This is a genomic window from Curtobacterium sp. PvP017 (genome assembly GCF_054060195.1).
Genome location: NZ_JBSSCY010000002.1, coordinates 110482 through 561447 on the forward strand (window position 1 = coordinate 110482; position 450966 = coordinate 561447).

Below are 450966 nucleotides of genomic sequence, written 5' to 3' on the forward strand. Positions count from 1 at the left end.
GCCATCCACTACGACTACACGGTGTCGTCCAGCGTCGACCCGGCCTCGATCACCGAGAGCGCCATCCGCGATTCGGTCGGCCCGACGCTCTGCTCGAACAGCGACACCAAGGAACTCCTCGACGAGGACGTCGACATGCGGTACACCTACGCGTTCGACGGCTCCTCGAAGACACTCGACACGACGTTCACCAAGTCCGACTGCTCCTGAGTCGTCGAGGGTGGGGGCGGTGCTGTCCCCTGTCCCGCCCTCGACGGTCCGGTCGGTACGCGGTTGTGCGTGGTGCGGTGTGCACCGTACCTGGTGCGCCGTACTGGGCTGCGATGTGCACGGCCTTCGCCATGGCGCTGCCCACTGCGCCGACAGGGACCGGGTTGCCCGCCGGTCATCGGGTCCGTACCCGCCCCGGTCCGTCTACCGACGCACCGCCCGCTGCTCAGTCGACCAGGGTGACCTCCCAGTTGGTGCGCTGGACGACGGCGTCGAGCTCGCGGATCTCCTTCGCCAGTGCGTCGGCCCGCGCCCGGAGTTCGGCCGTCGGCAGCGCGGCGAACGTCCGCAGTTCGCTGCGGAGCTGGCGGTAGCCGCCGGTGGCGCCGGCCGTGGCGTCCGCCGCCCCGGTGACGAGCGCGTGCCGCAGCCGCAGGGCATCGCGGCGCGCGAGCAGCGCGGTCACGGTCTGCCCGGACGCGACGGTGGTGCTGGCGTTCGTCGCGTTGATGCGGGCGAGCAGGACCTCGAGTGCGTCGATCGACCGCTCCGCCTCGGCGAGGAGCTCGCGGGCGTCCTCGTCGGGTTCTTCGCCCTCTTGGTAACGGGCGTTCGCGGCGATGCGGCCGCGCAGCTGTTCGATGCGCTTCTGCAGGTCGGCGCGCTCGATGAGGGCCTCGGCGAGTTGCATGTGGCCAGTCAACCAGCCGCCGCGGCCTTCGCCGCTGCGGGGAGTGCGTCGAGGATGCGTCCGACGGCCCGCTCGTCGTGGGCGGCCGTGACGAACCACGCCTCGAACACGCTCGGCGGCAGGGTCACCCCGGCGTCGAGCATCGCGTGGAAGAACGGCGCGTACCGGAACACGTCCTGCGCCCGCACGTCGTCGTAGTTCCGCGGCGCGGTGTCGGTGAAGGCGAACGAGAACAGGTTGCCGGCGCGCTGCACGGTGTGGGCGACGCCCTCCGCCGACAGGGCGTCCGACGTCGCCGCGGAGATGACCGAGGCCGTGCGGTTCAACGACTCGTACACGGACGGCGTCGCGGCGCGGAGCGTGGCGATGCCGGCGGCGACCGCGAGCGGGTTGCCGGACAGGGTGCCGGCTTGGTACACGGGGCCGAGCGGGGCGAGGAAGTCCATCACCTCGCGGCGACCACCGAGCGCGGCCAGGGGCATGCCACCGCCGATGACCTTGCCGAACGTGATCAGGTCGGGCTTCCACCCGGCACCGTCGGGGACGACCTTCGAGGCCTCGAGGCCCCACCATCCGGCGGGCCCGACGCGGAACCCGGTCAGGACCTCGTCGACGATGAGCAGCGCCCCGTGCGACTGCGTGATCTGCGCGAGCGCCCGGTTGAAGCCGCGTTCGGGGGCGAGCACGCCCATGTTCGCCGCGGCCGACTCGACGATCACGGCGGCGATGCGCTCGGAGTGCTCGTCGAAGGCACGGCGGACCGCGTCGAGGTCGTTGTAGGGCAGGACGAGCGTCTGCGCCGCGGTCTCGGCCGTGATGCCCGCGCTGCCCGGCATCGCCAGGGTGGCGACGCCCGAGCCGGCCTCGGCCAGCAGGGAGTCGGAGTGCCCGTGGTAGTGCCCGGCGAACTTCACGAGCAGGTCGCGGCCGGTGTAGCCACGGGCCAACCGGATTGCCGTCATCGTGGCCTCGGTGCCGGTGGACACCATGCGGAGCTTCTCGATGGGGCCGTCGCCGTCGACCGACACCCGCTGCTTCACGAGCTCGGCCAGCTCGGTCTCGCCCGGGGTCGAGGCGCCGAACGACAGCCCGCGCGCGGCGGCCTGCTGCACGGCCTCGACGGTGCCCGGGTGCGCGTGGCCCAGGATCGCCGGCCCCCAGGACGCGACGAGGTCGACGTACTCGCGACCCTCGGCGTCGGTGACGTAGGCGCCCTTCGCCGACACCAGGAAGCGCGGGGTGCCACCGACCGAACCGTAGGCACGGACGGGCGAGTTCACGCCGCCGGGGATCGCGTTCTTGGCGCGGCCGAACAGCTGGTCGTTCGTGGTCATTCGGGGGCCTTCCCGGTCGAGGCGATGCCGGCGACTGCGGCGGTGGTACCGGAGGTCCGGAGGCCGGCCTCCTGGTTGAGCTTCCGCGCGATGTCGACGGCGAAGTAGGTCAGGATCGCGTCGGCGCCGGCCCGCTTGATGCCGACGAGCGACTCCATCGCTGCGGCGTCGCGGTCGATCCAGCCGTTCTGCGCGGCTGCCGTGATCATCGCGTACTCGCCGGAGATCTGGTAGGCCCACACCGGCACGGGCGAGGTGGCGGCCGTCTCGGCGAGCACGTCGAGGTAGCTCATCGCGGGCTTCACCATCACGACGTCGGCGCCCTCGTCGACGTCGAGCGCGACCTCCCGCAGGCCCTGACGACCGTTGGCGGCGTCGATCTGGTACGTCCGTCGGTCGCCGACGAGCGAGGACGACACGGCCTCGCGGAAGGGGCCGTAGAAGGCGGAGGCGTACTTGGCCGCGTACGCCAGCAGTGCGGTGCCGGTGTGGCCGGCGACGTCGAGCGCGTCGCGGGCGGCGGCGATCTGGCCGTCCATCATCCCGCTCAGGCACACCAGTTCGGCACCGGCCTCGGCCTGCGCGACCGCCATGTCGCGGTAGCGCAGCAGGGTCGCGTCGTTGTCGACGGAGCCGTCGGTCGCCAGGACGCCGCAGTGCCCGTGGTCGGTGAACTCGTCGAGGCACAGGTCGGACTGGACGACCAGGTCGTCACCGACCTCTTCCTTCGCCACGCGGATGGCGACGTTGAGGATGCCGTCGGGGTCCGTCGCTCCGGACCCGGTCGCGTCCTTCGTGGTGGGCACACCGAACAGGTTCACGCCGCCGATGCCCTGGCCCGCGGCCTCGACGAGTGCTCGCCGGAACGAGTCGAGCGAGTGCTGCTGGACGCCCGGCATGCTCGAGATGTCGACGGCGTCGGTCGCGCCCTCGCGGATGAACATCGGCAGCACGAGTTCGGCTGGGTGCAGCCGGGTCTCGGCGACGAGCCGTCGCATCGCGGGGGTGGCGCGGAGTCGACGGGGGCGGACCTGGGGGAAACGGCCGGTCACGGGTGGCCTTCCTGTTCGGGGACGGTGGGGTTCAGGGCTTCGACGACGGCGTCGAGCAGTGCTTCTGCGGACCGGGTGGGTCCGACGACGTGGACCGGCAGTCCGGCCGCGCGCGCATCGGCGGCGGTTCCGGGGCCGATGCAGGCCACGAGGGTGCGGGGGTCGAGCGGGGTCATCCGGCGGGCGATCTCGCGGGCGACGCTGCCGCTCGTCACGATCACCGCGTCGGGCACCGCGTCGAGGGTGATCGGCTCGTCGCCGGTCCCCACGGTACGGTACGCGACCACGTCGTCCACGTCGATGCCGCGGGCCCGCAGCCCGTCGACGAGCGTGGGCGCAGCGATCTCGGAGCGGGGGAAGAGCACGGTGCCGTCGGTGTCCGGCAGGGCCGCGACGAGCCCGGCGGCCGAGGCCTGGTCCGGCACGAGGTCGACGACCCAGCCCGCAGCACGCGCGGCACGGGCGGTCGGCTCCCCGACCGTCGCCACCCGCACCCCGGACGGGAGGCCCGCCACGCGTTCCGCGAGCACCGTGACGGCCGTCGCACTGGTCACCACGACCCACGCGTACCCGGCCACGCGCGCGACCGCACGGTCGAGCGGAGCGACGTCGAGCGGTGGCTCGGTCGTGATGAGGGGGACGACCCGCGGATCGAGCCCGCGCTGCCGGGCCGACGCCGCGACACGCTCGCCCCACGCGCCACCCCGGGGGATGACGACGACGGGAGCGGGCGTGTCCGTGGCGGGCTCTACTTCACCGAGTCGGCGAGGTCCGCCAGGTCGCCGGCACCGTTCTCGAGCAGCTCGGCGGCAACGCGGCCACCGACCTCGAGCGCCTCGGCCAGACGGTCCTGCGCGGATCCCTCGAGCACGGCCGCGTGCGATGCCGTGCGGTACTCGCTGCCGTCGGGGCTGTAGACGGTGGCGGAGACGAGGAGGAGCTCGGCGTCCACGACCGCGGTCGCACCGATCGGGGCGGAGCAGCCGGCCTCGAGCTTCGCCAGGACCTCGCGCTCGGCCGTCACCGTCAGGCGGGTCGGGGCGTGCTCGATCTTCCGCAGTGCGGCGAGCAGGTTCGTGTCGGCTTCGTCGGCACGGGTCTCGATCGCCAGCGCACCCTGACCCGGAGCACTCGGCCAGAAGCCGAGGTCGAGCAGTTCGGTGGCGGCCGACAGCCGGTCGATGCGGCCGAGCCCGGCTGCCGCGAGCACGACGGCGTCGAGGTCGTCGTCCACGCGACCCAGGCGGGTGTCGATGTTGCCGCGGATGTCGATGACGTCCAGGTCGGGGCGCTTGGCCTTGAGCTGTGCGACACGACGCGGGGAGCCCGTGCCGACCTTCGCGCCCTCGGGCAGGCTCTCGACCGTGGCGCCGTTGCGGGCGACGAGGACGTCACGGGCGTCCGCGCGCTTCGGGACGGCGGCGATCGTCAGGCCCGGGTACGGCGCCGTCGGCAGGTCCTTGAGCGAGTGCACGAGGACGTCGACCTCGCCGGCGACCAGGGCCTCGCGCAGGGCGCTGGCGAAGACGCCGGTACCCCCGAGCGACGCGAGCGAGGCGCGGTTCGTGTCGCCCTCGCTCGTGACGGTGACGAGCTCGACCGGCCGGCCGGCCGCCGCTGCCAGGCGGTCGGCGACGTCCTGCGACTGCGCGACCGCGAGCCGACTGGCGCGGGTGCCGAGCCGGATCGGGGTCGATCCGTCGGTCACGGCGCGACGCCGGCGGCGGCGGGCTTGAAGCCGGCGCGGACGTTCTCGCAGCAGCCCGGGCGGCAGACGTCGTACCAGGGGCCGATGTCGGTCAGGTGCGGACGCTCGCTGGTCGGGGTGCCGTTGACGCGCTCGAGGACCAGGTCGACCAGGCCGGACACGTAGGCCGGGTCGATGCCGGGGGTCTGCGTGCGGAGCGACCAGAAGCCGAGTTCTCCGGCGGTCTCGGTGGCTTCCTCGTCGAGGTCCCACATGACCTCCATGTGGTCGCTGACGAAGCCGAGCGGGACGATCAGCACGGCCCGCGTCGCGCCGCCCTTGAGGTCCTCGTTCATGTAGTCGTTGATGTCGGGCTCGAGCCACGGCTGCGTCGGGGGGCCGGAGCGCGACTGGTAGACGAGCTTCCACGCCGGCTTCGACGTGCCCTGCAGGTGTGCGTGCTCGGGCTGCTCGAGCAGCTCCGCCCACGCCTGGTCGAGGACGACCTGCGCCACGGCGAGGTGCTGCGCCTCGTAGGCACCGTGCTCGTCGAAACCGCGGTAGTCCGGGCCGGACTTCGCGGCGTCGGTCGACGGGATCGAGTGGGTCGAGAACAGCACGTGCAGCTCGGTCGCGACGTCGAGCCCGTCGTTCTCGGCGATGGCCCGGGCCATGCCGTCACGGACACCGTCGACGAAGGGCCGGACGAAGCCGGGGTGGTCGAAGAACTGCCGGATCTTGTCGATCTCGATGGTGCCGAGCAGTCCGGTCTCGTCCAGGACGCGCGCGTAGTCCTCGCGGTACTGGCGGCAGCTGGAGAACGACGAGTAGGCGCTCGTCGCGATGGCGATGAGCTTGTTGTAGCCCTTGTCGGCTGCCTCGGTGAAGGCGCCTTCCAGGTAGGGCTCCCAGTTGCGGTTGCCCCAGAGCACGGGCATGTCGATGCCGCGCGACGCCAGCTCGGCCTCGAGCGCGGCCTTCAGCGCGCGGTTCTGCGCGTTGATCGGGCTCACGCCGCCGAAGTGCCGGTAGTGGTGGGCGACCTCTTCGAGCCGCTCGTCCGGGATGCCCCGGCCGCGGGTGACGTTGCGCAGGAACGGGATGACGTCGTCCTGGCCCTCGGGCCCACCGAAGCCGGCGAGCAGGATCGCGTCGTAGGCGGTCGGGACCTCGACGTGCTCCGGTCCGGACGCCGCCGCAGGGGTGGCGGCGAGGACGGGCTGGCCGTTCGTGATCATGCTGGTGTCGGTCATGACAGCACCTCCGGGAGTTCGGCGGTCGTCACGCGACGACCCGTGAAGAAGGGGACCTCTTCGCGCACGTGCAGGCGCGCCTCGGTGGCCCGCAGGTCGCGCATCAGGTCGACGAGGTCGACGAGCTCGGGACTCTCGAGCGGCAGGATCCACTCGTAGTCGCTCAGGGCGAAGGTCGCGATGGTGTTCGTGAGGACGCGGCGGTACTTCGCGCCGGCGATCCCGTGGTCGCGGAGCATCTTCGAGCGCTCGTCCTCGGGCAGCAGGTACCACTCGAAGGAGCGGACGAACGGGTACACCGTGATCCACGCCTCGGGGTCCTTGCCGCGCAGGAAGGCGGGGGTGTGCCGCTTGTTGAACTCGGCCTCGCGGTGCATCGCCATGACGTGCCAGACCGGCTCGGCGTCCTGGAAGAGCCCGGTGCGACGGATCTCGCGCAGCACCGCCTGGATGGCCTGCGCGTCGTCGCCGTGCAGCCAGATCATGACGTCGGCGTCGGCGCGGAACCCGGAGACGTCGTAGAAGCCCCGGGTCTTCACGCCACGCTCGGCGGCGGACGCGATCACGGCGTCCAGCTCGGCCACGGCGTCGTCACCGACTCGGTGGACGGGCCCGAGCGGACGGCGGAAGACGGCCCAGAGCGCGTAGGCCGTCATCAGGTTGGGATCGATCCCGGTCGCGGGGTCGGTCTCGTGCGGGGAATGCGCGGGCGCGGTGTTCGTGGGCGCGTCGGAACTCATGGATCCTTGTCCTATCGGTTGCCAGGGTCGTGGCCGCCCCGCACCCGGTGGACCGCGCTCGAGCGGTCTACCGCCGTCGGAGCACCATCACGACGATACCCCCGACCACCGCTACTCCGGCTGCGAGCCCGGCCAGGTACGGGACCGGCTTCTCGTCGATCCGGCGCTTGACCTTCGACGCCGCGATGCCGATCTGCTTCGGGACGTTGAGCTTGTCCTCGATCGCGTCGAGGGTGTCGAAGAGCTGGGCGCGGGTCGCGGCGACGCGGTCTGCGAGATCGTCGTGCGGATCGGTCACGGTTCCTCCGTCGGTGGTGCGGCTGTCGGGGCTCAGAACCGGCCGCCGACGTCCGGCTTGCGGCTGCCGTACTGGCTGGGCGGAGTGGGCTTCTTGCCCATCCCCTTCACCGCGTTGATGTCGTTCTTGACGCTGTCGATCGTGCGCTTCGGGGTGATCGGCAGGCCCTTCTTGAGGCGCTTCCACCCGATCCACCCGAGGATGGCGGCGATGATCAGCATCACCACGGCGATCACGATCGCTGCGAGCCAGGCCGGCATCACGGTCGCCAGGCCCATCACGGCGGCGGTCAGGAAGACGCCGATCGCGTAGAGCACGATGACGAGCGCACCGACCAGCAGCCCCGCGGCCAGTCCGAAGATCTTGGCCTTGGTGAGCATCTCGGCCTTGAGCAGGTCGATCTCGCCCTTGACCAGGCCCTTGACGAGCTTCGGGACGTCGCCCACCAGACCGAACAGCGAACGCGACTTGCGGTCGCGGGTGTCGGTCATGAGGTGGTGGTGTCCTTCTTCTGACCGACCTTGCGGACGGCCTTCTTCGTCGTCTCACCGATGAACTCGGCGACGTCCGGGGTCTTGTCGGCGATGAAGTCCTCAGCGACGTGCACGCCCTTCTGGACGCCGTTGCTGTTCCAGACCTTGCCGCTGACGGTCTTGATCTGCTCGTACCGCGCCCGTCCGGCTCGCGATCCCAGGACGTACCCGAGTGCGGCGCCGGCGACGAACAGGAGCTTTCCGCGCATGTGCGATTCCTCCGTTGGTTCAGTGTGCGGTGGTCATGCGCCGAACGGAATACGTCCGACGGTCTCACCAACAGTAGCCCCCGGGTGGTCTGGGGTCCGCTCAGGAACCCAGGATCTGTCCAGCGGCGGTCCGAGCGGCCCCGATGATGCCGGCCAGCCCCCGTCCGGTGGCCACCTCGCCGACGCCGACGACACCCGCCGCGAGACCGGCGGCGGTCAGGTCCGGGCCGTGCCAGCGGACGCGTGCGGCGCCCGCGACGTGCGTCGCCGTCAGGGGGACGCCGAGCAGCTTGGCCGCGTCGTGCAGCGCCCGGGTCCCGACCGGTCCGTCCGGGTCGACCGGGAGGCTCGTGGCCGCGTCGTCGGGGCGCGTCGCGCCGTGCACGCTGGTCGCGTCCGCCGGCATCGCGTAGCTGAGGCGCAGCACGTGGCGTCCGGCGGCCGCCTCGGCGAGCCAGGGCCACTTCACCGTCGCGTGCGTCAGGGCCTTCGCCGCCACGGCGCGGGCATCGGGGTGCACGAGCATCCCGGTCCCGCGTGGAGCCGCGTCGAGCTCGGGTTGGTCGACGACGAGCGTGACGAGTTCGATGCCGGTCCGGTCCGGCGCCGCGGTGCGCTCGGGGTCGGGCACCGACGACAGGGTGTGCTGCGCGGGCAGGCGCTCGACCGTGCCGTCGGCGGAGACGACCTCGACCGCGTGTGCCTCGATCCGCGTCGCCCGGGTGTGCAGCCGGACGTCGACGCCGTAGGTCTCCGTGTCGGCGACGAGTTCGTCCACGAGCCGGACGATCCCGCCGCGGATCCCCTGCACCGGGGTGCCGGCGGCAGCGCGGGCCCGGAGCGCCAGGACCGCGCGGGCGAGCGAGCCCTCGCGGAGCAGCGCCGCGCGGAGACCGGGAGCCACCCGCTCCGGGTCGAGCTGGTCGGGGTGGGTGGAGTGCACCCCGCCGGCGATCGGGACGACCAGGTCGTCGAGGACCCGCTCCCCCATGCGCCGCCGGACGAGCTCGCCCAGGGACTCCGCCTTGGCGCCGACCGGTCCGGGCAGCAGCGAGTCCATCTGCGCGCGGAGCCCGCCCTTCTGCCCGACGACGGCGAGGACGTCGGCAGCCATCGGGGTGCTCGGGATGCCGAGGAGCCCGGTCGCGGGGATGGGCGACGTCCGACCGTCGCGGGTCATCAGCCAGGCGCCGCGCGGGTCCGGGGCGACGACGTCGTTGCCGAGGCCGAGTTCGATCGCCAGGCGGCCGACCGCATCGGTGCGGGTCGCGAACGAGTCCGCCGCCATGTCGAGGTCGAGCCCGCCGACCGTGTGCCGGCGGATCATGCCGCCCAGCACCCCGGACGACTCGATCAGGACGACGTCCGCGCCGCCCTTCGCCAGGTCGCGGGCGGTGACGAGTCCGGCGATCCCGCCGCCGACCACGACGACGTCGGTCACGCTGCGGCTCCGGCTGTCCCGTCGGTGCCGTCCGAGCCGTCGCCCAGGGAGTGCACGAGCTCGACGACACGGGTCAGCACCGTCGGGTCGGTCTCCGGGGGCACCCCGTGGCCGAGGTTCACGACGTGGGCGCGGGCGGCGCCACCGCGGCGGACGACCTCGCGCACGTGGGCCTCGAGGACCTCCCACGGGGCCGAGAGCATCGCCGGGTCGATGTTGCCCTGCACGCTCACGCCGGTACCGACCCGGCGCACGGCCTCGTCGAGCGGGAGCCGCCAGTCGACCCCGACCGCGTCGACCCCGACCGTGTCGGTGCCCAGCGTGGTCATGTCGGCCAGGACCTCGCCGCTGCCGACGCCGAAGTGGATGCGCGGCACACCCAGGTCGGTCACGTGGGAGAGCGCCTGCGCCGAGTGCGGTGCGACGGACCGGACGTAGTCGGCGCGCGACAGGGAGCCGACCCACGAGTCGAAGAGCTGCGCGGCCGAGGCCCCGGCGAGCACCTGGGCCCGCAGGAACGCCCCCGACACCTCCGCCGCCCAGGCCAGCAGCCGCGACCAGGTCTCCGGCTCGGCGTGCATGAGGGTGCGGGCGCGGATGTGGTCCTTGGAGGGACCGCCCTCGACCAGGTACGCGGCGAGCGTGAAGGGCGCACCGGCGAACCCGATCAGCGGGGTGTCCCCGAGCTGCTCGACGGTGCGGGCGACCGCCTGCCGGATGGGTTCGAGGGCGGCCGGGTCGAGCGGCTCCAACGCGTCGACGTCCGCCGCGGTGCGGATCGGGGACCCGAGCACGGGGCCGCGTCCGGGGACGATCTCGACGTCCACGCCCGCGAGCTTGATCGGGACGACGATGTCGCTGAAGAAGATGCCGGCGTCGACTCCGTGCCGGCGGACGGGCTGCAGCGTGATCTCCGACGCCATCTCGGGGTCGAGGCACGCGTCGAGCATGGCCGTGCCCACCCGGAGCTCGCGGTACTCGGGCAACGACCGGCCGGCCTGCCGCATGAACCACACCGGCAGGGTCTCCGGACGGTCACCCCGCAGGGCCCGCACCAGGCGGGAACCACTCGTCCGCCCTGATGCCAGGGGGTGGGAGTCGGGGAGGGATGTGGTCGTCGCGTCGGTCACCGGATGATTGTCCCATCGAGCGCGTTACCATTGGCTACGTGCTCATCTGTCTCACGGCGTCGCATCGCAACGCCAGCTTCGACCTCTTGGAGCGACTGAGCATCGCTGCCCCGGCCGCAGCAGGCCACCTCGTGACGGATTCCGACGTCCTGGACGGTGCAGTGGTGCTGGCCACGTGCAACCGTTTCGAGGCGTACCTCGACATCGCCGGCGACGACCGCGACTCCGCCGTCGCCGCCACCGTGCAGGCCGTGGCGGCCGCGAGCGACCTGGACGCCACCGAACTGCGCGATTCGGTCAGTGTGCTCGGCGGCAAGGACGTCGTGCAGCACCTGTTCGCCGTGTCGAGCGGGCTCGAGTCCGTCGTCGTCGGTGAGACCGAGATCTCCGGCCAGGTCCGCCGCTCGCTCGAGGACGCCCGGAGCAACGGCACCACCACCTCGGACCTCGAGCGGTTGTTCCAGGAAGCCGCCCACACCTCGCGCGGCGTGAAGACCCGCACCCGGATCGGTGCCGCCGGTCGGTCGCTCGTCCGCCTCGGTCTGCAGCTCGCCTCGTCGCGCGTCACCGACTGGGCGCACACCCGGGTGCTCCTGATCGGCACCGGCAGCTACGCGGCCACCACCATCGCGGCCCTGCGCGACCGCGGCGCCGTGCACATCCAGGTGTTCTCGCCCTCGGGCCGCGCCGCCTGGTTCGCCGCGAAGCACGACCTCGTCGCCGCCCGCGACCTGCGTCACGCGATCGGTACCAGCGACGTCGTGATCACCTGCACGTCGAGCGAGGTGCCGGTCGTCGCGCCGGCCGACCTCGACGACGGCATCCGCCGCATCGTCATCGACCTCGGACTCCCCCGCAACGTCGACCCGGCCGCCGCCGGCGTGGACGGCGTCGAGCTGCTCGACCTCGAGACCATCAGCCTGCACGCCCCGATCTCCGAGCTGAACGCCGAGTCCGAGGCCCGCGCGATGGTCGACGACGCCGTGTCCCGCTTCCGGGCGCAGGCGCTCGAGCAGTCGACCACCCCGGCCCTCGTCGCCTTCCGCAAGCACGTGTTCGACATCCTCGACGACGAGATCGACCGCGCCAAGCGCCGCGGCGACGCCGACGGCGAGTCCGCCGAGCACACCGAGCGGGCGCTCCGGCACCTGGTCGGCGTCCTGCTGCACCGCCCCTCCGTCCGGGCCCGTGAGCTCGGCCGCGCCGGTCGTGGCGAGGAGTTCGTCGGGGCCATCGACGCCCTGTTCGGCGTGCGGCCCGAGCCCGAGGCGGAGCTGCCGGCGCCCGTCGTCCCGCTCGCCGACCGCACCGCCCTGGACCCGATCTCGGAGCGCGACGACCAGGCGGACGCGAGCTGAGCCTGCAGACAGGCTCGCAACCACCCACGCTGCGTGTCAGTGCGCTCCTGCTGATCCGTGATCGACGTGTGCTGATGGTGCGCGCGCGATCGCGCGACGTGCTCTACCTGCCCGGCGGCAAGGCCGAGCCGCACGAGACCGACGTCGACGCCGTCATCCGTGAAGCCCACGAGGAGACCGGGTTGCGGGTCACCGCCGACGACGTCGACCCGTTCGGCGTCGTCCTCGAACCCGCCCACGGGCAGGCGCCCGGCACCATGGTCGCGATGACCCTGTTCCTGGTCCGACCGGGAGGCCCGTTGGACGCCGCCACGCCCGTCGCCTCGGCAGAGGTCGACGAGGTCGAGTGGGTCACCTCGGCGGACGCCGGTCGCTGCCCGCCGGCGGGCGTGGAGACGCTCCGCCGCCTGGTGGCGGCGGAGCGCATCGACTAGTCGTCAGGCCTGGTCCGTGTCGACGTAGTGGCCGGTCTCGCCGTCCTGCGTCGGTTCGGCCTCGCCGGGGATGTCCGACTCGACGTACTCACCGTCGGGGCCACTCGAATCCGGACGGGCCTCGCCCGGGATGTCGCTGTCGACGAACTCGCCGACCGGCTCCGTCGTCGTGACGTGCTCCTCGCCGGGGATGTCGCTGTCCGTGAAGGCGCCCGCGCGGGTCTCGACCCCGTCCGCGCGACCCTCGTCGCCACGTGCCTGTTCGTGCTTGCCCGTCATGTCCGACCTCCGCTGCTCGGGTTCTTGCCTCCGGAGTGTGCTCGCGGTCCCTGGATGCCGACCGAACCTGGATCTCCCGGTGGTGGTTGCCTGTGCACCATGCAACGCAGCAGCCGATCGAAGTTCCTGCTCGCCGTCACCGGGCTCGTCGCAGTCGGGGCGCTGGCGGGTTGTGCCTCCGGCGGGGAACCCTCCGCCACCGAGACGGTCACGGCGCCCGCGCCGTCGCCGTCCGCTTCCTCGTCCTCGTCCGCGTCGTCGTCCTCCGCGACACCGTCGTCCGGCGCCTCGGCGTCAGCCGGTACCGGGTCGGACGGCTCGGGCTCCGGCTCTGCGGCCAGCAGCAGGTGCGCCGCGTCGTCGCTCGCCGCGAGCATCGAGCCGGGCAGCGGAGGAGCAGCCGGCAGCGTCATCGTGCACCTCGCACTGCGGAACACCGGCTCGACGACCTGCACGCTGCAGGGCTGGCCGGGCGTCTCGTTCGTCGGCGGCGGCAACGGCACCCAGATCGGTGCCGCGGCGACACAGGAGAAGAGCTCACCGCACCCGACCGTGACCCTGGCCGCCGGGCAGACCGCCGTGGCACCGCTCAAGATCGTCCAGGCCGGGAACTACTCGAAGGCGGACTGCTCGCCGAAGACCCCGGACGGGTTCCGCGTGTACCCGCCCGGATCGAAGCAGTCGCTGTTCATCAAGGACACCGACCACCAGGCGTGCGCGTCCGCCGATGCGTCGCTGCTGTCGGTGCAGGCGCTGGTGCCGGAGGGGAAGGCGACGTCGTAGCGGACGCATCGGCGGGTCGGGCACCATGGAGCCGTGACGTTCACGATCAGGGACGAACGACCCGGTTCGGCGGAGCTCGTGGCGCTGTACGACGCCGTCGGGTGGACCGCTTACACCCGTGATCCCGAGGCCCTCCGCGCAGCGGTCGCGGGGTCGCACACCGTGGTGACCGCCCGTGATGACGACGGGCAGCTGCTCGGTCTGCTGCGGACGATCTCGGACGGCCAGACCATCGTGTACGTCCAGGACGTGCTCGTCGTGCCGTCGGCGCATCGTTCCGGCGTCGGCGGCGCACTGCTCGACGCGGTCCTGCATCGGTACGCCCACGTCCGGCAGACCGTCCTGCTGACCGACGCCGCAGCGGGTCAGCGTGCGTTCTACGAGTCGCGCGGGTTCGTCGAGGTGCACGACGTCGAGCCGCAGCCGCTGCGGTCGTTCGTCCTGCTCCGCTGAGCGGAACGACACCGGACCGACGCCGGACTGCGCCCGCCGAGGTCAGCGGCGGGCGGGAGCGTGCACGGCCTCGAGCACCTCGGTGCCCATGGTGCGCAGTGCCTCGATGACCGCGAGACGCCGCTGCAACGAGGCGTCGTCGAACGTGACCGTCACGGCGTAGCTGACCGACGAGCCCGGACCGCGGAGGATCCCCGCCTCGGCGCGGACGCCCGTGCTCGACCCGGTGACCGCGACGACCTGCAACCCGTGGTCGAGCGCACGGTGCGCCAGGGGATCGAGGCCGAACGAGCCGGCGACCAGGTTCAGGTCGCTCGCCAGTGACAGCCACCCGAGCACCCGGTTCGAGACCGCTTCGTCCACGACCTCGCCGAGCGCCAGCCCGCGCATCACCCACGCGAGCTCGCCCGTCGGAGCGACGGAGGCGTCCGGGGCGTCGTCGGGGCCACGACGGTCGCGCACCCGGTCGATCAGCGCGGTCCGCTCGATGCCGAGCGACTCCGCACGCTCACGGACGGAGTCGATGCCGACCGTCGACAGCAGCGCGTTCATCGCCCACGTGTCACCGGTGGCGCCGACCAGGGTCGCCAGGTCGGGCACCTGCATCGTCGGCTCCTGCAGGAACTGCCACAGGCCGGCACCGGTCGCGGTGTCCCGCGCCATGCGCTGCAGACGGTCACCGTGCAGACGGCCGTCCTCGAGCTGCGCCGCGACCTCGATCAGCAGCAGCACGCGCCCGAGGCTCGCGACGGGCTGCACCAGGGTGTCGTCGACCGCGAGCAGGGCCTTGCCCGACGACGTGTCGATCACCGAGGCGCTGACCCCAGCGCCGTCGACGGCGAGCGCACCGAGGGCCTCGACCGTGGCGCCGAAGCGGTCGTCCGTCCGACCGCTGTGCCGACCGCGGGCCCGGCCGCCACCACCTGAGCGGTCCCCCGGCCGCCGACGGCGTGACGACCGAGCCGCGTCCGGCTCCACCATCACCAGATCGCGACGCGCTCGGCGGGGTCGAGGTACATCGCGTCCTGCTCGGTCACGCCGAACGTGTCGTACCAGACGTCGATGTTGCGGACGACCTGGTTGCAGCGGAACTCGTTCGGCGAGTGCGGGTCGATCTGCAGCAGACGTGCCGCCTCTTCCGGACGGATCGCCATCTGCCACGCCTGCGCCCAGCTCAGGAAGAACCGTTCGGCACCGGTCAGGCCGTCGACGACCGGGGGCTCCTGGCCGTCGAGCGACAGCAGGTACGCCTTCCACGCGATCGACAGGCCACCGAGGTCGCCGATGTTCTCGCCGATCGTCAGGGCGCCGTTGACGTGCCCGTCCGGGACCTCGGTCGGGACGAGTGCGTCGTACTGCGCGATGAGGGCCTTCGTGCGCTCCTCGAACGCCGTGCGGTCGGCCTCGGTCCACCAGTTCTCGAGCTTGCCGTCGCCGTCGTACTGCGACCCCTGGTCGTCGAAGCCGTGTCCGATCTCGTGACCGATGACGGCCCCGATCGCGCCGTAGTTGGCGGCGGCGTCGCGGTCGGCGTCGAAGAACGGGAACTGCAGGATCGCCGCGGGGAACACGATCTCGTTGAAGCCCGGGTTGTAGTACGCGTTGATCGTCTGCGGCGTCATGAACCACTCGTCGCGGTCGATCGGCTTGCCGATCTTGCCGAGCTCGCGGTCGACCTGGAACGAGGCCACGGCGCGGACGTTCGCCACCAGGTCGTCGGCCGTCACGGGCAGCGCCGAGTAGTCGCGCCACTTGACCGGGTACCCGATCTTCGGCGTGAACTTGTCGAGCTTGTCGAGGGCACGTGCACGGGTCTCGTCGGTCATCCAGTCCAGGGCCGTGATGCTCTGCCGGTACGCCTCGACCAGGTTGGCGACGAGGTCGTCCATCTTCGCCTTCGAGGACTCGTCGAAGTGCTCCTGCACGTAGATCCGCCCGACGGCCTCACCCATCGCGCCCTCGACCAGGGAGACGCCGCGCTTCCACCGCTCGCGCTGCTTCGGCGCCCCGGTGAGGGCGGTGCCGTAGAAGGAGAAGTTCGTGGCCGAGAACGCGCTCGTCAGGTACGCGGCCGAGCCGCGGATGACCTGCCAGCGCAGCCAGTCCTTCCAGACCTCGAGCGGCTGGTCGCGCAGGAGCTCGGCCAGGCCGGTGATGAACGAGGGCTCGCGCACCACGACGGTCTCGAACGCGCCGGCCGGGGCGTCGATGGCTTCCCACCACGTCTGCAGGTCGATGCTCTCGGCGAGCGCCGCGACCTCGGCCCAGAGCAGCTTGTTGTAGGTCTTCTGGCTGTCGCGCGTTGTGACGTTGTCCCAGTGCTTCGACGCCAGGGCGGTCTCGAGCGCGATGACGTGCTCGGTGCGGTCGCCGCCGTCCTCGAACCCGGCGAGCGGGAACATCGCCGCGACGAACTCGCGGTACTTCGTGCGGATGTCGGCGAACCGCTCTTCGCGGTAGTAGGACTCGTCGGGCAGCCCGAGACCGGACTGCTCGAGGAACACGACGTAGGACTCGGGGTCGCCCGGGTCGTTGTCGACGAAGAGCTGCAGGAAGCTCGGCAGACCGAGGCGCTCGAAGCGTCCGACGGTGGCGATGAGCTCGGGCACGGACTCGATGGCCGTGATCTCGGCGAGCAGCGGCTCGATCGGCGCCGTGGCGAGCTCCTCGAGTCGGGCTTCGTCGGTGAAGGAGGAGAAGAGGTCACCGACCTTGCGTTCCTCGGTGCCGGGTGCGGCCTGCTGCGAGCGCTCGATGATCTCGCGGACGGCGAGTTCGGCGGCCTCGGCCAGCACCGTGAAGGAGCCGTAGCGGGCCTTGTCGTCGGGGATCGGCGTCTCGGCGATCCAGGTGCCGTTCACGTGGCGGTACAGGTCGTCCTGGGGGCGCACCGCTGGGTCGAGTTCGTCAGTGTGGATGCCGGAGGCACGTGCGACGTCGGTCATGCGGTCCACGATAGCCACCGACGCCATGCAGCAGGTCGGTGTGCGTCGTCACCTGTGGACGGCTGCCGGTACGGTCATCGCATGGGACTTCCGTGGAAGCTGCACGGCGACGGCAAGACCGTCTCCGCGACGACGATCGTGGCACCGGACGAACGACTCACCTGGGGCCGGACGATCGGTCTCGGCGTGCAGCACGTCGTCGCGATGTTCGGTGCCACCTTCCTGGTGCCGCTGCTGACGGGCTTCCCGCCGTCCACGACCCTGCTGTTCAGCGGCATCGGCACGATCCTGTTCCTGCTCATCACCGGCAACCGGCTGCCGAGCTACCTCGGATCGTCGTTCGCGTTCATCGCTCCGATCGGCGCGGCGACGAAGATCGGCGGCATCCCCCTCGCGCTCTCCGGCATCATCGTCGTCGGTGCGCTGCTCGCGATCGTCGGGCTCGTCGTGCACCTGGCCGGCGCCGGCTGGATCGACCGGCTGATGCCCCCGGTGGTGTCCGGTGCGATCGTGGCCCTGATCGGGTTCAACCTGGCGCCCGCGGCGAAGGACAACTTCACGGCGGCCCCGGTCGTCGCGGTCATCACCCTCGCGGCGATCATCCTGGTCACCGTCCTGTTCAAGGGGCTGATCGGTCGTCTGTCGATCGTCATCGGCGTGCTCGTCGGCTACGTGGCAGCGCTCATCGGCGGCCAGGTCGACTACTCGAAGGTCGGCGAGGCCGCCTGGATCGGCCTGCCGACGTTCACCGCTCCCGCGTTCGACCCGTCGCAGCTCGCGATCTACCTGGCGTTCGTGCCGGTCGTCCTGGCGCTCGTCGCCGAGAACGTCGGGCACGTGAAGGGCGTCGGGCAGCTCACCGGCCGTGACCTCACGCCCCTCACCGGTCGCGCGCTCTTCGCCGACGGCATCTCCACCGTGCTGGCCGGCGTCGGCGGCGGCTCCGCCACCACCACCTACGGCGAGAACATCGGCGTCATGGCCGCCACCCGCGTCTTCTCCACCGCCGCGTACTGGGTCGCCGCGATCGCCGCCGTCCTGCTCGGCCTCTCCCCGAAGATCGGTGCGGTCATCTCCTCGGTCCCCGCCGGCGTCCTCGGCGGTGCCACCACCGCGCTGTACGGCCTGATCGGTGTCATCGGCATCCGGATCTGGGTCGAGAACCGCGTCGACTTCTCGAAGCCGAAAAACCAGCTGACCGCCGGCATCGCGCTCATCATCGGCATCGCGGACTTCACGTTCGCGTTCGGGCAGGCGAGCTTCGGCGGCATCATCCTCGGCACCATCGCCGCGATCGTCGTCTACCACCTGATGGACCTGATCGGTCGTGCCCGCGGCACCGACGAACCATCGACCGAGGTCGCCGACCCCGCGCACGCCGCCACCGGCGCCGTCCCCGCGGAACCGCGCGCCGACTGACGCGAGCGGCCAGCCGGAACGCGCGTCCGGCGTGACGACCTGGGACCACCGGACTGCGTTCCGCTCGGGCTGGGCAACGGGGACGACGCCCACGGCACATCAGCGGCAGACTCCTTCCCGTGAACCTCCGCACACCCGCTGTCTCCGGGCTGCTCCTCGCAGCTGTGCTGTCGATCACGAGCTGCGCCCACCAGGATCAGGATGACGGGTACCTCACGCTGACCGCGGGCGAGGCCACCCTGTCGGCCTGCCCGACCGCGGCGCCGGTGCAGGTCGAGGCGCTGCGTACCGAGGAACTGCCCACCTGTGATCCGATCGGGCAGACCCTCGTCTTCCCCGACGGCGAGGAGATCCAGCTGCCGGAGCAGCAGGGCGGCGGCGCGTCGACCTCGGGGCCGGGCGACCAATACACGTACCAGAACGTCGGCAACTGGGGACTCGTCGCGGCTCAGGCGGACGCAGACTGCTCGCACGTGCAGGAGTGGGGCAACCCGGAAGCCCTCCGGCGCGTGCACAAGGCGTTCGGGGGCGGATGGGTCCGCCCCTGACGCTGCCCGAGACCAGACGAGCGGGACCTACACCGTGGCGCAGACGAGGGTGTCCGCCGCGTCCACTTCGGCGTCGTCGGTGATGCGCATCGGTTCACCCCTCCGTCTCGGTCGACGCTCCGGTGGGCGAGCGCTCGGCATGGTCGTTCCACATCGCTCGACGACGCCGCACCGCCGTGAGCGTCGCCCGCCAGCAGAGGAGGTAACCGATGCTGACGACCGGCAGAACCGCCCACTGCGGAGCACCGAGCCAGCCGGCAAGACCCGCCAGGGCGACCACTCCGAGCATCGAGCCGACGAGGATCAGCGTCTGCACGTTGCGGAGACGACGTTCGCGTCTGCTCGGCTTCACCCGCCCCACGATAACGACCCCTGGTCGCGAACGCGGGGACGGCCGGGCTGGAGGCCCGTGGCGGCGCCGCCACGGCCCTCCAGTCCGTCACGGGGTCGCGCTCACCTCGCCTGCCGACCACGACGGGTCGGCATCGCCGACAGAATGGGTCGGTGCACCGACCGACGCGACCCGCTGTGACCGCCGAGCGGCGCGCGGTCGACCGCGACATCGTGCGCCTGGCGGTGCCCGCCCTCGGCGCGCTCGTGGTCGAGCCGCTCTTCCTGCTGACCGACACCGCGCTCGTCGGCCACCTCGGCGCGACACCCCTGGCGGCCGTCGGGCTCGCGAGTGCCGTGCTGTCGACCGTGACCGGGCTGCTGGTGTTCCTGGCGTACTCGACGACCCCGGCCGTGGCGCGCGCGCTCGGCGGCGGCGACCGTCGCGGAGCCGTGCACGCGGGCATCGACGGGATGTGGCTCGCGCTCGTGCTGGGGGTGGTGCTGGCGCTGGTCGGGTGGCCGCTCGCCGGTCCGCTCGTCGACCTGTTCGGCGCGTCGCCCGAGGTCTCGGCGGCAGCGACCGCCTACCTGACCGTCTCGCTCATCGGGCTGCCCGGGATCCTGGTCGTCACTGCCTCGACCGGGCTGCTGCGTGGGCTGCAGGACACGAAGACCCCGCTCGTCGTCGCGACCGTCGGGTTCGTCGCGAACGGACTGCTCAACGCCCTGCTGATCTACGGGGCGGGTTGGGGCGTCGCGGGGTCCGCCGCCGGCACGGTCATCGTGCAGTGGGCGATGGCCATCGTCTACGTGCGCATCGCGGTGCGGGCCGCTCGGTCGTCAGGCGCGCCGCTGCGACCCGGCGCCTCGGGTGTCGCTCGGGCGCTGCGCTCGGGCGCCTGGCTGTTCCTGCGGACCGCGTCGCTGCGGATCGCCATGCTCGCGACCGTCGGGGCCGCTGCCGGGCTGGGGACCACCGGGCTCGCGACGACCCAGGTCGGGCTGACCGTCTTCTCGACGCTGGCGTTCGCGCTCGACGCCCTGGCGATCGCCGGGCAGGCGCTCGTGGGGCACGGACTCGGCGGACGTGACCCGGAGCGGGTGCGACTGGTGACGCGGCGACTCGTGCTGCTCGGGATCGCCGGTGGTGTGCTGCTCGGCGTGCTGACCCTGGCCGTGAGCGGAGTGCTCGGGCCGGTGTTCTCGGACTCCCGGGCGGTGCGGGACGCCCTGCCCGTCGTGCTGGTGCTCATCGCCGTCGGGATGCCGGTCGCCGGGTACGTGTTCGTGCTCGACGGGGTGCTGATCGGGGCCGGAGATGCGCGGTACCTGGCCATCGCGGGCGGCGTGAACCTCGTCGTGTACCTGCCGCTGCTGTGGTGGGCCGGCGGGACGCTCGCGGGGCTGTGGGCGGCGTTCGCCCTCGGGTACATCGGGGTCCGGGCGGTGACGCTCGGGGTGCGAGCGCACCGGCGCGGCTGGGTGGAACAGGCGCTGGCGCGGTGAGCGGCTCTTCTGTTGCGTCGTCTTCTGTGGCGTCGTCGGCCGTGCTCGCCACGGTCGGCATCGGGGTGCAGGGTGTCGCGAAGCTGCTCGTGACCGTCGTCGTCGGTCGGGTGTTCGGCACCGAGACCCTCGGGCAGACCACCGCCCTGCTGTCCCTGTCGGTGTTCGTCGCGCTGCTCTGGCCGAACGCCGCGGGCAACACCGCGTCCCGGTTCCTCGCGATCGCGCTGCGGGGTCGGCGGTCGGACGCCGCGGTGAACCGGCTGCTCGGGGTCTCGATGCTGGTGTCGAGCGTGGTGCTCGCCGCGGTCACCGTGCCGATCGCGCTGGCCTGGGGCAACGGCCCCGGCATGGTGCTCGGCGGTGTCGGGGTCGTCGTCGGCTACGGCCTCTACTGTTACGCCCGCGGTGCGCAGCTCGGCTACGACCGGGCGCCGCGGGTCGCGCTGTGGGACTCCGTGACGAGCGTGCTGGCGCTCGGGTTGCTCGTGGTGGCGTGCGTCGCCCGGCTCGAGCCGTTCGTGCTGCTGCCGCTGGCCATCGGGTACACGGTGTTCGCGATCGCGTGCTGGCCGCGGGGCAACGGCTTCGCGCCTGCTTCGCGCGAGCCCGCCGCCGGGGTGCTCGGGTTCGCGGCGTGGAACGTGCTGGCGGTGGTGACCTCGAACGGGTTGCTGCAGTTGACGATGATCTCGGCGCAGGTGACGTCGTCGGCGCACGAGGCCGGGGTCTACGCGGCTGCCTTCACCCTGGCGACGCCGGCGTCGATGCTCGGACAGGCATTGGGACAGGTGCTCGTGCCGGCGTTCGCGCACCGGACCGATGGCGGCTCGCTGCGGTCACGCGGGGCGCTGGTGCTCGTCGTCGGGTTCGCGGCAGCGTCCGCCGTCGTGTTCGGGCTGGTGGCGCTGCTCGCCGGGTGGTTCCTGCCGATCGTCTACCCCGCCGAGGGCACGGCTGCCGTCGCCGACCTGCGGTACCTGATGGTCGCGGTGTGGGTGTTCACCGTCGGGCTCGTGCCGGCTGCGCTGGTGCTCGCGTCGGGTCGGTCACGGCAGGTCGCACTGGCGTCGGTCGCCGGGTTCGTGGTGGGGGCGGTGCTCATGGCGGTGCTCGGACCCGTCGCGGGGGTCGCGGGTGGGACGACGGGGTTCCTGGTGGGGAGTGCGGTGAACCTGGTCGCGGTGGTGGGGCTCGGGGTGTGGCGGCGATGACCTTCCCGGTGCTGGGCGGAGCGCAGCCGGCGCTGCGTCGTGGGTCGCGAGGAGGCGGGGGTCTCCGACGCGTCGAAGCGGTGACGCGACCACCCAGACGACGGTGAGCAGGGTGCCCGCGCAGCCGAGCCCGACGCCGGCACGGGTGCCGACAGACTCGCCGACGATGCCGCCGAGTGCGGCGCCGATCGCGATGACGCCGTAGGAGAGCCACCGCATGGTCGCGTTCACGCGGCCGAGCAGGTGGTCCGGCGTCCGCAGCTGTCGGAGGGTGAGCGCGACCACGCTCGACAGCGAGGTGCCCGCGCCGTTGACCGCGAAGACCGCGACGAGGACCGCGATGAGCACCGGGACCGGCCAGGACGCATCGGCCACCGGCAAGGCGGCGAGGGCGATGCACTCGGCCGCAGCGCAGGCGACCATCACGGGGCCACCGCCGAACCGGCGGACACTCGACGGCGCGGCTGCTGCCCCCAGGACCGCTCCGATCGCTCCGAGGCTGAAGACCAGGCCGAGCTGGCCGGCGGTCAGGCTGAGTTCCCGGACGGCGTGGACGGTGAACAGGACCATCACCCACTGCGCGAAGAGGTTGTAGATGCCGGCGAACCCCACCAAGGAGACGAGGTACCGGTCGCGTCCGACGAACCGGAGTCCATCACCGAGGTCGCGGAGGGCGCTGCGGCCCGACGGCTCGGGCGGACGCTCGGTGGCGGCGATGCCGAGCAAGGAGAGCGCCGAGACCAGGTAGGTCACGGCATGGGCGAGGAGCGCCCACGGCGCGGACAGCGCCTGGATGAGGAATCCGCCCAGACCCGGGCCGCCGACCTCGGCCGCCGACGCCGTCGCCTGCAACCGCCCGTTCGCGCGCTCGAGGTGCTCCCGGCCGACCACCGTCGGGAGGAACGACTGGTACCCGACCTCGAACGCCACGGTGAACGCACCGAGCAGGCAGACCAGGAGCACGAGGACCGGGAGCGTGAGCGCACCGGAGAACGCGAGGACGACGACTCCGACGGTGAGGACGGCGCGAGCGAAGTCCGACGCGATCAGGATCGGCCTGCGCCGGCAGCGGTCGACCAGCACACCGAGCGGAAGCGCAAGGACCAGGAACGGCACCCATCGGGCCGCACCGAGCAGTCCGACTTCGCTCGCCGAAGCATGCAGCACGAGCACGGCCAGCAGCGGCACCGCGAGTTCGCTGATCTGGCCGCCCACAGCCGATGCGCCTTGTGCAGTCCAGAACCGGGCGAAGTCCGCCCCGAGGCGTGCCGGCCGGTGCCGTCCGGCGCTAATGGCTTCTTTGTCCTTCACGCATTAGACAGTGGCAGGGTCGGTCTAATGGCGCAACCCGAATCCAGGCATTAGCCTGGCGTCATGGTTGCGGCAGGCACGACGACGACGTTCCCCGAGGTGGGCGGTCACGCGGGGTTCGACCTCGTCGACACAGTCCACTGGCGTCTCGACGACCGCCGCGCAATCGACACGCTCTCGTCGTACGACGACGTCGTGCGGTGGTGCAACCAGACGGGCGTCGTGCCGAACGGCGACGGCGGACTCCAGGCCATGGCGTCGGGAGCTCCGGAGGCGGCAGCTCACGAACACGCGGCCGTCATCGCGTTGCGCGAGGCGATCTACGAGGCCGTGTTCGAGTCGTCCGCGTCGGCCGTGGAACTGATCGCCCACGAGTACGTCGACGCACTCACCAGGTCGGTGCTCGCGCACGACGACACCGGGCTCTCGTGGTCGTGGCGGGTCCCGAGCGACCTCACCGGGCCGCGCGCTGCGATCGCCGTGCTGGCACACGAGCTGCTCACCTCGGACCTCCGTGCTGCCCGACAGTGCGGGGACGACGCCTGCGGGTGGGTCTACCTCGACACGTCGCCGCGCCACAACCGGATCTGGTGCACGGCCGCGGGCTGCGGGAACCGGAACCGGGTCGCGCGGCACCAGGCCAAGAAGCACGCGTGAGGGTGAGCGCCAGCGACGGCGCCCGTCCCGGTCGTCAGGCGGACAGAAACCGCAGAACGGCCAGCACCCGCCGGTGGTCCGCCGTCGTCGCTTCGAGCCCGAGCTTCGCGAAGACGGCCGTCACGTGCTTCTCGACTGTCCCGCCCGACAGGAACAGCGTCTCGGCGATCGCCGCGTTCGACCGCCCCTCGGCCATGAGCCGCAGGACGTCGGTCTCACGTGCGGTGAGCCGGTCGAGCCGGTCGCGGAGCGGCCGTGGTGCCTGGACCAGCGCGGCGGCGACCTCGGGGTCGAGCACGACGTTGCCGGCCGCGACCTGTTGCAACGACTCGATGAAGGTGGCGACCTCGGCGACCCGGTCCTTCAGCAGGTAGCCGACGCCGACGGTCGCGACGTCGAGCAGGGTTCGCGCCCACCGCACCTCGGCGTACTGCGAGAAGAGGAGCACGCCGACCTCGGGTCGCGCCGCCTTGAGGGCGACCGCGGCTCGCACGCCCTCGTCGGTGTGGGTCGGCGGCATCCGGATGTCCATCACGACGACGTCGACGTGCTCGGACGCGAGCGCGGGGAGGACGGCCGTACCGTCACCGACGGCCGCCACGATCTCGTGACCGCGCCCGTGCAACAACGACGCCAGCCCCTCACGGACGATCGTGTTGTCGTCGGCGATGACGATCCTCACGTGGCCGCCCCGGAGGGCATCGTCATGCGGACCGTGGTGGGGCCGCCGATCGGGCTCTGGACCTCGAGCGTGCCGTCGACCGCTCGGAGTCGTTCGAGCAGTCCGGCGAGGCCGGTTCCCTGCCCGTCGGGCCGCGGCAACGAGACGTGGGCGCCGCCCGCGCCGTCGTCGGCCACCGTGACGACGAGTTCGGGCCCGTCCAGAGCCACGTCGACCGTGGCCGCGGTAGCTCCCGCGTGCTTCGACACGTTCGTGAGCAGCTCGAGGACCCCGAAGTAGGCGATGCCCTCCACGACCGGCGACGGGCGGACGGGCAGGTCCACGTGCAGCGTCACGGGGAACGGGGTGCGGGAGCACGCCGATGCGAGTCCGGCCTCGAGCCCTTCGTCGAGGACCGGCGGGTGGATCCCCCGCGCCAGCGCACGCAACTCGACGAGTGCTTCCTTCGTGGAGGCGTGTGCCTGGGCGACGAGCGCCTCCACTCCGGACCCGGCGGCGTCCTGACTGCTCTGGAGTCGGTCACGGGCGTCTCCGAGGGTCATCGCCAGGCCGACCAGACGCGCCTGCGTACCGTCGTGCAGCTCACGCTCGATGCGGCGCAGCGTGCTGTCCGCATCCACCACGGCGGCGTCACGGGACGCAGTGACCTCGGCGAGGCGGCGCTGCCGGAGGTCGGCGCCGAGCATCGAACGGATGACCGCGCGCTGCAGGGACCCGAGGCCGTGGTTGACGGCGGGCCAGACAGCGACGAGCAGGACCAGGCCGACCACGGCGAACGCGATCTGGAGCGGAACGGTGTCGACGAACACCCCGAGGAACTGCGCACCACGATGCTCCAGCCCGTCCGCACCGATCTGCTCCGGCAGGAAACGACCCCAGATGCTGTGGGTCATCGCGCCGAGCGCCGAGACGAGCACCGCGACCGAGACGGCAAAGGATGCCGTCGTGACGACGAAGCCGACCAGCAGGTAGGCGAACGCCCGCCACGTCGAGCCGTCCGTCAGCCGGGTGGTCGCCCAGGCCAGGGGACCTCCGCGACGCGGGCGGATCGTCGGCGCGACGACCTCCTGTCCCAGGAGCGCCGCGGACATGCGACGGGTGACCGTGGCGAACCACGCGGAACCGCCGACGAGGAACGCCGTGACGAGCAGCCCGAACCACGTGACCGCCGACGGCACCCCGATGCCGACCGCCAGGGCGAACCACGTCACCGCTCCGATGGCGATCGGCAGGTGCGCGGCGTGGAACGCGAACTGCCGCCAGGTCGCTGCGGTGAACAGTCCCGAGACGAACCGGAACCGTGGAACGGTGGTGTGTGGCGGGATCAGGGCGGTGGTGCGGGACATGAGACCTCTTCGTGGTGACCGGGAGTGTGGTGCGCGGTTCCCAGCTTCGGGGGACGCAGGCGTTCACGGGACCGGGCAGGCCCTCTGACTGCTGGGGGAAAACCCGAACGGCGGGCGGCGCCGCACTCAGTCGGCGTGCTCGGGTGGCCAGACCACGGAGAAGTACTCGAACACGATCTCGTCGCGGTCCGACCAGACCGCACCCCGAGCAGCGCAGGTGCGCTCCCAGTACCGGCGGTGCTCGCGTCGCCAACTCTCGAGGGAGCGATCGTCCTCGCCCTCCGCGGCCGCGAACGCCGCATCGGCACTGTCGAACCGACCGACGCGCAACGCGGTGCTCCGGATGATGATCCGAGGGGTGCCCGAGCTGTCGCACGCGATCCAGTGCGACCCGATCCGGGGCAACGGGTCACCTCGGTGCGCGAACTCGGAGACGAGCTCGGCGGTGGCACGCTTCCCACCGGACAGGACGATCCGCAGCAGTTCGTCAGCGAGCCGGGCCGTGTCACCGAAGTGCTCCACCGTGTAGTCGTAATCACCGAGTTCCCGCGGCCGGGTCGATGTGTAGTCCGTCCACATCGTGGTGGCGGCATCGAGGTCCGGTGGTGCGACCGGGACCACGTCGTGAAGGTCACTCATGGGCATCATCGTGGCAGACGAGGTGCTGATCGTCGGCCCGCTCCGTCAGAACAGTGCGTTCATCTCGCCGTACTCGACGCCCCGGGCGGTGGAGTCGTAGGTCCCCGCGGTCAACAGCTCGGTGGCCGCCTGGCGCGCCACGGCGTACGCGGCCTGCGCGACCCCGGAGCCGAGGCTCACGCGCGCGACGCCGAGTGCGGCGAGCTCCGAGACGATCGGCGACCCCGGCCCGGCCATCACGTTCAGGGGCGCACCGACGGCCTCGACGAGCGCGCGGATCGTGTCGACGTCGCCGACCCCCGGGACGAACACGCCGTCGGCCCCGGCGTCGACGTACCGGTTCGCGCGGTCGATCGACTCCGCGAGCATCCGGTCCGGCGCGACGAGCCCAGCGAGGTGCACATCGGTCCGCGCGTTGACGAACAGCCGGACTCCGGCGCGCTCGGCGGCACGGCGGGCCACGGTGATGCGGTCGACGAGCTCGCTCGGTGGCAGCACGCCGTCCTCGATGTTGATCCCGACCGCGCCCGCTCCGAGGACCGCGTCCACCGTGCGCTCCACCCCGTCGGCAGCGTCCGCGGAGCCACCCTCGATGTCCACGGTGACGGGGACGGAGACCGCGGCGGTGATCCGGCTGATCGCGCCGAGTGCTTCGTGGAGCGGGAGGGCATTGCCGTCCGGGTACCCCAGCGACCACGCGACGCCCGCGCTGGTGGTCGCGATGGCCGGGGCACCGGCGGCCTCGATCAGTCGGGCACTCGCGGCGTCCCACGCGTTCGCGAGGACGAGCGGATGCTGCTGGTTCCGGTGGAGCGAGTGGAAGCGGGTGGCTGCTGCTGTCGTCGTGCTGTTCACGGAGCCAGTCCAGCCTGCACCGCCGCCCCGGTCTGGCGGATTCCGGACGGCGTGGGATCAGCGCAGCGTCGGCGGCGGCCCTGTCGTGTCACCCACGCGCAGCTCCGAGCGGAACGACGCCGGCTGCGGCTCCGCCCCCTCGAGCATGGCCAGGGCGGCACGGGCTGCCGCTTGGCCCTTCTGCACGAACGGCTGCACGAGCGTGGTCAGGTGTCGGATCGGGGTCCGGTGCAGCAGGCTGTCGTCCACCGTGATGCCGTCGAACCCGACAACACTGACGTCCTCGGGCACCCGGAGTCCGGCGTCGAGAGCGGCCGAGATGACCCCGACGGCGATCAGGTCGCTCTGCGCGATCACCGCGGTCGGTCGGGGGCCGTCCGCGGCGAACAGCTCGACACCGGCCAGGCGTCCTTCTTCCACCGAGCTCCCGGCAGTCTCGATCGCCACGGCGGAGGGGTAGACCTCGCGCACACCGCGGAGCCGTTCGAGCGTCGTGAACGCGATGCCCGAAGCGAAACGGTGGTCATCGATGCGCCCCCGGCGACGAGCAGCGTCGAGCGGCAGCGTCACGACGGTGACCGCGGCGTGCCCGAGGTCCTGCAGGTACTCCGCAGCACGGCGTGAGGCATCCCGGTTGTCGAGCTGGACGGGCACGGCGCCCTCGATCTCGTCGGCCTCGATCGCGACGACGGGGATCTGCCGACGCCGCAGCACCGCGACGGCCGGGTCGATCCGGACGTTGCACCCGACGAGCACGACGGCGTCCATCGGGGCGTCCACCAGCGGCCCGGCCCCTTGCTCGTCGTCGAGCGGACTCCGGACGAGCAAGAGCGAAGCGCCCGCAGCCCCGGCTACCTCGGCGATGCCGTCGAGCGTCAGGACGTTGACCGGGTCACGGAAGGCATCGCTCAGACGCTCGTCCATGACGACACCGATGACGCCGGAACGCCCTCGGCGGAGCGAACGCGCACGAGGATCGGGGCCGCCGTAGCCGAGCTCGGCGGCGGCGGCGAGGACTCGGGCCTTGGCGTCCTCGGACACCGGGCCGCTGCCGCTGAACGCGAGCGAGGCTGTCGACGGCGCGACACCGGCGGCACGGGCGACCGCGGCCAGCGTCGGGCGCGACGGACGGGCGACGCCGCCGCGGGAAGGCGACGCGCCGGGTGTTGTTGCCGGTTCGTCCATCGCCGGTTAGCGTAGCGGGAACAAGCGGTCGAATCGATTCGATCGACGCAACGCACGCACCAGAACACGCAACGAAGCACGATGGGACCACCATGACGACGCCGTCCACCCGCACCGTCCCGACCACGAAGGCCTGGATCATCGCGGTGTTCGTCGTGTTCACCCTGTCCGGGCTCGACATCGCGACCTGGCTCGGCCGGATCCCGAGCGTCCGCGACTCACTCGGGGCGAGCACCTTCGAGATGGGCCTGCTCGTGCTCGGCATGGCCGTCGGCTCGATCGCCGGCCTGACCTTCGCCGGCCACATCGTCGCGAAGCTCGGAGCGCGCCGTGGTGTGCAGGTGGCCGCCGCCTGCCTGGCACTCGGCATGGTCTTCGCCGGCATCGCGGTCACGCTCGAGTGGGGCTTCGCCGCCATCTGGATCGCGCTGATCGCCTTCGGGTTCGGCAACGGCCTGTGCGACGTGTCGATGAACGTCTCCGGAGCCGCCGCCGAGAAGGCCGGCGGGCGCACGATCATGCCGCTGTTCCACGCCGCGTTCAGCCTCGGCACGCTCGCCGGTGCGGGCCTCGGAGCCCTGGCCGAGAAACTCGAGATCCCGGTCTCCCTGCACTTCATCGTCCTGGTCGTCATCACGAGCGCCGCCATGCTCGTCGCCGTCACGAAGTTCCAGGACGAGCACCGGTTCGCGGAGCAGGTCTCCACCGACACCAGCCCGGTCGCGACGCCGCTCACCCGCTGGCAGGTCTGGGCGCAGCCCTCCACGATCCTCATCGGTGTGATCGTGCTCGGCATGGCGTTGGCCGAGGGCTCCGCGAACGACTGGCTGCCGCTCGCGATGATCGACGGCCACGGGCTCGACAACGCCGCCGGTGCCGGAGTGCTCACGGTGTTCCTCGCCGCGATGACCGTCGGCCGCGTGGCCGGCAGCCCCCTGATCGACAAGTTCGGTCGGGTCCCGATCCTGCGGATCAGCGCTGCCGTCGCGGTCGTCGGCCTCGGCATGCTCATCTTCATCGACAACGTGCCGCTCGCGATCGTCGGTGTCGTGCTCTGGGGCCTCGGTGCCAGCCTCGGCTTCCCGATGGGCATGTCGGCCGCGGCCGACGACCCCCGCACCGCAGCCGCCAAGGTCAGCGCCGTCGCCACCATCGGGTACGTGGCGTTCCTGGCCGGGCCGCCGCTGATCGGGTTCCTCGGTGAGCAGGTCGGACTGCTCGGTGCGCTCCTGGTCGTCTTCGTGTTCATCATCGCGGCGGGACTCGCGTCGGGTGCCGCCCGTGAGACCGGCGCCGCCGCCCGGCCGACCCGCGGGCGTGGCGACGGACACGGCGGGGGCGAGCCGCGCCTCCCGTCCGACAGCGCTGACAGCGCCGACAACGTGACGAGCGCCACCGACGCGACGAGCGCCGACAGCGCAACGAGCGCGCCGTCCGGGCCGGGACGCGACGCCCGTTAGGATTCCCGGGTGCGTCTCGTCATCGCCCGCTGCTCCGTCGACTACGCCGGACGGCTCTCAGCCCACCTGCCGCTCGCGACCCGTCTGCTCATGCTCAAGGCGGACGGATCGCTGCTCGTGCACTCCGACGGTGGCAGCTACAAGCCGCTGAACTGGATGAGCCCGCCGTGCTCGATCGAGATGAGCGAGCCCGACGAGGAGCAGGCCGTCGGTGGCATCACCGAGGTCTGGACGGTGACGCAGAAGAAGACCCAGGACCGTCTGATCGTGTCCATCCACGAGGTCATCGCGGACCAGACCCACGACCTCGGCGTCGACCCGGGCCTGGTCAAGGACGGGGTCGAGGCGCACCTGCAGCAGCTCCTCGCGGAGCAGATCGAGCTCCTTGGTGACGGCCACACCCTGGTCCGTCGCGAGTACATGACCGCCATCGGACCGGTCGACATCCTGGCGCGCGACGACGCCGGGGCGAGCGTCGCCGTCGAGATGAAGCGCAACGCCAACATCGACGCGGTCGAGCAGCTCACCCGGTACCTCGAGCTCATGAACCGCGACCCGCACCTGCGTCCGGTGCAGGGCGTGCTCGCGGCGCAGACCGTGGCGCCGCAGGCGCGCACCCTCGCCGAGGACCGCGGCATCCGCGTCCTCGTGCTCGACTACGACGCGATGCGCGGCATCGAGGGCGGGCACACCCGCCTGTTCTGAGCCACGTCGGACCGTCCGGCCTGGAGGCGCGGCTCGCCCCCGTCACACCGCCGACGGATCCCGGATGGTCGCCGCCACGGCCCGGCTAGGGTGGGCAGGACATGACCAGCCCGTTCTCCGCCATCCTGTTCGACCTCGACGGCACCATCAGCGACTCCGCGCCGGGCATCCTCGAGAGCCTGACGCACACCTTCCGCACCGTCGGCGTCCCGGTGCCCGACCACGACACCCTGATGTCGTTCGTCGGCCCGCCGATCATGGACACGTTCCGGGTCGCGATGGGCATGGACGAGGCGCAGGCCGAGCACACGCTCGCCGTCTACCGCGAGCACTACTTCTCGCACGGCGCCCTCGACTCGACGATGTTCCCCGGCATCGACGTCGTGCTGCGCACACTGCACGACGCCGGGCTGCCGATCTCGACCGCGACGAGCAAGCCCGAGACGCCGGCGACCTACATCCTCGAGCACTACGGGCTCACCGGGGACATCGACATCATCACGGGCGCGAGCGACGACGAGGTCCGGTCGAGCAAGGCCGACGTGGTCGAGGAAGCGCTGCGGCGCCTCGACGCCCACGGGTTCGACACGAGCCGCCCCGTCCTGATCGGTGACCGGGTGCACGACGTCGAGGGCGCCACGGCGCACGGCGTCCCGGTGGTCTTCGCCCAGTGGGGCTACGGCTCCCCCGCCGAGGCCGAGGGCACCATCGCGAGCGCTGCCACCCCGCTCGACCTACTCCCGATCCTGCTGCCGTGACGGGCGCGACCGACGGTACCGGCCGGACCGGCGCGGCGCGACAGGGACTGCGTGCCGCCGCGTGGGTGCTGCCTGCCGCCATCGTCCTCATCGCCCTGAACTTCCGCGGCCCGATCGTCGCGACGGCCCCGGTCATCGGCGACGTCCGGGCCGACCTCGGCCTGACCGCCACGATCGCCGGTCTGCTGACGACGATCCCCGTGCTCTGCTTCGCCCTGGCCACGCCGTTCGCCAGCTGGGTCATCGCGAAGGCCGACCCCGAGCGTGCGGTGTCCCTGTCGCTCGTCATCGTGCTCGCCGGCACCGTCGTGCGCTCGATGCCGTCGTCCGCCGCGCTGCTCGTCGGCACCGCGGTGATCGGCATCGGCATCACGATCGGCAACGTGGTGATCCCCGTCGTCATCCGGCGTGACACCTCGCCAGAGCGCGTCGGACTGGTCACCGGCGTCTACACGTCGGCGCTCAACGTCGGGTCCATGATCACCTCGCTGGCGACCGCTCCCTTGGCGGCGCTGTGGGGCTGGCCCGTCGCGATCGCGGTGTGGGCCGTCTTCGCGGTCATCGCCGGGTTCGCCTGGACGTACGCGGTGGGTGCTCGGGCCGCGTGGCGCCGCCCGGTGCGGTCCGGCGACGACGAACCCCTGCCGATCACCGGCCCGATCGACCAGGTGCTCGACACCGGGGCGATCCGGACGATCCGCGCCGACCGGGCTGCTGCCGCGGCCGCAGCGGCGACCGCTGCCGAGCCGGTGCGCCCCGCGCGACGGCTGATCACGTGGGGTCTCACGCTGGCGTTCGGCGGGCAGGCGTTCTCGTACTACGCCCTGACCGCCTGGATCCCGACCCTGCTGCACGACGAGATCGGGTTCTCGAAGGCGTCCTCCGGGGCGAGCTCGTCGGTGTTCCAGATCCTGGCCGTGGTCGGTGCACTCGGCGTGCCGCTGCTCGCGACGAGGTGGCGCCCGCGAGTGATCATCGCGCTCGTCGGGTTCCTGTGGCTGGCGATGCCGCTCGGGCTGCTGTTCGCCCCGCAGCTCTGGCTGCTGTGGTCGGTGCTCGGCGGTGCGGCCCAGGGCGGCGGCATCACCGTGATCTTCATCGTGATCGTGCGCATCGTGTCGAGTGACGCCGATGCCCGTCGGATGTCCGCGTTCGTGCAGGGCGGCGGGTACCTGCTCGGCTCGGCCGGGCCGCTCGTCGCCGGGGCGCTGCACGGGGCGACCGGGGACTGGACGGCACCGCTGCTCGTCGTGCTCGTGTCGGTCCTGACACTCGGGATCGTCGGCACGATCGCCGCGCGTCGCGTTTCCTGACCCGCTCGCTGCTGGGCGGGGCGCTGCACTCCGTCCCGCACGTGCCCGTCAGGCGGCGAGCACCTCGCGAAGCGACATCGGTGCCCGGCCCGTGATCCGCTCGACGTCGCCGGACACGTGCGCGAGGGCCCCCTCGGCGATCGCCGTGTAGGTGCTCACCCACGCGTCGGCCTGCCACGGCTCGGGGTTCCACTGCGCCCGCGACGCGTACGCCTCGTCGAGGGTCTCCGGGTGGTAGGTCACCGTGCGGCCGCGGACCTCGGACACCACGGCAGCCGCCTCTGCCAGCGTGATCGCTGCCGGTCCGGTCAGTTCGTACGTGCGGTCCAGGTGCGCTCCCGGGTCCCGCAGCACGGTGGTCGCGACCCGTGCGACGTCCGCACGGGCGACCGCCGCCATGGCGCCGTCCCCTGCAGGGCCGCGGATCACGCCGTCCTCACCGACGAGGTCCTCGACGAAGTCCAGGTAGAAGCTGTCCCGCAGGAACGTGTGGGCCGTGTCGGTCGCGCGGATCGCCTGCTCGGTCGCCCAGTGGTCGCGCCCGAGGGTGAAGGTCGCGTCCTCTGCCGCACCGAGGAACGAGGTGTAGACGACGTGCCGGACGCCGGCTTCAGCAGCTGCTGCGACGAAGGTGCGGTGCTGATCGAGCCGGTCCTCGGCCTCGGCAGCGGACACCATCAGGAGGACGTCGACGCCCTCGAGCGCCGCACGACTCGCCTCGGCGTCGGCGAACGTCGCGACGGCGACCTCGGCGCCGGGCAGCTCCGGGGCGCGCGATGCGTCGCGCACGATCATCCGGAACGGCACGCCGTCCGCGGCGAGCGCGCGTGCGACGGCGCCCCCGATGTTGCCGGTCGCTCCGGTGATGGCGATGGTCATGGTCGCTCCTTCGATCGGTGTCGCGTCGGTCTGCTGGTCACGTCCGCACCGTCCTGGAGGCACGGATCACCGTGGGTGCGACCCTCGCCGCGTTCACGCCGTCGACCTCCACCGCCCACGCGCGCGCGGCGTCGTGGTCGCGTCCGTGGCGCATGTGGCGACCGACCAGGCGGTCGACCCGCACGCCGTCGTCGACGACGCAGAACCAGGTCTCGGTGAACAGGTCGCCGAGCGCTGCCCACGGTTCGGTGTCGTCGAGCAGGTAGTTCCCCTCGGAGACCACGAGCCGCGTGGTCGGCGCGACGGCGATGCTGCCGGCGACGGGCTCGTCGATGCGACGGTCGAAGTCCGGCGCCCAGACCGTGGTGTCGGCAGCGACGAGTCGTCGGACCAGGGCGACGTAGCCGTCGGCGTCGAAGGTGTCGACGGCCCCCTTGCGACCGTGTCGGCCGAGGGCGTCGAGCGCGGCGTTCGACAGGTGGAAGCCGTCCATCGGCACCTGGACCGCCGTGCCGGCCCCGAGTCGCTCGTCGACTGCGGCGACCACGCGTCGGGCCAGGGTCGACTTGCCCGAACCGGGAGCACCCGCGATGCCGAGCACCGTCCGCTGCCCCGCCGCGGCCAGCTCGACCGCACGCTCAACGGCTTCGTCGACGCTGCTGTCCTGGTGGCTCACGGCCCCATCCTGGCAGAGCGCGCCGACACCGGACCGCGGTGGTTCACTGGCCGCATGGTCGATGCGACGAAGGCGTTCAGCGGGTTCTCGGTGCGCGATGTCCCCGAGGCGAAGGCGTTCTACGAGGACGTCCTGGGGGTGGAGGTCACCGAGGACCACGGCATGCTCTTCCTGCATCTCGGCGACGGCCACGGCGTCCTCGTCTACCCGAAGGGCCCTGCCCACGAACCGGCCGGCTTCACGGTGCTGAACTTCCCGGTGCCGGACGTCGACGCCGCGGTGGACGAGCTCACCGCGAAGGGCGTCGCGTTCCTGCACTACGAGGGCATGACCGACGAGAAGGGCGTGAACCGCGGGGGCGGGCCGCTCATCGCCTGGTTCACGGACCCGTCGGGCAACGTCCTCAGCGTCGTCGCCGAGTGACGGACCACGTCAGCGGGTGAGCGCGCCCGCCCACGCCAGCGCGACGGGCACGAGCAGCCCGTGCCGGTGGTGCGGGAGCTCGGCGATGGGCAGCCACCGCGACTCGTCCGTCGATCCGTCAACCTCGTCGCGCAGTGCACCGCCGACGACCGTCGCGCGGAACACGACCTGCACGGCCTTCATCGGGCGCCCGTTGGCGTGGATCCGACGCTCGGCGGGGACGACGTGGTGCCGGACACCCAGCAGGGCGCCGACCTCGGACTCGTACCCGGTCTCCTCGCGGACCTCGCGCACGACGGCCTGCTCGACGGTCTCGTCGAACTCGACGCCTCCGCCCGGCAGCGTCCACGTGCCGGCCTCGGGGAAGCGCAGCCTCGCCAGGAGCACCCGGTCACCATCCGTGATCACGCCGTACGCGGCGAGCCGGGTGTCGTAGTCGGTGTACTCCATGGGCCGACCATGCCAGGTGGGCGAGCCGACGCACGCAAGCCGCGCCGTGCCTCCCGTCCGTGCTCCCGGGCCACGTCGTCAGGCGTCGACGCGCGCTGCCGTCCAACCGACGCGCATCCGGGCGACGGCGCGGTCGAAGCCGCTCAGCGGCTCAGCGCCGTCGCGGATCATCGCCTGCAGCTGCAGCCCCTCGTACAGCGCCAGGAGCTGCTCGGCGGCGTGCCGGGGCGAGGTGCCGCGCGGTTCGCGCGCAGCGACGACGTCGCGGACCAGGGCGAGGGCGAGGTCCTCGAACGCGCGGGTGTACTGGGTGCGGAACCACCCGGCGGCGGGGTGATCGGGGTTCGACGCGGCGCTGAGCACGGCGATCCGGAGCCGGACGAGGGCCGGGTCCGTGATGCCGGCCTCGAGCCGGGCACGCAGGTACGCGACGGCACCCTCCCGTTCGGCGACCGGCCACAGCGCGAGTCGACTGCCGTTGTTCCACCGGTCGATCACCGCGACGACGAGCAGTTCCCACATCGGGAACGCGCGGCTGACCTCGGCGACCGGGACACCGGTGTGCTCGGCGACCTCGTCCGGACCGACCCGGTGGAAGTCCGTCGTGCGGTACGCCTCGATCGCACCGGACACGATGCGTGCACGGAGCTCGGCGTCGGGCGTGGGCATGCAGACGATTGTCCGGGCAGGTGGAACACCGCGCGACCGCCAGTTCAGGGGGCGCGAGCCCAGATCAGTGCCGGTCGAACGTCAGTGCCGGTCGAACGTCAGTGTCTCGTCGTCCGGAGCCCGCACGACGCCGGTCCGGGCGAACTCCGCCCAGATCGCACGGAAGGCCCGGCCGCGCCGCTCGACCTCGGGCCAGTCGCGCTCGGGCACGAAGCGGGTGCCGGCCCAGGCCTCGCGGCCGCCGAGCAGCAGCGGCAGGTCGCTCATGTGCACGGCACCGGTCGGCGCGGTCGTCACGCCGCGGACGAGCCGGTAGGACGTCGCTCGCCCACCGGCTCGACGGTGCCGCGCGGTGAAGCGCCGGACGTCGCGGCCGTAGATGACGTCGGAGAGCGGACGGACGACCCACCAACGGAGCGCCGGGCGCAGGATCCTCGACCGAGCGACCCGCGACAGACCGCGGACCAGCGGCACGTACATGCCGGTCTCGTCCGTCGCAGAACCGATCAGGACGTCGACGTCCGGAGCGACCCGGCTCCAGGCCGCGTCGAGGTCGCGCTCGGCGGGCAACGGGGCGAAGCCGTACTGGGTGCCGAACGGCATCCCGCCCGCCAGGCCGTACGGTGCGGCCGCCCGGGTGCCGAGGGCCTGTCGTTCGAGCAGGTCGTCGAGCGGGGTGTCGGCGTGCACGGTGCCGACGGCCCGGATCATCGCGCGGTTCATCCGGGATCGGCGACGGGACAACCCGAGCGGTGCGCTCTGGATGATCGCCCGGCGGAACAGGCCGGCAGCGCCCTCGCTGATCATCAGGTGAGCAGCTGCGTCACCGCCGGCGGACTGCCCGAACACGGTCACCAGGTCGGGGTCGCCACCGAACGCGGCGATGTTCGCCCGCACCCAGCGGAGCGACTCGATCAGGTCGAGCAGGCCGAGGTTCGCCGGGATCGCGTTCCCGTCGCCCAGGAACCCGAGCACCCCGAGCCGGAAGGTCACCGACACCACGATCACGCGCTGCTCGGTCACGAGGTCACGGGCGTCGTAGATCGGCAGGTCGCCGCCGCCGATGACGTACGAGCCGCCGTGGATCCAGACCATCACGGGCAGACGCTCGTCCGGTGCCACGTCGGCGGGCAGCGTGACGGACAGACGCTGGCAGTGCTCGTCGACGGTGATGTCCTCGACCTCGCCCAGCAGCTGGTCGACGAACTGCGCGTGCGGCTGCGGGGCCACCGGTGACGGTGTCGACGCGTGCAGCTCGCTGGCGAAGGGCAGCATCGGCTCCGGGGGCGCGAACCGGTCGGCCCGTGCGTACGGGATCCCGAGCACGCGGATGACGTCACCGTCGACCGTCCCGACGATGCGTCCGGCGGGGGTGTCGAAGGGGGCTGGCGTCGCGTCGAGCATGGCGTCCACGCTATCGAGGGTCGCTGACCCGATCGCGGGTCGGTTCCGCGACCGGACCCGACGAACCGGGCGCGGCGGACGCGGCCACGACGTGCACGTGCGAGCCCTTGACACGGCTCAGCGCGGACGAAAGGGTGAAGCGGTATCGAATGACAACTCGAGGGGGGTTTTCGTGTCCGACGCAGGAACGATGACGAAGAAGGGTCGAGGGACGACGTCCACTCGGCGAGTCGCACTGATGCTGGGTGCTGCACTGATCGCGGGGATCGGCATGACGGCCACGGCGGAACCGGCGCACGCTGGCCCCATCGGCCTCATGCCCGACTGCAGCAACCGCAAGGCGGTCCAGATCAAGACCACGGGCCTGACCATGAACACCTGGTTCTACAAGAACGACCGGAAGAAGATCTCGTCCGGCAAGTACCGCTGGAGCTACCGCGGCGAGATGTACACGTTGGACGTGGGTCGTCAGCAGTGGATCTCGGCCGGGTCGACGAGCCACACCTGCACCGGCAAGTGACCCGCTGATCCCGCAGGGATCCTGCGCGATGGCCGAGCCCGTGACGTCCACGACGACGTCGCGGGCTCGGTCATTCCGCCCGGGGGCCGTGTCACCGGCCGCCGCAAAACTACACACCGGGTGGTTTTTGGGGTAGCGTCGTCATCGATCTCGCCGCGGAGCATCGCTCCTCGACGGACTGCGACACCTGGTTGTCGCGACACCCAGACAGGACCGAAGGAGCCTCTGCAATGCCCACCACTTCTGTGCAGCTGTACTCGCTGCGCGACGCCATCGCCGAAGACCTCGACAAGGCCATCGCCCGCGTCGCCGAGATCGGGTACGAGAACGTCGAGCCCTACGCGTTCGTCGAGCGTGCCGCTGACCTCGAGCGTGCCTTCGCCGCGACCGGCCTCAAGGCGCCGTCCGGCCACGTCGCCGTGATCGACGCCGAGGACACCGCCCCGATCTGGGACGCCGCGGAGCGCCTCGGCATCCAGACGGTCATCGACCCGTTCATCCCGACCGACCGCTGGCAGACCGCCGACGACGTCGCGAAGATCGCCGAGCGCGTCAACGTCCTGACCGCCGAGGCAGCCTCGCGCGGCCTGAAGTTCGGGTACCACAACCACCAGTGGGAGTTCACGAACAAGGTCGACGGCCGCACGGTCTACGACCACTTCGTGTCGCAGATCAGCCCGGAGACGGTGCTCGAGCTCGACACGTTCTGGGCCACCGTCGGCGGCGCCGACGCCCCCGCCGTGCTGAAGGCACTCGGCGACCGCGTCGTCGCCATCCACGTCAAGGACGGCAAGGTCGACGGTGACATCCTCACCGCGCTGCCCTCGTCCGAGAGCGCGCTCGTCGTGCCCGAGGCGCTCCAGCGCGCCTTCGAGAACCAGACCCCCGCGGGTCAGGGCGACGTCAACGTGTCCGGCATCCTCGCCGCCGCACCGCAGGCCATCCGCGTCGTCGAGTTCGACGCCTACTCGGGCGACGTCTTCGAGGGCATCACCGAGTCGCTCGCGTGGCTGAAGGACAACGACAAGTGAGCCGTGTCGGGATCGGCATCATCGGTGCCGGCAACATCTCCACGCAGTACCTGGAGAACCTGACCAAGTTCGCCGACGTCGAGGTCCGCTTCGTCGCCGACGTGCTGCTCGACCGCGCGGCCGCGCAGGCCGCCGAGTACGGCGTGGCCGCTTCGGGTTCGGTCGAGGAGCTCCTCGCCCGTGACGACATCAGCATCGTGATCAACCTGACGATCCCGGCGGCCCACGCCGAGGTCGACCAGCAGATCATCGACGCCGGCAAGCACGTGTGGAGCGAGAAGCCGATCGCGACCGACCACGCTTCGGCTGCAGCGGTCCTCGAATCCGCGAAGGCGAAGGGCCTGCGCGTCGCGACGGCCCCGGACACCGTGCTGGGTGCGGGCATCCAGACGGCCCTGCGTGCCATCGCCCGTGGCGACATCGGCGAGCCGCTCTCCGCCACCACGTTGTTCCACGTCCCCGGCCCGGAGGCGTGGCACCCGAACCCGGACTTCCTGTTCGCCCAGGGTGCCGGTCCGCTGTTCGACATGGGTCCGTACTACGTGACCACGCTCGTGCACGCGTTCGGCACCGCGTCGCGCGTGCAGGCCGTGTCCTCGAAGTCGCTCGACCGTCGCACGATCGCGTCCGGCCCCCGTGCCGGCGAGACGTTCCCGGTCGAGGTCCCCACGCACCACGCCGCGTTGATCGAGTTCGCCGGTGGGCAATCCGCCCAGTCGACGTTCTCGTTCCAGCACGCGCTGCCCCGCATGGGCTTCGTCGAGATCAACGGCACGCTCGGCACGATCTCGCTGCCGGACCCGAACACGTTCGAGGGTTCGTCCCAGCTCTGGCGTTACGGGCAGGACGAGCCCGAGACGCTCGAGGCGGTGGGCTCCACGTGGGGTCGCGGCACCGGCGTCGTCGAGCTCGCCCGCGCCATCGCCGAGGACCGTCCCGAGCGAGCCTCGGGTGCGGTCGCGCTGCACGTCCTCGACGTGCTGCTCGGCATCCGGGACGCCGCCGCGTCGGGGTCGGCCGTCGACATCACGTCGACCGTGGACGCCATCCCGCCGCTGCCCGAGGACTTCGACCCCGCGGCCGCGGTCCTGACGGCCTAGGCGCGCACCACGCGCACCGCTTGGTGAGCAGAAATGGTCGGGTACCCGTACGGGACCCGACCATTTCTGCTCACGAAACGCGCGCACGAAGCGCGGGCATCGCTCACTCCGGCGGCGCGGGCACGATCTGCTCGAGCAACCGCAGCACCTTCTCACCGTCGACGGCCTCGGGGTCGAGCAGCCACTGCACCTGCAGCCCGTCGGACGCCGCGATGCTGAGCGACGCGAGGTCGACCGGGTCCAGGTCGGCGCGGATCCGCCCCGCGGCTTGGTCCGCCTCGATCAACGCAGCGAGGTCGGCCCGGAGCCGCGTGAACCGTTCCCGCATGAAGTCGCGGGTCGCCGGGTGCCCCTCCTGCACGGCGTCGGCCGCGAGCGTCGTGTACAGCTGCACGAGCCCCGGTACCGCGCGGTTGCGCGAGGCACTGTCGCGCATGTCCCCGATCGCCGACTTCAAGCGGTCGGGCGCACCCTGCTCGCGCACCTCGTGCTCGCGGTAGACGGCGAGCAGCAGTTCGTCGCGGCTCGGGAAGTAGTGGCGCAGCGCGGCGTGGGTGATCCCGAGGGCCTCGGCCACCGATCGCAGCGACGACGCGTCGACACCCTGTTCCGCGACCATCCGGATCATCTCGTCGAGGATCTGGGTCCGGCGCTCGGCACCCTTGCGGTACCCGCCGCGTCGCGGTGGGGCCGCGTCGTCGTCGGCGGGGTGCGTCATGCACCCAACTTACCGCTGGAAGGTTTTAGCACCACCCCAGGACTGGAGGCCCGTGGTCGGGTCGCGTCAGCCCCGGTCGTCGACCGTGTACTCGTCCACCGGAACGGGCAGCCCCTCGGCGAGGGCGTCGCTGATCTTCGTCAGCGACTCCGCGAGGACGGCGTTGTCCGCGTCGGACAGGTTGTCGAGGACCTCGACCACGGCTTCGTGGAAGCGGGCGTACGAGGCGTCGATCTTCTCGGCGGCGAGGTCGGTGGGTTCGAGGACCTGCGCTCGTCGATCGGTCGGGTGGGCAGTGCGGACGAGGAGTCCCTTGTCGACGAGCGAGTCGACGAGCTTCGTGACCGAGGCGTTCGACACCGTCAGCATGACGGCGAGGTCCTTCGGCCCCATGGTCCGGCCGTCCCGGTGCGCCTGCAGCATGTACCGGATCGCCAGCGACTCGTTCTTGCTCAGGCCGCTCTCGATGCGCGCCGACTCGACCTGCTGCTCCTCGGCGTGCTGCAGGCGCAGCAGTGCGTCGACGGCGGTCTTCGCGGCCTCGGACCGGGGCTCGCGGGCGTAGAGGTGGACGTGTTCTCGACGGACGACGGTCAACGGCATGCGATCATGCGCTCCTTGCTACGCGGCGGGGACGGTGAAGAAGTCGGCGTACGCCGGCTCGGCGCGCGCGGCGAGCAGCGACGGGTCCTCGATGCGGCGCTGGACGTAGGCGTCGATGACGGCGGGGTCGGTCAGACCGATGCGGGTGTGGCTGCCACCGATCCGTGCCGCCCGAGGCATCCCGGAGTACGTGCTGTGCATGTCTGATCCCGCCCTTCTGCGGCCGTTCGTCCCCTGCGGACGTGAGAACTGTTTCATAACGTGAACGTTCTCCGCAACGAACGATTCGGGAAATGTACGTTTCGCGCGCCGAACCGTTCGCATCGTGCGTACAGCCGACCGCTGACAGCGTCAGAGCATCGCTGCGGCCATGACCGCCACCGCGATGCCCATGGCGAGCGTCTCGACGACGGGGAGTGCCCGAGCGCGACGCCGGAGGCCGTCCCGCACCATGTGGGCGGTGAGCAGCAGGTAGCCGGTGGTCAGGCCGCCGAGGACGACCTGCCACGTCACGGCGACCGCGCCACCGTGTCCGTGCATGCCGACACCCGTCATGCCGGTCATGCCGGGGTCGTGCGCCATGCCGACCCCCAGCGCGCCCATCACCAGCAGCCCGAGCGCGGCGTGCAACCGCCCGAACCGACCGTGCGCCGGCGCGACCCGGACCACCGGAGCCGACCCGGGCCTCCCGTCCGAACCGGACGCACCGGACGCACCCGACGCACCGGACGCGCTCTGCACCCGGTGCAGCATGGCGACCACCACGGCGAGCAGCGCGAGCACCACGAACCAGAGCACGCCGGGCAGGACTCGGGGCGCGAAGGCCCCGTCCACCATCGCGGCCACCATCACGACCGCTGCCACCACGTCGACCGCACGGCCGGGGCGCCACGCCCCGACCGTGCAGCAGGCTCCGGCGGACGCCGGCACGATCGCGGCGAGCCCGAGCAGGTCGGTCACGTCAGTGTCCGTGCCCGTGGTCGTGCGCGACGGCGTCGTGCGCCGCCTCGACGCCACCGGACGCGTGGTGCGAGCAGTGCGACGCCGCGGTGGCCCCGATGGCGGCCGGCACGTTGAGGGCCGGGTTCCGCGGGAAGAAGCCGTAGGGCTTGAGCGTGAACTTGGCGTAGTCGACCGGCATGACGGGCCAGTCCTCGGGTCGCGGGAAGTGCGTCGGACCGAAGGTGTGCCAGAGCACGATGTCCTCGCCGTCGAGCGACCGGTCCCCCTGCACGTACCGGGCCACTCCATCACCGCCGGGGTTCTGGTGCACGAAGTCACCGGCCGCGAAGCGCTCCGCCGGGTCGTACTGCGTGACGTACAGGTGCTTGCGGGCGAACTCGGCGCGTGCGGCCACCGACGACGAGTCGTCCGCGAGCAGCACCGGGGCGTCCTGCGGGTACAGCACGTATCCGGTGGGGCGGTCGAGGTGGTTGCGCTCCTCGGTGTTCGAGACGAACCACGTGCGGGCCTTCGAGGCATCGGCGAGACGGCCGGACGTCGACTCCGATGCGATGCGGGTCACCGACTTCGTGAACGCGTTGCCGTGCTCGTTGCCCGGTCCGACCGGCACCCGGACCGCGTCGACCTCGTCCACCGCGTTCGACAGTCCGTCGACCATCATGTCCAGTCGTGCCGAGAACAGGTGCTGGTGGTACGGGGCACCGAGGCCGGGGGCGACCTCGGATGCGTACGGGTAGTCCGCGCCGGACTCCGAACGACCCGGGTACGACGACGTGAAGAGCACGCCGGTGAGCTTCGCCTCGCACTCGATCGTGCCGTCCAGGTACAGGTACCAGTAGAAGCCGTAGTCGTAGTTGCCGACGGTGGTGAAGAACGAGATCACCAGCCGGCGGGATCGACGGACCTCCTGCGAACCGGTGTAGATGTCGCCGTGCTTCCAGAGCGTGCCGAAGTCCTCCTCGTGCATGCAGATGCCGTTGCGGATGGTCTGCGGGTTCCCGAGCTCGTCGGCCAGGACGGCGTCGAAGTACTGGATCTCACCGACGCAGTCGCAGCCGAGCTCGAGCGAGTTCGTGAACCGGCCGAACAGGTACTCGCCGGTGTCGAAGTAGTTCTGCCAGAACCGCACCGGCGACGGGTCGCCGTACGGCACGAGCATCTCGTCGATCGACGCCCGGTACACGATCGGGCGCAGCCGCTCGCCGTCCTGCCACGACAGCTGGCGGAGCACCAGCCCCTCGCGGGCGTCGAAGCCGACCTGGAACCGCCAGTTCGCCCACTCGACGAACTCGCCGTCGACGCGGAACGACGGCCCCTCGGGCTGGGTGATGACGATCGGCTTGAGGTCGAGCGGTTCGCCCTGCATCGCGGGGTCGTCGAAGTTGCCCGAGGTCGTCGGTACGGGCATCTCCGCCACGTCCACGATCCGCGTGACGGCCCGGTTCGCGGCATCGACGTAGGCCGACAGGCCGTCGACGGGGTGCGCCCACACGTGGTCGGCCGGGTGGTCCTGCTTGAACGCGAGCACCCGCAGGATGCGCCGCCCCTGCTCCTCCGGGTAGTCGTAGTAGCCGGCCGAGAGCGGCACGCACTTGACCTCGTCGACGGACAGGCCGCGCTTCGCCAGGGCGGCGACCCAGCGCTCGTCCGCGCCGGCGATCTCGCCGACGGCGTCGAACTCCTCGATCAGGACGGGCAACTGGCCGCGGGATCCGTCGAGCACGTCGGTCCGCAGCACCGTGCCGGTGGTGATCGACACGACGCGGTCCGTGGATCGGCCGGTCGCCATGTCGAGCAGCATCACGCGCGCCGTCCGGTCCGGCAGGGGGCCGTCGCCGGCCTGCCACGCCAGGACCTCCTGCTTGTGCGGTTCCTCGAGGCCGACGTACGCGAAGCGGGTGCTGTCGGTCCAGTCCGGCTGCGCCGTGACGAGGTCGCGGACGGCGGTGAACTCCTCGGGGGTCAGGCTGCCGAGCGGGTGCGTGGTGGTGGCTGCGTCGGTGGTCGCGGTGGTCGGGTCGGTGATCGTCATGTGCGTGGTGCTCCTTGCGCGTTGCGTCGTGCGTGGGGTCTGGTCGGTTCGGCCGGGAGGCGCGTGGTGCGCCCGGCGGGTCAGCTCTCGGTGGCGAGACGGTCGAGCATCTGCTCGTAGCGGCTCCGGCTGCGGCGTCGCAGCACGACCGCCTGCACCACGCCGATGACGGGGACGACCACGACCAGGCCGGTGAGCACGATGCTCACGACGCCGAAGACGCTCGCGCCCGATGCATCGACGTCACCGACCAGGGTCGGGAAGTTCACCCAGATCAGGACTGCGGCGGCGACGAGGCCGAGGAACCCGAGGACCGGTGCGACCACGGTGTTCCACACCCGCCGGTCGCCCGGGTTGCGGCGGAAGTACACGATCACGGCGAGGCTCGTCGCGGCCATCAGGATCGCGACGCCGAGGGTGGCGACGCCGGCGAACCAGCTGAACACCTGCAGCACCGGGTCGAGGCCGAGCACCGCGAACAGGACCATGAGGACGGCGGCGGTGACGGTCTGCACCAGGCTCGAGGTGTGCGGGGACGCGTGCTTCCGGTGCACGTCGCCGAGCCGGCCGGGCAGCAGCGACGCGTTCGCCATCGAGTGCTGGTAGCGGGTGATGACGTTGTGGAACGACAGGACGCAGGCGAACATGCTCGTCAGCAGCAGCACGTTGAGCACGGCCTCCCCCGCGCTGCCGATGTACTGCGCCGCGGTGGTGAGGATGAGCGAGCCCGGGTCCTTCGCGACCTCGGCGAGGATGCCGTCCGGGCCCCAGGCCATCACGAGCCCCCACGACGCGAGCGTGTAGAAGACGCCGATGCCGATCACGGCCGTGTACGTCGCACGCGGGATGGTCCGCTCCGGGTCCTTCGCCTCGTCGCGGAAGATCGCGGTGGCCTCGAACCCGATGAACGCCGCGATGGCGAACATCAGCCCGACGCCGGGCGAGCCGGACATGATCTGCGTCGGCTCGAACGGTGCGAGGGACAGGCCGTCGGCCCCGCCGCGGAACACGATCGCCGCGACCAGGACGAGCACGATGCCGACCTCGCCGACGAGCATCACGCCGAGTACCTTGCTCGACAGGTCGATGTGCCGGTAGCCGAGCATCCCGACCAGGGCCACGACGACCAGGGACCAGACGTACCAGGGGATGTCCGGTCCGCCCAGGCCCGTGACGGTCACGCCGAGCAGGTACCCGATGTAGCCGTGCACGCTGACCTGGATGGTCGTGTACGTCAGGAGCGCCAGGGTCGCGGCGCCGGCTCCGGCCGGACGACCGAGCCCGTGCCCCACGAAGGTGAAGAACGCGCCGGGCCGCGGCACGTGCCGGGTCATCGCGGCCAGACCCACCGAGAAGAGCAGCAGCACGACGGCCGACGCGGCGTAGAGCGACGGGAACCCGACGCCGTTGCCGAGCAGCATGCCGAGCGGGGCGGCGCCGCCGACGACGGTGAGCGGGGCGGCGGCCGCGACGACCATGAACACGATCGCGGTGACGCCGAGCGAGCCGCGCATGGTCCGCTGCGGCGCGGGTGCGGCTCCGAGTGACGCGGGGTCCTTCGTGATGCTGGACATCGTGGCCTTCCGGTTCGGGTGGGTGGGACGCAGGTGGTGGTGCTGGGTGAGACCACGGTCCCGTGCCGCCGTTGCGGTGCCGTTCCACCGGCGTGAAGCCCTGTCGCCGCCGAATGGGACGTGCTCACCGGGGACGTCTCATTTGCGCGAGACGCCGCCGAAACACCACGGAGACACGGGCGCAACGGCGCAGCCCTACGGTTGCCGCATGACCGCGCTCGACCGAGCCATCGCCGACCCGCCACGGGTGCCCGGCATCGGCACGCGTTCCCCCGTCGACGGGTTGTCCCGGCGGAGCATCGGCCCGGTCGACGTCCTCGCGCAGTCGGTGTCCGCCGTGGCACCGTCCGCCGCCGCGACCACCATCCCGGTCCTCGTCGCGACGGTCGCGGGGCAGGGTGCCACGTGGTCGCTCCTGGCCGCGATGGCGCTGTCGTTCCTGGTCGGGCGGACGGTGAACCAGTTCGTCCGACGCGTCGCCGGCACCGGCTCGCTCTACACCTACGTCTCGCTCGGGCTCGGCCCGGTCGCCGGGGTCGTCGCGGGCGCCGCCCTGCTGCTCGGCTACGGCTTCATCGCGATGTTCTCGCTCACCGGCAGCGGGTACTACCTCGACTACCTGCTGTCCCGCTTCGTCCCGGCCGCCGGCGACGACGCCCTGGTCACGATCGTCGTCGTGCTGGTGATGGGCGCCGCCGTCTTCGCGGTGATCGCGCTCGGGGTCCGGTTGTCGACCCGGCTGACGCTGCTCGTCGAGTCGCTGTCGGTGGCGGTCATCGTGGTCCTGATCGTCGCGCTCGTCGCGCGCCTGCACCCGGTCGACGCCTCCGCCGTCGCCCTCGGGCCGACGCAGCCCGCGTCGTTCGCGGTCGGTACCGCCCTCGCCGTGACCGCGTTCGTCGGGTTCGAGAGCGCGTCCGTGCTCGGCGTGGAGGCCCGGCGCCCGTTCCAGGCGATCCCCCGCGCGATCTCGTGGACCGTCCTGGTCGCCGGGGCGCTCTACGTGGTCAGCGCTGCGGCCCAGCAGATGGGGTTCGCCGCCACGGGCGCCGACCTCGCGTCGAGCGCCTCGCCCGTCAACGAACTGGCGAACGCCTTCGGCATGCAGTGGATCGGGTGGGCGCTCGACATCGGGATCGCGGCGTCGTTCGCGGCGTGCGCGATCGCCTCGACGACGGCGCTCGTGCGGGTCCTGTTCGCGATGGGCCGCGAGGGTGTGCTCCCCCGCGTGCTCGGCCGGGCGTCCCCGCGCTTCCGGACGCCGTTCGTCGCCGGCGCGGTCGCCTGCGGCGTTCTCACGGTACTGCCGGTCCTGGGGCTTGCGAGCGGCATCCCGACCTGGACCCTGATGGAGGCCGAGCTCGTCGTCGCCGCCCTCGGGTACATCGCCGCCTACGCCCTGACGTGCTTCGCAGCACCGGTGTTCCTGCGGCGCATCGGCGAGCTGACGGCGGGGGTCGCGGTCGTCGCCGTCACGACCGGGGTCCTGCTCACCGCCGTCCTGCTCACCTACCTCGGGGTCGAGGCAGCGTCGCCCCGCTGGCCGGCCGTCGCCATCGCCGTCGGGTCGGTCGCCGCGGTGGTGGTCGCGTTCCTGGTGGCCACGCGTCGGCGACCCTGGCGACGGGGTCGGAGCCGCGCCGTGTACGACGTGCCGGTCGAGGCGGACCTGCTGGGGGCCTCCCGTCCGTCCGCCGGAACCGACCACCAGGCGGGGGTGCGGTGAGCGAACCCGGACTCCGCGCACGGCAGCCGAAGGCGATCCAGAACGCCCTCGCGGTGCTGGAGGCCGCCGCGCACGCGGGACCGGGCGTCACCGCCCAGCAGATCTCGGAGGCCCTCGGGATGCCGCGGGCCACCACCTACCGGCTCATCACGCTGCTCGTCGAGGACGAGTACCTCGTCCGACTGCCCGACCTGCGCGGCTTCGCCCTCGGCCACAAGGTCGCCGACCTGGCCGGGGTGTCGGCGGCTCCGGCACTCGCACCGCTCACCCGTGCCGTGCGGTCGGTGCTCGCCGACGTCCGATCCGCCGTCCGGGCCGGCGTGCACCTGGCGCGCTACGACGTCGCCGGCGTGCGCGACATCGACGTGGACCCGGACTTTCCCCTGCTCGACGAGGCCGCACTGCGGGCGACACCCGGGTCGAGCGCGATGGGGCGGTTGCACGCCGAGGGCGGCCTCGGACCGGTGCACCAGGTCGGTGCGTTCACGGCGGGGTTCGGGTGCTTGGCGCTGCCCGTCCGCGGCGAGCGCGGCGAACTCGTGGCCGGGCTGACCCTGTCGGCGCCCGCGGCCCGGGTGTCGTCGCCGGGGGACGCACTGGTGCACCTGCGGCGGGCGGTGACGCGGCTCGAGCCCCTGCTCGGGTGACCGGCTCGCGGACAGCGGTGCGGGCCCGGCATAGCGTGGGCGCGTGGACCTCGAACTCAAGAACCGTGTCGCACTCGTCGTCGGAGGCAAGGGGTACATCGGTGCCGCCATCGCCGACCGCCTCCGCACCGAGGGGGCGACCGTCGTCGTCGCGTCGCGCAGCGCGGAGAACTCCGACGGCAGCGTGTCGATCGACACCGCCTCGCAGGACTCGGTGGACGCGGGCATCGCCACCGTCCTCGAGCGGCACGGGCGCATCGACGTCCTGGTCGTGACCGCAGCACCGAGTGCGAGCACCCTCGACCCGGCCCGGAAGTCCGACCCCGCACAGGTCCTCGACGCGATCGACGGCAAGGCCCTCGGGTTCCTCCGGGTCGCGAACGCCGTGCTCCCCGCGCAGCGCGAGGCCGGGTTCGGCCGCGTGGTCGTGGTGAGCGGGCAGAACGCCTACTTCTCCGGCAACATCACCGCGTCGCTCCGGAACACGGCGGTGAGCGTCATCGCGAAGAACCTGGCCGACGACGTGGCGGGCACCGGGATCACGGTGAACGTCGTCAACCCCGGGACGGTGACGGACACCCCGTCCGCCGAGGTCCGCCCCGGAGGCCCCGGCGACTCGACACCGCAGCAGATCGCCGACCTCATCGCGTTCCTGTCGTCGCCGCTCAACGCGGTGTCCGGCGAGTCCGTCTCGATCGCGCACCGCCAGCGGGGCTCCGTCGTGGTCTGATCCCCGAGTACCGGGTGGTCGCATCTCGCTTCACCCGCAGGGACGAAGCGCTTCGCCCCTGCGCCCGATGCCCGCGGGGCGCCGTCCAGCGAGTCTGGTGACATGGAGTCCTCGACGAAACACACCATCGCCACGCTGCTGCTCTGCGCCGCGATCGTCGCCACCACCGTCATCGCCCTCGCCGCCATGACCCCGGGCGCGTGACGTCGGTGCACGCCGCCCGGCGCGGGCGGCATGCGATGATCGAGCCGTGACGGACCGGCGCACGTTCATCCGGCCGCTCGCCACCCGTTCGATCGTCGTCGACGTGGCGTGGGCGGTCCTCGCGGCGTTGGTCTTCCTGCTGCCGATCGAGGTCGAGCTCGAGCACGCGAGCTTCTTCGCGGTGCTCGCCGCCGCCGGCGCGATCGCCCTGCGTCGGGTCTCCCCGTCGGCGGCGATGCTGATGGTGGTCGTCCTCGGGATCATCCAGGTGGGCGGCGGCGAGCGCCCGTCGCTCGTCGACCTCGCCATCTTCGTCGTCATCGGCACCGCGGCCGTGGTCGGCACCCGGACCGAGGTCATCCTCTCCGGGGTGCTCGCGCTCGTCGCGGGCGTCGGCGCGACGTTCTACCTCGCCGTCACCGGCTTCCGGTACCTGGTGCTGCTCAACGGCCCCCGCGACCAGGCGTTCCTCGCGATGGCCGCACCGGTCGCCGCGCTCCTCGGGGTCTGGGCGGGCGGGGTCGCCGTCCGGGCCTTCCGGTCGCGCGACCGCGAATCCGTCCGTCGAGCCGACGCCGAAGCTGCCGCGTCGCGCGCCGAGGCCGTCGCCACCGAGGCCGAGGCCACCGCCACCCGCGCCATCGACGTCGCGGAGTCCGAGCGCATCCGCGCGGACATCGCCCGCGACGTGCACGACGTCGTCGGCCACTCGCTCGCGGTGATCATCGCCCAGGCCGACTCGGTGCCGTTCCTGGCCGACGAGGCCCGCGTCCGCGAGGTCAGTGCCACCATCGCCAGCACCGCACGCAGCTCGCTGGTCGAGGTCCGGCAGGTCCTCGGGCACATCGACGGCTCCGGGGAGACGACCGACCCCGGCTCGCTCGAGGAGATCGTGCAGGGCATCCGCGAGGCCGGTGTCGACGTCGACCGCACGGTGCGTGGCGTCCCGGTCCCGCTCCGGCCGGACACCGGCACGGCGGCCCGACGCGTGCTGCAGGAGATGCTGACCAACGCACTCCGGCACGGCGCACCGGGTCTGCCCGTCGTGGTCCGTGAGACCTGGCGGAGCGCCGACGTCGTGCTCGAGGTCGAGAACGTCGTCGGCGACGGCACGACCGGGGGCTCCGGCCGGGGGATCGACGGCATGCACACCCGCCTCACCGCACTCGGCGGGTCGTTCGACGCCGCCGCGCTGGACGACGTGTTCGCCGCACGCGCCCGCATCCCGTTCGACGTCCAAGGGGGACCCGTCCGATGACCGAACCGATCAGGATCCTGCTCACCGACGACCAGGCGCTGTTCCGCGCCGGTCTGCGCGTGGTGCTCGACGCCCAGGACGACATGCACGTGGTGGGCGAGGCCTCCGACGGCGCCGAGGCCCTCGACCGCATCCGGGAGCTCCGGCCCGACGTGATGCTGCTCGACATGCGGATGGCCGGCACGGACGGTGTCGAGACCGTCCGTCAGCTGTTCTCCGGTGCCGTCGAGGGGCCGCTCCCCCGCGTCGTGGTACTCACCACGTTCGGCCTCGACCCCGCCGCCGCGACCGCGATCCGGCTCGGCGCGAGCGGCTTCCTGCTCAAGGACGCCACGCCGACGTTCCTGTTCGCCGCGGTCCGGGCGGTGCACGAGGGCAGCTCCGTCATCGCGCCGAACGACCTCGCGCAGTTGTTCGGGGCCGACGTCGCCAGGGCACCGGCTCCGCAGCCGTCCGAGTTCCAGGCGCTGACCGAGCGGGAGCGGGTGGTGTTCGGCTGGGCGTCGCGCGGGCTCTCGAACGCCGAGATCGCGACGAAGGAGTACGTCACCGAGTCGACCGTGAAGACCCAGATCTCGAGCATCCTCGGCAAGCTCTCGCTTCGGGACCGCGTGCAGCTCGTGGTCTACGCGCATGACCACGGGCTGGCAGGCACCCGCGACGGGTCCTAGCCCGCTGCGACCTCGTCGAGGATCGCCTCGACCGCAGCCGGGTCGTGCGCGAACCGACCGAGGAACAGCCCGCCGATCCGTCCGGCACCCCGGGTGAGCAGACCGGGCCCGGCGCTGCCCCCGTACAACACGGTGCTCCCGCGCAGCTCGGACCGCGTGGCGAGGTGCTGCTCGATCCCCGCGAGCACCGCCACGATGTGGTCGTCCGGCGCCGGCGCGGGAGCGCCGATGGCCCACACCGGTTCGTAGGCGACGGTCAGCGCCCCGCCCAGTCCGTCAGCGACGGCCGTCGAGACACCGCGGTCGAGCTGCGCGGTCACCTCCGCCACAGCGTCCGTCACACCCGGCCGGGAGGCCCGGGTCGTCTCCCCGACGCACAGGAGCGGACGCAGGTGGTTGCGGAACGCCGCGTGCACCTTGGCCGTGACGGTCGCGTCGTCCTCGTGGAACAGGGAGCGTCGTTCGGCGTGCCCGATCTCGGCCAGGTCGACCCCGATCTCCCGCAGTTCGGTGCCGGAGACCTCGCCGGTGAACGCTCCCTCGTCGGCCCACGACAGGTCCTGCGCGGCGAGGAGCACCCCCGACCCGGAGAGCACGTCGCGCACGGGTACGAGCGCCGGGAACGTCGGCGCCACGAACAGCGTCGCCGCTCCCGACCGCGTCGCGGGGTGCCGCCGGGCGATCTCCGCGACGGCCGCGGCCCACTCCAGGGTCCGGGCGTGCGAGAAGTACGTCTTCAGCGACACCCCGATGGTGATCACGGTGCGAGGGTCTCCACGATGAGCGCGAACGACACCGCTCCGGGGTCCGGTGTGCCGACGGCCTGCTCGGCGTGGGTGCGTGCGCGGCCCATCTTCGGCACGAGCGACGCGGTGGCGTCGGCGGCGTCGCGGGCGGCGCTGACGGCGTCGGCCCAGGCGTCCGCGAGCGACGCTCCAGCGTCGACCCGGGTGCGCAGCATCTCGTCGAACGGCACGAGCGCGTCGACCATGGTCTTGTCGCCGGTGGTCGCGCCGAACGCGAGGACGGCCTCGGTGGCGGCGTGCACCGCGCTCTGGATTGTGGCGGCTGTCGGACGCTCGTCGTCCCCGAGGACGCGACCCAGTGCCTCCAGGGCGGCTCCCCAGATCGCACCGGACGTGCCGCCGGCCTTGTCGGACCACGCGTCTGCGGCGACCCGCAGGACGGAACCGACACCTGCGCCGGAGGTTACTGCGTCCGTGGCTGCGGCCTCTGCGGCGTGCGCGCCGCGCTGCATGCCGATGCCGTGGTCGCCGTCACCCGCAACGGCGTCGATGCGTCCGAGCTCGTCGGCGTGCTCGTCGAGGAGCGCACGGACGGCGGCGAAGCCGGCTGCGACCTGCTCGCCCACCGCTCGCGAGTCGTCGCTCGCCGCGCCGATGGCGACACCCTCGGCATCCGCTTCGACGGTGGAGGGGTCGACGCGTTCCTGCGGGACGGCGCCACCCTTGCGGTAGGCGGGGGTGTCTGCGGCTGCTGCCCAGAGTTCCTCGAGCTCGTCGTCGAGCCAGAACAGGGTGAGCGAGACGCCGGCCATGTCGAAGCTCGTGACCAGTTCGCCGACCTCGGGCTCGACGATGACGATCCCCGCGTCGGCCACCCGCTGCTGCACCGAGCGGTAGACGACGAAGAGCTCCTCGTACTTGACGCTGCCCAGCCCGTTCAGGATCGGCACCACGCGCGGTCCGTTCGCTCCGTCGAGCGCCACGCCGTCGGGCAGTTCGTCGAGCAGACGGGCCACCAGCAGCTCGGCCAGGCCGTCCGCGGTGGGCACGTCCGTCTCGTCGATGCCCCGCTCGCCGTGGATGCCCATGCCGATGGCCATCCGGCCCTCGGGCACCGTGAACAGGGGTTCGTCGGCACCGGGCAGGGAGCACCCGGAGAACGCGACGCCGAACGACCGCGTGCGGTCGTTGGCGCGCTCGGCGACGGCCGTGACCTCGTCGAGGCTGCGGCCCTGCTCGGCGGCGGCACCGGCGACCTTGAAGACGCAGAGGTCACCCGCGATGCCGCGACGCTTCGTCGCATCGTCGGCCGGGGCGCTGGTGACGTCGTCCGTCACCCTGACCGTGCGGACCGGGATGCCGTCGGCCTCGAGCGTGCGTGCCGCGGCGTCGAAGTTCAGGACGTCACCGGCGTAGTTGCCGTAGCTCAGCAGCACCCCGCCGCCGTGCTCGGCGGCCCGGGCGACACCGGCCACCTGCTGGGCGCTGGGACTGGCGAAGAGGTTGCCCATCGCGGCACCCGCGGCCAGGCCGGGTCCGACGAGTCCGCCGAACGCGGGGTAGTGGCCCGAGCCGCCGCCGATCACGACCGCGACCGTGCCGTCGGGGCTGGTGGTGGCGCGGGCGACGCCGCCGTGCACCTTCCGCACCCACCGCTCGTTCGCGGCGACGAAGCCGTCGGTCGCCTCGTCGGCGAAGTCCGCCGGGTCGTTGAACAGTCTGGTCACGCGTTCGTCTCCTTCGACATCGTGGTGCGGACATGCGAGGTGTCGAGGAGGTCATCCGCCTTCGACCCCCGGAAGAACTTCGTGCAGAAGATCATCACGGCCGCGACGAACGCCAGGACCCCGAGCGAGACGATCCCGAACGCACCGCTGTCGGTCGGCACCACCTCGTTGATCGCGGTGCGCATGATCGGGGCGACGAACCCGCCGAGGTTGCCGAGCGAGTTGATCAGGCCGATGCCCGCCGCGGCAGCCGCCCCGGTGAGGAACGCCGTCGGGTACGCCCAGGTGATCGGACCGACGGCCAGGAAGCTCGCGACCGCCAGCGTGATGAAGACGATGCCCAGGATCGGCTGCCCGTTCGCGCCAGCCCACGCCGACCCGAGGATCGAGAGCCCGGTCGTGATGTAGAACATGGTCCCCCAGCGACGACGGCGACCGACGGAGTCCGCCTTCGAGCCGACCAGGTAGCAGGCGACGAGTCCGACGAGCCACGGGATCGCGGTCACCAGGCCGACCTGCCAGCCGACGTCCTGCCCGAGCAGCGAGGACACCTGCTGCGGCAGGTAGAACGTCGTGCCGTACACGGCGACCTGCAGGCAGAAGTAGATGATCGTGAAGTACCAGACCCGGCCGCTCGCCATGGCCTTCCAGATGCCCGTCGGACCGTCCGCGCTGCGGGCGGTGTCCTCGCGCTCCATGGCCGCGGTGAGCGACGCCTTCTCGCCCGGTTCGAGCCACTTCGCCTGCTGCGGACTGTTCGTCAGGAACACCAGGGCCGCGATGCCGGCGAGCACCGCGAGGATCCCCTCGCCGAAGAACATGACCTGCCAGCCGTGGAACGGGGTCGCCTGGTCGCCGAAGCTCAGCAGTCCGCCGGACAGCGGGGCGCCGATCATCTGCGAGAACGGCTGCGCCAGGTAGAAGATCGCGAACATGCGCACGCGCACCTTGTTCGGGAACCACTCGGACAGGTACATGATCACGCCCGGGAAGAGCCCCGCCTCGGTCACACCGAGGATGAACCGCAGGACGATGAACATCGTGTCGTTCGTCGTGAAGGCGAACAGCGCGGCGACGATGCCCCACGTGACCGCGATGCGGGCGAGCCAGAACCGGGCGCCGAAGCGCTTCAGCAGCAGGTTCGACGGGATCTCGAAGATCGCGTAGCCGATGAAGAAGATGCCGGCGCCGAGGGCGAACGCCGCGTCGGAGATGCCGCGGTCGACGCTCAGGGCCTCTTCGGCGAACCCGACGTTCGTGCGGTCGAGGAACGCGACGAAGTACAGGATGACGAGCATCGGCATCAGGTGCTTCGTCGCCTTGCCGATGGCGGACTTGAGGCCGGGGTCGTTCGTCGACCCGAGCGCGGGGGCAGGGGGTAGTGACACGGGTTCGCTCCTTTGCGAGCACGGTGCGGAGGTGTTGCGGAGGGGGACGAGGTGGACCCGTCGCGCACGGCCGTCAGTGCATGTACAGGCCGCCGTCGACGTTGAGCGTCTGACCGGTGACGAACCCGGCGTCCTCGCTGATCAGGTAGGCGATCGCCGCGGCGATGTCCCGCGGGGTGCCGATCCGCGGCAGGACGCCGTCCGCCGCCATCTCGGTCTTGCGCTCCTCGGTCAGGGTGCCGCCCATGATGTCGGTGTCGATCGGACCGGGAGCGATGGCGTTGACGGTGATGCCGCGCGGGCCGAGTTCGCGCGCCAGACCGCGGGTGAGCCCGATCACACCGGCCTTCGCCACCGTGTACGGGGTCTTGCTGAAGGTGCCGCCGCCGCGCTGGGCGGAGACCGACGACAGGTTCACGATGCGCCCGTAGCCGGACCGCACCATCGACTCGGCCGCCCGCAGGCTGGCGAAGTGCACACCGTCGAGGTTGATCGACAGCACCCGGTGCCACTCCCCCTCGGGCAGGTCGAGGTAGGCGTGCGCGGACGAGACGCCGGCCAGGTTGACGAGGGCGACGACGGGGTCGAGTTCGGCCTCGATCGTGTCGAACGCCGCCCGGACCGCGGTCTCGTCGGCGACGTTCGCACCGACGCCGACCGCGCGGACGCCGTGCTGCTCGCGGATCTCGGCGGCGACCTGCTCGCTCGCGGTCTGGTCGAGGTCGATGATGCCGATGTCCCAGCCGGCCTCGGCCAGGTGGTGGGCGGTGGCGCGACCGATGCCGCGCGGTGATGCCGCTCCGGTGAGGACCACAGTTCGCTGTTCGTTGCGCATCGTCGTACCGCTCAGTGGATCGGGGCCGGGCCGAGGTCGTCGAGCAGCTTCTGCATCGCGACGTAGGCCTTGTTGCGGTAGGCGACGAGTTCCGGCGTCCGGTCGGCCGGCACCTCGAGGTACCCGGCGCCGGACTTCGTGCCGAGCTCGCCCGCGTCGACGTGCTGCTGCAGCGACGGCGGGGTGGCGAAGCGCTCGGGCCAACGGGTCTGCAGCGACTCGAAGCAGAACGCGTAGACGTCGAGACCGGCCATGTCGGCGATCGCGAACGGGCCGAAGAACGGCAGGCGGAACCCGAACGTGGTCCGCACGATGGTGTCGATGTCGTCGGGGGTGGCGATGCCCTCGTCGGCGATCTTCGTGGCTTCCTCGAACAGTGCGTACTGCAGGCGGTTCAGGACGAAGCCCGTCGAGTCCTTCACCCGCGCCGACTGCTTGCCGGTCGCGGCGACGACGGTCTCGCCGACCGCGATCGCGTGGTCGTTCGTGGTCGGGTGCGGGATGAGCTCGACGCCGGGGATGAACGGCGCCGGGTTCGAGAAGTGCACACCGAGGAACCGCTCCGGGCCCACGACGGCCTCGGCCAGCGACTCGATCAGGATCGTCGAGGTGTTCGAGCCGATCACGGCGTCGGGGCGGGCGGCCTCGCTGATGCGGCGCAGCGTGGCGTGCTTGATCTCGAGCTTCTCGGGCACGGCCTCCTCGATGAAGTCGGCGTCGGCGACGGCGGCCTCGATCGACTCGGCGGCGCTCAGGTGTGCGCGGACCCGTTCGACGGCGTCCTCGGGGAACAGCCCGTCGGCGACGAACTGTGCGGTCTCGCCGAGCAGTCGCTCCAGGTTCTGCTGGGCGATCTCGGCCGAGACGTCGGCGATCCGGACGGTGTGGCCGGCCAGGGCGAGGACCTGGGCGATCCCGCCGCCCATGTAGCCGGACCCGACGACGGCGATGTCGAGGGTGCTCATCGGATTGCTCCTTCGGTGCTGGTTGCTGCAGTCGGGGTCGCCGTCGCGTCGAGCTTCGTCGTCGCGAGGACGGATCGGATGTACTGCTGGTTGGTGGCGCAGACGCCGAGGCTGTCCCCGCCGTACTGCTCGGTCATGACGATCCCGCGGAACCCGTCGGCGACGGCGTCGCGCAGGACCTGGCGGTAGTTGATGAGGCCCGTCTCCATGGTGCTCGGAGCGCTCGTCGCCCAGCTGCCGTCGCCGGCTTCGTCACGCGTGTAGTTCTTCACGTGCAGGTAGTTCGTGTGCGGCATGGTCTTCGCGAACAACTCGCGCCAGTCCTCGACGGGACGGTGCAGACGGATGAGGTTCGCGACGTCCGCGTTGAGCCCGACGTTGTCGAGCCCGATCTCCTCGACCAGGCGGACCGCGCTGTCGGCGGTGCCGAGGTACGTGTCCTCGTACAGCTCGAGCGCCATCGGCAGCCCGACGCTCGCTGCGTGCTCGCCGAGCTCACGCAGGCGCTTGACCGCGGCGTTCCAGACCTCCGGGTCGTCGGGGTCCTTCGGGCCCGGCGCCGTCCAGAACCACAGCGCGCGCTTCTGGGCGTCGGAGAACGGCTGGTGCAGCCCGGTCGAGAAGACCTGCATGCCCCACTCGGCCGCCGCGTCGATCGTGCGGTGGGCGTAGGCGAGGTTCTCGTCCTCGTGCCCGGGCTGGATGACGCTCTTGCGCTGCAGGTGCACCGAGGGGATCCCGATGCCGTGCGCCTTCGCGACGGCGAACAGCTCGTCGCGACGGGAGCGCTCGAGGTCCGCGGGGCGGATGTGGCTGTCGGCGAGCTCGGCGAGTGAGAACCCGGCGGCCTCGATCTGTGCGAACACGTCGTCCCAGACCTCGGCCGAGGCATCGTGGAACGCGGCACCGTCGCGCGTGACCTGCGCGAAGCCGTGCAGACAGGCGGCGATCGGCCAGGTGTCCGACGTCCAGGTTGTGGGGTCCCAATCTTGGTCGACCCAGTCCTGCGGTGTGCTCACGGAATGCTCCTTCGCATGTCGGGGTTCGCCTGTGAACCTCTTTCCTATAGGAAAGATACTCGCACCTCGACAGAGCGCAACCCCTGCGGGATCAGCTTGTGTGCGAGGCGTCCTCGCGCGACCGGAGCCGGACGGCGTCGATGTGGTGCCGCATCGCCGCGACCGCTTCGGTCGGCCCGACCGCGAGGGCATCGACCACCGCTCGGTGCTCGTGCACGGCGCGGTCGGTGTCGTCCCCGCCACCCTCGACGATCTGCCGCATCCGGTGCACGCGGGTCGTGATGATCTCGGACATCTCCTCGAGGAACGGGTTGCGCGTCGCGTCGAAGATCAGCTGGTGGAACTGCCAGTCGCTCCGGAAGAACCGGGCCATCAGCTCTTCCGGGGCGTCCGCAGCACCGACCGCCGCGACCTCGTCGGCCACCGCAGCCTGCTCGTCGAGCGCCGTGCCGAGCCGCTCCCGCAGGGCGTCGACGTCACCGCGCGCCGCGAGCTCGACGGCGCCGCTCTCCACGATGAGCCGGGCGTCGAACAGTGCCTCGAGCTGGTCGCCGGCCAGCGGCGGGGAGACCCGGTAGCCCTTATTGGCCTCGCGGGTGACGAGCCCGGTGCGTTCGAGCTGCACGAGGGCTTCGCGCACCGGGGTCGGGGAGACGCCGAGGGTGCGGGCGAGCCCGTCGATCGACAGCCGCATGCCCGGTTCGACATCGTGACCCATCAGGACCTCGAGCACCCGGTCGTAGACGCGGTCACGCAGGCCGAGCTGCGCGATGCGTTCGGTCCCGAAGCCGGGCATGGTCGTCGACATGTGTCGATCCTAGAGAATCCACGATGTCGCGACCGGCACCTCGAACGATCATTCAGGCCACGGGACCTGCTGATTGCTCGAGGAACGCCCTTGCCGCCTACTGGCGCTGGAGGCGGATACTCCGATGGCAAGTGGCACGAAGGCCGCCCCGATGCCCAGCGTCAGAACAAGCAAGATCATCAGGTGCAGATCAACCCTCCGCGGTTTTCATTTTCGCCTGCGCCTTATCGCCGTCACGGTACCGATCACGATGATGACCGCCACGACGGCTATCCAAACCCCGAAGGGGATACCCCCGTCGGGACCAGGAGGGTTAATCGCGAGAAGATTCATGTCGTTCATTCCCGATCCAGTTTGCATCCTCTTACGTGAACTGAAGGGATCCGGTGGCCGAAAGGTCGCACCGCGGTGTCGAGAAGGAGCTGGAGGCCCCGACGCCGAAAACCGCCAGTCTCGGTGCAAAGGTTCTGAGCTCGCGGGGCTCAGTTGAAAAAGGACGTTGTGCCGAACATCACTGCCAAGCACTGGCCAATGGCCACCATCATGATTTGACCGCTACGCAACGCCTGCCCCGCTTGTTGCGATTCCAGTGAGGACCGCGGCCGCGGCGAGCAAGAACCCTATGGCCATCACGGCTATCGGCCATTTCCGCGGTGGGAAATCCCGACCCGGTCGAAAGTTGAGTCCGCAGTAGATGACACCAGCTGCGAACGGTACTGCACCTACGGCGAACATCACTATGAGCAAGGTTTTCATGGAACGACCCAACCTGTGGTGGAGCAGATATTCATTTGCGACGGCCCCGGGTGATTGCGAGAGCTCCACCCACTGCAACCAGCACTATCACGATGACGATCCAGACGCCAAACGGCATCCCTCCGCCCGGATTCATAACTGCGTTATAGTGAACGATCATCTGCGGCATGTTGCTTCCGTTCGCGTCAAGTCAGCTGCCAGCTGGCGGTACCCGACACGCTACAGTGCGGACTCGAGAAGGAAGTCCCAGCGCCGACGCCGAATCCACCGTCGCTAGACGCCCCAACGGACGCCAGCCCGGACTGGCACTTACCTTCGACGCCAAGACTATTACCGAAGTTGCTCGTTGAACCGGTGCCGCTGATCGAGAAACCAGGGTTGCCGGCACCAACGGAGAACCCAAGCCCGCTGTGCCCTTCTGTGTCCCAGTTGTATGAGACCCCGCCGCAGATCCAGTAGCACCCCTCGAAGCCCACACCAAACGTTGCCCGGCCGAGTGGGTCGGAGCCATTGATCGGATCGAGACCGGCGTATGCATAACGGTTGGCGTTGCTCGGGCTGAGGGGTGCGTCGAGGGTGTCGCGTTCGATCCAAGTGCCGGTTGTGGCGGACTGCCAGCGGTAGCCGAACTTGGTGAGTCCGGTGTCGGTGTTGGTGGCGCGGATACCGGCCTTGTACCCGTAGGGGTTCTGCTGCCACTGCGCGCTGCTGCCGCCGTCGGCGCTGACCTGCTCCTTGCCGTACGCGTCGTACGTCACCTTGTAGGCCACGGCACCGGTGTCCTTGATGGATGCAACCGGGTTCCCGATCCCGTCAAGGACGTACATGCTCGTCGTCCCGTCCGTGGTCCGCAGATCCAGCGGCTGGCCGGTGGTCGGGTCGCTGATCACCGCGGCCGTGCCGGTACCAACGAGCTCGCGGCTGCTGATCACGGGGACCCCGTTCGAGTCGGATGTGCCATACGTGTAGCCGTACTCCGCTCCCCCGTCGGTCGCCTGGTAGAGGAGCTTGTTCATGTCCGCGCCGGCGTACTCGTACGTGGTTTTCTTGCCGTCCTTAATGGATGACGTCATCTGCTGCGCACCGTTGTACGTGTACGTCGCACCGGGCGAGGCGGTCATGTTGCCGGTCTTGTCGTACGCGTACCCGGTGGTGGTGATCTGGCCGAGCGCGTTGTAGCTCAGCTGCTGGTCGCTGACCGTCGCTTCGGTGGTGGCGTTGGTTGCGGTGGCGCGGGTGCGGTTGCCGGCCTTGTCGTAGGTGAACGCCCAGTTGGTGGGGGTGTCGCCGCCGGACTGGGTGATCTTCGTCAGCCGGCCGGAGGTGTACCCGTACTTCGTAGCCTGCCCGGAACCGTCGCGGGTCCACTGCAGCTTGCTGCGGTCCTTGGACTTGTCGCTGTCGTCGCAGGTGCCGTCGGAGGGCGCCTCGAACTGGTAGCAGTACTTCGTGTTCACCTCGAGCGTGGTGTCCTTGCCGGTCCACGCCTTGATGTGGGTGATCTTGCCGGAGGAGTCGTACTCGACCTGCTGGTGCCCCGTCCACGACGCTGGCTGCACCCCGGGGGTCGCGTTGCTGGGTGCGCCGAGCCAGGTGTTGGTACGGCGGCCGTGGTCGTCCGTCAGGTAGACCTGCTTCGCCGTACCCGCAGTGGTCGGGTACGTCGTCGCGGTGAGCACGTTCGACGGGTCGTACGCGTGTGTCACCTGCCCCTGCGCGTCGGTCACCGTGACGGTGTTGCCGGCGAGGTCGTAACCGTAGGAGACCGTGCCGCCACCGGCGGTGTTCACCGTGGAGGTGAGGCGGTTCCGCTGGTCGTACGTGTTGGTGATGGTGCCGGTGGCGGAGGTCTCGGTGAGGAGGTTGCCGTTTCCGTCGTACGACCTGGTCACCGTCGCGGTGCCGTCACTGAAGGCGATCGAGGTGGTTCGGTCGTCGTTGTCGTACCCGTAGGTCGTCGTGTTCCCGCGACCGTCGGTCTCGGTCCGGACACGTCCGAACGCGTCGTACGTGTACTCCTTCGCGCCGACGATGTCGGTGTTGCTCGAGGGGTTGTTCGGTGCGGTGACCTTCTTGAGCTGCTTGTTCTCGTACTCGTACTTCGTCGGGTTACCGCCGTTCCCGGGCGCGGTCGCGGTCTTGACGGTTCCGTCAGAGTTGTAGTCGAGCTCCGCCTTCGCCGCATCCGCCGTACCTCCGGTGCTGGTGGAGGTCTGGTTGCCGACACCGCTGTACCCGTACGACGTGCTGTCACCAGCGGAGTCCGTGGTCGAGGACGGCAGGTACTTGTTCGCAGCCCCCGGCGCGTCGTAGGTCGCGGACGACGATGCTCCGGAGCTGCTCGTGCTCTTCGTCAAGGACTGGCTCTCGTTCTTGCCGTAGTCGTTCGTCGACTTCGACTGAGCGGAGGTCCCAGTGCCGCCCTCCTTGCCGACGGTGGCGGTGGCGACGCCGTTGTTCGCCGGGTTGTACTCGCGGCCCCGCTCCCGATCGGCCGGATCAACGGCCTTCGTCACCAGGTCGTTGCCGTCGAGCGTGTAGGTGGTGCGCTTGGCATCCGCCACAGCAGCCGACTGATCGGACCGCGGGTCGGCGACCAGTGTCGTGGTGTCGTCCTTGAACGAGAACCGCGTCACAGCGGTGCCCGGGGAACCGGCGGTGGTGTTGCGTTGCTCGACCTTGGTGACGCGGTCGGACGAGTCGTACGTGAACGCCGTCACACCACCCTCGGGCGCCGTAATCGAGGTGAGGTCACCGCTGGTGTACCCGAACGTGGTCTTCTTCCCGAGCGCGTCCGTGTACGTCGTGATGTCACCGGTGCTGTTCTTCGCCCACGACACACTCCGCTTGCTCGAGCCGCTGGTCTGCGAGAACGTCTGCACACCGTTCGCGTACGACGAGTTCGCCGTCCGCGCCCCGGACACACCCGCAGTCGAGACGAGGGACTTCAGGGTGAAGCCGGGCTCATCGGAGTTGAAGCTGATCTGGTTCTTGTTCCGGTCCACGATCGACGTCGGCTGGCCGGCGAGGTTGAAGTGCGTGGTCGAGTTCGAGGTCCACCCCTTCAGCGTGTACTCGTGCGTCGTGCTGTTGTCGATGCGGGTCAGGGTCTGCTGCAAACCGGCCGGGCTGATGAACGCGCCCTGCGCCCCGGACGGACGGAACTGCCACGCCGTCCCCACGGCGTCGGTGTAGATGACACCGGCTGCGTTCGCCGTGAGATCACCGGCGCCGGCGAGGGCGTACTGCCAGCGGTTCGCGTCCATCGTGTTCGCATCCCCGACGGTGGTGCTCCGCGAGTTGTACGCGGCGCCGATCGTGGTGTTCTGCGTCACACCCGGCAGGCTCATCGCCGTCGTGGTGACGAGCAGGTTGCCGGTCCCGACGTCGACGGAGGCGTTGGTCTGGTCCGTGATCGGGAACGGCAACGTCGTCGCCGACGTCCGCTGACCGGTCCGGTTTGTGTCAGACGGGCCGCCTGGAAGCGAGTTGTAGGTGCCCTGCAGGTCGACGACGTAGTTCATCGCGGCCGTGCCCATGTTCTTGATCCGGATGTTCCCGTTCGCGCCCACCGGTGTGACGACGGTGTTCGACACGATCGACGTCGTGTCGCTGCTGATCGCTGAGGAGTCTGGCTCCGCTGCCCCGTCAGCCCACATCTTCGCGTAGGAGTCCGCACCGCTGTTGTTCACTGCGGTGAACGTCACCGCAGCAGCCGAGAGTCCACCTTCGACCGTCGGAGCACCTGCGCGACCGCCAACCTGCACCGCGAACGACGCACCCGCGGCGATGCTGGCCGTTGTCCGGGTGTCAACGAGCCGGCCGGCCTGGGGTGTGAAACCGCCACCCGGGTTGGACTGCAGGAAGTAGCCCTGAATGTCGACGACGAGGTCGATCTTCCCGCCGCCCTCGGCGGTGCTGAGGCTGAACTTCCCAGCGGAGTTCAGTGCGACCTGCGCGTTCATCGCCGTCGTCAGACCCGCGGTGGAGTTGTAGTTCAGGACACCCGTGCTGCGGACCCCATCCGTCGGCGTGGGACGGACGTAGCCCGCCTTGGCCTCACGGTTGATCACGACGATGTTCACCGCGACCGCTGCCGCACCCGCCGGGATACCGTTCGATCCGGTCGCCTGGATGGTGCGCTGAGATCCCGCCGGGATCTGCCCAGCTGCGGCACCAGTGCCGTCACGAGAGTCCAGCACACGAGCCGGCGACATCGCCACGAAGCCACCCGCCGAGACGCCGTTCTTGGTCGACGTGTAGTAGCCAGTGATGTCGATGATCACGGTCGACTGCGCCGTTTCCGTCATCACCTGGATCGTGCCGTCATCGGCGACCGCGAGCAGGCTCGAGTTCGACGTGTTCCCACCGACGCCGGCGTTGTAGACCATCAGCAGCGTCGACGGATCCGACGACGACGGACGACCGAACAGCTGGCCCTGCCCGGCGGGGGCGACGATCGTGACCATCATCGTCACCGCACCGATCCCGGACGACGGCAGACCATCCACCCCGGCAACCTTGACAGTCCGGTAGGTGCCCTTCGACGTGCCACCACCGAGCACCCGGGCATTCGACGGCATGGGCACGTACTGCCCGCCCGTCCCCGTCACAGCCGCCTGCGCCGGTGTCGGCTGCGACACCACCACCAGCAACGAACCCAACAGCGCGACCAACGTCACCACCGCCAGCAGAACTCCACGGACACGACCAGACAACGACGCAGCGAACACGCGAAAAGAACCCCTCAGCACGTCGCACCAGCGCACAGCCCCCATGGCTGCACTGTGCAACTCCACAGCACGTTACGGAGCATCACTCAGCACCGCACCCCCATATGTGGGGGTCGAAACGACGGGCGGCGCGCCGATACGGGCGAGTGGACGAAAGCAGCGCTCAGTACAACGCCGCGATCCCCCGCACATCCCCCAGCCCGAGCGTCCGCTGCGCCGTGTCGCACACGGTCGACGACGGCTTCATCACGAGCCCGGACTTCTGCGCCGTGTGTCCGAGCCCGTACGAGTGCCCCCACTCGTGCGTCGCGATGCCGCGCAGGTCGAACCGGTTGCCCGAACAGGTGCTGGTCGATCCCCACCGGTGGCTCGTCGAGTAGCGCTGGTCGGTCTCGAAGGCGACCCCGTCCGTGAAGGACCAGATGCACGTGAGCGCGAGGGTCTTCGACGGCAACTTGCCCCACCCGATGACGCTCGTCCGGTTCGAGGTCCCGCAGCCCCCGTCGGCGGTGACCGCAGGCTTCTGCGTCGCGGTGCCGAGGTACTCCTGGGCCGCGGTCGACCGGACCGTCTGACCGCACGCCGTGATCGTGCCGGTCCACGCTTCGGCGCCGCGCTGGATCGCTGCGACGTTCGACACCTTCGCCCCGCTCGGGTTGTACCGCCACCGGACCGGGGACTCCCAGTGCGCGCCGGTCAGCACGTACGCCTTGCTCCCGCAGCTCGCGGACGTCGTGGCGCCGCCGTGCGAGACGGTGCCACGGATCGTCGCCCCGAGCGTTCGCCGTTGCTGGGCTGCGCGCTCCTGCCGGACGGCGGTGGGCGATCCGGCCCACACCTCGTCGACCTGCACGGCGATGCCCGCGGCACCACGGTTCGCGATCACCACGTCACCGGGGTCGGTGTCCCCTTCGGCGACGGGCGCGGCGGTGAGCGTGACGCCCGCGGCGGGCACCGCGAAGGTCCGGCCGTCGTCGAGCGCGATCACACCAGAGCCGCCGTGGCACCCGGAGGCGAGGTCGTGAACCGAGATGCTGTCCCCTCGGCAGTTGGGCGCTCCGGCGATCCCCGGTGCGGCGAAGACCGCCGTCAGGACGAACCCGAGTGCGACCGCGGCTGCGGCCTTCGATGACGTGCGCACTGCGCCCTCCTTGATCACACCGCACCCGAACCACGGTGGCGGACGGCTGCATCAGTGTCCGAGGGAGCGGAAGGTCCGACAAGCCCCCAGAACGGCCGCGGTGCGCAGAGCGGACCGGGTAGCGTGCCGCCATGCAGTGGGGCGACACCGGACTCGATGACGACCAGATCGCGTTCGTGTTCCGGACGCTCCCCGACGCGGTCTTGGTGGCGGACGACTCGTGGGGTCTGCTCGACACGAGGGTCCTGCACGTCGTCGCCGGCGACGACAGCTACACCGTGAAGGCCTCGGGCCAGGACAACACCCACTTCCCCCGGGAACTCGAGGCCCACCGGACCGTGACCGACGCACTGCGCACTGCCGGGGACGCCGGCGCCCTCGTGTCCGCCGACGAAGAGCACCGTGTCCTCGTCCTCGAACGCGTCCCCGGTCACCTCGCGCTCGGCACCGCGGACGAGCACGCCCCTGACGTCCACCGGCAGGCCGGCGCAGTCCTCCGGCGCCTGCACGACCAGGGCATCCGGCACGACCCGACGTTCCTGCTGCACGAACAGGCGAAGGCCCTCCGCGCGCTCGATGCCCCGCACCGGATCTCGGCAGACGTCGTCGCCCGGACCCGCGCGGCGCTCGAGATGCTCCCCACCGACCACGCAGACGAGCCCCTGGTCCCGACCCACGGCGACTTCCACCCACGCAACTGGATCGTCGACAACGGCAACGACGGCGACAACGACGACACCAACGCCGACAACGACAGCCGCATCCGCGCCCGCAGGCTGCGCGTCATCGACTTCGGCCGGTTCGGCTGGCGCCCAGCGTCCTTCGACCTCACCCGCCTCGCAGTGCTCCACTGGCAGCACGATCCCGCCCTCGAGGCGGCGTTCTTCGCGGGCTACGGCCACGATCCGCGCGAGCCGGACGCCTGGCGATGGCTCCAACTCCGCGAGGCCGTCGGCACCGCGACCTGGGCTCACGCCGTCGGTGACGAGGGCTTCGAGGCGCAGGGACACGACATGCTCCGCCACGCCCTCGCCGCCTTCTGACCGTTCCGAACCCGGGTCCGAGCACGCCCTCCCCCCGGTCAGCAGCGGCCTCGTGGGCGATCGACCGTCTCAGCGCTGCACTGCGCGACGTCGCCTCCGGAGCACGGCGGAGCCGATCAGCACGAGGAACAGCGCACTGACGATGCCGGCGACGACGGGGCCGCTCCCGGTGAAGGCGAGTCGTCCCCCGATCTGGTCGGCAGCGGTCCCAGGACCGGGATCGGCCGGGCCGGCAGCGGAACCCGGTCCGGCTCCGTCCGCAGGGCTGGTCGGGACCTCCGGCGAGACGGTCTCCTCTGCGGGCACGATGCCGACGTCCACGGTCTGGTCACGCGTGATCACGTCCTTCGCCCCCTCCGGTGTGTGGATCCAATCCAGGACGACCGTGCCGGTCGCACCGTCTCCGTCCGCATCGGAGTCCACCGCGTCGTCGTGGCCGACGTGTTCCCGCGTGAACTGCCTGCCGTCGGGCGCACGGAACGTCGCGACGTAGGCGCCTGGGCGGAGCCCGTCGAACGAGTACGTCCCGTCGGCGTCCGTCACGGTGTCGAGGGACACCTCGTCGCCGCGGTCGTCAGTGCCAGCCAGGTGGACGCCGACACCCCGCTGACCCTGCTCGTCGTCGTCCTGCAGGCCGTCACGGTCGGTGTCGGTCCACACGAGGTCACCGATGGCGCCGGACGCGACGCGGATGCTCGCCGGGTTCGACCGCACCGGAAGCGCGAGGTTTGACGCGCGCAGCCCGAATCGGTTCACGTACGTGTCACCGTCCTGCTGGCCGGTGGTCACGAGGGAGAGATGGTGGTTCACGGTCGCGCCGGGCTGGACCGCACTCGTCCGCTCGATCCGGAACGCGGTCACCGCCGAGAAGGACGATGCGCACCCCGACTTCCCGAAGTCTTCCGCAGCACACCAGACGGTGGAGCCACCAGGTCGGTTGGACGGGTCCTCCGGGTCGAGCGAGACAGACCCCGGTTCGGCGGTGGTGTACCGCACGGTCTCACCCGCAGATCGGTCGACGGCCACGCCGGCAGCGAGCGCCAACGACCCGTGGAAGTCCGATCGTTGTGGATCACCCACGTACGGCAGGACATCGATGAGATCCAGGCCGTGGACGTTCGACGCATCGGTGTTGGTGTAGCCCAGTTCCCATTCGAGCGGGTCACCGGTGGCCACGACGGGCTCGGTCGCCCGCTTCTCCACACCGATGCCACCGGTGTTCACGATCTGTACCGCACGCTCGGCCTCGCGCCGGAACTGCTCGGACTTGTCCGAGGGGGACGAGATGCTCGTCCGGTTGGTCATCGGGCCCGCTGGGGCGAGTGCGGAAACGTGCGCCTCGTACGTGATCGGATCGATGGTGACGTTGGGCTCGACGTCCGAGAACTCCCACGTGAGACGTTGGTGGTCCTTCCCGGCGTCGTCCGCGACGGTGTCGATCACCGTTGGTCGGACGGACGCGCTGTCGGGGACGTACTGACTGTGCAGCGGCAGCACATCGCGGACCGTCACCGTGGTGGGCCGACCCGTCGTGTTGCCGTTGGTCAGGGTCGGGTAGAGGGCGTACTCGAGTGTGGTGCCCGCCACCGTGAAGCTCGTCCGGTCGGGGGTGGTCCCGGCGTCGTGGCCCGGATCGACGATCTTCTTCGTCGTCCGGGCGAGGTTCTCCGTGATGAGGACGCTGTCCGCCAAGCCGCCGGCTCCGACCTCGGGTACCGAGGTGTCGTGCGTCCAGGTCGTCACGTGGTCCCCGAACAAGACGTGTCCGAAGTCGTGCGCACGAGTGCCGTCGGTCGCTCCCTCGACCGTGACGCGCGAGTAGAGCACGGCCCAGGTCCCACCGAGGACGTCCCCCGTCGCGCGGACCGCTCCGACGCCGGCGATACCGCCCGGGACGTCGTCCGGATCGGCGTACCACGCCAGGTCGGCGTCGCCGCAGGCCTGCTGCTGCCCGCTCGCCGCGGACCCCATGTCGTACGCCGCGTACTCGATCTCCCCGTCGGCGAGGCCCGCGACCCATGCAGCCTGCTGATCGGTCCCGGCTCGCGTGAGACGTTGCGTCGTGCGGTCGAACGTGTCGCAGAGGATCGTGCCGCGGTACTCCCCGATGCCGTCGTTGTGCACGGTGACCTCACTGCGGAGCACGTCGCCCTTCGTCGCCCACGGATCACCCGCCTTCGCGGAGCCCGCCACCACCGTCCCGCCCACAGCGCGGTAGAGACGCTTGCCGGCGCTCCCCGGGCCGAGCTCGACGATGTTGCGGGACGCCGTGTTGTTCGCCATCGGCTCCGTGGAGCCGGGGTAGTTCTGCGCGCCGCTGGCCGAGGTCGTCTGGAGGGGGGAGTACTCGTTCACGGAGACGACCGACGTGCCCGTCGGCGGGTAGGGCATCCACACGCTGATGTAGCCGGACACGAAGTACGCCTTGTCGCCACCGGCGATCGGGCCGCCACCGACGGACTGGGTCGGCACGCGGGCGGGATCCGTGACGGACCCGGAGATGGTCACGTCGATGTCGTCGCCCGGGGCCGCCTGCGAGCACTCGATCGTTCCGGAGTCGACGACGTTCCGCGCTCCCCCACCCCGACCGCCCGGGAGGTTCGACATCCGCCACTCGGTGACCTCGTTGACCCCGCAGGCGGGTGCGGAACCGTTCCACAGTTGGGCACGCGACGGCAGGTCGCCGAGGATCTCCGACGGGTCGTCCGTGAAGGTCATCGGGCCGACACTCTTCTCGAAGCCGAGCAGGCCCTGTCCGGGGACGACGGGCTCCCACGTGACGGCGATCGGGTACACCAGCCGGATCCCCCGCTCGCCCCCCGGACCAGTGAACCCGGGGGTGAGCACCGAGGCGTTGATGTTCTTCGAGAGGTCGTACCGAGCTGCCGCGGAGACGGTCGTGCGTGGTGCGTCCGCCTCGACGACACCGTTGCCCGAGTTGTCAGCGGTCGCAGCTGCGGTGACGTCGATGACGTCGCCGTTCTGCAGGTCGCTCGAGATGTCCAGCACGGCCGGCACGGCGATCGCCTGACCTTCCCTGAGGTCACCGATGCCACAGTGCAGCTCCCGACCGTCGACACGGGACCCTTCGGCCGTGCACGATGCGGGCAGTCCCGCCCATGTCGTGCCGGCCGGTGCGGTCAGGACGAACCGCTGGCCGATGCTCGGCCCGCCGTTCGCGCTCGTCGTCACGGTGTACGTGACCGCATCGAGCGTCCGCACGATCCCGTTCGAGTCGTTCGCGTCACCACCTGGCCCGTCGTTCGCGGTGAAGGGACCGTTGCCGTCCTTCGTGACGGCGACCCGGAGGCCGATGGTCGTCTCGGCGACGGCAGCGGCCGCAGCCGCGGCTGGTCCGGCAGTTCCGAGGACGACGCTCAGAGCAGCGAACAGTGCGGCGATCGGGCGGACAGGCAGGTTCGATGGCAAGGCTCTCCCCGGAAGACGATGACGGTCCCCGCAGACGATACTCCACCGGTGACATTCCCGTACATCAGTTACCGAGGCCTCGTCGAACGCAGCTCACGGCACCCGCACGAACCGCGGTGCTCCCCGGTCCCGCAGTCGGAACCCGAGGTGCTGGTACAGCCCGATCGCCCCGGTGTTCCCGGCGGCCGCGTGCATCAGCGGGATCTCGCCCCGCTCCCGGATCCCGTGCGCGACGGCGAGCACCAACCGACGCCCGAACCCCTGCCCCCGGTACGCCTCGTCCGTGCACACCGCGCTGATCTCGGTCCACCCCGGCGGGTGCAGGCGCTCCCCCGCCATGGCGACGAGCCGACCGTCGCGTCGGATGCCGAGGTACGTGCCGAGCTCGATCGTGCGCGGCAGGAACGGCCCCGGCTTCGTCCGCTCCACCAGGGCGGTCATCTCCGGCACGTCGTCCGGCGTCAGCACGACGGCCTCGGGGTCCGGCGCACCCTCGATCGCCTCACCGGTGAGCTGTACGCCCCCGGCGCCCTCGACGAGCTCCCACCCCGACGGCAGGACGGCAGCCGCACCGACGCCGAGCATCCCACCCGACCCGAGCAGCACCCGGACGTCCTCCCAGTCCTGCGCAGTGGGTCGCTCCGGGATCCCCGTCCACACCGACACGTCGGTCTGGTAGCGGACCACGTCGCCGCGCCGCTCGGCGAACCGCGCATGGTGGCTGTTCAGCGCGGCCATGGCGGGCGCGTCGAGCACGCGCGTCGGGGTGCCGTCGTCGGCGATGGTCAGGTCGAGGGTCCGGAGCGCTTCGCCGCGGGCATCACCACCACGGAACCCGAGGTCCTCGATCCACCGACGATCGCCGTCGGCCCACCCGGTGGTGTCCGCGACGACCCCGGAGGCGTAGTGGTTCGTGGCGCGTTGCACGACCAGCTCGACGTCCGCTGCCGAGGTCACGAGGACCTCTCCGGGTCGGGTCAGGTCAGTCGTCGTCATCCCACCATTCTCTGCCCGCGGCGAGCGACGCCGGCGCATCGTTGCACCCCGTGACGCCCCCTCCGAGAACCCGCGACCGGCGCCTCACGCCAAACGCGCCGCCACGAACTCCACCATCCGGCGCACCAGCAGCGCCCGCGACGACGCCCGCCGGTACTCGTGCCCCTCGCCCGCGAGCTCGAGGTACTCGACGTCGTGCGACCGCTCCCGCAGCGCCGCGACCACCTGGTGCGCCTCGCCGACGGGGACGTTCGTGTCGAGCTCGCCGTGCACGACGAGCAGCGGCGCCGTGACGTCGTCGATGGCACGCATCGGCGACAGGGCCGCGAGCAGCGCTTCGTCGTCGACGGGGTGTCCGTACTTCGTCGCGGCCGCCGAGGCGATCCACGGTTCGGTGTCCCGGTAGAAGGTCGCGAAGTCGCTCATCCCGCACACCGCGACCCCGGCCGCGAACACGTCGGGCGTGAACGCCAACGACGCGAGGGTCGCGTACCCGCCGTACGAGCGCCCCTCGACGGCGACGCGGGACCGCTCGGCGTACCCGTTGGTCACCAGGAACCGCGCGCAGTCGACGACGTCGGCGAGCGCGTTCCACCGCAACGCCAGGTCGTCGGCGTGTACGAACTCGTGCCCGTAGCCGGACGATCCGCGGATGTTCGGGGCGAACACGGTCACCCCGGCGGCGGCGAGCGCCTGGTGCTGTGGCGAGAACGTGGGTCGCTCCTGCGACTCCGGTCCGCCGTGCAGGTGGACGAGCGCTGCGCGCGGGCCGGGAGGAACGTCCTGCGTCACGCCATCGGCATCCGCCGACGACGCGGCCGGCTCCACTGCCCGGTACAGCCAGCCGGTCAGCTCCAGTCCGTCACGGGCGGCGAACCGCTCGAGCGTCGGCTCGACCAGCGGCACGTCGGGCAGTGCGGGCACGTCGGTGACCCGGCTCCAGGTGAGTGCGTTCGTGTCGAGCCGCCAGAGCTCCCGCGGTCGGGTCGGCCCTTCGACGGCGAGCAGCACGCTCCGTCCGTCACGGCTCAGCACCGGGTCGGTGACGACGTACCCGGGCAGGTCGGGTACCGGTGTCCGCGAGGCGTCGTGGGTGTTGATGAGGTCGAGTTCGCTGCGCCCGTCGACGTTCCAGACGAGCAGCAGCGTGCGGCCGGCGTCGTCGGCGTCGAGGTACTCGAGTTCGGCGTCGTCGCGTTCGATGATCCGCCGGGGTGTGCCACGCCAGCCGTGGGGTCCGACGGGCTGGGCGACGAGTCCGCGGCGGGGCAGTCCGGCCTCGGTGGCGACGTAGGCGACGAGCGGGCTGGTCTCGCTCGCGGGCGAGGGCCGCAGGAACGCGATGTCAGCGGACCCGTCGGGGTCGTCGGCGAACAGGGCGTGGCTCTCGTCGGTCAGTCGGTCGACCACGACGACGAACTCCTGGCCGCGCTGCCCGTCGCTCAGCACGACGAGCCGTTCCTCCACCGACAGGTCGAGGATGTGGATGAGTTCGCCGACGGCCAGGTCGTCGCGGTCGCCGGAGACCGGGTCGACCAGGTACGAGCGGGCCGGCTGGTCGGCTTCGGTCGAGGGCAGGGTGATGACGACCCGGTGCCCGCTGCGGCTCCACGGCCCGAGTTCGGCGTGCTGGTACCGCGAGCCGGCGATCTGCGCGGCGTCGGTGCCGTCCGGCCGCACCACCCAGACCTGCTGCTTCACGCCGCCGTCGGTCGCGATGGCCACGGCGAGCCACTCCCCGTCGGACGACCACGACACCCGGATCACCGGGTCGTCGGACAGCGCGATCCGGACGGGTTCGGGCACCTCGCCGTCGACGACGACGTCCTGCACGAACACCTCGGGGGTGCCGTGCCGGTCGGAGACGAACGCCACGCGCCGGGCGTTCCGGGTCATGGTGGGGCCCCACGACCCCCACGCGGCGGCGAGCCGCTCACCCAGGTCGGCCGCGGCCCTGGTGATGACCGAGGGACGGACGTCGGCCGACGACGCGACGCTCGCCCCGCCTCCCGGCTGCATCACCGCACCCCCTGCTGCTGCAACCACATCTCGATCAGGCCGAGCTGCCAGAGCGCGTTCGCGCCGATCTCGGTCCGCGTGCTGTTCGGGTCCTGGAGCATCCGCTCGACCGTACCCGGGTCGAAGAGCCCGCGCTCCCGCGCCTCGGGTGCGTGCAGCGCGTCACGGACGCGCTCCAGGTACGGGCCCTCGAGCTGGCGGATCGCGGGCACCGGGAACGACCCCTTGCTGCGGTCGATGACGCTGTCGGGGACGATGCCGCGGGACGCCCGCTTCATGACGCCCTTGCCGCCGTCCGACAGCTTGAGCGCGGGTGGGATCGCACCGGCGAGCTCGACGAACTCGTGGTCCAGGAACGGCACGCGGGCCTCGAGCCCCCACGCCATCGTCATGTTGTCGACGCGCTTCACCGGGTCGTCGACGAGCATGATCGTGGTGTCGCTGCGGAGCGCGGCGTCGACGCTCGTCTCCGCTCCGGAACGCGCGAACTCGCGGTCGACGAACGCCGACGGGGTGTCGTCGTCGCTCTTCCAACGCTCCCCGAGCAGCCCCTGCAGTGCCGGCCAGCGGCGGTCCATGAACACGGAACGGTAGGCCTCGGCGGCCTGGTCGCGGGGGACGTCGGCGAGCGGCGGGTACCAGTCGTAGCCGGCGAGTACCTCGTCGGCGCCCTGACCGGACTGCACGACCTTGACGTGCTGGGAGACCTCCTGCGACAGCAGGTAGAACGCGACGCAGTCGTGGCTGACCATCGGCTCGCTCATCGCGGCGACCGCACCGTCGATGCCGTCGAGCAGGCGCGACGAGGGGATGTGGATGCGGTGGTGGTCGGTGCCGAAGTGCTCCGCGACCTGGTCCGAGTACTCGAACTCGTCGCCGGACTCACCGCCCGCCGCCTCGAAGCCGATGCTGAACGTGGCGAGGTCCTGCTGCCCGGCCTCGGCGAGCAGCCCGACGACCAGGGACGAGTCGATCCCGCCGGACAGCAGGACGCCCACGGGGACGTCGGACACCATGCGCCGCTCGACCGCGGTGCGGAGCGAGCCGATGAACGCCTGCTCCCAGTCCCGGTCGGTCCAGTCGGCCTTGGCGGGGTCGCGTTCGAACCGCGGCGCCCAGTAGACGGTGTCGCGGGCGGTGCCGTCGCGCTCGATCACCCGGACGGTGGCGGGCGGGAGCTTGCCGACGCCGGACAGGATCGTGCGGGGCGCGGGGACGATCGAGTGGAAGCTCATGTACGAGGCGAAGGCGACGGGATCGATGGACGTGTCGATGCTCCCAGCGCCCGTGCCGCCGTCCCCCGCCAGGATCGCGGGCAGGGAGCTCGCGAACCGCAGCCCGCCCCGCACCGGCGCGACGTAGAGCGGCTTGATGCCGAGCCGGTCCCGGGCCAGGACCAGCCGACCGCTGGCGTGCTCCCAGATGGCGATGGCGAACATCCCGATCAGGTGGTCGACGAAGGCCGTGCCCCACTCGGCGTAGGCGACGGCGATGACCTCGGTGTCCGACGTCGACGCGAACCGGTGCCCCTTGCCGTGCAGCTCGTCGCGGAGCTGCCGGTAGTTGTAGACCATCCCGTTGTAGGCGATCGTCAGCCCGGCCTCGGCCAGCACCATCGGCTGCGCGCCCGCGGTGGACAGGTCGACGATGGACAGCCGGCGGTGCCCGAGGGCGACCGGGCCACGAGCCCACAGGCCGTCACCGTCCGGGCCGCGGTGCGTCATGCAGCCGGTCATCCGGGCGACCGCCCCGACGTCCGGCGCTCGGCCGTCGAACCGGATCTCACCCGCGAGTCCACACATCAGCGCTCCCCTGTCGTCCCGACGATCCACGTGTCCTTCGCGCCGCCGCCCTGCGACGAGTTGACGACCATGCTGCCCTCGGGAGCGACGCGGGTCAGGGCCACGTCGGCCAGGTGCACGTCGTCCGGTCCGGTCCCCGTCGCGTAGACGAAGGCCCGCAGGTCCACGTGCCGCGGGTCGAGACCGGCCGGTCCGATCGTCGGGTGCGAGGACAGCTGCACCACCTCCTGCCCCACCCACCCGGCGGGGTCCGCGGCGATCTCACGCCGTCGCTCGGCCACCTCGGGGGCGCTTGCGCTCGGTCCGATCAAGACCCCGCGCCCGCCCTCGCCGTCGACCGGCTTCGTGACGAGTTCCCCGACGCGGTCCAGGACCGACAGCCGTTCCACCTCGATGCTCGTGCGGTACGTCGGCACCGATGCCAGCAGGGGTTTCTCGTCCAGGTAGTACCAGATCAGGTCCGGCACGGTGACGTACATCGCCTTGTCGTCGACCAGCGCGTTGCCCGGCGCGTTCGCCAGGTAGACGCGGCCTGCCTCCGCCGCGTCGAGGATCCGCGCACCGAGGTCGGGAGCGTGCTCCGCCGTCAGCGCACTGACGTCGCGGTCGATCCGCAGGTACAGCCCGTCGAGCACGTCGCCCGTCGTCGCGTCGACAACGCGTCCGTCACGGACGTCCAGGTCCGACCCGGACAGGAGGCGCAACCCGGCCCCGTCGGCCAGCCTGCGGTGCTCGAACCACGCGCCAGCGGCGGGGCCGTCGCTGACCAGTGCGATCACGGGGTCGGTCGCGCCCGTCACCGCGGTGGTGTTCGCGCAGAGGGTCCGGCGCAGCCGGTCGATCACGCCGTGCGGGTCGCGCAGGTGCGCCGGCCGCGGGGCGTCCGGCACGACGTCGTCCATCAGCTCGCGCAGGGCGATGCCGTACGCGACGCCCGAGGGCGAGCGGACGTTGTCCTCGAGCACCCGCCAGCCGCCGAACTCGTTCCGCACCAGGTCGAACCCGAGCACCGGCGCACGGACGGCGGTCGCCGGCAGCCGGGTGGCGTCCGGGTCCCAGCCCTTCGCGCCGACGAAGTGGTCCGCGTCCAGCACGCCGTCGGCCACGATCCGCCGCTCGCCGTACGCGTCACGCAAGAACAGTTCGATCGCGCGGGCACGCTGCCCCAGGCCCCGCTCGAGCTGCGACCACTCGTACGCGCTGATCGTCCGGGGCACCAGGTCGCAGCCGAACGCCTGCGCACCGCCGTCCACCACGAAGCCGACGTGGTGCTCGCGGGTCCAGGCGTCACGGGCGGTGCAGCGGTCGATCGCGGTCTCGGCGTCCCAGCCGTCGAAGAAGGCCGCCAGCTCGCGGAACGCCGGACGGGGGCGCGCCCCGGGGCCGACCGCTTCGTCACCGGCACGGACGCGGTACCCGGGGATCGGGACCACCGGGTCCTCGTCGCGTCCGGACGGGAGCCCCGCGGTGTCCTCCACCACCAGGGCGACGACGTCGTCCATCTCCCCGCGCTCGGCGTAGGCGGTGCGCTGCCGGTCGGTGGAGTTGCCGCGGGCCAGGGTCGCGTCGAGGAGTTCCGTCACCGTGCCCCAGTCGCCCAGCTCCTCGAGCTCCGGGCGCAGGCGGGACACGAGCTGGCGCACCGCGACCTCGGCGGGCAGGCGTTCGGGGTGCTGTCCGAGGCCGACGAGTTCCCCGCTCAACCCGGAGCGGGCGGCCTGCCACATCGCCGCACGGTGCAGGGGTTCACTACGAGGGTGCCACTCGGCGCCGGACACGACCGACTTCTCGGCCTTGCGCACGGCGGCGCGGAAGAGTCCGGCGATGAGCACGGCGTCGTCCACCACCGGGGTCGCGTCGCAGACCCGCAGTTCGAGCGTCGGCGCGTGCGACGACGGCCGCACGTCGAAGTAGGCCATCTTCTTGTCGGCGATCACGCCCGAGGCGATCAGGTCGTCGAGCACCCGGTCGTACTCGGCGGCGTCTTCCACCGGACCGAAGCTGCCGGCCGACGGCCACCGCTGCCAGATGATGCTCCGGAACGAGGCGTACCCGGTGTCCTGCCCGTTCCAGAACGGACTCGACGCGCTCAGGGCGAGCAGTGACGGGAGCACCGGCGCCACCCGCTGGGCGATGAGCACCGCCAGGTCGCGGTCGCTCACCCCGACGTGCACCTGCAGGCCGCAGATGAGCTGTTCGTCGACGAGCATCCGGTACTGCTCCTGCATCCGGCCGTACCGACCGCCGGCGCTCAGCTCGAAGTCGGCGTACTCCGACCTCGGCGCGGTGCCGACGGCGGCGATCGTGACCCCGGCCGGGGCGATCGCGGCACTGAGCTCACTGCGCAGGTCGACGATCACCCGCCGCAGGTCGTCGAGGGTCCGCACCACCGGGGTGTTCGTCTCGATCGTCGTGCGCTGCAGCTCGGCGCCGAAGCGGTCGGTGGGCAGTTTGGGCAGAAGGCGCGGGGCCTTCGCGGAAAGTCGGCCGGACTCGAGGTCGATGAGGTGCAGCTCTTCCTCGGCGCCGAGCGTCAGCTCTGCACTCATGGCTGGAACCTACGCGCGGCGGCTGTGGCGCGCGCCGCGGCACACCGCCCGACTCACGCTCGTAACATATGTAATATATTGGAATGATGAACTCCCTCATCTCCGCCGTCGGTTTGTCCAGGTCATTCCGCGGCCCCGGCGAACGGGAAGCCATCGTCCTCGACGACATCACGGTGTCCGTCCCCCGCGGCGAGTTCGTGACCATCGTCGGACCCAGCGGGTCGGGTAAGTCCACGCTGCTGCAGTGCCTGTCCGGACTGGACTCCCCCACCTCCGGCTCGGTCCAGATCGACGGCACCGACCTGTCGACGCTCCGCGGGGACGCCCTCGCACGGTTCCGCCGCGACCACCTCGGGTTCGTGTTCCAGTCGTACAACCTCATCCCGGCACTGACGGCGTTCGACAACGTCGCCCTGCCGCTGCGCCTCGCGTCCGGCTCACTCGACCGGACCGCCGTCCACGACGCCCTCGCCGCCGTCGGCCTGTCCGACGTGGCCCGGCAGCGACCCGGGCAGCTCTCCGGCGGGCAGCAGCAGCGGGTGGCGATCGCCCGCACGATCGTCACGGCCCCCGACGTGGTGTTCGCCGACGAGCCGACCGGCGCCCTCGACTCCGAGTCCGGCGCGAGGGTGCTCGCCTTGCTGCAGGGCGCTGCCACGGGATCGCGCTCCGTGGTGATGGTCACGCACGACCTCGAAGCGGCGGCTCGTGGCGACCGGGTGCTCGTCCTGCGTGACGGACGCCTGCACCGCGAACTCGTCGCACCGACCGTCGCCGACGTGCTGCAGGCGGTGTCCCGGTGATCACCCGACTCGTCCTCTCCGAGGTGGCGCGGTCCTGGCGTCTGTGGACCGCGAGCTTCGTCGTGATGGTCCTCGCGGCCCTCGTCGCCCTGGTGTGCGCGGGTGACGTCTCGACCGCCGCTGCGATCGCCGACCCCGTCGACGCAGCCGGACTCCGGAACCACGCTCTGGTGTTCGGGACGATGAACGCGATCGTGGTGATCGGCGCCCTGAACGTGCTCGTCGGCTTCTCGGTCCGGACGCAGCGTCGGGACCACGCACGCTGGCAGCTGGCGGGGATCGGTCCCGGACTGGTCGAACGTGTGGTGCTCGGCCAGGCCGCGACGCTGTCCCTCGTCGCGTTCGCTACGGCCCTCGCACTCACGCCCCTCGTGCTCGGTGCCGTGATGGCGTTCCTGTCGGCACCGCTGCGGAACACGGGTGCCCCGGCGCTCGAGGCACGACTCGGGGTCCTCGAGACCATGGTCGCGCTCGCGGTGTTCGTCCTCGTGGTCGTGCTGAGCGCGCTCGGTGCTGCACGTGCGGCCTCGAAGACCCCCGCACTCTTCGCTGTCCGGGAGCCCGAGCTCGAGCCGACGCGCCTCGGCCGCGCTCGACTCATCACCGCGTACGTCCTCGGCGGCCTCTCCCTGGCGATGTACGCCGCGACACTGCTGGGGGAACGCGGGATGACGATGATCTTCCTCGTCCCGGCGATGGGCCTGGTCGTCGCATCGGCACCGTGGTGGTGCAACCGGCTGGTCTCGACCTGGACCGCAGCAGTACCCGGGTCACCGGTCGCCTGGTTCCTCGCCCGTGAATCACTGCGCTTCCACGCCGCACGGAGCCACGCGGCGGTCGCACTGCTCGCAGTGGCGGTGATGCTCGCCGCGCTCACCGGTCTGGCCGGCGTCTGGGACTCCCCGGCGTACTACCTCAGCGGCCTGGCGATCTTCGGCGCACCGGTCCTGATCGTCCTGTTCACCGGGGCCGCGACCGTCGTGATGACCACGTCGGGTCGGCGGCGCGATGTGGCCCTGCTCGTCGTCGCCGGCGGCACGTTCCGGTCCGCACTGGTCGGGGCCGTCCTCGAGGCCGTCGCCCTCGTCGTGACCTCGGTGCTCATCGCCTTGCCGTTCGCACTCGCGAGCATCCCCGCAGCCCTGACGAGCTGGACCGACCCACTCCGGCCGGTGCCGTTCGTGATCGCGATCGGCCTGCTGATCGTGCTCGTCGCGACCGTCAACCCCGTGCTGCAGGCCCGACGCCGGTCACTCGGCCCGCAGCTCGCCGACGCTGCGTCCTGATCAACCCGGCCTCGTCACCCCGTGCGAGGTTCCGTGCTCGGTGCGAGGCGCGCGGGCTCGCACCGAGTACGGAACCTCGCACCAGAGCACCAGCGCGCGCGGACAGTCGGGAGGCACGGCGCCAGCCCGCCACGCGCCTCCCGTCCGCACCGTGCGCACCTATGCACCCCGTGCGAGGTTGCACGCTCCGTGCCCGGTTACAAGCGCGCACGGCGCGCGCAACCCCGCACCAGCCGACGCACCCGACACCGTGCCGGTGCCAGCCCGCGCACCCCGCACCGTGCTGTGGACGCCCCCCCCCCCCCCGCAGTCGGGAGGCACGGCGCCAGCCCGCCACGCGCCTCCCGTCCGCACCGTGCGCACCTCGCCACCCCGTGCGAGGTTCCACGCACCGTGCGCCGCTACAAGCACGCACCACGCGCGCAACCCCGCACCAGCCCGCGCACCCCGCACCGTGCGGGCCGGCGCCTACCCCCGCGTCCGCGCCAAACGCCGGTTGAGCGCCCCGTTCAGCAGCGCGACGAGCAGCCCCACGGCGAACACGAGCGTCCCGAAGCACAGCACCTGCGGCGGCATCCCGGCCTTCGCGGCGCCGTACACGAACAGGGGGAAGGTGACCGCGGGCCCCGCGACGAACGAGGTGATGACGTAGTCGTCGATCGACATCGCGAGCGCCAGCAACCCGGCGGCGAGCATCCCCGGCGCGAGCAACGGCAAAGTGACGAGCCGGAAGGCCTGGAACGGCGTCGCACCGAGGTCGCTCGCGGCCTCCTCGAGCACCCGCGACGTGCCGGAGATCCGGGCCCGGAGCACCACCACGACGTACGCGACGTCGAACGCCACGTGCGTGATGAGCACGGTCAGGAACCCGGTGCCGAGTCCCACCGACAAGAAGAAGGAGAGCGACGCCGAGCCGACCACGATGGACGGCGCCGCGATGTCCGCGAAGACGACGGCGTTCACGGCACCACGGCCCGGGAACCGGTACCGCTCCAGCGCCAGGGCCAGCGGCAGCCCGATCGCGACCGAGATGATCGCGGCGAGGAACGCGACGACGACCGAGGTGACGAACGCGGCGCCGAGCCCGGACACGTTGACCAGGTTCGCGTACCAGTAGGTCGTGAAGCCGTTCCACGCGAACGACAGCCGGTTCGTCGGGGCGTCGTTGAACGAGTACACGATCATGTAGACGATCGGCACGAGGGTGATCGCGATGGTGACCCAGTACACGATCGCGAGCCAGGGACCGCGGCGGTTCACACCGTGGCGGCTCGGACCGCGGGCGATCTCACCGGTGGCCGGGGCGGCGGACGGACGGGTCGGTGCGACGGCGGTCATACGAGGTCCTCGAGGTCGTCGGTGCCGGAGACGCGGGCGTAGATGAACAGGATGATGCCGAGCACGACCATGAGCACGGTCGACAGCGCCGCGGCGACGTTGTACTGCTGGTTGCCGGAGTAGGCGTCCTGGATCGCCTGGCCGATCGTGTACGTGTTCGTGCCGCCCAGCAGGGCCGAGTTCACCGGATCCCCGACGCTGTCGATGAAGACGAGCAGGACACCGGCGAAGATGCCCGACCGGGACAGCGGCAAGGTGGTGTGCCAGAACGCCCGGAACTTGCCGGCGTACAGGTCGTTGGCGGCCTCGCCGAGTCGTGGGTCGATGCGTTCGAGGGCGGCGTAGATCGGCAGCACCATGAAGGCCAGGTCGTTGTAGGCGTCGCCGAAGATCACCGCGCCGCCGGTGCCGAGGATGTGGAAGTCCTTGCCGGCCAGGCCGATCGCCTGCAGGAACGTGACGACCGGCCCCTGCGACGCGAGCACGAACGCCCACATGTCGGTGCGGATGATGAACGACACCAGGAAGCTCACGAACACGAGCATGAGCAACGGGTTCTTCCACCGCGGGGACACCCGGAACGCGATGAAGTACGCCACCGGGTACCCCACGATGATGGTCACGACCGTGGCGGCGGCGCCGTACCAGAGGGATCGGAGGAGGAACGTCAGGTACGGCACCTGCGGGTCGACGAACAGGGACCCGTAGATCCCCCAGTTCCACGTGAAGGTGTAGCCGTCGTCCGGGTTGCCCGACATGAGCGAGACGATGAGCCCCGAGACGAGCGGGATGACGAAGAACACGCAGAGGTACGCGGTGCCCACGAGCGCGAGCAGGAACGGTGTGCTGCGACGCCGCCCCCGACGGACGGGCGCAGGACCGGCGCCCGGTGTCGGTGCGGCACCCGGCCCGGCGACCCCGATCGCCGTCACGACTGCACCACCGCGTTGAAGATGCCGTTCCACTCCGAGTACTCGTCGTAGTTCTCGAACACCCGGAACTCGTGCGACCGGTCCAGCACGTCGGAGTCCGGGAACACCAGCGGACTGTCCGCCACCGTCGCGTCGTCGAGCTCGTCGCGGACGTAGGCCTCGGCGCCGGGGACGGGGCAGACGTAGTTGACCCAGTCCTCGACGATGCCCGCGATCTTCGGCGTGTAGTAGAAGTCCATCCACTCGAGGGCGGCCACCGGGTTCGCCGCCTGCCGGGGGATCATGAGGTTGTCGTGCCACATCATCTGGCCCTCCTCCGGCGTGACGAACTGCAGGTCCTCGAACCCGGACTGCTGCGCCTGGAAGACGTCACCGGACCAGGCCTGCGTGATCCAGGTGTCGCCGTTCTCGAGCTTGTTGATGTAGCTCTGGTCGTAGAAGCCGGTCACGCTCGGGCGCAGTTTCCGCAACCAGGCCTGCGCTTTCCGCCAGTCTGCCGGGGTCGACGTCTCCGGGGCGATGCCGTTCGCGAGGAGTCCGAGGGAACCGAGCTCGGTGTTGTCGCTCATCAGCCCGACACGGCCCGCGAACGCCGGGTCGAGCAGGTCCTGGAACGACGTGATCTCGCGGTCGATGTACTTCGGGTTGTAGGCGATCCCGGTGAACCCCGTCTGCCAGACGACGGAGTGCTTGTTGCCGGGGTCGTACGTCGGGTCCTTCACCGAGTCGCCCGCGTTCGCCGCGAAGTTCGGCAGGCGCGAGTGGTCGAGCTCGCACACGAACCCGTTCTTGATCATCTGGGTCAGCTCGAACCCGTTGGTCATCACGATGAGGTCGTAGCCGGTGGCGCCCTGCGCCCGCAGGATCGGCGAGACGGTCGCGTAGAACGTCGCGTTGTCCTGGATCACCGCCTGGTAGTCGACGCTGATGCCGGTGGCCTGCTGGAACAGCGCGAGCGACTCCGACTTGCCGTGGTCGGAGTCGATGTAGAGCGGCCAGTTCGCGAAGTTGAGCTGCTTCGTCGCCTCGGCGTCCTTCCAGAACGCGGTCCAGTCGACGGCGTTCTCGGCGCCCGACGCTGCCGAACCCTTGATGCTGCAGCCCGCGAGCAGCGCCGCGAGTGCGGCGGCCCCGCCGCCGGCCAGCAGACCGCGCCGGCTGACGCGCGCGGACGTCAGTCCGCGGAACAGGTCCGGGCCGGCTCCCCCGCCGGTCACGCGAGCGATCCTGCCGTGGCGGGTGCGGACTGGAGGCCCGTGGCGGCGTGGGTGGTGACGGTCGCGTCGGACGCGGGGTGCGCCTCCAGGCCGAACCCGTGGTCGACGCCCCACGTGAGCCAGACCTCGGTGCCGGTCGCGATCCGCGGCCCGCCCTTCGAGTTCTGCGCGAAGACGGAGACGCGGCCGGCGCCGGGGACGTCCACCAGGTACTGCGTGCTGACGCCGGAGAACGAGACGTCGACCACGCGGCCGGGGCCGAGGATGTTCCGGCCGGCTTCGGGCGTGGGCTCCGAGGTGCGGATCTTGAGCTTCTCCGGACGGATGCCGACGACGACGCTGCCCGAGGTGGCGACGGCGCGGTCGGCGGGGACGGCGATGGTGCCGGCCGGGGTCGCGACCACGAGCAGCGGGCCGTCGGTGCCGCGGACCTCGCCCTCGAGCAAGTTCGACTGGCCGAGGAAGTTCGCGACGAACGCGGTGCGGGGCAGCTCGTACAGGTCCTGCGGGCTGCCCATCTGCTCGATCCGGCCGCCGTTCATGACGGCGACCGTGTCGGCCATCGTCATCGCCTCTTCCTGGTCGTGGGTGACGTGCAGGAAGGTGAGCCCGACCTCGGCCTGGATCGTCTTGAGTTCGAGCTGCATCTGGTGCCGGAGCTTCAGGTCCAGCGCGCCGAGCGGCTCGTCGAGCAGCAGGAGTGCCGGCCGGTTCACGATCGCGCGGGCCAGGGCGACGCGCTGCTGCATGCCGCCGGACAGGGAAGCGGGGCGCTTGTCGGCCGAGGCGTCGAGCTCGACCAGGTGCAGGGCCTCGCGCGCCTTCGTCATCGGGTCCGGGATCCGTCGCCGCTTCAGGCCGAACGCGACGTTGTCGAGCACGCTCATGTGCGGGAACAGCGCGTAGTTCTGGAACACCGTGTTGACCGGCCGCTGGTAGGGCTTCGTGTCGGTGACGTCCTCGCCGCCGATCGTGATCGTGCCGCTCGTGGGCTCCTCGAGCCCGGCGACCAGTCGCAGTGTCGTGGTCTTGCCGCATCCCGAGGGGCCGAGCAGGGCGAAGAACGAGCCGGCCGGCACCGTCAGGTCCAGCGCGTCGACGGCGGTGTGCCCGGGGAACGACTTGGTGATCTGCTCGAGCCGGAGATCGGCTCCGGATTCGGCGAACGTGCCGGTCATTGCCATGGTGCCTCCTGCTGCTTCGGAAGGATCGGGGTCAGCCGATGTAGGACATGACGTGCTTGATGCGGGTGTAGTCGTCGAACCCGTACTGGGACAGGTCCTTGCCGTAGCCGGAGTGCTTGAAGCCGCCGTGCGGCATCTCGGCGACGATCGGGATGTGGGTGTTGATCCACACGCACCCGGAGTCCAGGTCGCGGGCGAAGCGCATCGCCCGCGAGTGGTCGGTCGTCCACACCGAGCTCGCGAGCCCGTACTCGACGTCGTTCGCGGCGCGCAGTGCTTCGTCCTCGGTCGTGAAGCGCTGCACGGTCTGGACCGGGCCGAACACCTCCTGCTGCACGATGCGGTCGTCCTGGCGCAGGCCGGACACGATCGTGGCCTGGTGGAAGTAGCCGACGTCGCCCTGCCGCCCGCCGCCGAGCTCGATCGTGGCGTGGTCGGGGAGCGTGTCGAGGAACGACCGGACCTGGGCGAGCTGGTTCGCGTTGTTGACGGGCCCGTAGTAGCCGTCTGACCCGGTTCGCGCGTTGTGCCGTGCTTCTTCTGCGAGCGCCGCCACGAACTCGTCGTGGATGCCGTCCTGCACGAGCAACCGGGTGGCCGCGGTGCAGTCCTGCCCGGCGTTGAAGAACCCGGCGGCGACGATGCCGGCGACGGCGGCGGGGATGTCGGCGTCGTCGAACACGATCACGGGGGCCTTGCCGCCGAGCTCGAGGTGGGTGCGCTTGAGGTCGCCGGCGGCGGCACGGGCGACCTCCGTGCCGGCACGGACGGAGCCGGTGATGGACACGAGCTGCGGGGTGGGGTGGTCGATCATCGCGGCGCCGGTGGTGCGGTCCCCGACGACGACGTTGAGCACGCCCGGCGGCAGGAACTCGGCGGCCACCTCGGCGAGCAGCAGGGTGGAGAGCGGAGTGGTGTCGCTCGGCTTGAGCACGGTGGTGTTCCCCGCGGCGAGCGCCGGGGCGAACTTCCACACCGCCATGTTGAGCGGGTAGTTCCACGGGGTGACCTGGGCCACGACACCGATGGGCTCGCGCCGGACGAACGAGGTGTGGTCGGTCATGTACTCGCCGGCGCTGCGCCCCTCGAGGTTGCGGGCGGCTCCGGCGAAGAAGCGGATCTGGTCGACGGACAGCAGGATCTCGTCCTCGACCAGTGAGGCTCGGGGCTTGCCGGTGTCGAGCGACTCGAGGTCCGCGAACTCCTCCGCCCGCTGCTCCACGGCGTCCGCGATCCGGAACAGTGCGAGCTGCCGTTCGCCGGGGGTCGTGCGCCGCCAGGTCGCGAAGGCGGTGCTCGCGCTCGTGAACGCGGCGTCGACGTCGGCAGCGGTGGACACGGGCGATGTGCCGTAGACCTGCTCGGTGGTGGGGTCGACCAGGTCGAACCGGGTGTCCGCGCTCGACTCGACAGCAGCGCCACCGACGAAGTTGCGCACCTCGTGCGTCGTGGTCACCGGTTCCGTCGTGTCCAACATGGCGGTGATCCTGACACGGATTCCGGCGGTGCGGAAGACGGATTCGGAGGTTGTGGAGAACCGTAACAACGGAAATCGTCGCGAAACACGGTGTTCACAACGGAATCCCTTGCGCGGTCCGGACCTCGCTGCCATGCTGTCCGGCATGGCGGCAGCACCACGACGTCCGGGACCGATCGACGACACCTCGAAGCGGATCATCGAACAACTCCAGGCGGACGGCCGCCGTCCGTACGGCGAGATCGGCAAGGCCGTCGGTCTCAGCGAGGCGGCGGTCCGGCAGCGCGTCCAGAAGCTCACCGAGACCGGCGTCATGCAGATCGTCGCGGTCACCGACCCGATGCAACTGGGCTTCCACCGCCAGGCGATGATCGGCATCCGGGTCAGCGGCGACACCCGAACAGTCGCCGATGCCCTCGAACAGCTGCCGGCGGTCGACTACCTCGTCATGACCGCCGGCAGCTTCGACCTGATGGTCGAGGTCGTCTGCGAGGACGACGACGACCTGATCGAACTGCTCAACGGCACGATCCGGGCCATCCCGGGCGTCGCCGGCACCGAGACCTTCGTCTACCTGCAACTCCGCAAACAGCTCTACGACTGGGGAACGCGATGACCATCTCCGAAACGACCAGCGGCCAGTCCACCGGCCAGTCCACCCGCCTCGGGTCCTACGACCCGTTCGCCCCGGTCGACGACGCCGACCTGCAGCGGAAGTCCCGGGACCACCTGTGGATGCACTTCGCCCGGCACGGAGCGAACCAGGCCGGTGCCGACGTGCCGATCATGGTCCGGGGCGAGGGCCACCACGTCTTCGACAGCCACGGCAAGGGCTACATCGACGGACTCTCCGGCCTGTTCGTCGTCGCCGCCGGGCACGGACGGAAGCGCCTGGCCGAGATGGCCGCGAAGCAGGCGGAGACGCTGAGCTTCTTCCCGATCTGGTCCTACGCGCACCCGGCAGCCATCGAGCTCGCCGACCGCCTGGCCGAGCACGCCCCCGGCGACCTCAACAAGGTCTTCTACTCGACGGGCGGCGGCGAGGCGGTGGAGACCGCCTTCAAGCTCGCGAAGTACTACTGGAAACTCCAGGGCAAGCCGATGAAGCACAAGGTGATCTCGCGCGCGGTGGCCTACCACGGCACCCCGCAGGGCGCCCTGGCGATCACCGGAATCCCGGCGATGAAGGAGATGTTCGAGCCCCTGACGCCCGGTGGCTTCCGGGTGCCGAACACGAACTACTACCGCGCCGAGGAGATGGGCTTCCCGGGTGGCACCGAGGAGCAGTTCGGCCTCTGGGCGGCCGAGCGCATCCGCGAGATGATCGAGTTCGAGGGCCCCGACACCGTCGCAGCGGTGTTCCTCGAGCCGGTGCAGAACTCCGGCGGCTGCTTCACCCCGCCGCCCGGGTACTTCCAGCGGGTGCGCGAGATCTGTGACGAGTACGACGTGCTGCTCGTCTCGGACGAGGTCATCTGCGCCTTCGGCCGCATCGGCACCATGTTCGCCTGCGACACCTACGACTTCGTGCCGGACATGATCACGTGCGCGAAGGCGATGACCTCGGGCTACTCCCCCATCGGGGCGACCATCATCAGCGACAAGCTCTTCGAGCCGTTCTCCAAGGGCGACACGACCTTCTACCACGGCTACACGTTCGGCGGGCACCCGGTGTCGGCCGCGGTCGCCATGGAGAACCTCGACATCTTCGAGGAAGAGGGCCTGCTCGCGAACGTGCGGCAGAACGCCCCGCTGTTCAAGGCCGAGCTCGACACCCTGAAGGACCTGCCGATCGTCGGGGACGTCCGCGGCGACGGCTACTTCTACGGCATCGAACTCGTCAAGGACAAGGCCACCAAGACGACCTTCGACGACGACGAGTCCGAGCGGCTGCTGCGTGGGTTCCTGTCGAAGGCGCTGTTCGACGCGGGGCTGTACTGCCGAGCCGACGACCGTGGCGACCCGGTCGTGCAGCTCGCACCGCCGCTGACCATCGGGCAGCCGGAGTTCCGCGAGATCACCTCGATCCTGCGGAGCGTCCTGTCCGAGGCCTCGTCGAAGATCTGACCGTGAGCGGCTACCGGGGCGTCTCGTTCTGGCTCGACCAGCTCGCGTCCACCGGACGCGACGACCTGGCGCCCCGGCCGCCGCTCGACGGCGACACGACCGCGGACGTCGCGATCGTCGGCGGTGGACTGACGGGTCTCTGGACCGCCTGGTACCTGCACCAGGCCGACCCGGGCCTCCAGATCGTCGTCCTGGAACGCGAGATCGCCGGGTTCGGCGCCTCCGGACGCAACGGCGGCTGGTGCTCGGCGCTGTTCCCGCGGTCCGCCGAGTCCGTCGCGCGTGAGCACGGCCGCGACGCGGCACTCGCACTGCGCGCAGCGATGCGCGACACCGTCGACGAGGTCGGACGTGCAGCGTCCGAAGCCGGGGTCGACTGCGACTACGTGAAGGGCGGGACCGTCCTGTACGCGCGCTCCGCCGTGCAGGAGCGCGCGGCGCACGACGAGGTCGCCGCGTCGGCCGAGTGGGGCGACGACATGACGTGGCGTGCGGCCCGACCCGGCGACGCCGCCGGATCGGCGGGGGTCGCGTGGACCCCGGACTGCGCGCGGGTCCAGCCCGCCGCGCTGGTGCGTGGCCTGGCGGCCGCCCTGGAGGCCCGGGGCGTCCGGATCGCGGAGCACACGCCCGCCTCGTCCTGGGATCCCGGGCGTGTGGTCACGTCGCGTGGCACCGTGACGGCCGGCGCCGTGGTGATCGCGGTCGAGGGGTACGGCGCGCAGCTGGAGCAGACGAAGCGGCGGATCCTGCCGCTGTACTCGCTCATGATCGCGACGGCTCCGCTGCCCGCGGCGGTGTGGGACCGCATCGGGCTCGAGCACGGGCAGACGTTCTCCGACTACCGCCACCTGCTCGTGTACGGGCAGCGCACGGCGGACGACCGACTGGCGTTCGGCGGGCGCGGAGCCCGCTACCACTGGGGGTCGGCGATCACCCCCGGGTACGACCGGGTGCCCCGGGTCTTCGAGCACCTGCGGCGGTCCCTGGTCGAGCTGTTCCCCGCCGTCGCCGACGCACCGATCACCCACACGTGGGGCGGCCCGCTCGGGGTGCCGCGCGACTGGTGCGCGTCCGTGACCTGGGACGGGCACGTCGGTACCGCCGGCGGCTACGTCGGCGACGGACTGTCGACGACGAACCTGGCCGGGCGGACGCTCGCCGATCTCGTGCGCGGCGTCGCGTCGCCGCTCACCGCGCTGCCGTGGGTGAACCACCGGTCGCCCGACTGGGAGCCGGAGCCCCTGCGGTTCCTCGGGGCGAACGCCGGGCTCGTGGCAACCGACCTGGCCGACCGCGAAGAGGCCCTGACGGGGCGGCCGAGCCTCGCCGCCCGCCTGATGGCACCGCTGACCGGGGGCCACTGATGGACGCCGACGTGGTGGTCGTGGGGGCCGGCGTCTCCGGGCTCGCCGCGGCCCGGGCGCTCGCGCTCGACGGCCAGCGCGTGGTCGTGCTCGAGGCCCGCGACCGGATCGGCGGCCGCACCTGGACCGACGACGAGATCGGGGTGCCGGTCGACCTCGGCGCCTCGTGGATCCACGGCGTCGACGGCAACCCGCTCTGGGCCCTGGCGCCCCGGTTCGGCATCGAGACCGTCGAGTTCACCGTCGGGAGCTTCCAGTTCGACGGCCGGCCGATCGCGTGGCACGGCCCCTCCGGCGCGCCGCTGTCCGAGGCCTCGACCTCGGCGTTCGTCGCGGACCTGCACACCGTCGACGCCGCCCTGGACACCGTCGTCGCACACGCACCGCCGCCCTCGACCTACGCGGCCGCCGTCGACACCGTGCTGCGGTCCCTGCGGTGGCAGGGCGACCGGGCCGCGCGGGTCCGCGAGTACATGGCGCACCGCTCCGAGGACCTCTGCGGCGCACCCGTGACCGTCCTCGACGCCCGTGGGCTCGAAGAAGAACACGTCCCCGGTGACGAGGTGGTGTTCCCCGGTGGCTACGCCCAGTACGCCGCAGCCCTGGCCGACGGACTCGACGTCCGGCTGTCCGCGGTGGTGCGGTCGGTGACGCAGTCCACGACGGGCGTCGTGGTCGGGCTGGCGGACGGTTCGACGGTCACGGCAGACGACGTCGTCGTGACCGTCCCGCTCGGAGTGCTGCAGGCCGGTGACGTGACCTTCGACCCGCCGCTGTCCGAGACGGTCACCGGTGCGATGGGCCGGCTCGGTATGGGGGTCTACGACAAGGTGTTCCTGCGGTTCCCGGAGCGGTTCTGGGGTGGTTCGTGGGTGGTCCGCCAGCAGGGACCTGCCGGTGTCGACTGGCACTCCTGGTACGACATGTCCCGCGTGACCGGAGCGCCCGTGCTGGCCGCCCTGGTCGGCGGGACCGGGGCCCGGCGCCTCGAGACCCTGCCCGACGCGATGATCGTGGACGAGGGCATCGGCGGCCTGCGGCGGATGTTCGGCCCCTCGGTCCCCGAACCCGAGGCGTTCCGGATCACCCGGTGGGCCGACGACCCGTTCGCCCGCGGCTCCTACTCGTACCTGCACGTCGGGGCGTCGCCGGACGACCACGACCGGCTCGGTGCGCCGTCCGGCCGCGTGCAGCTCGCCGGCGAGGCCACGTGGGGCGACGACCCGGCCACCGTGCACGGCGCGCTGCTGTCCGGACTGCGGGCGGCCGGGCGCTTGCTCGGCACCGAGGTCGAGCCGCTCTCGCTCGCGACGCCCGTCCCCCGCTGAACCTCAGTCGAACGCCGGGGTGTCGACCGAGCACGTCACGGGCTGCCCAGCGGCCGCGGTCTCGGTGGCGATCTCGCGCTTGCCGTCGAGCAGGATCCGGCACGTGGCCGTCGCACCCCGCGGCGGGGTCGCCCGGACCGAGGCGCGCTGTTCGGCGAGGACGATCGCCTCGTGCTCCCATGCCGAGCCGCTCGTCGTCGCGGTACTCGTCTCCTGCGCCCCGAGCCGGTGCACCTCCGGAGCGTCGCCGCGCTTCTCGGCACCCTCGACGCGCACGTCGGTGAGCGCGGCCCCGCTCGGCTGGTCGACGCTGACCTCGTAGGTCACGGACCAGGCATCGCCCGTCTGCTGCTGGATGAAGGAGCAGCCGGTCGCGAGCACCGCGACGGAGCCGGCGACCACGACGGCGGCGAGGAGACGGACGGTGGGACGGTTGCGTTCGGACATGCCACCAGCCTGCGCACCGAACGCCCGCGGATCGTCCCCCGGGCGACGCGACCCCGTGCGACGACGGATCGATCCCGGGTCCTCCGAGCGGTTGACATCGGCTCCGTCCGCCCTGGCGGTCAGTACCGTCGGCCGCATGGGAACCGTGCTGCCAGGCGTGATCGCGTTCGTCGTCGGCGTCGTCCTCGCCGTCGGGGCGCTCGTGCCGTGGACGGCGTGGGAGTACCGCCGTCACGGACAGCTCGGCTTCCGACGCTCGCTCGTCGCGTTCGGCACGCTCGTCTACGCCCTCGCGCTCGTCACGTACACGCTGCTCCCGCTGCCCGACGACGTCGCGACGATGTGCCGGAACGCGGCCTCGCCGCAGCTGACGCCGTTCGCGTTCCTCGGGGACGTCGCGAAGGAGGGCGGGATCTCCGGACCCCGCTCACTGCTGTCCAACCCGGCATCCGCGCAGGTCCTGTTCAACGTGCTGCTCTTCGTTCCCCTCGGTGCACTCGCCCGGCACGCGGTCGCCCGGAGGCGCGTGTTCGCCGGCCTCCTCGTCGGGCTCGGCGCCGGGTTCGTGGTGTCCCTGCTCATCGAGACGACGCAGCTCACCGGCGACTGGTTCCTCTACCCGTGCTCGTACCGCCTCTTCGACGTCGACGACCTGCTCGCGAACACCACCGGCGCCGTGGTCGGCACGCTCCTCGCTCCGCTCGTGGGACTGCTCGCCGGGTCGGGGCGGACCACCGACGCGGACGCCCCGCGCCCGGTCACCGCGGCACGACGGTTCTCCGGCATGCTCGCGGACGTGCTGGCGATCTGGCTCCTGTCCGGCACGCTGAGCGTCGGGACTGCCCTGGTGTGGGCGATCGCCGGGCGGGACGACGAGGACCCGGTGCTCGGGACGCTCATCACCGCCGGTGCGCTGGTCGCCCCGTTCGCACAGCTCGTGGTCGTGCTCGCGACGGGCCGGACCCTCGGTGAGCACGTCGTCCGGCTTCGTCCGGCCCCGACACCGGGGACCGGGAGGCGCGTGGTGCGTTGGGCGTTCGGCTCCGGCGGGTGGGCGGCGCTGCTCGCCGTGGACGTCCCGTTCTCCGCGTTCCTCGCGTTCGTGCTCGCGGTGACGTCGGTCATCGCGGTGTGGGCGACCCGCGGCCGGCGCGGGTTCGCGCTCGCGGTGATCCGGGCGGACGTCGAGGACGACCGCGTGCCGCCGCGCGTCGACTGAGCGGGTCCCGACGGGTGCCCCGCGCCAGCAAGAGCGCGGGGCACCCTGGGCTCAACCCTTGCGCCACACGTCGTGCAGGAACCGGGCCAGGGTCACGAGCAACGTCGCGATCCCCAACCACGGCACCTGACGGCGTCGACGCGGTTCGTCGTCGGAGGACATCCGAACCACCTTCCGTGTCAGCGCCGGCGGACACGAAGAGCAGGGGCCGAGGGACGTGCGACCCGACGGTGATCGAGTTACACTGGTTCCGAGTTCAAGCTCGGGACGCGTTCTGTCCCTCGTTCTCCACTCGGAGAGCAAATCGAAGCCCATCGCTGTTTGCCCAGCGGTGGGCTTCATCCTTGCTCGGGCCACGCTCCGGCGGTGACGCGGCCCGCCACCAGCCTACTGATGTTCCAGGTGCCGGTGAGAGCGACACGGGTGTCCTACTGACCGGACACTCACGGATCGCACGGGCCCGGAACGATGTTCGAGTGCCACACTCGGAGCCGTGACGACGACGCGGACCACACCCCGGCACGAGCACCGCGCGCCGGTGGCGATCGCCGTCCTGGTGAACCTCGGGCTCAGCCTGTTCCTGCCGAGCGAGGTGCTGTTCTTCCCGTCGTGGGTGGTCCCGGTGCTCGGCGTCCTGCTGCTGATCCCGCTCGTCGTCTTCAACCCGCGACGACTGACCCGCGAGACGACCTGGTCGCGGTGGGTGTCCTTCTCGTTGGCGATCCTGCTCACCGTCGCGAACCAGCTGACCGTGGTCCGGACGATCGAGGTGCTCCTCGGTGGCCACGCCGACGGCGGTGCCGTCCTGCTCACCGCCCTGCAGGTGTGGGTGAGCACGATCATCGCGTTCGGACTCGTCTACTGGGAGCTCGACCGGGGCGGGCCGGTGGCCCGACGGCGTCCGGAGCTGTGGACGAGTGACGAGGCAGACTTCCAGTTCCCGCAGGAGACCGACCCGAAGACCGCTGCGTGGCGACCGGTCTACCTCGACTACCTCTACGTCGCGATGACGAACATGGTCGCGTTCAGCCCGACCGACACCATGCCGATGACCGTCCGGGCGAAGATGATCATGGCCTACCAGGCACTCGGCGGGTTCATCCTGCTGGCACTCGTGATCTCTCGCGCGGTGAACATCATCAGCTGACCGCACTCCCGACGAGTGATTCCGACACGTCCCAGAGGCGAGCGGCGTCGTCATCGCGGAGCAACGGCGCCCAGGGCTTCCGACGGCCGGCCGGTCCGCCGAGCTGCCCGGGTCCGGTCGGACCGACGAAGCCTCCGTCGAGGTCCGTGTCGGTCGCCGCGAGCAGGGCCGGCTCCGCCGCCGAGGCCGGTGTCCCGACGAGGAGCCCGCGCGCCGACAGCCAGCGGATCAGCCGGACGGCCACGGTGTCGCTCGAGCGTCCGATCTCCGGGCGTGCGGCGAGCAGGCTCGTGGGTGCGACGCCGGGGTGGCTGACCGCACTCGTGATCCCCCACCCACCGGCCCGGCTCCTCCGACCGAGCTCGAGGGCGAAGAGCGCGCACGCGAGCTTCGACTGCCCGTACGCCCGCGCGACGTCGTAGTCCAGCTCGGACTGCAGGTCGTCCCACCGGATCGAGGCCCGCTGCGCCGCCACGCTCGACTGCATCACGACCCGACCGTCGGCGGCACGGAGCAGGGGGAGCAGGGCGCCGACGAGCGCGACGTGCCCGAGGTGGTTCGTGCCGAACTGCAGCTCGAAGCCGTCCCGGGTCGTCTGCCGCTCGGGCGGGTTCATCACGCCGGCGTTCCCCACGAAGACGTCGATCGGCGTGCCCTCGGACCGCATCCGCTCCCCGAGCGTCGACACGGACTCCAGCGAGGAGAGGTCCAGGTCCTCGAGCAGCACGGAGGCATCCGGGTGCTGCGCGGTGATCCGGGCAACGGCAGCAGCGCCCTTGTCGCGGTTGCGCACCGGCACGACCACCTCCGCTCCGGCGCCGGCGAAGCGCGCGGCGATCTCGAGCCCGATGCCGTCGCTCGCTCCGGTCGCCAGGACCCGGCGTCCGCCGAGGTCCGGGAGGGTGAGTCGTTCGTTCCGTGCCATGGTCCGCCTCTTCCGTCGTGGTGAGCACCCGATCCGGCACCCGAGACGATCGTCGCCGCGTCGTGCACACGCAACCACGGCCTGACGATCCGTGGCTACGGTCGACGCCCCGGGAGAGGATGGGCGCATGATCGACCGAGCATCCCTCGCGGACTTCCTCCGCAGCCGTCGGACGGCCCTGCAGCCGGAGGACGTCGGGCTGCCCCGGGGCCAGCGCCGTCGGACGAGCGGGCTGCGGCGCGAGGAGGCGGCGCTGCTGAGCAACATGTCCGCCGACTACTACGCGCGGCTGGAACGGGAGCGTGGACCGCAGCCGTCCGACCAGATGCTCGCATCGATCGCGCAGGGCCTGCGTCTCACGATCGCGGAGCGCGACCACCTCTTCCGCCTCGCCGGACACGAGCCCCCGACCGCGGCCTCCGGCGGCGACCACGTCAGCCCCGGCATGATGCGCATCTTCGACCGGCTCGCGGACAGTCCTGCCGAGATCGTCACCGAGCTGGGCGAGACGCTGCAGCAGACGTCCCTCGCAGCCGAACTCACCGGCGACGCCAGCGGCCGACGGGGCGACGACCGGAGCATCGGGTACCGGTGGTTCGCCGACCCGGCGTCCCGGGGCGTCCACCCGGTCGAAGACCACCCCTTCCTGTCCCGGATGTACGCATCGGGCCTCCGCACCGTCATCGCCCGCCGCGGACCCGACTCCCGGGCCGCACACCTGGCCGAACGGCTGCTCGCGACGAGCGAGGAGTTCCGCGAGGTCTGGGCACGCCACGAGGTCGGCATCCGTCCGCGTGACGTGAAGACCTACCGCCACCCCGAGGTCGGGCTGCTCACCCTGCAGTGCCAGGTGCTGCAGGACCCCGACAGCTCGCAGAACCTGCTCGTGTACACCGCCGAGCCCGGCAGCGAGACCGCCGAGCGACTCCGGCTGCTCGCCGTGGTCGGCTCGGCGGTCGGTCGCGCCTGACCTCGGAGCTCGTCAGGCGCCGTGTGCCTCCTCGGCCACCGGCTGCCACTCACGCCAGGTGGCCAACCGCGACTCGTAGTCACGCTCCGCGATGCCGAGCGGCGCCTTGCCGAAGAACACCCGCAGCGGCGGCTCGTCCGCGTCGACGACCTTCAGGATCGCCGACCGGGTCGCCTCGGGCTTGCCCGGGTCGGCGGCGGACGGGCGCTTGGACGCGGCCTCGCGCACGTCGGCGTAGGCGGCGATCTCCTCGCTGTGCTTCGAGGACGGACCGGACCAGTCCGTCGAGAACCCGCCGGGCTCGACGAGGGTGACGTGGATGCCGAAGCCCGCGACCTCCTGGGACAGCGACTGCGAGATCCCCTCGAGCGCCCACTTCGACGCGTGGTACGCCCCGACCGTCGGGAACGCGCTGATCCCGCCGATGCTCGACACCTGGATGACGTGCCCGGACCCCTGCTCGCGCATGATCGGCAGCGCCGCCTGGGTGACCCAGAGCGCACCGAACAGGTTCGTCTCGAGCTGCGCGCGCACCTCGTCCTCGGTGAGCTCCTCGACCATGCCGAAGTGGCCGTAGCCGGCGTTGTTGACGACGACGTCGAGGGAGCCGAAGTGCTCGGCGGCACGCTGGACCGCGGCGAAGGCGGCTGCACGGTCGGTCACGTCGAGCTGCAGCGCGAGGAACCTGTCCGGGTACTGGTCGACGAGGTCGTGCACGTCGTCGGGGTTGCGCGCGGTCCCGGCGACGGAGTCCCCGCGCTCGAGTGCCGCTTCCGTCCACTCGCGGCCGAAGCCCTTCGACGATCCGGTGATGAACCAGGTCTTGCTCATGCTGTCTCCTCCTGAGATCTGACGCGATCAGGCAACGCTCCCCGCTTCCGGGGCACCTGGAGGTCCGGGTGACGGACGCGGCAAGCGGACACCGGCGCACCGAGGCTCAGGGCCGCGGCGCCGCGAACTCCAGGTTGACGTCGTCGGGGTCCTGCACGGACAGGATCACCAGCCCGAACGGCGGCAGGTCGGTGACGTCGCCGTGTTCGATGCCGGCCGCGTCCAGCCGCTCGACGGCGGCGTGCAGGTCGTCGACGGACCCGACGCGGAACGACACGTGGTCGAGGCCGACTCGGTCGGGATCGAACCGGTCCTCGGCGGGGGCGACCGGTCGCAGGCCGAGCGTCTGCCCGCCGAACGTGAACGAGCACCCGCCGTAGGTCCGCCACGGGTCGTCGTGGATCGTCGGGTCGTCGATCTGGTCGCTGAAGTCACTGCCGGGCGGCATGCCGAACAGCTGCTCGTAGAAGGCCTTGCTGCGGTGGATGTCGGTGACCGTGAGGCGCACGTGCGCGAAGCCGAGGGGCGTGACGATGGGTTCGCTCATCACCCCACCCAACTCGTGAACGATCATTGCCATCGCAAGGTTGATTCCCACAACGCCGCCGGACTCCTAGCGTTGCGAGATGCATGCTGATGACGAGCCCCGGATCTGCCACCGGACGAACAGAAAACCCCCCGCTGAGCGGGGGGTTTTCGAGGTAAGCACGTCAGTCCAAGCCTGACGCTCGTGAACACAACGCTATGACCTCAGCGCAGCTCAGTCAACCGGACGCCCTCGAGCGTCTCGTCAGCCCCGCGCGGCTCGCAACCTACATCGACGCCGCGGACGGCGACCGGTGCCGTACCGTCGATCTGTACCTTTGGGCCGCGCAGTTGGCCGGCGCACTGCACGGACAGATCGCCTTCGTCGAGATAGCTGTGCGGAACGCGATCAACATCGAACTGTCCGCCTGGAGCGTCAAGAGTGGAGGCGTTCCGGAGTGGTCCTCGGCCGGCGTCACTGTCGACCCTCTGTACTCGCTGCTCCGGCGGCAGCTCGTGGACGCTCGCAACCGAGCCGCTCAGGAGATGGCGGAACGACCATCGAGCCACCCGAGATGCGGTACGCCACCCAGCCACGACGACGTCGTGGCGCAACTGATGTTCGGATCGTGGGTGAAGCTCGTCGAGATGCTGCGTCGGCTGAGAAACCGCGTCGCGCACCACGACAACCTCCTCCAGGTCGATGTCCGACATCGCTTCAACGGCATGCTCTCGCTGCTCGCCAAACTCGATCCCACCTTCCCGGCGCTTGCAGCGGCAAGGAGCTCGCTCCGGCAGCTGACCAAGGACGACCCGCGACGGGACTGGTGGAAGTGGACCTTGCGCTCGTTGACCATGCGATCAACAATGGCGGGATGGACGTCGTCATCGCTCCCCCACACCGGTCTCCGCTGCACCAGGACACCGGCAGACCACGCCGCACGACCCGCGTCGCCCTCGTGCAGACGCACTGGCTCGAGGACCCCGCTGCCCACCGCGCACAGCTCGCCGACGGCATCGCCACCGCTGCCGCCACCGGCGCGACCGCCGTGTTCCTCCCCGAGCTCACCCTGCGCCGCTACCCCGGCGACACCCCGGCGACCGGCACCCCGAAGGACCTCGCCGAATCGCTCGAGGACGGCCCGACGGTGGCCTTCGCCCGCGCACAGGCGATCGAGCACGAGGTGTTCGTCCACGCCTCCTTGTACGAGCGGCCTGCCGACGACGACCAGCCAGACGACCCCCGTGGCTACAACACCGCCGTCCTCGTCGCCCCCGACGGCACCCTGGTCGGCCGGACCCGCAAGACCCACATCCCGATCAGCGCCGGCTACCACGAGGACACGTACTTCCGCCCGGGGACGGACGACGATGCCTTCCCGGTGTACGAGCCCGCCGGACTCGGCGCACGCCTCGGGCTGCCGACCTGCTGGGACGAGTGGTTCCCCGAGGTGGCCCGTTCCTACGGCCTCGCCGGGTCCGAGGTCCTGGTGTACCCGACGGCGATCGGCTCCGAGCCGACGTTCCCGGACTTCGACACCGCGCCGATCTGGCGGCAGGTCATCGTCGCGAACGGCATCACCGCGGGCCAGTTCATGGTCGTGCCGAACCGGTGGGGCGACGAGGGCGACATCACCTTCTACGGGTCGTCGTTCATCTCGGACCCGTTCGGCCGCGTGCTCGCCGAGGCACCGCGTGACGCCGACGCGGTGCTCGTGGCGGACCTCGACCTCGAGGCGCGGACGGAGTGGCTCCGACTGTTCCCCTTCTACGTGACCCGTCGCCCGGACCTCTACGCGGGGCTCGTCACCCCGGTCGACGAGGACCGCCACGCGTTCGGCGCACGCGACGCGATCGACGCGGCCATCGGGGTGGCGGCGACCGACGCCGGACCGGAGGTGTCCGCATGACGTGGGTGATGCCTCCCGAGACGGCTCCGCAGGAACGCACCTGGATGGCGTTCCCGCGACCCGGCCTGACGCTCGGTGACGACGCGGCGAGCGCCGAAGCCGCGCGAGTGGCGTGGGCGGCCACCGCCAACACGATCAGCGAGCACCAGCCCGTCACGATCGTCGTGGACCCGGTGGCGCGCAGCGACGCCCGCCGGCTGCTGTCGGAGCAGGTCGACGTGCTCGAAGCGCCCCTGGACGACTTCTGGATGCGCGACATCGGGCCGACGTTCGTCGTCGACGACGTGACCGGCGAGCTCGGCGCAGTCGACTGGGTCTTCAACGGCTGGGGCGCGAACCCGTGGTCGACGTGGACCCGCGACGCCGAGGTCGCTGCCACGGTCGCGGCCGCCGCCGGTGCCGAGCGGATCCCGTCGCTGCTCGTGAACGAGGGCGGGGCGATCCACGTCGACGGCTCGGGCACCGTCCTGGTGACGGAGACCGTGCAGCTCGATCCGCGACGGAACCCGTACGCCGACCGCGAGCGCATCGAACTCGAGCTGGCCCGGACGATCGGCGCGACGGACGTGGTCTGGCTGCCCCGCGGCCTGACCCGTGACTACGACGGGTTCGGCACGCGGGGCCACGTCGACATGGTCGCGACGTTCGCGGGCGCCCCGAGTGACACCAGCGGCACCAGGGCCACCAGCGGCACCAGGGCCACCAGCGGCACCAGCGGCACCAACGCCACCACGCCGTCCCGCACCCTCCTGCTGCACGCGCAGCCCGACGCCGGCCACCCGGACCACCTGGTGATGCCGCAGATCCGTCGGGCACTCGAGCAGGCCACGGACGCGACGATCGTCGAACTACCGGCACCGTCGACCCTGACTGACGACGACGGCCCGGTCGACTGGAACTACGTCAACCACGTGGTGGTGAACGGCGCCGTGATCGCCTGCGCGTTCGGCGACCCCGTTGCCGACGACCGCGCCCGCGGCATCCTCGCCGACGTGTACCCGGGCCGTCAGGTGCGTTCGATCGACGCCCGCGAGGTCTTCGCGCGCGGCGGCGGGCTGCACTGCATCACGCAGCAACAGCCGGCGGTCTGAGCCATCGCCGCGGTGTACAGCGACTCCCCGATGCCTGTACACCGCGGCCGGTCCGCACGGCGCCGGAGCGTCGGTATGGTGCTCCGAACCGGCCCGGGCGACGCTGCCCGGCCCCGAAGAGCAGGGAAGTCACATGGCATCACCGACCGCGGTCCCCGCACCGACGGCCTCGGCACCACCTGCGCGCGGCGGCTCCCTGAAGCGGAGCCTCGGGCTCTGGGCGATCGTCGGCCTGGGCCTCGGCTACATGACCCCGACGGTGGTGTTCGACACCTTCGGCATCGTCTCCGGGCAGACCGACGGCGCCGTGCCGAGCGCGTACCTGATCGCGCTGGTCATCATGGCGCTGACGGCGATCAGCTACGGCAAGATGGTCCGCGTCTACCCGGCCGCCGGCTCCGCGTACACGTACGTGCGGGAGTCGATGCACCCGAACCTCGGCTTCATGGTCGGGTGGGCGTCCCTGCTCGACTACCTGCTGCTGCCGATGGTGAACGCCCTCATCATCCGGCTCTACCTGGAGCAGGTGTTCCCGGCGCTGCCCCCGTGGGTGACGGTCGTCGTCTACACGGTGTTCGTGACGACGGTGATCTGCCTGTCGATGCGTGGCACGTCGAACCTCAACATGGTGCTGCTCGTCGGCGCGATCCTGGCGATGATCGCGTTCGTGGTCTTCACCGTGATCGAGCTCACGCACGGCGCGGGTGCCGGCACGATCGTCAGCGCCGAACCGTTCGTGCACGACGGTGTGACGATGTCGGCGCTGCTCACCGGCGCGACGGTGGTCTGCTTCTCGTTCATCGGCTTCGACGCGGTGACGATGTACACCGAAGAGGCCAAGTCGATCCGGATCATGCCGAAGGCGATCATGCTGACGGTGCTGCTCGGCGGCGCGATCTTCCTGGTGTCGGCGTACTTCGCGCAGCTGCGGTTCCCGACGAACGCCCCGTTCGGCGAGTTCACCGACGACCCGCTGCCGCAGATCGGCCTGCTCGTGGGCGGTCCGGTGTTCCAGGCGGTGCTCGTCTCGGCCGGGTTCGTTGCCGCGCTGGCGTCCGGGCTCGCGTCGCACGCGAGCGTCGCCCGGATGCTCATGGTGATGGGTCGGAACAACGTCCTGCCGAAGCGCGTCTTCGGCTACGTGCACCCGCGGACCCACACCCCGGTCTTCAACGTCGTGTTCGTCGGCGCGGTCACCCTGCTCGCGATGAGCTTCTCGCTCGACACGGTCGCCGCCTACATCAACTTCGGCGCCCTCGTCGCGTTCACGTTCGTCAACGCCACGGTGATCGTGCACTTCGCCGTGCGGCAGGGCCGTCGTCACACGGCGGGCGACCGCTGGAAGTACATCGTGCTGCCGGGTCTCGCGATGGTCCTGACCGGCGTGCTCTGGTCGCAGCTCCACGCCGACGCACTGATCGCAGGAGGAGTGTGGGCGGCGATCGGCTTCGCCTACCTGCTCGTCATCACGAAGGGCTTCCGGGTCGCACCGAAGGGCTTCGACGAGAACCAGCCCGTCACGGGTGTGAACAAGCAGCTGACCGACCAGGCCTGACCGCACCACGAGAGGACGCCATGTACGCCGTCACCGACCCCACCACGGGCACGACCCTCGAGACGTTCCCGACCATCAGCGACGACGAGCTCCGGGCGGCGATCGCTGTCGCGGACCGCGCCCACCGCGAGCGCACCAGCACCGTCGCCGACCGCGCCGCCCTGCTCCACCGCGTCGCCGACCTGTACCGCGAGCGGCACGCCGAGCTCGCCGCCACGATCGTGCGCGAGATGGCGAAGCCGATCGACCAGGCCGAGGGCGAGGTGGAATTCTGCGCCGACATCTACGACTACTACGCCGACCACGCCGAGGAGTTCCTCGCCGACCAGCCGATCACCCTGGCGGACGGTTCCGAGGGCAGCGCCTTCATCCGGAAGTCCTCGATCGGCGTGCTGCTCGGCATCATGCCGTGGAACTTCCCGGCGTACCAGATCGCCCGGTTCGCCGGTCCGAACCTGCTCATCGGCAACACGGTGCTGCTCAAGCACGCGCCCCAGTGCCCCGAGTCGGCGCTGGCGATCGAGCGCGTCTTCCACGACGCCGGGTTCCCCGAGGGCGCCTACACGAACGTCTTCGCGACGAACGACCAGGCCGCCGACGTCATCGCCGACCCACGCGTGCAGGGCGTCTCGCTGACCGGTTCCGCCCGCGCCGGCGCCGCCGTCGCCGAGATCGCGGGCCGGAACCTCACGAAGGTCGTGCTCGAACTCGGTGGATCGGACCCCTTCATCGTGCTGTCCACCGACGACCTCGACGCCGTCGTCGAGTCGGCCGTCACCACCCGCCTCGAGGGCAACGGACAGGTCTGCAACGCCCCGAAGCGCTTCCTGGTGGTGGACGACCTGTACGACGACTTCCTGGCGAAGTTCACCGCCGCGATGTCTGCGGTCGCGCCGACGGATCCGAGCACGCCCGGTGCCGAGCTCGGCCCGCTGTCCTCGCCGGCCGCCGCCGACCGGCTGCAGGAGCAGCTCGCCGCGGCCGTCGAGCAGGGTGCCACGGTCGTCACGGGTGGCGACCGCCAGGGCAATGCCTTCGTGCCGACGATCCTGACCGACGTCACGCCGGACAACGACGCCTACCGCGAGGAGTTCTTCGGTCCCGTCGCCGCCGTGTACCGGGTCGACGACGAGGACGCCGCCGTGGCACTCGCCAACGACACCCCGTACGGGCTCGGCTCGTACCTGTTCACCACGGACGCCGACCAGGCACTCCGCGTCGCGGACCGGCTCGAGGCCGGCATGGTCTACGTCAACATCGTCGGCGCGGACAGCCCGGAACTGCCGTTCGGCGGCGTCAAGGCGAGCGGGTTCGGCCGCGAGCTCGGCCCCCTGGGGGCCGACGAGTTCGTCAACAAGAAGCTGATCCGCATCGGCTGACGGACGCTCTCGACCCGGCTCCACGACGGACGGGAGGCCCGCGGCGGTCTCGCCACGGGCCTCCCGTCTGCTCGTCGGTCGCCGCTACTGCTGGGGGTCGGCGGGCTCGCCGCCGGAGTCCGTGTCGCTGTCCTGCGCGGGGTCCTTCGTCGCGTCGCCCGTGGGCGACCCGTCCGGCAGGTCCTCGGTGTACTGCTCCTGGTCCTTCGTGGGGTCGCTGGACCCGTTCGCCGTCGTGTCGCTCATGGACCGGACGCTACGCGCGACCGTCGCTGCGCCCGTTCAGACGGACGAGCCGGCAGCCCCTGCGCCGGCGCTGACCGGGGTCACGGCGAGGATCTCGTCGGCGACCTCGCGCCCGATCCGCACCGCACCGTCGACGTGCTGGTACCCCTGCCCGGCCAGGTCGCTCGACGCGAACCGGATCGGACCGACGGCTGCACGCTGGTCGGCGCCGTAGCGGACGAGCCCGCCCAGGTCGAAGCTCGCCGCGTAGGCGCCACGGGTCCACTCCTCGGTGCCCCAGTCGCTCTCGTAGTACACGACCGGGCGCAGGGCCTCGTCGCCGTAGTAGTGCGCGAGCGAGCCGAGCACCCGGGCCTTCCGTTCCTCAGCCGACAGCGTGAACAGGTCGTCGGCGTGCTGGTCGGAGACGAACCCGACGAGCGTGCCCTGCTCGGAGCCGTGCTCGGTGTTGTCGTACGCCTCGTGCACGACCTCGTAGGGGCTGAACGCGGTGCCGGAGAGCCCGGCGCCGCGCCAGAACGGCCGGTCGTAGACGGCGTGCACCTTGATGACGAAGCCCATCGACAGGTGCTGGTGCAGCTGGTGCTGGCGACGGGGCAGCGGCGGCTCGTACGAGATCCGCGAGTACAGGGGCGGCGGCACGGCGACGAGCGCCTGCCGGGCGTGCACCTCGAGGCCGCCGTCGGCGAGCGCGACGACCCCCTCGTCGGTCCAGCGCAGGGTGCGCACCGGCGCGTTCAGGTGCACGGCGTCACCGAGGCGCTCGGCGAGCCGCTCGGACACCTGCTGCATCCCGCCGACGACCCGCTTGTCCAGGATGAAGTCGGCGTCGACCAGGTTCGCGAAGCTGCCGGCGGAGGCGGCCATCAGCAGGGCCTGCAGTGCCGAGAACGCGTGCGCGGGCTTCGTGAGCATGGCGCCCGCGATGAACAGCTCGACGTTGTCGGTGGCGACGCGGTCCGGACTGAGCGTGTGCAGCCAGGCCCGGAACGAGGTCTCGTCCAGTGCGGCAGCGTCCGGGGTCTCCCAGGGTCGTGCGGGATCGACCGCCGCGACGTACTCGTCGACGACCTCGACGAGCCGCTCGATCTCGTTCGCCGTCGCCTCGGGCAGCGGGAAGATGTCGCCGGTGTACTCGGTGCGGGTGCCCGCGGCGTCGACGTAGACACTGGAGCCCTCGCGGTACCGGTCGTAGGTGTCGAGTCCGAGTTCGTCGAGGGTCTCGAGCAGCGCGGTCTGGTCGGGCGAGACCCACTGGCCGCCGATCTCGAGCGTGACGCCGTCGATGTCGTTGGTCCAGGTGCGCCCGCCCACGCGGTCGCGGGCCTCGAGCACCGTGACGGTGAGCCCCGCCGCGCGCAGGCGGTTCGCGGCGGTCAGGCCGGTGACACCGGCTCCGATGACGACGACGTCGCTCTCGATCATCGTGCTGCTCCTTCGGTGGTGGTGCTCCGGAACGGGTCCGGGGTCAGCGTGTACATGGTCTCGAGGTACTCGGCGATGCCCTCGCCGCCGCCCTCGCGACCGAGTCCGGACTGCTTCACCCCGCCGAACGGGGCCGACGCGTTCGAGACGACACCGGTGTTGAGTCCGAGCATGCCGGTCTCGAGGCGCTCCATGAGGCGCTGGCCGCGAGCCGGGTCCTCGGTGAACGCGTAGCCGACCAGACCGTACTCGGTGTCGTTGGCGGCGGCCACGGCCTCGTCCTCGGTGCGGAAGGTCCGGATCGCCAGGACGGGACCGAAGATCTCGTCGCGGAGCAGGTCGCTGCCGGGCTGCACGTCGGTCAGGACCGTGGGCGCGTAGAAGGTGCCGGGGCCGTCGACCGGGTGGCCGCCGGTGCGGAGCGTCGCCCCGCGGTCGAGCGCGTCGGTGACCAGGCGGTGCGCCTTGTCGACGGCGCGGTCGTCGATGAGCGGTCCGATGGCGACGCCGTCCTCGGTACCGCGTCCGACCCGCATGGCCTCGACGCGTACGGTGACCCGGCGGGCGAACTCGTCGACGACGTCCTCGTGCACCAGGAACCGGTTCGCGGCGGTGCAGGCCTGCCCGGTGTTGCGGAACTTCGCGGCGAGCGCGCCCTCCACGGCCAGGTCGAGGTCGGCGTCGGCGAACACCAGGAACGGGGCGTTGCCGCCGAGCTCCATGCTCGTCCGGAGCACGTTCTGCGCCGCCTGGGCGAGCAGCGTGCGTCCGACCGGCGTCGAGCCCGTGAAGGACAGCTTCCGGAGCCTGGGGTCGGCGATCACCGGCCCGGAGACGTCGGCGGCGCGGGTGGTCGGCACCACGTTGACCACGCCGGCGGGCAGTCCGACCTCGCGCAGCAGGTCGACGAAGAGCAGGGTCGTGAGCGGCGTCAGTTCGGCCGGCTTCACGACGACCGTGCAGCCGGCGGCGAGCGCCGGTGCGATCTTCCGCGTCGCCATCGCCAGCGGGAAGTTCCACGGCGTGATCAGGAACGCGGGACCGACGGGCTTGTGCGAGACGGTGGCGCGGCCGATGCCCTCCGGGTTGACGCCGTACGAACCGCCGATCCGGACGGCCTCCTCCGAGAACCAGCGCAGGAACTCGCCGCCGTAGGCGACCTCGCCGCGGGCCTCGGCGAGCGGCTTGCCCATCTCGAGCGTCATGAGCAGCGCGAAGTCCTCCCGTCGTTCCTGGAGCAGGTCGAACGCGCGCCGCAACAGCTCGGCGCGCTGTCGCGGCGGCGTGGTCGCCCAGCCCCTCTTGGCTGCTTCCGCGGCGTCGAGGGCTCGGACACCGTCTTCGGGGGTTGCGTCGGCGATGTCGAGCAGCGTCTCGCCGGTGGCGGGGTCGTCGACGGCGAAGGTCCGGCCGTCGGCCGCCGGCTGCCAGACGCCGTCGACCAGGAGGCCCGTGGGGACGCGCGCGAGCAGCTCGCGTTCGGCGTCGGTGCGGTCGGCCGCGGGGGCGGTGGTGGTGACGGTGGTCATGCTGTTGCGAGTCCTTCCAGGACGACGTCGAGTCCCTCGTGGAGCAGGGCGTCGTCGATCGACAGTGGGGGCAGGAACCGGACGACGTTGCCGTACGTGCCGGCGGTCAGCGCGATGACACCGTGCTCGAACGCGTGCCGCACCACCTTCCCGGTCAGTGCGGCGTCCGGTTCGCCGGTCGCGGGGTCCACGAGTTCCATCGCGACCATCGCGCCGCGTCCGCGGACGTCACCGATCCGCGGGTCGGTCGTCTGCGCCGTCCGGAGCCGTCCGAGCAGCACGTCCCCGATCTCGCGGGCGCGGTCGATCAGCCCGTCGTGCTCGAACGCGTCGATCGCGGCGAGCGCGGCGGCGCACGCGATCGGGTTGCCGCCGTAGGTGCCGCCGAGCCCGCCGACGTGGGCGGAGTCCATGATCTCGGCACGACCGGTCACGGCGGACAGGGGCAGACCGCCGGCCATGCCCTTCGCGGTCGTGACGACGTCCGGCACGATCCCCTCGTGCTCGCTCGCGAACATCGCCCCGGTGCGCGCGAAGCCGGTCTGCACCTCGTCGGCGATGAGGACGACGCCGTTGGTCGTCGTCCACTCCGACAGGGCGGTGAGGAAGCCCGGTGCGGGGACGACGAACCCGCCCTCACCCTGGATCGGCTCGATGAGCAGCGCAGCGGTGTTCGCCGCGCCGACCTGCTTCTCGATCTGGCTGATCGCGCGCTTCGCCGCCTCGGGACCGGAGAGTCCGTCGTGGAAGGGGTAGGACATCGGCACCCGGTAGACCTCGGGCGCGAACGGTCCGAAGCCGTCCTTGTACGGCTGGTTCTTCGCGGTGAGCGCCATCGTCAGGTTCGTCCGACCGTGGTACGCGTGGTCGAACACCACGACGGCCTGTCGACCGGTGTGCTTGCGCGCGATCTTCACGGCGTTCTCGACGGCTTCGGCGCCGGAGTTGAACAGGGCCGTCCGCTTCTCGTGGTCACCGGGGGTCAGGCGGTTGAGGGCCTCGGCGACGGCGACGTAGCCGTCGTAGGCGGCGATCGTGAAGCACGTGTGGGTGAAGGCAGCGACCTGCTCGGTGACCGCGGCGACGACACCGGGGTGCGCGTTGCCGACGCTCGTCACGGCGATGCCCGACCCGAGGTCGACGAACGAGTTGTCGTCGGCGTCCACCACGACCCCACCACCGGCAGCGACGACGGCGATCGGCACGGCGACGCCGACCCCGGCCGCGACGGCACCGGCCTTCCGCGCCATGAGCTCGCGTGACCGCGGGCCGGGGACGGCCGTGACGAGCCGTCGCTCCTGGGGCAGCGAGGGGCCGCCGGTGGGCGCACTGATCGAGGGTGCTGCGGTGGAGGACATGCGGCGATCGTAGGAGCCTGCGGCGGCCCGGACGGCTGTCCATCGTGTACACCGGCACCCGCTTCGATCGCCCCGGTGGATAAGGTGCTCGCATGCCCGCGACGCTGCGTTCCCTGTTGCACCGAGCCGACCTCCGCCTCCGCCTGCTCACCGATGCCGACTCGGGCGCACTCGACGCCCCGCTGTCGTGGCTGCACAGTTCCGACCTCAAGGACCCGACGCGGTTCCTGGCCGACGGGCAGGGACTGCTGACGACCGGCACCCAGTTCGGCACCGAGGCCGAGGTCCCGGAGGACGTCGCAGGCCCCTACGTCCGCCGGCTCGTCGAGCGTGGCGTCGTCGCGCTCGGCTTCGGCACCGAGGTCGTCCGCGCCGGCACCCCGGACGCCCTCGTCGCAGCCTGCGAGCAGGACGGACTCCCCTTGTTCGAGGTGCCCTACGAGACCTCGTTCATCGCGGTGGCGCAGGCGAACGCCGAAGCCGTCGCCCGTGACGCGAACGCCCGGAACGCCTGGGCCCTCGCCGCGCAGCGGGCGATCTCGCTCGCGGCGATGCGCCCGGACGGACTCGGCGCAACGATCGCCGAGCTCTCCGGGCAGCTCGACGGCTGGGTCGGACTCTTCGACGTGTCGGGGCGCCTGGACCGTGGGCACCCGGCGGACGGCGTGCCCGACCAGGACCTCGAGCTGCTCCGGACCGAGGCACTGCGCCTGTTGCGTGCGGGACAGCGGGCGAGCCTGCCGGTGACGACCGAGCACCACACCGGGTTCACGCTGCAGACCCTCGGCAGCGGTGGCCACCTGAGCGGCGTGCTCGCGATCGCCAACGGAGGAGCACTCGACCGCGCCGGACGCGAGGTGGTGACCTCCGTGATCGCTCTCGCCGGCCTCGCACTGCAGCAGAACCGCGAGCTGGCCAGGGCACGCGGGCTCCTGCGCACCGGGCTCCTCACCATGCTGTCGGTCGGCGATCCGGAGGTGGTCCAGTCGACGTCGCGCGAGGTGTGGGGGCCGCTGCCCGCCGAACCGGTCCGGATCGCGGCCGTCGACGTCGCGGACCAGGACCTCGACACCGTCGTCGACCTGCTCGAACTGTGGGTGCAGGACCGGCCCGGACAGCTCTTCTTCGCCGTCGACGACGCGCTCTTCCTGTGCGTGAGCGCCGACGACACCGCGATCGTCGAGGAGCTCGTCGGGCGCTTCGACCTGCGCGCCGGTCTGTCGGACGGTGCCGCCTACCGCTCGTTCGGCCGCGCTCGCACCGAGGCCGTGCAGGCCCTCGACCGCCGCCGCGAAGGACGCCCGGGCACCACCGAGTTCGGCGACCTCGCCCGGGAGGGCGTCCTCGCACACCTGGCCCACGTCGACGTGGACGCGGGAGCCGTCGCCCGCGCGTTCCTCGCTCCCCTGCTCGAACACGACCGGTCAGCGGGCACCGAGCTCACCCGCACCGTCCGCGCCTGGCTCGAGCAGAACTGCGAGTACGACCGGGCCGCCCAGGTGCTCGGCATCCACCGCCACACCGCACGCTCCCGGGTCGAGCACGCCGGCCGACTCCTGGACCGCGACCTCTCCGTCTTCGCGACCCGGGCCGACCTGTGGGCGGCGTTCGTCGTCGAGGGCGCGTGACGCGCGGATACGGTGGGACGATGCCGTCGACACCGGCCCGCCGGCGCCTCAGCCCGGCCGAACGCGAGGCCCAGATCACGGCCGCCGCGGTCGACCTGGCGCGCGCCGAGGGCCTCGCGGCGGTCACCCTGCGCGGGGTCGCCGCGGTGATCGGGGTCGCGCCCTCGCTCGTCGCCCACTACCGCCCGAGCATGGAGGACCTGGTCGGCGAGACCTTCCGCACCGTCGCGGACGCCGAGGTCGCCGAGGTCCGCGCGATCGTCACCGACGCCCCCGACCCCGTCTCCGGCCTCCGCACCCTGCTCGGCTGCATCGCCGACCCCGCACGCGACGACGTCGCCACCCTCTGGGCCGACGCGTGGAGCATCGGCCGCACGAACGCGGCACTGGCGACCGCGGCACGGGACGTCATGGACGACTGGCAACTCCTCGCGACCACGGTCGTCGCCGACGGGGTGCACGCCGGCGCGATGCGCACCGACGATCCGGACGGCGTCGGACGCCTGCTCTTCGCACTCGTCGACGCCACCAACGGGTACGCGCTCGTCGACTACCTCGACCGCCCGACCCGCGAGGGCCTGGTCCGCACGACGATCGCGCGCGCCGTCGGCCTGGACGCGTCAGCCCTGGCCGGGTGACACCCGCCGCAGTGCCACCCACTGCAGCAGCATGATCGTCTTGCCGTCGGCGATCCGGCCGTCCTCGACCATCGCCAGCGCCTCGTCGAGCGGCAGCTCGAGCACCTCGATGTCCTCGCCCTCGTCCTCGACCCCACCGCCGGCCTCGACCCGGTCCGCCGGCGTGTAGGCACCGACGTAGAAGTGGACGCGCTCGGTCACTGAACCGGGGCTCATGAAGACGTCGGCCACGTGCGACAGTTCGCGCAGCCGGATGCCGAGCTCCTCGGCGGCCTCGCGTCGGACGGCGGTCTCGGGGTCGTCCTCGTCGAGCAGCCCCGCCGCTGCCTCGATCAGCATGCCGTCGGGGTGGCCGTTCACGTACGCCGGCCACCGGAACTGCCGGGTGAGCAGGACCGTCCGGCGCTCGGCGTCGTACGGCAGCACCGTGGCGCCGTTCCCGCGGTCGTAGGTCTCACGCTGCTGCCGGTCCCACCGGCCGTCCCGGCGCCGGACGTCGAGCGTCGTGCGACGGAGCACGTGCCAACCGTCCGACACGACCTCGACGTCCCGCACGACGACGTCGGGGTTGCGGTCGAGGTCACGGCCGACGGCGTCGAGTCCGGTCCGCCCCCGGGCATCGGGGACGTCGACACCGGGGCGGGGGGCTGCTGCACGATCATCGGTCACCCGGTCACGCTAGCGGCGCGGCCGTCCGCACGACCTGCACGCCCGGTACCGTGCAGCCATGACCAGCACCCTGTTCACCCGCCGCCCGGACCGACCGCAGGTGGTCACCGTGTCGTTCGTGCTCTGGCTCGTCTGGGTCGCCGTCTGCCTGGTGGCGACCGTCCTGCAGTTCGTCGCGGGGACGGCGACGACCGGCTTCGGCACGGTCCTGACGGTGCTCGTCGCGGTCGTCGTCTGGGGGCTCGTCGGCTGGGCCGTCGTCCGCATGGCCGGCGGGTCGCGGGTGGCACGCATCGTGCTGGTCGTCGTCGCCGCGGCCCGCGCTGCCCTCAGCCTCACGAGCGGCGAACTCGGGCTCCTGACGATCGCGCTGTCGGTCGTCGCCGCGGTCCTCTTCTTCCTGCCCAGCGCGCGCCCGTTCTTCGCACCGAGCGGTGCGGGAAGAACCGGCCACGGGTTCTCCGGAACCGGCGTGTCGGCGCCGAGCCGTGCCTCCAGGCCGGATCCCGACCACGCGACGGACGCCGACCGGACCTGATCCGCACCCCGCCGACCGATCCGGACGGCACGCCGCCGAGAACGAGGAAAGGCCCCGGATTCCTCCGGGGCCTTCCTCGTTTTGCCTGGTGCGCGAGGGGGGACTTGAACCCCCACGCCGTTTCCAGCACACGGACCTGAACCGTGCGCGTCTACCAATTCCGCCACTCGCGCCAGCCCCAAAACACTACCACGCACAGACTGCCCCCTGCGCCAACCACTACCATGCAGTGGTTGGCGACCGACGACTCTGGAGACACATGGGCCTGCTGGACAACTTCGAGCGAGGGCTGGAGCGCGCCGTGAACGGCGCGTTCGCGAAGACCTTCCGCTCCGGTGTGCAGCCGGTCGAGATCTCGAGTGCCCTGCGCCGCGAGCTCGACACGAAGGCCGCCGTGGTGTCCCGCGAGCGGATCCTGGTGCCGAACGAGTTCACCGTGCGCCTGGCGCCACCGGACTTCACGCGCATGAACGACGTCGGTCGTCCACTGATCGACGAACTCACGCAGATGGCCCACCAGCACGCCGTCGCACAGAACTACTCGTTCTCCGGACCGGTCACCATCCGGCTGCAACAGGACGGCACGCTCTCAACGGGCATCCTGCAGATCGACTCCACCACGGTGCAGCGCGACGTCGCCTGGATCGCCGTGCTCGACATCGGTTCGCAGCGCCACCGCCTGCAGCGCGGACGCACCGTGATCGGCCGCGGCAGCGACGCGGACATCACGATCGCGGACACCGGGACGAGCCGGAAGCACGTCGAGGTCCTGTGGGACGGGAAGCACGCCCAGGCCACCGATCTGGGCTCGACGAACGGCTCGAAGCTGAACGGTCAGCACTTCCAACAGGCGATCGTGGAGCCGGACTCCACCATCGAGATCGGTCGTACCCGTATGGTGTTCCGGGTGATCCCGGAGAACGACGGAGGTGCTCGATGACCACAGGCCTGACCCTGCTCGTCCTGCGCTTCGCGTTCCTCGCGGTGCTCTGGCTGTTCGTCTTCGTGATCGTCTTCGCCCTGCGCAGTGATCTCTTCGGCCAGCGCGTGCGCACGATCCCCACGGATTCCAAGTCGGCCCCCTCCGGCCCGACGACCCCGACGATCCCCGCAGCGGCGGCGCCGGCGGCGGCCTCCGGTGGCGCGTTCACCGACCTGATCGGGCAACCGACCGCCGCGACCCAGTCCGCCTCGCCGGCCGCGGTGCGCCTCGTGATCACCGAGGGCGCGCGCGAGGGCATGGAGATGCCCCTCGGCGGCGGACCGATCACGATCGGTCGCTCCAGCGAGTCCAACGTCGTGATCCGCGACGACTACACCTCGACCAACCACGCCCGGCTCGACCTGCGCGCCGACGGCTGGCTCCTCACCGACCTCGAGTCCACGAACGGCACCTTCGTCAACGGTCAGAAGGTGAGCGCCCCCCTGATCGTCGCGGAGCGCACGCCGATCACGATCGGGACGACGACGTTCGAGCTGCGGCGGTAACCCGGCATGACCGCTCGCACGCTGAGCGCCGCTGTGTCCCACGTGGGCCGCATCCGCGCGAACAACCAGGACTCCGGCTACGCCGGGGCGCACCTGTTCGCGGTCGCGGACGGCATGGGCGGGCACGCCGGCGGCGACGTCGCCTCGGCGATCGCGATCCGGCGCATCCGCGAGGTCGACCGCGAGTTCCCGTCGGCGCACGACGCCGAGTTCGCGTTGCAGTCGGCGTTGATCGCGGCGAACCAGCTCATCACCGAGACGGTGTTCGAGCACCAGGAACTCACCGGCATGGGCACCACGGTGTCCGCGATGATCCGGGTCGGCGAGCAGATCGCGATCGCGCACATCGGCGACTCGCGCATCTACCGGCACCGCGACGGCGAGCTGCAGCAGATCACGTCGGACCACACCTTCGTGCAGCGCCTGGTCGACAGCGGCCGGATCACCCCGGAAGAAGCAGCGGTCCACCCCCGCCGCTCGGTGCTCATGCGCGTGCTCGGCGACGTCGACGCCGCACCGGAGGTCGACACCGCGATCATGGACATCCAGCCGGGCGACCGCTGGCTGCTGTGCTCCGACGGCCTGTCGTCGTACCTGGCCGAGGAACGCATCCGCCACGCCCTGGCGTCGAACATGGACGCCAACCAGGTCACCCAGCGCCTCGTCAAGGAGACCCTCGACCACGGCGCCCCCGACAACGTCACCGTCGTCGTCATGGACGTCACCGCGGACGAGGTCGACGACGATGACGACGCCGCCACCACCGTCGGGTCCGCGGCCGCTCCCCTGACCTTCGAGGCGTCGACCGGCCGCAAGCCGATCCGCCTCCCCACGATCCTGCTGCACCCGCTCAAGGTGACCACCGCGCCCGAGGACTCGCACTTCGAGCCCGAGTCCGACCAGTTCTTCGCGGAGCTCATCGCCGAGGACCGCCGACGCCGCATCCGACGCCGGGTGTCGTGGACCGTCGCGCTCGTGGTCGCCGTCGCCGTGCTCGTCGGCGCGGTGTTCGTCGGCTGGCGGATCACGCAGGACCACTACTACGTCGGCACCGACCGGGGCACCGTCGCGATCTACAAGGGCGTCCAGCAGTCGATCGGCCCACTGGCGCTGTCGGACGTCTACGAGGACACCGACATCACCGTGTCGATGCTGCCGGACTACACCCGCGAGAACGTCCGCTCGACGATCAACGCGCAGTCGCTCGGTGACGCGCGCGACATCGTGGACCGGCTCCGCAAGGCCGCCGAGACCGGGCAGGACCAAGCCGGCACCGGCGGCGACGGCGGATCCACCTCCTCGCCCTCGCCGTCCCCGACCCGGTCGTCGACGCCCTCGCCGTCCCCGACCCGGGGCTCGCGATGAGCAACGCCACCGCCCAGTCGTTCACCCAGGCGATCACGATCAAGCTCCGTGAACCCGCACGCGCTCGGAACCTCGAGCTCGTGCTCCTCGTCATCGCCTGCGGTATCTGCGCCGGCGCGATGGTCCTCGTGCAGCTCGGCACGAAGGGTCGACTCTTCGACACCTCGGTGCTCTGGGTCGGCGGGGGCATCCTCGGCCTCGGGCTCGTGATGCACGTGGTGCTGCGGGTCGTCGCGAAGAACGCCGACCCGTTCATCCTGCCGATCGCGCTGGTGCTGAACGGCATCGGCATCGCCGAGATCTACCGCATCGACGTCCACAACGGCCTGTCCGGCTGGGACGCCATCGGCGTGAAGCAGATCGTCTGGACGATGCTCGCGATGGTCCTGGCGATCATCACGCTCGTCGCCGTCCGCAACCACCGGTTCCTGCAGCGGTACCGGTACATCTTCATGGCGCTGACGATCGTCCTGCTGCTCCTGCCGATGCTGCCCGGGATCGGCACGAACATCGGTGGCGCGCGGGTCTGGATCCAGATCGGGCCGTTCTCGTTCCAACCGGGCGAGCTCGCGAAGATCACCATGGCGCTGTTCTTCGCCGGCTACCTCGTCACCGCACGCGACTCGCTGTCGATCGTCGGCAAGAAGTTCCTCGGCATGACGTTCCCGCGGGCCCGCGACCTCGGACCGATCCTGGTGATGTGGGGCGCCGCGATGGCCGTCCTCGTCTTCCAGCGCGACCTCGGCACGGCGCTGCTGTACTTCGGCCTGTTCCTCGTGATGATCTACGTCGCGACGGCACGACTGAGCTGGGTCCTCATCGGTCTGGCCCTCTTCGTGGGTGGCGCGCTCGTCGCCCAGTCCGTGCTCGAGTACGTGCACGGCCGGTTCGAGCAGTGGCTCGACCCCTTCAACCAGGAGATCTTCGACCGGCAGACGCAGGGCAGCTACCAGCTCGTGCAGGGCCTGTTCGGCTTCGCGAACGGCGGGATCACGGGCACCGGTCTCGGGCAGGGTCGCCCGTACATCACGCCGGTGGCCAACGCCGACTACATCATCGCCTCGCTCGGCGAGGAGCTCGGGCTGATCGGTGTCTTCGCGATCCTCGCGCTCTTCATCGTCCTGGCGTCGCGGGGCCTGCGCGTGGCGTTCATGGCCCAGGACGACTTCGGCAAGCTGCTCGGTGTGGGCTTCGGCTTCATCATCGCGCTGCAGGTCTTCGTCGTCGTCGGCGGCATCACCCGGATCATCCCGGTGACGGGCCTGACCACGCCCTTCATGGCAGCGGGTGGTTCCTCGCTCATCGCCAACTGGATCATCGCCGCGATGCTGCTGCGACTCACCGATTCCATCCCAGCCGAACAACGCGTCCAGCAGGGTGCGATCCCCGCCGCGAGCGGGCGGTCTGCGCGCGCGACCAGGAAGGAGCGTCGTCGATGAACCGACAGCTCCGCGGTGTCTCGACCGTCATCGTGCTCATGTTCGTCGCACTCTTCGTGTCGACGACCTCGATCCAGTTCTTCTCGGCGGACACGCTCCGCGCCGACTCCCGCAACTCACGAACCATCTTGGACAGTTACTCGACCAAGCGCGGTGCGATCCTCGTCGACGGCAGCCCGATCGCCGAGTCGACCCCCGTGGACGACCAGTACGAGTACCAGCGCAAGTACACGAACGGCGACCTGTACTCGGCCGTCACCGGGTACTTCACCATCGGTCAGGGCAACACCGGCATCGAGAGCGCGGAGAACACCGTGCTGTCCGGCAACTCGGACGCCTCCTTCTTCCAGAACCTCAACTCGATCCTCACCGGCCAGGACGTCCAGGGCGACAACGTCAACCTGACGATCGACCCCGCCGTGCAGCAGGCCGCGTACGACGCCCTCGGCTCGAACAGCGGCGCCGTGGTCGCGATCCAGCCGAAGACCGGCAAGATCCTCGCCATGGTGTCGAAGCCGAGCTACGACCCGAACACGCTCACCTCGCACGACACCGCGAAGGTCAAGGAGCAGTACGACGCCCTGCTCGGAGCCTCGTCGTCCCCGCTGCAGAACCGTGCGATCGGCGGCGACCTGTACACGCCGGGATCGGTGTTCAAGCTCGTCGTGGCATCGGCGGCGCTCGAGGGCGGGAAGTACAACCTCGACTCGACGTTCCCGAACCCGTCGCGCCTGCAGCTCCCCGGCACGAGCTCGTACATCAACAACGCCGAGGGCGGCACGTGCGGCGGCGGCGACAAGGTCAAGCTCCGCACGGCCATCCAGTACTCGTGCAACATCCCGTTCGCCGAACTCGGGCAGAAGCTCGGGTACGACGCGATCAAGAGCATGGCCGACAAGTACGGCTTCGGTGACGCCATCGAGGTCCCGATGTCCGCGACCGCCAGCCAGTACCCCGAGGTCGACTCCACGGCGCAGCTCATGCTGAGCGCGTTCGGCCAGGCGAGCGTCCGGGTGTCCCCGCTGCAGATGGCCATGGTGTCGGCCGGCATCGCGAACGGCGGCAAGGTCATGCAGCCCTCGCTCGTCGACTCGATCACAACGAGCGACCTGAAGACGGTCGAGTCCTTCTCCCCGAGGCAGTACAGTGATCCGCTGTCCTCCTCCGAGTCCGCTGACCTCACCGAGGCCATGCAGAGCGTCGTGAACGCCGGGACCGGAACGAATGCCAAGATCGACGGTGTCGACGTCGCAGGGAAGACGGGCACGGCCGAGGGCGGAACAGGCGATCCCTACACCCTCTGGTTCACCGGGTTCGCGCCCGCGAAGGACCCGGAGGTCGCCGTGGCGGTCGTCGTCGGAGACGGCGGCGGGCTCGGTCAGTCGGGAGTCGGCAACACAGTCGCGGCCCCGGTCGCGAAGAAAGTCATGGAGGCGGTGCTGAACAAATGAGACCCACCAGCGGACTCACCTTCGGTGGGCGGTACCAGCTCTCGTCCCGGGTCGCCATCGGCGGCATGGGAGAGGTGTGGCAGGCCACCGACCTCGTCATCGGCCGAACCGTCGCACTCAAGATCCTCAAGGACGAGTACCTCGGCGACCCCGGGTTCCTCGAGCGCTTCCGCGCCGAGGCCCGCCACGCTGCGCTCGTCAACCACGAGGGCATCGCCAACGTCTTCGACTACGGCGAAGAGGACGGCAGCGCCTACCTCGTGATGGAGCTCGTCCCCGGCGAAGCGCTCTCGACCATGATCGAGCGCGAGCACACGCTGCCGGTCGACAAGGTCCTGGACATCGTCGCGCAGACCGCGAACGCCCTGCAGGCCGCCCACGCGGTCGGTCTCGTGCACCGCGACATCAAGCCCGGCAACCTGCTCATCACGCCGGACGGCCGCGTCAAGATCACCGACTTCGGCATCGCACGCATCGCCGACCAGGTCCCGCTCACCGCGACCGGCCAGGTCATGGGCACCGTGCAGTACCTCTCGCCGGAACAGGCGAGCGGACACCCGGCGTCGCCGTCGACCGACATCTACTCGCTCGGCATCGTCGCGTACGAGTGCCTGGCGGGTCGCCGTCCCTTCACGGGTGAGTCGCAGGTCGCCATCGCGATGGCGCACATCAACGAGCAGCCGCCGGCACTGCCCGGGGACATCCCCGAGCCCGTCGCCGCGCTCGTGATCTCGTGCATCGCGAAGAAGCCCGCCGATCGTCCCGCGACCGCCGCCAACCTGGCGCGTGCTGCACAGGCGCTCCGTCGTGGTGACGTCGCGGCGGCCACCGTGGCCGTCCCCGCCATCGCGCAGGGCGGCACCGTGGCGTTCAACCCGCCGCAGGGGCAGGGCAACGACGCCGCCACGGCACTGCTCGGTACCCAGTCCGGTGCGGCCGCCGGCGGTGCCGGTGGACCCGTCGGACCGCGGTCCCCAGCGACGGACGAGCCGGAGGAACCGAAGAAGAAGCGCGCCTGGATCTGGTGGGTCGTCGGCATCGTCGTCGTGCTCGCGATCGCCGGTGTGGTCGGAGCCTTCGCCCTGAACGGTGCGGCCGAGCCGGACCCGACCCCGTCGAAGTCCACGACGAGGACCCCGCGTCCGTCGACGACGCCGTCCGAGACGCCGTCGCAGACGCCGGTCGACACCCGCGTGACCGTGTCGGCGGCCGACTACACGGGCCAGAACGCCGAGCAGGTCGCGAACCAGCTCCGTGGTCAGGGCCTCGTGGCCGAGGTCGTCGCCGGGTCGAACGCGACGTCCTCCGACCAGGTCGGCACCGTCGAGTCGCTCAGCCCCGAGGGCAGCCTCGAGCAGGGCACGACGGTGACGATCAAGGCGTTCGGCGACGTGCTGACCGCCGAGGCGCCCGAGCGTGCGACCGGTGGCTCCGTGAGCGACTCCGGCCGCGTCACGTTCAGCTGGCCGTCCTACGACAAGTGCCCCGCCGGGTACTCCGACGTGAGCTACACGTACACGATCGACAACGGCACGGTCCCGTCGAACGGCAGCAGCTCGGGCTCGACCTCCGGCACGGCGGTCACCGTCGCGGCCGCGCAGTCCGGCACGGTGACCCTGTCCTACAAGGTGACGTGCAAGTCGCCGCAGTCCGGCACGGCGGTCGTCTCCGACTCGTCGCCCGGGGCGCAGGTCACCTGGACCGAGCCCACCGAGGAGCCCACGACGGACCCGAACGACGGCATCGACCCCACCGACGCCCCGATGGACGGCAACTGAACGACCCCCGGACGGGGACTGTCGACACCGTTCGGTAACGGTTCGGTCGACCCCTCCCGGACCAGCGTCTCACCAGGTTGTGCTGCCGTACACTAGCCCGGACGGACAGACGGAGGAGTACGTGCCAGAAGGTGTGACCGCGGGGATCACCCTCCTCGCCAACCGTTACGAGATCGGTGACGTCATCGGTCGAGGCGGCATGGCAACCGTGCACCTCGGCAACGACACCCGTCTCGGTCGCAAGGTCGCGGTGAAGCTCCTGAAGCCGAGCCTGGCCAACGACCCGGCGTTCCGCACCCGGTTCCGGCAGGAAGCCCAGGCCGCCGCACGCATGGCGCACCCGACGGTCGTCCGCGTGTACGACGCGGGCGAGGAGACCGTGACCGAGACCTCGGGCGCCGAGGTGCAGGTCCCCTTCATCGTGATGGAGTACGTCGAGGGCCGCCCGCTCTCCGACATCATCGCCGAGGGCGCCGTCGCCCCGGCCGAGGCCGTCCGCATCACCGAGGGCATCCTCACCGCGCTCGAGTACTCCCACCGTGCCGGCGTCGTGCACCGGGACATCAAGCCCGCCAACGTCATGGTCACGCACAGCGGCCAGGTCAAGGTCATGGACTTCGGCATCGCCCGCGCCATCACCGACACCTCGGCCACCGTCGCACAGACCACGTCGATCCTCGGCACCGCGTCGTACTTCTCGCCGGAGCAGGCCCGCGGCGAGACCGTCGACGCCCGCACGGACATCTACTCCACCGGTGTCGTGCTGTTCGAGCTCCTCACCGGCCGTGCACCCTTCCTCGGGGACACCCCGGTGGCGGTGGCCTACCAGCACGTCAGCGAGCAGCCCGTCGCACCGTCCTCGATCACGCCAGAGGTCTCGCCGGCGCTCGACGCCGTCACCCTGCACGCCCTGGTGAAGGACCGCACGCGACGCTTCCAGAACGCAGCAGAGTTCCGCTCGGACCTGCAGCAGGCCGCTGCGGGCCGGGTGCCGGCGTCGACCAAGAAGATCCAGCAGAACGCGGCGAACGACGCCTCGACGGTGCTGTTCGGGGTCGACCCGCGCACCACGTCGAACCCGGCCGCGGCGTTCCGCGAGCTCGACGACGACACGGCTGAGCACCGCCCGCAGCGCACGCAGAACCGTCCGCCGGTGGCGTGGATCTGGGTCGGGATCCTGCTGACGGTCGCGGTCATCGTCGGTGTGGTGTTCTTCGTCGCGAACCTGCAGCCGGGCAAGCCGCCGGTGTCGTCGTCCGTGAGCGTCCCGAACGTCACCGGGTCGACCTTCAGTGCCGCGTCCACCGCCCTCGAGAAGAAGGACCTCACGGCCGTCAAGGTCGAGGAGAACTCCGACTCGGTCGACAAGGGCATGGTCATCCGCACCGACCCCGGTTCCGGCATCAACGTGGGCCGCAAGTCCAGTGTCAACGTCGTCGTGTCCCTCGGCCCGGAGCGGGTGCCGGTACCCGAACTGAACGGGCAGTCCCAGGCAGCGGCGCAGCAGGCGCTGGACGATGCCGGGTTCCGTGTCGGCGCGATCAGTTCCGACTACTCGTCCGACGTGCCGGAGGGCACCGTGATGAGTTCCGACCCCGAGTCCGGCTCGCTCCACACCAAGGGCATCGTGATCAACCTCACGGTCTCCAACGGCAAGGTCCAGCTGCCGAACGTCACGAACCAGCAGTTCTCCGAGGCCAAGGCGTCGCTCGAGCAGCTGGGCCTCACCGTGACGCCGTCGCCGTCGTACTCGTGCACGGGCGGCCTCGTCACGCAGCAGGACACCCCCCAGGGCGACATCGCCCAGGGCAGTGCCGTCACGCTGACGTACTGCGCCGCGAGCCAGCCGACCCGCGCCCCGTCGACCGACAACGGGGACGACAAGGGCGACAACGGCGGCGACAACGGCGACAACCGCGGGGACAACGGCGACGGTCGCTGACCGTTCGGATCACTGACGGCGTCACCGCGGCTCTCGAGCCGACCACACGCATGCGCGTGCAGCGTGACGGGCCGGTGACGGGCCTCCCGTCGGCACGCTGACGGCCAGGAGGCCCGGCGCATCTCCGCCACGCATCCGCAGCTCGTCAGGTCGTCGCGTCCACTGCTGCGGCCGCCACCGTCAGGACACGACGCCGTCGTGCCTGCGCCGGGAGCTCAGGCGCGGTGCGTCGCGATGAGCGGGCCGAGGCCGTCGGCGCGCTCGGCGGCACCGGACAGACCGGTGGTCTCGAGCCAGTTGCCGACCATGCGGTAGCCGCCCTCGGTCAGGACCGACTCGGGGTGGAACTGCACGCCGTAGAGCGGGTGGTCTCGGTGCTGGACGCCCATGATGACGCCGCCGCCGGTCCGGGCCGTGACGGTGAGTTCGTCGGGGACCGTCCCGTCGACGATCGCGAGGGAGTGGTACCGCGTCGCCGTGAACGGGTGCGGGACCCCTGCGAAGAGCGCACTGTCGTCGTGGTCGACCTGCGATGTCTTGCCGTGCATGAGTTCGTCCGCGTGCGTGACCGTGGCCCCGAGGGCCTCCGCGATCGCCTGGTGGCCGAGGCAGACCCCGAGCAGTGGGGTTCCCGAGGCCATCGCTGCGTGCACCGTCGGGATCGAGACGCCGGCGTCGGCCGGGGTGCCCGGGCCTGGCGACAGCAGGACGCCGTCGTACTCCGCGATGCGGTCTGCGATCTCCGACTCGGGGAAGGCGTCGTTGCGGACCACGTCCGTCTCGGCCCCGAGCTGTTGGACGTACCCGTTCAGCGTGTAGACGAAGCTGTCGTAGTTGTCGACGACGAGGATCCTGGTCATGGCGGTTCACCGTACTCGTGGGGGATGTGTGCAGCGGTCTGCGGGCCGATCCACACACGTGGTCACGGTAGGATACCGGCCATGGCCAGTGACAAGGACCGCACCAAGCCCGCCCGGAGGACCCGAGCCGACTCGGTCGACACCGCGGGGGACAGCCCCAATCCGGTGTGGTTCAAGCCGGTCATGTTCGGCTTCATGATCATCGGCCTGGTCTGGGTGATCGTCTTCTACATCTCGAACGCGACCCTGCCGGTCCCGAGCCTCGGCTCGTGGAACATCCTGATCGGCTTCGGCATCATGTTCATCGGCTTCCTCATGACCACCCGCTGGCGCTGACACCAGCCGCGAGACTTCCCGACGCCCGTCGCACCGCCAGGTGCGGCGGGCGTCGTCGTTCTCCACAGGAGTTCCCGGCGTCAGCGCCCGGATCGTCGAGGATCCGGGCGGTTGTCCACACTTCTCCACACTCTCCACATCGTCATCCACACCCCGACCCCGGAGTTATCCACAGCTGAGTCCACAGTGGGGATAATCACACGCGTGTAACTCACCGGTTTCTCCACACCTGTGGATAACTCTGCAGGCCCCTTGTGGACGGCGGCTGCGCCGTCCCGTCTGCGAAAGCGTCAGATGTCGCCGCAAGGTTGGCCGCAGACTGTCGCTTCCGCGGAAGAGCCGCCACGCGACGAGCTGGGCGCAGGCATGTCCGGGAACGACCAACGCCCCGCCGCGGAAGCGACGGGGCGTTCGGTCGGACGTGTCCGGATCGGGTCAACCGATGGTGACCGCGTACCCGACTGCGGTGAGCGCGATACCGACCACCGCGGTGGCCGCAAGCAGGCCGATCTGCAGCGGCCGCTTCCGGATGTTCCGGGTGTTGGCGAACACGAAGCCCACCAGGAACCCGCCGATGATCCCACCGACGTGGGCCTGCCACGAGATGTTGATCCCCGGGAGGAACCCGACGACCAGGTTGAGCCCCATGATCACGAGGAGCTGCACGGCGTTCTGCCCGAGGCTCCGCTGCAGCACGAAGAACGCCGCGAAGAGACCGAAGATCGCGCCGGACGCCCCCACGACGGTCGTGCCAGGAGCGAGGAACGTCACGAGCATCGACCCGAAGATCCCGGTGATGAAGTACAACGCGACGAAGCGCCACGTACCGAGCATGTTCTCGAGCATCCGGCCGAAGATCCACAGCGCCCACATGTTGAACAGGATGTGGAAGATGCCCGAGTGCACGAACAGGGAGGTGACGACTCGCCACGGCTGCGTGGGCAGGAGGAACGAGTTGTAGGCCAGCAGGCTGGTGAAGAACCGGCCGCTCACCTGGTCGAGCAGCCAGATCGCGACCGTGACCGCCACGATGACGACCGTCGCCTTCTGGTCGAGCATCGCGAAGCGCCGTCGCGCGACCGTGAACCCGCTCGGGGCTCCGGACGCGCGACGGTTCGCTGCGAACTGTGCGCGCTGTTCCCGCACGCACTCCGGGCAGTGCACCCCGACTGCCGCCGGCGTCTGGCACTCCGGGCAGATCGTCCGCCCACAGCGCTGGCAGAGGACGAAGCTCTGCCGGTCCGGATGCCGGTAGCAGGTGTTGTTCGGGTTGTACGCCTGGTCGGTCACGTGAGGATCAGACGCCTTCGACGTCGATGCTCTGGATGACCACGTCCTCGACGGGCTTGTCGCGACCGTCGGTCGGGACACCCTCGATGGCGTCGACCACGGCACGGGACTCGTCGTCGGCGACCTCACCGAAGATGGTGTGCTTGCCCTGCAGCCACGGCGTCGCCACCGTGGTGATGAAGAACTGCGAGCCGTTGGTGCCGCGGCCACCCTGGATGCCGGCGTTCGCCATGGCGAAGATGTAGGGGTTCTGGAACGTGAGCTCGGGGGAGATCTCGTCGTCGAAGCGGTACCCGGGGCCACCGATGCCCTGGCCGAGCGGGTCGCCGCCCTGGATCATGAAGTCCTTGATGATGCGGTGGAAGATGACGCCGTCGTAGAGCTTGTCGGTGGAGACCTTGCCGGTGCCCGGGTGGGTCCACTCCTGCTGGCCCGTTGCGAGGTCGACGAAGTTCTTGACGGTCTTCGGAGCGTGGTTGCCGAACAGGTTGACGCGGATGTCGCCCTTGTTGGTGTGGATCGTTGCGACAGCGGTGTGCAGAGACATGTTCCGATTCTCGCATGTACCGGCTGCGTACGGACCGGACCCACAGGTGAGGCTCCGTGACCTGTCAGGGACTCTGGTGGCAGGATGGGGTCACGCCGATCCGATGGAGGTACCAGATGACGACGATCGAGATCCCGCGCAAGCGTCGGAAGCAGATCAAGAAGCTCAAGGGCCAGACCGCCTCGCTCCTCGGAGAGCAGCGCAAGGTCCTCGAGCACGCGAACGCGATCCTGGCGGAAGCCCGGTCGAACGCAGCCGACGCAGCCCGCAAGGACATCGCCCCTCGTGTGCAGAACGCGATCGACAACGGGATCCGTCCCGCGGTCGCGACCGGGGTACACGCTGCGACGTCCGCAGCACAGAGTGCTTCGCACAAGTTCCAGTCCGAGGTCATCCCCGGACTGGTGTCGACCGCTGGCTCCGTGCTGAGCGTCACCGACCTCGCGAAGGACCCCCGGGTCAAGAAGATCGTGAAGAACGCCCAGAAGAAGGGCAAGAAGGCCAAGAAGGCTGCTGTGAAGTACGTTCCGTCGAAGCAGAAGAAGGGCATCGGCTTCGGCGGTGTCGCACTCATCATCGTCGGCGTCGTCGCCGTTGCTGGTGCTGCGTACGCCGCGTACCAGACGCTCCGTGCCGACGACGACCTCTGGGTCGCCGACGACGCTGACACGGCGGAGAAGCCCGCCGCCTGACCTCCACGGTTCGTACGAAGGGCCCCGGCACTCCGCCGGGGCCCTTCGTCGTTCCTGGGCCCGGTGCTGCGAGGACACGCCCGTCCGACGGCGCCGAGGTTCCACGACATGCCGTCCGCTGCCCGCCGAGGTTCCACAGGCGGCCCGAGGCGCGCTCGAGATGCCGAGATCTCGGAACCTCGACGCAGCGGCACACGCCCGACCCGAGCACGCACGACGAACGCACGATGTCTCCACGACGAACGCACGATGTCTCACGGAGACGGCCATCGCGGAGCGGCCAGTGCCGAAGGCACGAGACCAGCACGGCGGAGCGACCGGGCGGAGGGAAAAACGACCGCAGCAGGGTCATCCCGGAGTGGAGTGGAGCCTGGGAGAATCGAACTCCCGACATCCTGCTTGCAAAGCAGGCGCTCTACCAACTGAGCTAAGGCCCCGGGTGCCACCGAGGTGCTCGGCGACGGGATGGAATTGTCGTGTGTTCCGGAGAACTGGTGGGGCTACAAGGACTTGAACCTTGGACCTCTTCGTTATCAGCGAAGCGCTCTAACCGCCTGAGCTATAGCCCCTCAGACCGGATGAAAGCCTACCGTACGGATCTCGCAGAACGAAATCGAGCGGTCGGCCCACCCGGCCCGGGTGTGTCAGTTGTTCGTGAAGCCGACGAGCAGGCCGCCGGTGATGCGAACACTGAGGTTGTAGAGGACACTCACGATAGCGCCGAGCACGGTGCCGACGACCACGTTGAGGATGCCCACGACGATGGAGAACCCGAGCACCTGACCCAGTGAGAACTGGTCCATGATCGAGTAACTGTTCTGCCCGGTGACGTCCTTCAACAGGGCGTCCACCTGCGTGAACACGCCCGTTTGGTTGAGGATGACCCACACCAGTGCCGTGGCGACCACGATCACGATGCTGCCGGCCAGGGCGATGAGGAAGCTGAGCTTCACCATCGACCAGAAGTCGACGTAGACCAGCCGCAACCGCACCTGGCGGGTGCCGACGGGTCGCTTCGCCTTCTTCTGGAGCTTCTCGGCGACACTACTCATTGCTTGACTGGTCCTCTCCGGCCTCGTCTTCGACGGGCGCGGTGTCGATGGGATCAGTGGAGTCCGGGGCCGCTTCGGCAGGGCTGACCGTCTCCACCGGGCCCGCGGGCTCGATCTCGGCGTCGTCCTGGTCGTCCAGGTTCCGCTCTGTGTTCCGGGCCACGGCGATGATCTTGTCGTTCTCCGCGAACCTCGCGAAGACGACACCCATCGTGTCACGGCCCTTGGCGGGCACCTCGGCCACGGCAGACCTTACCACCTTGCCCGATTGCAGCACGACGAGCACCTCGTCGTCCTCACCGACGATGAGAGCACCCACAAGGTCGCCCCGGTCCATGGCCAACTTGGCCACCTTGATCCCGAGTCCGCCACGACCCTGGATGCGGTACTGGTCGACGGAGGTGCGCTTGGCGTAGCCGCCCTCGGTCATCACCCAGACGAAGCCGTCGTCCGAGACCACCCGTGCTGCGAGCAGCGAGTCGCCCTCGCGGAAGGACATGCCCTTCACGCCGGAGGTCGATCGACCCATCGGCCGCAGGGTGTCGTTCGTCGCCGTGAACCGGAGCGACATGCCCTGTCGTGAGACGAGCAGCAGGTCGTCGTGCTCGTCGACGAGCAGCGCCTGCCGGAGCTTGTCGCCGTCGCGCAGGTTGATCGCGATGATGCCGCCGGTGCGGTTCGTGTCGTACTCGGTGAGCGCGGTCTTCTTCACCAGGCCGTGCTCGGTCGCGAGCACGAGGTACTGGGCGACCTCGTAGTCACGGATGTCGAGCACCTGCTGGATCTGCTCGTCCGGCTGCATGGCGAGCAGGTTCGCGACGTGCTGGCCCTTGGCGTCGCGGCCCGCTTCCTGCAGCTCGTACGCCTTGGCGCGGTAGACCCGGCCCTGGTCGGTCAGGAACAGCAACCAGTGGTGCGTCGTCGTGACGAAGAAGTGCTCGACGATGTCGTCGGCGCGGAGCTGGGCGCCCCGCACACCACGGCCACCGCGGTGCTGCGAGCGGTACTGGTCGCTGCGCGTGCGCTTGACGTACCCGCCGCGGGTGATGGTGACGACCATCTCCTCTTCGGGGATGAGGTCTTCCATCGACATGTCGCCGTCGTAGCCGAGCATGATCTCGGTGCGGCGGTCGTCGCCGAAGCGGTCGACGATCTCCTCGAGCTCGTCGCGGATGATCGTGCGCTGCCGGGTCTCCGACGCCAGGATGTCCTGGAAGTCGGCGATCTTGCGCTCGAGTTCTTCGGCCTCGTCGTGGATCTTCTGGCGCTCGAGGGCGGCCAGGCGACGGAGCTGGAGTTCGAGGATCGCGCGCGCCTGGATCTCGTCGACGGACAGCAGGTCCATCAGGCCGGTGCGGGCCTCTTCGACGTCGGGCGACCGGCGGATGAGTGCGATGACCTCGTCGAGGGCGTCGAGTGCTGCGAGGTAGCCACGCAGGATGTGCGCGCGCTTCTCGGCTTCGCGGAGGCGGAACTGGGTGCGGCGGACGATGACGTCGACCTGGTGCGCGACCCACGCCGAGATGAACCCGTCGAGCGGCAGGGTGCGGGGCACCCCGTCGACGATCGCGAGCATGTTCGCGCCGAAGTTCTCCTGCAGCTGCGTGTGCTTGTACAGGTTGTTCAGCACGACCTTGGCCACGGCGTCGCGCTTGAGCACGATGACGAGGCGCTGACCGGTACGACCCGAGGTCTCGTCGCGGATGTCCGCGACGCCGGCGAGCTTGCCGTCCTTGACGAGGTCGGCGATCTTGATCGCGAGGTTGTCCGGGTTGACCTGGTACGGAAGCTCGGTGACGACGAGGCAGGTGCGGCCCTGGATCTCCTCGACGTTGACGACGGCGCGCATCGTGATCGAACCGCGGCCCGTGCGGTAGGCGTCCTGGATGCCCTTGGTGCCGAGCACCTGCGCACCGGTCGGGAAGTCCGGCCCCTTGATCCGCTGCATGAGCGCGGCGAGGAGTTCCTCACGCGTGGCCTCGGGGTTGTCGAGCGCCCACTTCGCGCCCTCGGCGACCTCGCGCAGGTTGTGCGGCGGGATGTTCGTCGCCATGCCGACCGCGATGCCGACCGAGCCGTTGACCAGCAGGTTCGGGAACCGAGCCGGCAGGATCGCGGGCTCCTGTGTCCGACCGTCGTAGTTGTCCTGGAAGTCGACGGTGTCCTCGTCGATGTCCCGGACCATCTCCATGGCGAGCGGTGCCATCTTGGTCTCGGTGTACCGCGGAGCAGCGGCGCCGTCGTTGCCCGGTGAGCCGAAGTTGCCCTGGCCGAGCGCGAGCGGGTACCGCAGCGACCACGGCTGCACCAGGCGGACGAGCGCGTCGTAGATCGCCGAGTCGCCGTGCGGGTGGAACTGGCCCATGACGTCACCGACGACGCGGGAGCACTTCGAGAACGCACGGTCCGGGCGGTATCCGCCGTCGAACATCGCGTAGATCACGCGGCGGTGCACCGGCTTCAGACCGTCGCGGACCTCGGGCAGTGCACGTCCGACGATGACGGACATGGCGTAGTCGAGGTAGGAACGCTGCATCTCGAGCTGCAGGTCGACCTGTGAGATGCGGTCACCGGAGACGACGATGTCCCCGCTGTCGCCGTGGACGATCTCGGGCTGCTCGTCGGGGGCGTTCTCGTTGTCGTCAGCCATTGGCTTGCGTTACCTTTCTGACGGCCGGGAGGCCGTGGTGACGTTCGTCGCGGTGGACGCGACCACAGGTGGTCCGGACCAGAGCACGCGGCTGGCACCGCGCCTCCAGGCCGGGTCGAGATGTCGAGACTGTTCAGATGTCCAAGAACCGGACGTCCTTGGCGTTCTGCTGGATGAACTGGCGACGTGCGTCGACGTCTTCACCCATCAGCGTCGAGAACGTGCTGTCCACCGCGGCGGCGTCCTCGAGCGTGACCTGCAGGAGCGTGCGGGTGTCCGGGTTCATCGTGGTGTCCCAGAGTTCCTTGTAGTCCATCTCGCCGAGGCCCTTGTAGCGCTGGATGCCGTTGTCCTTCGGGATCCGCTTGCCGGCGGCGATGCCCGACTGCATCAGGGCGTCGCGCTCCCGGTCGCTGAACACGTACTCGTGCGCCGCGTTCGACCACTTCAGGCGGTACAGCGGCGGCTGCGCGAGGTACACGTAGCCGCGCTCGATGAGCGGACGCATGTAGCGGAACAGCAGCGTGAGCAGCAGCGTGGTGATGTGCTGGCCGTCGACGTCGGCATCGGCCATCAGCACGATCTTGTGGTACCGGGCCTTGTCCGGGTCGAAGTCCTCACCGATGCCGGCGCCGAACGCCGTGATCATCGACTGGATCTCCTGGTTCGCGAGCGCACGGTCGAGCCGCGCCTTCTCGACGTTCAGGATCTTGCCGCGCAGGGGCAGGATCGCCTGGGTCATCGGGTTGCGGCCCTGCACGGCGGAACCGCCGGCGGAGTCACCCTCGACCATGAAGATCTCCGACAGGGTCGGGTCCTTCGACTGGCAGTCCTTCAGCTTGCCGGGCATGCCGCCCGACTCGAGCAGGCCCTTGCGACGCGTGGTCTCGCGGGCCTTGCGGGCCGCGAGCCGTGCCTGGGAGGCCTGGATCGCCTTGCGGACGACGTCGCGGGCCTGCGTCGGGTTGCTCTCGAACCAGTGCGTGAGTTCGGTGCCGACGACGCGCTGGACGAACGACTTCGCCTCGGTGTTGCCGAGCTTCGTCTTCGTCTGGCCCTCGAACTGCGGCTCGCCGAGCTTCACGGAGATGACGGCCGTCAGTCCTTCACGGATGTCGTCACCCGTGAGGTTGTCGTCCTTCTCCTTGATGATCTTCGTCTCGCGCGCGTAGCGGTTGACGAGCGTCGTGAGCGCAGCACGGAAGCCTTCTTCGTGCGTGCCGCCCTCGTGCGTGTTGATCGTGTTCGCGAAGGTGTGGACGCTCTCCTGGTACGAGGTGTTCCACTGCATCGCGACCTCGAGCGCGATCTTGCGCTCGGTGTCCTCGGATTCGAAGCCGATGACGTCGGGGTGGACGAGGTCGGCCTTCTTCTGCGCGTTGATGTACTCGACGTAGTCGGCGAGACCGCGCTCGTACATGAAGGAGTCGTTGCGCGCCTCTTCCCCTTCTTCCGGGGTGCGCTCGTCGCGCAGGTTGATCCGCAGGCCCTTGTTGAGGAAGGCCATCTGCTGGAAGCGCGTGCGCAGGGTCTCGTAGTCGAAGACGACGGTCTCGAAGATCTCGGCGTTCGGCCAGAAGGTGATCGTGGTGCCGTGCTCGTCCGACGGCTCGTCCTTGGTCAGCGGTGCGACCGGGACGCCGTCGGTGTAGCTCTGGCGCCACACGTGGCCCTGCTGACGGACCTCGACGTCGAGCTCGGAGCTCAGCGCGTTCACGACGGACGAACCGACGCCGTGCAGACCACCGGAGACGGCGTACGCACCGCCGCCGAACTTGCCGCCGGCGTGCAGGACGGTCAGGACGACCTGGACGGTCGAGACACCCTCGGCCGCGTGGATGCCGACCGGGATGCCACGGCCGTTGTCGACCACGCGGACGCCGCCGTCTTCACGGATGGTGACGTCGATGGTGTCGCAGTACCCGGCGAGGGCCTCGTCGACGGAGTTGTCGACGATCTCCTGGACCAGGTGGTGCAGACCGCGGGGCCCCGTCGAACCGATGTACATACCGGGACGCTTGCGGACCGCCTCGAGCCCCTCGAGCACCTGAATCTGGTCTGCTCCGTAGGACGGTTCGCTCTGCGGGGTCTCCGCGTCGAGCGGGTTCTGCGGGTCGTCTTCAGATTCTGATGCCATGTCGAGCGTGCTCCTGCCTGCGCGCGGAACGCCCGCGCACTGCACCTCCCAGTCTACCGCAGAGGCCCCTCTTTCGAGGGCTCATCCGGCCCACAGACGGGCTTTTTTGGCACCGCAGGATGATTTCGTCGGCTCAACCGTAGGTGTCGCGAGGACCGCGCCCCTGGACCGTCCTGGGGCCGCGTTTCCAGGTGGGGACGTCCGGCCCCGAAACCCGGATCGACTCCACCCCGGCTTCCGGGTGCCGCTCGGCGATCGTCGTCGTGACGCTCGCACGCATGAGCCGGAGCTGCGTCGCCCAGGCCGTCGAGTCGCACCGGATGACCAGCGCGCCGTCGTCGATGGTCACCGGGGTGGAGTGCTTCGCGAGTTCCTCGCCGACGACGCTGGGCCAGTCGACGAAGAGCTCCGAGCGGGCCAGGGGTTCGGTCCACCCGAGTTCGTTGGCCAGGGATCCGACGACGTCGCCGAGTCCCCGGGGTTCACGGCCACGGCCGTAGGGGACGGTGTCGGCGTCGAACTCGCGGGAGCGACGGCGGCGGGCGTCGACCCCGCGCTTCGACGGGTCGCCGAAGACGGCGCGGAGGTGGCGGTAGACGCGGGACGGTTCCGTCGGCTTCCAGGGGCGGGGCATCAGGAGTCGGCTTCCGGCGGCGTCGTCGCGTCGGTCGCTTCCGTCGCGTCGGTCGCGTCAGTCGTGTCGGTCGCGTCAGTCTCCGGACTGGAGGCGCGGCTCGCGTCCGCCTCGTCGGTCACGATCGTGCCCGCCTCGATCCGCACCGTGTGCGCCGCCAGCTGCGCGGGAACGTCGCCGAACACCGCCGCCGTGATGAGGACCTGCTCGTAGTCCGCCACCGCGTTGCCCAGCCGTTCGCGTCGGGACTCGTCGAGTTCGGCGAACACGTCGTCGAGGATGATGATCGGGTCACCGAGGTTCGACTCCGCCCGCAGGATCGACGCACTCGCCAGCTGGATCGCGAGCGCGAACGACCAGGATTCACCATGACTAGCGTATCCACGGGCAGGTAACCCGTTCAGCTGGAACAACACGTCGTCGCGGTGCGGGCCGACGAGGGTGAGTCCGCGGTCGAGTTCGTCCCGGCGGCGTCGCTCGAGTGCCGCTGCGAACGCCTCGGCCGCCGCCGCGACCGTGACCGGCTCGTCCGGTGTCCCGAGCACGGGGTCCGTCGCCGCCGCGGCCTCCGGGTCACCGCCGCGGATGGAGAGCACCCCGGCGATGGAGGCGTCGTGGTGCTCACCGGCGACCGTCGCGTACGCCTCGGCGACGAACGGTGCGAGCCGACGGGTCAGGTGGTCGCGCGCGGCGACGATCTCGGCACCGAGTCCGACGAGTCGGTCGTCCCAGACGTCCAGTGTCGACAGGGCATTCGCCTTCGCGCCCGTCGCCCGGGCCGACTTGAGCAGGGTGTTCCGCTGACGGAGCGTCCGGTCGTAGTCGGCCAGCACGCCCTGCATCCGCGGCGCGATCTGGCCGAGCAGCTCGTCGAGCATGCGCCGTCGGCCGGCCGGTTCGCCGCGGACGAGTGCCAGGTCCTCGGGCGCGAAGAGCACGGAGGTGCAGTAGCGCGGGAGTTCACGGGGCTTGATCGCCGACCGGTTCACCTGCGCACGGTTCGCACCCGTGCGGTTGATCTGCACCTCGGCGAGGATGCTGCGGTCCTCGTGCGCGAGGCGTGCCCGGACGATCGCGGCGTCACAGCCCTGCCGCACGAGTGCGGCATCGGTCGGGACGCGGTGGGACCCGAGCGTGGACAGGTACCCGATCGCCTCGACCAGGTTGGTCTTGCCCTGCCCGTTCCGCCCGACGAACAGGTTCGGCCCGCGTGCGAGGTCGACGTCCGCCTCCCGGTAGTTCCGGAAGTCGGTGAGTTGGAGATGGTCGACGTGCACGCGGGCCGAGTCCGGGTTTCCCCGGGTGGTCCTAGGACTTCTTGACGGCGTGACCGCCGAACTGGTTGCGGAGCGCCGCGACGGCCTTCATCGTCGGGGACGCGCTGCCCTGACGCGAGACGAAGCGCGCGAAGATCGACGCCGACAGTGCCGGCATCGGAACGGCGAGCTCGATGCCCTCTTCCAGCGTCCAGCGACCCTCGCCCGAGTCCTCGACGTAGCCCTCGAGCTCGTCGAGCTTCGGGTCTTCGTTGAGCGCGAGGACCATGAGGTCGAGCAGCCAGGAACGGACGACCGTTCCGCGCTGCCACCCGGCGAACACCGCGGGGACGTCCGTGATCAGGTCCTTGGCCTCGAGGAGCTCGTAGCCCTCGCCGTACGCCTGCATGATCGCGTACTCGATGCCGTTGTGGACCATCTTGGCGTAGTGACCGGCGCCGATCGGGCCGGCGTGCGAGAAGCCCTCTTCGCGCGGGCCCTCGGGGCGCAGTGCGTCGAAGACCGGCATCGCGAACTCGACGTCCTTGACGTCACCGCCGACCATGAGGCCGTAGCCGTTGTCCTTGCCCCACACGCCGCCGGAGACACCGACGTCCATGTACCGGATGCCGCGCGCACCGAGCTGCTCGGCGTGCGTGGTGTCGTCGAGCCACTTCGAGTTGCCGCCGTCGATGACGAGGTCGCCCTCGTTCAGGACGCCGGCGAGTTCGGTGATGACGTCGTCGGTGATCTTGCCGTGCGGCACCATCACCCAGACGAGTCGCTGACCCTCGGGCAGTGCGCCCGCCAGGTCTGCGAGGCTCGCGACGTCGGAGACGGCGGGGTTGGCGTCGTAACCGGTGACCTCGATCCCTGCGTTGCGGAGACGGGCACGCATGTTGTTGCCCATGCGACCAAGGCCGACAAGACCGATGTGCATGATTTCCTCTTCTGTTTCGTCGTCGCGCTGAGGCCGAAGGTGGTGGGTCAGCGCAGTGTTCCTGTTGCGCCTATCGCAGCAGCAGGTTGGGCTGCAGCAGGTACCGGTATCCATCGGTCGCGGCAGCCTCTTGCGAAGTCTGGCCGGTGATCAGCACCGGGCCCGGCTTGTTGGGGTTCTCCGTCTTGGTGAAGGAGATGCGGACGAACTCGGAGTGCACCGCGTTCAGTCCGTCCAGGAGGAAGGCGGGCTTCAGCGAGACCACCGTTTCCTCTCCGGTCAGCAACGCACTGATCGACTCTGACGCCTGCGCTTGTTCGGATCCGATCGCCTCGAGCGTGAGCCCGTCGACCGTGAAGGAGAACCGGAGCGCTGCTTCGCGCTCCAGGACGAGTGAGACCCGTCGGACGGCTTCGACCAGCTCGGCGGTGTTGATGACCGCGTGGTCGTTGACGTTCTCGGGGAAGAGCCGGCGGACCGGCGGGTAGTTGCCCTTGATGAGCAGGGACGTGACGGTCTTGTCGTCGGCGTGGAACGCGATGAGCTCGCGGTCCGAGTTGCCGCTGATCGACACCGAGACGGTGGACGCCGACCCGAAGGTGCGACCGACCTCCTGCAGGGTGCGGGCGGGGACGAGGGCGTGCAGCGGGTCCGATCCGACGCGGCCGGAGTCCCACGCGATGGTGCGGACGGCCACGCGGTAGCGGTCGGTGGCGATGAGCGACAGGTCGTTGTCGCCGACCTCGAGCTGGACACCGGTGATGACGGGGGTGACGTCGTCGCGGCTCGCGGCGACGGCGACCTGCGACACGGCCTCGGAGAAGGCATCGCCGGGGATGACACCGGTCTGCGGACCGATCTCGGGCAGCGTCGGGTACTCCTCGACCGGCATGGACAGCAGCGTGAAGTGTGCCGATCCGCAGGAGACCGAGATCTTCGAGTCCTCGGTCGTGAAGGTGACCGGGGCGTTCGGCAGTCGGCTCGCGATGTCGTTCAGCAGGCGACCGCTGACCAGGACCGTGCCCGGGTCGTCGATCTGTGCGGAGATCGACGTCTGCGCCGAGACCTCGTAGTCGAACGACGAGAGCGTCAGACGATCACCGTCGGCGTGGATCAGGACGCCCGACAGGATCGGGAGGGTCGTGCGCTGTGGGAGGAGTTTCACCGCGAAGGAGACGGCTTCGGAGAAGACGTCCCGGTTGACCTCGAACTTCACAGCTGGAACCCCTGTCGATCGGCTTGGACTGTCCGGCCGCCCCATTCTGGCACAGGCGGACGTGGGCCGGATTTCTTGTCATCCCGCCGTCCACAAGGTTGTCCCGCGGAGATGGATCGTTAACCAGGAGTAATGGTGTTAACGCCTGTGCACACTGTGGATAACCCTGTGCATGCCGCTCGGCCGTAGGGAACTACACGGTTGTGACTTGTGGGCGGTCTGTGGGCGGCGTCGGGATGAATGAATCTCATCTATCCACTTCCATCCCCAGTTTCCACAGGAGGCCCCCTCGCTGTGAACAACCGGGCGGCGTGTCCTCCACAGTTATCCACAGGCTATCCACACTGTGAGAACTCCGGCCCATGGAACCGTCTCAGATGGTGGATACGCCCGGAGACGGGCCGATCTCAGCGGTAGCGGCGGTCCTGCTTGATGCGGCTCGTGAGCTCGGTGACCTGGTTGTAGATCGACCGGCGCTCCTTCATGAGTTCCGTGATCTTCTTGTTCGCGTACATGACCGTGGTGTGGTCGCGGTTGCCGAACAGCTGCCCGATCTTCGGCAGGGACAGGCTCGTGAGCTCGCGGCACAGGTACATCGCGATCTGCCGAGCGGTGGCGATCGCCTGGGATCGGGACGAGCCGTACAGGTCGTCGACGGAGAGCTTGAAGTACTCCGCGGTGTGGTTGATGATGTCCGTCGGCGCGACGACGTTGTCCTCGTCGAGGGTGATCAGGTCCTTGAGGACGGTCTGCACCAGGGCCATGTCGACGGCCGTCCGGTTCAGGCTCGCGAACGCCGTGACGCGGATGAGCGTCCCCTCGAGCTCGCGGATGTTGCTTGACACCTTCGACGCCATGAACTCGAGGATGTCGTCGGGCACCTGCAGGTGGTCGGACTGCGCCTTCTTGCGCAGGATCGCGATGCGCGTCTCGAGCTCGGGCGCCTGCACGTCGGTGATCAGGCCCCACTCGAAGCGGGAGCGCATGCGGTCCTCGAACCCGGTCAGGTGCTTCGGTGCCACGTCGGACGTGATGACGACCTGCTTGTTGTGGTCGTGCAGCGTGTTGAACGTGTGGAAGAAGGCCTCCTGCGTGGAGTCCTTCCCCTGCAGGAACTGGATGTCGTCGATGAGCAGGATGTCGATGTCGCGGTAGCGCTGCTGGAACTGGTTCGAGCGGTTGTTCGCGATCGAGTTGATGAAGTCGTTGGTGAACTCCTCGCTCGACACGTACCGGACACGGATCCCCGGGTAGAGGCTCTCGGCGTAGTGCCCGATGGCGTGGAGCAGGTGGGTCTTGCCCAGCCCGGAGTCGCCGTAGATGAAGAGGGGGTTGTAGGCCTTCGCCGGTGCCTCGGCGACCGCGACCGCTGCGGCGTGCGCGAAGCGGTTCGACGAGCCGATGACGAAGTTGTCGAAGTTGTACTTCGGGTTGAGCCGCGACTCGGGCCGTCCGCTCGTGCCCGGGGAGTCGATCTGGCTCGGGACGAAGGGTGCCTCGATGTACTGGCGGGGTGCGGCGCTCTGCTCCACCGCTTCCTGCACGGGTTCGGCGTACTCCGGCACGTTCGGGTCGACGCGCGGCTCGGACGCCATGTCCGGGTTCACGGTGATGGCGAAGTTCGCGACCGTGTCGTCCCCGATGCGTGCGACGGCCTCGGTGATCGGGATGCGGATCCGCTGCTCGAGCATGCCGCGGGTCAGGTCGTTGGGGACCTCGAGGTACAGGGTGCCGGCGAGGACGCCCTTCGGTTCGACCAGGTTGAGGAACCCGTGGAGCTGCGGCGTGATGCGGGGGTCCTCGGCGAGGATTCCGAGTACGGATGACCAGAGGTCCTCGACGGGGTCGGCCGGCATCGTCATGTCGCGCTCGTCTCCAGGTGTGTGTCGTGCGTTCGGTGCCGGACCGGGGTGCGTCCTGCTGGGTCGGACGTGCCGGGGCACCGCGGGTGGTGGCGCTCAGCGGACCGTGTCGTTCGCCGGCGGTTCGTCGGTGGCTCGGGGGCTTCGTCGACGCCTCGTACCGCGCGTGTTCCCACAGGGTTGTCCACAGTGTTGTCCACGACCGCCCGGATCCGTCAGACAGGAGTACTTCCCTGTCGTACCGGGGCGCGGGGCCGATCGATGACCCCACTGTAAAGGACCGGGCCGGGTGGCACCGAACGGAAGTTGTCCCCAATGTGGAGAATGGACCGCGGCGGTGTCCACGACGCCCCGGCATCGAGGCCGGCCCCGATCGGCGTTTGACCTGCCCGCTGCTGTCACGTACCGTTAACCAGTTGACTGCGGCCGATTGGTCGCGCCCATCTGCGTCGTTCGACACCGAGCGATGACACATACATACGTGACGGCTCGCCGCGAGCAGCCGTGTGGAGAGATCATGAGCAAGCGCACCTTCCAGCCGAACAACCGTCGCCGCGCCAAGAAGCACGGCTTCCGCCTCCGCATGCGGACGCGTGCCGGCCGCGCCATCCTGTCGGCGCGTCGCGCCAAGGGCCGCACCGAGCTCTCGGCCTGATCAGGCTCATCGCCTGATCCGGTCCTCGGTCTGACCCCGGCATCGCAGTGTTGGCCAGCGCCAACCGCATCGTCCGCGGGGACGACTACCGGAACGTCGTGCGTCGTGGTCGCAAGAGCGCCACGGCGCACGTCGTCGTGTCCGTGGTCCGTCGTTCGGCGGACCCCACCGGACCGTCACGGTTCGGGTTCATCGTCGCGAAGACGGTGGGCAACGCGGTGACCCGGAACCTGATCAGGCGGCGGCTCAAGGCGATTGCGCACGGCATCCTCGCCGACTCCCCCGTGGGGTACGACGTGGTGGTCCGAGCACTGCCAGCCGCATCGCAGGCCGGATGGCCTACCCTGCTCGAAGACGTCGTGCGCTCCTACGCGCGCGGGGTGGAGAAGGCAGCATGAACCGCATCCAGTGGACCCGGCTGGCCTGGGTCGCCGCGTTGCTCCCACGCAACGCGTGCGTCGTCGTGCTCCGGGCCTACCGTGCCGTGATCTCCCCGCTGTACGGCAACGTCTGCCGGTACCACCCGTCGTGCTCCCGGTACGCCCTCGAAGCGATCCAGCAGTACGGCGTCGTCCGCGGATCCGCGATGGGCGCCTGGCGTATCGCTCGCTGCAACCCCTGGGCTGCAGGCGGCATCGACGACGTCACGGAACGTCGTCGCCCGTTCGTCGTCAACCGGTTCGGGTTCGTCCTCGCGCCGATCCCGCAGCAGCCGCACCCCGCGGTCGGAACGGCCCGGCCGGTCCTGCTCCCCCAGCGCACTCGAAAGGCGTAGCCGTCCCCATGGACATCATCGGTACGATCCTCTGGCCGCTCAAATGGGTGGTCTCCGCCATCCTCGTCGGCTTCCACTGGATCTTCGAGAGCATCGGCATGGACCCGGGCGCGGGTATCACCTGGGTCCTCTCCATCATCTTCCTGACCTTCGTGGTCCGCGCCGCGTTGATCCCGATCTTCGTGCGCCAGATCAAGTCGCAGCGTCGCATGCTCGAGGTCGCGCCGCAGCTGAAGAAGATCCAGGACAAGTACAAGGGCAAGAAGGACCAGTTCTCGCGTGAGGCCATGAGCCGCGAGACCATGGCGCTCTACAAGGAGACCGGTACCAACCCGCTGAGCTCCTGCCTGCCGCTGCTGCTGCAGATGCCGATCTTCTTCTCGCTGTACTCGGTGCTGCACGAAGCACAGATCAACAAGACGGGCATCGGCCTGCTGACGAACGACCTCGCGGCGTCGTTCGGCAACGCGGCCCTGTTCGGCGCTCCCCTGCACGAGACGTTCACCAACGCCTCCGGGTGGGAAGTCCGTGCGATCGCCGGCTTCATGATCGTGGTCATGACGGCGTCGCAGTTCATCACGCAGCTGCAGCTCGTCGCCAAGAACATGTCGCCGGAGACCAAGGCGTCGCCGATGTACCGCCAGCAGAAGATGATGCTGTACATCCTCCCGCTGGTCTTCGTTATCTCGGGTCTGAGCTTCCCCCTCGGCGTCATGTTCTACTGGCTCGCGTCGAACGTCTGGACGATGGCGCAGCAGTACTTCGTCATCCGCAGCATGCCGACGCCCGGCTCCGAGGCGGCGCTGGCGCGTGAGGCACGTCTGGCGAAGAAGGCCCAGCGTCGTGGGATCGCGAACCCGGTCCTCGCCGAGGCCGGTGCCGGTGCGGGTGCCGCCGAGATCGAGGCCGTGCGCGTCACCACCCAGCGTTCGCAGCCGGTCGGCAAGCAGCGCTCGAAGAAGAACGGGAAGAAGTAAGTGACCGAGCAGGACACCGCCGCAGCCGTCGACACCACCGAGGCCGAAGACGGCCGCGACGAAGCCGACATCGCTGCGGACTACATCGAGGAACTCCTCGACATCTGCGACCTCGATGGCGACATCGAGATCGAGGAGCGCGCCGGCCGCGTCTACCTGTCGGTCACCGATGACGGTGAGGCGCTCCGTGTGCTGTCGAAGCCGGACACCGTGACCGCGCTGCAGGAACTGACGCGGATCGCCGTGCAGGCGGAGACCGGTGAGTTCAGCCGGTTGATCCTCGACGTGGGCGGTTCGCGTGACGCCCGTGCCGATGAACTCCAGCGTCTCGTCGACACTGCGGTCGAGCGCATCGAGGCGGGTTCGTCGTCGGCCGCCCTGCCCCCGATGTCGTCGTACGAGCGCAAGCTGGTCCACGACCTGGTCGCCGAGAAGGGCTTCCACTCGGAGTCCGAGGGCGAGGGTCGGGACCGCCACACGGTCGTCACCCGATGACGGACGACGCGGTGTCCACGGACGCCGCTCCGGTGCTCGAAGCCGAGCCCGCGGCTGCGTCAGAGCTCTTCGGCGACCAGATCGAGACGGCGCGGTCGTTCACGAACGAGTTGGCTCGACGGGGCGAGGAGTTGGGCCTGATCGGCCCGCTCGAGTTGCCGCGGCTCTGGACGCGACACATCCTCAATTCTGCGTTGCTGGCGCCCCTCCTGGAGGCCCGTGGTCGGGTTGCCGACGTCGGTTCCGGTGCAGGGTTGCCCGGTCTCGTGCTCGCGATCGCCCGTCCTGACGTGCGGTTCACGCTCATCGAGCCGATGGAGCGTCGCGTGGACTGGCTCACGTCCGAGGCGGGCCGACTCGGCCTGTCGAACGTGACCGTCGTCCGTGCGCGGGCTGAGGACGTCTCTGACGACATCGTGGTCGACCAGGTCACGGCCCGCGCTGTCAGTGCACTGTCGAAGCTGATCCCGCTCACGGTTCCGCTCGTTCGGTCCGGCGGCCAGCTGATCCTGATGAAGGGTGCGCGGGTCGACGACGAGATCGAGAAGGCTCGGAAGGTCATCCTCCGCACGCACCTCTCGGACGTCGAGGTCCTCGAGCTCGGGGACGGTGTGGTCGACGAGACCACACGTGTCTTCCGGGCTACAGTTGACTGACGCTGCGGCCCGGACCGATAGGTTCGACCATCAGCGGCTCCACGTTTCACGTGAAACATCGAACCGGGGAAGAGGCATTCGTTGAGCTCATCGACCGATTACGACGCGTCGACTCCGCTTGCTCGCGAAATCGCCGACCTGAACCGCCGGCGTCGGGCCATCGCGACGCAGCAGTTCCCACTGCCGTCGAAGACGCGCATCATCACCGTCTCGAACCAGAAGGGCGGCGTCGGGAAGACCACGACGACCGTGAACCTGGCTGCAGGCCTCGCCCATGGCGGGGCTCGCGTCCTCGTGATCGACCTGGATCCCCAGGGCAACGCGTCGACGGCGCTCGGTGTCGACCACCAGGCTGAGGTCGCCAGCATCTACGACGTCATCGTCGACGAGGCTGCGATGGCCGACACGGTGCAGCGGTCCCCCGAGTCCGACACACTCTGGTGTGTTCCGGCGACGATCCACCTGGCCGGCGCGGAGATCGAGCTCGTGTCGCTGGTAGCGCGGGAACAGCGCCTGCGCACTGCGCTCGACCTGTACCTCCAGTCCCTGGATGAGCCCTACCACTACGTCTTCATCGACTGCCCGCCGTCGCTCGGCCTCCTGACGATCAACGCGTTCGTCGCGGCGCAGGAAGTGCTGATCCCGATCCAGTGCGAGTACTACGCGCTCGAGGGCCTCAGCCAGTTGTTGCGGAACATCGAGCTCATCGAGCGGCACCTCAACCCCAATCTCCGGGTCTCGACCATCCTGCTGACGATGTACGACGGACGGACCAACCTGGCGAACCAGGTCGCCAACGACGTGCGCGAGCACTTCGGTGACCAGGTCCTCAAGGCGATGATCCCCCGATCAGTGCGGGTGAGTGAAGCGCCGAGTTACGGACAGAGCGTCGTGGCGTACGACGTGAACTCCACAGGGTCGCTCTCCTACCTGGAGGCGGCCGCCGAGATCGCAGCACGAGGAGCGCATGACTGATGGCACCCAAGCGAACCGGACTGGGCCGTGGCATCGGCGCGCTCATCCCGACGGCGACGGACCAGCAGGATCGTCCGGTCGACGTGTTCTTCCCCACCGGTGGTTCCCCGGCATCGGCGCCGACGGCCGACGAGCTCGTGGCCGTCCCGGGTGCGCGACTCGCGAACCTCAACCCGCTGGACGTGATCCCGAACGCACAGCAGCCCCGCAAGGAGTTCCGCGAGGAAGAGCTGCAGGAGCTCGTCCACTCCATTCGCGAGATCGGCGTGCTGCAGCCCATCGTGGTCCGCCCGATCCCCGGGGCTGCGGGGACGGAGCCGCAGTACGAGCTCATCATGGGCGAACGGCGCCTCCGTGCGACCAAGGAACTCGGACTCAGCGTCATCCCGGCGATCGTCAAGGAGACGCCGGACGACGCGATGCTCCGTGACGCCCTCCTGGAGAACCTCCACCGTGCGCAGCTCAACCCCCTCGAAGAGGCTTCGGCGTACCAGCAGCTCTTGGCGGACTTCGGTATCACGCAGGAGCAGCTCGGTCAGCGCATCGGGCGATCGCGCCCGCAGATCACCAACACCATCCGTCTGCTCCGGCTCCCCTCCCCCGTGCAGCGCCGGGTCGCCGCGGGCGTCCTGTCCGCCGGGCACGCTCGCGCGATCCTGGCTGCTCCGGACGCTGAGGCAATGGAGTACCTCGCCGAGAAGATCGTCAATGAGGACCTGTCCGTCCGTGCTGCTGAGGCCATCGCACAGCAGCTCGCGACGAAGACCCCGCCGAAGCCGGCACCGCAGCCCACGAAGAACCAAGCGCACTTCAACGACCTCGCTGAGCGGATCGGCGATCGCCTGAACACGCGGGTCAAGATCGCCGTCGGAGCACGGAAGAGTTCCGTGACGATCGACTTTGCGAACGGTGACGACCTCAACCGCATCCTCACCGAGCTGGGCATCGGCGACGTCTCGTCCTGATGCACCTCCGCGGGCGCTGTGCGGCCCATAGCGGGCCTCGCAGCCCCGGTTCGGGTGTCCGGAGCAGGGAGGGAGCGTTCAGCCCGATACGGGGCGCGCAGCCGTTCAGCTGGTTCGAGTTCACGAGCAGCCAACTGGAAGGCCGTACGTTTCACGTGGAACGCTCTCAATCTCGGATCATGAGATCCTGCAATCCTGAGCCGCTATGGCGTGATGTCGTCGGTCAGGAACTCCGCGCTCGTCGGCGCAGCCGCGGGGACACCCTGCACGACGTCGCTCGTCGCGCAGGGGTGTCACCGCAGTATTTGTCCGAGATGGAACGCGGGCGGAAGGAGCCCTCGAGCGAGATGCTGGCAGCAGTAGCCGGCGCGCTGGAGAGGTCCTTGCCCGACCTAGCGGTCGCCGCAGCGGAACAGCTCCGCGAGCGAGCACGTTCCGCAGGTTCTGGCAGCGAACAGCAGCGGAGCAGCTTCCTCCTCGCAGCCTGAGGCGTCGTCGGGGAGCGCCGTCGGCGATCGTGATCAGTGTCGGCTTGCGGTCGGTCGAAACTCCGGCCGCAGCGCACAGTGAGCACGTCCTCGATCTCGGCGCGGATCCGGACGACCTCGTCGGCCGGCAGGATGGGCTCGGGTATGGCCCCTGTCCCTTGGCTGCGGGCTGGTGGAGCACGGCCCGAGCGTACGGCAAGGCCGACCGCTTTCCTTCGATGCCCGCGGCGAGCAGGACGGCTCCGACACCGATTGCCTGCCCAACACAGGTGGTCGCAACGGGGGGATGAACCGCATGGTGTCGGAGACGGCGAGCATGGCACTCGGGTCGCCCCCGTTGCAGTTGACGGAGAGGTGCACGTCCGAGTCCGGGTTGCGGAGTACCAGTGGTCGTTTGGCGAGTCCTCGAATATGCGGTCGACCGTCTGCCCGGTGTCCGCTGCGACGAGTCCGAGCACGGTGGCCGTCGAGTGCGAGCACGCGCTGGTCGAAGAGGGCACGCCGGTACTCGGTCGTGAAGGCTGCGGGGGTGGTGAATCGGTCATGCGTCCACCGAGCGCCGGCAGTTGACCAGACGCACCCGATGCTGCTCAGAGTGGATCAGCTGTCAGCAGCGAGGCGCCGGACAGCGGTGTTCCACGTGGAACATTGCGCTGGCGGCCGCTCCGATGTTCCACGTGGAACGTTCGCCCCCGCGGTTCAGGCGTGGTGGTCACGGATCGCCTGTTCGGCGAGCTCTGCGTAGGTCCAACCGAGGTCGAAACCGGACGCCGAGAGTGCCTGCGGGAGCAGTGATGTCTCGGTCAGACCCGGGAGCACGTTGGCCTCGAGGAACCAGGGCGTGCCCGCGCCGTCGATGATGAGGTCCACACGCGACAGGTGGCGGAGGCCGAGCGCCCCGTGGGCTGCCACTGCGGCGTCCGCTGCAGCTGACGCGAACTCGTCCGACAGCCGGGCCGGGGTGTAGAACGTCGTCTCCCCCGCGTTGTACCGCGCCTCGAACCCGTAGATCCCGTTCCGCGGCACGATCTCCACGGCGGAGAGGGCCACGGGCCCGTCGCCGGTGTCGATGATGCCGACCGCGACTTCGGTGCCTCGGATGAGCTGCTCGACCACGACGTCGTCGCAGTACGTGTACGCCGTCACCATGGCTCGCGGCAGGTCGTTGACGTCGTCGACGAGGGTGACGCCCTGCGCGCTTCCACCGCGTGCTGGCTTCACGGCCAGTGGCACCGGGTGCTCCCCCGCGATGGCCTCGAGCACTCCGACGGCACCGAGTTCGCGGAACACGTCGTGGGACAGCGTGACGGAGCGAGGGGTTCGCACACCTGCCCGCGCGACCAACGCGGAGGCCGTGGGCTTGTCCCATGCCAACCGTGCCGACGTGGAACGTGAGCCGACGAACGGGATGTCCACCGCCTCCAGGATGCCCCGCAGGGCCCCGTCTTCACCGGAGGCGCCGTGCAGAGCCGGCCACACGACGTCCGGGCGGGTTTCGGCGAGAGCCGGCAGGAGCAGCGCGTCCGCGTCGCGGAGGTCGACCTGCCAGCCGTACCCGGTCAGCGAGTCGGCGACCCGTCGACCGGAGCGCAGGGAGACGTCACGTTCGTGCGAGATCCCTCCCGCGACGACGACGACGTGACGACGGGTGAGCTCAGCCATGGGGGTCCTCCGGTGTGGAACGACGGTGCTGGTGGACTTCGCACCGCAGAAAAGCGCTGATCAGGAGATGTTCGGCGGCGGCGCGCTGACCGAGGACGTCTCACGCACGACGCCGTTCGGCCGCGTGCTCGGGCCGAAGGTCTCGATCAGCTCGAGCTCGTCGTTCACGACGTTGGCGAGCCGCTTCACGCCGACGCGGATCTGCTCGGGAGTGGGGTAGCAGAAGGACAGCCGGATGTGTCCCCCACCGCGACCGTCTGCGTAGAAGGCCGTCCCCGGCGTGTAGGCGACGAGCTCCTTCACCGCGCGCGGCAGCATGCCCTTCGAGTCGAGCGACTCCGGGAGCGTGAGCCAGACGAAGAAGCCACCGTTCGGCTTCGTCCAGGAGAGGTCCGGCAGGAACTCCCCCAGGGCGGACAGCATGGCGTCACGACGCTCGGCGTAGATGCCCCGGAAGGTGTCGACCTGACCCTTCCAGTCCGCGGCGTCCAGGTAGGCGTTCACGACGTACTGGCCGAAGGAGTTCGGGGCGAGGACGGCCGACTCGTTGGCGAGCACGAGCTTCTCGCGGATGGCATGCGGCGCGAGCGCCCAGCCGACGCGGAAACCGGGTGCGAGGGTCTTCGAGAAGGACCCCAGGTACACGACCCCTTCTTCGTCGATGGAGCGGATGGCCTGGGGTGCCGGCTCGTCGAACCAGAGGAGCCCGTACGGGTTGTCCTCGAGCACGAGGATGTTGTTCGACCGGCAGATGTCGAGCACCTCGATACGGCGCTCCCGACTCATGGTGACGCCGGCCGGGTTGTGGAAGTTCGGGATCGTGTAGAGGAACTTGATCCGCTTTCCCTGCGTGCGCAGGTTCGCGATCGCCTCGCGCAGCGCCTCGGGCACCAGCCCGAGTTCGTCGGTCGTCACGTGGACGGTCTCCGCCTGGTACGACCGGAACACACCGATCGCGCCGACGTAGGACGGGGACTCGGCGAGCACGACGTCGCCCGGATCGATGAACAGCCGCGTGACGAGGTCCAGCGCGTGCTGCGAGCCCGTCGTCACGACGACGTCCTCGGCGCTGGCACGGATGCCCTCGAGGCTCATGACGTCCACGATGTGCTCGCGGAGCGACCGGAGACCCTGACCGCCGCCGTACTGCAACGCCATGGCGGCGTGCTCGTTCATGACACGGTCCAGGGAGCCCGTGACGAGCTCTCTGGGCAGTGCGGAGACGAACGGCATGCCGCCGGCCAGCGAGACCACCTCGGGGCGCGAGGCGACGGCGAACAGGGCTCGGACCTCGGAGGCGCTCAGCCCGGCGGTGCGCTGGGCATAGGAGTCGTACCAGGGGTCGAGGCTGTTGCCGTTCGTCATACCGTGCTCCGATCAGTGAGACATTCCCGCCACACTACGACATCGACCCCGGAAACCCGGGCTCCGCGGCGGGGGCCGATCCGCAACGGGTGGCATGCGAACGCCCCGCCCGCGTCTGCTGAGCAGGACGAGGACGGGGCGTTCGGTGGTGCTGGTGCGACCTACGCGAGGAACTCGGCGAGGTCGGCCTCGAGCGCGGGCTTCGGCTTGGCGCCGATGACGGTCTTGACGACCTCGCCGCCCTTGAAGACCTTCATCGCCGGGATCGACGTGATCTGGTAGTTCATGGCCGACTGGGGGTTGTCGTCCACGTTGAGCTTCACGATCTCGATCTTGCCGGCGTGCTCTTCGGCGATCTGGTCGAGGATCGGCGAGACGGCGCGACACGGGCCGCACCACTCGGCCCAGAAGTCGACGAGGATCGTCTTGTCGGACTTGAGGACCTCGTCCGAGAAGGTGGCGTCGGTGACAGCCTTTGCGTTGGACATGGGTGTCCTTTCGTGAGAAGTCGGTACTGGGTGTCGAACCACGGGCGCGCCCCCGGCATTCCGGGGGCTGTCCGGGTCAGGCGGAGATGGTGACCGGCTCGACCGGGGTCTCGCCCACGGCAGCATCGGTCAGCGTGTCCTCGAGGTCGGCGAGGTACTTCTCCGCGTCGAGGGCGGCGACCGCACCGGAGCCGGCAGCCGTGATGGCCTGGCGGTAGGTGTGGTCGAGGACGTCGCCGGCGACGAACACCCCGGGGACGCCGACGGCCTTGGACGTGCGGCCCTCGACGGCGATGGTGCCCTCGGGAGCGAGCTCGAGCTGGCCGTGCACGAGGTGCACGCGGGGGTCGTTGCCGATCGCGATGAACAGGCCGTCGAGGGCGAGTTCGCTCTCGGTGCCGTCCACGGTGTCCTTGAGGGTCACGCCGGTCACTGCGGAGTCACCCTGGATGCCGATGACCTCCTTGTTCCACGCGAACTCGATCTTCGGGTCGTTGTGGGCACGGTCCTGCATGATCTTCGACGCGCGCAGGGTGTCCTTGCGGTGGATCACGGTGACCTTGTCGGCGAAGCGGGTGAGGAACGTGGCCTCTTCCATCGCGGAGTCGCCACCGCCGACGACGGCGATGTTCTTCTGACGGAAGAAGAAGCCGTCGCAGGTCGCGCACCACGAGACACCGTGGCCGGACAGGCGCTCTTCGTCGGCGATGCCGAGGTGGCGGTACGCCGAGCCGGTTGCGTAGATGACCGCGAGGGCCTCGTACGTCTCGCCGGAGCCGACGGTGACCTTCTTCACGTCGCCGGTGAGGTCGACGGAGACGGCGTCGTCGTACAGGACCTCAGCACCGAACTTCTCGGCCTGCTCCTGCATCTTGATCATGAGGTCTGGTCCCTGGATCCCCTCGGGGAAGCCCGGGAAGTTCTCGACCTCGGTCGTCTTGGTGAGTTCCCCGCCCGTCTCGACGCTGGAGGCGACGATGAGCGGCTTGAGCTCTGCGCGCGCGGCGTAGATGCCGGCGGTGAACCCGGCCGGACCGGAACCGATGATGATGAGCTGGCGCATGCCTGACTGCCCTTCCGTTGCGTGCTGACCGGGTCAACACATGGTACCGGCGCGGCATTCCGCGACGTCCGGGAAGCGTGCGGTCAGCGGCCGAGCTTGCTCTTCACCATGCCGACGGCGTTCCTGATCTCGCCGTTCTTCGCGACGACGAGCGCCCCGAAGTAGACGAGGACCATGACGGCGCCGGTCAGGACGATGGTGATGAGCGCACCGGTGCGGTCCGACATGGCGAACCCGGCCGCGGAGAACGCGCCGAAGAAGTTGACGACCAGCAGGCCGACGACACCGGCGATCAAGGCCGCGATGATGAACTGCACGTGCGAGCGGGTCACGACCGGTCCCTCGATGCTGCCGAGCTTCCGGCGCACCAGGACGAGGGCGACGATCGTCTGCGCGGTCCCGGCGAGGGTGGTGCACGCGGCCACACCGATGCCGATCACGGAGGTCGGGAACGTCGACACCGCGAGGGCACCGATGACGAACAGGACGGACTGGATGCACTGCATCAGGAACGGCGTCCGGTGGTCGTGCATGGCCCAGAACACGCGCTGGATGATGAACAACATGCTGAACAGGACCAGGCCCGGCATGTAGGCGACCAGGACGGCGCCGACCTGCAGCGCGCTCTCGAACGTGCCCTCGTAGAGTCGGCCGAACGGCACCGCGACGACGACCAGCGCCACCGACGCGAACACGGTGAAGAGCCCGACGATGCGCAGGGACAGCGACAGGTTCCGTCGGACGGATGCCAGGTCGCCGCGCGCAGCGTCGTGGCTCATCCGGGTGAAGTACGCCGTCGCGATGGACACCGTGATGATCGAGTGCGGCAGCATGAAGATGAGCCACGCGTTGCCGAGCACCGCGTTGCCGGGTCCGTCGCCCTGACCCTTCCACGCGACGGCCGACTGCACGATGCCGGCGACCTGCGTCACCAGGATCATCGCGAAGAGCCACCCGGCAGCGGTCCCCGTCGACTTCAGGCCGACGCCGCGCCACCGGAAGTCCGGTCGGAACGACAGCCCTGCTCGCCGCCAGAACAGCGGGAGGAACGCCGCCTGGGCGAACACCCCGAACGAGGCGCTGCCGGCGAGGAGCGCGATCTTCGCGGGTGTCCATTCGTCGAGGGCGCTGCCGCTGGTGCCGTACAGGGCGATGAAGACGATGAGCCCGGCGATCGCGATGACGTTGTTGAGCAGAGGAGCCCAGGTGAACGGTCCGAAAACCTGCTTGGCGTTGAGGACTTCACCCAGCAGCGAGTACATCGCGTAGAACAGGATCTGCGGCAGGCACCAGAACGCGAAGGCGATGGCGAGGTCGGTCGCAGCGGGACCCCGGGTGTCCGAGGACGTCGTGTACAGGCGGACCAGGAGCGGTGCGAGTGCCGTCGCGACGATCGTGATGACGATGAAGACCGACCCGCCGAGCGTCACGATCTTGTTGACGTACGCCTGCCCGCCGTCCGTTCCGTTCTTCATGGCGCGGACGATCTGCGGGATGAGCACGGCCGACAGCAGGCCACCCGCGATGAGGGCGTAGATGTTGTTCGGCAGCTGGTTTGCGACGGCGAACGCGTTCGCCGAGGGGCTCTTGTTCTGCCCGATGGCGTAGGCGAGGACGAAGGTCTTCGCGAACCCGAGGATGCGGCTCACCATGGTCCCCGCCGCGAGCATCGCACTCGCCCGCCCCAGGTTGCGCTCGGCGACGGGTTCAGCGTCGACGTCGGGCTGGGGCTGGGTGGCGCTGATGGTCTGCTCCTCGGGGTCGCGGGCGTCCGCGACACGGATGGGACGGGCGTCGGACGGGAGGCCCGGGCCAGCTCCGGCACGGTCGGTCGCGTCCTGCGGACGGTCGCCTCCGGGGGCCGCGACAGCGGCCGTTCCGGAGCCGGCCGCGGCGGACGCACCGGGCGGACCCGGCTGCACGGCGAGCGGGCGGTTGGGGTCGTCGTCGTCCTCGTCGTCGAGTTCGCCGTTGCGACGGCGGATGCGCTTCCGGATGCTGCGGAAGATGCCGAAGCCGAAGATCGCGATCAGGGCGACCGCGGCGGCGGCGGTGATGACGGTCTCCCACTGTGCCTGGACGTTGAGCTCGACGGTGGCCGGCTGCGCGACGGCGACGCCGGTCGGGCTCGACAGCGACATGGTCAGCTCGACCTTGCCGTTCGCGACCGACTGCACGGGCACGGTGGCACGGGTGGACGAGTCCGGCTGGATCTCGACCACGATGTCGTTGCGGACGATCCGGAGTGCGGAGTTCGACGGCTGGACGGCCAGGTGCACCGTCACCGGGTAGTCCGAGCTGTTGCGGATCGAGACCGGTAGCGACGACCGGTCCCCGAGCAGGGTCAGGCTGCTCGAGTCGACGATCCCGACCTCGGTGGTCTGCTTCGCCCAAGCCGCGGTGCGGGCGTCGACCGCGGCCGTGAGTCCCTCGTCGTCGCCGCGCCACGCGTTCGAGGCGAGGGCGAGCAGCCGGAGGCGTGCCGGTGCCGTCAGTTCGGTGGGGGTGTCGAGGATCGTGGCGAACGCGGAGAGCCGCTGTTCGCCCTGCACCAGGCGCTTGAGCTGCGCGATGCGGTCGGCGCCGGTGGACGCACTGTTGAGGGTGAGCGACCCCGCGACGGCCTTCGACGTGGTGGAGAGGTCGGCCGGGGCCACCCAGGCGGTGCTCTCGAGGGCGTCGAGGGTCTGGCTGAGGCGCGTGGAGTCCGAGGGCCAGTCGCGACCGAGGGTGAGCAGGATCGGTCCGGTGGTGCCGCCGTCACGCGCCGAGGTGGCGAGCGTCGCGGTCAGTTCGGACATCGCCGACGACCAGCTCTGGCGGTCCGGTGCCGTCGCGGCATCGCGCAGCAGGGACGACATCGACTGGTCGGAGACGAGGACGTGGTCGTCGCCGATCTTCTCGGACGCCGAGATCGTGGCGTTCGCGCCGGCGGAGGTGTTCCCGCTCGAGACGATGGTCGTGTCCTTGTCGGCCCGCTGCAGCGCCGTCAGGTCCGCCGCGGTCACGGTGCCGTCCGCCGGCCACGCGATGGAGTCCATGGAGTAGGGGAAGTCCAGCAGCTGCTCCGTGGTGGGCAGCGTCTCCGTGGTCTCGCCCGTGCCGGAGCCGGCGTCGGTGGTGGCGTCGTCGCTCGGGGTCGCGGTGCTGCTCGGGCCGGAGGTCTGCCCGGGGGTGGCGGTCGGCGTCGGCGCGGGGGTCTCGGCACCGGGGAAGTTCTCGGACTTCACGGACTGGTCGAGCGAGATCGGGGCGAGGATGCCGTCCGACCCCGCCTGGCGCAGACCGGTGACGTCGGCGTCGGCGTAGGGCAGCGCGAAGGTCTCGTTGCGCAGGGCTTCGAGCCGCTGGAGCCACGCGGTCGCCGCGGACGGGGCGTTCTCGCCGAGGATCCGGATCGAGGCGATGATGCGTGGGTCGACCGCGACGGCGACGTTGTGGTCCTCGGCCGCGTCGAGCTGCTGGGTGAGGGTGCCGTCCACCGAGGTCGCGGCGGCCAGGACGGCCGCGCTGAGGATGCCGTCCGTGGACTTCGGGACGGTCACCGGCATCGCCACCGAGACGCTGACCGGCACCTGCTCGAAGTCCGGGTACCAGGTGATCGCGGAGCGGGCGACGGCGAACGTCTCACCGGCCGTGTACTCCGCCGCGATGCGCCGCGCACCGAACGAGGAGTACCCGCCGAGTGCGACGTTGCCCGAGACGATCTCGACCGAGTCGATGGTGACCGATCGGTGCGCCGGGACCGCCGGGATGTCCACGGAGTCCATCGGGGCGCCGAGGTAACCGGTCGTGGTGGTGTCAGCAAGCCACTCGGCGAGGACGTCCCGTGTGCTCACGGAGCGGAAGATGTCGAACTCCGCGGTGCCTGCCGGCAGTGCGGTGTCGGTGTCGTTGGTGACCGTCACCGAGAGGGTGAGGTCCTGGTCGCGCTGCACGATCCCACGGTGCGCGGGAGCGACCGAGATGGTGGCCTTGCCGGCGTCAGCGGCAGCCGGATCGGCGAGGTGCGTCGTGGCCGACGAGACCGTCGCGGCGGACGCGTGGTCCGTGCTGACGGGCGCGACGACCAGGCCGAGCGCGACGAGGGTCGACGCGGCTGCGGCGAGCGTGGTGCGGAGGATGTGCATACGGGAGCGGGCCACGGGGTCGGTTCGGGCCGAGCACGAGTGTATGAGGCGCGACCATGAACAGGTCCCGTGCGCGCGGGGTTGTGGAGAACTCGGGGCGTCGATCTGGGAGGATGAGGACCGTCATGCAGTCCGTTGCCCAGGCCGTCGAACGACTCGACGCACTCGCCACCACCGAGCCCGTCGACCTCCTCGCTCGGGCCTTCGCCGACGCCGGACACGAGCTGGCCCTGGTCGGCGGTCCCGTCCGCGACGCCTTCCTCGGTCGTTCCGTCACCGACCTCGACTTCACGACGAGCGCCCGTCCGGACGACATCCTGCGCATCGTGGAGCCGATCGCGAGCGCCACGTGGGACGTCGGCCGCCAGTTCGGCACCATCGCCGCGCGGGTCGGTGGCGAGCAGGTCGAGATCACCACCTACCGCAGTGACGTCTACGACGGCGAGACCCGGAAGCCCGAGGTCGCGTTCGGCGACACCATCGAGGACGACCTGCTCCGTCGCGACTTCACGGTCAACGCGATGGCGCTCCGGCTGCCGGCCCGCGAGCTCGTCGACGTGCACGGCGGCGTCGAGGACCTGCTGGCCGCCCGGCTCCGCACCCCGCAGGCCGCCGTGGTGTCGTTCCGCGACGACCCGCTCCGGATGATGCGGGCAGCGCGATTCACGGCGCAGCTCGGGTTCACCGTCGACGACGACGTCCGTGCCGCCATGCAGGACCTCGTCGACTCCATCGACATCGTGTCCGCCGAGCGGGTGCGCGACGAACTCGTCAAGCTGCTGAACACGAGCGACCCGGTGCCCGGCATCCGGCTGCTCGTGGACACCGGCCTCGCCGAGCGGTTCCTGCCCGAGCTGCCCGAGATGCGGCTCGAGATCGACGAGCACCACCACCACAAGGACGTCTACGAGCACTCCCTGACCGTGCTCGAGCAGGCCATCGGGTACGAGGCGGAGCGGCACGCGGGCGACCCGCCGGACACCGTCCTGCGACTCGCGGCGCTGCTGCACGACATCGGCAAGCCCGCCACCCGCAAGCTCGAGCCCGGCGGCGCCGTCAGCTTCCACCACCACGACCTGGTCGGCGCGAAGCTCGCGAAGAAACGACTGCGCGCCCTGCGATTCGACAACGACACGATCGCCGCCGTGTCCCGGCTGATCGAGCTGCACCTGCGGTTCTTCGGGTACACCGACGGCGCCTGGACCGACTCCGCCGTCCGCCGCTACGTGCGCGACGCCGGACCGCAGCTCGAGCGGCTGCACGAGCTCACCCGCTCGGACGTCACCACGCGGAACCGTCGCAAGGCCGACCGCCTGGCGTTCGCGTACGACGACCTGGAGGACCGCATCAAGGTCCTCGCCGAGCAAGAGGAGCTGGAGTCGATCCGGCCCGACCTGACCGGTGACGACATCATGCGGATCCTCGACATCCCGCCGGGGCGTGCGGTGGGCGAGGCCTACCGCTTCCTGCTCGAGGCGCGGATGGACGACGGCCCCCTCGGAGCGGACGCAGCCGAGGCGCGCCTGCGCGACTGGTGGGCCGCGCGCGACGCGACCGCCTAACAGCCGCGACCGCAGCCACGGAACCAGGTTCCGGACTCGGAACCGCGCGATTGCACGGTGTGGTGTCCGGAACCTGGTTCCGCGAGCCGATCCACAGACCGGTGGCGCGCCTCCAGGCCGTCCGGTAGTCTGTGCAGGTTGCCCGGCGCGTGTCTGCGTGCCGTGGCACATGCATCAACCCTCCTGCCCCGGGAACTGCCCGGGGCCGCTGAGACCAGAGGAGGTGGGTTCCGCATGCACCAGTACGAACTGATGGCGATCCTCGACCCCGAGATCGATGAGCGCACCGTCGCTCCCAGCCTGGACAAGTTCCTCGCTGTCATCCGCAACGACGGTGGCACCGTCGACAACGTGGACGTCTGGGGCCGTCGCCGGCTCGCTTACGAGATCGCCAAGAAGTCCGAGGGCATCTACGCCGTCGTCGACTTCACGTCCTCCCCCGAGGCCGCCAAGGAGCTCGACCGTCAGCTCGGTCTCTCCGAGGCCGTGCTCCGCACGAAGGTCCTCCGCGCCGAAGAGGGCATCGCGCAGGTCGCCGCTCAGAAGCAGCGCGACGAGGCACGTGCGGCCCGCAAGGCCGCCAACGCGTCCGCAACCGCGACCGCGAGCGCCGAGTAACCCGTGGCCGGCGAAACCGTCATCACGGTGGTGGGCAACCTCACCGCGGACCCCGAGCTGCGCTACACGCAGAACGGGCTCGCGGTGGCGAACTTCACCATCGCCTCCACGCCTCGCACGTTCGACCGTCAGGCGAACGAGTGGAAGGACGGCGACGCGCTGTTCCTCCGCGCGAGTGTGTGGCGGGAGTTCGCCGAGCACGTGGCGGGGTCACTGACGAAGGGCTCGCGCGTCATCGCGCAGGGTCGTCTGCGTCAGCGTTCCTACCAGGACCGTGAGGGTCAGCAGCGCACGAGCATCGAGCTCGAGGTCGACGAGATCGGCCCGTCGCTCCGGTACGCGACCGCACAGATCACCCGCGCAGCGGGTGGCGGCGGCGGTCGTGGCCAGGTCGGCGGCGGCAACGGCGGCGGTCAGCAGGGCGGCGGCAACGGCGGCTGGAACAACAACGGTGGCGGCAACGCCTCCGCTGGTGGCCAGTCCGACGAGCCGTGGTCCCCGCAGGGTGGCCAGCAGGGCGGCGGCAACGCACAGTCGAACGACGTGTGGAGCACCCCCGGCGGCAACTTCGACGACGAGACCCCGTTCTGATCCTCCTGGTTCCGACGGACACACAACTCTTCTTCTAAGGACAAATCACTATGGCTGGAAAGAGCACCGGCGACCGCCGGAAGCCTCGCGGCAAGGGCGGCAAGAACGCCGCTCCCGCGAAGTCGATCAAGGTCGGCGTCATCGACTACAAGGACGTTGCGACCCTTCGCAAGTTCATCTCGGAGCGTGGAAAGATCCGCGCCCGTCGCATCACCGGCGTCTCCGTCCAGGAGCAGCGCCTCATCGCCCGTGCCGTGAAGAACGCCCGTGAGATGGCGCTCCTCCCCTACGCCGGCTCCGGCCGCTGATCGGAGGTCGACACATGTCGAAGCTCATCCTCACCCACGAGGTCTCCGGCCTCGGTTCCGCTGGTGACGTCGTCGACGTCAAGAACGGCTACGCCCGCAACTACCTCATCCCCCAGGGCTTCGCTGTCGCGTGGTCCAAGGGCGGCGAGAAGCAGGTCGAGTCGATCCGTGCCGCGCGCACCGCGCGTGAGCTCGCCACCATCGAAGAGGCGCAGGACCTCAAGATGAAGCTCGAGAACGCGACCATCTCCCTGGCGGTCAAGGCCGGCAAGGACGGCCGTCTGTTCGGCTCCGTCCGTCCGGGCGACGTCGCTGACGCCGTCCAGGCGCAGGGCGTCGGCTCGCTCGACAAGCGCAAGGTCGAGGTCCCCGCGACCATCAAGACCGTCGGTGACCACGAGGCCACCGTGCGTCTGCGCGAGGACATCACTGCCGTGATCTCGCTCAAGGTCGTCGCTGCCAAGTAGCACTGACGTTCCGCTCCACGACGGGCGGGTCTCCTCCGGGAGGCCCGCCCGTCGTTGCGTTGGCGGGTGCTCCGCGTGGTGCGGGGCGCGGGGCGTGCGTGGGTTCACTTGGTGAGCAGAAAAGGTCGGATCCCGATCCCCCACTCGACATCTTCTGCTCCCCATCAACGCACGGTCGTCCAGAACGGCCGGGAGGCCCGGCTCGGCTTGTACGGGCGGGTTCGGCTTGGCTGGCTGGTTACCTCTCAGGCCCGGTCCAGCTTGCTGGGAACGGCCCGAGAACACTTCCCACAGGAGGGGCACTTGTCAAGTCGTTTTACACAGCAGAAACGTGTCAAATCGGAACCTTCAACGCCTACTTGAACCCCACTTTTCCACACATGGTGTGAACCGGAAAACCCCAGGTCAAGTGGTCGAAAGTGTGTTCCCATGGGTCTGTTTCCACAGGACCATCCACAGTTGTCCACACAGCATCCCGGCGTGTTCCGCAATCCGTCCACAGAGTTATCCACAGGGCCGTTTGTTGGGGATAACTCTGCGGCCGTAGCTTGGCCCAGCGACTCGGGGATGTCGGTTGCTGGGGGTAGAAAGTCGTTGCGGGTGTCGGACCGTCGTGTCCGGTCCCGCGTCGTTCAACAGAGGAGAGAGTGTGTCGATCGCGCATCTTGAGCCCGCACCGCAGGAGTACGCGGAGCGCGGCATGGAACGCACCCCGCCGCACGACCTGCTGGCCGAGCAGTCGACCATCGGCGGCATGCTGCTGTCGAAGGACGCCGTCGCCGACGTCATCGAGACGGCCCGTGGCGTGGACTTCTACGTCCCCAAGCACGAAGTCATCTTCGACGCGATCCTGTCGCTCTACTCGCACGGCGAGCCCACCGACGTCATCGCCGTCACCGACGAGCTGACCAAGACCGGACTGCTGTCCCGTGGCGGTGGTGCCGAGTACCTGCACAGCGTGACGAGCATGGTGCCGACCGCGGCGAACGCCGGGTACTACGCCGGCATCGTCGCCGAGAAGGCCGTCCTCCGTCGCCTCGTCGACGCCGGGACGCGCATCGTGCAGATGGGCTACGCGTCCGAGGGAGAGGTCACCGACCTCGTCAACAGCGCCCAGGCCGAGGTCTACAACGTCGCCGGCGGCGTGCAGACCGAGGACTACGTCCCGCTGACCGACGCCATCTCCGCCGCCCTCGACGAGATCGAGGCCGCCAAGGGCCGCGACGGTCAGATGACCGGTGTGCCGACCGGCTTCGCGCAGCTCGACGGCCTGACCAACGGCTTCCACCCCGGGCAGCTCATCATCGTCGCCGCACGACCCGCGCTCGGTAAGTCGACCCTCGCGCTCGACCTGTGCCGCGCAGCCGCGATCAAGCACGACCAGACCGCCGCCTTCTTCTCGCTCGAGATGGGTCGCGCCGAGATCGCGATGCGACTCCTGTCCGCTGAGACCAGCGTGCCGCTGCAGAACATGCGCAAGGGCACCGTCGACTCCCGCGACTGGACGACCATCGCGCAGACCCGTGGCCGCATCAACGACGCCCCGTTCTTCATCGACGACTCCCCCAACATGACGCTGGTCGAGATCCGCGCCAAGTGCCGTCGACTCAAGCAGCAGCACAACCTCAAGCTCGTCGTCATCGACTACCTGCAGCTGATGACCTCGGGTAAGAAGGTCGAGAGCCGCCAGCAAGAGGTCTCCGAGTTCTCGCGTGCACTGAAGCTGATGGCGAAGGAGCTCCAGGTTCCCGTCATCGCACTGTCGCAGCTGAACCGTGGTCCCGAGCAGCGAGCCGACAAGAAGCCCGCGATCTCCGACCTGCGTGAGTCCGGGTCGATCGAGCAGGACGCCGACATGGTCATCCTGCTGCACCGCGAGTCGGCGTACGAGAAGGACAACCCGCGGCAGGGTGAGGCCGACTTGATCGTGGCGAAGCACCGCAACGGGCCGACGGACACCATCACCGTGGCGTTCCACGGGATGTTCTCGCGGTTCGTGGACATGCCGCAGTAGTCGTCTGTCGCTGTCGGTGTCCCAACCAGATGGTCTCTCCGCCTAAGAGATGGTCTCTTCCAGTAAGACGGACCATCTGCAAGGCGGACGATGACCCGACGATCGGATCGGCGTCATGAGGTTCCCGTCCTACCTACCCGCGTCGGCGTCTGTGCCGTTCACCGGAGCACCCAGGAGCTTCACCCTCGGCCCCGAGCCTCGACGTCGACGTACCCCGGACCCCTGGGCGGATTTCGAAGCGTGGTGTGCACGGCGCGGGATCAGCTCGCTGCCCGCTTCGGGCCCGGTTGTTGCAAGCTATCTACTCGATCGGTCCCGGGAAATCGATGACTCCGGCGCACTCGCTCATTCGGCTGGCCGACTCAAGAGTTGGATCGATGTCATCGATGCAGTCCACGTGGAAGCAGACCTTCCGCGTGTCAGGTCCGCTCCGCCGGTGCCTGCTGTTCTCTCCAGCCTTATCCGTTACCGAGATCGCAAGGCGAAGCGTCAGTCCTTCCCGGCAGTGCGCGCGCTCGAAGTTGTGCTAGAGGCTATCGAGGTCTCTCTCAAGGGAGCAGATAGGGACCGCGCTCGAGCGTTGCTTCTCATCGGAGCAGTCGGAGGCTTGACATACGCGAGCCTGGAGGCTTTGCGTGTCGGCGATGTGCTTGCATACCCCGGGGACGGCCTTAGAGTTTCGATTTCCTCCGCTGACACCATCTGGATACCGGTGATCCGGCAGGCCGAATTGTGCCCCGCATGTGCTTTCGTCAGGTGGTGCGCCCACATTGCGCCCCAGAAAGAGCCTGCGGCGAATGCAGGGCAGTTCGGTCATGTCTGCTTAGTTGCCGCCATCGCTTCGCCGGCCGGGCTAGAAAAGTTCCCCTTGTTTCGTCGGTTAGGGACGAGACAAGTAGAGGCTCTCACGGTTCGGGATGTGGCGTCGATCCTCGACGAGGTGCTGCAGCGTGCCGGTCAGAGCCGGGGCGAGTTAGACGGTCTTCGTGATGAGCTACTGATGGCTGACATCGTCTCCTCTTTGTAACCACCTGCGACCAGTCCGTCGTCGCACGAACCCGCAGCACCATCACGGAGACGATTTGTGGGATGTTCTCGCGAGCCGCGTGTCGTCCGCCAGCTGACTTGCCCTGTCGTCCGCCAGCTAACTAGTCCGACTGCCATCAACGTGTCCTGATATAGGGATTCGGACACGTTGTTCGGCAGCTCGGACGGTGCTCAGACGTCGTCACCGGTCACGCCCACGCATCGTCACCGCACCCCGCCACACCCACACTCGATACGTCGACCCGTCGCGCCGGGTCACCTCCACCTGCACGGCACGGTCCGTGTACGCAAGCACCACGGCGCGCTCCTGAACGCGGATCTCAACGAACCGAAGCCACACGTCGACGCTCTCCCCCGGGGCCTCCACGACGGGGCCTGGACCGATTTCCTCCGGCGTCAGCGTCACCGGCGCCGGCCTGGTTAGGAACTCGTTGATCGCAGCCCGTGACACGTCAGTGCCGTACCTGCGGTTCTTGCTCATGCCGCCATGTTCCCACGAGTTCGAACGTATGTTCGAATATGAGGGCTATCGACGATCGCGTTGCACTTGCTCGATCGCGTCCGCCTCAGCCCAGATCGCGGACACGCGTTCTGGATCGGGACGCTCGGCACGCAGCTCGCGGTCGTAGTCGCGCACGAGGGCCCGCCGGGGGGCGGCGAGCTCGTCGACGGTGAGCCACTGCAGGGCCTCGCGGTCGGCGTCGTTCACGACGGGGACTGTAGGCCGCAGGACTGCAGAATCACCTTGCCGCGAGCACGAAGCAGAGGACGCAGGTAGGGCTTGGCTCAGACGGTGAGGCGCCCGGACTACAGCGTGAACCTGCTCCCCGTCAAGAACACTGCACTGAAAATATCCGATATACGCGGATATCGGCTCAACCCTTGAGTTTCCTGTGAAACTGAGGTAAAGTATATTACGTGGAGTCGTTTTGGCTCCCGAAAACAGAGGAAGCCCCGGCATCAGCCGGGGCTTCCTCGAAAGTTACAATGTCCGCGCTGTCGGTCACCCGAGCCTGAGAACTCGACCGCAGCTCCACCTAAGGAGTCGAACTTGACTAATACTATCCACCCTCCCTCAAACACGCAACCCGAAGACGGAAACGAGCCCACACCGCCCGAAACGGCGAACGTGCGATGGAAGGACGGGTTCACCTGTCCTTCGTGGCTTGCCGCGCTCGCCCTGCGCCTGGTCAGTTACGTCGCCATCGGCGTGCTGGCTCTGCTTGCCCTCGCCGTTGTGGTCGCCGCCATCGCCGTTGTGGTCGTCGCCCTCCTGATGCTGGCTGGTCATGGCGACCAGCTCGTCGCCTTCGTCCAAGCGGTCAGTCCAGTCGCGGCGCTTCGTCGATGAGTGTTGGTGGCAGGGAGGAGCCCCCTCCCTGCCACCAGCCCTCAAAACTTCACGTGCTTGGCATCGTCAAGGAGGCGTCCAGCGAAGTCACCCATTCCAGGCACCGCTTTGAGCCTCTCAGCAAGGTCGCGAGCCTCCTCGGCAACCTTGCGCGCCGGTGCCGTATAGACAACGAGGTGCAACGCCTCGACGTCCTCCTGCAGAGGCGATCCTTCCTTGAGTCGCGGAGCGATCTCGCCGAGGAGTTCCTTCATACCGAGTTGCTCAGGGGTCATGCGGTCGTCTCTAGCCATGCGCCCACTGTGGCAGCACGAGGACCCGTCGAACAGTCTCGTTAGACGATGGGTGACCGGTGCGCGGGAGGACGCACCTCTTCCCCGGCTGACACCTCCTGATTACCGTGGTCACATGGACTGCTTCGCGAGCTGGCGCACGCGCAACTGAAGGGACGGCTCTGGCCGTCGCTCTCCTCCACCCCAACCCCGGGCGTGGAGCCTTCAGACTGCTCACGAAAGAAGCACAACCATGCACATTCGCGACTGCACGCCGCTCGACCTGCCCGCGCTCACCGCACTCACGATCGAGACTTTCCGGCCTCTCCTCGCCGGCTCCCTCGTGCAGCTACGGGCCGAAGTCACCGCGCACGATCATGGGCACTGGGAAGACGACTACCGCCAGGAAGTCCCTTCCCTGCTCGCTCCCGACGAGGGCCGCTTCATCACACTGGCGGAAGAACACGGCGAACCGCTCGGCTACGTCGGCTGGAACACCACCGGTGCGACCTCCGGACGACTGGAGATGGTTGCAGTTCACCCTGACGCTCGACGACGCGGAGTCGCGCGAGCGCTCTGCTTGGCGGCGCTGACGAGGCTCGGAGAGCTTGGGGTCACCGTGGTACACATCGGAACGGGCGACGACGAGTTCCACGCCCCGGCACGAGCCCTCTACGAATCCCTCGGTTTCATCCCGTACCCGACCGTCGACTACGCCCGAACTATCTGATCGGAGCCTGGAGGGCTACCGAGAGCGACCCTCCCGGCTCGACGAACTGCGCCCGACGGCGTCTCGATAGCCGATCGGCTACCGGACGCGTTGCTTCTGCTGCGCACGACGCTGCCGTTCCTGCTGTCGTGCAACTCGCGGTCCCAGCGCGATCAGAATCGTTCCGGCAACAGCGGCAGCAACGGTCGCAGCCAGCAGCGGTAGCCAGGGCGTGAAGTCCGTGGTTGCCGCCAAGATCGTCAGAACGATCAGGGCTGCCGTCAGCGGGCCGATGGTCCACGCCATCCAGATTCGGTACCTACGCATCACCGCCCCATAGTGCTCTGGGTTCTCGGTAACGGATCGGCTATCGAGACGCCCAAACGTGACTGGTTCTACTTGCCGTACCAGTCGGGCATCGCCGAACCCACCTCAGCGTCTTGCTGGTACTGCCGCCCGGTGGTGGGGTCGTCGATTACGAGCCGGACTTGCAGATCGACGTCCGGCCTCCCACCGTTGTGCAGCATGCGGTGCACGCGGCCCCGGCCGGTGAAGCGCATGACTTCCACTTCGGCGACAGCGTCGTCCGAGACATGGACGGCTACAGCTATCTCGAGCGACTTGCCGGGCTTGTCCCGGAACTCCATCCAGGTCGGCACACGCGGGAGAAGCTCTAACTGGCGGGTACGCGGCAAGACGGGGTGACCGGACTGCGCGACAATCTGCGCGAGAACACGCTCGACCTGCCAGCCAACCTGGCGCAGGAAGTACTCCTGCAGCGGCATCCCGATCGTGCTGAACAGGTCGTTCGTGACGAGGAAGTCGTGATACTCGGTGCTGAGGTGAGCGCCTCCGGTATTCGCCATCAGCGTCACGAACTGGCTCCAGGACTGCCGTCGCTTTTGTGATCCGGGTGCGACAACCGAGACGGCATCGACCCACGCTGTGAACGGCAACCACCGCGGAGCTTGCGGCTGTCCTGGTGCCGGTGTCTCACTTGTGGGAAGGTTTCCGAACGAGAAGACAAGGTCTCGGGGCGCAGCAGAGGTTCCCGCTGGCTCGCCTGAGACGAGCACCTCCGGAAGCTGAACCCGAGCCGCAGCGGCCAACCGCGCCATGCCCCGGTTTCCCTGGTTAGTCGAGTCCAGCAGAATACGGAGCACTGTCGCAAGTTCCTCACTGGCGCCTAGCTCCCGGCCCTCAACGGCAGTCAACGACCGACCCAGTCGAGCGAGGAGCACAGGTCCCTGATTGGCTATCTCCTCCGGCGTGCGCTTGATCGGCATGAGGCGATGCTCGCACCTATGTCCTCTGAACGGCCCAACTGGTTTCACCCGCTGGACCTTCGCTTTCCCGCGCTCCTACTTACTTCGGACTGATATCCGGGATACGGTACCGGCATGCCTGTTCCGAAGTCTCCGACCAGCCAAGGTCCCCGCCGCCTCCTCCGCGACGTCGTCTACGAGCAGATGCTCGAAGCGATCGAGAACGGCACGCTCGAGGCAGGGGAGCGCCTGAACGATGAGGAGCTCACGAGCTGGCTCGGTGTCTCTCGTACTCCGGTGCGGGAAGCGATCGCCCGGCTCGAGTCCGAAGGGCTCGTGGAGATGGCCGCGAACCGATACACCCGGGTTGCCAGCCTCTCGGGCCAGGCGCACGACCGAGCAGCCATGCTCCTCGCCGCGCTGCACGCGTGGGCGATCGATCACGCCGGCGAAGCGACCGCCGATGCGCGGAAGATCGCGGCCGCTGCCGTGAGCAAGGTCGCAGCTGGCGTCGACGCGCGCGACGTCGACGCGTACCGGGGCCTGCAGGACGCTGTCGCGGCGCTCATCGCCGGGTTCGACAACCCGCTTTACACGGCGACCGAGGCCGCGGTGCGCGGACGGGTGAAGTTCCACGCCCCTGCCGCGGACGCAAACATCGACTGGGATGCGGCGGCTGCAACGACTGGCGCCCTCGCGAAGGTCTAACCGCGCGCCCTAGGCGCTAGGTACGACGCCTCGCGGCCTGATGCCGGCGCCGCCAGGTTCTCAGGGCTGCAAGCGCGCCACGGTCCTCGGATGGTGCAATGGGAAAGAGCTCGGAGCCGCGGGATGGCGTTGAACGCTCTCGAGAAGGCACTGACCGACCTTCGTCGACGTCATGGCGAGCTCTATTCCAACGTCGGTGCCGGAGTGATGTGGGCGGCCGTCCTCGATGAGAACCTCCGCGATGACTTGGGCGCCGAGTACGAAGAACTAAGGGATCGCGAAGCCCCTTTGTTACATGGGCTCGTTCATGCACGGAACGGCGTCATGCACGCCTCGGCGAGGAGGCTATCTCAAGCGCCGCGTCTCCAGTAGCTCCAGCAACGGCTGCACGCGGCAGCCCGCGGTGAGCCATTCGATGGGAGTCGCCGGTACGCTGTGGATGCGGGTGTACGAGTGCGGTGTCGTCATGAACCCGAGGATCGACGTCGGATGCATGTCGTCATCGAAGGCCCTAACCAGCCTCGACAGGTAGTCCAGTACCGGATTGTCCGGGTCGTCGGTGAACTGCCATGCCGGAAACCGAAGCTCGTCGTCGCACACGAACGCGAACAGATCGCCAAACGCGAGGTGCGTCAAGACCCGCCCGGTTCCGGTGTCCAGCCAGTCGGCTGCCTCTTCCAAGGTGAGGGAGGCGCTCAGTCCGCGCTGCCAGGACCGACGTTCGATCGCGTCGAGCTCTCCCCGCGCGACAGCAGCCTTCGCCGCTTCGTACCGCTCCCGCGTGCCGAACGCGGCCTCGATGAGAGCCTCCTCCTCGTCAGGAGTGAGATCTCGCCCGGTCCGAGGTCTCGGCAGGTTGTGGCGCGGCCCGAAGTCGTGACCGTCGGCGTGGACGCCGACAAGTCGTCTGAAGGCGCCACTCAGCCGGGGCGGGTCGAGCTCGCGGTCCCGTGCGACCGCGACCGCGTCGTCGGCGTCCGCGAAGTCCATTGCGGCAACCTCCCGAACGTTGTCCGGCAGGTCTTCGCCGGTTCGGAAGGCGAGAGCGACACGGGCGCGTGCGCGTGCGATTTGTAGCCGTGTAGTCATCAGGTCGTCTCTTCTCGGTCGGCTTCTGGGGCCGTCAACGATGCCTCCTGCAGGGATGGGCGGTTATAGGTGATGGCATGACTCGAAACGATGCAGTCGGGTGCCATCGAGGTGCTCCTACCGCCAGCTCTCGGCTTCGAGGTAGTCGAGGACGACCAGGACGTCGCCGCCGATCGTCAACCACTCGATGGGCGTGAAGGTCTCATCGGTCCCCTCGATCTCGAGGTCCGCGTGGTACATGAAGCCGAGGATCGTGGACGGGTGCTTCTGCTCGCCCCACGCTGGCGTGAGTCGCGCGAGGCCGAGAAGGACCGGCATCGCGGGGTCACCGGTGAACTGCCACGCCGGGTACCGCAACTGACCGTGGTAGACGAAGGCGGTCACTGCTCCCTCGACGAGGAGCGCATGCAGTTCCGCGTCGCTGATGCCCAACCAGTCCGCGGTCTCCTCGGCTGACAGTGAATCGATGAGGCCCTCTAGTTCCGTGCGGCGCTCAATCTCGTCGAGTTCGCCGCGAGCGACTTCTGCCATCGATTCGTCGTACTGCTCGCGGGTGAAGCTGCCGGAGCGGATGAGGAACTCCTCCTCCTCGCGCGTCGCCTGTCGTCCATTCGGGCCAGCCAGTAACCCATCGACTCGGCCGAAGTCGCGACCGTGCGCGATGACACCAAGAAGCGAGGCGAAGGTCGGGTGGGGTTCGTTCATCTCAGTGACGCCCGTCGATTTGTCGATTCGTCTCGTAAACGAGGGAGAATGGTGGCGCTGGCCTGGCGGGAAGTCGGGCCGGGAGGGCGACGGGAACCGGGAGCTACCATGGCTTGTAGGCAGGACTCACAGGGGTCGTCATTGACCCCGTGGCACGCGACCGCCAAATCGCGTGAAGTGCCCACAAGAACCCAGAGTGCTACGTCCGATCCGAGCGAGATTCGCGTCGGATCCTTCCACGTGCCCGCGGGGTGCGCAAGCGCCGGTCCGATGCTCGCCGAGAGAACCGGAACTGCACGATGACCACGCCCCTCCCCTCCCGTCGCAAGAGCTCGCCGCGAAAGGTCGTGTTGGACGAAGCCCGAGCCGCGGAACTGCTCCAGGAGCTGCGCGATGCAGAACTGTTGATTCGCGAGACCACCGAGCGACGTCTGCAGCTCATGGTCGAAGCCGCCGACATCGGACTGACCACAACGAAGATCGGGGATGCCGTCGGTGCGAGCGCTATGGCAGTCTCCAGGTGGGTGCGTGCTGCGAGGAACCACGAGACCTCCGACCGATAGAACTGTTGTACATAACTAGCGGTTAACGATACCGTGCCGCTGTGCACGGTCCTAGTACTCCGTTCGACGCCGTAGAGGCGTTCGCGCCTCCCCGTGTCCTCCCGGTCCTGTCACCGCCCCTTTGGGCCGGTGACCGCGGCTCGGAGTTGGTCGAGTTGACCGCGCAGCAGGATCGCGTGGGGATCGACGACCCCGCCACGCGCAACGTGGACCCGCTCGGTCTTTTCACCGACTGGTTCGGACCTGGCGACCGACGCTTGAAGCCCGTCCATGAGCCGTCGTCCGCGCACTTTCATCCGCGGCGCGTGCGAGTTTTTCGACCCTCGTCGGGACCACGTCGATTAGCGATCGACACGTGCCGATTCGCCGACCACGTCCGAATTGCCTACACCGTCGACGGTGAGACGACCTCGGTAAGCCTGCTCGAGCAATTCGACCTCGCAATCCTGCCCCAGCTGCTGTCGATGCGGGAGTTCGCCAGGCGCCTGAACCAAGACAACAAGCCAGTTGCGACCTGGCTGCACACGATCGGCCACCACGTTGGCGCTGAATCACATCACGAGCGGACGCTCATGACCGTCGCGGACTTCCATCCAGCGGTGCATCTCATCTCGGGCCAGCCGTTCACCATGCTCTGGCCGGCCGGCGCACCCTTGAAGACGCACACTCCCGACGTCATGGTGATGGGGCCATCGAACGCGCCGATGATCGTCGACGTACGCACTCCCGAGGAAGCGGCCGACCAGACCTGGATGCGGAAGGTCCCCGCCATCGCCGACGCCCTGCGCCTCCGCGGGCTGGGGTATGCCATCTGGACCGGCATGTCCCGCCCATTCCGGCGGAACCTTGAGAACCTGACCGAGGCGTTCGTGCCCGCCATCAGCTATGACCGCTGGTCGCAGGTGGCGCTCGACCTGTGTGACGAAGCGATGCCCGCAACAGAGCTCGCGGACCGGTTGGACGCCAGCGGCTACCAGCGGCTCTGGTCCTTGACGCTCATCCGGAGAATGCTCTGGCGGCAAGCGCTCCTCACGGATATGTTCTCCCCGTACGGCCGGAACTCGATCGTGTGGCCGAACGATGCCTAGCAACGCCTGGCGGCAAGAAATCGCGCCAAACGTCCCCGTCACCGTTGACGGAGTGTCCTACATCATCGACACCGTCAACGAGGCCTGGGTCAACCTGCGTGACGCGGGGGGTCGCGTCACGACGTTGCCCATTCGCCGGCTCGCAAAACTCATCGCTCGAGCTGACGCCCCACCACTGCTGAGCGACAAGCTGAACTCGCTGGAGCAGCGTGCATCGCCGGCGCAGTCCGCGAAGGTGGCTGAACGAAAAGCGATTCTCCGCTGGTTTGAGACCGGCCTCCGTCCAGAACAGGGTGATGACGACCCGCCAGATCCGACGCATGACCCCACCCGCATCACGGGGCGTATCCCTCGCATCAATGCGATGGCGCTGGTGCTCGCTAAGCGGCGCGGAACGCAGGTCGCGAGCGCGAAGAAGCACATCCGCACGATGCTCGAGAAGGCCACTACCGGCGAAGCGGGGCTCTACGACCCGCGAATGCTGACGGATGATCTCGGCACGCTCCCGCAGCGCATCGAGTCATCCGTACGAACGTTTCTGAAGGACGCCGCCTACCAGGCAACGGTGACAGATCAGGCGATGTTCGAGGCGTACTGCGGTTGGGCGCGACGGGAGCCGGACGAAATCGTCCCAACGCAACGGACCTTCGAGCGCGCCCTCACGATCGTCTACGCCCGCTACCCGCACCTGCGTCGGAACGCGAAGAGCAGAGCATCGACGGCCGAGGGGCCGAAGGTATCCCTGCAACGTCGTCAACCCGAGCGGATCGGCGAGCTTTGGCTCATCGACGCAACGCCCTCGAACGTCATGATCCGCGACCCTTACGCCGACGTCAGCAAACAACGCGAAGTCCGCCTGGATTACACGAAGATCATGGAGACCTGCTCTCGGTACGTCGTCGGTAGATCTATCGCCGAGGAGGTCAACGGATACGCGGCCGGCCTCGCGATCGCTGACGCGTTCCACCGGATGACTGACGAGCACGACGCTGTCGTGTTCGAAGGCCGCACCTATCCGCGCCCGTTCGTCGGGTTGCCCCGTGCGATCTCACGGTGGCCGATCCCGCCGCGTCGTCTCCTCATGGACAACGGCCGTGAGTTCCTCAACAAGCACGGCATGCTCACCTTGCACCGGCTCGGCATCGACGTTGAACCAGCACGCGTGAAGGACGGCCGGGGAAAGGGGCGCATGGAGCGCCACTTCGGCTCCCAGAAGACCGGCTACGAGCAGCAGCAGCGCAACTACATCGGATCGGCAGTCAGCGAGCGCGGCCGCGACTCAACGAAGGAACTGGTCCTCACCTGGCGGGAACTCGATGACCGTGACCAGCAGTGGACCGATCTACACAACGTCGAGGAGCACAAGGGTCTGTACGCCGACACGCACCGCCGGATCAACCCGACCCAGCGGTGGATTGAACTTGCCGAGGAGCACGGCACGACCGAGATGCCAGCGTGGCGCAATGAGTGGATCCGGTTCCTGCCGAACATGATGCTTCGACTCACCCGGTACGGCGTCACCCGCCGCAACCTTGTGTACAACGCACCCATCATCCGGTTCCTCATCGAGGTCGACGGGGCCGCTCCGAGCGGCAGGGTCCGCATCTTCTGGAACCCGGCGGACCTTCGACAGTTGTACTGCTTCGACCCAGAGGGCAACGCCTACGTAATCCCATGGGTGCACCGCACCGAGGACACGACCGCGTTCGGGGATTTCGATCTTGATTGGGCGAACGCGCGGCTTGAAGGTGGCACGTACTCCAAGAAGCAGGCGCAAGCGCTGCGAATCGACATGATCACGCAATGGCAAGCAGAGGACAAGATCCTCCTCGCCAACCTGCACGGCAAGAGGAACGCGGAAGAAATTCTCGTCTCCCAGCTGACCGCGATCCAGCGGGGCGACATCGGCACGATCGTCGGCGCTGAGCAATTCCTCGGCGCGGAGTTCATCGACGACGTACTCGCTGGTGAAGAAGAGCTCGTACTCGACGATGCTGGCGTCGAGCTCTTGCCCAACGTCGACGCGGTTGACGTCGACCTGTTCGACCGGTTCGGCTGATGAGCGGACTCGATGGACGGATCCGCACCTACTTCGGATCCGACGAACACCCGTCATCAAGCTGGATGCAGTTGCACCCGGTCGATCAGCGATGGATCAGTCGAATCGCGCTCGCAGGCGGCGACGATCCTGGCGTGCTGTCCTACGACGCGCTCCGGAAGCTCGGAGGCGACGACCGGCGGCGTCGGCTACGCGCTCTCGAGGACTGGTACAAGGCGTGGCCGTACGTCCGAACTCAGCAGGTGCAGGCCGTCGAGGACCACCTCGCGCAGCTCCCGGAGCCGCAACCCGACGAGGACGACGATCTCCTCGACGTTCCCGTGATCACCGGCCCACCCGGCACGGGGAAGACCACACTCATGAAACGGGCCGCCGTTCGTGCACTGTGCACCGCCGCCTGGGACCGCCGACTCCGCGGAACCGCTGAGCTAACGCGCGACGAACTGGTGCACCCGGACTGGCGACCGGTGATCTTCCACTCCACGGACGGCAACCCACACGTCAAAAACTTCTTCTCCCACCTCTGTGACGAACTCTCCGTCCCGGCCACCAAAGACCCGCAGGTGGCCTTCCAGAAGGCGGCCCTCCGGCACGGCGTGAAGTACGTCTTCATCGACGAGGTCCAGATGATCAACTTCGACGGCCAGTACGGCATGTACCTACACAACGCACTCAAAGCGCTGCAGAACATGAACCTCCGAGTCGTCCTCGCCGGCCACAACGTGCGCCACCTGCTGGTCGACCGAAAAACCGTCGCACAGAACGCCACACAGACGCAGTCCATAGCCAGGTGGGCCTTCCAAGATCTCGAGCGGTACGACCACGAGACGAAGGCAGACATCACCGAGTGGCGCACGCTCCTCCGAGGACTCGAAACACACGTGCGGCTCGCAGGACACGAACCCGGCGAGCCCGTCTTCAGTGAACAGTTCGAAGAGCACCTTTGGGTTTCAACACTCGGCTACGTCAACGCAGTCGCTGCTCTTGTCACCGGGGCTTGCCTCGCCGCCACCCGCACCCCTGGCCAGCGGATCACGTCCGAGATCATCGACGCTATTCGGCTCAACGAACGCGTCGCTCGCGGACGCAACACCAGGCTCGAAGGATGGCGCGCAGGACGCTTTCGCTGGTCTACGAATGCCCTGACCCCATCATGAGCAGGCGCCTCGAATACATCGACCTGACCACTGTTCGTCGCATTGGCGCAAGTATCGAGTTCACCCGCCGCGAGTGGTTACCATCCATGTTCCGACGGGTTGGGCACGCCCTCGACTCATCCGCCGCGGACATCGTCACCTGGTGTGGCCTCAGCGCCGCCCCGACCGGAGATCGACAGAAAATCGGCAATCTTCTCACTGACGAGATCACTAGCGCGATCCAGGTCGGCCTCGGCGTTGACGCCGACACGTTGTCGACGATGGTGATGAGCCACCTCCCCGAAGAGCTCGAAGCGTTCCGCGTCAACGGCACCTTCGCGCAATCGAAGAACTGGACGCGTGGCGGCGGCACCCGCTACTGCCCGACATGCCTGCTCGAACGGCCCGGTGTGTTCTATACCGAGTGGCGACTCTGGTGGTGCTTCGTCTGCGAACGACACAACGCCGTCCTCCACGACTCATGCCCCGCCTGCCATCAACCGATCGTCGAAGCATCTCCTCGCGAGACCGAGTGTCGCGACCCATCCCTGTGCTGGGCCCTCTTGAGTGAGAGTGACTACTGCCGCCATCCGCTCGCACAGACATGGCGCGAGGAGCCGCTGACGACAGACTCCCCCATGCTCCTCGCGCAACGAGCGATCTCACGCTACTGGCGTCCCGGAACATACGACAGCCCCGATATCCCCGCCGCGACGTTCCGAGGCGCCGCGATCGCGCTCCTGTCGGCGGGTCACCATGGCGCCATCTCCAAGCTGTCCGGCGTCGACGAATCGGAACTTCGGGGACTGTTCGATCACAGCGTCCGGATCGGTACCTCCCCACCCAAGGAACCTCTCGCCATGGCAGCGCTCCTCGGAGCTGCCTACAGACTCATCATGGACGACGAGTCATTGGTGACACCCACCATCCGGCAGCTCACCTACGACCGATCGGCTCGCACCGACAAAGAAGCGCCCGCACCGTGGAGCGCCCGCAACTTCCTCGACGCATGGCCAGGCATCGACTCGCTGATGCGTGGCCGAGTGATCCGCAGTCTCGACAATGACCTCAGCCCGATTCAGCGCCTCGTACACGGATCCGCTGCCTCAGCAGTCGCTTGGGAAGGCTTCGAACTCATCCGCCGCGCGGGATGGGAAGCGCCCGACGCGCATCCGGAATCGTTCAGCGCCCTGATGAATGCCGCCGACTCACCCACCAGCGCCACCTGGGCCGCGTCCGCCATACCGCCGCTGCTGTGGCCGTCATGGGCGGCACCCCTCGGCATCGACCCGAGAACAGACGGCATGACGCTTCAAAGCGCGCTTGCTGACGCCCTCCGCATCACCGGAACGGCCGCTCTTCCGGACTATGAAGCAATCGCCGGAATCGGCCGGAAGCTGCGCCCCAGCATGCTCGGCACCCCAGCACAGACCACGTCGATACTGCGCCAACTCACCGAGCTCGCCCTTGCCCTCAGAGCTACACCGGGACCCATTGACTACCTCCAGCGGCGGCAGCTCGATACGTTTCGGCTCCTGGAAAGAACCCACTGGCAGCTCATCTGCGCATCCGTGGGCCACGACGCAGGCCGATCCCGCCGCCATCTCAACGCACAGCGATACGCATACATGCGCATCACCGCCACAGCGCCATCGGCATTGCCCACTCGACTACGGTTCCGAAGCCACACCCCCGACGCCGCGAACTACACAGAGTTCCTTCTCCACATGACAGCGGAGCTCAAGACCGCGATCGACACCTACCTCAGCGCCTGGCTCACGGTCACTGCACGGCCCCACCCGTCGATGCCACCGAACTCGCCAATCGTCGCTTCGAGCCCAGCACGCTTCTCTCATCCAGGTGCGCGCCTCGGCCATGAGCTTGGCGACATCGATCTGGAACTACTTCACGATCGTCTCCGGGGGGACGCCCCTTCACTGAACGCCCTCGCTGTCGAGCTGTGCCGGCCACTGCGACACGTGCGGTGGGCCATCGATGCGTTTCCACCATCGACGGGTGAAGCGTCCGCCAGGATCCAGTGGGACGAGCTCCTGCCCTAACGAGCGGCGTTGATTGAGTGCGTCGCGGCGGGCCCATGGCGCGTCGCCGGATCCGCGAACGGCAGGGATCCCGGTGCTCGGCGCTTGCCGGCCTCGATAGCGTCAGCAACTCGCCCGCTCCGCCGTTCGCATGCTGCTTCGCAGCTAGGAGGTACTATGTCAGAGGGTGTGAAGTAGGGTGTGAAGCATGACCGAGAGAGTGCGCTACCGCCCGTTCACCGGCGACGAACAGACCCGCATTCGTCTGCAGACCGCTCCACTTGAGCTTGTGCTGTGCCAGATCCGTTGGCCCGAGCTCGGGTACCTCCGCGAGGACGTGATCGAGCCGTTCGCTCGCGATCTGGGCACCAAACTACTCGACTACCCAATATACCGACAGTCCCCGGAATTTAACTTCTCGATCTCGCCGTCCGGTGTGGAGCAAAGCCGGGTCGGAACGATTCACCAGTGGAGTTCGGTGGACCAGACCAAGCATGTCTCCTTTGGGCGAACGTTTTTCTCGGTCTACTCGCGGGATTACCGAGGTTGGGATACCTTCGTCGAGGAAATTAAGAAGGTTCTCGTACCGCTCACGTCAGTGGTTGATATTCCCGTAATTGAGAGAGTGGGGGTGCGCTACCTTAACCGAATCGTGGACCAGGAAGTGATGCTACGTCTGGACGAACTCGTCAAGCCTGAGGTACTTGGATACCAGGCGCTGGTCCCTGCCGACGCCACCGAAGTTGAACTTGTTCAGGCAATCAATCAGGTCGAATATAACGTTGGCGGCGGAACGCTCCAGGTGCGGTCGGGAGTCTTGGCGCCCGGTCAGACCGTAGATCCCTCGGTAGCCCCGGTTGCTGGCCCGTCCTGGATTCTAGACCTCGATGCCTCCGCGCAAGTTGACTCTCGTTTTGGCATCGATGACGCGCTGGAGAGGGCAGGACACCTATCGGATACCGCGTACGACTTTTTCAAGTTTGTAATCAAGAACGGCTTTGTTGAACATTTCGGGAGGCGCGAGGAGTGACGCAGACAGCTACCCACCCCGACATGCTGCTCGATCTCGGTACTGAAGCACGCACCCAGCCCTGGGCAGTGGCAATGACAATCGCTACTGCCACCGCGGGCCTGATCGTAAGTCCGATGCTGCCCAGCTGGACAGGTTCGCTTCCACCCGTGCCGCAGCCTGCTCAGCGCCCAATGCTTCAACACACGATTAGCAGCGACGGCATCGGCTTTCCGTTTGGTTTTGCACGCTCCGCGGGTCGGCTGAGCGGAATCGCTGAAGGCAACTCGGTGACGCACTTGAGGGAGATTAGCGGTCTGACCGCCGACCAGATCGCCCGACTATTCAGCGTTTCACGGAGAACTGTGCAGAACTGGGTTGCCGGCGGCGCCATGGCAACCCAGCATGAGGAGCGACTTTCCGTACTCATCGCGAAGATCGTCCCATTGGCATCGTCGGCCGCCGAACGTCGGGCTGTGCTCCTCAGCTCCAACAGCGGGACAAGCATGTTCCATCGTCTGACTGCGGAGATGGGAAAGCCTCCCGTGCTCCACGCGCGACCGACTTCCGTGCGCGACCGACTGGGTGCATAGTCAATGCTCATCGGGGATGGGGTCACGACGACGCAGGATCTTCGGCAGGGCGATGTAGTTTCCCTCGCTTGGATTCCGTCTGTTGTCGACGGTTCTCCTGCATCCCATCCCTGCCCGGAGGGAGTGGTGATTGTGAGTCAGACGTGTGACGTCGTCCAAGACAGCAAGACTGTCTGTCTGGTCGCACCCATCGTGCCTGCGGAGAACGCTGTGGTATCCCGAGCCCGCAAGGGGCAGGCGCCTCTCAAGCTATACATGCCGGAGCACGATGGCACGCCCGTTCAGATCGCGGACCTGGATTACATCGCCGCGGTGCCAAAGTCGTCCCTCATCGGCACGACGCTCACCGCACGGCGAGGTGCTGACGAGCAAAGCAAACCTGCGCGGGACATCGCACACCGTCTCGGCCGAGTGTTCACTCGGTTCCCGTTCCCTGACGAGGTCTACCCAGCGTTTGCGAAGCTCCGAAGCCGGGCGCAGAAGACCGCCGGCGGCGCTGGCTGGTTCGGTCAAGTTCTGGACTACGTCGACGACCTACGCGTCACGGCAGACCAGTGGCCAGCCCCGGAGCGAAACCTGATCCTCAGGGTTGTCGTCGAGGAGCGCTACCTCATTCCCGTCGAAGACGCTGACCCGACCTGGGCCTGGGAGACCGCCTTGGTAGTGGGCAGAAAAGACGGGGAGTTGTTGCCCCGGCTGAGCCTGGACCGAACGTCCGAACTACTCGTCCGCAACCTCCAGAGCCTGGATGCGGACCCGACCACAACCGACACGACAACCATCCTCAGGCTGTGGGAACAGTGGGTTACTAATTTTCAGGCGTCAGATTTGACGCCCGTGAGTCCGCACGTCGCGACGTTCACGGCGGAGCTCGTCTCCGACGTGGAGCTCACGTATGCAGATTGGAAGACGAGTGAAAGCCTCGACCTCGAGGTCCTGTCTGACTCGCGTGTCGGGTCGTAGAGGATCGACCAGAGTGGAGCGCCTCTAGATATGAGCATCTCTAGCAAAACGAGAAAGCTGCTATGGAGCCACGCGCACGACATGTGTGCGCTCTGTAAGAGGCGGCTGACGGGGCATGCGGATAGTTCTATTCTATCGGGCCTTGTCTTTGGTGAAGAGGCTCATATCATTGCTCGACGCAAAGACGGTCCGAGGGGGGAGGAAGGCTCAAGGGAGGGGCTGGACGACTATCGGAACCTCATTCTGCTTTGCGCAGACGATCACAAACGAGTCGATGAGCAACCCAACATATTTACTGTCGACGTGTTGCGGGACATGAAAGACAAGCACATTGAGTGGGCCGCCTCGAAATATCGCGAAGCATCCGAGTCGGAGGCGCCAAAGCCCATTCGTACACTTGCGGCGGACGGCGAAGAATCCATACCGATGATACCGATGCAGTCCGGCAGGCAGATTTGGGAACTCATCGAAGGAGCGGGTCTCCGCTACTTCCGATCAGTGGAGGGCGACACAACGCCCGAGGCCGCAACAGCTGCTGATGAATTGCTGGACGCCGCAGCGGGATGGGCCGACATCTCTGACACTGTGATCGAACACGGATTTTCGGCGGTTCGGAGAGTCCATCAGAACCTCCAGGAACTTTTGGAAGATGTTCAACAGGAGAAACTGGTCGTATATGGACGTAGAGTAATTCGGGTAATGACAGGCGGATACGCGCCTGACATGCCTCTACCGACTGTGCACCTCGTTGTTCTGACGGCAGAGGAACTTGCTAACAACTCTGAGTCAGATGGCTCTCTTTTGGTCTGAACACCGGCTTCCCCATCTCTCGGCGGATCGGTTGCGACGGTAGTCGTCCTCAATCCGGGAGCGTTGCTCCCCACGGCCATAGGTTCCGGGGAATAACAACGTCTCGATCTGAGAGGTTCGGAACCTTAAACCAGGTATCTTCAGTACCTCTTCGCAAGTCGTCAAAGTTGACCTTTGATCGCGGCAGCGAAGAGATGTGCGCCACTAACAAATCCTGTGTCTCTTGATCGTCCGCAAGGTTGATGGCCCACGACAGCCGCACCTCGGTATCGTTGAAGATCGGGTATGAAGCAATATGACCGAAGGGGAGCCCAATCTCGGCTGCCAAACGGGCAATCTCGAGCGCCGGGAGTGAGTCGGGCCAGTGATGCTGCACGACGCTCCTCCCCCGCGTGCGCAAATCGGTATCGAGTACGGCCGCGCGGCCGTCGACGAGGATCTCCCAGAACGGGTTGTCGTCGAAGGGGATGCCTTGGGCGTATGCGGATGCGGCCGCAAGACCTTGCTCCGCGTCGTGGTTAGCTGATTCAAGCCATTGCGAATCGTGCCAGGACAGGCGAGTTCCTGGCTGGATTTCGACCTCGGAAACGAAGTGGTCTTGAAAGCCCCACTCAGCGACCGCTCGATTCATGAAGTCCCTCGAAGGGAACGCAAATAGTCCCATAAGGCGCGAGACGGACGTGGGACAGGTGAGTAGCCTAGCGAGTTCCAGGCGCCGCTCACGAAGGTAGAACCATTTCTTGTTCTCGCGCAGTACTGCCACCGTAGCGGCGCGTGCCCAGATGGAAATGGAGTGCTCCGCTGCGACCGTGGACACCGACTCGAGGACACCTCGATACGCGAGCCAAGCAACCATGGGGTCCATCATTTTAAGGTGTACCCACGCTGAACAGGGACCCGTGACGATTCCACTATTTTCACTCGTCCGGCTGATCTCTGCTGGTGGGTGAAACATTGTGCTACAACCCTCTCCGTGATGGGTTTCGTGTGTCGTCGGTCGTTGAAATGGTAAATGCAGACGATACCCAGGGCGGCGAACCGACTTGGTACGCCGATAGGCGACAGGTGCGTTGGCCGTTCTCCATCGTCGGTCGAAGCGGTTCATTCTTGGCGTAGCTTCGCCACCAGGCCAGTCTCTTTATAGTTTGGGAACCGATCGCGAGTCCTCATCTGGAAGAACTCCCAGGACTCCGACGTGTGGAGGGCTCGTTCCATAACTTCCCCCTCCCGGCGAGGGACAACAGCGAGCCAGTCCAGTATGGCTCTTGCGGGTGCGAATTGATCGAGTTGAGCGGTCATCCCAAATAGCGCCACTGCCAGGTCTTCGGCCAAATCGAGGCGGTCCGCATTCGTTAGGGCCCGCAGTGGACGTACACACCACGACAAGAAAGCATCCATGTCGTGGTAGTTCAGCCTGGGCACATCGCCCAAGAGGTTTAACGCGGTATCAAGCATTCCGGCGGCGTCGACTGCGGCCCAGTCGTTGACGTCGGACTGCCCCGTAACAGACACACGTCGGATCAGCTCGGGCTGCTCGTTTTGCTGCTCAAGGACGTACTCGCCGACGCCGACCCAATCCTTACCCGCGAGGAGCGTTTCAACTTTCCCTACGAAAGGCCGTGTTGCTCTGTCAAAGGCGTCTACGAAATCGTCCAGGTTTGGATATCGGTCTGCCGGATTCGGCTTAGTGGCTCTGCGGATCACAGCGCCGACGCGAGCATCATCAGGCATCGTCACATGCCCGTACGAGGGCGGCTTTCCCGTTAGCAGCCACCCTGCAATCGCTCCAAGACTGAATACGTCTGCCGTTACGGTCGCGTCGTGTGCATCTGCGTATTGTTCGGGCGCGGCCCAACCGTCACTCCCGGTCAGACCTCCCGCACGCGTCTGCCTGGACGTTGTTCGACCAGGGGCGTTTCGCACGATACCGAAGTCCGCAACTACCCAGCGCGCGCCTGTATCGTCAGAGAGCCAAAGGAGGTTTTGTGGCTTTAGATCGCGGTGCACCTGCCCGACCGCATGGAGAGGCCTAAGTCCTTCGGCTGTGGAATTTAGAACTTGAATGCACTCAGAGATGGCAACGGGTGTTTCGATCTCCCAAAGAGAATATGATGCGCGCGGCATTGCGTACCAGCTGAAGGACAGGTCATAATCGAGAATGGGCATGACGTGACGACCCTTGGTCGCCATCATGGCTCCGAGCTCGCGCTCGAACCGTTTACGTACGGGCGCTTCGTCGGCTGCGATCTTCAAGACAACGGCTTCGCCTGCGTTGTTTTGGCATGCCCAGACTTGTGCGAAGGGTGTCCTACTGATCTGCTCTGAAAGGTCATATCCGTTCGGGATCGCCACCAGCCCATCCAATCTAGATTGCCCGAGGAATCAGTAGTCTCGTCGGCGCTGTCGACACTCAGCGGTTCAAGGTTATCGACTTCAGTAAGGTTTGACGAGCAAAGGATGCAAGGTGCCAGCCGCCGTGGCCTGGCAAGTGGTGGACTCCTTCGCCCTCTGCACGGGACGCTCGCGGCTGCCGTAGCGCTACTTGGCCCCTCAGGCGGAAGGCGCGTTGAGTGGCCCGGCGGTCTCCGAGACCTGGGTAGGTCCGCCGGTTGGACGTTCTTTGAGACGTACAACCTGGTTGGCGGAGCCGTCGGACCATCTGCGGGCGGGTGGCCATCAGGTGGTGATTCCCGGACGATCTGACATGGCCGCCGACAGTCGCCGTGCGAATAACGTGTCTCCTTCGCACGCAACTTGTCGCCGTGTGCGCGGGCGGGTGTCGCCACGGTCCTGCCCGCAAGGTCAGGACCGGGCAGCTCGCGTGACACGTCCGCATGACGCACCTTCAGTGCGAAAGGTCGCGGACCAGCTATGTGAGACGGAGACTGCCGGAAGCCAGCGCGCGTAGGAGGGTCTCAGCGATGCAGTGACCTCGGTCGTAGCCAGCGACCGGCTATCGGACACCTACGCCATGAGTTCGTTCAGTCTCTCCGTCAAAATGTCGGCCGCCTCTGCCATGATGTCCCCCAAAGCGAGGACTTACAGCGTCCTTGGGAGGGAGAACGTCAATGGCGAAGTTCGACGCCAATAAGTTCAAACGAGACCTGCAGGCCGCTCAGCGGAAGGCCGAGGCCCAGGTCAAGCGACAGGTCGACGAAATCAACCGCAAGAATCAGCGCGCAGTCGACGACCATAACCGGAAGGTTCGCGCCCACAATCAGAAAGTGGTCGACCAGTTCAACCGGCAGGTGAACTCGCACAACCAAGAAGTCCGCCGGGTGAACGTGCACAACGCTCGAGTGGTGGGAGACCTGCAGAAGCAGCTCCGGTCAACAGGATCTGGGCCGCGATATACGCCGTCCGAGCGGGCGCTCGCTGATCGTGTCCAGGAATCGCTGGTCTCGCGGGACGAGCGTGAGTGGGACGTCTTCCTCAGCTACGCGCGGATTGATGGCCATGAAGCAGCTGAGGCGCTGCGCTCACCACTCGAAGAACTAGGAGTGCGGGTCTGGTTCGACGAGCTCGCAATCGTTCCCGGCAAGAGCCAGTCTCTGCAGATGGATCAGGGGCTGCGAAAGGCGCGAGCGGGGATCGTGCTGCTCACGCCCGCATACCTCGTCGGTCGTTTCTGGACTGAGCGCGAGCTCGGCGCTCTCCTTCGAAAATCGACACTGATCCCCGTGCTGCACGGAGTCGACTTCAAGGCGGTCGAGGAGTACAGCGGGATCCTGCCAGATCTTGCTGGATTCGAGACGACGCGGGACGACATCGCCTCGATTGCGGAGAAGATCGCCGCGGCGATTCTGCCGGCCGACGCAACCATCGAGGCAGGTTCCGGGTCCGATGAGTGACATGGCAACATTGGAAGGAATCGAGCACGCGCTCCGGCCGCTGGCTCTCCGCGAAACCGACTTCGCCGCAGGCGATGCGGTGGTCGAACAGATCGCGAAGCTGAAGAGCGCTATCGACGCCACCGACGCCCGCGACGAACCGTGGTTGATTAACTGGCTTTCCGACGAGCATTACAAGGGTGCCGTCTTGTACGCGGCGGCGAAGACCAACTGGAACCACGAACAGGCAGGCAGGGGCTCGCTGGGGGACCGCCAGATGCGCAGCCAGATCGTGTCGAGGTTCAATCGATGGGTAGAGCAGCTCAAGGCTCGTCTCGTTGAGTACCTCAGTGGATGCCGCTCAGCAGCAGCAGTGATTGCGTGGCGCGACGAAATTGCCCGCTTCAAGGAGGACCCCGTGAGGAACGCGTAGGCGCGCCTCGAAATACGATTGCCGCCCTGCAGCTCGCGGAGCTACTTTAAGCGCTGTAGGCGTGCCGCATTGCCAGCTCGGCCAGGTTTGGCGACGCGGCACCTGGTTTCCGGGAGGTTCGAGCGCCGATCGGCAACCGCACATCCGTTATCCAATTTGGGCCGCGCGGTCATGCGAATTCGTGCCGCGCTTTACCAAAATTGACTGTCGCTAGACGGTCTTTCTGATGGCCTAGTGGAAACCGTCTCTATCACGTGGTAGCTCGCGGCTGTATCGCCGCCACATGGAGGGGCAGGGCATGGGTAAGAAGTAGGCGTCCGCTCATTCGTGGAGCAAATGGTCCGCGCATCGGGGACCAGCGCTATCAGCGCTTGAGATCCGTGTGTGGCGCCAACTTGCTGTCTTCCAGCGTCCACCGCCCGCTCGACGCCGAACTCTGACCTCACAGAGCCTTGAACGACTCGACCTACGACCTATCATTTTTGAGTACATCAGGTCTAACGTCGAAGTTACTGCCTTCGCCTACGACAGAGGAGCCATCAATGGCCGTGTTCTACAGCTTCCACTACCAGCGGGATGCCGCGCGCGTGCAGCAGATCATGAACATGGGTCAGGTAGAAGGCCAGCGGATACTCAACTCGCAGGAGTGGGAGGAGGTGAAGGGCCGCGGGAAGGCCGCGATCGAGGAGTGGATCGAGGGCCAGATGAAGTACAAGACTGCAGTCGTCGTGCTCGTCGGCGCTGAGACCGCTAGCCGGCCCTGGATTGACTACGAGATCCGCAAGGCATGGCAGGACAAGCGTCCACTCGTCGGCATCCGAATCAACGGACTTGCCCCGCTGAATTTGTCAGCCGACCCCGCCGGCACGGACCCCTTCTCCAACATCCCGCTGACCGGTGGGGGAACCATCGCCGATCACGTGAAGCTGCACACCCCGATCGGTTCGTCCAGCAAAGAGGTTTACGCGAACATCTCCGCCAACCTGACCACCTGGATTAACGGTGCCTACAAGCGAAGCTGACTGCGCTTTCTGCGCGATCGTGCGCGACCGACCGGCAAAGACGCGCGAGGTTTACCGGAATGACGAGGTGGTGGCGTTTTTTCCGACCGAACCCGCTACCCTCGGACATACCCTCGTGATTCCAGTGCGCCACATAGAGTCCGTGACCGACCTTGAGGAGCGTGAGGTCAATGCTCTGGGTGCTGCGACGGTGAAGCTCGCACGATGGATCGAGGAGGAGCTGCATCCCGACGGGCTGAATCTGATTCAGTCCAATGGGCACGTCGCGGAACAGACCGTGCCGCATGTCCACGTTCATGTGCTTCCCCGCTGGGGCGGGGATGCTGTCGGGCCGATCTGGCCGCCGGAGACGGCCTTCACAGAGGGCGAGAAGGACCACACGTGGCGCACGCTTTTGGATCGTGCCGCTAGCACGGAAGCGAAGCGAACACGATGACCGCGAACCCGACACCTGCTAAAGGGCCGTAGAAGCCCAGCATCGCCCACGAACAGATGACGTGCCACCAGCGGCAGTTCTCGTCACGCTCGTCGTCCTCGTCGCCGTTCGGCTTGTGGAAGTACCGGCTGGCGTTCATGTCATAGCCGCCGACCTTTCCTCGCGCAATCTCGCGGAAAAGCACGCGAAACGCCCGCTCCTGCCTCAGGTAGTGGCCGTCGAGAACTCCGAATACCGCGATCGCAGTCAGCCCCAACACTCCGACCAAAGGAACGCGCTGGACCAGCGCGAAGCCGTAGGTCGCCGTCACCACCGGCAAGAGCCATCCCTTCGACGTCGACGAGGATGATGCCATCCGAGACACGACCGCCTGCACCATGTCGAGGTGCTTCCGGCGGTCATCGAGCCCATACAGATCCTGGTCGCTCATGCGGATGCCTCTTCACCGGCCTGCACGACCCGTGCCAGCGTCCCCGCTTCAAGTAGTGCTTCCTCACCCATCCGGCGATGATCGCACCTCTCTGCTGCGTCCGATAGACGATCGGCTACCGGCCATGCACTGACACCGCGGGTCAGCTGACCTTCTTCGCGATCATCGCAAGGTGATCCCGGATCTTCCGCAGACTCTCGTCGATCGTCTTCATTCGCCCCTTCGTCGACGAGGAGCTCACACTGTACGTCGTCAGGGTCACCGTCTCGATGGTGAGGTCGAAGGAGTCACGAATCCGAAACCAGCCGAGCCCCTTGTATGAGACATCGACCCGCACCTCATCCGGGGTCGGCTCCCGATTCGACAGTTCGGCGCCCGAGCCGGCTTCACCGGCCCACCAGGTGTTGGACAGACGCTGCCCCGGATTGAGAACAGGGATCGCCCGCTGATACCGCTGCACCAAGTACGGCGCGACCAGTCCACTGGTCACTGCGGGCAGGGTGATCGGGGGTGTGAACCCGACCCGAACGTCGCGCGCGGGAGTCGCGCCGAGGTTGGATACCACGAACTCGATCGATGAATCGTTGTCTGGTGCCGGCCGGAACTCTGCCGTCACCATCGGCTGGGACCGCGCCTTACTGTCCGACGCAGCCGAAATCAACGCCAAGATCGCCACGAGCGCTGCCACTACACCTGCTACCGCGCCAATCGCTGACCCGTATTCGTTGATCCAGTCCCACACCATCTACACCCCTGATCGCCGTCCTCGGATAGTACTGGCGACACAGACGAACGGGGCTAGTGAGCCGCCTCGATAGCGGATCCGCTACCGGACGCCGGAACGCATCTGGCTTCGTCGGCCCACCCATGTCGAGGGACCCCAGCATCATGTTGCGCGCTGGTAGGGGCTACGGACCGTATGAACCACTCACCGAAGTGAGCAGCTGCCCGCCGTTCAGGATCAACACGAACGTGATTCCAGTCGCGGAGGCAACAGCGACTGCAACCAGGGCCGCGATCATTCCAGTCCACCGGCGGTACCGCCCGCTGACGGCAACCGCGCCAAGGACGACTAGTCCCAGGACATGGGTGAGCACCAGCGGGATGCCGCCCATGAGCAGCGTCGTGCCAGCCATCGTGGTGCCCGCAGCAACAGCCTTCGGCTGTTCGGTAGCTTCCTCCAACGAGGCAAGACTGAGCCACAACCACGCGCCGGCCATGATGGGCAGCCCGAGCACCGCGAGAACCCAGAACAACACCGCACTTCGTGTCGACTTCCAGCCGCGCTCTACAGACGGACCCTTCAAGGCGCGATCCCCATGGTCAGTACACGCCGTCGGGGTAGGGCTGGTCGCACTGCTCCGCTGTATGACCCGGCCCGGCCATCCGGCGAATAGTGAGCTGTTGACCGACGGCCAGCTCGTGCCCGTATACCTCTGGCTCTTCATTGGCGAGGTAGATGTCGGCAGTACAGAGACTGAAACGCGCAGCGATTCCTGTCACGGCGTCCCCCGATGCCACGGTGTAAACGAAAGACAAGGGACCGCCGGTGACGCTTCCATTCGCCGTCACGGTCCTCCCGTGATCTTCCGGCGGAGCACTCTCGGAGACCGCAGACGTCGAAGCCGACGGCTGACCAGAGGACGGGACCGGAGTGGCGTCGGGTCCGGAACTGTCAGTGCAACCGACAGCGGTGAAAGCAAGAACGGCCATCATGGCAACCGACGCGATCGTGCGCATCGAGACCCCCATCTCGTCGACTTCGGCGTTCGCGCCGACTCTACCGGGGCCGCCGAGCAACGGCGTGTGCTGTCGGATCGTCTACCGATAGCGGATCGTCGACTGAGACTGCTTCGCGCGAGACACCGGCGTCTGCGGTGCCATGCTGACGGGGTGATTCTGCTGACCGAAGCCGCGCGTGGTGAGTGGATTGTCGAGCGCGCTGGCCGATGGGCGACTGTCGGCGGTGTCGCTGGCAAGGGCTTCGAGGCGTACGCGAGGCTGCTGCACCCGGTAGATGCGCACCGTACTGACCCGAACACGCTCGACGAGTGGGGCAATTCCGTCGATGTCGAGCACACGCGTTGGCGGTGGGCCGAGGTCGCGCGCCGCAACGGCCGGGTGATGCATCCCCTGGCGCAGTGGTGGCGCATCACTGACGAAGAGCAGACCAGGGACTGGTCGGATGGGTGGCGTGTCGGTCAGTCCGACGACGGGTGGTTCGACCCGGAGGATCTCGCGGTGCTGACCACGCACCTGCGGGCCACGACACGGACCCCGGACGACCTGGTCATCGGAGCGTGGGAAGGCACCGGCAATCCGCCCTGGGCAGAGGGAAATCGGAACGCGCTCGCGCGCGCTCGCATACAGATGCACTGGCCAGGTCGGGACATGTGGTTGTTCAGCTCGAGCCTGGGCGAGCTTGCGGACCCGATGTGGGCGCAGCGCACCGTGCCTGGATGGGAATGCAGCCGCTGGGGCCAGGAGGGTCCCTACACGTCGCTGATCTGGCCCGAGGATCACGCCTGGGTCGTCGCGTCGGAGGAAGACTGGGACTCGACGATCGTCGCCGGCTCACGCGTACTCGTCGACAGCATCCTCGCGGACGACCGCTTCGAGACCTTCGAGGTGCACGAAGATGACGACCTGAGCTGGGACGGCGATCTCCTCAATCCCCGCCGACAGCCGAAACCAGGGCCCTGATGCGACCAGACGCCCGCGAGGGATCGGCAAGCGGGACGTCGCAACGCCCGAGCGAGCGTCCTTCACACTGATCTGATGGCGAGTATCCGGCGGGCCCATGTTGATGACGCCGCGGCGATCGGACTGTTTCAGACGCTGGCGTGGGAGCAGACGTACCGCGGCATAGTCCCTGACTCCTTCTTGAACTCCCGGACGGTCGGTTCAGCGGCGGACCGGTGGGCAGAGCGCATCGGCGCCGGCAGTCGACTCGTGTTCGTAGCGGAGTCGCTCGGGGGACAGATCATCGGCGTCGCGAGCACGAGCCGCAGCTCGGACGGTTCGAGCAGATTGCCGAACCTCGAGCTCTCTACTATGTACGTCGATCGAAAGGCTCACGGCACCGGGCTTGCCGCAAGCCTCCTCGGCGCTGCACTCGACGAAGAGGATGCTCATCTCCTCGTCTTCTCGTTCAACAAGCGGGCCCAGCGCTTCTACGCCAAACACGGCTTCGATCGCCGAGGGGAACGGCAGATCGATCCGGGGACCGGGCTGCACGAGGAACGCTGGGTCCGGCAGATGGGGACACCCAACCACCCGTCTCGATAAACGATCGCCCAACGGACGTCGGCAGCAGCTAGGTTGGCGCGATGGACGTCTTGAGCGCGAAGGTTCTCGGCTCGATCGCGCTCGCCTTCGGCCTAGTGTTCGTCGCGACGTCGATCGTTCGTCTCACTCGACCTGACCTCGACGTGATCTTGGTGATCTTGAACACCGCACTCGGACTCTTCTGGCTCGGTGCTGGCGGCTGGTTGTGGCGCTTCGCGCTTCGGAAGGCGAAGCGCGGCCGGTAGAGGATCCCCCACCGGATGGCGGCCTCATCTTTCGCCTTGCTGGACTTCTCGGGTGCTTAGAGTGAGGAGGTCATTCGTTGGGGGTAGCGATGTTGTTGTTGCAGTTTCTTGTGCCGGTGGTCCTGGTCGTTGTCGTCGTGCTCATCTTCCTCGCTGCTCGTGGAAGCATGGGCCGAAGCCCGCTACAGGGTCAGCAGGATGCCGAATGGCGAGCACTGCGTGACGAGCGACGTCGAGCCAGAGCCGAGCGTCGTACACGCGACCGCTAGCCGATCGGCTACCGGGCAGATGCATCGACATCTCCTGGTTGCCCCGGTGAGTGGCCGAGATTGCGGAACCGGTGCACCGTCGCTTCGGGACATGATCAGGAGGCCGTTACGGTCGAACCATGGCGAGCATCACCTACCCAGCGCCGCTCCGAGCAGGGGGACGCATCGAGGTCCCGGCACCGTCGATGGGCGTCCCCGCGCATCTCCTCGAGCGGTTGCACGCTGCGGTCGATGCGCTCACGACCCTCGGTTTCGACGTTCGACTGCGCCCGCACGCGGTGACGGGTGGTCTGACCCCGGCGCCGGCTGCTGCGCGAGCGGAAGACCTGCACGCTGCGTTCGAGGGAGCTGACGTCGTCCTTCCACCATGGGGCGGGGAGCTCGCCATCGAGTTGGTCGAGGGGATCGACTGGAATGTCCTCGCCGAAGCTCGCCCGTGGTTCGTGGGGTGGTCGGACATCTCGACGTTGCTGCTGCCCCTGACCACGCGGACCGGGCTCGCAACGCTCCACGGCGCGAACCTCATGGATGAGCCGTACGAGCTGCCCACCGAGTTCGCGCGGTGGACCGACATCGCGGGGCTTCCGCCGAACAGCACCTTCGAGCAGTACAGCGCACCTCGCCGACGCAGCCGTCCGTGGGGAGCGTGGGCGGACGAGCCGTTGGATCGCGATCGGGCCTACGACGCCCCCACGAGGTGGCGGTCCCTCGACGGAACGGATGACGTGGGGGTGCGCGGCCGTCTGATCGGTGGCTGCCTCGAGACGGTGTCGTTGCTCGCCGGAACGCCCTACGGTGACGTGCCTGCATTCGCGCGGAAGTACGCCCCGGAGGGCACGATCGTCTACCTCGAAGCGGCGGAGTCCAACGCGATCAGCGTCCTCCGGATGCTCACCTCACTGCGTCTCGCGGGCTGGTTCGACGACGCGAACGGCATCCTGATCGGGCGTACCGACGGCGCCGCATCGCCTGAACTGAGCCAGGAAGACGCCGTGCGACACGCGCTGGGCGACCTCGACGTGCCGGTAGTCCTCGACTTCGACACCGGGCACCAGCCTCCGCAGATGCCACTGGTGAACGGCGCCCTGGCAGAAGTCCGACTCAACGGAGCGGACAGTTCGATCGTGCAGCACCTGGTCCCGTGATGCGACGGCTCGGCGTTCTCCAACCGAACGCGTCGGAGCTACAGGCCCTTGCGCTTGTTGGTCTCCCAGTAGCCGAGTACGACGTCGTGCTCTTCCGGTAGCTCTCGTTCCACGAGGAGGAGGAGACGACGTCCTTGACGTTCGTGGGAGCGGGCAGCGGCCTCAGTCGGCCAGCCCGTTTCGATACCGTAGTTCTCGGTGAAGTCGCGGGCCCAGGCAAGGATCTCGCTCGTGAGTCGCGGCGAGAAGGACGGTGTGCCCTCGGCGCACGGCCCGTCTTCGTCCCACAGCGGCCAATCGACGCTGTACTCGTTCATCAGCCGGTAGTGCACATCCGAAGGATCGCACAGGTCGGAACCGTTTCCGATGACCGCCGGTTGTCCAAGGACACCGGGTAACGTCCGAGCATGTCGTCTTGGTGGGACCGCACCGATCCGACGGACCGCTCGGAGTTGACGAACCGTGCTCCCGCCGGGCTCGTCGAATCGTGGTGGAACGTCGTTGCAGGGGCCGTCCTGCTGATCGGACTGCCAGTGATCGTGCTCAGTGGGGGCTTCAGTCCGGCGCGCATCGCGTTCGCACTCTTCGGCCTGGCCATCATGGTGGCGCTTGAGCTCGTCTTCGTGCGGAAGCTCACGCGGCGGATCGCAGGCCGGCGAGCCCTTCGCCTGGTGACTGCTGATCACGAGGTCCCAGAACGCGCGCCGTTGACGATCAGGCCGGGCGACGTCGTCCAGGTCGGAGCTCGCGACACTGAGTGGCCCGCTTTCGTGTTCGTGACGACCGAACACGGAACGGGATGGGTTCCCGCGCGCCACCTCGACATCGACGGTTCGGCAGGTACCGTCCGCGTCGGTTACGACACCACCGAGCTCCCCGCGAGTTCGGGTGAGATCGTCGATCTCGTGGCGGACGATCCTGAGAGCGGCTGGTCCTGGTGTCGGAACGCCGACGGTCGTGAAGGGTGGGTGCCGCGCCGCGTCCTCACTGCTGCGTGAGCGATCGTGTCAGCGGGGCCCTCTACAGTCACGCAGCGTGAAGATCCTCCTGCTCTCCCGCAACACCGGGGCGATCCTGCCCTTCCTGACCGAACCGAACGGCGCAGATCCAGCGCTCGACCGGTTCCGGATCGCCTACGTCGATGACGCGCAGCAGGCATTCACGGGCGCCCCGTTCGTCGAAGCGGAACGCGCGGCCATCGCAGCGCTCGCTGGCGAGGTCGTCCCGGTCACCGTGCGCGGAACCGAGAACCACCGGTTCGACCAGATCCTCGCGGATGTCGACGCCGTGTACGTCGCCAGCGGAAGCACTTTCGCGCTCCTCGAGGCTCTGCGGGTGAGCGGGAACGACGAGGTGTTGGTGGAGCACGTCCGGGCTGGTCTGCCGTACATCGGCGCGAGCGCCGGCTCGATCGTCGCCGGACCGGACGTGACCCCAGCATCCTTGATGGACGACCCTGCTGACGGGCCTGCTCTCACCGACCACACCGGCCTCGCGTTGGTCGACCAGACGGTGGTCCCGCACGCGGACGGCCTCCTGCCGCCGTACCCGCCGGAACTCATCCAGGAGACCCTCGACACGTACCGCGACTCCTACGCCTTGGTCCCGCTCGACGACGACCAGGCGCTGGCCGTGGACGGCGGGCGAACGCGCGTCATCAGGTCCGACACGATTCCGGGGTGAGCCGTCTTGTCGGCGGCGCAGCGCACTGGCTCCCAGGATCACGAGTAGTTGTCACGTCACCAACCTGAGCGGATCACTCGGAAAGTCGGCGCCGCGTTCCAGACTGCGCTTGCATCGTGGTGCTCGTGACGAACCTCCGAACGACCTTCCTCGCACGCGGCCTCGCCGTGCTCGCGGGTACTGCCCTCTTCGCCGGACTGCACGTCTCCGGATCAGCCTCCGCGTCGACCGACGCTCCCGCCACCTCCGCCACGACCTCCACCTCCACGAATGCCTCGATCGCGGACGGCGGGACGACCGCCAGCCGCCACGACACGGCCACCGAACACCGGAACGCCTGCCGCATCCACCGCCTCCTGATCGGCACCTTCTCGGCTCCCGACAGCCGCTCCGCGAAACGGCTCGCGGCGAAGGACGTGGCCCCGGACGCGGTGACGCACGCAGCCGGAGCAAGCACCGGGCCGAGCGGGATCCTCGCCCAGTTCGCGGCCGACCGTGCCCGTGTGCCCGGCGCCCACGCCGTCATCAAGCACCTGGCCGCCGACGGTGACCTGGTCGCCGTGCACTGGCAGATCGCACCGGACCCGAAGGACGAACGGCGGGGTGAGGCCGCGGTCGACCTGTTCCGTCTCGCGAACGGCCGCGTCGTCGAGCACTGGTCACTGGATCAGCAGATCGCCACGGGGAAGCCGGCCAGCGGCAACACGAACACGATGTTCAGCGATCTGTACCGCCCCGCACACCGGACGAAGGCGCCGACGGAACGGCAGGAAGAGCGCAACCGCGTCCTCGCGGTCAGGGCCTACGACAGCCTGTTCCGTGACCACGACGTGTCGGTGCTCGACCGCGACTTCGACCCGGCCTACCTGCAGCACAACCCGGTGGCGCCGAACGGCACGGCCGCGCTGAAGCAACTGTTCGCGGGTGGCGCGCAGTTCCCGGCGCAGCAGTCGGTCATCTCCCTGTCCGACGGCGACATCGTCTGGACCTTCTCGCAGCGCGTCGATGCGAAGTCGGGTGACCCGATCCTCGCCGCCGACCTCTTCCGTGTCGACGGCGGGAAGATCCGTGAGCACTGGGACGTGGTGCCGGCCAGCTGAGCGCGGGCATCCGAACGAACGACCCAGCGTCACCGGTGCGCCGGACCCGGACCTGCGCCAGAATCGGACCATGACCGACAACCGTGACGAGCAGCCGCGCGTGATCGCCGTGAGCCGGGACGACGTCCATCGGTTCAGCAAGCCCGTGGTCGACGAGGTCACCCTGGTCGCGGGCTGGGGCATCGAGGGCGATGCGCATGCCGGGACGACCGTCCAGCACCGGTCTCGCGTCGCGCGTGACCCCTCCCAGCCGAACCTGCGTCAGGTCCACCTGCTCCACGCCGAGGTCTTCGACGAGGTCGCCGAGGCCGGGTTCCGCGTCGAGCCGGGCCAGATGGGCGAGAACGTCACGACCCGCGGTGTCGACCTGCTCGGCCTGCCCACCGGGACGCTGCTGCACCTCGGCGACGAGGCGTGCGTCCGTGTGACGGGCCTGCGCAACCCGTGCCAGCAGATCAACGGGTTCGAACCGGGGCTGTTGCGCGCGGTGCTCGGGCGGGACGAGGACGGCTCGGTGGTGCGCAAGGGCGGCGTGATGAGCGTCGTCGTGACCGGCGGTGTCGTCCGCACGGGTGACCGCATCAGGGTCGAGCTGCCCACCGGCGAGCAGCAGGCGCTCCAGCCGGTCTGACGGGCACCTGAGCGCCAGAGCACCCGAGCACACGAGCTCGGCGCCCTACTCCCCCGCCGCCGCAGCCTGCTCGTACAGACTCGTCGCCAGGTCGTTGAGCACCTCGTGCAGCTCGCCGCCGTGCGTGCCGTCGACCGCCCGGAGCATGGCGGCGTAGCGCTGCCGGTAGTCCGCGACGACGTCGTCGCCGGCCGGTAGCAGCCGCAGCAACGACCCACGACGGTCGTTCGGGTTCGGCGCGCGCTCGAGGAGTCCGGCGGTGCTCATCCGGTCGATCATGTTCGTCACCGCGCCCGAGGTCAGCCCGAGGTACCCGGCGACCTCGGTCGGCGTGGAGTACCCGGTGTCGCTGATGAGCACGAGGGCGCGAAGGGCGTTCTCGTGCACTCCGGCGCGGGCGCTGAGCTGGTTCACCAGGCTCGCGTTCGCGCGCACGACAGCGGTGAACGCGGCCATCAGGTCGGCGGCGTCGTCATCGTGTGCGGCGGGTGTCACGGGGGAATCCTTCCATGTCCGGAACCAGGGGGACACGAGCGTCCCCCGCACTGGGGTAGGTGTGCGAGTGGCTAACTTGGTCAACCAATGACTATCTTAATGATTGAAGCAAATCAGCCCGAGTGACTTGCTTCCCCAGACCACCGCGAACCACCGAACCGATGAGGTAACACCGTGTCCACCAAGCTCCGCACCTCCGCACTGAAGCGGATCCGCTTCGCACCCGTGGCCCTGCTGGCCGGCATCTTCGCCGCGGTGCTCCTCTCCCTCTCGCTCACCGGCACCCTGTCCGGGTTCGCGGCGAGCATCACGAACAGCAGCAACACCGCCGGCAGCGGCACGCTGATCATGCAGGAGCAGAACGCCGGCGCGACCGTCACCTGCCTCAGCACCGACGGTGGTTCGGTCTCGACGAACTCCGCGACCTGCTCGACGATCAACAAGTTCGGCGGCAGCACCACGATGACGCCGGGCAACACGGTGAACACCGCGATCTCCATCAAGAACACCGGGACCGCGGCCGCCAGCACCTTCACGCTGAACCCCGGCGCCACTTGCACCCAGTCGGCGAACGGCTCGGCCAACGGCACCGCGACCGACCTCTGCGCCAAGATGAACCTGGTCATCACGTCCGGCTCGACCACCGTCTTCAGCGGCACGCTCGCCAGCTTCAAGGGCGCCGCAGCGTCGGCCTTCACGATGCCGCAGGCCCCGGCCGCCGGTGCCAGCGTCCCGTTCAACTTCGCGGTGACCCTCGACTCGTCGGCCGGCAACACCTACCAGGGCCTCGCGGCCTCGGTCCCCATGACCTGGACGTTCACGGCCTGATCCCGCTCCGGGCCGGCACCCCCCAAGCCGTCCCGGGACGTCCCGTGACCCCAGACCGGCGACGCTCGACCGACCCCCCCTCCGGCCGAGCGTCGCCACCCCCGTCCCATCGAGCGCAGCAGGCGCTGCGCCCCACCCCACCGAGCCGCAGGAGCACGACATGAGCCAGACCGCAGCGATCCCGCTCAGCGGCACGCTCGACCGTCCGGTCCTCCGGGGTCGTGCGGTCACCCGCTCCGAGTCCGTCCTTGCCTGGTTGCTCGCCCTGGTCGCCGCTCTGCTGCTCACCGCCGCGATCCTGTTCCTGTCCGCCGGCGGCCGTTGGTTCGTCGTCGAGACCCCCTCGATGGGTGAGGCCGCCCCGGTCGGCACCCTGGTGCTCGACCTGCCGGTCGACGTCACCACCCTGCACGTCGGCGAGATCGTCTCGTTCGAGACCGCCGCCAACCCGGACATCGTCTACACGCACCGCATCGTCGCGATCGACGCCGACGGCGGTCTGCACACCCGCGGCGACGTGAACGGCGCCGTCGACCCGTGGACGCTCTCGCAGGCCGACGTGATCGGTACCCCGGCGCTCCTGGTCCCGCACCTCGGCTGGCTGTTCCGCGCCGCTCCGATCCTGCTCATCGGCACGCTCCTGATCCTCACCCTGACCAGCGCCTTCACGGACCGGGTGACCCGTACCTGCCTCCGGATCGCCGGCTCCGCGCTGACGGTCTCGTACGCCGCGTTCGTCCTCAAGCCGTTCGTCAACGTGACGACCATCACGAACACCTCGAGCCCGACGGGCGTCGAGGCCACCGTCATCTCGTCCGGCATCTTCCCGGTCCGCGTCGACGCCCACGGCGGCAACACCGTGCACCTGGTCGACGGTGAGGTCGGCCGCGTGGTCATCCACGAACTGACCCGCAACGGGCACTACCAGCTGACGTCGAACATCGACCTCGACCCGCTCGGGTGGGTGGCGCTCATCGCCCTGTGCCTGGTCCCGCTCGTGGCCTGCCTGGCGGTCGGCCGCGTCGAGGCGGTGCGTCCCTCGTGATCCTCCGTCACCTGCGCGACGGCCGCGTCGTCGCCCTCCTGCTCGTGGTCGCCCTGGCGGTCGTCGTCCTGCTGAACCAGTTCGCGCCGACGCGCTCGGCCTACAGCGCCACTGTGCGGAACGACACGAACACCGCCGCGACCGCCCCGTACTTCACCTGCACGGGAGCCGTCGGAGCGGACACCGCGAACGCCCTGTTCGCGTACCGGCTCACCGAGTCGTCGAACGCCAGGACCGCCACGGACTGGTCCGGTCGCGGTGTGAACGGCACCTACCAGGGCTCGATGACGGCGGCCACCCCCGACCCGATCGCCTGCCCGCGCGACACCGGCAGCGCCTACGTGCTGAACGGCTCGACCAGCTACGTCACCGCCTCGCGCTCGTACGCCAACCCGACCACCTTCAGCGAAGAGGTCTGGTTCAGGACGACGGTCGCCGGCGGGCAGCTCATCGGCTTCGGCAGCAGCCAGACCGGTGGATCCGGCCAGCACGACCGGAAGCTCTACCTCAACACCAGTGGACAGCTCGCGTTCGGCACCTACAGCGGGACGACCCAGGTCGTCACGTCGCCCAAGGCGTACACGGACGGCACGTGGCACCACGCCGTGACGACGATGTCGCCGACGAACGGCATGCGTCTCTACGTCGACGGCACGCTGGTCGCCTCGAACGCTGCGTTCAAGGCCCCCGAGAACTTCACCGGCTACTTCCGCATCGGGTACGACACCGTCAGCGGGTGGCCGGGCTCCCCCGCGAACCCCTACTTCACCGGGTCCATGCGGTACGCGGCCGTCTACGGGACGGAACTGTCGGCCACCCAGGTCGCCGCCCACGCAGCAGCCGGCCGCTGACGCGCCCAGAGCGGACGGGAGGCCCGTGGCGGGCTCGCCACGGGCCTCCCGATCGGAACCTGGGCGGGTCGCACGCGGTGTGTCGTGGAAGCTCGGCGGACCGCACGCGGGGTGTCGTGGATCCTCCCGCGCTTCCAGGCGACCACGGGGGTCCGGGGCGGGCGCACCAACCCCCGGATTCGGCGCGACGAATACCGCTGATCAGGCCTTTTCGTGCTGGGTACCGTGCCAGGATCATCAGGTCCTGAGACGTCGGCGTCTCCGTCCGACCGTCTCGAAAGGCGCCGCCCCCATGTCGTTCTGGGCCCTCTTCCTCATCGCGCTCGGCGTCTCCGCAGACGCCTTCGCCGTCGCCCTCGGCAAGGGCCTGCACATGAAGCGTTTCGACGTGCGGCACGCCCTCGTCATCGCGCTGACGTTCGGTGCGTTCCAGGCGCTCATGCCCCTGCTCGGGTGGCTGCTCGGTTCGGCGTTCGCGCAGTACATCGCGGCCTTCGACCACTGGGTCGCGTTCGGACTGCTCGCGCTGATCGGCGGCAAGATGCTGTGGGAGGCGTTCTCGAAGCACGAGGACACCGAGCAGGACACCGACCGCCTGCCGATCCGTGAGCTCCTGGTCCTGGCGATCGCGACGAGCATCGACGCCCTGGCCGTGGGCGTCACGTTGGCGTTCCTGCCGGTGTCGATCGGCGGCGCGGTGCTGCTCATCGGTGTGACGACGGCGGTGCTGTCCTTCGCCGGCGTGGTCGTCGGGCGCCGTGTCGGAGCCCGGTTCGGCAAGCCCGCCGAGATCGCCGGCGGTGTGGTCCTCATCCTGATCGGCGTGAACATCGTGCTCGAGCACACGGGCGTCATCGGCTGACCTCGGCTGGCTCCGGCCGCACACGACTCCGCCACCCGGCGCATGATGAACGCATGTCCCGCATCCTCGTCACCGGATCGACCGACGGCCTCGGGCGGGAGACCGCCGACACCCTGTTGCGTGACGGGCACGACGTCGTCGTGCACGCCCGGAGCACGGCGCGCGCCGAAGCGGTCGCCGACCTCGTCGACCGCGGCGCCGCACTGGTCGTCGCCGACTTGTCCGACCGGGCCGCCGTGATCGCTGCCGCGCGCGACCTCGACGCCGGCGACCCGATCGACGCGGTCGTGCACAACGCCGGCGTGATCTCCGGCCGCGCGCTGATCCCGGTCAACGTCGTCGCCCCGTACCTGTTCACCGCGCTGCTCCACGCGCCGACCCGGCACGTGTACCTGAGCAGTGGGATGCACCGCGGTGGCCGCCCCCGACTGGACGGCGTCGACTGGGACGGCACCGCGGAGACGAACACGTACTCGGACACCAAGCTCTTCGTGACCGCGCTCGCCGCCGAGGTCGCCGAGCGCCGGCCCGGCGTCCTGAGCAACGCCGTCGACCCGGGCTGGGTGCCGACGAAGATGGGCGGCGCGGGGGCGTCGGACGACCTCGAGCTCGGACACCGCACGCAGGAGACCCTCGTGACCGACCCCGACGCAACCCTCAACGGCGGTTACTGGTTCCACGGGCAGCGGCAGGAGCCGCACCAAGCGGTCGCGGACTCCCGGTTCCGCCGCCAACTCGTCGACGCCCTCGCGACGGCGACCGGCATCACCCTCTGAAGCAGGACAGGAGCGCCATGTCGACGGTCAGGGTCCACAACTTCGCGATCTCGCTCGACGGGTACGGTGCCGGAGCGGACCAGTCGCTCGACCGGCCGTTCGGGCACGCCGACGGTCGACTGATGGGGTGGTTCGCGGCCACCGCCACCTTCCGCGCGATGCAGGGCGCGTCCGGCGGGACCACGGGAGTGGACGACGAGTTCGCGCGCGCGTGGGGGCCGGACATCGGCGTCGAGATCATGGGGCGGAACAAGTTCGGACCCCAGCGCGGACCGTGGCCCGACGACGGCTGGACCGGCTGGTGGGGCGACGAACCGCCGTTCCACACGCCGGTCTTCGTGCTCACGCACCACCCCCGCGAGCCCCTCGAGATGGCGGGCGGGACGACCTTCCACTTCGTCGATGCGACCCCGGCGGAAGCGCTCGAGCTCGCCCGCCAGGCCGCACCGGGCCGGGACGTCCGGATCGGCGGCGGGGTCGAGACCGTCCGCGAGTTCCTGCTGGCCGACCTGGTCGACCACCTGCACGTGGTCGAGGTACCGATCGTGCTCGGCCGGGGCGAGCGGCTCTGGGACGGGCTCGAGGGCATCGAGGAGCGCTTCGCCGTCGAGACGGTCGCGTCGCCGTCCGGCGTCGTGCACCGCACGTTCTCGCGCGTGGCGCGCTGATCGCAGGGGAGGAACTGATCGCACCGACCTGCGAACGGGAGGCGCGGTGCCAGGCCGCCACGGGCCTCCCGTCCGCACTGCGCGCCACGTCGACGGCCGCCGGCCGGGTCCTGGGGGCGCCCTGCGGGTGGCAGGATGGATCGACCCCCTCGCCGACCAGATGCGGAGCGTGCAGTGACACAGGCCCCAGGTCGTCGCGAGCGGAACCGACAGGACAAGCTCGACCGGATCACGGCTGCTGCCAGCGAACTGTTCGCCGAGCACGGTGTCGACGACGTGACGACGCAGCAGATCGCGGAGCGTGCGGACATCGGTGCCGGCACCCTCTTCCTGTACGCGAAGACCAAGGGTGAGCTGCTCCTGCTCGTGCAGAACGCGAAGTACGACGAAGCGCTCGAGCAGGGACGCCGCGCTGCAGCGGCGACGTTGGACGTGGTCGATGCGGTGACCGCGCTCGTGACGCCGATCGTGGTGTGCAACCGCGTCCAGGTGTCCAACGGTCGGACCTACCTGCGGGAGATGGCCTTCGGGGATCCGTCCGAACCCCACCACGCGCGTGCGCTCGCCATCTCCGGGCAGACCGAGCAGGCGGTCGCGGAGATCCTGGTCGGCCGAGGCGGCCTCGACGACGGACGCGCTGCGACGCTCGCGCACGTCGTCTCCGCGGTGGTGTTCGTCTCGATGGTGTCGGCCGTCGACCCCGCGACCACCGTGACGACCGTCGTGGAGTCGATCCGGGCGCAGCTCGAGGCGGTCCTGCCGCGCTGAAGCGGTGGTGCAGCGGTCAGGCGGCCAGGAACTCCGCGGCGACCGGGGCGAACTGCTCCCAGTACTGGAAGACGCCACCGTGGCCGGCGTTCGGGTAGATGACCAGCTCGGACCCGGCGATGCGGCGGTGCAGGTCCTCGGAGAGGACCGAGGGCACCATCCGGTCGTGGTCGCCGTTGGCGATCAGGGTCGGCGGCGTGATCAAGGACAGGTCGGACGGCTCCGAACGGCCGAAGCGCTGGATGGCTTTGAGCTGCGTCCGGAACGCCTTGGCGCTGATCGCCTCGTCACGGTCGTTCGTGCGTTCCTCCAGACGCTTGACGAACGCCCTGCCTGCCTGCTGACCGACCGCATCGCGGTTGAAGAACAGGAACTCCTTCGGGTCCGACCGGGTGAGCGTGGCGCGCAGGATGTCGTAGTACGTCGTGCGAGCGACCTTGTCCATGTCCTTGCCGCCGCGGGGCCCGGTGCCGGTCAGGACGAGGCGGCGGACGAGACCCGGGTGCGCGACGACGAGGTCCTGCGCGATCATCCCGCCCATCGAGAACGAGAACACGTCGATCCGTTCGTGGCCGAGGGCGGTGATGAACGTGTACGCGTCATCCGCCGCCTTGTCGAGGGTGTCGGGGAAGGTGCCGCTGGAGGCGCCGACGCCGAGCTGGTCGAAGGCGATCACGTGCCGGGTCGCGGCGATCGCGTCGACGATCCGCGGGTCCCAGTTGTCGAGCGTCGCTGCGAGGTGGACGAAGAACACGACGGGGATGCCACCGGTCGGCCCGAGCTCGCGGTACGCGAAGGTGGCACCGCCGGCGTGCACGGTCTTGGTCGGAGCGTGGGCGTACGAGGTGAGGACGGGGTCGGTGGCGCTCATGGTGGCGGGTCCGTTCGGTCGTGGGTGGGGTGTCAGTTGCTGGTGACGACGGTCTTGCCGCGCACGCGGCTCGTCCCGATCGACACGAGCGCTTCGGGGGTCTGGTCGAAGGCGAACGTGGCGCCGACCACCGGGCGGATCGCGCCGGCCTGCACGAGGTCGGCGATCTGCTGCAACTGCCCGCCGTCGGCACGCATGAACAGGAACTCGTAGGTGACCCCGAGGCGCTTCGCCTGCGCGCGGACCTTGCGGCTGATGCCGGCGATGACCAGACGGATCACCGGATTGAGCCCGGCTTCCTTCGCGAAGGCCGGGTCGGGGGTGCCGTTGATGCTCACGACCTTGCCGCCGGGGCGCAGCACGCGCAGGGACTTCTCGAGGTTCTCGCCGCCCAGGCTGTCGAGGACGAAGTCGTACTCGGACAGTTCCTGCTCGAAGTCCTGGGTGCGGTAGTCGATCACGAGGTCGGCGCCGAGCTCGCGGACGAAGTCGGCGTTGGCTGCCGATGCCGTGGTGGCGACGTGGGCACCGAGGTGCTTGGCGAGCTGGATCGCGATCGTCCCCACGCCGCCGGACCCCGCGTGGACGAGCACCTTCGTGCCCGGTCCGACCCCGCCCTTCTCGACGAGTGCCTGCCACGCGGTCAGGGCGACGAGCGGCATCGAGGCGGCCTCTGCTGCGCTCACGTTCGACGGCGTGCGGGCGACGTCGGCTTCGTCGACGGCGATGCGCTCGGCGAAGGTACCGATGCGGTGGTCCCGAGGGCGGGCGAAGACCTCGTCGCCGGGCGTGATCCCGCGGACTCCGGCCCCGACCGCGATCACGGTGCCGGCGACGTCGTGGCCGAGGACGAGCGGGGTCTTGTACGGCAGGATCAGCTTGAACTCGCCCTGGCGGATCTTCTCGTCGAGCTGGTTCAGGCCGGCGGCGGCGACGGCCACGAGGACGTCGTGGTCGCCGACGACCGGTTCGGGGACGTCGGTCTCGCGGAGGGGCTGCTTGTACTGGTCGATGGCGAAGGCGCGCAGGGGGTACTCCCGGGGTCGATTCGATGAGAAGACTCAATTCTGAGTGCACTCAGTAACTGATGTCAATCGCTCGACCCTGGGCCACCTCGACGAGAAGGGACTACCGTCGGCCGCAGGTGACCCGAGCCCCCGGCTGCCGGCACGATCTCTTCGTCCGATGCCGACCGGAACAGGCCATGTCCTCCTCGCAGTTGAACGTTCCACCAGCCCCCACTGGCGTGTCCCTGCACGAGTCGACGAGCTGGACGGCCTTCGACGGCGAACGCTGGGAAGCCCACGCCGGCCCGTTCCACATCGGCACCGTCGAGTTCACCGCCCGCTACGAGGTGCGCCTGCGCTCCGGCGAGGTCATCGGCGAGCACACCAGCCTGGAGAGCGCGAAGGCGCAGCTCGAGTCGTGGACGCGGTGGAACCTCGGCGGGTGGCCGTGGTCGCCCGCCCTGGCTGACTGATCAGTCCATCGCGTCGTCGTAGATCCCGATCAGGCGGTCCAGGAACGCCTGCACCGTGGCGCGTTCGGTGGCGTCCATGCCGGCGACGACGTCCTCGATCCCCTCGATCAGCGGCAGCACCAGGTCGTACGCACGGTCGGAGGACGGCTCGGCTGCGGTGACGACGAGCTTGCGGCCGTCGCTGGGGTGCCGCTCCCGCGTGACGTGGCCGGCGGACTCGAGTCGGTTGAGCACGAGGGTCATGGCAGCGGTGGAGATCTCCAACCGTCGCGCGAGCTCGGTCGGGGTGGACTGGCCGTGGCTGATGAGGTGGTCCATCGCCTCGAGCCCGGCCGCGTCGACGTCGAGCGCTCTGGCGAGGTGTCGCTCGAACCGCTGCTGCCGCACGCCGACCTGCTGCACCCGTGCGCGGATGTCGTCGTCCGGCAGAGGTCGTCCGTCGCGACGGGCGGCTTCGCGGTCGCGTCGGTCGTCGCGGTCGCGCCGGGCGTCGAGGTCTCGCGATCCGTCGGTGGGCGCTGTCGGTTCGTCGTGCGGCACACCGCGATGATAGTCGTGTAGATTGCCAATCTCATTGGTAATCAAGATTCGAGGCAACATGTCGACCGACCGCAAGCGCGTCCTCATCTCCGGTGCGAGCATCGCCGGGCCCGCCCTGGCGTACTGGCTGCACCGCTACGGCTACGAGACGACGATCGTCGAGCGCGCCCCCGAGCTCCGGACCGGCGGCCAGAACGTCGACGTGCGGGGTGCCGGGCGCGAGGTGTCGCGACGGATGGGCATCGAGGACGACATCCGCGCCGCCACGACCGGTGAGGTCGGCACGCGGTTCGTCGGCCGATCCGGCTCGGTGATCGCGGAGTTCCCGGCGGGCACCACGGACTCGGGCGGTGCCACCGCAGAACTCGAGATCCTGCGCGGTGACCTCGCACAGCTGCTGGTCAGCCGCACCACCGACACCACCGAGTACCGCTTCGGCGATCGCATCACCGGCATCGCGGACAACGACGGCGGCGCCGGCGACGGCGTGACCGTGCAGTTCCAGCACGCCCCCGAGGAGCGTTTCGACCTGGTGATCGCGGCCGACGGCATCGGCTCGAGCACCCGGCGGCTGGTCTTCGGCGACGAGCCGCAGATCCGCTCCCTCGGCCTCGAGACGTCCTACGCGACGATCCCCCGGACCGAGGCCGACGACGACTGGTGGCGCTGGTACAACGCGCCGGGTGGCCGGTCGGTCACCCTCCGTCCGGACCCGCACGGCACGATCCGGGCGACGCTGTCATTCGTGACCGACCGGACACGGGAGCGCGCCGGCTCCGAACGACGATCGATCGAGGAGCAGCGCCGACGACTGCACGAGGTGTTCGCGGACGCCGGGTGGGAAGCGGCGCGCGTGCTCGAGGGCATCGACACCGCCGACGACCTGTACTCCGAGTCGATCGGGCAGGTCCGTGCACCGCGGTGGTCCGCGGGTCGTGTGGCGCTCGTGGGCGACGCCGCCTACTGCGCCTCGCCGGTCAGTGGCATGGGCACGAGCCTCTCGCTGACCGGGGCGTTCGTGTTGGCCGGTGAGCTCGCCGCCCACGTCGACCACCGCGATGCCTTCCGTGGCTACGAACGCATCATGCGGCCCTACGTCGCCCAGGCGCAGCAGCTGCCGCCGGGGGTGCCGCGGGTCGCGAACCCGAAGAGCCGGCTCGGGATCGCTGCGTTCGGTGCCGCGGTCCGGGTCGCATCCACCCCGATCATCGGTCGGCTCGGCGATCGGTTCTTCACACCTCCGGCGGACGCGATCGACCTGCCGGACTACGCGCACCTGGGCTGACGCGCCACCTACAGGAGCCCGGTCAGGACACCGCCGTCAGCCCGGATCGCGGCGCCGTTCGTCGCGGAGGACAGCGGGCTCGCGAGGAAGGTGACGAGCGCCGCGATCTCGGCCGGGTCGATGAAGCGCTCGAGCAGGCTGGTCCGGTTCTGACCGATGATCGCGGCCTGCATCGCCTCGACCGGAAGGGCCTGCGCCTCGGCGATCGCCTCGACCGTCGTCGCGACACCGTCGGAGTACGTGGGGCCGCCGAGGACGGTGTTGATCGTGACCGAGGTCCTACGGGTCTGCTTCGCGAGTCCGTTCGCGAGCGCGATCACCGCGGCCTTGGTCACGCCGTAGTGCACCATGTCCGCGGGGACGTTCACGCCGGACTCGCTCCCGATGAACACGATGCGACCCCACCCGCGTTCGAGCATCCCGCCGAGCAGGTGCCGCGACAGGCGGACCCCGCTCATCACGTTGACCTCGAAGTACCGGGACCAGTCCTCGTCGGCGATCGACTCGAAGGCGGCGAGGCCGAAGAGTCCGACGTTGTTGACGAGGACGTCGACGGCGTCGAGTGACCCGAGCAGTCGGGTGACGGCGCCCGGGTCTCCGAAGTCGGCCGCGATCCCGGACACCGTGGCTCCCGGATGGTCACGCCGCAGGCGATCGACGGCTGCCTCGACCCGGGCTTCCTCCCGGCCGTTGACGATCACGCGCATGCCCTCGGCCGCGAGTGCGGAGGCGATCGCGTACCCGATGCCCTGCGTTGATCCGCTGATGAACGCCGTTCTGCCTCGGAGCTGCAGGTCCATGGATCCTCCTCCGTCGTCCCGCGCCGCTCGACCCGGTGACTTGCCTGAGCAAGTCACCGTACGGTGGTTTACTTGCTCAGGCAAGTCATCGGTCGTACGATGCCCTGATGGCACCGCCCGAACCACACGGCCTGCGCGGCGAACGACTCGAGATCTGGGCAGCGGTGGCGACGATGCTCGAACGGCTCCCGGTCGCCCTGGACGCCCAACTCCAACGAGACAGCGGCCTCACGCACTTCGAACTCGGGGTCCTCACCGCCCTCGACGCCGCGCCGGACAGGACCCTGCGGATGAGCACCCTCGCCGGGTACGCGAGCTCGACGCTCTCGCGGCTGTCCCGCGCGGTCACGCGGCTCGAGGCGAAGGGGTGGGCGCGCCGTGTGGTCGACACGACGGACGGCCGCTTCACCCTCGCGGTCCTGACGGATGACGGGCACGGCAAGGTCCTCGGGTCGACGCCCGCGCACCATGCCCTGGTCGAGCGCCTGGTCTTCGACACGCTCACTGCGACCCAGACGCGGCAGCTCGGGGTCATCGCGCGGAGCATCGGCGACGCGGTGGACGCAGCTCCGTCGTGGACACCGCCCGGGGCCCGCCAGCCGTGACCGGACTGACACGTCCGGGCCGCACGACGCTGGTGCGGTAGGTTCCTGCCCAACGCATTCCGGAAGCGAGAGGGGAGCGCGGATGGCCCAGGGACACCGCTCGCCCCCCACGATGAGCGACGTCGCAGCCGTCGCCGGCGTCTCGAAGAAGACCGTCTCGAACGTCCTCTCCGGCTACGAACACGTCTCCGCCCGCACCCACGACCGGGTGATGGCTGCGGTGGACGAACTCGGCTACGAGCTCAACGTCTCGGCCCGGAACTTCCGCGCCGGCCGGTCGAAGGTCATCGGCCTGGCGGTGCCGGAACTGCGGCAGGCGTACTTCGCCGAGCTCGCCGACGCCGTCATCCGCGCTGCCGGTGCGGTGGGGTACACGGTGCTCATCGAGCAGACCGCGAGCGGTGTGCGCGAGGCGGACGCGATCACCCGGATGCGCGAACACTCGATCGACGGCATCATCTACAGCCCGCTGACGGTGCGGTCGAACGATGCGCCTGCGCTCGAGGTGAAGTTCCCCCTCGTGGTGCTCGGCGAACCGATCCCGGACACCCCGGTCACGTTCATCACGATGTCGAACGCGGACGCGCTGCACGATGCGACGGCGCACCTGCTCGACGCGGGCCGTCGATCGATCGCGTTCATCGGGTCAGAACCGTCAGGGCCGGTGCGGACGGCGCAGGAGCGCCTGCGCGGGTACCGCGAGGCGCTCGCCGAGCACGGCGTGGCGTTCCGAACCGAGCTCGTCGTCCCCACGGCGCTCTGGCACCGGGCTGAAGGGGCAGCGGCGGCGCGGGCCCTGCTCGACTCCGGCGTCGAGGTCGACGGGATCGTCTGCTGCAACGACGCCCTGGCACTCGGGGCGATGAGCGCGTTGCAGCTCGCCGGTCGGACCGTGCCGGACGACGTCGCGGTCGTCGGCTTCGACGACATCGAGGAGTCGTCGTACGCGACACCCGCGCTCACCACGGTCTCGGCCGACCTGGACCGGGTCGCGGCGACGGCGGTCGGGGTCCTCGTCGAACAGCTGGAGGAGGACGCGGCCGTCGAACCGGGTGTGCTGCGCTCGCCGCACGCGTTGGTCGTGCGGGCATCGTCGGCGCCCGTCGCAGTGGAACGCACGGTCTCCGCCTGAGGTCTTGACCTGCCCGATGAGCACGGACTACTGTCCAGATTTACACCGGTGTAAATCCGGCATGGACGAGGTCCCGCACACCGATGTGCAGGACGGATGGCAGGTTTTCGATGAAGAAGCACATCGCAGTCGTCGCGCTCGCAACAGCGGCGGCGATCTCCCTGGCCGGATGCGCCGGCTCCCCCGGCTCGTCCGCGAACGCCCACGTCGACCTGACGTTCTGGCACGGGTACACCGAGGCCGACGGCAAGGTCCTGGACGGCATCGTCAAGGACTTCAACGAGTCGCAGGACAAGGTCACGATCACGACCCAGACGAAGACGTGGGCGGTCATCGACGACACGATGCTCCCCGCGCTGACGGCGAAGAAGGGCCCGGACATCGTCGCGATGACCTCGGACCGACTGCCCGTCTACGCCGAGAAGAAGGCCCTCGTCGACCTGAGCGACTTCTACGACGACGACACCAGCAACACCGGCGAGCTCAAGGAGCAGGCCGTCGCGATGGAGCAGGTCGACGGCAAGGAGTACGGCGTCCCGAGCGGCTTCGTCCCCCTGTCCGTGATCTACAACAAGAAGCTCTTCGCCGAGGCCGGCATCGACGCGTTCCCGACGACGTGGGACGAGTGGGTCGCCGACGCGAAGAAGCTGACGAAGGACGAGAACGGCGACGGCACCCCGGAGCAGTACGGGCTCGTGCTGCCGGACCACCAGACGGTCGGCAACGGCATCTGGCCGAGCCTGTTCGCGGGCAACGGCGGCTCGATCACGAACGACGCCGGGACGAAGTCGACCATCGACTCCGCTGCGAACGTCGAGACGCTCGAGTACTGGGCGAAGGCGATCCGGCAGGACAAGATCTCGCCGACCGGTGTCGACGGCATCGCGGCCGACAAGCTCTTCACCGCCGGCAAGACCGCCATGGAGATCGGCGGCCCGTGGATGGCCGGCGTCGCGAAGGCGTCCGACATCGACTACGGGATCGCCGCGATCCCGGCCGGCCCGAAGGCGCAGGTGGCCTCCGCCATCGGCATCTCGCTCGGCGTGACGGCACAGACCGACGACCCGAAGCAGGCCGCTGCCGAGGACTTCCTGCGGTACTTCAACCAGAAGGACGTCGCGACCAAGTGGGCGCTCGGGTCGGGTTGGCCGTCCCTGCGCACCGACGTCACCGCCGCCGACGTCGACGCGAACCCCACCGTCGCGGCGCTGACCGGTCTGACCGGCACGACGATCCCGCTCCTCCCGGGCGTCGTGAACAGCGGTGACGTGCTCACCGCCCTCGACACCGCGACGCAGAAGTCGATCGCGGGCGGCGACCCCGAGTCGCTGCTCGGCACCGCCGACGTCGACGTGCAGTCAGCCCTGAAGTAGCAGCAGCGGCCCCCGGAGGACCCTCGTGACCACGCAGCAACTCGGCCGACGCCGTCGGTACCGCCCCCCGCGACAGCTCGGCGGCCGGACTCCCCTGAACGGGACCTTCCGGCGCCGTGCGACCGTCGTCGGCTTCCTCGCACCCGCGATCGTCATCCTCGGAGCGTTCGTGCTCTGGCCGATGCTCTCGGCACTGCGGCTCTCGTTCACCGACGCCAGCGGCTTCGGTGACCCGAGCTGGGTCGGCTTCGCGAACTACGTCCGGGTCTTCACCGACCCCGACGTGGTCCGCTCGATCGGCAACACGGCGCTGTACTCGGTGCTGTTCACCCCGGTCGCGATCGCGGTCGCGCTGGCGCTGGCGTTGGCGCTCAACCACCCGGCGCTGCCGTTCCGCGGCTTCTTCCGCTCGGCGCTGTTCCTGCCGTTCATCGTGTCCCTGGCGGTCGCCGCGTTCGCGTGGTCGTACCTGCTCGACCCGCAGATCGGCCTGCTGAACCACTGGCTCCAGGTGGGCGGCATCCGGCTCGGCAACGTCCTGCAGGACCCGACGCTCGCCATGCCGACCGTGGTGCTCGTCGCGGTCTGGAAGAACTTCGGCTTCTACATGGTCATCTTCCTGGCGGGGCTGCAGGAGATCCCGACCAGCCTGTACGAGGCGGCGCAGCTGGACGGTGCGAACGGCCGCCAGCGGTTCGCGAACGTGACGTTCCCGATGCTCAGCAACACCATGGCGTTCGTCGTCATCGTCGCGCTCATCGCCGCACTGCAGGCGTTCGACCAGATCTACGTCCTGACCGGCGGCGGGCCGTACCGGTCCACCGAGACGATCGTCATGCAGATCTACCAGTCCGGGTTCAAGGACCTCGACCTCGGCTTCGCGTCCGCCCTGGCGTACGTGCTGCTCATCGCGACCCTGCTGCTGAGCCTCGTGCAGTTCCTGTTCTTCGGCAAGCGCGGAGAGGACACCGCATCATGACCGCACTCCCCCGTCCGGCCACCGCGGTCCGGCGCAGGACCGTCGCCCGGCGCCCACCGTCGATGCGGTGGCTCGGTTTCGCCGCCGTGCTCATCGTCACCCTCGCGGTGCTGCTCCCCGTGCTCGTGATCGTCTTCACGGCGTTCAAGCCGGCGAGCGAGGTGAACGCCTACCCGCCGACGCTCTTCCCGCACACGTGGACGCTCGACAACTTCCGGGCGATCTTCACGCAGCTGCCGTTCGGCCGGCTCATCCTGAACAGCTTCGCCTTCGCCGGCGGGGTGACGGTGTTCGCGCTGGCGTTCGACGCGCTCGCCGCCTACGCGCTGGCCCGGCTCGACTTCCGGGGCAGCAGGGTCCTGCTCATCGTGATCATCGCCAGCCTGATGATCCCGTTCCAGGCCACCCTGATCCCGATCTACCAGCTCGTGTCCGACCTCGGGTGGGTGAACACCTTCGCCGGCCTCATCGCCCCGCGGGCGGCAGACGCGTTCGGGATCTTCTTCCTCCGGCAGTTCTTCGTGTCGCTCCCCCGCGACCTCGACAACGCGGCGCGCATCGACGGCGCGTCCGAGTGGCGGATCTTCCGGAGCATCATCCTGCCGAACGCCGTGCCGGCACTGCTCACCCTCGGCATCTTCACCTTCGTCAACAACTGGAACGACCTGCTCTGGCCGCTGGTGTTCACCACGGACCAGGACATGGGGACCATCACCTCGGGGCTGACGCTGCTGACCGGACCCGGTGGCATCATCCCGCAGGGCGTGATGATGGCCGGCGCCCTGATCGCCGTGCTGCCCCTCGCCGTCATGTTCCTGCTCGTGCAACGGCGCTTCATCGAGAGCGTCGCCAGCACCGGGCTCAAGTGACGACGACACCGCGCGGTCCCCTCGGGGGAGCGCCCACCACGAAACGAGACACCATGCACTGGTCCGACGACGGACGGCTGCACTTCGCCCTGGGCATCGAGGACACCTTCGTCCCGCAGGCCCGGCCGGGTGAGCGCCCCATCGACGAGTACGAACTCACCGACCACTACCGGCAGTACGCCGCCGACCTCGGCCTGGCGGTCGACGTCGGTGCCGAGCTGCTCCGCTGGGGCGTCCCCTGGTACCGGGTGGCCCCGGAGCCGGGCGTCTGGGACTGGTCCTGGGTCGACGGTGTCATGCAGCGCTTCCGTGAGACCGGCCTGCGGCCCGTCATCGACCTGCTGCACTACGGCACACCGCTCTGGCTCGACGGCCAGTTCGCGAACCCCGACTACCCGGCGCACGTCACGGAGTACGCGGCCCGGTTCGCCGCCCGGTACGGCGACGTCGCGACCGACTACACGCCCGTCAACGAGCCCGTGATCCACGCCCTGTTCTCGGGTGAGTACGGCTACTGGCCGCCGTACCTGACCGGCGCCGAGGGCTCCGCCCGCATCGCCTCGGCCCTGGCGAAGGGGTTCGTCTCCACCCAGCACGCGATCGCTCGTGAGCTCGGTGACGACGCCACCTTCGTGCACGTCGACGCCGGTATCCGGTACGTCGGCGACGTCGACGTCCCCGAGCACCGTGACACCGTGGCGCGGCTCCGCGCCCAGACGTTCCTGGTCGAGGACCTCGTGACCGGCGGGGTCGACGACCACCATCCGCTCGTCGGACGGCTGCGCTCCGGCGGTGTCACCGACGTGGACCTGGACTGGTTCCGACAGCACGCGGTCCGGCCGGACGTGACGGGCGTCAACTACTACCCGCTGCACTCCACCGAGGTGTTCGAGTCGGGGGTGCACCACGGCGGCGGGTTCGCGGACCCGCGGCCCTACGAGGACACCGGTGTCGAGGGGCTCCGCGACGTCCTCACCACGTACGCCGAGCGGTACGGCGCTCCGGTCATGCTGACCGAGACGTGCGTCACCGGGTCCGTCGACGAACGCATCGGCTGGCTCGACGACTCCGTGGCCGCCGTGCACGAGCTCCGTGCCGAGGGCGTCCCGGTGGTCGGGTACACCTGGTGGCCGCTGTTCGACATGTACGAGTGGACCTGGCGGCACACGGACGCACCCCGCCAGGAGCACCTGCTCACGATGGGCCTCTTCGACCTCGTCGAGGACGGCGACGGCGGGCTCGACCGCCGTCGCAACCCGGTCGCCGACGCGTTCGCTGCGCACACGCGGCAGGAACGAGCCGTGGCAGCGGCCCTGTCGGCGACCCAGTGACGGTCTGGAGGCGCGAGTCGGGTCGGTCCCGCGCCTCCCGTCCGTCTCCGCGCACCACCACTGCACCACAACCGCACCACCTGACCGAACGGAGCACCATGTCCCTCCGCCTCGGCGCCGCTCCGGCGCCTCGTCGACGCCGAACGCTCGCGCTCGTCGTCACCGCTGCCGCCGCCGCGGCAGCCCTCGTCGCCGGTGTCACCGGCCCCGCCCCCGCGCAGGCGGTCACGACCGGCAACGGAGCCCTCGTGTACTCACCTGCCGCGGGCTCCTCGTTCAACCCGGAGGGCGGCCGCGCTGCCGGGACCACCTACGCGAAGAACATCGTCCTGAAGAACAGCGGGTCGGCGAACGGGCAGCAGTTCGTCACGTTCGACCAGCTGGTGCTCGAGAACGGGGTGCAGGTCTACCCGATCTACCGCAGCACCGACAACGGCACCTCGTGGAGCCGCGTCGCCACCGTCAAGCCGAGCGCGCAGTTCCCGACGCTCACGCGCACCGCCCAGCCCTCGCTGTACGAGACCCCGATCCAGCTCGGCACCATGCCCGCTGGGACCCTCTTGCTGAGCGGGATGATCATGCCGACCGACCGGTCGAGCAGCCGGCTGGTCATGTACAAGAGCCTCGACCACGGTCTCACCTGGTCGTTCGTGAGCACCGTCGACACCGGCGGGCCTGCCACCTACGACCCGAGTCCGACCTCGACCACCTCGACCGTGTGGGAGCCGTCCGTCGCGGTCGACGCCAACGGCGGTCTCGTGACCTACTTCTCCGACGAACGGCAGAAGGCGAACAACGTCCTGCAGGCCGTCAGCTACCGACGGTCGACGGACGGCGGACTCACCTGGGGTGGCCTGGTGAACGTCTCGGCGCCGACGAACAAGAGTGACCGGCCCGGCATGATCACGGTCACCCGGATCCCGAACGGCAACTACGTGGCGACGTTCGAGGTCGTCAACCGACCGAGCCAGACGAACAACACGGCGCCGGTGTACTTCAAGACATCGCCCGACGGACTCACCTGGAGCCCGGAGACGAGCATCGGCACGAAGATCGCACTGCCCGACGGCCGCGGGGTCGGTTCCTCACCCGAGGTCCGCTGGGTCCCGACGACGGGCAACGCGAACGGCATGATCGTGGTGTCGTCGAAGTGGACGCTCGACAGTGCCGGCAACATCGACGGCGGGCAGAACTTCGTCGTCAACCGCAACCAGGGCTCCGGCTCGTGGGAGCAGCTGCCCTACGCCGTCACGTACGACGCCCGCGACGCCGAAGGAGGCACGTTCAGCGGCTTCGCCCAGGGCTTCGACTCGAGCGCGGACGGCAAGACGCTCTACCAGGCGACGAACGTCGAGAACCTGACGACGACCTACAACGACGTGCGGGTCGGGTCGATCCCGATCAACGCGCTGCGGTACGAGGCCGAGTCCGCGGTCCGGAACGACACGAGCACCGTCACGCAGGCCGACGCGGTGGGCGGCGCGAAGGTCGGCAACATCAACAACGCGACCAGCTCCGTGCAGTTCACGGTGCAGGCGGCGACCGCGGGGACGTACACCGTCAACGTCCGGTACGACAACGGCACCGGGGCGACGAGCACGCATGCGCTCGCCGTCAACGGGACGTTGGCCGGGACGATCAGCTACGCGCCGACCGTCAACTGGGGGCGCTTCGGGTGGGCGCAGAAGACCGTCACCCTGAAGGCCGGCGCGAACACGCTGACCTTCACGAAGGGCACCGGCTTCGCGGAGCTGGACCAGATCCAGGTGTTCCAGCCCTGACGCCGCACCAGCTGCCCTGGTCGTGACCAGGTGGCGGACGGGAGGCACGGTGCGGGCGCGCACCGTGCCTCCCGTCCGTTCTGCCGTTCCGTCTCAGGCCGCGACCGCTCCGTCCGCCGGCTCGCGCAACGCCGGGCAGTGCTCGGCGGTCGGGTGCTCGGAGATCGCGATGACCTCGTCGAGCCGGCCGCGTGCCGCTTCGAGCTCTGCCATCTGCGCCGTGATCCGATCGCGCTCGGCGACCAGCAGCGCGAAGGACTCCGGGGTCGCGTGGCCGCTGTCCACGCACGGCAGCAGCTGCACGATCGTGCGGCTCGGCAGGCCTGCGGCGAACAGCTGCTGCACGAGCTGCACGCGTTCCACCGCCGGGGCGTCGTAGACGCGCTGCCCGCTGGTCGTCCGCGACGCGGTGAGCAGTCCCTGCTCCTCGTAGTACCGCAGCGAGCGCACGCTGGCGCCGGTCTCCGCGGCGAGGTCGCCGATCCGCATGCCGACTCCGATCCGGGGCTTGCCCCTGACATCCATGTGAGGTCTTAGCGTAACCGAGCCGCTGCGGGAGACACCCGCACGGCAGGAGGAGACACCATGGAGATCGCTGGATCGGTCGCACTCGTCACCGGCTCGAACCGGGGCATCGGACGCCGCTTCGCCCTGCAGCTGCTGGAGCGCGGGGCCACCAAGGTCTACGCGACCGCACGCCGACCGGAACTCGTCGACGTCGAAGGCGTGGTGGCGCTGCCGCTCGACATCACCGACCAGGCGTCGATCGCGGCGGCGGCCGCAGCCGCGGGCGACGTCACCCTGCTCGTGAACAACGCGGGCATCTCGACGACGGGCTCGCTGCTCACCGACGACCTGACGGACGCGCGCCGCGAGATGGACACGCACTACTGGGGGAACCTCGCGATGATCCGTGCGTTCGCACCGGTGATCGAGCGCAACGGTGGCGGTGGCATCGTGAACGTCCTGTCCGCGCTGTCCTGGTTCGTCTACCCGGGATCCGGTGCGTACGCGGCGGCGAAGGCCGCCGAGTGGAACCTGACCAACGCCGTCCGGCTGGAGCTCGCCGGCAAGGGGATCAGCGTGCAGGGGCTGCACCTCGGCGCGGCGGACACGGACATGATGGACGGCTACGAGGGACCGAAGGTCGACCCGGCCGACGTGGCGCGGGCCGCGCTGGACGGCGTCGAGCGCGGCGCGGCCGAGGTCGTCGTCGACGAGTGGAGCAGCGCGGTGAAGGCGTCGCTGTCGCAGGACCCGTCGGCGTTCTACGCGCAGTTCGCCTGAGCGGGGCGGCGCCGGGGTCGCACCCGGCGCCCCGCCGCCGTGCGGGGCGGGGCGCGTCCCGCAGCCGGTCGGCTGGGAGGGCTCACATCCCCGGGTCCCACACTGACGCCACGGTGTCGCCGTACCGAGTCCGAGATCCTCTCGTGCTCCCGCGGGGAGCCGCCAAGGGAGTCATCATGACGGACCAGTCCGAGGCGGCCTCGACGCCGCTCGCGCTCACGAGTGTGGTGGCCTCCGGCCTGCCCACCGAACTCGGCAAGCCCACGGCGGCGAAGTACTACGACGTCCCGGCGGTGTTCAACCGCCGACCCGACGCGGTCGAGATGGCGGGCCTGCGCGGTGCCGAAGGGCACGCGCAGCTCGTGACCGCCGGCTACCCCGACGTCACGCTGGACGTGCAGGACCGGCGTCTCGTCATCGGCAACACGAACCTCGGCCAGCTCGAACGCGGTCTCGCGACGGTGGTGGCGACGATCGTCGACGTCGTGAGTCGGGCCGCGCTGTTCGACAAGGAGCAGGTCCGCGACGCTGCCCGCATCGAGTTCGACGACCGCGCGGCTCGAGCCCGCGAGGTCACGCGGGCGGCGGAGCGGATCCACTTCGTGCCGGAGCCCGCGCACCTCCACGCGGGGTGACGGCGTCCGGGCCGTCGACGGCTCGTGCCCTCGACGGCCCGGGCAGGCGACGGCTGCGGAGCACTGCGCTAGCGTGGCAGCACGCGGGGACCGGATCAGCCCCCGCGTTCGAACCGGACCAGGACGGTGTCCCTCTGATGAACGACTTCACGACGGCGGTGACCGCGCTGCAGGCCGCCCCTGACGGCTCGGACATGTGCCCGCCGTTCCTGTCGACGCTGCCCGTCACCGGGGTCGGCATCTCGACGCTCGGCAACCCGCTCGGGTCGGGGACGGTGTGCGCGAGCGACGCGCGAGCGGAGCGGATCGACGAGATCCAGTTCGACCTCGGCGAGGGCCCGTGCTGGCAGGCGCTGACGACCCGCCGCCCGGTGCTGGAGTCCGACCTGTCCAACACCACGAACACCGGTTGGCCGCTCGCACTCGAGGAACTCCTGCGCGCCGGGGTCGGGGCCGTGTTCTCGTTCCCGATGCGCATCGGGACGATCCCGGTCGGCGCGGTCGACCTGTCCGTGGACAGCGAGCGCACCCTGACCGTGGGTCAGATCCGCGGCGCGGTGGAACTCACCGAGGTCGCCGCCCGTCGGGTGCTCCGTGGTGCGCTGCTCGCGGCGGCCGCGGACGGGCGAGCCGACATGGAGACCAGCCGGTACTCCCGACGTGAGGTGCACCAGGCGACCGGCATGGTCGCAGCACAGCTCGGGGTGGACGTCTCCGACGCCCTCCTCGTGCTGCAGGCGCACGCCTTCGCCACCGAACGCACCGTCCGCGACGTCTCGAACGACGTCATCGCTCGCCGCATCGACCTCGCCCGGCCGTACGGTTCCGAGAACTGAGGAGCACGCCCCATGGCACCGACCCGCGAGCGCCGGCTCATCGACACCTTCGTCACACTGACCGACACCCTCGTCGACGAGTACGACGTCGTCGACCTGCTGCAGAACCTGGTCGACAGCGTCGTCGACATCTTCGACGCCTCGGCCGCGGGCATCCTGCTGGCGAACCAGAACCAGGAACTCGAGGTCGTGGCGTCGACCAGTGAACGATCGAGCTTCGTCGGACTCCTGCAGCTCGACGCCGGCGAGGGCCCGTGCGTGGAGTGCTTCGCGACCGGGCGTCCCGTGTCCGTCGGCGACCAGGCGGAGATGCAACGCCGGTGGCCGACGTTCGCCGCCGCGTCGGCCGAGTCGGGGTACGCGTCGGTGCACGCGATCCCCATGCGGTTGCGGGACACGACGCTCGGATCGCTCAACCTGTTCCGCGAGACCGAGGGTGCGCTGAACCGTGACGACGCGCTGGCCGCGCAGGCACTGACCGACGTCGCGACCATCAGCATCCTGCAGCAGCGGACCCTGCAACACGCGGCGCTGACGCAGGCACAGTTGCAGCGAGCCCTCGACAGTCGGGTCGTGATCGAGCAGGCCAAGGGCTTCGTGGCGTACACGCACTCGGTCGAGACCGATGCGGCGTTCGAGCTGCTGCGACAGTACGCGCGGTCCCACCAGGAGCGGCTCGCCGACGTCGCCCGCGCGATCGTCGAACGTCGTCTGGTCCTCCCCGCCTGATCCCGTGTGTCCCCGGTCCTGACCGGCGTACGATCACCAGCAAGTCGTAGCCCCGGACCCCGGTTGCAGGCGCAGCACTGGATCCAGGAGGACACCATGGGCGACGAACTGGTCGTACCGACGGGCTACCGGAAGACCGAACGACGGTCGCCCCGAGCCGACACCACCTCGACGTACACCGCGCTGCTCGCGCAGGTGCGCACCGCGGGGCTCCTCGGCCGGCGCACGGGCTGGTACTGGGGTCTCATCGCCGTGCTCGCCGTGCTGCTCGGCATCACGGGCGGGGCGTTCGCCGTGCTCGGCGGCTCCTGGTACCAGCTGATCGTGGCCGGCGTGCTGGGCGCACTGTTCACGCAGTTCGCCTTCCTGTCCCACGAGGCCGCACACCGTCAGGTCTTCGCGTCGCACCACTGGAACGACCGAGCGGCCCGCTACGCCGGCACGTTCCTGACCGGGATCAGCTACGCGTGGTGGATGAACAAGCACACCCGGCACCACGCCAACCCGAACACGGTCGGCAAGGACCCCGACATCTCGTTCGACGCGATCTCGTTCCGGCCCGAGGACGCCGCCAGCCGGACCGGTTTCCTGCGCGTGCTCGTCCGGGTGCAGGGCTACGCGTTCTTCCCGATGCTCCTGGTCGAGGGTGTGAACCTGCACTGGCAGTCGATCCGCACGTACACCAGCCGCGGCCCGGTGAAGCGGCGGTGGGCCGAGGGATCCGTCTTCGTCGGGCGGTTCGTGCTCTACCTGGGCGTCGTGTTCTGGTTCCTGCCGGTCGGCATGGCCTTCGCGTTCCTCGGCGTGCAGCTCGCCGTGTTCGGGTTCCTCATGGGCATCGCGTTCGCACCGAACCACAAGGGCATGCCCGTCATCGAACCCGGCCGCCGCGTGGACTTCTTCTCACGCCAGGTCCTGACCTCGCGCGACATCGGGGGCGGCGCGTGGGTCGAGTACTTCATGGGCGGGCTGAACCACCAGGTGGAGCACCACCTGTTCCCGAGCATGGCGCGCCCGAACCTGCGCGCGGCCCGGGACATGGTCCGCAGGTACTGCGCCGACCAGGGCGTGCCGTACACCGAGACGACGCTGGTGCACTCCTACGTCATCGTGGTCCGCTACCTCAACGAGGTCGGTCTGGCGGCGCGCGATCCGTTCGCGTGTCCGATGGTCGAGCGGCTGCGCTGACCGAACGCGTGGGCGGGGCAGCATCTGTCCTGTTGGCGCAGCCCTGGACCTGACGGGTGCCCATCGGCGAGCATGGACCCGATCAGGGACGGCGGGCACAGGGGCTCGCCGCGGGAAGGGCAACCATGCGTCCTGTCAGGAACACGCTCACCACCGGGGCGGTCATCGCACTCGTCGTCGGCCTCACCGCCACGGCGGCACCCGCGCAGGCGGCGACGCCGAGCGCGTCGGCGGCCGGCAGCCGTTGCGCCGCGGGGACGCTCTCGGTGCAGACGCTCCGGACGGGGTGCACGGTCGCGTCCGGCACGGTCGTGTTGCCGGACGGCCGCACGTTCGCCGTGCCGGCCCCCGGTGAGAGCGTGATGGCGAGCAGCTCCGCGGCGCCGGGTGCTCCCGAGCTGGCGGAGGTCGTCATCGCGAACACCGGCACCGGGGGTGTCGCGGTCCGCATCGACGAGGCGTGGAGCGGTTCGGCACCGGCGGTCCGCCGGGAGCAGGCGCGGAGCGCCGCGGCCAGTGCGGCGGCTGCCGCGCCGGCCGCCACGACCGCGGCCACCACCAAGTGCACCAGCACGGCCAACGCACGGAACGGGTACCGCTGGGCGAGCACGGTGCAGTGGTACTACAACGAGTCCGGCCAGAAGTCGTCGTACGCCAAGGACGCGCTGCGCAAGGCGGCGAACGCGTGGACGGGCACGATCTCGTCGTGCGACCGCACCGTGACCTCGTCCGCGCGGAACTCCTACGTGCGCCTGGCGACCCAGGCACCCGGGCTCACCGACAAGGGCGCGTGCTCGAAGAGCAACGGCTACAGCGTCGTCGGGTGGGGCAAGCTGCCCTCCGGGACCCTCGGCGTGACGTGCGTCTGGTACGACGGCAACGGCGTCGCCAAGGAGTCCGACCAGCGGTACGCCACGAGCTACAAGTGGAGTTCCACGGCCACCTGCTCGGGCGCCCGGTTCGACACCCAGGCCGTCGCCACGCACGAGTGGGGGCACCTGTACGGGCTCGGCCACGTGAAGACCGGCACCGGTCAGGTCATGGAGCCGTCCGGCGGGTACTGCGACACCGGATCGCGGACGCTCGGGCTCGGTGACATGACCGGCATCGCGGCGATCTACTGACGCGCGGCTCCGGGCAGCGCCCGACCGTCAGGCCTGTCGGCGCCGTCAGACCTGTCGGCGCCGTCAGACCGCGTCGGCACGCAGGAAGTCCGCCACCGGCGTCGATCCCGAGTTGAACCGGATGGTGTTGCCCGCCGTGCCGGGGGTCTCGAGCACGTCGGCGATCACGTGCGCGACGTCGACGCGGGGCACATCGGTCGAGGAGCCGTCCCAGTCCACCGAACCCGTCGCGTCGTCGTCCGTCAGGGTGCTCGGCGCCACGATCGTCCACTGCAGACCGGAGTCGCGCACCACGGCGTCGGCGATCGCCTTCGACTGTGCGTAGGCGAAGAAGTCGTCGTCCTGCGGCACCCCGTGGTCGAGCTGCGACCCGGACCACGACACCATGACGTAGCGGTCGACGCCGGCCTGCTTCGCGCCCTGCACCGACAGGATCGCGGCGTCGCGGTCGATCGCCCACGTCCGGTCGACGGACCCGCCGCCTGCACCGGCGGACCACACGACGGCGTCGTGCCCGCGGACGAGTTCCGCGAAGTCGGTCAGGGACTGCTGCTGGATGTCCGCGACCCGGGGCTCGCCGCCGTGGGCACGGATCTCGTCGGACTGGTCCGCGTCGCGGATGACCGAGGTGACCGTGTGGCCGCGCTCGCTGAGGATGCGGGTGGTGAGGAGTGCGACCTTGCCGTGGCCGCCGAAGACGATGACGTTGCTCATGCGGCGGACGCTACTCGGGCCGGCTCAGTACCCGCAGTCCGTGAGGACCCTCGGAGCGCTCGCGGCGCACGTGCGTACGGTCGGACTTGATCACGACTGGAGACACGATGAGCAAGCAGCACGAGCAGCACACCCTGGTCCGCACCCTGGTGCTCGGCATCCTGAGCGGTGGCCGCAGTGCCACCCCGCTCGCGGTGCTGGCGCTGAACCACGACCGGTCCTCGCTGAAGGGTTCGTGGCAGGACTGGAAGGTCTTCAGCACCCCGCTCGGCCGCGGACTCCTCGTCGCCTCGGCCGTCGGTGAGCTCATCGGCGACAAGCTGCCGATGACCCCGAACCGCATCTCCCCCGCCGGCCTCGTCGGTCGCATCGGCTCCGGCGCGCTCGTCGGCGCCGCGCTCGGGACGACCGGCAAGCGCGACCTGCGCATCGAGGGCGCGATCCTCGGAGGCGTCGGCGCGATCGTCGGGTCGTTCGTCGGGTGGGGTGCCCGCAAGCTCGTCGGTGCCACCACGCGCCTGCCCGACCCGGTCGTGGCGCTCGCCGAGGACGCCGCGACCATCGCCGGCTCCGTGAAGGTCATCACCGCCGACTGATGCGCATCGTCGTCATCGGAGCCACCGGCCACATCGGCACGTTCCTCGTCCCCCGCCTCGTCCGCTCCGGTCACGAGGTCGTCGCCGTCAGCCGCGGTACCAGTACCCCCTACGCCGACTCCCCCGAGTGGCAGCAGGTCGACCGCGTCACCGCGGACCGCGAGCAGGAAGACCGCGACGGCACGTTCGGCACGCGGATCGCCGCGCTCGGCGCCGACGCCGTCGTCGACCTCGTCTGCTTCACCGTCGCCTCCGCCGAAGCCCTCGTCGAAGCACTGCGCGGGACCGGCACGCACCTGGTGCACTGCGGCTCGATCTGGCGCGCGGGTGCATCCCGTGTGCTGCCGATCACCGAGGACGACTTCACGCCGCCCTTCGGTGACTACGGTGTGCAGAAGGACGCGATCGCCCGGATGCTCAAGGAAGAAACCACATCAGGGGGTTTGGCAACGACGACGCTGCACCCCGGCCACATCAGCGGTCCGGGCTGGATGCCGATCGGTCCGCTCGGCAACCTCGATCCGTCGGTGCTGACGGGGCTGTCCGCCGGCGAGACGATCGAGGTCCCCGGTCTCGGCGCCGAGACGATGGCCCACGTGCATGCCGACGACGTCGCGCAGGCCTTCCAGCTCGCCGTCGAACGCCGCGATGCGGCGGTCGGCGAAGACTTCTTCATCACGGCCCCAACGGCGCTCACCGCGCGTGGGTACGCCCACCTGGCAGCGTCGTGGTTCGGCCAGGAGGCCCGGCTCCACTCCGTCAGCTGGGACCGGTTCCGCGAGACCACGACTCCAGAGCACGCTGACGCCAGTTGGGAGCACCTGTCACGCAGCCAGGTGTTCAGCGTCGAGAAGGCCCGCCGTCTGCTCGGCTACACGCCCGCGTTCACCGCCGAACAGACGGTGCTCGATGCCGTCCGCTGGCAGGTCGACCACGACCGGCTCGAGGTGGCTGGCCCCCTCGTCGTCTGAGGACCGCACCCCCACCACATCGTTGCCCTTGCGCTCGATATTAGTTGCAGCTATTATCAGTCGCAGGTAATGTCGCCGCACGCAGATCGACTGGCCGCGAGAGTTCAACGACCAGCTCGATCGTCTTGAGACCGATAGAACCGAGCGTGGTCGAAAACGTCTGCAGTTGCTGACGTTCATGCTCAAGCGATTGCGGGACCTGGACTCCGCTCCGGTTCAGGACACCGCGATGATCAAGCGTGTACGGCAGTCCAAGCAGCATCCGATCTGGCGGGTGTCACACCCCTACGTCGCGGGAGTGGCGCTCCGCTTGATTTGTTGGTTCCCGCCGGACGAGGACCGAGTCGTGGTGGCACTGTTCTCCGGCGACAAAGCGTCAATGGGTGACGTGTTCTACGACACGGTCGGCGTCCGAGCTGATCGATTGATCAACCGATGGCGGAACGAGACCGAGGAAGCATGATGGGCAAGGAAGACTTCGTACGCGGGAACGACCGCCTCGAACAGATGATGCAGCGCCCCGGCGTCGCAGACGCGGTGGCCGCACTCGAGGTCGAAGCGGACGAACTCGACCGCATCCACGCGATGAGCCTCGCGATGGTCCGCGAAGCCGGCAAGCGCACCCAAGCCGAGATCGCGCACGAGCTCGGCATCAGTCAGGGCGCGGTGTCCCAGATGGAGCGGCGAGAAGACATGTTGCTCTCCACGCTCCGCAGCTACATCACCGCGACCGGTGCCGAGAACCCACGGATCATCGTGACCGTCAACGGTCACGATGTCGAGCTCGCGATCTGAGCGTCAATCGGCAGGCGCGCCCTCGTTCACGGCGGCGAGCCCGTTGAGCGTCCGCGGGTAGCCGATCACCGGCACCAGGACGGTGAGCACGTCGAGCAGTTGCTGCCGGGTGTTCCCGACGTGCAGGTTGCCCGCGACGTGTCCCGTGACCTGCGCGTCGGCACCGCCAACCGAGGGAGGTACGGTCCTCCCCCCTTTCGCCGTCTGTGACCGGCCTAGCGTGGCAGCCGTGCCCGGCGAGACCCGCGGGCACGGAGAGGAAACCATGGAGTACCGCCAGCTCGGACGCACCGGCGTCGAGGTGAGCCCGCTCGCTCTGGGCACCATGATGTTCGGTCCGTGGGCGAACGCCGACGTGGAGGACTCGATCCGGATCATCCACCGCGCGCTCGACGCCGGCATCAACTTCGTCGACACCGCCGACGCCTACTCGGACGGCGTCTCCGAGGAGATCGTCGGCAAGGCCATCAAGGGCCGCCGTGACGACGTCGTGCTCGCCACCAAGTTCTTCATGCCGATGGGCGAGGGCCCGAACCGCTCCGGGGGCTCGCGCCGCTGGATCATGCAGGAGGTCGAAAACTCCCTGCGCCGCCTCGGCACCGACCACATCGACCTGTACCAGGTGCACCGTCCGTCCCCGACGACGGACGTCGAGGAGACCCTGGGCGCCCTGACCGACCTGGTCCGTCAGGGCAAGGTCCGGAACATCGGATCGTCCTCGTACTCCGGCGCCGAGATCGTCGAGGCTCAGTGGACCTCGGAGCGCCGCGGCCTGGAGCGCTTCCGCACCGAGCAGCCGCCGTACTCGATCCTGGTGCGCGGCATCGAGGAGGACGTCCTGCCGACCACGCAGCGCTACGGCATGGGCACCCTCGTCTACAGCCCGCTCGCGGGCGGGTGGCTCAGCGGTCGCTGGCGCAAGGACGCTCCCGGCACCCCGACGGCGAAGCACCGCCCCGCGGCCCGGTTCGACATGTCGACGCCCGCGAACCAGCGGAAGCTCGACGTGGTCGAGGAACTCGCGCTTCTGGCGGAGTCGCAGGACATGTCCCTCATCGAGATGTCGCTGGCGTGGGTGATCCGGCACCCCGGCGTCACGAGCGCGATCATCGGCCCGCGCACCATGGAGCAGCTCGAGTCGCAGCTCCCCGCCGCCGACCGTGTGCTCAGCGACGAGGTCCTGGACCGCATCGACGAGCTCGTCGCACCGGGCGTGACGATCAACCCGGACGACAACAGCTACGGGCAGCACACCCTCGTGCCCGCCGCACGACGTCGGTGAACGCGACCGACTGACGGACGGGAGGCCCGTGGCGGCGCCGCCACGGGCCTCCCGTCCGCCCTGTCGATGCGTCAGCGGCGTCGGAACAGCTCGCCGAGGTGCCACGGGCCGGGCGCGAGCCGCACGGCGGCCTCGGCGCGCACGCGCTCCTCGAGCGCACGGTCGCGGGTCAGCTCGTGGATCTCCTGCTCGGCGCGCCAGCGGAACCGCACCCGGCCCAGGAACCCGAGCGGTGCGGCGGATGCGGTGGTCGGGACGGACTCGGTATCGCTCATGCGTCCTCCGGTTCCGGGACGGCTGCGGCCGTCGTGGCGACGAGGTTCGCGAGCAGCTGCAGGCGCTCCTCGGACGGTGAGCCCGGCTCGGTGCCGTAGGCGATGAGCGTCAGACCGGTGTCGGTCGTGAGTTCCATGGTCTCGTAGGTCAGGTCGATGTCGCCGACCTCGGGGTGGTGCACCCGCTTCTCGCCGTTCAGGTGCCGCATGACGCCGTGCGCGGCCCAGCGCTGCCGGAACTCCTCGCTGCGGGTGGAGAGCTCACCGATCAGGTCGGTCAGGCCCTTGTCGTAGGGCTGTCGGGCGGCCTCGGCGCGGAGGACGGCCACCATGTCGCTCGCGACGACGTCCCAGTCGCGCCAGAACTCCTGACCGCGTGGGTCGAGGAACGCGAAGCGGGCGGTGTTCGGGGTGCCGGCGGGGTCGAGGAACAGCGGCGAGTACAGCGCGCGTGCCAGGGCGTTGCCGGCCAGGAAGTCGGAGCGGCCGTTGCGCACCCACGCGGGCATGGTCATGCCGTCGAGCATGCGCTGCACGGTCGGCCGGACCTTCGACGTCGGGGGCTTCCGCCGCGTGGTCGCCGAGGCGTTCTGCACGCGGGCCAGGTCGAACAGGTGCGCGTGCTCGGCGTCGTCGAGGCGCAGCGCACGCGACAGCGACTCGAGCACGCTCTCCGAGACGCCGGTGAGGTTGCCGCGCTCGAGGCGGATGTAGTAGTCGACGCTCATGCCGGCGATGAGTGCGAGCTCCTCGCGGCGGAGCCCCTTGACCCGTCGGACGCCACCGAAGTCGGGCAACCCGACCTGCTGCGGTGTGACCCGCTCGCGGCGGGTGCGGAGGAAGTCGCGCACTTCGCTTCTGGTGTCCATGCGTCCACGGTAGGACGGTGCGGGCCGGGGAAGCAGGGGTTGCTGGTACCCGTCAGACGACGTCGCGGGCACGCTCCGCGATGCGTTCCGTCGCCGCCCAGGAAGCGAGCAGGCGGAGCGCGTCGGCGGTCGGGCTGCCCGGGGTCGCCGGGTAGATCGTCAGCGCGAGTCCCGGGTCCTCGGCGAGTTCGAGCGTCTGGAAGTGCAGCTCGAGCGGGCCGACGACGGCGTGGTGGAAGGACTTCACGCCGGCGTAGTGGCGCCGGACGTCGTGCGCGGCCCAGAGCGCGCGGAAGTCGTCGCTCCGCATCGAGAGTTCTCCGATGAGCGCCGCGAGGTCGCGGTCGTTCGGCGTGCGGCCGGCCTCGCGCCGCAGGATCGCGACGTTCGTGTGCGCCGCCCGCTGCCAGTCCTGGTAGAAGTTCCGCGCCTGGGGGTCGAGGAAGATGAAGCGCGAGAAGTTCATCGGTCGGGCCGGCGCCGACACCAGGTCCGAGTGCATGGCGTAACCGAGGGCGTTGGCGGCGACGATGTCCTGGCGGTTGTTGATGATCATCGCCGGAGCGTCGGTGATGACGTCGAGCAGGTACTGCAGCTCCGGGCGGACCGCGGCGACCGGCACGACCGTGCCCGCCCGCCGCGGGGTCGCGTTCTGGTGCCGGGACAGGTCTCGGAGGTGTTCGAGCTCGGCCGCGTCGAGCTGCAGTGCGCCGGCGATGGCCTCGAGCACGCTGTCCGAGACGCCCTGCAGGTTCCCCCGCTCCAGTCGCGTGTAGTAGTCGATGCTGACGCCTGCCAGCCGGGCGACCTCTTCGCGCCGGAGCCCGGTGACCCTGCGGCGGGTGCCGAACGTCTCGACCCCGGCCTGCTCGGGGGTGATGCGGGCGCGACGGCTGGACAGGAAGTCGCGGGCTTCGTCGCGGTGGTTCATGTCGTCACGGTAACGGGCCGGGGAGCGTGCGAGCGAGGGGCTGCCGGAACCCCCGTGGCAGCGCTCCGTCGGCTCACCCCGCGGCGCGGGTCAGCGGCACGGACACGATGCGGTCGTCGCCCTCCGCAGGATCACCGCGGCCGTCGGTGTTGTTCGTGACGAACCACAGCGTGTCCGCCGGTCCCTCGAGCACGGTCCGGATCCGGCCGAAGTCGCCCTGGAAGTACTCGGTCGACGAACCCGGGTCGTCCGCCGGGATCGCCCGGAGCACCTCGCCGCGCAGGTTGGCCACGAACACGGTGTCGTCGACGACCGTCAGGCCACTCGGGGAGGCCTCGTCCGTCGACCACTGCTGCACCGGATCGACGAAGCCCTGGTCCTCGCCGCCCTCCCCTTCGACCTCGGGCCAGCCGTAGTTCTCCCCCGCCTCGATGACGTTCAACTCGTCGAGCGTGTTCTCGCCGAACTCCGACGCGAACATCGTGCCGTCCGACGACCAGCCCATGCCCTGCACGTTGCGGTGCCCGAGGCTCCACACCGGGGACCCGTCGACGGGGTTGTCGTCCGGCACGTCGCCGTCCGGGGTGAGCCGCAGGATCTTGCCCGCGAGCGAGTCCTCGTCCTGCGCGTCGCTGCTCGCGCCGGCGTCCCCGACGCTGGCGTAGAGCATGTCGTCCGGGCCGAACGCGATCCGGCCGCCGTCGTGGAACGTGTTCGACGGCAGTCCGTCGATGATCGTCGTGGCGTCGCCGAGCGCCCACGAGCCCGTGGTGCCGGTCAGGTCGTACCGCTGGATCCGGTTGCCGTCGTCGGCCGTCGAGTACACGAACAGGTCGTCGTCGTGCAGGGCCAGGCCGAGCAGTCCGCCCTCGCCGCCGTGGCTGACGCCGTCGACCGTGCCGACCTCGCGCGTCGTGCCGTCGTCCTGCAGCTCGAGGACCCGGGCAGAGTCGCGCTCGCTGACCAGGGCGTCGCCGTCGTCCCCGGTGCGGACGACGGACCACGGTGCCTCGAGCCCCGTGACCACGTCGGTGGTGTCGCCGTCGGGCGCGGTCTGCCCGGTCGGCAGGTCGGCCGGGGCGGTGGCACGGGCGCTCGCCGACGAGCCGCGGTCGTCGTCCGGTGCGGCGTCGGCGCAGCCGCCCAGGGCGAGCGCGGCCACCGCGGCGATGCCCGCGGCGGACCAGGCGCGTCGGGCGCGGGTGGGGGTCGGGTGCTGGTGCGGGTGTTCGCTGCTGTCCACGGTGGTCCTCCCGGATCGTGCGTCGATCACACACGTGGTGTTCGGGAAACGGCTGAGGGGTACGGTCGGCACCTCCCTCCGGTGCGCACATCGGCCTACCGTCGGGGTCATGGAGATCCAACCGAAGCAGCCGACCGTCAAGAACCCGGCCGAGCAGTTCACCGGAGACGTCTACCTCGACGCCATCGCCTCGCCGAAGGAGGACGGCCAGTCGATGACCGTCGCCAAGGTCCGGTTCCTGCCCGGCGCGCGGACCGCGTGGCACTCGCACGCCAAGGGGCAGACCCTGCACGTCACCGAGGGCGTCGCGCGGATGGGGACCCGTGACGGCGGCGTCGTCGAGGTCCAGGCCGGGCAGACCGTCTACACGCCGGCCGGTGAGGAGCACTGGCACGGTGCGACCCCGACGGACTACATGGAGCACCTCGCGATGCTCGACCTCGCCGACGACCCGGCGACCACCACCACCTGGCTCGAACACGTCACCGACGAGGAGTACTCCGCATGACCACCATCGCCATCATCGGGGCCGGCAAGGGCCTCGGACTCGCCGTCGCCGAGCGCTTCGGCCGTGAGGGCTTCTCGATCGCCTTGATCTCCCGCAACCAGGACCGGCTGGACGGCCTCGCCGCATCGCTGCGCGAGCAGGGCATCACCGCCGCCGGGTTCGCCGCGAACGTCCGTGACGGCGACTCGCTCCGCACCGCCCTCGAGCGCGCGACCGAGCAGCTCGGCCCGATCGAGGTGCTGCAGTACAGCCCGCTCCCCGCCAAGGAGTACATGCGCCCCGTTCTCGAGACCACCGCCGACGACCTGGTCGGCCCGATCGAGTTCTCGGTCTACGGCTCGGTCAACGCGGTCCGTCAGGTGCTGCCCGGCATGCGGGCGATCGGCCACGGCACGATCCTGTTCGTCAACGGCGGCAGTGCGGTCCGGCCCGGCGCCCGGGTCACCGGCACCTCGGTCGCGTTCGCGGCGGAGAGCGCCTACGCCCAGCTCCTGCACGACGCCGTGCGCGACGAGCAGGTCCACGTCGGGCAGCTCATCATCCCGTTCGGCATCGACGACGGGCAGCCGGAGCACTCCGGCGAGTCCATCGCGGACCGGCTGTGGGCGATCCACGCCGAGCGCGGCGAGTTCCGCACCTACGCGGAGGCGCTGCCCGACCCCGCCTGAGCACGGCTCACGCCGTGACGGACGGGAGGCCCGGTGCCAGCTGGCACCGGGCCTCCCGTCCGTCCTCGGGTCACGTCGAGAGCACCGCGACGGCACGCGCGGCGCGTGCGGCGACCTCGGTGGCCGTCGGCGCCGGAGCCAGGCCGAGCAGGCGCTCGCGGTGGAGCTCCCCGAGCAGCAGCGTGAAGAGTTCGGCGGCGGTCTCCGGAGTCGCTCCGGCACGGACCAGGGCCTGCTGGGCGGCGAGCGGGCCGGCCTCGTGGAACTCGCGGGCGAGCTCGGGCGACCGGGTCGACTCCGCGATGACGAGCCGGTGCAGGGCGACAGCGCGGTCCGAGAGCAACGCGCCGCCGATCGACGCCGCGGTGGACTCGAGGCCGCGGGTGGGCCCGTCCGCGTACGTGTGCTGCCGCCGGACGACCGCGCGGAGCAGCGCGGGCTTGTCGCCGAACGCCGTGTAGAGCGTGCGCTTCGTGACCCCGGCCTCGGCGGCGATGCGATCGAGCGCGACTCCTGCGAAGCCGTGCTCGAGGAACAGGTCGGTCGCGACGTCGAGGATCCGCTCGTCACGGGCGGCTCGCTCGTCGGCGGTCGGACGTCCTCGCTTGTTCACGAGACCAGCCTACCCGTAATGATACGCTCCCGTTTCATTGACGAGGAGGGTCCATGACCGATGTGGTCTGTCACGTGGCGATCGCCGACGACTGGGAGATGAGCCGCGGGTTCGGCGAGTACGAGGTCGCGACCCGCGGGGTGCCGCTCGATCCCGACGGGTACGTCCGCGCGACGACGCCGGACCGGGTGTCCGAGGTCGTCGCCGAGCGGTACGGCGACCTCGCGCTGCCCCTGCTCCGGATCGACCTGAGCGTCGCAGGGCTCGCGGCTGCGGGGGTGACGGTCGAGTGGGTCGACGGGCTCCCGCGGATCCGGGGGCCGATCCCGATGGACGACGAGGTCGTGTTGGCCGAGGTGCCGATCGCGATGGGTCCTCGGACGTAGTCGCGCGCCCGGAGCCCGGCGACGGCACGGGGTGCTCGTAGCGTCGCAGGCGTGGAACCGAACGCGTTCGACGGCGTGGCGGGCGTCGCGCTGCTGCTGCTCATGCCGACGTCGGTGGTGTTCGTCGCCGCCGCGCTCCGACGACTCGCGGTGCCGCGGTGGTCCTGGGCGCTGTACCTGCTCGGGGTGGGCGGCGTCCTCGTCCTGCTCCACTTCGCTGGGCACACCCGGTACGAGGTGGAGGACGACACGCAGATCTGGTGGGACTTCGGCCAGTTCGTGGGGCTCGGTCTCGGACGCATCGGGGTCGGCGTCAACGCGGTCGTGGCGACGGCGTGGATACTGTCCCGCCCACGCGGCGCCGACGAGGTCCTGCCGCGACGCGAGACCCGGTTGGTCGCCGCGTCGTACCTGACCACCGCGATCGCAACCGCACTGCCGGCGACGTGGTGGGCTGCCGGGCTCGGGATCGTGCCGCTCCCCATCGAGCTGGCGGTCGTGGCGGTCGGGGTGGGGTTCTTGACCGTCGCGTTGTGGCTGCGCCGGACACGGGCCACGAGGGCTGACGAGGCCGTTCAGGTGCCCGAGTTCCTGTGGCCGCTGGACGCGGGCATCGCGATCGCGGTGGTCGGGTTGCTCGCCGTCGGTCCGCTGCTCACGGGGAGCGGGTTGCCGGACGGGTCGGCCGGCCCTGCTCCGGACGTCGCGGTGACCGCCGCACCGACGACGGACCCGGACTGGCCCGGGCCGGTGCCGACCACGACGACGACGCTCGACGCCGACGCGATCGAGGCGGACACCCGCTCGTTGCTCGAGGACACGGTCCGCTGGGCCGGCCCCCTCGACGACCTGTCGTCACCGACGCCCGCCGCTGCCCGGCCGCCGCAGGTCGAACTCGTCGCGGAGCGGTGCGACGACGGTGGACGGCGGTGGACCGGGTCGCTCGTGCTGCCCACCGCCCGGCCGCAGGACCTGGCACCGCGGGTGCAGGCGGGGTGGGACGCAGCGGGCTACGCGGCGGTCGACCGGGCGATGGGCACCGACCTCGTCATGCCGCTCCGCGGGGACGCCGCGGTGGAACGGATGCGGCTCGGCGGTGGACCCGACGGGGTGCACGTCGACGTCGAGTCCTTCTGCACCGGCACGTGAGCACGACACCCGCGCCCTAGGCTGGAAGGGATGTCCAGCGTCCTCCTCACCGTGCACGTCGTGGCGGCGCTGCTCACCCTCGGGCCCGTCGCGGTCGCCGGGAGCACGTTCCCGAAGCCCGCACGCGCGCTCGTCGCCGATCCGGACGACCAGGCCGCTCGAGCCGTCGCGACGGTCCTGCACCGGATCTGCCACGTGTACTCGATCATCTCGCTCGCCGTCCCGACGTTCGGCACGGCGCTGGCGTTCGAGGTCGGGGCGCTCGACGAGGCCTGGCTGCTCGTGTCGATCGGTCTGACCGCCGTGGCTGCGGCGATCCTCGCGCTCGGGGTCCTGCCGGAGCAGCGCCAGGTCCTCCGCGGCAACGGGACGGAGCGCTCGCCGCGGAAGCTCGCGGCGCTGGTCGGTTCGTTCAACCTGGTGTGGGTCGTCGTCGCCGTGCTCATGGTGGTGCAGCCCGGCGCCTGACCGGGCCGCACCACGGCAGCAGCACGCACTGTGCCGCCCCGCCTCAGTGCGCCCGCCGCACCGCCACCCGGCGTCGGCCGTGCGCGGTGAGCCACGCCCCCGCGGTCACGACCAGCGGCAGCCCGATCGCCAGCAGGGCCAGCATCGACCAGTCCGGAACGAACGGCATGTGGTTCGTCCCGACCACGGGCTCCGTGAACCGCAGGGTGAGCGCCCGCATCGGCAGCAGCCCCAGCAGGGTGCCGATCACCGCGCCCACCGAGGCCAGGATCGCCGCCTGCCAGGTCGACACCCGCCGCCGGAGTCGTGGTGCAGCACCGATCGCGTCGAGCACCTCGTCGTCTCGGCGCCCGTCGGACCGTGCGAGCCCGATGGCCACCGCAGTCGCGCCGATCGTCACGGCTGCGGCCAGCGCGAGCACGATCGCGCGGATGAGCGCGCCGTTGTCGACCGGACCGGCCTCGTAGGCGAACTGCGGGCCGTCCCACCGGGCTCGGTCCGCGCCGCCGAAGCTCTGCCAGGCGGAACTCAGCTCGTCCCACTGTTCGGGGGCGATGTCCCCGGGCAGCGTCGTGACGAGCATGCCGTCGACGGCCGGGACCCCGTACTGCGCAGCGGTCGCCTTCGTCATGAAGACGCCGACCTGGATCCGCGGCGACTGCACGTCGAGCACCGCAGGGATGGACACGCTGGCGTCCGGCTTCGTCCTCGTCGTGATCGTCGGGCTCTCCCACGTGCGGTCGTGGAACGTGTCGATGCGGACCGCGCCGTCGTGGGCGTACTCCGGCCACAGGGACACCGCCTCGCCGCCCTCGAGCGCATCCCGCACGGCAGCCGACGGGCGGTGGCCGGTGAGCACGGCGTAGTCGTCGACGGTGCCCGTCCAGATGTGCGGCGTACTCGCGTCAGCGGTGTCGAGGTAGTACGCGCAGCCGGTGGTGTCGTTCGCGGGGCAGTCGAAGTCCGTCCACCGGTGCGGCACCGTCACGGACGACGGGGTGTCGCCCGCCCAGCCCTCGGCCACGCCGAGCACCCGGATCCGGTCGTGGTCGAACACCCGGGCCACGACCTTCGCCGCGTGTGTTGTCAACGCCGCGTCGTGACCGCTGGAGGCACCGTCCTCGCTGGACAGCTGCACCTCGGTCGTCGCCACTCCGACGGCCGTGCGGTACTCGTACCCACGGACGTACTGGGCGTGACTCGACGCACTCCACGTGATCACCACCGACGCGACGAACACGACGCTCATCACGCTCGCGAGCACCGGCACCGTCCGGACCGGGTTGCGCCGTGCATCGCGTGCGGCGAGACGCGCCGACAACCCGAGGCGCGACGACAGCCGCGTGACGAGGGCGAGGAGCCACGGCGAGCAGATCGCGATGCCGAGCTGCATCAGGCACGGTCCGAGCGCGACTCCGGCCCCGGCCACCCAGGCCCAGTGGTCGTCCTGCACCGGGCGGTCGTTGAGCATGAGCACCCCGACGCCGCAGGCCAGCGTCATCACGGCGCCGGCGACGACGAGCGCCGGCCCCCAGACGCGGCGCCGACGGCGGGCCGGACGGTCGACGGGCGCGGGACGGAGCGAACCCCGCAGCGCTGCGAGCACGTTGATGCGCGTGGCGGCCCGAGCGGCGACGAGGGCGGAGACCAGCCCGGCCAGGATGCCGGCGGCCGCGACCACGAGCAGCAGGAGCGGGGGCACGTGCAGGCCCGGGAACGACACGACGTCACCGTTGTCGATCAGGCGGAACACCACGACGCCGAGCCCGGTGCCCGCCGCGACGCCGAGGACCGCGCCGATCGACCCGAGCACGAGGCCGGAGCCGGCGACGATCGTCCGGACGAACCGCTTGTCCCCGCCGACGCTCGTCACGATCGCGTACGAACGGGTGTCCGCCCGGGTCCCGACCAGGAACGCGGCCCCGGCGAGCAGTGCGACCTCGAACATCGCGAAGACACCGAGCAGCGCCATCGCACCGAGGTACCACAGCAGCGAGGAGCTCATCTGGCCGCCGGGCAGGCGGGCGTCCGGCGGGTCGAGGACCACGGGGCGTGACTGCACGACGATGCCGTGCGCGTTGAGCTGCCGGATCTCCGACCAGGTCGGGGCGTCCGACGGCAGGTAGACGGTGACGTCGGTCAGGCCGACGTCGTCGGTGGTGTCGGTCGTCGACAGCGTCGTCCCCCAGGGCAGGAACACCCCCTGCTCGCTCGGTGCCGAGCCGAGGTCGCGCATCGTCCCGGTGATCGTGAACCGCTTCGTGACGGGGTCGGTGAGGTCGACGGTGTCACCGATGTGCGCACCGAGCCGGTCGAGGGTCGCGGGCGTGACCATGAGCTGGTTGCGTGCGGTCGGTGCCGAGCCGTCGAGGACGCGCCAGTGCCCCTCGAGGGACGGGTCCCAGACGCTGCCCTCCACCGCGGCCAGACCCACCGGGCCACGCGGACCCTGCACCACGACGGGGGTGCTTCCGACCGGGATCGACAGGGCACCGTCCGGCACGTGGGCGAGGACGTTCGCGAACGGGGCGTCCTCGTCGGCCTTCGTGACCGGGCTGTCCCGCTTCGAGTCGGTGAACTGCCACTGCACCGGGTCCTGCCGCATGCCGGGCAGGTCCGGTCCGGACACCCGCATCTGCGCCGCCGCGTTGCCGAGGTCGTAGTCCAGTGACTCCTCGACCGTGGGCTGTGTCGACTGCACGACGACCGCCACTGCGGCGAACCCGGCGGTCGGGATGCCGATGAGCGCGATGATCAGCGCCGCCCGACCGGCCTTCGCGAACGCCAGTCGACGCCCCAGACGGAGCGCCGGTCGGAGGGCGAACGGCGTCCGGCCGGTACCGGGACGCCGACGCCGGCTCACGACGCGTTCCGGTCCGCCAGGGCGAGTTCGACGCCTGAGTACACGGTCTCGTCGACCACGCGACCGTCGCGCAGGAAGACGATCCGGTCCGCCCAGGCCGCGTGCCGGGCGTCGTGGGTGACGAGCAGCGCGCCGGCTCCGGCGTCCACGTGTCGACGGAGCATGCGGAGCACGACCTCGCCGGTCTGCGAGTCGAGTGCGCCGGTCGGCTCGTCGGCCAGCACGAGCCGACGTTCGCCGACCACGCCCCGGGCGATCGCGACGCGCTGCTGCTGCCCGCCGGACAGGTCGTCCGGGTAGGCGTCGGCGCGGTGTGCGAGTTCGACGTTGTCGAGCGCCAGTTCCGCGGCGCGGCGGGCCTTCGATGCCTTCCAGCCGTCGAGTTCGAGCGGCAGCGCCACGTTCTCGACGGCGGTGAGCGAGGGGATCAGGTTGAAGTCCTGGAACACGAACCCGATGAGGCGACGGCGCAGGGCCGCGAGTTCCTTGGCTGGCCGATCGGACACGAACGCGCCGTCGATCAGGACCTCGCCGCTCGTGGGCGGCAGCAGGGTGCCGGCGCAGGCGAGCAGCGTCGACTTGCCGGAGCCCGAGGTCCCCATCACCGCGACCATCTCGCCGCGCTGGACGGCCAGGTCGATGCCGGCCAGCGCCGTGACGGCCTTCGCGCCGGAGCCGTAGTGCACGCTGACGGCGTCGAGCTGCAGGAGCGGTGCGGCGCTCACCGTGCGCTCCGCGCGACGTCGGCAGCGGTCGGGGACGAGGAGCCGGCGTCAGCCGCCGGGTGCTCGTCCGGCCGGTACCGAGCCACGGTGGATTCCACGTGGTCGAGCCAGCGCACCTCGGCCTCGGCCTGGAACACCATCGACTCGAGCACGAGCGACCACGCCAGGTCCGTCGCGGGATCGGTCGTGCGCTTGAGCCGGGTCAGGTCCTGCAGGTTCCGGATCGCTGCGGCCCGCTGCACCTGCACCAGGCGGGTGACGTCGACACCCGGCACGGTGACGGCGAGGGCCAGCTTGATCGCCAGTTCGTCGCGTCCGCGCTTGGCGGGCACCGGCTCACTGAACCAGCGCGCCACTTCCCCGCGACCCGCGTCGGTCACCGTGTAGACGACGTGGCCGTCGTCGTCGGTGTCGCCGCGGGCCACGAGGCCGTCGCGTTCCAGGCGGTCGAGGGTCGTGTAGACCTGGCCGATGTTCAGCGGCCAGCTCCCGCCGGTGCGGTGCTCGAACTCCCCCCTGAGCTGGTACCCGTACCCGGGTCCCCCCACCAGCAGCGCGAGTACGCCCATCCGTACGCTCATGACACTTCCCCGTCTCTCGTCCACCATGGACATACGGAGTATGCCCATACTGCGTATGCATCCGCAACCAGGAGACGGACTGGAGGCCCGTGGCGGTGTCGCCACGGGCCTCCAGTCCGCCGTTCGGTCGCGTCCGCGACCCGGGTCAGGAACCCAGCTTCGACAGCTCCTCGAACTCCTCGTCGGTGAGCTCGATGGTCGCGCCCTGCAGGTTGTCCTCCAGGTGCGAGACGCTCGACGTGCCGGGGATCGGTAGGACGACGGGCGAGCGCTTGAGCAGCCAGGCGAGTGCGAGCTGCGCCGGCGACGCGCCCTTCCGCTCGGCGATCTCGGTGAGCGGCGAGTCCTCGCCGGTCAGGCCGCCCGTCGCGAGCGGGAACCACGGGATGAACGCGATGCCCTGCTCGGTCGACCAGTCGAGGAGTTCCTCGGCGTCGCGCTTCTGCAGGTTGTACAGGTTCTGGACGGAGACGATCGTGGCGATCTCCTGCGCGGCCTTGACATCGTCGACCGACACCTCGGACAGGCCGATGTGCCGGATCTTGCCCTCGTCCTGCAGCTTCTTCAGCTCGCCGACCTGGTCCTCGAGCGGGACCTTCGGGTCGATGCGGTGCAGCTGGAACAGGTCGATGCGCTCGAGGCCCAGACGGCGGAGGCTCATCTCCGCCTCCTGCCGCAGGTACTCCGGACGGCCGACCGGCGGCCACTCGTTCGGGCCGGTCCGGGTGAGTCCGGCCTTCGTCGCGATCACGACGTCGTCGCCGTAGGGGTGGAGCGCTTCGTGCAGGAGCTCCTCGGCGACGTAGGGGCCGTAGGAGTCGGCGGTGTCGAAGAAGTCCACGCCGAGCTCGACGGCGCGCTTGAGCACGCGGACGGCCTCGTCGTGGTCCTTCGGGGGTCCCCAGACGCCGGGGCCGGTGAGCTGCATGGTGCCGTAGCCGAGGCGGTGCACCTCGAGGTCGCCCCCGATGCGGAAGGTGCCGGAGGCGGCGGCCGGACGGTTGGTGGTGTCGGTGCCAGTGGTCATGTCCCCGGTCTACGCCTGCTCCGTCGAACCGTCCTGGACGGATGTCCCCCGGGTGCTACGGCCGGTCCGGGCGGGGGTACGGCGTCTCGCCGCGCTCGAGCCCCTGGACGAGCTTGGTCAGCCGGTTGGTCCGGGCCGTGGCGCTCGGCGCCGTCGTGATCCGGTGGAGCACGGCGTACCGGTTCGTCGCGTCGAGCTCGGCGAACAGGGTGGCTGCCGCGGGCGAGGCGTCGAGCGCCGCCTGCAGGTCCTCCGGGACGGTGGCGCTCGCGGCTCCGGCGTAGGCGCGGTCCCACCGGCCGTCGCCCTTGGCACGGTCGATCTCGGCCTGCCCTCGTTCGCGCATCCGGCCGTCGGCGGTGAGCGTCGCGACGAGCCCGATGTTCCGCTGCGACCAGAGCGAGGCCTTCCGCCGCGGGGTGAACCGTTGCCGGAACGTCGCCTCGTCGCGGCCGCGCTTCTGCCCGTCGATCCACCCGGAGCAGAGCGCTTCGTCGAGGGCTTGGTCGTACGTCAGGCTCGTCGGCTCCGAGGTGCCCTTCTTCGCGAGCACGAGCCACACCCCGTCGGTGTCGCCCTCGTGCTCGTCCAGCCAGGTCCGCCAGGCCGCGGCGTCCGGCAGCACCAGGTCGACGATGTCCATGCGGTCATCGTAGGACGGCCCGGCCCGGCCGGCCGGCCCGAGACTCGTGCGTGCGTCAGACCCAGTTCGGCTGGTCGAGCACGCCCGTCGGGTCCGCCTGTTCCGCGATGCGGTGCAGGCGCGAGGTGTTGTCCCCGAAGTAGGCCGACGGGTCCGTGATGGCCGCGTCGCAGTAGTTCGCGTACGCCGCGTCGCCCCACGCTGGACGCATGGCCCGGCGGAACCCCCGCACGTACGCGTCGAACGGTGCGGGGTCCGCGCCGTCCGCGAACACCGCCGTGTACTGCACGGTCATGAGCGCGGACCGCCACGGGAACGCCGAGTCGGTGCGGCCGACGTCCGCCACGACGCCGCCGAGGGCGTCGAGGGCGACCCCGCCCTCCAGGTTGCCGTCGACGTCGCCCGCCGCTGCCGCCTGCGCGACGAGCACGTCGATCTGCGCGTCGGTGAGCTTCGTCGATCCGATCGACGAGGTCGCCGCCTCGGACACGCGCTGGGGCTTCCCCGCCAACGCGGACATGGCGGCGCCGTAGGTCAGTTCCTGTCCGGTGTGGGCCAGCGGCTTCGCACCCGTGGCGGCGATGAAACCGTCGACGGAGGTGTCGGCGCCGGTCTTCGAACCGGTCCACACGCCGGTCACGGTGACCGTCGGGGCGGTGTGCCGACTGCCGTTGAGCAGCTTGAGCGTCGACCACAGCTCCGGGTCGGCGGTGGGCGCCCAGTCCTGCCAGGCGCGCACCACGGCAGCGGCGGCCGACCACGCGAACGTGATGGTGAAGAGCAGGACGGGAGGCGCGGCCTGCGTCCGGTACGTCAGTGCGGTCACGACGCCGACGGTTCCACCGCCCCCACCGCGGCAGGCCCAGAACAGGTCGGGTTCGCGGGACGTCGAGACCTCGTGCACGGAGCCGTCCGGGGTGACGAGCGTCACGCCGGTGAGCTGGTCGCAGGTCAGCCCGAACGAGCGGACGAGCACGCCGACCCCACCGCCGAGGGTGAGTCCGCCGATGCCGACGGTCGGGCACGAGCCGGCGCCGATGGCCCGACCGGCCTTCGCGAGCGCGGCGTAGACGTCCCCGAGCTGCGCGCCCGGGCCGATCGTGACGGTGTCGTCGTCGTGCAGTTCGATGTCGTCGAGGTCCTGCGTGCTGATCACGAGCGACCGCGGGACGTCGGTGCCCGGGGCGCCACCGGCCGACCACCCCGTGTACGAGTGCCCGCCCGCTCGCAGTGCGACGGGCGTGTGGGTCGTGCGCGCGAACGCGAGGCCGGCCTGCACGTCGGCGACCCCCGCGACCCGGAGGATCCCCTGCGGGTCGGCGTCGTCGTAGCGCGGGTTCTCGAGCACGCGTGCGCCGTCCCACCCGTTCGACCCGGACCGGAGCAGCGTGCCGGAGACCGCGGCGGCGAGGGCGTCCCACGAGTCCGGGCCGCCGGGCGTCGGTGTGCTCGTCGGCTCGGCGGAGCCGCTGGCAGTCGGGCGCGGCGAGCCCGAGGGAGCGGGACCCGGCCGGGTGCACGCTGCCAGGACCCCGGCGAGCCCGAGTCCGACGCCCCCGGCGAGCAGGGCGCGCCGGGTCGACGTGCGGCTCACGAGCCGGCGAGTCCCCCGCCGGCACCGGTGATGCCGGGGTGTGCGGACTTCGCGAGGCCCTCGGTCATCGAGTGCGCTGCCTCGGCGTCGGCGAGGGAGCGGGCGCCGAGGGTCGGGTCGACGGGTTCGAGGTGGGCGAGGCGCTTCGCACGACGGCGGTTCTGCACCTCGAGCACGGTGAGCAGCGCGGCGATGGCCACGACCACTCCGACGACGATCCACATGACGACCATGACGTTCCCCTTCCGTCCCCGGGGCGTCCACCCCGTGCTCGCAGCGTAGCGCCGGCGGTGCGACGCCATCCAACGGAGCCGGGATCTGTCGCCGTTCCGTGACCGTCAGGCGGTGCTGCTGATCCGGACGGCGCCCGCCCACCCGTGCACCCACTCGGGCAGTTCGCGGTCAGCTGGTGCTCCGCCCACGGCGTCGAGCAGGTCCGTCATCGGGACGGTCCCGCCGGAGCGTCGCAGGAACCGCGCCTGCACGACGGCACGGGCGACGACGGCTCCGCGACGGACGAACGTCTGCTCCAGGTACCAGCCGCGCTCCGCGATCGCGCCCCAGAAGCCCGACCGCAGCATCAGGTCGAGCCAGGCGCAACAGGAACAGCCGGAAGTACAGGTTCACGCGCCGATCACACCAGAAGGCCGCGCTGCCCCGCGTGGACCTTGGAGGATCCACACGAACGGTGCCCGTGTCTGACCGGCACCGGCAGTGCCTTCCTCCGAGCGGCGCACCCGGAGTAGACCTGCAGCATGCAGACACGCAAGCTCGCAGACCTCGAGGTCGGACCCGTCGGCCTCGGCACCATGGGCATGAGCGCCTTCTACACGGGCGCCGGCACCGACGACGCGGAGTCGATCCGCACCATCCACCGCGCGATCGACCTGGGCGTCACCCTGTTCGACACGGCCGAGGCGTACGGCCCCTACACGAACGAGGACCTGCTCCGCCGGGCCCTCGCCGACCGCCGCGACGACGTCGTGATCGCGACGAAGTTCGGCCTGATCACCCACACCGCCGGCGAGGAGACGCCCGCCCGGGGCCGCGGCATCAGCTCCGCACCGGAGTCCGTGCGCGAGGCGCTCGAGGGCTCCCTCCGCCGCCTCGGCACCGACCACATCGACCTGTACTACCAGCACCGCGTCGACCCGGCCGTCCCGATCGAGGACGTCGTCGGCCAGCTCGCCGGCTTCGTGCAGGAGGGCAAGATCCGGCACATCGGGCTGTCCGAGGCTGGAGCCGAGACCATCCGCAAGGCCCACGCCGTCCACCCGATCACCGCCCTGCAGAGCGAGTACTCGCTGTGGACGCGCGACCCCGAGGGCGACGTGCTCGACACCCTGCGTGAGCTCGGGATCGGCCTCGTGCCGTACTCGCCGCTCGGCCGCGGCTTCCTGACCGGTGCGATCATGAAGCCGTCCGACCTGGACTCCGACGACTTCCGCCTGGCGAACCCGCGTTTCCAGGAAGAGGCGTTCGCGCTGAACATGCGGATCGTCGACGCGGTCAAGGAGATCGCGACCGAGGCCGACGCGACCCCGGCGCAGGTGTCGCTCGCCTGGCTGCTCGCCCAGGGCGACGACATCGTGCCGATCCCCGGTACGAAGCGCGTGTCGCGCCTCGAGGAGAACGTCGGCGCCGCCGACCTGACCCTCACCGCGGACCAGCTGTCGCGCCTGTCGGCGCTGCCGGTCCCGACCGGTGACCGCTACCCCGACATGTCGACCATCGGTCGGTAGACGCGACATCGTTCGAAACGGGAGGCCCGTGGCGCATCCGCCACGGGCCTCCCGTCCGTCTCGGCGTGCGTTTCGGGCCGGAGCCCGGTGACCGACGCGACCCACGTCCGTCATCCCGGGGAAACACGGGCTGCATAGCGTCCGGAGCACAGGGAAACCACCGCTCGAAGGGGACGCCATGACGACCGAGAAGACACCGCGCACGACCCGGAGTGACGGCGGAGTGGACTCCGTCCCACCACTCGCGAGACTCCTGCCGCTCGGCCTGCAGCACGTGCTCGCGATGTACGCGGGCGCGATCGCCGTCCCGCTCATCGTCGGCGGTGCGCTCGGGTTCGACCGTGCCGACCTGGCGTTCCTCATCAGCGCGGACCTGTTCGTCGCGGGCCTCGCGACGATCGTGCAGTCCGTCGGCTTCTGGCGGTTCGGGGTCCGGCTGCCGCTCGTGCAGGGCGTCACCTTCGCCGCGGTCGGCCCGATGATCGCGATCGGCACCGAGCACGGCATCACCGCCGTCTACGGGGCGACGATCGCGTGCGGGGTCTTCATGGTGGTCGTCGCCCCGTGGTTCGCGCAGCTCGTCCGGTTGTTCCCGCCGATCGTCACCGGCACGGTCATCCTCATCATCGGCCTGTCGCTCATGAGCGTCGCGGCCGGTTGGGTGACCGACGGCGGGGAGGACGGTGCTGCGGACCCGCTCGACGTCGCGTTCGCCGCCGGGGTCCTGCTCGCGATCGTCCTGGTCGAACGCTTCGCTCCGCGCGGTCTCGCGCGGGTGTCGGTGCTGTTCGGGCTGCTGCTCGGCACCGTCGTGGCCCTGTTCGTCCCCGGCATGGTCGACGGGTCGGGCATCGGTGACGCGGGCTGGTTCGCCGTCGTCTCGCCGTTCCACTTCGGGCTGCCGACGTTCGACCTCGCCTCGATCGTGTCGATGCTCGTCGTCGGGCTCGTGATCATGACCGAGACCACCGGCGACATGATCGCGGTCGGCGAGGTCACCGGGCGTCCCGTGTCGAAGCGCACGCTCGCCGACGGCCTGCGGGCGGACGGGCTCGGCACGGTCGTCGGCGGGGTGTTCAACACGTTCCCGTACACGGCGTTCGCGCAGAACGTCGGGCTCGTCGCACTGACCGGCGTGCGCTCCCGGTACGTGGCGACGGCGGCCGGCGGCATCCTCGTCGTGCTCGGCCTGGTGCCGAAGGTCGCCGCGGTGGTCGAGGCGATCCCGCACGCGGTGCTCGGTGGTGCCGGCGTCGCCCTGTTCGGCATGGTCGCGGCTTCGGGCATCAGGACGCTGTCGAAGGTGCGGTTCGACAACCGGAACGTCCTCGTGGTGGCGCTGCCGCTCGGCATCGCGCTGCTGCCGACCGTCGCCCCGGAGATCTACGGGCAGTTCCCGACCTGGTTCACGCTGGTGTTCGACTCGGGGATCTCGGCCGGTGCCGTCGCCGCGATCCTGCTCAACCTACTGCTCGGGTCGCGCTCCGTGGCCGAGCGGTACGGCGAGGACCCGGCGGTCGGTTCCTACGACGGGGTGCGGTCGACCGCGCCGATCGCGCTGCCCGACCCGCGCGGACCGCGCGAGTCGAGCAGCGAGCCCTCGGCCTAGACGACGGCGGTCAACTCCCTCGGTAGGTGCTGTAGGCGAAGGGGCTCAGCAGCAGCGGTACGTGCAGGTGCTCGGTGCCCGTGACGCGGAAGGCCACGGTCACGAACGGGTGGAAGGTCGGGGTCCCGGTGGTGGCGAAGTAGGCGCCGGTGTCGAACCGCAGGACGTGGTCGGTGCGCGCGAGCACGTCGGGGCCGAGCGCGGCGCGGCCGTCGGCGTCCGTCGTGCCGGTCACGACGACCGCACCGTCGACGGTGCTGAGGGTCAGGCCGACGCCGACCGCCGGGGTGCCGGTGGTGGCGTCGAGCACGTGGGTGGTCAGGTGCGGGACGGCGAACGTCGCACGGATGCGGTGCAGGGCGATGTCGGCGAGGGCAGCCGCGGCCTCCTGCGTCTCGACCGCCGGGTCGCCCGCGAGGCGCCGGTCGAGCTCGGCCAACAGCTCCTCGGGGGTCCGGCCGGCGGCCCGCACCAGGAACACCCGGCCGAACCGCTGCTCGTACGCGGCGTTGCCGTCGGCGATCCGGCGAGCCACGTCTTCGTCGGCGGTGCGCATCGACGACTGCTCGCGGGCCGACGAGGGGTCGGTCGTGCGCTCCCCGATCCGCGGGTGCTGGGCCAGGGCGTGGTCGAGCTCCGGCGCACCCCACGACGCCGACTCGGTGCGCGCACGGTCGAGCAGCGCCGGCACCGTCCCGAACGGTCGCGCGGCCACCAGGGCGTCGACCCACGCGGGCACGTCGGCCCATTTCCGGATCACCGCGGCAGCGTCGGGGGCGGTCGCGTCGTCGAGGTCGCCGAGGTCCATGCGCCGAGGCTACGGAACGACCGTTTCACCCGCGTTACCGGGCGGTTTCCCCCGCAACGCGACCCGCGGCCCTGAAACGGTCGCGTCTGCCGGACGGGAGGCCCGTGGCGGCCCCGCCCCGTGCCTCCCGTCCGCCGTCCGTCGCGTTGCGGGCGCACGACGCCGGCGTCTCAGACCTCCGTTGCGAAGGAAGCTGCGCGCAGCTGCAGGTCCTCGATGCGCCGCAGGCGCGCGGCCTCGACGTCGTAGCCCTCGTACGCGGGCGGCGGCAGCTTCCGGACGTTCCGCGAGCACTGGAAGTCCTGGCAGACCAGCGTGCCGACGGTGTTGCCGTTGCGGCCGGCCGGCCCGGACCGCTTCGCGCTGTAGAACGCAACGTCGTTCGGCAGCTTGACGTCCTGGCACCACGAGCACTGGGCCCGTGAGCGCGACGACGCCTCGGCCTGCCGGAACAGGATGCCGATCAGTTCGCCGTCCAGGGTCGGGACGACGGCGTACGCACGCCGACCGATCTTCGGGTCGCGCCAGCCGAGGTAGTCCAACGCGTCCCAGTCGAGCGTCTCGAAGCCGGCGGGCAGGGTGATGTCGGTCGTCTCCTTGCGGGAGGCGTTGACGAAGGACGTGCGGAGGGTCTTCTCCGTGATGGGGAGCATGGTGGATCGCTTTCGAGCGGGCCCGGGGCGTGCGGACGCACACCGCACCGGGCGGAGGAGGTCAGGGTTCGACGAGGGCGGCCGTGCCTGCGGGCACGACCGGGGGCCTCACGCCCTGATGCCGGCGTTACGGGCGCCGACCACCTCCTGGAAGCTCACGCGACCAGCCTACGTCGACGTGTCAAGCGGCGGGGACGGCCGTCACCAGGACGAGCGAGCCGTCGTGCGCGGGCTGGATCCGCAGCGCCCCGTGGCGCCGGTCCCACTCGCCGGAGTCGAGCGCCGTACGGAGGGCCGACACCGATCGCCGTGCGGTGAGCTCGTCGACGGAGCTCCACGCCGGGTCCGCGTTCCGGGCACCCGGGTCGAGCAGGCGTTCCGGACGGCCGTAGTACGCCTCCGAGAACCCGTCGACGCAGGTGAACGGGATCGGCAGCGGGGTGTTCGTGACGGTGTCGCCGGCCAGCGCACTGGCGATGCGGTCGAGCGCGGGGTGGCGACGGGCCTCGGTCGCCATCACCTCGGGTGCGTACTCGGCGAGCCAGGAGTCCTCGATGCGGGCCGGGTCGCACGTCAGGATCACGATCGGGCCACGGGTCACCCGGCGCAGCTCGGCCAGCCCGCGCTCGAGGTCGCCCCACCGGTGCAGCGAGAAGGTCGTCATCGCGGCGTCGAAGGCGTCGTCGTCGAAGGGCAGCGACCCGGCGGGCTCGACCACGGTCACGTCGCGGTCGGTGGGCGCGTACGACACGACACCCGCGCCGACGTCCAGCACGCTGCGAGCGTCGCCGAGGGCCTTCGCGATCGCGCGGGCGAACGCGGGCTCGGGTCGGCGGTGCTGCCGGTGCCCCTGGCCGCTGCGGCCGGAGTCGGCGGCCCCAGCTGATCCGTCCGTCGTCCTGGTCACGACGTCAGCCTACGGACGGCGTCCGGGGCCGACCAGCACTCAGTCGACCGACTCGGACTCCGACTCCGACTCGCGCAGGGCCGCGTACTGCTCGGCCCGCTCCGTCGCCGCCCAGGTGCCGAGCAGCGCCAGCGACCGTTCGGTCTCGCTTCCCGGCTCGGCCGAGTACGTGAACAGTGTCAGGCCGGGGTCGGCGACCAGGTCGAGCGCCTCGTACGCCAGCCGGAGTTCCCCGACGATCGGGTGGTCGATGCGCTTCCCGCCGGCACGCTGCAGTCGGACGTCGTGCGCGGCCCACCAGCCGCGGAACTCCTCGCTGCGCGTGGAGAGCTCCCCGACGAGGGTGATGAGTCCGGGCTCACACGGGTTCGACACCGCTGCCGCACGGAGCACGGCGACGGCGTCCTTCGCGGTCTGCGCCCAGTCCGGGAAGAAGTCTCGGGCCGCCGGGTCGAGGAACGTGAAGCGGGCGGTGTTCACGGGGCGCCCGGGGCCGGCGAACATCGGCGAGTACAGCGCGCGACCGAGTTCGTTCGTCGCGACCACGTCACCACGCTCGTTGCGCACCCACGCCGGCGCCCCGGTGATCGCGTCGAGCAGGCGCTGCACGCCGGGGCGGACCCGGGTGGGCACGTTCCGGTGCATCGTCTTGACGCCGGAGTTCGCCAGGCGGGTCAGGTCCCACAGGTGGACGCGCTCGTCCTCGTCGAGCTGCAGTGCGCTCGCGAGGCCCTCGAGCACGCTGTCCGAGACGCCCTTCAGCGATCCGCGCTCGAGTCGTGTGTAGTAGTCGACGCTGACGCCGGCGAGCATGGCGACCTCGTGGCGCCGGAGCCCCGGGACGCGGCGGACGCCGCCGCCGAACGACGGCATGCCGACCTGCTCCGGCGTGAGCCGCGCCCGTCGGGAGGACAGGAAGTCGCGGATCTCGTTGCGCACGTCGATACCCATGGGGAGAGCGTACGTGGCGGCGCTGTCCGTCCGGCAGGCACTGGCGGTACCCGCCGGCGGACGGGAGGCCCGTGGCGGCGCCGCCACGGGCCTTCCGAGCACAAGCGGTCGCGTCTACGGGCCGACGTCGGCCGTGATCCGCACACGCGCCACCCGGTGACCGTCCATGGCGGTCACCTCGAGGCGGTGGCCGCCCGCGGCGACGACGTCGCCGACCTCGGGCACGCGGTCCAGGTGGACCTGCACGAGCCCGCCGACGGTCTCGTAGTCGCCGTCGGGCAGCGCCGGGCCGCCGTCCGCGACGAGGTCCTCGAGCACCGTGGACCCGTCCACGCCGTCGTGCTCGGCCGTCGGTTCGTCGTACTCGTCGCGGATTCGTCCGACGAGGTCCTCGAGCAGCGCCTCGAGCGTGACCATGCCCGCGCTGCCGCCGTACTCGTCCACGACCAGGGCGATCTGGTGTCCGTCGGTCCGCATGTCCGCGATGGCGCCGGACAACGACTTCGTCTCCGGTAGCGCCAACACGGGGCGGACCAGGGTCGACACCGGCGCGGACGGGTCGCTCGGCCGGAGCAGGTCGCGGAGGTGCACGAAGCCGTCGACCTCGTCGCGCCCGCCGGAGGTCACGAGGTACCGCGTGTGCCCGACCTCGATCGCGTGGTCGGTGGCCTCGGCGATGGTCAGTCCTGCGTCGATCGTCGACACGTCGTACCAAGGGCGCATCGACTCACGGAGGATCCGGTCACCGGCGTCCAGCGCGCTCCGGGCGATCCGGCGCCCCTGCTCGTCGACGCCGGTGTGCTCGTCGACGAGTCCGCGGAGTTCTTCGGTGCTCATCGACTCACTGCGGGCGTTCGGGTCGCCGCCGAGTGCACGGACGACCAGGTTCGTCGAGGCGGACAGCACCCAGATCACCGGGCGCATCAGGGTCGCGAAGCGGTCGAGGGTCGGCGCGACGAGCATCGAGAAGCCCTCGGCGCGCTGCAGCGCGAGTCGCTTCGGCACGAGCTCGCCGAACACGAGCGACAGGTAGGCGATGACGAGGGTCATCAGCACGAGGGCGACCGTCTCGGCGGCGCCCTGGCCGAGTCCGAGGCCGGTGAACAGGGGCGCGACGTCGGGTGCGATCGACGAGGCACCGTACGCAGCCGAGAAGAACCCGGCGACGGTCACGCCGATCTGCACGGCCGCGAGGAACCGGTTCGGGTCGCGTCCGAGCTCGGCGACCCGAAGGCCGCGGGAGCCCCGGCGTTCGAGTTGCTGCAGTTGCGACTCACGGAGCGAGACGAGTGCGATCTCGGCAGCGGCGAAGACCCCGCCGACGAGCACGAAGAGGATGACGAGCCCGAAGGCGATCCAGGTGTCGGCGCCCATCAGCGGGCAGCTTCCTCGGATCGACGACGGGCGGGCGGTCTGTGGTGATCGTCCATGCCTGTGAGTCTGCACAGGGCTGCTGGGATGTCACCCCGCCAGCGCTCGACGTCTGCTGTGCGTGCTTCGGCGCTACGTGGTGAGCGAGCGGCCGATGCGGGCTTCGAGCCACGCCTCGGGGTCGATCGGGGTCACGCCGTCCATCAGGACCTCGAGGTGCAGGTGCGCGCCCGTCGAGACACCCGAGGAGCCCACGAGGCCGATGAACTGACCCGCCTCGACCTGGTCGCCGACCTTGAGCGGCGACGACCCCGGGATCATGTGCCCGTACAGCGTCGACACCTGACGACCGTCGATCTCGTGGTCGATGATCACGGCGTTGCCGTACGAGAAGTACGTGCCCGAGATCCGGACGGTGCCGGCGGCGACGGCGCCGATGGGCGTGCCCATGCCGGGCGTGAAGTCGAGGCCCTGGTGCAGCGAGGAGCACGCGCCGCACGGTGCCGAGCGGTAGCCGAAGCCCGAGCTCATCTGCACCGGGCCGGGGAACGGCGATCGGACGGCTCCGCCGTAGGACACGGCTTCGCCCGCGATGCCGCTCGCGTCCGCCGTGCCGCCCGCGGTGACGACCGTGCGCGTCGTGCCGCCGCCGACGGTGAACCCGTCGCGGTCGAGTCCGGTCGCGGTGACCGCCTGGGTGACCGCGTAGTCCTGGGTCCGCACGATCGGCGCGATGGTCGAGGTCGCCATCGAGGTGCCGGCGCTGGCGTGGGCGGGCATCGCCGAGGCGGCGAACATCGCGATCGCGGCAGCCGCGCTGGTCAGGGTGATCCGTCCGGCACGACCGGACCGGGAGGCCCGTGGGGCCTTCGTGACGCTCGTCACGGTCGCGGCGGGGCGGCGGACCACGCGCGTGATGCGGGTGTCGACGTGTTCGGTCGTCGCGCGGGCTGCGCTGGCGCGGCGGCCGACGGGCTTCGCGACCGTGGCTGCTTCGATGACCTTCGCTGCCTTGGCGGGCTTCGCGACCGTTGCTGCCTTGGCGGGCTTCTCCGGCTTGCCTGCTCGGCGCTGGGGCTTCCGGGCTGCGGCGCGCTCGGCCTCGAGGGCAGCGCGACGGGACAGGTGCACCACCGGGGTCTCCGGGTGCTGGTCGAGTTCGGGTGCAGTCGTCATGGCCGCCCACCATTCTGCACGACTCTGTCGCTTTGTACAGGCCCCACCGTGATCTTTTCGTTACCGGCGCGGCTGGGAGCCCCCTGACCACTGCGGGCTCCGGCGTCCCCCGACCGTCCGACATCGGTAGCGTCGTGGGAAAGCGACGGAAGGACCCGCACCATGGCCCGATCGCCGCGAGAGCGGCCCGCGCAGGTCGACCTCGGCACCGCCGACGTCGTGCTCGCCGGCACCCAGGAGCTCTTGCCCGTGCTCCGCGCCGCCGCGGTGCGCGCGGGTATCGACGCCGCCCGCATGCGGGTCATCGGGGTGGACGACCTGCCGGACCCGGAGGAGACCTGGGACGCCGAACTCGCGGTCATCGCGATCCGACGCCCCGGTGACGACCCCGCGTTCCACCGTGCGCAGGAGGCCGCCGAGCTCATCGACCCGCTGCTCGTGCCGCACGCCGTCCGGATCGTCGTGACGGTCTCGGGTCTGACGCGGCTGGCGCCCAAGGTCGAGCGCACCCTGACCTCCGAGGTGCTGCACCAGATCGACGCGGCATCGGCACCGTCGGGGTTCGAGCGGCCGTTCCGGAGCATGCGGATGCGGCTCGGGCTCGCAGCACTCCGGGCCGCCGGCGTGCGGGTGTTCCGCGTCTCGATCGGCACCTGACCGGCGCGACAGCCAGCCGTCAGCGGGCAGGTGCCCCCCGGAGCTCGAGGGCGATCTGCTCGGCGTCGAGGTTCTGCAGCATCGACTCGAGCACCTCGGCGTCGAACGTGCCGTCGTCGCGGGCATCGAGGATCGCCGCGCGCTGTGCCTCGAGCACCGCGAGCCGTCGGGCCTTCTCGCGGCCCATCCACGCCCGGAGTTCGGCCGGGTCGGCAGCCCGGAGCTCCTCGTTCGTCGCCGGCGGCTGTTCGCGCGTCCCCGGGACCTGTTCGGCAGCACCGCGCATGAGGTCGAGCAGTCGCCGGCGTTCCTCGGTGTCCTTCGCGGCGGTGTCCGGTGCCGGTGCCGCGATCCGCCGGAGCAGCGGGCCGATCGTGCCGCCCTGGACCACAAGCGACAACAGGGCCACCGCGAACGCGATGAAGACCAGGAGCGATCGCTGCGGCGTGCCCTCGGGCAGGGTCTGCGCAGCGGCGACGGTCACCGCTCCACGCATGCCCGCCCAGACCACGGCGGTGCCCTCCCGCCAACCCAGCGGCGCCTTCGTGTAGTACGCGATGTCCGCCAGGGTGCGGCGGACGCGCGTCGTGAACCGGTCGAGCTCCCGTTCCGAGGGCGCGCGGTTGCCGGGCCGGTGCTCGCGGATCACCTCGCTCATCGCGTCGCGGTCGCCGGCGTGCATCTCGGCGAAGCGTTCCTGCATCCGCTCGCCGCGCTTGGCGCTCGCCGACAGCGCCAGCAGCAGCGGCACGACGTACGCCGCACGGACGAGCACGGTGAGCACGAGGGCACCGACGGCGATCAGCAGCGCCGGACCGATGCCCGCGTGCTCCCGCTGGACGTCGCCGAGGATCGACGCGAGCTCGAGCCCCATCGTCAGGAACACCGCGCCCTCGAGCACGAGCTCGATGGTCTGCCAGTTCTGCGCGTCCGACAGGCGGTGCCCCGGTGGGAGCCTGCGCGGGCCGACGATGCCGGTGAAGAGCCCGGCGACGACCGCAGCCACGAGTCCGGACCCGCCGAAGTGCTCGGTCGGCAGGGCAGCGACGAACGGCACCGCGAAGGACAGTGCCGTGTTCACCGCGGCGTTCGGCACCCGGGCACGGACGAAGACGTTCAACCAGCCGACGAACCAGCCGATGGCCACGGCGATGGCGACGGCCTTCGCGAAGTCGCCGAGCGCGCCCCAGAACGAGAACGATGCACCCGCGGTGAAGATCGCCGTGCGCAGGAGCACGAGCGCGGTGGCGTCGTTGAGCAGCGATTCGCCGTCGAGGATCGAGATCGCCCGGCGCGACACCGAGGTCTGCTTGACGATCGAGGTGGCGACGGCGTCGGTGGGACTGACGATCGCGCCGAGGGCGATCCCCCACCAGAACCCGAGGTCCGGCACCACCCAGGCGAAGAACAGGCCGAGCACCAGGCTCGACGCGATGACGAGCAGGACCGACAGGCCACTGATGGCGCCGAACTCGCGCCGGAAGTTCATCGACGGCATCGACACCGCCGACGAGTACAGCAGCGGCGGCAGGACCCCCGCCAGGATCCACTCCGGTTCGATCTCGGCGTCCGGGACGAACGGCAGCAGGCTCGCGACGATCCCCACGACGACGAGCACGAGCGGCGCCGCGACCCCGATGCGGGGCCCGAGCACGGCGGCACCCGCGATGGCGATGACGGCGATGACGCCGACCACGAGGAGTTCGGTCACCGGTCCAGCGTGGCACCACCGTGCGTGCGTCGTCATCCCGTGCGCGGTTGGCGGCGCGGTGCGGCGCAGTAGGCGCGCACGCGGCGGTCACCGCGCACCGAACGGCGGAACCGGCACGGTGCGGTGGGCGCGACCGCCGGACGGACGAGAGGCTCGTGGTGGCGTGGCCGCGGGCCTCCTGTCCGCACCGTGCGTGCGTCGTCATCCCGTGCGCGGTTGGCGGTTCCGTGCGGTGCAGTAGGCGCGCACGCGGCGGTCACCCGCGCACCGCACGGCGGAACCGGCATGGTGCGGTGGGCGCGACCGCCGGACGGACGGGAGGCTCGTGGTGGCGTGGCCGCGTGCCTCCTGTCCGCACGGTGCGTGCGTCGTCATCCCGTGCGCGGTTGGCGGCGCGGTGCGGCGCAGTAGGCGCGCACGCGGCGGTCATCCTCGCACCATGCGGCGGGGCCGGCATGGTGCGGTGCGGTGGGGGCCGTCCGGGCGATCAGGTCCTGTCGGGCTCACCGCTGTGGTGAACACTCGCCTGAATCGAGGGGTGTGGAAGGGCGGTGTGCGCGATGACCGCGACGCTGCCGACGGCGAGCACGAGTGCCAGCGCTCCGGCGGTGCAGGCGGTCCCGATCCTGCGGAGCCGCCCGCGCCCGCTCCGGTCGCGCGGGGCGAACCGTGCCGGCCCGCGCCGGGGCTCCGGGCCGACGAGCCACGGACCGGACCCGTCGACGTCGTACGAGAAGGGCCCACTGCCGTCCGGGGCGTACCGGTACGGGCCACTGCCGTCCGAGGCGTAGGCGGAGCGCAGGTCCTCCGCGGTCCACCCGAACTCCTCCGGCGTCTGACGTGTCGTCGACATGGTCACCCTCCTGCGGCTCGGGAACTGCGGAAGACCAGTCCACCGGGCGTTCCTATGTGTCGCCAGTGCGCCTCCAGGACGTCTGCCGAGCACCTGCCGGACGCAGGCCGCACCATGTATCTTGATGTCGAGACATCCTGCGCCACGAGTACCGTGGACGTACCGACGGTCGAACAAGGGAGTACCCGCCAGCATGGCCAAGATCATCTACACCCTCACGGACGAGGCGCCGTTCCTCGCCACCCACTCCTTCCTCCCGGTCATCCAGGCCTTCGCCGGCACCGCTGGTGTCGACGTCGAGACGCGCGACATCTCGCTCGCCGGCCGGATCATCGCCCAGTTCCCCGAGCGGCTCACTGACGAGCAGCGCCTGGACGACGCCCTCGCCGAACTCGGCGACCTGGCGAAGACCCCCGAGGCGAACATCATCAAGCTGCCGAACATCTCGGCGTCGATCCCCCAGCTCAAGGTCGCGATCAAGGAACTGCAGGCGCAGGGCTACGACCTGCCGGACTACCCCGACGAGCCGAAGACGGACGAGGAGCGCGACGCCCGCGCCCGCTACGGCCGCGTCCAGGGCAGCGCCGTCAACCCCGTGCTGCGCGAGGGCAACTCCGACCGCCGCGCGCCCCTGTCGGTCAAGAACTACGCGCGGAAGCACCCGCACCGCATGGGCGCCTGGTCGCGTGACTCGAAGACCAACGTCGTCACCATGGGCGTCGACGACTTCCGGTCGAACGAGAAGTCCTGGATCGCCCCCGCCGACGACGTCCTGACGATCACGTTCGTCGCCGAGGGTGGCGAGACCCAGGTCCTCAAGCAGTCGATCCCCGTCGTGCAGGGCGAGGTCGTCGACGGCACCGTGCTGCACGTCGCCGCGCTCGAGACCTTCCTGCAGGAGCAGATCCAGCGCGCCGCGGCCGAGGACGTCCTGTTCTCCGTCCACCTCAAGGCCACGATGATGAAGGTCTCTGACCCGATCATCTTCGGCCACGTCATCAAGGCGTTCTTCCCGTCGGTGTTCGAGCGCTTCGGGGCCGACCTGGCGGCTGCCGGACTCACCCCGAACGACGGCCTCGGCTCGATCCTCGCGGGCCTCGACGCCCTGCCGAACGGCGCGGAGATCAAGCAGGCCTTCACCGACGGCATCGCCGCCGGCCCCGAGCTCGCGATGGTCGACTCGGACAAGGGCATCACGAACCTGCACGTGCCGAGCGACGTCATCGTGGACGCCTCGATGCCCGCGATGATCCGCACCTCCGGCCACATGTGGGGCCCGGACGGCGACGAGCACGACACCCTCGCCGTGATCCCGGACTCGAGCTACGCCGGCATCTACCAGACCGTGATCGACGACTGCCGCATCAACGGCGCCTTCGACCCGGCGACGATGGGCTCCGTCCCGAACGTCGGCCTGATGGCGCTGAAGGCCGAGGAGTACGGCTCGCACGACAAGACCTTCGAGGTCCCCGGTGCAGGCGTCGTCCGCGTGACGAACGCCGCCGGCGACGTCGTCATCGAGCACGACGTCGAGCCCGGCGACATCTGGCGCGCCTGCCAGACCAAGGACGTCGCCATCCGCGACTGGGTCAAGCTCGCCGTCACCCGTGCCCGCGCCTCGGAGACCCCGGCCGTGTTCTGGCTCGACGAGACCCGTGCGCACGACGCGAACCTGATCGGTCTGGTCCGCCGGTACCTGGGCGAGCTCGACACCGAGGGCCTGCAGATCGAGATCCTGTCGCCGGAGGACGCCATGCGTTTCTCGCTCGAGCGCATCCGCCGCGGCGAGGACACCATCTCCGTGACGGGCAACGTCCTGCGCGACTACCTGACGGACCTGTTCCCGATCATGGAGCTCGGCACCTCGGCGAAGATGCTCTCCGTCGTCCCGCTGCTCGGTGGTGGCGGACTGTTCGAGACCGGCGCCGGCGGTTCGGCCCCGAAGCACGTCCAGCAGCTCGTGCAGCAGAACTACCTGCGCTGGGACAGCCTCGGCGAGTTCCTCGCGCTGGCGGTCAGCCTCGAGCACCTCGCCGGTGTGACGGGCAACGAGCGGGCGAAGATCCTCGGTGAGACGCTCGACCGTGCCACCGGGACCTTCCTCGAGCAGGACAAGTCCCCGGGCCGCAAGCTCGGCTCGATCGACAACCGCGGCAGCCACTTCTACCTGGCCAAGTACTGGGCGGAGGAGCTCGCGGCGCAGACGCAGGACACCGAGCTCGCGGCGGCGTTCGCCGAGATCGCCGGGAAGCTCGACGCGCAGGAGCAGCAGATCGTCGAGGAGCTGAACGGCGTGCAGGGCCACCCGGCCGACATCGGCGGCTACTACCGCCCCGACGACGCCAAGACGAGTGCGGTCATGCGCCCGTCCGCAACGTTGAACGCGACGCTCGCCGCGCTCTAGGAGCACCACCTGACGGACGGGAGGCCCGGTGCCAGCTGGCACCGGGCCTCCCGTCCGTCGTCACGCGCGCCCACCCCCGTCACCCGCCCCCGAGGTTCCGAAATCTCGGCATGTCGCGCCGCGCACGGCCCGTCTCCGGAACCTCGGCGAACCTGAGCGGCGTGTTGTGGAACCTCGCGGCGGCCGGCCTCGCGGCGGCCGGAGCGAGAACGGCGCTCAGGAGCGCGGCACGGGCGGACCCGCGGCGAGCAGCACCACGAACACCAGGGCGACCGCCACCACCCCGATGCCGACCGCGACCACCGGACGACGCACCACGAAGAACAGCAGGCGGTCCCAGAAGCCCGAGTGCGCGTCCGGCGAGCGGCGCCACGAGCCCTCGAGCATGCCGCGCCGGGCCACCGCGACCTCGAACGGCACCGTGGCGTACGGCACGACGGCACTCGCCCAGCCGAGCAGGAGCGTACCGGCCGACCAACGCTGGTTGACCGCGACGACGGTCGTCACCACCAGGTAGGCCAGGAACACGAAGCCGTGCACCCCGCCGCCGATCCGGACGCCCCAGTCGCCGGCGTCCAGGCCGTACTTGAGCACCATCCCGGCGATGAGCATGGTCCAGGTCACGAGTTCGGCGACCGCGGCGGCGCGGAACAGGGAGCGGGGAGTCATGCCCACATCGTCGCGGACCGCCCCTGGAGAAGACCCGCTAGCGTGGAGCCATGTCAGTGCCGACCGAATCCCGTCCCCTGAACATCGTCGTCTGGAACGAGAACGTGCACGAGACCCGCGGTGACGCGACGGTCATCGGGCATTACCCCGACGGTATGCACACCGTGATCGCCGCAGCGCTCCGCGAGCACCACCCCGATGCCACCGTGAGCACCGCCACGCTGCAGGAGCCCGACCACGGCATCACCGCCGAACGCCTGGCCACGACCGACGTCCTGTTCTGGTGGGGCCACGCCGCCCACGACGAGGTCAGCGACGCCGTCGTCGACCTGGTCGTCGACGCCGTGCACGCCGGCATGGGCCTGGTGGTGCTGCACTCCGGGCACTACTCGAAGCCGTTCAAGCGCCTGATGGGCACCACCTGCTCGCTGAAGTGGCGGAACGACGGCGAACGCGAGCTCGTCTGGACGATCGCGCCGGAGCACCCGATCGCCGCCGGGGTCCCGCACCCGATCGTGATCGACCGGCAGGAGATGTACGGCGAGTTCTTCGACATCCCGCGCCCCGACGAGGAGGTCTTCCTGTCGACCTTCGCGGGCGGCGAGGTGTTCCGGTCCGGCGTCGCCTACCGCCGTGGTCTCGGGAAGGTCTTCTACTTCTCCCCCGGCGACCAGGAGTACCCCGTCTACCACCACCCGGACATCCAGCGGGTGCTGTCGAACGCGGCGTCCTGGGCCGCCCCGGTGTCCGAGCGACGCACGTTGACGGCCGACCAGCACCCGCGGGACTGGTTCCTGACGGACGGTGCGGGTAGACAGGACGGGTGACCAACCATCTCGACGGTGCGGACCGACGCACCGCGGTGATCGAGGCGCTCGAGGTCTTGGGGGCAGGCCCCGAGGAGCGTTTCGACCGCATCACCCGCATGACCCACGAGGCGTTCGGCGTGCCGCTGACCTTCCTCAACCTCGTCCACAGTGACGTCGTCACGACGCAGTCGACGTTCGGCTGGCACCAGGGTTCGAGCGTGCCCGCGAGCGAGCAGTTCTGCGCCACGACGGTGCTCAGCCCGGAGCCGATGGTGATCCCGGACGCCTCGCTCGACGACCGGTACGCGCACACCGCGGCGGTGGCGGAGCACGGGATCCGCTTCTACGCGGGGGCGCCGCTGACGATGCTCGACGGCACCCGGGTCGGAACGCTGTGCATCATGGACGCGACCCCGCGCGAGATGTCGGCAGCGGACCTCGACCTGCTCCGCGACCTCGCCCGCTGGGCCGAGCGCGAACTCGGCCACGCGATCGACCGCGGTCGGATCAGCCGGGTGCGCGAGAGCCTGGTCCCCGAACGCGTCGAGGTCCCCGGCCACGACCTGGACACGCTCGCGCTGCGTCGTCAGCAGGGCGGCGGGGACGTCGCCGACTGGCGACTCGCCGCCGACGGTGCGCTGCACGTCACCGTGGGCGGCGTCGCGGCGGCCGGCCGCGCGTCCGGCCTGCTCGCCTCGACCGTGCGTGGTGCCGTGGTCGCGCGGACCGAGACCGCCCTGCCGGACGCGATCGGCGGTCTGGAGGCCCAGATCACCGCCGACCTGTCCGCTGCGGACGCCGTCGGCTCGCTCTTCCACCTGCGGCTCGACCCGACGTCGGGGCACGTCGACTTCGGGGATGCGGGCCACGGCCTCGCGGTGCTCGTCCGCGCCGACGGCAGCAGCCGTGCGTTGCACTCGCTCGACCTGCCGCTCGGCCTGCAGCCGGAGTCCGTGCCGAGGTCCCCCGCCGCGTTCGACCTGGCGGCGGGCGATCGGTTGGCGGTGTGCACCGAGGGTGTCCTGGCGCTCGAAGGGCTCCGGCACCTGGACGACCTGGCCGCCCTCGTCGCGGCGGAGCCGACCGGTGCGGCGGCCGTCGAACGGGTCCGTGCCCTGGTGCCGACCGGCGCCGCCGACGACGTGACGCTGGTCGTGCTCGGCCGACACTGAACGCCGGTCGCCGTCGTCGCCGGTCACCGGTCACGCGTCAGGAGCGGAAGCGGTCCTGCCGTGATCGGGGCGCGCCGGTGAGCGCGACGACGAGCAGCGTGGCCAGCAGCCCGAAGCCGGCGAGCTCGATGCCGAGACCGGCCAGCTGCCAGTAGGCGCTGCCGACCACCTGCGGCTGCGTGATCGACTCGGGCCACCACGCGTCGATGAGCGGGAACGAACCGGGGAACGGGTCGAGGCCGAACACCACGAGCCCGCCGAGCAGCAGCACGACGCCGAGCAGGGCCATCGCCCCGCGGGAGCGCCCGAGCATGTACACGACGAGCGCGGCCGCCATGCCTGCCAGGCCGACGACGGCGATCAGGAAGGCGACCACGACGATGGTCTGCGGCGCGAGGGCCACCCAGTCGAGCACCGCGATCGGCAGCAGCAGCCACCGTCCGGTCCGCGCCCACCGCGCAGGGTTCCGCCATCCGTCCATGGCCGCCAACCGTAGGGCACCCGCCCGGACGCGGGCCGTGCGTGCCCCGGGAGCGGGACTACGATCGGGAGGTGATGGCGCAGGACGGACGCACCCGGCAGCAGCGCGCGCTCGAGACCCGCGCGGCGATCATCGGGGCCGCGGCCGCCGAGTTCGACGACCGTGGGTACCTCGGTGCGTCGATGGACGGCGTCGCCGAGCGGATCGGTCTGACCAAGGGTGCGCTCTACTTCCACTTCGCCTCGAAGGCCGACCTGGCCGGCGCCGTGATCGCCCAGCAGCACGAGGTCTCCCGGCGGTACGGCGAGGCCGCGATCGCCCGGAGCAGGACACCGCTCGAGGCCCTCATGTGGATGTCGCAGGGACTGGCGACCCAGATGGTGACCGAGGTCGTCGTGAGCGCCGGCATCCGTCTGTCGACCGAGGTCGCGACGCGCGACGTCCCCCGCCAGGACCCGTACACCGACTGGATGGCCGTCATCGCGCAGACGGTCCGCCAGGCGATCGACGCCGGCGAGGTCGACGCCCGGTGGGACCCGGACCTGGTGGGTCGCGTGGTCATCCCCGCCTACACGGGCGTGCAGACGGTGTCGGACGTGCTCGCCGACCGCACCGACCTGTACGAGCGCCTGCGGGAGCTCTGGACGGTGCTGCTCGCCGCGCTGGTCACGGAGCGCCTGCGACCCGAGGTCCCCCGACTCGTCGCGATCATCGCCCCGGAGTGACGCGGGTCCCCCCAGGGAAACACCCACGTCACCGTCCTCCCGAGGATACCCAGCGGTCGGTTTCCGCACCCGCCCCCGTTCGCGGGCATGTGTCCGGCGGCCCACTAGCCTGAGCCGGTGCCCACACCACCGGCCGAGGTCGACGTCGACGTCCCGCTCGTCCGGGCGCTGCTCCACGACCAGCACCCCGACCTGGCGGACCGACGGCTCGTGGTGGTCGCCAACGGCTGGGACAACGTCATCGTGCGGCTCGGCGACGAGTACGCCGTGCGGCTGCCGCGCCGCGAGCTCGCAGCACGCCTGGTCGAGCACGAGCAGCGGTGGCTGCCGGGGATCGCTGCCCGCGTCGGACCGGTGGTCCCGGTGCCGGCTCCGGTGCGCGTGGGTCGTCCTGCGCTCGGGTACCCCTGGTCGTGGAGCGTCGTCCCGTGGCTCCCCGGTGCGCCCGTCGGTGAGCGTGCTGCCGGGGTGCGGGTCGCCGAGGCGCTCGCGGAGTTCGTGCGACGGCTGCACGTGCCGGCTCCGGCCGAGGCACCGGCGAACCCGTTCCGTGCGGTGCCGCTGGCGACGCGCAGCGACGCCGTCCTGACGCGACTCGCCACGCAGGACGTGCCCCGGGCCGTGGAGCTGGCAGCGGCCTGGCGGACCGCGGCGGCGCTGCCGACGCACACCGGGCCTCCCGTCTGGGTGCACGGCGACCTGCACCCCTTCAACGTGCTCGTGGACGGCACCCCGGACGGCGACGAACGCCTGTCGGCGGTCGTCGACTTCGGCGACGTGACCTCGGGGGACCCCGCCGTCGACCTCGCCACCGCCTGGCTGACGCTCGACCGGGAGGCCCGCCACACGTTCCGGACGCTGGTCGCCGCCCCGGACGCCACCTGGGGACGCGCCCGCGGGTGGGCGATCGCGCTCGCCTCCGCGCTCGCGTCGTCCGACGAACGCGCCTTCCGGAGCGTCGCCCGGCGCAGCATCGACGCGGTGCTGGACGGCTGAGACCCCGCGGGGCTATCGTGACCGCACCATCCGTGCACAGCCGATCGGAGGGGCCCTCATGACCCTCGAGTTCCGCGTCCAGCACGACGTCGCCACCGACGCCTCTCCCGCTCCCACCCGATCCGACCGAACCGGCCTGCGCGGGTTCCTCGACCGCCTCGCCGAGCGCCGCGCCGCCGCACGTGTCCGACGGGTCGAGGCCCGGCTGCATGAACTCGGCGAGCTCGAGCACCTGCTGTCCGAGGCGCGCGGCGTCGTCGAACGCGGCTGGATCCAGCACGCCTGGTTCGCGTACCTCGACGAGCACGGCCGGACGCGGAACGCCACGAGCGCCGCCGCGATGGACGTGCAGGGTCGGCCGCTCGTCGCCGCCTGCCTGGTCGGCGCCGTCGTCTCGGCCGCCGGCGGACCGCACGCCGTGCACTCGCCACGGGTCCAGCACTCGCTCGACCTCGTCTGGCACGCGCTCGCCGTGGACGAGGGTGCGCCGGTGCTGTGGTGCCCGGCGCCCGACGTCCGGATGGGCCGCGTGCGTGACCTGACGAGCTGGAACGACGCCCCCGCGCGTACCTCGGCCGAGGTGGCCGGGCTACTGCTCACCGCGGAGCGCGTGGCCGTGCAGGAATCGGCACGCCTGCAGGACGTCGTGGTGGCACGATCGAGGGCATGAGCAGCACCGACGCCGTCCCCGAGGTCCACCCTGCGACGACTGCCGGTCTCGCGTCCAGCGGGAACGCGGTCCTGTCGGACGAGGGCGCGTCGTCGGACACCGATCCCCTGGCCTCGGCCGCCGGGGTGAAGCGGACGCTGCACCGGTACCTGCAGAAGCACCGCGCCGCGCTCCTCGGCAAGCTCGACGGCCTGGCCGAACGGCAGGCTCGCTGGCCGGTGACGCCGACCGGCACGAACGTGCTCGGACTGGTGAAGCACGTCGCGGGGGTGCAGGCCGGCTACTTCGGCGAGGTGTTCGGCCGACCGCTGCCGGACGCGCCCGCCTGGCTCGACTCGGAGGACGGCGACGACATGTACGCGTCGCTCGACGAGACCCTGGACGACGTCGTGGCCTTCCACCACCGCAGCGCTGCGCACGCCGACGCGACCATCGAGGCGCTCGACTTGGACGCCCGCGGCACCGTCCCGTGGTGGCCGGAGGAGCACCGCGAGGTCACGCTCCACCGGATCCTGGTGCACATGGCGTACGAGACCGCCCGGCACGCAGGGCACGCCGACATCGTCCGCGAGATGCTCGACGGACTGGCGGGCGACGGGGACGGCAACCTGGCCGACAAGAGCCCGGAAGAGTGGGTCCTCTGGCGCGAGCAGCTCGTCGACATCGCCGAGCGCTCCGGACTGCGGGGCCTGGCCACGTAGCCGACGCCGCCTCACGATCGTTACCGTTCTCTCAGGCTCGCCGGCCGAACCGCCTCGTGACCGGGGCTTTCCCGCAGGTGCTCCGCACAGGAAACGATCCGTTCGCCGGCTCCCCGTCGTGCGGTCGCTCCGAGCCCTGCGTAGCTTTGGCGCAGCTTGTGCCCCGACCCGTGGGCAGTTCGGCCGACCGGAAGGGGAGCGCTCACCCGTGTTCCAGTACGTCGTGGAGCGATGGAGCCAGATCTGGTTCTCGTCGTGGCAGCACTTCTCGCTGGTGGTCCAGTGCACGGTGCTCGCCACGGTCATCGCCGTGGTGCTCGCCACACTCGTCTACCGCAGCCCCCGGCTGACCTCCGTCGCGAACGGGGTGTCCGCCATCGGCCTCACCCTGCCGTCCTTCGCGGTCATCGGCCTGCTCATCGTCCCGCTCGGCTTCGGCGTCCTTCCCTCGGTGGTCACCGTCGTCTTCTTCGCCGCCCTGCCGATCCTGCGCAACGCGGTCGTCGGCCTCGCAGAGATCCCGCCCAGCGTCGTCGAGTCGGCGCGGGGCATCGGCATGGGCCGGTTCCGGACCCTCGTGCAGGTCGAACTGCCGATGGCCTGGCCGATCATCCTGAGCGGCGTCCGCGTGTCCGCACAGATGGTGATGGGCATCGCGGCCATCGCCGCGTACGCCCTCGGTCCCGGGCTCGGCGGCTTCATCTTCTCCGGACTCTCGCGCCTCGGCGGCGCGAACGCCCTGTACTCCGTGGTCGTCGGGGTGATCGGCGTCGTCCTGCTCGCCCTCGTCCTCGACCTGCTCCTCATCGGCCTCGGCCGCCTGACCATCTCGAGAGGTATCCGTGTCCAGCACTGACTCCGCCACCACCACCGCGCCCGAAGGGGACGTCACCGGCCGCAGCATCCTGCTCGACGAGGTCACCAAGCGGTACCCCGGACAGTCGAAGCCCGCCGTCGACGGCATCACCCTCGAGATCCCCGCCGGCAAGATCGTCATGCTCGTCGGCCCGTCCGGCTGCGGCAAGACGACCACGCTCAAGATGATCAACCGGCTGATCGAGCCCACCGAGGGCCGCATCGTCGTCGGGGACGACGACGTGACCGGCATCGACGCCGACGAGCTCCGCCGCCGGATGGGCTACGTCATCCAGGCCGGCGGGCTCTTCCCGCACATGACCGTCGCCGCGAACATCGCGATCGTGCCGAAGATGCTCGGCTGGTCGAAGGAGAAGATCGCGGCGCGCGTCGACGAGCTGCTCGACCTCGTCTCGCTCGACCCCGACACCTACCGCGACCGCTACCCCCGCGAACTCTCCGGCGGCCAGCAGCAGCGCGTCGGTGTCGCCCGGGCGCTCGCCGCCGACCCGCCCGTCCTGCTGATGGACGAGCCGTTCGGCGCGGTGGACCCGATCACCCGGCAGCGTCTGCAGGACGAGCTCCTGCGCATCCAGGAGGAGCTGCACAAGACGATCGTCATCGTCAGCCACGACTTCGACGAGGCCGTGAAGCTCGGCGACTGGATCGTCATCTTCACCGAGGGTGCGCACATCGTGCAGTACGACACCCCGGAGCGGATCCTGGCCGAGCCGGCGAACGAGTTCGTCGAGAACTTCATCGGCTCGGGGGCCGGGCTGAAGCAGCTCACCCTGAACCGGGTCCGCGACGTCGAGGTCGTCTCCGCGGTGACCTGCTCCCCCGGCGAAGAGGCGAAGGCCGTCCTGCAGCGCATGCAGGAGGCCGGAGGCCACGGGCACGCCGTCGTGGTCGACCGTCGGCAGCGGCCGATCGGCTGGCCGTCGCGCCGGCAGCTCGAGCGCCTGGACCGGATCCCGGACGGCGTCGACCCGGAACTGCCGATCGTGGGCGAGGCCTCGACGCTCAACGACGCGCTCGACACCATGCTCGTCTCCAGCGCGGGCGCCGCACTCGTCACCGGTCGGGGCGAGGCGTTCCGCGGTGTCATCACGGTCGAGGTCGTCATGGAGGCCATCACCCGGTCGCGTGCGGCAGCCGCTGACGACCGCGCGTACACGCCGGTCGGCACGAACACCAACCAGATCGAGACGCTGCCGTCCTCGTCGGCGGCGCCCGTGATCGCGCCCTCCGGGGAAGACCTGTGAGCGCTGTCGCCGCCGGACCCGCCACCGGCGCCAGCACGTCCTGGAAGGGCCTGCTCTTCCAGCCGATCGCGATCCTCCTCGTGCTCGCCGGGTTCGCGATCTGGCTCGCCACGGCGGACCTGACCCCGACCGAGCGCACGACGCTCAACCCGTCGGACATCCTGGCGCTCACCGGGCAGCACCTGGTGCTCACGCTGCAGTCGACGGTGCTGGTGCTCGTCATCGGCATCCCGCTCGGCATCGTCCTCACGCGCGGACCGCTGCGCCGGGCGAGCCCGTACGTGCTCGCCGTCGCGAACTTCGGGCAGGCGGCCCCCGCGGTCGGCCTGATCGTGCTGCTCGCCGCGTGGCTCGGCCTGAACAGCTGGTCCGCCGTGGTCGCGCTCGTGCTCTACGCGATCCTGCCGGTGCTCCGGAACACCATGATCGGTGTGCAGAGCGTCGATTCGCGGCTTGTGGAGGCCGGCCGTGGCATGGGCATGAGCGCGTTCAGCGTCCTGATGCGCGTCGAGCTGCCCCTCGCGGTGCCGGTCATGCTGTCCGGCATCCGGACGGCCCTCGTGCTGCTCGTCGGTACCGCGAGCCTGGCCACCTTCGTCGGTGCCGGTGGTCTCGGTCTCCTCATCACCACGGGCGTGACGCTCTTCCTGCCGAAGGTGCTCGTCGCCGGGGCGCTGCTCGTGGCGCTCCTCGCCCTCTCCATCGACTGGCTCGGCCGCGTGGTCGAGACCGTCGCACGTCCGAAGGGACTCCGATGAACCGCCGTACCCGCCGCCTCCGCCGCGGGGCCGCCGTCGTGCTCGCCGGCACCACCGCGCTCGTCCTGGCCGGCTGCGGTCTGCAGCCCGCCACGTCCTTCGTCCCCGAGGCCGGTCCCGGCACCATCGAGCGCATCGACGACCTGCCGGACGGCGCCCACATCACCGTGACGTCGAAGAACTTCACCGAGCAGCTCGTGCTCGGCAAGATCGCCGTGCTCGCCGCGAAGGCCGCCGGGTTCGACGTCACCGACGAGACCAACGTGCCGGGCAGCGTCGCCGTCCGCGAGTTGATGACCTCGCACGGTGCGGACTTGACCTACGAGTACACGGGCACCGCCTGGCTGACCTTCATGGGCCACGCCGAGGGGATCCCGGACAAGACCGAGCAGTGGGAAGCGGTCAAGCAGGAGGACGCCGGCAACGGGCTCACGTGGCTCGACCCGGCGCCGATGAACAACACCTACGCCTTCGCGGTCCGCGACGAGGCGGTCGAGGAGCTCGGGGACGTCAAGACGCTCTCCGACATCGCAAAGCTGCCCGTCGACGAGCGCACCTTCTGCGTGGAGTCGGAGTTCAACTCGCGTGCCGACGGGTTCAAGCCGATGCTGAAGAAGTACGGCTTGGAGCTCGGCGGTTCGGGCGACAACGGGATCCCGAGCGACAACGTCAGCATCCTCGACACCGGCACGGTCTACACGGCCACCGACCGCGGCAAGTGCAACTTCGGCGAGGTCTTCACCACCGACGGCCGCATCAAGTCCCTCGGCCTGACCGTGCTCGAGGACGACAAGGGCTTCTTCCCGGCGTACAACGTCGCCCCGGTCCTCGACTCGGCCACGCTCAAGGAGTACCCGCAGCTCGCCGACGTCTACGACCAGATCTCGCCGAAGCTCACCGACGCCGTGCTGCAGGAGCTGAACCGTCAGGTCGACGTCGAGGGGCGGGAGCCGGCCGACGTCGCCTTCGACTGGATGGTCAAGGAGGGCTTCATCACGAAGCCGTGATGCGGGCCGCGGCGTCGCGGATCGACGCGACCACCGCGGCACGCACCTGCTCCGGGGCGGAGCCCTCGTGCCGGGCGGCGCTGCGCAGTCCCGTCATGCACATGCCGAGCAGCATCTCGGCCGCCTGCGGGGTCGCGGCGTCCGGCCCCCAGGCGGGATCGCGTTCGAGGATCCTGCGCACCGCGCCGGTCATCGCCTCGGCGACCGTGGTCATCCGCGCGACCTGGCGGCGCATCAGCTGCGGGAACCGCACGATGACCTCCTTGCGCTCGAGTCGCTCGTGCTCGTCGCCGAACGACGAGCCGAACACCAGGAACGCCAGGTCGACCACGGCCTGCGCCGCCGGCTCCCCCGCGACGGCGGCCAGGTGCGCGTCGAGGGTGGCGGGGTCGAGGTCGAGCTCGGTGTGCCCGAGGACCGCGTCCTCCTTGCTCTCGAAGTAGTTGAAGAACGTGCGCGGTGACACCTCGGCACGGGCGGCGATCTGCTCGATCGTGGTGCGGTCGATGTCCTGCTCGAGGGCCAGCGACCGAGCCGCCTCCGCGATGCGGTTGCGGGTCTCGATGCGCTTGCGGTCGCGCAGACCCATCTCGGTGGCGGGCGCGGTGTCGGGCATGGCCCGACTGTAACCGGAACGTCACATGATCTACAGCAAACGCAAACTTGCAGTCGTGCACCGGACACTACGGTGGGGCCATGACCACTCCCGTGCTCGAGGCCCGTGACCTTGCCAGGACCTACGGCCGAGGCCCGACGCGGTTCGACGCGCTCAAGGGGGTGTCGCTCCAGGTGCACCAGGGCGAGAGCCTTGCGATCGTCGGCAAGTCCGGCTCGGGCAAGTCGACGCTCATGCACCTGCTCGCACTGCTCGACAAGCCGTCGACCGGGCAGGTCCTGCTCGACGGCACCGATGCGGCGACCCTCGGTGCGCGGCAGGTGAACCGCACGCGCAACAGCACCTTCGGGTTCGTGTTCCAGCAGTTCTTCCTGACCCCCAAGACCTCGGTGCTCGACAACGTCGTGCTCCCCCTCAAGATCGCCGGCGTCTCCGGTGCCGAGCGGAAGCGCCGCGGCATGGCGGCGCTCGAGTCCCTCGGCCTCGCCGACAAGGCGAAGAACGACGCCAACGACCTGTCCGGCGGGCAGAAGCAGCGCGTGGTCATCGCACGCGCACTGGTCGGCGAGCCGAGCGTCATCTTCGCCGACGAGCCGACCGGCAACCTCGACACGAACACCGGGCAGGTGGTCGAGGACATGCTCTTCGGCCTGCAGCGCGAACGCGGGATCACGCTCGTCGTGGTGACCCACGACGAAGAACTCGCCGCCCGCTGCGACCGCAGCGTCAACGTCCGCGACGGACTCATCGTCGGCGGATCGGACGGCGTGCCCACGGCCGGCGCCGCCGTCGACCAGCAGGCCACGCACGGAAGGCACTCCGCATGAACTTCCTCGACCTGCTCCGCACCGCGGTCGCGAACACCTTCCGGTCGAAGCTGCGCACGACCCTGACGGTCATCGCGATCTTCATCGGCGCCTTCACGATCACGCTCACCTCGGCGATCGGCACGGGCGTCAGCAACTACATCGACACCCAGGTCTCCTCGATCGGCGACACCGGTTCCCTGACCATCACGAAGGCCGTCGACACCGCGTCGACCGACAGCGGCCCGGCGGAGTACGACCCCGACGAGTCCGGCCAGAGCGTCGACCGTGGTCCGGCGTCGTTCTCGTACCTGTCGCAGTCCGACGTCGACGACATCCGCGCGATCGACGGCATCAAGAGCATCCGTCCGGCGGTCGCCCTCGCGCCGAAGTACGCCGAGCACGGTGACGACGGCAAGTACGTCGTCTCGCTCACGGCCAACGCCGGCGAGCTCGACGCCGACCTGGCGAGCGGGAAGCAGCTCGACGACGACACCGACGCGAACCAGGTGATCCTGCCGACGAACTACCTGGAGAACCTCGGACTCGGCAGTGCGAAGGCCGCCATCGGCAAGGAGCTCACCTTCGCGGTGGACGACTACCAGGGCAAGGAGCACACCCTCACCGCCACGGTGGTCGGTGTGCAGAACGAGTCGCTGTTCGGCGGCGGTGCCGGGGCGAACGCCGCGCTCACCGACGCGATGCAGGCCGCGCAAGAGGTCGGCAAGCCGGACTCGATCGCGACCTCGTACGCCAGCGCCACCGCGACGCTCGACTCCGGGGCCTCCGCGACCACGGTCAAGAAGGCACTGTCGGACGACGGGTTCCTCGGGCAGACCATCCAGGACCAGCTCGGTCAGTTCCAGACCGTCATCAGCGGCATCGTCGGGGTCCTGAACGCCTTCGCCGTCATCGCCCTGGTGGCGGCGGGCTTCGGCATCATCAACACGCTGCTCATGAGCGTGCAGGAGCGCACCCGCGAGATCGGTCTGATGAAGGCGATGGGCATGGGCGGCGGCAAGGTCTACACGCTGTTCTCGCTCGAGGCGGTCTTCATCGGCTTCCTCGGCAGCGCGATCGGTGCCGGTGTCGCGATCCTGCTCGGCACGGGCATCTCGAACGTCCTCGCCGGCACGGTGCTCAAGGACCTGCCGGGCCTGCAGATCATGCAGTTCGCACCGAGTTCGGTGGCGACGATCATCCTCGTCGTGATGTTCATCGCGTTCCTCGCCGGCACCCTCCCCGCACGCCGCGCCGCACGGCAGAACCCGATCGAGGCGCTCCGGTACGAGTAGCGCTCCGCGTGCATAGTCTCTGACGGGTGGCGGCATTCGGGCGGGACCTCGGCGACGGGTACACGCTGACGCTGCGCGACCTGACGACGGTCGACCAGGTGCTCGAACTCGTGCGCGCGAACCTGGGTCGACTGCGTGCGGCCGAACCGTGGGCATGGGACCCGCAGGACCGCGAGACCATCGGGCTGCACACCGAACGGCTGCTCGGCCAGTTCGCGATGGACCGTGCGCTCCCGTGCGTCATCCGGTCCGACGACCGGATCGTCGGGGTGGCGTCGCTGACCTTCGACCCGTACCTGGGTCAGGCATCGCTCGGCTACTGGGTCGACGCCGGACACGAGGGCTGCGGTGTTGCGGGGCGAGCCGCCGGGGTCCTGGTCGAGGTCGCGCGGGCACGCGGCACCGCACGGCTCGAGATCCGGACCGGCGTCGACAACGTCCGCAGCCGCGCGCTCGCCGAACGGCTCGGGTTCGCCCACGAGGGGACCCTGCGGGGTGCGCTGCCGCTCGGGCCCGTCCGGGCCGACGTCGCCGTCTACGGCCTGCTGCTCTAGGCGAGGATCCCCGCCTCCCCCGTGCGCGTGCGTCAGGAGCCCTGCGTCGCACCCAGCCAGACCGCGAACACACCGCCGACGACCGCCAGCACGAGCAGCAGGATCCAGACGGCCAGCGCGACGAGGTTCAGGAAGATCCCCCACCCCGCGCGACCACGGGCGAGCGGTTCCCGGCTCCGCGAAGCGACCCCCAGGCACAGCCCGACGATCGGGGCGACGAACGTCCATCCGGCGAGCAGCGAGCAGATCCCGAGGACCAGGCTCGCCGTCCCGAGACCGGTGCGGGGGGATTCCGAGTACGTGACCATGCACCTGACGCTACGGAACCGCTCGGGGTGCGTCGTCCCTCCAGGGCCTGATCCGGGTCCGCCTGCGGACGGATGGTCACCCGCCGCCGGTATCGTCGGAGCATGGCCTTGTTCGGACGACGCAACCACGACGTGCGCGATCGACCCATCAGCCAGGTCGAACTGAAGCGTGCCGTCGACGAGGGCTTCCTCATCGCGAAGGCCGCGGTCACGATCGCGGTCGGCAACCGGATCATCACGAACGCGCTGCGTGACCAGGGCTACTTCGACCACGCGCTGATCGCCGAGGCTGCGCGCGAGGAACTGCACCGCATGGCCGAGGAACAGCGGGGCGACGCTGCCCGCATGCGGGAGATCCGGTCGACGTCGAGCAAGTCGAAGGGTCGCTCACGCCACCAGCACGACTACCGGCGGGGCGACGACCTCAAGCTCCGCACGCGTGAGGCGACGTACGAGCAACTCGCGACGATGCTCGACAAGCGCCGCGACGACCAGCACTTCGTCGACGGCATCGTGCTCGCTGCCCGCGCCCGAGCCTGGGACGACATCGGCACCACGGTCGTCGGGCGTCTCGGCTGGGCCCAGCGTCCGGCCGACGACTACGAGATCGGCCGTGACGACCGCCTGCAGCAGATGCTCGACGAGGACTTCGCGACGTTGCTGGCCGAGCACCCCGTGGGCTCGACCCCGGTCGACGCCGACGAGCCCGACGACGTCGACGGCGACGAGGACGGCTCCGACCCGGCTGACCCCGACGTCGCACGCCCCTGACCGGGACCACGCGCAGACACGAGTCCCTAGGCTCGGACCATGGTTGATGCGGTGGTCGTCGGGGCCGGACCGAACGGACTCGCGGCGGCGGTGACGCTCGCCCGTGCGGGCCTGTCCGTCGAGGTGGTCGAACGGAACGACACGATCGGCGGTGGGGCGCGCACCGCGGAGCTCACGCTGCCGGGGTTCCTGCACGACGTCTGCTCGGCCGTGCACCCGATGGCGCTGCAGTCCGAGTTCTTCCGGCTGTTCCGGATGGAGGAGCGCATCGAGCTCCGCCTGCCCGAGGTGCAGTACGGGCACCCGCTCGACGGCGGTCGCGCGGGCATCGCGTACCAGGACCTCGAGCGGACGGCCGCCGAGCTCGGTGTGGACGGTCCCGCCTTCCGGAACCTGATGGGCCCGCTCGCCCGTTCCGCCGACCAGGTCGCCGACTTCGCGACCGACGCCCTGCTGCACGTGCCACGGCACCCGCTCACGGTGCTGCGGTTCGGCCTGCGCGCCCTCGAGCAGGGCAGCAGCGCCTGGAACGCCCGCTTCCGGCAGGACGCCGCGCCGGCGATGGTGTCCGGTGTCGCCGCACACTCCATCCAGCACATGCCCTCGCTGTCGACGGCCGCCGCGGCGCTGTCGCTCGGCGCCTACGCACACGCCCGCGGCTGGCCCGTGCCGATCGGCGGCAGCCAGTCGATCGTCGACGCGCTCGCCGACGACCTCGTCGCGCACGGCGGTCGCATCGTCACCGGGCACGAGGTCCGGTCCCTCGGTGACCTCACTCCGGCGAAGGCGGTGCTGTTCGACACGAGCGTGCCCGGCATGCTGCGGATCGCCGGTTCGCAGATCCCGACGCCGAAGCGCGGTGCGCTCCGCCGGTTCCGGTTCGGCAACGCAGCTGCGAAGGTCGACTTCGCACTGTCCGACCCGGTGCCGTGGACGAACGAGGCGCTGCGCAGGGCCGGCACCGTGCACATCGGTGGGACGCGAGCCGAGATCGCCGCGGCGGAGGGCTCGGTCGCGCACGGCCGGCACGCCGAACGGCCGTACGTGCTCGGTTCGGAGCCGACCGTCGTCGATCCGACCCGTGCGCCGGGGGGCAAGCACGTGTTCTGGGCCTACGCGCACGTGCCGGCGGGGTCCGACGTCGACCAGACCGAGGCGATCACGCGGCAGGTCGAGCGGTTCGCACCGGGGTTCCGCGACACGATCCTGCAGTCGTCGAGCCGCACGGCGGCGCACATGTCGGACCACAACCCGAACTACGTCGGCGGTGACATCGCCGCCGGTGCTGCGAGCTTCTGGCAGCTCGTGAAGCGCCCGGTGCTGTCCAGCGACCCGTGGCGGATGGGCGGCGGCATGTACCTGTGCTCGGAGTCGTCCGCGCCCGGCCCCGGTGTGCACGGCATGGCTGGTTGGCGTGCCGCGAAGAGCGCGCTCCGGCACACCTTCGGGCTGCCCGACGACGTCGACCTCACCCCGGAAGGCTGAACACCATGGCCAAGAACGTCCGCATCCTGCACTGCTCGCCCGAGGACGTCTTCGACGTGTTCGCCGACGGCTGGCTCTACACGACCTGGGTGGTCGGCGCCTCACGCATGCGCGCGCAGGAGCCCGGGTGGCCGCAGGTCGGCACGCACCTGCACCACTCGTTCGGCGCGTGGCCGGTCGTCATCGACGACGTCACGACCTCGTTGGTGTGGGACCCGCCGCACCGCATGGTGATCCAGCCGAAGGGGTGGCCGATCGGCGAGGCACGCGTGGAACTGACCGTGGAGCCGCACCGCAAGGGCTGCAAGGTGACGATCGTCGAGAACGCGGTCGCCGGTCCGGGCTCGTACGTCCCCGACTTCCTCATGCAGCCGCTCATCTGGGTCCGCAACCACGAGACGTTGCGCCGGCTCGGGTGGGTGGCCGTCGGACGCGCGGCGAACGCTTGAGACGTCCCCACGGACGGACGGGAGGCACGGTGCCAGCTGGCACCGTCCCTCCCGTCACGGCCGTCGTGCCGCTGGCGCGTCACGCCGGAACCGGCGTGTGGGGCCCACCTCCCGTCCGTCCTCGTGGTCGCGTCGACTACTCGGCGCGCGAGAACTCGCTGGCGCGCGCCACCTGGTCGTCGGTCAGGGCGACGCCCGTGTAGCGCTCGAACTGGCGTGCTGCCTGCAGCGCGATGACCTCGGCTCCGGTGATGACGTGCTTGCCGGCCTGGCGGCCGGCGCGGACCAGCGGGGTCTCCGAGGGGAACGCGACCACGTCGAAGACCGTGTGGGCTGCCTCGATCCGGTCCTGGGCGAAGGCGAGCGCGTCCTGCTGGTCACCGCGCATGCCGAGGGGCGTGACGTTGACGACCAGGTCGGTCTCCCCCGCCTCGCGCTCCTCGGCGACCCACTCGTAGCCGTACTGCGACGCGAGTGCCGGGCCGGTCTGCTCGTTGCGGGCGACGACCGTCAGGTGGTCGAAGCCGGCGCCACGGAACGCCGCGGTGACGGCCTTCGCCATGCCGCCGGAACCGCGGAGCAGCACGCGTGACGCGGTGTCGACGTCGTGCGAGGCGAGCAGTGCGGCGATCGCCTCGTAGTCGGTGTTCGACGCGGTGAGCACGCCGTCGTCGTTCACGACCGTGTTCACCGACTGGATGGCGGCGGCGGACTCCTCGATGTGGTCGACGAGCGGGATGATCGCCTCCTTGAAGGGCATCGACACCGAGCAGCCACGGATGCCGAGGGCACGGATGCCGGCCACGGCGCCGGGCAGGTCGGTCGTGGTGAACGCCTTGTACAGGAAGTTGAGCCCGAGCTCGTCGTACAGGAAGTTGTGGAACCGGGTGCCGATGTTGCTCGGCCGGGCCGCGAGCGACATGCAGACCTGCATGTCCTTGTTGAGGATGGGCATGTCGCCCAGTCTCCCACCGTCACGCCGATGGAGCGGTCCACGCGGACCGTTCGTCGTGCTGGGGGTACCGTCGGACGCGATGACTGTGATCCCGGAGACCATGCGCGCTGTCCGCTTCGACGAGTGGGGAGACCGGTCCGTGCTGCACGTCGCCGAGGTCCCCGTCCCCGAGGCCTCCGCCGGCCGGGTGCTCGTGCGCGTCCGCGCCGCCGGCATCAACCCCGGCGAGTCGGCGATCCGCCAGGGGCTGTTCGACGGCGGGTCCGCAGACGCGCTGCCGTCCGGACAGGGCACCGACTTCGCCGGGATCGTCGTGGCGGTCGGCGAGGGCGTCGACGGCGTCGACGAGGGCGAAGAGGTCCTCGGGTGGTCGTGGGACCGCGCGAGCCAGGCGGAGTACGTGTCGGTGCCGGCCGAACAGGTCGTGCAGAAGCCGCGACTGCTCGACTGGACCGTCGCCGGCGGGCTCGACATCGTCGCGACGACCGCGGCTGCCGCCGTCCGTGCCGTCGATCCCCGACCCGGCGAGACCGTCGTCGTGTCCGGGGCTGCCGGTGGTGTCGGCGGGTTCGTCACCCAACTGCTGACGAACGAGGGCATCGACGTCATCGCGATCGCGTCCGAGGCGAACCACGAGTGGCTCCGGTCGAAGCGAGCACGACCCGTCGCGTACGGCGAGGGCCTGCAGGAGCGGATCACCGAACTCGCGACCAACGGCATCGACGCCGTCATCGACACCTACGGACCCGAGTACGTGCACCTGGGGATCGCCCTGGGCGTGCCGGTCGACCGCATCGAGACGATCATCGCGTTCGAGGCCGCCGCCGAGGTCGGTGCGAAGGCATCCGGCAGTGCGGACACGGCCGACCCGGAGATCCTCGGCGCCCTCGCGATGCAGGTGGCGAACGGCGAGGTCGAGGTGCCGATCGCGGCGACGTACCCGCTTGACCGGGTGCAGGACGCCTACGAGCAGCTCGAGCAGCGGCACACCCGCGGGAAGATCGTGCTGATCCCCTGACGGGTGCCGGGGGTCGTTCGGCGGCTCGGGGTACGGCCGGGGGTTTCCCCCACTGCGCTCCGGGTGTGGCCCGGATGCTCGGGCGCCCCGAGACTGCGTAACGTCGTCCCCATGAGCACACTCTCCCGTCCCCGCAACGGCCGCATCCTCGCCGGTGTCTGCGCCGGCCTCGCCGACCGCTTCGGCCTGTCCCGGACCCTCGTCCGCATCGGCTGGGTGATCCTGAGCCTCTTTCCCGGCCCCTTGTGGATCGCCTACGTCGTCCTGTGGTTCGTGGTCCCGGCCGAGGGCAACGCCCGCCGCTGAGAATCGGCGCCGCCAGTCCGAGACCCGGTCCGTCCGGACGGGTTAGTGTGACGGCGTGCCGGTCTCCGTCTTCGATCTGTTCAGCGTGGGTGTCGGTCCCTCGAGCTCGCACACCGTCGGGCCGATGCGGGCCGGTGCCGAGTTCGCCACCCTGGTGGCCGGGCTCCCGGTCGCGTCCGTCGCCGTCGACCTGTACGGCTCGCTCGCGTCGACCGGGCAGGGCCACGGCACCCTCGGTGCCGTGGTCGCCGGCCTGATGGGGTCCCACCCCGAGACCGTCGACCCGGACGCGATGTCAGCGGCGCTCGATGCCCTCGAACGGGACGGCGTGCTCCGACTCGACGGCGGAGCGACCGTACCGTTCCGGCTCGCCGACATCGTGCTGCACCCCCTGACCATGCTGCCCCGGCACCCGAACGCCATGCGGCTGCGCGCCCGTGACGCATCCGGTGCCGACCTGGCCGACGAGACCTACTACTCGATCGGCGGCGGCTTCATCGCGCGCGACAGCGAGGGCGAGGGCGACGGGGCCGTCGTCGCGGGCGCGGCGATCCCCGTCGACGACCGCGTGCCGTTCCCGTTCTCGAGCGGCGCCGAACTGCTGGCCGCCTGTGCCGCGTCCGGTCTGCCGATCAGCGGGGTGGCGCTCGCCAACGAGTCGGTCACCCGGACCGACGCCGACGTCCGCACCGGACTGCTCGGCATCCACGCCGTGATGGACTCGTGCGTCGAGCGCTCCGTCCGACGGGACGGCTGCCTGCCCGGCGGCCTCGACGTCCGTCGCCGCGCCAGCACCTGGCACGAGCAGCTCACCCGCGAGGACCCCGACCACGACCCGCTGTTCGCCATGGAGTGGGTGAACCTCGTCGCCATGGCGGTGAACGAGGAGAACGCCACCGGTGGCCGGGTCGTCACCGCACCCACCAACGGCGCCGCCGGCATCATCCCCGCGGTCCTGTACTACGCGCTGACGTACGTCCCCGCGATCACCGCCGCCGACCGGGACGACGCCGTGGTGCGGTTCCTGCTCACCGCGGGCGCCATCGGCTCGATCTACAAGGAGCGTGCGTCGATCTCCGGGGCCGAGGTCGGGTGCCAGGGTGAGGTCGGATCCGCTGCCTCGATGGCGGCCGCCGGGCTCGCCGAGGTCCTCGGGGGCACACCGGAACAGGTCGAGAACGCTGCCGAGATCGCCATGGAGCACAACCTCGGCCTGACGTGCGACCCCATCGGCGGCCTGGTGCAGATCCCGTGCATCGAGCGGAACGCGATCGCGGCGAACAAGGCGATCAACGCCGCACGGATGGCCCTGCGCGGGGACGGCGTGCACCACGTGTCACTCGACCAGGTCGTCGAGACGATGCGGCAGACCGGGGCGGACATGTCGTCGAAGTACAAGGAGACCGCCATGGGCGGGCTCGCGGTGAACGTCCCGCTCTGCTGAACGGGCTCCCTGTCGCTACAGGCGCAGGCGCAGGCGCTGCTCGCGCTGTCGCTGCTTCCGCTCAGCCGTGCAGGAGCGTCAGCAGTCGTGCAGTCTCGGTGGAGATCGCCTCGCGCCCCGCAGACACGTACTTCCGCGGGTCGACCAGATCGGGGCGCTCCTCGAGCACGGTGCGCAGGGCACGGGTGAACAGGCCGTTCAGGTGCGTCGAGATGTTGAGCTTCGTCATGCCGGCGCGCACCGCCCCGCGCAGTTCGTCGTCGGACAGCCCCGATGAGCCGTGCAGGACCAACGGGACCGGCACCGCGGCATGCAGGCGTTCCACCAGGTCGCGGTCGACCGAGGCCTCGCGGGTCTGCATCGCGTGCGACGTCCCGACGGCGACGGCCAGGGCGTCCACCCCGGTGTCGGCCACGAACGCGGCGGCGTCGGTCGGGTCGGTGCGGACGCCGGGAGCGTGCACACCGTCCTTGCCGCCCACCTCGCCGAGCTCGGCCTCGATGGCGACGCCGGCGGCGTGACACCGCACCGCGAGGTCGTGGGTGGCGGCGACGTTCGCCGCGAAGTCCAGGTGGGAGCCGTCGTACATGACGGAGTCCACGCCGAGGTCGATCCCGGCGGCGACGAGGTCCGGGTCCTCGATGTGGTCGAGGTGGACCAGGACGTCGACGTCGGCGGCCCGGGCGATCGCCTGGGTCGCGGTCGTGATCGGCGCGAGCCCGCCGTGGTACTGGACGCAGTTCTCGCTGATCTGCAGGATGACGGGCAGCCCGGCCCGCTCGGCCCCGGTGACGATGGCCTCGGCGTGCTCGAGCAGGACGACGTTGAACGCGCCGACCCCACGGTGTGCCGTGCGGGCGGTGTCGAGCAGGCCGGTCAGGGCCAGGTCGGTGATCATGCTGGGGTCCTCGTTCGGTCGGGGTGGGTCAGGAAGCGGTGGACGTCGGCGGGGTCGACCTCGCCGGCCACCGGGCGCAGGACGGCGGCGGCCCCGTGGGCGGCGGCGGACCGGAGGGCCCGGAGCAGGGTGTCGTCGGCGAACGGTGCACCGGGTCCCTGCCGGGTACCCGCGCCGACCAGAGCGCCGACCAGTCCGGCGGTCGCCGCGTCGCCCGCGCCCGTCGGGTTGCCGGACACACCGGGCACCGCCGGGACCTCGAGCACGTGGTCCGCGGTGTGGGCGGCGATGCCGTGCGCCCCGCGGGAGACCACCACGACACCGGCACCGAGTTCCAGCAGTCGGAGCGCGCCGGCACGTTCGTCCGTGGCACCGGTGGCCTCGAGCAGTTCCTCGCGGTTCGGCTTGCAGACCGTGGCGCCGGCGCTCGCCGCCGCCAGCAGCGCAGCACCGGAGCAGTCCACGACGCTCAGGACGCCGTGCCCGTGCGCCGTGGCGACCCAGCTCGCGACGACGTCGGGCGCGGTTCCGCTGGGCAGCGAACCGGACACGACGAAGGCGGTGGTGTCGGCGTCGGCGAGCAGTCCGCCGACCGCCGTGGCGACGGCGTCCCACTCGACGGCCGTGAGCACCGGGCCGGGTTCGCCGAACATCGTCGGGTGGGCGATGTCGTCGACCACGGTGACCGTCGTGCGGGTCGTACCGGACACCACGACGTCGGTGTGGTCGAGGCCGAGGCGGTCGAGCGCGTCCGAGATCCAGCGGCCGGGCGTCTCCCCGAGGGGCAGGACCGCGTGCGTCGCGACACCGGTCGCTGCCAGGACCCGGCCGACGTTCAGGCCCTTGCCACCCGGGTGCCGTGCGACGTCGAGCACCCGCTGGGTCTCGCCGATGCGCTGTTCGGCGACCCGGTACGTGACGTCGACGGCTGGGTTCGGTGTGACGACGACGATCACGCGACCACCGCCGGTGTCAGGAGAGGCTGTACCGAACCGGTGTCGGGGTCGAGGACCAGGAGGTCGGCGGGTGCGCCGACCGTGAGCGGCGCCGGTCGACCGAGCATCCGAGCCGCGCGGGTGGCGGAGGCGGCGACGACCTCGGGCACCGCGACCCCGCTCGTCGACAGTCGGCGGACCGCGTCGGCGACGGTGATCGTGCTGCCCGCCAACGAGGACCCGTCGGCGAGCATCGCGACACCGCCGCGGACGGAGACCGGGGACCCGGCGATGGTGTGGTCGCCGTCGGGGCAGCCCGTCGCCGACATCGCGTCGGACACGAGGACCAGGCGGTCCGGTGCGCTCCGCTGGACGAGCCCGATCGTGGTCGGGTCGAGGTGGTGCCCGTCGACGATGCACTCGAGCAGGACCCGGTCGTCGGTCAGGGCGACCCCGACCGGCCCGGGCAAGCGATGGTGCAGCGGCGGCATGCCGTTGAACAGGTGCGTGACGAGCGTGGCGCCGGCGTCGATCGCACGGCGGGTCTGCTCGGCGGAGGCGTCGGTGTGTCCGATCGCCACGATGATCCCGGCGGCGACGAACCGCGCCACGGTCTCCACGGCGCCGGGGAGCTCGGGGGCGAGCGTGACGATCCGCAGCGCGCCGTCGGCGGCCGCCAGGTACGCGTCGACCTCGAGGGGGTCCGGGGCGTGGAGCAGGTCCATCCGATGGGCTCCGCGGCGGGCCGGGGACAACCACGGCCCTTCGAGGTGCACGCCCGCCAGCGTTCCGTCCGAGGCGAGTGGGCGCAGGCGCGTGAGCGCTGCGACGGTGTCGTCGGGGCGTCCGGTGGCGATCGAGGCGACGAGGGTCGTGGTCCCCCGCGACCGGTGGTGCGCCGCCGCTGCCCGGGCGTCCTCCGTGGAACAGGTCGCGAAGTCGTGGCCGAGGGCGCCGTGGGCGTGCAGGTCGACGAAGCCCGGTACGACGCTGCCCTCGACGGTGACCGCAGTGCCTGCGCGCGGCGGTGTGCCGCTACCGACCGCGAGCACGGTGGCGTCGTCGCCGAGGAGCATCCAGCCGTGGTGCAGGTCGTGGGCAGCGGTCACGATGCGCGGCGCGCGGACGAGCGTGGTCACAGTAGGACCCCGCTCTCGAGCAGCCGCCGAGCGAGCATGCCCGCGCCGATGGCTCCGGCGGCGTCGCCGTGAGCGGCCGGCAGGACCTCCGGAGCGCGGACCCCGACGAGCCGTTCGGCCACCGCCGTGCGCAGCGGCCCGAACAGCAGCGGGCCGGACTCGGCGAGTCCCCCGCCGACGATGACGGTGTGGCACCCGGCGACCGCGGTCGTCCACGCGAGCGCGTCAGCGAGAACGGCGACGCAGTCGTCCCAGACGGCGGTCGCCACGGGGTCGCCGTCGCGCACCCGGAGCATGGCTGCGTGCGCCGATGCGGAGCCGGAGCGGCGTGCGACTCCCCCGGCCGACGCGATCTCCTCGACCCGGACCCCCGCGTGCGGTCCGGACGGGATCAGCACCTGGCCGATCTCCCCCGCCCATCCGCCCCCGGACACCACCTGGCCGTCGACGACCAGCGCGCTGGCCAGCCCGGTGCCGACGGGCACGAAGGCGACCGATCCGCGGGACAGCGCCGTGTCGCCGGTGTGGGTCTCGGCGAGGGCGCCGGCGCGGACGTCGTGGCCGAAGGCGATCGGGACGTCGATGCCGCGGCGGACGAGCGCGGCCTGCACGAGGCCACGGACCGGCACGTCCTGCCATCCGAGGTTCACCGCGAGGACGACGGTGCCGGCGGCCTCGTCGACGACACCCGGCGTGACGAGCCCGACGGCGTCGAGACGACCGCGGTCGAGCGCCCGGGCTGCCAGGTCGGCGACGGCGACGGCCAGTCGGTCCCCCGACGGGTCGTCGCGCGGCGTCGGGACCCGGGTCTCGTCCAGGACGAGTCCGTCGGTGTCGGTCAGCCGAGCCTTGGTGCCCGTGCCGCCGACGTCGACCCCGAGCACCGCGCCTGCGCCCGCCATCAGGTGAGGATGACCGACCGCGTCAGCGAACGGGGGTTGTCCGGGTCCAGCCCACGACCCTCGGCCAGGGCGACGGCGAACCGGTGCACGACGACGAGCCCGGCGATCGGGTCGAGGTCGTGCTGCACGAAGCGCGCACCGGTGGCGGCGACCTCGTCGGAGAGCCCCTGCGGCGCGGCACCGAGCGACCAGACGAGCCGGCCGGGCTGCGCGATGGCGATCGGCCCGTGCCGGTAGTCCATCGCCGGGTAGGACTCGGCCCAGAACTGTGCGGCCTCCCGCGTCTTGAGCGCGGCCTCGAACGTCAGACCGACGGCGGCACCACGGCCCACGAAGGAGACCTGCTCGGCGTCGAGCAGGTCGTCGATCGGCACCGTCAGGGCGGTCTCGGCCTGGGTGGCGAGGGCGTCGACGTCGTCGCCGATCGACGCGCGCAGCAGGGCGAGCGCCGTGGTGGCGAACCGGGTTTGCACGACGGAGCGCTCGTCGGCGAAGGGCAGTGCGACCACGTCGTCGGCGACGGCTGCGGCGGGGCTGTCCGCGACGGCCGTGATCAGGACGGTGCGCTGCGACGGCAGGGCCTGCAGCAGGTCGACGATCTCGGTCGTGGTGCCCGAGCGGCTGATGGTGAGCACGCGGTCGTACTCCCGCGATGCGGGGTACTCGGAGCCCGCGAAGGCGTCGGTGACCCCGAGGCCGGCCTGCTCACGGGCGACGGCGTAGCTCATCGCGATGAACCAGCTCGTGCCGCAGCCGATCACCGCGACGCGTTCGCCGGGCTGGGGGAGCGCGTCCGAGAAAGTCGGCAGGAGTGCTGCGGCAGCGCGCCAGGTCTCCGGCTGGGAGGCCAGTTCGGCGTTCACGAAGGTGTCGGTCATGGGAGCCTTCCGGTCCGGTTCGATCCGGGTGATCGATGATCAGGAAGCGTAGCGAGCGATCGTGCGCGATGGAAGACCAAAGCGTCAATTCCGATCACCGAGCGGTCGCGATGGCACCGTAGGATGGCCGTCATGACCCCCCAACAGCGGCTGAACGCCCTGCTCGAACTGGTGAGCGAACGCGGCAACGTGTCGATCGCCGAGATCGGGGAGCTGCTGGGGATCTCGGCGGCGACGGCCCGACGGGACCTCACGACGCTCGCCGACCAGCGGCTCGTGACGCGCACGCACGGGGGAGCAGCGGCGCTCGGGGCCGGCTACGAACTGCCCCTGCAGTACAAGATCGCGCGCCAGGCCGAGGCGAAGACCGCCATCGCCCGCGCCGCCGCACGACTGGTGCAGCCCGGCGAGACCGTCGGGCTCAACGGCGGCACCACCACGACCGAGGTCGCTCGTGAACTCGGCAAGAGCGAGCGGTTCATCCGGGCCGACGGCGAGTTCGGGATCACCATCGTGACGAACGCGCTCAACGTCGGCTACGAGCTGTCCGTCCGCGCCAACGTCAAGATCGTGGTCACGGGCGGGGTGGCGCGGCGGCAGTCGTACGAGCTCGTCGGACCGCTCGTCCGGGACACCCTCGACGAGTTCGCACTCGACCTCGTGGTCCTCGGGGTGGACGGCCTGACCGGGCAGTACGGCGCCACGACCATGCACGAGGGCGAGGCCGAGGTCAGCCGGCACTTCGCGTCGGTCGGGCGACGGGTCATCGTGGTCGCCGACTCGACCAAGATCGAGCGGTCGACCTTCGCCAGGATCTGCCCGCTGGACCGCATCGACGTCCTGGTCACCGACCAGCCCGTCCCGCCGGCCTTCGCAGCCGACCTCGCCAGCGCCGGCGTGGAGCTCGTCGTCGCCGACTGAGCAGGCGGACGAGCGCCCGGATCGCGGGCGCGACGTTTCGATCGTGTAAAACCCTCCCGCCGCGGACCCATGAGCGATCCGTGAGCGCCTATTGTGCATTCATGATCGATTCGGCATCATGGGCGTCACAATCACGCAAGGGAGCGAGATGAGCATGGGCGTTGACAACGGGATCCTCCGCGTCGCGGTGATCGGTATGGGCCAGCGGTCCGCCATCGCACGGCACGTCGCCGAGGCGGTCGCCGCGGAACCGGCACTGCGGGCACAGGTCGTCGCCGTGGCGGACGTCACCGCAGCGGGCCGCGAGCGCGGGCGGGCCGAGTACCCCGACGCGCTGGTGGTCGAGCACCACCGGGACCTCACCGGCCAGGTCGACGCCGCGATCGTGACCACCCCGGACCGGACGCACGCCGAGATCGCGATCGACCTGCTCCGCGCGGGCATCGCCGTCTACCTCGAGAAGCCCCTCGCCATCACGGTCGAGGATGCCGACGCGGTCCTCAACACCGCCGCCGAGACGGGCACCACACTCTACGTCGGCCACAACTTCCGTCACGCGGCCGTCGTCCGCCTGATGCGCGAGATCGTCGACCGCGGCGAGATCGGCGAGGTCAAGGCCGTCTGGTGCCGGCACTTCGTCGGCAACGGCGGGGACTACTACTTCAAGGACTGGCACGCCGACCGTGCGAACGTCAACTCCCTGCTCCTGCAGAAGGCCAGCCACGACCTGGACGTCATCCACGCGCTGGGCGGCGGCGACACCAGCCGCGTCGTCGGCATGGGCTCGCTGTCCGTCTACGGTGACGTCACCGACCGGAGGGACCGCAGCGGCGAGCTGATGGGGGACTGGTTCTCCCACGACAACTGGCCGCCGCTCGCCCAGACCGGGCTGAACCCCGTCGTCGACGTCGAGGACGTCTCGATGGTCATGATGACGCTCGACAACGGTGTGCAGGCCAGCTACGAGCAGTGCCACTTCACCCCGGACTACTGGCGGAACTACACGGTCATCGGCACCGAGGGCCGCCTCGAGAACATCGGCGACACCGGCGGTGGCGTCGTGAAGGTCTGGACGCACCGTCGTGGCTGGGACACCGCGGGGGACCGCGAGTACCCGATCGACGGCGTCGAGGACGGCCACGCCGACGCCGACCTGATCACCATGACCGAGTTCCTGCGGTCCGTCGCCCTCGGCGAACCGACGGAGCTGTCCCCGATCGCGGCCCGCGCCGCGGTCGCCGCCGGTGCCCTGGCGACCCGCTCGCTGCGCACCGGCTCCGTCCCGATCGACGTCCCGCCGCTGCCGGCCGAGACGATCGCGCACTTCAGCCGGCCCGCCACACCCTCCACACGACCCGCTCCGCACCCCACCCACCCCGCCCAGACCGTCGGTTCCTGACGGCCGTGCGAAAGGACCTCCCGATGACCGCACACATCCCCGCCCGAGGGACCGGCGTCCGCCGGATCCTCGTCGGCGCCGTCGCCGCGCTCGGCGCGGCCGCACTCCTCGCCGGGTGCTCCACGTCCTCCGGGGCGTCGAGCTCCGGCGGTGACTACACCGCTGCCGCGAAGGACACCAAGGCGAACCTGACGTACGCCGTCTGGGACGAGAACCAGGTCAAGGCGATCAAGGCCAACCTCAAGGGCTTCAACGAGGAGTACCCGGACGTCAAGGTCAGCGTCGACGTCACGCCGTTCGCCAACTACTGGACGAAGCTGCAGACCCAGGGCTCGAGCAACACGCTGCCCGACCTGTTCTGGATGAACGGCCCGAACTTCCAGCTGTACGCGGCCAACGGCAAGCTCGCGCCGATCACCGGTGCGGTCAAGGCCGGTGACATCGACCCCGCGAAGTACTCGAGCGCGCTGAACGACCTGTACACGTACGACGACACCCAGTACGGCGTGCCGAAGGACTTCGACACCATCGGCGTCTGGGTGAACAAGGCCCTGTTCGAGAAGGCCGGCATGGACCTGCCGTCGAAGGACTGGACCTGGGACGACTTCCAGGAGACCGGCGCCGAGCTCAGCAAGAAGCTCGAGGCCGACGGCGCGTACGGCGCGGCCGGCGGCATGGACGGCCAGACGACCTACTACGACACGATCTTCCAGGCCGGGGGATCGGTCGTGAACGCCGACGGCACGAAGTCCGAGTACGCCTCGAAGGCCTCGGAAGCGGGCCTGCAGTTCTGGACGGACCTGATCGACTCGGGCGCTTCGCCGTCGATCAAGCAGCTCACCGACACCACCGCCGACCAGTGGTTCACGTCGGGCAAGCTCGCGATGTACCAGGGCGGTAGCTGGTTCCGCTCGGCCCTGACCGGCACCGCGATGGAGAAGGACGTCGTCGTGTACCCCCTACCGAAGGGCAAGGAGCAGGCGACCGTCATCCACGGTGTCTCGAACGTCGTGGCCGAGGCGAGCAAGAACAAGGCCGCGGCGCAGGCGCTCCAGGCCTACCTCGCCGGCGAGACCGCCCAGCAGCAGCAGGGCGACATGGGCGCCGTCATCCCCGCCTACGAGGGCACGCAGTCCGCCTTCACGAAGACGATGCCGGACGCCGACCTCCAGGTGTTCCTCGACGCCGTCGACTACGCCAAGCCCCTGCCGGTGTCGAAGAACACCGCCGCCTGGAACACCCTCGAGACCAACCTCCTGCCGAACGCCTTCGACGGTTCGACCCCGGTCGACGACGTCGCGAAGCAGCTCGCGCAGAAGATGGACGCCGCCCTCGCCAAGGAACAGTGAGTCCCGAGCCGATGACGATCAACACCGAGCGGCCACAGGCCGCCTCCGCTCCCGCCCGGACGACGCGGTCGTCCGGGCGGGGCGCCCCCGGCCCGACGGCCGGCGGCACGCGCGCACCTCGACGGACCGACGGCTGGTGGCCGTGGCTGTTCGTCCTCCCGCTGCTCGTCGGCGTCGGCACGTTCTACATCTGGCCGATCATCCAGACGTTCTGGTACTCGTTCACCAGCTGGGGCGTGTTCGGCGGCGCGACGTTCAGCGGTGTCGCCAACTACGTCCGCCTCGCCGGTGACCCGCAGCTGTACCAGTCGCTGCTCAACACGATCGTCTACACGGTCATCGTCCTGGCCGGCATCCCGATCGCGGTCTGGCTCGCCAGTCTGCTGAACACCCCGGGCCTGCGGTTCGCGCAGTTCTACCGGGTCCTCTTCTTCCTGCCCTACGTCGCCATGCCGGCCGCGATCGCCCTCGTCTGGCGCATCATGTTCAACGGCGACTACGGCATCGTGAACTGGTTCATCGGACTGTTCGGCATCGACGGTCCGTACTGGATCTCGACGCCCGGGTTCGCGCTCGTCGCGGTGAGCTTCGTCGGCCTGTGGTCGTCCCTCGGGTTCTCGATGATCATCCTCGGCGCGGGCCTCAAGGACATCCCACCGGAGCTCTACGAGGCCGCCGAACTCGACGGCGCGAGCCGCTGGCGGCAGTTCCGCTCCGTCACGGTCCCGCTGCTCAGCCCGAGCATCTTCTTCGTGGTCATCGTGACGACCATCTCGAGCTTCCAGCTCTTCGACCTGCTCTACGCCATCCTCGGCAGCACCAACCCGGTGATCCCGAAGACGATGTCGCTCGTCTTCTACTTCTACAGCGCCGGGTTCATCGACAACGACAAGGGCTTCGCGGCCGCGATCGCCATGGTGATCTTCCTGCTGATCGGCATCGTCACGCTCGTGCAGTTCCGCGTCCAACGGAAGTGGGTGCAGGCATGACCGCAACCGTCACACCGCCACGGGCCGCACGTCGGCCCGGCCGCCGCGGCGGCAGCCACTGGTGGATCCACGTCGTCCTCGGCGTCGGCGGCTTCGCGATGGCGTTCCCGTTCGTGTGGCAGATCATCATGTCGCTGTCCACGAACGCCCAGGTGCAGTCCGTCACCCCGACGTTCTGGCCGGGAGAGCTGCAGTGGCAGAACTACGCGCAGGTGTTCGAGCGCCTGCCGTTCCTCAGCCAGCTCGGCACGTCCGTGTACGTCACGATCATCCGCACGCTGGCGCAGATCGTGCTCTGCACGCTCGCCGGCTACGCCTTCGCCCGCATGCGGTTCCGGGGCCGGGCGGTCCTGCTCGCGATCGTGCTGTCGATCCTGCTGGTGCCGTCGCAGGTGTACCTGATCTCGCAGTACCAGATCGTGCAGGGGCTCGGATGGCTCGACACCCTGATGGGGATCGTCGCACCGGGGCTGTTCAGCGCGTTCGGCACCTTCCTGATGCGGACGGCGTTCCTGAACATGCCGCCCGAGCTGGAAGAGGCTGCGCGCATGGACGGCGCCAACCCGTTCCAGACGTTCTGGCGGATCATGCTGCCACTCGCCCGTCCCTCGATCAGCGTGCTCGCGATCACGACCGTGCTGTGGTCGTGGAACGAGCTCCTCTGGCCGCTCGTGGTCTCGACGCGTGCCGAGGACATGCCCCTCGCGGCCGGCCTCGCGACGCTGTCGAGCGACCGGACCATCGACTACCCGGTGCTCATGGCCGCGAGCCTGATGGCCATGGCCCCGGTGCTCATCATGTTCGTCGTCCTGCAGCGGCGGGTGATGGACGGGCTCGCCTCGTCCGGTCTGAAGTGACTGTCGACACCCCCGGCCAGGAGGCCCGTCCCGCGTCCGTCGCGGTCCTCGCCGCCGCCGTGGGGTCACCGGACGACTCCGCCACGGTGGCGGCCGCACTGGCCGCCACCGTCGCCGACGCGGATCCCGCGCAGCGGGACGCCCTGCTGGTCGCCGCGTTCCGCGCGGCCGTACCCGGCAACGCCGTGGCGCTCGAGGCGCGGGGGCTCCCGCGCAGCCTGGCCGAGGCGTCCGTCGCCGACGTCGACCGGAAACTCGACCGGTACGGCCTGCGTGGCACGGGGGTGGACTGGCTCGTCTCGGTGGCGACCGGTCGCGTGGTGGCCGTGGGGCGCCTCCAGTACGAACTCGGCGACCGCCTGCCGGACGGCCAGCCGGCCTGGGGCGTCCACGTCCCGGAGACCGGGCCGCTCGACCCGGACGCCTGCGACCGGTCGTTCGCCCGCGCGCCCGAGGTCCTCCGAGCCCTCGCGCCGGCGCTCGCCGCCGAGCGGTGGCAGTGCCGCTCGTGGATCCTCGACCCCGGCCTGGCCGCGGTGCTCGGTCCGGAGGCGAACCTGGTGCGCTTCGCCCGACGGTTCCGGCTCGCACCACCCGGCCCGCACGACGCCGCCGAGGGCGACGAGAGCGTGGCGAAGTTCGTGTTCGGCGTGCCGCTGGCCACAGCCCGGGCCTCGAACGCGTCCGGTCGCCTGCCCCGGGCGGTCCTCGACCGGTGGGCGGCCGGAGCGCACTGGACCGAACGGACCGGGACCGCACCCGTCTGATCGCGCGGAGCCGTCAGCGCGTACCGTGCAGCGCATGACGAAGCCCGACCACGACCACCTCGACGACGGCGTGGACATGACGTTCGAGGAACGACGCCAGGACACCTTCCGACGCATGTCCGGGTCCGACGCGCACGACGCCGACCCCCGGGTCGAGGTGTCCCGAGCCGAGGACGGTGACGTCCGCATCGACGTCGCCGACACCGCAGCCGTGCGCCCCGGCGGTCCGAAGCGCGCCTGACCCGCCACCCCGTCAGCCAGTGACGGTGGGGCACGGCATGATCGTCCCGTGCACCTCGTCCTCCGCCGCGTCGACGGCGGCGTCCTCGCGACGCCCCTGACCGACGCGGGGACCGCTGACGGCGATCCGATCCGTCTGGACGAGCCGGGCCTCCCGGCCTTCGTCGCGGCGCACGACGCACCGGGCGTGCGCTGGGTCTGGGACGACACTGCACGCTGGTACCCGGCCGTCCTCGCCGCCGGTAGGCGCGTGGGTCGCTGCGTCGACCTGCGGTTGTGCCGACGGATCCTGCGCGCCGCGCTGGCTGCGCGTGGTTCCGCGCTCGCGGCGGCACCGGCGGACGCGCTCGACGCTCCGGCGGCCGAGGTCCGGGTCGTCCGGCCGACGCAGGCCCAGCTCTTCGACGACGCCCTGTTCGCCGCGTCGGTGCCGGACGACGACGTCGACCCGGTCGCCGAGTTCCGGGCGCAGCTCGCGGCGGTCGCGGGGTCGACGGCACCCGGCGCGCTCCGGCTGCTGACGACCGCCGAGTCCGCCGGAGCCCTCGTCGCGGCGGAGATGCTGCACGCCGGCCTGCCGTGGCGCGCCGACGTCCACGAGCGGCTGCTCGAGGAGACCCTCGGGCCGCGTGTGCCCTACGGCGTGCGACCGCGGCGGCTCGAGGAGATCGCCGCCGTCGTGCGCGAGCGCCTCGACGACCCGACGCTCAACCCGGACTCGCCGGCCGACGTCCTGCGGTCGCTGCGCCGTGCCGGGCTCATGGTGACGAGCACCCGCAAGTGGGAACTGCAGGAGATCGAGCACCCCGTCATCGAGCCGCTGCTCGAGTACAAGCGACTCGCACGGCTCCTGACGGCGAACGGGTGGACGTGGCTCGACGACTGGGTGCGCGACGGCCGGTTCCACCCGAAGTACGTGGTCGGCGGCGTCGTCACCGGGCGGTGGGCCGCCGACGGCGGGGGAGCGATGCAGTTGCCGAAGGGCATCCGCGGGGCCGTCGTCGCGGACCCCGGCTGGAAGCTCGTCGTGGCCGACGCTGCACAGCTGGAGCCGCGCGTGCTCGCGGCGATGGCCGGTGACCGGGCCATGGCCGCCGCCGGCGACGGGCGCGACCTGTACGACGGCGTCGTGGCCTCGGGCGCGGTCGAGACCCGGCAGCAGGCGAAGGTGGCCATGCTCGGCGCGATGTACGGCGCCACCCAGGGCGAGGGCGGACGGCTCGTCCCGCGCCTGGTGCGGGCGTTCCCGCGCGCGTTGGACCTGGTCGAACGCGCCGCTCGGGCGGGGGAGCGCGGCGAACCCGTGACGACGTTGCTCGGTCGGACGTCGCCCGTGCCGGAGGCGTCCTGGTTCGAGGCGCGGAACCAGGCCTACACGGTCGAGGGGACCCCGGCGATGCAGCGTGCCGTCGAGTCGCGGGCCCGGAGCTGGGGGCGGTTCACCCGGAACTTCGTGGTGCAGGGGACCGCGGCCGAGTGGGCACTCGCGTGGATGGGGTCACTGCGTTCCCGGCTCACCGCGCGGTTCCCCGGGGCGGTGACGGACGGTCCGCACCTGGTGTTCTTCGTGCACGACGAGATCGTGGTGCACGCGCCGGAGGAGCATGCCGAGTGGGTGGCGACGCAGATCCGCGAGGCCGCGGTCGATGCCGGACGCCTGCTGTTCCAGGAGTTCCCGGTGACGTTCCCGCTGTCGGTCGCCGTAGTGGGCGCGTACTCCGAGGCGAAGGACTAGTCGGGCTGTCGCCGCAGCGCCTGGTCGGGTGCCGCGTGCTGGAGGACGGCACGGGGCACCCGAGCGGGCACGGTCAGTAGAGCTGGCCGCGGTTGATCTGTGTCACGGTGTCGAGCGTCGCGACCGATCCGGGCCCCTGCTTCGGAGTGTGGTTCTGCTTGCCGCCGTACTTCCAGCCCCCGCGCGCCGTGTGACTCCCCATGTAGAACTTCCTCGAGAACGTGCCTCCGCTCGGGAACGTGTAGGTCCCGGCGGAGCCGTAGAAGCAGTTGTTCGTGTACGGCGTCGCAGCGGCTGCCCAGTACGCATCTCCGGACTTGCAGGTGTTCCGTACGGACACCTTCGCCTGTCGCTCAGCAGGAGGAACAGGTGCGACCGAGATGATCCTGCCGGTCTCCGCGTCGAGCCGAGTACTGACCGAGTTCGTCGCGACGTAGTCGAGGAGCGCCGCATGGTTCGTGAACTTCGGGAGCCCTTGCACGGTGATGCCGTCGAGCTCGTAGGTCTCGACGGCACTCGCGGTCGCCGCGTTCGCTGGTGCCGTGATGCCAACACCGGCGACGGTTGCAAGGAGTGCCCCGCACGCGATGGTGATCCCTCGCCATTTCGTTGCTCGCATGTTCAACCTCTCTCTCGTGACGTCTGCAACGTAGCATGTCAAATACTCACCGGCGAAGCGTTCGGCCGGGACGGCTCCCGGCGCCTTCGGGCAGGGTGGACGGATGCACACCGAACGCGGGGACGCCGCCGACCGTACCGTCGGCGAAGTCGACCTGACCCGTTGGCGCTCCCGTGCCGGCCGCAGCGTCGCCGGTGCGTGGACCGCGCTCGGCAAGCGCTTCGGCGCCATGCCCGTCCTGCTGCTGACCCTCGCCGTGGGTCTCGGTGTCGCCGTCCTCGCCACGTGGATCGCCTCCGAGGTCTACGACGCCGTGCGGGAAGCCGACGACGTCGCGGTGCTCGACCGACCCGTCCTCGACTGGGCGCTCACACTCCGATCACCCACGGCGGACACGCTCGTCACCTGGTGGACCGACATCGCCGGCACGATCGGGATGCCGATCGTCGCGCTCGGGTTCCTGGTCGGCTTCACGATCCAGCGCCGTGCGTGGACGCCACTGGTGCTCCTGGTCGCCGCGAGCGGTGGTTCGTTGCTCATGACGATCGCGGGCAAGGACCTCATCGGCCGTGCACGTCCGCCGCTGTCCGACGCGGTGCCGCCGTACGAGACGTCGCCGTCGTTCCCGTCGGGGCACACGCTCAACTCCACGGTGATCGTGGGCACCATCGTGTACCTCCTGCTCCTGCGGCAATCGCGGGTCGTCACGCGGGTGTGGACGATCGTCGTCGGCACCCTGTTCGTGCTGTCCGTCGGGGCCTCGCGCGTGTTCCTCGGGCACCACTGGCTCACCGACGTGCTGGCGGCGTGGGCGCTCGGACTCGCCTGGCTCGCCCTCGTGATCACGGCGCACCGGTTGTACCTGACGGCGCTCGACCACGGTGCCGAGCCCACCCCGGACGTCGACCGCATCACTTCGTGAGCAGAAGACGTCGGGTTGCTCGCCCGCACCCGACATCTTCTGCTCACGAAGTCGCCAGGCCCCGCCCCGCCGCGCCCGAACGGCAGAGCGCCGTCAGCCGCTACCGGTAGGTTGCCCGTCATGGAAGAACGGGTCTTCGGCGGCAGGTACCGCGTCACGGGCACGCTCGGACACGGTGGCATGGCGTCCGTGTACCGGGCGGTCGACGAGCAGCTCGGACGTGAGGTCGCCGTCAAGGTGTTCCGCATCGGACCGGTCGACCACGGTGAACGCGCCCGTGCCGAGTCGGAGATCCAGACCCTCGCGACGCTGCGCAGCCCGGCCCTCGTCACCCTGTACGACGCAGCCCTCGACGACGCCGACGGCGACTCGTACCTCGTCATGGAACTCGTGCCCGGCAGTGACCTGGCCACCCGGCTGCGCGAGGGACCGCTCGACCCCACGACCGCCGCCCGCGTCGGCGCACAGGTGGCCGACGGGCTGAGCGCCGTGCACGCGCAGGGCATCGTCCACCGCGACGTGAAGCCCGCCAACGTGCTCCTCGAGCGCGACGGCAGCCACGTCAAGCTCGCGGACTTCGGCATCGCCCTGCTGCGTGACGCCTCGCGTGTGACGGGGACGGGCACGGTGATGGGGACCGCCGCGTACCTCGCGCCGGAGCAGGTCCTGGCGCAGGAGATCACCGGCAAGGCCGACGTCTACGCGCTCGGGCTGGTGCTGCTCGAGTGCCTGACGGGCAAGACGCCCTTCCCGGGCAGCGCCATCGAGTCCGCGACCGCGCGACTCACCCGCAGCCCGGAGATCGACCAGCACCTGCCGACGGCCTGGCGCACGCTCCTGCACGTGATGACGGCGCAGGACCCGTCCGAGCGGCCGAGTGCGGGCGAGGCGGCCGAACGACTCCGCGCTCTGGGCCGCGACGATCCCGGAGCCGCCACGCAACTCCTGCCTGGCGGCCCCGGAACGCTGACGGCAGCGGGCGCCGGCGCGGCAGCGGGAGCAGCCGCAGCCGGCGCCGCCGCCGCAGCCACGGCTCCGATGGCCGCGCACGCGGACGACGCGACCCGCGTGATGCCGGCGAGCGGTGCCTCCCGTCCGGGTGGACATCCGGGCGCGGACGACGCGACCCGCGTGATGGACGCCCAGCAGCCGAACGCGGCGGACGACGTGTCGACCACCGTCCTCGGTGCCCAGCGCGGCGCCGGCGGCCCGACCGGCGGAGGTGGCGGGGTGCCCCCTGCGGCCCCGCCCGTCCGACCGGGCTCCGGTGACGACCCGGCGAAGCGCGAGAAGCGACGCAAGGGACCGATCATCACGGCGATCGTCGTGGTCGTCCTGGTGCTGGTCGGCATCGGGGTCGCGGTGTTCGCGCTGAACGGCGACGACGACGGCACACCGGCCCCGACGGACACGACCTCGACCGCACCGACCGAGCAGCAGCCCAGCGAGGAAGAACAGCAGCCGAGCGAGGAGCAGCAGCCGAGCCAGGAGCAGCAGCAGCCGAGTCAGCCGGCCGAGCAGCAGCCCTCCGAGCCGGCGGAGCAGCCGTCCGAGCCGGCCGAGCAGCCGAGTGAGCCCGCCGAGCCCAGCCAGGAGCCGTCCGTCGGTCCGGAGCCGAGCGCGCCGGTCTCGAACCCGGTGCAGGAGCCGCAGGACGGCGCCGACCCAGCCGACGGCGCGGCCGACACGACGACCGACACGTCTGCGGACGCAGGTCCCGGCAACTCGGAGAACGCCCCCGGGCAGAACAAGGGCTGACACGCCGAGCGTTTTCGTCCAGACGCTGGACCAAATACGCTGGACCCGTGCGAGAACTGCAACGGAGCGGTGGGCCGACGACGGCCGTCGCGGCGCGGAACGGTGTCGGCTTCGGATCGGCGGAGGGGTGGCTGGTCGAACGACCCGCGGGTGACGGTGCCGTGGTGGCGCTCGTCCCCGGCTCCGGCGGCCGGGTGGTCGCACCCGGCGACGAGCTGTCGTGGGTCTGGTTCCCGGAGCGCACGCTGCCGCAGGGCGCGGCCGAGCCCACCGAGGCGGACCTGCCGCACTTCTGGGACGCCACGGCCTTCGCCGTCGACGTCGTCTTCACGGACGGCACGCGACTGAGCGAGCAGGAGACCGCGCACGGCGGACACGCACGCGACCAGTACGGCGACGCGCTCACGCCCGACGCGCAGGACACGGCCCGCAAGCAGTGGGTCGACCAGTGGAACCGTCGCGCGGTGGACCTCACGTCGTTCGCGGGGCGGGTCGTCGACCGACTGGAGGCCCGGCTCGGCTCCGACACGCAGCCGTCGGACGCCGACGGCGAGCGTCCAGCCCTGCGCGGCTGGCTCGACGACGTCCGCATCGGCCCGGCTCGGCCGACGCCGACCACGCCGCTCGACCACGTCCGCACCACTCGCGGCACGCAGGCTTCGTCACGGTTCTCCCGCGGCAACAACGCCCCGCTCGTCGGCGTCCCGCACGGCGGTGTGTTCGGCCTGCCGATGACCGACGCGTCGAGCAACCGCTGGCCGTACGCGTACCAGGAGCACGCCCGTACCGAGGCCGACGGGCGGGTCCGGCCGGCGATCCAGGCCTTCGCGACGAGCCACATCCCGTCGCCGTGGATGGGGGACCGCGGCGTGTTCCAGGTGATGCCGTCACCCCTCGACACCCCAGACGTCGACCGGGCCGCACGTGCCCTCGGGTTCGACCACGACGACGAACGCGACGGTCCGCACCGGTACAGCGTCGCCCTCGACCAGGGTGTCACGGCCGAGATGACCGCGGGGGAGTTCGCCCTCGGGTTCCGCTTCACCGGGACCCGCAGCATCGTGCTCGACCACCACGGCCGGGTGTCCGACGTCTCGGTGACGATCACCGACGGCACCGCCGTGGTCGAGGCCGTCCTCGACGACCGCCCCGGCACCCCGCCGCACCACGTGCACGTCCGGATCCCGCACGTGACCGCGGACCACACCAGCATCAGCGAGCACGAGCTGCGCGGCTGGCTGACCGTGGACGGCGGCCGTCCCGTCGACGTCCTGCTCGGCATCTCGACGGTCTCGATCGAGGACGCCCGCGCGAACCTCGACGACGCCGGCACCTTCGACACCATGTGCACCCGCGCCGAGGCGCTCTGGACGGCGAAGCTCGCGACGCTCTCCTTCGACGGAGCCACCCCGGACCAGCTGACGAGCCTGTACTCCGGCCTGTACCGGCTGTTCCTCTACCCGAACCGTGCCGGCGAGACCGCCCTGACCGGATCGCCGCACCACCGCTCGCCGTACGGAGCCGTCCTCGCCGACCCGATCCGTGACGAGCCCGGACCCGAGGTCGTCGAGGGGCCGTTCACCACGACGAACGGGTTCTGGGACACCTACCGCACCGCCTGGCCGCTCCTCGGGCTCCTCACCCCGGAGACCGCCGGTGAGCTCGCGCAGGGCTTCGTCGAGCACCACCACGACGGCGGGTGGACCCCGCGCTGGAGCGCCCCCGGCGCCGAGGACTGCATGACGGGCACCACGAGCGACACCGTCTTCGCCGACCTCGCGGCGAAGGGCATCACCGGGTTCGACCTCGCCGAGGCGTACCGGAGCGCGGTCCGGAACGCGACCGTCCCGCCGCGTGACGAGCGGGTCGGACGGAAGGGGAGCCTCCCGGGCGCCTTCCGCGGCCACGTCGACACGGCGACGTCCGAGGGGATGTCCTGGACCCTGGACGCCGCCATCAACGACTGGGGACTCGCCGTCATGGCGGGCCTGCTCGCGTCGCGGGCGGGCACGCCCGCCGACCTGTCCCGGTACGAGGCCGAAGCCGAGTGGTTCGCGCGCCGGTCGCTGCAGTACCGCCACGTGTTCGACTCGGAGCGCGGGTTCTTCATCGGCCGCGACCCCGACGGCTCCTGGCGCGTCGGCACCGAGTTCGACCCGCGCGACTGGGGCGACGACTACACCGAGACGAACGCCTGGGGCACGGCCTTCACAGCACCCCACGACGGGGCCGGCATCGTGGACCTGCACGGTGGGCCGGCCCGGTTCGACGCCGCGATCGACGCGTTCTTCGCGACACCCGAGACCGGTGCGACCGTCCGTTCCGGCGCGTACGGCTTCCCGATCCACGAGATGACCGAGGCCCGCGACGTCCGGATGGGCATGCTCGGCCTGTCCAACCAGCCGGCGCACCACATCCCGTTCTTCCCGATGTTCACCGGGCGGCACGACGACGCGCACCGCATCGTGCGGGAATCGCTCGAGCGGCTGTTCGTCGGCTCCGACCTCGGCCAGGGCTACCCCGGCGACGAGGACAACGGCGAGATGAGCGCCTGGTACGTCTTCGCGACGATCGGCCTGTACCCGCTTGCGCCGTCCACGGGCACCTACGTGCTCGTGCCGCCGTCGGTCCGCAGGACGGTGCTGCAGCAGCCGGGAGGAACGCCCACCGTCATCGAGATCGCCGACGGTTCCGCAGGTGCGTACGTCGCGTCGGTGACGGTCGACGGGTCGCCCTGGACGTCGGTCAGCATCCCGCACCACGTGGTGGTGTCGGCGTCGCACATCGTCTTCACGCTGTCACCCGAACCGCAGGGCTGGGCGTCGGACACCCGCCCGGTGTCGGCGTCCGAGGTGCACGGCTACCGCGATGCTCCCGTCGACCTGCTGCCCGTCGGGGCGTCGCCGCTGGTCGACGACACCGGGCGCACGGTGTCGGCGCTCGCCGCGGGGGAGTCGGTCTCGTTCGACGTGGACTGCCCCGCCGCCTCGCTGTACACGGTGACGGTGGCGACTCCGGGGTCGTACTCGTGGCAGGTGTCCCTCGGCGAAACGGTCACGGCGGTCGACGGCGCCGAGTTCACCTGGGCCGGGCAGACCCGGGTGTTCCGGATCATCGGCGGCGGCTCGTCGTTCGTCTTCACCGCGGGCACCGACGTGGCGCTGACCCAGCTCGAGCTGATCGCGGCGGACGGACAGCGTTGACGCGTTGTTCACCGGGCCGGAGCATGCTCGGCCCATGTCGATGAGCACACCGTTCGATCCGGAACAGCAGGGCGCCGCCATCCCCGTGGACGGCTCCGACGAGGCGGAACTCGAGATCGAGGAGGACCGTGGCGCCGCCGTCGGCGACGACTCCGCCGACCCGAGCGTCTCGCCCGTCAGCCACCACGACGAGGACGAGGCCGGCGGTGGCCCGGTGTTCCGGCGCCCGCAGGCCGGCGAGCGGCTGCACCCGGACGACCTCTGACCGTTCCGGGGGTCCACTGGGGTTTCTTGGGCGATTGCCAAGCGGCTCGGGCATGCTCGTGCGCATGTCGATCGCGAACTCGTGGGACCCGTCTGGTGGCCGTGCAATCCCGGAGGACCAGGCGAAGGAGGACGGGCTCGAACTCGACGAGGACCCGGCGATGCTCGGGATCTCGTTCGACGTCGTGGGTGGCGCCTCCGCGGACCCCGCCGGGGTGTCACCGGTCGACGTGCACGTGCCGTCGCCGCGGTCTGCCGGCTCCGCCTCCGACGACTAGCGCGCGCCGACGCCGGGGACGCGGTACTTGAAGCCGACATGGGACGCGGTGAAGCCGAGGCGCTCGTAGAACCGGTGTGCATCGGTCCGTGCAGCGTCCGAGGTGAGCTGCACGAGCGGCGTCCCGAGCTCCGGGGCCGCGACGTCGGTGACCCAGCGCATCAGGGCACTCCCGATGCCGCCCGAGCGGAGTGCACTGCTGACCCGCACGGCCTCGACCAGCAACCGCGTCGAACCCCGGCGAGCCATGCCCGGGATCCGGGTGAGCTGCAGCGTGCCGACGAGCCGACCGGTCTCGTCCTCGGCGACGAGCAGCGCGTTCGACGGGTCGTCGGTGATCGATCGAAGGGCCGCGGCGTACCGCGGGCGGTCCTCCGGCGCGGCGACGTCCCCGCGAGCGGCACTGATCGGGTCGTCGGAGAGCAACGTCATCAGGGCGTCGAGGTCGCTGTCGACCGCGTTCCGCACCACCACTGAACCGGCGCGGGCGGAGAGGCGAACGGGCAGGGTGAGTTCGTGGAGCACGACCCCACCCTGCCCGATCGACTCACGGAACGGTGTGCCCCGCGGCGGTGAAGATGCGGTACCACTCCTCGCGCGAGACTTCGACGTCCGAGCCGGCTGCCGAGTCCCGCACGCGCTGCGGGTTCGTCGTGCCGAGGACGACCTGGAAGTGCGCGGGGTGGCGGGTGATCCACGCGACCGCGATGCCGGTCGGGGTGACACCGTGTGCGGCGGCGACCTCCTCGAGCACGTCGTTCAGCTCGGCGTACTGCTCGCGGTCGCCGAGGAAGACGCCGTCGAAGAAGCCCTTCTGGAACGGCGACCAGGCCTGCAACGTGATGTCGTTGATCCGCGAGTAGTTGAGGATGTCGTTGTCGCGGGAGATCGACTGGTCGAGGCCACCCATGTTCGCCGTGAGGCCCTGCGCGATGACGTTGGCGTGCGTGATGCTCAGCTGTACCTGGTTGAACGCGAGCGGCTGGCGGACGTGCTTCTTGAGCAGGTCGACCTGGCCGGGGGTGTGGTTCGAGACGCCGAAGTGGTGCACCTTGCCGGCGGCGTGCAGCTCGTCGAAGGCCTTCGCGACCTCTTCCGGCTCGACCAGGGCGTCGGGGCGGTGCAGCAGCAGGACGTCGACGTAGTCGGTCTGCAGCGCGGCGAGCGATTCGTCCACCGACTCGAGGATGTGCTCGTACGAGAAGTCGAAGTACGCACCGTTCGGCGTCGGCCGGATGCCGACCTTGGTCTGCAGCACGATCTCTGCGCGCTCCGCGGGCGACAGCGTCACGGCGGCACCGAACCGCTCCTCGCAGCCGTGCCACTCGCCGTACACCGCGGCGTGGTCGAACATGTTCACGCCCGCGTCACGCGAGGCGCTGTAGAGCGCGCGGATGTCTTCGTCGCTCATGTCGTTGATCCGCATCAGGCCGACGACGACGTCGGATGCGGTGAGGTCCGTCTGTGGCAACTCCAGTGTCTTCACGCCGTCGATCCTGCCAGCCGGTCCCGGGCACAGGCAGGCCCTGCCAGTACCTCAGGCGCCGAAGGACCTAGTGGACCGAGAACCCGCCGTCGACCGCGATCGACTGCCCCGTGACGTAGGCCGACCCGGGGCCGGCGAGGAACACCGCCGCCGCCGCGAAGTCCGACGCCAGGCCGTTCCGCCCGACCAGCGTCCGTGCCGCGAGTGCCGACACCGCCGCGGGGTCGGCGCTGAGCCGCTCGTTGAGCGGGGTGCGCACGAAACCGGGGACGAGGACGTTGGAGGTGACCCCCTGCGCGGACCAGGCTTCTGCCTGGGACCGGGCCAGCGCCTCCAGACCTGCCTTGGAGACCCCGTACGCGCCGCTGGCGGCGAAGGGGCGGTGTGCTTGCTGCGAGCTGATCGAGACGATGCGGCCGTACCCGCGTGCGGCCATGCCGGGCGCGAGCCGCTGCCCGAGCACGAACGGCGCGTCGAGGTTGACGGCCATCGTGGCGTCCCAGGTGGCCTCGTCGAGATCGGCCATCGGTGGCCGGAGGTTGATGCCGGCGGAGTTCACGAGGACGTCGACGTCGCCGGCCGCATCGGCGAGTGCGTGTGCTCCGGCGCGCGTGGACAGGTCCGCGACGATGCCGTCGGCCGAACCGCCAGCGGCACGGATGGCATCGACCGTCGCATCGATGGTGGACCGTGTCCGAGCTGCGACGAGCACGTGCGCGCCCGCGTCCGCCAGGGCGACCGCGATCGCCTGTCCGATGCCGGAACTGCCTCCCGTCACCAGGGCGGTGCGTCCGTCGAGACCGAAGAGCTGCTGCAGCGACATCCGGCCAGGCTAGCGAGGCCCCGTACGCTGGGCCGGTGCGTGACGACCTGCTGCCGATGCTCGCCTGCCCCGTGTGCGCCGAGCCGCTCGGCCGGGTCGACGGCGGCCAGGTCGGCTGCGTGACCGGGCACCGGTTCGACGAGGCGAAGCAGGGCCACCTGACGCTCCTGCCGGCGAAGCGTCGGGCGCTCACCGCGGACACCCCGGAGATGGTCGAGGCCCGGCTGCGGTTCCTGGGGCGGGGCCACTACGCGCCCGTCGAGCGGGCGCTCGCCGCGGTCGTCGCCGAGGCGACGGCGTCCGGCATCGTGCTCGACGTCGGCTCCGGTCCGGGGACGTACCTGGCGCATGCGCTGCGCGCGGCGGACGGGAGGCTCGGGGTCGCGTTGGACCTGTCGGCGATCGCGATCCGACGGGCGGCCCGCGTCCACGAACGTGCCGGAGCCGTCGTCGGGGACGTGACCGAGCGCCTCCCGGTCGTCGACGGCGCTGCCGCGGTCGTGCTGGACGTCTTCGCGCCGCGCAACCAGACGGAGTACGCGCGGGTGCTGCACCCCGAGGGCCTCCTCGTGGTGGTGACCCCGCGCACCGGACACCTGGCGGAGCTGGCCGAGGCGACCATCACGGTGGATCCCGAGAAGGAGCGGCGGCTGCACGACTCGCTCACGCCGTCGTTCGTGCTGCGGTCCTCCGAGGACCTGACGTGGACGATGGACCTGTCTGCCGAGGACGTCCACGACGTCGTGCACATGGGGCCGAGCCACCACCACGTCGACCCCGAGCAGGAGTTCGCACCGACGAGCGTGACCGCGGCCGTGACGGTGAGTACGTGGAGCCGCGCGGGCTGATCCCCCGACCGGGTCAGCGCTCGGCCACGTCCCGCGGACTGCCCTGTTCGGCCCGACGGCGCGCGGTGTGGGCTCGCCCGTGCGCACGGTCGACCGCGATCCCGATCCGGGCGAGCAGCAGCACGGCGCCGACGCCCCCGGCCCCGATCGGCGTCACGAACAGCCCGAGGTCGATCCCGGGCATCCGCCACCAGTCGATCGACCACGCGGCGACGAGGGCGAACGCCAGCAGCAGTCCGGCTCGCCACCACCAGCGTCCCGGCAGCCGTCCGACGCCGAGCGCAGCCAGTACCAGGAGCACCCAGCACCCCTCCGGTGCGAAGGACCTCGGGTCGTTCGTCCCGCAGGTGGACACGGCGCACTCCCACTCGACCTGGTCGGCCACGCCGGCGTACCAGTGGAACAGCAGCGCGGCAGCGACGACGGCGACGAGCGCGACCGGCGGCCCGATCCAGCGCCACACGCGGCCGAACCGGGAGCGGCGTCGGCGGGCGGCCACCCATCCGTCCCCGAGCTCGTAGCCGGGCATCGGACGGAACTCGGGCATGCCAGCACGCTACCGGCGGCCGGTTTCCGTGTGGAAGCGGTTCACAAACGTCCGAGCGTCGGTGCGGCCCGGGACCGTCCCGGCCCGCACCGCCGCGTCACTCGGTCGGCGCCGCGACGTCGAGCTGCCAGACCACGCCGAACCGGTCGCGGAGCTGCCCCGCGAGTGGCGCCCAGGCCGAAGGGGCGAGCGGCTGCCGGATCTCGGCGCCCTCGGACAGCACGGCCCAGTACCGCTCGATCTCGGCGGCGTCGTCCCCGTGCACGAACACGTAGAAGGCGTTCGATCCCTGGTCGTAGGGCTGACCGGGCCAGACGTCGAAGGCCATGACCCGGAACCCGGCGTCGGTGGCGACCTGGCCGAAGACGACCCGGTCGGCCCTGGCGGGATCGTCGAGGGCGCCCATCTGCCCGTAGGTGGCGGCGGTGACCTCGCCGCCGAAGACCGATGCGTAGAAGTCGAGGGCCTCGCGGGCGTTGCCGTCGAAGTTGAGGTGGGTTGTCGTTTCGATGCTCATGGAACGAGGATGACCGGCAATGCGGTCAGATCATGTCCGCTTCTTCGACGAGGATGATCGACATGGCCGGACCCTCCTCGCGCATGCTCGCGCTGCTGTCGTTGTTGCAGGTGCACCGCGACTGGCCGGGCGACGAGCTCGCCGGCCGTCTCGAGGTCAGCCCCCGCACGGTCCGCCGCGACGTCGACCGCCTCCGCGAGCTCGGGTACCGGGTCGAAGCGCTGCGCGGTCCCGCCGGCGGGTACCGGCTCGCAGCGGGCTCCGACCTGCCGCCGCTGCTCTTCGACGACGACCAGGCCGTGGCGATCGCCCTGGCGCTCGCCGTCGCACCCGCCTCCGGAGCGGACATCGCGGAGTCAGCCGCCCGAGCGCTCGCGACGGTCCGGCAGGTCATGCCCGCGCGGCTCCGGTCGCGGGTCGACGCGGTGCAGGCCGTGACGACGTCCGGCCGGACCCGCACCGACCCGGACGTGCTCGTCGCCGTGAGCGAGGCGGTGCACCAGCACGAGGTCCTCCGCTTCACGTACGCGGGCGACGACGACCTGCACCCACCCCGCCGCGTCGAACCGCACGCCGTCGTCGCGCGGAACGGCCGCTGGTACCTGCTCGGCTGGGACCTCGACCGCGGCGACTGGCGCACGCACCGCATCGACCGGATCACCCCGCGGATGCGCACCCGGGTCCCGTTCACGCCGCGACCCGTCCCCGGCGGCGACCCCGTGGCCTTCGTATCGGCGCGGTTCAAGGGATCGGCGCAGGCAGACGTGTGGCCGTGCACCGGCTCGGTGACGATGACGGCCGCCGACGCCCGGACCGTCACGCCGTACCTGCCCGAGGACGCCGTCGTCGAGTCCCTGCCCGACGAGCGGAGTCGGGTCACGCTCGGCTCGTGGTCCTGGCCGGGGCTCGCCGGCGCGTTCGCGGGGTTCGCCGTCGACTTCGTCGTCGAGGGTCCCGAGGACCTCGCCTGCTCGGTCCGCGCGCTGTCCGCACGACTCAGCGCCTCGACCGCGGACTGAAGGCGGACCCGTTCGGGCCTCAGACCGACGTGTCGACGAGCGCGCTGCCCGGGCCGAACACCATCGCGATCGGTGCCAGCAGGACGACCACGGCGCAGCAGACGGCGAGCGCCGCGCGCTTCCTCCCGCGCCCGCGCGACCACCCCACCAGTGCGAGGACGAGCGCCGCGATCGCGGCCAGCCACGGCACGAACGCCAGCGGCACGGCCCAGAACCACAGCAGGAGCTGCCGCTGCTCACCGAAGAGCCACAGCGGCCCGAAGACGACCGCCCACAGCGCACCGATCGAGACCACGGCTGTCGTGAGCAGGCTCCCGGCCACGGCGGACGCCCTGGTGCCAGGGCGGGTCGGGGGAGCGGGGATCACCATGCTCCGATCGTAGGGCGGCGAGCGCGCGTTAGCGGGGCGCATGCGTCCGCCAGGGCGGCGTGAGGAAACCGTTAGGAGCGGCCGGGAGGCCCGGTGCAGGACCCAGCATCGGTCTCGGCACCACACGTGGTGCCGTCCGCGCCGCCCGGCGCGGACACCGCAGACCTTCTGGAGTCCCTCGTGTTCGACGTGTTCGTCGTCGCCGGTGTCCTCGCCGTGTTCGGCGTGGTGGCACTGATCGCCAAGGGGGTGGAACGGCTGTGATCGGCATCACCATCGCGGCCGCCGTCCTCGGCATCGCCGCAGTCGTGTACCTCGTCTGGGCGCTCGTGCGTCCGGAGCGGTTCTAGTGGGCGCCGTGGGCGTGGGCGCCGCTGACGTCTGGGCGGGGATCGTCCAGGTCGCCACGCTCGTCCTGCTGCTCGTCGTCGCCTACCGCCCGCTCGGCGACTGGATGGCGAAGGTTTTCACACCCGTCCGGCACAACCGCGTCGAGCGCGGGGTCTACCGGCTGATCGGGGTCGACCCGGACGCCGAACAGTCGTGGCCCGTATACCTGCGCGGCGTCCTGCTCTTCAGCGTCGTCGGGCTCCTGCTCGTCTACCTGCTGCAGCGCGTCCAGGTCGTGCTGCCCGGCGACCTCGGCCTGCCGGCCGTGGGCCCGTCGCTCGCGTTCAACACCGCGGCGTCGTTCGTCGCGAACACGAACTGGCAGTCGTACTCACCCGAGGTGACCGTCGGGTACAGCGTGCAGATGGCCGGCCTCGCGGTGCAGAACTTCCTGTCCGCCGCCGTCGGCCTCGCCGTCGCCGTCGCCCTGGTGCGCGGGTTCGCCCGCCGCAAGTCCGGCACCCTCGGCAACGTGTGGGTGGACGTCGTCCGCGGTGTCGGTCGCCTGCTGCTGCCCGGTGCGTTCGTGTTCGCGATCGTGCTCGTCGCCGGCGGTGTCGTCCAGTCGTGGGGGAGCGGCACCGACGTCACCACGCTCATCGGTGGCACGCAGCACATCCCCGACGGGTTCGTCGCGTCGCAGGAGGCGATCAAGGAACTCGGCACGAACGGCGGTGGCTACTTCAACGCCAACTCGGCGCACCCGTTCGAGAACCCGCAGGCGTGGACGAACCTGGTCGAGGTCTTCCTGATGCTCGTCATCCCGTTCTCGCTGCCCCGCACGTTCGGGCGGCTCGTCGGTGACGACCGCCAGGGCTACGCGATCCTCGCAGTGATGGGCGCGATCTTCCTCGTGTCCCTGTCGGTGATGTCGATCGCCGAGCTCGGCGGCGGCGGACTCGCGACGCACGCGGCCGGAGCGGCGATGGAGGGCAAGGAGACCCGGTTCGGGATCCTCGGCACCACCCTGTTCGGCACGACGTCGACCGCGACCTCGACCGGTGCGGTGAACGGCATGTTCGACAGCTTCACCCCGATCGGCGGGATGATGGCGATGCTGAACATGATGCTCGGCGAGGTCACCCCGGGCGGTGTCGGCTCCGGCCTGTACGGCATGCTCGTGCTCGCCGTCATCACGGTGTTCATCGGCGGCCTGCTCGTCGGCCGGACGCCGGAGTACCTCGGCAAGAAGATCCGCGCCAAGGAGATGACCTTCGCGGCGCTGTACATCCTGGTGACGCCGACCCTGGTGCTCCTCGCCACCGGGCTGTCCCTGGTCATCCCCGGCGTCCGCGAACAGGTGCTCGGGACGTCGATCTTCAACCCCGGCAACCACGGGCTGTCCGAGCTGCTCTACGCATTCACCTCGGGCGCGAACAACAACGGTTCGGCCTTCGGCGGACTCACCGCGAACACCACGTGGATGAACTCCTCGCTCGGCGTCGTGATGCTGCTCGGCCGCTTCGTGCCGATGGTGTTCGTCCTGGCGCTCGCCGGCTCCCTCGCCGCCCAGGACCGAGTGCCGGAGACCGCCGGCACGCTGCCCACCCACCGCCCGCTGTTCATCGGGCTGCTCGGCGGCGTCGCCGTCATCGTCACCGCTCTCACCTACTTCCCGGTGCTCGCACTGGGCCCGCTCGCAGAAGGACTGTCATGACCGTGACCACCGAGCCGGAACCGCGCACCGCAGTGGAGCCGGCCACCCGCTCGTCCGCATTCGGACCCCGTCAACTGGTGGCGGGCCTCCCGGGCGCCCTGCGGAAACTCGATCCGCGACTCATGTGGCGGAACCCCGTCATGTTCATCGTCGAGGTCGGCGCAGCGCTGACGACGGCCGCCGCCGTCGTCGAGCCGTCCGCGTTCACCATCGCCATCGCCGTCTGGCTCTGGCTCACCGTCGTCTTCGCGAACCTGGCGGAGTCGGTCGCCGAGGGGCGGGGCAAGGCGCAGGCCGACACCCTGCGGAAGACCCGCTCGACCACGAGCGCCCGGCGGGTGCTCGGCTACGACCAGGCCGACGCAGCAGCGGTCGGCAACGAGACCGAGGAGGTCGCATCGGTCGACCTGGCCAAGGGCGACGTCGTGGTCGTGGTCGCCGGCGAGGTGATCCCGGGCGACGGCGACGTCATCGACGGCATCGCGTCCGTCGACGAGTCGGCCGTCACGGGGGAGTCCGCACCGGTCATCCGCGAGTCCGGCGGTGACCGCAGCGCCGTCACCGGTGGCACCCGCGTGCTGTCGGACCGGATCATCGTGCGCATCACCTCGACCCCGGGCGAGACCTTCATCGACCGGATGATCCGCCTGGTCGAGGGCGCCGCACGCCAGAAGACCCCGAACGAGATCGCGCTGAACATCCTGCTCGCCTCGTTGTCGATCGTCTTCGTGATCGTCTGCCTGACGATGCAGCCCATCGCGGGACTCGTCGGTGCGACGGTCAGCGTGCCGGTGCTCATCGCCCTGCTCGTCTGCCTCATCCCGACCACCATCGGGGCCCTGCTCTCCGCGATCGGCATCGCCGGCATGGACCGGCTCGTGCAGCACAACGTGCTCGCGATGTCGGGCCGCGCGGTCGAGGCCGCCGGAGACATCACCACCCTGCTGCTCGACAAGACCGGGACGATCACGTACGGCAACCGTCGGGCGTCACGCGTCGTGCCGGTGCCGGGCGTGAGCGAGACCTCGCTGATGGAGGCAGCCGCGCTGTCGAGCGCCGCCGACGGGACGCCAGAAGGTCGCTCGATCGTGTCGCTCGCTGCCGACGCCGGGGTGACGCCGGCACTGCCCGACGGCGCCGTCGAGGTGCCGTTCACGGCGCAGACGCGCATGTCCGGACTGGACCTGCCGGACGGATCGCAGATCCGGAAGGGGGCCGCTGCTGCCGTACTGGCCTGGGCGGACACTCCCGATGCTGGTCTGGTGGCCGCGATCGACTCGACCGTGGCGGAGATCTCCGACCAGGGCGGGACGCCGCTCGTCGTCGGCCGCCGCTCCTCGGACGGCGCGGTCGCCCTGCTCGGCGTCGTGCACCTGAAGGACGTCGTCAAGGACGGCATGGCCTCACGGTTCGCCGAGCTCCGGTCGATGGGCATCCGCACGGTGATGATCACCGGTGACAACCCCCGCACCGCGGCCGCGATCGCGCACGAGGCCGGCGTCGACGACTTCCTCGCCGAGGCCACCCCGGAGGACAAGCTCGCCTACATCAAGCGCGAGCAGGAGGGCGGCAACCTCGTCGCCATGACCGGTGACGGCACCAACGACGCCCCGGCCCTGGCGCAGGCGGACGTCGGCGTCGCGATGAACACCGGCACGACGGCGGCGAAGGAGGCGGGCAACATGGTCGACCTCGACTCCGACCCGACCAAGCTCATCGACGTCGTCCGCATCGGCAAGCAGCTGCTCATCACCCGCGGGGCCCTGACCACCTTCTCCATCGCCAACGACGTCGCGAAGTACTTCGCGATCATCCCGGCGATGTTCCAGGCGGCGTTCCCGGGGCTCGCGGCGCTCAACATCATGGGGCTGCACAGCCCGTCGTCCGCGATCCTGTCGGCGGTCGTCTTCAACGCGCTGGTCATCGTGGCGCTCATCCCGCTGTCCCTGCGTGGCGTCAAGTACCGCGCGGCAGCAGCGTCGTCGATCCTCGGCCGCAACCTGCTCGTCTACGGGCTCGGCGGCGTGGTCGTCCCCTTCATCGGCATCAAACTGATCGACCTCGTGGTCGGTCTCATCCCGGGGTTCTAGTCATGGCATCTGCACGTTCCACCGTCCGTTCCGCTGGTGTGGCGATCCGCCTCACCCTGCTCGCCACCGTCGTGCTCGGCGTCGGCTACCCGCTCGCCGTCTGGGGGGTCGGCCAGGCGGCGTTCCACGACCAGGCCAACGGCTCGATGGTCACGGACTCGTCCGGCACGGCCGTCGGTTCCTCGTTGATCGGGCAGTCGTTCACCGGCAAGCAGGCCGATCGCTGGTTCCAGTCGCGGCCGTCTGCCGCCGGAGAGGACGGCTACGACGCGCAGGCCTCGTCCGGCTCGAACCTCGGGCCGAACAACCCGGACCTGCTGAAGGCCGTCGAGGACCGTCGTGCGGCGCTGGCGAAGGCCGACGGGGTCCCCGCCGCGCAGGTGCCGGCGGACGCGGTCACGGCGTCGGGTTCGGGGCTCGACCCGGACATCAGCCCGGCGTACGCGTCGCAGCAGGTCGCGCGGGTGGCCTCGGCGCGCGGCCTGTCGGTTGCTGACGTGCGGGCGCTCGTGGCCGAGCACACCGAGTCGCGGCAGCTCGGGTTCCTCGGCGAGCCCGTCGTGAACGTGTTGTCGCTGAACCTGGCGCTGGCGAAGCTGTCCTGACCGTGCGGTCACCTCGCCGCCCAGCTCGGCCGTCCGCCGATGCCGTCGATCAGATCGTCGTGCTCGTCGATCAACCGTCGAACGGCATCGGCGTGACGGTCGCACGGGCCGACGGTCTCGGCGAGGTGTGCGAGCAGTTCGAGGGAGTGCACCGGCGTGCGCTTCGGCAGCCCCTCGAGTCGAGCGACCAGGTCGGCGGGGGAGCGGAAGGTCGGCGGCGGGATCCGGAAGCTGCGGCCCCAGAGTCGCGTGTGGTGGGCGCAGCAGCTCCGGACGTGCGTGATGTGGTGCAGGCACGGACGGAGCGTCGCAGGGGGCAAGCGGAATGCTTCCGCCATCTCGTCCCGAGCGGCGGGTTCCAACCCGCAGGTGAGGCGGGACAGTTCCCCGAGGCTGAGCTCCTCGGCGAGCATCCCGAACGGCACCCGTTCGAAGCGCCGCTCCTGCCACGCCGAACGGATGGCGGGATCTGCCGTTCGGTCGAGCGCCGCCCGAGCATGTCGGAGGAGCGCACGGTGATCGAACGTGTCACGGAACGCCCGACGGTCGAGGTACCAGTGCGATCCGAATCGAGCTGCGCCCAGTGCGTCCAGATGGCCACGCAGGGCGAGCTCGATGCGCTCGGACAGACCGAGGGTGACGGAGCGGAGCGCACTGTCGAAATCGTGCACTCTCCGGACCGAGGCGTCGGAAGGGTCGAGACCTCGTTCGCGCAGTGCTTGGCGGAACTGCGCTGCGCGGTAGCGCGAGATTGCGGCCGAGGCGTCCTGCATCGAGAGGCTCCGAGATCGAGGGAACTGATGATCTCGGGCAAGCCGGCAGCAACTACAGCGTGGGGAACGAACGTGAGCGGTGAAGAACTCCGTCCCGCGTCCGAGACGGACGCGGGACGGGACAGTCCCACCCGATTTGAGGAAGCCGAGGCTCGAGCCTTGGTGGGAACGGTTACGAGGAGAATATCAGTCGACCGGCTGCCCCGCAACGGCGGACGCGAGAGGATGAGCACGTGAAGCGCGGCAAGCTGCGGGTCCTGCTCGGTGCCGCACCGGGCGTCGGCAAGACGTTCACCATGCTCGAAGAGGGCCGCCGGCTGCTCGACGAGGGTCGCGACGTGGTCGTCGCCGTCGTCGAGACGCACGAACGCGCCGCCACCGCCGCCCTCGTCACCGGACTCGAAGTGGTGCCCCGCCGCTCGGTCGCGCACCGTGGTGTGGAGCTCGACGACCTCGACCTCGACGCCGTCATCGCCCGGGCGCCCGAGGTCGCACTCGTGGACGAACTCGCCCACACGAACGCCCCCGGCAGTGCGAACGAGAAGCGCTGGCAGGACGTCGAGGCCCTGCGTGACGCCGGCATCGACGTCATCTCGACGGTGAACGTGCAGCACATGCAGTCCCTCGGCGACGTGGTGCGGGAGATCACCGGCACCGTGCAGCGCGAGACCGTCCCCGACGCCGTGGTGCGCGCGGCCGACCAGGTCGAGGTCGTCGACCTGGCCCCGGCTGCCCTGCGCGAGCGGCTGTCCGACGGACTCGTGTACCCGGCTGCCCGGATCGATGCGGCGCTGTCGAACTACTTCCGGCTCGGCAACCTGACGGCCCTGCGCGAGATCGCGCTGCTCTGGCTCGCTGACGAGGTCGACGACGCGCTCAAGGCCTACCGCGCCGAACACGGCATCGAGCACCGCTGGGAGACCCGGGAACGGGTGCTGGTCGCCCTGACCGGCGGGCCAGAGGGCGAGACCCTGCTCCGTCGCGGTGCCCGTATCGCCGCCCGCAGTGCCGGGGGCGAACTCGCGGCCGTGCACGTGACGACGAACGACGGTCTGCGCGTGCGGCACCCGGGGGCGCTCGGCAAGCAGCGGACCCTGCTCGAGCAGCTCGGCGGCACGTACCACCAGGTCGTCGGCGACGACGTGCCGTCGACCCTCGTGCGGTTCGCGCGGTCGATCGACGCGACCCAGATCGTCATCGGCGTCAGCCGACGCAGTCGGCTCGCCGCGGCACTGACCGGTCCGGGGATCGGCAACACGGTGATCCGGGAGTCCGGCGACATCGACGTGCACGTCGTCACCCACGAGCGTGCCGGCGGCGGGATCACCCTGCCGAAGCTCGGTGGCAGCCTGTCGCGCGGGCGGGTCATCGCCGCCTTCGTGCTGTCGGTCCTGGTCGGCCCCCTGCTCACCTGGGCGCTGTCGATCGGCAGCGACCCCGACGCCATCACCGTCGACGTGCTGGCGTACCAGCTGCTCGTGCTCGTCGTGGCGCTCGTGGGCGGGATGTGGCCGGCGGTGTTCGCGGCGGTGCTGTCCGGGCTGAGCCTCGACTACTTCTTCGTGCAACCCCTCTACATGGTCACCGTCCAGCAGCCGTGGCACCTGTTCGCCCTGGTCATGTACGTGATCAGTGCGGTGCTGGTCAGCTTCGTGGTCGACCGGTCCGCGCGTCGATCGCGTGCCGCCCGCCGCGCCTCGGCCGAGTCCGGGCTCCTGATGGGCATCGCCGGCAGCGTGCTCCGTGGTGACGACGCCCTGCAGGCACTGCTCGACCGCACCCGTGAGGCCTTCGGCTTCGCCGGCGTCCGGATCCGCCAGGGCGACGAGGTACCGGCCACCTCCGGCGAGTTCGGCGCGACGCCGGACGCGTCCACGACGCTGGCGTCCGGGGCCGTGCTCGAGTTCGCGGGGGCGCCCGACGACCCGACCCAGCGCCGGCTGCTGCGGGTCGTCGAGCAACAGCTCGACGCCGCCGTCGAGCACCGCGAGCTGACCCGCACGGCCGTCGGCGCTGAACGCATCGCCGCCGCCGACCGGGTCCGCAGCGCCCTGCTCGCGGCCGTCGGCCACGACGTGCGTCGGCCGATCGCGGCCGCCTCAGCCGCCGTCCAGTCGTTGCGTGCGTTGGACGTCGACCTGTCACGGGCCGACCGGGAGGCGCTGCTCGCGACCGCCGACGAGAGCCTCGGTCAGCTGGCGGTGCTGTTGGCGGACCTGTTGGACGTCAGCCGCGTGCAGGCGGGTGTGCTCGCGGTCACCCCCGCATCGATCGCGCTCGAGACGGTGGTCGCGCCGGCGCTCGACGAGCTGGAACTCGGTCCGGACGACGTCGACCTCGACCTGCCGGCGGAGCTGCCCCCGGTCCTCGCGGACCCGGTCCTGCTGCAGCGGGTCGTCGTGAACGTGCTCGCGAACGCCGTCCGGTACGCCCCGGACGGCACCCGCGTCCGCGTTGCGGCGAGCGCCTTCGGGGGCGGGGTCGAGCTCCGGATCGCCGACCACGGTCCGGGCATCCCGTCCGACCGGGTCGACGAGGTCTTCCAGCCGTTCCAACGCCTGGGCGACACCGACAACGAGACGGGCCTCGGCCTGGGGCTGGCGCTGGCTCGCGGGTTCACCGAGGGCATGGGCGGCACGATCGAGGTCGACGACACCCCGGGCGGTGGACTCACCGTGGTGGTGCGGCTGCCGATCGCCGGGCACGTGGGAGTGGAGCTCCGATGAAGGTGTTGATCGCCGACGACGACGCACAGCTCGTCCGAGCGCTCTCCGTGACGCTCGCCGCCCGCGGGTACGACGTCGTGACGGCGAAGGACGGCCGCGCTGCGATCGACGCCGTCATCACCGAACGTCCCGACCTGGTGCTGCTCGACCTCGGGATGCCCCGGCTCGACGGCATCGGTGTCCTCGAGGGTGTCCGGGGCTGGTCGCAGGTCCCGGTGCTCGTCCTGTCCGGACGGACGGACTCGTCCGACAAGGTCGACGCACTCGACGCCGGCGCCGACGACTACGTGACGAAGCCGTTCCAGATGGACGAACTGCTGGCGCGGTTGCGAGCCCTCGGGCGGCGACGGGCACCGGCCGGCGTCGACAGCGCGCCGACGATCCGCATCGGGGACCTCGTCGTGGACCTCGTCGCGAAGCAGGTCACGCCGGGGAGCGGCCCTGCGATCCGCCTGACCCCCACCGAGTGGCGCCTGCTCGAGGTCCTGGTCACGAACCCCGACCGCCTGATGACCCGCGAGATGCTCCTGACCGAGGTCTGGGGGCCGACGCACGGCAACGACTCCGGGTACCTGCGGCTGTACATGGCGCAGCTGCGGCGGAAGCTCGAGCCCGACCCGGCGCACCCGCGCTACCTGGTGACGGAGTCCGGCATGGGCTACCGCTTCGCCCCGGGAGGGCAGTGACGAAGGCAGGGAGACCGCTGTCGGGTGGCTGGCGGGTCGCTGTCGTGCAGGTGTCGGGTCCGTGTCGTGGTGCGTCGTTCCGCGGAACCCTAGTGTTCGGGACATGAACGAGATGCGGATCGGGGAGCTCCGGCGACTGCGCGGGTGGACCCAGGAACGACTGGCCGAGGCGAGCGGCCTCGCGGTGCGGACGGTGCAGCGGATGGAGAGCGGCAACGACGCGAGCCTGGAGTCGCTGTCGTCGGTGGCCGCGGCACTCGAAGTGCCCGTGCGCGACCTGTTCGTCACTGAGGAGCGAGAGTCCCTCGAGCCCGGGGTGCGCGGCCTCGACGAGCGTGCGGAGCTGCAGCAGGTGCAGCGTGACTCGGCGACTCGGGGGTGGCAGTACCTGTACTCGGGCGTGGGCATCGTCGTGACGCTCGGCACCATCGCCCTCATCGGCGCTGGGATCTGGACCGGCATCGCGATCCTCGTGATCCCCGTCTACTGGGCTGCCGGCAGACTGCTCTCGCAGTTCCTGATGGCGACCGTCGTCGAACCCTCGCTCGACCGCCGGTACCCGCTGTCACGGTCGCGGCGGATCACGCCCGGTAACTGAAGGCGGCGAGCTCGGCACGGGTGCGGGCACCGTGCTTCCGGAGCAGGTTCGCCACGTGGTACTTCACGGTGTTCACGCTGATGCCCAGGCCCTCGGCGATCTCGCGGTTGCCGACGCCCGTCGCGAGCAGCCGCAGCACGTCGCGCTCCCGCGGGGTGAGGTCGTCGTCCGCGACCGAGTCCACCTCGGTCGGTGACGGGTCGAGGGGCAGCGAGATGTCGAGCACGGAGCCCCAGTCGGGTGTGCTCGACACCTGGACGCGGCCGTCGAGGGTGACGACGCGCTCCGCGATCGGCCGCATGGCGTCGTCGTGCACGTCGAGGGTGCCGGACCCGTCGTCACGGAGCTGCATGAGCAGGTTCCGGCCGTCGCAGTCCCACTGGATGCGGACGCGCTTGGCCGCACCGCCGTCGACCAGGGCGAGCACGGCGGTCCGGACGATGGCCCGGGCCGCGTGGGCGACGTCGCCGGGCAGCGCACGGCCGGTCGTGGGCGGTTCGACGAACTGCACGTCGAGGTCACCGAACCGGACGAGCGGGCGCAGGTCGGCGCGCAGCCGTGAGAACGCTCCGGTGACCGGCTCGAGCAGGGTGCTGCGCTGGTGGTCGGTCTCGGTGCGCAGGTCGACGAGCGCGGCTGACGCGATCTCGACGGCCTCGGCCCGCGCGGCGGCGTCGGACACCCGTGGTGACCGGAGCACGGCGAGCACGGACTCGAGGGTGAGCGCCTGACGGTCCGCCTGCTCGGCGACCGTCCTGGCGTGTTCCGAGGCGGCGAGCCGACTGGCGGAGCCGCCACGGGCCTCCCGGTCCGTTCCCGATGCGTCCATGGGAGCCGAACCTACCCGTCCCACCCGTGCGGACGGGGCCACCCGATCGGGTGGGGAGCCTGCCGACGCGGGTAGCGGTGCACCAGGCCGCGTGACGGCATGCTCGTGGACATGGCAGAACCCACCGTCCCTGCAGCGTTCGACGTGATCGTGCGTGAGGTCACCGACCTCGCCGCGAACGTCGACGATGCGTCGGCTGAGCGCGCCCTCGACCTGATCGACCAGAGCCACCGGGTCTTCGTGCACGGCGCCGGCCGGTCCGGCCTGGCACTGCGCATGACGGCGATGCGGCTCATGCACCTCGGTCGTGACGTCCACGTCGTCGGCGAGACCACGACGCCCGCGATCCGCCCCGGGGACGTGCTCCTCGTCGCGAGCGGATCCGGTACGACCAGCGGCATCGTGCAGGCGGCCCGCACCGCGCACGACGTCGGAGCGTCCGTCGTCGCACTGTCGACCACCGACGACTCCCCGTTGTCCGAGGTCGCCGACGTCACCCTCGTGCTGCCGGCAGCGACGAAGACCGACCGCTCCGGCACGGCCTCGGCCCAGTACGCCGGCAGCCTCTTCGAACAGGCCGTCGCGCTGGTCGGCGACGCCCTGTTCCACACGCTCTGGTCCCGCGGCGGGCAGTCCGCCGACGACCTCTGGCCCCGACACGCCAACCTCGAATGAAAGGCATCCACATGCAGCTCCAGTTCGCCATGGACACCCTGACCACCGAAGCCGCCCTCGAACTCGCGGCCGCGGCCGCGCCGCACGTCGACGTCCTCGAGCTCGGCACGCCCCTGATCAAGAGCGCCGGCCTGTCCGCGGTCACCGCGATCAAGGAAGCCCACCCGGACAAGATCGTCTTCGCCGACCTCAAGACCATGGACGCCGGCGAGCTCGAGGCCGACATCGCGTTCTCGGCCGGTGCCGACCTGGTCACCGTCCTCGGTGTCGCCGGTGACTCGACCATCGTCGGGGCCGTCAAGGCCGCGAAGAAGCACGGCAAGGGCATCGTCGTCGACCTGATCGGCGTCTCCGACAAGGCCGCCCGTGCCCGTGAGGTCGTCGCGCTCGGTGCCGAGTTCGTCGAGGTCCACGCCGGGCTCGACGAGCAGGCGGAAGAGGGCTTCACGTTCTCGACGCTGCTCGACGCCGGCAAGGAGTCGGGTGTCCCCTTCTCGATCGCGGGTGGCGTGAACGCGTCCTCCGTCGCCTCGGTGCAGGAGGCCGGTGCCCGCATCGCCGTCGCCGGAAGCGCGATCTACAGCGCCTCGGACGTCGGCGCCGCAGCTGCCGAGATCCGCGCCGCCATCACGGCGTAGCGCCCGCGGCGTCCGCGTCGCGAAGGTGAGCAGAAATGGTCGAGTGCGTGCCCCGCACCCGACCATTCCTGCTCACGAAGCGACCGCCGCCGGTCCTGATGCGCCGTACGGTGGTCGCATGAACCGAGTGCTGCGGTGGACCGCGTGGATCGTCGCCGTGCTGCTGGTGGTCGTGGTGGTGTTCCTCGTCTGGGCGCACATCGTCATGCAGGGCACCCGGAGCGCTGCGCTGCAGGTCTGGCGCGACGACCGCGTGTCGGTCCAGGACGCCGGCGACTCCGTCGTGATGACCCCGACAGGGCAGGCCGACGGCAAGGGCATCGTGTTCATCCCGGGCGCCAAGGTCGACCCGTACGCGTACATGGCGACCTTCCGGCAGGTGGTCGCGAACGGCACGACCGTCGTCATCACGAAGCCGACCCTGAACCTCGCGTTCTTCGACACCCGGCCGCTCTCCACCTTCGAGGCGCATGCACCGGACGTCGCGACGTGGGCAGTCGGCGGGCACTCGCTGGGCGGGGTGCGCGCCTGCCAGCTCGCGCAGGACGCGGACGGCCTGCTGCTGCTCGGCAGCTACTGCGCGAACGACATCAGCACGTCGTACATCGACGTGCTGAGCGTCTCGGGCTCACGTGACGGGCTCTCGACGCCCGACAAGGTCGACGCTGCCCGGCACCTGCTGCCGTCGACCGCGACGATGACCGAGGTCCAGGGTTCGAACCACGCCGACTTCGGCGCGTACGGCGACCAGCCGGGCGACCGCACGGCGACCGTCAGCCGCGAGGACGCCCGCCAGCAGATCTCGTCGGCGATCGAGGCGTGGGCGCGCGACCTGCCGCCGGCTCCCGGCCTGCGCTGACCGGGAGGCCCGTGGTGCGTCGCGTCAGCGGATGACGCCCGCCTCGTGGTCGCGTCCAGAGCGCCGCCCGGTCACGCGGGCGACGAAGTACAGCACCACGCCGACGGCGAGCAGGATCGCCGCGTACAGCCAGACCTGCCCGCTCTGCTGCGTCAGCAGCAGCACGCACGAGGCGACGCCGAGCACGGGGACGAACGTCCACACGCGGAAGTGCTCGTGGTCGACGCGGTCACGGCGCAGCACGAGGACGGCGACGTTCGTGCTGATGAACACGAAGAGCAGCAGCAGCACGACGGTCTCGGCCAGGACGCCCACGTCGCCGACCAGCGTGAGGAGCATTGCGACGACGGTGGTCGCCACGATCGCGGTCCACGGCGTCTTCCGGTTCGGCAGCACCTCGGCCAGCAGTGCGGGCAACAGCCGCTGTTCCGCCATGCCGTAGGTGACGCGGCTCGACATGATCATCGTGAGCAGGGCGCCGTTGGCGACGGCGACCAGGGCGATGAGGCTGAAGACCCAGTCCGGGATCGGCACCCCGCTGGCCGACACCACGGCCAGGAGCGGGCCGGTCGAGTCCGACAGCTCGGACGCCGGCAACGCGATCGAACTGGCGAGGCCGACCAGGACGTAGACGACGCCCGCGGTGGCGAGGGCGCCGAACAGGGCCTTGGGGTAGACCCGGCTCGGCTCGCGGACCTCCTCCGCGACGTTCGCCGAGGTCTCGAAGCCGACGAACGAGTAGTAGGCGACGATCGCCGCGCTCAGCGTCGCGAGGGCGGGGTTCGCCTCGGCCGGGAACGCACCGATGCGGGAGACGTCGCCGCCACCGCCGCCCAGCATCACGGCGACGACCACGATGACGATGACGAGCCCCGACACCTCGATGACGGTCATCACGACGTTGCTGCGCAGCGAGTCCGAGATGCCGCGGGCGTTCAGGCAGGCGATCAGCGCGAGGAACACGATCGCGGTCGGCACCGGCGGCAGGTCGACGAAGGTGCCGAGGTAGTCGCCGGCGAAGGCGAGCGACAGACCGGCGGCGCTCGTGACCCCCGCGGCGAGCATGCTGAACCCGACCAGGAACGACACGATGGGCGTCCTGTAGGCGCGCTCCGCGAACACCGCGGCGCCGCCGGCCTTCGGGTACTTCGTCACGAGCTCCGCGTACGAGCCCGCCGTGAGCAGGGCCAGCAGCAGCGCGAGCAGGAGCGGTGCCCAGAGTGCCCCGCCCACGTCCTGCGACAGGGTGCCCATGAGCGCGTAGATCCCGGCGCCGAGGACGTCGCCGAGGATGAACAGGTACAGGAGCGGCCCGGTGATGGCCTGCCGGAGCTTGGAGCCGGTGCCGTCGTGCGGGGGTGCCGCGGTCTCGCTGGTCATGGTGGAGCCTTCCGTCCGGACCAGCGTGTCGACCCGCGCCTCAGGGAGTTCACAGGCCGTCGGGCGCGTTTGAACACCCGTCCTGGAGCGGTCCTAGACTCGACGAGAGCAACGTCCACGACCCCCGTTCTCCCTGAAGGGCTGCAGATGACGACGCCGACCCGGCGCACACCCGCGCGACTCGCGGACACGCGAGCGCTCCTGTTCGACCTGGACGGTGTCCTCACCCCCACCGCCGACGTGCACATGCGCGCCTGGAGCCGGCTCTTCACGCCGTACCTCGAGGCACACGGGGTCGCGCCGTACACGCAGGCCGACTACTTCGCGTACATCGACGGCAAGCCGCGGTACGACGGCGTGCGCTCGCTGCTCGGGTCGCGGGGCATCGACCTGCCGCAGGGCACCCCGGACGACGACCCGGACGCCGACACCGTGTGCGGTCTCGGCAACCGGAAGAACGCCGAGTTCACCGCGGAGCTGGACGAGCACGGTGTCGAGCCGTACCCGGGCTCGCTCCGGTTCCTCACCGCCGCGATCGACGCCGGCTTCCACGTCGCGGTCGTCTCGAGTTCCGCGAACGCCGTCTCGGTGCTGCGGACCGCCGGCATCCTCGACCGGTTCCCCGTCGTCGTCGACGGCCTCGTCGCACGTCAGGACGGCCTCGCCGGCAAGCCCTCCCCCGACACCTACCTCGACGCCGCCGGACGGTTCGGTCTGACCGCCGCCGAGTGCGTCGTGGTCGAGGACGCCACGAGCGGTGTCGAAGCCGGCCGGAACGGGGCCTTCGGCCTCGTCGTCGGGGTCGACCGCGGAGCGGGCGCCGACGCGTTGCGCGCGCACGGTGCCGACGTCGTCGTGACGGACCTCGCCGACCTGGTCGCGGACCTTCCCCGGGCGACCACCAGCACCACGTAGGCCAGCGGACCGGAGGCGAGCCGCGCCTCCCGGTCGAACCGACGTCCCCACGCCACTCTCCCTTCCCACGGAGCACCATGAACCCCATCACCTCGGACCCGCTCGACCGCGTCCGGTACCCGATCGACGAGTGGGCACTCGTCGAGACCGAGTACACCCCCGACCAGCAGGGCGTCGCCGAGACGAACTTCGCCGTCGGCAACGGGTACCTCGGCCTGCGCGGCAACCTCGACGAGGGCCGTGGCGGCGTGCAGTACGGCACGTACATCAACGGGTTCCACGAGACCTGGCCGATCCGGCACGCCGAAGACGCCTTCGGGTTCGCCAAGACCGGGCAGACGATCATCAACGCGCCCGACGCCAAGGTGATCCGGCTGTACGTCGACGACGAGCCCCTGGTGCTGGCCGAGGCGGACATCCTCCGCCACACGCGGCGGCTCGAGTTCCGCGGCGGCTACCTGTTCCGCGAGACCGAGTGGTCGACGCCGTCCGGCAAGCGCGTGCTGATCCGGTCCCGCCGTCTGGTGTCGTTCACCGATCGGCACCTCGCCGTCATCGACTACGAGGTCACCGTGCTCGACGCGGACGCCTCGATCCTGCTGTCCAGTCAGATCCTGAACCGCCAGGACGTGCAGGACGAGTACCACGCGGGGATGCGCGCGGCGGCGAACGCCTTCGACCCGCGCAAGGCCGAGGCCTTCACCGACCGGGTGCTCGAACCGAAGCTCAAGCGCAGCACCGGCGCCCGCTCGCTGCTCGGCTACCAGGCGTCGAGCTCCGGCATGACGATCTGCGTCGGCGTGGAGCACCACCTCGAGACCGAGAACAGCTGGGACGAGTCGTCGTCGATCGACGACGACCTGGCGAAGCACGTCTACCGCGTCCAGGCACGCGCCGGCCAGCCGATCCGACTCGTGAAGCACGTGGTGTACCACACCTCCCGCGGTGTCCCGGTGCGCGAACTCGCCGACCGCTGCGACCGCACGCTCGACCGGGCGCACGCCGAGAACATCGACGAGACGTTCGAGAAGCAGCGCGTCTGGCTCGACGACTACTGGGCGCGGAGCGACGTCGAGATCGCCGGGCAGCCGGCCATCCAGCAGGCCGTCCGGTGGAACCTGTTCATGCTCGCGCAGGCCACCGCCCGCACCGACGGACACGGCATCGCCGCCAAGGGCGTCACCGGCTCCGGGTACGGCGGACACTACTTCTGGGACATGGAGATCTACGTCCTGCCGTTCCTGTCCTACACGGCGCCGATCGTCGCCCGGAACGCCCTGCGCTTCCGCTACAACATGCTCGACGCGGCACGCTCACGGGCACGTGAGCTGAACCAGCGGGGTGCGCTGTTCCCCTGGCGCACGATCAACGGCGAGGAGTCCAGCGCGTACTACGCCGCGGGCACCGCGCAGTACCACATCGACGCCGACATCGCCCATGCCCTGATGCAGTACGTGCGGGCGTCCGGAGACACCGAGTTCCTGAAGCGCGGAGCGATCGACGTGCTCGTCGAGACCGCTCGGCTCTGGGCCGACCTCGGCTTCTGGCGCTCCAACGGCGACAAGAAGTTCCACATCGACGGCGTCACCGGACCCGACGAGTACACGACCGTGGTCGACGACAACCTGTACACGAACGTCATGGCGCGGGCGAACCTGTGGTTCGCGGTCAACGCGTGCCGCGAGCTCGCGGCCGACGACGTCGAAGAGTACGACCGGATGATCCGACGCACCGGCCTGCGCCCCGACGAGCTCGTCGAGTGGGAGCACGCTGCCGAGTCGATGGAGATCCCCTTCGACCCGCACCGTGGCATCCACCCGCAGGACGCCCAGTTCCTCGACAAGGAACTCTGGGACCTCGAGAACACCCCCGAGTCCAAGCGCCCGCTGCTGCTGCACTACCACCCGCTGGTGATCTACCGGTTCCAGGTGCTCAAGCAGGCCGACGTCGTGCTCGCCCTGTTCCTGCAGGGGCACGAGTTCACCGCGGCCGAGAAGCGCCGCGACTTCGACTACTACGACGCGCTCACCACGGGCGACTCGACGCTGTCGGCGGTCGTGCAGTCGATCATGGCGGCCGAGGTCGGGTACCACGACCTCGCCGACCAGTACTTCCAGACGGCGCTCTACGTCGACCTGGCCGACCTGCACGGCAACACCTCGGACGGCGTGCACATCGCGTCGACCGGCGGCATCTGGGGTGCACTCGTCAACGGGTTCGGCGGCATGCGCGACCACGGCGGCCGGATGACGTTCAACCCGCGGCTGCCGCGGCACTGGGACGCCCTGACCTACCGCCTGACCGTGCGTGGATCGCGCGTCCGGGTGGACCTCGGGCAGGACGCCATGACCTTCACGGTCGAGACGGGTTCGGGCTTCACCGCGTGGGTGCACAACCAGCAGTGGGACATCGAGGCCGGCGAGCCGACCGTGGTGCCGCTGCCGCACCAGGGGCCGCGGATGTCCGGGCACGCCCCGACGACGAGCGACATCCAGGGCACGCTCCGTGCGGACGGCTCCGTGATCACGGCGTCGATCCCGACGATCTCGCTCGAGCGCGACTTCGACGTCGACGAGACGACCGCGTAGGGCATCGGTGCGGATGCCGGCAGGGTCTCGCCGGATCAGTCAGCTCGCGACGAGCTCGACCTTGAACCGCTCGGCATCCTCGAGGAACGCGGCACGGTGATCCGGCCCGCCGGCGAACGGGTGGCGGTCCTCGTAGAGCCGGCCCCAGCCGTGCGCCGGTGCGTCCGTCCATAGCTGCTCGACCTGTTCGGCGTCGCCGGCGTGGAACGCCAGGTGGCTCAGTCCCGGCCGTCGGCGGTCGTGCGCGCCGTCGAGCGGGGCGGCCTCGAGCACGACGTAGACGTCACCGAGTCGCCAGCTGCGGCCCTCAGGCCACTGCTGGAACGGCGCGTACCCGAGCTCGCCGAGCAGCCAACCCCACGCGCTGCTCGCCGTGTCGAGGTCGCGCGTGCGGAGCTCGACGTGGTGCAGGGCACCTCGGGTCACAGGAGCTTCCGGAGGGTGTTCGTGTTGCGCGTCGTGGTCGAGCGCTTGAAGCGTGCTGCCCCGGCCCGCTTCGCGAACACGGTGTCCGTGCTCGAGCCCTTCGGGCAGGACCAGTACACGACTCCGTCGCCCCGGGCGACCTGCTCGACCGTGGCGTCGACTGCGAGGTCGGTGAGCAGTGCGTCGAGGGCGTCGTCGTCGGAGCCGAACACCACGTAGTCGTGCCGGTCGTCCGCCCGGTCGAACGGGAACCGCTCGATCACTGCCGCCAGGTCCTCGTGACGGACGAGCACGATCCACGCGTCGTAGCCGAAGCGGTCGCGGAGCGCCTGCTCGATCGTCGTCTTGCGGGTGGAGGCGTCGGCATCCGTGTCGAACACCACGTTGCCGGACGCGAGCATCGTGCGGACGTCGGCGAAGCCGAGCCCCCGGAACAGGTCCGCGAGGTCGGCGCTCCTGATCGTGATGCCGTTGACGTTCACTCCGCGCAGCAGCGCGATCCACTTCGCCATGCCCGAACCGTAGCGCGGCCCTGGCCGGTTCAGCCGATCAACTGCACAAGAATCGTTGCGCAAGAACTGTTGTGCATCTATGGTCGGACCATGACCGTCCGCAGACTCGACGACGCCGCCCACATGCGTGCCCTCGCCCACCCGACCCGACTGCGGATCGTCGGGCTCCTGCGCTCCGGTGGGCCGCAGACCGCGGCGATGCTCGGCGAGGAGATCGACGAAGCGCCCGGCACGATCAGCTACCACTGCAAGCGGCTGGCGGACGCGGACTTCATCGAGCCGGCTCCGGAGCTCGGTTCGGACCGGCGGGAACGGTGGTGGCGGGCGACGGCGGACCACACGTCGTGGGACCTCGCCGACGCGTTCGACGATTCGGAACGCATGCTCGCGACGACCGCGCTCGACCACACCGTCGCCGATGCGTACGCGGCCGAGTACGGGCGGTTCATCGACCAGGCGCCCGTCCTGGGGCGTGCGTGGGTCGCGGCGTCGACCAGTTCCGACGAGGTGCTGCGACTGACCGTCGAGGAACTCGGCGGGCTCGGCGCCGAACTGCGTGCCGTGGTCGAGCGGTGGACGGCCGTGAGTGACGCGCACACGCCAGGCGACGGCTCGGAGCGCGTCATCGCCGTCACGCAGAGCTACCGGATGGGGCGAGCGTGAACGCCCGGGCCCGGCTGCGTGCACTGCTCGCGGTCCAGGCCGTCTCGAGGACCGGGAACGTCGTCACGACCGTGGCCGTGCCCTTCGCCGTCCTCGCGCGGGGTGGCTCGGCGACGGACGTCGGGATCGCCGCCTTCGCCGCGACGGTGCCGATCGTCCTCGGCGGCCCCTTCGGCGGGGCGCTCGTCGAGCGGGTCGGGTTCGTCCGGTCGAGCGTGGCGTCGGACCTCGTCAGCGGTGCGACCCTGCTGGCGATGCCGGTGCTCGCCTGGACCGTGGGTCTGCCGTTCTGGGCGCTCCTGTCGCTCGTCTTCGTGAGCGGCCTGTTCGACCTGCCGGGGGAGTCCGCACGTCGGGTCCTGCTGCCCGGACTCGCGCGATCGGCCGGCGTTCCACTGGAGCGGGCGGTCGGGCACTTCGAGGCGTCGCAGCGACTGTCGGTGCTCATCGGCGCGCCGCTCGGCGGTGTGCTCGTGGCGGCTGCCGGCCCGATGGCGGCACTCGTCTGCACCGCGGTGGCGTTCGCCACCGCAGCCCTGCTCGCCGCGGTGCTGGTCCGTCCGGCGGAGGACGACGGAGCGGGCGCGGGCGCTGATGCGGCTCCGACCAACGGGTACTGGCGGGACATCGCCGAGGGCTTCCGGTTCTGTGTCCGCGACCCGTTCTTCCGGCTCGTGATCGCCCTCGTGCTGGTCACGAACCTGCTCGACGCGGCCCGGTCGACGACGTTGCTCCCCCTCTACGCCGCCGACACCCTCGGTGGGGCGCAGGCGCTGGGCTTCGTGACGGGGACCTTCGGCGGTGCGGCGTTCCTCGGGTCGGTGGCCTTCGGGTACGTCGCACACCGCGTTCCCCGTCGGATCACGTTCGTCCTGTGCTTCGTGCTCGCCGGCGGGCCCTCGCTCCTGGTGCCGGCACTCGGCCTCGGGCTGCCGTGGATGCTCGCCGCGTCGGGGCTGTCGGGGCTCGCCGCCGGGTCGCTCAACCCGATCCTCGGGGCCGTCGAGCTCGAGCGCATCCCGGAGCACATGCGCGCCCGGGTGTTCGGGCTGCTCGGGGCCGGGTCCTGGGCGGGGATCCCCCTCGGTGGGTTGCTCGCCGGCTTCGCGGCCGACGGCGTCGGCGTCCAGGCGACGTTCGGGGTGGTCGTCGTGCTCTACACGGTGGTGACGCTCGCGCCGCTGACGGGTGGCGCCTGGCGCCTCATGGAACGACCGGATCCCGAGCGGGCGCCGGTCGAGCGCGTGACGACCTAGTCCACACTCGACGCGGTGCTCACGTCCAGGTCCGCGCGACGCCCCAGCCGGTGCCCTCGGGCACGATGTCGACCACCAGCGTGTCCCCGTCGTCGGCGGTCGCCTGGAACCGCCAGCCGACCGTGCGCTCGGGTGCGTGGGTGATGGCGGTCGGCAGCTCGGCCCGTGTGACGGTCAGACGGGTCGGGGTGTCGCTCACCCGCCAGCGGCGTCCGGCCCAGACCAGCCGGCTCGGCGCGCCCTCGGCCCACCACACCGTGGCGGCCGTCTCCGTGATCATCATCGGGTCTCCTCGTTCGAACGTGTGTTCGAATGCTAGGTCGCCCGAAGCGACCCCGCAAGCGCTCGGCGAGGCGACGGCGGGTCGTGGACGATGTCGTCCGCGGGCGCAGACGCCGTCGTGTAGACGGGGAGCATGACGAACGACGATCAGGGTCCCGACGCACAGCACCAGGTCCCCGAGGGGGTGTCCGACGCCACGGTCGAGGCACTCGGCACGCTGTCCGCCGCGGTCGAGGTCATCGAGCACGCCCGCGGCCTGCTCTACGGCTTCCACCGCATGACCGGCACCGCCGACCTGAACCTCGGCGAGGCCGTCGAACAGCTCCGGAAGGCGGGGCACACCGAACTGGCCGACCGCATCGACGCGGAGCTCGTCGGCCGCAACGTCATCGCCGGCCGCTGGACGTTCCAGGTCGTCGAGGACTACGACGACGGGTACTACGCCCTCGCCAAGGAGCTCGAGCGCACCGCGCGGGACGAGCTCGTGCAGGGACGCCGCCACCTGTTCGAGGCGGGCATGAAGGAGGACCGGCGGACGGGCGGTCGACGCCACCACGAGGCGACGCCGAGCGACCTGCCGGACTGAGCGCGGGCCTCCCGGCCTGCTCTCGCAGACTGACCGTCCCGGCGACCTGGCCTCAGCCGACGCCGAGCAGCGCCTCGAGCGGCCCTCGCGCGAAGTACAGCAGGAAGCCCGCGGCGACGACGTAGAGCAGCCACGAGACCTCACGGCCACGGCCGGACAGCAGCTTGATGAGCACCCAGCTGATGAACCCGGCGCCGATGCCGTTCGCGATCGAGTAGGTCAGCGGCATGACGACGATCGTCAGGAACGCGGGCAGGGCCGAGCCGAAGTCCGACCACGAGATGTCCGCCACCTGCGCCACCATGAGAGCGCCGACGACGACGAGTCCGGCCGCGGCGACCTCGAGCGGGACGACCTGCGTGAGCGGGGTGAGGAACATCGACGCCAGGAACAGCAGGCCGGTGACGACGGAGGCCATGCCGGTGCGGGCACCCTCGCCGATGCCGGCGGCGGAGTCGATGAAGACGGTGTTCGACGACACCGAGGCGCCACCACCGGCGATGGCGCCGACGCCCTCGACGACGAGCGCCGACTTCAGGCGGGGGAACGTGCCGTCGGGCTTCGCGACGCCGGCGGCTTTCGCCAGACCGGTCATGGTGCCCATCGCGTCGAAGAAGTTCGTGAACACGAGGGTGAAGACGAGCATCGACGCGGCCAACGGCCCGATGCGGCTGAACGCGCCGAACAGGTCGGCGTGGCCGACGAGCGACAGGTCGGGGAACGCGAACAGGGCGCTCGGCAGGCCGGGCGCGTTGAGGTTCCACCCGGTCTTCGAGTCGACCGAGGTCGGCACCTGGAAGATCGCCTGCAGGATGATCGCGATGATCGTGGTCGCGACGATGCCGATGAGCAGCGCACCCTTGACCTTGCGGGCCATGAGCGTGCCGATGATCACCAGGCCGATCAGGAACACGATGGTCGGCAGGGCGCCGACGGAGCCGTCCTCGCCGAGCTGCAGGGGCGGGGACGCGAGCCCGGACGAGCGCACGAAGCCGGAGTCGACGAGTCCGATGAAGGCGATGAACAGGCCGATCCCGACGGTGATCGCGGCCTTCAGCTGCGCCGGGACGGCGGTGAAGATCATCGTCCGGATCCCGGTCAACGCGAGGATCACGATGATCACGCCGTTGATGACGACGAGACCCATCGCCTCGGCCCACGTGACCTGCTGCACGACGCTGACGGCCAGGAACGAGTTGATCCCGAGGCCGGCGGCGATGCCGAACGGCAGGTTCGCGATGACGCCCATCGCGATGGTCATCAGCCCGGCGACGAGTCCGGTCGCGGCGGCGACCTGTGCGTTCTCGAGCCAACCGCCGGAGACGTCCTTGGCGGCCTGGTCGGCACTGAACCCGCCGAGGATCAGCGGGTTCAGGATCACGATGTACGCCATCGTCACGAACGAGACGAGTCCGCCTCGGATCTCGCGCGGGATCGTGGACCCGCGCTTCGTGATGGAGAAGTATCGGTCGAGGCCGGTCGCGAAGCGGTTCCGGGGTGTGGTGTCGGTCTGCGGGGCGCTCACCACGAGAGTTTAAAGGACGCTGGGTTTCGGGCGCGTCACACGGACCTCACAGGTTGCGGCAGCCGGGAGGCCCGTCCCACGCCGGTCGCGCACCTCGCGCTGGGCGCCGGCTCGCGTTCTCCGGCCATGGCTGGTGTTGGATGGGTGGGTGACGTCACGCATGGACCGTGCCCGCGTCGAGGCCGCGGTGCGCGAACTCCTGCTCGGCATCGGCGAGGATCCCGATCGCCCCGAGCTCGAACGCACTCCCGCTCGGGTCGCCGACTCGTACGCGGAGTTCTTCTCCGGCATCGGGACGGACGCCGTCGCCATCGCCCGCGACGGCACCGTGCACGCCGAGGACGGTGAGCGCGGGCGTCTCGTCATCGTCCGCGACGTGAAGTTCCGGTCCGTCTGCGAGCACCACCTGTTGCCGTTCCTCGGGGTCGCGCACCTGGCCTACGCGCCGGGCGACCGCCTGATCGGACTCGGCACCCTCGCCCGGGTGCTCGACGCCGTGGCCTCGCGCCCGCAGCTGCAGGAGCGGCTGGGCGAACAGGTCGCCGCGACGATCGCCGAGGGGCTCGGCGCCGAGGGTGTCCTCGTGGTCCTCGACGCGCAGCACCAGTGCGTGACGACCCGCGGGGAGCGCCAGACCGGTTCGACGACCGTGACGGTGGCGGCGACCGGTTCGCTGGCGGACGCCGCGGGCCGGGCCGAGGCGATCGCGCTCATCGGCGCGGGGCGTGTGACGGACACCACGCACGTGGCGAGCGACGGGGCGGACGCATGACGGGCCTCCCGGGCGTCGGAGGCGCAGCCGGACCCGGCTGGGTGGTGCCCGACCTGCGTGACCCGGTGCGCACGTTCGGCCGCCGCACCATCGACTTCGACCACCGCATCGCCGTGATGGCGATCGTGAACCGGACCCCGGACTCGTTCCACGACCGCGGCGCCACGTTCGAGCTCGACCGGGCCGTCGAGGCCGCTGTCCGGGCGGCCGAGCAGGGTGCCGACTGGGTCGACATCGGCGGCGTGAAGTTCGCCCCCGGGCCGGAACTGCCCGCCGCCGACGAGGTCGACCGCGTCGTCCCCGTCGTCGAACAGCTCGCCCAGCAGTCCGACGTCACCATCAGCGTCGACACCTTCCGCCCCGAGGTCGCCGCAGCGGCGATCGCGGCCGGCGCGAGCGTCGTCAACGACACCACCGGCCTGTCCGACCCACGGATGGCGGCCGTCGTCGCAGACTCCGAGGCGACGATCGTCATCACGCACTCGCTCGCCGAACCCCGTCGTCCGCTCGAGGCACCGCCGCAGTACGACGACGTCACCGCGTCCGTCGTCGGGTTCCTGCGGGAGCGCGTCGACCGGGCACTCGCCGCGGGCGTCCCCGAGTCGCGGATCGTCGTCGACCCGGGCCACGACCTCAACAAGAACACCGTGCACACCCTCGAACTCACCCGGCGGCTGCCCGAGGTCGTGGCGCTCGGCTACCCGGTGCTCGCGGCGGTGTCGAACAAGGACTTCGTGGGGGAGTCCCTCGGGCGCCCGCGCGGCGAACGCCTGGCGGGCTCGCTCGCCGTCGCGACGGTGAGCGCGATGCTCGGTGCGCGGATCGTCCGGATGCACGACGTCGCCGAGAGCGTCGACGCGATGCGCATGGTCGAGGCGACGCTCGGCTGGCGGGCACCGGTGGAATCGAGGCACAACACATGAACCTCCTGCCCCCGTCGATCGCGGACCTGTCCGACGACGACCTGCTCGACCTGTACACCGCGGGTGCCTCGGCGCCGTGGCTGCGGGTGAACTTCGTGGCGACGCTCGACGGGTCCGCCTCGGCTGCCGGTGTCTCGGGGTCGCTCGGCGGCCCGGACGACCTGCGCGTGTTCGACCTGCTGCGCCGGGTGGCCGACGTGGTGCTCGTCGCCGCGGGCACCGTCCGCGACGAGGGCTACGGGCCGATGGTGCTGCACGACGCCGACGTGGCATGGCGTCGGGCGCACGGCATGCCCGACCACCCGGTGTTCGCGATCGTCTCGCGGTCGCTCTCGCTCGATCCTGCTTCGCGGGTGTTCACCGAGGCACCGGTCCGGGCCGTCGTCCTGACCTCCGCTGCTGCGGCTGCGTCGGAGACCGGGGTCGCGCTGTCGTCCGTCGCCGACGTCGTACCGTGCAGTCCCGAGGCCGATCCCGGATCGGTCGACGTGTCGCTCGTCCGCGACGCACTGGTGGCGCGGGGGCTCGGCACGATCCACTGCGAGGGCGGTCCGTCGTTCCTGGGCTCGCTCATCGCCGCGGACGCCGTCGACGAGCTGACCCTGACGATCGACCCATCGCTCGAGGGCGGTGCCGGCCCGAGGATCGCCCGCGGCGGTTCCCCGGAGCTGCGGCGGATGCGCCCGGCGCACGTGCTCCGCGGTGCGGGTGACGTGCTGCTCACCCGGTACGTCCGGGCGGAGCCGCCCGCCTGAGCCCCGGTGCCGGTCGACCGCGTCGGCTAGGGTCGGGCGCGTGATCGACATCGTGGCGTCCGGGGTCCTCTTCGACATGGACGGGACGCTCGTCGACTCGACCGCGGTGGTCGAGTCGACCTGGACCCGGTTCGGGCAGTCGCGCGGCATCGACCCGGCCGAGATCCTGGCGTTCTCGCACGGCCGCCAGGCGATCAGCACGATCCAGCACTTCCTGCCCGACCTGGACCGCGACGAGCAGCTGCGCATCGCCGCCGAACTGGTCGCCGAGGAGAGCGCGAGCAGCGAGGGCATCTCCGAGATCCCCGGCGCCGCGGCCTTCGTCGACCGGCTCCTCGCCGCGGGGGTCCCGGTGGCGCTCGTGACGAGTGCGCCGCGCGACCTGGCCAGCGGGCGGATGGCCGCCGCGGGACTGACGATGCCGACGGCGTTCGTGCCGTCCGAGGACGTCGAGCACGGCAAGCCCCACCCCGACGGGTACCTGCGCGGTGCCGCGCTGCTCGGGGTCGACGCCTCCGACTGCGTGGCGTTCGAGGACGCCCCCGCCGGCCTCGAGTCGGCCATCGCCTCGGGAGCGACCACGGTCGTCGTCGGCCCGCACGAGTCCGACGTCACGGTCGGGCTGCACCGGGTGTCGGGGTACGACGGCATCGCCGTCGAGGCAGAAGGGTCCGCTTTCCGCATCCGCGGCTGAGGGCTCGCTGCGTCCTGCGGGCACGTTCAGCGCTCCCCGACGACCCTCGGGTGTGCGGCCGGAACCACCGGGCCGCACGTGCGGCCGGAACCACCGGGCCGCGGAAGGAGCGACCATGGCAACCCTGGACGGCAAGAAGGTCCTCGTCATCGCGACGAACTACGGCGTGGAGCAGGACGAGATCGTCGTGCCCGTCGACCAGCTCCGCGAGCGCGGTGCGACGGTGACGGTGGCGGCGCAGGAGTCCGGTCCGATCGCGACCCTCGTCGGCGACAAGGACCCCGGGAAGTCCCTCGACCCGGACACCACCATCGCCGGTGTCAACGTGACCGGGTACGACGCACTCGTCGTCCCCGGCGGCACCATCAACGCCGACACCCTGCGGCAGGACAACTCGGCGGTCTCCCTCGTCACGGCCTTCGTCGAGGCGAACAAGCCGGTCGCGGCGATCTGCCACGGCCCGTGGACGCTCATCGAGGCGGGCGTGCTGCGCGGGAAGACGATCACCTCGTTCCCGTCGTTGCAGACCGACGTCCGGAACGCGGGTGCCGAGTGGGTCGACCAGGAGGTCCAGGTCGACGGCGGCATCATCACGTCGCGCAACCCCGACGACCTGCCGGCGTTCGTCGACGCGATCGAGAGCGCGCTCACCGCGTGAGCACGGTGCGCCGCCGCTGATGGCGCCGCCGCTCACGGCGCCGTCATCAGTCCAGCGCGACGGGGCGGGTCGTCCGGAGCACCGCGGGTCCGAGGGTGAGCACACCGTCGGACTCGGGATCGCACCGGACCCCGCCCCGTCCGCGCATCGCCCGGAACGCCCCCGGCGCGACCTCGTGGTCCATCCACGCGCAGGGGTTCGCCGGCCGGTACCCGCGGAACAGCACGGCACCGCTGCCGGGGCTCTGCAGCGAGAACGGCTCGCCCCGGAGCGCTTCGACGTCGGCACCGCGCAGGAACACGTTCCGCCGGGTCGCCACGGGGTCGACCGGTGCGCCGAGTGACCGTGCGACGTCCTCGAGTCCCTCGAGCCCGATGACCGTCACTGAGGCGTGCACGTGCGCCCGCGCGGCGAAGTAGCGGTCGCCGACGATGCCGAGCCCGGCGCGGAGTTCGATGCGGTCCCGCAGCTCGTCCGGGTCGTCCGGTCGGACCGGTACCGCGCCGTCGGCTGGCCGGCCCTCGTAACGGTGGCGGCGTGCGACGAGCAACAGCGCGATCTCGACGTCGGCCCGGAACGGCAGGCCGACGTGATCGACGCTGTCGGCGAGGTCGACGGAGCCGACCCGGTGGTCGGACGCGGCCACGTCGTCTCCGGAGGTCACCCACCCAACGCTAGCCGGGCCTCCCGGTCGACGGCGGCCCTGTCGGCGGCACGCCGGCGTCGCTGCGGCGGCGCCCGGGTTCCACAGCACGCCGTGCGCACGCCACCGAGGTTCCACGGCTGCGCGCACGGAGCGCCGACATGCCGAGATTTCGGAACCTCGAGCCGCCACCCGCCACGCGCCCACGCCACGGACGCGCGCTCGCACCCGCCCCGCCGCACCGTCCGATTTCCGCCAGTCGCGGTCGGTGGTGCGTGTCAGGCTGGGCCCGTGACCATCCCCGGAACCGACCAGCTGCACGCCGAGCGCTACCGTGTCGTCGCGTCGCGCGACGCACGCTTCGACGGCCAGTTCGTCACGGCCGTGCACTCCACCGGCATCTACTGCCGCCCGAGTTGCCCGGCACGCACGCCCCGCGAGACCGGCGTCACCTTCTACCGCACGAGCGCCGCGGCGCACCTGGCCGGCTTCCGCGCCTGCAAGCGCTGCCTGCCCGAGGCGACCCCCGGCAGCCCCGAGTGGGACCTGCGCGAGGACGTCGCCGGACGCGCCATGCGCCTCGTCCTCGACGGCGTGGTCGAGCGCGACGGCGTCCCCGGGCTCGCTGCGCGGGTCGGCTACTCGGAACGCCAGCTCAACCGCATCATGACGGCCGAGCTCGGCGCCGGACCGAAAGCACTCAGCCGCGCGCACCGCGCCCAGACGGCACGCACGCTCCTGACGTCGTCGGACCTGCCCATCGCGGACGTCGCGTTCGCCGCCGGGTTCGCGAGCATCCGCCAGTTCAACGACACCGTCCGCGAGGTCTTCGCCGTCACCCCGTCCGAACTGCGTGCGCGCCGGACGCCACGGCCCACCCCGGACGGCGTACTGCACGTGCACCTGCCCGCGCGGCCGCCGTTCGACGCGCAGGGGCTCCTCGACTGGCACGCGCTGCACGCCCTGCCGGGCCTCGAACACGTGGACACCGACGACTCGGGGCGGGTCACCTCCTACGGGCGGTTGCTCGACCTGCCAGGAGGCCCGGGCTGGTTCAGCGCGTCAGCCGCGGTCTCGGGGACACCCGGCTCCACGGCCGCCGGTCGCGGCACCGGGATCGACCTACGGGTGCGCGTCAGCGACCTGTCCGACCTGCCCACGCTCGTCGCCCGCGTCCGCTCGTACTTCGACCTCGACGCCGACCCGGTCGCCGTCGACGCCGTGCTCGGCTCCGTGCCCGAGCTGGCCGCGGCCGTGCAGCGGGTCCCCGGACTGCGGCTGCCGGGGGCGGTCGACGCGCACGAGATCGTGTTCCGCACCCTGATCGGGCAGCAGGTCTCCGTCGCCGCGGCCCGGACGGCACAGACGCGGCTCGTCGCGGCGCTCGGCGCTGCCGTGCCGGCGTCGATCATGCCGGACGGCCTGCTCTTCCCGTCCGCCGCCGTCATCGCCGTCCGCGGGCACGAGGTGCTGCGCGGACCGGCTGCCCGCGTCGACACGATCCTGCGGGTCGCCGCGGCGCTCGCCGACGGGTCGCTCGTGGTCGACGGCGGGCAGTCCCTCGACGAGCTGCGGGCCCGGTTGCTGGCGGTGAAGGGCATCGGGCCGTGGACCGCCGACTACGTGGCCCTCCGGGTCCGGCACCACCCCGACGTGTTCCTCCACAGCGACCTCGCGGTGCGCAACGGTGCACAGGAACTCGGACTGCCGGGAACGGCGCGTGAGCTCTCCCTATGGTCGGAGCAGGTGGCGCCCTGGCGGAGCTACCTGACGATGCACTGCTGGCGACCGATCATCGACCGCGCGATCGCGACGGCCGCCAGTGCACCCGCGCACGGCACCGGCCGTGCGCGCCGCGCAGACGACGACCCTCGGAAGGACGAACGATGACCGACGCAACCATCCAGACCCTGGACACCCCGGACGGGGCCTTCACCGTGCTCGAGGACGCGGAGGGCCGGGTCCTCGCCTCGGGCTGGACCGACTCCGTCGACCGGATCCTCGGGCGCCTCGCCGACCGGTACCGACCCAGTCGGATCGTCGACGGCACGGTCGCCGCCGCCGACGCCGTGGACGCCTTCTACTCGGGCGAGGTCGAGCACGCCATGCAGGTGCCGGTGCGACAGTTCGGTACCGACCTGTTCACCGAGGGGTGGCGGCAGCTCCGGCGCATCCCTGCCGGCGGCACCCTGACCTACACCGAGTTCGCGGGGGCGATGGGTCGTCCGGACGCCGTGCGGGCCGCAGCGAGTGTGTGTGCGAGGAACGCGCCCGCGCTCTTCGTGCCGTGCCACCGGGTGCTGCGCTCCGACGGCACACTCGGGGGCTTCGCATGGGGACTCGACGTCAAGCGGTCGTTGCTCGAGTGGGAGTCGGTCGGCACCACGGTGCTCGTCTGAGTTGTACAAAACGCTCTAGAATGTACAGGTGAGCGAAGTGTCGATCTCCGAAGCACGTGGCCGCCTGGCGTCGATCATCGACGACGCCCGGCACGAACCCGTCTACCTGACCCGGCGCAACAAGCGCGTCGCGGCAGTGGTGGACGCGGATGTCCTGGACCGCCTGCTCGAGGCGGCCGAGGACCTCGACGACCTGATCGCGTACGACGCTGCCATCGCGGAGAACAAGCGCATCGGCGGTGAGAACGTGCAGTGGGACGATCTCAAGCGCGAGCTCGGGCTCGGATGACCTGGTCGGTCGAGGTCGTCCCGTCCGCGCAACGTGTCATCCGCAAGCTCCCGCCCGAGGGCCGTCGGCGGATCGAGGGACTCCTCGCGATCCTCGCCGACCACCCGCGGCCCCCGGCAGCTCGGAAGCTCGTGAACCGACCCGGTTGGCGGGTCCGATCGGGCGACTACCGCCTGATCTACGAGATCGACGACGGCCGACTCATCGTCGTCGTCGTCGATGCCGGCCACCGCCGAGCGATCGACCGCGAGCGCTGAGCGGCGTACGAGCAGGAACCGGACCGGTCGTCTCCCCCTGGTTGCGGGTGGTGACGTGGGAGCGCTCCGCTGCCATGCTCGGAGGACCGACCCGCCCGGTCCCTCCCGAGGACCCGACGCAGCGCCGTCGTACCCTCTCGGAAGGCCCCAATGGACCAGCACGTCGACCGCACGGTCGTCTCCGCCGACGGCACGGTCCTCGCCGTGTCCGACGCCGGGGCCGGTCCGGCGCTCGTCGTGGTCGGCGGCGCCTTCGACCACCACGGCACCCCCACGGTCGAGCGCCTGACCGGTGGACTGCGGGACCGGTACCGGGTCATCACGTACGACCGGCGTGGGCGTGGCGCGAGCGGCGACACGACCCCGTGGGCGATCGAGCGCGAGGTCGAGGACCTCGCGGCCGTCGTGGCCAGCACCGACGGACCCGTTGCCGCGCTCGGGCTCTGCGTCGGCGCGGGAGTGGTCCTGCGTGGCCTCGCCGCCGGTGTCCCGCTCGGGGGTGCCGTGCTGTGGGAGCCGCCGTACCGCGCGACGGTCGACCCGCACGCCGACGACGTCGTCTTCGCCGACCTGCTCGACGAGCACGTCGCCGCCGGCCGGCGATCCCAGGCGGTCCGGGCCTTCCTCGCGCACGTCCTGGGTGTGCCGATGGGGCAGATCTCGGCGCTGCGGCTCCGGGGAGCGCTCTGGCGGTCCTTGGTCGTCGACGCCCACGTGCTCAGCCGCGACGTGCGGGTGCTCAACGGCCTGGCGATCCCGGAGCGGGTCGCGGCAGCGGTCGGCGTGCCCGTGCTCGTCGCCGCGGGCAGCGACGGCCACGAGTGGATGCGGCACGCGGCCCGTGCGGTCGTCGAGGCCGTGCCGGGCTCGGACTACGTCGAGGTCCCCGGGCAGGGCCACGTGCCCGACCCGGTGGCGATCGGTGCCGTACTCGACGAGTTCACCGCGAGGACGGTCACGCGGGGCTGAGAGGATGGTGCAGTGAACCAACCTCGTCTCGGCCTCCTGCTCGACGTCGACGGGCCCATCGCCAGCCCCGTCTCCCGCACCATCGCGATCCCGAGCATCATCGAGGACCTCGTCGCCCTCGCCGCCGAGGGCATCCCCGTCGTCTTCAACACCGGCCGGAGCGACGCCTTCATCCGGAGCGAGGTGGTCGGACCCCTGCTGGCCGGTGGTCTCGCCGAGGGCGGTCGCGTGCACGCCGTCTGCGAGAAGGGCGCCGTCTGGTGCTCGATCGGCCCGCAGTACGAGGGCGGGATGGGGGAGCTCACCGTCGCCGAGGACCTGGCGCTCCCGCGCGACTACGCCGACGAGATGCGCGAGCTCGTCCGCACCGACTACGCCGACCTGGTGTTCTTCGACGAGACGAAGCGCGCCATGGTGTCGATCGAGCAGCGGGTGGAAGTGCCGAACGCCACGTACCTGGCCCGTCAGCCGGAGTTCGACGCGAAGGCGATGGCGGCCCTCGAACGTCGCGGCCTCGGAGTGCGGCGTCTCGACGACGTCCGACCGGACGCCGACGGCGCCGTGCAGTGGCGGATCGACCCGACGATCATCTCGACCGACGTCGAGTCCGACCGGAGCGGCAAGGACATGGGGGCCGCGCGGTCGCTCGAGCTCCTCGCGCAGGACGGCGACCTGCCGACGGCCTGGCGCACGATGGGCGACTCCCGCAGCGACTACGCGATGGCCGACTGGCTGCACGCGAACGGCCACGACGTCGCCCACGTCGACGTCCGTCCCTCGGACGGTGTGCCGACGACGCCGTACCCGGTGCTCACCGCACCCGACGGGGTGATCCACGACGAGGCCGGAGCGCGGTTCCTGCGCGACTGGCGCCGATCCGCCTGAGCCGAGCCGGGCCTCCCGGTCGACCCGCCCTGCCCACGGAACCTGGTTCCGGACACCGCACCGCGCCGTTCCCCGGTTCCACGTCCGGAACCTGGTTCCCACGCGCCCAGCAGCCCCGCTGTTTGCGTGCCGGGGTGGTACACCAGTAACCTCGCGGGGTCCGCCGCCCAGCCGATGACGGGATCCACCCCATGGCAACGAAGCTCCGCATCAAGTCGATCGAGGCCTCACTGGCCGACTCCGAGGAGCAGGGCCGGTCCCTGAAACGCTCCCTGAAGACGTTCGACATCGCCGCGATGGGCATCGCCGTCGCGGTCGGTGCCGGCATCTTCTCGGTCGGAGCGAACGCCGCCGCGAACTTCGCCGGACCGGGCGTCATCATCTCGTTCCTGCTCGCCGCCGTCACCTGCGGCCTGGCGATCATGTGCTACGCCGAGTTCGCCTCGACGATCCCCGTCGCCGGCTCCGCGTACACGTTCACCTACGCCACGATGGGCGAGCTGCTCGCCTGGATCGTCGGCTGGGACCTCATCCTCGAGACCCTCACCGCCAGCGCCGTCATCGCGAAGTACTGGGGCATCTACCTCAGCACCGCGTTCGGGGTGTTCGGCGTGGACCTGCCCGACACGATCCAGCTCGGCCCGATCCCGTTCACCTGGGGTCCCGTCCTGATCGTCGGCATCTTCACCGTGCTGCTCGCCTTCGGCACCCGCTTGTCGTCGCGGGTCTCGGCGGTCATCACGATCATCAAGGTCGCCATCGTCGTGTTCGTCATCGTCGCCGGTGCGTTCTTCGTCAAGGCCGCGAACTTCACCCCCTTCATCCCGCCGGCCGAGCCGGCCAAGGGTGCCGAGGGCAGCGTCTGGACCCAGTCGCTCGTGTCCTGGTTCACCGGTGCCGAGCCTGCCCAGTACGGCGTCTTCGGGCTGCTCGCTGCGGCATCGCTCGTGTTCTTCGCGTTCATCGGCTTCGACGTCGTCGCGACCAGCGCCGAGGAGACCGAAAACCCGCAGAAGACGCTGCCGCGCGGCATCTTCATCGGCCTGGGCATCGTGACACTGCTGTACGTCGGCGTCAGCATCGTCATCACCGGCATGGTCTCGTACCAGCGTCTGGCCCAGGAGGACGCGCCCTCCCTGGCGTCCGCGTTCGACATCGTCGGACTGCCGTGGGCCGCCGGCATCATCGCCATCGGCTCCCTGATCGGCCTGACGACCGTCGTGATGGTGCTGCTGCTCGGCCTGTCCCGCATCGTCTTCGCGATGAGCCGCGACGGTCTGCTGCCGCGCTGGTTCTCGAAGACGAACCCGAAGACGCAGACGCCGGTCCGCGTGCAGGTCGTCGCGGGGGTCGTCGTCGCGCTGCTCGCCGGTTTCACCGCGGTCGACAAGCTCGAGGGCATGATCAACATCGGCACCCTGTCGGCCTTCGTGCTGGTGTCGATCGGCATCATCGTGCTCCGCAAGTCGCGCCCGGACGCCCCCCGTGCCTTCCGGGTGCCGTGGTCCCCGGTGATCCCGATCCTGTCGGCCGTGCTGTGCTTCTGGCTGATGCTGAACCTCGAGGTCGAGACCTGGCTGCGCTTCGTCGTCTGGCTCGTCATCGGCTTCGCGATCTACTTCGGCTACAGCCGCCGCAACAGCCGCGTCGGCAAGGGCATGCAGTAGGGGTCGCGCCGGTTCCCGCCCCGCCGGAACCAGGTTCCGGACACAGCACCGCGCGATCGCGCGGTGCTGTGTCCGTTTCGCGGTGCGGTCGCCTGCCTCCTACGCGCCGACGACCAGCAGGACGCCGAACGTCAGCATCACGACGGCGACCAGGCCGTCGAACACCCGCCACGTCAGCGGCTTCGCGAACAGCGGCCTGAGTAGTCGCCCGCCGAACCCGAGCGCACCGAACCACAGGCAGCTCGCCGCGACGGCCCCGACGGTCCAGAGCCAGCGGTCGTCCGAGCCCTGCTGGTTCGCGACGGACCCGAGGAACACCAGCGTGTCCAGGTACACGTGCGGGTTCGCCCACGTGAAGACGAGCATGGTCGCCACCGCCGTGCGCATGGTCACCGCCTGGCCGGGAGGCGCGGAGCGTGTCCGCCCCGCCGCCACCGTCCCGGGCCGGGCGGGTCCACTGCCCGCGGCCGGCTCCGGCACGCCGTCGTCCGCCGCCTCGTCGGCCACGCGCATGGCGTCGCTCGACGGCCGCAGTGCCCGTCGCGCGGCGAGCACGCCGTAGGTCACCAGGAACGCGGCCCCGACGAACCGGACCACCAAGAGCGCCACGGGGAACCGGTCGACGACGGCCCCGACGCCGAGCACCCCCGCGACGATGAGCACGGCGTCCGACACCGCGCACGCGACGACCGCCGCCGCGACCAAGCGCAGGCCCGAGCTGACCGCCAACCGGAGCAGGTAGGTGTTCTGCACGCCGATCGCGACGATCAGGGCGAGTCCGGTGCCGAGGCCGGCGAGCAGGGGGAGGAGTGCGGTCACGTCGACGACGCTAGGCCCGGCCAGGCCTGTAGGCCAGCTCACGTTCCTTCAGCGCCGTAAGCTGCACTGCATGGTCCGGTTCCAGCGTGAGCACCTCGAGACCCTGTTGGCAGCGGTCGACCACGGCACACTCGACGCGGCTGCCCGAGCGCTGGCGATCACCCCGTCGGCGGTCTCCCAGCGGATCAAGTCGATGGAGCAGCAGGTCGGCCGGGTCCTGCTGCAGCGGACGACCCCGGTGGCGCCGACCGCCGACGGTGCGGTCGTGCTCCGACACGCCCGCCAGGTGCGGTTGCTCGACGACGAGACCGCTCGGGCACTCGGCGAGACCGACGCCCACGGCTCGGGATCCGCCATGCCGTCGATCCCGCTCGCCGTCAACGCCGATTCGCTCAGCACGTGGTTCCTCGACGCCCTCGCACGCGTCCGCGCCGACACCGAGGTGGTCTTCGACCTGCACCGCGAGGACCAGGACCGCACCGCCGAACTGCTGCGCGCCGGCACGGTGATGGGCGCCGTGACCGCCGAGGCGGATCCCGTGCAGGGCTGCTCGTCGGTGCCGCTCGGCATCGATCGGTACCGGGCCGTTGCGTCGCCGGCCTTCGTCGACCGCTACCTGGCTGACGCCGACACCGAACGACGCATGCTGAGTCGCCTCGACCGGGTGCCGCTCGTCGACTACGACCGCGACGACGACCTGCAGCAGGGCTACCTCCGCCGCGTGCTCGGCCACGCGCCCGCCGGTCCACGCCACTTCGTCCCGACCTCGGCCGACTTCGCGCGGGCGGTCTCGCTCGGCTTCGGGTGGGGGATGCTGCCCGAGGCGCAGTGCCTCGATGCCCTGGCACGGGGCGAGCTGCTCGAGCTCACGCCGACGCGCCGCGCGGACGTCGCACTGTGGTGGCAGCGGTGGAACCTGGCGTCGCCGTTGCTCGAGCGGGTGAGCGACGCCGTGCGGTCGACCGCGGCCGAGCGGCTGCATCCCGTCTCCCGGTGATGCGAGCCGGTCCTGTGCCTGTGCCTGAGCCCGCGCCGGCAGCTCAGCTCTGGCAGCGTGGGCACCAGTAGGTGTCCCGCAGGGTGAGCTCCGAGTCGCCGAGGTCCCCTCGCCGGATCCGGGTGCCGCACCGCAGGCACGGCTTGCCCGCGCGTCCGTAGACCCAGAACCGACGCCCTGGGCGGTCGACGCCGGTCGTCACCCGGTGGCTGCGGTCCCGGTTCGCCAGGATGAGCCGGCTGGCCAGGGCGATCGTCCGAGCGGGGTCGTGCACCTCGGCCACCGGTCGGGTCGGCAGCACCCCGCGCAGGAAGCAGAGCTCGTTGCGGTAGACGTTGCCGAGGCCGGCGAGCACCCGCTGGTCGAGCAGGGCCAGGCCCACCGGACGCGCAGGGTCCCGCGTCAGGTTCTCGAGCGCCATGTCGGCGTCCCAGTCGGGGCCGAGCAGGTCCGGGCCGAGGTGTCCGACGACCTCGGACTCCTGGTCGCGGGGGACCACCTCGAGTACCCCGAGCGTGAACCCGACGGTCGAGACGTCCTCGGCGTCGAGGATCGCGCGTGCCTGGTGCGCCGGACGTCGCCAGCGCTCACCGGGGGCGTAGACGTCCCACCGCCCCTCCATCTTGAGGTGCGAGTGCACGGTCAGGTCCCCGATCCGGTGCAGCAGGTGCTTGCCGCGGGGCACGACCTCGTCGACGGTGCGACCGACCAGGTCGACGGTCGCGAACGCGGGCACCCGGAAGTCGCTGCGGGTCAGGACCTTGCCCGCGAGCGCCGTGTGCAGCCGGTGCGCCGCCCGGTAGACGGTGTCGCCCTCAGGCACGGAGCCGGAGTCCCTGCGGGGTGGCGGTGAAGCCGGCTTCGCCCAGCGCGGAGCCGAGCGGGGTCCCGAGGACGAACTCGCCGTCGACGCGTTCGACCGCGAGCTTCCGCAGGCCCGTCCGCACGATGCCCGCGATCGACGCGGCTGCGACGGCGAGGTCGGCGGGGTCGTCCGTGAAGGTCAGCACGGACTTGCCGCCGCGCTCGACGTACACCGCGAGCCGGCCGTCGACGGTGGTGACGAGCGCTCCGGCCTTGCGCCCGGGCCGGTGGCCGCGGGTGCCGGTGGTGGCAGGTGTCGAGGCCGCCGGTGATGCCGATCCTGCGGCGTCGGCGGTCGTGTCGTCCGCGTCACCGGCGGCCCGGTCCTCGGACGGCCAGGGCAGCGACGCACCGTACGGGTTCGCGGGGTCGGTCGCCGCCAGGGTCAGCGCCTCGCGCTTCCGGTCCGGGTCGACGCGCTCGTCGTCGTCGAGGTCGCGTGCGTAGGTGCGGAGCCGGTCGATCGTCGGCCCGGTGGCGAACTGTGCGGCGCCGAGGCCCTCGATGAAGTACCCGCGGCGCGCACGCCCGGACTCCTCGAACCGCGACAGGACCCGGTACACGCCGGCGAAGCCACCCCGGACGCCCTCGACCTGCACGGCGCCGCGCGTGACGACCCCGTACCGCTCGAGCAGCTGTTCGGCGGTCGCGGCGGCCCGCAGGGTCGAGTCGGACTCGGCCAGCGGGAGCAGGGACCAGCGGCCGCCGACGGACGGCGGACCGGACTGCGTCGGCATCGTCGGACGTCGGCGCCCGCGGTACGCACGGGCCCGCGGGGCACTGCTGCTCTTCGCCTTGCCACCGAGCATCGAGCGGAGCGGTGCGAACGTGTCGTTCGTGATCTGTCCGGCCCAGACGAGGTCCCACAGCGCCGTCGTCAGGGCCTGGTCGTCCGTGCTGCCGACCGCCTGCCCGAGCTGGCGGAAGAAGTACGCACCGCCGCCGGCCAGGGCACCGAGCACGTCGCGTTGCAGCTCGGTGGTCTCGTCGCCGGAGGGCTCGGCGAGCGTCGTCGACGCCGTCTCGGCCAGGTGCAGGCGCACCCATCCGTCGTTGCCGGGCAGGGTCCCGCCGCCCGACCACAGGACCTCGCCGGTGGCGGTGAGCTCGTCGAGCATGTTCGTGGAGTAGTCGGTCACCCGCGCGGGCAGCACCAAGGTCTCCCAGGCGCTCGCGGGCAGCGCGACCCCGGCGAGCTGGTCGATCACCTGCAGGACGCCGTCGACCCCGCGCAGGCCGCCGCGGGTGCCCGGGGTCTGCACGTGCTGCCAGGCCGGCAGGAACCGCGCCAGGGTGTCGGGGGACACCGGCTCGACCTCGTGCCGGAGCGCGGCGAGGGACTTCGTGCGGATCCGCCGCAGGACCTCGGCGTCGCACCACTCGGCGCCCTGACGATCCGGCCGGAACTCGCCCTCGACCACCCGACGGTCGGCCACCAGGCGGCGCAGGGTGTCCTGCACCACGGCGATCCCGAGGCCGAGACGGCCGGCGGCTTCCTGTGCGGAGAACGGCCCGTGCGACCGGGCGTACCGGCCGACCAGGTCACCGAGCGGGTCGGCGACGGGTTCGACGAACGCGGTCGGTACCCCGATCGGCAGCGGGACCCCGAGCGCGTCACGCAGGCGTGAGGCGTCCTCGATGACGGCCCAGCGGGTGGCTCCGGCGTGCGAGAACGACAGGACGCGGCGGTCCCGTTCGAGCGCGGTGAGGATCGCCTGGACCTCGGCGTCGGCCGCCCCGCGGTCCGGAGCCCCGGCGAGCCAGCTGCGGTCGACGGCCTCGGACAGATCGAGCGCCCCGACCAGCCGCAGCACGTCGACGAGCCCCTCGGCGTCGCGGGCGCGACGGTCCGGTGACAGCCGCTGCAGGTCCTGCTCCACCGAGGCGATGACCGCCGGGTCGAGCAGCTCCCGCAGCTCGGCCCGACCGAGCAGTTCGCCGAGCAGCGTCGAGTCGAGCGACAGCGCCGCTGCCCGACGCTCGGCGAGCGGGGAGTCGCCCTCGTACATGAACGCGGCCACGTACCCGAACAGGATCGAGCGGGCGAAGGGCGACGGGGTCTCGGTCTCGGTCTCGACCAGGCGGATGCGACGACCGGCGATCTCGTCGGCGATCCCGAGCAGAGCGGGCACGTCGTACACGTCCTGCAGCACCTCGCGCACGGTCTCGAGCACGATCGGGAACGACGGGTACTTCCTGGCCACCTCGAGCAGCTGCGACGCCCGCTGCCGCTGCTGCCACAGGGGGGACCGCTGCCCGGGGTTCCGCCGGGGCAGCAGCAGGGCGCGCGCCGCACACTCGCGGAACCGCGCGGCGAACAGCGCTGACCCGCCGACCTCGTCGGTGACGAGCGCTTCGAGGTCGTCGCGCTCGAACACGAACAGGTCAGCACCCGGCGGTTCGGCGTCGGTCTCGGGGATGCGCACCACGATGCCGTCGTCGGCGGCCATCGCGTCGCCGTCGATGCCGTGCCGTTCGCGCAGCCGCGCCGCGACCGCCAGGGCCCACGGTGCGTGCACCTGCATGCCGTACGGCGAGTGCAGGATGAGCCGCCAGTCGCCGAGTTCGTCGCGGAAGCGCTCGACCACGAGCGTGGTGTCGTTCGGCACGTGGCCGGTGGCCGCGCGCTGGTCGCGCAGGAAGGTCAGCAGGTTCGTGACGGCGCGCTCGTCGAGGCCACCGGCGGCGACCCGGGCCCGGGCGTCGTCGTCCGAGGAGCCCTCGACCTCGCGCACGAACGCCCCGGTCGCACGACCGAGTTCGGCGGGGCGGCCGATGCCGTCGCCCTTCCAGAACGGCACCCGGCCGGGCTGTCCGAAGGCCGGGCTCACGATGACCCGGTCGTGGGTGATCTCCTCGATGCGCCAGCTCGTCGCGCCGAGGGCGAAGACGTCGCCGACGCGCGACTCGTAGACCATCTCCTCGTCCAGCTCGCCGACGCGCGACGCCTTCTCGCCGACCATGAACACGCCGAACATGCCGCGGTCCGGGATCGTGCCGCCGCTCGTCACCGCGAGGCGCTGGGCGCCGGGGCGTCCGGTCAGGGTGCCGTGCACGCGGTCCCACACCAGCCGCGGGCGGAGTTCGGCGAACTCGTCGCTCGGGTACCGTCCGGTCACCAGGTCGAGCGTGGCGTCGAACGCCGAGCGGGGCAGGCCGCTGAACGGGGCGCTGCGTCGGACCAGGTCGAACCAGTGCTCGACGTCGACGGTGTCGATCGCCCCGGCCGCGACCGTGTGCTGCGCCAGGACGTCGAGGGGGTTCGCCGGAACCGAGATCGACTCGATCTGGCCCGTGACCATCCGCTCCACCGTGACCGCACTGTTGACGAGGTCGGCGCGGTGCTTCGGGAACAGCACCCCGCGGGAGATCTCGCCCACCTGGTGCCCGGCACGGCCGACGCGCTGCAGGCCGCTCGCGACCGATGGCGGCGCCTCGACCTGGACGACGAGGTCGACCTCGCCCATGTCGATCCCGAGTTCGAGCGAACTCGTCGCGACCACGCACCGCAGCCGACCGGACTTCAGGTCGTCCTCGATGATCGCGCGCTGGTCCTTCGACACCGAGCCGTGGTGGGCTCGGGCGAGCACGGGCACTGCAGTGTCCGAGCCGCCGCCACCGGTCTGCCCGGACGCGCCGATCATCTGCGCCGGCGGTCGCTTCGTGCCCTGGGGTGCGACCGCGTGTGCCGAGGTCCGCGCGGGTGACTGCGGGCGACCCCGCGCCACCGGCAGCCCGTCGTCGGCCGGCGAGACCCCCGCCGGGACCAACGCGTCTGCGACCTCGGCCGGAGCCGCCGCGGCGAGGACGCGCTCTTCGTGGATCTCGTTGAGCCGCGCGGTGAGTCGCTCGGCCAGTCGCCGCGAGTTCGCGAACACGATCGTCGACCGGTGCTCCTCGACGAGGTCGACCACGCGCTCTTCGACGTGCGGCCAGATCGAGCCGTTCGAGGGCGCGTCGGACGCGTCCGCACCGACCGGCGGAGCACCGAGCTCGGCCATGTCGTCGACCGGCACGACGACCCGCAGGTCGAAGGTCTTCTGCGCCGGCGGGGCGATGATCGTCACCGGCGCCCGACCCCCGAGGAACCGCGCGACCTCTTCCGGCGGTCGGACCGTTGCGGACAGCCCGATGCGCTGCACGGGCTTGTCGAGCAGGTCGTCGAGGCGCTCGAGCGAGACGGCCAGGTGTGCCCCGCGCTTGGTCGAGGCGACGGCGTGCACCTCGTCCACGATGACGGTGTCGACGTTGACCAGGGTCTCGCGTGCCTGCGAGGTGAGCATGAGGTACAGCGACTCGGGCGTCGTGATGAGGATGTCCGGTGGCTGGCGGAGCAGCTTCTGCCGGTCCGACGACGGGGTGTCACCGCTGCGCACTCCGACGGTGACCTCTGGTGGTTCGGTGCCGAGCCGCCGGGCCGTCTGCGCGATCCCGACGAGCGGGCTGCGCAGGTTCCGCTCGACGTCGACGCCGAGGGCCTTGAGGGGTGAGACGTACAGGACGCGCGTGCGCTGCTTGGCCGGTGGGCGATCCGTCGCGCTGATGAGCCGGTCGATCGACCACAGGAACGAGGCCAGGGTCTTGCCGGAACCGGTCGGTGCGATGACGAGTGCGTGCTGTCCCGTCGAGATGGCGTCCCAGGCGCCCGCCTGTGCCGGGGTCGGGGCCTCGAACGCGCCCCGGAACCACTCCGCGGTCGCGGGGGAGAAGCGCTCGAAGACGTCCGTCATGGTCCGCCCATCCTGCCCGGCACCACCGACAGCAGGCCCAGTGCGGAGTACCCCTTGACAGAACGAGAGTTAGCGATCTATCGTAAACACATCGCGATACGACGAAGACGAAACCAGTCAGACCGATCGCGAGCCGACTCAGCACCAAGGAAGGACGCACCATGCGCCCCATGCACGACGACAACGACAGCAACCACCACCCGCGCGGCCCCCGGTTCGGCGGCGCGCGGCAGCACCACGGCGCCGGGTTCCCCGGCCGCGACCGCGGTGACCACGAGCACGGCGGCCGAGGCGGCCGTGGCTTCGGCCCGGGCTTCGGGCCGGGCATGGGCTTCGGCCCCGGCTTCGGCGGCTTCGGCGGACCCGGCTTCGGTCGCGAACGCCGACGCCGCGGTGACGTCCGCCTCGCGATCCTCGGCCTGCTGGCCGAGGGACCGCAGAACGGCTACGCCGTGATCAAGACCATCGCCGAGCGCACCGGCGGCGCGTGGAAGCCGAGCCCGGGCTCGGTCTACCCGACACTGCAGCAGCTCGTCGACGAAGACCTCGTGGTCTCGTCGGGCGACGGCCGCAAGACGCTCTTCGAGCTCACCGACGCCGGCAAGGCCGAGGCCGAGTCGAAGGCCGACGAGATCGCGGCGGCACTCGACGCGGCGCCCGGGATCCCGGACGCCCAGCGCGAGTTCTTCGAGGCGCTCCGGAAGACCATGGGCGTCCTGCAGATGTACCGCACGACCGCGACGGAGGACCAGGCCAAGGCCGCCACCGCCAAGGTCGACCAGCTCCGCAAGGACCTGCTGCAGATCCTCGCCGACTGACGGACGAACCGGACGGGAGGCACGGTGCCAGCCCGCACCGTCCCTCCCGTCCGTCGTCGCCGGGGCTGACCCCCGCGCATCGTGAGCAGAAAAGGTCGAGTCCGCACGTCGGACCCGACCATTTCTGCTCACCAAGCGCGTCCCGCGCCTACGCCCCGATGAACGCCGCGACGTCCGACAGTTCCGCTGCGGACACCGCGTGCGGCAGACCCCCGTACGTCCGGTCCGTCACGGTGGTGTTCGCCGCCGCCCACGCCTGCGTGCGCGCGGTGGCCTCGGCCGGGATCACCGGGTCGAGGTCGCCGTGCCCGAGGAACACCCGCGGTCGGACGGCGGCGACGGCCTCGTCACGCGAGTCCGTCACCCCCGGCACGACGAACCCGGAGAGCGACACCGCGAACGCGAACGCAGCCGGCCGTGCCCGCAGCAGCTGGAGCGCCATCGACCCGCCCTGCGAGAACCCGAGCAGGCCGATCCGCGGGTGGTCGGCGGCGACGGAGTCGATCCACGCGAGCACCCCGGCGGCCGCGGCGTCGACGGGCTCGAGTGCAGGGGAACCGGGTGTGCCGAGCGGGTACCAGCTGAACCCCTGCCCCCACGGCATCGGTGCCCGCAGCGACGCCATCGTCCAGGCTGCCGGCAGCGTGGGGGCGAGTCCGAGCAGGTCGTGCTCGTTCGACCCCACGCCGTGCATGGTCACGAGCAGCGGGGTCCCCGCGCGTTCCCCCGCGGGACGCGTCCACTGCACCAGGTCTGCATCGATCATGTGGACAACGCTAACCATCCCCAAGTCCCGCGCCTTCCGCCGAACTCGACGCCGTCCCTGGTAGACACGGTGCATGGCCTCGTTGCAAACCCCCGACCCCGACTCCGGCTGGCTGTCCGACGAGGAACTCGCCAACGCGCGTCGTCGACTCCCCATCTGCTACGTCGAGGCGATCCCCGTCCGCACCGACGGGCTCGGCGTCGTGACCGAGGTCGGGGTGCTCCTGCGCGTGGCCCCGAGCGGTTCGATCGTGCGCACCCTGGTGTCCGGTCGTGTGATGTTCGGCGAGTCCATCCGCACGGCGCTCTTCCGCCACCTCGAGAAGGACCTCGGGCCGATGGCGTTCCCGCAGCTGCCGTCGAGCCCGACGCCGTTCACCGTGGCCGAGTACTTCCCGCTCCCCGGCGCGTCCGTCTACACCGACGAGCGGCAGCACGCGATCTCGCTGGCCTACGTCGTCCCGGTGACCGGCACGTGCGAGCCCCGGCAGGACGCCCTCGAGCTCACCTGGATGACCCCGATGGAAGCCGCGTCCGACGGCGTCGCCGACGACATGGAGGGTGGCCGCGGTGCCCTGCTGCGCGCGGGCCTCGCCTCGGTCGGCGCGCTCATGTGACGACCGGCGCGGAACTCGAACCGGCAGCACCCGGACACGACGAAGCCCCCGGATCCGATCGGATCCGGGGGCTTCGCAGCGCGGTGCTGGACCGGCTTGTTACTTGGTGTCGCGGTCGTTCTTGAGGCTGTCGGCGACGCCGGAAGCGGCGTCCTTGACGTTCGTACCCGCCTGCTTGGTGTCGGCCTTGACCTGATCGGTCTTGCCCTCAGCCTTGAGGTGGTCGTTGTCCGTCGCGTTCCCGACGGCCTCCTTGACCTTGCCTGCCGCCTTCTCAGCGGCGTTCTTGATGTCTTCGATCCCAGCCATAGGCACTCCTTCCAACAGCGGACGTTTCCCCGTCAGCCGCTTGCGCGGCGTCCGGTGCAGGAGAAACTACGCCCGTCGCGGTGGTGGGCTCGCAGCCGACCTCAAGGTTGTCCCCCGCGGGTCAGCGTGGCTGGGTCGGGCAGGTCAGTGGCGGTCTGCAGCGCCGGCCGGACGGGAGGCGCGGCGCGAGGAGCCACGACGGCCCCCGCCCGACTCCTGGCCGGCTCCACGGCCCGCGGCGTAGCCACCGTCCGAGGACCAGACCGCCGACGACCCACCGCGCACGGTGTCGCTGCCGGCGCGACGGCTGCCGCCGCTGCGGCGACCGCCCGTCGAGCCCGCACCCGCCGCAGCGGAGCGACCGGTGCCCTCGGACCGTGCGCCACGAGCCGGACGGCCCTGACGGCCCCCGGCCGAACCGGCGGACTCGGAAGCCGAGCCGGAGCGCGCGGGCTGACCCGAGCCTCCCGGACGACCGCCGCGACCACGGCGACCGCGGTCACCGGCGGAATCGGCGGAACGCTGCTTGGGCTGACGCTGCTGCTGTGCGGGCTCCTCGGCGACGTGGCGGATCGGGGCGACCTCGCCGACGAGCGTGGTGACCGCCGGCGACGTCGCGGTGACCTGCTGCGGGGTGACCTTGATCGCGGCGGCGCGCATCATCTGCGCGACGTCGCGACGCTCGGCGGGCATCGTCACCGTGACGACGTCACCCGACGAACCGGCACGGGCGGTACGGCCCGAGCGGTGCAGGTACGCCTTGTGCTCGGTGGGCGGGTCGACGTGCACGACGAGCTCGACGTTGTCGACGTGCACACCGCGGGCGGCGACGTCGGTGGCGACGAGGACGAGGGCCTCGCCGGACGAGAACTTCGCGAGGTTCCGCTCACGAGCACCCTGCGACAGGTTGCCCTGCAGGTCGACGGCCGGGATCCCCTGGCTGCTGAGCTGCTTGGCGAGGCGCTTGGCGTGGTGCTTCGTGCGCATGAAGAGGATGCGGCGACCGTTGCCAGAGGCGAGGGTGCTCACGAGGTGCTTCTTCGCGTCGGCGTCGGCGACCTCGAACAGGTGGTGGGTCATCGCCTCGACGGGGCTGTTCGCCTCGTCGACGGAGTGCATCACCGGGTTGTGCAGGAACTTCTTGACGAGCTTGTCCACGCCGTTGTCGAGCGTGGCCGAGAACAGCAGTCGCTGTCCGTTCTCGGGGGTCGCCTGCATGATCTTGGTGACACCGGGCAGGAAGCCCATGTCGGCCATGTGGTCGGCCTCGTCGAGGACGGTCACCTCGATGTCGCCGAGGTTCACGTGGCCCTGCTGCATGAGGTCGGCGAGCCGGCCCGGGCAGGCGACGACGACGTCCACGCCGCCGCGCAGGGCGTCGACCTGACGGCCCTGACCGACGCCACCGAAGATGGTGGTCGTGTTCAGGCCCATGGCCTTGGCGAGCGGGGCGAGGGCGACGTCGATCTGGGTCGCGAGCTCACGCGTCGGAGCGAGCACCAGGGCGCGGGGGCGGCCGGCGCGGCGCTTGCGGCCGCTGGCTGCGAGACGGGCGACGAGCGGGATCGCGAACGCGATCGTCTTGCCGGAGCCGGTGCGGCCGCGGCCGAGGACGTCCTTGCCCTGCAGGGAGTCGGGGAGCGTGTCCTCCTGGATCGGGAACGCGGTCTCCTTGCCCTGGTCGGCGAGGACGGCGACCATCGGCGCGGGGACGCCGAGGTCGGAGAAACGGAGGTCATTGGTGGTCATGGTGACCTTTCGAGCCGGATGAGACCGGCTGTGGGCGCGCTCTGAGGCAGCGCGCGGGCGGGATGCGCGCCAACAGAGGTGGCTGGCGCAGTCGCCGCAGCAGAGAAGCCTGGGCACCTTCGGGAGGTGCTCGATCATCGACCAGAGGATCAGTGGAACGTGGTCGGGAGTTCGGGGCGTCCGTACGACGCACGAGACGATCGGCGTCTCGAGTACCACCAGCATAGCGCGTGCACCCCGCAGAACCCAGGACCGGGCAGTTCGACGTGCGCATGCGAGGATTCCGGGGTGCGTACGCGAACCGTCCTGATCACCACCGCGATGGCCCTGGTGGCCGTCCTCGGCACGGCCGGCTGCGCCGAGGCTGCTCCGACCAGCGCTGCGGCGAGCTACCGCAACCTGCCGACCTCGGGGCGCCCCGACTACCAGCTCGGCGGCTCCTACACACCGCCGTCCGGCGTGACGATCGTCGAACGGGACAGCACCGCGAAGCCCGCGAAGGGCACGTACGACATCTGCTACGTCAACGGGTTCCAGACACAGCCCGAGGCGGCTCGCACGTGGACGAAGTCGTACCCGTCGGCGATCCTGCGTGACCGGGCCGGCAAGCCGGTGTCCGACCCGGGGTGGCCGGACGAGATGCTGCTCGACACCCGGACGGCGGCGAAGCGCGCGCTCATCACGAAGGTGATCGCGAAGACCGTCGCCCGCTGCGGCGCCCGCGGGTTCGACGCGGTCGAGTTCGACAACCTCGACTCGTGGACCCGCAGCGGGAAGCGGCTGACCCGTGCCGGCAACCTGGCGCTCGCGAAGTCGCTGGTGGCCGCCGGACACCGGCACGGCCTGGCCGTCGGGCAGAAGAACACGCCGCAGCTCGGGGCGTCGGGGCGGAAGCAGACCGGGTTCGACTTCGTCGTCGCCGAGGAGTGCGTGCAGTACCGGGAGTGCGCGGCGTACACGAAGGTCTACGGCGGGCGGGTCATCGACGTGGAGTACTCGGACACCCTCGAGCGCTCGTGGGGCTCGGTCTGCAAGCTGAAGAGCCGCCCGGCCATGACGATCCTGCGGGACCGCGACCTGGTCACCCCGAAGGACGACGCGTACGTCTACAAGCGCTGCTGAGCGCCCGGAAGCACCAGGTACGCCCGGAGCCTCCGGGGCTACGCGGGCCACGCGTCCTTGAGCGCGGTGGCCGCCTGGTCGGCGGAGAGCCCGGCACCGCGGGCAGCGGCCGCCAGGGCACGTGCGGCGTCCGCGACTGCGTCCGGCACCTCGGCCGGCCGCACCACGCGCGTCCCGGCGCCGCGTGCGGTGTGCACGAGTCCGGCCTCCTCGAGCAGCTGGTAGGCCTTCGCGACCGTCCCTGCGGCGAGTCCGAGCTCGTCGGCCAGGCCGCGCACGCTCGGCAGTCGTTCGCCGTCGACGAGGTACCCCGCACCGATCTGCGCCGCGATCTGCGAGCGGACCTGCTCGAAGGGCGGCACGCGTCCGCCGGCGTCGAGTGCGACCAGACCTGTCATGCGTTCCACCCTAGAAGTCGTACTGCTCGCCGACCGGGATCGGCACCGGCACGGTGTTGCCGGGAGGCGCGAGCGGGCACGCCCACGCCGGGTCGTACGCGCACGACGGGTTGTACGCGAAGTTGAAGTCCAGCACGAGCGAGTCCGCGTCGTCGCCGCCGAGGTCCGAGCCCTTGATCGTGTCGAGCAGGTAGCGTCCGCCGCCGTACGTGCCGCGGGCCTTGCCGGCGCTGGAGTCCTTCACGGGGACGAACAGGCCACCCGCGTACCCGCCGTGCTCCCACACGTCGAGGGTGCCGACTCCGGGGATCCGCACGAGGCCGAGGCGGTCGAAGTGGACGACGCCGTCGGTGCCGGTCTCGAAGTCGAACTCGGCGGGCTCCGTCGCCTCGATGCGGACCTGGAACCGCCAGGCGGGGTCGTAGTCCGGCACGGGCAGCGACTCGAAGTCGTGGGCGTCCTCGTCGAGGAGCGGCGACGCCGGGTGCTCCGCGAACATCGCGTCGCGGGTCTCCCGCCAGAGCGCGTGCGCCGTCTGCGGATCCGGCGTCGCACGGACACGGCGGTACAGGTCGAACGTCATGCGCCGCCAGTCCACGGTCGCGAGCGTGCTCCGCACGCGGTCGTCGGTCGTCGGCTCCTGGGGGCGCGTCTGGCTCACGTGGTCGAGGCTACGCCCGCTCCGCGGCGGACGGGAGGCCCGACTCGCCCTGCGTCAGTCGGCATCCGTCCGCCAGGTGGGTGCGAGCGCACGCATCCGGTACGCCCGCCACTGCCAGATGACCCACATCCCCGGCCACAGCAGTGCGCCGAGCGGCCACGGCCGCATCCGGTAGGTGAGGCGGTCGATCAGCAGCGTCCGGTCGCCGGGAGCCGGCACGACGGCCATCCGGTGGCGCATCGTCATCCGGCCGAACAGCCCGCTCGTCCCGCCCCCGTTGTCGCGCTGCACGGGGACTCCGTGGATCTCGTACAGGTCGAGGTCGACGTGCGTGTCGCCGCTCGGCACGAGCCCGAACGCACTCGCGGTGATCGGGTGCGGGTGTCCCGGTTCCCACCGCTCGGGGAACCCCTCGGGGCTGCGCGAGCGGTACACCAGGAACGGTTTCGTCACCGCGACCATCACGGACGGGGACAGCAGGGCGTCGCGCACGGCGGCCACCGGCGCGTCGAGGACGATCCGGATACCGACGTGCATGCCGAGGACCCTACGCTCGCGGCCCACATCCGCTCTCGACAAATGTGAAATACGAGTATGTGAGTGTGTACAGCATGCGAACCACTCACCACCGCCTCCCCCTGCTCGCCGCCCCCGCCGTCCTCCTCGTCCTCGCCGGCTGCGCGGCCGGAACGCCTCCCGAGGCCGACGCGCACGACGCCGGCACGTCGTGGTCGTACGAGGGGGCCGGGTCTCCGGAGCGCTGGGGCGCCCTCGCCGACGAGTACGGCACCTGCGGCACCGGCGAGCGGCAGTCCCCGATCGACCTGCCGGCAGCTCGCGGTGGCGCCGACCTCGACCTCGTCGGCTCCGGCGCCGTCCGGGGTCTGACGGCGGACAACGGGCACACCGTGCAGTTCACGGCCGGTGACGGCGCCACGACGACCATCGCGGGCGAGGACCTCGACCTCGTCCAGATGCACTTCCACGCGGGTTCGGAGCACACCGTCGACGGCGAGCCGGCCGACGCGGAGTTCCACTTCGTGCACGCCGACGGCCGCGGCGACCTGACCGTCGTCGGGGTCCTCGCCGAGCGGGGCGCACACAACCCCGCCTACGAGAGCTACCTCGCCGGGGCGACGGCAGGTGCCGGCCGCGAGAGCACGGTGGACATCGAGGCGATGCTGCCGGAGGTCAGGTCGTTCGCGACGTACGAGGGCTCGCTCACCACGCCGCCGTGCACCGAAGGCGTGCGGTGGATCGTGCTCGAGGAACCGATCGAACTCGGCGCCGACCAGCTCGCCGACCTCGAGGCGGCGCACGTCGAGAACGCGCGTCCGGTCCAGCCGCTCGGCGACCGGACCGTCCGTCACACGCTCTGACGGTCAGGCGTGCCGGGCGGACCGGCGGCGGGACCCCTCGGCGCGGTCGTGCTGCCGGAGCCGCTCGGCCAGGGACAGCCGGACGGCCGGCCACTCCGACGCGATGATCGAGAACACCACGGTGTCGCGGAGCGTGCCGTCGCGGCCGATCGAGTGGTTCCGCAGGACGCCGTCCTGCTTCGCGCCCAGGCCGGCGATCGCGGCGCGGGACTGGTGGTTGTGCCAGTGCGTGCGGAACTCGACCGCGATGCACTGCCAGGCCTCGAACGCGTGGGACAACATCAGCAGCTTCGACTCGGTGTTGATGCCCGACCGCTGCGCCGACTTCGCCAGGAAGGTGCTGCCGATCTCGACGTGCCGGTTGCCCGGGTCGATGTTCATGAAGGTCGTCGAACCGACCACGCGACCGGTCGGACGGTCCCGCACCGCGAAGGGCACCATGCGGCCGGCCTCGTGCTCGGCGAGGCGCCGGTCGATCTCGTCCTCGACCTGGGCCGGCGCGGGGACCGAGGTGTACCAGGTCCGCCACAGATCGCCGTCGGTCACCGCTGCCCGCAGGTCGTCCGCGTGCTCCTGCGAGAGGGGCTCGAGCGTCACACGGTCGCCGGTCAGGGTGGGCGCGGGGGCGATCTCCATGGAAGTGCATCCTACGGTCGTCGACCCTGGCGAAGCCTGTCGGGACGGTCACCCTGTGGAGAGGGACAGCATCGTCCGGACGGCTATCGTGACGGACGTGGCAGAACGCACCCAGGAGCAGTACCAGGTCCGGTTCGCGTGGGGCGCCGGCGGGGCCGCACGCATCGCGCACGGCGCACACCTCGTCGTCTGGGTGGACGTCCTGCCGGGCTCGCCGGACGCGGCGGCGCAGCGCCGCGCGCTCCGGAACGCGACCGCCCGGGTACCGGACGGGCCGGAGGTCGTGCTCGGCCACCTCGGCAACGCGACCGCGATCGCGGAACGGGTGACGGGCCTCCAGGCCGAACGCGGCGACCGCTGCGTCGTCGCCGTCGTCGCCGCCGGGCTGCACCACGCCGGTGCCCTGGACGACGCGGCCGAGGCCGCGGGCGAAGCCGTCGACGTGCCCGACGCCCCCGACTTCGCGGTCGAGGACCTGCTCGCGGCCGGTGCCGTCGTCGACGCGCTCGCCGCAGTCGGGATCGACCACACCGCGCCGGAGGCCGCCGCCGCCTGCGCGGCGTACACGGGGCTCCGACGCGCGGTGAAGCACCTGGTCACGGCGTCCGAGAGTGCGTCCGCCCTCGGACGCGAACACGTGCACGCGGCACTCGCCGTCGGGCCGGACCTGGTCGTCCTGCGGGAATCACGGGGCCGGGCGTAGCGTTCGGGCGGACAGGGCCGGTGCGCCGTCCAGGCCGTCCGGCACCAGCGAGCGAAGGAGCAACGCATGAAGGCAGTCGTCGGCGACACGGTGATCGCGGAGGCCCCGGAAGAGGACCTCATCAAGATCGAGGGCAACTGGTACTTCCCGCCGTCGAGCGTGAAGTCCGAGCTCTTCACCGAGAGTCCCACCCAGTACCACTGCCCGTGGAAGGGCGACACGCAGTACTTCACGGTGAACGTCGACGGGCAGGCGCTGCAGGACCGTGCGTGGTCCTACCCGACGCCGATCCCGTCGTCGTTCGACCGGGTCGGCAAGGACTACTCGGGCTACGTCGCGTTCTGGAAGGACGTCACGGTCGTCGAGTGACGACCGACGTCGTGTCGCGCACCGCGTCGGCGAGCACCGTCGGTGCTCATCCCATCAGGGTGAGCACGATCAGCGCGACGTTGAGCGCCACGATGACCGCCGCGATCACCCACGCCACCACGCGGGTGGTCGCGGCGTTCACGTCGGAGCCCATGACGCTCCGGCGGGACGTGTAGACCACCAGCGGGACGATCGCGAAGGCGATCCCGAAGCTCAGCACGACCTGGCTCACCACGAGCAGCATCGTCGCATCGGCACCGACCGCGAGCAGCACGATCGCCGGCACCAGGGTGATCACGCGCCGTGCCACCAGCGGGATCCGCACGTGCAGCAGCCCCTTCATGATCTCGGCGCCGGCCATGCAGCCGACCGAGGTCGACGCCAGCCCTGACGCCAGCAGACCCACCGCGAACAGCACGCCGACGACGGGTCCGACGTGCTCGGCGATCGCCCGCTGTGCGCCGGGGATCGAGTCGGTGTCCGCGACGCCGGGCAGCGTCGCCGCGGCGAGGACGAGCATGCAGATGTTCACACCACCGGCGACGACCAGTGCGAGGCCCACGTCCCACCGGGTGGCGACGAGCACCCGGCGGCGCTCGAGACCGGCGGGGACGTCGCCGTGGCGGTCGCGGGCCAGTGCGGAGTGCAGGTACACCGCGTGGGGCATGACCGTCGCGCCGAGCATCGACGCCGCCAGCATCACCGACTCGGAGCCCTCGAACCGCGGAACCAGGCCGCTGACGAGCTCGGCGGGGGAGACCTGGGCGAACAGCAGGCCGGCGCAGAACCCGACGGTCAGGATCGCGAGCATCGCGGTGACGACGGCTTCGAACGTGCGGGTCCCGCGGCGACTGTGCAGGGTCAGCAGGAGCATGGAGACGACGCCGGTGATGAGTCCGCCCGCGACGAGCGGCAGGCCGAACAGCAGGTGGAGGGCGAGTGCGCCGCCGATCACTTCGGCAACGTCGGTCGCGGCCGCGACGATCTCGGCCTGTCCCCAGAACAGCAGGCGCGGGGTGCGGCGCATCCGCAGCCCGAGGTGCTCCGGCAGGGACTTGCCCGTGACGACGCCGAGCTTGGCGGACAGGTACTGCACGACCACGGCGCTGGCGTTCGCGGCGACCAGGACCCAGAGCAGCAGGTAGCCGTACTTCGCACCGGCGGTGAGGTTGGCGGCGACGTTGCCGGGGTCGACGTAGGCGATGGCCGCGACGAACGCCGGGCCGAGCAGGGTGAGCCCGGCAGCCCGTCGCCGCGGTGCGCCCGAGGGGTACTCGGTGGTCCTGGCGGCGGCGGTGTCGGTCACGACCCCAGCATGCCAGAGAATTCGGTGCGCCGAATCTTTTAGTTGGAAGGCGCGATCCCGGCGGAGGGCGAGTGGTCAGGCGGCTGCGCGCCGAGCGCGGTGCGCCCGGACCTTGGCGCGGTTCCCGCACCGCTGCATGGAGCACCAGCGGCGGGTCCCGCCCCGCGAGGAGTCGTAGAACACCAGCGCGCAGTCGTCCGCCGAGCAGCGGCTCAGGCGCGTCGGGCGGCCGTCGGCCTCGACGTCGTCGAATCCGACCTCGGTGAACAGCGCGACCGCGTCGCGCGCGACGCTGGACAGGGCCTGGGCCAGGCGGACGCGGTTGGCTCCGGCGCGGCGTCGGCCACCCGGGAGGCTCGGCGGCACGTCCGGCAGGGCGGCGAACAGGTTGACGGTGTCGATGTCGTCGGGCGCGGGGCGCGTGCGGCCGGTCCCGGCACGCAGGCCCGCCGCGACCGCGGTCCGCTCCGCGGCGGTGGTCGCCGGACCGGGAGCCGCGGCGACGGCCAGTCGCGCGATGGCCGCGCGGAGCGCGCGGGCGTCCTGCAGCTCACGGGCGCTTGCCCCGACGTCGATGGGCTCGGTGTGGTCGCTGAGCCACTCGTCCAGGTCAGCCGGGCTCGCGAGCAGTTCGCCGAGCTGCGACCGGGGGCGCCGGCCGTCCGGGTCGTCGGCGAACCCGCCGGTGTGCGCGAAGTCCAGGGCGATCCGACCGGCGTCGAAGAACCAGGTGGAACCGGCGTCCGTGCGGATGTGCTGCCCCGTGTGCATCCGTCCAGGCTAACGGGTTACCGGCGCGCCTCCGCGCGCCGACGGACTCATGCGGTATTCGAGGCCACCGTCGAGGGGTCGTCCGCCGCGCTCCGACGTCGCCAGACGATGGCGTTGCGGGCATCGAACCGGCGGGAGCACCGGGCGCAGGCGAGCGGACGGGTGGGCGTCCGGTAGCGGAAGTGCTCGTGTCCGGCGGGGCAGGTCCCGATCCACGGTGCGAGCTCGCTGGCGATCGGGCCGTCGTGCAGCCGCGAACCCGTGTACCCGATGGCGGCCGCGGTCCGCTTCCACTTCGGACCGTGGCCGGCGCGGGCCCCGGCGAGGGCGTGGGCGACCTCGTGCAGCAGGACCTGTTCGACGTCGTCGTCCGAGAACCGTGCGGCGAGGTGCCGGCTGACCGTGATGCGCTTGCGGGCGAAGTCGCACTGCCCGGCGCGGGTCTTCGCGTGGTCGAAGCCGAAGGCCCACGAACCGGCGCCGAGGTGCTCGGTGATGAGTGCCTCGGCGCGGGAGCGGACCGTCTCGAGTGCGGTCACTGGTCGGCGCGGGGGTCGGCCTGGCCCTTCTTGGCTGCCCGGGCGGCGATCCGGCCCCAGATGTCGTCGGCCTCGGTCCGGGCGGCGTCCGGCGCACCGAGCACCCGGCGGCGGATCGGCGGCACCTGCTTGACCGGTTCGGCGACGCGCATGGTCGGTTCGTCGTCCTCGGCGCGGCGGGCGGCGACCTCACGGGCCGTCCGCGGCTTGTCGGCCGGTTCCGCGGGGTGTGTGATCGACGCGCGCATCGCGGCCTCGACCGCGGTGCGCAGGGCGTCGGTGCGCTCGGACGGCGCACCCGCCTGTCGGAACGCCTGGTAGGCGCGGGACAGCGCGGCGCGGGCCTCCTCGAAGCGGTCGTTCTCGAACAGCGACCAGCCCTCGATCTCGGCGGCGGCGCCCTCGAGCTCCGGCCACTCCTCGGTCGCGGCGGTGTCACGGGCCAGGGCGGCCTCGGTCGCCGCACGCTCGTGCCGACCGAGGTCGTGCAGGATGTGCGCGCGACGGATCCGGGCGGCGACCTTGTCCTGGCGCTCCCCGGTGAACATCGCCAGGCGGAAGACCTCTTCCGCGACGACGAGCGACTCGTCGAGACGGCCGAGCAGACGGAGGAGCTCGGCGCGTTCCGCGAGGGCTTCGGTACTGCGGCTCTGACCGAGGTCGCGCAGACGCTGGTGCACGGCGTCGACGTCGACCGCCGGTCGCAGGCTGATGGGCGCGAAGGTGCTGCCCGGGCTGACCCCGGCCGTCACGGGAGCCGCGTGGCGCGGTTCACGGGACGGGTCGGACGGGTCGGGCTGCTGGCGGTCGTCGGGCGGGAGGGACATCGGTTCGAGGGTAGCCGCGCTCTGCCGGGAGCGGCCGGTGCGACGCGCTCAGGCTTCGCGCTGTGGACGCAGAACGGCCCGCCGTGCCGGAGCACGACGGGCCGTCGGAGCGGCTGGTCAGCGGATCAGGACATCCCGCTCGCGGCGACCGCCGCGAAGCCGATGGCGATGCCGAAGGCGATCACCGCGACGACGGCGAGGATGATCGCGACGACGCCCCAGGCACGCCCGCGCTTGGTCACGGCCGCGATGATGCCCTGCACGATCGCCCACAGGCCGAGGGCGGTGCCGAGGTAGAACATGAGCGACCCGGTGACGGCGGCGGACGACGTCATGAGTTCGGTGATCTGCGAGTCGCTCGGCGTCGCCCCGCTGTTCTCCATCGAGTCGCGGAAGGCCTCGGAGCCGCCGAAGGCCTGCCCGAACAGGTACCCGCCGATGACGCCGACGACGAGCGCCGCGAGACCGACGACGAACGCCACGACGCCCAGGGTCTTCTTCTTGGCCTTCGGCTCCTCGTAGCTCTGCCACGCCGGTGAACCGGAGCTCGCGGGCGCCGCGGCGTACGGCTGCTGCCCGTACTGCTGCTGGCCGTGCTGCTGCTCGCCACCCCAGTTCGGCGTGCCCGACGGCTGCTGCCCGTACTGGTCCTGCTGCTCGCCGTACCGGGGAGCGGGCTGCCCGTACTGCGGCGTGGAGTCGCTCCGCTCGCCGTACCGCGGTGCGTCGGCGCCGGGCTGCTGCTGCGGGGCTCCGCCCCAGCTCGGCGCCTGGCCGTCGCCCGTCCGGTCCTGGTTGCTCCGGTCGTCGTTCGTCATCAGGGGATCCCATCGCTCGGTCGCGCACCTGCGCGGTCGTTCAGACCATCCTGACAGCCACACCCGCCGAGTGCCCGGGAACGGCCTCGCGCGCCGCCCCCGTCGTCGGCGTGGGATCAGCCGCCGAACACGCTCCGGTTCGGCTCCGGCGACGCCACGGCCGTCGCGTCGGTGACGATCGGGGCCCCGGCGATGAACGCCCGCAACTCCGCACCGTGGACGACCTTCGCCGGCATCGGGTCCGAGGAGTACCGCCGCGGCATCTCGGCGATCGGCAGGTCGGACGGCGAACCGAGCAGCACGATGTTCCCGAACCGACGGCCCTTGAGCATCCCGGTGTCCGCCACCGCCGCCACCGACGGCAGCACGGCCTGCAGCGTCGACGCCTGCCCACGCGCGAACGCCAGCCCCGCGCCGTCCGCAACGTTCACGGCGACGATGCCGGTCGGCGACAGGAACGCGGCGACCTCGCGGTAGAACTCGATGCTCGTCACGTGCGCCGGGATCTGCGACCCGCCGAAGACGTCGACCACCGCGAGGTCCACGGTGCCGCGCAGCCCGGTGGGGAGCTTGCCGAGGACCTCGCGCGCGTCGCCGTACCGCACCCGGATCGACGCGCCGCGTGGGAACGGCAGGACCTCACGGACGTGGTCCACCAGGTCGCGCTCGAGTTCGATGACCTGCTGGCGCGAGCCCGGCCGGGTCACGGCGACGTACCGGGGGAGCGTCAGGGCACCGGCGCCGAGGTGCAGCGCGGTGACCGGGCCGGAGGGCAGCAGGTCGATCGCGTGCCCGATCCGCCGGATGTACTCGAACGCCAGGTGGGTCGGGTCCTCGAGGTCGACGTGCGACTGCGGTGTGCCGTCGACGACGAGCGTGAAGGACCCGGGACGGTGCCGGTCCGGCTCGACCACCGAGTACCCCGCACCGATCCGGAACCCGTCGAACGCATCAGCCATGCCGTCAATCGAACACCACCGGACCGGCTCCACGATCACCACCCGTGCCCCCACCCCTGGTTGGTGTGCCCGTGGACGCCCCGGAACGAGGCTGGGGTCACCGGTCGGGAACGCCCGCCGGACCACCACGAAAGGCACCCACCATGTCGGTCCAGCTCCTCGCGAACGTCCTGCTCGGCGTCGCACTCGTCGGCTTCCTCGGGTACCGCCAGGCGACCTGGCAGTACCTCGACCCGGCGCGCATCTGGCGCACGCCGATGATCATGGCGATCGTCGGCGTGGTCGTCCTGGCGCAGACGTCGGCGACGGTCACCACGACCGACGTGGTGTTCCTCGGGATCGAGGCCCTGATCACCATCGGGGTCGGCCTGACGATGGGCACCATCACCCGGTTCCGTACCGTCGCCACCCCGGACCGCAAGGGTCGGACGATCCAGTCCCGCACGGGCTGGCTCGGGGCGTCGCTCTGGATCGTGCTCATCGTCGTCCGCATCGGCCTCGACGTCCTCGGGGGCCACCTCGGTGCGCACCTGCTGACCTCGACCGGCACGATCCTCCTCGTCCTCGCGCTGAACCGTGCTGCCCGCGCCCTGGTGATCGACCAGCGCATCCCGCGCGGAGACCTCGGAGACCGCGGCGACCGCGGAGACCGTGGCGACCGTGGCGACCGGACCCACGGCGGCCGCACCACCCGCGGCATGATGGTCCGGTGACCCTGCTGAGCGGACAGGACCCGACCGACCTCCCCGGGGGTCGGTCCCGTTCCGCCACGGCCTGGGGGCTCAACGCCCTCGGTGTCGCCGTCGTCGCGTTCTGGTTCGTGAAGAACGGCCTCGAGCAGCAGCTCCCCGCGTGGGTGTGGGTGGTCGGTGCGGTGGCGCTCGCCGCGTGGGCCCTCCGCGAGTCCGGTCGGACGCAGCGGGTCCTCGTCGTCGCCGGCGTCGTGATGATCGTCGCCGGATCCCTGACGGTCGTGGCGACCGACTCGCTCATGATCGTCCCCGTGATCGTCGGGATCGTCCTGCTCGGCGCGAACCTCCGGGTGCCGGTCTGGGCGGCAGCGGTGGCAGCGGTGGGGGCGGTCGTGGTCATCGCGGTCTGCGCCACGGTCGAGCACGCCTCGGTCCAGTTCGTCCTCGGCACGAGCGGCGGGCTGTTGCTCGGCGTCCTCATCGGCTTCAGCCGCCGGCAGTTCCGGATCGCGGCCGACCGTGCGCAGCAAGCCGAGCGCGAGCAGCAGCGGGCGCAGCTCCTCGCCGACCGGTCCCGGGCCTCGCGGGACATCCACGACGTCCTCGCGCACTCGCTGGGCGGCCTCGTGCTGCAGCTCGACGCGGTCGAGGCCCTGCTCGAGGCCGGCCGGGTCGACGACGCGACGAAGCGTGCGGGCGAGGCCAGGACCCTGGCGGCGGACGGCCTGGCCGAGGCCCGTCGCGCCGTGCACGCACTGCGCGACGACGCGGGGCCCGACCCGGCCACGGCCCCGGACTCGGCCGTGCGCACGAGCCCGGCCGACGTGCCGGACGCGAACCGGGCCTCCCGGGCGTCCGACGACCGCGTGCCGGACCGCGCCGACCTGACCGCCCTCGTCGACGCCCACCGCTCCTTCGGCGGCGCGATCGCGGTGCAGGGCGACGCGACCCTGGCCGCACTCGACGAGCCGCACCGCGCCGCCGTGGTCCAGGTCGTCCGCGAAGCCCTCAGCAACGCGCGCCGGCACGCGTCCGGCCGCCCCGTGTCGCTGTCCGTCATCCGCGACGGCGACGCCGTCGACGTCGTCGTGGCCAACCCGCTCACCGGCGGCGGCCAGGGCCTGCTCGGGATGCACGAGCGCTTCGCGGAGCTCGGCAGCAGCGCCACGGTCGAGGCGGAGCGGTCCGACGACGAGTTCGTCGTCGCGATGCACCTGCCGGTCGAGGCCGTGGCCGCCACCGAGGGGGAGGCCTCGTGACCATCCGTGTCCTCGTCGTCGACGACCAGGCGATCGTCCGCGACGGCCTGGTGACGGTGCTGTCGCTGGTGCCGGACCTGCAGGTGACCGGTGCGGCCGCCGACGGGGCCGAGGCGATCGCGGCGGTGGACCGCGACGTCCCCGACGTCGTGTTGATGGACCTGCGCATGCCCGGCACGGACGGGCCGACGGCGACCGCGCGCATCGTCGCCGACCACCCGCAGGTGGCGGTGCTCGTGCTGACGACCTACGCGGACGACGAGTCCATCGTGACCGCGCTCCGCGCGGGTGCCCGCGGGTACCTGACGAAGGACGCCGGGCGGACCGAGATCGCGACGGCGATCCGGGCCGTCGCTTCGGGTCAGTCGACGTTCGACGCGACGGTGGGCGCGCGGCTGGTGGCGCAGCTCGCGGGTTGCGGGGCGACGGCGTCCGCAAACGCTGTGCCGGCGCTGCGCGAGCGGTTCCCGGACCTCACCCCGCGCGAGGCCGACGTGCTCGAGCACATCGCGGCGGGCCGGACGAACCCGCAGATCGCGGCGGAGTTGTTCCTGACGGTACCGACGGTGAAGTCCTACGTGAACCAGGTGTTCGCGAAGCTCGGGGTCGCCACCCGCGCCGAGGCGGTCGCGCGCGTCCTGCGCTGACGCTCGGTGTCCGGTACCGGCGGGTACGTGAATGCGTACACATGGACGGCCAGCGGACGCCAAGACTCGTTCCGTACCGTTCATGCGGTCGTCACGCGGAACCGCGTCGATGCGTGCAGTGCCCCACACCGCGCGCGTCCGCCCTTCCGACGTGACCACGACGTGCCGTCGAGCGCCCCCACCGCTCGGCCGTGCGCGTCGCGGGCGTGCTCCGCGCGCCCCTTCCGGTCACCCGCGCGCGCTGGCCGTGATCACATCGCACCCGTCATGTAAAATACGGGATGCAACACTCCGCCGAGCCGCAGGAGACCCGACATGACCGCCGACACGATGAGCGTGCCCACCACGCGCCTGGGCGCACCGACGACCCGCGCCACCCCGCGCGCGACCGCGAGCCGAACGACGCGGGTGATCCGCGCCTCCCGTCCGGCCCATGCCGACCACGAGACGGCGCCCACCTGGATGCGCGTGGTCGGGGCGGTCCTGCTCCTCGGCGGGCTCGGCCTGACCGCGGCGGTGACCGCCTGGCCGGGCGACGCACCGGAGGCCGCGCTCATCGTGCCGGCGCTGGTCGCGGTCGTGGCGGGTGTGCTGCTGCTGCTCGCACGAGCCGGGTTCGCCGTCACCGACACGCACGTCACGCTGCACTTCCGGCCGTTGCCCCCGCGGCGCATCGCGCGGCGGCGCATCACCGACGTCCGACTCGTCGAGGCGGACGCCCGCACCTACGGCGGAGTCGGCCTGCGGATCGGCCGCGGCGTGCGCGCCCTGATCCTCACCCCCGGACTCGGGATCGAGCTCACCGACGACCGTGGTCGCGTCACCTTCGTGCGCACCCGCCGACCCGAGGACGCATTCCGTGCGCTGGCGGGACGGCAGGGCCGGTCGGGAGGCACGGGGCGCGTCGAGCGCGAACGCCTCGGCTGAGCGGGCGGGGAATTCCGCGGACACCGGGCGGCTTATACACGCCACTGCCGAATCCGGTCAAGCCAGGACTGGACAGCACGTCTCGGCGCGAACTATGATGACAGTTCGCGCTCCCTGGCATCCGTGTCGTCATATTGCGGTCGACGCAGAGTTCTGAGCCTCCAGGCTCAACTCGCCCTGGTGCAGCCGGACCCGTATATGGCGGCGGGTCCCGCTCACGGAGATCATCCCACACGTGCACCGACGTTCCGCGTCAGGCACGCGTCGGCGTGGTCACAGGGCATGAACTCGCGGGGATCGCCGAGCGATCAATCTACTCACCTACATGCTGCTCGTCAGTATCGGCCCGACGGGGCCTACGGAGGTCACACCCTTGGCTGCTGCGCCCAACGCATCCACCAACCCCAAGAACGGTCGCAACCACTCGCGACTCTCGTTCGCCAAGATCACGGACACCCTCACGGTTCCTGATCTGCTCGCACTCCAGACGGAGAGCTTCGACTGGCTCGTCGGCAACGACGTCTGGAAGGCCCGTCTCGCAGAGGGACAGGAGCAGGGTCGCACCGACCTCGCCCTGCACTCCGGGTTGGAGGAGATCTTCGAGGAGATCTCCCCGATCGAGGACCTCGGCGAGACCATGCAGCTCTCGTTCACGGCTCCCGAGCTCGAGGACCCCAAGTACTCGATCGACGACTGCAAGGAGCGCGGCAAGACCTACGCCGCTCCGCTGTACGTCAACGCCGAGTTCATGAACCACATGACGGGTGAGATCAAGACGCAGACGGTCTTCATGGGCGACTTCCCGCTCATGACCGAACGCGGCACGTTCATCATCAACGGCACCGAGCGCGTCGTCGTGTCGCAGCTCGTCCGTTCGCCCGGCGTGTACTTCGAGCGCCAGCAGGAGAAGACGTCCGACAAGGACATCTACTCCGCTCGCGTCATCCCCTCGCGTGGTGCCTGGCTCGAGTTCGAGATCGACAAGCGCGACCAGGTGGGCGTGCGCATCGACCGCAAGCGCAAGCAGTCCGTCACGGTCTTCCTCAAGGCGCTGGGTCTGACCAGCGAGGAGATCATGGAAGAGTTCCAGGGCTTCGCCTCGATCGAGTCGACCCTCGAGAAGGACGCCATCCTCACGAAGGAAGAGGCGCTCAAGGACATCTACCGCAAGCTGCGCCCGGGCGAGCAGGTCGCCGCCGAGGCCGCGCGTGCGCTGCTCGACAACTTCTACTTCAACTCGAAGCGCTACGACCTGGCGAAGGTGGGCCGCTACAAGGTCAACCGCAAGCTCGGGATCGACGCCCCGCTGTCCGACTCGGTGCTGACCGTCAAGGACATCGTCGCGACGATCAAGTACCTCGTGTCCCTGCACGCCGAGAAGACCACGCTGAACGGCGTGCGCGACGGCGAGCCGGTGCAGCTGCGCCTCGACGTGGACGACATCGACCACTTCGGCAACCGTCGCATCCGCGCCGTCGGCGAGCTCATCCAGAACCAGGTCCGCACGGGTCTGTCCCGCATGGAGCGCGTCGTCCGCGAGCGCATGACCACGCAGGACATCGAGGCGATCACGCCCCAGACGCTCATCAACGTGCGTCCGGTCGTCGCCGCGATCAAGGAGTTCTTCGGAACGTCCCAGCTGTCGCAGTTCATGGACCAGAACAACCCGCTCGCGGGCCTGACGCACAAGCGTCGTCTCTCGGCCCTCGGCCCGGGTGGTCTGTCCCGTGAGCGTGCCGGCGTCGAGGTCCGCGACGTCCACCCGTCGCACTACGGCCGCATGTGCCCGATCGAGACCCCGGAAGGCCCGAACATCGGCCTGATCGGCTCGCTCGCGTCGTTCGGTCGGATCAACTCGTTCGGCTTCATCGAGACCCCGTACCGTCGCGTCGTCAACGGCGAGGTCACGAAGACCATCGACTACCTCACCGCCTCGGAAGAGGACGAGTTCGTCGTCGCGCAGGCCAACGCCCCGCTGACCGACTCGTTCCACTTCGCCGACGACAAGGTCCTCGTCCGCAAGAAGGGTGGCGAGGTCGAACTCGTCGCCAAGGGCGAGGTCGACTACATGGACGTCTCGCCGCGCCAGATGGTGTCGGTCGCGACGTCGCTCATCCCGTTCCTCGAGCACGACGACGCGAACCGCGCCCTCATGGGTGCGAACATGCAGCGTCAGGCGGTCCCGCTGCTCCGTTCCGAGTCGCCGCTCGTCGGCACCGGCATGGAGGGCTACACCGCGATCGACGCCGGTGACGTCGTCACCGCCGACAAGGCTGGTGTCGTCTCCGAGGTCTCGGCCGACGCCGTGACCCTGCAGCTCGACGAGGGTGGCACGCAGACCTTCTACCTGCGCAAGTTCGACCGCTCCAACCAGGGCACGAGCTACAACCACCGCGTGGTCGTCTCGGCCGGCGAGCGTGTCGAGCAGGGCGAGGTCATCGCCGACGGTCCCGCGACGGAGAACGGCGAGCTCGCGCTCGGCAAGAACCTCCTCGTCGCGTTCATGCCGTGGGAGGGCTACAACTACGAGGACGCGATGATCCTGTCGCAGAACCTCATCAAGGACGACACGCTCTCCTCGATCCACATCGAGGAGTACGAGGTCGACGCCCGCGACACCAAGCTCGGCAAGGAGGAGATCACCCGTGACCTCCCCAACGTCAGCCCGGACCTGCTGGCCGACCTCGACGAGCGCGGCATCATCCGCATCGGTGCCGAGGTCCGCCCCGGCGACATCCTCGTCGGCAAGGTCACGCCGAAGGGCGAGACCGAGCTCTCCGCTGAAGAGCGCCTCCTCCGCGCCATCTTCAACGAGAAGTCGCGCGAAGTCCGCGACACCTCGCTGAAGGTGCCCCACGGTGAAGAGGGCACGATCATCGGCGTCAAGGTGTTCGACTCGCAGGACGGCGACGACGAACTGGGCTCTGGTGTCAACCAGCGCGTGGTCGTCTACATCGCCCAGAAGCGCAAGATCACCGCCGGTGACAAGCTCGCCGGTCGTCACGGCAACAAGGGCGTCATCTCGACCATCCTCCCGGTCGAGGACATGCCGTTCCTCGCCGACGGCACCCCGGTCGACATCGTCCTGAACCCGCTCGGCGTCCCCGGCCGCATGAACTTCGGCCAGGTCCTCGAGATCCACCTCGGTTGGCTCGCCAAGCAGGGCTGGAACGTCGAGGGCATCCAGGAGTGGGCGTCGGCGCTCCCCGAGGCAGCGCACAGCGCCGCTCCGGGCACGAAGGTCGCCACCCCGGTGTTCGACGGTGCGTACGAGCGTGAGATCGAGGGCCTCCTCGACTCGACCCTCCCGAACCGCGACGGCGAGCGCCTGATCGGCTCGTCCGGCAAGGCGCAGCTCTTCGACGGTCGCTCCGGCGAGCCGTTCCCGGAGCCCGTCTCGGTCGGCTACATGTACATCCTCAAGCTGCACCACCTGGTCGACGACAAGATCCACGCCCGTTCGACCGGGCCGTACTCGATGATCACGCAGCAGCCGCTGGGTGGTAAGGCGCAGTTCGGTGGACAGCGATTCGGCGAGATGGAGGTGTGGGCGCTCGAGGCGTACGGCGCCGCCTACGCCCTCCAGGAGCTCCTGACGATCAAGTCCGACGACATCCTCGGCCGCGTGAAGGTCTACGAGGCGATCGTCAAGGGTGAGAACATCCAGGAGCCCGGCATCCCCGAGTCCTTCAAGGTCCTCATGAAGGAGATGCAGTCGCTCTGCCTGAACGTCGAGGTCCTCTCGGCCGACGGCCAGGCGGTCAGCCTGCGCGACAACGATGACGAGGTCTTCCGCGCTGCGGAGGAACTGGGCATCAACATCTCCTCGCGGTTCGAGTCGTCGTCCGTCGACGACATCTGATCCCGCCCGTACACGAAGCCTGAATCAAGCAAGAGAGAAGAACATTGCTCGAAGCAACTTCCTTTGACGCCATTCGGATCGGCCTCGCGACCGCCGAGGACATCCGTCAGTGGTCGTACGGCGAGGTCAAGAAGCCGGAGACCATCAACTACCGCACCCTGAAGCCCGAGAAGGACGGTCTGTTCGGCGAGCAGATCTTCGGTCCTTCCCGCGACTGGGAGTGCGCCTGCGGCAAGTACAAGCGTGTCCGGTTCAAGGGCATCGTCTGCGAGCGCTGCGGCGTCGAGGTCACCAAGTCCTCGGTCCGTCGTGAGCGCATGGGCCACATCGAGCTCGCTGCCCCCGTCACGCACATCTGGTACTTCAAGGGCGTTCCGTCGCGCCTCGGGTACCTCCTCGACATGGCGCCGAAGGACCTCGAGAAGGTCATCTACTTCGCGGCGTACATGATCATCGACATCGATGAAGAGGGCCGTCACGCGGACATGCCGGGGCTCGAGAACGAGATGCGTCTCGAGATCAAGACCCTCGAGGGCCAGCGCGACTCGATCATCGCCGACCGCCTCAAGAAGCTCGAGGACGACCTCGCAGCCCTTGAGGAAGAGGGTGCGAAGGCCGACGTCAAGCGCCGCACCAAGGACACCGCCGAGAAGGAGATGTCCCAGGTCCGCAAGTCGTTCGACGAGGACATCACCCGTCTCGAGCGTGTGTGGGAGGACTTCCGCAACCTCAAGGTGGGCGACCTCAAGCCCGAGGACGCCGTGTTCCACGAGCTCCAGGACCGGTTCGGGATCTACTTCGACGCCTACATGGGCGCCGAGGCGATCAAGCTCCGGCTCGAGGCGTTCGACCTGGCAGCCGAGGCCGAGGCGCTGCGCCTGCAGATCGCCGAGGGCAAGGGCCAGAAGAAGATCCGCGCGATCAAGCGTCTGCGCGTCGTCAGCTCCTTCCTCGCCACCGGCAACTCGCCGGCAGCGATGGTGCTCGGCGTCGTGCCGGTCATCCCGCCGGAGCTGCGCCCGATGGTGCAGCTCGACGGTGGCCGTTTCGCCACGTCGGACCTCAACGACCTCTACCGTCGTGTGATCAACCGCAACAACCGTCTCCGCCGCCTGCTCGACCTCGGTGCCCCCGAGATCATCGTGAACAACGAGAAGCGCATGCTGCAGGAAGCGGTCGACGCGCTGTTCGACAACGGTCGTCGTGGACGTCCGGTCACGGGTACCGGCAACCGCGCCCTGAAGTCCCTGAGCGACATGCTCAAGGGCAAGCAGGGTCGTTTCCGCCAGAACCTGCTCGGCAAGCGCGTCGACTACTCGGGCCGTTCGGTCATCATCGTCGGCCCGCAGCTGAAGCTGCACCAGTGCGGTCTGCCCAAGCAGATGGCGCTCGAGCTCTTCAAGCCGTTCGTGATCAAGCGCCTGATCGACCTGTCGCACGCGCAGAACATCAAGTCGGCCAAGCGCATGGTCGAGCGTTCGCGTCCGCAGGTGTGGGACGTGCTCGAGGAGATCATCCGCGAGCGCCCCGTGCTGCTGAACCGTGCGCCGACGCTGCACCGTCTGGGCATCCAGGCGTTCGAGCCGCAGCTCGTCGAGGGCAAGGCCATCCAGCTCCACCCGCTCGTGTGTGCCGCGTTCAACGCGGACTTCGACGGTGACCAGATGGCCGTGCACCTGCCGCTGTCGGTCGAGGCCCAGGCCGAGGCCCGCATCCTGATGCTCGCCTCGAACAACATCCTGAAGCCGTCCGACGGCCGTCCGGTGACCCTGCCCGCACAGGACATGATCATCGGTCTGCACCACCTGACGACCGTCCGCGAGGGCGCCGTCGGCGAAGGCCGCGCGTTCTCCTCGGTCGCCGAGGCGATCCTGGCCAACGACCAGCACACGCTGCACCTCAACGCGATGGCGAAGATCCGCATGTCGGGTGTCCACTTCGCCGAGGGTGAAGCACCCGAGGGCTACGAGCAGGGCGACACCGTGCTGCTCGAGACGACCTTGGGCCGTGCGCTCTTCAACGAGACCCTCCCGGCGAACTACCCGTTCGTCCAGAAGGTCACCGACAAGGGTGTGCTCTCCGCGATCGTCAACGACCTCGCCGAGCGCTACTCCAAGACCGAGACGGCCGCTGCGCTGGACCGGATCAAGGACGCCGGCTTCTACTGGGGCACCCGCTCCGGTGTGACCGTCGCCCTGTCGGACGTCGTGACGCCTCCTCGCAAGAAGGAGATCATCGCGGGCTACGAGGTCCAGGCCGCCAAGGTGCAGGGCGAGTTCGACAAGGGTCTGATCACCGACTCCGAGCGTCGCGCCGACCTGATCAAGATCTGGACCGAGGCCACCAACGAGATCGCTCAGGAGATGCGGGACAACTTCCCCGTCGACAACACGATCAATCGCATGGTGTCGTCGGGTGCTCGTGGTAACTGGCTGCAGGTCCGCAACATCGCGGGTATGCGTGGTCTGGTGAACAACCCGAAGGGCGAGATCATCGCCCGCCCGATCATCAACTCGTACCGCGAGGGCCTGACCGTGGCGGAGTACTTCATCGCCACGCACGGTGCTCGTAAGGGTCTTGCCGACACCGCGCTCCGTACCGCGGACTCCGGGTACCTCACCCGTCGTCTCGTGGACGTCTCGCAGGACGTCATCATCCGCGAGGACGACTGCGGCACGACCCGTGGCCTCGAGCTGCCGATCGCGACCGTGGACGCCGACGGCAAGCTGGTCCGCGACCCGCGCGTCGAGAACACCGTCTACTCGCGCACCCTGGCCACCGAGGCCGTGGACGCGAAGGGCACGGTCGTCGCCGAGGCCGGCGAGGACGTCGGTGACGTCCTCATCGACAAGCTGCTCGCTGCCGGTGTCGAGAGCATCAAGGTGCGCTCGGTCCTGACCTGCGAGTCGGCCGTCGGTGTCTGCGCGAAGTGCTACGGCCGTTCGCTCGCCACGGGCAACCTGGTCGACATCGGTGAGGCGGTCGGCATCATCGCCGCCCAGTCCATCGGTGAGCCCGGTACCCAGCTGACGATGCGGACGTTCCACACGGGTGGTTCGGCCTCGGCCGACGACATCACCCAGGGTCTGCCGCGTGTCACGGAGCTCTTCGAGGCCCGTACCCCGAAGGGCGCGTCCCCGATCGCCGAGGCCCCCGGCCGCGTCGTCGTCGAGGACACGGACAAGGGTCGTCGGATCATCCTCACGCCGGACAACGGCGACGAGCCGTTCATCTACCCGGTGCTCAAGCGTGCGACGCTCCTCATCGAGGACAACCAGCACGTCGAGCTCGGCGAGCAGTTCATCGCCGGAACCGTCGACCCGAAGGAAGTCCTCCGGGTCAAGGGTGTCCGAGAGGTCCAGAAGCACCTGGTCAACGGTGTGCAGGACGTCTACGGCTCGCAGGGTGTGCCGATCCACGACAAGCACATCGAGGTCATCGTCCGTCAGATGCTCCGCAAGGTCACCGTCGTCGACCACGGCGACACCGACCTGCTGCCGGGTGAGCTCGTCGACCGGTCGCGCTACAACGCGCTGAACCGCGCGGCGCTGCAGGAGGGTCGCAAGACCGCCTCGGCTCGCCAGGAGGTCATGGGCATCACGAAGGCGTCCCTCGCGACCGAGTCGTGGCTGTCCGCCGCTTCCTTCCAGGAGACCACCCGCGTGCTCACGCAGGCGGCCATGGAGGGCAAGCAGGACCACCTCGTCGGCCTCAAGGAGAACGTCATCATCGGTAAGCTCATCCCCGCCGGGACGGGCCTCAGCCGGTACCGCGACGTGGACGTGAACGCGACCGAAGAGGCGAAGGCGGAGCGGTACCCCAACCGCATCTTCGCTGACGACTCGTCGTTCTCGGACGCCGACCTGAGCTTCGTCGACTTCGACAGCTTCTCGTCGGACGACTTCACGCCGGGTACGTACAACTGAACCCAGTGACGTCGAAGGGCCCCGCATCCTCCTGGATGCGGGGCCCTTCCGCGTACGGACGACCTGCGGTGCGTCGGCGATCAGCGGTACGTGACCGTCGTTGAGCCGAGCGGCCCGTCGTCGCCCGTGGCGTGCACCGTGACGGTCCCGCCAGCCAAGGTGCGCGGGTCGAGCGTGACCGTCCACGCGCCGCTCCCCGGCACGCGGGGCTCGACCTCGTTGCCGTCGGCATCCCGCGCGGGGGCACCGTCGGCGTCGGTGAAGGACAACCGGGCGTTCGGCTCCGCCGTCCCGGACAGCACGAGCTTGCCCGGGGTGAAGCGCTGGACCGAGGCGGTCACGGGGAACGGGATCATCGCTCCGGTCGTCGCGGAACCGACGAGCACCCCGCCTTCGTGGACCTCCGCGGTGATCCCCATGAACCGCGTGCCGGGGGCGGGGTACGCGAGGTCGGCACTCCAGGTCCCGTCGGAGTTCACGATCCAGTCCGACCCGTCGACGAGCGACCAGGGAGCCCCGGATTCGTCGACGAACCGCATGTCGGTCGCCGACGGACCCCGGCCCTCGACGTGGACGGTCCGTGCGACCGGGTCGACCCGGACGTCGTCCACGATCGGGTCTCCAGCCTGGTCTGCGGTGTTGTTCATCCGGAGCTGTTCGGCGCCGTCGAAGCGTTCGACCGTGGTGAGCGTGTGCCGGCCGAACCCGATGCCGGTGATGCGGTGGGCAACGGCGCCGTCGCGATCGACCTTCGTCGACCCGGACGGGACGCCGTCCACGCTGAACTCGAGCCGCGCGCCGGGCTCGAAGCCGGAAGCAGCGATGACCTTCAGCGATCGGTTCCAGCCCTCGCGCACGATCACCATCCCGGCCCAGGTCACCGGCTTCGTGGTCGCGTGGAGGGTGCGGGCCGGTGACCCGAGGGAGTCCGAGACCGTGAAGGTGTGGTCGCCGAAGTCCTCGACGTGCGTCGCTGCGCGCCAGGAGCCGTCGGTCCGCACACGTGCGTCGACGGGGGCGCCGTCCGAGGGGCGCACGGTGACGAGGTCCCCTGGATCGCCGGTCCCGGTGACCGTCACCGTCCCGGCGTTGTGGGCGATCGACGCCACCCGCGCGGTGAAGGCGACGGCTGCACGGGCTGGCGTGGCCGCGCCGACGACGGCGAGCATGACGACGAGCGCTCCCGAGAAGGCGAGCCAGCGAGCGCGGGGAGTATCTGAAATGTGGAACAGTTGCATGCCGCACATGCTGCACCAGCTCGATGCGCCCTGTCCAGACCCCGGAACGAACTGTTCACACGCGTGCTGCATCGCAGAACGCTCCGGACAGGGGCACGGCGGTGGTCGTGACGACGAGGCGGACGGGAGGCCCGGTGCCAGGCCGCCACGGGCCTCCCGGCCGGCACGCGGTGTCGTCTAGAGCGCGCGGTCCGCGCCGTTGTCGCGCCCGGATCCGCGACCGGTCTCGTCGACCAGTGAGAACAAGCTGAGGACGTTGCCGTCGGGGTCGCGGACGTCGAACCAGTTCACGGCCCCGTCGACGCACTCGACGGGGCCGATGTCGATGCCGAGAGCACCGATGCGGGCGTGCTGTGCGCCGACGTCGTCGACGCCGAACCGGACGCTCACGGGGTTCTCCTCGGCGGAGTCGTCCTCGTAGAGCTGGATCCAGATCCCGCCGACCTCGTACTCGGCGACACCGTCCTCGGGTTCGAGGTCCGGTTCGGTGCGCTCGAAGACGGCGCCGTACCAGAGGCAGGACGCCTCGATGTCGGTGACGGGCAGCCCGACGGTCACACTCGTGATGTCCATGTCTCATGATGGTCCCGGTCGGGCCTGCTCGTCGAGGGTCTTCCGGCGGTCTCTCGCTGCGCGGCCGAACTGGCAGGGTGGAGGGATGGCGACCCTGCGCGAACGGATCACGGCCCCGGCACACCTCTCGTTCCCCACGGCGGTCGGCGGGCTGACGTTCCGTGCCGCCGCGCTCGACGACGTCGGGGCGATGCACGCCGTCGCGGTCGCGTCAGCCGCGGTCGACGACCCGCACGCTCGGCCCTCCACAGCCGACCTCGAACGGTCGTTGTCCACCGAGGGGTTGGACGTCGCCCGGGACACCGTGGTGGGCGTCGATGCTGGAGGGCATGTGCAGGCCTACGGCATCGTCATCGACGTCCCCTCCCGGGTCACCGCCGCGCGCGCGGTGCTCGACGGGGCGGTCCACCCCGACCTGCGCGGGCTGGGGATCGGACGACGGGTGCTCGCGTGGCAGGTCGGCCGTGCCCGGCAGCGCCTGGCGACGCTCGACGTCGACCTGCCGGCCACGCTCGACGTCGGTGGGCGGCAGGGGTCCTCGGCGCTCCGGCTGGCGGCACACCTCGGCTTCGCGCCGGTGCGCACCTGGCTCGACATGCAGGTCGTGTTCGACGACCTGGGGCGGGCCTCCGAGGCGGTCCCCGCGCTGCCGGACGGACTCGTCCTGCGGCCCGTCACGGTGGACGACATCGAACCGCTCCGGACGGCCAAGAACGACGCCTTCCGCGACCACTGGGGTTCCCAGCCGATGGTTGCTTCGGACTGGCGGGGGTTCCTCACCTCGGACAAGAGCCGGCTGGACCTGTCGCGGGTCGTCGTGGGCGCTGACGGCACCGTCCTGGCGTTCACGATCGTCGAGGTCGAGCCCGACGGGTTCGCCGCGCGGGGCCGCTCGTACGGGTACGTGCACTGGGTCGGCGTCGTCCGTGCCGCACGGGGGACGGGGCTCGCGCCGATCGTCCTCGACGCGACCCTGCAGGCGATCCGCGCCGACGGCCTGTCCGCGGCGGTGCTGCACGTCGACGCCGAGAACCCGAGCGGAGCCGGTCGCATCTACGAACGACTCGGCTTCGTGGCCGGGGAGGTCCACGTCACCGCGTCGACGCCGCTCTGACCGTCGTGGCGGAGCTCCTGGACCCCAGTTCTGGGTGCATCCAGACCCCCTCCGCCCCCTCCTTCTGGGACTGCGGCCGACGACTGTCGCAGAAGTAGCGTGGTCGAGCGCCACATCCCTGGTGGTGCGCATCCCGACCACGTCTCGCCGCGCGCGAGTCCAAGGAGGCACAGGACTCATGGCGACCCTGTCCGAGATCCTCATCCTGAACGGCGCTCTGCCGATCGAGCACCTCGACTCGATGACGGGCGACGAGGACCTCGACGAGCGCGCCATCCGCGGCCTGGTCGACCAGGGCGTCGTGAGCGAAGCGCAGTTCATCACGGCCCGGGCGGCCTCGAACAACTCCCGGACCGTCCCGCTCACCGACTACCCGGTCGACGGCACGGCGGTCTCGATCCTGCCTGCGGCGCTCTGCCGCCGGCACGGCGTCCTCGGCGTCGGCTTCGAGGGCGAGCTGCTCATCCTCGCGATGGTCAACCCGACCAACGTGCTGGCGATCGACGACGCACGCGCTGCGTCCGGCCGACCGATCAAGCCGCTCCAGGTGGACGAGCGCGACCTGCTCACCGCGCTCGACCGCTACCTGCGTGCCGACGACGAACTCAACGACCTGACCTCGTCGCTCGAGGAAGAAGCCGCCGTCAGCTCGTCGGCCCAGGTGGACCTGGCCGACGGCGCCCTCGACGACGTCCCGATCGTCCGCTTCGTGAACCTGCTCGTCTCGCAGGCGATCCAGGACCACGCCTCGGACATCCACATCGAGCCCGGTGAGCACGAGGTCCGGATCCGCTACCGCATCGACGGCGTGCTGCACGAGATGGCCCCGGCACCGAAGAACATCCAGAACGGCGTCATCAGCCGTCTGAAGATCATGAGCGACATCGACATCGCCGAGCGTCGCAAGCCACAGGACGGCCGCATGTCGGTCCGTCACGGCGGCCGCCAGATCGACCTCCGTGTGGCGACGCTGCCCACCGTGTGGGGCGAGAAGGTCGTCATGCGGATCCTCGACAACACGAACACGTCGTTGACCCTCAAGGACCTCAACCTCCTCGAGCAGAACTTCCAGGCGTACCAGCGGTCGTACTCGAAGCCGTACGGCATGATCCTGGTCACGGGGCCCACCGGTTCCGGCAAGTCCACGACGCTCTACACGACGCTGAACGCCGTCGCCAAGCCGGAGATCAACGTCATCACGGTCGAGGACCCGGTCGAGTACCGGATGGCCGGCATCAACCAGGTCCAGGTCAACCCGAAGGCCGGTCTGACGTTCGCGTCCGCACTGCGCTCGATCCTGCGGTCCGACCCCGACGTCGTCCTGCTCGGCGAGATCCGCGACCACGAGACCGCCCAGATCGCCATCGAGGCGTCCCTCACCGGTCACCTCGTGCTGTCCACGCTGCACACGAACGACGCCCCGTCGGCGGTGACCCGTCTCACCGAGATGGACATCGAGCCCTTCCTGGTCGGTTCCGCCCTCGACTCCGTCGTCGCCCAGCGTCTGGCGCGACGGCTGTGCGACCGGTGCAAGGCGCCCGCCGTGTACGAGGCCGAACAGCTCCGGACCCTCGGGTTCCTGCGCCCCGGCGACGAGGTCCCGGCGTTCTTCGCCCCCATCGGCTGCGCGGTCTGCTCGAACACCGGGTACCGCGGCCGCATCGCCCTGCACGAGGTCATGACCGTCACCGAGGAGATCGAGCGCCTCGCCGTCTCGCGTGCCTCGAGCGCCGAGATCAGCCGCGTCGCCCAGGCGCAGGGGATGCTCACGCTCCGCCAGGACGGCTTCGAGAAGGTCAAGCTCGGTCTCACGAGCGTCGACGAGATCCTGCGCGTGGTCGCGTAGGCACGAGAGAGCGCAGCCAATGACCGACTCCGTGTACGACATCACGATCCCCGGCGACGAGCCCGTCGCCGGCTGGCACCCGGGCAACCCCGGCACCGAGGTGGGCTCCCGGCGCGCAGCACGCCTGGCCGCTGCCGCCGCGGCGGCGCCCCCGGAGCAGGTCTACGACCTCGGCGACGACACCGCCGCGTGGCCGGCGCCGTCGGGATCGCCCGTCGCCGTGCCCGTCGCCCAGCCGCTCGCCACCCCGGCGACGCCGCCCGCCGCGGTGCCGTCGTCGACCGCGACGTACGGCTACGCCGAGACCCCGACGCAGCAGCTGCCCGTCGCTCCGGTCGCGCCCGCACCGACCGCCACGCTCGGCGGCGACATCGACTTCGCCCGCCACGCCCGCGAGGTCGCCGACCCCGACCTCATCACCGCGCTCGCCCAGGTCGTGTACCAGGGCGCGTCCGACCTGCACGTCACGGCGGACGCCCCGCCCACCGTCCGCGTCGACGGCTCGCTCCGTCCCGCGGTGCCCGGCGGCTCGTGGTCGCGCGGCAAGGTCATCGCGGCCCTCAAGACGCTGCTGTCGGTCGAGCAGGCCGGCCAGTTCGACCAGGAGCAGGAACTCGACTTCGCGTACTCGCTGTCGCCGGAGTACCGCTTCCGCGTGAACTTCTACCAGCAGCGCGGCAACTGGGGTGCGGCCTTCCGCATCATCCCCACGAAGATCAAGACGCTCAAGCAGCTCGGCATCCCCGAGCACGTCGGCGACTTCGCCGGCCTGCCCCGCGGACTCGTCCTGGTCACCGGCCCCACCGGCTCCGGCAAGTCCACGACCCTCGCCGCCCTGATCGACCTGGTGAACGAGAGCCGGGCCGACCACATCGTGACGGTCGAGGACCCGATCGAGTTCATGCACGAGCACAAGCGGGCGATCATCAACCAGCGCGAGGTCGGCGCCGACACGCACTCCTTCGCCGCCGCGCTCAAGCACGTGCTCCGCCAGGACCCCGACGTCATCCTGATCGGTGAGCTCCGCGACCTCGAGACCATCTCCGTCGCGCTCACCGCCGCCGAGACCGGTCACCTGGTGTTCGCCACCCTGCACACCCAGAGCGCCCCCGGCACCATCGACCGTGTCATCGACGTCTTCCCGCCGCACCAGCAGGGCCAGATCCGCACACAGCTCGCGGCGACCCTGCAGGGCGTCGTCTGCCAGACGCTGGTGCCGAAGGCGAACGGCGTCGGTCGCGTCGTCGCCACCGAGATCATGACGATCACCCCCGCCATCGGCAACCTGATCCGCGAGGGCAAGACCTACCAGATCACCTCGGCCATGCAGGCCGGGCGCGACCTGGGCATGCACACCATGGACCAGGACCTCGCCGAACTGGTCAACGTCGGCACGATCTCACGCAAGGCCGCGATGGAGAAGGTGCACGACGAAGAGGGCTTCGACCGGCTGGTGCAGCGCGTCGAGTCCCCGTCCGACTCATCGGCAGCCGCGATCGCCGCCAGCGGGATCGACTTCGGCGACAAGTTCTCCGGAGGCCACTGATGTCACTCGCATTCGACTACCGCGGGCGCGACGGTGCCGGCAAGCTCGTCAAGGGGCGCCTCGACGCCTCGTCCGAGGGCGCTGTCGTCCAGCGCCTGCGCGGCATGGGCGTCTCGCCGATCGCGATCACCGAGTCCAAGGCCGGCACGGGGCTGCAGACCGAGATCAAGATCCCGGGATTCGAAGCCGGCATCAAGCTCAAGGAACTCGCCATCATGGCCCGGCAGGCCGCGACGATGCTCGCGAGCGGCCTTTCGCTCCTCAAGGCCTTGTCGATCCTGGCCGAGCAGACTGAGAGCAAGAAGCTCCGATCGATCCTGGGCAAAGTCCGCGACGACGTCGAGCGGGGCGTGTCGTTCTCCGACGCCGTGGCGAAGTTCCCCGTCGACTTCCCGCCGATCATGATCAACATGATCCGCGCCGGTGAGACCGGTGGGTTCCTGGACAAGGCCATGGACTCCATCGCGACCAACTTCGAGAAGGAGCACAAGCTCCGGACGACGATCAAGTCGGCGATGACCTACCCCGTGGTCGTCCTCGTGATGTCGCTCCTCGCGGTCATCATCATGCTCATCTTCATCGTGCCGGTGTTCCAGAGCATGTTCGAGGGGCTCGGCAGCAAGCTGCCCCTGCCGACGATGATGCTCGTCTACGTGTCGCACGCCATGCGCTACATCGCGATCCCGCTCGCCATCGCGGTGGTCGCCTTCTGGCTCTGGTGGCGCGTGAACAAGAACACTGACAAAGTGCGTTCGTTCGTCGACCCGATCGTGCTTCGCCTCCCGGTGTTCGGGCAATTGCAGAAGAAGATCGTCATCGCGCGCTTTGCCCGGAACCTCTCCGACATGATCGGTGCCGGCGTACCGATTCTCCAGGCATTGCGAATTGTCGGGGAGGTCTCGAACAACTTCGTGGTGCAACGGGCATTGAACAATGTCAGTGAATCCGTGCGAAAGGGTGAGTCCATTGCGGTCCCGCTCGCAAAAGAGGCAGTTTTCCCGTCGATGGTCTCGCAAATGGTGGCAGTCGGTGAGGACGCCGGTTCACTCGAGGTGATGCTCGAGAAGATCGCGGTGTTCTACGACGCCGAGGTCGAAGCGACCACGGATGCCCTGACGTCGCTGATCGAGCCGCTGCTCATCGCGTTCCTCGGTGTTGTCGTGGGCGGCATGATCATCGCGCTGTACCTGCCGATCTTCCAGATCACCAGCGTCATCGAAGGCGCCTCCTAGCATATTCCACCCCCCATGCGGGGGCGTCGGGCAATTCCTTCATCCCCCGCACTGGGGGTGTTTCGCGCCTACGTTGCCCCCCGTTCTCGGGATTACACCCCCGAAACGCTCCGAATACGCTGATGTGCGGCGGCCGAGCAAGCCCCGAAACAATTCCTCGACATTCCCGCAGAATGGAAACCACCATGTACTTCGCTCTCATGGGCAAGCTCGAAGCTCGCCGCAAGGGTCTCCTGGCCGAGGAGGAGAAGGGCTTCACGCTCATCGAGCTCCTCGTCGTCGTCATCATCATCGGCATCCTCGCTGCCATCGCGATCCCGGTGTACCTGAACGTGCAGAACAACGCACGCAACTCGTCGGTGCAGTCCGACCTGTCGAACATCAAGACCGCGATCGTCGCGTACCAGACGGACAAGGGCTCGCTTCCGACGGCACTGGACCAGGCCACGCTCGGCGACTACGGATACTCCGTGAGCTCGGACAACACGCTTGCCTACAAGACGGTGCCGGCCACGGGCGCCACCGCCTGGTGCATCGATGGATCGAACTCGAAGACGAAGAAGGCCTACAGCATCTCGAACACGTCGCAGGTCAAGGACAGCGCCTGCTGACAACTCTGAGGGCGGGCCGCGGCATTTCGCCGTGGTTCGCCCTCTCCCCGTCCGTCGCACACCCTTGACACCATGCGGAGGCCAGCATGCACGCCATCGTCAATCGCCTCCGTGCATCGGGCAGCGAGGGCGGGTTCACGATCATCGAGGTCATGGTCGCGATGGTCGTGTTCGCGCTCATCGCCGCCGGGGTCGCCACGGGCATCGTCGCGACGATCTCCCTCACCCAGGACAACCGTTCCCGTGAGGCGGCGCTGAACCTCGCGGCGGCAGACATCACGGCCGTCCGCAGCGATCCCGACGTCTTCTCGGTGACGGGCGGAACGACGAAGAGCACTGTGGGCTCACAGGAGTACACCGTCACTCGCACGACGAGCTGGATCACCTCGTCCGGTGCGGACAACACGTGCGGCGCCGGCACCGGCCAACTCTCCTACAAGCGCGTCAACGTGTCGGTCAGCTGGAAGAGCAGTCCGACCGCCAAGCCCCGCAACGTCAAACTCGACACGCTCGTCGCCCCGCCGTCCTCGGTGTCCACCAACTCCGCGTCGACGATCGTCGTCGGAGTGCAGGCGGCGAGCGGGGGGCCGAACGCGGGCGTCTCCGTTCAGATCACGCCGGTCTCCGGCGGGGGCGGTGCCGCGTTGACGGCCCAGCCCGCGGCGACCGACAGCGACGGCTGCACCTACGCGCTCAACGTGACGCCGGGTGCGTACACGATCACGATCAGCAAGTCCGGGAACATCACCCCCGACGGGAAGACGTCGGCCGTGGTGAGTGCCCAGTCCGGCTCCGTGGCCAGCAAGACGTTCTCGTACGATCGCCCGGCGACAATCACGATGACCTACGCGGCGAACGCGAACACGACGGCGAAGTTGCCGAGCGGGTTCAGCGGCGTCCTCCGTCACGGCGACACGATCCAACAAGCAACCTCGTCGACCGTCTCGGTGTTCCCGTACACCGACGGCTGGACGCCGCTCGGTGGCGGGTACTCGGCGACCTGCCAGAACGTCGACCCACTCACGTGGCCGGTCGCGAACAAGCTCACTGCGAACCCCGACATCCTGGGGCCGGGAATCGGTGGGACGCCGGGTGAGGCAGCGACCGCGCAGATAGCGATGGGGGTCGTCGGCGTCCAACTCAAGGACTCGAACTCGGTCCTGACCGCGACGGTGAAGAACACGGCTGCCGTCGCGAACGGGGACCCGGGTTGTTCTCCGAGCGTGAAGTACACCTTCACGGGGCTCACGCCGAAGTCGCTCACGAACATCGCGCTGCCCTACGGAACGTGGACCCTCCTCGAGGGGACGACGACAACGAATGCGACCACGGCCGTCGCGACGATCTCGGCGACCTCTGGTGCGACCAACGTCACGGTCGCCGCGACGAAGAACGTGGTCGCGCTGGACCCGCGCGTCGTGCCGGTGACGCCGTGATGCGCCGCATCGCCGGAGTGCTGGAGCGGGCACGGCGGGACGAAGCAGGCGTCACGCTCGTCGAGCTCATCGTCGCCATGTCGATGGGGCTGGTCATCCTGGCGGTCGCCGGATCGTTCTTCGTCTCGGCCCAACGAACGGCCGTGCAGGCGAAGAACATCGGCGGGAACACGCGGCTCGCCTCGAACGCGATGAACGAGTCGACGCGGATGCTGCAGTCGGCAACGCAGAACCCGGTGCCGACCGGTTCTGACCCGCTCGATGCCTTCCAGTACGCGAGCGCCTCGTCGGTGCGCTTCTTCACCTTCGTGAACACTGCGTCGTCCGACTCGAAGACGCAGCAGGTCCAGCTCACCGTCGACCCGGCGACGAGGATACTGACGGAGACGACGTGGTCCGGCTCGGGATGGACCGCGAAGGCCCCGTACTCCACGTTCACGACCAGCTCCGCCGCCACGCTCTCGGCCACACCGACGACGACGAGGGTCCTGGCGACGAACGTCGTGCCAAGTGGGACGTCCTTCACGTTCACGGACGCCAAGGGTGTCCAGGTCGGTTCGGCGACCGCGCCGGTGCCCGCCGTGGCGCTGCCGAACATCACCAGCGTCACGGTCACGGTCACGACCGGATCGAGCACATCGGATCCGAACGCCGTCGTCCTCACCAACACCGTCTCGCTCGTCAACGTCGCCCTCGGAGGATCCTGATGCGCCGCCTCATGCAGACCCTCCGTGCGCGCGACGACGAGGCCGGGTTCGCCCTCCCCGCAGTCATAGGCATCGCGATGGTCGTGATGCTCCTGGTCGCGACCATGGTGGCGACGTCGACCAGCGGCGCACGGGTCACTGCGAAGGACTCCGCCTGGCAGCGCGCCGCCGCGGCCGCGCAGGCCGGCATCGCCGACTACCAGGCCCGTCTCAACGCCGACAACTCGTACGGGCTCTACGGGCAGGCGTCGGCACCGTTCAGTCTCTCGACGGGCAGCTCGTTCCCGTCCGGAGCCGGGAGCAACCCGGCGTTCGCGTACCAGGCGGGCGGTGACGCTTCGTGGGTCTGGGTCCCCGGCGCCGACGGCAGCCGATCGGACGCTGCCTACCGGTATGCGGTCGACAACTCGAAGCTCGGAACGCAGGGCCTCATCCGCTTGCAGGTGACCGGGAAGTCTGCCTCCACGACGCGCACGTTCATCGCGAACATCCGTCCGGACGGCTTCTCGAACTACCTCTACTACACGAACTACGAGTCCGGGAAGCCCTCGGTCACGAACGAGAAGTACCCCGTGAAGAGCTCCACCCCGTGCACGAGCGATTACCAGACGCTCGCAGTGAGCACCACGTGCGCTCAGATCCAGTTCGGGCCGAACGACGAGCTCGAGGGGCCTGTCCGGACGAACGATCAGCTCAAGATCTGCGGCTCGACCTTCGACAGCACCGTGCAGAGCGTCTACGGGTACTCGACGACGGACTGTTCGACGAGCAAGAAGGCGACCTTCGCGCAGACCCCGACCACGACCTCCACACTCACACCGCCGGCGACCATCGGGAACCTGCGGGACTACGCCCGCACTGATCTCCCGTCGACGACCGAGACGCCTGAGGGCGTGGGGTGTCTGTACACAGGACCCACCAGGATCACCTTCAACGGCAACGGCACGATGACGGTGCTGTCTCCGATGACGATCGCGACCGAGGTCAAGGCCGCTACGGCTACGGCGGGCGCGCTCCCCACCGCCGGCGACAACAACAACTCCGCGAAGTGCGGCACGGTAGCTGCTCTCCAGGGTGCGGGTGCGACGGTGCCGATCCCGACCAACAACATCGTCTACGTGCAGAATGAACCCGCAGTTCGGTCCGGCAGCACGCAGGACCCGAACTTCTGGGACGCGTCGAGTTTCAAGAACCAGAAGAACGCCTGCGACAACACGTCGCCTGCAAGTACCGCGACCAGCCTGCAGTCGAACGGTGTCGGCTTCCCGTACGTCTCGACAACGGGCAGCGCAACGACGCAGAAGAACAACTCGGAGGTCAGCCCGACCGCCGGGAGCGGCGTGCTCGTCTCGCAGCCGTACGGCTGCGAGAACGGGGACATCTTCGTGCAGGGGGTCGTCGACAAGGCCGTCACGCTCGCCGCCGAGAACTACCTCTACGTGACCGGGGACATCAAGTACCCGGCGAACCGGTCGGCGTCCACTGTCCTGGGCCTCATCGGACAGGAAGCCGTGTGGGTGTGGAATCCGATCAACTCCTCGGGCGCCCCTGCGACGCCGACGTCGGGCGCCGACCGCGAGATCGATGCATCGATCCTGTCGAACGCGGGCACATTCGTCGTGCAGAACTGGACGAGAGGACCGACGACCGGACGCGGGACCCTCACCATCGACGGATCGATCGCCCAGAACTGGCGCGGTGCCGTGGGACTCTCCAGCGGAACCGGCTACACCAAGGACTACCGGTACGACTCCAGTCTGCGGAGTTACACGCCGCCGAAGTTCCCACAACCGACAATCACCACCTACACGGTCGCGGCGCAGGTGGAGTCGAAGACGGCGTACGACTCGACAGGAGCCGCGCTGTGACGATCGTCATCGGGATGTCCGCACTGTTCGGCCTCCTGATCGGTTCCTTCCTGAACGTGGTCGTGTACCGGGTGCCGGCCGGATTGAGCGTCGTCCGTCCGGCGAGCGCCTGCCCTGGGTGCGGACACGAGATCCGCCGGCGGGACAATGTGCCCGTCCTGTCGTGGATCATGCTCCGAGCGCGTTGCCGCGACTGTGCCGCTCCGATCTCCGGGCGGTACCCGGCCGTCGAGGCGGTCACCTGTCTGCTGTTCGCGCTCGTGGCTGTGCTCTTCGCATCGTCTCCCCGGATGTCCCGGTTCGCCGTCCCGCCGGCACTGCCGGACGCAGTGGGTGTCGCGCACGGCGCGGTCGTGCTCGCCGCGCTCCTATACCTCATGGCGATCAGCGTCTCCCTGGCGCTGATCGACATCGAGACGCACACGCTCCCGAACCGGATCGTGCTGCCCGCGTACGTGGTCCTCGGAGCCTTCCTGCTCGTCGCGAGTGCCGTCTCAGGAGACTGGGGTGCGCTCATGCGAGCGGTGATCGGGGCCGTGATCCTGGGCTTCGTCTACTTCGCCCTGGCGATCGCCGTCCCCGGGGGGATGGGACTCGGTGACGTGAAACTCGCCGGTGTGCTGGGCTTCGTGCTCGCGTACCTCGGATGGGGACCCCTCGCAGTGGGTTCTTTCAGTGCCTTCGTCCTCGGCGGTATCTTCGCGATCGTCCTCCTCGTGATCCGCCGGACCGGGCGGCGGACCGGGATCCCCTTCGGCCCCTGGATGCTCGGCGGAGCGTGGGTCGGGATCGTCCTCGGCGCTCCGATCTGGGACGGCTACCTCCGCCTGCTCGGCCTCTTCTGACGCACAGCACGCTCCGACCGACATCCCCCGACCCGAACGAAGCAGGAACCAACCATGGCGAAGAACATCGTGGGCATCGACATCGGAGCGTTCGCGATCCGAGCCGTCGAGGTCCAGGATCCGGACCGTCCCGAGCCGACCATCGTCCGGTTCGCCGAGGTCCCGATCCCGATCGGCTCGACGCGCCAGGGCGAGGTGCTCGAGCCGAACACGGTCGCCGGTGCGCTGCGGCAGCTCTGGACGATCGGCCACTTCCGCTCGAAGGACGTCGTGCTCGGGATGGGCAACCAGCGGGTGCTGTCGCGCGACCTCACGGTCCCGATGGCGCCGCTCGCGCAGATCCGCGAATCGCTGCCGTTCCAGGTGCAGGACATGCTCCCCGTCCCAGTTGGCGAAGCGATCCTCGACTTCTACCCGACTGATGAGGGCATGGGGGAGAACGGTCCCGTCGTCTCGGGACTCCTGGTCGCTGCTGTCAAGGACGCTGTCCTCGCCAACGTGCAGGCCGTCCAGGCGGCGGGACTGAACCCCGTCGGGGTCGACCTGATCCCGTTCGCACTGTCGCGCGTCGTCACTCCGCGGACGCACCGCGGCACGACTGCGATCGTCGAGTGCGGCGCGAACACCACGACCGTCGTCATCGTGACGGACGGTGTGCCGAAGTTCGTCCGGATCGTACCGACCGGCGGAGACGACATCACTCGCACGCTCGCGGGGCGCATGTCCATCTCCGAGTCGGAAGCCGAGGTGGTCAAGCGCCACTTCGGGATACGGGAGCTGTCCGCGCGGACCCCCGACGACGCCACCGCGATCGCATCGGTGCGAGAGTCCGTCCAGGAACTCCTCTCGAGCCTGCGGAACACCATCAACTACTTCGACAACACCCGACCATCCGAGTCGGTCGGCGATGTGCAGCTCATCGGAGGCGGCGCGGTGCTCCCCGGGTTCGCGGACGCACTCGCGGAGTACACGCGTGTGCCGGCGCGCGTCGCGACACCCTTCGCCGGTGTCCGTACGGCACGGTCCATCACCGCCGAGGCCCTCAGCGCGCACAGCAACGCGATCGCCGTGGCATGGGGTCTCGCAGTCGGAGGGAAGGCAGCATGAGCCAGGCAACGAAGGCGACGGGCTTCGGGCTCAAGGCCGGTAGGAAGCCGCGGTCCCGCGCTGTCAAGGGTGCCGGGGTCGAACGCAAGATCGTTGCGGAGACTGCAGACCGAACGAAGCGACAGGGGCGTGGTGCCGCGCAGGCACTGGCCATCGGTGCTCGTCCGAGTGTCGATCTCCTCCCGACCGAGGTGCTCGTGCACCGTCGTCAACGGGCGGTCGTCCGTCGGCTCTGGTTGGGCGTCGTGATCCTCGGCGTCGTGGCCACCGTCGGTTCGGGCGCAGCGGCGATGCTGTCTGCGCAGGCACGGACGGACCTCGCACAGGCGCAGGCCGAGACGCTCTCCATCCTCCAGCAGCAGCAGCAGTACTCCGATGTCCGGGCATCCGAGTCCTCGACCTCGCTGCTCGAGTCGGCACAGGCGGTCGGCGGATCCACCGAGATCGCCTGGGGCGACTACCTCGCCAAGGTCGGAGCGTCACTTCCCGAGGGTGTCTCGATCACGGGTGTGACGGTGGACTCGGCCTCGCCGGTCGAGGCGTACGCCCAGGCGGACTCTCCGCTGCAAGGGGCACGTATCGCGACCCTGACCTTCGACGCACAGAGCTCGACGCTGCCCTCGGTCCCCGGATGGCTCGATTCGGTGAGGGGGCTCCCTGGATTCGTGGACGCGACCGCCAACGCCGTCACGCTCGACCAGTCGAGTGGCGCCTACACGGTCAACATGACGGTTCACATCGATGAGGAAGCCTACGACGGCAAGTACGCGGACAACGGGGGATCCAAATGAGCAAGAACCGTCTCAACACCCTCTTCGCGATCGTCGCCATGGCGATCGTGGTGGTCGCGGGGTTCTTCCTCGGTGTGCAGCCCCAACTGGCCCAGGCGGCATCGAACCGTGACCAGCAGGTAGACGTCGACCGGGCCAATGCGACGAGTACCGTCGAACTCGCTCGGCTCGAGAAGCAGTCGAAGGACCTCCCGGCGATGCGCGCCCAACTCGCGAAGCTGCAGAAGTCGATGCCGGCATCTGCGAGCATGGCGAGCTTCTACCAAGAGCTGAACGGCGTCGCCGCTGGGACTGGTGTGACCGTGGCGTCGATCACGACCGCGGATGCAGTCGCCTACACCCCGCCCGCTGCGGCCGCGGCTGCCTCTGGCGCAGCGACACCGACCGCGACCGCCTCGGCCACCCCCACAGCGACCGACTCTGGCGACCCGACGCCCGTTCCGACCCCGAGCGCGTCCCCGACGACGCCGACGGTGTTCACGGATCCGGCCATCACGTCGTCGAACCTCTCGATGATCCCGGTCACCGTCTCGGTCAACGGGTCCTTCGAGCAGGCGCTGCAGTTCGTGAAGGGAGTCCAGGGCGGCGAGCGCCTGTTCCTCGTCAACGCGATCTCCTCGGCAGCCTCGAGCGAGGCTGCGACGGAGGGCGACGGCTCGTCCGCCTCGGGAACGACGTGGACCTTCGGCGGGTACGTGTACGTCCTGACGACCGAGACGAGCGCCTCGGGGAAGGGCTGATCCGACCCCCGCGGACTGGGGTGTGACGCGCCACGCCGACCCCTCTTCCGCGACACCCGTCGGCCTGCGTACGATGCTCACGAGGCCGTGATCGCGGCTGCTCATCCTCTCTCGAACGGTCGGCTCGAATCGGCCGTTCCTCGTCGTGCCCGGAGTCGCGCGTGTTGGTCGGAATCGTTGAATTCCTCGGTTGGTTCGGTGCAGTAACCGTGCTGGCAGGTTACATACTCTTCTCCACGGGGAAGCTCCCGAACGGGCCGGTCTACCAGCTCTTCAACCTCGTCGGGGGCCTGGCCGTCGCGGTCAACGTGGCCGCACACCACGCTGTGCCGTCGACCATCGTCAACGGCATCTGGGCGATCGTGGCCGTGGTCGTCCTGGTGAAGATGGGGCGCGCCCGTCGCGCGGCGAAGCGCGGCGAGCCGGCAGCCTCCGAGGCGACCGTCCTGCACGCTGAGCCGGCGTCCACCACCGGCGTCCTGCCGATCATCGGCCCGGCCCTGCGCGACCACGAGCCGGAGGAACCCTCCGAGGCGGACGCAGCCCCGGGCCTCCAGGCCGCACCGGCCGCCAGCACGACGCAAGCAGCGCCGACCACCAGCACGACGCAGGCCGCTCCGATGACCGAGACCGTCCCGATCATCACCGCGACGATCGCACTCGCCCTCGTCGCCGCAGCACAGCACCAGGTGGACCACGCCGACCACGCCGACCACGCGGAGCGGACCGAAGCCACCCGCTGACCGCCCCGGCGGCGATACGATCACCTCATGTCCCGGTGGTTGATCGCGACGATGACGTCCGTCCTCTTCATCGCGCTCGTCGTCGCCGTCGCGGGGTTCGAAGCGCTCCTCGCCGACGTCGAGGCGATCGCGCAGCCGGACGCGACCCCGTACCTCGGCCCGGCCATGGTGATCGGCGCGGCAGTGGTGGTGTTCCTCGCGACCGCTGTCGGTGCGCGTGAGGGCAACCCCGGGGTCACCGGACTCGTGGCGGCCGCGACCGCCTACCTGGTGATGCTCGGCGTCGGCGCGGTCGGGTACGCCGTGATCCGCCGCGACCTGACCGAACTCCTCGTCTTCCCGGCCGGCTACGCGCTCGGCCCGTTCGTCGTCGGGTCCGTCGTGGTGGCGCTCCTGTCGGTGATCGGCGGGATCTCCATGGCCCGGCACCAGGCGCGGACGACGGGTCGGACGCCTGACGCAGACCGGCGGCACGAGTCGACGGTCGCGGGCGACGACGTCGCCGGGCGGTAGTCTGCCCGGGCACGACGCACACGCAACGGGGGAACCATGAGCGACCAGCACACACCGGATCCGGACCAGCAGAGCGGCTGGGGAGCCGTGCCGCCGGTGGCATCGATCCGCGGGACGCACGAGGGGCCGGCAGGCGCCGAGTTCACCACGCCCGCGCCGCGCGCTCCGCGCCGGAAGCTCCGCCGCGGCCAGCTGGTCGGGATCATCGCCGGCAGCACCGCGGTCGTGCTGTTGCTCGTCGCCGGTGTCGTCGGGTTCTCGGTCGGTTCGGCCACCCACTCGGCCGACCGCCCCGTTCGGGCGTTCCTCGACGACCTGACCGCGGGGAAGGTCGCCGAGGCCCTGGACGCCGCCGGCATCGACCGCACGAAGTCGGACGTGCTCCTCACCGACGCCGCGTACGCGAAGGCCACGGCCAAGGTCACCGGCTACCGGGTGGCTGCGACGCGGACGGACGGCGACACCGCCACCGTTCGCGCCTACCTCCGCCAGAGCGGACGAGAGGTCGCGGCGACCTTCACGCTCGACAAGACCGGTACCGACTGGGGTGTGTTCCCGGTGTGGGAGCTGCAGTCGCCCGAGCTCGGCAGCGTCGACGTCAGCGTCCGGGGCCCGTCCGGCGCCTCGGTGCAGGTCGCGGGGACGTCGACGAAGACCTCGAAGGACGGCACCGTCAGTCTCCGCGCGCTCCCCGGGACCTACGCGGTCACCTACGACGGCGGCAAGTGGACGAAGGCCACGGGCGGCAGCGCCGACGTGGGCGGGTTCGGGGTCGGCGCCTCGACATCCGTGCAGATGACCGCGGCGCTCGCGAACGCGGGGGAGCAGGCGGCGAAGCGGGCCGTGGACGCCTGGGTCGACGGCTGCATCGCCTCGAACGACGCTGCACCGGCCGGGTGCAGCTTCTACGCCTACGGCGAGAACCCCGCGTACACGTACACGAACGAGAAGTGGACGCTCGAGTCGCGCCCCACGGTCGCCGTCGGCAGCTGGACCTCGAACGGCTGGCTGGTCTCCACCACCACGTTCGGTCGGGCGACCTTCACGGCGGACATCGCCGGCGCGGGCGGCACCGGGACGGCTTCGGCCGGGCCGCTCAACGTCAACGCGAGCGGGTACATCACGGGGTTCTCGAGCTCCGGTGCGACGTTCCGCTCGGCGGTCGGCAACGGGTCCTCGGACACCGGCTCATGACGGTGTCCGGCGTGGTGCCGGCCCGGATTGATTTCGTTCCGTTACGCGGGTAGTCTCTTCTGGGTGTGCGCCCTCGGGCGCGCCCGAAAAGTCCGGCGAGCGGGATCGCCCAGCCGGACCACTCCGTCCCCCGCAGGTTCCTCCGCCGTCAGGCGGTCATCAGCGTGGGACGAGGAAGCCGGCGGATCGCGCCGGCCAGAGAGCACGAGCGAAGAACCAGGAGAACAGTTGCCTACTATTCAGCAGCTGGTTCGCAAGGGTCGTACGCCGAAGGTCACCAAGACCAAGGCGCCCGCCCTGAAGGCGAACCCCCAGCAGCGTGGTGTGTGCACCCGCGTCTACACCACCACCCCGAAGAAGCCGAACTCCGCACTGCGCAAGGTCGCTCGTGTGAAGCTCTCGAACGGCACCGAGGTCACGGCGTACATCCCCGGTGAGGGCCACAACCTCCAGGAGCACTCGATGGTGCTCGTCCGTGGCGGTCGTGTGAAGGACCTCCCCGGTGTGCGGTACAAGATCATCCGTGGCGCCCTGGACACCCAGGCCGTGAAGAACCGTAAGCAGGCTCGTAGCCGCTACGGCGCGAAGAAGGGTTGAGTTAGATGCCTCGTAAGGGTCCCGCCCCCAAGCGTCCCGTCGTCGCCGACCCGGTCTACGGTGCGCCGATCGTCAGCCAGCTCGTCAACAAGATCCTGCTCGACGGCAAGAAGGGCCTCGCCGAGCGCATCGTCTACGGTGCACTCGAGGGCGTCACTGCCAAGAACCAGCAGGATGCTGTCGTCACGCTCAAGAAGGCGCTCGACAACGTCCGTCCGACCCTCGAGGTCCGCAGCCGCCGTGTCGGTGGCTCGACCTACCAGGTCCCGGTCGAGGTCAAGCCGCACCGCGCGAACACCCTCGCGCTCCGCTGGCTGACCTCGTACGCCAAGGCCCGTCGCGAGAAGACGATGACCGAGCGTCTCATGAACGAGATCCTCGACGCGTCGAACGGTCTCGGTGCCGCGGTCAAGCGCCGCGAGGACACGCACAAGATGGCCGAGTCGAACAAGGCCTTCGCCCACTACCGCTGGTAGTCCCGGCACCGTCCGGGCACCGGTGGTCAAGAACCCCGGCGCCCGGACGGCCGCCAACCTCTCCTACAACTCTTCCGGAGGAACCCTGTGGCACAGGACGTGCTCACCGACCTGAACAAGGTCCGCAACATCGGCATCATGGCGCACATCGATGCCGGCAAGACCACGACGACCGAGCGCATCCTGTTCTACACGGGCATCACGCACAAGATCGGTGAGGTCCACGACGGCGCTGCCACGATGGACTGGATGGCGCAGGAGCAGGAGCGCGGCATCACGATCACGTCGGCCGCGACGACCTGCTTCTGGGACAACAACCAGATCAACATCATCGACACCCCCGGTCACGTGGACTTCACGGTCGAGGTGGAGCGTTCGCTCCGCGTCCTCGACGGTGCCGTCGCCGTCTTCGACGGCAAGGAGGGCGTCGAGCCCCAGTCCGAGACCGTGTGGCGTCAGGCGGACAAGTACAACGTCCCGCGCATCTGCTTCGTCAACAAGATGGACAAGCTCGGCGCGGACTTCTACTACACCGTCGACACGATCATCAACCGCCTCGGCGCGGAGCCCCTCGTGCTCCAGCTGCCGATCGGTTCCGAGAGCTCGTTCGAAGGCGTCGTCGACCTCGTCCAGATGCGTGCACTCACCTGGCGCGGCGACGCCAAGGGTGACGTCGCGATGGGTGCGAAGTACGAGATCGAGGAGATCCCGGCCGACCTGCAGGACCGCGCCGCCGAGTACCGCGAGAAGCTCATCGAGCGCGTGGCCGAGGCGGACGACGTCCTCATGGAGCGCTACCTCGAGGGCGACACCGACTTCTCGGTCGACGAGATCAAGGCCGCGATCCGCGCCCTCACCGTGAGCAGCACGCTCTACCCGGTGCTGTGCGGTTCCGCGTTCAAGAACCGCGGTGTCCAGCCGATGCTCGACGCCGTCATCGACTACCTCCCGTCCCCGCTCGACGTGCCGCCGATGATCGGCCACGACGTCAAGGACGAGGAGAAGGAGATCATCCGCAAGCCCGACGCGTCGGAGCCGTTCTCGGCCCTGGCGTTCAAGGTCGCGGTGCACCCCTTCTTCGGTCGCCTCACCTACGTCCGCGTGTACTCCGGCTCGATCGAGTCCGGTGCGCAGGTCATCAACTCGACCAAGGGCAAGAAGGAGCGCATCGGCAAGATCTTCCAGATGCACTCCAACAAGGAGAACCCGGTCGCCAACGTGACCGCTGGCCACATCTACGCGGTCATCGGCCTCAAGGACACCACCACCGGTGACACCCTGTGCGACCCGACCAACCAGGTCGTCCTCGAGTCGATGACGTTCCCGGAGCCGGTCATCGAGGTCGCGATCGAGCCGAACACGAAGGCCGACCAGGAGAAGCTCTCCACGGCCATCCAGAAGCTCGCCGAAGAGGACCCGACGTTCCGCGTCGAGCTCAACGCCGAGACCGGTCAGACGACGATCAAGGGCATGGGCGAGCTCCACCTCGACATCCTCGTCGACCGCATGAAGCGCGAGTTCCACGTCGAGGCGAGCGTCGGCAAGCCCCAGGTGGCCTACCGCGAGACCCTCACGAAGGTCGTCGAGCGCTACGACTACACCCACAAGAAGCAGACCGGTGGTTCCGGCCAGTTCGCGAAGGTGCAGATCGCGCTCGAGCCGATGGAGGTCACGAGCGAGAAGGTCTACGAGTTCGTCAACGCGACCTCCGGTGGCCGTGTCCCGCGCGAGTACATCCCGTCGGTCGACGCCGGTATCCAGGACGCCATGCAGGTCGGCATCCTCGCCGGTTACCCGACGGTCGGCGTGAAGGCCACCCTCAAGGACGGCGCGGCGCACGACGTCGACTCGTCCGAGATGGCGTTCAAGATCGCCGGTTCGATCGCCTACAAGGAAGCGGCCCGCAAGGCCGGTCCGGCGATCCTCGAGCCGATCATGGCCGTCGAGGTCCGTACTCCTGAGGAGTACATGGGCGACGTCATCGGTGACCTGAACTCCCGTCGTGGCCAGATCGCCTCGATGGAGGACGCCTCGGGCGTCAAGGTGGTCCGCGCGAGCGTGCCGCTGTCCGAGATGTTCGGCTACGTCGGCGACCTGCGGTCGAAGACCTCTGGTCGTGCGGTCTACTCGATGACCTTCGAGACCTACAGCCAGGTCCCGGCCAAGGTCGCCGAGGAGATCATCGCGAAGAACGCGGGGGAGTGACGCTCGAGCGTCTCTCCACAGGCGGGGGTGCCCGGCGACGGGCCCCCCGCCACCAAGTAAAGTAAAGACACACACCGCGCATCAACGGTCGCGAGCCCATCCAGGGCCGGCCGGGGATGACGCTTCCGAGTCCTGAGGAGGACCCACAGTGGCCAAGGCCAAGTTCGAGCGCACCAAGCCGCACGTCAACATCGGAACCATCGGTCACGTCGACCACGGCAAGACCACGCTCACGGCGGCGATCACCAAGGTTCTGCACGACCAGTACCCGGACCTCAACGAGGCCCGTGACTTCGCGCAGATCGACAACGCTCCCGAGGAGCGCCAGCGCGGCATCACGATCAACATCTCGCACGTCGAGTACCAGACCGAGAAGCGTCACTACGCGCACGTCGACGCCCCCGGTCACGCCGACTACGTGAAGAACATGATCACGGGTGCGGCGCAGATGGACGGCGCGATCCTCGTGGTCGCCGCCACCGACGGCCCGATGCCCCAGACGCGTGAGCACGTCCTGCTCGCCCGCCAGGTCGGCGTCCCGTACATCGTCGTCGCGCTGAACAAGTCCGACATGGTGGACGACGAGGAGATCCTGGAGCTCGTCGAGCTCGAGGTCCGCGAGCTCCTCGGCTCGCAGCAGTTCGACGAGGACGCTCCCGTCGTGCAGGTCTCGGCGCTCAAGGCGCTCGAGGGCGACGAGAAGTGGGTCAAGTCGGTCCAGGACCTCATGGCCCAGGTCGACGAGCACGTGCCGGACCCGGTGCGCGCCACCGACCAGCCGTTCCTGATGCCGATCGAGGACGTCTTCACGATCACCGGTCGTGGCACGGTCGTCACCGGTCGCGTCGAGCGTGGCACGCTCAACCTGAACGAGGAGGTCGAGATCGTCGGCATCCGCGCGACGCAGAAGACCACCGTCACGGGCATCGAGATGTTCCGCAAGCTGCTCGACCAGGCGGTCGCCGGTGACAACACCGGTCTGCTCATCCGTGGCCTCAAGCGCGAGGACGTCGAGCGCGGCCAGGTCGTCGTGAAGCCGGGTTCGGTCACGCCGCACACCGAGTTCCAGGCGAACGCGTACATCCTGACGAAGGAAGAGGGCGGGCGTCACAACCCGTTCTACGCGAACTACCGCCCGCAGTTCTACTTCCGCACCACGGACGTCACCGGCGTCATCACGCTGCCCGAGGGCACCGAGATGGTCATGCCCGGTGACACCGTCGCCATGACGGTCGAGCTGATCCAGCCGATCGCCATGGAAGAGGGCCTCCGCTTCGCCATCCGTGAGGGTGGTCGTACGGTCGGCGCCGGTACGGTCGAGAAGATCCTCAAGTAACTCCGGTTACCTGCCTCAGCGGGGTCGAGCCTTCGGGCTCGGCCCCGCTTTGTCGTCTCCCGTCCACGCGCCACTGACGGCCGCTCACGGCTCGCACGGGCGTCGGACGGGAGGCCCGGGGCGGGTCCGCTGCGACGGCGCCGGTCCGCCCCGTGCGGCGTCCCAGGCATCGTGGAGTTGGCTCGGACAGGTGACCCGCCTGCGCCGTTCCACGACCTCCGGTCGTGGCTACCACCGTGTCCGGAGCGGACGCGGCTTCTCGTACCGTGATCCCGACGGTGCGACCGTCACCGATGCCGCGGTCCGTCAACGGCTCGAGGATCTCGTCATCCCGCCGGCGTGGGACGACGTCTGGATCTCGCCGTACGAGAACGGGCACGTGCTCGCGACGGGGATCGACGGTGCCGGTCGACGTCAGTACATGTACCACCCGTCGTGGCGTGAGCGGATGGACCGGATCAAGTACGACCGTGCGCTCGCCCTCGCCGAGTCGCTGCCGGTCGCGCGACGCGGGGTGACCCAGGACCTCCGCCGCCCGGAGCCCGATCGCCGCCGGGCGCTCGCTGCGGCGTTCCGGATGCTCGACCAGGGGTCCCTCCGGGTCGGTTCGGAGCGGTACGCCACCGAGCACGGCAGTCGCGGACTCTCGACCCTGCTCTGTGCCCACGCGCACGTCTCCGGCGACGACATCGAGCTCGACTTCCCCGGCAAGAGCGGCCAGGAGTGGTCGTCGTCCATCCACGACGCGGACCTCGCCACGGTGATCGCCGGCATGAAGCGCCGCGGGCCGAACGCGCGACTGCTCTCGTTCCGCGAACGCCGTGGGGACGAATGGGAGCCGCTCTCCGCAGAGGACATCAACGCCTACGTGAAGGAACGTGCGGGCGACGAGTTCACGGCGAAGGACTTCCGCACCCTGCACGGCACGGTGGCCGCGGCCGTCGACCTGGCACAGACCGGTCCGCTGTCGTCGGAGGCGAAGCGGAAGCGCGCCGTCTCCCACGCCGTGAAGGCCGCGAGCGAGGAGCTCGGGAACACCCCGACGGTGTGCCGACAGAGCTACATCGACCCGCGGTTGCTCGACGCCTACGAGCACGGTGAGACCATCGATCCGGCTCGGATCCACGCCGCCGAGTCCGAGGTCCGGGCGCTGCTCTACCGACAATGACCCCGGGGGCGTCCGGATGACGTAGCGTTGGTCGACGTGCCGGACCACCCCACACGGCACGGAAGGACCCACAACAGTCGTGACTGACGAGTGCATCCACGGTTTCCCCACCGAGCTCTGCGACATCTGCGCGCCCCGGCAGCGTGAGGAGTCGGCGATCCCCGCCGCCCCGACGCCACGGCGGACCCGCATCACCACCAACCTGCGCGTCGACCCGCCGGCCTCCGGCCCGGGGACGTCGCTCCGTTCGCCGACGTCACTCCGGTCGTCGTCGGCCGAGCTGCCGGAGGCCCGGGTCTTCGCGTCGCTGCGCGCGCACCACGTGACCCACATCGACAACCTCGACGGCATCGTCGGGTCCGGCGCGATCCTGGCGGCCGACCAGGCGGAGCCCGCCGTCGACGTCAGCAGCCCGGAGACCCGTGCCGCCCGCGCCGAAGCCGAAGCGCCCGACGGCAGCACCATCGCCAGCCACGTGCCCTTCACGCTGTCGCCGGACGCCGTCCGCTGGGACGAGCTCCGCACCGGCGCCGAGGGCGAGCGGTGGTCCGACGCCGCGCGCCGCACGCGCGCCGTCGACTACGTCGTGCTCGTCGTCCCGGTGTCGGCGTTCGGCGCCTCGGTGGTCGTCGCCGACCAGGATGCCGACGCCGACGACGTGCGGTTCGCGGTCGGCCCGGACGCTGCGACCAACCTGATCCGTCGCACCGACTTCTCCGACCCGGAGATGCTCGGACTCGAGCTCCTCGCCGGGCCGAGCGTGCCGTTCTCGTCGGTCGCGGTGATCGGCGTACCGAACGACAAGGCACGGCAGACGGTCCGTGCGGTGCTCGCCGACCACGGCGGACACGCGCCGCGCGTGGCGGTCTTCCCGCCCTGGTTCGTGCCCCCGGTGACGGCCGAGTAACCGTCTCCACGAGCGCCCTCCGGACCATCTCCGGAGGGCGCTCCACGTTGCGGCGGCGAGCCGTGCCTCCCGACCGTCCGATCCGCGTGGATCCGGGGAAGCGAGCCGGTGTCGACACGCCCGGCATCTCGCGACACGCCCGGGTTGCACGTGGGCTCGGGACATGCGAGACTTGTCCGGTTCCGAATTCCCCGCGGGTGCGAGTCCGCAGGATCACTGCTCTGGCAGTGCACAACCCCCCTGTTCAGCAGGGCTGGGTTGGGCCGCAGGCAGCAGAACACGACTCCCCGAGGTCATGACGGACGCGACACTGTTGCGCCCGGAGTGCGAGGAAGTCGATTGCCCACGCTGGACGGCCAAGGTCGCCCGCGCGGTTGACAGGTGAACAGCGGTCATCCCCAGCGGATGCGGCCGGTTGGTTCAGGAAAACAGCACGGTCTGCAGGAATGCAGAGCCGAGCGGCGTCAGGCGGCCAGAGGGTGCGCGGCGCAGAGAGGACAAGAGACACATGGCGGGACAGAAGATCCGCATCCGGCTCAAGTCGTATGACCACGAGGTCATCGACACGTCGGCCCGGAAGATCGTCGACACGGTGACCCGTGCCGGTGCGACCGTGGTCGGCCCGGTGCCGCTCCCCACCGAGAAGAACGTGATCGCAGTGATCCGTTCCCCTCACAAGTACAAGGACTCGCGCGAGCACTTCGAGAAGCGCACGCACAAGCGGGTCATCGACATCGTCGACCCGACGCCGAAGGCCGTTGACTCGCTCATGCGACTCGACCTGCCGGCAGACGTCAACATCGAGATCAAGCTGTAAGGGGGCTGACCAATGGCGAACTCAACCAAGACCGTCAAGGGCCTCCTCGGCAAGAAGCTCGGGATGACCCAGGTGTGGGACGAGAACAACAAGTTCATCCCCGTCACCGTGATCGAGGTCGGCCCGAACGTGGTCACCCAGATCCGCAACGCTGAGCGCGACGGCTACGAGGCGATCCAGATCGCCGCCGGCGCCATCGACCCGCGCAAGGTCAACAAGCCGGCCGCCGGTCACTTCGAGGCCGCTGGCGTGACCCCGCGTCGCACGCTCACCGAGATCCGTACCAACGACTCCGCTGAGTACACGCTCGGCCAGGAGCTCACCGTGGACAGCACGTTCACGGCGGGCCAGAAGGTCGACGTCGTCGGTACCTCCAAGGGCAAGGGCTTCGCCGGTGTCATGAAGCGCCACGGCTTCCACGGCGTCGGCGCCTCGCACGGTGCGCACCGCAACCACCGCAAGCCCGGCTCGATCGGTGCTTCCTCGACCCCGTCGCGTGTCTTCAAGGGCATGCGCATGGCTGGCCGTATGGGTGGCGACCGCGTGACCGTCCTCAACCTCACGGTGCACGCCGTCGACGCCGAGAAGGGTCTGCTGCTCGTCAAGGGCGCCGTCCCCGGTGCTCGTGGCCGCTCCGTCTTCGTCCGCACCGCCGTGAAGGGTAAGTGATCATGGCCACCACGACCGCAACCACGATCGACGTCCTCGACGCATCGGGTGCCAAGTCCGGCACCGTCGAGCTGCCCGCAGCTCTCTTCGACGTCGAGACCAACGTCCCGCTGATCCACCAGGTCGTCACCGCGCAGCTCGCAGCCGCGCGTCAGGGCACCCACAAGACCAAGAACCGCGGCGAAGTCCGCGGTGCCGGTCGCAAGCCGTTCAAGCAGAAGGGCACCGGCCGCGCCCGTCAGGGTTCCGTCCGTGCTCCCGAGCACACCGGTGGTGGCGTCGTCCACGGACCGACCCCCCGCGACTACTCGCAGCGCACCCCCAAGAAGATGATCGCCGCAGCGCTGCTCGGCTCGCTCTCGGACCGCGCCCGCGGTGGCCGCATCTCGGCTGTCGACGGCTTCGTCGAGGCCGACGTGCCCTCGACCAAGGTCGCCCGCACGCTCCTCGAGAAGGTCGCGCCGGTCAAGCACGTGCTGATCGTGCTCGAGTCGAACGACGAGCTGACGCTCAAGTCGATCCGCAACCTGCCGAACGTCCACGCGCTCTCGTACGGCCAGCTGAACGCCTACGACGTCCTCAAGTCGGACGCCGTCGTCTTCAGCAAGAGCGCCCTCGACGCCTTCATCGCGTCGAAGACCGCGAAGGAGATCACCGCATGAGCGGCTTCAACAAGGACCCGCGCGACGTCATCATCTCGCCGGTCGTCTCGGAGAAGAGCTACGCGCTCATCGACCAGGGCAAGTACACGTTCATCGTGGACCCCCGCTCGAACAAGACCGAGATCAAGCTCGCCATCGAGAAGATCTTCGAGGTCAAGGTCGCGAGCATCAACACGCTGAACCGCCCGGGCAAGACCCGCCGCACCAAGTTCGGTCTCGGCAAGCGCAAGGACACCAAGCGCGCCATCGTGACGCTCAAGTCCGGTTCGATCGACATCTTCACGGCTGTCGGCTGAGGACCAGAGGGATAAATCATGGCTATTCGTAACTACAAGCCGACGACCCCCGGTCGTCGCGGCTCGTCGGTCGCCGACTTCGCTGAGATCACCCGTTCGACTCCGGAGAAGTCCCTGCTTCGTCCGCTGCCGAAGACCGGTGGTCGCAACAGCTCCGGCCGCATCACCACGCGTCACATCGGTGGTGGCCACAAGCGCCAGTACCGCGTGATCGACTTCCGTCGCTCCGACAAGGACGGCGTGGACGCCAAGGTCGCTCACATCGAGTACGACCCCAACCGCACCGCGCGCATCGCGCTCCTGCACTACGTGGACGGCACGAAGCGGTACATCATCGCGCCGAACAAGCTCAAGCAGGGCGACGTCATCGAGCAGGGCCCCGGCGCCGACATCAAGCCCGGCAACAACCTGCCGCTGCGCAACATCCCCGTGGGTACCGTCGTGCACGCCATCGAGCTCCGCCCCGGTGGCGGCGCGAAGATGGCCCGCTCCGCCGGCGCCTCGGTGCGTCTCGTCGCCAAGGACGGCCCCTACGCGCAGCTCCGTCTGCCGTCGGGCGAGGTCCGCAACGTCGACGCACGCTGCCGCGCCACGATCGGCGAGGTCGGCAACGCCGAGCAGTCGAACATCAACTGGGGCAAGGCCGGCCGCATGCGCTGGAAGGGCGTCCGCCCGACCGTGCGTGGTGTCGCGATGAACCCGGTCGACCACCCGCACGGTGGTGGCGAGGGCAAGACCTCCGGTGGTCGTCACCCGGTCAGCCCCTGGGGCCAGGCCGAGGGTCGCACGCGCAAGCCGAACAAGCCGAGCGACAAGCTCATCGTCCGTCGCCGTAACGCCGGCAAGAAGCGCAAGTAGGAGTTCAGAAGATGCCACGCAGTCTGAAGAAGGGCCCCTTCGTCGACGAGCACCTGCTCCGCAAGGTCGTCACGCAGAACGAGGCCAACACCAAGAACGTGATCCGTACGTGGTCGCGTCGGTCGATGATCGTCCCGAACATGCTCGGGCACACCATCGCCGTGCACGACGGCCGCAAGCACATCCCGGTGTTCGTCACCGAGTCGATGGTCGGTCACAAGCTCGGCGAGTTCGCGCCGACCCGCACCTTCCGTGGTCACGTGAAGGACGACAAGAAGGGCCGTCGCCGCTAACGCGGGGACGCAGAGGAGGAACGAAATGGTGGAGTCGATCGCACGCGTGCGACACATCCGCGTCACGCCTCAGAAGGCCCGTCGCGTCATCGAGCTGATCCGCGGCAAGCAGGCCCACGAGGCGCTCGCCATCCTGAAGTTCGCCCCCCAGGGCGCTTCGGAGCCCGTGTACAAGCTGGTCGCCTCGGCGATCGCGAACGCCCGGGTGAAGGCTGACTCGACGAACAGCTTCCTCGACGAGCGCGACCTCTACGTGAGCCGCGTCTTCGTCGACGAGGGTACGACCCTGAAGCGGTTCCAGCCGCGCGCCCAGGGCCGGGCCTTCCGCATCAACAAGCGCACCAGCCACATCACGGTCGTCCTCGCGACGCCGGAAGAGGCCGAGGCTGCCGCGACGAGCAAGAAGGCGAGCAACTAATGGGCCAGAAGGTCAACCCGTACGGCTTCCGTCTCGGGATCACGACGGACCACGTCTCGCACTGGTTCACCGACAGCAAGAAGGCCGGTCAGCGCTACGCCGACTACGTGGCCGAGGACATCAAGGTGCGCGAGTACCTGAAGAAGACCCTCGACCGCGCCGGTGTCGCCCGCATCGAGCTCGAGCGCACCCGTGACCGTGTCCGCGTGGACATCCACACGGCGCGTCCGGGCATCGTCATCGGCCGCCGCGGCGCCGAGGCGGAGCGCGTTCGCGGTGAGCTCGAGAAGCTCACCAAGAAGCAGATCCAGCTGAACATCCTCGAGGTCAAGAACCCCGAGACCGAGGCCCAGCTCGTCGCGCAGGGCATCGCCGAGCAGCTCTCCGCTCGTGTCGCGTTCCGTCGCGCCATGCGCAAGGGCCTGCAGGGTGCACAGCGCGCCGGCGCCAAGGGTGTCCGCATCCAGGTGTCGGGCCGTCTCGGCGGCGCCGAGATGTCCCGTTCGGAGTTCTACCGCGAAGGCCGTGTGCCGCTGCACACCCTCCGCGCGAACATCGACTACGGCTTCTACGAGGCCCGGACCACGTTCGGCCGCATCGGCGTGAAGGTCTGGATCTACAAGGGCGACATCACGAACAAGGAGCTCGCTCGCGAGCAGGCGAACCAGCGTTCGTCGCGCCCCGAGCGTCGTGGCGGCCCGCGCGGTGAGCGTGGCGACCGTGGCGGCGACCGTCGTGGCGGCGACCGCGGTGACCGCCGCCCGCAGCAGGCCCCGCAGGACGCGCCGGCCGGCGCAGGAGTTGAGGCGTAACCATGCTTATTCCCCGTCGAGTCAAGCACCGCAAGCAGCACCACCCGAAGCGTTCGGGTCAGGCAACCGGTGGTACCAAGGTCAGCTTCGGCGACTACGGCATCCAGGCCCTCACCCCGGCGTACGTGACCAACCGTCAGATCGAGTCCGCTCGTATCGCCATGACGCGTCACATCAAGCGTGGCGGCAAGGTCTGGATCAACATCTACCCGGACCGTCCGCTCACGAAGAAGCCGGCTGAGACCCGCATGGGTTCCGGTAAGGGCTCGCCCGAGTGGTGGGTCGCCAACGTCAAGCCGGGTCGTGTGCTCTTCGAGCTCTCCGGCGTCACCGAGGACATCGCCCGTGAGGCGCTGACCCGTGCAATCCACAAGCTGCCCCTCAAGGCACGCATCATCAAGCGCGAGGAGGGCGACGCATAATGGCGATCGGTTCCAAGGAGCTCCGTCCGACGGAGCTCGACACGTTCGAGAACGAGCGTCTCGCTGACGAGCTGAAGAAGGCCAAGGAGGAACTCTTCAACCTCCGCTTCCAGTCGGCCACCGGCCAGCTGGAGAGCCACGGTCGTCTCCGTGCCGTCAAGCGCGACATCGCACGCATCTACACCGTCCTCCGCGAGCGCGAGCTCGGCATCCGTGCCACTCCCGCGCCCGTCGAGACCGCCACCAAGGCCAAGAAGACGACGAAGAAGGCTGACAAGCCGGCTGAGTCGACCGAGGCCGAGACCGCCGAGGAGAAGTAATGGCGAACGAAGAGAAGACCTCCGCCGCCCTCACTCGCGGCTACCGCAAGACGCGTCGCGGCTACGTGACCAGCGACAAGATGGACAAGACCATCGTGGTCGAGGTCGAGGACCGCGTGAAGCACGCGCTCTACGGCAAGATCATCCGTCGCACGTCCAAGGTGAAGGCCCACGACGAGCTCGGCACCGCTGGTGTCGGCGACCTCGTCGTGATCAGCGAGACCCGTCCCCTCAGCGCTTCCAAGCGCTGGCGCCTGGTCGAGATCCTCGAGAAGGCCAAGTAGGCCTCGGCCTGCTTCGGAATAGGAGACAGCAGTGATTCAGCAGGAATCCCGCCTGAAGATCGCCGACAACACGGGTGCCAAGGAGATCTTGACCATCCGCGTGCTCGGTGGTTCGGGTCGTCGCTACGCCGGTCTCGGTGACGTCATCGTCGCCACGGTGAAGGACGCCATCCCCGGCGGCAACGTGAAGAAGGGTGACGTCGTCAAGGCGGTCATCGTTCGCACCAAGAAGGAGACCCGTCGTCAGGACGGCTCCTACATCAAGTTCGACGAGAACGCGGCAGTGATCCTCAAGGCCGACGGCGACCCGCGCGGCACGCGCATCTTCGGTCCGGTCGGTCGCGAACTCCGTGACAAGAAGTTCATGAAGATCATCTCGCTCGCGCCGGAGGTGCTGTAAGCCATGGCGAACATCAAGAAGGGTGACCTCGTCCAGGTCATCACGGGCGCGACGCAGGAGCGTGGCGGCGACCGTGGCAAGCAGGGCAAGGTCATCGAGGTCCTCAAGGACAAGCAGCGCGTCGTCGTCGAGGGCGTGAACTTCGTCACGAAGCACGTCCGCGTCGGCCAGACGCAGCGCGGCTCGAAGACGGGTGGCATCGAGAAGCACGAAGCCTCGATCCACGTGTCGAACGTCGCCCTCGTCGACCCGAAGACGAAGAAGCCGACCCGCGTCGGCTTCCGTACCGAAGAGGTGGAGAAGGGCGGGGTCAAGAAGACCGTCCGTGTCCGCTACGCCAAGAAGTCAGGTGAGACGCTCTGATGACTGACACGACTGCAACGACTGAGGCCCCCAAGGCCCAGCCGCGCCTCAAGCAGAAGTACAAGGACGAGATCAAGGCCACGCTCACCGAGCAGTTCGGCTACGCGAACGTCAACCAGGTCCCCGGCCTGGTCAAGGTCGTCGTGAACACCGGTGTCGGCGAGGCCGCTCGCGACTCGAAGATCATCGAGGGGGCCATCAAGGACCTCACGGCGATCACGGGTCAGAAGCCCCAGGTCAACATCGCTCGCAAGTCCATCGCGCAGTTCAAGCTGCGCGAGGGTCAGGCGATCGGTGCGCACGTCACCCTCCGTGGTGACCGCGCCTGGGAGTTCCTCGACCGCCTGATCTCGCTCGCACTGCCCCGCATCCGCGACTTCCGCGGTCTCAGCGACAAGCAGTTCGACGGGAACGGCAACTACACGTTCGGTCTCTCGGAGCAGTCCGTGTTCCACGAGATCGACCAGGACCGCATCGACCGTGTCCGCGGCTTCGACATCACTGTCGTGACCACCGCGAAGACGGACGACGAGGGACGCGCGCTGCTCCGTCAGCTCGGCTTCCCGTTCCGCTCCAACGAGCAGACGGTCTAAACTACTTCGGGCGGTGCGGGCCGGAGGATTCACGTCCTCCGGCCCGCACGCACGAACACACCGATCCTGGGGAACCGCCCCGGGATCACTCGATCGCTCAGGTCGGCATTCGTGGAACGGGTGTCGAAACCAGGCGAGAAATGGACGAACATCATGACGATGACCGATCCGGTCGCAGACATGCTGACCAGATTGCGGAACGCGAACTCCGCGCACCACGACGCCGTCGCGCTCCCGAGCTCCAAGCTCAAGAAGAACATCGCCGACATCCTCAAGCGTGAGGGCTACATCAGCGAGTGGAAGGTGGAGGACGCCCGAGTCGGGCAGACCCTCACCATCGACCTGAAGTACGGCCCCGAGCGCGAGCGTTCGATCGCCGGCATCAAGCGCGTGTCGAAGCCGGGCCTCCGGGTCTACGCGAAGTCGACGGAGATCCCCCAGGTCCTCGGTGGCCTCGGCGTGGCGATCCTCTCGACCTCGTCCGGGCTGCTGACCGACCGCGAAGCCGAGCAGAAGGGCGTGGGTGGGGAAGTCCTCGCCTACGTGTGGTGATCGACAATGTCACGAATCGGACGTCTTCCCATCGACATCCCCGCCGGCGTGACCGTCTCCGTTGACGGTCAGAGCGTGGCGGTCAAGGGCCCGAAGGGCGAGCTCGCGCTCGTCATCGCGGAGCCCATCCAGGCCAAGGTCGAGGAGAACCAGGTTCTCGTCACCCGTCCGGACGACGAGCGCGAGTCGCGTTCGCTCCACGGCCTGACCCGTACCCTCATCGCCAACAACATCATCGGCGTGACCCAGGGCTACACCAAGGGCCTCGAGGTCGTCGGCACCGGTTACCGCGTGCAGGCGAAGGGCTCGAACCTCGAGTTCGCGCTCGGGTACTCCCACTCGATCACGGTCGAGCCGCCCGCGGGCATCAGCTTCGCGGTCGAGGGCAACAACAAGGTCACGGTCGCCGGCATCGACAAGCAGGCAGTCGGCGAAGTGGCGGCGAACATCCGGAAGCTCCGGAAGCCCGAGCCGTACAAGGGCAAGGGTGTCCGTTACGCCGGCGAGAACGTGCGCCGCAAGGCCGGAAAGTCAGGTAAGTGATCATGGGACTCCTCAAGACACGAGGCAAGAGCAAGGCGGCCGCCAAGGCGCGTCGTCACAACCGTCTCCGCAAGAAGATCACCGGCACCGAGGCTCGTCCCCGTCTCGCCGTCACCCGCTCGTCGCGTCACGTGTTCGTGCAGGTCATCGACGACGCGAAGGGTCACACCCTCGCAAGCGCCTCGACGATGGAGGCAGACCTCCGCTCGTTCGACGGCGACAAGACCGCCAAGGCCCGTCGCGTCGGTGAGCTCCTCGCCGAGCGCGCGAAGTCGGCTGGCGTCGAGGCCGTGGTCTTCGACCGCGGTGGCAGCAAGTACGCCGGTCGCGTCGCCGCGATCGCCGATGGTGCCCGTGAAGGAGGGCTGAACCTGTGAGCGACAACGCGAACACCAACGAAGACGCCAAGACCGAGGCCGTCGAGGCCACGGACGCCGTCGAGACCACCGAGGCGAGCACGGAGGCCACCGAGGCCACCGAGGCGACCGCTGAGGGCACCGAGGCACCCGCCGAGGGCACCGACACCGCCGCGAAGGGCAAGGAGGCGGAGGCACCTGCCGTCGCCGAGCGTCCCGTCGAGACCGCTGCCGGTTCCGCGTCCAACAACCGCGACTCGGCCGACAACCGTGGCCGTCGTGGTGGCGGTCGTGACCGTCAGCAGGGCCGCGACCGCAACAACCGCGGTGGCGACAGCCAGTTCCTCGAGCGCGTGGTGACCATCAACCGCGTGTCGAAGGTCGTCAAGGGTGGTCGTCGCTTCAGCTTCACGGCGCTCGTCGTCGTGGGTGACGGCAACGGCCTCGTGGGCGTCGGCTACGGCAAGGCCAAGGAGGTCCCCACGGCGATCTCCAAGGGTGTCGAAGAGGCGAAGAAGAACTTCTTCCGCGTCCCCCGCGTCGGCAACACCATCCCGCACCCCGTGCAGGGTGAGGCCGCTGCTGGCGTCGTCCTCCTGCGTCCGGCTGGTCCGGGTACCGGTGTCATCGCCGGTGGTCCCGTCCGCGCCGTCCTCGAGTGCGCCGGCATCCACGACGTCCTGAGCAAGTCGCTCGGTTCGTCGAACACCATCAACATCGTGCACGCGACCGTCGAGGCTCTGAAGCAGCTCGAGGAGCCCCGCGCCGTCGCAAGCCGTCGTGGCCTCGACGTCGAGCGGGTCGTCCCGGCTCGTCTGCTCCAGGCCGAGGCCGCAGCACTGCGTGCCGCGACCGAGAAGGCAGGTGCGTGATGGCAACGCTGAAGATCACGCAGATCAAGTCCGTTATCAGCGAGAAGCAGTACCAGCGCGACACGCTCCGCAGCCTGGGTCTCAAGCGCATCGGCCGTACGGTCGAGCGTGAGGACAACGCCCAGAACCGCGGGTACATCGCGACGGTGGCGCACCTCGTGAAGGTCGAGGAGGTCGACGCATGAGCGACGAGAAGAACGAGCGCGTGCAGGTGCTGAAGCTGCACCACCTCCGCCCCGCCGAGGGCGCCAAGAAGGACCGCACCCGTGTGGGTCGCGGTGAGGGCTCGAAGGGCAAGACCGCTGGGCGTGGTACCAAGGGCACGAAGGCCCGTTACCAGGTCCGGGTGGGCTTCGAGGGTGGGCAGATGCCGCTGCACATGCGCACCCCGAAGCTCCGCGGGTTCAAGAACCCGTTCCGGGTCGAGTACCAGGTCGTGAACCTGGACAAGATCTCGGAGCTCTACCCCGATGGCGGCGACGTCACCGTTGCGGGCCTGGTCGCCAAGGGCGCCGTCCGCAAGAACGAGAAGGTCAAGGTTCTCGGTCAGGGTGACATCACCGTGAAGATCACGGTCACGGTCGACAAGGTCTCGGCGTCCGCCGCCGAGAAGATCGTGGCTGCTGGCGGCACCGTCTCCCAGTAACCCCCGTCGGCGGCCCGTGCGTTTGCGCACGGGCCGCCGTTACGGTTTCCTTGACAGTGGCCGGCATCCGCCGGCCAGGTCGGCCCTGCCGACCGACACCGGAACGGCCGCGATCGTCGGCCCCGGTCCCAGAAGTTCGGAGTCCTCGTGTTCAGAGCGGTCGCGCGCATCATGCGCACCCCTGATCTTCGCAAGAAGATCGGCTTCACCCTCGCGATCATCGCGCTGTTCCGCCTCGGGTCGTACATCCCGGCACCGTTCGTCGACTACGCGGCCGTGCAGAGCTGTCTCGCCAGCGCCTCGTCGTCGGGTGGTCTCTACGACCTGATCAACCTGTTCTCCGGCGGCGCGCTGCTGAAGCTCTCGGTCTTCGCGCTCGGCATCATGCCGTACATCACGTCGTCGATCATCGTGCAGCTCCTGCGCGTGGTCATCCCGCACTTCGACTCCCTCTACAAGGAGGGCCAGTCCGGTCAGGCGAAGCTGACGCAGTACACGCGCTACCTCACGATCGCGCTGGGCGTGCTGCAGTCCACCACCCTGATCACGGTCGCCCGCTCGGGTGCCCTCTTCGGCACGAACGCGTCGTCCTCCTGCTCGTCGATCATCTCGAACGACAGCTGGTACGCGATCATGCTCATGGTCGTCACGCTGACCGCCGGTACCGGCCTCATCATGTGGATGGGCGAGCTCGTCACCGAGCGCGGCATCGGCAACGGCATGTCGCTCCTCATCTTCACGTCGATCGCGGCGCAGTTCCCGTCGGCACTCTGGGCCATCGAGCAGTCGCAGTCGTTCGAGCTCTTCCTGTTCGTCATCCTGGTCGGACTGGTCATCATGATGGCCGTCGTGTTCGTCGAACAGTCGCAGCGGCGGATCCCGGTCCAGTACGCCAAGCGCATGGTCGGTCGCCGGACCTACGGCGGCAACAACACGTACATCCCGATCAAGGTCAACATGGCCGGCGTCGTGCCCGTCATCTTCGCGTCGTCGCTGCTGTACCTGCCGGCCCTGGTCGCGCAGTTCAACAAGCCGTCCGACGGCTCCGAGCCCGCGGCGTGGGTCACCTGGATCGAGAACAACCTCGTCTCCGGCGACAACCTGTTCTACATGGTGCTGTACTTCCTGCTCATCGTCGGGTTCACGTACTTCTACGTGGCGATCACCTTCAACCCCGAAGAGGTCGCCGACAACATGAAGAAGTACGGCGGGTTCATCCCCGGCATCCGTGCCGGTCGTCCAACCGCCGAGTACCTCGACTACGTCCTCACCCGGGTGACGCTGCCCGGCTCGCTCTACCTCGGTTTCATCGCGCTCATCCCGCTGGCAGCACTGGCGCTGTTCGGCGCGAACCAGAACTTCCCGTTCGGTGGCGCGAGCATCCTGATCATCGTGGGTGTCGGTCTCGAGACCGTGAAGCAGATCGACTCGCAGTTGCAGCAGCGTCACTACGAAGGGCTTCTCCGTTGAGCGCACGTCTCATCATCGTCGGACCCCCCGGAGCGGGGAAGGGCACCCAGGCCGGACGGATCGCCGAGTCCTTCGGGATCCCGGCGATCTCGACCGGTGACATCTTCCGCAAGAACGTGGCAGAGGGCACGCCGCTCGGTGTGCAGGCCAAGGCGATCATGGACGCCGGCGACTACGTGCCGGACTCCCTGACGAACGAGCTCGTGAAGTCCCGCCTGAACGAGGCGGACGCGGCCGACGGGTTCCTGCTCGACGGGTACCCCCGTACGGTCGGGCAGGTCGAGTACCTCGACGCGCTGCTCGCCGAGCAGGGCACCGGGATCGACGCGGTGGTGCAGCTCGTCGCCGACCAGGACGAGCTCGTCGGTCGGCTGCTCAAGCGGGCCGAGCAGCAGGGCCGCAGCGACGACAACGAGGAGACGATCCGTCGTCGTCAGCAGGTCTACGCGGAGCAGACGGCTCCGATCGTCGGTGCCTACGGCAACCGTGGCCTCGTGCTCGACGTCGACGGCCTCGGCCCGATCGACGAGGTCGGCGACCGCATCCAGGCCGCGCTGACGGCTCGCGGGCTCACCGCGGGCGTCTGACCCGGCGTGGTCCGCTTCCGCAAGCCCTCGATCTACAAGACACCGGACGAGCTCCGCGCCATGGTGCGCCCTGGTCTGCTGACCGCTGAGGCGCTCGACGCCGTGCGTGCCGCGATCCGGCCCGGCATCACGACGGGCGCGCTCGACGAGATCGCCGAGCGGACGATCCGCGCCGGCGGCGGGATCCCGAACTTCCAGCTCGTGCCCGGCTACCGGCACACGTTGTGCGTCTCCGTCAACGACGAGATCGTGCACGGCATCCCCGGCGACCGCGTGCTCGCCCCCGGCGACATCGTCTCGGTGGACGCCGGCGCCGAGGTCGACGGCTGGAACGGCGACAGCGCGTTCACCATGGTCGTCCCCGGAGGGGACGCCAGCGTCACCGCTGCCCGGCAGACCCTCTGCGACTCCACGGAGCGGTCGCTCTGGCACGGCATCGCAGCGCTCGCGCACGCGAAGAACCTGCACGAGGTGGGCTCTGCGGTGGAGGACGCCATCGACGAGACCGGTTCGTGGGGCATCGTCGAGGACTACACGGGGCACGGCATCGGTCGGTCCATGCACGAGGACCCGCCGGTCTTCAACTACCGCGTCCGCGGCGCCGGTCCGGCGGTGAAGCCCGGCCTGGTGGTCGCCATCGAGCCGATGGTCACGGCGGGGTCGATCGACAGCACGACGGACGACGACGACTGGACGGTCCGCACCGCGGACGGCCAGGACGCCGCGCACTGGGAGCACAGCGTCGCGGTGCACGCCGACGGCGTCTGGGTCCTCACGGCCGTCGACGGCGGCGCCGCGGGCCTGGCCCCGCTGGGTGTGACACCCGTCCCGATCCCGTAGGTCGGGCCTCCCGTCCGCTCCGGTCGTGACGGCCTGGAGGCGCGGCTCGCTCCCGACCCGTCTGCCGCCGCGCGCAGGCGCGTGCGTCCAGTGCCCCGGGCGCGCCGCGCCGTCGGCCACGCCCGGCGGTCAGTTGCCGACGGAGCAGGTCTGCTCGGAGGCGCTCTGCCCGGTGATCGACGACGGCAGCGGGGTCGACGTCGCGGTCCTGGTGGCGGACGAGCTCGGCGCGGACGACGTACCGGACGCTGCGCCGCCCGACGCGGACGACGAGCTCGTGTCGGACGGCGTCGTGCCGGTCGACGGTGTGCTCGTCGCGGTGCCCCCGGCGGTCGGCGACTCCTCGGATGCGCGCCCGGTACTCGAGTCGCTCAGCGACGACTTCACGTCGTTCTGCAGCGCCACGTTGAGGGTGTGGGCGGTCTCCTGATCGACGATCACGCGCGCGCTGTCGTCGGGGTCGTCGGCGACGGGGTACTGCACGAAGAGCATGTTGGCGGTGCTCATGCCGCGCAGTGCCGACGCGAGCCCGACGAGGGTTCGTGTCTGCGCCAGACCGTCCGACAGCGTCATGTTCGACAGGGCCGCGCCGGCGAGCTTGTAGAGGGTGATGGGGTTCGACAGCGTCCCGTCGGACGTGACCTTGCGGAGCAGGGCCGACAGGAACACCTGCTGCGAGCTGATCCGGGCGAGGTCGCTGCCGTCGCCGACGCCGTGACGGGTGCGCAGGAACGCGAGCGCGTCCGACCCCTCGAGGTTGTGCGAGCCGGCGGTCAGGTGCAGGCCGGTGAAGGTGTCGTCGATGGGCTCCGCGACGCAGACGTCGACGCCGCCCAGGGCGTTCGACATCTCGATCACGCCGTCGAAGGTGATGAGTCCGGCGTAGGGGATGCTCAGACCGGTGAGGTTCTCGACGGTGTCGACGACGCACGAGACGCCGCCGTTGCCGAGTGCCGTGTTGAACATGGCGGAGGTCGACGCGGGGTACGTGGTGCCCGTCGCGGGGTTGGTGCACGCGGGGATCGGCACCATCAGGTCGCGGGGGAAGCTGACCGCGGTGAGCTGCTGGTGGTCCTGGGAGATGTGGATGAGCATCGTGACGTCGTTGCGGGCACCCTCGACGTCCTCGTCGGAGTCGAACTGCCCCACGCGGGTGTCGCTGCCGATGAGCAGGATGTTCGCCCCACCCTTGATCGCCGTGATGTCGGCGGTCTTCGCGGTGCTCTGGTCGTCGGTGCTGAGCTGCACGGTCTGCGGTGCGGTCGCCAGCTGGGCGCCGGCGATGGCGGCGACGCTCGTCCCGCTCACCAGCACGACGGCCAACGCCGAGGCCACGACGGTCACGAGCGTGGTCCAGCCGCGGCGGCGGGCCAGCTTGCCGTGTGCGGCGAAGGGGCGTCGGGTGACGTCGGGCACGTGGTCTCCGTTCGGTGGTCCGCGCAGGGTGCGTCGGCGGCGGACGTGGCTGCGGAGCAACGCTACGGTCCTGGCGCAAGCGCGGGCCCGGAGCGCGCCGTCAAACCACTGTGGAACACTCAGGCACGTGACCGGAAGCCCCAGGTGAGGGGGCGTGCCGTGCTTGCACTTGGCAATTGCGGGTTTACCACATAAGATCGATCTTTGGTGTGTCATGCCCTCTCGGGTGTGGCGACCGACCCGCAGACCGGTTCGGGGATCACACCTGTTCCACAACCAAGCGACAGTGAGGCTATGGCCAAGAAAGACGGCGTCATCGAGATCGAAGGCTCGGTGCTCGAAGCTCTGCCCAACGCGATGTTCCGCGTTGAGCTGACGAACGGACACAAGGTCCTCGCGCACATCTCCGGGAAGATGCGCCAGCACTACATCCGCATCCTCCCCGAGGACCGCGTGATCGTGGAGCTGAGCCCGTACGACCTGACCCGCGGCCGGATCGTCTACCGCTACAAGTGATCCGCGAGCTGGAAAGGAACGGCTCGGCAATCCCGCCGCGCACGAAGCCAGCGAGCACGAGGAAAGAACAATGAAGGTCAACCCCAGCGTCAAGCCCATGTGCGAGCACTGCCGAGTGATCCGCCGCAAGGGCCGCGTCATGGTGATCTGCAAGAGCAACCCGCGTCACAAGCAGCGCCAGGGCTAGTCCCGGGCGCGTGACCGGCACCGACGCTGTCCCTCGGACAGCAAGCTGCTCGAGCACGACCCACAACTGAAGATCGACAACGCAGTACCAGAACCCGGTCGCACGACGACCGGGGGACACCTCGGGTCGGAGGCCCGGGCACCGGTACTGCTCCACACCTCCATCGACAACAGGAGCAGCCATCACATGGCACGTCTAGCAGGCGTCGACATCCCGCGCGAGAAGCGCGTGGAGATCGCACTCACGTACATCTACGGCGTCGGCCGTACCCGCGCGGTCCAGGCACTCGCCGAGACCGGTATCTCCGGTGACATCCGCGTCAAGGACCTGACCGACGACCAGCTCGTCGCCCTCCGTGACTTCATCGAGGGCAACTTCAAGGTGGAGGGTGACCTCCGCCGCGAGGTGGCCGCCGACATCCGCCGCAAGGTCGAGATCGGTAGCTACGAGGGTCTTCGCCACCGTCGTGGTCTCCCGGTGCGCGGTCAGCGCACCAAGACCAACGCGCGTACCCGCAAGGGACCGAAGCGCACCGTGGCAGGCAAGAAGAAGGCTCGATAGGAGACCCCGATGGCTACCCCCAAGACTGCCGCGCGCAAGCCGCGCCGCAAGGAGAAGAAGAACGTCGCAGTGGGCCAGGCCCACATCAAGAGCACGTTCAACAACACGATCGTCAGCATCACCGACCCGTCGGGTGCCGTCCTCAGCTGGGCGTCCTCGGGTGCCGTGGGCTTCAAGGGTTCGCGCAAGTCGACGCCGTTCGCGGCGCAGCTCGCCGCCGAGTCCGCTGCGCGTCAGGCGCAGGAGCACGGCGTCAAGAAGGTCGACGTCTTCGTGAAGGGTCCGGGTTCGGGCCGCGAGACCGCGATCCGTTCGCTCCAGGCCGCTGGCCTCGAGGTCGGCTCGATCAACGACGTCACTCCGCAGGCGCACAACGGTTGCCGCCCGCCGAAGCGTCGTCGCGTCTGACGCGAGGAGCAACCGGCCGCGCCCTGCTCGTCCCCTGACGGGGTCGGGCAGGGCCCGCGGCCATTCCTGGTCGTTCGATCGCGCACATCGGTGCGCGTGATCACAACTCAACAGACCCGTCGGGGCCCACGCGGCCCCGTCGTACCGCCAAGTGTCATATAGCGGACACTTCGCCGAAAGGAATCCCACAGTGCTCATTGCACAGCGCCCCACCCTGACCGAGGAGTCGATCTCCGAGCACCGCTCGCGCTTCGTCATCGAGCCGCTCGAGCCGGGCTTCGGTTACACCCTCGGCAACTCGCTGCGCCGCACGCTCCTCTCCTCGATCCCCGGCGCGGCTGTCACCAGCATCCGCATCGACGGTGTCCTCCACGAATTCAGCACCGTCCCCGGTGTGAAGGAAGACGTCACCGAGATCATCCTCAACATCAAGAGCCTCGTCGTCTCCAGCGAGCACGACGAGCCGATCACCGCGTACCTGCGCAAGCAGGGTGCCGGTCAGGTCACCGCAGCGGACATCTCCGCGCCGGCCGGCGTCGAGATCCACAACCCGGAACTCGTCATCGCGACCCTGAACGACACCGCGCGGTTCGAGCTCGAGCTCACGATCGAGCGTGGCCGTGGCTACGTCTCGGCCACGCAGAACCGTTCCGAGTTCTCCGAGGCCGGTCAGATCCCGATCGACTCGATCTACTCGCCGGTCCTCAAGGTCACCTACCGCGTCGAGGCGACGCGTGCCGGTGAGCGCACGGACTTCGACCGCCTGGTCGTCGACGTCGAGTCGAAGCCGGCGATCACGCCGCGTGACGCCATCGCGTCGGCCGGTCGCACGCTGGTCGAGCTGTTCGGGCTCGCCCGCGAGCTCAACACGGCCGCAGAGGGCATCGAGATCGGCCCCGCGCCGGTCGACGCCGTCCTCTCGAACGAGCTGCAGACGCCGATCGAGGACCTCGACCTGTCGGTCCGCAGCTACAACTGCCTGAAGCGCGAGGGCATCAACACGGTGTCCGAGCTCGTCGCCCTGTCGGAGACGCAGCTCATGAACATCCGCAACTTCGGTCAGAAGTCGGTGGACGAGGTCAAGGACAAGCTCACCGAGCTCGGCCTGTCCCTCAAGGACACCGTCCCCGGATTCGACGGCGCCCACTTCTACAGCGGGTACGACGAGGACGAGTCCAACAACTGATCTCGCGCTCACGCGCAAGCGCGCTGACACCGCGCGCACCACTTTCACCACTGGAGAACTGACATGCCGAAGCCCACCAAGGGCCCCCGCCTCGGTGGCGGTCCCGCTCACGAGCGCCTGCTCCTGAGCAACCTCGCCAACGCCCTCTTCACGCACGGTCGCATCACGACCACCGAGACGAAGGCCAAGCGCCTCCGTCCGGTCGCCGAGCGGCTCATCACGTTCGCGAAGCGCGGCGACCTGCACGCTCGTCGTCGGGTCATCGCGACCCTGCGCGACAAGTCCGTCGTGCACACGCTGTTCACGGAGATCGCCCCGCAGGTCGAGGACCGTCAGGGCGGCTACACCCGCATCACGAAGCTCGGCTTCCGCAAGGGCGACAACGCCCCGCTGGCGTCGATCGAGCTCGTCCTCGAGCCGGTTTCGGGCACGCCCGCGCCGGTGAAGCGCACCGCGGCTCCGGCCGCCGCCGCTCCGGTCGAGGAGTCGGCCGCCGACGAGACCACCGAGGAGGCCCCGGTCGAGGAGACCGAGACCACCGAGGAGTCCGCTCCGGTCGAGTCGGAGACCGAGACCGAGGCTGCTGCCGAGGTCGAGGCCGACGCCGCCGAGAAGAGCGACGACGCCAAGTAGCACCCCGCGTCACCACGACGAAGCCCCCGCGACCCAGGTCGTGGGGGCTTCGTCGTGTCCGGGAGGGGCCGTCAGCCGCCCCGACGTCCGGAGAACGCAGGACCGTCGCCTTCCCAGTGGGCGCCCCGTAGCGTGTCCGCCCGACAGGGAGAGTCACCACATGGAGTTCCAACACATCGCGGGAGTCGGTCGCCGCGCATGGCGGTGGAGCCGCACGTCCGGCACGCAGCCGCGACTGCTGCACGCAGCCAAGGCCGCCGGCGCCGCGGCACTGGCCTGGGTCATCGCCAGGCACGTGCCCGGGGTCGCGTCCGACTACCCCTACTACGCACCCCTCGGGGCGATCGTCGCGATGCAGACGACGGTCTACGCCGGACTGCGGAACGGCATCCAGACGCTCGTCGGCATCCTGCTCGGCATCGCCGTCGCGGGCTTCACGATGCTCGTGGGGGACCCGGGGATCCTCGCCGTGGCCCTGGCCGTCGGCATCGGGGTGCTCGTCGGCGGGTTCCGGGTGCTCGGCGAGGGCAGCACCTGGGTCTCGACGGCGGCGTTGTTCGTGCTGCTCGTCGGCGGGGCCAACGCGGAGGGCTACTCGTTCGGGTACCTGGTGCAGATGGGCATCGGCGTGGTCGTCGGCCTGCTCGTGAACTTCCTGGTGTTCCCGCCGCTGCACTTCTGGGACGCGGAGCGCCGGATCGACGAGGTGAACGCCGTGCTGGCCGCGCACCTGGAAGGCCTGGCGGACGTGCTGGAGAGCGGCAAGCGGGACGAGGACGCCTGGAACCGGCAGCAGGACAAGCTCGACCGTGCGATCGCCGACGTGCGCGCGCGGGTGTCCGTCGCCCACGAGAGCCGGAAGATCAACCCGCGTGGGGCGCTCCGCGGGTCCCGCGCGCGGCTGCAGCAGGACGGCGCCCGGTTCCGCGCGTTGGAGCGCGTCGCCTGGTACACGACCGACCTCACCGAGCTCGTGGCGCGGTCCGGTCCGGTCTCCTCGAACCTCGGCCGGCCCGACCCGGCCTTCACGGAGCCGCTGGCCGCTGCGATCCGCCAGCTCGCATGCGTCATCCGCGGGGACTGCCCGGAGGACGAGGGCGACGAGGCGATCGAGCGGCTTGAGCACGCGCTCGACGCCTCGCGCGAGAACCCCTCGCACGTCGCGGTGACGGCGTCGGCGCTGGTGGCACTGCGGGGCATCGTGGAGTCCGAGCGCCGCGCGACGGACAACCTCGACACCCGCACCGGCCCGTCGGCGTTCCACCGTCCGCGCGGCTGACACGGGATCCGGCACGACCCGTGCTCCGTAGACTCGCACCGTGACCGTCCCACCCCGCATCGCCGTCCTCGGACCGGTCACGGTGACGGGTGCGGACGGCGAGCAGACGGCGGTGCCGGGCGCGCTCGCACGGTCGTTCCTGACGGCACTGGTGCTCGCGCGTGGCCACGCCCTGACCACCGGATCCCTGATCGAGGAACTCTGGCCGGACGCGCAGCCGCGGGGCGCCCGCGCGGCGCTGCAGACGCTCGTGTCGCGTCTGCGCCGGAGCGTGGCGGAGGGCCTCGTGGTGTCGACGAGCACCGGGTACGCGTTGGGCGGCGACCCCGAGGACGTCGACCTCGCCCGCGCCGAGCGTGCCACGGGCGTCGCGGGACCGGCAGCGGTCCGCGCCGCACTCGACCTCTGGCGCGGCGATCCGGGCGCCGACGTCGAGGGGGACCTGGGTGCGGCGCTCACGGACCGTGCCGCAGCGATCCGTCGCACGCTCCGCAGGGCGCTCGGCGGCACGTTGCTCGACGAGGGCCACGCCGACGAGGCCGCCGAACTCTGGGCGGCGGAAGCCGCCGCCGACCCCTACGACGAGGTCGCGGTCGCCGGCTCGATGCGCGCCCTCGCCGCGGCCGGCCGCACGAGCCAGGCCATCGCCGTCTTCGCGGCGCACCGCGACCGACTCGCCGACGAACTCGGCGCCGATCCCTCGGCCGACCTGGTCCGCCTCAACGCCGAGTTGCTGCGCCGGTCCGGTCCCGCGACGGGCAGCGTCCGGCGCATCGGGCTGCGCGCCGCGCCGAACACGTTGGTCGGGAGGCAGGAGGACCTCGTCGCCGTCGCGGACCTGCTCTCCACGGGGCGGCTGGTCACCATCCTCGGTGCGGGTGGGCTGGGCAAGACCCGCCTCGCACAGGCGGTCGCAGCCGACCTGCCGCCGACCCAGGGCGTCGTCGTGTTCGAGCTGGCGCCGCTCGCCACGGGCGACGACGTCGTGCCGGCACTCGGAGCACTGCTCGGGATCGCCGAGTTCCGGTCCACCCGGTCGCTCCGGGACGCCGTCGCCGCAGACCTGCGCACCCGGGTGGTGCGAGCACTCGCCGACGGACCCACCGTGCTCGTCCTGGACAACTGCGAACACCTGGTGGCCGAGGTCGCCGCCTTCGCCGCGGACCTGCTCGCGACCGTGCCCACCCTGCGGATCCTGACGACCTCGCGCGCCCCGCTCGCCATCGCCGGTGAGGTCGTGGCTCCCCTGGCACCGCTGCCCGTCGAGGCCGACGGCGCCGCGGTCCGGTTGTTCACCGAGCGGGCGCGGGCCGCACGACCCGGAGCCGTGCTGCCCGTGGACGCCGTTCGCCGGATCTGCACGCGGCTCGACGGCTCGCCACTGGCCATCGAACTCGCGGCGGCTCGGATCCGCGGCATGAGTGCCGACGAGATCGAGCGCCGACTGGACGACCGGTTCGCGCTCCTGCGTGGGGGCGACCGGAGCGCTCCGGAGCGGCACCGGACCCTGCTCGCCGTGATCGAGTGGAGCTGGCGCCTGCTCGACGACGGGGCGCAGGACCTGCTGACGCGTCTGGCACTGTTCCCGGACGGGCTCGCGGTCGACGCGGTCGAGGCCGTCGCCGCTCCGGACCGCCGGGCGGACGCGCTCGACGACCTCGCCGAACTCGTGGAACAGTCGCTCGTGCAGCTCGTCGAGCACGAGGGCGAGCCCGTGCGGTACCGGCTGCTCGAGACCGTGCGTGAGTTCGGGGCCACCCGGCTCGAGGCGCGCGGTGCGACCGAGGCCGTCCGCACGGCGATGATCGGCTGGGGGCGTGACTTCGCCGCCGACCGCAACCTGCTCACGATCACGGGTGCCGCACAGCTCGACCGGTTCCGTGAGGTCGCCCGCGAATCCGACAACCTCGTCACCCTGCTCCGCTGGAGCCTGGCGGCCGACGACACCTCGGCGGTCGCGCACCTGTTCGCGGCCCTCGGCGGCTACTGGTCGCTGCGCGGGGCGCACGGCGAGGTCGTCGCACTCGGCCCCGAGGCCGTCCCCGTCCTGCGCCGTACCGGACCGGTGGCCGAGGACCGCGCCGCGACCGTGCTCGGGCTCGTGGTCACCGGCGGGTCGTCCGCGTTCAGTGACAAGCGGACCGCTGCCCTGGCGGTGTCGACCCTGCGCCGGGTGATGCGCGACGGCACCACCGGGTTCGCCGTGCTCGACGCCCAGGCGGCCCTGCTGCTCACCCTGGGGCGACCGGCCGACGGTCACACCCTGCTCGCCCGCTACCGCGACGACCCGGAGCCCGGTGTCGCCTGCCTGGCGAACATGCTCAGCGCGCCCCTCGCCGAGAACGACGGGGAGTCCGCCGACGCCCTGCGGTACGCGACCCGCGCCGCGACCCTCTCGCGCACGAGTGACGACGCCTGGACCACCGGGTCGATCGCCGTCACGATGACCCAGCTCCTGGCGCAGACCGGCCGGCACGCCGACGCCCTGCGCTCCGCCGAGGTCGCCCGCGAACAGCTCGAACGGTTCGGGGCCGACGACGACCTGTACGAGATCGGCTGGACCGTCGGGCTCTGCGCCGCGAGCACCGGCGACGTCGTCCGTGCCCGGCAGGTCGCCGACGACCTGCAGCACCGGCCGGTCGAGGCCCGCGGCGGCTTCGACGAGGACCGGGTGCAGATCGGTGTCCTCGCGATGGCGATCGGCGCGGAGTGCTCGCGCTGGGAGGGAGCCCTCGACGACGCGGCGGCGGAGTACGCGCGCGCGTGGGACTCCGTGCTGCCCCTGCGGAAGCAGACACCCCACTGGACGCTCATGGCGGGCTCGGCGCGGATCGCGGCGCGGGACGAGGCGGCGGTGCGCCGGTCCGACGGAGCCGTCCCGGGCCTCCCGGTCGACGACGTGGCGGTCGCGAGACGCCTGCGCGTCGGTGCGCTCGTGATGCTGCGCGTCCACCCGTGGTGGCTGGACCTGCCCGTGATCGGCACCGCCCTGCTCGGGTTGGCGCTCGCCGCCGCCCGTGACGGACAGCGGGAGCACGCCGCCCGGTGCTGGGGGCTGGCGATCCGACTCGGTTCGCGGCAGGACTTCGGCGTGCTCGCACACGCACGGATGCGGCAGGTGCTGGCCGACACCCTCGGCGCCACGGTGCCGGCGGACGCCGAGACGGCCTCGGCCGGATCGAACCGGGCCGAGGCCGTCTCGCAGGCGCGGCTCCTGCTCGAGGAGCTGCGGTTCCGCGTGCGCTGACGGCGCCCGTCAGGCCTTCCGCATGTACGCGCGGACCGTCAGCGGTGCGAACACCGCGACGACGACGGCTGCGCCGAGCAGGCTGATCCAGAGGTCGACGCCCACCGTGCCGTGGCTCACGAGGTCGCGGACCGCCGTGATCAGGTGCGAGATCGGGTTGACCTCGGAGAACCAGCGCAACCATTCCGGCAGGGTGTCCGCCGGCACGAACGCGTTCGACAGGAACGTGAGGGGGAACAGCACCATGTTGGAGATGCCGGAGACGCTCGACGCCGTCCGCGCGACGACGCCGAAGTAGGCGAAGATCCAGCTGATCGCCCAGGCGACGACGATGACCAGCAACCCGGCCAGGACGACCGCGCCGAAGCCGCCGGCCGGACGCAGGCCCATGATGATGCCGACCGTGAAGGTGATCGTGGTGGCGATCGCGTACCGGACGGTGTCGGCGAGCAACGCACCCGCGAGTGGGGCGATCCGGGCGATGGGCAGGGACTTGAAGCGGTCGAAGACGCCCTTGTCCATGTCCTCGCGCAGCTGCACGCCCGTCACGATCGACGACGTGATGTTCGTCTGCACGAGGATGCCGGGGATGATGATCGGCAGGTAGCTTGCGACGTCACCGGCGATCGCGCCACCGAAGATGTACGTGAACATCACGGTGAAGATGATCGGCATCAGGGTGACGTCGAACAGCTGCTCCGGGGTGCGCCGGACCTTGATCAGGCCGCGGTACGCCATCGTGAGCGACTGCCGGACGGTGGCGCCGAGACCGGTCGCACCGACGCCGGGGCGTGGGGTGACCCGGGGCGCAGCGGTGCCCGTGGGGGTGGTGATGGTGGTCATGCGATGCTCCCTGCGAGTTCGCGGTCAGTGCTGTCGGTGTCGTCGTCGGTGGTCGCCGGAGCACCCGTGATGGTCAGGAAGACCTCGTCGAGGGTGGGCTTCTGCACGCTCATCTCGGCGAGGGTGATGCCGGCCTCGCGGAACGACACGAGCAGGTCGGTCACACGGTCCGGGTCCGACATCGCTGCGGTGAGGCGCGAACCCTCGGGGCTGGCCACCGCGTCGACACCGAGGGTGTTCCGCACGATCGTGCGCGCGGCGTCGAGCCGGAGCACATCGGTCAGGCGGAGCTGCAGCGACGAACTCCCGATCGAGGCCTTCAGCTCGTCGCTCGTGCCCTCGGCGACCACCTTGCCGTGGTCGATCACCGCGATGCGGTCGGCGAGCTGGTCCGCCTCGTCCAGGTACTGCGTCGTCAGCAGCACGGTCGACCCCGTCGCCACCAGCTCGCGGATGGTGTCCCACATCTGCGCACGCGTCCGGGGGTCGAGCCCCGTGGTGGGCTCGTCGAGGAAGATCAGCGGCGGCTGGGCGATGAGGCTCGCGGCCAGGTCCAGCCGGCGACGCATGCCACCGGAGAAGTTCTTGAGCGGGCGTGATGCGGCCTCGGTCAGCCCGAAGCGCTCGAGCAGCTCCACGGCCTTGCGCTTCGCGTCAGCGCGGGAGAGCCCGAGCAGGCGCGCGAAGACCACCAGGTTCTCGGTCGCGCTGAGCGTCTCGTCGACACTGGCGTACTGACCGGTCACCCCGATGAGGGTGCGGACCGTCTGCGCCTCACGCCGGACGTCGTGCCCGAAGATCCGGGCCTCGCCGCCGTCGGCCTTGAGCAGGGTCGCGAGCATGGAGATGGTGGTGGTCTTGCCGGCGCCGTTGGGACCGAGCACGCCGTAGACCGTGCCGGCCTCCACGCGGAGGTCGACACCGTCCACTGCGCGGTTCGTCCCGAAGGTCTTCACGAGGCCGGAGGCCTCCACCGCGAGCGGTGTCGTGGTCATCGAAATGTCCTTTCGTCGATGTCGAGGACGATGGTGCCGCGGGGCGCTCACGCGGCACTGACGTGGCGCTGACATGGCTACCGTGGGGACGTGAGCGAAACGGTGCGATTGCGGCTGGACATCGCGTACGACGGGGCTGCCTTCTCCGGGTGGGCCCGGCAGCCCGGCCTGCGGACCGTGCAGGGTGCGCTCGAGGCAGCGCTCGCCACCGTCTTCACCCGGTGGGGCGAGCCGCCACTGCTCACCGTCGCCGGACGCACCGACGCCGGCGTGCACGCCACCGGACAGGTCGCGCACCTCGACCTGTCCGCCGAGCAGTGGGACGCGCTCAGCGCCAAGCGCGGCTCGGGGCGCTCGCCGCTCGACGGACTCGTCAAACGCGTGAACGGCATCGCGGCACCCGAGGGAGACGTCGTCGTCACCCGGGCCTCGCTCGCGCCGGACGGGTTCGACGCCCGGTTCTCGCCGCTCTGGCGACGGTACGAGTACCGGATCGCGGACGTCGACGCCCCGCGCGATCCACGTCGGCGCGGGCACACGGTCTGGCACGGGGCGAGCCTCGACCCGGCAGCGATGGAGCGCGGTGCGCTGCGGCTGCTCGGGCTGCACGACTTCGCGACGTTCTGCAAGCCGCGCGAGGGCGCGACGACCATCCGGACGTTGCAGGAGTTCCGTTGGGACCGCGAGCCGGACGGCGTGCTGGTGGCGCGCCTCCAGGCCGATGCCTTCTGCCACTCGATGGTGCGTGCGATGGTGGGGGCGACCATCGCCGTGGGCGAGGGGCGGTTCGGGCCAGAACGGCTCGAGGAGCTCCGCGTCGCCGAGACGCGGACGAGCGCGTTCAAGACCGCGCCGGCGAAGGGGCTGACCCTGACCGAGGTCGGGTACCCGGCGGACGGGGAGCTCGCCGGGCGGGCGGAGCAGACGCGGGCGCGGCGCGAGTGAGCACCCGTCCCTGATGTTGCCGAGCGCAATCATTTACCTCGACGCAACCTGAGGGACTCCGCAGGTCGGTAGCGTGCGGACATGCCCAACCTCCTCGGGCGCACTCTGCTGTGCGCCACGGCTGCCGCGACGCTCCTCGCCGCCCCGCTCGTCACCGTCACCGCCGCCACCGCCAACCCGGAGGGGAGCGGCCTCGTCATCGAGGAGGCCTACCTGAAGGCGGGCAGCAACGGCGCCTTCTACAACCAGAAGTTCATCGAGATCGGCAACCCGACCGACGCCCCGGTGTCACTCGACGGTTGGTCGCTGCAGTACCGCTCGGCGACGAGCACCGGCGCCTTCTCGACGAGCGCGCTCGAGGGCACGGTCCCGGCCGAGGGCACCTTCCTGGTGTCGATGGCCGGCAACGGCGGGGCCACCGCGGTCGGTGCGGACCTGCCGACGGCGGACGACACCGCGTCGCTGAACCCCTCCGGCACGACGGGCACGATCGTGCTGTCGAACGCCGCCACACCGCTGGCGCTCGCCGCCGGCCCGGTGCCGACCGGTACCGCGGGCGTCGTCGACCTGCTCGGCTACGGCGCCTCGAACACGTACGAGGGCACGGTACGCACCGTCGAGGGCGCGAACGGCGTGCCGAACGGCCTCGTGCGTCAGGGCACCACGGACACCGACGACAACGGCGCGGACTTCTCGGTGACGACGACCCTGACGCCGCGGAACGCCGCCGGTGCGACGACCGCGCCGACCGACCCGACCGAGCCCACCGACCCGACGGAGCCGACGGACCCCGGCGCGCCCGCCGAGGCCGTCACCATCGCCCAGCTGCAGGGCACCACGGACACCTCGCCCTACGCCGGCAAGACCGTCACCACCGACGGCGTCGTCACCGCGGTCTACGCGTCCGGCGGCTTCAACGGCTACACGATCCAGACCCCGGGCACCGGCGGCGCGATCGACCTCGGTACCCACACGGCCTCGGACGCCGTCTTCGTCTTCTCGTCCGCGACCGCCGGGCTGGTGGCCGAGGGCGACCACGTGCGCGTCACCGGAGCGGTCTCCGAGTACTTCGGCCTGACCGAGCTCACGGTGTCGAGCGCGGCGTCCTTCGAGAAGCTCGCCGACACCGTCGTCGCCCCGCAGCCCGCCGCGGTCGCGTTCCCGTCCTCGGACGCACAGCGGGAGTCGCTCGAGAGCATGCTCATCGCGCCGCAGGGCTCCTACACGGTCGCCGACAACTACACGACGAACCAGTACGGCGAGGTCGTCCTCGCCAGCGGTGCGGGCCGGCTCGTCCAGCCGACCGAGGTCGGCCGTCCGGGCAGCGCCGAGGCGAAGGCCGTCGCGGCGTCGAACGCCGCGCGCAAGGTGACGCTCGACGACGGTGCCAGCACCAACTTCCTGACGAAGGCGAACCAGGGCATCCCGGTGTCGTGGCTCACCCAGGGCCCGGTCACCGTCGGCGCGACCGCCACGTTCTCGCAGCCGGTCGTCCTCGACTACCGCAACAGCGGGTGGAAGTTCCAGCCGACCGCGCCGATCACCGGCGCGACCCCGGCAGCCGACCTGCCCGCGTCGTTCTCGACCGTGCGGCAGGCGAAGCCGCAGGACGTCGGCGGCGACCTCAAGCTCGCCGGGTTCAACGTGTTGAACTACTTCCCGACCACCGGCGACCAGCTCACCGGCTGCTCGTACTACACCGACCGCGCGGGCGACCCCGTCACGGTCAACTCCGGCTGCGACGCCCGCGGTGCTGCCGAGGAAGAGGACTTCCTGCGTCAGCAGGTGAAGATCGTCAAGGCGATCAACGGCCTCGGCGCCGACGTCGTCTCGCTCGAGGAGATCGAGAACTCGGCCCGCTTCGGCCAGGACCGCGACGCCGCCGTGGCCACCCTCGTCGACGCGCTCAACGCCGCCACCGGCGAGGAGACCTGGGCGTACGCGAAGTCGCCCGCGACCGTGCCGGCGAGCGAGGACGTCATCCGCCTCGCGCTCATCTACAAGCAGGACCGCGTCGCACCCGTCGGCGAGTCCACGATCCTGCTTGACGACGCCTTCACGAACGCCCGCCAGCCCGTCGCGGACGCGTTCCGCCCGGTCGGTGGCACCGCGGACGACGACTTCCTGGTGATCGCGAACCACTTCAAGTCGAAGGGCTCCGGGACCGGCGAGAACGCCGACCAGGGCGACGGCCAGGGCGCCTCGAACGCCGACCGGGTGCGGCAGGCGAAGGCCCTCGTGACCTTCTCCACCGACATGCAGGCGCAGTACGGCACCGACAAGGTGTTCATGCTCGGCGACTTCAACGCCTACAGCAAGGAGGACCCGGTGGTCGTCCTCGACGACGCCGGCTACACCGACCTCGGCCCGGCGCTCGACGCCACCGAGTACTCGTACGTGTTCTCCGGCCTGAGCGGGTCGCTCGACCACGTGTTCGCCTCACCCGCCGCTGCCGAGACGGTCACGGGCGTGGACATCTGGAACATCAACTCGGTCGAGTCGGTGGGCCTGGAGTACAGCCGCTACAACTACAACGCGTCGGACCTGTACACCGACGACGTGTTCCGCGCGAGCGACCACGACCCGATCCTGGTCGGCTTCGACCTCGACGCCGCGGGGACCGACCCGGGCACGGACCCCGGGACGGACCCGACCCCGGTGCCGACGCCGACGCCGACTCCGACTCCGACCCCGACTCCGACGCCGGTGCCGCCGGTCGACGGGATCACCCCGCCGGCTGGCCCGGCGGCGCCGTCCGAGTCGCTCCTGACCGAGGCGAACCGCGGTGGGGTGTCCGCCCCGGCGACGGCCCGTGCGGGGGAGACCATCACGGTGGCGGTCGGCTCGGCGGCTGCCGGTGACACGGTCGACGTGTGGCTGTTCTCGACCCCGACGCTGATCGGGACCGCGGTGGTCGCGGCCGACGGCACCGTGCGGGTGACGATCCCCTCGGACACCCCCGCTGGTGCGCACCGGCTCGCGGTGACGGCTGCTGACGGGAGCCTGATCGGCTGGACCCCGATCACGATCACGGCGGACGGACAGCTCGCGTTCACGGGTGCTTCCGGGCTCGGTGCCGGAGCGCTGGTCGCGTTCCTGCTGCTCGCGGCGGGTGCCGGCGTCGTGATCGTGCGTCGCCGCAGGGCGGCAACCGCCGCCGCGTAGTCACCACGCGCCGTGGGCGCGAGTGCAGGTCGGACGGGAGGCCCGTGGCCAGGCGGTCACGGGCCTCCCGTCCGGCAGTGGCTGCGTTTGACCGACGCGACCCGGATCCGCTAGGCTCTCACCTTGGTCTGTGCGCCACGCGCGCCGGACAGTCAGATGAGCCCTCCACCCGGGCGTTCCGCCGGCTTCTGCCGCGGGGAACCCCGACCGGAGTGGGATTCACGGACTCCTCACCTCGACACGAAAGCAGCACTCCTGTGACTCGCACGTTCTCACCGAAGCCGGCAGACGTCCAGCACGACTGGATCGTCATCGACGCCACCGACGTCGTCCTCGGCCGTCTCGCCACCCACGCCGCGGCGCTCCTGCGCGGCAAGCACAAGGCCACCTTCGCCCAGCACATGGACATGGGTGACTACGTCATCATCGTGAACGCCGACAAGGTCGCCCTGACCGGCTCGAAGCTCGCGAAGAAGGTCTACTACCGCCACTCGGGCTACCCGGGCGGCCTCACGGCGACCTCCTACCCGGAGATGCTCGAGAAGCACCCCACCCGCGCCGTCGAGAAGGCGATCCGCGGCATGCTGCCGAAGAACACCCTCGGTCGCGAGCAGCTCAAGAAGCTGAAGGTCTACGCCGGCGCGGAGCACCCGCACTCCGCGCAGCAGCCCAAGGCGTACATCTTCGACCAGGTCGCACAGTAGTTCCGGCCACGACGACTTCAAGGACATAGAGAAACTCATGGCTCAGATCGCTGATTCCCTCGACCAGACCCCGGAGAGCTTCACCACGGAGAGCGCACCCGCCGCTGCCGAGGCCGCTCCCCGTCAGATCCTCAACGTCTCCGGCGGTGCCGTCGGGCGCCGCAAGGAAGCCATCGCGCGCGTTCGCCTCGTTCCGGGCTCCGGCACGTTCGTCGTGAACGGTCGCTCGCTCGAGGACTACTTCCCGAACAAGCTGCACCAGCAGCTCATCAACGACCCGTTCAAGGTCCTCGAGCTCCTCGGCTCGTACGACGTCGTCGCCCGCATCACCGGTGGCGGCCCCTCGGGTCAGGCCGGCGCACTCCGCCTCGCCATCGCCCGCACCCTGAACGAGATCGACCGCGAGAACAACCGCGCGACCCTCAAGAAGGCCGGCTTCCTCACCCGTGACGCCCGCGTCATCGAGCGCAAGAAGGCCGGTCTCAAGAAGGCCCGCAAGGCTTCGCAGTTCTCGAAGCGCTAGTCGTCACCGGCTGAAGATCGCAATGCCGCGTCTGTTCGGTACCGACGGGGTTCGTGGTCTCGCCAACGGCGAGCTGACGGCCGCGCTCGCACTGGGTCTTGCCCAGGCGAGCGCGGCCGTCCTCACACACGGACACCACGCCGACGCCCGCCGGGCGTCCGGCCGACCGCGCCCGCGCGCGGTCCTGGCGCGCGACCCGCGCGTCTCCGGTGAGTTCCTCGGTTCCGCTGTCGCGGCCGGACTCGCCTCCGCCGGCGTCGACGTCCTCGACGCCGGGGTCATCCCCACCCCCGCTGCGGCGTTCCTCGTCGCGGACATCGACGCCGACTTCGGCGTGATGATCTCCGCGTCGCACAACCCCGCCCCGGACAACGGGATCAAGTTCTTCGCCACGGGTGGTCGCAAGCTGCCGGACGAGGTCGAGGACCGCATCGAGGCGGCCATGCACGACCACTCCGCGCCGACCCCCACCGGCATCGACGTCGGGCGCATCTCGCGGTTCGCCGACGCCGAGGACCGCTACGTCGTCCACCTGCTCGGCACGCTGCCGCACCGGCTCGACGGCATCCACGTCGTGCTCGACTGCGCCAACGGCGCCGCCGCCGGCGTCTCGCCCGAGGTGTTCGTGAACGCCGGGGCCCGCGTCACGCTCATCGGTGCCGAGCCCGACGGCTGGAACATCAACGACGGTGTCGGTTCGACCCACATCGACAACCTGGCCCGTGCGGTGCTCGAGCACGGCGCGGACGTCGGAATCGCGCACGACGGCGACGCGGACCGCTGCCTGGCCGTGGACGCCGCGGGCAACGCCATCGACGGTGACCAGATCATGGCGATCCTGGCACTGTCGCTGCAGGAACGCGGTCGACTGAAGGACGACACCCTCGTCGCGACGGTCATGTCCAACCTCGGGCTCAAGCGGGCGATGGCCGACGCGGGCATCACCGTGATCGAGGCCGGCGTGGGTGACCGGTACGTGCTCGAGAAGATGACCGAGGGCGACTACTCCATCGGTGGCGAGCAGTCCGGCCACATCATCTTCAACGAGTACGCCACCACGGGTGACGGTATCCTGACCGGGTTGCACCTGGTCGCCGAGATGGCGCGCACAGGGAAGTCCCTGCAGGAGCTCGCCTCGTGCATGACGGTGTTCCCGCAGGTCCTGCTCAACGTCCGGGGCGTCGACCGTCACGGTCTCGCCGACCAGGGCGTGCAGGACGCCGTGACTGCGGCGTCCGCGGCACTCGGCGACACCGGTCGCGTGCTGCTCCGCCCGTCCGGCACCGAGCCCGTGGTGCGTGTGATGGTCGAGGCCGCTTCGCAGCATGACGCCCAGCGCATCGCCGAGGAGCTCGCCGCGGTCGTGCAGGAGCGCTTGGCGCTCGACGCCGCGTAGGGTTCCCCTCCGCCGCTCACGGAACCTGGTTCCGGGCACAGCACCGCGTTCGTCCGTGGTGTGGTGTCCGGAACCTGGTTCCGGGCGGCCCTCAGCTCAGATCTTGCGGAGCAGGACCGAGTTCACCTTGTGGTTCGCGCCCTTCTTCAGCACCAGGGTCGCGCGGGACCGGGTCGGCAGGACGTTCTCGATCAGGTTCGGCTCGTTGATCGCCCGCCACACCTGCGTCGCCGTCTCGACCGCGTCATCGCGTGAGAGCGACGCGAACCGGTGGAAGAACGAGTCGGGGCTCGAGAACGCCTCTTCCTGCAGGGCGAGGAAGCGGTCGACGTACCAGGACTCGATGTCCTTCGTCTTCGCGTCGACGTAGATCGTGAAGTCGAACAGGTCGGACAGCGCGAGCCGCCCGTGCACCGGTGGGGCGAGGACGTTCAGCCCCTCGACGATGAGGATGTCCGGCTGTCGGACGACGATCTCAGCGTCCGGAACGATGTCGTAGACCAGGTGCGAGTAGTACGGCGCCCGGACCTCGGTCGCGCCGCTCTTCACCTGGCTCACGAAGCGCAGCAGGGAGCGACGGTCGTACGACTCCGGGAAGCCCTTGCGGTCCATGATCCCCCGACGCTCGAGCTCGGCGTTCGGGTACAGGAAGCCGTCGGTCGTCACGAGCTCGACCCGAGGGGTGTCCGGCCAGCGCTTCGTCAGTTCGCGCAGCAGACGGGCGACGGTCGACTTGCCGACGGCGACGGATCCGGCGACGCCGATGACGAACGGCGTGCGTCCGGCTCGCTCACCCAGGAACCGGCTCGTCTCGGCGTGCAGGTCACGGGCTCCGGCGGCGTACAGCGTGAGCAGTCGCGACAACGGGAGGTAGACCTCCTGCACCTCCTGCATGTCCAACCGGTCGCCGAGCCCGCGCAGCTGCACGACCTCGGTCTCGGTGAGCGACAGGTGCTCCTTGGGTGCGAGCTGCGACCACTCGTGCCGCGGGATCTCCACGAACGGGGTCGGGTGCGCGACGGCGGTCTCCGGGATCGGCATGGGGACGAGCGTACAGACGGGAGGCCCGGTGCAGGTGAGCCGACCGGCTCACCTGCACCGGGCCTCCCGTCCAGTGCTCGGTGTGCGTCCGCAGGGCGCGGTGCGTCAGGCGGGCAGGGCGGCCTCGATGGCCGCGATCACCTCGGGGGCGTCCGGCTTCGTGGTCGGACGGAAGCGCGAGACGGTGCCGTCGGGAGCGACGAGGAACTTCTCGAAGTTCCAGCTGACCCGTCCGGCCTTGCCGTCGGCGTCCGGGGTCTCCTTCAGCGCCTGGTAGAGCGGGTGGGCGCTCTTGCCGTTGACCTTGACCTTCTCGGACATCGGGAACGTCACGCCCCACGTGGTGGAGCAGTACTCGTCGATGGCCTCGGACGAGCCGAGCTCCTGCAGGAACTGGTTGCTCGGGAACCCGAGGACCGTGAAGCCCCGAGGGCCGTATTGCTTCTGGAGGGCCTCGAGCTGCTCGTACTGCGGGGCGAGACCGCACCGCGACGCGACGTTCACGACCAGCACCGCCTTGTCCGCGAACGAACCGAACGTGGTGTCCTCGCCGTGCAGCGTGGTGATGGCGATGTCGTCGAAGCGTCCCATGGCCGAAACGTTATCCCCAGCCCTGCTGCTTCGCAGGGTCCGCGCTCAGGCAGACCGTAGGATCGCTTCCATGTGTGGAATCGTCGGCTACGTCGGCAGCAACAGCAGCCAGGACGTCCTCCTCGGTGGCCTCCGTCGCCTCGAGTACCGCGGCTACGACTCGGCGGGCATCGCCGTGGTCGACCCCGCGGGGGACCTCGTCTCCGCCAAGAAGGCGGGCAAGCTCCAGGCCCTGGTCGACGAGCTCGAGTCGTCGCCGATCCCGGACGGCACCACGGGCATCGGGCACACCCGCTGGGCGACCCACGGCGGCCCGACCGACGGCAACGCGCACCCGCACCTGGCCGACGGCGACAAGCTCGCCCTCATCCACAACGGCATCATCGAGAACTTCTCCGAGCTGCGCGCCGAACTGCAGGCCGAGGGCATCGAGTTCCGCAGCGAGACCGACTCCGAGGTCGCCGCCCACCTGGTCGGTCGGGCGTTCCGCGAGACCGGTGACCTGACCGCCGCCATGCAGCAGGCCGTGCAGCGACTGGACGGGGCGTTCACGCTCCTCGTCGTGCACGCCGACCAGCCCGGCGTCGTCGTCGGCGCCCGTCGCAACTCCCCGCTCGTGGTCGGCCTCGGCGACGGCGAGAACTTCATGGGCTCGGACGTCGCCGCGTTCGTCGCCTACACGCAGCGTGCGCTGTCGATCGGGCAGGACGAGATCGCCACGATCCGCCCCGACGGCGTCGACGTCATCCACTTCGACGGCACCCCGGCCACCCCGAGCGAGTTCGAGGTGAACTGGGACGCCTCCGCCGCCGACAAGGGCGGGTGGTCCTCGTTCATGGCGAAGGAGATCAGCGAGGAGCCCGAGGCCGTCGCGAAGACGATCCTCGGCCGCGTGCACGACGGCGCCGTGACCCTGACCGACCTCGACCCGATCGCCGAACGTCTGGCGACCGTCGACCGCGTCATCGTGATCGCCTGTGGCACCGCTGCCTACGCCGGCATCCTCGGCAAGTACGCCATCGAGCAGTGGGCCCGCATCCCGGTCGAGGTCGAGCTCGCGCACGAGTTCCGCTACCGCGACCCGGTGCTGAACGACCGCACGCTCGTCGTCTCGATCAGCCAGTCCGGCGAGACCATGGACACGCTGATGGCCGTCAAGTACGCCCGCGAGCAGGGCGCGCAGGTCCTGTCGATCTGCAACACCCAGGGCGCGACCATCCCGCGCGAGTCCGACGCCGTGATCTACACGCACGCAGGACCCGAGGTCGCCGTGGCCTCGACGAAGGCCTTCATCGCCCAGGGCGTCGCGCTGTACCTGCTCGGACTGCACCTGGCCACCCTGCGCGGCACGCTCACGACCGAGCAGATCGCGGAGCAGGTCGCGGAGCTCGAGGGCCTCGCCCCGAAGTTGCAGCAGACCATCGACGACGCCGCCGGCATCAAGGACCTCGCGCGCTGGATGGCGGACACCCGCAGCGTCCTGTTCCTCGGCCGCCACGTCGGCTACCCGATCGCGCTCGAGGGTGCGCTCAAGCTCAAGGAACTCGCGTACATCCACGCCGAGGGCTTCGCCGCCGGTGAGCTCAAGCACGGTCCGATCGCGCTCATCGAGCCGGGGCAGATCGTCTTCGTCATCGTGCCGTCCCCGCGTGACCCGCGCTCGCTGCACCCGAAGGTCGTCTCGAACATCCAGGAGATCCGCGCCCGCGGTGCCCGGGTGATCGCCATCGCGGAAGAGGGCGACGCCGCCGTGCTGCCCTTCGCGGACGAGGTCCTGCGGATCCCGCTCGCGACCCCGCTGTTCGAGCCGCTGCTCGCCGTGGCGCCGCTGCACATGTTCGGCATGGAGCTCGCCGCGGCCAAGGGCCTCGACGTGGACCAGCCGCGCAACCTCGCGAAGTCGGTCACCGTCGAGTAGTCGCACGATGATCATCGGCATCGGGGTCGACGTGGTGGACCTGGAGCGGTTCGAGCGGGTGCTGGCGCGCACGCCGGCGATGCGTGCGCGGCTGTTCACCCCGGCCGAGCAGGTCCGTGACGGCGAACCACGGCCGATCGCGTCACTCGCGGCACGGTTCGCGGCAAAGGAAGCCCTGATCAAGGCCTTCGGGTCCAGCACGGGGCTCAGCTGGCAGGACCTCGAGGTCGTGTCGGACGACCAGCGCAACCCGTCGCTGACGCTGCACCAACAGGCGCGACAGGTGGCGGATGCGCGTGGCGTGACGAGCGTGCACCTGTCGCTCTCGCATGATGGAGGGGTCGCGACCGCGTTCGTGGTCCTGGAGGGGACGGTTCAGTGAGTGCGTTCACCGGGATCACGGTCGATCGTGAGGCCCTGATCGAGAACTACGCGACGATCGCCGAGCAGGTCGCACCGTCCGGCGTCATCGCGGTGGTCAAGGCCAACGCCTACGGCCACGGCGCGCTCGACGCCGCTCGGGCCTTCGTGGACGCCGGTGCCGAGTGGCTCGGCGTCGCGGACATCGACGAAGCCGTCGCGCTCCGTCAGGGCGGCATCGACGAGGACGTCCGGATCCTCGCGTGGCTGCACGCCCCCGACGAGGACTTCCGCCGCGCGGCGCAGTACGACATCACCCCGGCGGTGTCGAGCGTCGAGCAGCTGTCGGCCGCTGCCGACTCCGAGGTCGGCGCCGTGCACATCTGCGTCGACACCGGCCTGAGTCGCAACGGTGCGGTCGAGTCCGAGTGGGCCGAGCTCTTCGCCACCGCCGGGGCCCTGGCGAGGGGCGGCAACCGCACCCGTGTCGAGGGGCTGATGTCGCACCTGTCCAACGCGTCGCGCACGGACGACCTCGACCAGGACGCCGCACTGCAGCGCGCGCTCGACGGCCTCGCCGCGAACGGGATCGTGCCCGACCTGGTGCACCTCGCCGCGAGTGCCGCGAGCATCGTCGTGCCGGAGACCCGCCGCGACCTGTCCCGCGTCGGACTCGCCCTGTACGGCCTGAGCCCGTTCGCCGACCGCACCTCCGCCGACCTCGGGCTCCGGCCGGCCATGCGTGTGACCGCCGCCGTGCTCCGCACCGTCGACGTCCGCGCCGGTGAGGGCGTGTCCTACGGCTACACCTGGCGGGCGTCGACCGACACCCGCCTCGCGGTCATCGGTCTCGGGTACGCCGACGGGTTCGACCGCGACTTCGGCAACCGGGTCTCGGTCCGGATCGGCGACCGCACGTTCCCGGTGGTCGGACGGGTCGCGATGAACGCCATGCACGTCGACATCGGCGACGCCGACGTCAGCATCGGCGACGAAGCCGTGCTCTGGGGCGACCCGGCGAACGGCGACCCCGCGGTCGAGGACTGGGCCGCCGCGATCGGCACCATCAACTACGAGGTGGTCGCCCGGGTCGGCCACAGCGTGCACCGGAGGACGACGTGAGCTCCGCACCCCTGCGCCAGGCACGGATCGACCTGGACGCCTACCGCGCGAACCTCGACCTGGTCCGCGAGTGGATGGACCCCGTCGCGGTCATGGCGATCATGAAGGCCGACGCCTACGGGCACGGCCTCGAACCGATCGCGCTCGCCGCGGTGGACGCCGGCATCCGGTGGATCGGTGTGCTCACGGTCCCCGCGGCCCTGCGTCTGCGGTCGATCGGCGTCGGCGAGGACGTCCACCTGTTCACCTGGCAGCACGACCCGGACCTCGACTTCCGCGACGCCATCGACTCGGCTGTCGACCTCGGCGTCTCGAACGTCGCCGAGCTGCAGCGCATCGTCGACGCCGTCGACCAGCGACCGGCACGGGTGCACCTCGGCGTCGACTCCGGACTGCACCGCGACGGCGCGACCCCGGCGGACTGGCCCGCACTCGTCGAGCTCGCCCGCGACGCCCAGCGGAACGGCCGCATCGAGGTCGTCGCCGCGTACACGCACCTGGCCGAGTCGTCCGACCACGAGGACAGTGCCGCAGTCGCCGTGTTCGACGCCGCGATCGAGATCGCCGAGGACCTGGGGCTCGACGTCCCGATGGAGCACGTCGCCGCATCGCTCGCCGGCTTGGAGCGCAAGGAGTTCCGCAAGGACATGGTCCGGATGGGTGCGAACCTGTTCGGCATCCCCGGCGCCGACGGTGTCTCGGCGGCCGACCTCGGGCTCGAACCCGTGATGACCCTGACGGCCTCGGTCGCCAAGACGAAGCGGGTCCCCGTCGACACCGGCGTCTCGTACGACTACACGTACCGCACCAGCTCGGAGACCACCCTCGCGCTCGTGCCCGTCGGGTACGCGGACGGCGTCCCGCGTCTGGCGCAGGGCCGCATCGAGGTCGCGATCGGCGGCAAGCGCTACCCGATCGCCGGCCGCGTCGCGATGGACCAGTTCCTCGTCGACGTCGGCGACGACGACGTGCAGACCGGTGACACCGTGACGCTGTTCGGTACCGGCGAGCACGACGAGATGACGGTCCTCGACTGGGGTCGTTCGCTCGGCACCATCGGCGAGGAGATCGTCTGCCGCATCGGGACCCGCGTGCCTCGGTTCTACGAGGGCCACGACATCGAGGGACGCGTCGGGGAGTACCTGCGGGGCGACCAGTCGTGACCGAGGCCGCACGCGTCCTGCTCGACACGGCCGTCGACGGCACCGACGCGATGGGCGAGCTCGGAGCGCGGTTGGCCGCGGTCCTGCGTGCCGGTGACCTGGTCGTGCTCACCGGGCCGCTCGGTGCCGGCAAGACGACACTGACCCGTGGCCTCGGCGCTGCACTCGGCGCGCGCGGCCAGGTGTCGAGCCCGACCTTCGTCCTCGCCCGGACGCACCCCACCACCGCCGGCCCGGACCTGGTGCACGTCGACGCGTACCGGCTGTCCGACCCCGTGGAGCTCGACGACCTCGACCTCGACTGGGACGCATCGATCGTCGTCGTCGAGTGGGGCCGCGGCATGGTCGACGGCATCAGCGACAGCGTGCTCGACGTCGAGATCACCCGGGCCACCGGTGCCGACGCCTCCAGCACCACCGAGGCCGACGACCCCGACGACGTCCCCGACGAGCCCCGCCGCGTCGTCGTCACCGCGTCCGGCCCGCGCTGGACGGGCGTCGACCTCTGACCCTGCAGCGCGTGGACACCGGTGCGGTCGACGACCTCCGCACCTTCCTCGTCGGTGCCGACCTGACCGTCGCCGGCCTCGACCGTGCTGGCCTCGACCCTGCCGGTCTCGAGCCGACCGTCCGGCTGTGGGTCGACCGTGCCGACGACGGCCGCGTGGTCGGCAGCACCGGGTACGAGACGAGCGCCGACGGTGTCCACGTGCTCGTCCGCAGCGTGGCGGTGGCGCCGCACCTCCGGGGGCTCGGCCAAGGCACCCGGCTCGCACGCTTCGCCGTCGACCACGCCGCGACCACGGGCGCGCGACGGGCGTGGCTGTTCTCGCGGCGCTCCGGTCCGTTCTGGCAGTCGCTCGGGTTCACCCCCGCCGACCGTGACGACCTGGCGGCCGCCATGGCCGACACGCACCAGGTCCGGTCGTTCCGGCGGACCGGGCAGTTCGCGCACGAGGTCGCCTGGTCCCTCGACCTGACCGCGGTGTGAGCCGGCCCGGCCTGGCGACAGCGGGCGTCCCGGTGCCGCCCAGCCGGCTCCGGGAGGATGCGGTGTGCCGACGCTCATCGTGACCGCCCATCCGGACCCCGACTCGCTCACCCACCACCTCGCGGCTCGCCTGCGGGACGCCCTGCCGGCCGGGACGGTCGAGACCGCCGACCTGGCGGCCGAGGCGTTCGACCCGCGCTTCACGCTGGCCGACCGGCACACCTACCGGACCGGCACGGACGCCCCGGCCGACGTCGTCGCCGAGCAGCAGCGCATCGACCGCGCCACCGACCTCGTCCTCGTGTTCCCGGTCTGGTGGTGGTCCGTGCCCGCGGTGCTCAAGGGGTGGATCGACCGCGTGTTCGTGAACGGCTGGGCGTTCGTCGTCGACACGGACGGCGGCATCAGTCGAGCGCTCGGACGGCTCACCGTCCACCTGGTGCCGATCGCGGGCGACGACGCCGGCGTGTACGAACGGCACGGGTACGCCGAGGCGCTCCGGACGCAGGTCGAGCACGGGATCGTCGACTTCTGCGGTGCCCGCAGGGGCGCCACCGTGTTCGTGCACGACTCCGAGACCGAGCACGCCGAGGCCCGTGAGCGCGCGGTCGCCGCGGCGGTGGAGGGTGTCCGTCGAGCGGTCGTCGACCGTGCACCGGCCGGCGACCGGTAGCCTCGCAGCAGATCTGGTCAGCGCGAACGGGGGAACCATGCGCATCGTCCTCGACACCGGCGGCTTCAGCGACGTGGAGGTCGGCACGGTGGACCGTGACGACACCGAGTTGGTGTTCCGGTCGCCCGCAGGAGCGGTCGTGGCACGCCATCCGGTGACCGCCGTCGCCTGCCTGGACGTCCGGGCGACCGGCCCGCAGTCGACGCCGGCTCCGGCCGTCGCCACGACGTCCGGAGCAGACGACCCGTCGTCCCCACTGGCGGTCCGGGCTGCACCGACCGGCAACCCGCAGGTCGACGCTGCTCGGCTCGACCGGCCCGCCGGCTACGCGCCGTGGACGCAGCAGGAGGACACCGGGCTCGAGGCGATGACGGCCGCGGGGATGTCCGTGGCGGACGTCGCGATCGTCCTGCGTCGCCAGGACGGCGGTGTGCGGTCCCGGCTGCGGCACCTCCGAGAAGCAGCGGACGAGGCCGCGACGAGTACGGGCGCGACGTCGCCCACCAGCACGGTCCGTTTCGACGAGCCGCCGCGTCCCACACCTGCGCCACGCGGCCCCGCGTCGGCTCAGCCGACCGGGACCGTCTCGTGACGCTTCTGCCGCCTGGGGGTGGCCATCTGCAGAGCCGGGGCGACGCTCCCGAGACAGCACGACGGATCGAGTGTCGCCGCGCTCCCCACGTGCGGGTGCTTGGAAGTTCGACCTGAAGTTATAGGGCGGAGGGCACTTTGCTTATGATGAGGAGATGCGCCGAGAAGACTTCCGTTCAGATCGGTTCGGCACGCTCACGACGCGTCCGTTGTCCGAGTGGCCGCACGCCTACTTCTTGCCTGCACCCCTCCCACGCGAACTCGTCCTCGAGCCCGTGACGAACGCTGCGGTGTCACGCGCCGACATCGCCATCGGCCGGTTGGCCGGACTCGGGCAGCTCGTGCAGGAGCCGGAACTGCTGCTCGGCCCGTCCATGGCACAGGAAGCCCTTGCGAGCTCGCGGATCGAGGGCACACAAGCGTCGCTGAGCGATGTGCTCAGCGTCGAGAACGACGACGAGATCCTGGACGACGACCTTCGTGAGGTCGACAACTACCTCCGAGCGGCGCGCGAGGGCGTCGACCTCCTCGCGGACCTGCCGATCACGCAGCGGTTCATCTGCGCGCTGCACGAGACCCTCATGCGCGACGGGCGCGGCGACGAGAAGTCTCCTGGAGAGCTCCGCCGCTCGCCGGTCTGGATCGGATCACCGAACGCTCGACCCGAAACCGCACGCTTCATCCCACCGCACCAGGACCACCTGCCGGACACGCTCGACGACTGGGAGCGGTTCGTGAACGGACGGTTGGACACGATGTCGGTGACCGTGAAGTGTGCGCTGCTGCACTACCAGTTCGAGACGATCCACCCGTTCCTCGACGGTAACGGCCGGATCGGCCGGCTCCTGATCGGTTTCTCGCTCATCGCGGACGGCATCCTGCCGGCGCCGATCCTGCACATCTCGGGCTACTTCGAACAGCACCGCACGGAGTACTACGAGCGGTTGCAGGCTGTCCGGGAGCGCGGGGAGGTGGACGAGTGGATCCAGTTCTTCGCGGAGGCGGTGACCGTCCGGGCGAACGACAGCGCCGAACGGATCCGGAAGCTCGTCGAGATCCGCGAGCGGTACCGCCTGGCCTCGCGAACGGAGCGTTCGGCCCTCCCTGGGCTCGTCGACGTGGTCTTCAAGAACCCGGTCGTGACGGTCACGTCCGTCCGGCGTGCGCTCGACGTCTCGCAGCCGACGGCCTCGTCCCTCCTCCGCCGCGCGGAGGAGTACGGCTGGCTCCGGTCGCTGGGGCGTTCGGGCCGAGGCGGACGCGAGCGGTGGCGTGCCGACGAGATCTGGAACGCGGTCGCTGGCAGCCTCGACGAGACCTGATCCCACCCCGCCTACGATGGACGGGTGCTCCTCGCCATCGACACCTCCGCCGGAACGTCCGTGGCCGTCGTCGACCCGGCCACCGGCCACGCCCTCGCGACCCGTGACACCGAGGACAGCCGCCGGCACGCCGAGGTGATCGGACCGTTCCTGGCCGACGCGCTCGCCGAGGCCGGCATCACCGGCGCGGACGTCACGGGTGTCGTCGCCGGCATGGGCCCCGGCCCGTTCACCGGCCTGCGCGTCGGCATCGCTGCCGCGCGCACCTTCGCCGCGGCGGTCGGCGTCCCCGTCCTGCCGCTCGTCAGCCACGACGCGGTCGCGGCCGACGAGCGCGACGGCCGACGGGACGGACCGTTCGTCGTCCTGACGGACGCCCGCCGGCGCGAGGTCTACTGGAGCGCGTACGACCAGACCGGCACGCGGGTTGCGGGTCCGGGTCTCGCCAGGCCCGCCGATCTCGACGAGGCGATCCGTGCCTCCCGGCCCGAAGCGGTGGGCTGGGACCGCGTGACGGCCCTGTCCATCCCTGCCTGGAGGCTCGGATCACTCGCCGCGGACCGCCTGCGGTCCGGCACGGGGTTCGACCAGGACACCCCCCTGTACCTGCGGGAACCGGACGTCACGGTGCCGGGTGCGCCGAAACGGGTGAAGCAGTGACCCTGCCGGACGGGCTCCGCCTGCGGCGGGCGCACCCGCAGGACCTCGACGACATCATGTGGCTCGAGCACGTCTCGTTCCCGACGGACGCCTGGTCGGCGTCCCAGATGTCCGGCGAGCTGTACTCGCCGCACGGGTACTACATCGTCATCGAGACCGTCGACGAACCCGCGGCACCGCTGGTCGTCGGGTACGCCGGGCTGTCCTCGCTGACGGGCAACCCGGTCGCCGACGTGCAGACCATCGCGGTCGCTGCGGACCAGCGCGGCAAGGGGCTCGGGCGGGTGCTGTTCACGGAGCTCCTCGACGAGGCCCGCCGCCGTGGTGTGCGCGAGGTCTTCCTCGAGGTGCGCGCCGACAACCCGGTCGCGCAGTCGATGTACACGGCGTTCGGGTTCGAGCACATCGCGACCCGGCCGCGCTACTACCAGCCGGACGGCGTCGACGCGTGGGTGATGCGGGCGGAACTGCCCGGCCCGGACGCCGAGCGGTCGTCGGGCGTCGGACCCATCGGACAGGAGGCCCTCGGTGAGCGGGACTGAACCACTGGTGCTCGGCATCGAGACGAGCTGCGACGAGACCGGCGTCGGCATCGTGCGGGGGAGCACGCTGCTCGCGAACGTCATCGCCTCGAGCATGGACGAGCACGCCCGGTACGGCGGTGTCGTGCCCGAGGTCGCCGCACGCGCCCACCTCGAGGCGATGACCCCCACGCTCCACGAGGCGCTCGAGCGGGCCGGGGTCACCCTCGACGAACTCGACGCCGTCGCCGTCACCGCCGGACCCGGTCTGGCGGGTGCGCTCATGGTCGGGGTGGGGGCTGCGAAGGCGCTCGCCGTCGCCACCGGCAAGCCCCTGTACGGCGTCAACCACCTGGTCGGGCACGTCGGTGCCGACGTCCTGCGCACGGACGGCAGTGACATCGAGCTCCCGACGGTGGCGCTGCTGGTGTCCGGCGGGCACACGTCGCTGCTGCTCGTGAAGGACCTGGTCGGCGACGTCGAACTGCTCGGCGAGACGATCGACGACGCCGCGGGCGAGGCGTTCGACAAGGTCGCACGGCTGCTCGGTCTGCCGTACCCCGGCGGGCCGCAGATCGACCGGGCCGCGGCGGACGGCGACCCGAAGGCCATCCGGTTCCCCCGCGGCCTGACGCTGCCGAAGGACCTGGCCGCGCACCGCTACGACTTCTCGTTCTCGGGGCTGAAGACCGCCGTCGCCCGCTGGGTCGAGCGCTGCCGTGACGAGGGGCGAGCGGTGCCCGTGGCCGATGTCGCGGCGAGCTTCCGCGAGGCCGTCGTCGACGTCCTGCTGGCCAAGGCCCTGAACGCCTGCCGCGACACCGGCGTCGACCGGCTCCTGCTCGGTGGCGGTGTCGTCGCGAACGCCCGGCTGCGGCAGGTCGCCGAGGAACGCTGTGCGGCGGCCGGGGTGCAGCTGCGGATCCCGCCGTTCGACCTGTGCACGGACAACGGCGCCATGATCGCGGCCGTCGGGGCGCGCCTGGTCGCCGAAGGGCACGCGCCGAGCGACCTCGGGATCGCGGCCGACTCGACGTTGCCGGTGACGACCGTCCAGGTCTGAACCGTCCGGTCGGCCGTCGGGTGCCTGTGGGAGGATTCACGTGGCGTCGGAGAGACCGGGCGCCGAGAGGGGTGGACGGTGTCCGATCAGAACGAGTGGCCGAAGCCGGGCGAGACGACGCCGGGCAGCACGACCGGTGGGCAGCCGGAGGGGACGCCCGCTCCGGACGCGCCGCAGGCTCCGGACGCACCGCAGGCCCCGTCGGCTCCCGAGCAGCCGCAGAACCCGTACGGCCAGCAGCACCCGTCGAACCCGTACGCGGCACCGCAGCAGCCGAACCCCTCCGGCCAGCCCCAGCAGTCCAACCCGTACGGCCAGCAGCACCCGTCGAACCCCTACGCGGCGCCGCAGCAGCCGCAGCAGCCGCAGAACCCGTACTCGGCCCCGCAGGCGCCCCAGGACCCGTACGGTGCGGCCCAGAACCCCTACGGGCAGCAGAACCCCTACGGGCAGCAGAACCCGTACGCGCAGCAGCAGGGCGGCCAGAACCCCTACGCGCAGCCCCAGGGCGGCCAGAACCCGTACGCGCCGCAGCAGCAGCAGCCCTACGCCGCCGGCGCCTACGGTTCGACCGGCTACCAGCCCTACGCGCAGCGCCCGAAGACCAACACGCTGGCGATCCTGTCGATCGTGTTCGGCCTCGCCGCCGTCCCGATGTGGTTCATCGCGATCCTGCTCGGCCCCGCCGGCGCGATCCTCGGCCACGTCGCGCTCGGCAAGATCAAGCAGAACGGCGAAGCCGGCCGCGGCCTCGCCCTCACCGGCATCATCGCCGGCTGGGTGATGGCCGGTGTCTGGCTGATCTGGATCGCCTTCATCATCTTCCTCGGCGTGATCGGCCAGAGCTCGTACTCCACCTACGACTACGACTCGGGCACCGGCGCCTTCATCAGCTGAGCCGCTCGCACAGGACCGCGCTGTGCCGCCCGTCCAGGCGGGTGAGCACGAGCGTGACCCGGCCGGTCCCGCGCAGCCGCAGCCGTTTGCGGAACTGCGCCGGATCGACGTCGACGCCGCGCTTCTTGATCTCCACGGTGCCGATGCCGTCCGCGGCGAGCCGCGCCGACAGGCGCTTCACGTCGAGCGGCATGGTGTCCAGCACCCGGAAGCCCTGGGCGAACGGCGTCGTCACGGCACGGTCCGAGGTCACGTACGCGATCCCGTCGGAGACCATGTGGCCGTCGAGGGCGCGTGCCAGGTCGCCGATGAGCCGTGCGCGGATGACGGCGCCGTCCGGCTCGTACAGGTAGGCGCCGAGCGGGCCCACCGCAGCGTCCTCGGAGTCGGCCGGGCCGGTCATCTCGGCGATGCCGTGCGCACCGATCACGGTGGCCGCTCGGCGGATCCCCGGCCGGGCGAGGGGCCCGAACCACAGCGCGAGTTCGACGACCTCGCGGTCGACGGAGGTCCACTGCGCCTCGGCGGTGTCGGGGATCAGGTCGCGGTCGATGCCGGGCCCGAGCTTCACGCCCGTCGGGGTGCTCGTCGCGGCGGCGAACACGGTGTCCAAGGACGGCGACCAGTCGTCGGGGTCGGCCAGGCGACGGGTGTCCGAGTGGCCGGAGGTCCGACGTGCGGGGTCCATCCAGATGCCGTCGACGCGGGAGACGTCGAACGCGGCCGCGTCGCCCAGTTCGACCCGTGCGTTCGGCCACACCGCGAGGTTGTGCGTCGCGACCGCAGCGGTGACCTCGTCGCGGTCCACCGCGGTGACGTCGAGGTCGAGCGCGGCCATCGCCATCGCGTCGCCGCCGATACCGCAGCCGAGGTCGGCGACACGCGTGAGCCCGGCCGCGGCGAAGCGCCCGGCGTGCTGTGCGGCGACCTGCAAGCGGGTCGCCTGCTCGAGTCCGGCCTCGGTGAAGAGCATGCGGGCGGCGAAGTCGCCGAACTTGCCACGGGCCTTCTGCCGGAGCTTCGCCTGGGTCAGGACCGCCGAGACGAGCTGCGGGTCGTGGCCTTCGGACCGCAGCCGGGACACCACCCGGACGATCTCGCCGCCGTCCGAGACGCCGGGGGTACGGTCGAGCAGGGCCATCCCGTCAGGGGTCAGCAGTGCGGCGAGTTCGGCGGCTTCCATGTCCCGATCCTCCCAGGTGCTGGATGTTCCCCTGATGTGCTGGCACTCGGATTGACCGAGTGCCAGTGTCCCCCTAGAGTTGGCGTTGGCACTCTCCTGTGCGTAGTGCCAACCCGGTTTTCATCTGTACCGAGTCCGTACCGAGAAAGAAGAGGTCACCGTGGCCGTCAGCATCAAGCCGCTCGAGGATCGCATCGTCATCCGCCAGGTCGAGGCGGAGCAGACCACCGCATCCGGTCTGGTCATCCCCGACACCGCGAAGGAGAAGCCCCAGGAGGGCGAGGTCGTCGCCGTGGGTCCGGGTCGCATCGACGACAACGGCAACCGCGTCCCGCTCGACGTCGCCGTGGGTGACAAGGTCATCTACTCCAAGTACGGCGGAACCGAGGTCAAGTACTCGGGCGAGGACCTGCTGGTCCTGTCGGCCCGTGACGTCCTCGCGGTCGTCGTCAACTGAGTCCAGTACTCCTCTCGGACGCCCCGTTCGGCCTGTCGGCCGGCGGGGCGTCCGTGCGTTCGGGGCGACCGGGAGGCCCGTGGTCCGTCCGGCGAGTCAGCGGTCGTTCCTAGGATGGTTCCGTGAGTGAACCGAGTCCGGCGCGACCCGTCCGCAGCGAGGCATCCGTCGGCGTGGTGCAGGCGATCATCGCGTACGGGCTCTGGGGCCTCATGCCCCTGCTCTTCGCGGCGATGGCCCCGGCCGGCGCGTTCGAGATCGTCGCCTGGCGCATCGTCTTCGGGCTGGTGTTCTGCGCGGTGGCGATCGCCGTCACCCGCTCGTGGCTCCGCACCCGCACCCTGATGGCGCAGCGGCGGGTGATGGCAGTGATGGGCCTGGCCGCGGTCCTCATCCTGGTGAACTGGACCGTGTACGTCCTGGCGACCACCACCGGCCACACCGTCGAGGCGGCACTCGGGTACTTCATCAACCCCCTGGTCACGATCGCACTCGGCGTCGTGGTCCTGCGCGAACGGCTTCGGCCGACGCAGTGGGCGGCCGTCGGAATCAGCGTCGTGGCGGTCGTCGTGATCGCCGTCGGCTACGGCCAGGTGCCGTGGATCTCGCTGGTGCTCGCGTGTTCCTTCGGCCTCTACGGCCTGGTGAAGAAGCGCGTCGGCGGCACGGTCGACGCGCTGAGCGGCCTCACGATCGAGACCGTGTGGCTGCTGCCGATCGCGGTCGTGGCGCTGGTCGTCCTCGGTGCGACGGGCCTCGGCGGCGGCGTGACGTTCACGGGCGAGGGCTGGGTGCACGTCCTGGTGACGGTGCTCACGGGGCCGGCGACGGCGGTCCCGCTCCTGCTGTTCGCGTCCTCGGCGCGGCGGGTGAGCCTGTCGACCCTCGGCTTGACGCAGTACCTCGCGCCCGTGATGCAGCTGCTCGTCGGTGTGGTGGTGCAGCACGAGGCGATGCCGCCCGCGCGCTGGTTCGGCTTCGGCATCGTGTGGTTGGCGCTCGTGGTGCTGACGGCGGACTCGTTCGCCGCCGCGCGGGCGTCCCGTCGCCGAGCGCTCGCACCTGCCCCGGCCGAGCCCGCCTGACGGGCGCACCCCGGGCCTCCCGTCCGCCCGTCAGCACGGCGCAGCTGCCCGCACGCGAAAGCGACAGTCCCCCGCGGATGACCCGCGGGGGACTGTCGCTTTCGTGGGGTGGAGCCGGTGCTCTACTTCTTGACCGCGCCCTGGATGGCGCTCTGGTAGACGGGCTTGTTGTCGCCGTCGAACTTGTAGATGCCGATGTAGGCGCTCGACGGGTCGTTGTTGTCGTCGAACGGACCGATGCCGGACGGGCCGGTGTAGTGGATGTCCTTGCCGTCGTCGAGGAGCGCGACGCACTCCTTGAACGTGGCGCACTCGGTGCCGCCGTCGGCTCCGGAGACCGCGGCCATGTTCGCCTGGATCGTGCCGGAGTCGGTGCCCTTGCCCTTCACCGCAGCCAGGGCGGCGAGGACGGTGGCGTCGTAGGACTCCGCCGCGTACGAGTAGTCGGCGAGCGTCTTGCCCGACGAGTCCTTGTAGAAGGCGGACAGCTGCTTCTTGAAGTCGTCCTTCGGCGAGGCACCGGGGATGGTGCCCTGGGCGCCGGTCAGGGTGCCCTTGTCGAAGTCCTTCGAGTAGTCAGCCGTGTTGCCGTCGGACATGTAGATCTTCGCCGTGTTCCCCTGCGAGACGAGCTCCGGGATGATCGACTTCGTCTCGTCGAAGGCCAGGACGACGATCGCGTCCGGCTTGGCTGCGAGCGCGGCCGTCACCTCGGACGAGAACGTGGTCTGACCGGGCGGGAACTCCTGGCCCTCGCCCTTGCCGCCGTAGACGACCTGGCCACCGGAGGCCTCGACCGCGGACTGCACCGAGTTGCGGAGGCCCGTGCCGTAGGTGTCGTTGAAGACGAGGAACGCGACCTTGGCGTTGCCGTCACCGGTCACGAGCTGACCGAGCGCCGAACCCTGCACCGAGTCCGGCGGAGCGGTCCGGTAGTAGTACGACGAGTAGCCCGAGAGGTCGCTCGCGGTGTTCGCGGGCGAGATCTCGACGATGCAGTTGCTGGTGAGCTGGTCGATGACGTTGAGCGTGACCGACGAGGACTCGGCACCGATCGCGACCGGGACCTTCGCGTTCACGAGCTTCGTCGCAGCCGAGCTCGACACGGTCATGTCGTTGCTGTCGCCGGAGTCGGTCGCGGGGTCGATGGTGACGTCCTTGTCGAGGACGCCGCCCGCGGCGTTGATGTCCTTGACCGCGAGGCCGACACCGGACTCGGCCGGCGGGTTCAGGTAGGCGAGCGAGCCGGTGAGCGGCAGGATCGTGCCGATCTTCAGCGCGTCGGTGCTGGGGGTGTCGGGGGCCTTGCAGCTGGCGGCGGGGTCCTTCTTCGCGTCGCTCGACGCCGAGCTGGAAGGGGAGTCGCCGCTGCTGGTCGTGGAACACGCGGCGAGCAGGACGGCTGCTGCGCCTGCCAACGCCAGTGCCGTGGTGGCACGGGTGGTTCTGATCATCCGTGGAGCCCTTTCTCTGCGCGGAGGCGTTGCCGCTTCGGGTCGAACGCGGCGCCTCCACTGGATGTCGAGAAACGTAGGGTCCATGTGTTTCGCCCGTGTGACGGGGCGGTACGCAAAACTGTTTCGTTACCGAGCCGTGACGTTCCTGTGCGGAGGATCAGGGATCGGCGTCCGGACCGGCCCCGCGTCAGCCGTCGCGTTCAGCCGCGGAACGCAGCACGCAGAACTCGTTGCCCTCCGGATCCGCGAACACGACCCACCCACCGTCGTCGTGGCGGAGGTCCGCGAGTTCGGTCGCACCGATGCCCCGCAGCCGCTCGACCTCGGCATCGCGCGTGCGGTCGGTGGGACGCAGGTCGAAGTGGATCCGGTTCTTCACGGACTTCGCCTCGGGGACCTGGATGAACAGCACCTGGTGCGAGCCGTCGGGTGCGGTGATCATGCACTCCTCGTGCCCGGGGGCGTTCGGGTCGTCGGCGATGTCGACGTAGCCGAGGACCTGCTTCCACCACTCCGACAGGGCGTAGGCGTCACGGCAGTCGATCGTGGTGTGGGAGACGGCGCTGACCATGCCGTGACACTACTGCCGGCAGACGACGAACGCCCCGCTCCGGTGGGGAGCGGGGCGTTCGGGGTGCAGTCGGCTCAGCTGCGGTAGTTCGGCGCCTCGACGACCATCTGGACGTCGTGCGGGTGCGACTCCTTGAGCCCGGCAGCCGTGATGCGGACGAACTTGCCGCGGGCCTTGAGCTCCGGGATCGTGCGGCCGCCGACGTAGAACATCGACTGCCGGAGCCCACCGGTGAGCTGGTACACGACGTTGCCGACCGAGCCGCGGTAGGGCACCTGGCCCTCGATGCCCTCGGGGATCAGCTTGTCGTCGTTGGGGACGTCGGCCTGGAAGTAGCGGTCCTTCGAGTACGAGGTCTTCTTGCCGCGGGTCTGCAGTGCGCCCAGGGAGCCCATCCCGCGGTACGCCTTGAACTGCTTGCCGCCCACGAAGACCAGGTCGCCGGGGGACTCGTCGGTGCCGGCCAGCAGCGAGCCGAGCATGACGGTGTCGGCACCGGCCACCAGGGCCTTGGCGATGTCGCCCGAGTACTGCAGGCCACCGTCGGCGATGATCGGCACGCCGGCTTCGCGTGCTGCGAGGGAGGCCTCGTACACGGCGGTGACCTGCGGCACACCGACGCCGGCGACGACGCGGGTGGTGCAGATCGAGCCGGGCCCGACGCCCACCTTGACGGCGTCGACACCGGCGTCGATGAGTGCCTGCGCACCGGCACGGGTCGCGACGTTGCCGCCGATGACGTCGATGTCCGCGAACGACGGGTCGGCCTTGAGACGGCGCACCATGTCGAGCACGCCTTCGCTCTCGCCGTTGGCGGTGTCGACGACGAGCACGTCGACGCCGGCGTCACGCAGGGCCTCGGCACGCTGCCAGGCGTCACCGAAGAAGCCGATCGCGGCACCGACGCGCAGTCGGCCCTCGTCGTCCTTCGTGGCGTCCGGGTACTGCTCGCTCTTGTCGAAGTCCTTGACGGTGATGAGACCGCGGAGCTTGCCTTCGGCGTCCACCAGCGGCAGCTTCTCGATCTTGTGCTGCGCGAAGATCGCGATGGCCTCTTCCGGGTCGATGCCCTCCATCGCGGTGATCAGCGGCGCCTTGGTCATGACGTCGCGCACGAAGGTGGTCGACTGCTCGAACGTGGCCACGAACCGCATGTCGCGGTTGGTGATGATGCCGACGAGGGTGCCGTCCGCCTCGACCACGGGGAGGCCGGAGACGCGGAACTGACCGCAGATCGCGTCGACCTCGGCCACCGTGGCGTCCGGGGTGGTGGTCACCGGGTTGGTGATCATGCCCGATTCGGAGCGCTTGACCTTGTCGACGTAGGCCGCCTGGTCCTCGATGGACAGGTTGCGGTGCAGGATCCCGATGCCGCCCTGCCGCGCCATGGCGATGGCCATGCGGGCTTCGGTGACGGTGTCCATCGCCGCGGAGAGCAGCGGGACGTTGACGGAGATCCGCCTGGTGAGCCGGGACGCGGTGGACGCCTCGCTCGGGATGACGTCGGTGTGCCCGGGCAGGAGCATGACGTCGTCGTACGTGAGTCCGATGAATCCGAACGGATCCGGCTGGTCCATGGGTCCCCTTCGTGGGCGAGTGAAGTGGTCGAGACACCGGGAACGCAACGGCGGGTTCCGGATAGGACATGGTAACGCGCATGGGCCCTCTCGCTATTCCGCGTTCCGCCTGGGGGAACGGATCGCGCCCCCTTCGGACGCGTTCCTCCACAACGTCACAGTTCGGGTACGAATCACACAGGGAACGTGTTGGAAACACGGGTGTCACAAAATCCCCATAGGTTCCTCGTCATCCGAACGAGAGGCTCTTCCGTGGGATCCATCACTCCTCCGGGACGGGCGCAGCCGCGTCTGTTCCGCCTCCGCCAGGCGCGACGTCGACCGGTCCTCGCGGCCGTGCTCGTCGCCGCGTTCCTGGCGACCTTCCTGATCGACTGGGCGGTCACCCTGCCGGCCTTCAGCGCCACGTCGGCGCCGGCCACCAGTCAGTCCTGCACCGTCAGCCCCGACAACGGGTGCATCCAGGGCACGATCACCGACTCCGAGCGCGAACCGGCCGAGGACGTCGACGTCGACGTCGCCGGCCCCGGTGGCTTCGCCGAGACGGCGACGACGAACGCCGACGGCCGCTGGTCGGTCAGCGTCGACGAGGCCGGCGAGTACACCGTCAGCGTCGACCAGGCCACCCTGCCGAAGGGCCAGTACCTGACGAACGCGGCCGACGCCGAGCGCAAGGTGCAGGCGACGCTGAACGCCAACGTCGGACAGATCTTCCAGCTGTCCGACCAGAAGGGCGCGACGACCACGTCCGACTCGTCGAGCGTCAGCCCGCAGCGGGCATGGCAGCAGTTCGCCTCGGGCATCCGCCTCGGCCTGCTCATCGCGCTCGCGTCGATCGGCCTCTCGCTCATCTACGGCACGACGGGGTTGTCGAGCTTCTCGCACGGCGAGCAGGTCACCCTCGGCGGGCTGCTGGCCTACGTGTTCGCGAACCAGCTCGGCTGGAACATCTGGGTGACCGGCATCGTCGTCACGCTGTTGTGCGCGGCGACCGGGTACCTGCAGGACGCCGGGATCTGGCGACCGCTGCGGCGCAAGCGGATCAGCCTCACGCAGCTCATGATCGTGACGATCGGTCTGTCGATCGCCGCCCAGTACGCGTTCCAGTACTTCTTCGGCGCAGCGACCGTCCGCATCCAGCAGGGCAACCCCGAGACGGTCCGGTTCGCCGGGGTCACCCTCACCGTGCAGTCCTACGTGGCGATGGGCATCGCGCTCGTCGTCCTGGTCGCCACCGGGCTGTTCCTGGCGAAGACCCGCTTCGGCCGGGCCACCCGTGCGGTGTCGGACAACCCGGCGCTCGCCGCAGCGTCCGGCATCGACGTCGACCGGGTCATCCGCTTCGTGTGGACGCTCGCCGCCGGTCTCGCCGGGCTGTCGGGCGTGATGCTCGGCCTCGTCCTGAACGGCGTGAACTGGCAGACCGGCCTGCAGCTGCTCCTGCTCATGTTCGCCTCGGTCACGCTCGGTGGCCTCGGCACGGCCTACGGCGCACTCGTCGGGTCGATGATCATCGGCGTCGTCGTCGAGCTCACGAACCTCGTGCTCCCCGGTGACTTCAAGTACGCCACCGCCCTCGTCATCCTCATCCTCATCCTGCTGTTCCGGCCGCAGGGCATCTTCGGCCGCGCCGAGCGGGTCGGCTAAGGGAGCACGCGCATGGACTACATCCTCAACCTGCTGTCCTCGCTCACCCAAGAGGCCCTCGCCCCGACCACGGCGGCGTTCGCGCTGGCAGCCATCGGACTGAACGTGCACTTCGGCCTGACCGGGCTCGTGAACATGGGCCAGGCGGCGTTCCTGCTGCTCGGTGCCTACGGCTTCGCGATCTCGATCACCAACGGGCTGCCGTTCGTGATGGCGGTGCTCATCGCCCTGCTCGTCGCCATCGTGTTCGCGATCATCCTCGGCGTCCCGACCCTGCGGCTCCGCGGCGACTACCTGGCGATCGTGACGATCTCCGGCGCCGAGATCATCCGCATGGTCGGCCGTTCGAGCCTGCTCACCACGACGACCGGCGGCTCGAACGGCATCACCGGGTCGAGCTACCGCGACCCCTTCACCGCCCTGAGCCCGCTGCCCGACGGCACCACGACGATCCTCTGGTTCACCTACGCCAACAACGGTGTCAACGGCTGGTGGATCCGCATCGCGGCCTGGGCGCTCGTCGCCCTGTTCACGCTCGTGCTCTTCCTGCTCATGCGCAGTCCCTGGGGTCGTGTCCTGAAGGCGATCCGCGAGGACGAGGACGCCGTCCGCTCCCTCGGCAAGAACGTCTACTCGTACAAGATGCAGGCGCTCGTGTTCGGTGGCGCACTCGGTGCGATCGCGGGCATCATCTACGTCCTGCCGAGTTCGGTGCAGCCGGACGCCATGGGCCGCTCGATGACGTTCTTCATCTGGACGGCGCTCATCCTCGGCGGTGCCGCGACGGTGTTCGGTCCGGTGCTCGGTGCCGTGCTCTTCTTCGTCCTCCGCCTCTTCATCCGCACCCTGGCCGGCGACTTCATCCCGGACTCGATCATGAACGCGCAGCAGGCGGAGCAGTTCTCCTACGTGCTCGTCGGCGTCGCGCTCATGCTCCTGATCGTGTTCCGTCCACAGGGGTTGCTCGGCAACAAGAAGGAGCTGACGTTCAGTGTCTGAGACCTACGGCTACACGAAGGCCGACCCGATCCTCACCGTCGACGGCGTCACCCGGCACTTCGGCGGCATGACCGCCGTGGACGTCGACCACCTCGAGGTCCAGCGCGGTTCCATCACGGCCCTGATCGGCCCGAACGGTGCCGGCAAGACGACCTTCTTCAACCTGCTGACCGGCTTCGACAAGCCGAGCCCCGGCGCGAGGACGCAGTTCAACGGCGCGACCCTGCAGAAGACGAGTGCGACCCACATCGCCAACCGCGGCATGGTGCGCACGTTCCAGCTGACGAAGGCGTTGTCGCGGCTCACCGTCATGCAGAACATGCTCCTCGGTGCCCGCGACCAGCCCGGCGAGAACTTCTTCGCGGCGCTGATCAAGCCCGTGTGGGCGAAGCGGGAGCGCGAGATCACCGCGAAGGCCGAGGACCTCCTCGCCCGCTTCAAGCTCGACGACAAGGCCGACGACTACGCCGGTTCGCTGTCGGGCGGGCAGCGGAAGCTCCTCGAGATGGCCAGGGCGCTGATGTCCGACCCGACGATGATCATGCTCGACGAGCCGATGGCGGGCGTGAACCCGGCGCTGACGCAGTCGCTGCTCGGGCACATCCAGTCCCTGCGCGACGACGGCATGACCGTGCTCTTCGTCGAGCACGACATGCACATGGTCCGGCACATCTCGGACTGGGTGGTCGTGATGGCCGAGGGCAAGGTCGTCGCCGAGGGCCCGGCCGACACCGTGATGGACGACCAGGCGGTCATCGACGCGTACCTCGGTGCGCACCACGACACCGACCTGGGCGACGACTCGCTCCTCACCGAGGAGACCTTCGAGGAACTGGCGGAGGAAGTCGCGGAAGAAGACGCGGCGGACGCAGCAGCAGAGGAGAAGACCCGATGACGGACGCAGTCGACCCCACGAACGCGAGCAGCGCCTCCAGTCGGTCCCAGGCGGCCACGCTGGAACGCGAGCCGGTGCTGAGCGCGAAGAACCTCGTCGCCGGCTACCTGCCGGGCGTGAACATCCTGAACGGCTGCGACCTGGACTGCTACCCCGGCGAGCTGATCGGGATCATCGGGCCGAACGGTGCGGGCAAGTCCACCTTGCTCAAGGCCCTGTTCGGTCTCGTGTCGATCCGCGAGGGATCGGTCACGCTGCAGGGTGAGGACATCACGAACCTCAAGGCGAACAAGCTCGTCCAGGCCGGCGTCGGCTTCGTCCCGCAGACGAACAACGTGTTCCCCTCGCTGTCCATCGAGGAGAACCTGCAGATGGGGCTGTACCTGCGGCCCCGCAAGTTCGCCGAGCGGCTCGAGGTCATCTACGACCTGTTCCCGGTGCTCGCGCAGCGGCGCGGCCAGCGGGCCGGCTCCCTGTCCGGCGGTGAGCGACAGTCGGTCGCGATGGCGCGCGCGCTGATGATGGACCCGAAGGTGCTCCTGCTCGACGAGCCGAGCGCGGGCCTGTCGCCGGTGCGGCAGGACGAGACGTTCCTGCGGACCCGACGGATCAACAAGGCCGGTGTGTCGATCGTCATGGTGGAGCAGAACGCGCGACGCTGTCTGCAGATCTGCGATCGTGGGTACGTGCTCGACCAGGGGCGGAACGCGTACTCGGGCACGGGGAAGGAACTCGCGGACGACCCGAAGGTCATCGAGCTGTACCTGGGGACGCTCGCCAAGGACGTCGACGCAGGGCGCTAGCGCGCTGCGTCGACTGCGGGTACCGCTGTGGGGGTGGTATCCGCGATGGGTGGGGCCGTGCGTGGTCGCTTCGCGCCGCACGGCCCCGCTCCTGTACCCGGCCAGGAGGCGCGGCTCGCCCCGCGCGGGTCGGTATCGTTCCGCGGGTGCGCACCTCCGGACCCCTCGTGCTCGACGCCCTCGTCTGGCTCGTGTTCATTGCGCTCTTCGTCGGGGCGGCGTTGCTCGTCAAGGTCGCGGCCGTGCTGCTCGTCGTCCTCGTGGTGCTCGCGCTCCTGCTCGGCTTCGTGCTGCGGGCGCTCCGGAAGCGCCGACGGGCACCGCGGCGTCCGCGCTGACCGCACCGTCCGGTCCGTGCACGCCCCCGGACCCGCCCGGTAGGCTTGCCGGGTGAGCGAAGTCGAGATCGGTGCAGGCAAGCGCGGACGTCGGGCGTACGCGTTCGACGACATCGCAGTGGTCCCCTCCAGGCGGACGCGTGACCCGCGCGACGTCAGCGTGCAGTGGTCGATCGACGCGTTCACCTTCGCGTCGCCGATCCTCTCCGCGCCGATGGACTCCGTGTCCTCGCCGGCCACGGTCATCCAGATGGGCAAGCTCGGCATCCTGGGCGTCCTCGACCTCGAGGGGCTGTGGACCCGGTACGAGGACCCGACGCCCTACTACGACGAGATCAAGTCGCTCACCGACGGCAACGTCACGAAGCGCATGCAGGAGATCTACTCCGAGCCGATCAAGCCGGAGCTGATCACCGCGCGCCTGGCCGAGATCCGTGCCGCCGGGGTCCCGGTCGCCGGCTCGCTCAGCCCGCAGCGCACGCAGGAGTTCTCGAAGACGGTCGTCGATGCCGGTGTCGACCTGTTCGTCATCCGCGGTACGACGGTCTCGGCCGAGCACGTGTCGCAGAACGAGGAGCCCCTCAACCTCAAGAAGTTCATCTACGAGCTCGACGTCCCGGTGATCGTCGGCGGTGCCTCGACCTACACGTCGGCGCTGCACCTGATGCGCACCGGTGCCGCCGGTGTCCTCGTCGGGTTCGGCGGCGGCGCTGCGTCGACCACGCGCGCCGCGCTCGGCATCCACGCGCCGATGGCCACCGCGGTCGCCGACGTCGCCGGCGCCCGTCGTGACTACCTGGACGAGTCGGGTGGCCGTTACGTGCACGTCATCGCCGACGGCGGTCTCGACACCGCCGGCGACATCGTCAAGGCGATCGCGGTCGGCGCCGACGCCGTCATGCTCGGCACCGCGCTCGCCCGTGCCACCGAGGCGCCCGGTGGCGGCTTCCACTGGGGTGCCGAGGCGCACCACCCGGAGCTGCCCCGTGGCCGCCGGGTCGAGGTGGGCACGATCGCCCCGCTCGAGAACGTGCTGAACGGTCCGACGCCGACCCACGACGGCCGTGCCAACCTCGTCGGTGCGCTGCGTCGATCGATGGCGACGACCGGATACTCCGACGCCAAGGAGTTCCAGCGAGTAGAAGTGGTCGTGGCGCCGTACCACCAGTGATCCTGGTGGCACCCGTGCACCGACGCGGGTGACGCCTCGGCGCCGACCGTGACCCGGAGGCGACGATGGCGAAGTCCAGCACCACGAAGCAGACCAGTTCGGCCGGACGTCCTGGCGACGTCGTGCCGGGAGCGGGGTTCGACCCCGCGGCCAAGCTCGGCCCCGACGAACGCGCGGAGGCGATCGAGACCCTCAAGACGAAGGAGCTCGACGTCCTGGTCGTGGGCGGCGGCATCGTCGGTGCGGGCAGTGCGCTCGACGCCGTCACCCGCGGCCTGACCGTCGGCATCGTCGAGGCCCGCGACTGGGGCTCCGGCACGTCGAGCCGTTCGTCGAAGCTCGTGCACGGCGGCATCCGCTACCTGGAGCAGCTGAACTTCGGGCTCGTGCGCGAGGCCCTCATCGAACGGGGGCTGCTGCTGCAGCGGATCGCCCCGCACCTGGTGAAGCCGGTGCGCTTCCTGTACCCGCTCAACCACCGCGTGTGGGAGCGGTTCTACATCGGCATCGGCATGGCGATGTACGACGCCTTCAGCTGGTCCGGCGGACGCCCGCCCGGGGTCCCGCACCACCGGCACCTCAGCCGCACGCAGGTGCTCCGCTCGATGCCGTCGCTCAAGAAGGACGCCTTCGTCGGCGGCATGACCTACTACGACGCCCAGGTCGACGACGCCCGCTACGTGGCCTCGCTCGTCCGCACCGCGGTGTCCTACGGTGCCCACGCCGCGAGCCGGATCCGGATCGAGGGCTTCATCAAGGTTGGGGAGCGCGTCGTCGGCGCGCAGGCCCACGACATCCAGACCGGGGAGCGGTTCGAGATCCGCGCGAAGCAGGTCGTGAACGCCACGGGTGTCTGGACGGACGACACGCAGGCGATGATCGGCACCCGCGGGCAGTTCAAGGTGCGGGCGTCGAAGGGCGTGCACCTGGTCATCCCGCGCGACCGGTTCCAGTCGAACATGGGCATGATCCTGCGCACCGAGAAGAGCGTGCTGTTCGTGATCCCGTGGGGCCGGCACTGGCTGGTCGGCACGACCGACACCGACTGGTACCTCGACAAGGCGCACCCGGCGGCGACCGCGGCGGACATCGACTACATCCTCGAGCACGTCAACAAGGTGCTCCGCGTCCCGCTCACCCGTGAGGACGTCGAGGGTGTCTACGCCGGCCTCCGGCCGTTGCTGGCGGGGGAGTCCGACCAGACCTCGAAGCTCAGCCGTGAGCACGTGGTGGCGCACACCGTGCCCGGGCTCGTGGTCGTCGCCGGCGGCAAGTGGACGACCTACCGGGTGATGGGGAAGGACGCCATCGACGAGGCCGTCGCCGCGATGGACGGCAAGATCCCGGCGTCGACCACCGAGGACATCCCACTGCTCGGCGCCGAGGGCTACCCGGCCGCGTGGAACCGCCGCGCACGGACCGCCCGCAGCTTCAACGTGCACAAGGTCCGCATCGAGCACCTGCTGAACCGCTACGGCACCCTGGCCACCGAGGTGCTGCAGCTCGTCGAGCAGGACCCGACCCTGGCAGAGCCGCTCCCGGGCGCCGACGACTACATCGGTGCCGAGGTCGTGTACGCAGCCTCGCACGAGGGGGCCCTGCACTTGGAGGACGTCCTTGCCCGCCGCACCCGCATCTCGATCGAGGCCTGGGACCGCGGGGAGTCGGCGGCCCCGGTCGCCGCGAGGCTCATGGCCGACGTGCTCGGCTGGGACCAGGAGACGACCGAGCACGAGGTTTCGAACTACCTGAAGCGCGTGGCCGCGGAACGCGAGTCGCAGCTGCAGCCCGACGACGAGAGCGCCGACCGCGTGCGGCTCGAGGCGCCGGACATCGCGTTCGGCTTCGACGAGGACGACGTCGTCGTGGGCGGCGGCCGCAGCAGCGGCGCCGAGGGCGCGAAGGCGTCGGACGAGCAGGTGGTGGGGGAGAAGACGAGCGAGCCGGAGTAGCGACCCGCGTCGCGGACGCGGCCACGGGCCTCCGGACGGGAGGCCCGGGGTTCGTCCGTCAGGCGGCCAGCGTCCCCGCCACGGTGCGACCACGGCGTCGCTCGCCGATGACGAGCACGACCGGGATCGCGAGCAGCGCGACGAGGCTGGTGCCGTAGAGGACACCGGCCCAGATGGTGTGGTCCTCGCCGCCGATGCCGTAGCCGTCGGCCACGTCCATCCCGAGCTGGAACCCGGAACCGAACACCTGGACGGCGCCGGCGGCCACGATCGCCAGCAGCCAGGCGGCGGCGACGTGCGCCGTCGTCCGCCGGACCAGCGCCACGATCAGGACCGTGACCGCCAACGCGATGCCGACCGCCGCGATGACGAGCACCGCCACGACGTCGGTCCGCACCTGGTACCCCTGCGCGTCGAGGTGGCGGTAGATCGCACCGAGCGACTGCCCGGGCACCGCGCCGAGCGGATCGAGCACGAGCGCGTTGAGCGCCAGCAACCCCGCGTACAGCGCGACGACCAGCGTCCCGACGACCCCGACGACGATCCGAGTTCTCCCCATGCGGTGACGATAGCGGCCCGGCAGGTGTGGAATGGCCGGGCACCCCCGGTGGTTATCATCGGGGTACTCGAAAAGGGAGCCATCATGGTCGACGTCCATCGCGTCAAACTCCCCGGAGTCGGCGTGCTGCACAGCTTCTACACCGACGACGGTGGCAAGTGCGGTGTCATCACGCACCGGTCGGGTCACTCCGACCTCATCTCGTTCGCCGACGTCTCCGACGGCGCGGACAAGTCCGAGAAGGTCTCGCTGCGCCTCAGCGAGGACGAGGCGCACACCCTCGCCGAACTCCTGGGCGGCACCCGGATCACCGAGGGCCTCGACAAGCTCGACGAGATCCCCGGCCTGTCCATCGACTGGTTCTCGGTCGACTACGACGACGCGATCGCCGGCAAGCCCCTCGGCGACCTGCACGACTCCGGCTTCATCGGCCTGACCGTCGTGGCCGTCGTCCGTGGCGACAGCGCCAACCCGGCACCCTCGCCGGACTTCGTCGTCTTCCCCGGTGACACCATCGTCGTCGCCGGTTCCCCCGAGAAGGTCGCCAAGGCCTTCTCCTTCTACCGCAGCGGAGAGCTTGCGGCCGCATCGGCCGAGGCCCCGCGGAAGAGCTAGCGCATGCACCTGGGCGGTGAACTGCTCACCATCGGTGTGCTGTTCGTCATCGCCTACGTGCTCGGGCGGCTCGGCAAGACCATCGGTCTGCCGGCGATCCCGATCTACATGATCGTCGGGCTCATCGCGAGCCCGCACACGCCGTGGATCGGCCTGAACGTCGAGTCGCACACGATCGAGCTGATCGCGACGTTCGGGCTCATCCTGCTGCTGTTCAACCTCGGGTTGGAGTTCGACCAGGAGGAGTTCTACGGCAACGCCGGCAAACTCCTCGTGTCGGGCGGCACCTACGTGGTCATCAACATGGGTGTCGGCTTCGCCTTCGGGTTCTCGCTCGGCTGGGGAACCCGAGAAGCCCTGATCATCGCCGGCATGACGGCCACGTCGTCGAGCGCGATCGTGACGAAGCTCCTCATCGAGCTGCGACGGCTCGCGAACGACGAGACCCCGATGATCCTGGGTGTCACGGTCATCGAGGACGTCTTCATCGCCATCTACCTGGCGATCGTCTCCGTCGTGCTGTCCGGCGACACCAACGCCTGGGCCGTCGTGGGCAAGCTCGCGCTCGCGTTCGGCTTCCTGATCGTGATGTTCACGCTCGCCCGGTTCGCCGGCAAGTGGGTGTCGAAGATCTTCGCGACGCGTGACGACGAACTGTTCACGGTGCTGTTCTTCGGGCTCGCCGTCATGTTCGGCGGCATCGGCGACCTGCTCGGCGTGACCGACGCCATCGGCGCCTTCGTCATCGGCCTGCTCTGCGGCGCCACCCGGTACCGCGACCGCATCGAACAGCTCGCCCTGCCGATGCGTGACGTCTTCGCCGCGTTCTTCTTCGTGAACTTCGGGCTCGGTCTCGACCTGTCGACCTTCGGCGAGGTGCTCTGGCCGGTCCTCGGAGCGATCGGCATGACCGTCGTGCTCAACGCGGTCGCCGGGCAGATCGTCGCGCGCATGAACGGCTTCAACGTCCAGCAGGGGATCAACACCGCCGTGATCCTGGTGAACCGTGGCGAGTTCGCGCTGATCCTCGCGACGCTCTCGGCTGCCGCCGGACTGGAGGCGCGGATCACCGCGTTCGCGGGCCTCTACGTCCTCGTCATGGCGATCCTCGGGCCGCTGCTCGCGGTGAACTCGGAGCGGATCGGCCGCCTCGTGGTGCGCCCCGCCCGCCTCGCCCGCCTGCGCGGGCGGCTCGGCGGTCGTCGTGCGGTCGCCGCGGCTGCCGCCGCCGAGGCCGCCGAGGCCGAAGCGGACGAAGCAGCGTCCGCCGCCGCGGCCCGCCGTGCCGAGCGGGACCGCCAGTTCGCGGAGGAGTTCGCGCTCGTGGAGGCCGCTGGCAGGGACGAGCAGGACAATGGGTCACCGGAGGCGACCGACGAACCCGTCACGTCGCCCGTCGAGATCCCCACCGAGCGCCCCGAGCGTCCGGTCCGACAGCGCGATCCGGAGTACTGATACAGATGTGGGCCGTTGCCCGACGACCGAGGTGGATCGCGCTGCTGGTGCTGGCGCTCGTGCTGGCGGCGGTGTTCGCGGGGCTGGGCAAGTGGCAGCTCGAGCGGAGCATCGCCAACGGCAAACCGCTGCCGGCGACCACCGAGACCCGCAAGACGCTCGAGGCGATCACCGCTCCCGAAGAGCCCGCGAGCGAGACCATCGCCGGCCAGAAGGTCACCGTCACCGGCACCTTCGTCGCCGGCGACACCACGATCCTGACCGGCCGCACCGGGGGTGGGACGTACCAGACCGTGGGACACATGGTGGACTCGGATGGTGGGGCGAGCCTCCCGGTCGTCATCGGGTGGTCCGACCAGCGGTCGGCCGCCGTCGCCGGTGGTGACCGCCTGGCGGACGGACAGACGATCACGGTGCAGGGCCGGTACTATCCGGCCGAGTCGCCCGACCAGGACACCTACAAGCAGGCGGAGTACTCCGCCGTGGCACCAGCCCGCTTCGTGAACACGTGGCAGGCCTTCGACGACCGGATGTACCTCGGGTACGTCGTCGCCGACGGCGCCACCGCGCAGGCCGCCGACCTCGGCACCATCGCCGACCGTGCGCCGTCGCGCGAGGTCCAGTTCGACTGGCTGAACCTGTTCTACGCGATCGAGTGGGTCGTCTTCGCCGGCTTCGCGGTGTTCCTCTGGTACCGGTTCGTGAAGGACGCCTGGGAACGCGAGGAAGAGGAGCGGCGTGAGGCTGCCCTCAGCGTCGACGGGGCCCTCGCCGACCGACGGTAGGCTGGTCGTCATGGCCTTGACCGTCCGAACCCGCGACGTCCCGAAGATCCCGGGTGCGGTGAAGTGGTACCGCGTCTCCGCGTACATCACCGGTGTACTGCTGCTGGCCCTCGTGATCGAGGTCATCATCAAGTACACGCCGCTCCAGCTCGAGATGCAGCTCGGCAACGGCCCGTTCTTCGTGCCGAACGGCACGGCCGGCGAAGCACCCGGCACGTTCAACCTGTCGATCGCGATCCTCATCGCGCACGGCTGGCTGTACGTCCTCTACCTCTTCACGGACTTCCGTCTGTGGAGCATCATGCGCTGGAGGCCCTCCCGCTTCCTGCTCATCGCCCTCGGTGGCATCATCCCGTTCATGTCCTTCGTGGTCGAACACCGCATGCAGCAGAAGGCCATGGACACCTACCACGAGCTGATCGCTGCCCAGCAGCGTGAGAAGGAGGCCGCTCGGTGAGCGAGACCGAACAGCGTCCCGTCCTGGTCGTCGACTTCGGGGCCCAGTACGCGCAGCTCATCGCGCGTCGGGTCCGTGAAGCGAACGTCTACAGCGAGATCGTCCCGCACGACATCACCGCGGACGAGATCCGCGCCAAGGACCCGGCCGCCATCGTGCTGTCCGGTGGTCCGTCGTCCGTCTACGAGGACGGTGCCCCGTCACTCGACGGCGACATCCTCGAGCTCGGTGTCCCCGTGCTCGGCATCTGCTACGGCTTCCAGGCCATGGCGACCGCCCTCGGTGGCGAGGTGGCGAACACCGGCCTGCGCGAGTACGGCGCCACGTCCGTCGACGTCAGCGGGACCGACAGCGTCCTGCTCGGTGGGCAGCCAGTGTCCCAGGTCACGTGGATGTCGCACGGCGACTCCGTGGCGAAGGCACCCGAGGGCTTCGAGGTCCTCGCATCGAGCGCCTCGACCCCCGTCGCCGCCTTCGCGTCCGACGAGCGCAAGCTCTACGGCGTGCAGTGGCACCCCGAGGTGAAGCACTCCGAGCACGGCCAGGCCGTCCTCGAGAACTTCCTGCACCGCGCCGCCGGTCTGCCCGGCGACTGGAACTCGAGCAACGTCATCGACGAGCAGGTCGCCCGGATCCAGGCCCAGGTCGGGTCGAACCGCGTCATCGCCGGCCTGTCCGGTGGTGTCGACTCCGCCGTCGCCGCGGCCATCGTGCACAAGGCCGTCGGAGACCAGCTCACCTGCGTCTTCGTCGACCACGGGCTGCTCCGCGCCGACGAGCGCAAGCAGGTGGAAGAGGACTACGTCGCCTCCACCGGTGTCCGGCTCATCACGATCGACGCCGAGCAGCAGTTCCTCGACGCCCTCGCCGGCGTCAGCGACCCCGAGCAGAAGCGCAAGATCATCGGGCGCGAGTTCATCCGGACGTTCGAGGCCGCGGCCGAGGCGCTGGTGCTCGAGGCCCAGGCTTCCGACTCTGATGCCGAGGTCAAGTTCCTCGTGCAGGGCACGCTCTACCCCGACGTCGTCGAGTCCGGCGGCGGAGCCGGTACCGCGAACATCAAGTCGCACCACAACGTGGGCGGCCTGCCCGAGGACATGACCTTCGAGCTCGTCGAGCCGCTCCGTGCGCTCTTCAAGGACGAGGTCCGTGCCGTCGGCCGCGAGCTCGGCCTGCCCGAGGTCATCGTCGGCCGCCAGCCGTTCCCCGGACCGGGACTCGGCATCCGCATCGTCGGTTCGGTCGACAAGCAGCGGCTGGAGCTGCTCCGCGCGGCCGACAAGATCGCTCGCGAGGAACTCACCGCGGCCGGCCTCGACGGGGAGATCTGGCAGTGCCCGGTCGTCCTGCTCGCCGACGTCCGCTCCGTGGGTGTCCAGGGTGACGGTCGCACGTACGGGCACCCGATCGTGCTCCGTCCGGTCTCGTCCGAGGACGCCATGACCGCCGACTGGACGCGCCTGCCGTACGACGTGCTCGCGAAGATCTCGAACCGCATCACGAACGAGGTGCCCGACGTCAACCGGGTCGTGCTCGACGTCACGTCGAAGCCGCCGGGGACGATCGAGTGGGAGTGACGCTCCCCTGAACGCTCGGAGGCCCGGCACGCACTGCGTGCCGGGCCTCCGCGCGTGCCGGGGGTGCGTGCGCGCGTCGGGCTTGCGCGGGTCGGGCTTCCCCGAGGTTCCGAAATCTCGGCATCTCGCGCCTCCCCCGGGGCACCCGTGGAACCTCGGCGTCGCACCCGCGGCATGTCGTGGAACCTCGGCGCCGCGGGCACGGCGAGCCCCACAACGCCACAGCCCCCCTGCTCCGGGAACGACGAAGGGCCCCGGCAGCGCCGGGGCCCTTCGTGGACGCGGTGGTACTAGTTGCGCGCGCTGCTCGCGACGATGGCGAGGATGCGCAAGATCTCGAGGTACAGCCAGACGAGCGTCACGATGAGGCCGAACGCCGCGGTCCACGCGTAGATCTTCGGGGCGCCGCGCTGGACACCGGTCTTGATCTGGTCGAAGTCGAGGATCAGCGAGTACGCCGCCATGACCACGACGAAGATGCCGATGAGGACGCCGAGCGGGATACCGAACAACGTCACACCCATGAGGCCGAAGGCGCTCTGGGTCACACCGGTCCACATCAGGACCAGGTTCACGAGCGAGAACGCCATGTACCCGACGATCGCGATGAGGAAGAAGCGGGTGGCCTTCGGGGTCGCACGGACCTTGCCCGACAGGAACAGGAGCAGCGTGACCGCGAACACCCCGAGGGTGCCGAACACGGCCTGGGCGACGATGCCGCCAGTCTGCGTGAAGTTGTACTCGAAGAAGTTCGAGATCCCGCCGACGAAGAGCCCCTCGAAGAACGCGTACGTCAGGATCAGACCCGGCGACGGCTTCTTCTTGAAGGTGTTCACGAGCGCCAGGACGAACCCGACGATCGCGCCGACGATCCACACGATCGGGGGCAGGTTCCAGCCGGCCACCGCGCCGACGAGCAGCACACCGAAGGCGAGCAGCGTCTTGACGATGGTGTCCTCGTACGACATGCGGTCGGTGTCGACCGTCGATGCCGCCGGGCGGTCGTACATGTACTGCAGCTGCTCGGGGGTCATCCCGCCCTGTGCCTGCTGCGGGGTCTGTCCCCAGCCGGCCTGCTGCTGACCAGCGCCGCGCCCGCCCCAGGTGTTGGGTCCCTGGGCGTTGAAGGCGGGGGACTGGTCGAAACCGGGCTTGAAGGCCATGGTGTCCTCTTCCTAGGAGATATGAGTCCTCTCAGCCTAGGTGCGCTCGGTCGCGGAAGGCTGAGGATTCGCGGCGAGCGGACGCGGGCCCGGGGGCCCTGACGACGGCAGCCTATGGGCACCCGCTGCGCGCGCGCCTCGAAGTCGTCGAGAGTCCGCCGTCGAGCGCGCCGACCCGGACGGCACTACCGGGTACAGCCAGGTCACGAGCGCGACCGAGATCGTCATGAGCAGGAACCAGGCGACGATCTTGGTCGGGGCCACCGGCTGCCACAGAGCGAGCTGCGCGGGGTAGCTCCACGCTCCTGCCCAGGTCGCGACGTTCTCGGCGAACCAGATGAACACGGCGACGAGTCCCATCGCCACGAGCACCGGCATGCGCACCGTCGCCCGGTGGATCCGGACGTGCATGGTCGTGCGGGCGAAGAGCAGCACGACGAGCGCGAGCAGGACCCAGCGGGCGTCGGGCAGGAAGTGGTGTCCGAAGAAGTTCAGGTACACGCCGGCAGCGACGACGGCGAGCAGCCACTGCCGCGGGTACCGGTCGAACCGCAGGTCGAACAGGCGGTACACGCGGACCATGTAGGACCCGACTGCGCCGTACATGAAGCCGGAGAACAACGGGACCCCGGCGACGACGAACAACCCGCCGGGTCCGTACGACCACGAGCCCATGTGCGTCTTGAAGACCTCCATCACGGTGCCGACGACGTGGAAGAGCAGGACGACCCGGAGCTCCCGCACGGTCTCGAGCCCGAACACGAGCATGCCGACCTGCAGCAGCACCGCGACACCGGTCAGCACGTCGTTCCGGTACGGCGCCGGCACGGTGACGTGCACCACGGCCATCGATCCGAGCAGCAGCGCCCCGAACGCGCACGCCCACGCCTGCTTCGCGCCGAACACCAGGAACTCGGTGACGAACAGCCGGACGGGCCGGTGCGGCTGGTGCCCGGCGTCGAGCAGTCGGCGGGCGGCGCGGTCGATCCGGGCCTCGACGGCGGTGGAGAGCGAACGGACGGTCATGCGGCGATGGTCAGCGTCGATGCTGGGAAGCACGGGCTCCGGCCGGGTGCGTGTGTCCCGCGACACAGGACGGTCGGCCGTCACCCTGGCCCAGTAGGGTCGCGCCATGACCCTCGTGATCGCCCACCGCGGTGCGTCCGGCTACCGCCCCGAGCACTCGCGGAGCGCGTACGAGCTCGCCATCGAGCTCGGTGCCGACGCGATCGAGCCGGACCTGGTGCCCACGAAGGACGGCGTGCTCGTGCTCCGCCACGAGAACGAGGTGTCCGGCACCACCGACGTCGCGGACCACCCGGAGTTCCGGCACCTGCGCACGACGAAGACCGTCGACGGCCAGTCCCTGACCGGCTGGTTCACCGAGGACTTCACGTGGGCCGAGCTGCAGACGCTCCGCACCCGCGAGCGCCTGCCCGCGCTGCGGCCCGGGTCGGCCGAGCACGACGGCGAGGAACCGATCCTGCGCCTCGAGGACCTGCTCGCGATCCTCGATGCCGCGCCTCGTCCGGTCGGGCTGGTCGCCGAGGTCAAGCACGCGGCCTTCTTCGACCGTGCGGGCTTCCCGATGGACGAGCTCGTCGACCGCGCGCTCGGTGACGCCGGGTGGCGCCGGGACGAGCGGCTCACGGTCGAGAGCTTCGAGAAGGGCGTGCTCCGCGAGCTGCGCGAGCGGCACACGGGTGGTCGGCTGGTGTACCTCCAGGAGGCCCGTGGCAGCGCCGCCGACGAGGTCGCGTCCCACGGATCGCTGGCTCCCACCTACGCCGCGGAGCGTTCCGAGGACGCCCTCGCGTCCTTCGCGACCGAGTTCCACGGCATCAGCGTCGACCTCGGCACGCTGATGGCCGGGGTGGACAGCGTCGCGCTCGAGGACCCGACGCCGGTGCGGAGCGCGATCGTCGACCGTGCCCACGCGGCGGGGCTCGCCGTCTACACGTGGACGCTCCGGCCGGAGAACCGGTTCCTGCCCGGGCCGTTGCGCCGGGGCGGGGACGTCGCGGCCTTCGGGGACTGGGAGCGCTGGTACACCTCGGTGATCCGGACCGGTCTCGACGGGGTGTTCGCGGACCACACCGACCTGGCGGTCCTCGCCCGGTCGGCTGTCGGGGGTCCCGCTTAGACTGTCCCGAACATGACGATCGTGCTCGACCCCTTCGAATCGACGCCCGAGCCGGGCGCCGGTGCCCGTGCGTACGAAGACCCGTTCACCGCGGGCCTGAACCCCCAGCAGAAGGAAGCCGTCGAGTACCGCGGCGAGTCCCTGCTGATCGTGGCCGGCGCCGGGTCCGGCAAGACGAGCGTCCTCACGCGCCGCATCGCGCTGCTGCTCGCCAACCGTGAAGCCTGGCCGTCGCAGATCCTCGCGATCACCTTCACGAACAAGGCCGCGGCCGAGATGCGCGAGCGTGTCCGGGCGCTGGTCGGCGGCGAGTCCGACGGCATGTGGATCTCGACGTTCCACTCGGCGTGCGTGCGCATCCTCCGGCGCGAGGCCGAGCGGTTCGGGTTCGCGCAGTCGTTCACGATCTACGACTCCGCCGACTCCAAGGCCCTGCTGAAGCGGATCATCAAGGACCTCGAGGCGG

At 70.1% G+C, this 450966-nt stretch carries 459 protein-coding genes, 3 tRNA genes and 1 pseudogene (2 of these 463 cut by a window edge); 284 read left to right on the top strand and 179 right to left on the bottom strand.

What is annotated here, in order from left to right:
* A protein-coding gene (locus tag ACVKXF_RS04475; RefSeq protein ID WP_456794980.1) for a hypothetical protein crosses the window boundary here: on the top strand, window positions 1-210 show its 3' end. 387 nt of this gene lie to the left of the window's left edge; only the last 210 of its 597 coding nucleotides appear in the window; its start codon lies beyond the left edge, outside the window; it ends in the stop codon at window positions 208-210.
* A 226-nt stretch (window positions 211-436) separates the two neighbouring features.
* Here the strand turns inward: ACVKXF_RS04475 and ACVKXF_RS04480 are convergent, their stop codons facing one another.
* The 12 genes from ACVKXF_RS04480 to hemE form a co-directional block, all read right to left on the bottom strand.
* A complete protein-coding gene (locus ACVKXF_RS04480) occupies window positions 437-901 on the bottom strand; it encodes a DIP1984 family protein (protein ID WP_456794981.1) in 465 nt (154 codons plus the stop codon).
* Window positions 902-909: 8 nt separating this feature from the next.
* Entirely contained in the window at window positions 910-2235 is a 1326-nt protein-coding gene (gene hemL, locus ACVKXF_RS04485; protein WP_456794982.1) for a glutamate-1-semialdehyde 2,1-aminomutase, read from the bottom strand.
* Window positions 2232-3287 carry a porphobilinogen synthase gene (hemB, locus tag ACVKXF_RS04490; protein ID WP_260232956.1) on the bottom strand — a complete coding sequence of 352 codons (1056 nt, stop codon included), beginning with the start codon at window positions 3285-3287 and terminating at the stop codon, window positions 2232-2234. The genes hemL and hemB overlap by 4 nt, the downstream gene beginning before the upstream one ends.
* Window positions 3284-4147: a uroporphyrinogen-III synthase gene (locus tag ACVKXF_RS04495; RefSeq protein WP_456795333.1), complete on the bottom strand. Its 864-nt coding sequence runs from the start codon at window positions 4145-4147 to the stop codon at window positions 3284-3286. Before ACVKXF_RS04495 ends, hemB begins: the two co-directional genes overlap by 4 nt.
* Complete coding sequence (gene hemC, locus ACVKXF_RS04500; RefSeq protein WP_456794983.1) at window positions 4036-4995, bottom strand: hydroxymethylbilane synthase; 960 nt, start codon at window positions 4993-4995, stop codon at window positions 4036-4038. Before hemC ends, ACVKXF_RS04495 begins: the two co-directional genes overlap by 112 nt.
* A complete protein-coding gene (locus tag ACVKXF_RS04505) occupies window positions 4992-6227 on the bottom strand; it encodes a ferrochelatase (protein ID WP_456794984.1) in 1236 nt (411 codons plus the stop codon). Before ACVKXF_RS04505 ends, hemC begins: the two co-directional genes overlap by 4 nt.
* A complete protein-coding gene (hemQ, locus tag ACVKXF_RS04510) occupies window positions 6224-6967 on the bottom strand; it encodes a hydrogen peroxide-dependent heme synthase (RefSeq protein ID WP_456794985.1) in 744 nt (247 codons plus the stop codon). The genes ACVKXF_RS04505 and hemQ overlap by 4 nt, the downstream gene beginning before the upstream one ends.
* A gap of 67 nt (window positions 6968-7034) precedes the next feature.
* Window positions 7035-7265: a DUF3618 domain-containing protein gene (locus tag ACVKXF_RS04515; RefSeq protein ID WP_456794986.1), complete on the bottom strand. Its 231-nt coding sequence runs from the start codon at window positions 7263-7265 to the stop codon at window positions 7035-7037.
* Window positions 7266-7297: 32 nt separating this feature from the next.
* Complete coding sequence (locus tag ACVKXF_RS04520; protein WP_123311102.1) at window positions 7298-7756, bottom strand: phage holin family protein; 459 nt, start codon at window positions 7754-7756, stop codon at window positions 7298-7300.
* Window positions 7753-8007, bottom strand: coding sequence for a hypothetical protein (locus tag ACVKXF_RS04525; RefSeq protein ID WP_017887727.1), 255 nt, complete (start codon window positions 8005-8007; stop codon window positions 7753-7755). The genes ACVKXF_RS04520 and ACVKXF_RS04525 overlap by 4 nt, the downstream gene beginning before the upstream one ends.
* Window positions 8008-8107: 100 nt before the next feature.
* Window positions 8108-9448: a protoporphyrinogen/coproporphyrinogen oxidase gene (locus tag ACVKXF_RS04530; RefSeq protein WP_456794987.1), complete on the bottom strand. Its 1341-nt coding sequence runs from the start codon at window positions 9446-9448 to the stop codon at window positions 8108-8110.
* A complete protein-coding gene (gene hemE / locus ACVKXF_RS04535; RefSeq protein ID WP_456794988.1) occupies window positions 9445-10578 on the bottom strand; it encodes a uroporphyrinogen decarboxylase in 1134 nt (377 codons plus the stop codon). Before hemE ends, ACVKXF_RS04530 begins: the two co-directional genes overlap by 4 nt.
* A gap of 38 nt (window positions 10579-10616) precedes the next feature.
* Between hemE and ACVKXF_RS04540 the strand changes: the two genes are divergently transcribed.
* On the top strand, window positions 10617-11936 hold the full coding sequence (locus ACVKXF_RS04540; RefSeq protein ID WP_456794989.1) for a glutamyl-tRNA reductase: 1320 nt from the start codon (window positions 10617-10619) through the stop codon (window positions 11934-11936).
* A gap of 29 nt (window positions 11937-11965) precedes the next feature.
* Entirely contained in the window at window positions 11966-12370 is a 405-nt protein-coding gene (locus ACVKXF_RS04545) for an NUDIX hydrolase (RefSeq protein ID WP_456795334.1), read from the top strand.
* A 3-nt stretch (window positions 12371-12373) separates the two neighbouring features.
* On the opposite strand, the gene ACVKXF_RS04550 is transcribed toward ACVKXF_RS04545, so the two are convergent.
* Complete coding sequence (locus ACVKXF_RS04550) at window positions 12374-12649, bottom strand: hypothetical protein (RefSeq protein ID WP_456794990.1); 276 nt, start codon at window positions 12647-12649, stop codon at window positions 12374-12376.
* A 99-nt stretch (window positions 12650-12748) separates the two neighbouring features.
* On the opposite strand from ACVKXF_RS04550, the gene ACVKXF_RS04555 reads away from it, so the two are divergent.
* Together ACVKXF_RS04555 and ACVKXF_RS04560 are read left to right on the top strand one after the other, a co-directional pair.
* A complete protein-coding gene (locus ACVKXF_RS04555; RefSeq protein ID WP_456794991.1) occupies window positions 12749-13432 on the top strand; it encodes a DUF4232 domain-containing protein in 684 nt (227 codons plus the stop codon).
* Between the two features lie 33 nt (window positions 13433-13465).
* Window positions 13466-13885, top strand: a complete 420-nt coding sequence (locus ACVKXF_RS04560; RefSeq protein ID WP_456794992.1) for a GNAT family N-acetyltransferase — start codon at window positions 13466-13468, stop codon at window positions 13883-13885.
* Between the two features lie 42 nt (window positions 13886-13927).
* Here ACVKXF_RS04560 and ACVKXF_RS04565 read toward each other — a convergent pair whose 3' ends face one another.
* Together ACVKXF_RS04565 and ACVKXF_RS04570 are read right to left on the bottom strand one after the other, a co-directional pair.
* On the bottom strand, window positions 13928-14866 hold the full coding sequence (locus tag ACVKXF_RS04565; RefSeq protein WP_396289792.1) for a serine hydrolase: 939 nt from the start codon (window positions 14864-14866) through the stop codon (window positions 13928-13930).
* Window positions 14866-16830: a M13 family metallopeptidase gene (locus ACVKXF_RS04570; RefSeq protein ID WP_456794993.1), complete on the bottom strand. Its 1965-nt coding sequence runs from the start codon at window positions 16828-16830 to the stop codon at window positions 14866-14868. The genes ACVKXF_RS04565 and ACVKXF_RS04570 overlap by 1 nt, the downstream gene beginning before the upstream one ends.
* Window positions 16831-16911: 81 nt before the next feature.
* Here ACVKXF_RS04570 and ACVKXF_RS04575 point away from each other — a divergent pair, with 81 nt between their 5' ends.
* A complete protein-coding gene (locus tag ACVKXF_RS04575; protein ID WP_456794994.1) occupies window positions 16912-18249 on the top strand; it encodes a uracil-xanthine permease family protein in 1338 nt (445 codons plus the stop codon).
* Between the two features lie 119 nt (window positions 18250-18368).
* The gene (locus ACVKXF_RS04580) at window positions 18369-18797 is read left to right on the top strand and encodes a hypothetical protein (protein WP_456794995.1); all 429 of its coding nucleotides are present in this window, start codon (window positions 18369-18371) and stop codon (window positions 18795-18797) included.
* A gap of 94 nt (window positions 18798-18891) precedes the next feature.
* Here the strand turns inward: ACVKXF_RS04580 and ACVKXF_RS04585 are convergent, their stop codons facing one another.
* Window positions 18892-19149 (bottom strand): hypothetical protein, encoded by a 258-nt coding sequence (locus ACVKXF_RS04585; protein WP_123311125.1) that lies wholly within the window; start codon window positions 19147-19149, stop codon window positions 18892-18894.
* Between the two features lie 152 nt (window positions 19150-19301).
* On the opposite strand from ACVKXF_RS04585, the gene ACVKXF_RS04590 reads away from it, so the two are divergent.
* Window positions 19302-20636, top strand: a complete 1335-nt coding sequence (locus tag ACVKXF_RS04590) for an MATE family efflux transporter (RefSeq protein ID WP_456794996.1) — start codon at window positions 19302-19304, stop codon at window positions 20634-20636.
* 1049 nt (window positions 20637-21685) lie between these two features.
* Here the strand turns inward: ACVKXF_RS04590 and ACVKXF_RS04595 are convergent.
* Window positions 21686-23161, bottom strand: coding sequence for an MFS transporter (locus ACVKXF_RS04595; RefSeq protein ID WP_456794997.1), 1476 nt, complete (start codon window positions 23159-23161; stop codon window positions 21686-21688).
* Between the two features lie 63 nt (window positions 23162-23224).
* Here ACVKXF_RS04595 and ACVKXF_RS04600 point away from each other — a divergent pair, with 63 nt between their 5' ends.
* On the top strand, window positions 23225-23818 hold the full coding sequence (locus tag ACVKXF_RS04600; RefSeq protein ID WP_456794998.1) for a CGNR zinc finger domain-containing protein: 594 nt from the start codon (window positions 23225-23227) through the stop codon (window positions 23816-23818).
* 34 nt (window positions 23819-23852) lie between these two features.
* Here ACVKXF_RS04600 and ACVKXF_RS04605 read toward each other — a convergent pair whose 3' ends face one another.
* The 5 genes from ACVKXF_RS04605 to ACVKXF_RS04625 all read right to left on the bottom strand — a co-directional run bounded on the left by ACVKXF_RS04605 (window position 23853) and on the right by ACVKXF_RS04625 (window position 28525).
* On the bottom strand, window positions 23853-24500 hold the full coding sequence (locus ACVKXF_RS04605) for a response regulator (RefSeq protein ID WP_456794999.1): 648 nt from the start codon (window positions 24498-24500) through the stop codon (window positions 23853-23855).
* Window positions 24497-25846, bottom strand: coding sequence for a sensor histidine kinase (locus ACVKXF_RS04610; protein ID WP_456795000.1), 1350 nt, complete (start codon window positions 25844-25846; stop codon window positions 24497-24499). The genes ACVKXF_RS04605 and ACVKXF_RS04610 overlap by 4 nt, the downstream gene beginning before the upstream one ends.
* Before the next feature lie 126 nt (window positions 25847-25972).
* Window positions 25973-26485 (bottom strand): ASCH domain-containing protein, encoded by a 513-nt coding sequence (locus ACVKXF_RS04615; protein ID WP_456795001.1) that lies wholly within the window; start codon window positions 26483-26485, stop codon window positions 25973-25975.
* Between the two features lie 45 nt (window positions 26486-26530).
* Window positions 26531-27340 carry an isocitrate lyase/PEP mutase family protein gene (locus tag ACVKXF_RS04620; protein WP_456795002.1) on the bottom strand — a complete coding sequence of 270 codons (810 nt, stop codon included), beginning with the start codon at window positions 27338-27340 and terminating at the stop codon, window positions 26531-26533.
* 57 nt (window positions 27341-27397) lie between these two features.
* The gene (locus ACVKXF_RS04625; protein ID WP_456795003.1) at window positions 27398-28525 is read right to left on the bottom strand and encodes a LacI family DNA-binding transcriptional regulator; all 1128 of its coding nucleotides are present in this window, start codon (window positions 28523-28525) and stop codon (window positions 27398-27400) included.
* A 92-nt stretch (window positions 28526-28617) separates the two neighbouring features.
* Here ACVKXF_RS04625 and ACVKXF_RS04630 point away from each other — a divergent pair, with 92 nt between their 5' ends.
* The 4 genes from ACVKXF_RS04630 to ACVKXF_RS04645 all read left to right on the top strand — a co-directional run bounded on the left by ACVKXF_RS04630 (window position 28618) and on the right by ACVKXF_RS04645 (window position 32761).
* Entirely contained in the window at window positions 28618-29985 is a 1368-nt protein-coding gene (locus tag ACVKXF_RS04630) for an MFS transporter (protein ID WP_456795004.1), read from the top strand.
* Window positions 29986-29994: 9 nt separating this feature from the next.
* Window positions 29995-30690 (top strand): endonuclease NucS, encoded by a 696-nt coding sequence (gene nucS / locus ACVKXF_RS04635; RefSeq protein WP_123311144.1) that lies wholly within the window; start codon window positions 29995-29997, stop codon window positions 30688-30690.
* 101 nt (window positions 30691-30791) lie between these two features.
* Window positions 30792-31448 (top strand): HAD hydrolase-like protein, encoded by a 657-nt coding sequence (locus ACVKXF_RS04640; protein WP_456795005.1) that lies wholly within the window; start codon window positions 30792-30794, stop codon window positions 31446-31448.
* Window positions 31445-32761: an MFS transporter gene (locus tag ACVKXF_RS04645; RefSeq protein ID WP_456795006.1), complete on the top strand. Its 1317-nt coding sequence runs from the start codon at window positions 31445-31447 to the stop codon at window positions 32759-32761. The genes ACVKXF_RS04640 and ACVKXF_RS04645 overlap by 4 nt, the downstream gene beginning before the upstream one ends.
* Window positions 32762-32809: 48 nt before the next feature.
* Here the strand turns inward: ACVKXF_RS04645 and ACVKXF_RS04650 are convergent, their stop codons facing one another.
* Together ACVKXF_RS04650 and ACVKXF_RS04655 are read right to left on the bottom strand one after the other, a co-directional pair.
* Window positions 32810-33640 (bottom strand): SDR family oxidoreductase, encoded by an 831-nt coding sequence (locus ACVKXF_RS04650; protein WP_456795007.1) that lies wholly within the window; start codon window positions 33638-33640, stop codon window positions 32810-32812.
* A gap of 37 nt (window positions 33641-33677) precedes the next feature.
* A complete protein-coding gene (locus ACVKXF_RS04655) occupies window positions 33678-34316 on the bottom strand; it encodes a nucleoside/nucleotide kinase family protein (RefSeq protein ID WP_456795008.1) in 639 nt (212 codons plus the stop codon).
* A gap of 54 nt (window positions 34317-34370) precedes the next feature.
* On the opposite strand from ACVKXF_RS04655, the gene ACVKXF_RS04660 reads away from it, so the two are divergent.
* Complete coding sequence (locus ACVKXF_RS04660; protein WP_456795009.1) at window positions 34371-34739, top strand: VOC family protein; 369 nt, start codon at window positions 34371-34373, stop codon at window positions 34737-34739.
* A gap of 9 nt (window positions 34740-34748) precedes the next feature.
* Here ACVKXF_RS04660 and ACVKXF_RS04665 read toward each other — a convergent pair whose 3' ends face one another.
* The 3 genes from ACVKXF_RS04665 to ACVKXF_RS04675 all read right to left on the bottom strand — a co-directional run bounded on the left by ACVKXF_RS04665 (window position 34749) and on the right by ACVKXF_RS04675 (window position 37262).
* Window positions 34749-35189, bottom strand: a complete 441-nt coding sequence (locus ACVKXF_RS04665) for an NUDIX hydrolase (protein ID WP_456795010.1) — start codon at window positions 35187-35189, stop codon at window positions 34749-34751.
* 78 nt (window positions 35190-35267) lie between these two features.
* Window positions 35268-35858, bottom strand: coding sequence for a TetR/AcrR family transcriptional regulator (locus ACVKXF_RS04670; RefSeq protein ID WP_456795011.1), 591 nt, complete (start codon window positions 35856-35858; stop codon window positions 35268-35270).
* 81 nt (window positions 35859-35939) lie between these two features.
* Window positions 35940-37262: a carboxylesterase family protein gene (locus tag ACVKXF_RS04675; protein WP_456795012.1), complete on the bottom strand. Its 1323-nt coding sequence runs from the start codon at window positions 37260-37262 to the stop codon at window positions 35940-35942.
* Window positions 37263-37434: 172 nt separating this feature from the next.
* On the opposite strand from ACVKXF_RS04675, the gene ACVKXF_RS04680 reads away from it, so the two are divergent.
* The 3 genes from ACVKXF_RS04680 to ACVKXF_RS04690 all read left to right on the top strand — a co-directional run bounded on the left by ACVKXF_RS04680 (window position 37435) and on the right by ACVKXF_RS04690 (window position 39913).
* A complete protein-coding gene (locus ACVKXF_RS04680; RefSeq protein WP_148061705.1) occupies window positions 37435-37782 on the top strand; it encodes a hypothetical protein in 348 nt (115 codons plus the stop codon).
* 230 nt (window positions 37783-38012) lie between these two features.
* Window positions 38013-38813 (top strand): sugar phosphate isomerase/epimerase family protein, encoded by an 801-nt coding sequence (locus ACVKXF_RS04685; RefSeq protein ID WP_185021267.1) that lies wholly within the window; start codon window positions 38013-38015, stop codon window positions 38811-38813.
* Window positions 38810-39913, top strand: a complete 1104-nt coding sequence (locus tag ACVKXF_RS04690) for a Gfo/Idh/MocA family protein (protein WP_340196651.1) — start codon at window positions 38810-38812, stop codon at window positions 39911-39913. The genes ACVKXF_RS04685 and ACVKXF_RS04690 overlap by 4 nt, the downstream gene beginning before the upstream one ends.
* A 103-nt stretch (window positions 39914-40016) precedes the next feature.
* Here the strand turns inward: ACVKXF_RS04690 and ACVKXF_RS04695 are convergent, their stop codons facing one another.
* The 6 genes from ACVKXF_RS04695 to ACVKXF_RS04720 form a co-directional block, all read right to left on the bottom strand.
* Complete coding sequence (locus tag ACVKXF_RS04695) at window positions 40017-40631, bottom strand: TetR/AcrR family transcriptional regulator (RefSeq protein ID WP_123311162.1); 615 nt, start codon at window positions 40629-40631, stop codon at window positions 40017-40019.
* 66 nt (window positions 40632-40697) lie between these two features.
* Complete coding sequence (locus ACVKXF_RS04700; protein ID WP_123311164.1) at window positions 40698-41234, bottom strand: MarR family winged helix-turn-helix transcriptional regulator; 537 nt, start codon at window positions 41232-41234, stop codon at window positions 40698-40700.
* A gap of 18 nt (window positions 41235-41252) precedes the next feature.
* The gene (locus ACVKXF_RS04705; RefSeq protein ID WP_456795013.1) at window positions 41253-41435 is read right to left on the bottom strand and encodes a hypothetical protein; all 183 of its coding nucleotides are present in this window, start codon (window positions 41433-41435) and stop codon (window positions 41253-41255) included.
* A 150-nt stretch (window positions 41436-41585) separates the two neighbouring features.
* Complete coding sequence (locus ACVKXF_RS04710; RefSeq protein WP_456795014.1) at window positions 41586-42194, bottom strand: hypothetical protein; 609 nt, start codon at window positions 42192-42194, stop codon at window positions 41586-41588.
* Window position 42195: 1 nt separating this feature from the next.
* A complete protein-coding gene (locus ACVKXF_RS04715; RefSeq protein ID WP_456795015.1) occupies window positions 42196-44229 on the bottom strand; it encodes a primary-amine oxidase in 2034 nt (677 codons plus the stop codon).
* A gap of 80 nt (window positions 44230-44309) precedes the next feature.
* Window positions 44310-45803, bottom strand: a complete 1494-nt coding sequence (locus ACVKXF_RS04720; RefSeq protein ID WP_123311171.1) for an APC family permease — start codon at window positions 45801-45803, stop codon at window positions 44310-44312.
* Window positions 45804-46011: 208 nt separating this feature from the next.
* On the opposite strand from ACVKXF_RS04720, the gene ACVKXF_RS04725 reads away from it, so the two are divergent.
* The 5 genes from ACVKXF_RS04725 to ACVKXF_RS04745 all read left to right on the top strand — a co-directional run bounded on the left by ACVKXF_RS04725 (window position 46012) and on the right by ACVKXF_RS04745 (window position 51039).
* Window positions 46012-47529 carry an APC family permease gene (locus ACVKXF_RS04725; protein WP_456795016.1) on the top strand — a complete coding sequence of 506 codons (1518 nt, stop codon included), beginning with the start codon at window positions 46012-46014 and terminating at the stop codon, window positions 47527-47529.
* Window positions 47526-48176 (top strand): helix-turn-helix domain-containing protein, encoded by a 651-nt coding sequence (locus ACVKXF_RS04730; protein ID WP_456795017.1) that lies wholly within the window; start codon window positions 47526-47528, stop codon window positions 48174-48176. The genes ACVKXF_RS04725 and ACVKXF_RS04730 overlap by 4 nt, the downstream gene beginning before the upstream one ends.
* A 43-nt stretch (window positions 48177-48219) precedes the next feature.
* The gene (locus ACVKXF_RS04735; protein WP_456795018.1) at window positions 48220-48906 is read left to right on the top strand and encodes an SDR family NAD(P)-dependent oxidoreductase; all 687 of its coding nucleotides are present in this window, start codon (window positions 48220-48222) and stop codon (window positions 48904-48906) included.
* A gap of 250 nt (window positions 48907-49156) precedes the next feature.
* Window positions 49157-50368, top strand: a complete 1212-nt coding sequence (locus tag ACVKXF_RS04740) for a sensor histidine kinase (protein WP_456795019.1) — start codon at window positions 49157-49159, stop codon at window positions 50366-50368.
* The gene (locus ACVKXF_RS04745) at window positions 50365-51039 is read left to right on the top strand and encodes a response regulator (protein WP_456795020.1); all 675 of its coding nucleotides are present in this window, start codon (window positions 50365-50367) and stop codon (window positions 51037-51039) included. Before ACVKXF_RS04740 ends, ACVKXF_RS04745 begins: the two co-directional genes overlap by 4 nt.
* On the opposite strand, the gene ACVKXF_RS04750 is transcribed toward ACVKXF_RS04745, so the two are convergent.
* The 9 genes from ACVKXF_RS04750 to ACVKXF_RS04790 form a co-directional block, all read right to left on the bottom strand.
* A complete protein-coding gene (locus tag ACVKXF_RS04750) occupies window positions 51036-51800 on the bottom strand; it encodes a triose-phosphate isomerase family protein (protein ID WP_456795021.1) in 765 nt (254 codons plus the stop codon). The two genes, ACVKXF_RS04745 and ACVKXF_RS04750, sit on opposite strands and share 4 nt — an antisense overlap.
* A complete protein-coding gene (locus ACVKXF_RS04755) occupies window positions 51797-53512 on the bottom strand; it encodes a dihydroxyacetone kinase family protein (RefSeq protein WP_456795022.1) in 1716 nt (571 codons plus the stop codon). The genes ACVKXF_RS04750 and ACVKXF_RS04755 overlap by 4 nt, the downstream gene beginning before the upstream one ends.
* On the bottom strand, window positions 53509-54900 hold the full coding sequence (locus tag ACVKXF_RS04760) for an MFS transporter (protein ID WP_456795023.1): 1392 nt from the start codon (window positions 54898-54900) through the stop codon (window positions 53509-53511). Before ACVKXF_RS04760 ends, ACVKXF_RS04755 begins: the two co-directional genes overlap by 4 nt.
* Before the next feature lie 73 nt (window positions 54901-54973).
* A complete protein-coding gene (locus ACVKXF_RS04765; RefSeq protein WP_456795024.1) occupies window positions 54974-55735 on the bottom strand; it encodes an SDR family NAD(P)-dependent oxidoreductase in 762 nt (253 codons plus the stop codon).
* Between the two features lie 11 nt (window positions 55736-55746).
* Complete coding sequence (locus tag ACVKXF_RS04770) at window positions 55747-56700, bottom strand: 3-hydroxyacyl-CoA dehydrogenase family protein (protein ID WP_456795025.1); 954 nt, start codon at window positions 56698-56700, stop codon at window positions 55747-55749.
* On the bottom strand, window positions 56697-57719 hold the full coding sequence (locus ACVKXF_RS04775; protein WP_456795026.1) for a sugar phosphate isomerase/epimerase family protein: 1023 nt from the start codon (window positions 57717-57719) through the stop codon (window positions 56697-56699). Before ACVKXF_RS04775 ends, ACVKXF_RS04770 begins: the two co-directional genes overlap by 4 nt.
* 91 nt (window positions 57720-57810) lie before the next feature.
* Window positions 57811-58527 (bottom strand): GntR family transcriptional regulator, encoded by a 717-nt coding sequence (locus tag ACVKXF_RS04780; protein ID WP_456795027.1) that lies wholly within the window; start codon window positions 58525-58527, stop codon window positions 57811-57813.
* A 941-nt stretch (window positions 58528-59468) separates the two neighbouring features.
* Window positions 59469-63965, bottom strand: coding sequence for an RHS repeat-associated core domain-containing protein (locus tag ACVKXF_RS04785; RefSeq protein WP_456795028.1), 4497 nt, complete (start codon window positions 63963-63965; stop codon window positions 59469-59471).
* A 214-nt stretch (window positions 63966-64179) separates the two neighbouring features.
* The gene (locus ACVKXF_RS04790; protein ID WP_185021269.1) at window positions 64180-65157 is read right to left on the bottom strand and encodes a matrixin family metalloprotease; all 978 of its coding nucleotides are present in this window, start codon (window positions 65155-65157) and stop codon (window positions 64180-64182) included.
* Window positions 65158-65288: 131 nt separating this feature from the next.
* On the opposite strand from ACVKXF_RS04790, the gene ACVKXF_RS04795 reads away from it, so the two are divergent.
* A complete protein-coding gene (locus ACVKXF_RS04795; protein WP_456795029.1) occupies window positions 65289-66200 on the top strand; it encodes an aminoglycoside phosphotransferase family protein in 912 nt (303 codons plus the stop codon).
* A gap of 69 nt (window positions 66201-66269) precedes the next feature.
* Here the strand turns inward: ACVKXF_RS04795 and ACVKXF_RS04800 are convergent, their stop codons facing one another.
* The 5 genes from ACVKXF_RS04800 to ACVKXF_RS04820 form a co-directional block, all read right to left on the bottom strand.
* A complete protein-coding gene (locus tag ACVKXF_RS04800) occupies window positions 66270-69629 on the bottom strand; it encodes an SdrD B-like domain-containing protein (protein ID WP_456795030.1) in 3360 nt (1119 codons plus the stop codon).
* Between the two features lie 93 nt (window positions 69630-69722).
* Complete coding sequence (locus ACVKXF_RS04805; protein ID WP_456795031.1) at window positions 69723-70625, bottom strand: GNAT family N-acetyltransferase; 903 nt, start codon at window positions 70623-70625, stop codon at window positions 69723-69725.
* An 84-nt stretch (window positions 70626-70709) separates the two neighbouring features.
* Window positions 70710-72644 carry a S9 family peptidase gene (locus ACVKXF_RS04810; protein ID WP_456795335.1) on the bottom strand — a complete coding sequence of 645 codons (1935 nt, stop codon included), beginning with the start codon at window positions 72642-72644 and terminating at the stop codon, window positions 70710-70712.
* Window positions 72644-74446, bottom strand: a complete 1803-nt coding sequence (locus tag ACVKXF_RS04815; RefSeq protein ID WP_456795032.1) for an N-acetylglutaminylglutamine amidotransferase — start codon at window positions 74444-74446, stop codon at window positions 72644-72646. The genes ACVKXF_RS04810 and ACVKXF_RS04815 overlap by 1 nt, the downstream gene beginning before the upstream one ends.
* On the bottom strand, window positions 74446-76995 hold the full coding sequence (locus ACVKXF_RS04820) for a glutamate--cysteine ligase (RefSeq protein ID WP_456795033.1): 2550 nt from the start codon (window positions 76993-76995) through the stop codon (window positions 74446-74448). Before ACVKXF_RS04820 ends, ACVKXF_RS04815 begins: the two co-directional genes overlap by 1 nt.
* A gap of 86 nt (window positions 76996-77081) precedes the next feature.
* On the opposite strand from ACVKXF_RS04820, the gene ACVKXF_RS04825 reads away from it, so the two are divergent.
* Both ACVKXF_RS04825 and ACVKXF_RS04830 read left to right on the top strand, forming a co-directional pair.
* Window positions 77082-77798, top strand: coding sequence for an ABC transporter ATP-binding protein (locus ACVKXF_RS04825; RefSeq protein WP_456795034.1), 717 nt, complete (start codon window positions 77082-77084; stop codon window positions 77796-77798).
* A complete protein-coding gene (locus ACVKXF_RS04830; protein ID WP_456795035.1) occupies window positions 77795-79084 on the top strand; it encodes a hypothetical protein in 1290 nt (429 codons plus the stop codon). Before ACVKXF_RS04825 ends, ACVKXF_RS04830 begins: the two co-directional genes overlap by 4 nt.
* A 468-nt stretch (window positions 79085-79552) precedes the next feature.
* On the opposite strand, the gene ACVKXF_RS04835 is transcribed toward ACVKXF_RS04830, so the two are convergent.
* The 5 genes from ACVKXF_RS04835 to ACVKXF_RS04855 are packed head-to-tail and all read right to left on the bottom strand — an operon-like array spanning window position 79553 to window position 85232.
* Window positions 79553-80422 (bottom strand): ABC transporter permease, encoded by an 870-nt coding sequence (locus ACVKXF_RS04835; RefSeq protein WP_456795036.1) that lies wholly within the window; start codon window positions 80420-80422, stop codon window positions 79553-79555.
* On the bottom strand, window positions 80419-81354 hold the full coding sequence (locus ACVKXF_RS04840; protein ID WP_456795037.1) for an ABC transporter permease: 936 nt from the start codon (window positions 81352-81354) through the stop codon (window positions 80419-80421). The genes ACVKXF_RS04835 and ACVKXF_RS04840 overlap by 4 nt, the downstream gene beginning before the upstream one ends.
* The gene (locus ACVKXF_RS04845; RefSeq protein ID WP_221180517.1) at window positions 81351-82571 is read right to left on the bottom strand and encodes an ABC transporter substrate-binding protein; all 1221 of its coding nucleotides are present in this window, start codon (window positions 82569-82571) and stop codon (window positions 81351-81353) included. Before ACVKXF_RS04845 ends, ACVKXF_RS04840 begins: the two co-directional genes overlap by 4 nt.
* Entirely contained in the window at window positions 82568-83755 is a 1188-nt protein-coding gene (locus tag ACVKXF_RS04850; RefSeq protein ID WP_340196629.1) for an ABC transporter ATP-binding protein, read from the bottom strand. The genes ACVKXF_RS04845 and ACVKXF_RS04850 overlap by 4 nt, the downstream gene beginning before the upstream one ends.
* Before the next feature lie 31 nt (window positions 83756-83786).
* Window positions 83787-85232 (bottom strand): gamma-aminobutyraldehyde dehydrogenase, encoded by a 1446-nt coding sequence (locus ACVKXF_RS04855; protein ID WP_456795038.1) that lies wholly within the window; start codon window positions 85230-85232, stop codon window positions 83787-83789.
* Between the two features lie 133 nt (window positions 85233-85365).
* Between ACVKXF_RS04855 and ACVKXF_RS04860 the strand changes: the two genes are divergently transcribed.
* The 4 genes from ACVKXF_RS04860 to ACVKXF_RS04875 all read left to right on the top strand — a co-directional run bounded on the left by ACVKXF_RS04860 (window position 85366) and on the right by ACVKXF_RS04875 (window position 89994).
* Window positions 85366-85848, top strand: a complete 483-nt coding sequence (locus tag ACVKXF_RS04860) for an Lrp/AsnC family transcriptional regulator (protein WP_035809531.1) — start codon at window positions 85366-85368, stop codon at window positions 85846-85848.
* A 119-nt stretch (window positions 85849-85967) separates the two neighbouring features.
* Complete coding sequence (locus ACVKXF_RS04865; RefSeq protein ID WP_456795336.1) at window positions 85968-87299, top strand: aspartate aminotransferase family protein; 1332 nt, start codon at window positions 85968-85970, stop codon at window positions 87297-87299.
* Window positions 87300-87301: 2 nt separating this feature from the next.
* Window positions 87302-88666, top strand: a complete 1365-nt coding sequence (locus ACVKXF_RS04870) for an NAD(P)/FAD-dependent oxidoreductase (protein ID WP_340196627.1) — start codon at window positions 87302-87304, stop codon at window positions 88664-88666.
* A complete protein-coding gene (locus tag ACVKXF_RS04875) occupies window positions 88666-89994 on the top strand; it encodes a flavin monoamine oxidase family protein (RefSeq protein WP_456795039.1) in 1329 nt (442 codons plus the stop codon). Before ACVKXF_RS04870 ends, ACVKXF_RS04875 begins: the two co-directional genes overlap by 1 nt.
* A 3-nt stretch (window positions 89995-89997) precedes the next feature.
* On the opposite strand, the gene ACVKXF_RS04880 is transcribed toward ACVKXF_RS04875, so the two are convergent.
* Complete coding sequence (locus ACVKXF_RS04880; RefSeq protein ID WP_456795040.1) at window positions 89998-90441, bottom strand: hypothetical protein; 444 nt, start codon at window positions 90439-90441, stop codon at window positions 89998-90000.
* 136 nt (window positions 90442-90577) lie between these two features.
* On the opposite strand from ACVKXF_RS04880, the gene ACVKXF_RS04885 reads away from it, so the two are divergent.
* Both ACVKXF_RS04885 and ACVKXF_RS04890 read left to right on the top strand, forming a co-directional pair.
* Window positions 90578-91660, top strand: coding sequence for a VanZ family protein (locus ACVKXF_RS04885; protein WP_456795041.1), 1083 nt, complete (start codon window positions 90578-90580; stop codon window positions 91658-91660).
* A gap of 493 nt (window positions 91661-92153) precedes the next feature.
* A complete protein-coding gene (locus tag ACVKXF_RS04890) occupies window positions 92154-92807 on the top strand; it encodes a hypothetical protein (protein ID WP_340196624.1) in 654 nt (217 codons plus the stop codon).
* On the opposite strand, the gene ACVKXF_RS04895 is transcribed toward ACVKXF_RS04890, so the two are convergent.
* Window positions 92800-93732, bottom strand: coding sequence for an SDR family oxidoreductase (locus ACVKXF_RS04895; protein WP_456795042.1), 933 nt, complete (start codon window positions 93730-93732; stop codon window positions 92800-92802). The two genes, ACVKXF_RS04890 and ACVKXF_RS04895, sit on opposite strands and share 8 nt — an antisense overlap.
* 127 nt (window positions 93733-93859) lie before the next feature.
* Here ACVKXF_RS04895 and ACVKXF_RS04900 point away from each other — a divergent pair, with 127 nt between their 5' ends.
* A complete protein-coding gene (locus ACVKXF_RS04900; RefSeq protein WP_340196622.1) occupies window positions 93860-94702 on the top strand; it encodes a helix-turn-helix transcriptional regulator in 843 nt (280 codons plus the stop codon).
* A 12-nt stretch (window positions 94703-94714) separates the two neighbouring features.
* On the opposite strand, the gene ACVKXF_RS04905 is transcribed toward ACVKXF_RS04900, so the two are convergent.
* From ACVKXF_RS04905 to ACVKXF_RS04915, 3 genes are all read right to left on the bottom strand, one after another.
* Window positions 94715-95533 carry an SDR family oxidoreductase gene (locus tag ACVKXF_RS04905; protein ID WP_456795043.1) on the bottom strand — a complete coding sequence of 273 codons (819 nt, stop codon included), beginning with the start codon at window positions 95531-95533 and terminating at the stop codon, window positions 94715-94717.
* A gap of 106 nt (window positions 95534-95639) precedes the next feature.
* The gene (locus ACVKXF_RS04910; RefSeq protein ID WP_456795044.1) at window positions 95640-96080 is read right to left on the bottom strand and encodes a VOC family protein; all 441 of its coding nucleotides are present in this window, start codon (window positions 96078-96080) and stop codon (window positions 95640-95642) included.
* Between the two features lie 203 nt (window positions 96081-96283).
* A complete protein-coding gene (locus ACVKXF_RS04915; protein WP_456795045.1) occupies window positions 96284-96772 on the bottom strand; it encodes a hypothetical protein in 489 nt (162 codons plus the stop codon).
* A gap of 161 nt (window positions 96773-96933) precedes the next feature.
* On the opposite strand from ACVKXF_RS04915, the gene ACVKXF_RS04920 reads away from it, so the two are divergent.
* From ACVKXF_RS04920 to ACVKXF_RS04935, 4 genes are all read left to right on the top strand, one after another.
* The gene (locus ACVKXF_RS04920) at window positions 96934-97968 is read left to right on the top strand and encodes a nitrilase-related carbon-nitrogen hydrolase (protein ID WP_456795046.1); all 1035 of its coding nucleotides are present in this window, start codon (window positions 96934-96936) and stop codon (window positions 97966-97968) included.
* Window positions 97965-99059, top strand: a complete 1095-nt coding sequence (locus ACVKXF_RS04925) for an agmatine deiminase family protein (protein ID WP_456795047.1) — start codon at window positions 97965-97967, stop codon at window positions 99057-99059. Before ACVKXF_RS04920 ends, ACVKXF_RS04925 begins: the two co-directional genes overlap by 4 nt.
* A gap of 133 nt (window positions 99060-99192) precedes the next feature.
* Window positions 99193-100614, top strand: coding sequence for an APC family permease (locus tag ACVKXF_RS04930; RefSeq protein WP_123311242.1), 1422 nt, complete (start codon window positions 99193-99195; stop codon window positions 100612-100614).
* A 20-nt stretch (window positions 100615-100634) separates the two neighbouring features.
* On the top strand, window positions 100635-101993 hold the full coding sequence (locus tag ACVKXF_RS04935; RefSeq protein WP_396289731.1) for an NAD-dependent succinate-semialdehyde dehydrogenase: 1359 nt from the start codon (window positions 100635-100637) through the stop codon (window positions 101991-101993).
* Between the two features lie 84 nt (window positions 101994-102077).
* Here ACVKXF_RS04935 and ACVKXF_RS04940 read toward each other — a convergent pair whose 3' ends face one another.
* Genes ACVKXF_RS04940 through gabT form a run of 4 tightly spaced genes read right to left on the bottom strand, consistent with a single transcriptional unit; the run spans window position 102078 to window position 106551 of the window.
* Entirely contained in the window at window positions 102078-102239 is a 162-nt protein-coding gene (locus ACVKXF_RS04940) for a hypothetical protein (RefSeq protein WP_185021274.1), read from the bottom strand.
* A gap of 36 nt (window positions 102240-102275) precedes the next feature.
* Window positions 102276-103664: a flavin monoamine oxidase family protein gene (locus ACVKXF_RS04945; protein ID WP_456795048.1), complete on the bottom strand. Its 1389-nt coding sequence runs from the start codon at window positions 103662-103664 to the stop codon at window positions 102276-102278.
* Window positions 103661-105193 carry an NAD-dependent succinate-semialdehyde dehydrogenase gene (locus ACVKXF_RS04950; RefSeq protein WP_456795049.1) on the bottom strand — a complete coding sequence of 511 codons (1533 nt, stop codon included), beginning with the start codon at window positions 105191-105193 and terminating at the stop codon, window positions 103661-103663. The genes ACVKXF_RS04945 and ACVKXF_RS04950 overlap by 4 nt, the downstream gene beginning before the upstream one ends.
* Window positions 105190-106551, bottom strand: coding sequence for a 4-aminobutyrate--2-oxoglutarate transaminase (gene gabT / locus ACVKXF_RS04955; protein WP_456795050.1), 1362 nt, complete (start codon window positions 106549-106551; stop codon window positions 105190-105192). The genes ACVKXF_RS04950 and gabT overlap by 4 nt, the downstream gene beginning before the upstream one ends.
* A gap of 92 nt (window positions 106552-106643) precedes the next feature.
* On the opposite strand from gabT, the gene ACVKXF_RS04960 reads away from it, so the two are divergent.
* Both ACVKXF_RS04960 and ACVKXF_RS04965 read left to right on the top strand, forming a co-directional pair.
* Window positions 106644-108179 (top strand): PucR family transcriptional regulator, encoded by a 1536-nt coding sequence (locus ACVKXF_RS04960; RefSeq protein ID WP_456795051.1) that lies wholly within the window; start codon window positions 106644-106646, stop codon window positions 108177-108179.
* A gap of 20 nt (window positions 108180-108199) precedes the next feature.
* Entirely contained in the window at window positions 108200-108817 is a 618-nt protein-coding gene (locus ACVKXF_RS04965; protein WP_123311254.1) for a TetR/AcrR family transcriptional regulator, read from the top strand.
* Here the strand turns inward: ACVKXF_RS04965 and ACVKXF_RS04970 are convergent.
* Window positions 108800-109486 (bottom strand): NUDIX hydrolase, encoded by a 687-nt coding sequence (locus ACVKXF_RS04970; RefSeq protein WP_456795052.1) that lies wholly within the window; start codon window positions 109484-109486, stop codon window positions 108800-108802. The two genes, ACVKXF_RS04965 and ACVKXF_RS04970, sit on opposite strands and share 18 nt — an antisense overlap.
* Before the next feature lie 58 nt (window positions 109487-109544).
* On the opposite strand from ACVKXF_RS04970, the gene ACVKXF_RS04975 reads away from it, so the two are divergent.
* On the top strand, window positions 109545-110024 hold the full coding sequence (locus tag ACVKXF_RS04975) for a hypothetical protein (RefSeq protein WP_123311258.1): 480 nt from the start codon (window positions 109545-109547) through the stop codon (window positions 110022-110024).
* Window positions 110025-110110: 86 nt separating this feature from the next.
* On the opposite strand, the gene ACVKXF_RS04980 is transcribed toward ACVKXF_RS04975, so the two are convergent.
* A tRNA-Leu gene (locus tag ACVKXF_RS04980) sits at window positions 110111-110197 on the bottom strand.
* An 86-nt stretch (window positions 110198-110283) separates the two neighbouring features.
* Between ACVKXF_RS04980 and ACVKXF_RS04985 the strand changes: the two genes are divergently transcribed.
* The 7 genes from ACVKXF_RS04985 (at window position 110284) to pknB (ending at window position 119487) form a co-directional block, all read left to right on the top strand.
* Window positions 110284-110964 (top strand): FhaA domain-containing protein, encoded by a 681-nt coding sequence (locus ACVKXF_RS04985; RefSeq protein ID WP_123292929.1) that lies wholly within the window; start codon window positions 110284-110286, stop codon window positions 110962-110964.
* Window positions 110961-111512 carry an FHA domain-containing protein FhaB/FipA gene (locus ACVKXF_RS04990; protein ID WP_123311260.1) on the top strand — a complete coding sequence of 184 codons (552 nt, stop codon included), beginning with the start codon at window positions 110961-110963 and terminating at the stop codon, window positions 111510-111512. Before ACVKXF_RS04985 ends, ACVKXF_RS04990 begins: the two co-directional genes overlap by 4 nt.
* Before the next feature lie 6 nt (window positions 111513-111518).
* A complete protein-coding gene (locus tag ACVKXF_RS04995; protein WP_123311262.1) occupies window positions 111519-112877 on the top strand; it encodes a Stp1/IreP family PP2C-type Ser/Thr phosphatase in 1359 nt (452 codons plus the stop codon).
* Entirely contained in the window at window positions 112874-114316 is a 1443-nt protein-coding gene (locus tag ACVKXF_RS05000) for an FtsW/RodA/SpoVE family cell cycle protein (RefSeq protein WP_456795053.1), read from the top strand. Before ACVKXF_RS04995 ends, ACVKXF_RS05000 begins: the two co-directional genes overlap by 4 nt.
* Window positions 114313-115767, top strand: coding sequence for a peptidoglycan D,D-transpeptidase FtsI family protein (locus ACVKXF_RS05005; RefSeq protein ID WP_123311266.1), 1455 nt, complete (start codon window positions 114313-114315; stop codon window positions 115765-115767). The genes ACVKXF_RS05000 and ACVKXF_RS05005 overlap by 4 nt, the downstream gene beginning before the upstream one ends.
* Entirely contained in the window at window positions 115764-117545 is a 1782-nt protein-coding gene (locus ACVKXF_RS05010) for a serine/threonine protein kinase (RefSeq protein WP_456795054.1), read from the top strand. The genes ACVKXF_RS05005 and ACVKXF_RS05010 overlap by 4 nt, the downstream gene beginning before the upstream one ends.
* 133 nt (window positions 117546-117678) lie before the next feature.
* Window positions 117679-119487: a Stk1 family PASTA domain-containing Ser/Thr kinase gene (gene pknB / locus ACVKXF_RS05015; protein WP_456795337.1), complete on the top strand. Its 1809-nt coding sequence runs from the start codon at window positions 117679-117681 to the stop codon at window positions 119485-119487.
* A gap of 215 nt (window positions 119488-119702) precedes the next feature.
* Here pknB and ACVKXF_RS05020 read toward each other — a convergent pair whose 3' ends face one another.
* Window positions 119703-120347: an anthranilate synthase component II gene (locus ACVKXF_RS05020; RefSeq protein WP_123311272.1), complete on the bottom strand. Its 645-nt coding sequence runs from the start codon at window positions 120345-120347 to the stop codon at window positions 119703-119705.
* A gap of 81 nt (window positions 120348-120428) precedes the next feature.
* Here ACVKXF_RS05020 and ACVKXF_RS05025 point away from each other — a divergent pair, with 81 nt between their 5' ends.
* Complete coding sequence (locus ACVKXF_RS05025; RefSeq protein ID WP_123311274.1) at window positions 120429-120683, top strand: cell division protein CrgA; 255 nt, start codon at window positions 120429-120431, stop codon at window positions 120681-120683.
* A gap of 435 nt (window positions 120684-121118) precedes the next feature.
* Here the strand turns inward: ACVKXF_RS05025 and ACVKXF_RS05030 are convergent, their stop codons facing one another.
* Window positions 121119-121973, bottom strand: coding sequence for a rhomboid family intramembrane serine protease (locus ACVKXF_RS05030; RefSeq protein WP_456795055.1), 855 nt, complete (start codon window positions 121971-121973; stop codon window positions 121119-121121).
* 7 nt (window positions 121974-121980) lie between these two features.
* The gene (locus ACVKXF_RS05035; protein ID WP_027466924.1) at window positions 121981-122520 is read right to left on the bottom strand and encodes a peptidylprolyl isomerase; all 540 of its coding nucleotides are present in this window, start codon (window positions 122518-122520) and stop codon (window positions 121981-121983) included.
* A gap of 116 nt (window positions 122521-122636) precedes the next feature.
* On the opposite strand from ACVKXF_RS05035, the gene ACVKXF_RS05040 reads away from it, so the two are divergent.
* The gene (locus ACVKXF_RS05040; RefSeq protein ID WP_456795056.1) at window positions 122637-123212 is read left to right on the top strand and encodes a hypothetical protein; all 576 of its coding nucleotides are present in this window, start codon (window positions 122637-122639) and stop codon (window positions 123210-123212) included.
* 364 nt (window positions 123213-123576) lie between these two features.
* Here ACVKXF_RS05040 and ACVKXF_RS05045 read toward each other — a convergent pair.
* The 10 genes from ACVKXF_RS05045 to dnaA all read right to left on the bottom strand — a co-directional run bounded on the left by ACVKXF_RS05045 (window position 123577) and on the right by dnaA (window position 134959).
* Window positions 123577-123649: transfer RNA gene (locus ACVKXF_RS05045), tRNA-Ala, on the bottom strand.
* A gap of 55 nt (window positions 123650-123704) precedes the next feature.
* A tRNA-Ile gene (locus ACVKXF_RS05050) sits at window positions 123705-123781 on the bottom strand.
* 75 nt (window positions 123782-123856) lie between these two features.
* A complete protein-coding gene (locus tag ACVKXF_RS05055) occupies window positions 123857-124264 on the bottom strand; it encodes a DUF3566 domain-containing protein (protein WP_027466922.1) in 408 nt (135 codons plus the stop codon).
* Entirely contained in the window at window positions 124257-126914 is a 2658-nt protein-coding gene (gene gyrA / locus ACVKXF_RS05060; RefSeq protein ID WP_123311280.1) for a DNA gyrase subunit A, read from the bottom strand. Before gyrA ends, ACVKXF_RS05055 begins: the two co-directional genes overlap by 8 nt.
* A gap of 133 nt (window positions 126915-127047) precedes the next feature.
* The gene (gene gyrB / locus ACVKXF_RS05065; protein ID WP_222658973.1) at window positions 127048-129051 is read right to left on the bottom strand and encodes a DNA topoisomerase (ATP-hydrolyzing) subunit B; all 2004 of its coding nucleotides are present in this window, start codon (window positions 129049-129051) and stop codon (window positions 127048-127050) included.
* A 133-nt stretch (window positions 129052-129184) separates the two neighbouring features.
* The gene (locus ACVKXF_RS05070; protein ID WP_123311284.1) at window positions 129185-129685 is read right to left on the bottom strand and encodes a DUF721 domain-containing protein; all 501 of its coding nucleotides are present in this window, start codon (window positions 129683-129685) and stop codon (window positions 129185-129187) included.
* Window positions 129685-130962 carry a DNA replication/repair protein RecF gene (gene recF, locus ACVKXF_RS05075; protein WP_456795057.1) on the bottom strand — a complete coding sequence of 426 codons (1278 nt, stop codon included), beginning with the start codon at window positions 130960-130962 and terminating at the stop codon, window positions 129685-129687. The genes ACVKXF_RS05070 and recF overlap by 1 nt, the downstream gene beginning before the upstream one ends.
* 31 nt (window positions 130963-130993) lie before the next feature.
* The gene (gene gnd, locus ACVKXF_RS05080; protein ID WP_111083684.1) at window positions 130994-131881 is read right to left on the bottom strand and encodes a phosphogluconate dehydrogenase (NAD(+)-dependent, decarboxylating); all 888 of its coding nucleotides are present in this window, start codon (window positions 131879-131881) and stop codon (window positions 130994-130996) included.
* Between the two features lie 70 nt (window positions 131882-131951).
* Window positions 131952-133097 (bottom strand): DNA polymerase III subunit beta, encoded by a 1146-nt coding sequence (dnaN, locus tag ACVKXF_RS05085; RefSeq protein ID WP_111083683.1) that lies wholly within the window; start codon window positions 133095-133097, stop codon window positions 131952-131954.
* A 407-nt stretch (window positions 133098-133504) separates the two neighbouring features.
* Window positions 133505-134959, bottom strand: a complete 1455-nt coding sequence (gene dnaA / locus ACVKXF_RS05090) for a chromosomal replication initiator protein DnaA (RefSeq protein WP_123311288.1) — start codon at window positions 134957-134959, stop codon at window positions 133505-133507.
* Between the two features lie 517 nt (window positions 134960-135476).
* Between dnaA and rpmH the strand changes: the two genes are divergently transcribed.
* The 9 genes from rpmH to ACVKXF_RS05135 all read left to right on the top strand — a co-directional run bounded on the left by rpmH (window position 135477) and on the right by ACVKXF_RS05135 (window position 140945).
* Complete coding sequence (gene rpmH, locus ACVKXF_RS05095) at window positions 135477-135614, top strand: 50S ribosomal protein L34 (protein WP_022889115.1); 138 nt, start codon at window positions 135477-135479, stop codon at window positions 135612-135614.
* A gap of 47 nt (window positions 135615-135661) precedes the next feature.
* Window positions 135662-136012, top strand: a complete 351-nt coding sequence (rnpA, locus tag ACVKXF_RS05100; protein ID WP_222658970.1) for a ribonuclease P protein component — start codon at window positions 135662-135664, stop codon at window positions 136010-136012.
* On the top strand, window positions 136009-136389 hold the full coding sequence (gene yidD / locus ACVKXF_RS05105) for a membrane protein insertion efficiency factor YidD (protein ID WP_111083680.1): 381 nt from the start codon (window positions 136009-136011) through the stop codon (window positions 136387-136389). The genes rnpA and yidD overlap by 4 nt, the downstream gene beginning before the upstream one ends.
* Window positions 136390-136397: 8 nt before the next feature.
* A complete protein-coding gene (gene yidC / locus ACVKXF_RS05110; RefSeq protein WP_123292941.1) occupies window positions 136398-137366 on the top strand; it encodes a membrane protein insertase YidC in 969 nt (322 codons plus the stop codon).
* Window positions 137367-137861 (top strand): Jag family protein, encoded by a 495-nt coding sequence (locus tag ACVKXF_RS05115; RefSeq protein WP_123311292.1) that lies wholly within the window; start codon window positions 137367-137369, stop codon window positions 137859-137861.
* The gene (gene rsmG / locus ACVKXF_RS05120) at window positions 137858-138517 is read left to right on the top strand and encodes a 16S rRNA (guanine(527)-N(7))-methyltransferase RsmG (RefSeq protein ID WP_456795058.1); all 660 of its coding nucleotides are present in this window, start codon (window positions 137858-137860) and stop codon (window positions 138515-138517) included. The genes ACVKXF_RS05115 and rsmG overlap by 4 nt, the downstream gene beginning before the upstream one ends.
* Window positions 138518-138598: 81 nt before the next feature.
* On the top strand, window positions 138599-139492 hold the full coding sequence (locus tag ACVKXF_RS05125) for a ParA family protein (RefSeq protein WP_456795059.1): 894 nt from the start codon (window positions 138599-138601) through the stop codon (window positions 139490-139492).
* A complete protein-coding gene (locus ACVKXF_RS05130; RefSeq protein WP_396289716.1) occupies window positions 139492-140457 on the top strand; it encodes a ParB/RepB/Spo0J family partition protein in 966 nt (321 codons plus the stop codon). The genes ACVKXF_RS05125 and ACVKXF_RS05130 overlap by 1 nt, the downstream gene beginning before the upstream one ends.
* A 179-nt stretch (window positions 140458-140636) precedes the next feature.
* On the top strand, window positions 140637-140945 hold the full coding sequence (locus ACVKXF_RS05135) for a helix-turn-helix domain-containing protein (RefSeq protein ID WP_456795338.1): 309 nt from the start codon (window positions 140637-140639) through the stop codon (window positions 140943-140945).
* A gap of 208 nt (window positions 140946-141153) precedes the next feature.
* Here the strand turns inward: ACVKXF_RS05135 and ACVKXF_RS05140 are convergent.
* From ACVKXF_RS05140 to ACVKXF_RS05165, 6 genes and pseudogenes are all read right to left on the bottom strand, one after another.
* Window positions 141154-141263, bottom strand: a pseudogene (locus ACVKXF_RS05140) (ATP-dependent Clp protease proteolytic subunit); the annotation flags it as partial.
* 381 nt (window positions 141264-141644) lie between these two features.
* Window positions 141645-142607: a D-alanine--D-alanine ligase family protein gene (locus ACVKXF_RS05145; RefSeq protein WP_456795060.1), complete on the bottom strand. Its 963-nt coding sequence runs from the start codon at window positions 142605-142607 to the stop codon at window positions 141645-141647.
* Between the two features lie 60 nt (window positions 142608-142667).
* Window positions 142668-143972 carry an aminotransferase-like domain-containing protein gene (locus ACVKXF_RS05150; protein ID WP_123311304.1) on the bottom strand — a complete coding sequence of 435 codons (1305 nt, stop codon included), beginning with the start codon at window positions 143970-143972 and terminating at the stop codon, window positions 142668-142670.
* A gap of 161 nt (window positions 143973-144133) precedes the next feature.
* Complete coding sequence (gene trxA / locus ACVKXF_RS05155; RefSeq protein ID WP_017887828.1) at window positions 144134-144460, bottom strand: thioredoxin; 327 nt, start codon at window positions 144458-144460, stop codon at window positions 144134-144136.
* Window positions 144461-144536: 76 nt separating this feature from the next.
* Window positions 144537-145523 (bottom strand): thioredoxin-disulfide reductase, encoded by a 987-nt coding sequence (gene trxB / locus ACVKXF_RS05160; protein ID WP_123311306.1) that lies wholly within the window; start codon window positions 145521-145523, stop codon window positions 144537-144539.
* A gap of 83 nt (window positions 145524-145606) precedes the next feature.
* Window positions 145607-149668 carry a DUF6049 family protein gene (locus tag ACVKXF_RS05165; RefSeq protein WP_456795061.1) on the bottom strand — a complete coding sequence of 1354 codons (4062 nt, stop codon included), beginning with the start codon at window positions 149666-149668 and terminating at the stop codon, window positions 145607-145609.
* 110 nt (window positions 149669-149778) lie between these two features.
* On the opposite strand from ACVKXF_RS05165, the gene ACVKXF_RS05170 reads away from it, so the two are divergent.
* The 6 genes from ACVKXF_RS05170 to dnaB all read left to right on the top strand — a co-directional run bounded on the left by ACVKXF_RS05170 (window position 149779) and on the right by dnaB (window position 155213).
* Window positions 149779-151215: a CCA tRNA nucleotidyltransferase gene (locus ACVKXF_RS05170; protein ID WP_340196596.1), complete on the top strand. Its 1437-nt coding sequence runs from the start codon at window positions 149779-149781 to the stop codon at window positions 151213-151215.
* 234 nt (window positions 151216-151449) lie between these two features.
* Window positions 151450-151833, top strand: coding sequence for a 30S ribosomal protein S6 (gene rpsF, locus ACVKXF_RS05175; protein ID WP_111083667.1), 384 nt, complete (start codon window positions 151450-151452; stop codon window positions 151831-151833).
* A 3-nt stretch (window positions 151834-151836) separates the two neighbouring features.
* Window positions 151837-152424: a single-stranded DNA-binding protein gene (locus ACVKXF_RS05180; protein ID WP_123311310.1), complete on the top strand. Its 588-nt coding sequence runs from the start codon at window positions 151837-151839 to the stop codon at window positions 152422-152424.
* A gap of 50 nt (window positions 152425-152474) precedes the next feature.
* Window positions 152475-152732 carry a 30S ribosomal protein S18 gene (rpsR, locus tag ACVKXF_RS05185; protein WP_017887834.1) on the top strand — a complete coding sequence of 86 codons (258 nt, stop codon included), beginning with the start codon at window positions 152475-152477 and terminating at the stop codon, window positions 152730-152732.
* Window positions 152733-152746: 14 nt separating this feature from the next.
* Window positions 152747-153199 carry a 50S ribosomal protein L9 gene (gene rplI / locus ACVKXF_RS05190; protein ID WP_111083665.1) on the top strand — a complete coding sequence of 151 codons (453 nt, stop codon included), beginning with the start codon at window positions 152747-152749 and terminating at the stop codon, window positions 153197-153199.
* Between the two features lie 649 nt (window positions 153200-153848).
* Window positions 153849-155213, top strand: coding sequence for a replicative DNA helicase (gene dnaB, locus ACVKXF_RS05195; protein ID WP_111083664.1), 1365 nt, complete (start codon window positions 153849-153851; stop codon window positions 155211-155213).
* Between the two features lie 1228 nt (window positions 155214-156441).
* Here the strand turns inward: dnaB and ACVKXF_RS05200 are convergent.
* A complete protein-coding gene (locus tag ACVKXF_RS05200) occupies window positions 156442-156741 on the bottom strand; it encodes a hypothetical protein (protein WP_456795062.1) in 300 nt (99 codons plus the stop codon).
* Window positions 156742-156786: 45 nt separating this feature from the next.
* Window positions 156787-156969: a hypothetical protein gene (locus tag ACVKXF_RS05205; RefSeq protein ID WP_456795063.1), complete on the bottom strand. Its 183-nt coding sequence runs from the start codon at window positions 156967-156969 to the stop codon at window positions 156787-156789.
* A gap of 420 nt (window positions 156970-157389) precedes the next feature.
* Here ACVKXF_RS05205 and ACVKXF_RS05210 point away from each other — a divergent pair, with 420 nt between their 5' ends.
* Window positions 157390-157611, top strand: coding sequence for a hypothetical protein (locus ACVKXF_RS05210; RefSeq protein ID WP_456795064.1), 222 nt, complete (start codon window positions 157390-157392; stop codon window positions 157609-157611).
* 41 nt (window positions 157612-157652) lie between these two features.
* On the opposite strand, the gene ACVKXF_RS05215 is transcribed toward ACVKXF_RS05210, so the two are convergent.
* Entirely contained in the window at window positions 157653-157904 is a 252-nt protein-coding gene (locus ACVKXF_RS05215) for a hypothetical protein (protein ID WP_456795065.1), read from the bottom strand.
* 232 nt (window positions 157905-158136) lie between these two features.
* Here ACVKXF_RS05215 and ACVKXF_RS05220 point away from each other — a divergent pair, with 232 nt between their 5' ends.
* Entirely contained in the window at window positions 158137-158613 is a 477-nt protein-coding gene (locus ACVKXF_RS05220; RefSeq protein WP_456795066.1) for an N-acetyltransferase family protein, read from the top strand.
* 78 nt (window positions 158614-158691) lie between these two features.
* On the opposite strand, the gene ACVKXF_RS05225 is transcribed toward ACVKXF_RS05220, so the two are convergent.
* Together ACVKXF_RS05225 and ACVKXF_RS05230 are read right to left on the bottom strand one after the other, a co-directional pair.
* Window positions 158692-158898 (bottom strand): hypothetical protein, encoded by a 207-nt coding sequence (locus ACVKXF_RS05225; protein ID WP_456795067.1) that lies wholly within the window; start codon window positions 158896-158898, stop codon window positions 158692-158694.
* An 89-nt stretch (window positions 158899-158987) separates the two neighbouring features.
* Window positions 158988-159467, bottom strand: a complete 480-nt coding sequence (locus tag ACVKXF_RS05230; protein ID WP_456795068.1) for a hypothetical protein — start codon at window positions 159465-159467, stop codon at window positions 158988-158990.
* A 594-nt stretch (window positions 159468-160061) separates the two neighbouring features.
* Between ACVKXF_RS05230 and ACVKXF_RS05235 the strand changes: the two genes are divergently transcribed.
* Window positions 160062-160565 carry a GntR family transcriptional regulator gene (locus tag ACVKXF_RS05235; protein WP_456795069.1) on the top strand — a complete coding sequence of 168 codons (504 nt, stop codon included), beginning with the start codon at window positions 160062-160064 and terminating at the stop codon, window positions 160563-160565.
* Window positions 160566-160910: 345 nt separating this feature from the next.
* Here the strand turns inward: ACVKXF_RS05235 and ACVKXF_RS05240 are convergent, their stop codons facing one another.
* Window positions 160911-161555 carry a hypothetical protein gene (locus ACVKXF_RS05240; RefSeq protein ID WP_456795070.1) on the bottom strand — a complete coding sequence of 215 codons (645 nt, stop codon included), beginning with the start codon at window positions 161553-161555 and terminating at the stop codon, window positions 160911-160913.
* Window positions 161556-161771: 216 nt separating this feature from the next.
* The gene (locus ACVKXF_RS05245; protein ID WP_456795071.1) at window positions 161772-162359 is read right to left on the bottom strand and encodes a hypothetical protein; all 588 of its coding nucleotides are present in this window, start codon (window positions 162357-162359) and stop codon (window positions 161772-161774) included.
* A 299-nt stretch (window positions 162360-162658) separates the two neighbouring features.
* On the opposite strand from ACVKXF_RS05245, the gene ACVKXF_RS05250 reads away from it, so the two are divergent.
* From ACVKXF_RS05250 to ACVKXF_RS05290, 9 genes are all read left to right on the top strand, one after another.
* Window positions 162659-162922: a helix-turn-helix domain-containing protein gene (locus ACVKXF_RS05250; protein ID WP_456795072.1), complete on the top strand. Its 264-nt coding sequence runs from the start codon at window positions 162659-162661 to the stop codon at window positions 162920-162922.
* 176 nt (window positions 162923-163098) lie between these two features.
* Complete coding sequence (locus tag ACVKXF_RS05255) at window positions 163099-164010, top strand: hypothetical protein (RefSeq protein WP_456795073.1); 912 nt, start codon at window positions 163099-163101, stop codon at window positions 164008-164010.
* 52 nt (window positions 164011-164062) lie between these two features.
* Entirely contained in the window at window positions 164063-166069 is a 2007-nt protein-coding gene (locus ACVKXF_RS05260) for a hypothetical protein (RefSeq protein ID WP_456795074.1), read from the top strand.
* Window positions 166069-167226 carry an AAA family ATPase gene (locus ACVKXF_RS05265; protein WP_456795075.1) on the top strand — a complete coding sequence of 386 codons (1158 nt, stop codon included), beginning with the start codon at window positions 166069-166071 and terminating at the stop codon, window positions 167224-167226. The genes ACVKXF_RS05260 and ACVKXF_RS05265 overlap by 1 nt, the downstream gene beginning before the upstream one ends.
* A complete protein-coding gene (locus tag ACVKXF_RS05270) occupies window positions 167175-169265 on the top strand; it encodes a TniQ family protein (protein ID WP_456795076.1) in 2091 nt (696 codons plus the stop codon). The genes ACVKXF_RS05265 and ACVKXF_RS05270 overlap by 52 nt, the downstream gene beginning before the upstream one ends.
* 187 nt (window positions 169266-169452) lie before the next feature.
* Complete coding sequence (locus ACVKXF_RS05275) at window positions 169453-170274, top strand: TIGR04255 family protein (RefSeq protein ID WP_456795077.1); 822 nt, start codon at window positions 169453-169455, stop codon at window positions 170272-170274.
* Window positions 170275-170297: 23 nt separating this feature from the next.
* The gene (locus tag ACVKXF_RS05280; protein ID WP_456795078.1) at window positions 170298-170846 is read left to right on the top strand and encodes a hypothetical protein; all 549 of its coding nucleotides are present in this window, start codon (window positions 170298-170300) and stop codon (window positions 170844-170846) included.
* A gap of 3 nt (window positions 170847-170849) precedes the next feature.
* Window positions 170850-171809: a hypothetical protein gene (locus tag ACVKXF_RS05285; RefSeq protein WP_456795079.1), complete on the top strand. Its 960-nt coding sequence runs from the start codon at window positions 170850-170852 to the stop codon at window positions 171807-171809.
* A 30-nt stretch (window positions 171810-171839) separates the two neighbouring features.
* Window positions 171840-172619: an HNH endonuclease gene (locus ACVKXF_RS05290; protein WP_456795080.1), complete on the top strand. Its 780-nt coding sequence runs from the start codon at window positions 171840-171842 to the stop codon at window positions 172617-172619.
* Between the two features lie 49 nt (window positions 172620-172668).
* Here ACVKXF_RS05290 and ACVKXF_RS05295 read toward each other — a convergent pair whose 3' ends face one another.
* Both ACVKXF_RS05295 and ACVKXF_RS05300 read right to left on the bottom strand, forming a co-directional pair.
* A complete protein-coding gene (locus tag ACVKXF_RS05295) occupies window positions 172669-173475 on the bottom strand; it encodes a hypothetical protein (protein ID WP_456795081.1) in 807 nt (268 codons plus the stop codon).
* A gap of 245 nt (window positions 173476-173720) precedes the next feature.
* Window positions 173721-174971 (bottom strand): protein kinase domain-containing protein, encoded by a 1251-nt coding sequence (locus ACVKXF_RS05300; RefSeq protein ID WP_456795082.1) that lies wholly within the window; start codon window positions 174969-174971, stop codon window positions 173721-173723.
* Window positions 174972-175687: 716 nt separating this feature from the next.
* On the opposite strand from ACVKXF_RS05300, the gene ACVKXF_RS05305 reads away from it, so the two are divergent.
* The 4 genes from ACVKXF_RS05305 (at window position 175688) to ACVKXF_RS05320 (ending at window position 178340) form a co-directional block, all read left to right on the top strand.
* On the top strand, window positions 175688-176470 hold the full coding sequence (locus ACVKXF_RS05305; RefSeq protein WP_456795083.1) for a toll/interleukin-1 receptor domain-containing protein: 783 nt from the start codon (window positions 175688-175690) through the stop codon (window positions 176468-176470).
* Window positions 176463-176882: a hypothetical protein gene (locus ACVKXF_RS05310; protein WP_456795084.1), complete on the top strand. Its 420-nt coding sequence runs from the start codon at window positions 176463-176465 to the stop codon at window positions 176880-176882. Before ACVKXF_RS05305 ends, ACVKXF_RS05310 begins: the two co-directional genes overlap by 8 nt.
* A 542-nt stretch (window positions 176883-177424) precedes the next feature.
* A complete protein-coding gene (locus ACVKXF_RS05315) occupies window positions 177425-177904 on the top strand; it encodes a TIR domain-containing protein (RefSeq protein ID WP_456795086.1) in 480 nt (159 codons plus the stop codon).
* Complete coding sequence (locus ACVKXF_RS05320; protein WP_456795087.1) at window positions 177885-178340, top strand: HIT family protein; 456 nt, start codon at window positions 177885-177887, stop codon at window positions 178338-178340. The genes ACVKXF_RS05315 and ACVKXF_RS05320 overlap by 20 nt, the downstream gene beginning before the upstream one ends.
* Here ACVKXF_RS05320 and ACVKXF_RS05325 read toward each other — a convergent pair.
* The 3 genes from ACVKXF_RS05325 to ACVKXF_RS05335 all read right to left on the bottom strand — a co-directional run bounded on the left by ACVKXF_RS05325 (window position 178312) and on the right by ACVKXF_RS05335 (window position 180077).
* Window positions 178312-178770, bottom strand: a complete 459-nt coding sequence (locus tag ACVKXF_RS05325) for a hypothetical protein (protein ID WP_456795088.1) — start codon at window positions 178768-178770, stop codon at window positions 178312-178314. The two genes, ACVKXF_RS05320 and ACVKXF_RS05325, sit on opposite strands and share 29 nt — an antisense overlap.
* A gap of 142 nt (window positions 178771-178912) precedes the next feature.
* Entirely contained in the window at window positions 178913-179515 is a 603-nt protein-coding gene (locus tag ACVKXF_RS05330) for a hypothetical protein (protein WP_456795089.1), read from the bottom strand.
* 163 nt (window positions 179516-179678) lie between these two features.
* Entirely contained in the window at window positions 179679-180077 is a 399-nt protein-coding gene (locus ACVKXF_RS05335) for a hypothetical protein (RefSeq protein ID WP_134194774.1), read from the bottom strand.
* 586 nt (window positions 180078-180663) lie between these two features.
* On the opposite strand from ACVKXF_RS05335, the gene ACVKXF_RS05340 reads away from it, so the two are divergent.
* The 4 genes from ACVKXF_RS05340 to ACVKXF_RS05355 all read left to right on the top strand — a co-directional run bounded on the left by ACVKXF_RS05340 (window position 180664) and on the right by ACVKXF_RS05355 (window position 183717).
* Entirely contained in the window at window positions 180664-181473 is an 810-nt protein-coding gene (locus ACVKXF_RS05340; RefSeq protein WP_456795090.1) for a hypothetical protein, read from the top strand.
* A gap of 75 nt (window positions 181474-181548) precedes the next feature.
* A complete protein-coding gene (locus tag ACVKXF_RS05345; protein ID WP_456795091.1) occupies window positions 181549-182058 on the top strand; it encodes an N-acetyltransferase family protein in 510 nt (169 codons plus the stop codon).
* Between the two features lie 41 nt (window positions 182059-182099).
* On the top strand, window positions 182100-182303 hold the full coding sequence (locus ACVKXF_RS05350) for a hypothetical protein (RefSeq protein ID WP_456795092.1): 204 nt from the start codon (window positions 182100-182102) through the stop codon (window positions 182301-182303).
* A gap of 388 nt (window positions 182304-182691) precedes the next feature.
* On the top strand, window positions 182692-183717 hold the full coding sequence (locus ACVKXF_RS05355; protein WP_456795093.1) for a S66 family peptidase: 1026 nt from the start codon (window positions 182692-182694) through the stop codon (window positions 183715-183717).
* A 38-nt stretch (window positions 183718-183755) separates the two neighbouring features.
* On the opposite strand, the gene ACVKXF_RS05360 is transcribed toward ACVKXF_RS05355, so the two are convergent.
* A complete protein-coding gene (locus tag ACVKXF_RS05360; RefSeq protein ID WP_456795094.1) occupies window positions 183756-184034 on the bottom strand; it encodes a hypothetical protein in 279 nt (92 codons plus the stop codon).
* Between the two features lie 90 nt (window positions 184035-184124).
* On the opposite strand from ACVKXF_RS05360, the gene ACVKXF_RS05365 reads away from it, so the two are divergent.
* The 4 genes from ACVKXF_RS05365 (at window position 184125) to ACVKXF_RS05380 (ending at window position 187131) form a co-directional block, all read left to right on the top strand.
* The gene (locus tag ACVKXF_RS05365) at window positions 184125-184715 is read left to right on the top strand and encodes an SH3 domain-containing protein (protein ID WP_456795095.1); all 591 of its coding nucleotides are present in this window, start codon (window positions 184125-184127) and stop codon (window positions 184713-184715) included.
* A gap of 37 nt (window positions 184716-184752) precedes the next feature.
* On the top strand, window positions 184753-185400 hold the full coding sequence (locus tag ACVKXF_RS05370; RefSeq protein ID WP_221180523.1) for a Type 1 glutamine amidotransferase-like domain-containing protein: 648 nt from the start codon (window positions 184753-184755) through the stop codon (window positions 185398-185400).
* Window positions 185401-185525: 125 nt separating this feature from the next.
* A complete protein-coding gene (locus ACVKXF_RS05375) occupies window positions 185526-186500 on the top strand; it encodes a nuclear transport factor 2 family protein (protein ID WP_456795097.1) in 975 nt (324 codons plus the stop codon).
* Window positions 186501-186570: 70 nt separating this feature from the next.
* Window positions 186571-187131 (top strand): MOSC domain-containing protein, encoded by a 561-nt coding sequence (locus tag ACVKXF_RS05380; RefSeq protein WP_456795098.1) that lies wholly within the window; start codon window positions 186571-186573, stop codon window positions 187129-187131.
* A gap of 45 nt (window positions 187132-187176) precedes the next feature.
* Here ACVKXF_RS05380 and ACVKXF_RS05385 read toward each other — a convergent pair whose 3' ends face one another.
* Window positions 187177-187626, bottom strand: a complete 450-nt coding sequence (locus ACVKXF_RS05385) for a MarR family winged helix-turn-helix transcriptional regulator (protein ID WP_456795099.1) — start codon at window positions 187624-187626, stop codon at window positions 187177-187179.
* Between the two features lie 174 nt (window positions 187627-187800).
* Between ACVKXF_RS05385 and ACVKXF_RS05390 the strand changes: the two genes are divergently transcribed.
* The 7 genes from ACVKXF_RS05390 (at window position 187801) to ACVKXF_RS05420 (ending at window position 193424) form a co-directional block, all read left to right on the top strand.
* Window positions 187801-188454 carry a COG1361 family protein gene (locus tag ACVKXF_RS05390; RefSeq protein ID WP_123311379.1) on the top strand — a complete coding sequence of 218 codons (654 nt, stop codon included), beginning with the start codon at window positions 187801-187803 and terminating at the stop codon, window positions 188452-188454.
* Between the two features lie 160 nt (window positions 188455-188614).
* Window positions 188615-189499 carry a S26 family signal peptidase gene (locus ACVKXF_RS05395; protein WP_456795100.1) on the top strand — a complete coding sequence of 295 codons (885 nt, stop codon included), beginning with the start codon at window positions 188615-188617 and terminating at the stop codon, window positions 189497-189499.
* Window positions 189496-190350, top strand: a complete 855-nt coding sequence (locus tag ACVKXF_RS05400) for a LamG domain-containing protein (protein ID WP_123311383.1) — start codon at window positions 189496-189498, stop codon at window positions 190348-190350. The genes ACVKXF_RS05395 and ACVKXF_RS05400 overlap by 4 nt, the downstream gene beginning before the upstream one ends.
* Window positions 190351-190642: 292 nt before the next feature.
* A complete protein-coding gene (locus ACVKXF_RS05405; RefSeq protein WP_123311385.1) occupies window positions 190643-191212 on the top strand; it encodes a manganese efflux pump MntP in 570 nt (189 codons plus the stop codon).
* Window positions 191213-191265: 53 nt separating this feature from the next.
* On the top strand, window positions 191266-191988 hold the full coding sequence (locus tag ACVKXF_RS05410) for an SDR family NAD(P)-dependent oxidoreductase (RefSeq protein ID WP_456795101.1): 723 nt from the start codon (window positions 191266-191268) through the stop codon (window positions 191986-191988).
* Between the two features lie 17 nt (window positions 191989-192005).
* Complete coding sequence (locus tag ACVKXF_RS05415; RefSeq protein ID WP_456795102.1) at window positions 192006-192656, top strand: dihydrofolate reductase family protein; 651 nt, start codon at window positions 192006-192008, stop codon at window positions 192654-192656.
* A 135-nt stretch (window positions 192657-192791) separates the two neighbouring features.
* A complete protein-coding gene (locus tag ACVKXF_RS05420; RefSeq protein WP_456795103.1) occupies window positions 192792-193424 on the top strand; it encodes a TetR/AcrR family transcriptional regulator in 633 nt (210 codons plus the stop codon).
* 16 nt (window positions 193425-193440) lie between these two features.
* Here the strand turns inward: ACVKXF_RS05420 and ACVKXF_RS05425 are convergent, their stop codons facing one another.
* Window positions 193441-194295 (bottom strand): alpha/beta fold hydrolase, encoded by an 855-nt coding sequence (locus ACVKXF_RS05425; protein ID WP_456795104.1) that lies wholly within the window; start codon window positions 194293-194295, stop codon window positions 193441-193443.
* Window positions 194296-194327: 32 nt separating this feature from the next.
* A complete protein-coding gene (locus tag ACVKXF_RS05430) occupies window positions 194328-195323 on the bottom strand; it encodes an NADP-dependent oxidoreductase (RefSeq protein ID WP_456795339.1) in 996 nt (331 codons plus the stop codon).
* 218 nt (window positions 195324-195541) lie between these two features.
* Between ACVKXF_RS05430 and ACVKXF_RS05435 the strand changes: the two genes are divergently transcribed.
* Window positions 195542-195775, top strand: coding sequence for a hypothetical protein (locus ACVKXF_RS05435; protein ID WP_456795105.1), 234 nt, complete (start codon window positions 195542-195544; stop codon window positions 195773-195775).
* Here ACVKXF_RS05435 and ACVKXF_RS05440 read toward each other — a convergent pair whose 3' ends face one another.
* Complete coding sequence (locus ACVKXF_RS05440; RefSeq protein ID WP_456795106.1) at window positions 195776-196315, bottom strand: MarR family winged helix-turn-helix transcriptional regulator; 540 nt, start codon at window positions 196313-196315, stop codon at window positions 195776-195778.
* 58 nt (window positions 196316-196373) lie between these two features.
* Here ACVKXF_RS05440 and ACVKXF_RS05445 point away from each other — a divergent pair, with 58 nt between their 5' ends.
* Window positions 196374-197600, top strand: coding sequence for an FAD-dependent monooxygenase (locus ACVKXF_RS05445; RefSeq protein WP_456795107.1), 1227 nt, complete (start codon window positions 196374-196376; stop codon window positions 197598-197600).
* An 8-nt stretch (window positions 197601-197608) separates the two neighbouring features.
* Here ACVKXF_RS05445 and ACVKXF_RS05450 read toward each other — a convergent pair whose 3' ends face one another.
* The gene (locus ACVKXF_RS05450) at window positions 197609-198400 is read right to left on the bottom strand and encodes an SDR family NAD(P)-dependent oxidoreductase (protein ID WP_456795108.1); all 792 of its coding nucleotides are present in this window, start codon (window positions 198398-198400) and stop codon (window positions 197609-197611) included.
* 107 nt (window positions 198401-198507) lie between these two features.
* Here ACVKXF_RS05450 and ACVKXF_RS05455 point away from each other — a divergent pair, with 107 nt between their 5' ends.
* The 7 genes from ACVKXF_RS05455 to ACVKXF_RS05485 all read left to right on the top strand — a co-directional run bounded on the left by ACVKXF_RS05455 (window position 198508) and on the right by ACVKXF_RS05485 (window position 206470).
* Window positions 198508-199005, top strand: coding sequence for a MarR family winged helix-turn-helix transcriptional regulator (locus tag ACVKXF_RS05455; protein ID WP_456795109.1), 498 nt, complete (start codon window positions 198508-198510; stop codon window positions 199003-199005).
* Window positions 199006-199117: 112 nt separating this feature from the next.
* The gene (locus ACVKXF_RS05460; protein WP_456795110.1) at window positions 199118-200137 is read left to right on the top strand and encodes a LacI family DNA-binding transcriptional regulator; all 1020 of its coding nucleotides are present in this window, start codon (window positions 199118-199120) and stop codon (window positions 200135-200137) included.
* Window positions 200138-200247: 110 nt separating this feature from the next.
* Window positions 200248-201510, top strand: a complete 1263-nt coding sequence (locus tag ACVKXF_RS05465; protein WP_340196957.1) for an ABC transporter substrate-binding protein — start codon at window positions 200248-200250, stop codon at window positions 201508-201510.
* A gap of 25 nt (window positions 201511-201535) precedes the next feature.
* Window positions 201536-202489: a carbohydrate ABC transporter permease gene (locus tag ACVKXF_RS05470; RefSeq protein ID WP_456795111.1), complete on the top strand. Its 954-nt coding sequence runs from the start codon at window positions 201536-201538 to the stop codon at window positions 202487-202489.
* The gene (locus tag ACVKXF_RS05475) at window positions 202486-203358 is read left to right on the top strand and encodes a carbohydrate ABC transporter permease (protein WP_396289683.1); all 873 of its coding nucleotides are present in this window, start codon (window positions 202486-202488) and stop codon (window positions 203356-203358) included. Before ACVKXF_RS05470 ends, ACVKXF_RS05475 begins: the two co-directional genes overlap by 4 nt.
* A 53-nt stretch (window positions 203359-203411) precedes the next feature.
* Complete coding sequence (locus ACVKXF_RS05480; RefSeq protein ID WP_456795112.1) at window positions 203412-204689, top strand: family 1 glycosylhydrolase; 1278 nt, start codon at window positions 203412-203414, stop codon at window positions 204687-204689.
* Window positions 204690-204787: 98 nt separating this feature from the next.
* Entirely contained in the window at window positions 204788-206470 is a 1683-nt protein-coding gene (locus ACVKXF_RS05485; RefSeq protein WP_456795113.1) for a CBM35 domain-containing protein, read from the top strand.
* Window positions 206471-206563: 93 nt separating this feature from the next.
* Here ACVKXF_RS05485 and ACVKXF_RS05490 read toward each other — a convergent pair whose 3' ends face one another.
* A complete protein-coding gene (locus ACVKXF_RS05490; RefSeq protein ID WP_259586778.1) occupies window positions 206564-206995 on the bottom strand; it encodes a MerR family transcriptional regulator in 432 nt (143 codons plus the stop codon).
* Window positions 206996-207055: 60 nt separating this feature from the next.
* Here ACVKXF_RS05490 and ACVKXF_RS05495 point away from each other — a divergent pair, with 60 nt between their 5' ends.
* The 6 genes from ACVKXF_RS05495 (at window position 207056) to ACVKXF_RS05520 (ending at window position 212269) form a co-directional block, all read left to right on the top strand.
* Entirely contained in the window at window positions 207056-207757 is a 702-nt protein-coding gene (locus ACVKXF_RS05495) for an SDR family oxidoreductase (RefSeq protein WP_123311421.1), read from the top strand.
* A gap of 176 nt (window positions 207758-207933) precedes the next feature.
* Window positions 207934-208392 (top strand): hypothetical protein, encoded by a 459-nt coding sequence (locus ACVKXF_RS05500; protein ID WP_456795114.1) that lies wholly within the window; start codon window positions 207934-207936, stop codon window positions 208390-208392.
* A gap of 137 nt (window positions 208393-208529) precedes the next feature.
* On the top strand, window positions 208530-209228 hold the full coding sequence (locus ACVKXF_RS05505; RefSeq protein WP_123311425.1) for a GAF and ANTAR domain-containing protein: 699 nt from the start codon (window positions 208530-208532) through the stop codon (window positions 209226-209228).
* A gap of 12 nt (window positions 209229-209240) precedes the next feature.
* Window positions 209241-209957 (top strand): GAF and ANTAR domain-containing protein, encoded by a 717-nt coding sequence (locus tag ACVKXF_RS05510; RefSeq protein WP_123311427.1) that lies wholly within the window; start codon window positions 209241-209243, stop codon window positions 209955-209957.
* A gap of 96 nt (window positions 209958-210053) precedes the next feature.
* Window positions 210054-211145 (top strand): fatty acid desaturase family protein, encoded by a 1092-nt coding sequence (locus ACVKXF_RS05515; RefSeq protein ID WP_123312205.1) that lies wholly within the window; start codon window positions 210054-210056, stop codon window positions 211143-211145.
* 125 nt (window positions 211146-211270) lie between these two features.
* Window positions 211271-212269, top strand: a complete 999-nt coding sequence (locus tag ACVKXF_RS05520; protein WP_123311430.1) for a matrixin family metalloprotease — start codon at window positions 211271-211273, stop codon at window positions 212267-212269.
* A 63-nt stretch (window positions 212270-212332) separates the two neighbouring features.
* On the opposite strand, the gene ACVKXF_RS05525 is transcribed toward ACVKXF_RS05520, so the two are convergent.
* Complete coding sequence (locus tag ACVKXF_RS05525; RefSeq protein WP_456795115.1) at window positions 212333-212983, bottom strand: SDR family oxidoreductase; 651 nt, start codon at window positions 212981-212983, stop codon at window positions 212333-212335.
* Between the two features lie 107 nt (window positions 212984-213090).
* Between ACVKXF_RS05525 and ACVKXF_RS05530 the strand changes: the two genes are divergently transcribed.
* The 4 genes from ACVKXF_RS05530 (at window position 213091) to ACVKXF_RS05545 (ending at window position 215345) form a co-directional block, all read left to right on the top strand.
* Window positions 213091-213579, top strand: coding sequence for a DUF4126 family protein (locus ACVKXF_RS05530; RefSeq protein ID WP_123311434.1), 489 nt, complete (start codon window positions 213091-213093; stop codon window positions 213577-213579).
* Window positions 213579-214550 (top strand): NAD-dependent epimerase/dehydratase family protein, encoded by a 972-nt coding sequence (locus ACVKXF_RS05535; protein ID WP_456795116.1) that lies wholly within the window; start codon window positions 213579-213581, stop codon window positions 214548-214550. Before ACVKXF_RS05530 ends, ACVKXF_RS05535 begins: the two co-directional genes overlap by 1 nt.
* A 166-nt stretch (window positions 214551-214716) precedes the next feature.
* Complete coding sequence (locus ACVKXF_RS05540) at window positions 214717-215013, top strand: hypothetical protein (RefSeq protein ID WP_456795117.1); 297 nt, start codon at window positions 214717-214719, stop codon at window positions 215011-215013.
* Window positions 215013-215345, top strand: coding sequence for a sigma factor-like helix-turn-helix DNA-binding protein (locus ACVKXF_RS05545; protein WP_258373139.1), 333 nt, complete (start codon window positions 215013-215015; stop codon window positions 215343-215345). Before ACVKXF_RS05540 ends, ACVKXF_RS05545 begins: the two co-directional genes overlap by 1 nt.
* A 3-nt stretch (window positions 215346-215348) precedes the next feature.
* Here the strand turns inward: ACVKXF_RS05545 and ACVKXF_RS05550 are convergent, their stop codons facing one another.
* The gene (locus ACVKXF_RS05550) at window positions 215349-215723 is read right to left on the bottom strand and encodes a carboxymuconolactone decarboxylase family protein (protein WP_456795118.1); all 375 of its coding nucleotides are present in this window, start codon (window positions 215721-215723) and stop codon (window positions 215349-215351) included.
* On the opposite strand from ACVKXF_RS05550, the gene ACVKXF_RS05555 reads away from it, so the two are divergent.
* Window positions 215611-216627, top strand: a complete 1017-nt coding sequence (locus tag ACVKXF_RS05555; RefSeq protein WP_456795119.1) for an aldo/keto reductase — start codon at window positions 215611-215613, stop codon at window positions 216625-216627. The genes ACVKXF_RS05550 and ACVKXF_RS05555 overlap by 113 nt on opposite strands.
* Before the next feature lie 71 nt (window positions 216628-216698).
* On the opposite strand, the gene ACVKXF_RS05560 is transcribed toward ACVKXF_RS05555, so the two are convergent.
* The 4 genes from ACVKXF_RS05560 to ACVKXF_RS05575 all read right to left on the bottom strand — a co-directional run bounded on the left by ACVKXF_RS05560 (window position 216699) and on the right by ACVKXF_RS05575 (window position 219945).
* Window positions 216699-216902 (bottom strand): hypothetical protein, encoded by a 204-nt coding sequence (locus ACVKXF_RS05560; protein WP_456795120.1) that lies wholly within the window; start codon window positions 216900-216902, stop codon window positions 216699-216701.
* On the bottom strand, window positions 216899-217771 hold the full coding sequence (locus ACVKXF_RS05565) for a helix-turn-helix transcriptional regulator (protein ID WP_456795121.1): 873 nt from the start codon (window positions 217769-217771) through the stop codon (window positions 216899-216901). Before ACVKXF_RS05565 ends, ACVKXF_RS05560 begins: the two co-directional genes overlap by 4 nt.
* 52 nt (window positions 217772-217823) lie before the next feature.
* A complete protein-coding gene (locus ACVKXF_RS05570) occupies window positions 217824-218702 on the bottom strand; it encodes a helix-turn-helix transcriptional regulator (protein ID WP_456795122.1) in 879 nt (292 codons plus the stop codon).
* Window positions 218703-218775: 73 nt separating this feature from the next.
* A complete protein-coding gene (locus ACVKXF_RS05575; protein ID WP_456795123.1) occupies window positions 218776-219945 on the bottom strand; it encodes a PQQ-dependent sugar dehydrogenase in 1170 nt (389 codons plus the stop codon).
* 109 nt (window positions 219946-220054) lie between these two features.
* Between ACVKXF_RS05575 and ACVKXF_RS05580 the strand changes: the two genes are divergently transcribed.
* Both ACVKXF_RS05580 and ACVKXF_RS05585 read left to right on the top strand, forming a co-directional pair.
* Complete coding sequence (locus tag ACVKXF_RS05580; protein ID WP_123311457.1) at window positions 220055-220453, top strand: (R)-mandelonitrile lyase; 399 nt, start codon at window positions 220055-220057, stop codon at window positions 220451-220453.
* Window positions 220450-221121, top strand: coding sequence for an SDR family NAD(P)-dependent oxidoreductase (locus ACVKXF_RS05585; RefSeq protein WP_123311459.1), 672 nt, complete (start codon window positions 220450-220452; stop codon window positions 221119-221121). Before ACVKXF_RS05580 ends, ACVKXF_RS05585 begins: the two co-directional genes overlap by 4 nt.
* 70 nt (window positions 221122-221191) lie before the next feature.
* On the opposite strand, the gene ACVKXF_RS05590 is transcribed toward ACVKXF_RS05585, so the two are convergent.
* On the bottom strand, window positions 221192-221734 hold the full coding sequence (locus tag ACVKXF_RS05590; RefSeq protein ID WP_456795124.1) for a TetR/AcrR family transcriptional regulator: 543 nt from the start codon (window positions 221732-221734) through the stop codon (window positions 221192-221194).
* A 53-nt stretch (window positions 221735-221787) separates the two neighbouring features.
* Between ACVKXF_RS05590 and ACVKXF_RS05595 the strand changes: the two genes are divergently transcribed.
* The 3 genes from ACVKXF_RS05595 to ACVKXF_RS05605 are packed head-to-tail and all read left to right on the top strand — an operon-like array spanning window position 221788 to window position 223737.
* Window positions 221788-222120 carry a hypothetical protein gene (locus ACVKXF_RS05595; RefSeq protein WP_456795125.1) on the top strand — a complete coding sequence of 111 codons (333 nt, stop codon included), beginning with the start codon at window positions 221788-221790 and terminating at the stop codon, window positions 222118-222120.
* A 51-nt stretch (window positions 222121-222171) separates the two neighbouring features.
* Window positions 222172-223269 (top strand): hypothetical protein, encoded by a 1098-nt coding sequence (locus tag ACVKXF_RS05600; protein WP_340196942.1) that lies wholly within the window; start codon window positions 222172-222174, stop codon window positions 223267-223269.
* A gap of 30 nt (window positions 223270-223299) precedes the next feature.
* Window positions 223300-223737: a hypothetical protein gene (locus ACVKXF_RS05605; protein WP_123311473.1), complete on the top strand. Its 438-nt coding sequence runs from the start codon at window positions 223300-223302 to the stop codon at window positions 223735-223737.
* Between the two features lie 43 nt (window positions 223738-223780).
* On the opposite strand, the gene ACVKXF_RS05610 is transcribed toward ACVKXF_RS05605, so the two are convergent.
* From ACVKXF_RS05610 to ACVKXF_RS05645, 8 genes are all read right to left on the bottom strand, one after another.
* Window positions 223781-226600, bottom strand: coding sequence for an FtsX-like permease family protein (locus ACVKXF_RS05610; protein ID WP_456795126.1), 2820 nt, complete (start codon window positions 226598-226600; stop codon window positions 223781-223783).
* Entirely contained in the window at window positions 226597-227325 is a 729-nt protein-coding gene (locus ACVKXF_RS05615; protein ID WP_456795127.1) for an ABC transporter ATP-binding protein, read from the bottom strand. Before ACVKXF_RS05615 ends, ACVKXF_RS05610 begins: the two co-directional genes overlap by 4 nt.
* Window positions 227322-227906, bottom strand: a complete 585-nt coding sequence (locus ACVKXF_RS05620; RefSeq protein ID WP_456795128.1) for a PadR family transcriptional regulator — start codon at window positions 227904-227906, stop codon at window positions 227322-227324. The genes ACVKXF_RS05615 and ACVKXF_RS05620 overlap by 4 nt, the downstream gene beginning before the upstream one ends.
* Window positions 227907-228051: 145 nt before the next feature.
* A complete protein-coding gene (locus ACVKXF_RS05625) occupies window positions 228052-228933 on the bottom strand; it encodes an aldo/keto reductase (protein WP_340196938.1) in 882 nt (293 codons plus the stop codon).
* Window positions 228934-228988: 55 nt separating this feature from the next.
* On the bottom strand, window positions 228989-229576 hold the full coding sequence (locus tag ACVKXF_RS05630) for a YdeI/OmpD-associated family protein (RefSeq protein WP_123311483.1): 588 nt from the start codon (window positions 229574-229576) through the stop codon (window positions 228989-228991).
* Window positions 229577-229631: 55 nt separating this feature from the next.
* Window positions 229632-231170: an FAD-binding oxidoreductase gene (locus tag ACVKXF_RS05635; protein WP_456795129.1), complete on the bottom strand. Its 1539-nt coding sequence runs from the start codon at window positions 231168-231170 to the stop codon at window positions 229632-229634.
* Window positions 231167-231403, bottom strand: coding sequence for a hypothetical protein (locus ACVKXF_RS05640; protein ID WP_123311486.1), 237 nt, complete (start codon window positions 231401-231403; stop codon window positions 231167-231169). Before ACVKXF_RS05640 ends, ACVKXF_RS05635 begins: the two co-directional genes overlap by 4 nt.
* A 105-nt stretch (window positions 231404-231508) precedes the next feature.
* Window positions 231509-231751, bottom strand: coding sequence for a hypothetical protein (locus tag ACVKXF_RS05645; protein ID WP_456795130.1), 243 nt, complete (start codon window positions 231749-231751; stop codon window positions 231509-231511).
* 174 nt (window positions 231752-231925) lie between these two features.
* On the opposite strand from ACVKXF_RS05645, the gene ACVKXF_RS05650 reads away from it, so the two are divergent.
* Both ACVKXF_RS05650 and ACVKXF_RS05655 read left to right on the top strand, forming a co-directional pair.
* Entirely contained in the window at window positions 231926-232912 is a 987-nt protein-coding gene (locus ACVKXF_RS05650) for an aldo/keto reductase (RefSeq protein ID WP_456795131.1), read from the top strand.
* 178 nt (window positions 232913-233090) lie between these two features.
* Entirely contained in the window at window positions 233091-234521 is a 1431-nt protein-coding gene (locus ACVKXF_RS05655; RefSeq protein WP_456795132.1) for a nucleobase:cation symporter-2 family protein, read from the top strand.
* Between the two features lie 10 nt (window positions 234522-234531).
* Here ACVKXF_RS05655 and uraD read toward each other — a convergent pair whose 3' ends face one another.
* The 6 genes from uraD to ACVKXF_RS05685 form a co-directional block, all read right to left on the bottom strand.
* Window positions 234532-235329 carry a 2-oxo-4-hydroxy-4-carboxy-5-ureidoimidazoline decarboxylase gene (gene uraD / locus ACVKXF_RS05660; protein ID WP_456795133.1) on the bottom strand — a complete coding sequence of 266 codons (798 nt, stop codon included), beginning with the start codon at window positions 235327-235329 and terminating at the stop codon, window positions 234532-234534.
* 170 nt (window positions 235330-235499) lie between these two features.
* Window positions 235500-235982 (bottom strand): FBP domain-containing protein, encoded by a 483-nt coding sequence (locus tag ACVKXF_RS05665; protein WP_123311492.1) that lies wholly within the window; start codon window positions 235980-235982, stop codon window positions 235500-235502.
* A 181-nt stretch (window positions 235983-236163) separates the two neighbouring features.
* Window positions 236164-236889 (bottom strand): class I SAM-dependent methyltransferase, encoded by a 726-nt coding sequence (locus tag ACVKXF_RS05670; RefSeq protein WP_456795134.1) that lies wholly within the window; start codon window positions 236887-236889, stop codon window positions 236164-236166.
* Between the two features lie 39 nt (window positions 236890-236928).
* Window positions 236929-237840: a helix-turn-helix transcriptional regulator gene (locus ACVKXF_RS05675; protein WP_123311496.1), complete on the bottom strand. Its 912-nt coding sequence runs from the start codon at window positions 237838-237840 to the stop codon at window positions 236929-236931.
* A 114-nt stretch (window positions 237841-237954) separates the two neighbouring features.
* Window positions 237955-239214, bottom strand: a complete 1260-nt coding sequence (locus tag ACVKXF_RS05680; RefSeq protein ID WP_123311498.1) for a hemolysin family protein — start codon at window positions 239212-239214, stop codon at window positions 237955-237957.
* Between the two features lie 129 nt (window positions 239215-239343).
* A complete protein-coding gene (locus tag ACVKXF_RS05685; RefSeq protein ID WP_456795135.1) occupies window positions 239344-240387 on the bottom strand; it encodes a M23 family metallopeptidase in 1044 nt (347 codons plus the stop codon).
* A gap of 162 nt (window positions 240388-240549) precedes the next feature.
* On the opposite strand from ACVKXF_RS05685, the gene ACVKXF_RS05690 reads away from it, so the two are divergent.
* Window positions 240550-241044: a hypothetical protein gene (locus tag ACVKXF_RS05690; protein ID WP_123311502.1), complete on the top strand. Its 495-nt coding sequence runs from the start codon at window positions 240550-240552 to the stop codon at window positions 241042-241044.
* A 19-nt stretch (window positions 241045-241063) separates the two neighbouring features.
* Here the strand turns inward: ACVKXF_RS05690 and ACVKXF_RS05695 are convergent, their stop codons facing one another.
* Window positions 241064-242755 carry a cation:proton antiporter gene (locus ACVKXF_RS05695; protein WP_456795136.1) on the bottom strand — a complete coding sequence of 564 codons (1692 nt, stop codon included), beginning with the start codon at window positions 242753-242755 and terminating at the stop codon, window positions 241064-241066.
* Window positions 242756-243242: 487 nt separating this feature from the next.
* The gene (locus ACVKXF_RS05700; protein WP_340196926.1) at window positions 243243-243608 is read right to left on the bottom strand and encodes a hypothetical protein; all 366 of its coding nucleotides are present in this window, start codon (window positions 243606-243608) and stop codon (window positions 243243-243245) included.
* A gap of 193 nt (window positions 243609-243801) precedes the next feature.
* On the opposite strand from ACVKXF_RS05700, the gene ACVKXF_RS05705 reads away from it, so the two are divergent.
* On the top strand, window positions 243802-246012 hold the full coding sequence (locus ACVKXF_RS05705) for an NADP-dependent isocitrate dehydrogenase (protein WP_456795137.1): 2211 nt from the start codon (window positions 243802-243804) through the stop codon (window positions 246010-246012).
* A gap of 216 nt (window positions 246013-246228) precedes the next feature.
* Here ACVKXF_RS05705 and ACVKXF_RS05710 read toward each other — a convergent pair whose 3' ends face one another.
* A complete protein-coding gene (locus tag ACVKXF_RS05710) occupies window positions 246229-246681 on the bottom strand; it encodes a DUF3817 domain-containing protein (protein ID WP_456795138.1) in 453 nt (150 codons plus the stop codon).
* A 50-nt stretch (window positions 246682-246731) separates the two neighbouring features.
* Between ACVKXF_RS05710 and ACVKXF_RS05715 the strand changes: the two genes are divergently transcribed.
* Complete coding sequence (locus tag ACVKXF_RS05715) at window positions 246732-247508, top strand: ThuA domain-containing protein (protein ID WP_340197414.1); 777 nt, start codon at window positions 246732-246734, stop codon at window positions 247506-247508.
* The gene (locus ACVKXF_RS05720) at window positions 247505-248662 is read left to right on the top strand and encodes a PP2C family protein-serine/threonine phosphatase (protein ID WP_456795139.1); all 1158 of its coding nucleotides are present in this window, start codon (window positions 247505-247507) and stop codon (window positions 248660-248662) included. Before ACVKXF_RS05715 ends, ACVKXF_RS05720 begins: the two co-directional genes overlap by 4 nt.
* Before the next feature lie 37 nt (window positions 248663-248699).
* On the opposite strand, the gene ACVKXF_RS05725 is transcribed toward ACVKXF_RS05720, so the two are convergent.
* Complete coding sequence (locus ACVKXF_RS05725) at window positions 248700-249143, bottom strand: hypothetical protein (RefSeq protein ID WP_456795140.1); 444 nt, start codon at window positions 249141-249143, stop codon at window positions 248700-248702.
* A gap of 74 nt (window positions 249144-249217) precedes the next feature.
* Here ACVKXF_RS05725 and ACVKXF_RS05730 point away from each other — a divergent pair, with 74 nt between their 5' ends.
* From ACVKXF_RS05730 to ACVKXF_RS05765, 8 genes are all read left to right on the top strand, one after another.
* Window positions 249218-249868: a ScbR family autoregulator-binding transcription factor gene (locus ACVKXF_RS05730; protein WP_340197416.1), complete on the top strand. Its 651-nt coding sequence runs from the start codon at window positions 249218-249220 to the stop codon at window positions 249866-249868.
* 117 nt (window positions 249869-249985) lie between these two features.
* Complete coding sequence (locus ACVKXF_RS05735) at window positions 249986-250864, top strand: phosphotransferase (protein WP_456795141.1); 879 nt, start codon at window positions 249986-249988, stop codon at window positions 250862-250864.
* A gap of 58 nt (window positions 250865-250922) precedes the next feature.
* Window positions 250923-251534, top strand: a complete 612-nt coding sequence (locus tag ACVKXF_RS05740; RefSeq protein WP_456795142.1) for a DUF6197 family protein — start codon at window positions 250923-250925, stop codon at window positions 251532-251534.
* Window positions 251531-252235, top strand: coding sequence for a DinB family protein (locus ACVKXF_RS05745; protein WP_123311521.1), 705 nt, complete (start codon window positions 251531-251533; stop codon window positions 252233-252235). The genes ACVKXF_RS05740 and ACVKXF_RS05745 overlap by 4 nt, the downstream gene beginning before the upstream one ends.
* A gap of 208 nt (window positions 252236-252443) precedes the next feature.
* A complete protein-coding gene (locus tag ACVKXF_RS05750) occupies window positions 252444-253091 on the top strand; it encodes an ABC transporter permease (RefSeq protein WP_456795143.1) in 648 nt (215 codons plus the stop codon).
* Window positions 253078-254355: an ABC transporter ATP-binding protein gene (locus tag ACVKXF_RS05755; protein WP_456795144.1), complete on the top strand. Its 1278-nt coding sequence runs from the start codon at window positions 253078-253080 to the stop codon at window positions 254353-254355. Before ACVKXF_RS05750 ends, ACVKXF_RS05755 begins: the two co-directional genes overlap by 14 nt.
* Window positions 254352-255113: an ABC transporter permease gene (locus ACVKXF_RS05760; protein ID WP_456795145.1), complete on the top strand. Its 762-nt coding sequence runs from the start codon at window positions 254352-254354 to the stop codon at window positions 255111-255113. Before ACVKXF_RS05755 ends, ACVKXF_RS05760 begins: the two co-directional genes overlap by 4 nt.
* A complete protein-coding gene (locus ACVKXF_RS05765) occupies window positions 255110-256120 on the top strand; it encodes a glycine betaine ABC transporter substrate-binding protein (RefSeq protein WP_456795146.1) in 1011 nt (336 codons plus the stop codon). The genes ACVKXF_RS05760 and ACVKXF_RS05765 overlap by 4 nt, the downstream gene beginning before the upstream one ends.
* Here ACVKXF_RS05765 and ACVKXF_RS05770 read toward each other — a convergent pair.
* On the bottom strand, window positions 256107-256736 hold the full coding sequence (locus ACVKXF_RS05770) for a TetR/AcrR family transcriptional regulator (protein WP_456795147.1): 630 nt from the start codon (window positions 256734-256736) through the stop codon (window positions 256107-256109). The two genes, ACVKXF_RS05765 and ACVKXF_RS05770, sit on opposite strands and share 14 nt — an antisense overlap.
* An 80-nt stretch (window positions 256737-256816) precedes the next feature.
* Between ACVKXF_RS05770 and ACVKXF_RS05775 the strand changes: the two genes are divergently transcribed.
* From ACVKXF_RS05775 to ACVKXF_RS05785, 3 genes are read left to right on the top strand one after another with little or no spacing between them, the layout of a single operon-like run.
* Entirely contained in the window at window positions 256817-257563 is a 747-nt protein-coding gene (locus tag ACVKXF_RS05775; RefSeq protein WP_123311530.1) for an ABC transporter ATP-binding protein, read from the top strand.
* Entirely contained in the window at window positions 257560-258837 is a 1278-nt protein-coding gene (locus tag ACVKXF_RS05780; protein WP_456795148.1) for an ABC transporter permease, read from the top strand. The genes ACVKXF_RS05775 and ACVKXF_RS05780 overlap by 4 nt, the downstream gene beginning before the upstream one ends.
* Before the next feature lie 26 nt (window positions 258838-258863).
* Window positions 258864-259391, top strand: coding sequence for a GNAT family N-acetyltransferase (locus tag ACVKXF_RS05785; protein ID WP_456795150.1), 528 nt, complete (start codon window positions 258864-258866; stop codon window positions 259389-259391).
* 32 nt (window positions 259392-259423) lie between these two features.
* On the opposite strand, the gene ACVKXF_RS05790 is transcribed toward ACVKXF_RS05785, so the two are convergent.
* Window positions 259424-259699: a hypothetical protein gene (locus tag ACVKXF_RS05790; RefSeq protein WP_340197424.1), complete on the bottom strand. Its 276-nt coding sequence runs from the start codon at window positions 259697-259699 to the stop codon at window positions 259424-259426.
* A 102-nt stretch (window positions 259700-259801) separates the two neighbouring features.
* Here ACVKXF_RS05790 and ACVKXF_RS05795 point away from each other — a divergent pair, with 102 nt between their 5' ends.
* The 3 genes from ACVKXF_RS05795 to ACVKXF_RS05805 are packed head-to-tail and all read left to right on the top strand — an operon-like array spanning window position 259802 to window position 262404.
* Window positions 259802-260470, top strand: coding sequence for a hypothetical protein (locus ACVKXF_RS05795; protein WP_456795151.1), 669 nt, complete (start codon window positions 259802-259804; stop codon window positions 260468-260470).
* 39 nt (window positions 260471-260509) lie between these two features.
* Complete coding sequence (locus tag ACVKXF_RS05800) at window positions 260510-261955, top strand: phytoene desaturase family protein (protein WP_456795152.1); 1446 nt, start codon at window positions 260510-260512, stop codon at window positions 261953-261955.
* Between the two features lie 5 nt (window positions 261956-261960).
* The gene (locus ACVKXF_RS05805; protein WP_456795153.1) at window positions 261961-262404 is read left to right on the top strand and encodes an SRPBCC family protein; all 444 of its coding nucleotides are present in this window, start codon (window positions 261961-261963) and stop codon (window positions 262402-262404) included.
* A gap of 136 nt (window positions 262405-262540) precedes the next feature.
* Here the strand turns inward: ACVKXF_RS05805 and ACVKXF_RS05810 are convergent, their stop codons facing one another.
* On the bottom strand, window positions 262541-263359 hold the full coding sequence (locus ACVKXF_RS05810; protein ID WP_222658885.1) for a shikimate 5-dehydrogenase: 819 nt from the start codon (window positions 263357-263359) through the stop codon (window positions 262541-262543).
* Between the two features lie 79 nt (window positions 263360-263438).
* Here ACVKXF_RS05810 and ACVKXF_RS05815 point away from each other — a divergent pair, with 79 nt between their 5' ends.
* From ACVKXF_RS05815 to ACVKXF_RS05825, 3 genes are all read left to right on the top strand, one after another.
* Window positions 263439-264377 carry an NADP-dependent oxidoreductase gene (locus ACVKXF_RS05815; protein WP_396289627.1) on the top strand — a complete coding sequence of 313 codons (939 nt, stop codon included), beginning with the start codon at window positions 263439-263441 and terminating at the stop codon, window positions 264375-264377.
* 111 nt (window positions 264378-264488) lie between these two features.
* Window positions 264489-264683 carry a PspC domain-containing protein gene (locus ACVKXF_RS05820; protein ID WP_123311541.1) on the top strand — a complete coding sequence of 65 codons (195 nt, stop codon included), beginning with the start codon at window positions 264489-264491 and terminating at the stop codon, window positions 264681-264683.
* Window positions 264684-264738: 55 nt separating this feature from the next.
* The gene (locus ACVKXF_RS05825; protein WP_123311543.1) at window positions 264739-266127 is read left to right on the top strand and encodes an L-serine ammonia-lyase; all 1389 of its coding nucleotides are present in this window, start codon (window positions 264739-264741) and stop codon (window positions 266125-266127) included.
* A gap of 61 nt (window positions 266128-266188) precedes the next feature.
* On the opposite strand, the gene ACVKXF_RS05830 is transcribed toward ACVKXF_RS05825, so the two are convergent.
* From ACVKXF_RS05830 to ACVKXF_RS05850, 5 genes are read right to left on the bottom strand one after another with little or no spacing between them, the layout of a single operon-like run.
* Entirely contained in the window at window positions 266189-267025 is an 837-nt protein-coding gene (locus ACVKXF_RS05830) for a class II fructose-bisphosphate aldolase (protein ID WP_456795154.1), read from the bottom strand.
* Window positions 267022-267981: a 1-phosphofructokinase family hexose kinase gene (locus ACVKXF_RS05835; RefSeq protein ID WP_456795155.1), complete on the bottom strand. Its 960-nt coding sequence runs from the start codon at window positions 267979-267981 to the stop codon at window positions 267022-267024. Before ACVKXF_RS05835 ends, ACVKXF_RS05830 begins: the two co-directional genes overlap by 4 nt.
* The gene (nagA, locus tag ACVKXF_RS05840; RefSeq protein WP_456795156.1) at window positions 267978-269099 is read right to left on the bottom strand and encodes an N-acetylglucosamine-6-phosphate deacetylase; all 1122 of its coding nucleotides are present in this window, start codon (window positions 269097-269099) and stop codon (window positions 267978-267980) included. The genes ACVKXF_RS05835 and nagA overlap by 4 nt, the downstream gene beginning before the upstream one ends.
* A complete protein-coding gene (locus ACVKXF_RS05845) occupies window positions 269096-270001 on the bottom strand; it encodes an ROK family protein (RefSeq protein ID WP_456795157.1) in 906 nt (301 codons plus the stop codon). Before ACVKXF_RS05845 ends, nagA begins: the two co-directional genes overlap by 4 nt.
* Window positions 270001-270879, bottom strand: coding sequence for an SIS domain-containing protein (locus ACVKXF_RS05850; protein ID WP_456795158.1), 879 nt, complete (start codon window positions 270877-270879; stop codon window positions 270001-270003). The genes ACVKXF_RS05845 and ACVKXF_RS05850 overlap by 1 nt, the downstream gene beginning before the upstream one ends.
* A 132-nt stretch (window positions 270880-271011) precedes the next feature.
* Here ACVKXF_RS05850 and ACVKXF_RS05855 point away from each other — a divergent pair, with 132 nt between their 5' ends.
* The 8 genes from ACVKXF_RS05855 (at window position 271012) to ACVKXF_RS05890 (ending at window position 279136) form a co-directional block, all read left to right on the top strand.
* Entirely contained in the window at window positions 271012-271800 is a 789-nt protein-coding gene (locus ACVKXF_RS05855; protein ID WP_165901013.1) for a DeoR/GlpR family DNA-binding transcription regulator, read from the top strand.
* A 148-nt stretch (window positions 271801-271948) separates the two neighbouring features.
* Window positions 271949-273199 (top strand): Gfo/Idh/MocA family protein, encoded by a 1251-nt coding sequence (locus tag ACVKXF_RS05860; protein WP_456795159.1) that lies wholly within the window; start codon window positions 271949-271951, stop codon window positions 273197-273199.
* Between the two features lie 23 nt (window positions 273200-273222).
* Entirely contained in the window at window positions 273223-274548 is a 1326-nt protein-coding gene (locus tag ACVKXF_RS05865; protein WP_456795160.1) for an ABC transporter substrate-binding protein, read from the top strand.
* A gap of 11 nt (window positions 274549-274559) precedes the next feature.
* Window positions 274560-275537, top strand: coding sequence for a carbohydrate ABC transporter permease (locus ACVKXF_RS05870; RefSeq protein ID WP_340197859.1), 978 nt, complete (start codon window positions 274560-274562; stop codon window positions 275535-275537).
* Window positions 275534-276394: a carbohydrate ABC transporter permease gene (locus ACVKXF_RS05875; protein ID WP_261783989.1), complete on the top strand. Its 861-nt coding sequence runs from the start codon at window positions 275534-275536 to the stop codon at window positions 276392-276394. The genes ACVKXF_RS05870 and ACVKXF_RS05875 overlap by 4 nt, the downstream gene beginning before the upstream one ends.
* Window positions 276391-277161: a hypothetical protein gene (locus ACVKXF_RS05880; protein WP_456795161.1), complete on the top strand. Its 771-nt coding sequence runs from the start codon at window positions 276391-276393 to the stop codon at window positions 277159-277161. The genes ACVKXF_RS05875 and ACVKXF_RS05880 overlap by 4 nt, the downstream gene beginning before the upstream one ends.
* A 34-nt stretch (window positions 277162-277195) precedes the next feature.
* Window positions 277196-277402, top strand: a complete 207-nt coding sequence (locus ACVKXF_RS05885) for a hypothetical protein (protein WP_111083557.1) — start codon at window positions 277196-277198, stop codon at window positions 277400-277402.
* Window positions 277403-277450: 48 nt separating this feature from the next.
* Window positions 277451-279136 (top strand): bifunctional 3'-5' exonuclease/DNA polymerase, encoded by a 1686-nt coding sequence (locus tag ACVKXF_RS05890; protein WP_456795162.1) that lies wholly within the window; start codon window positions 277451-277453, stop codon window positions 279134-279136.
* Between the two features lie 73 nt (window positions 279137-279209).
* On the opposite strand, the gene ACVKXF_RS05895 is transcribed toward ACVKXF_RS05890, so the two are convergent.
* Window positions 279210-279755 carry a hypothetical protein gene (locus ACVKXF_RS05895; RefSeq protein WP_123311567.1) on the bottom strand — a complete coding sequence of 182 codons (546 nt, stop codon included), beginning with the start codon at window positions 279753-279755 and terminating at the stop codon, window positions 279210-279212.
* Between the two features lie 103 nt (window positions 279756-279858).
* Here ACVKXF_RS05895 and ACVKXF_RS05900 point away from each other — a divergent pair, with 103 nt between their 5' ends.
* The 5 genes from ACVKXF_RS05900 (at window position 279859) to ACVKXF_RS05920 (ending at window position 286180) form a co-directional block, all read left to right on the top strand.
* Complete coding sequence (locus tag ACVKXF_RS05900) at window positions 279859-280677, top strand: phosphatase PAP2 family protein (RefSeq protein WP_456795163.1); 819 nt, start codon at window positions 279859-279861, stop codon at window positions 280675-280677.
* Between the two features lie 120 nt (window positions 280678-280797).
* Complete coding sequence (locus ACVKXF_RS05905; protein WP_456795165.1) at window positions 280798-282435, top strand: protein kinase domain-containing protein; 1638 nt, start codon at window positions 280798-280800, stop codon at window positions 282433-282435.
* Between the two features lie 47 nt (window positions 282436-282482).
* Window positions 282483-285638 (top strand): GH92 family glycosyl hydrolase, encoded by a 3156-nt coding sequence (locus ACVKXF_RS05910; protein ID WP_456795166.1) that lies wholly within the window; start codon window positions 282483-282485, stop codon window positions 285636-285638.
* 34 nt (window positions 285639-285672) lie between these two features.
* Window positions 285673-285903, top strand: a complete 231-nt coding sequence (locus ACVKXF_RS05915) for a hypothetical protein (RefSeq protein WP_456795167.1) — start codon at window positions 285673-285675, stop codon at window positions 285901-285903.
* A 64-nt stretch (window positions 285904-285967) separates the two neighbouring features.
* The gene (locus ACVKXF_RS05920) at window positions 285968-286180 is read left to right on the top strand and encodes a hypothetical protein (RefSeq protein WP_148061724.1); all 213 of its coding nucleotides are present in this window, start codon (window positions 285968-285970) and stop codon (window positions 286178-286180) included.
* Here ACVKXF_RS05920 and ACVKXF_RS05925 read toward each other — a convergent pair.
* The 3 genes from ACVKXF_RS05925 to ACVKXF_RS05935 all read right to left on the bottom strand — a co-directional run bounded on the left by ACVKXF_RS05925 (window position 286177) and on the right by ACVKXF_RS05935 (window position 288488).
* On the bottom strand, window positions 286177-286704 hold the full coding sequence (locus ACVKXF_RS05925; RefSeq protein ID WP_456795168.1) for a GNAT family N-acetyltransferase: 528 nt from the start codon (window positions 286702-286704) through the stop codon (window positions 286177-286179). The two genes, ACVKXF_RS05920 and ACVKXF_RS05925, sit on opposite strands and share 4 nt — an antisense overlap.
* Before the next feature lie 22 nt (window positions 286705-286726).
* A complete protein-coding gene (locus ACVKXF_RS05930) occupies window positions 286727-287665 on the bottom strand; it encodes an aldo/keto reductase (RefSeq protein WP_456795169.1) in 939 nt (312 codons plus the stop codon).
* Window positions 287666-287732: 67 nt separating this feature from the next.
* Window positions 287733-288488, bottom strand: coding sequence for an SDR family NAD(P)-dependent oxidoreductase (locus ACVKXF_RS05935; RefSeq protein WP_456795170.1), 756 nt, complete (start codon window positions 288486-288488; stop codon window positions 287733-287735).
* A 35-nt stretch (window positions 288489-288523) separates the two neighbouring features.
* Here ACVKXF_RS05935 and ACVKXF_RS05940 point away from each other — a divergent pair, with 35 nt between their 5' ends.
* On the top strand, window positions 288524-289336 hold the full coding sequence (locus ACVKXF_RS05940; RefSeq protein ID WP_456795171.1) for a putative RNA methyltransferase: 813 nt from the start codon (window positions 288524-288526) through the stop codon (window positions 289334-289336).
* 13 nt (window positions 289337-289349) lie between these two features.
* Here the strand turns inward: ACVKXF_RS05940 and ACVKXF_RS05945 are convergent, their stop codons facing one another.
* A complete protein-coding gene (locus ACVKXF_RS05945; RefSeq protein WP_456795172.1) occupies window positions 289350-289883 on the bottom strand; it encodes a hypothetical protein in 534 nt (177 codons plus the stop codon).
* A gap of 97 nt (window positions 289884-289980) precedes the next feature.
* Window positions 289981-290400, bottom strand: a complete 420-nt coding sequence (locus tag ACVKXF_RS05950) for a VOC family protein (RefSeq protein WP_456795173.1) — start codon at window positions 290398-290400, stop codon at window positions 289981-289983.
* Window positions 290401-290462: 62 nt separating this feature from the next.
* Here ACVKXF_RS05950 and ACVKXF_RS05955 point away from each other — a divergent pair, with 62 nt between their 5' ends.
* The gene (locus ACVKXF_RS05955; protein ID WP_456795174.1) at window positions 290463-291419 is read left to right on the top strand and encodes a helix-turn-helix transcriptional regulator; all 957 of its coding nucleotides are present in this window, start codon (window positions 290463-290465) and stop codon (window positions 291417-291419) included.
* A 19-nt stretch (window positions 291420-291438) separates the two neighbouring features.
* Here ACVKXF_RS05955 and ACVKXF_RS05960 read toward each other — a convergent pair whose 3' ends face one another.
* A complete protein-coding gene (locus tag ACVKXF_RS05960) occupies window positions 291439-291789 on the bottom strand; it encodes a hypothetical protein (protein ID WP_123937014.1) in 351 nt (116 codons plus the stop codon).
* 93 nt (window positions 291790-291882) lie between these two features.
* On the opposite strand from ACVKXF_RS05960, the gene ACVKXF_RS05965 reads away from it, so the two are divergent.
* Genes ACVKXF_RS05965 through kdpC form a run of 5 tightly spaced genes read left to right on the top strand, consistent with a single transcriptional unit; the run spans window position 291883 to window position 296531 of the window.
* Window positions 291883-292053, top strand: a complete 171-nt coding sequence (locus tag ACVKXF_RS05965; protein ID WP_456795175.1) for a hypothetical protein — start codon at window positions 291883-291885, stop codon at window positions 292051-292053.
* Window positions 292050-292139 (top strand): potassium-transporting ATPase subunit F, encoded by a 90-nt coding sequence (locus ACVKXF_RS05970; RefSeq protein WP_017887940.1) that lies wholly within the window; start codon window positions 292050-292052, stop codon window positions 292137-292139. Before ACVKXF_RS05965 ends, ACVKXF_RS05970 begins: the two co-directional genes overlap by 4 nt.
* A 14-nt stretch (window positions 292140-292153) precedes the next feature.
* A complete protein-coding gene (gene kdpA, locus ACVKXF_RS05975) occupies window positions 292154-293836 on the top strand; it encodes a potassium-transporting ATPase subunit KdpA (protein WP_340197841.1) in 1683 nt (560 codons plus the stop codon).
* Window positions 293833-295926: a potassium-transporting ATPase subunit KdpB gene (kdpB, locus tag ACVKXF_RS05980; RefSeq protein ID WP_456795176.1), complete on the top strand. Its 2094-nt coding sequence runs from the start codon at window positions 293833-293835 to the stop codon at window positions 295924-295926. Before kdpA ends, kdpB begins: the two co-directional genes overlap by 4 nt.
* 2 nt (window positions 295927-295928) lie before the next feature.
* The gene (kdpC, locus tag ACVKXF_RS05985) at window positions 295929-296531 is read left to right on the top strand and encodes a potassium-transporting ATPase subunit KdpC (protein WP_456795177.1); all 603 of its coding nucleotides are present in this window, start codon (window positions 295929-295931) and stop codon (window positions 296529-296531) included.
* An 8-nt stretch (window positions 296532-296539) separates the two neighbouring features.
* On the opposite strand, the gene ACVKXF_RS05990 is transcribed toward kdpC, so the two are convergent.
* Window positions 296540-297304, bottom strand: a complete 765-nt coding sequence (locus ACVKXF_RS05990) for an Abi family protein (protein ID WP_456795178.1) — start codon at window positions 297302-297304, stop codon at window positions 296540-296542.
* A gap of 233 nt (window positions 297305-297537) precedes the next feature.
* Here ACVKXF_RS05990 and ACVKXF_RS05995 point away from each other — a divergent pair, with 233 nt between their 5' ends.
* The 3 genes from ACVKXF_RS05995 to ACVKXF_RS06005 all read left to right on the top strand — a co-directional run bounded on the left by ACVKXF_RS05995 (window position 297538) and on the right by ACVKXF_RS06005 (window position 301314).
* A complete protein-coding gene (locus tag ACVKXF_RS05995) occupies window positions 297538-300030 on the top strand; it encodes an ATP-binding protein (protein ID WP_456795179.1) in 2493 nt (830 codons plus the stop codon).
* Window positions 300027-300716 carry a response regulator gene (locus tag ACVKXF_RS06000; RefSeq protein ID WP_456795180.1) on the top strand — a complete coding sequence of 230 codons (690 nt, stop codon included), beginning with the start codon at window positions 300027-300029 and terminating at the stop codon, window positions 300714-300716. The genes ACVKXF_RS05995 and ACVKXF_RS06000 overlap by 4 nt, the downstream gene beginning before the upstream one ends.
* Before the next feature lie 103 nt (window positions 300717-300819).
* Window positions 300820-301314, top strand: a complete 495-nt coding sequence (locus tag ACVKXF_RS06005) for a helix-turn-helix domain-containing protein (RefSeq protein WP_123311605.1) — start codon at window positions 300820-300822, stop codon at window positions 301312-301314.
* Here the strand turns inward: ACVKXF_RS06005 and ACVKXF_RS06010 are convergent.
* Window positions 301298-302143, bottom strand: coding sequence for a helix-turn-helix transcriptional regulator (locus ACVKXF_RS06010; RefSeq protein WP_456795181.1), 846 nt, complete (start codon window positions 302141-302143; stop codon window positions 301298-301300). The two genes, ACVKXF_RS06005 and ACVKXF_RS06010, sit on opposite strands and share 17 nt — an antisense overlap.
* A gap of 111 nt (window positions 302144-302254) precedes the next feature.
* Here ACVKXF_RS06010 and hxlB point away from each other — a divergent pair, with 111 nt between their 5' ends.
* The 3 genes from hxlB to ACVKXF_RS06025 all read left to right on the top strand — a co-directional run bounded on the left by hxlB (window position 302255) and on the right by ACVKXF_RS06025 (window position 304315).
* Window positions 302255-302818: a 6-phospho-3-hexuloisomerase gene (gene hxlB, locus ACVKXF_RS06015; protein ID WP_456795182.1), complete on the top strand. Its 564-nt coding sequence runs from the start codon at window positions 302255-302257 to the stop codon at window positions 302816-302818.
* A gap of 11 nt (window positions 302819-302829) precedes the next feature.
* Complete coding sequence (hxlA, locus tag ACVKXF_RS06020; protein WP_111083537.1) at window positions 302830-303456, top strand: 3-hexulose-6-phosphate synthase; 627 nt, start codon at window positions 302830-302832, stop codon at window positions 303454-303456.
* 118 nt (window positions 303457-303574) lie between these two features.
* Window positions 303575-304315 (top strand): alpha/beta hydrolase, encoded by a 741-nt coding sequence (locus ACVKXF_RS06025; RefSeq protein WP_456795183.1) that lies wholly within the window; start codon window positions 303575-303577, stop codon window positions 304313-304315.
* A gap of 24 nt (window positions 304316-304339) precedes the next feature.
* Here ACVKXF_RS06025 and ACVKXF_RS06030 read toward each other — a convergent pair whose 3' ends face one another.
* A complete protein-coding gene (locus tag ACVKXF_RS06030) occupies window positions 304340-305695 on the bottom strand; it encodes an APC family permease (RefSeq protein ID WP_456795184.1) in 1356 nt (451 codons plus the stop codon).
* 147 nt (window positions 305696-305842) lie between these two features.
* On the opposite strand from ACVKXF_RS06030, the gene ACVKXF_RS06035 reads away from it, so the two are divergent.
* Together ACVKXF_RS06035 and ACVKXF_RS06040 are read left to right on the top strand one after the other, a co-directional pair.
* Window positions 305843-306610: an HAD family hydrolase gene (locus ACVKXF_RS06035; protein WP_456795185.1), complete on the top strand. Its 768-nt coding sequence runs from the start codon at window positions 305843-305845 to the stop codon at window positions 306608-306610.
* A gap of 77 nt (window positions 306611-306687) precedes the next feature.
* Complete coding sequence (locus ACVKXF_RS06040) at window positions 306688-309198, top strand: glycoside hydrolase family 65 protein (RefSeq protein WP_123311615.1); 2511 nt, start codon at window positions 306688-306690, stop codon at window positions 309196-309198.
* A 39-nt stretch (window positions 309199-309237) separates the two neighbouring features.
* Here the strand turns inward: ACVKXF_RS06040 and ACVKXF_RS06045 are convergent, their stop codons facing one another.
* Both ACVKXF_RS06045 and ACVKXF_RS06050 read right to left on the bottom strand, forming a co-directional pair.
* Window positions 309238-309624: a VOC family protein gene (locus ACVKXF_RS06045; protein ID WP_456795186.1), complete on the bottom strand. Its 387-nt coding sequence runs from the start codon at window positions 309622-309624 to the stop codon at window positions 309238-309240.
* Complete coding sequence (locus ACVKXF_RS06050; protein ID WP_456795187.1) at window positions 309621-310136, bottom strand: DUF1697 domain-containing protein; 516 nt, start codon at window positions 310134-310136, stop codon at window positions 309621-309623. The genes ACVKXF_RS06045 and ACVKXF_RS06050 overlap by 4 nt, the downstream gene beginning before the upstream one ends.
* A gap of 90 nt (window positions 310137-310226) precedes the next feature.
* On the opposite strand from ACVKXF_RS06050, the gene ACVKXF_RS06055 reads away from it, so the two are divergent.
* Window positions 310227-310799 carry an ArsR/SmtB family transcription factor gene (locus ACVKXF_RS06055; protein WP_456795188.1) on the top strand — a complete coding sequence of 191 codons (573 nt, stop codon included), beginning with the start codon at window positions 310227-310229 and terminating at the stop codon, window positions 310797-310799.
* Entirely contained in the window at window positions 310796-312055 is a 1260-nt protein-coding gene (locus ACVKXF_RS06060) for an MFS transporter (protein WP_456795189.1), read from the top strand. The genes ACVKXF_RS06055 and ACVKXF_RS06060 overlap by 4 nt, the downstream gene beginning before the upstream one ends.
* A gap of 19 nt (window positions 312056-312074) precedes the next feature.
* Here the strand turns inward: ACVKXF_RS06060 and ACVKXF_RS06065 are convergent, their stop codons facing one another.
* On the bottom strand, window positions 312075-312338 hold the full coding sequence (locus ACVKXF_RS06065; protein ID WP_396289590.1) for a hypothetical protein: 264 nt from the start codon (window positions 312336-312338) through the stop codon (window positions 312075-312077).
* Window positions 312339-312470: 132 nt separating this feature from the next.
* On the opposite strand from ACVKXF_RS06065, the gene ACVKXF_RS06070 reads away from it, so the two are divergent.
* Window positions 312471-312923, top strand: a complete 453-nt coding sequence (locus ACVKXF_RS06070; RefSeq protein WP_456795190.1) for a hypothetical protein — start codon at window positions 312471-312473, stop codon at window positions 312921-312923.
* Between the two features lie 52 nt (window positions 312924-312975).
* Here ACVKXF_RS06070 and ACVKXF_RS06075 read toward each other — a convergent pair whose 3' ends face one another.
* Entirely contained in the window at window positions 312976-314451 is a 1476-nt protein-coding gene (locus ACVKXF_RS06075) for an NCS2 family permease (protein WP_123311628.1), read from the bottom strand.
* A gap of 157 nt (window positions 314452-314608) precedes the next feature.
* Between ACVKXF_RS06075 and folE the strand changes: the two genes are divergently transcribed.
* The 5 genes from folE to ACVKXF_RS06100 all read left to right on the top strand — a co-directional run bounded on the left by folE (window position 314609) and on the right by ACVKXF_RS06100 (window position 318250).
* Entirely contained in the window at window positions 314609-315220 is a 612-nt protein-coding gene (gene folE, locus ACVKXF_RS06080) for a GTP cyclohydrolase I (protein WP_222661508.1), read from the top strand.
* Entirely contained in the window at window positions 315217-316143 is a 927-nt protein-coding gene (gene folP / locus ACVKXF_RS06085; protein WP_456795191.1) for a dihydropteroate synthase, read from the top strand. The genes folE and folP overlap by 4 nt, the downstream gene beginning before the upstream one ends.
* Window positions 316140-316898: a pyrimidine reductase family protein gene (locus tag ACVKXF_RS06090; RefSeq protein ID WP_456795192.1), complete on the top strand. Its 759-nt coding sequence runs from the start codon at window positions 316140-316142 to the stop codon at window positions 316896-316898. Before folP ends, ACVKXF_RS06090 begins: the two co-directional genes overlap by 4 nt.
* Window positions 316899-316938: 40 nt before the next feature.
* Window positions 316939-317592: an HAD-IA family hydrolase gene (locus tag ACVKXF_RS06095; protein WP_456795193.1), complete on the top strand. Its 654-nt coding sequence runs from the start codon at window positions 316939-316941 to the stop codon at window positions 317590-317592.
* 115 nt (window positions 317593-317707) lie between these two features.
* Window positions 317708-318250 (top strand): type 1 glutamine amidotransferase domain-containing protein, encoded by a 543-nt coding sequence (locus ACVKXF_RS06100; protein WP_123311638.1) that lies wholly within the window; start codon window positions 317708-317710, stop codon window positions 318248-318250.
* A gap of 46 nt (window positions 318251-318296) precedes the next feature.
* On the opposite strand, the gene ACVKXF_RS06105 is transcribed toward ACVKXF_RS06100, so the two are convergent.
* Window positions 318297-318833 carry a molybdenum cofactor biosysynthesis protein gene (locus ACVKXF_RS06105; protein WP_396291141.1) on the bottom strand — a complete coding sequence of 179 codons (537 nt, stop codon included), beginning with the start codon at window positions 318831-318833 and terminating at the stop codon, window positions 318297-318299.
* A 357-nt stretch (window positions 318834-319190) separates the two neighbouring features.
* Here ACVKXF_RS06105 and ACVKXF_RS06110 point away from each other — a divergent pair, with 357 nt between their 5' ends.
* From ACVKXF_RS06110 to ACVKXF_RS06140, 7 genes are all read left to right on the top strand, one after another.
* Window positions 319191-320783 carry an AlkA N-terminal domain-containing protein gene (locus ACVKXF_RS06110; protein ID WP_395871508.1) on the top strand — a complete coding sequence of 531 codons (1593 nt, stop codon included), beginning with the start codon at window positions 319191-319193 and terminating at the stop codon, window positions 320781-320783.
* Entirely contained in the window at window positions 320780-321292 is a 513-nt protein-coding gene (locus ACVKXF_RS06115; protein ID WP_456795194.1) for a methylated-DNA--[protein]-cysteine S-methyltransferase, read from the top strand. Before ACVKXF_RS06110 ends, ACVKXF_RS06115 begins: the two co-directional genes overlap by 4 nt.
* A gap of 28 nt (window positions 321293-321320) precedes the next feature.
* The gene (locus ACVKXF_RS06120; RefSeq protein ID WP_261783983.1) at window positions 321321-321581 is read left to right on the top strand and encodes a type II toxin-antitoxin system Phd/YefM family antitoxin; all 261 of its coding nucleotides are present in this window, start codon (window positions 321321-321323) and stop codon (window positions 321579-321581) included.
* Window positions 321578-321838: a type II toxin-antitoxin system RelE family toxin gene (locus ACVKXF_RS06125; protein WP_456795195.1), complete on the top strand. Its 261-nt coding sequence runs from the start codon at window positions 321578-321580 to the stop codon at window positions 321836-321838. The genes ACVKXF_RS06120 and ACVKXF_RS06125 overlap by 4 nt, the downstream gene beginning before the upstream one ends.
* A 150-nt stretch (window positions 321839-321988) precedes the next feature.
* Window positions 321989-322807 (top strand): alpha/beta fold hydrolase, encoded by an 819-nt coding sequence (locus ACVKXF_RS06130; RefSeq protein ID WP_123311646.1) that lies wholly within the window; start codon window positions 321989-321991, stop codon window positions 322805-322807.
* A 12-nt stretch (window positions 322808-322819) separates the two neighbouring features.
* Entirely contained in the window at window positions 322820-323692 is an 873-nt protein-coding gene (locus ACVKXF_RS06135; RefSeq protein WP_456795196.1) for an HAD family hydrolase, read from the top strand.
* A gap of 191 nt (window positions 323693-323883) precedes the next feature.
* A complete protein-coding gene (locus ACVKXF_RS06140; RefSeq protein WP_340197821.1) occupies window positions 323884-325359 on the top strand; it encodes an amino acid permease in 1476 nt (491 codons plus the stop codon).
* A 99-nt stretch (window positions 325360-325458) separates the two neighbouring features.
* Here ACVKXF_RS06140 and ACVKXF_RS06145 read toward each other — a convergent pair whose 3' ends face one another.
* Complete coding sequence (locus ACVKXF_RS06145) at window positions 325459-326178, bottom strand: LysE/ArgO family amino acid transporter (RefSeq protein WP_456795197.1); 720 nt, start codon at window positions 326176-326178, stop codon at window positions 325459-325461.
* A gap of 70 nt (window positions 326179-326248) precedes the next feature.
* On the opposite strand from ACVKXF_RS06145, the gene ACVKXF_RS06150 reads away from it, so the two are divergent.
* The gene (locus ACVKXF_RS06150) at window positions 326249-327175 is read left to right on the top strand and encodes a LysR family transcriptional regulator ArgP (RefSeq protein ID WP_340197819.1); all 927 of its coding nucleotides are present in this window, start codon (window positions 326249-326251) and stop codon (window positions 327173-327175) included.
* Between the two features lie 43 nt (window positions 327176-327218).
* Here ACVKXF_RS06150 and ACVKXF_RS06155 read toward each other — a convergent pair whose 3' ends face one another.
* Window positions 327219-327998: an Fpg/Nei family DNA glycosylase gene (locus ACVKXF_RS06155; RefSeq protein ID WP_123311656.1), complete on the bottom strand. Its 780-nt coding sequence runs from the start codon at window positions 327996-327998 to the stop codon at window positions 327219-327221.
* Complete coding sequence (locus tag ACVKXF_RS06160; protein ID WP_456795198.1) at window positions 327991-332769, bottom strand: Lhr family ATP-dependent helicase; 4779 nt, start codon at window positions 332767-332769, stop codon at window positions 327991-327993. The genes ACVKXF_RS06155 and ACVKXF_RS06160 overlap by 8 nt, the downstream gene beginning before the upstream one ends.
* A gap of 161 nt (window positions 332770-332930) precedes the next feature.
* On the opposite strand from ACVKXF_RS06160, the gene ACVKXF_RS06165 reads away from it, so the two are divergent.
* Entirely contained in the window at window positions 332931-333587 is a 657-nt protein-coding gene (locus tag ACVKXF_RS06165) for a PadR family transcriptional regulator (protein ID WP_425340846.1), read from the top strand.
* 148 nt (window positions 333588-333735) lie between these two features.
* Here the strand turns inward: ACVKXF_RS06165 and ACVKXF_RS06170 are convergent, their stop codons facing one another.
* Window positions 333736-334353, bottom strand: coding sequence for an alpha/beta hydrolase (locus tag ACVKXF_RS06170; RefSeq protein WP_456795199.1), 618 nt, complete (start codon window positions 334351-334353; stop codon window positions 333736-333738).
* 73 nt (window positions 334354-334426) lie between these two features.
* Here ACVKXF_RS06170 and ACVKXF_RS06175 point away from each other — a divergent pair, with 73 nt between their 5' ends.
* The gene (locus ACVKXF_RS06175) at window positions 334427-334969 is read left to right on the top strand and encodes an NUDIX hydrolase family protein (protein WP_111083509.1); all 543 of its coding nucleotides are present in this window, start codon (window positions 334427-334429) and stop codon (window positions 334967-334969) included.
* Between the two features lie 99 nt (window positions 334970-335068).
* Here the strand turns inward: ACVKXF_RS06175 and ACVKXF_RS06180 are convergent, their stop codons facing one another.
* Both ACVKXF_RS06180 and ACVKXF_RS06185 read right to left on the bottom strand, forming a co-directional pair.
* Window positions 335069-335278: a CsbD family protein gene (locus ACVKXF_RS06180; protein WP_123311664.1), complete on the bottom strand. Its 210-nt coding sequence runs from the start codon at window positions 335276-335278 to the stop codon at window positions 335069-335071.
* Between the two features lie 144 nt (window positions 335279-335422).
* The gene (locus ACVKXF_RS06185; RefSeq protein ID WP_340197812.1) at window positions 335423-337027 is read right to left on the bottom strand and encodes a DEAD/DEAH box helicase; all 1605 of its coding nucleotides are present in this window, start codon (window positions 337025-337027) and stop codon (window positions 335423-335425) included.
* 288 nt (window positions 337028-337315) lie between these two features.
* Between ACVKXF_RS06185 and ACVKXF_RS06190 the strand changes: the two genes are divergently transcribed.
* Window positions 337316-338149 carry an endo alpha-1,4 polygalactosaminidase gene (locus ACVKXF_RS06190; protein WP_456795200.1) on the top strand — a complete coding sequence of 278 codons (834 nt, stop codon included), beginning with the start codon at window positions 337316-337318 and terminating at the stop codon, window positions 338147-338149.
* Between the two features lie 38 nt (window positions 338150-338187).
* On the opposite strand, the gene ACVKXF_RS06195 is transcribed toward ACVKXF_RS06190, so the two are convergent.
* The 3 genes from ACVKXF_RS06195 to ACVKXF_RS06205 form a co-directional block, all read right to left on the bottom strand.
* Entirely contained in the window at window positions 338188-338547 is a 360-nt protein-coding gene (locus tag ACVKXF_RS06195) for a GntR family transcriptional regulator (RefSeq protein WP_340197810.1), read from the bottom strand.
* A 10-nt stretch (window positions 338548-338557) separates the two neighbouring features.
* Window positions 338558-339130 (bottom strand): DUF1684 domain-containing protein, encoded by a 573-nt coding sequence (locus tag ACVKXF_RS06200; protein WP_396291139.1) that lies wholly within the window; start codon window positions 339128-339130, stop codon window positions 338558-338560.
* Between the two features lie 132 nt (window positions 339131-339262).
* The gene (locus ACVKXF_RS06205) at window positions 339263-339745 is read right to left on the bottom strand and encodes a hypothetical protein (RefSeq protein ID WP_456795201.1); all 483 of its coding nucleotides are present in this window, start codon (window positions 339743-339745) and stop codon (window positions 339263-339265) included.
* 74 nt (window positions 339746-339819) lie between these two features.
* Here ACVKXF_RS06205 and ACVKXF_RS06210 point away from each other — a divergent pair, with 74 nt between their 5' ends.
* A complete protein-coding gene (locus ACVKXF_RS06210) occupies window positions 339820-340587 on the top strand; it encodes a carbonic anhydrase (RefSeq protein WP_456795202.1) in 768 nt (255 codons plus the stop codon).
* A gap of 3 nt (window positions 340588-340590) precedes the next feature.
* On the opposite strand, the gene ACVKXF_RS06215 is transcribed toward ACVKXF_RS06210, so the two are convergent.
* On the bottom strand, window positions 340591-341223 hold the full coding sequence (locus ACVKXF_RS06215; RefSeq protein WP_123311676.1) for a GNAT family N-acetyltransferase: 633 nt from the start codon (window positions 341221-341223) through the stop codon (window positions 340591-340593).
* Between the two features lie 97 nt (window positions 341224-341320).
* Here ACVKXF_RS06215 and ACVKXF_RS06220 point away from each other — a divergent pair, with 97 nt between their 5' ends.
* Both ACVKXF_RS06220 and ACVKXF_RS06225 read left to right on the top strand, forming a co-directional pair.
* Window positions 341321-341926, top strand: a complete 606-nt coding sequence (locus ACVKXF_RS06220) for a 2-phosphosulfolactate phosphatase (RefSeq protein WP_456795203.1) — start codon at window positions 341321-341323, stop codon at window positions 341924-341926.
* Between the two features lie 66 nt (window positions 341927-341992).
* On the top strand, window positions 341993-342295 hold the full coding sequence (locus ACVKXF_RS06225; RefSeq protein ID WP_111083501.1) for a DUF427 domain-containing protein: 303 nt from the start codon (window positions 341993-341995) through the stop codon (window positions 342293-342295).
* Window positions 342296-342341: 46 nt separating this feature from the next.
* On the opposite strand, the gene ACVKXF_RS06230 is transcribed toward ACVKXF_RS06225, so the two are convergent.
* The 6 genes from ACVKXF_RS06230 to ACVKXF_RS06255 all read right to left on the bottom strand — a co-directional run bounded on the left by ACVKXF_RS06230 (window position 342342) and on the right by ACVKXF_RS06255 (window position 347515).
* Window positions 342342-343601: an Nramp family divalent metal transporter gene (locus tag ACVKXF_RS06230; protein ID WP_456795204.1), complete on the bottom strand. Its 1260-nt coding sequence runs from the start codon at window positions 343599-343601 to the stop codon at window positions 342342-342344.
* Window positions 343602-343676: 75 nt separating this feature from the next.
* Window positions 343677-344372 (bottom strand): CGNR zinc finger domain-containing protein, encoded by a 696-nt coding sequence (locus ACVKXF_RS06235; RefSeq protein ID WP_123311680.1) that lies wholly within the window; start codon window positions 344370-344372, stop codon window positions 343677-343679.
* 47 nt (window positions 344373-344419) lie between these two features.
* On the bottom strand, window positions 344420-344911 hold the full coding sequence (locus ACVKXF_RS06240; RefSeq protein WP_456795205.1) for a SprT-like domain-containing protein: 492 nt from the start codon (window positions 344909-344911) through the stop codon (window positions 344420-344422).
* Window positions 344908-345738, bottom strand: a complete 831-nt coding sequence (locus ACVKXF_RS06245) for a hypothetical protein (protein WP_111083497.1) — start codon at window positions 345736-345738, stop codon at window positions 344908-344910. Before ACVKXF_RS06245 ends, ACVKXF_RS06240 begins: the two co-directional genes overlap by 4 nt.
* 125 nt (window positions 345739-345863) lie before the next feature.
* A complete protein-coding gene (locus ACVKXF_RS06250; RefSeq protein WP_456795206.1) occupies window positions 345864-346556 on the bottom strand; it encodes a hypothetical protein in 693 nt (230 codons plus the stop codon).
* A 116-nt stretch (window positions 346557-346672) separates the two neighbouring features.
* A complete protein-coding gene (locus tag ACVKXF_RS06255) occupies window positions 346673-347515 on the bottom strand; it encodes a spermidine synthase (RefSeq protein ID WP_340197803.1) in 843 nt (280 codons plus the stop codon).
* Window positions 347516-347658: 143 nt separating this feature from the next.
* On the opposite strand from ACVKXF_RS06255, the gene ACVKXF_RS06260 reads away from it, so the two are divergent.
* From ACVKXF_RS06260 to rpoC, 6 genes are all read left to right on the top strand, one after another.
* Window positions 347659-348228 carry a hypothetical protein gene (locus ACVKXF_RS06260; protein WP_456795207.1) on the top strand — a complete coding sequence of 190 codons (570 nt, stop codon included), beginning with the start codon at window positions 347659-347661 and terminating at the stop codon, window positions 348226-348228.
* On the top strand, window positions 348225-349466 hold the full coding sequence (locus ACVKXF_RS06265) for a sensor histidine kinase (RefSeq protein ID WP_456795208.1): 1242 nt from the start codon (window positions 348225-348227) through the stop codon (window positions 349464-349466). Before ACVKXF_RS06260 ends, ACVKXF_RS06265 begins: the two co-directional genes overlap by 4 nt.
* The gene (locus tag ACVKXF_RS06270) at window positions 349463-350113 is read left to right on the top strand and encodes a response regulator (RefSeq protein ID WP_456795209.1); all 651 of its coding nucleotides are present in this window, start codon (window positions 349463-349465) and stop codon (window positions 350111-350113) included. The genes ACVKXF_RS06265 and ACVKXF_RS06270 overlap by 4 nt, the downstream gene beginning before the upstream one ends.
* Before the next feature lie 315 nt (window positions 350114-350428).
* Entirely contained in the window at window positions 350429-351040 is a 612-nt protein-coding gene (locus ACVKXF_RS06275) for a hypothetical protein (protein WP_456795210.1), read from the top strand.
* Between the two features lie 373 nt (window positions 351041-351413).
* Window positions 351414-354902, top strand: a complete 3489-nt coding sequence (rpoB, locus tag ACVKXF_RS06280; RefSeq protein ID WP_111083490.1) for a DNA-directed RNA polymerase subunit beta — start codon at window positions 351414-351416, stop codon at window positions 354900-354902.
* A 44-nt stretch (window positions 354903-354946) separates the two neighbouring features.
* Window positions 354947-358828, top strand: a complete 3882-nt coding sequence (gene rpoC / locus ACVKXF_RS06285; RefSeq protein WP_123311697.1) for a DNA-directed RNA polymerase subunit beta' — start codon at window positions 354947-354949, stop codon at window positions 358826-358828.
* An 80-nt stretch (window positions 358829-358908) separates the two neighbouring features.
* On the opposite strand, the gene ACVKXF_RS06290 is transcribed toward rpoC, so the two are convergent.
* Together ACVKXF_RS06290 and ACVKXF_RS06295 are read right to left on the bottom strand one after the other, a co-directional pair.
* Window positions 358909-360066 carry a hypothetical protein gene (locus ACVKXF_RS06290; protein ID WP_456795211.1) on the bottom strand — a complete coding sequence of 386 codons (1158 nt, stop codon included), beginning with the start codon at window positions 360064-360066 and terminating at the stop codon, window positions 358909-358911.
* A gap of 177 nt (window positions 360067-360243) precedes the next feature.
* The gene (locus ACVKXF_RS06295) at window positions 360244-360639 is read right to left on the bottom strand and encodes a VOC family protein (RefSeq protein ID WP_111083488.1); all 396 of its coding nucleotides are present in this window, start codon (window positions 360637-360639) and stop codon (window positions 360244-360246) included.
* An 85-nt stretch (window positions 360640-360724) separates the two neighbouring features.
* Between ACVKXF_RS06295 and ACVKXF_RS06300 the strand changes: the two genes are divergently transcribed.
* The 44 genes from ACVKXF_RS06300 (at window position 360725) to map (ending at window position 396694) form a co-directional block, all read left to right on the top strand.
* The gene (locus tag ACVKXF_RS06300) at window positions 360725-361753 is read left to right on the top strand and encodes a GNAT family N-acetyltransferase (RefSeq protein WP_456795212.1); all 1029 of its coding nucleotides are present in this window, start codon (window positions 360725-360727) and stop codon (window positions 361751-361753) included.
* A gap of 178 nt (window positions 361754-361931) precedes the next feature.
* Window positions 361932-363599 (top strand): GspE/PulE family protein, encoded by a 1668-nt coding sequence (locus ACVKXF_RS06305; RefSeq protein WP_123311706.1) that lies wholly within the window; start codon window positions 361932-361934, stop codon window positions 363597-363599.
* Window positions 363600-363618: 19 nt separating this feature from the next.
* Complete coding sequence (locus tag ACVKXF_RS06310; RefSeq protein WP_456795213.1) at window positions 363619-365145, top strand: PilT/PilU family type 4a pilus ATPase; 1527 nt, start codon at window positions 363619-363621, stop codon at window positions 365143-365145.
* Complete coding sequence (locus ACVKXF_RS06315) at window positions 365145-366377, top strand: type II secretion system F family protein (RefSeq protein ID WP_456795214.1); 1233 nt, start codon at window positions 365145-365147, stop codon at window positions 366375-366377. Before ACVKXF_RS06310 ends, ACVKXF_RS06315 begins: the two co-directional genes overlap by 1 nt.
* A 185-nt stretch (window positions 366378-366562) precedes the next feature.
* On the top strand, window positions 366563-366988 hold the full coding sequence (locus ACVKXF_RS06320) for a type II secretion system protein (protein WP_456795215.1): 426 nt from the start codon (window positions 366563-366565) through the stop codon (window positions 366986-366988).
* 86 nt (window positions 366989-367074) lie between these two features.
* Window positions 367075-368424 carry a type IV pilus modification PilV family protein gene (locus tag ACVKXF_RS06325; RefSeq protein WP_456795216.1) on the top strand — a complete coding sequence of 450 codons (1350 nt, stop codon included), beginning with the start codon at window positions 367075-367077 and terminating at the stop codon, window positions 368422-368424.
* A complete protein-coding gene (locus tag ACVKXF_RS06330; RefSeq protein WP_456795340.1) occupies window positions 368424-369131 on the top strand; it encodes a PilW family protein in 708 nt (235 codons plus the stop codon). Before ACVKXF_RS06325 ends, ACVKXF_RS06330 begins: the two co-directional genes overlap by 1 nt.
* On the top strand, window positions 369131-370999 hold the full coding sequence (locus tag ACVKXF_RS06335) for a hypothetical protein (protein ID WP_456795217.1): 1869 nt from the start codon (window positions 369131-369133) through the stop codon (window positions 370997-370999). Before ACVKXF_RS06330 ends, ACVKXF_RS06335 begins: the two co-directional genes overlap by 1 nt.
* Window positions 370996-371844 carry a prepilin peptidase gene (locus tag ACVKXF_RS06340; RefSeq protein ID WP_456795218.1) on the top strand — a complete coding sequence of 283 codons (849 nt, stop codon included), beginning with the start codon at window positions 370996-370998 and terminating at the stop codon, window positions 371842-371844. Before ACVKXF_RS06335 ends, ACVKXF_RS06340 begins: the two co-directional genes overlap by 4 nt.
* 54 nt (window positions 371845-371898) lie before the next feature.
* Complete coding sequence (gene pilM / locus ACVKXF_RS06345; protein WP_456795219.1) at window positions 371899-372951, top strand: type IV pilus assembly protein PilM; 1053 nt, start codon at window positions 371899-371901, stop codon at window positions 372949-372951.
* Complete coding sequence (locus tag ACVKXF_RS06350; RefSeq protein ID WP_456795220.1) at window positions 372948-373742, top strand: hypothetical protein; 795 nt, start codon at window positions 372948-372950, stop codon at window positions 373740-373742. The genes pilM and ACVKXF_RS06350 overlap by 4 nt, the downstream gene beginning before the upstream one ends.
* Window positions 373739-374482: a hypothetical protein gene (locus tag ACVKXF_RS06355; protein WP_456795221.1), complete on the top strand. Its 744-nt coding sequence runs from the start codon at window positions 373739-373741 to the stop codon at window positions 374480-374482. The genes ACVKXF_RS06350 and ACVKXF_RS06355 overlap by 4 nt, the downstream gene beginning before the upstream one ends.
* A gap of 161 nt (window positions 374483-374643) precedes the next feature.
* Complete coding sequence (locus ACVKXF_RS06360; protein WP_456795222.1) at window positions 374644-375225, top strand: CBU_0592 family membrane protein; 582 nt, start codon at window positions 374644-374646, stop codon at window positions 375223-375225.
* 27 nt (window positions 375226-375252) lie between these two features.
* Entirely contained in the window at window positions 375253-375738 is a 486-nt protein-coding gene (locus tag ACVKXF_RS06365; protein WP_456795223.1) for a DUF6121 family protein, read from the top strand.
* Window positions 375739-375774: 36 nt separating this feature from the next.
* Window positions 375775-376932 (top strand): hypothetical protein, encoded by a 1158-nt coding sequence (locus ACVKXF_RS06370; RefSeq protein ID WP_456795224.1) that lies wholly within the window; start codon window positions 375775-375777, stop codon window positions 376930-376932.
* Window positions 376933-377160: 228 nt separating this feature from the next.
* Window positions 377161-377529, top strand: a complete 369-nt coding sequence (gene rpsL, locus ACVKXF_RS06375; protein WP_017885540.1) for a 30S ribosomal protein S12 — start codon at window positions 377161-377163, stop codon at window positions 377527-377529.
* 5 nt (window positions 377530-377534) lie between these two features.
* Window positions 377535-378005 carry a 30S ribosomal protein S7 gene (rpsG, locus tag ACVKXF_RS06380; RefSeq protein WP_055950927.1) on the top strand — a complete coding sequence of 157 codons (471 nt, stop codon included), beginning with the start codon at window positions 377535-377537 and terminating at the stop codon, window positions 378003-378005.
* Window positions 378006-378092: 87 nt separating this feature from the next.
* The gene (gene fusA, locus ACVKXF_RS06385; protein ID WP_123311732.1) at window positions 378093-380210 is read left to right on the top strand and encodes an elongation factor G; all 2118 of its coding nucleotides are present in this window, start codon (window positions 378093-378095) and stop codon (window positions 380208-380210) included.
* A 148-nt stretch (window positions 380211-380358) separates the two neighbouring features.
* Complete coding sequence (gene tuf, locus ACVKXF_RS06390) at window positions 380359-381546, top strand: elongation factor Tu (protein WP_123311734.1); 1188 nt, start codon at window positions 380359-380361, stop codon at window positions 381544-381546.
* A gap of 190 nt (window positions 381547-381736) precedes the next feature.
* Window positions 381737-382714, top strand: a complete 978-nt coding sequence (locus ACVKXF_RS06395; protein WP_456795225.1) for a DNA topoisomerase IB — start codon at window positions 381737-381739, stop codon at window positions 382712-382714.
* Window positions 382715-382793: 79 nt separating this feature from the next.
* The gene (locus ACVKXF_RS06400; protein WP_123311738.1) at window positions 382794-383621 is read left to right on the top strand and encodes a DarT ssDNA thymidine ADP-ribosyltransferase family protein; all 828 of its coding nucleotides are present in this window, start codon (window positions 382794-382796) and stop codon (window positions 383619-383621) included.
* Window positions 383622-384129: 508 nt separating this feature from the next.
* The gene (gene rpsJ / locus ACVKXF_RS06405) at window positions 384130-384438 is read left to right on the top strand and encodes a 30S ribosomal protein S10 (protein WP_017885534.1); all 309 of its coding nucleotides are present in this window, start codon (window positions 384130-384132) and stop codon (window positions 384436-384438) included.
* Window positions 384439-384450: 12 nt separating this feature from the next.
* Complete coding sequence (gene rplC, locus ACVKXF_RS06410) at window positions 384451-385107, top strand: 50S ribosomal protein L3 (protein ID WP_017885533.1); 657 nt, start codon at window positions 384451-384453, stop codon at window positions 385105-385107.
* A 2-nt stretch (window positions 385108-385109) separates the two neighbouring features.
* Window positions 385110-385769 carry a 50S ribosomal protein L4 gene (rplD, locus tag ACVKXF_RS06415; RefSeq protein WP_123311740.1) on the top strand — a complete coding sequence of 220 codons (660 nt, stop codon included), beginning with the start codon at window positions 385110-385112 and terminating at the stop codon, window positions 385767-385769.
* Window positions 385766-386065 (top strand): 50S ribosomal protein L23, encoded by a 300-nt coding sequence (gene rplW, locus ACVKXF_RS06420; protein WP_111083468.1) that lies wholly within the window; start codon window positions 385766-385768, stop codon window positions 386063-386065. Before rplD ends, rplW begins: the two co-directional genes overlap by 4 nt.
* An 18-nt stretch (window positions 386066-386083) precedes the next feature.
* A complete protein-coding gene (rplB, locus tag ACVKXF_RS06425; protein WP_111083467.1) occupies window positions 386084-386923 on the top strand; it encodes a 50S ribosomal protein L2 in 840 nt (279 codons plus the stop codon).
* An 11-nt stretch (window positions 386924-386934) separates the two neighbouring features.
* Window positions 386935-387216: a 30S ribosomal protein S19 gene (rpsS, locus tag ACVKXF_RS06430; RefSeq protein ID WP_017885529.1), complete on the top strand. Its 282-nt coding sequence runs from the start codon at window positions 386935-386937 to the stop codon at window positions 387214-387216.
* 25 nt (window positions 387217-387241) lie between these two features.
* Complete coding sequence (rplV, locus tag ACVKXF_RS06435; protein ID WP_111083466.1) at window positions 387242-387634, top strand: 50S ribosomal protein L22; 393 nt, start codon at window positions 387242-387244, stop codon at window positions 387632-387634.
* Window positions 387634-388446: a 30S ribosomal protein S3 gene (gene rpsC / locus ACVKXF_RS06440; protein ID WP_017885527.1), complete on the top strand. Its 813-nt coding sequence runs from the start codon at window positions 387634-387636 to the stop codon at window positions 388444-388446. The genes rplV and rpsC overlap by 1 nt, the downstream gene beginning before the upstream one ends.
* Before the next feature lie 2 nt (window positions 388447-388448).
* Window positions 388449-388868, top strand: a complete 420-nt coding sequence (gene rplP, locus ACVKXF_RS06445; protein WP_111083465.1) for a 50S ribosomal protein L16 — start codon at window positions 388449-388451, stop codon at window positions 388866-388868.
* The gene (gene rpmC, locus ACVKXF_RS06450) at window positions 388868-389188 is read left to right on the top strand and encodes a 50S ribosomal protein L29 (RefSeq protein ID WP_111083464.1); all 321 of its coding nucleotides are present in this window, start codon (window positions 388868-388870) and stop codon (window positions 389186-389188) included. The genes rplP and rpmC overlap by 1 nt, the downstream gene beginning before the upstream one ends.
* Window positions 389188-389472 (top strand): 30S ribosomal protein S17, encoded by a 285-nt coding sequence (rpsQ, locus tag ACVKXF_RS06455; protein WP_111083463.1) that lies wholly within the window; start codon window positions 389188-389190, stop codon window positions 389470-389472. The genes rpmC and rpsQ overlap by 1 nt, the downstream gene beginning before the upstream one ends.
* Before the next feature lie 31 nt (window positions 389473-389503).
* A complete protein-coding gene (gene rplN, locus ACVKXF_RS06460; RefSeq protein WP_111083462.1) occupies window positions 389504-389872 on the top strand; it encodes a 50S ribosomal protein L14 in 369 nt (122 codons plus the stop codon).
* Window positions 389873-389875: 3 nt separating this feature from the next.
* A complete protein-coding gene (gene rplX, locus ACVKXF_RS06465; protein ID WP_111083461.1) occupies window positions 389876-390235 on the top strand; it encodes a 50S ribosomal protein L24 in 360 nt (119 codons plus the stop codon).
* Window positions 390235-390828, top strand: a complete 594-nt coding sequence (gene rplE / locus ACVKXF_RS06470) for a 50S ribosomal protein L5 (RefSeq protein WP_111083460.1) — start codon at window positions 390235-390237, stop codon at window positions 390826-390828. Before rplX ends, rplE begins: the two co-directional genes overlap by 1 nt.
* 153 nt (window positions 390829-390981) lie before the next feature.
* The gene (gene rpsH / locus ACVKXF_RS06475; RefSeq protein WP_017885519.1) at window positions 390982-391380 is read left to right on the top strand and encodes a 30S ribosomal protein S8; all 399 of its coding nucleotides are present in this window, start codon (window positions 390982-390984) and stop codon (window positions 391378-391380) included.
* Window positions 391381-391386: 6 nt separating this feature from the next.
* Entirely contained in the window at window positions 391387-391923 is a 537-nt protein-coding gene (gene rplF / locus ACVKXF_RS06480; protein ID WP_111083459.1) for a 50S ribosomal protein L6, read from the top strand.
* Between the two features lie 2 nt (window positions 391924-391925).
* Window positions 391926-392300, top strand: coding sequence for a 50S ribosomal protein L18 (gene rplR, locus ACVKXF_RS06485; RefSeq protein WP_031259041.1), 375 nt, complete (start codon window positions 391926-391928; stop codon window positions 392298-392300).
* Entirely contained in the window at window positions 392297-393151 is an 855-nt protein-coding gene (gene rpsE / locus ACVKXF_RS06490) for a 30S ribosomal protein S5 (protein ID WP_456795226.1), read from the top strand. The genes rplR and rpsE overlap by 4 nt, the downstream gene beginning before the upstream one ends.
* A complete protein-coding gene (gene rpmD / locus ACVKXF_RS06495; RefSeq protein ID WP_173168934.1) occupies window positions 393151-393336 on the top strand; it encodes a 50S ribosomal protein L30 in 186 nt (61 codons plus the stop codon). The genes rpsE and rpmD overlap by 1 nt, the downstream gene beginning before the upstream one ends.
* A complete protein-coding gene (rplO, locus tag ACVKXF_RS06500; RefSeq protein ID WP_027466723.1) occupies window positions 393333-393797 on the top strand; it encodes a 50S ribosomal protein L15 in 465 nt (154 codons plus the stop codon). Before rpmD ends, rplO begins: the two co-directional genes overlap by 4 nt.
* Before the next feature lie 147 nt (window positions 393798-393944).
* Window positions 393945-395267: a preprotein translocase subunit SecY gene (gene secY / locus ACVKXF_RS06505; RefSeq protein ID WP_111083457.1), complete on the top strand. Its 1323-nt coding sequence runs from the start codon at window positions 393945-393947 to the stop codon at window positions 395265-395267.
* Window positions 395264-395854: an adenylate kinase gene (locus ACVKXF_RS06510; RefSeq protein WP_456795227.1), complete on the top strand. Its 591-nt coding sequence runs from the start codon at window positions 395264-395266 to the stop codon at window positions 395852-395854. The genes secY and ACVKXF_RS06510 overlap by 4 nt, the downstream gene beginning before the upstream one ends.
* A 6-nt stretch (window positions 395855-395860) precedes the next feature.
* Window positions 395861-396694: a type I methionyl aminopeptidase gene (map, locus tag ACVKXF_RS06515; RefSeq protein ID WP_456795228.1), complete on the top strand. Its 834-nt coding sequence runs from the start codon at window positions 395861-395863 to the stop codon at window positions 396692-396694.
* A 129-nt stretch (window positions 396695-396823) separates the two neighbouring features.
* On the opposite strand, the gene ACVKXF_RS06520 is transcribed toward map, so the two are convergent.
* Entirely contained in the window at window positions 396824-398110 is a 1287-nt protein-coding gene (locus ACVKXF_RS06520) for an LCP family protein (protein WP_456795229.1), read from the bottom strand.
* A 294-nt stretch (window positions 398111-398404) separates the two neighbouring features.
* Here ACVKXF_RS06520 and infA point away from each other — a divergent pair, with 294 nt between their 5' ends.
* The 8 genes from infA to ACVKXF_RS06560 all read left to right on the top strand — a co-directional run bounded on the left by infA (window position 398405) and on the right by ACVKXF_RS06560 (window position 406127).
* Window positions 398405-398626, top strand: a complete 222-nt coding sequence (gene infA / locus ACVKXF_RS06525; protein WP_017885509.1) for a translation initiation factor IF-1 — start codon at window positions 398405-398407, stop codon at window positions 398624-398626.
* Between the two features lie 70 nt (window positions 398627-398696).
* Window positions 398697-398813, top strand: a complete 117-nt coding sequence (rpmJ, locus tag ACVKXF_RS06530; protein WP_071276701.1) for a 50S ribosomal protein L36 — start codon at window positions 398697-398699, stop codon at window positions 398811-398813.
* Window positions 398814-398999: 186 nt separating this feature from the next.
* On the top strand, window positions 399000-399374 hold the full coding sequence (gene rpsM, locus ACVKXF_RS06535) for a 30S ribosomal protein S13 (RefSeq protein WP_058728274.1): 375 nt from the start codon (window positions 399000-399002) through the stop codon (window positions 399372-399374).
* Window positions 399375-399383: 9 nt separating this feature from the next.
* Window positions 399384-399782, top strand: coding sequence for a 30S ribosomal protein S11 (gene rpsK, locus ACVKXF_RS06540; RefSeq protein ID WP_017885507.1), 399 nt, complete (start codon window positions 399384-399386; stop codon window positions 399780-399782).
* A gap of 190 nt (window positions 399783-399972) precedes the next feature.
* Entirely contained in the window at window positions 399973-400968 is a 996-nt protein-coding gene (locus ACVKXF_RS06545; protein ID WP_071259847.1) for a DNA-directed RNA polymerase subunit alpha, read from the top strand.
* Window positions 400969-401031: 63 nt separating this feature from the next.
* Window positions 401032-401601 carry a 50S ribosomal protein L17 gene (gene rplQ / locus ACVKXF_RS06550; RefSeq protein ID WP_456795230.1) on the top strand — a complete coding sequence of 190 codons (570 nt, stop codon included), beginning with the start codon at window positions 401032-401034 and terminating at the stop codon, window positions 401599-401601.
* Between the two features lie 160 nt (window positions 401602-401761).
* Window positions 401762-402880 (top strand): FUSC family protein, encoded by a 1119-nt coding sequence (locus ACVKXF_RS06555; protein WP_123311752.1) that lies wholly within the window; start codon window positions 401762-401764, stop codon window positions 402878-402880.
* A gap of 40 nt (window positions 402881-402920) precedes the next feature.
* Window positions 402921-406127 (top strand): BTAD domain-containing putative transcriptional regulator, encoded by a 3207-nt coding sequence (locus ACVKXF_RS06560; protein WP_456795231.1) that lies wholly within the window; start codon window positions 402921-402923, stop codon window positions 406125-406127.
* Between the two features lie 9 nt (window positions 406128-406136).
* On the opposite strand, the gene ACVKXF_RS06565 is transcribed toward ACVKXF_RS06560, so the two are convergent.
* Entirely contained in the window at window positions 406137-406970 is an 834-nt protein-coding gene (locus ACVKXF_RS06565) for an ABC transporter permease (protein WP_456795232.1), read from the bottom strand.
* Window positions 406967-407965 (bottom strand): DrrA family ABC transporter ATP-binding protein, encoded by a 999-nt coding sequence (locus tag ACVKXF_RS06570; protein ID WP_456795233.1) that lies wholly within the window; start codon window positions 407963-407965, stop codon window positions 406967-406969. Before ACVKXF_RS06570 ends, ACVKXF_RS06565 begins: the two co-directional genes overlap by 4 nt.
* A 90-nt stretch (window positions 407966-408055) precedes the next feature.
* On the opposite strand from ACVKXF_RS06570, the gene truA reads away from it, so the two are divergent.
* From truA to glmM, 5 genes are all read left to right on the top strand, one after another.
* Window positions 408056-408910 carry a tRNA pseudouridine(38-40) synthase TruA gene (gene truA, locus ACVKXF_RS06575; RefSeq protein WP_456795234.1) on the top strand — a complete coding sequence of 285 codons (855 nt, stop codon included), beginning with the start codon at window positions 408056-408058 and terminating at the stop codon, window positions 408908-408910.
* Between the two features lie 81 nt (window positions 408911-408991).
* On the top strand, window positions 408992-412075 hold the full coding sequence (locus tag ACVKXF_RS06580) for an ExeM/NucH family extracellular endonuclease (RefSeq protein WP_456795235.1): 3084 nt from the start codon (window positions 408992-408994) through the stop codon (window positions 412073-412075).
* 257 nt (window positions 412076-412332) lie between these two features.
* On the top strand, window positions 412333-412779 hold the full coding sequence (gene rplM, locus ACVKXF_RS06585) for a 50S ribosomal protein L13 (RefSeq protein WP_071259898.1): 447 nt from the start codon (window positions 412333-412335) through the stop codon (window positions 412777-412779).
* 37 nt (window positions 412780-412816) lie between these two features.
* Complete coding sequence (gene rpsI / locus ACVKXF_RS06590) at window positions 412817-413302, top strand: 30S ribosomal protein S9 (protein ID WP_111083442.1); 486 nt, start codon at window positions 412817-412819, stop codon at window positions 413300-413302.
* Window positions 413303-413324: 22 nt separating this feature from the next.
* The gene (glmM, locus tag ACVKXF_RS06595) at window positions 413325-414698 is read left to right on the top strand and encodes a phosphoglucosamine mutase (protein WP_456795236.1); all 1374 of its coding nucleotides are present in this window, start codon (window positions 413325-413327) and stop codon (window positions 414696-414698) included.
* Between the two features lie 96 nt (window positions 414699-414794).
* Here glmM and coaA read toward each other — a convergent pair whose 3' ends face one another.
* Both coaA and ACVKXF_RS06605 read right to left on the bottom strand, forming a co-directional pair.
* Window positions 414795-415739: a type I pantothenate kinase gene (coaA, locus tag ACVKXF_RS06600; RefSeq protein WP_456795237.1), complete on the bottom strand. Its 945-nt coding sequence runs from the start codon at window positions 415737-415739 to the stop codon at window positions 414795-414797.
* A gap of 105 nt (window positions 415740-415844) precedes the next feature.
* Complete coding sequence (locus ACVKXF_RS06605; protein ID WP_111083439.1) at window positions 415845-416330, bottom strand: glutathione peroxidase; 486 nt, start codon at window positions 416328-416330, stop codon at window positions 415845-415847.
* 70 nt (window positions 416331-416400) lie between these two features.
* On the opposite strand from ACVKXF_RS06605, the gene glmS reads away from it, so the two are divergent.
* From glmS to ACVKXF_RS06670, 13 genes are all read left to right on the top strand, one after another.
* Window positions 416401-418248, top strand: coding sequence for a glutamine--fructose-6-phosphate transaminase (isomerizing) (gene glmS, locus ACVKXF_RS06610; RefSeq protein ID WP_123311768.1), 1848 nt, complete (start codon window positions 416401-416403; stop codon window positions 418246-418248).
* A 7-nt stretch (window positions 418249-418255) separates the two neighbouring features.
* Window positions 418256-418630, top strand: a complete 375-nt coding sequence (locus tag ACVKXF_RS06615) for a holo-ACP synthase (protein WP_456795238.1) — start codon at window positions 418256-418258, stop codon at window positions 418628-418630.
* Entirely contained in the window at window positions 418627-419730 is a 1104-nt protein-coding gene (gene alr, locus ACVKXF_RS06620) for an alanine racemase (RefSeq protein ID WP_456795239.1), read from the top strand. Before ACVKXF_RS06615 ends, alr (ACVKXF_RS06620) begins: the two co-directional genes overlap by 4 nt.
* Window positions 419727-420893: an alanine racemase gene (gene alr, locus ACVKXF_RS06625; protein ID WP_456795240.1), complete on the top strand. Its 1167-nt coding sequence runs from the start codon at window positions 419727-419729 to the stop codon at window positions 420891-420893. Before alr (ACVKXF_RS06620) ends, alr (ACVKXF_RS06625) begins: the two co-directional genes overlap by 4 nt.
* Window positions 420890-421402 (top strand): tRNA (adenosine(37)-N6)-threonylcarbamoyltransferase complex ATPase subunit type 1 TsaE, encoded by a 513-nt coding sequence (gene tsaE / locus ACVKXF_RS06630; RefSeq protein WP_456795241.1) that lies wholly within the window; start codon window positions 420890-420892, stop codon window positions 421400-421402. The genes alr (ACVKXF_RS06625) and tsaE overlap by 4 nt, the downstream gene beginning before the upstream one ends.
* A gap of 11 nt (window positions 421403-421413) precedes the next feature.
* Window positions 421414-421884: a GNAT family N-acetyltransferase gene (locus ACVKXF_RS06635; RefSeq protein ID WP_456795242.1), complete on the top strand. Its 471-nt coding sequence runs from the start codon at window positions 421414-421416 to the stop codon at window positions 421882-421884.
* 64 nt (window positions 421885-421948) lie between these two features.
* A complete protein-coding gene (locus ACVKXF_RS06640; RefSeq protein WP_456795243.1) occupies window positions 421949-422557 on the top strand; it encodes an NAD(P)H-dependent oxidoreductase in 609 nt (202 codons plus the stop codon).
* A gap of 37 nt (window positions 422558-422594) precedes the next feature.
* Window positions 422595-423149, top strand: a complete 555-nt coding sequence (locus tag ACVKXF_RS06645; protein ID WP_456795244.1) for a hypothetical protein — start codon at window positions 422595-422597, stop codon at window positions 423147-423149.
* 154 nt (window positions 423150-423303) lie between these two features.
* Entirely contained in the window at window positions 423304-424470 is a 1167-nt protein-coding gene (locus tag ACVKXF_RS06650) for a Fic family protein (protein WP_456795245.1), read from the top strand.
* A gap of 24 nt (window positions 424471-424494) precedes the next feature.
* Complete coding sequence (gene tsaB / locus ACVKXF_RS06655) at window positions 424495-425130, top strand: tRNA (adenosine(37)-N6)-threonylcarbamoyltransferase complex dimerization subunit type 1 TsaB (protein ID WP_456795246.1); 636 nt, start codon at window positions 424495-424497, stop codon at window positions 425128-425130.
* Entirely contained in the window at window positions 425127-425672 is a 546-nt protein-coding gene (rimI, locus tag ACVKXF_RS06660) for a ribosomal protein S18-alanine N-acetyltransferase (RefSeq protein WP_340197764.1), read from the top strand. The genes tsaB and rimI overlap by 4 nt, the downstream gene beginning before the upstream one ends.
* On the top strand, window positions 425659-426714 hold the full coding sequence (tsaD, locus tag ACVKXF_RS06665) for a tRNA (adenosine(37)-N6)-threonylcarbamoyltransferase complex transferase subunit TsaD (RefSeq protein WP_456795247.1): 1056 nt from the start codon (window positions 425659-425661) through the stop codon (window positions 426712-426714). Before rimI ends, tsaD begins: the two co-directional genes overlap by 14 nt.
* 78 nt (window positions 426715-426792) lie before the next feature.
* Window positions 426793-427611 (top strand): DUF4190 domain-containing protein, encoded by an 819-nt coding sequence (locus ACVKXF_RS06670; RefSeq protein WP_456795248.1) that lies wholly within the window; start codon window positions 426793-426795, stop codon window positions 427609-427611.
* Here ACVKXF_RS06670 and ACVKXF_RS06675 read toward each other — a convergent pair.
* On the bottom strand, window positions 427604-428794 hold the full coding sequence (locus ACVKXF_RS06675; RefSeq protein WP_456795249.1) for a class I SAM-dependent methyltransferase: 1191 nt from the start codon (window positions 428792-428794) through the stop codon (window positions 427604-427606). The genes ACVKXF_RS06670 and ACVKXF_RS06675 overlap by 8 nt on opposite strands.
* A gap of 160 nt (window positions 428795-428954) precedes the next feature.
* On the opposite strand from ACVKXF_RS06675, the gene groES reads away from it, so the two are divergent.
* Entirely contained in the window at window positions 428955-429251 is a 297-nt protein-coding gene (gene groES, locus ACVKXF_RS06680; RefSeq protein ID WP_110893972.1) for a co-chaperone GroES, read from the top strand.
* Window positions 429252-429373: 122 nt separating this feature from the next.
* Window positions 429374-430336: an EamA family transporter RarD gene (rarD, locus tag ACVKXF_RS06685; protein ID WP_456795250.1), complete on the top strand. Its 963-nt coding sequence runs from the start codon at window positions 429374-429376 to the stop codon at window positions 430334-430336.
* A 122-nt stretch (window positions 430337-430458) separates the two neighbouring features.
* On the opposite strand, the gene ACVKXF_RS06690 is transcribed toward rarD, so the two are convergent.
* From ACVKXF_RS06690 to guaB, 3 genes are all read right to left on the bottom strand, one after another.
* On the bottom strand, window positions 430459-431790 hold the full coding sequence (locus ACVKXF_RS06690; RefSeq protein WP_123311793.1) for an ABC transporter substrate-binding protein: 1332 nt from the start codon (window positions 431788-431790) through the stop codon (window positions 430459-430461).
* A 190-nt stretch (window positions 431791-431980) separates the two neighbouring features.
* Window positions 431981-432364 (bottom strand): VOC family protein, encoded by a 384-nt coding sequence (locus ACVKXF_RS06695; RefSeq protein ID WP_340197760.1) that lies wholly within the window; start codon window positions 432362-432364, stop codon window positions 431981-431983.
* 74 nt (window positions 432365-432438) lie between these two features.
* Window positions 432439-433941, bottom strand: a complete 1503-nt coding sequence (gene guaB / locus ACVKXF_RS06700; protein ID WP_123293173.1) for an IMP dehydrogenase — start codon at window positions 433939-433941, stop codon at window positions 432439-432441.
* Between the two features lie 336 nt (window positions 433942-434277).
* On the opposite strand from guaB, the gene ACVKXF_RS06705 reads away from it, so the two are divergent.
* The 7 genes from ACVKXF_RS06705 (at window position 434278) to ACVKXF_RS06735 (ending at window position 441746) form a co-directional block, all read left to right on the top strand.
* Entirely contained in the window at window positions 434278-435588 is a 1311-nt protein-coding gene (locus tag ACVKXF_RS06705; RefSeq protein WP_123312223.1) for a branched-chain amino acid ABC transporter permease, read from the top strand.
* Between the two features lie 12 nt (window positions 435589-435600).
* A complete protein-coding gene (locus ACVKXF_RS06710; protein ID WP_123311797.1) occupies window positions 435601-436587 on the top strand; it encodes a branched-chain amino acid ABC transporter permease in 987 nt (328 codons plus the stop codon).
* A complete protein-coding gene (locus ACVKXF_RS06715; RefSeq protein WP_123293178.1) occupies window positions 436580-437482 on the top strand; it encodes an ABC transporter ATP-binding protein in 903 nt (300 codons plus the stop codon). The genes ACVKXF_RS06710 and ACVKXF_RS06715 overlap by 8 nt, the downstream gene beginning before the upstream one ends.
* On the top strand, window positions 437479-438285 hold the full coding sequence (locus ACVKXF_RS06720) for an ABC transporter ATP-binding protein (protein WP_456795251.1): 807 nt from the start codon (window positions 437479-437481) through the stop codon (window positions 438283-438285). The genes ACVKXF_RS06715 and ACVKXF_RS06720 overlap by 4 nt, the downstream gene beginning before the upstream one ends.
* Before the next feature lie 146 nt (window positions 438286-438431).
* Window positions 438432-438623, top strand: a complete 192-nt coding sequence (locus tag ACVKXF_RS06725; RefSeq protein ID WP_027466695.1) for a hypothetical protein — start codon at window positions 438432-438434, stop codon at window positions 438621-438623.
* A gap of 52 nt (window positions 438624-438675) precedes the next feature.
* The gene (locus ACVKXF_RS06730; protein WP_123311799.1) at window positions 438676-439794 is read left to right on the top strand and encodes a GuaB3 family IMP dehydrogenase-related protein; all 1119 of its coding nucleotides are present in this window, start codon (window positions 438676-438678) and stop codon (window positions 439792-439794) included.
* Window positions 439795-439859: 65 nt separating this feature from the next.
* On the top strand, window positions 439860-441746 hold the full coding sequence (locus tag ACVKXF_RS06735; protein WP_456795252.1) for a glycerol-3-phosphate dehydrogenase/oxidase: 1887 nt from the start codon (window positions 439860-439862) through the stop codon (window positions 441744-441746).
* A gap of 58 nt (window positions 441747-441804) precedes the next feature.
* On the opposite strand, the gene ACVKXF_RS06740 is transcribed toward ACVKXF_RS06735, so the two are convergent.
* Window positions 441805-442305, bottom strand: coding sequence for a hypothetical protein (locus ACVKXF_RS06740; protein ID WP_456795253.1), 501 nt, complete (start codon window positions 442303-442305; stop codon window positions 441805-441807).
* Window positions 442306-442389: 84 nt separating this feature from the next.
* On the opposite strand from ACVKXF_RS06740, the gene ACVKXF_RS06745 reads away from it, so the two are divergent.
* From ACVKXF_RS06745 to guaA, 5 genes are read left to right on the top strand one after another with little or no spacing between them, the layout of a single operon-like run.
* Window positions 442390-442920: a cation:proton antiporter regulatory subunit gene (locus ACVKXF_RS06745; RefSeq protein WP_071260110.1), complete on the top strand. Its 531-nt coding sequence runs from the start codon at window positions 442390-442392 to the stop codon at window positions 442918-442920.
* Between the two features lie 3 nt (window positions 442921-442923).
* The gene (locus ACVKXF_RS06750) at window positions 442924-444375 is read left to right on the top strand and encodes a cation:proton antiporter (RefSeq protein WP_456795254.1); all 1452 of its coding nucleotides are present in this window, start codon (window positions 442924-442926) and stop codon (window positions 444373-444375) included.
* Window positions 444376-444380: 5 nt separating this feature from the next.
* Window positions 444381-445160: an SURF1 family cytochrome oxidase biogenesis protein gene (locus ACVKXF_RS06755; RefSeq protein WP_396289516.1), complete on the top strand. Its 780-nt coding sequence runs from the start codon at window positions 444381-444383 to the stop codon at window positions 445158-445160.
* Between the two features lie 10 nt (window positions 445161-445170).
* Window positions 445171-445617: a DUF3817 domain-containing protein gene (locus ACVKXF_RS06760; RefSeq protein ID WP_123311809.1), complete on the top strand. Its 447-nt coding sequence runs from the start codon at window positions 445171-445173 to the stop codon at window positions 445615-445617.
* Entirely contained in the window at window positions 445614-447194 is a 1581-nt protein-coding gene (guaA, locus tag ACVKXF_RS06765; RefSeq protein WP_123311811.1) for a glutamine-hydrolyzing GMP synthase, read from the top strand. Before ACVKXF_RS06760 ends, guaA begins: the two co-directional genes overlap by 4 nt.
* 290 nt (window positions 447195-447484) lie before the next feature.
* Here the strand turns inward: guaA and ACVKXF_RS06770 are convergent, their stop codons facing one another.
* A complete protein-coding gene (locus ACVKXF_RS06770; protein WP_111083414.1) occupies window positions 447485-448357 on the bottom strand; it encodes a Bax inhibitor-1/YccA family protein in 873 nt (290 codons plus the stop codon).
* 36 nt (window positions 448358-448393) lie between these two features.
* Window positions 448394-449383 (bottom strand): DUF817 domain-containing protein, encoded by a 990-nt coding sequence (locus tag ACVKXF_RS06775; protein WP_456795255.1) that lies wholly within the window; start codon window positions 449381-449383, stop codon window positions 448394-448396.
* Window positions 449384-449489: 106 nt separating this feature from the next.
* Here ACVKXF_RS06775 and ACVKXF_RS06780 point away from each other — a divergent pair, with 106 nt between their 5' ends.
* A complete protein-coding gene (locus ACVKXF_RS06780) occupies window positions 449490-450500 on the top strand; it encodes a glycerophosphodiester phosphodiesterase family protein (protein ID WP_456795256.1) in 1011 nt (336 codons plus the stop codon).
* A gap of 12 nt (window positions 450501-450512) precedes the next feature.
* A protein-coding gene (locus tag ACVKXF_RS06785; RefSeq protein ID WP_456795257.1) for an ATP-dependent helicase crosses the window boundary here: on the top strand, window positions 450513-450966 show its start. 1991 nt of this gene lie beyond the right edge of the window; only the first 454 of its 2445 coding nucleotides appear in the window; the start codon lies at window positions 450513-450515; its stop codon lies off the right edge, out of view.

Bases quoted from the DNA above. Each gene is read 5' to 3' on its own strand.
- ACVKXF_RS04480 (WP_456794981.1), bottom strand. From the start codon at position 901: ATGCAACTCGCCGAGGCCCTCATCGAGCGCGCCGACCTGCAGAAGCGC.
- hemL (WP_456794982.1), bottom strand. From the start codon at position 2,235: ATGACCACGAACGACCAGCTGTTCGGCCGCGCCAAGAACGCGATCCCC.
- ACVKXF_RS04505 (WP_456794984.1), bottom strand. From the start codon at position 6,227: ATGACCGACACCAGCATGATCACGAACGGCCAGCCCGTCCTCGCCGCC.
- hemQ (WP_456794985.1), bottom strand. From the start codon at position 6,967: ATGAGTTCCGACGCGCCCACGAACACCGCGCCCGCGCATTCCCCGCAC.
- ACVKXF_RS04520 (WP_123311102.1), bottom strand. From the start codon at position 7,756: ATGACCGACACCCGCGACCGCAAGTCGCGTTCGCTGTTCGGTCTGGTG.
- ACVKXF_RS04525 (WP_017887727.1), bottom strand. From the start codon at position 8,007: ATGCGCGGAAAGCTCCTGTTCGTCGCCGGCGCCGCACTCGGGTACGTC.
- ACVKXF_RS04550 (WP_456794990.1), bottom strand. From the start codon at position 12,649: ATGACGGGCAAGCACGAACAGGCACGTGGCGACGAGGGTCGCGCGGAC.
- ACVKXF_RS04555 (WP_456794991.1), top strand. From the start codon at position 12,749: ATGCAACGCAGCAGCCGATCGAAGTTCCTGCTCGCCGTCACCGGGCTC.
- ACVKXF_RS04565 (WP_396289792.1), bottom strand. From the start codon at position 14,866: ATGGTGGAGCCGGACGCGGCTCGGTCGTCACGCCGTCGGCGGCCGGGG.
- ACVKXF_RS04570 (WP_456794993.1), bottom strand. From the start codon at position 16,830: ATGACCGACGTCGCACGTGCCTCCGGCATCCACACTGACGAACTCGAC.
- ACVKXF_RS04575 (WP_456794994.1), top strand. From the start codon at position 16,912: ATGGGACTTCCGTGGAAGCTGCACGGCGACGGCAAGACCGTCTCCGCG.
- ACVKXF_RS04600 (WP_456794998.1), top strand. From the start codon at position 23,225: ATGGTTGCGGCAGGCACGACGACGACGTTCCCCGAGGTGGGCGGTCAC.
- ACVKXF_RS04610 (WP_456795000.1), bottom strand. From the start codon at position 25,846: ATGTCCCGCACCACCGCCCTGATCCCGCCACACACCACCGTTCCACGG.
- ACVKXF_RS04615 (WP_456795001.1), bottom strand. From the start codon at position 26,485: ATGAGTGACCTTCACGACGTGGTCCCGGTCGCACCACCGGACCTCGAT.
- ACVKXF_RS04625 (WP_456795003.1), bottom strand. From the start codon at position 28,525: ATGGACGAACCGGCAACAACACCCGGCGCGTCGCCTTCCCGCGGCGGC.
- ACVKXF_RS04630 (WP_456795004.1), top strand. From the start codon at position 28,618: ATGACGACGCCGTCCACCCGCACCGTCCCGACCACGAAGGCCTGGATC.
- ACVKXF_RS04640 (WP_456795005.1), top strand. From the start codon at position 30,792: ATGACCAGCCCGTTCTCCGCCATCCTGTTCGACCTCGACGGCACCATC.
- ACVKXF_RS04650 (WP_456795007.1), bottom strand. From the start codon at position 33,640: ATGACCATCGCCATCACCGGAGCGACCGGCAACATCGGGGGCGCCGTC.
- ACVKXF_RS04660 (WP_456795009.1), top strand. From the start codon at position 34,371: ATGGTCGATGCGACGAAGGCGTTCAGCGGGTTCTCGGTGCGCGATGTC.
- ACVKXF_RS04665 (WP_456795010.1), bottom strand. From the start codon at position 35,189: ATGGAGTACACCGACTACGACACCCGGCTCGCCGCGTACGGCGTGATC.
- ACVKXF_RS04670 (WP_456795011.1), bottom strand. From the start codon at position 35,858: ATGCCCACGCCCGACGCCGAGCTCCGTGCACGCATCGTGTCCGGTGCG.
- ACVKXF_RS04675 (WP_456795012.1), bottom strand. From the start codon at position 37,262: ATGCTCGACGCGACGCCAGCCCCCTTCGACACCCCCGCCGGACGCATC.
- ACVKXF_RS04685 (WP_185021267.1), top strand. From the start codon at position 38,013: ATGCCCACCACTTCTGTGCAGCTGTACTCGCTGCGCGACGCCATCGCC.
- ACVKXF_RS04695 (WP_123311162.1), bottom strand. From the start codon at position 40,631: ATGACGCACCCCGCCGACGACGACGCGGCCCCACCGCGACGCGGCGGG.
- ACVKXF_RS04700 (WP_123311164.1), bottom strand. From the start codon at position 41,234: ATGCCGTTGACCGTCGTCCGTCGAGAACACGTCCACCTCTACGCCCGC.
- ACVKXF_RS04705 (WP_456795013.1), bottom strand. From the start codon at position 41,435: ATGCACAGCACGTACTCCGGGATGCCTCGGGCGGCACGGATCGGTGGC.
- ACVKXF_RS04715 (WP_456795015.1), bottom strand. From the start codon at position 44,229: ATGACGATCACCGACCCGACCACCGCGACCACCGACGCAGCCACCACC.
- ACVKXF_RS04720 (WP_123311171.1), bottom strand. From the start codon at position 45,803: ATGTCCAGCATCACGAAGGACCCCGCGTCACTCGGAGCCGCACCCGCG.
- ACVKXF_RS04725 (WP_456795016.1), top strand. From the start codon at position 46,012: ATGACCGCGCTCGACCGAGCCATCGCCGACCCGCCACGGGTGCCCGGC.
- ACVKXF_RS04745 (WP_456795020.1), top strand. From the start codon at position 50,365: ATGACCGAACCGATCAGGATCCTGCTCACCGACGACCAGGCGCTGTTC.
- ACVKXF_RS04765 (WP_456795024.1), bottom strand. From the start codon at position 55,735: ATGCGCAACGAACAGCGAACTGTGGTCCTCACCGGAGCGGCATCACCG.
- ACVKXF_RS04770 (WP_456795025.1), bottom strand. From the start codon at position 56,700: ATGAGCACCCTCGACATCGCCGTCGTCGGGTCCGGCTACATGGGCGGC.
- ACVKXF_RS04780 (WP_456795027.1), bottom strand. From the start codon at position 58,527: ATGTCGACGACCATGCCCGGCTTCGGGACCGAACGCATCGCGCAGCTC.
- ACVKXF_RS04795 (WP_456795029.1), top strand. From the start codon at position 65,289: ATGCAGTGGGGCGACACCGGACTCGATGACGACCAGATCGCGTTCGTG.
- ACVKXF_RS04805 (WP_456795031.1), bottom strand. From the start codon at position 70,625: ATGACGACGACTGACCTGACCCGACCCGGAGAGGTCCTCGTGACCTCG.
- ACVKXF_RS04810 (WP_456795335.1), bottom strand. From the start codon at position 72,644: ATGCAGCCGGGAGGCGGGGCGAGCGTCGCGTCGTCGGCCGACGTCCGT.
- ACVKXF_RS04815 (WP_456795032.1), bottom strand. From the start codon at position 74,446: ATGTGTGGACTCGCGGGTGAGATCCGGTTCGACGGCCGAGCGCCGGAC.
- ACVKXF_RS04820 (WP_456795033.1), bottom strand. From the start codon at position 76,995: ATGAGTGCAGAGCTGACGCTCGGCGCCGAGGAAGAGCTGCACCTCATC.
- ACVKXF_RS04825 (WP_456795034.1), top strand. From the start codon at position 77,082: ATGAACTCCCTCATCTCCGCCGTCGGTTTGTCCAGGTCATTCCGCGGC.
- ACVKXF_RS04835 (WP_456795036.1), bottom strand. From the start codon at position 80,422: ATGACCGCCGTCGCACCGACCCGTCCGTCCGCCGCCCCGGCCACCGGT.
- ACVKXF_RS04850 (WP_340196629.1), bottom strand. From the start codon at position 83,755: ATGGCAATGACCGGCACGTTCGCCGAATCCGGAGCCGATCTCCGGCTC.
- ACVKXF_RS04855 (WP_456795038.1), bottom strand. From the start codon at position 85,232: ATGTTGGACACGACGGAACCGGTGACCACGACGCACGAGGTGCGCAAC.
- ACVKXF_RS04860 (WP_035809531.1), top strand. From the start codon at position 85,366: ATGCTGTCCGGCATGGCGGCAGCACCACGACGTCCGGGACCGATCGAC.
- ACVKXF_RS04865 (WP_456795336.1), top strand. From the start codon at position 85,968: ATGCACTTCGCCCGGCACGGAGCGAACCAGGCCGGTGCCGACGTGCCG.
- ACVKXF_RS04875 (WP_456795039.1), top strand. From the start codon at position 88,666: ATGGACGCCGACGTGGTGGTCGTGGGGGCCGGCGTCTCCGGGCTCGCC.
- ACVKXF_RS04880 (WP_456795040.1), bottom strand. From the start codon at position 90,441: ATGTCCGAACGCAACCGTCCCACCGTCCGTCTCCTCGCCGCCGTCGTG.
- ACVKXF_RS04885 (WP_456795041.1), top strand. From the start codon at position 90,578: ATGGGAACCGTGCTGCCAGGCGTGATCGCGTTCGTCGTCGGCGTCGTC.
- ACVKXF_RS04895 (WP_456795042.1), bottom strand. From the start codon at position 93,732: ATGGCACGGAACGAACGACTCACCCTCCCGGACCTCGGCGGACGCCGG.
- ACVKXF_RS04900 (WP_340196622.1), top strand. From the start codon at position 93,860: ATGATCGACCGAGCATCCCTCGCGGACTTCCTCCGCAGCCGTCGGACG.
- ACVKXF_RS04905 (WP_456795043.1), bottom strand. From the start codon at position 95,533: ATGAGCAAGACCTGGTTCATCACCGGATCGTCGAAGGGCTTCGGCCGC.
- ACVKXF_RS04910 (WP_456795044.1), bottom strand. From the start codon at position 96,080: ATGAGCGAACCCATCGTCACGCCCCTCGGCTTCGCGCACGTGCGCCTC.
- ACVKXF_RS04915 (WP_456795045.1), bottom strand. From the start codon at position 96,772: ATGTCGGACATCGACCTGGAGGAGGTTGTCGTGGTGCGCGACGCGGTT.
- ACVKXF_RS04920 (WP_456795046.1), top strand. From the start codon at position 96,934: ATGGACGTCGTCATCGCTCCCCCACACCGGTCTCCGCTGCACCAGGAC.
- ACVKXF_RS04925 (WP_456795047.1), top strand. From the start codon at position 97,965: ATGACGTGGGTGATGCCTCCCGAGACGGCTCCGCAGGAACGCACCTGG.
- ACVKXF_RS04930 (WP_123311242.1), top strand. From the start codon at position 99,193: ATGGCATCACCGACCGCGGTCCCCGCACCGACGGCCTCGGCACCACCT.
- ACVKXF_RS04935 (WP_396289731.1), top strand. From the start codon at position 100,635: ATGTACGCCGTCACCGACCCCACCACGGGCACGACCCTCGAGACGTTC.
- ACVKXF_RS04940 (WP_185021274.1), bottom strand. From the start codon at position 102,239: ATGAGCGACACGACGGCGAACGGGTCCAGCGACCCCACGAAGGACCAG.
- ACVKXF_RS04945 (WP_456795048.1), bottom strand. From the start codon at position 103,664: ATGATCGAGAGCGACGTCGTCGTCATCGGAGCCGGTGTCACCGGCCTG.
- ACVKXF_RS04950 (WP_456795049.1), bottom strand. From the start codon at position 105,193: ATGACCACCGTCACCACCACCGCCCCCGCGGCCGACCGCACCGACGCC.
- gabT (WP_456795050.1), bottom strand. From the start codon at position 106,551: ATGTCCTCCACCGCAGCACCCTCGATCAGTGCGCCCACCGGCGGCCCC.
- ACVKXF_RS04960 (WP_456795051.1), top strand. From the start codon at position 106,644: ATGCCCGCGACGCTGCGTTCCCTGTTGCACCGAGCCGACCTCCGCCTC.
- ACVKXF_RS04965 (WP_123311254.1), top strand. From the start codon at position 108,200: ATGCCGTCGACACCGGCCCGCCGGCGCCTCAGCCCGGCCGAACGCGAG.
- ACVKXF_RS04975 (WP_123311258.1), top strand. From the start codon at position 109,545: ATGACCAGCACCCTGTTCACCCGCCGCCCGGACCGACCGCAGGTGGTC.
- ACVKXF_RS04985 (WP_123292929.1), top strand. From the start codon at position 110,284: ATGGGCCTGCTGGACAACTTCGAGCGAGGGCTGGAGCGCGCCGTGAAC.
- ACVKXF_RS04990 (WP_123311260.1), top strand. From the start codon at position 110,961: ATGACCACAGGCCTGACCCTGCTCGTCCTGCGCTTCGCGTTCCTCGCG.
- ACVKXF_RS04995 (WP_123311262.1), top strand. From the start codon at position 111,519: ATGACCGCTCGCACGCTGAGCGCCGCTGTGTCCCACGTGGGCCGCATC.
- ACVKXF_RS05000 (WP_456795053.1), top strand. From the start codon at position 112,874: ATGAGCAACGCCACCGCCCAGTCGTTCACCCAGGCGATCACGATCAAG.
- ACVKXF_RS05005 (WP_123311266.1), top strand. From the start codon at position 114,313: ATGAACCGACAGCTCCGCGGTGTCTCGACCGTCATCGTGCTCATGTTC.
- ACVKXF_RS05010 (WP_456795054.1), top strand. From the start codon at position 115,764: ATGAGACCCACCAGCGGACTCACCTTCGGTGGGCGGTACCAGCTCTCG.
- ACVKXF_RS05020 (WP_123311272.1), bottom strand. From the start codon at position 120,347: ATGACCAGGATCCTCGTCGTCGACAACTACGACAGCTTCGTCTACACG.
- ACVKXF_RS05025 (WP_123311274.1), top strand. From the start codon at position 120,429: ATGGCCAGTGACAAGGACCGCACCAAGCCCGCCCGGAGGACCCGAGCC.
- ACVKXF_RS05035 (WP_027466924.1), bottom strand. From the start codon at position 122,520: ATGTCTCTGCACACCGCTGTCGCAACGATCCACACCAACAAGGGCGAC.
- ACVKXF_RS05040 (WP_456795056.1), top strand. From the start codon at position 122,637: ATGACGACGATCGAGATCCCGCGCAAGCGTCGGAAGCAGATCAAGAAG.
- ACVKXF_RS05055 (WP_027466922.1), bottom strand. From the start codon at position 124,264: ATGAGTAGTGTCGCCGAGAAGCTCCAGAAGAAGGCGAAGCGACCCGTC.
- gyrA (WP_123311280.1), bottom strand. From the start codon at position 126,914: ATGGCTGACGACAACGAGAACGCCCCCGACGAGCAGCCCGAGATCGTC.
- gyrB (WP_222658973.1), bottom strand. From the start codon at position 129,051: ATGGCATCAGAATCTGAAGACGACCCGCAGAACCCGCTCGACGCGGAG.
- ACVKXF_RS05070 (WP_123311284.1), bottom strand. From the start codon at position 129,685: ATGCCCCGCCCCTGGAAGCCGACGGAACCGTCCCGCGTCTACCGCCAC.
- gnd (WP_111083684.1), bottom strand. From the start codon at position 131,881: ATGCACATCGGTCTTGTCGGCCTTGGTCGCATGGGCAACAACATGCGT.
- dnaA (WP_123311288.1), bottom strand. From the start codon at position 134,959: ATGACGATGCCGGCCGACCCCGTCGAGGACCTCTGGTCATCCGTACTC.
- rpmH (WP_022889115.1), top strand. From the start codon at position 135,477: ATGAGCAAGCGCACCTTCCAGCCGAACAACCGTCGCCGCGCCAAGAAG.
- yidD (WP_111083680.1), top strand. From the start codon at position 136,009: ATGAACCGCATCCAGTGGACCCGGCTGGCCTGGGTCGCCGCGTTGCTC.
- yidC (WP_123292941.1), top strand. From the start codon at position 136,398: ATGGACATCATCGGTACGATCCTCTGGCCGCTCAAATGGGTGGTCTCC.
- rsmG (WP_456795058.1), top strand. From the start codon at position 137,858: ATGACGGACGACGCGGTGTCCACGGACGCCGCTCCGGTGCTCGAAGCC.
- ACVKXF_RS05130 (WP_396289716.1), top strand. From the start codon at position 139,492: ATGGCACCCAAGCGAACCGGACTGGGCCGTGGCATCGGCGCGCTCATC.
- ACVKXF_RS05135 (WP_456795338.1), top strand. From the start codon at position 140,637: ATGAGATCCTGCAATCCTGAGCCGCTATGGCGTGATGTCGTCGGTCAG.
- ACVKXF_RS05145 (WP_456795060.1), bottom strand. From the start codon at position 142,607: ATGGCTGAGCTCACCCGTCGTCACGTCGTCGTCGTCGCGGGAGGGATC.
- ACVKXF_RS05150 (WP_123311304.1), bottom strand. From the start codon at position 143,972: ATGACGAACGGCAACAGCCTCGACCCCTGGTACGACTCCTATGCCCAG.
- trxA (WP_017887828.1), bottom strand. From the start codon at position 144,460: ATGTCCAACGCAAAGGCTGTCACCGACGCCACCTTCTCGGACGAGGTC.
- trxB (WP_123311306.1), bottom strand. From the start codon at position 145,523: ATGCGCCAGCTCATCATCATCGGTTCCGGTCCGGCCGGGTTCACCGCC.
- ACVKXF_RS05170 (WP_340196596.1), top strand. From the start codon at position 149,779: ATGCAGTCCGTTGCCCAGGCCGTCGAACGACTCGACGCACTCGCCACC.
- rpsF (WP_111083667.1), top strand. From the start codon at position 151,450: ATGCACCAGTACGAACTGATGGCGATCCTCGACCCCGAGATCGATGAG.
- rpsR (WP_017887834.1), top strand. From the start codon at position 152,475: ATGGCTGGAAAGAGCACCGGCGACCGCCGGAAGCCTCGCGGCAAGGGC.
- rplI (WP_111083665.1), top strand. From the start codon at position 152,747: ATGTCGAAGCTCATCCTCACCCACGAGGTCTCCGGCCTCGGTTCCGCT.
- ACVKXF_RS05200 (WP_456795062.1), bottom strand. From the start codon at position 156,741: ATGAGCAAGAACCGCAGGTACGGCACTGACGTGTCACGGGCTGCGATC.
- ACVKXF_RS05215 (WP_456795065.1), bottom strand. From the start codon at position 157,904: ATGGCTAGAGACGACCGCATGACCCCTGAGCAACTCGGTATGAAGGAA.
- ACVKXF_RS05220 (WP_456795066.1), top strand. From the start codon at position 158,137: ATGCACATTCGCGACTGCACGCCGCTCGACCTGCCCGCGCTCACCGCA.
- ACVKXF_RS05225 (WP_456795067.1), bottom strand. From the start codon at position 158,898: ATGGCGTGGACCATCGGCCCGCTGACGGCAGCCCTGATCGTTCTGACG.
- ACVKXF_RS05235 (WP_456795069.1), top strand. From the start codon at position 160,062: ATGCTCGAAGCGATCGAGAACGGCACGCTCGAGGCAGGGGAGCGCCTG.
- ACVKXF_RS05240 (WP_456795070.1), bottom strand. From the start codon at position 161,555: ATGGACTTCGCGGACGCCGACGACGCGGTCGCGGTCGCACGGGACCGC.
- ACVKXF_RS05245 (WP_456795071.1), bottom strand. From the start codon at position 162,359: ATGAACGAACCCCACCCGACCTTCGCCTCGCTTCTTGGTGTCATCGCG.
- ACVKXF_RS05250 (WP_456795072.1), top strand. From the start codon at position 162,659: ATGACCACGCCCCTCCCCTCCCGTCGCAAGAGCTCGCCGCGAAAGGTC.
- ACVKXF_RS05265 (WP_456795075.1), top strand. From the start codon at position 166,069: ATGAGCGGACTCGATGGACGGATCCGCACCTACTTCGGATCCGACGAA.
- ACVKXF_RS05270 (WP_456795076.1), top strand. From the start codon at position 167,175: ATGGCGCGCAGGACGCTTTCGCTGGTCTACGAATGCCCTGACCCCATC.
- ACVKXF_RS05275 (WP_456795077.1), top strand. From the start codon at position 169,453: ATGACCGAGAGAGTGCGCTACCGCCCGTTCACCGGCGACGAACAGACC.
- ACVKXF_RS05280 (WP_456795078.1), top strand. From the start codon at position 170,298: ATGCTGCTCGATCTCGGTACTGAAGCACGCACCCAGCCCTGGGCAGTG.
- ACVKXF_RS05285 (WP_456795079.1), top strand. From the start codon at position 170,850: ATGCTCATCGGGGATGGGGTCACGACGACGCAGGATCTTCGGCAGGGC.
- ACVKXF_RS05290 (WP_456795080.1), top strand. From the start codon at position 171,840: ATGAGCATCTCTAGCAAAACGAGAAAGCTGCTATGGAGCCACGCGCAC.
- ACVKXF_RS05295 (WP_456795081.1), bottom strand. From the start codon at position 173,475: ATGGTTGCTTGGCTCGCGTATCGAGGTGTCCTCGAGTCGGTGTCCACG.
- ACVKXF_RS05305 (WP_456795083.1), top strand. From the start codon at position 175,688: ATGGCGAAGTTCGACGCCAATAAGTTCAAACGAGACCTGCAGGCCGCT.
- ACVKXF_RS05310 (WP_456795084.1), top strand. From the start codon at position 176,463: ATGAGTGACATGGCAACATTGGAAGGAATCGAGCACGCGCTCCGGCCG.
- ACVKXF_RS05315 (WP_456795086.1), top strand. From the start codon at position 177,425: ATGGCCGTGTTCTACAGCTTCCACTACCAGCGGGATGCCGCGCGCGTG.
- ACVKXF_RS05325 (WP_456795088.1), bottom strand. From the start codon at position 178,770: ATGAGCGACCAGGATCTGTATGGGCTCGATGACCGCCGGAAGCACCTC.
- ACVKXF_RS05330 (WP_456795089.1), bottom strand. From the start codon at position 179,515: ATGGTGTGGGACTGGATCAACGAATACGGGTCAGCGATTGGCGCGGTA.
- ACVKXF_RS05345 (WP_456795091.1), top strand. From the start codon at position 181,549: ATGGCGAGTATCCGGCGGGCCCATGTTGATGACGCCGCGGCGATCGGA.
- ACVKXF_RS05350 (WP_456795092.1), top strand. From the start codon at position 182,100: ATGGACGTCTTGAGCGCGAAGGTTCTCGGCTCGATCGCGCTCGCCTTC.
- ACVKXF_RS05355 (WP_456795093.1), top strand. From the start codon at position 182,692: ATGGCGAGCATCACCTACCCAGCGCCGCTCCGAGCAGGGGGACGCATC.
- ACVKXF_RS05360 (WP_456795094.1), bottom strand. From the start codon at position 184,034: ATGAACGAGTACAGCGTCGATTGGCCGCTGTGGGACGAAGACGGGCCG.
- ACVKXF_RS05365 (WP_456795095.1), top strand. From the start codon at position 184,125: ATGTCGTCTTGGTGGGACCGCACCGATCCGACGGACCGCTCGGAGTTG.
- ACVKXF_RS05380 (WP_456795098.1), top strand. From the start codon at position 186,571: ATGACCGACAACCGTGACGAGCAGCCGCGCGTGATCGCCGTGAGCCGG.
- ACVKXF_RS05395 (WP_456795100.1), top strand. From the start codon at position 188,615: ATGAGCCAGACCGCAGCGATCCCGCTCAGCGGCACGCTCGACCGTCCG.
- ACVKXF_RS05405 (WP_123311385.1), top strand. From the start codon at position 190,643: ATGTCGTTCTGGGCCCTCTTCCTCATCGCGCTCGGCGTCTCCGCAGAC.
- ACVKXF_RS05410 (WP_456795101.1), top strand. From the start codon at position 191,266: ATGTCCCGCATCCTCGTCACCGGATCGACCGACGGCCTCGGGCGGGAG.
- ACVKXF_RS05415 (WP_456795102.1), top strand. From the start codon at position 192,006: ATGTCGACGGTCAGGGTCCACAACTTCGCGATCTCGCTCGACGGGTAC.
- ACVKXF_RS05420 (WP_456795103.1), top strand. From the start codon at position 192,792: ATGGATCGACCCCCTCGCCGACCAGATGCGGAGCGTGCAGTGACACAG.
- ACVKXF_RS05425 (WP_456795104.1), bottom strand. From the start codon at position 194,295: ATGAGCGCCACCGACCCCGTCCTCACCTCGTACGCCCACGCTCCGACC.
- ACVKXF_RS05445 (WP_456795107.1), top strand. From the start codon at position 196,374: ATGTCGACCGACCGCAAGCGCGTCCTCATCTCCGGTGCGAGCATCGCC.
- ACVKXF_RS05450 (WP_456795108.1), bottom strand. From the start codon at position 198,400: ATGGACCTGCAGCTCCGAGGCAGAACGGCGTTCATCAGCGGATCAACG.
- ACVKXF_RS05455 (WP_456795109.1), top strand. From the start codon at position 198,508: ATGGCACCGCCCGAACCACACGGCCTGCGCGGCGAACGACTCGAGATC.
- ACVKXF_RS05460 (WP_456795110.1), top strand. From the start codon at position 199,118: ATGAGCGACGTCGCAGCCGTCGCCGGCGTCTCGAAGAAGACCGTCTCG.
- ACVKXF_RS05465 (WP_340196957.1), top strand. From the start codon at position 200,248: ATGAAGAAGCACATCGCAGTCGTCGCGCTCGCAACAGCGGCGGCGATC.
- ACVKXF_RS05475 (WP_396289683.1), top strand. From the start codon at position 202,486: ATGACCGCACTCCCCCGTCCGGCCACCGCGGTCCGGCGCAGGACCGTC.
- ACVKXF_RS05480 (WP_456795112.1), top strand. From the start codon at position 203,412: ATGCACTGGTCCGACGACGGACGGCTGCACTTCGCCCTGGGCATCGAG.
- ACVKXF_RS05485 (WP_456795113.1), top strand. From the start codon at position 204,788: ATGTCCCTCCGCCTCGGCGCCGCTCCGGCGCCTCGTCGACGCCGAACG.
- ACVKXF_RS05490 (WP_259586778.1), bottom strand. From the start codon at position 206,995: ATGGATGTCAGGGGCAAGCCCCGGATCGGAGTCGGCATGCGGATCGGC.
- ACVKXF_RS05495 (WP_123311421.1), top strand. From the start codon at position 207,056: ATGGAGATCGCTGGATCGGTCGCACTCGTCACCGGCTCGAACCGGGGC.
- ACVKXF_RS05500 (WP_456795114.1), top strand. From the start codon at position 207,934: ATGACGGACCAGTCCGAGGCGGCCTCGACGCCGCTCGCGCTCACGAGT.
- ACVKXF_RS05505 (WP_123311425.1), top strand. From the start codon at position 208,530: ATGAACGACTTCACGACGGCGGTGACCGCGCTGCAGGCCGCCCCTGAC.
- ACVKXF_RS05510 (WP_123311427.1), top strand. From the start codon at position 209,241: ATGGCACCGACCCGCGAGCGCCGGCTCATCGACACCTTCGTCACACTG.
- ACVKXF_RS05515 (WP_123312205.1), top strand. From the start codon at position 210,054: ATGGGCGACGAACTGGTCGTACCGACGGGCTACCGGAAGACCGAACGA.
- ACVKXF_RS05520 (WP_123311430.1), top strand. From the start codon at position 211,271: ATGCGTCCTGTCAGGAACACGCTCACCACCGGGGCGGTCATCGCACTC.
- ACVKXF_RS05525 (WP_456795115.1), bottom strand. From the start codon at position 212,983: ATGAGCAACGTCATCGTCTTCGGCGGCCACGGCAAGGTCGCACTCCTC.
- ACVKXF_RS05530 (WP_123311434.1), top strand. From the start codon at position 213,091: ATGAGCAAGCAGCACGAGCAGCACACCCTGGTCCGCACCCTGGTGCTC.
- ACVKXF_RS05535 (WP_456795116.1), top strand. From the start codon at position 213,579: ATGCGCATCGTCGTCATCGGAGCCACCGGCCACATCGGCACGTTCCTC.
- ACVKXF_RS05545 (WP_258373139.1), top strand. From the start codon at position 215,013: ATGGGCAAGGAAGACTTCGTACGCGGGAACGACCGCCTCGAACAGATG.
- ACVKXF_RS05555 (WP_456795119.1), top strand. From the start codon at position 215,611: ATGGAGTACCGCCAGCTCGGACGCACCGGCGTCGAGGTGAGCCCGCTC.
- ACVKXF_RS05550 (WP_456795118.1), bottom strand. From the start codon at position 215,723: ATGATCCGGATCGAGTCCTCCACGTCGGCGTTCGCCCACGGACCGAAC.
- ACVKXF_RS05560 (WP_456795120.1), bottom strand. From the start codon at position 216,902: ATGAGCGATACCGAGTCCGTCCCGACCACCGCATCCGCCGCACCGCTC.
- ACVKXF_RS05565 (WP_456795121.1), bottom strand. From the start codon at position 217,771: ATGGACACCAGAAGCGAAGTGCGCGACTTCCTCCGCACCCGCCGCGAG.
- ACVKXF_RS05570 (WP_456795122.1), bottom strand. From the start codon at position 218,702: ATGAACCACCGCGACGAAGCCCGCGACTTCCTGTCCAGCCGTCGCGCC.
- ACVKXF_RS05580 (WP_123311457.1), top strand. From the start codon at position 220,055: ATGGAGATCCAACCGAAGCAGCCGACCGTCAAGAACCCGGCCGAGCAG.
- ACVKXF_RS05585 (WP_123311459.1), top strand. From the start codon at position 220,450: ATGACCACCATCGCCATCATCGGGGCCGGCAAGGGCCTCGGACTCGCC.
- ACVKXF_RS05595 (WP_456795125.1), top strand. From the start codon at position 221,788: ATGACCGATGTGGTCTGTCACGTGGCGATCGCCGACGACTGGGAGATG.
- ACVKXF_RS05605 (WP_123311473.1), top strand. From the start codon at position 223,300: ATGTCCAGCGTCCTCCTCACCGTGCACGTCGTGGCGGCGCTGCTCACC.
- ACVKXF_RS05620 (WP_456795128.1), bottom strand. From the start codon at position 227,906: ATGAGCGTACGGATGGGCGTACTCGCGCTGCTGGTGGGGGGACCCGGG.
- ACVKXF_RS05625 (WP_340196938.1), bottom strand. From the start codon at position 228,933: ATGACCACTGGCACCGACACCACCAACCGTCCGGCCGCCGCCTCCGGC.
- ACVKXF_RS05630 (WP_123311483.1), bottom strand. From the start codon at position 229,576: ATGGACATCGTCGACCTGGTGCTGCCGGACGCCGCGGCCTGGCGGACC.
- ACVKXF_RS05640 (WP_123311486.1), bottom strand. From the start codon at position 231,403: ATGGTCGTCATGTGGATCGTCGTCGGAGTGGTCGTGGCCATCGCCGCG.
- ACVKXF_RS05645 (WP_456795130.1), bottom strand. From the start codon at position 231,751: ATGCTGCGGTCGGGCTTCTGGGGCGCGATCGCGGAGCGCGGCTGGTAC.
- ACVKXF_RS05650 (WP_456795131.1), top strand. From the start codon at position 231,926: ATGCAGACACGCAAGCTCGCAGACCTCGAGGTCGGACCCGTCGGCCTC.
- ACVKXF_RS05655 (WP_456795132.1), top strand. From the start codon at position 233,091: ATGACGACCGAGAAGACACCGCGCACGACCCGGAGTGACGGCGGAGTG.
- uraD (WP_456795133.1), bottom strand. From the start codon at position 235,329: ATGGACCTCGGCGACCTCGACGACGCGACCGCCCCCGACGCTGCCGCG.
- ACVKXF_RS05665 (WP_123311492.1), bottom strand. From the start codon at position 235,982: ATGCTCCCCATCACGGAGAAGACCCTCCGCACGTCCTTCGTCAACGCC.
- ACVKXF_RS05675 (WP_123311496.1), bottom strand. From the start codon at position 237,840: ATGGGTATCGACGTGCGCAACGAGATCCGCGACTTCCTGTCCTCCCGA.
- ACVKXF_RS05680 (WP_123311498.1), bottom strand. From the start codon at position 239,214: ATGGGCGCCGACACCTGGATCGCCTTCGGGCTCGTCATCCTCTTCGTG.
- ACVKXF_RS05685 (WP_456795135.1), bottom strand. From the start codon at position 240,387: ATGACGACTGCACCCGAACTCGACCAGCACCCGGAGACCCCGGTGGTG.
- ACVKXF_RS05690 (WP_123311502.1), top strand. From the start codon at position 240,550: ATGGCCCGATCGCCGCGAGAGCGGCCCGCGCAGGTCGACCTCGGCACC.
- ACVKXF_RS05700 (WP_340196926.1), bottom strand. From the start codon at position 243,608: ATGTCGACGACACGTCAGACGCCGGAGGAGTTCGGGTGGACCGCGGAG.
- ACVKXF_RS05705 (WP_456795137.1), top strand. From the start codon at position 243,802: ATGGCCAAGATCATCTACACCCTCACGGACGAGGCGCCGTTCCTCGCC.
- ACVKXF_RS05710 (WP_456795138.1), bottom strand. From the start codon at position 246,681: ATGACTCCCCGCTCCCTGTTCCGCGCCGCCGCGGTCGCCGAACTCGTG.
- ACVKXF_RS05715 (WP_340197414.1), top strand. From the start codon at position 246,732: ATGTCAGTGCCGACCGAATCCCGTCCCCTGAACATCGTCGTCTGGAAC.
- ACVKXF_RS05725 (WP_456795140.1), bottom strand. From the start codon at position 249,143: ATGGACGGATGGCGGAACCCTGCGCGGTGGGCGCGGACCGGACGGTGG.
- ACVKXF_RS05730 (WP_340197416.1), top strand. From the start codon at position 249,218: ATGGCGCAGGACGGACGCACCCGGCAGCAGCGCGCGCTCGAGACCCGC.
- ACVKXF_RS05740 (WP_456795142.1), top strand. From the start codon at position 250,923: ATGACCCTCGAGTTCCGCGTCCAGCACGACGTCGCCACCGACGCCTCT.
- ACVKXF_RS05745 (WP_123311521.1), top strand. From the start codon at position 251,531: ATGAGCAGCACCGACGCCGTCCCCGAGGTCCACCCTGCGACGACTGCC.
- ACVKXF_RS05765 (WP_456795146.1), top strand. From the start codon at position 255,110: ATGAACCGCCGTACCCGCCGCCTCCGCCGCGGGGCCGCCGTCGTGCTC.
- ACVKXF_RS05770 (WP_456795147.1), bottom strand. From the start codon at position 256,736: ATGCCCGACACCGCGCCCGCCACCGAGATGGGTCTGCGCGACCGCAAG.
- ACVKXF_RS05775 (WP_123311530.1), top strand. From the start codon at position 256,817: ATGACCACTCCCGTGCTCGAGGCCCGTGACCTTGCCAGGACCTACGGC.
- ACVKXF_RS05780 (WP_456795148.1), top strand. From the start codon at position 257,560: ATGAACTTCCTCGACCTGCTCCGCACCGCGGTCGCGAACACCTTCCGG.
- ACVKXF_RS05790 (WP_340197424.1), bottom strand. From the start codon at position 259,699: ATGGTCACGTACTCGGAATCCCCCCGCACCGGTCTCGGGACGGCGAGC.
- ACVKXF_RS05795 (WP_456795151.1), top strand. From the start codon at position 259,802: ATGGCCTTGTTCGGACGACGCAACCACGACGTGCGCGATCGACCCATC.
- ACVKXF_RS05800 (WP_456795152.1), top strand. From the start codon at position 260,510: ATGGTTGATGCGGTGGTCGTCGGGGCCGGACCGAACGGACTCGCGGCG.
- ACVKXF_RS05805 (WP_456795153.1), top strand. From the start codon at position 261,961: ATGGCCAAGAACGTCCGCATCCTGCACTGCTCGCCCGAGGACGTCTTC.
- ACVKXF_RS05810 (WP_222658885.1), bottom strand. From the start codon at position 263,359: ATGCCCATCCTCAACAAGGACATGCAGGTCTGCATGTCGCTCGCGGCC.
- ACVKXF_RS05815 (WP_396289627.1), top strand. From the start codon at position 263,439: ATGACTGTGATCCCGGAGACCATGCGCGCTGTCCGCTTCGACGAGTGG.
- ACVKXF_RS05820 (WP_123311541.1), top strand. From the start codon at position 264,489: ATGAGCACACTCTCCCGTCCCCGCAACGGCCGCATCCTCGCCGGTGTC.
- ACVKXF_RS05830 (WP_456795154.1), bottom strand. From the start codon at position 267,025: ATGATCACCGACCTGGCCCTGACCGGCCTGCTCGACACCGCCCGCACG.
- ACVKXF_RS05845 (WP_456795157.1), bottom strand. From the start codon at position 270,001: ATGGCGGGCGCAGGCGCGGTGCTCGGGGTCGACGTCGGCGGCACGGGC.
- ACVKXF_RS05850 (WP_456795158.1), bottom strand. From the start codon at position 270,879: ATGACCGACACCTTCGTGAACGCCGAACTGGCCTCCCAGCCGGAGACC.
- ACVKXF_RS05855 (WP_165901013.1), top strand. From the start codon at position 271,012: ATGACCCCCCAACAGCGGCTGAACGCCCTGCTCGAACTGGTGAGCGAA.
- ACVKXF_RS05860 (WP_456795159.1), top strand. From the start codon at position 271,949: ATGAGCATGGGCGTTGACAACGGGATCCTCCGCGTCGCGGTGATCGGT.
- ACVKXF_RS05865 (WP_456795160.1), top strand. From the start codon at position 273,223: ATGACCGCACACATCCCCGCCCGAGGGACCGGCGTCCGCCGGATCCTC.
- ACVKXF_RS05870 (WP_340197859.1), top strand. From the start codon at position 274,560: ATGACGATCAACACCGAGCGGCCACAGGCCGCCTCCGCTCCCGCCCGG.
- ACVKXF_RS05875 (WP_261783989.1), top strand. From the start codon at position 275,534: ATGACCGCAACCGTCACACCGCCACGGGCCGCACGTCGGCCCGGCCGC.
- ACVKXF_RS05885 (WP_111083557.1), top strand. From the start codon at position 277,196: ATGACGAAGCCCGACCACGACCACCTCGACGACGGCGTGGACATGACG.
- ACVKXF_RS05895 (WP_123311567.1), bottom strand. From the start codon at position 279,755: ATGCGAGCAACGAAATGGCGAGGGATCACCATCGCGTGCGGGGCACTC.
- ACVKXF_RS05900 (WP_456795163.1), top strand. From the start codon at position 279,859: ATGCACACCGAACGCGGGGACGCCGCCGACCGTACCGTCGGCGAAGTC.
- ACVKXF_RS05905 (WP_456795165.1), top strand. From the start codon at position 280,798: ATGGAAGAACGGGTCTTCGGCGGCAGGTACCGCGTCACGGGCACGCTC.
- ACVKXF_RS05915 (WP_456795167.1), top strand. From the start codon at position 285,673: ATGTCGATGAGCACACCGTTCGATCCGGAACAGCAGGGCGCCGCCATC.
- ACVKXF_RS05920 (WP_148061724.1), top strand. From the start codon at position 285,968: ATGTCGATCGCGAACTCGTGGGACCCGTCTGGTGGCCGTGCAATCCCG.
- ACVKXF_RS05935 (WP_456795170.1), bottom strand. From the start codon at position 288,488: ATGTCGCTGCAGCAGCTCTTCGGTCTCGACGGACGCACCGCCCTGGTG.
- ACVKXF_RS05945 (WP_456795172.1), bottom strand. From the start codon at position 289,883: ATGCCCGAGTTCCGTCCGATGCCCGGCTACGAGCTCGGGGACGGATGG.
- ACVKXF_RS05950 (WP_456795173.1), bottom strand. From the start codon at position 290,400: ATGAGCATCGAAACGACAACCCACCTCAACTTCGACGGCAACGCCCGC.
- ACVKXF_RS05955 (WP_456795174.1), top strand. From the start codon at position 290,463: ATGGCCGGACCCTCCTCGCGCATGCTCGCGCTGCTGTCGTTGTTGCAG.
- ACVKXF_RS05960 (WP_123937014.1), bottom strand. From the start codon at position 291,789: ATGGTGATCCCCGCTCCCCCGACCCGCCCTGGCACCAGGGCGTCCGCC.
- kdpB (WP_456795176.1), top strand. From the start codon at position 293,833: ATGACCGTGACCACCGAGCCGGAACCGCGCACCGCAGTGGAGCCGGCC.
- kdpC (WP_456795177.1), top strand. From the start codon at position 295,929: ATGGCATCTGCACGTTCCACCGTCCGTTCCGCTGGTGTGGCGATCCGC.
- ACVKXF_RS05990 (WP_456795178.1), bottom strand. From the start codon at position 297,304: ATGCAGGACGCCTCGGCCGCAATCTCGCGCTACCGCGCAGCGCAGTTC.
- ACVKXF_RS06000 (WP_456795180.1), top strand. From the start codon at position 300,027: ATGAAGGTGTTGATCGCCGACGACGACGCACAGCTCGTCCGAGCGCTC.
- ACVKXF_RS06005 (WP_123311605.1), top strand. From the start codon at position 300,820: ATGAACGAGATGCGGATCGGGGAGCTCCGGCGACTGCGCGGGTGGACC.
- ACVKXF_RS06010 (WP_456795181.1), bottom strand. From the start codon at position 302,143: ATGGACGCATCGGGAACGGACCGGGAGGCCCGTGGCGGCTCCGCCAGT.
- hxlB (WP_456795182.1), top strand. From the start codon at position 302,255: ATGGCAGAACCCACCGTCCCTGCAGCGTTCGACGTGATCGTGCGTGAG.
- hxlA (WP_111083537.1), top strand. From the start codon at position 302,830: ATGCAGCTCCAGTTCGCCATGGACACCCTGACCACCGAAGCCGCCCTC.
- ACVKXF_RS06025 (WP_456795183.1), top strand. From the start codon at position 303,575: ATGAACCGAGTGCTGCGGTGGACCGCGTGGATCGTCGCCGTGCTGCTG.
- ACVKXF_RS06030 (WP_456795184.1), bottom strand. From the start codon at position 305,695: ATGACCAGCGAGACCGCGGCACCCCCGCACGACGGCACCGGCTCCAAG.
- ACVKXF_RS06035 (WP_456795185.1), top strand. From the start codon at position 305,843: ATGACGACGCCGACCCGGCGCACACCCGCGCGACTCGCGGACACGCGA.
- ACVKXF_RS06040 (WP_123311615.1), top strand. From the start codon at position 306,688: ATGAACCCCATCACCTCGGACCCGCTCGACCGCGTCCGGTACCCGATC.
- ACVKXF_RS06050 (WP_456795187.1), bottom strand. From the start codon at position 310,136: ATGGCGAAGTGGATCGCGCTGCTGCGCGGAGTGAACGTCAACGGCATC.
- ACVKXF_RS06055 (WP_456795188.1), top strand. From the start codon at position 310,227: ATGACCGTCCGCAGACTCGACGACGCCGCCCACATGCGTGCCCTCGCC.
- ACVKXF_RS06065 (WP_396289590.1), bottom strand. From the start codon at position 312,338: ATGATGATCACGGAGACGGCCGCCACGGTGTGGTGGGCCGAGGGCGCG.
- ACVKXF_RS06070 (WP_456795190.1), top strand. From the start codon at position 312,471: ATGACGAACGACGATCAGGGTCCCGACGCACAGCACCAGGTCCCCGAG.
- folE (WP_222661508.1), top strand. From the start codon at position 314,609: ATGGACCGTGCCCGCGTCGAGGCCGCGGTGCGCGAACTCCTGCTCGGC.
- folP (WP_456795191.1), top strand. From the start codon at position 315,217: ATGACGGGCCTCCCGGGCGTCGGAGGCGCAGCCGGACCCGGCTGGGTG.
- ACVKXF_RS06090 (WP_456795192.1), top strand. From the start codon at position 316,140: ATGAACCTCCTGCCCCCGTCGATCGCGGACCTGTCCGACGACGACCTG.
- ACVKXF_RS06100 (WP_123311638.1), top strand. From the start codon at position 317,708: ATGGCAACCCTGGACGGCAAGAAGGTCCTCGTCATCGCGACGAACTAC.
- ACVKXF_RS06115 (WP_456795194.1), top strand. From the start codon at position 320,780: ATGACCGACGCAACCATCCAGACCCTGGACACCCCGGACGGGGCCTTC.
- ACVKXF_RS06125 (WP_456795195.1), top strand. From the start codon at position 321,578: ATGACCTGGTCGGTCGAGGTCGTCCCGTCCGCGCAACGTGTCATCCGC.
- ACVKXF_RS06130 (WP_123311646.1), top strand. From the start codon at position 321,989: ATGGACCAGCACGTCGACCGCACGGTCGTCTCCGCCGACGGCACGGTC.
- ACVKXF_RS06140 (WP_340197821.1), top strand. From the start codon at position 323,884: ATGGCAACGAAGCTCCGCATCAAGTCGATCGAGGCCTCACTGGCCGAC.
- ACVKXF_RS06150 (WP_340197819.1), top strand. From the start codon at position 326,249: ATGGTCCGGTTCCAGCGTGAGCACCTCGAGACCCTGTTGGCAGCGGTC.
- ACVKXF_RS06160 (WP_456795198.1), bottom strand. From the start codon at position 332,769: ATGACGGACGTCTTCGAGCGCTTCTCCCCCGCGACCGCGGAGTGGTTC.
- ACVKXF_RS06165 (WP_425340846.1), top strand. From the start codon at position 332,931: ATGCGCCCCATGCACGACGACAACGACAGCAACCACCACCCGCGCGGC.
- ACVKXF_RS06170 (WP_456795199.1), bottom strand. From the start codon at position 334,353: ATGATCGATGCAGACCTGGTGCAGTGGACGCGTCCCGCGGGGGAACGC.
- ACVKXF_RS06175 (WP_111083509.1), top strand. From the start codon at position 334,427: ATGGCCTCGTTGCAAACCCCCGACCCCGACTCCGGCTGGCTGTCCGAC.
- ACVKXF_RS06180 (WP_123311664.1), bottom strand. From the start codon at position 335,278: ATGGCTGGGATCGAAGACATCAAGAACGCCGCTGAGAAGGCGGCAGGC.
- ACVKXF_RS06185 (WP_340197812.1), bottom strand. From the start codon at position 337,027: ATGACCACCAATGACCTCCGTTTCTCCGACCTCGGCGTCCCCGCGCCG.
- ACVKXF_RS06195 (WP_340197810.1), bottom strand. From the start codon at position 338,547: ATGACAGGTCTGGTCGCACTCGACGCCGGCGGACGCGTGCCGCCCTTC.
- ACVKXF_RS06200 (WP_396291139.1), bottom strand. From the start codon at position 339,130: ATGACGTTCGACCTGTACCGCCGTGTCCGTGCGACGCCGGATCCGCAG.
- ACVKXF_RS06205 (WP_456795201.1), bottom strand. From the start codon at position 339,745: ATGCACGTCGGTATCCGGATCGTCCTCGACGCGCCGGTGGCCGCCGTG.
- ACVKXF_RS06210 (WP_456795202.1), top strand. From the start codon at position 339,820: ATGCGAACCACTCACCACCGCCTCCCCCTGCTCGCCGCCCCCGCCGTC.
- ACVKXF_RS06215 (WP_123311676.1), bottom strand. From the start codon at position 341,223: ATGGAGATCGCCCCCGCGCCCACCCTGACCGGCGACCGTGTGACGCTC.
- ACVKXF_RS06225 (WP_111083501.1), top strand. From the start codon at position 341,993: ATGAAGGCAGTCGTCGGCGACACGGTGATCGCGGAGGCCCCGGAAGAG.
- ACVKXF_RS06235 (WP_123311680.1), bottom strand. From the start codon at position 344,372: ATGCACACGGGGCAGCACATCCGCACGGACGCCGGTTCCACCTGGTTC.
- ACVKXF_RS06245 (WP_111083497.1), bottom strand. From the start codon at position 345,738: ATGTCCCTCCCGCCCGACGACCGCCAGCAGCCCGACCCGTCCGACCCG.
- ACVKXF_RS06250 (WP_456795206.1), bottom strand. From the start codon at position 346,556: ATGACGAACGACGACCGGAGCAACCAGGACCGGACGGGCGACGGCCAG.
- ACVKXF_RS06255 (WP_340197803.1), bottom strand. From the start codon at position 347,515: ATGGCTGATGCGTTCGACGGGTTCCGGATCGGTGCGGGGTACTCGGTG.
- ACVKXF_RS06260 (WP_456795207.1), top strand. From the start codon at position 347,659: ATGTCGGTCCAGCTCCTCGCGAACGTCCTGCTCGGCGTCGCACTCGTC.
- ACVKXF_RS06275 (WP_456795210.1), top strand. From the start codon at position 350,429: ATGACCGCCGACACGATGAGCGTGCCCACCACGCGCCTGGGCGCACCG.
- ACVKXF_RS06290 (WP_456795211.1), bottom strand. From the start codon at position 360,066: ATGCAACTGTTCCACATTTCAGATACTCCCCGCGCTCGCTGGCTCGCC.
- ACVKXF_RS06295 (WP_111083488.1), bottom strand. From the start codon at position 360,639: ATGGACATCACGAGTGTGACCGTCGGGCTGCCCGTCACCGACATCGAG.
- ACVKXF_RS06300 (WP_456795212.1), top strand. From the start codon at position 360,725: ATGGCGACCCTGCGCGAACGGATCACGGCCCCGGCACACCTCTCGTTC.
- ACVKXF_RS06305 (WP_123311706.1), top strand. From the start codon at position 361,932: ATGGCGACCCTGTCCGAGATCCTCATCCTGAACGGCGCTCTGCCGATC.
- ACVKXF_RS06310 (WP_456795213.1), top strand. From the start codon at position 363,619: ATGACCGACTCCGTGTACGACATCACGATCCCCGGCGACGAGCCCGTC.
- ACVKXF_RS06315 (WP_456795214.1), top strand. From the start codon at position 365,145: ATGTCACTCGCATTCGACTACCGCGGGCGCGACGGTGCCGGCAAGCTC.
- ACVKXF_RS06320 (WP_456795215.1), top strand. From the start codon at position 366,563: ATGTACTTCGCTCTCATGGGCAAGCTCGAAGCTCGCCGCAAGGGTCTC.
- ACVKXF_RS06325 (WP_456795216.1), top strand. From the start codon at position 367,075: ATGCACGCCATCGTCAATCGCCTCCGTGCATCGGGCAGCGAGGGCGGG.
- ACVKXF_RS06330 (WP_456795340.1), top strand. From the start codon at position 368,424: ATGCGCCGCATCGCCGGAGTGCTGGAGCGGGCACGGCGGGACGAAGCA.
- ACVKXF_RS06335 (WP_456795217.1), top strand. From the start codon at position 369,131: ATGCGCCGCCTCATGCAGACCCTCCGTGCGCGCGACGACGAGGCCGGG.
- pilM (WP_456795219.1), top strand. From the start codon at position 371,899: ATGGCGAAGAACATCGTGGGCATCGACATCGGAGCGTTCGCGATCCGA.
- ACVKXF_RS06350 (WP_456795220.1), top strand. From the start codon at position 372,948: ATGAGCCAGGCAACGAAGGCGACGGGCTTCGGGCTCAAGGCCGGTAGG.
- ACVKXF_RS06355 (WP_456795221.1), top strand. From the start codon at position 373,739: ATGAGCAAGAACCGTCTCAACACCCTCTTCGCGATCGTCGCCATGGCG.
- ACVKXF_RS06365 (WP_456795223.1), top strand. From the start codon at position 375,253: ATGTCCCGGTGGTTGATCGCGACGATGACGTCCGTCCTCTTCATCGCG.
- ACVKXF_RS06370 (WP_456795224.1), top strand. From the start codon at position 375,775: ATGAGCGACCAGCACACACCGGATCCGGACCAGCAGAGCGGCTGGGGA.
- rpsG (WP_055950927.1), top strand. From the start codon at position 377,535: ATGCCTCGTAAGGGTCCCGCCCCCAAGCGTCCCGTCGTCGCCGACCCG.
- rpsJ (WP_017885534.1), top strand. From the start codon at position 384,130: ATGGCGGGACAGAAGATCCGCATCCGGCTCAAGTCGTATGACCACGAG.
- rplC (WP_017885533.1), top strand. From the start codon at position 384,451: ATGGCGAACTCAACCAAGACCGTCAAGGGCCTCCTCGGCAAGAAGCTC.
- rplD (WP_123311740.1), top strand. From the start codon at position 385,110: ATGGCCACCACGACCGCAACCACGATCGACGTCCTCGACGCATCGGGT.
- rplW (WP_111083468.1), top strand. From the start codon at position 385,766: ATGAGCGGCTTCAACAAGGACCCGCGCGACGTCATCATCTCGCCGGTC.
- rplB (WP_111083467.1), top strand. From the start codon at position 386,084: ATGGCTATTCGTAACTACAAGCCGACGACCCCCGGTCGTCGCGGCTCG.
- rpsS (WP_017885529.1), top strand. From the start codon at position 386,935: ATGCCACGCAGTCTGAAGAAGGGCCCCTTCGTCGACGAGCACCTGCTC.
- rplV (WP_111083466.1), top strand. From the start codon at position 387,242: ATGGTGGAGTCGATCGCACGCGTGCGACACATCCGCGTCACGCCTCAG.
- rpsC (WP_017885527.1), top strand. From the start codon at position 387,634: ATGGGCCAGAAGGTCAACCCGTACGGCTTCCGTCTCGGGATCACGACG.
- rplP (WP_111083465.1), top strand. From the start codon at position 388,449: ATGCTTATTCCCCGTCGAGTCAAGCACCGCAAGCAGCACCACCCGAAG.
- rpmC (WP_111083464.1), top strand. From the start codon at position 388,868: ATGGCGATCGGTTCCAAGGAGCTCCGTCCGACGGAGCTCGACACGTTC.
- rpsQ (WP_111083463.1), top strand. From the start codon at position 389,188: ATGGCGAACGAAGAGAAGACCTCCGCCGCCCTCACTCGCGGCTACCGC.
- rplX (WP_111083461.1), top strand. From the start codon at position 389,876: ATGGCGAACATCAAGAAGGGTGACCTCGTCCAGGTCATCACGGGCGCG.
- rplE (WP_111083460.1), top strand. From the start codon at position 390,235: ATGACTGACACGACTGCAACGACTGAGGCCCCCAAGGCCCAGCCGCGC.
- rpsH (WP_017885519.1), top strand. From the start codon at position 390,982: ATGACGATGACCGATCCGGTCGCAGACATGCTGACCAGATTGCGGAAC.
- rplF (WP_111083459.1), top strand. From the start codon at position 391,387: ATGTCACGAATCGGACGTCTTCCCATCGACATCCCCGCCGGCGTGACC.
- rplR (WP_031259041.1), top strand. From the start codon at position 391,926: ATGGGACTCCTCAAGACACGAGGCAAGAGCAAGGCGGCCGCCAAGGCG.
- rpmD (WP_173168934.1), top strand. From the start codon at position 393,151: ATGGCAACGCTGAAGATCACGCAGATCAAGTCCGTTATCAGCGAGAAG.
- rplO (WP_027466723.1), top strand. From the start codon at position 393,333: ATGAGCGACGAGAAGAACGAGCGCGTGCAGGTGCTGAAGCTGCACCAC.
- infA (WP_017885509.1), top strand. From the start codon at position 398,405: ATGGCCAAGAAAGACGGCGTCATCGAGATCGAAGGCTCGGTGCTCGAA.
- rpmJ (WP_071276701.1), top strand. From the start codon at position 398,697: ATGAAGGTCAACCCCAGCGTCAAGCCCATGTGCGAGCACTGCCGAGTG.
- rpsM (WP_058728274.1), top strand. From the start codon at position 399,000: ATGGCACGTCTAGCAGGCGTCGACATCCCGCGCGAGAAGCGCGTGGAG.
- rpsK (WP_017885507.1), top strand. From the start codon at position 399,384: ATGGCTACCCCCAAGACTGCCGCGCGCAAGCCGCGCCGCAAGGAGAAG.
- rplQ (WP_456795230.1), top strand. From the start codon at position 401,032: ATGCCGAAGCCCACCAAGGGCCCCCGCCTCGGTGGCGGTCCCGCTCAC.
- ACVKXF_RS06555 (WP_123311752.1), top strand. From the start codon at position 401,762: ATGGAGTTCCAACACATCGCGGGAGTCGGTCGCCGCGCATGGCGGTGG.
- ACVKXF_RS06565 (WP_456795232.1), bottom strand. From the start codon at position 406,970: ATGACCACCATCACCACCCCCACGGGCACCGCTGCGCCCCGGGTCACC.
- ACVKXF_RS06570 (WP_456795233.1), bottom strand. From the start codon at position 407,965: ATGACCACGACACCGCTCGCGGTGGAGGCCTCCGGCCTCGTGAAGACC.
- ACVKXF_RS06580 (WP_456795235.1), top strand. From the start codon at position 408,992: ATGCCCAACCTCCTCGGGCGCACTCTGCTGTGCGCCACGGCTGCCGCG.
- rpsI (WP_111083442.1), top strand. From the start codon at position 412,817: ATGGCTCAGATCGCTGATTCCCTCGACCAGACCCCGGAGAGCTTCACC.
- glmM (WP_456795236.1), top strand. From the start codon at position 413,325: ATGCCGCGTCTGTTCGGTACCGACGGGGTTCGTGGTCTCGCCAACGGC.
- coaA (WP_456795237.1), bottom strand. From the start codon at position 415,739: ATGCCGATCCCGGAGACCGCCGTCGCGCACCCGACCCCGTTCGTGGAG.
- ACVKXF_RS06605 (WP_111083439.1), bottom strand. From the start codon at position 416,330: ATGGGACGCTTCGACGACATCGCCATCACCACGCTGCACGGCGAGGAC.
- glmS (WP_123311768.1), top strand. From the start codon at position 416,401: ATGTGTGGAATCGTCGGCTACGTCGGCAGCAACAGCAGCCAGGACGTC.
- ACVKXF_RS06615 (WP_456795238.1), top strand. From the start codon at position 418,256: ATGATCATCGGCATCGGGGTCGACGTGGTGGACCTGGAGCGGTTCGAG.
- ACVKXF_RS06645 (WP_456795244.1), top strand. From the start codon at position 422,595: ATGCGCATCGTCCTCGACACCGGCGGCTTCAGCGACGTGGAGGTCGGC.
- ACVKXF_RS06650 (WP_456795245.1), top strand. From the start codon at position 423,304: ATGCGCCGAGAAGACTTCCGTTCAGATCGGTTCGGCACGCTCACGACG.
- ACVKXF_RS06675 (WP_456795249.1), bottom strand. From the start codon at position 428,794: ATGGAAGCCGCCGAACTCGCCGCACTGCTGACCCCTGACGGGATGGCC.
- ACVKXF_RS06690 (WP_123311793.1), bottom strand. From the start codon at position 431,790: ATGATCAGAACCACCCGTGCCACCACGGCACTGGCGTTGGCAGGCGCA.
- ACVKXF_RS06695 (WP_340197760.1), bottom strand. From the start codon at position 432,364: ATGGTCAGCGCCGTCTCCCACACCACGATCGACTGCCGTGACGCCTAC.
- guaB (WP_123293173.1), bottom strand. From the start codon at position 433,941: ATGGACCAGCCGGATCCGTTCGGATTCATCGGACTCACGTACGACGAC.
- ACVKXF_RS06710 (WP_123311797.1), top strand. From the start codon at position 435,601: ATGGACTACATCCTCAACCTGCTGTCCTCGCTCACCCAAGAGGCCCTC.
- ACVKXF_RS06720 (WP_456795251.1), top strand. From the start codon at position 437,479: ATGACGGACGCAGTCGACCCCACGAACGCGAGCAGCGCCTCCAGTCGG.
- ACVKXF_RS06735 (WP_456795252.1), top strand. From the start codon at position 439,860: ATGGCGAAGTCCAGCACCACGAAGCAGACCAGTTCGGCCGGACGTCCT.
- ACVKXF_RS06740 (WP_456795253.1), bottom strand. From the start codon at position 442,305: ATGGGGAGAACTCGGATCGTCGTCGGGGTCGTCGGGACGCTGGTCGTC.
- ACVKXF_RS06745 (WP_071260110.1), top strand. From the start codon at position 442,390: ATGGTCGACGTCCATCGCGTCAAACTCCCCGGAGTCGGCGTGCTGCAC.
- ACVKXF_RS06750 (WP_456795254.1), top strand. From the start codon at position 442,924: ATGCACCTGGGCGGTGAACTGCTCACCATCGGTGTGCTGTTCGTCATC.
- ACVKXF_RS06755 (WP_396289516.1), top strand. From the start codon at position 444,381: ATGTGGGCCGTTGCCCGACGACCGAGGTGGATCGCGCTGCTGGTGCTG.
- ACVKXF_RS06760 (WP_123311809.1), top strand. From the start codon at position 445,171: ATGGCCTTGACCGTCCGAACCCGCGACGTCCCGAAGATCCCGGGTGCG.
- ACVKXF_RS06770 (WP_111083414.1), bottom strand. From the start codon at position 448,357: ATGGCCTTCAAGCCCGGTTTCGACCAGTCCCCCGCCTTCAACGCCCAG.
- ACVKXF_RS06775 (WP_456795255.1), bottom strand. From the start codon at position 449,383: ATGACCGTCCGTTCGCTCTCCACCGCCGTCGAGGCCCGGATCGACCGC.
- ACVKXF_RS06780 (WP_456795256.1), top strand. From the start codon at position 449,490: ATGACCCTCGTGATCGCCCACCGCGGTGCGTCCGGCTACCGCCCCGAG.